The sequence below is a fragment of the Citrobacter sp. CK202 genome (genome assembly GCF_030333225.1).
Taxonomy (GTDB): Bacteria; Pseudomonadota; Gammaproteobacteria; order Enterobacterales; family Enterobacteriaceae; genus Citrobacter_B; species Citrobacter_B koseri.
This window is the reverse complement of record NZ_JAOWGI010000028.1, coordinates 115,344-576,716: the sequence shown is the minus strand read 5'-3', so window position 1 is coordinate 576,716 and position 461,373 is coordinate 115,344. Positions and strand designations below refer to the sequence as shown.

At 54.5% G+C, this 461,373-nt stretch carries 417 protein-coding genes, 8 tRNA genes, 1 other RNA gene, 2 pseudogenes and 1 other annotated feature (2 of these 429 running past the window's edge); of the genes and pseudogenes, 207 read left to right on the top strand and 221 right to left on the bottom strand.

Going from position 1 to position 461,373, the window contains the following annotated elements:
• The 4 genes from cydB to mngA form a co-directional block, all read right to left on the bottom strand.
• Nucleotides 1–714, bottom strand: the 5' portion of a protein-coding gene (gene cydB / locus OGX84_RS18780; RefSeq protein ID WP_012133250.1) for a cytochrome d ubiquinol oxidase subunit II. 426 nt of this gene lie to the left of the window's left edge; 714 of the gene's 1,140 nt are visible here — the first part of the coding sequence; it begins with the start codon at nt 712–714; its stop codon lies beyond the left edge, outside the window.
• Nucleotides 715–729: 15 nt separating this feature from the next.
• The gene (gene cydA / locus OGX84_RS18775; RefSeq protein ID WP_024130525.1) at nt 730–2,298 is read right to left on the bottom strand and encodes a cytochrome ubiquinol oxidase subunit I; all 1,569 of its coding nucleotides are present in this window, start codon (nt 2,296–2,298) and stop codon (nt 730–732) included.
• A gap of 682 nt (nt 2,299–2,980) precedes the next feature.
• Nucleotides 2,981–5,614: a mannosylglycerate hydrolase gene (gene mngB / locus OGX84_RS18770; RefSeq protein ID WP_112002186.1), complete on the bottom strand. Its 2,634-nt coding sequence runs from the start codon at nt 5,612–5,614 to the stop codon at nt 2,981–2,983.
• A gap of 21 nt (nt 5,615–5,635) precedes the next feature.
• Nucleotides 5,636–7,552, bottom strand: a complete 1,917-nt coding sequence (mngA, locus tag OGX84_RS18765; protein ID WP_058669157.1) for a PTS 2-O-a-mannosyl-D-glycerate transporter subunit IIABC — start codon at nt 7,550–7,552, stop codon at nt 5,636–5,638.
• Nucleotides 7,553–7,729: 177 nt separating this feature from the next.
• Here mngA and OGX84_RS18760 point away from each other — a divergent pair, with 177 nt between their 5' ends.
• From OGX84_RS18760 to cobO, 10 genes are all read left to right on the top strand, one after another.
• The gene (locus tag OGX84_RS18760; RefSeq protein WP_049008346.1) at nt 7,730–8,449 is read left to right on the top strand and encodes a GntR family transcriptional regulator; all 720 of its coding nucleotides are present in this window, start codon (nt 7,730–7,732) and stop codon (nt 8,447–8,449) included.
• Nucleotides 8,450–8,939: 490 nt separating this feature from the next.
• Nucleotides 8,940–9,389, top strand: a complete 450-nt coding sequence (gene glmS, locus OGX84_RS18755; protein ID WP_012133257.1) for a methylaspartate mutase subunit S — start codon at nt 8,940–8,942, stop codon at nt 9,387–9,389.
• On the top strand, nt 9,389–10,777 hold the full coding sequence (gene glmL, locus OGX84_RS18750; RefSeq protein WP_112002185.1) for a methylaspartate mutase accessory protein GlmL: 1,389 nt from the start codon (nt 9,389–9,391) through the stop codon (nt 10,775–10,777). Before glmS ends, glmL begins: the two co-directional genes overlap by 1 nt.
• A gap of 18 nt (nt 10,778–10,795) precedes the next feature.
• Nucleotides 10,796–12,241 (top strand): methylaspartate mutase subunit E, encoded by a 1,446-nt coding sequence (locus OGX84_RS18745; RefSeq protein WP_012133259.1) that lies wholly within the window; start codon nt 10,796–10,798, stop codon nt 12,239–12,241.
• Nucleotides 12,241–13,482 carry a methylaspartate ammonia-lyase gene (locus OGX84_RS18740; RefSeq protein WP_012133260.1) on the top strand — a complete coding sequence of 414 codons (1,242 nt, stop codon included), beginning with the start codon at nt 12,241–12,243 and terminating at the stop codon, nt 13,480–13,482. Before OGX84_RS18745 ends, OGX84_RS18740 begins: the two co-directional genes overlap by 1 nt.
• A gap of 3 nt (nt 13,483–13,485) precedes the next feature.
• Nucleotides 13,486–14,856 carry an acyclic terpene utilization AtuA family protein gene (locus OGX84_RS18735; protein ID WP_047458076.1) on the top strand — a complete coding sequence of 457 codons (1,371 nt, stop codon included), beginning with the start codon at nt 13,486–13,488 and terminating at the stop codon, nt 14,854–14,856.
• Nucleotides 14,853–15,170 carry a DUF4387 domain-containing protein gene (locus OGX84_RS18730; RefSeq protein WP_012133262.1) on the top strand — a complete coding sequence of 106 codons (318 nt, stop codon included), beginning with the start codon at nt 14,853–14,855 and terminating at the stop codon, nt 15,168–15,170. Before OGX84_RS18735 ends, OGX84_RS18730 begins: the two co-directional genes overlap by 4 nt.
• 167 nt (nt 15,171–15,337) lie before the next feature.
• Nucleotides 15,338–16,645, top strand: a complete 1,308-nt coding sequence (locus OGX84_RS18725) for a dicarboxylate/amino acid:cation symporter (RefSeq protein WP_012133264.1) — start codon at nt 15,338–15,340, stop codon at nt 16,643–16,645.
• Nucleotides 16,646–16,753: 108 nt separating this feature from the next.
• Nucleotides 16,754–18,406 carry a class I fumarate hydratase gene (locus tag OGX84_RS18720; protein WP_112002184.1) on the top strand — a complete coding sequence of 551 codons (1,653 nt, stop codon included), beginning with the start codon at nt 16,754–16,756 and terminating at the stop codon, nt 18,404–18,406.
• Nucleotides 18,407–18,415: 9 nt separating this feature from the next.
• Nucleotides 18,416–19,018, top strand: a complete 603-nt coding sequence (gene cobO / locus OGX84_RS18715; protein WP_012133266.1) for a cob(I)yrinic acid a,c-diamide adenosyltransferase — start codon at nt 18,416–18,418, stop codon at nt 19,016–19,018.
• A gap of 345 nt (nt 19,019–19,363) precedes the next feature.
• Here the strand turns inward: cobO and OGX84_RS18710 are convergent, their stop codons facing one another.
• From OGX84_RS18710 to sdhC, 9 genes are all read right to left on the bottom strand, one after another.
• Complete coding sequence (locus OGX84_RS18710) at nt 19,364–20,272, bottom strand: LysR family transcriptional regulator (RefSeq protein WP_024130527.1); 909 nt, start codon at nt 20,270–20,272, stop codon at nt 19,364–19,366.
• A gap of 589 nt (nt 20,273–20,861) precedes the next feature.
• On the bottom strand, nt 20,862–21,731 hold the full coding sequence (gene sucD, locus OGX84_RS18705; RefSeq protein WP_012133270.1) for a succinate--CoA ligase subunit alpha: 870 nt from the start codon (nt 21,729–21,731) through the stop codon (nt 20,862–20,864).
• Entirely contained in the window at nt 21,731–22,897 is a 1,167-nt protein-coding gene (gene sucC / locus OGX84_RS18700) for an ADP-forming succinate--CoA ligase subunit beta (RefSeq protein WP_012133271.1), read from the bottom strand. Before sucC ends, sucD begins: the two co-directional genes overlap by 1 nt.
• 129 nt (nt 22,898–23,026) lie before the next feature.
• Entirely contained in the window at nt 23,027–24,247 is a 1,221-nt protein-coding gene (gene odhB / locus OGX84_RS18695) for a 2-oxoglutarate dehydrogenase complex dihydrolipoyllysine-residue succinyltransferase (protein WP_047458082.1), read from the bottom strand.
• Nucleotides 24,248–24,261: 14 nt separating this feature from the next.
• The gene (gene sucA, locus OGX84_RS18690) at nt 24,262–27,063 is read right to left on the bottom strand and encodes a 2-oxoglutarate dehydrogenase E1 component (protein WP_012133275.1); all 2,802 of its coding nucleotides are present in this window, start codon (nt 27,061–27,063) and stop codon (nt 24,262–24,264) included.
• A 293-nt stretch (nt 27,064–27,356) separates the two neighbouring features.
• Nucleotides 27,357–28,073: a succinate dehydrogenase iron-sulfur subunit SdhB gene (gene sdhB / locus OGX84_RS18685; protein WP_012133276.1), complete on the bottom strand. Its 717-nt coding sequence runs from the start codon at nt 28,071–28,073 to the stop codon at nt 27,357–27,359.
• A 15-nt stretch (nt 28,074–28,088) separates the two neighbouring features.
• Nucleotides 28,089–29,855: a succinate dehydrogenase flavoprotein subunit gene (gene sdhA, locus OGX84_RS18680; protein WP_112002183.1), complete on the bottom strand. Its 1,767-nt coding sequence runs from the start codon at nt 29,853–29,855 to the stop codon at nt 28,089–28,091.
• Complete coding sequence (sdhD, locus tag OGX84_RS18675; protein WP_012133278.1) at nt 29,855–30,202, bottom strand: succinate dehydrogenase membrane anchor subunit; 348 nt, start codon at nt 30,200–30,202, stop codon at nt 29,855–29,857. The genes sdhA and sdhD overlap by 1 nt, the downstream gene beginning before the upstream one ends.
• A complete protein-coding gene (sdhC, locus tag OGX84_RS18670) occupies nt 30,196–30,600 on the bottom strand; it encodes a succinate dehydrogenase cytochrome b556 subunit (RefSeq protein ID WP_047458089.1) in 405 nt (134 codons plus the stop codon). The genes sdhD and sdhC overlap by 7 nt, the downstream gene beginning before the upstream one ends.
• Nucleotides 30,601–30,983: 383 nt before the next feature.
• On the opposite strand from sdhC, the gene OGX84_RS22865 reads away from it, so the two are divergent.
• The 8 genes from OGX84_RS22865 to OGX84_RS18635 all read left to right on the top strand — a co-directional run bounded on the left by OGX84_RS22865 (nt 30,984) and on the right by OGX84_RS18635 (nt 37,447).
• On the top strand, nt 30,984–31,091 hold the full coding sequence (locus OGX84_RS22865; RefSeq protein ID WP_418222314.1) for a hypothetical protein: 108 nt from the start codon (nt 30,984–30,986) through the stop codon (nt 31,089–31,091).
• Nucleotides 31,092–31,296: 205 nt separating this feature from the next.
• Nucleotides 31,297–32,580 carry a citrate synthase gene (locus OGX84_RS18665; RefSeq protein WP_012133280.1) on the top strand — a complete coding sequence of 428 codons (1,284 nt, stop codon included), beginning with the start codon at nt 31,297–31,299 and terminating at the stop codon, nt 32,578–32,580.
• Between the two features lie 230 nt (nt 32,581–32,810).
• Nucleotides 32,811–34,553, top strand: a complete 1,743-nt coding sequence (gene tssD, locus OGX84_RS18660) for a type VI secretion system tube protein TssD (RefSeq protein WP_286458286.1) — start codon at nt 32,811–32,813, stop codon at nt 34,551–34,553.
• The gene (locus OGX84_RS18655; protein ID WP_012133282.1) at nt 34,540–34,824 is read left to right on the top strand and encodes a bacteriocin immunity protein; all 285 of its coding nucleotides are present in this window, start codon (nt 34,540–34,542) and stop codon (nt 34,822–34,824) included. The genes tssD and OGX84_RS18655 overlap by 14 nt, the downstream gene beginning before the upstream one ends.
• A 23-nt stretch (nt 34,825–34,847) precedes the next feature.
• On the top strand, nt 34,848–35,291 hold the full coding sequence (locus OGX84_RS18650) for a bacteriocin immunity protein (RefSeq protein ID WP_286458284.1): 444 nt from the start codon (nt 34,848–34,850) through the stop codon (nt 35,289–35,291).
• Between the two features lie 61 nt (nt 35,292–35,352).
• Entirely contained in the window at nt 35,353–35,646 is a 294-nt protein-coding gene (locus OGX84_RS18645) for a bacteriocin immunity protein (protein WP_112002181.1), read from the top strand.
• Nucleotides 35,633–36,178 (top strand): hypothetical protein, encoded by a 546-nt coding sequence (locus tag OGX84_RS18640; protein ID WP_112002180.1) that lies wholly within the window; start codon nt 35,633–35,635, stop codon nt 36,176–36,178. The genes OGX84_RS18645 and OGX84_RS18640 overlap by 14 nt, the downstream gene beginning before the upstream one ends.
• 219 nt (nt 36,179–36,397) lie before the next feature.
• On the top strand, nt 36,398–37,447 hold the full coding sequence (locus tag OGX84_RS18635) for an AbrB family transcriptional regulator (RefSeq protein ID WP_071259706.1): 1,050 nt from the start codon (nt 36,398–36,400) through the stop codon (nt 37,445–37,447).
• Between the two features lie 5 nt (nt 37,448–37,452).
• On the opposite strand, the gene OGX84_RS18630 is transcribed toward OGX84_RS18635, so the two are convergent.
• The 4 genes from OGX84_RS18630 to OGX84_RS18615 all read right to left on the bottom strand — a co-directional run bounded on the left by OGX84_RS18630 (nt 37,453) and on the right by OGX84_RS18615 (nt 42,608).
• Nucleotides 37,453–38,244, bottom strand: a complete 792-nt coding sequence (locus OGX84_RS18630) for an oligogalacturonate-specific porin KdgM family protein (protein WP_012133287.1) — start codon at nt 38,242–38,244, stop codon at nt 37,453–37,455.
• Between the two features lie 81 nt (nt 38,245–38,325).
• Entirely contained in the window at nt 38,326–39,516 is a 1,191-nt protein-coding gene (locus tag OGX84_RS18625; protein WP_112002179.1) for a glycoside hydrolase family 88 protein, read from the bottom strand.
• 21 nt (nt 39,517–39,537) lie between these two features.
• On the bottom strand, nt 39,538–40,803 hold the full coding sequence (locus OGX84_RS18620; RefSeq protein ID WP_012133289.1) for an oligosaccharide MFS transporter: 1,266 nt from the start codon (nt 40,801–40,803) through the stop codon (nt 39,538–39,540).
• Between the two features lie 23 nt (nt 40,804–40,826).
• Entirely contained in the window at nt 40,827–42,608 is a 1,782-nt protein-coding gene (locus tag OGX84_RS18615; RefSeq protein WP_227657320.1) for a DUF2264 domain-containing protein, read from the bottom strand.
• Between the two features lie 193 nt (nt 42,609–42,801).
• Between OGX84_RS18615 and OGX84_RS18610 the strand changes: the two genes are divergently transcribed.
• Nucleotides 42,802–43,650, top strand: a complete 849-nt coding sequence (locus OGX84_RS18610) for an AraC family transcriptional regulator (RefSeq protein ID WP_058668776.1) — start codon at nt 42,802–42,804, stop codon at nt 43,648–43,650.
• A gap of 67 nt (nt 43,651–43,717) precedes the next feature.
• Here OGX84_RS18610 and nei read toward each other — a convergent pair whose 3' ends face one another.
• The 8 genes from nei to ybgI form a co-directional block, all read right to left on the bottom strand.
• Nucleotides 43,718–44,509 (bottom strand): endonuclease VIII, encoded by a 792-nt coding sequence (nei, locus tag OGX84_RS18605; protein WP_058668775.1) that lies wholly within the window; start codon nt 44,507–44,509, stop codon nt 43,718–43,720.
• Between the two features lie 14 nt (nt 44,510–44,523).
• Nucleotides 44,524–45,168: a pyroglutamyl-peptidase I gene (gene pcp, locus OGX84_RS18600; protein WP_112002178.1), complete on the bottom strand. Its 645-nt coding sequence runs from the start codon at nt 45,166–45,168 to the stop codon at nt 44,524–44,526.
• Nucleotides 45,169–45,177: 9 nt separating this feature from the next.
• Nucleotides 45,178–46,173, bottom strand: coding sequence for a DUF979 domain-containing protein (locus OGX84_RS18595; protein ID WP_112002177.1), 996 nt, complete (start codon nt 46,171–46,173; stop codon nt 45,178–45,180).
• Nucleotides 46,170–46,895, bottom strand: coding sequence for a DUF969 domain-containing protein (locus OGX84_RS18590; RefSeq protein WP_012133295.1), 726 nt, complete (start codon nt 46,893–46,895; stop codon nt 46,170–46,172). Before OGX84_RS18590 ends, OGX84_RS18595 begins: the two co-directional genes overlap by 4 nt.
• Before the next feature lie 79 nt (nt 46,896–46,974).
• Entirely contained in the window at nt 46,975–47,709 is a 735-nt protein-coding gene (gene pxpA, locus OGX84_RS18585; protein ID WP_049009860.1) for a 5-oxoprolinase subunit PxpA, read from the bottom strand.
• A complete protein-coding gene (gene pxpC, locus OGX84_RS18580; protein WP_112002176.1) occupies nt 47,699–48,631 on the bottom strand; it encodes a 5-oxoprolinase subunit PxpC in 933 nt (310 codons plus the stop codon). The genes pxpA and pxpC overlap by 11 nt, the downstream gene beginning before the upstream one ends.
• Complete coding sequence (pxpB, locus tag OGX84_RS18575) at nt 48,625–49,281, bottom strand: 5-oxoprolinase subunit PxpB (RefSeq protein WP_047458123.1); 657 nt, start codon at nt 49,279–49,281, stop codon at nt 48,625–48,627. The genes pxpC and pxpB overlap by 7 nt, the downstream gene beginning before the upstream one ends.
• A gap of 25 nt (nt 49,282–49,306) precedes the next feature.
• A complete protein-coding gene (gene ybgI / locus OGX84_RS18570) occupies nt 49,307–50,050 on the bottom strand; it encodes a radiation resistance protein YbgI (RefSeq protein ID WP_024130534.1) in 744 nt (247 codons plus the stop codon).
• A 266-nt stretch (nt 50,051–50,316) separates the two neighbouring features.
• On the opposite strand from ybgI, the gene OGX84_RS18565 reads away from it, so the two are divergent.
• Entirely contained in the window at nt 50,317–51,798 is a 1,482-nt protein-coding gene (locus OGX84_RS18565) for an MFS transporter (protein ID WP_112002175.1), read from the top strand.
• A gap of 146 nt (nt 51,799–51,944) precedes the next feature.
• Here the strand turns inward: OGX84_RS18565 and OGX84_RS18560 are convergent, their stop codons facing one another.
• Nucleotides 51,945–52,151, bottom strand: a complete 207-nt coding sequence (locus OGX84_RS18560) for a YbfA family protein (protein ID WP_024130535.1) — start codon at nt 52,149–52,151, stop codon at nt 51,945–51,947.
• Between the two features lie 308 nt (nt 52,152–52,459).
• On the opposite strand from OGX84_RS18560, the gene kdpF reads away from it, so the two are divergent.
• From kdpF to potE, 9 genes are all read left to right on the top strand, one after another.
• Entirely contained in the window at nt 52,460–52,549 is a 90-nt protein-coding gene (gene kdpF, locus OGX84_RS18555; protein WP_042285393.1) for a K(+)-transporting ATPase subunit F, read from the top strand.
• Nucleotides 52,549–54,228 (top strand): potassium-transporting ATPase subunit KdpA, encoded by a 1,680-nt coding sequence (kdpA, locus tag OGX84_RS18550; protein ID WP_112002174.1) that lies wholly within the window; start codon nt 52,549–52,551, stop codon nt 54,226–54,228. The genes kdpF and kdpA overlap by 1 nt, the downstream gene beginning before the upstream one ends.
• A gap of 20 nt (nt 54,229–54,248) precedes the next feature.
• Nucleotides 54,249–56,297, top strand: coding sequence for a potassium-transporting ATPase subunit KdpB (gene kdpB, locus OGX84_RS18545; protein ID WP_024130536.1), 2,049 nt, complete (start codon nt 54,249–54,251; stop codon nt 56,295–56,297).
• Nucleotides 56,298–56,305: 8 nt separating this feature from the next.
• Nucleotides 56,306–56,872, top strand: a complete 567-nt coding sequence (kdpC, locus tag OGX84_RS18540; protein WP_112002173.1) for a potassium-transporting ATPase subunit KdpC — start codon at nt 56,306–56,308, stop codon at nt 56,870–56,872.
• Nucleotides 56,872–59,559, top strand: a complete 2,688-nt coding sequence (kdpD, locus tag OGX84_RS18535; RefSeq protein ID WP_286458279.1) for a two-component system sensor histidine kinase KdpD — start codon at nt 56,872–56,874, stop codon at nt 59,557–59,559. The genes kdpC and kdpD overlap by 1 nt, the downstream gene beginning before the upstream one ends.
• Nucleotides 59,556–60,233 carry a two-component system response regulator KdpE gene (kdpE, locus tag OGX84_RS18530; protein WP_012133308.1) on the top strand — a complete coding sequence of 226 codons (678 nt, stop codon included), beginning with the start codon at nt 59,556–59,558 and terminating at the stop codon, nt 60,231–60,233. The genes kdpD and kdpE overlap by 4 nt, the downstream gene beginning before the upstream one ends.
• 278 nt (nt 60,234–60,511) lie before the next feature.
• Nucleotides 60,512–60,616, top strand: a complete 105-nt coding sequence (gene speFL, locus OGX84_RS18525; RefSeq protein ID WP_114149115.1) for a leader peptide SpeFL — start codon at nt 60,512–60,514, stop codon at nt 60,614–60,616.
• A 256-nt stretch (nt 60,617–60,872) separates the two neighbouring features.
• The gene (gene speF / locus OGX84_RS18520) at nt 60,873–63,071 is read left to right on the top strand and encodes an ornithine decarboxylase SpeF (protein ID WP_024130539.1); all 2,199 of its coding nucleotides are present in this window, start codon (nt 60,873–60,875) and stop codon (nt 63,069–63,071) included.
• Nucleotides 63,068–64,387, top strand: coding sequence for a putrescine-ornithine antiporter (gene potE, locus OGX84_RS18515; RefSeq protein WP_012133311.1), 1,320 nt, complete (start codon nt 63,068–63,070; stop codon nt 64,385–64,387). The genes speF and potE overlap by 4 nt, the downstream gene beginning before the upstream one ends.
• Nucleotides 64,388–64,477: 90 nt before the next feature.
• On the opposite strand, the gene pgm is transcribed toward potE, so the two are convergent.
• Together pgm and seqA are read right to left on the bottom strand one after the other, a co-directional pair.
• A complete protein-coding gene (pgm, locus tag OGX84_RS18510) occupies nt 64,478–66,118 on the bottom strand; it encodes a phosphoglucomutase (alpha-D-glucose-1,6-bisphosphate-dependent) (protein ID WP_012133312.1) in 1,641 nt (546 codons plus the stop codon).
• A 24-nt stretch (nt 66,119–66,142) separates the two neighbouring features.
• A complete protein-coding gene (gene seqA, locus OGX84_RS18505) occupies nt 66,143–66,688 on the bottom strand; it encodes a replication initiation negative regulator SeqA (protein WP_047458147.1) in 546 nt (181 codons plus the stop codon).
• Between the two features lie 197 nt (nt 66,689–66,885).
• Between seqA and ybfF the strand changes: the two genes are divergently transcribed.
• The 4 genes from ybfF to fur all read left to right on the top strand — a co-directional run bounded on the left by ybfF (nt 66,886) and on the right by fur (nt 69,498).
• Nucleotides 66,886–67,659 (top strand): esterase, encoded by a 774-nt coding sequence (ybfF, locus tag OGX84_RS18500; RefSeq protein WP_049009846.1) that lies wholly within the window; start codon nt 66,886–66,888, stop codon nt 67,657–67,659.
• A gap of 128 nt (nt 67,660–67,787) precedes the next feature.
• A complete protein-coding gene (ybfE, locus tag OGX84_RS18495; protein ID WP_012133315.1) occupies nt 67,788–68,081 on the top strand; it encodes a LexA regulated protein in 294 nt (97 codons plus the stop codon).
• Nucleotides 68,082–68,231: 150 nt separating this feature from the next.
• On the top strand, nt 68,232–68,762 hold the full coding sequence (gene fldA / locus OGX84_RS18490; RefSeq protein ID WP_012133317.1) for a flavodoxin FldA: 531 nt from the start codon (nt 68,232–68,234) through the stop codon (nt 68,760–68,762).
• A gap of 289 nt (nt 68,763–69,051) precedes the next feature.
• Entirely contained in the window at nt 69,052–69,498 is a 447-nt protein-coding gene (gene fur, locus OGX84_RS18485; protein WP_007373881.1) for a ferric iron uptake transcriptional regulator, read from the top strand.
• Between the two features lie 123 nt (nt 69,499–69,621).
• Here the strand turns inward: fur and chiQ are convergent, their stop codons facing one another.
• From chiQ to nagE, 4 genes are all read right to left on the bottom strand, one after another.
• Entirely contained in the window at nt 69,622–69,954 is a 333-nt protein-coding gene (gene chiQ / locus OGX84_RS18480; RefSeq protein ID WP_047458156.1) for a ChiQ/YbfN family lipoprotein, read from the bottom strand.
• 49 nt (nt 69,955–70,003) lie between these two features.
• Nucleotides 70,004–71,410 (bottom strand): chitoporin ChiP, encoded by a 1,407-nt coding sequence (gene chiP, locus OGX84_RS18475; RefSeq protein ID WP_012133319.1) that lies wholly within the window; start codon nt 71,408–71,410, stop codon nt 70,004–70,006.
• A gap of 443 nt (nt 71,411–71,853) precedes the next feature.
• Nucleotides 71,854–73,521 (bottom strand): glutamine--tRNA ligase, encoded by a 1,668-nt coding sequence (gene glnS / locus OGX84_RS18470; protein ID WP_012133322.1) that lies wholly within the window; start codon nt 73,519–73,521, stop codon nt 71,854–71,856.
• Nucleotides 73,522–73,926: 405 nt separating this feature from the next.
• The gene (gene nagE, locus OGX84_RS18465) at nt 73,927–75,876 is read right to left on the bottom strand and encodes a PTS N-acetyl glucosamine transporter subunit IIABC (RefSeq protein WP_286458277.1); all 1,950 of its coding nucleotides are present in this window, start codon (nt 75,874–75,876) and stop codon (nt 73,927–73,929) included.
• 343 nt (nt 75,877–76,219) lie between these two features.
• Here nagE and nagB point away from each other — a divergent pair, with 343 nt between their 5' ends.
• The 12 genes from nagB to OGX84_RS18405 all read left to right on the top strand — a co-directional run bounded on the left by nagB (nt 76,220) and on the right by OGX84_RS18405 (nt 83,091).
• Nucleotides 76,220–77,020, top strand: coding sequence for a glucosamine-6-phosphate deaminase (gene nagB / locus OGX84_RS18460; protein WP_012133326.1), 801 nt, complete (start codon nt 76,220–76,222; stop codon nt 77,018–77,020).
• A gap of 58 nt (nt 77,021–77,078) precedes the next feature.
• Nucleotides 77,079–78,227: an N-acetylglucosamine-6-phosphate deacetylase gene (gene nagA / locus OGX84_RS18455; protein WP_112002170.1), complete on the top strand. Its 1,149-nt coding sequence runs from the start codon at nt 77,079–77,081 to the stop codon at nt 78,225–78,227.
• An 8-nt stretch (nt 78,228–78,235) separates the two neighbouring features.
• Nucleotides 78,236–79,456: a DNA-binding transcriptional regulator NagC gene (gene nagC / locus OGX84_RS18450; protein WP_012133328.1), complete on the top strand. Its 1,221-nt coding sequence runs from the start codon at nt 78,236–78,238 to the stop codon at nt 79,454–79,456.
• 46 nt (nt 79,457–79,502) lie between these two features.
• Nucleotides 79,503–80,255 carry a ribonucleotide monophosphatase NagD gene (nagD, locus tag OGX84_RS18445; protein WP_012133329.1) on the top strand — a complete coding sequence of 251 codons (753 nt, stop codon included), beginning with the start codon at nt 79,503–79,505 and terminating at the stop codon, nt 80,253–80,255.
• A gap of 279 nt (nt 80,256–80,534) precedes the next feature.
• Nucleotides 80,535–82,199 carry an asparagine synthase B gene (asnB, locus tag OGX84_RS18440; RefSeq protein WP_047458165.1) on the top strand — a complete coding sequence of 555 codons (1,665 nt, stop codon included), beginning with the start codon at nt 80,535–80,537 and terminating at the stop codon, nt 82,197–82,199.
• A gap of 222 nt (nt 82,200–82,421) precedes the next feature.
• Nucleotides 82,422–82,498 (top strand) — tRNA-Met (locus OGX84_RS18435).
• Nucleotides 82,499–82,506: 8 nt separating this feature from the next.
• A tRNA-Leu gene (locus OGX84_RS18430) sits at nt 82,507–82,591 on the top strand.
• Nucleotides 82,592–82,614: 23 nt separating this feature from the next.
• A tRNA-Gln gene (locus OGX84_RS18425) sits at nt 82,615–82,689 on the top strand.
• A 36-nt stretch (nt 82,690–82,725) separates the two neighbouring features.
• A tRNA-Gln gene (locus OGX84_RS18420) sits at nt 82,726–82,800 on the top strand.
• 16 nt (nt 82,801–82,816) lie between these two features.
• Nucleotides 82,817–82,893 (top strand) — tRNA-Met (locus OGX84_RS18415).
• Between the two features lie 6 nt (nt 82,894–82,899).
• A tRNA-Gln gene (locus tag OGX84_RS18410) sits at nt 82,900–82,974 on the top strand.
• A 42-nt stretch (nt 82,975–83,016) separates the two neighbouring features.
• A tRNA-Gln gene (locus OGX84_RS18405) sits at nt 83,017–83,091 on the top strand.
• Between the two features lie 98 nt (nt 83,092–83,189).
• On the opposite strand, the gene ubiF is transcribed toward OGX84_RS18405, so the two are convergent.
• Complete coding sequence (gene ubiF / locus OGX84_RS18400) at nt 83,190–84,365, bottom strand: 3-demethoxyubiquinol 3-hydroxylase (protein ID WP_112002169.1); 1,176 nt, start codon at nt 84,363–84,365, stop codon at nt 83,190–83,192.
• A 145-nt stretch (nt 84,366–84,510) separates the two neighbouring features.
• Between ubiF and miaB the strand changes: the two genes are divergently transcribed.
• The 10 genes from miaB to rihA all read left to right on the top strand — a co-directional run bounded on the left by miaB (nt 84,511) and on the right by rihA (nt 94,841).
• Entirely contained in the window at nt 84,511–85,935 is a 1,425-nt protein-coding gene (miaB, locus tag OGX84_RS18395) for a tRNA (N6-isopentenyl adenosine(37)-C2)-methylthiotransferase MiaB (RefSeq protein ID WP_024130541.1), read from the top strand.
• A gap of 243 nt (nt 85,936–86,178) precedes the next feature.
• Nucleotides 86,179–87,225, top strand: coding sequence for a PhoH family protein (locus OGX84_RS18390; RefSeq protein WP_012133334.1), 1,047 nt, complete (start codon nt 86,179–86,181; stop codon nt 87,223–87,225).
• Nucleotides 87,222–87,689: an rRNA maturation RNase YbeY gene (gene ybeY / locus OGX84_RS18385; RefSeq protein ID WP_104868926.1), complete on the top strand. Its 468-nt coding sequence runs from the start codon at nt 87,222–87,224 to the stop codon at nt 87,687–87,689. The genes OGX84_RS18390 and ybeY overlap by 4 nt, the downstream gene beginning before the upstream one ends.
• A gap of 84 nt (nt 87,690–87,773) precedes the next feature.
• Nucleotides 87,774–88,652, top strand: a complete 879-nt coding sequence (corC, locus tag OGX84_RS18380) for a CNNM family magnesium/cobalt transport protein CorC (RefSeq protein ID WP_024130542.1) — start codon at nt 87,774–87,776, stop codon at nt 88,650–88,652.
• 24 nt (nt 88,653–88,676) lie between these two features.
• On the top strand, nt 88,677–90,215 hold the full coding sequence (lnt, locus tag OGX84_RS18375; protein WP_112002168.1) for an apolipoprotein N-acyltransferase: 1,539 nt from the start codon (nt 88,677–88,679) through the stop codon (nt 90,213–90,215).
• Between the two features lie 360 nt (nt 90,216–90,575).
• Nucleotides 90,576–91,484 (top strand): amino acid ABC transporter substrate-binding protein, encoded by a 909-nt coding sequence (locus OGX84_RS18370; RefSeq protein ID WP_047458175.1) that lies wholly within the window; start codon nt 90,576–90,578, stop codon nt 91,482–91,484.
• Nucleotides 91,485–91,646: 162 nt separating this feature from the next.
• Complete coding sequence (gene gltJ, locus OGX84_RS18365; protein ID WP_012133339.1) at nt 91,647–92,387, top strand: glutamate/aspartate ABC transporter permease GltJ; 741 nt, start codon at nt 91,647–91,649, stop codon at nt 92,385–92,387.
• Nucleotides 92,387–93,061 (top strand): glutamate/aspartate ABC transporter permease GltK, encoded by a 675-nt coding sequence (gltK, locus tag OGX84_RS18360; protein ID WP_012133340.1) that lies wholly within the window; start codon nt 92,387–92,389, stop codon nt 93,059–93,061. Before gltJ ends, gltK begins: the two co-directional genes overlap by 1 nt.
• The gene (gltL, locus tag OGX84_RS18355) at nt 93,061–93,786 is read left to right on the top strand and encodes a glutamate/aspartate ABC transporter ATP-binding protein GltL (RefSeq protein ID WP_012133341.1); all 726 of its coding nucleotides are present in this window, start codon (nt 93,061–93,063) and stop codon (nt 93,784–93,786) included. Before gltK ends, gltL begins: the two co-directional genes overlap by 1 nt.
• Nucleotides 93,787–93,902: 116 nt before the next feature.
• Entirely contained in the window at nt 93,903–94,841 is a 939-nt protein-coding gene (gene rihA, locus OGX84_RS18350; protein ID WP_110494539.1) for a pyrimidine-specific ribonucleoside hydrolase RihA, read from the top strand.
• 93 nt (nt 94,842–94,934) lie between these two features.
• Here rihA and OGX84_RS18345 read toward each other — a convergent pair whose 3' ends face one another.
• Nucleotides 94,935–95,417 carry a zinc ribbon-containing protein gene (locus tag OGX84_RS18345; protein ID WP_012133343.1) on the bottom strand — a complete coding sequence of 161 codons (483 nt, stop codon included), beginning with the start codon at nt 95,415–95,417 and terminating at the stop codon, nt 94,935–94,937.
• Nucleotides 95,418–95,652: 235 nt separating this feature from the next.
• On the opposite strand from OGX84_RS18345, the gene leuS reads away from it, so the two are divergent.
• The 4 genes from leuS to nadD are packed head-to-tail and all read left to right on the top strand — an operon-like array spanning nt 95,653 to nt 100,517.
• Nucleotides 95,653–98,235, top strand: a complete 2,583-nt coding sequence (gene leuS / locus OGX84_RS18340; protein WP_024130545.1) for a leucine--tRNA ligase — start codon at nt 95,653–95,655, stop codon at nt 98,233–98,235.
• Nucleotides 98,236–98,249: 14 nt separating this feature from the next.
• Nucleotides 98,250–98,843 carry an LPS assembly lipoprotein LptE gene (gene lptE / locus OGX84_RS18335; protein WP_024130546.1) on the top strand — a complete coding sequence of 198 codons (594 nt, stop codon included), beginning with the start codon at nt 98,250–98,252 and terminating at the stop codon, nt 98,841–98,843.
• Complete coding sequence (holA, locus tag OGX84_RS18330; RefSeq protein WP_012133346.1) at nt 98,843–99,874, top strand: DNA polymerase III subunit delta; 1,032 nt, start codon at nt 98,843–98,845, stop codon at nt 99,872–99,874. Before lptE ends, holA begins: the two co-directional genes overlap by 1 nt.
• A gap of 1 nt (nt 99,875) precedes the next feature.
• Complete coding sequence (nadD, locus tag OGX84_RS18325; protein ID WP_024130547.1) at nt 99,876–100,517, top strand: nicotinate-nucleotide adenylyltransferase; 642 nt, start codon at nt 99,876–99,878, stop codon at nt 100,515–100,517.
• On the opposite strand, the gene cobD is transcribed toward nadD, so the two are convergent.
• Nucleotides 100,492–101,586 carry a threonine-phosphate decarboxylase CobD gene (gene cobD, locus OGX84_RS18320; RefSeq protein ID WP_198448371.1) on the bottom strand — a complete coding sequence of 365 codons (1,095 nt, stop codon included), beginning with the start codon at nt 101,584–101,586 and terminating at the stop codon, nt 100,492–100,494. The two genes, nadD and cobD, sit on opposite strands and share 26 nt — an antisense overlap.
• 94 nt (nt 101,587–101,680) lie before the next feature.
• On the opposite strand from cobD, the gene OGX84_RS18315 reads away from it, so the two are divergent.
• From OGX84_RS18315 to lipA, 11 genes are all read left to right on the top strand, one after another.
• Entirely contained in the window at nt 101,681–102,292 is a 612-nt protein-coding gene (locus OGX84_RS18315; RefSeq protein WP_200023788.1) for an adenosylcobalamin/alpha-ribazole phosphatase, read from the top strand.
• Nucleotides 102,293–102,550: 258 nt separating this feature from the next.
• Nucleotides 102,551–102,868 carry a ribosome silencing factor gene (gene rsfS, locus OGX84_RS18310; protein WP_012133350.1) on the top strand — a complete coding sequence of 106 codons (318 nt, stop codon included), beginning with the start codon at nt 102,551–102,553 and terminating at the stop codon, nt 102,866–102,868.
• A 3-nt stretch (nt 102,869–102,871) separates the two neighbouring features.
• Nucleotides 102,872–103,339 (top strand): 23S rRNA (pseudouridine(1915)-N(3))-methyltransferase RlmH, encoded by a 468-nt coding sequence (rlmH, locus tag OGX84_RS18305; protein ID WP_003022725.1) that lies wholly within the window; start codon nt 102,872–102,874, stop codon nt 103,337–103,339.
• Nucleotides 103,340–103,369: 30 nt separating this feature from the next.
• On the top strand, nt 103,370–105,271 hold the full coding sequence (gene mrdA / locus OGX84_RS18300) for a peptidoglycan DD-transpeptidase MrdA (protein WP_012133351.1): 1,902 nt from the start codon (nt 103,370–103,372) through the stop codon (nt 105,269–105,271).
• Nucleotides 105,272–105,273: 2 nt separating this feature from the next.
• The gene (gene mrdB / locus OGX84_RS18295; protein WP_012133352.1) at nt 105,274–106,386 is read left to right on the top strand and encodes a peptidoglycan glycosyltransferase MrdB; all 1,113 of its coding nucleotides are present in this window, start codon (nt 105,274–105,276) and stop codon (nt 106,384–106,386) included.
• 10 nt (nt 106,387–106,396) lie between these two features.
• A complete protein-coding gene (rlpA, locus tag OGX84_RS18290; RefSeq protein WP_115626476.1) occupies nt 106,397–107,521 on the top strand; it encodes an endolytic peptidoglycan transglycosylase RlpA in 1,125 nt (374 codons plus the stop codon).
• A 139-nt stretch (nt 107,522–107,660) separates the two neighbouring features.
• Nucleotides 107,661–108,872 carry a D-alanyl-D-alanine carboxypeptidase DacA gene (gene dacA, locus OGX84_RS18285; RefSeq protein ID WP_012133355.1) on the top strand — a complete coding sequence of 404 codons (1,212 nt, stop codon included), beginning with the start codon at nt 107,661–107,663 and terminating at the stop codon, nt 108,870–108,872.
• A gap of 106 nt (nt 108,873–108,978) precedes the next feature.
• Complete coding sequence (gene ybeD, locus OGX84_RS18280) at nt 108,979–109,242, top strand: DUF493 family protein YbeD (RefSeq protein WP_000850547.1); 264 nt, start codon at nt 108,979–108,981, stop codon at nt 109,240–109,242.
• Nucleotides 109,243–109,339: 97 nt separating this feature from the next.
• Nucleotides 109,340–109,981 carry a lipoyl(octanoyl) transferase LipB gene (lipB, locus tag OGX84_RS18275; protein ID WP_047458192.1) on the top strand — a complete coding sequence of 214 codons (642 nt, stop codon included), beginning with the start codon at nt 109,340–109,342 and terminating at the stop codon, nt 109,979–109,981.
• A 300-nt stretch (nt 109,982–110,281) separates the two neighbouring features.
• Entirely contained in the window at nt 110,282–111,256 is a 975-nt protein-coding gene (locus tag OGX84_RS18270; RefSeq protein WP_112002163.1) for a YbeF family transcriptional regulator, read from the top strand.
• A 187-nt stretch (nt 111,257–111,443) separates the two neighbouring features.
• The gene (lipA, locus tag OGX84_RS18265) at nt 111,444–112,409 is read left to right on the top strand and encodes a lipoyl synthase (protein WP_012133358.1); all 966 of its coding nucleotides are present in this window, start codon (nt 111,444–111,446) and stop codon (nt 112,407–112,409) included.
• Between the two features lie 100 nt (nt 112,410–112,509).
• Here lipA and tatE read toward each other — a convergent pair whose 3' ends face one another.
• The gene (gene tatE, locus OGX84_RS18260) at nt 112,510–112,713 is read right to left on the bottom strand and encodes a twin-arginine translocase subunit TatE (protein WP_012133359.1); all 204 of its coding nucleotides are present in this window, start codon (nt 112,711–112,713) and stop codon (nt 112,510–112,512) included.
• Nucleotides 112,714–112,842: 129 nt separating this feature from the next.
• On the bottom strand, nt 112,843–113,631 hold the full coding sequence (locus OGX84_RS18255) for a deaminated glutathione amidase (RefSeq protein ID WP_047458198.1): 789 nt from the start codon (nt 113,629–113,631) through the stop codon (nt 112,843–112,845).
• A 91-nt stretch (nt 113,632–113,722) separates the two neighbouring features.
• On the opposite strand from OGX84_RS18255, the gene crcB reads away from it, so the two are divergent.
• Nucleotides 113,723–114,106, top strand: coding sequence for a fluoride efflux transporter CrcB (gene crcB / locus OGX84_RS18250; RefSeq protein WP_024130549.1), 384 nt, complete (start codon nt 113,723–113,725; stop codon nt 114,104–114,106).
• A gap of 54 nt (nt 114,107–114,160) precedes the next feature.
• Here the strand turns inward: crcB and cspE are convergent, their stop codons facing one another.
• Nucleotides 114,161–114,370 (bottom strand): transcription antiterminator/RNA stability regulator CspE, encoded by a 210-nt coding sequence (gene cspE / locus OGX84_RS18245; protein WP_000034825.1) that lies wholly within the window; start codon nt 114,368–114,370, stop codon nt 114,161–114,163.
• Nucleotides 114,371–114,557: 187 nt separating this feature from the next.
• Nucleotides 114,558–115,121, bottom strand: coding sequence for a lipid IV(A) palmitoyltransferase PagP (gene pagP, locus OGX84_RS18240; protein ID WP_012133363.1), 564 nt, complete (start codon nt 115,119–115,121; stop codon nt 114,558–114,560).
• Nucleotides 115,122–115,580: 459 nt separating this feature from the next.
• On the opposite strand from pagP, the gene dcuC reads away from it, so the two are divergent.
• Complete coding sequence (gene dcuC, locus OGX84_RS18235; RefSeq protein ID WP_012133365.1) at nt 115,581–116,966, top strand: anaerobic C4-dicarboxylate transporter DcuC; 1,386 nt, start codon at nt 115,581–115,583, stop codon at nt 116,964–116,966.
• Nucleotides 116,967–117,082: 116 nt separating this feature from the next.
• Here the strand turns inward: dcuC and dpiA are convergent, their stop codons facing one another.
• Nucleotides 117,083–117,760, bottom strand: a complete 678-nt coding sequence (dpiA, locus tag OGX84_RS18230) for a two-component response regulator DpiA (RefSeq protein WP_012133367.1) — start codon at nt 117,758–117,760, stop codon at nt 117,083–117,085.
• Nucleotides 117,729–119,390: a sensor histidine kinase DpiB gene (dpiB, locus tag OGX84_RS18225; RefSeq protein ID WP_012133368.1), complete on the bottom strand. Its 1,662-nt coding sequence runs from the start codon at nt 119,388–119,390 to the stop codon at nt 117,729–117,731. The genes dpiA and dpiB overlap by 32 nt, the downstream gene beginning before the upstream one ends.
• Before the next feature lie 386 nt (nt 119,391–119,776).
• On the opposite strand from dpiB, the gene citC reads away from it, so the two are divergent.
• The 11 genes from citC (at nt 119,777) to uspG (ending at nt 128,864) form a co-directional block, all read left to right on the top strand.
• Nucleotides 119,777–120,853 (top strand): [citrate (pro-3S)-lyase] ligase, encoded by a 1,077-nt coding sequence (gene citC, locus OGX84_RS18220; protein ID WP_012133369.1) that lies wholly within the window; start codon nt 119,777–119,779, stop codon nt 120,851–120,853.
• On the top strand, nt 120,850–121,146 hold the full coding sequence (citD, locus tag OGX84_RS18215; RefSeq protein WP_012133370.1) for a citrate lyase acyl carrier protein: 297 nt from the start codon (nt 120,850–120,852) through the stop codon (nt 121,144–121,146). The genes citC and citD overlap by 4 nt, the downstream gene beginning before the upstream one ends.
• Nucleotides 121,143–122,051, top strand: coding sequence for an aldolase/citrate lyase family protein (locus OGX84_RS18210; protein ID WP_024130551.1), 909 nt, complete (start codon nt 121,143–121,145; stop codon nt 122,049–122,051). The genes citD and OGX84_RS18210 overlap by 4 nt, the downstream gene beginning before the upstream one ends.
• Nucleotides 122,052–122,060: 9 nt before the next feature.
• The gene (gene citF / locus OGX84_RS18205; RefSeq protein ID WP_286458270.1) at nt 122,061–123,593 is read left to right on the top strand and encodes a citrate lyase subunit alpha; all 1,533 of its coding nucleotides are present in this window, start codon (nt 122,061–122,063) and stop codon (nt 123,591–123,593) included.
• 3 nt (nt 123,594–123,596) lie between these two features.
• Nucleotides 123,597–124,148 (top strand): citrate lyase holo-[acyl-carrier protein] synthase, encoded by a 552-nt coding sequence (gene citX, locus OGX84_RS18200; RefSeq protein WP_012133373.1) that lies wholly within the window; start codon nt 123,597–123,599, stop codon nt 124,146–124,148.
• Nucleotides 124,120–125,028, top strand: a complete 909-nt coding sequence (citG, locus tag OGX84_RS18195) for a triphosphoribosyl-dephospho-CoA synthase CitG (protein WP_112002161.1) — start codon at nt 124,120–124,122, stop codon at nt 125,026–125,028. Before citX ends, citG begins: the two co-directional genes overlap by 29 nt.
• Nucleotides 125,029–125,052: 24 nt before the next feature.
• Nucleotides 125,053–126,516: a citrate/succinate antiporter CitT gene (citT, locus tag OGX84_RS18190; protein WP_012133375.1), complete on the top strand. Its 1,464-nt coding sequence runs from the start codon at nt 125,053–125,055 to the stop codon at nt 126,514–126,516.
• A 128-nt stretch (nt 126,517–126,644) separates the two neighbouring features.
• Nucleotides 126,645–127,451, top strand: coding sequence for a ribonuclease I (gene rna / locus OGX84_RS18185; protein WP_012133376.1), 807 nt, complete (start codon nt 126,645–126,647; stop codon nt 127,449–127,451).
• Nucleotides 127,452–127,669: 218 nt separating this feature from the next.
• Nucleotides 127,670–128,080 (top strand): nucleoside diphosphate kinase regulator, encoded by a 411-nt coding sequence (rnk, locus tag OGX84_RS18180; RefSeq protein ID WP_012133377.1) that lies wholly within the window; start codon nt 127,670–127,672, stop codon nt 128,078–128,080.
• 137 nt (nt 128,081–128,217) lie between these two features.
• Nucleotides 128,218–128,307: a small membrane protein YldA gene (gene yldA, locus OGX84_RS18175; RefSeq protein ID WP_272917174.1), complete on the top strand. Its 90-nt coding sequence runs from the start codon at nt 128,218–128,220 to the stop codon at nt 128,305–128,307.
• Between the two features lie 128 nt (nt 128,308–128,435).
• Nucleotides 128,436–128,864 (top strand): universal stress protein UspG, encoded by a 429-nt coding sequence (gene uspG, locus OGX84_RS18170; RefSeq protein ID WP_024130553.1) that lies wholly within the window; start codon nt 128,436–128,438, stop codon nt 128,862–128,864.
• Between the two features lie 76 nt (nt 128,865–128,940).
• Here the strand turns inward: uspG and ahpF are convergent, their stop codons facing one another.
• Both ahpF and ahpC read right to left on the bottom strand, forming a co-directional pair.
• The gene (ahpF, locus tag OGX84_RS18165; protein WP_012133379.1) at nt 128,941–130,506 is read right to left on the bottom strand and encodes an alkyl hydroperoxide reductase subunit F; all 1,566 of its coding nucleotides are present in this window, start codon (nt 130,504–130,506) and stop codon (nt 128,941–128,943) included.
• 239 nt (nt 130,507–130,745) lie between these two features.
• A complete protein-coding gene (gene ahpC / locus OGX84_RS18160; protein ID WP_012133381.1) occupies nt 130,746–131,309 on the bottom strand; it encodes an alkyl hydroperoxide reductase subunit C in 564 nt (187 codons plus the stop codon).
• A gap of 374 nt (nt 131,310–131,683) precedes the next feature.
• On the opposite strand from ahpC, the gene dsbG reads away from it, so the two are divergent.
• The 4 genes from dsbG to OGX84_RS18140 all read left to right on the top strand — a co-directional run bounded on the left by dsbG (nt 131,684) and on the right by OGX84_RS18140 (nt 135,557).
• The gene (dsbG, locus tag OGX84_RS18155; RefSeq protein WP_112002160.1) at nt 131,684–132,430 is read left to right on the top strand and encodes a thiol:disulfide interchange protein DsbG; all 747 of its coding nucleotides are present in this window, start codon (nt 131,684–131,686) and stop codon (nt 132,428–132,430) included.
• Between the two features lie 214 nt (nt 132,431–132,644).
• Complete coding sequence (citR, locus tag OGX84_RS18150; RefSeq protein ID WP_024130554.1) at nt 132,645–133,547, top strand: DNA-binding transcriptional repressor CitR; 903 nt, start codon at nt 132,645–132,647, stop codon at nt 133,545–133,547.
• A gap of 184 nt (nt 133,548–133,731) precedes the next feature.
• Complete coding sequence (locus tag OGX84_RS18145) at nt 133,732–134,967, top strand: phosphoadenosine phosphosulfate reductase (protein WP_012133385.1); 1,236 nt, start codon at nt 133,732–133,734, stop codon at nt 134,965–134,967.
• Nucleotides 134,940–135,557, top strand: coding sequence for an IbrB-like domain-containing protein (locus OGX84_RS18140; protein WP_012133386.1), 618 nt, complete (start codon nt 134,940–134,942; stop codon nt 135,555–135,557). The genes OGX84_RS18145 and OGX84_RS18140 overlap by 28 nt, the downstream gene beginning before the upstream one ends.
• On the opposite strand, the gene OGX84_RS18135 is transcribed toward OGX84_RS18140, so the two are convergent.
• Nucleotides 135,558–136,718: a pyridoxal phosphate-dependent aminotransferase gene (locus tag OGX84_RS18135; RefSeq protein ID WP_112002159.1), complete on the bottom strand. Its 1,161-nt coding sequence runs from the start codon at nt 136,716–136,718 to the stop codon at nt 135,558–135,560.
• Nucleotides 136,719–136,848: 130 nt separating this feature from the next.
• Here OGX84_RS18135 and OGX84_RS18130 point away from each other — a divergent pair, with 130 nt between their 5' ends.
• Entirely contained in the window at nt 136,849–137,937 is a 1,089-nt protein-coding gene (locus OGX84_RS18130) for an oxidoreductase (RefSeq protein WP_112002158.1), read from the top strand.
• A 92-nt stretch (nt 137,938–138,029) separates the two neighbouring features.
• Here the strand turns inward: OGX84_RS18130 and OGX84_RS18125 are convergent, their stop codons facing one another.
• The 7 genes from OGX84_RS18125 to entC all read right to left on the bottom strand — a co-directional run bounded on the left by OGX84_RS18125 (nt 138,030) and on the right by entC (nt 145,406).
• Nucleotides 138,030–138,227, bottom strand: a complete 198-nt coding sequence (locus tag OGX84_RS18125) for a YbdD/YjiX family protein (protein WP_012133390.1) — start codon at nt 138,225–138,227, stop codon at nt 138,030–138,032.
• A 60-nt stretch (nt 138,228–138,287) separates the two neighbouring features.
• Nucleotides 138,288–140,393 (bottom strand): pyruvate/proton symporter CstA, encoded by a 2,106-nt coding sequence (cstA, locus tag OGX84_RS18120; RefSeq protein ID WP_012133391.1) that lies wholly within the window; start codon nt 140,391–140,393, stop codon nt 138,288–138,290.
• A gap of 175 nt (nt 140,394–140,568) precedes the next feature.
• On the bottom strand, nt 140,569–140,982 hold the full coding sequence (gene entH / locus OGX84_RS18115) for a proofreading thioesterase EntH (protein WP_012133392.1): 414 nt from the start codon (nt 140,980–140,982) through the stop codon (nt 140,569–140,571).
• A gap of 2 nt (nt 140,983–140,984) precedes the next feature.
• Nucleotides 140,985–141,740 carry a 2,3-dihydro-2,3-dihydroxybenzoate dehydrogenase EntA gene (gene entA / locus OGX84_RS18110; protein ID WP_112002157.1) on the bottom strand — a complete coding sequence of 252 codons (756 nt, stop codon included), beginning with the start codon at nt 141,738–141,740 and terminating at the stop codon, nt 140,985–140,987.
• Nucleotides 141,740–142,597, bottom strand: coding sequence for an isochorismatase (locus OGX84_RS18105; protein WP_047458220.1), 858 nt, complete (start codon nt 142,595–142,597; stop codon nt 141,740–141,742). The genes entA and OGX84_RS18105 overlap by 1 nt, the downstream gene beginning before the upstream one ends.
• Nucleotides 142,598–142,610: 13 nt before the next feature.
• On the bottom strand, nt 142,611–144,221 hold the full coding sequence (entE, locus tag OGX84_RS18100) for a (2,3-dihydroxybenzoyl)adenylate synthase EntE (RefSeq protein WP_112002156.1): 1,611 nt from the start codon (nt 144,219–144,221) through the stop codon (nt 142,611–142,613).
• A gap of 9 nt (nt 144,222–144,230) precedes the next feature.
• A complete protein-coding gene (gene entC / locus OGX84_RS18095; RefSeq protein ID WP_060815865.1) occupies nt 144,231–145,406 on the bottom strand; it encodes an isochorismate synthase EntC in 1,176 nt (391 codons plus the stop codon).
• A gap of 187 nt (nt 145,407–145,593) precedes the next feature.
• Between entC and fepB the strand changes: the two genes are divergently transcribed.
• Nucleotides 145,594–146,550 (top strand): Fe2+-enterobactin ABC transporter substrate-binding protein, encoded by a 957-nt coding sequence (fepB, locus tag OGX84_RS18090; RefSeq protein WP_110494549.1) that lies wholly within the window; start codon nt 145,594–145,596, stop codon nt 146,548–146,550.
• A 43-nt stretch (nt 146,551–146,593) separates the two neighbouring features.
• Here the strand turns inward: fepB and entS are convergent, their stop codons facing one another.
• On the bottom strand, nt 146,594–147,844 hold the full coding sequence (entS, locus tag OGX84_RS18085; protein ID WP_286458265.1) for an enterobactin transporter EntS: 1,251 nt from the start codon (nt 147,842–147,844) through the stop codon (nt 146,594–146,596).
• A 111-nt stretch (nt 147,845–147,955) separates the two neighbouring features.
• Between entS and fepD the strand changes: the two genes are divergently transcribed.
• Genes fepD through fepC form a run of 3 tightly spaced genes read left to right on the top strand, consistent with a single transcriptional unit; the run spans nt 147,956 to nt 150,746 of the window.
• The gene (gene fepD / locus OGX84_RS18080) at nt 147,956–148,963 is read left to right on the top strand and encodes a Fe(3+)-siderophore ABC transporter permease (RefSeq protein WP_012133399.1); all 1,008 of its coding nucleotides are present in this window, start codon (nt 147,956–147,958) and stop codon (nt 148,961–148,963) included.
• Nucleotides 148,960–149,952: an iron-enterobactin ABC transporter permease gene (fepG, locus tag OGX84_RS18075; RefSeq protein ID WP_286458264.1), complete on the top strand. Its 993-nt coding sequence runs from the start codon at nt 148,960–148,962 to the stop codon at nt 149,950–149,952. The genes fepD and fepG overlap by 4 nt, the downstream gene beginning before the upstream one ends.
• Nucleotides 149,949–150,746 (top strand): iron-enterobactin ABC transporter ATP-binding protein, encoded by a 798-nt coding sequence (gene fepC / locus OGX84_RS18070; protein ID WP_058668748.1) that lies wholly within the window; start codon nt 149,949–149,951, stop codon nt 150,744–150,746. The genes fepG and fepC overlap by 4 nt, the downstream gene beginning before the upstream one ends.
• Before the next feature lie 78 nt (nt 150,747–150,824).
• On the opposite strand, the gene wzz(fepE) is transcribed toward fepC, so the two are convergent.
• The 4 genes from wzz(fepE) to fes form a co-directional block, all read right to left on the bottom strand.
• Nucleotides 150,825–151,961, bottom strand: a complete 1,137-nt coding sequence (gene wzz(fepE) / locus OGX84_RS18065; protein WP_047458238.1) for an LPS O-antigen length regulator Wzz(fepE) — start codon at nt 151,959–151,961, stop codon at nt 150,825–150,827.
• 251 nt (nt 151,962–152,212) lie between these two features.
• The gene (entF, locus tag OGX84_RS18060; RefSeq protein ID WP_286458263.1) at nt 152,213–156,097 is read right to left on the bottom strand and encodes an enterobactin non-ribosomal peptide synthetase EntF; all 3,885 of its coding nucleotides are present in this window, start codon (nt 156,095–156,097) and stop codon (nt 152,213–152,215) included.
• Nucleotides 156,094–156,312 (bottom strand): MbtH family protein, encoded by a 219-nt coding sequence (locus OGX84_RS18055; protein ID WP_058668745.1) that lies wholly within the window; start codon nt 156,310–156,312, stop codon nt 156,094–156,096. Before OGX84_RS18055 ends, entF begins: the two co-directional genes overlap by 4 nt.
• A gap of 29 nt (nt 156,313–156,341) precedes the next feature.
• A complete protein-coding gene (fes, locus tag OGX84_RS18050) occupies nt 156,342–157,556 on the bottom strand; it encodes an enterochelin esterase (RefSeq protein WP_049010892.1) in 1,215 nt (404 codons plus the stop codon).
• Nucleotides 157,557–157,861: 305 nt separating this feature from the next.
• Here fes and OGX84_RS18045 point away from each other — a divergent pair, with 305 nt between their 5' ends.
• Both OGX84_RS18045 and entD read left to right on the top strand, forming a co-directional pair.
• Nucleotides 157,862–160,105 carry a TonB-dependent siderophore receptor gene (locus OGX84_RS18045; protein WP_012133407.1) on the top strand — a complete coding sequence of 748 codons (2,244 nt, stop codon included), beginning with the start codon at nt 157,862–157,864 and terminating at the stop codon, nt 160,103–160,105.
• 48 nt (nt 160,106–160,153) lie between these two features.
• Complete coding sequence (entD, locus tag OGX84_RS18040; protein WP_286458262.1) at nt 160,154–160,807, top strand: enterobactin synthase subunit EntD; 654 nt, start codon at nt 160,154–160,156, stop codon at nt 160,805–160,807.
• Between the two features lie 169 nt (nt 160,808–160,976).
• Here entD and OGX84_RS18035 read toward each other — a convergent pair whose 3' ends face one another.
• On the bottom strand, nt 160,977–163,010 hold the full coding sequence (locus OGX84_RS18035; RefSeq protein WP_047458253.1) for a choline transporter: 2,034 nt from the start codon (nt 163,008–163,010) through the stop codon (nt 160,977–160,979).
• 282 nt (nt 163,011–163,292) lie between these two features.
• Here OGX84_RS18035 and betI point away from each other — a divergent pair, with 282 nt between their 5' ends.
• The 5 genes and pseudogenes from betI (at nt 163,293) to OGX84_RS18010 (ending at nt 167,637) form a co-directional block, all read left to right on the top strand.
• Nucleotides 163,293–163,886, top strand: a complete 594-nt coding sequence (betI, locus tag OGX84_RS18030; protein ID WP_024130562.1) for a transcriptional regulator BetI — start codon at nt 163,293–163,295, stop codon at nt 163,884–163,886.
• A gap of 13 nt (nt 163,887–163,899) precedes the next feature.
• Nucleotides 163,900–165,372 (top strand): betaine-aldehyde dehydrogenase, encoded by a 1,473-nt coding sequence (gene betB / locus OGX84_RS18025; protein WP_286458261.1) that lies wholly within the window; start codon nt 163,900–163,902, stop codon nt 165,370–165,372.
• A 13-nt stretch (nt 165,373–165,385) separates the two neighbouring features.
• On the top strand, nt 165,386–167,062 hold the full coding sequence (gene betA, locus OGX84_RS18020; RefSeq protein WP_012133412.1) for a choline dehydrogenase: 1,677 nt from the start codon (nt 165,386–165,388) through the stop codon (nt 167,060–167,062).
• A 159-nt stretch (nt 167,063–167,221) separates the two neighbouring features.
• Nucleotides 167,222–167,320, top strand: a pseudogene (locus OGX84_RS18015) (glutamate-cysteine ligase family protein); the annotation flags it as partial.
• Nucleotides 167,321–167,388: 68 nt separating this feature from the next.
• Nucleotides 167,389–167,637: a DUF1158 domain-containing protein gene (locus tag OGX84_RS18010; RefSeq protein WP_012133415.1), complete on the top strand. Its 249-nt coding sequence runs from the start codon at nt 167,389–167,391 to the stop codon at nt 167,635–167,637.
• Here the strand turns inward: OGX84_RS18010 and OGX84_RS18005 are convergent.
• Nucleotides 167,566–169,191, bottom strand: coding sequence for an alpha/beta hydrolase-fold protein (locus OGX84_RS18005; RefSeq protein ID WP_058668739.1), 1,626 nt, complete (start codon nt 169,189–169,191; stop codon nt 167,566–167,568). The genes OGX84_RS18010 and OGX84_RS18005 overlap by 72 nt on opposite strands.
• 157 nt (nt 169,192–169,348) lie before the next feature.
• On the opposite strand from OGX84_RS18005, the gene OGX84_RS18000 reads away from it, so the two are divergent.
• Nucleotides 169,349–171,493, top strand: coding sequence for a TonB-dependent siderophore receptor (locus OGX84_RS18000; protein WP_060815872.1), 2,145 nt, complete (start codon nt 169,349–169,351; stop codon nt 171,491–171,493).
• A 36-nt stretch (nt 171,494–171,529) separates the two neighbouring features.
• On the opposite strand, the gene OGX84_RS17995 is transcribed toward OGX84_RS18000, so the two are convergent.
• Both OGX84_RS17995 and OGX84_RS17990 read right to left on the bottom strand, forming a co-directional pair.
• Nucleotides 171,530–171,871: a RamA family antibiotic efflux transcriptional regulator gene (locus OGX84_RS17995; RefSeq protein ID WP_024130566.1), complete on the bottom strand. Its 342-nt coding sequence runs from the start codon at nt 171,869–171,871 to the stop codon at nt 171,530–171,532.
• A 29-nt stretch (nt 171,872–171,900) separates the two neighbouring features.
• Entirely contained in the window at nt 171,901–173,001 is a 1,101-nt protein-coding gene (locus tag OGX84_RS17990) for an MBL fold metallo-hydrolase (protein ID WP_012133420.1), read from the bottom strand.
• 190 nt (nt 173,002–173,191) lie between these two features.
• Here OGX84_RS17990 and OGX84_RS17985 point away from each other — a divergent pair, with 190 nt between their 5' ends.
• The 3 genes from OGX84_RS17985 to nfsB all read left to right on the top strand — a co-directional run bounded on the left by OGX84_RS17985 (nt 173,192) and on the right by nfsB (nt 174,915).
• Nucleotides 173,192–173,773, top strand: a complete 582-nt coding sequence (locus OGX84_RS17985; protein ID WP_012133421.1) for a TetR/AcrR family transcriptional regulator — start codon at nt 173,192–173,194, stop codon at nt 173,771–173,773.
• Nucleotides 173,773–174,141: an MmcQ/YjbR family DNA-binding protein gene (locus tag OGX84_RS17980; RefSeq protein ID WP_058668738.1), complete on the top strand. Its 369-nt coding sequence runs from the start codon at nt 173,773–173,775 to the stop codon at nt 174,139–174,141. The genes OGX84_RS17985 and OGX84_RS17980 overlap by 1 nt, the downstream gene beginning before the upstream one ends.
• Nucleotides 174,142–174,261: 120 nt before the next feature.
• Nucleotides 174,262–174,915, top strand: a complete 654-nt coding sequence (gene nfsB, locus OGX84_RS17975) for an oxygen-insensitive NAD(P)H nitroreductase (protein ID WP_047458272.1) — start codon at nt 174,262–174,264, stop codon at nt 174,913–174,915.
• 223 nt (nt 174,916–175,138) lie between these two features.
• Here the strand turns inward: nfsB and OGX84_RS17970 are convergent, their stop codons facing one another.
• Entirely contained in the window at nt 175,139–176,005 is an 867-nt protein-coding gene (locus OGX84_RS17970; protein ID WP_049010291.1) for a helix-turn-helix transcriptional regulator, read from the bottom strand.
• 107 nt (nt 176,006–176,112) lie between these two features.
• On the opposite strand from OGX84_RS17970, the gene OGX84_RS17965 reads away from it, so the two are divergent.
• Nucleotides 176,113–177,549: an MFS transporter gene (locus tag OGX84_RS17965; RefSeq protein WP_049010293.1), complete on the top strand. Its 1,437-nt coding sequence runs from the start codon at nt 176,113–176,115 to the stop codon at nt 177,547–177,549.
• A gap of 74 nt (nt 177,550–177,623) precedes the next feature.
• On the top strand, nt 177,624–178,868 hold the full coding sequence (locus OGX84_RS17960; protein ID WP_012133427.1) for a mechanosensitive ion channel family protein: 1,245 nt from the start codon (nt 177,624–177,626) through the stop codon (nt 178,866–178,868).
• 2 nt (nt 178,869–178,870) lie between these two features.
• On the opposite strand, the gene OGX84_RS17955 is transcribed toward OGX84_RS17960, so the two are convergent.
• The 6 genes from OGX84_RS17955 to OGX84_RS17930 form a co-directional block, all read right to left on the bottom strand.
• A complete protein-coding gene (locus tag OGX84_RS17955) occupies nt 178,871–179,851 on the bottom strand; it encodes a LacI family DNA-binding transcriptional regulator (protein ID WP_049010295.1) in 981 nt (326 codons plus the stop codon).
• Between the two features lie 77 nt (nt 179,852–179,928).
• Nucleotides 179,929–181,080, bottom strand: coding sequence for a Gfo/Idh/MocA family protein (locus OGX84_RS17950; RefSeq protein WP_230011759.1), 1,152 nt, complete (start codon nt 181,078–181,080; stop codon nt 179,929–179,931).
• Nucleotides 181,077–182,105, bottom strand: a complete 1,029-nt coding sequence (locus OGX84_RS17945) for a sugar phosphate isomerase/epimerase family protein (protein WP_060815862.1) — start codon at nt 182,103–182,105, stop codon at nt 181,077–181,079. The genes OGX84_RS17950 and OGX84_RS17945 overlap by 4 nt, the downstream gene beginning before the upstream one ends.
• A 15-nt stretch (nt 182,106–182,120) precedes the next feature.
• A complete protein-coding gene (locus OGX84_RS17940) occupies nt 182,121–183,362 on the bottom strand; it encodes an MFS transporter (RefSeq protein WP_049010302.1) in 1,242 nt (413 codons plus the stop codon).
• Nucleotides 183,363–183,560: 198 nt separating this feature from the next.
• Nucleotides 183,561–184,955 carry a phenylalanine transporter gene (gene pheP, locus OGX84_RS17935; RefSeq protein WP_049010305.1) on the bottom strand — a complete coding sequence of 465 codons (1,395 nt, stop codon included), beginning with the start codon at nt 184,953–184,955 and terminating at the stop codon, nt 183,561–183,563.
• 125 nt (nt 184,956–185,080) lie between these two features.
• Complete coding sequence (locus OGX84_RS17930; protein WP_024130569.1) at nt 185,081–186,166, bottom strand: YncE family protein; 1,086 nt, start codon at nt 186,164–186,166, stop codon at nt 185,081–185,083.
• A gap of 407 nt (nt 186,167–186,573) precedes the next feature.
• Between OGX84_RS17930 and OGX84_RS17925 the strand changes: the two genes are divergently transcribed.
• A complete protein-coding gene (locus OGX84_RS17925; RefSeq protein WP_012133435.1) occupies nt 186,574–187,749 on the top strand; it encodes a coiled-coil domain-containing protein in 1,176 nt (391 codons plus the stop codon).
• A 64-nt stretch (nt 187,750–187,813) separates the two neighbouring features.
• On the opposite strand, the gene OGX84_RS17920 is transcribed toward OGX84_RS17925, so the two are convergent.
• The 5 genes from OGX84_RS17920 to OGX84_RS17900 form a co-directional block, all read right to left on the bottom strand.
• Complete coding sequence (locus OGX84_RS17920; protein WP_012133436.1) at nt 187,814–188,509, bottom strand: flagellar brake protein; 696 nt, start codon at nt 188,507–188,509, stop codon at nt 187,814–187,816.
• A gap of 627 nt (nt 188,510–189,136) precedes the next feature.
• Entirely contained in the window at nt 189,137–192,283 is a 3,147-nt protein-coding gene (locus OGX84_RS17915) for a CusA/CzcA family heavy metal efflux RND transporter (RefSeq protein ID WP_286458255.1), read from the bottom strand.
• 11 nt (nt 192,284–192,294) lie between these two features.
• Complete coding sequence (locus OGX84_RS17910) at nt 192,295–193,572, bottom strand: efflux RND transporter periplasmic adaptor subunit (protein WP_024130570.1); 1,278 nt, start codon at nt 193,570–193,572, stop codon at nt 192,295–192,297.
• A 98-nt stretch (nt 193,573–193,670) separates the two neighbouring features.
• A complete protein-coding gene (gene cusF, locus OGX84_RS17905) occupies nt 193,671–194,018 on the bottom strand; it encodes a cation efflux system protein CusF (RefSeq protein ID WP_024130571.1) in 348 nt (115 codons plus the stop codon).
• 31 nt (nt 194,019–194,049) lie between these two features.
• Complete coding sequence (locus tag OGX84_RS17900; protein WP_024130572.1) at nt 194,050–195,432, bottom strand: efflux transporter outer membrane subunit; 1,383 nt, start codon at nt 195,430–195,432, stop codon at nt 194,050–194,052.
• 194 nt (nt 195,433–195,626) lie between these two features.
• Here OGX84_RS17900 and cusR point away from each other — a divergent pair, with 194 nt between their 5' ends.
• Both cusR and OGX84_RS17890 read left to right on the top strand, forming a co-directional pair.
• The gene (cusR, locus tag OGX84_RS17895; protein ID WP_024130574.1) at nt 195,627–196,310 is read left to right on the top strand and encodes a copper response regulator transcription factor CusR; all 684 of its coding nucleotides are present in this window, start codon (nt 195,627–195,629) and stop codon (nt 196,308–196,310) included.
• The gene (locus OGX84_RS17890; protein ID WP_286458252.1) at nt 196,300–197,751 is read left to right on the top strand and encodes a Cu(+)/Ag(+) sensor histidine kinase; all 1,452 of its coding nucleotides are present in this window, start codon (nt 196,300–196,302) and stop codon (nt 197,749–197,751) included. Before cusR ends, OGX84_RS17890 begins: the two co-directional genes overlap by 11 nt.
• Before the next feature lie 57 nt (nt 197,752–197,808).
• Here the strand turns inward: OGX84_RS17890 and OGX84_RS17885 are convergent.
• Nucleotides 197,809–197,885 (bottom strand) — tRNA-Arg (locus OGX84_RS17885).
• Nucleotides 197,886–198,142: 257 nt separating this feature from the next.
• Between OGX84_RS17885 and fimW the strand changes: the two genes are divergently transcribed.
• The 4 genes from fimW to fimZ all read left to right on the top strand — a co-directional run bounded on the left by fimW (nt 198,143) and on the right by fimZ (nt 201,615).
• Entirely contained in the window at nt 198,143–198,736 is a 594-nt protein-coding gene (fimW, locus tag OGX84_RS17880) for a fimbria biosynthesis transcriptional regulator FimW (RefSeq protein WP_047458307.1), read from the top strand.
• 178 nt (nt 198,737–198,914) lie between these two features.
• A complete protein-coding gene (locus tag OGX84_RS17875; RefSeq protein WP_227657319.1) occupies nt 198,915–199,640 on the top strand; it encodes an EAL domain-containing protein in 726 nt (241 codons plus the stop codon).
• Nucleotides 199,641–199,659: 19 nt separating this feature from the next.
• Nucleotides 199,660–200,382, top strand: a complete 723-nt coding sequence (fimY, locus tag OGX84_RS17870) for a fimbria biosynthesis regulator FimY (RefSeq protein ID WP_049011841.1) — start codon at nt 199,660–199,662, stop codon at nt 200,380–200,382.
• A gap of 600 nt (nt 200,383–200,982) precedes the next feature.
• Nucleotides 200,983–201,615 (top strand): fimbria biosynthesis transcriptional regulator FimZ, encoded by a 633-nt coding sequence (gene fimZ / locus OGX84_RS17865; RefSeq protein WP_012133449.1) that lies wholly within the window; start codon nt 200,983–200,985, stop codon nt 201,613–201,615.
• 55 nt (nt 201,616–201,670) lie between these two features.
• Here the strand turns inward: fimZ and sfmF are convergent, their stop codons facing one another.
• The 6 genes from sfmF to fimA form a co-directional block, all read right to left on the bottom strand.
• Complete coding sequence (sfmF, locus tag OGX84_RS17860; protein WP_047458317.1) at nt 201,671–202,183, bottom strand: fimbria assembly protein; 513 nt, start codon at nt 202,181–202,183, stop codon at nt 201,671–201,673.
• A 15-nt stretch (nt 202,184–202,198) separates the two neighbouring features.
• Nucleotides 202,199–203,206: a type 1 fimbria D-mannose specific adhesin FimH gene (gene fimH / locus OGX84_RS17855; protein WP_049011840.1), complete on the bottom strand. Its 1,008-nt coding sequence runs from the start codon at nt 203,204–203,206 to the stop codon at nt 202,199–202,201.
• A gap of 13 nt (nt 203,207–203,219) precedes the next feature.
• Nucleotides 203,220–205,832: a fimbrial biogenesis usher protein gene (locus tag OGX84_RS17850; RefSeq protein WP_286458251.1), complete on the bottom strand. Its 2,613-nt coding sequence runs from the start codon at nt 205,830–205,832 to the stop codon at nt 203,220–203,222.
• Nucleotides 205,833–205,863: 31 nt separating this feature from the next.
• Nucleotides 205,864–206,556: a type 1 fimbria chaperone FimC gene (gene fimC, locus OGX84_RS17845; RefSeq protein ID WP_112002142.1), complete on the bottom strand. Its 693-nt coding sequence runs from the start codon at nt 206,554–206,556 to the stop codon at nt 205,864–205,866.
• A gap of 44 nt (nt 206,557–206,600) precedes the next feature.
• A complete protein-coding gene (fimI, locus tag OGX84_RS17840) occupies nt 206,601–207,134 on the bottom strand; it encodes a type 1 fimbrial protein subunit FimI (protein WP_012133454.1) in 534 nt (177 codons plus the stop codon).
• A 75-nt stretch (nt 207,135–207,209) separates the two neighbouring features.
• Nucleotides 207,210–207,761, bottom strand: a complete 552-nt coding sequence (gene fimA / locus OGX84_RS17835) for a type 1 fimbrial major subunit FimA (protein ID WP_024130577.1) — start codon at nt 207,759–207,761, stop codon at nt 207,210–207,212.
• Between the two features lie 576 nt (nt 207,762–208,337).
• Between fimA and folD the strand changes: the two genes are divergently transcribed.
• Nucleotides 208,338–209,204 (top strand): bifunctional methylenetetrahydrofolate dehydrogenase/methenyltetrahydrofolate cyclohydrolase FolD, encoded by an 867-nt coding sequence (folD, locus tag OGX84_RS17830; RefSeq protein ID WP_012133456.1) that lies wholly within the window; start codon nt 208,338–208,340, stop codon nt 209,202–209,204.
• A 1-nt stretch (nt 209,205) separates the two neighbouring features.
• Nucleotides 209,206–209,418 carry a ribosome-associated protein YbcJ gene (gene ybcJ, locus OGX84_RS17825; protein WP_047458327.1) on the top strand — a complete coding sequence of 71 codons (213 nt, stop codon included), beginning with the start codon at nt 209,206–209,208 and terminating at the stop codon, nt 209,416–209,418.
• 87 nt (nt 209,419–209,505) lie between these two features.
• Here ybcJ and cysS read toward each other — a convergent pair whose 3' ends face one another.
• Entirely contained in the window at nt 209,506–210,891 is a 1,386-nt protein-coding gene (cysS, locus tag OGX84_RS17820; protein ID WP_049011837.1) for a cysteine--tRNA ligase, read from the bottom strand.
• A 173-nt stretch (nt 210,892–211,064) separates the two neighbouring features.
• Between cysS and ppiB the strand changes: the two genes are divergently transcribed.
• The 5 genes from ppiB to mnmH all read left to right on the top strand — a co-directional run bounded on the left by ppiB (nt 211,065) and on the right by mnmH (nt 215,158).
• Nucleotides 211,065–211,559 (top strand): peptidylprolyl isomerase B, encoded by a 495-nt coding sequence (gene ppiB, locus OGX84_RS17815; protein WP_003021875.1) that lies wholly within the window; start codon nt 211,065–211,067, stop codon nt 211,557–211,559.
• 2 nt (nt 211,560–211,561) lie between these two features.
• The gene (gene lpxH, locus OGX84_RS17810) at nt 211,562–212,284 is read left to right on the top strand and encodes a UDP-2,3-diacylglucosamine diphosphatase (protein ID WP_112002141.1); all 723 of its coding nucleotides are present in this window, start codon (nt 211,562–211,564) and stop codon (nt 212,282–212,284) included.
• A gap of 118 nt (nt 212,285–212,402) precedes the next feature.
• The gene (purE, locus tag OGX84_RS17805; protein WP_049011469.1) at nt 212,403–212,912 is read left to right on the top strand and encodes a 5-(carboxyamino)imidazole ribonucleotide mutase; all 510 of its coding nucleotides are present in this window, start codon (nt 212,403–212,405) and stop codon (nt 212,910–212,912) included.
• Nucleotides 212,909–213,976 carry a 5-(carboxyamino)imidazole ribonucleotide synthase gene (purK, locus tag OGX84_RS17800; RefSeq protein WP_047458333.1) on the top strand — a complete coding sequence of 356 codons (1,068 nt, stop codon included), beginning with the start codon at nt 212,909–212,911 and terminating at the stop codon, nt 213,974–213,976. Before purE ends, purK begins: the two co-directional genes overlap by 4 nt.
• Nucleotides 213,977–214,075: 99 nt before the next feature.
• Nucleotides 214,076–215,158 carry a tRNA 2-selenouridine(34) synthase MnmH gene (gene mnmH / locus OGX84_RS17795; protein ID WP_101743901.1) on the top strand — a complete coding sequence of 361 codons (1,083 nt, stop codon included), beginning with the start codon at nt 214,076–214,078 and terminating at the stop codon, nt 215,156–215,158.
• 60 nt (nt 215,159–215,218) lie between these two features.
• Here mnmH and OGX84_RS17790 read toward each other — a convergent pair whose 3' ends face one another.
• The 6 genes from OGX84_RS17790 to ybbA form a co-directional block, all read right to left on the bottom strand.
• Complete coding sequence (locus OGX84_RS17790) at nt 215,219–215,878, bottom strand: methionine ABC transporter permease (protein ID WP_012133464.1); 660 nt, start codon at nt 215,876–215,878, stop codon at nt 215,219–215,221.
• Complete coding sequence (gene sfbB, locus OGX84_RS17785) at nt 215,871–216,887, bottom strand: virulence-associated ABC transporter ATP-binding protein SfbB (RefSeq protein ID WP_012133465.1); 1,017 nt, start codon at nt 216,885–216,887, stop codon at nt 215,871–215,873. The genes OGX84_RS17790 and sfbB overlap by 8 nt, the downstream gene beginning before the upstream one ends.
• Before the next feature lie 62 nt (nt 216,888–216,949).
• Nucleotides 216,950–217,780: a MetQ/NlpA family ABC transporter substrate-binding protein gene (locus OGX84_RS17780; RefSeq protein WP_012133466.1), complete on the bottom strand. Its 831-nt coding sequence runs from the start codon at nt 217,778–217,780 to the stop codon at nt 216,950–216,952.
• Between the two features lie 294 nt (nt 217,781–218,074).
• The gene (locus OGX84_RS17775) at nt 218,075–219,217 is read right to left on the bottom strand and encodes a porin (RefSeq protein WP_024130578.1); all 1,143 of its coding nucleotides are present in this window, start codon (nt 219,215–219,217) and stop codon (nt 218,075–218,077) included.
• 302 nt (nt 219,218–219,519) lie between these two features.
• On the bottom strand, nt 219,520–221,934 hold the full coding sequence (gene ybbP, locus OGX84_RS17770) for a putative ABC transporter permease subunit YbbP (RefSeq protein WP_112002140.1): 2,415 nt from the start codon (nt 221,932–221,934) through the stop codon (nt 219,520–219,522).
• Nucleotides 221,931–222,617, bottom strand: a complete 687-nt coding sequence (ybbA, locus tag OGX84_RS17765) for a putative ABC transporter ATP-binding protein YbbA (protein WP_012133471.1) — start codon at nt 222,615–222,617, stop codon at nt 221,931–221,933. Before ybbA ends, ybbP begins: the two co-directional genes overlap by 4 nt.
• Here ybbA and tesA point away from each other — a divergent pair.
• From tesA to OGX84_RS17750, 3 genes are read left to right on the top strand one after another with little or no spacing between them, the layout of a single operon-like run.
• Nucleotides 222,588–223,211, top strand: a complete 624-nt coding sequence (tesA, locus tag OGX84_RS17760) for a multifunctional acyl-CoA thioesterase I/protease I/lysophospholipase L1 (RefSeq protein ID WP_024130579.1) — start codon at nt 222,588–222,590, stop codon at nt 223,209–223,211. The two genes, ybbA and tesA, sit on opposite strands and share 30 nt — an antisense overlap.
• Before the next feature lie 28 nt (nt 223,212–223,239).
• Nucleotides 223,240–224,010, top strand: coding sequence for an SDR family oxidoreductase (locus OGX84_RS17755; protein ID WP_049009020.1), 771 nt, complete (start codon nt 223,240–223,242; stop codon nt 224,008–224,010).
• A 60-nt stretch (nt 224,011–224,070) separates the two neighbouring features.
• Complete coding sequence (locus OGX84_RS17750) at nt 224,071–224,925, top strand: co-chaperone YbbN (protein WP_058668720.1); 855 nt, start codon at nt 224,071–224,073, stop codon at nt 224,923–224,925.
• A 72-nt stretch (nt 224,926–224,997) separates the two neighbouring features.
• On the opposite strand, the gene fetB is transcribed toward OGX84_RS17750, so the two are convergent.
• Together fetB and fetA are read right to left on the bottom strand one after the other, a co-directional pair.
• Nucleotides 224,998–225,777 (bottom strand): iron efflux ABC transporter permease subunit FetB, encoded by a 780-nt coding sequence (fetB, locus tag OGX84_RS17745; protein ID WP_047458353.1) that lies wholly within the window; start codon nt 225,775–225,777, stop codon nt 224,998–225,000.
• On the bottom strand, nt 225,764–226,441 hold the full coding sequence (gene fetA / locus OGX84_RS17740; RefSeq protein WP_114847726.1) for an iron efflux ABC transporter ATP-binding subunit FetA: 678 nt from the start codon (nt 226,439–226,441) through the stop codon (nt 225,764–225,766). The genes fetB and fetA overlap by 14 nt, the downstream gene beginning before the upstream one ends.
• Nucleotides 226,442–226,590: 149 nt before the next feature.
• On the opposite strand from fetA, the gene OGX84_RS17735 reads away from it, so the two are divergent.
• Entirely contained in the window at nt 226,591–227,508 is a 918-nt protein-coding gene (locus OGX84_RS17735; protein ID WP_012133477.1) for an SPFH domain-containing protein, read from the top strand.
• Nucleotides 227,505–227,957 carry an NfeD family protein gene (locus OGX84_RS17730; RefSeq protein ID WP_047458358.1) on the top strand — a complete coding sequence of 151 codons (453 nt, stop codon included), beginning with the start codon at nt 227,505–227,507 and terminating at the stop codon, nt 227,955–227,957. Before OGX84_RS17735 ends, OGX84_RS17730 begins: the two co-directional genes overlap by 4 nt.
• Here OGX84_RS17730 and cueR read toward each other — a convergent pair whose 3' ends face one another.
• Nucleotides 227,958–228,374 carry a Cu(I)-responsive transcriptional regulator gene (cueR, locus tag OGX84_RS17725; RefSeq protein WP_012133479.1) on the bottom strand — a complete coding sequence of 139 codons (417 nt, stop codon included), beginning with the start codon at nt 228,372–228,374 and terminating at the stop codon, nt 227,958–227,960.
• 286 nt (nt 228,375–228,660) lie between these two features.
• Here cueR and OGX84_RS17720 point away from each other — a divergent pair, with 286 nt between their 5' ends.
• From OGX84_RS17720 to ybaK, 14 genes are all read left to right on the top strand, one after another.
• Nucleotides 228,661–230,787, top strand: a complete 2,127-nt coding sequence (locus OGX84_RS17720; protein WP_104868974.1) for a TonB-dependent receptor — start codon at nt 228,661–228,663, stop codon at nt 230,785–230,787.
• Nucleotides 230,788–230,789: 2 nt separating this feature from the next.
• Nucleotides 230,790–231,614: a heme/hemin ABC transporter substrate-binding protein gene (locus OGX84_RS17715; RefSeq protein WP_104868975.1), complete on the top strand. Its 825-nt coding sequence runs from the start codon at nt 230,790–230,792 to the stop codon at nt 231,612–231,614.
• Nucleotides 231,615–231,634: 20 nt separating this feature from the next.
• Nucleotides 231,635–232,972: a heme anaerobic degradation radical SAM methyltransferase ChuW/HutW gene (hutW, locus tag OGX84_RS17710; RefSeq protein ID WP_104868976.1), complete on the top strand. Its 1,338-nt coding sequence runs from the start codon at nt 231,635–231,637 to the stop codon at nt 232,970–232,972.
• A 12-nt stretch (nt 232,973–232,984) separates the two neighbouring features.
• Nucleotides 232,985–233,479 carry a heme utilization cystosolic carrier protein HutX gene (gene hutX, locus OGX84_RS17705; RefSeq protein WP_012133483.1) on the top strand — a complete coding sequence of 165 codons (495 nt, stop codon included), beginning with the start codon at nt 232,985–232,987 and terminating at the stop codon, nt 233,477–233,479.
• Nucleotides 233,479–234,102 carry an anaerobilin reductase gene (chuY, locus tag OGX84_RS17700; protein ID WP_286458246.1) on the top strand — a complete coding sequence of 208 codons (624 nt, stop codon included), beginning with the start codon at nt 233,479–233,481 and terminating at the stop codon, nt 234,100–234,102. The genes hutX and chuY overlap by 1 nt, the downstream gene beginning before the upstream one ends.
• 50 nt (nt 234,103–234,152) lie before the next feature.
• Entirely contained in the window at nt 234,153–235,145 is a 993-nt protein-coding gene (locus tag OGX84_RS17695; protein ID WP_286458245.1) for a FecCD family ABC transporter permease, read from the top strand.
• On the top strand, nt 235,142–235,912 hold the full coding sequence (locus OGX84_RS17690; protein ID WP_012133486.1) for a heme ABC transporter ATP-binding protein: 771 nt from the start codon (nt 235,142–235,144) through the stop codon (nt 235,910–235,912). The genes OGX84_RS17695 and OGX84_RS17690 overlap by 4 nt, the downstream gene beginning before the upstream one ends.
• A 207-nt stretch (nt 235,913–236,119) precedes the next feature.
• On the top strand, nt 236,120–237,514 hold the full coding sequence (locus OGX84_RS17685; protein WP_024130581.1) for an MFS transporter: 1,395 nt from the start codon (nt 236,120–236,122) through the stop codon (nt 237,512–237,514).
• Nucleotides 237,515–237,620: 106 nt separating this feature from the next.
• Nucleotides 237,621–238,652 carry a LacI family DNA-binding transcriptional regulator gene (locus OGX84_RS17680; protein WP_024130582.1) on the top strand — a complete coding sequence of 344 codons (1,032 nt, stop codon included), beginning with the start codon at nt 237,621–237,623 and terminating at the stop codon, nt 238,650–238,652.
• A gap of 10 nt (nt 238,653–238,662) precedes the next feature.
• A complete protein-coding gene (locus OGX84_RS17675) occupies nt 238,663–239,646 on the top strand; it encodes a nucleoside hydrolase (protein WP_412096178.1) in 984 nt (327 codons plus the stop codon).
• Between the two features lie 64 nt (nt 239,647–239,710).
• Nucleotides 239,711–240,424 (top strand): MgtC/SapB family protein, encoded by a 714-nt coding sequence (locus OGX84_RS17670; RefSeq protein ID WP_047458375.1) that lies wholly within the window; start codon nt 239,711–239,713, stop codon nt 240,422–240,424.
• 95 nt (nt 240,425–240,519) lie between these two features.
• Complete coding sequence (gene copA, locus OGX84_RS17665; RefSeq protein ID WP_286458243.1) at nt 240,520–243,021, top strand: copper-exporting P-type ATPase CopA; 2,502 nt, start codon at nt 240,520–240,522, stop codon at nt 243,019–243,021.
• A gap of 155 nt (nt 243,022–243,176) precedes the next feature.
• Nucleotides 243,177–243,971 carry a TraB/GumN family protein gene (locus OGX84_RS17660; RefSeq protein WP_130028226.1) on the top strand — a complete coding sequence of 265 codons (795 nt, stop codon included), beginning with the start codon at nt 243,177–243,179 and terminating at the stop codon, nt 243,969–243,971.
• Between the two features lie 200 nt (nt 243,972–244,171).
• On the top strand, nt 244,172–244,651 hold the full coding sequence (gene ybaK, locus OGX84_RS17655; RefSeq protein WP_012133493.1) for a Cys-tRNA(Pro)/Cys-tRNA(Cys) deacylase YbaK: 480 nt from the start codon (nt 244,172–244,174) through the stop codon (nt 244,649–244,651).
• A gap of 81 nt (nt 244,652–244,732) precedes the next feature.
• On the opposite strand, the gene ushA is transcribed toward ybaK, so the two are convergent.
• Nucleotides 244,733–246,385 carry a bifunctional UDP-sugar hydrolase/5'-nucleotidase UshA gene (ushA, locus tag OGX84_RS17650; RefSeq protein ID WP_199971331.1) on the bottom strand — a complete coding sequence of 551 codons (1,653 nt, stop codon included), beginning with the start codon at nt 246,383–246,385 and terminating at the stop codon, nt 244,733–244,735.
• A gap of 174 nt (nt 246,386–246,559) precedes the next feature.
• Here ushA and fsr point away from each other — a divergent pair, with 174 nt between their 5' ends.
• Nucleotides 246,560–247,780, top strand: a complete 1,221-nt coding sequence (fsr, locus tag OGX84_RS17645; protein ID WP_012133495.1) for a fosmidomycin MFS transporter — start codon at nt 246,560–246,562, stop codon at nt 247,778–247,780.
• Between the two features lie 279 nt (nt 247,781–248,059).
• Nucleotides 248,060–249,736: a YbaL family putative K(+) efflux transporter gene (ybaL, locus tag OGX84_RS17640; RefSeq protein ID WP_047458388.1), complete on the top strand. Its 1,677-nt coding sequence runs from the start codon at nt 248,060–248,062 to the stop codon at nt 249,734–249,736.
• Between the two features lie 90 nt (nt 249,737–249,826).
• Here the strand turns inward: ybaL and gsk are convergent, their stop codons facing one another.
• Nucleotides 249,827–251,131, bottom strand: a complete 1,305-nt coding sequence (gsk, locus tag OGX84_RS17635; protein WP_047458391.1) for an inosine/guanosine kinase — start codon at nt 251,129–251,131, stop codon at nt 249,827–249,829.
• 152 nt (nt 251,132–251,283) lie between these two features.
• Here gsk and aes point away from each other — a divergent pair, with 152 nt between their 5' ends.
• The gene (gene aes, locus OGX84_RS17630; protein WP_286458239.1) at nt 251,284–252,243 is read left to right on the top strand and encodes an acetyl esterase; all 960 of its coding nucleotides are present in this window, start codon (nt 251,284–251,286) and stop codon (nt 252,241–252,243) included.
• A 2-nt stretch (nt 252,244–252,245) separates the two neighbouring features.
• Here aes and hemH read toward each other — a convergent pair whose 3' ends face one another.
• From hemH to OGX84_RS17590, 8 genes are all read right to left on the bottom strand, one after another.
• Entirely contained in the window at nt 252,246–253,208 is a 963-nt protein-coding gene (gene hemH, locus OGX84_RS17625) for a ferrochelatase (protein ID WP_047458399.1), read from the bottom strand.
• Between the two features lie 176 nt (nt 253,209–253,384).
• Nucleotides 253,385–254,029 carry an adenylate kinase gene (gene adk / locus OGX84_RS17620; protein ID WP_012133500.1) on the bottom strand — a complete coding sequence of 215 codons (645 nt, stop codon included), beginning with the start codon at nt 254,027–254,029 and terminating at the stop codon, nt 253,385–253,387.
• Nucleotides 254,030–254,266: 237 nt separating this feature from the next.
• The gene (gene htpG, locus OGX84_RS17615; RefSeq protein WP_012133501.1) at nt 254,267–256,141 is read right to left on the bottom strand and encodes a molecular chaperone HtpG; all 1,875 of its coding nucleotides are present in this window, start codon (nt 256,139–256,141) and stop codon (nt 254,267–254,269) included.
• Nucleotides 256,142–256,250: 109 nt separating this feature from the next.
• Nucleotides 256,251–256,856: a recombination mediator RecR gene (recR, locus tag OGX84_RS17610; protein ID WP_012133502.1), complete on the bottom strand. Its 606-nt coding sequence runs from the start codon at nt 256,854–256,856 to the stop codon at nt 256,251–256,253.
• A complete protein-coding gene (locus OGX84_RS17605; protein WP_001515903.1) occupies nt 256,856–257,185 on the bottom strand; it encodes a YbaB/EbfC family nucleoid-associated protein in 330 nt (109 codons plus the stop codon). The genes recR and OGX84_RS17605 overlap by 1 nt, the downstream gene beginning before the upstream one ends.
• Nucleotides 257,186–257,230: 45 nt before the next feature.
• The gene (gene dnaX, locus OGX84_RS17600) at nt 257,231–259,156 is read right to left on the bottom strand and encodes a DNA polymerase III subunit gamma/tau (protein ID WP_115181894.1); all 1,926 of its coding nucleotides are present in this window, start codon (nt 259,154–259,156) and stop codon (nt 257,231–257,233) included.
• Nucleotides 257,834–257,898, bottom strand: a sequence feature (DnaX frameshifting element). It overlaps the preceding gene by 65 nt.
• A 189-nt stretch (nt 259,157–259,345) precedes the next feature.
• A complete protein-coding gene (gene apt / locus OGX84_RS17595; RefSeq protein WP_012133504.1) occupies nt 259,346–259,897 on the bottom strand; it encodes an adenine phosphoribosyltransferase in 552 nt (183 codons plus the stop codon).
• Nucleotides 259,898–260,047: 150 nt separating this feature from the next.
• Nucleotides 260,048–260,425 (bottom strand): DUF454 family protein, encoded by a 378-nt coding sequence (locus tag OGX84_RS17590; protein ID WP_012133505.1) that lies wholly within the window; start codon nt 260,423–260,425, stop codon nt 260,048–260,050.
• A gap of 69 nt (nt 260,426–260,494) precedes the next feature.
• Between OGX84_RS17590 and priC the strand changes: the two genes are divergently transcribed.
• The 3 genes from priC to OGX84_RS17575 all read left to right on the top strand — a co-directional run bounded on the left by priC (nt 260,495) and on the right by OGX84_RS17575 (nt 262,221).
• Nucleotides 260,495–261,022, top strand: coding sequence for a primosomal replication protein N'' (priC, locus tag OGX84_RS17585; protein WP_024130585.1), 528 nt, complete (start codon nt 260,495–260,497; stop codon nt 261,020–261,022).
• A gap of 14 nt (nt 261,023–261,036) precedes the next feature.
• Complete coding sequence (gene rsmS, locus OGX84_RS17580; RefSeq protein ID WP_112002133.1) at nt 261,037–261,204, top strand: pleiotropic regulatory protein RsmS; 168 nt, start codon at nt 261,037–261,039, stop codon at nt 261,202–261,204.
• Between the two features lie 69 nt (nt 261,205–261,273).
• Nucleotides 261,274–262,221 carry an Rpn family recombination-promoting nuclease/putative transposase gene (locus OGX84_RS17575; RefSeq protein WP_286458237.1) on the top strand — a complete coding sequence of 316 codons (948 nt, stop codon included), beginning with the start codon at nt 261,274–261,276 and terminating at the stop codon, nt 262,219–262,221.
• A gap of 36 nt (nt 262,222–262,257) precedes the next feature.
• Here the strand turns inward: OGX84_RS17575 and mscK are convergent, their stop codons facing one another.
• A complete protein-coding gene (gene mscK / locus OGX84_RS17570) occupies nt 262,258–265,620 on the bottom strand; it encodes a mechanosensitive channel MscK (protein ID WP_275166749.1) in 3,363 nt (1,120 codons plus the stop codon).
• Nucleotides 265,621–265,739: 119 nt separating this feature from the next.
• Nucleotides 265,740–266,393: a multidrug efflux transporter transcriptional repressor AcrR gene (gene acrR, locus OGX84_RS17565; RefSeq protein ID WP_012133511.1), complete on the bottom strand. Its 654-nt coding sequence runs from the start codon at nt 266,391–266,393 to the stop codon at nt 265,740–265,742.
• Nucleotides 266,394–266,534: 141 nt separating this feature from the next.
• Here acrR and acrA point away from each other — a divergent pair, with 141 nt between their 5' ends.
• From acrA to OGX84_RS17535, 6 genes are all read left to right on the top strand, one after another.
• Nucleotides 266,535–267,728: a multidrug efflux RND transporter periplasmic adaptor subunit AcrA gene (acrA, locus tag OGX84_RS17560; protein ID WP_047458420.1), complete on the top strand. Its 1,194-nt coding sequence runs from the start codon at nt 266,535–266,537 to the stop codon at nt 267,726–267,728.
• Between the two features lie 22 nt (nt 267,729–267,750).
• The gene (gene acrB, locus OGX84_RS17555) at nt 267,751–270,897 is read left to right on the top strand and encodes an efflux RND transporter permease AcrB (RefSeq protein WP_012133513.1); all 3,147 of its coding nucleotides are present in this window, start codon (nt 267,751–267,753) and stop codon (nt 270,895–270,897) included.
• Nucleotides 270,898–271,398: 501 nt separating this feature from the next.
• Nucleotides 271,399–271,773, top strand: coding sequence for an Hha toxicity modulator TomB (gene tomB / locus OGX84_RS17550; protein WP_012133514.1), 375 nt, complete (start codon nt 271,399–271,401; stop codon nt 271,771–271,773).
• 27 nt (nt 271,774–271,800) lie between these two features.
• Nucleotides 271,801–272,019, top strand: a complete 219-nt coding sequence (hha, locus tag OGX84_RS17545; protein WP_002892050.1) for a hemolysin expression-modulating protein Hha — start codon at nt 271,801–271,803, stop codon at nt 272,017–272,019.
• A gap of 183 nt (nt 272,020–272,202) precedes the next feature.
• Entirely contained in the window at nt 272,203–272,754 is a 552-nt protein-coding gene (maa, locus tag OGX84_RS17540) for a maltose O-acetyltransferase (RefSeq protein WP_012133515.1), read from the top strand.
• A 113-nt stretch (nt 272,755–272,867) separates the two neighbouring features.
• Complete coding sequence (locus OGX84_RS17535) at nt 272,868–273,338, top strand: YlaC family protein (RefSeq protein ID WP_024130587.1); 471 nt, start codon at nt 272,868–272,870, stop codon at nt 273,336–273,338.
• A gap of 77 nt (nt 273,339–273,415) precedes the next feature.
• Here the strand turns inward: OGX84_RS17535 and ykgO are convergent, their stop codons facing one another.
• Nucleotides 273,416–273,556, bottom strand: coding sequence for a type B 50S ribosomal protein L36 (gene ykgO / locus OGX84_RS17530; RefSeq protein ID WP_003859006.1), 141 nt, complete (start codon nt 273,554–273,556; stop codon nt 273,416–273,418).
• A gap of 1 nt (nt 273,557) precedes the next feature.
• A complete protein-coding gene (locus OGX84_RS17525; RefSeq protein ID WP_012133519.1) occupies nt 273,558–273,818 on the bottom strand; it encodes a type B 50S ribosomal protein L31 in 261 nt (86 codons plus the stop codon).
• Nucleotides 273,819–274,043: 225 nt separating this feature from the next.
• On the opposite strand from OGX84_RS17525, the gene pdeB reads away from it, so the two are divergent.
• Nucleotides 274,044–275,594, top strand: a complete 1,551-nt coding sequence (gene pdeB, locus OGX84_RS17520) for a cyclic di-3',5'-guanosine monophosphate phosphodiesterase PdeB (protein WP_112002131.1) — start codon at nt 274,044–274,046, stop codon at nt 275,592–275,594.
• A gap of 39 nt (nt 275,595–275,633) precedes the next feature.
• Here the strand turns inward: pdeB and OGX84_RS17515 are convergent, their stop codons facing one another.
• Together OGX84_RS17515 and yczE are read right to left on the bottom strand one after the other, a co-directional pair.
• The gene (locus OGX84_RS17515) at nt 275,634–275,987 is read right to left on the bottom strand and encodes a DUF1428 domain-containing protein (protein WP_012133521.1); all 354 of its coding nucleotides are present in this window, start codon (nt 275,985–275,987) and stop codon (nt 275,634–275,636) included.
• A gap of 79 nt (nt 275,988–276,066) precedes the next feature.
• Complete coding sequence (gene yczE / locus OGX84_RS17510) at nt 276,067–276,681, bottom strand: membrane protein YczE (protein WP_112002130.1); 615 nt, start codon at nt 276,679–276,681, stop codon at nt 276,067–276,069.
• 86 nt (nt 276,682–276,767) lie between these two features.
• On the opposite strand from yczE, the gene yczR reads away from it, so the two are divergent.
• Nucleotides 276,768–278,195, top strand: a complete 1,428-nt coding sequence (gene yczR / locus OGX84_RS17505) for a MocR-like transcription factor YczR (RefSeq protein WP_104868984.1) — start codon at nt 276,768–276,770, stop codon at nt 278,193–278,195.
• A gap of 20 nt (nt 278,196–278,215) precedes the next feature.
• On the opposite strand, the gene OGX84_RS17500 is transcribed toward yczR, so the two are convergent.
• The 3 genes from OGX84_RS17500 to ffs all read right to left on the bottom strand — a co-directional run bounded on the left by OGX84_RS17500 (nt 278,216) and on the right by ffs (nt 278,969).
• Nucleotides 278,216–278,431, bottom strand: coding sequence for a hypothetical protein (locus tag OGX84_RS17500; protein ID WP_012133524.1), 216 nt, complete (start codon nt 278,429–278,431; stop codon nt 278,216–278,218).
• The gene (locus OGX84_RS17495; protein ID WP_012133525.1) at nt 278,428–278,679 is read right to left on the bottom strand and encodes a hypothetical protein; all 252 of its coding nucleotides are present in this window, start codon (nt 278,677–278,679) and stop codon (nt 278,428–278,430) included. The genes OGX84_RS17500 and OGX84_RS17495 overlap by 4 nt, the downstream gene beginning before the upstream one ends.
• A gap of 193 nt (nt 278,680–278,872) precedes the next feature.
• Nucleotides 278,873–278,969: signal recognition particle sRNA small type (gene ffs, locus OGX84_RS17490), an RNA gene on the bottom strand.
• 84 nt (nt 278,970–279,053) lie between these two features.
• Here ffs and OGX84_RS17485 point away from each other — a divergent pair.
• Nucleotides 279,054–279,443 (top strand): annotated as a pseudogene (locus tag OGX84_RS17485) (MGMT family protein).
• 35 nt (nt 279,444–279,478) lie between these two features.
• Here the strand turns inward: OGX84_RS17485 and OGX84_RS17480 are convergent.
• Nucleotides 279,479–280,048, bottom strand: a complete 570-nt coding sequence (locus OGX84_RS17480; protein WP_012133527.1) for a YbaY family lipoprotein — start codon at nt 280,046–280,048, stop codon at nt 279,479–279,481.
• 215 nt (nt 280,049–280,263) lie between these two features.
• Between OGX84_RS17480 and tesB the strand changes: the two genes are divergently transcribed.
• Nucleotides 280,264–281,124: an acyl-CoA thioesterase II gene (gene tesB, locus OGX84_RS17475; protein ID WP_012133528.1), complete on the top strand. Its 861-nt coding sequence runs from the start codon at nt 280,264–280,266 to the stop codon at nt 281,122–281,124.
• Nucleotides 281,125–281,172: 48 nt separating this feature from the next.
• On the opposite strand, the gene amtB is transcribed toward tesB, so the two are convergent.
• The 5 genes from amtB to decR form a co-directional block, all read right to left on the bottom strand.
• Entirely contained in the window at nt 281,173–282,459 is a 1,287-nt protein-coding gene (amtB, locus tag OGX84_RS17470; protein WP_024130590.1) for an ammonium transporter AmtB, read from the bottom strand.
• Between the two features lie 31 nt (nt 282,460–282,490).
• A complete protein-coding gene (gene glnK / locus OGX84_RS17465; protein WP_012133530.1) occupies nt 282,491–282,829 on the bottom strand; it encodes a P-II family nitrogen regulator in 339 nt (112 codons plus the stop codon).
• 256 nt (nt 282,830–283,085) lie between these two features.
• Nucleotides 283,086–284,864, bottom strand: coding sequence for a SmdB family multidrug efflux ABC transporter permease/ATP-binding protein (locus OGX84_RS17460; protein WP_104868986.1), 1,779 nt, complete (start codon nt 284,862–284,864; stop codon nt 283,086–283,088).
• Nucleotides 284,857–286,629 (bottom strand): SmdA family multidrug ABC transporter permease/ATP-binding protein, encoded by a 1,773-nt coding sequence (locus OGX84_RS17455; RefSeq protein WP_200023587.1) that lies wholly within the window; start codon nt 286,627–286,629, stop codon nt 284,857–284,859. The genes OGX84_RS17460 and OGX84_RS17455 overlap by 8 nt, the downstream gene beginning before the upstream one ends.
• Before the next feature lie 44 nt (nt 286,630–286,673).
• Nucleotides 286,674–287,132 carry a DNA-binding transcriptional regulator DecR gene (gene decR, locus OGX84_RS17450; RefSeq protein ID WP_012133534.1) on the bottom strand — a complete coding sequence of 153 codons (459 nt, stop codon included), beginning with the start codon at nt 287,130–287,132 and terminating at the stop codon, nt 286,674–286,676.
• Between the two features lie 112 nt (nt 287,133–287,244).
• Between decR and OGX84_RS17445 the strand changes: the two genes are divergently transcribed.
• Nucleotides 287,245–288,300 (top strand): PLP-dependent cysteine synthase family protein, encoded by a 1,056-nt coding sequence (locus OGX84_RS17445; RefSeq protein WP_104868988.1) that lies wholly within the window; start codon nt 287,245–287,247, stop codon nt 288,298–288,300.
• 52 nt (nt 288,301–288,352) lie between these two features.
• Here the strand turns inward: OGX84_RS17445 and cof are convergent, their stop codons facing one another.
• The gene (cof, locus tag OGX84_RS17440; RefSeq protein ID WP_101743912.1) at nt 288,353–289,171 is read right to left on the bottom strand and encodes an HMP-PP phosphatase; all 819 of its coding nucleotides are present in this window, start codon (nt 289,169–289,171) and stop codon (nt 288,353–288,355) included.
• A gap of 100 nt (nt 289,172–289,271) precedes the next feature.
• On the opposite strand from cof, the gene OGX84_RS17435 reads away from it, so the two are divergent.
• Entirely contained in the window at nt 289,272–291,008 is a 1,737-nt protein-coding gene (locus tag OGX84_RS17435) for an SgrR family transcriptional regulator (RefSeq protein ID WP_115626436.1), read from the top strand.
• Between the two features lie 27 nt (nt 291,009–291,035).
• Nucleotides 291,036–291,731 carry a 7-cyano-7-deazaguanine synthase QueC gene (gene queC / locus OGX84_RS17430; protein ID WP_049008410.1) on the top strand — a complete coding sequence of 232 codons (696 nt, stop codon included), beginning with the start codon at nt 291,036–291,038 and terminating at the stop codon, nt 291,729–291,731.
• A 108-nt stretch (nt 291,732–291,839) separates the two neighbouring features.
• Here queC and fadM read toward each other — a convergent pair whose 3' ends face one another.
• The 9 genes from fadM to bolA all read right to left on the bottom strand — a co-directional run bounded on the left by fadM (nt 291,840) and on the right by bolA (nt 302,208).
• Nucleotides 291,840–292,238, bottom strand: coding sequence for a long-chain acyl-CoA thioesterase FadM (gene fadM, locus OGX84_RS17425; RefSeq protein WP_012133539.1), 399 nt, complete (start codon nt 292,236–292,238; stop codon nt 291,840–291,842).
• Nucleotides 292,239–292,330: 92 nt separating this feature from the next.
• The gene (locus OGX84_RS17420; RefSeq protein WP_112002125.1) at nt 292,331–292,705 is read right to left on the bottom strand and encodes a helix-hairpin-helix domain-containing protein; all 375 of its coding nucleotides are present in this window, start codon (nt 292,703–292,705) and stop codon (nt 292,331–292,333) included.
• A gap of 149 nt (nt 292,706–292,854) precedes the next feature.
• Nucleotides 292,855–294,726, bottom strand: a complete 1,872-nt coding sequence (gene ppiD / locus OGX84_RS17415) for a peptidylprolyl isomerase (protein WP_112002124.1) — start codon at nt 294,724–294,726, stop codon at nt 292,855–292,857.
• A 223-nt stretch (nt 294,727–294,949) separates the two neighbouring features.
• A complete protein-coding gene (gene hupB, locus OGX84_RS17410) occupies nt 294,950–295,222 on the bottom strand; it encodes a nucleoid-associated protein HU-beta (RefSeq protein ID WP_003021629.1) in 273 nt (90 codons plus the stop codon).
• A gap of 209 nt (nt 295,223–295,431) precedes the next feature.
• Entirely contained in the window at nt 295,432–297,786 is a 2,355-nt protein-coding gene (lon, locus tag OGX84_RS17405) for an endopeptidase La (protein WP_012133542.1), read from the bottom strand.
• A 184-nt stretch (nt 297,787–297,970) separates the two neighbouring features.
• A complete protein-coding gene (clpX, locus tag OGX84_RS17400; RefSeq protein WP_012133543.1) occupies nt 297,971–299,245 on the bottom strand; it encodes an ATP-dependent protease ATP-binding subunit ClpX in 1,275 nt (424 codons plus the stop codon).
• Between the two features lie 129 nt (nt 299,246–299,374).
• Entirely contained in the window at nt 299,375–299,998 is a 624-nt protein-coding gene (gene clpP, locus OGX84_RS17395) for an ATP-dependent Clp endopeptidase proteolytic subunit ClpP (RefSeq protein WP_003021624.1), read from the bottom strand.
• Between the two features lie 246 nt (nt 299,999–300,244).
• Nucleotides 300,245–301,543, bottom strand: a complete 1,299-nt coding sequence (gene tig / locus OGX84_RS17390; RefSeq protein ID WP_112002123.1) for a trigger factor — start codon at nt 301,541–301,543, stop codon at nt 300,245–300,247.
• Nucleotides 301,544–301,890: 347 nt separating this feature from the next.
• Nucleotides 301,891–302,208: a transcriptional regulator BolA gene (bolA, locus tag OGX84_RS17385; protein WP_012133546.1), complete on the bottom strand. Its 318-nt coding sequence runs from the start codon at nt 302,206–302,208 to the stop codon at nt 301,891–301,893.
• A 304-nt stretch (nt 302,209–302,512) separates the two neighbouring features.
• On the opposite strand from bolA, the gene OGX84_RS17380 reads away from it, so the two are divergent.
• The 8 genes from OGX84_RS17380 to OGX84_RS17345 all read left to right on the top strand — a co-directional run bounded on the left by OGX84_RS17380 (nt 302,513) and on the right by OGX84_RS17345 (nt 311,487).
• Entirely contained in the window at nt 302,513–303,091 is a 579-nt protein-coding gene (locus OGX84_RS17380; protein WP_012133548.1) for a lipoprotein, read from the top strand.
• A 44-nt stretch (nt 303,092–303,135) separates the two neighbouring features.
• Entirely contained in the window at nt 303,136–304,611 is a 1,476-nt protein-coding gene (ampG, locus tag OGX84_RS17375; protein ID WP_286458232.1) for a muropeptide MFS transporter AmpG, read from the top strand.
• 458 nt (nt 304,612–305,069) lie between these two features.
• A complete protein-coding gene (gene cyoA, locus OGX84_RS17370; protein WP_012133550.1) occupies nt 305,070–306,017 on the top strand; it encodes a cytochrome o ubiquinol oxidase subunit II in 948 nt (315 codons plus the stop codon).
• 19 nt (nt 306,018–306,036) lie between these two features.
• A complete protein-coding gene (cyoB, locus tag OGX84_RS17365) occupies nt 306,037–308,028 on the top strand; it encodes a cytochrome o ubiquinol oxidase subunit I (protein ID WP_012133551.1) in 1,992 nt (663 codons plus the stop codon).
• Nucleotides 308,018–308,638, top strand: coding sequence for a cytochrome o ubiquinol oxidase subunit III (locus OGX84_RS17360; protein WP_012133552.1), 621 nt, complete (start codon nt 308,018–308,020; stop codon nt 308,636–308,638). The genes cyoB and OGX84_RS17360 overlap by 11 nt, the downstream gene beginning before the upstream one ends.
• Nucleotides 308,638–308,967, top strand: coding sequence for a cytochrome o ubiquinol oxidase subunit IV (locus OGX84_RS17355; protein WP_012133553.1), 330 nt, complete (start codon nt 308,638–308,640; stop codon nt 308,965–308,967). Before OGX84_RS17360 ends, OGX84_RS17355 begins: the two co-directional genes overlap by 1 nt.
• A gap of 11 nt (nt 308,968–308,978) precedes the next feature.
• Nucleotides 308,979–309,869 carry a heme o synthase gene (gene cyoE / locus OGX84_RS17350; RefSeq protein WP_012133554.1) on the top strand — a complete coding sequence of 297 codons (891 nt, stop codon included), beginning with the start codon at nt 308,979–308,981 and terminating at the stop codon, nt 309,867–309,869.
• A 253-nt stretch (nt 309,870–310,122) separates the two neighbouring features.
• Nucleotides 310,123–311,487: an MFS transporter gene (locus OGX84_RS17345; RefSeq protein ID WP_112002121.1), complete on the top strand. Its 1,365-nt coding sequence runs from the start codon at nt 310,123–310,125 to the stop codon at nt 311,485–311,487.
• A 172-nt stretch (nt 311,488–311,659) separates the two neighbouring features.
• Here the strand turns inward: OGX84_RS17345 and OGX84_RS17340 are convergent, their stop codons facing one another.
• Nucleotides 311,660–312,151, bottom strand: coding sequence for a YajQ family cyclic di-GMP-binding protein (locus OGX84_RS17340; protein WP_012133556.1), 492 nt, complete (start codon nt 312,149–312,151; stop codon nt 311,660–311,662).
• A 124-nt stretch (nt 312,152–312,275) separates the two neighbouring features.
• Between OGX84_RS17340 and panE the strand changes: the two genes are divergently transcribed.
• Both panE and yajL read left to right on the top strand, forming a co-directional pair.
• The gene (panE, locus tag OGX84_RS17335) at nt 312,276–313,187 is read left to right on the top strand and encodes a 2-dehydropantoate 2-reductase (RefSeq protein WP_112002120.1); all 912 of its coding nucleotides are present in this window, start codon (nt 312,276–312,278) and stop codon (nt 313,185–313,187) included.
• Nucleotides 313,150–313,740 (top strand): protein deglycase YajL, encoded by a 591-nt coding sequence (gene yajL / locus OGX84_RS17330; protein WP_012133558.1) that lies wholly within the window; start codon nt 313,150–313,152, stop codon nt 313,738–313,740. Before panE ends, yajL begins: the two co-directional genes overlap by 38 nt.
• Before the next feature lie 105 nt (nt 313,741–313,845).
• Here yajL and thiI read toward each other — a convergent pair whose 3' ends face one another.
• The gene (thiI, locus tag OGX84_RS17325) at nt 313,846–315,294 is read right to left on the bottom strand and encodes a tRNA uracil 4-sulfurtransferase ThiI (RefSeq protein WP_049008398.1); all 1,449 of its coding nucleotides are present in this window, start codon (nt 315,292–315,294) and stop codon (nt 313,846–313,848) included.
• A 195-nt stretch (nt 315,295–315,489) separates the two neighbouring features.
• Here thiI and xseB point away from each other — a divergent pair, with 195 nt between their 5' ends.
• From xseB to yajO, 4 genes are read left to right on the top strand one after another with little or no spacing between them, the layout of a single operon-like run.
• Nucleotides 315,490–315,732: an exodeoxyribonuclease VII small subunit gene (gene xseB, locus OGX84_RS17320; RefSeq protein WP_012133560.1), complete on the top strand. Its 243-nt coding sequence runs from the start codon at nt 315,490–315,492 to the stop codon at nt 315,730–315,732.
• Nucleotides 315,733–316,632, top strand: a complete 900-nt coding sequence (gene ispA / locus OGX84_RS17315; protein WP_112002119.1) for a (2E,6E)-farnesyl diphosphate synthase — start codon at nt 315,733–315,735, stop codon at nt 316,630–316,632.
• Between the two features lie 32 nt (nt 316,633–316,664).
• Entirely contained in the window at nt 316,665–318,527 is a 1,863-nt protein-coding gene (gene dxs / locus OGX84_RS17310; protein WP_112002118.1) for a 1-deoxy-D-xylulose-5-phosphate synthase, read from the top strand.
• Between the two features lie 56 nt (nt 318,528–318,583).
• Nucleotides 318,584–319,558 (top strand): 1-deoxyxylulose-5-phosphate synthase YajO, encoded by a 975-nt coding sequence (gene yajO / locus OGX84_RS17305; RefSeq protein WP_112002117.1) that lies wholly within the window; start codon nt 318,584–318,586, stop codon nt 319,556–319,558.
• A gap of 60 nt (nt 319,559–319,618) precedes the next feature.
• Here the strand turns inward: yajO and pgpA are convergent, their stop codons facing one another.
• The 6 genes from pgpA to nrdR form a co-directional block, all read right to left on the bottom strand.
• Complete coding sequence (gene pgpA, locus OGX84_RS17300; protein ID WP_012133564.1) at nt 319,619–320,134, bottom strand: phosphatidylglycerophosphatase A; 516 nt, start codon at nt 320,132–320,134, stop codon at nt 319,619–319,621.
• Entirely contained in the window at nt 320,112–321,089 is a 978-nt protein-coding gene (gene thiL, locus OGX84_RS17295; RefSeq protein ID WP_047458490.1) for a thiamine-phosphate kinase, read from the bottom strand. The genes pgpA and thiL overlap by 23 nt, the downstream gene beginning before the upstream one ends.
• A 75-nt stretch (nt 321,090–321,164) precedes the next feature.
• Nucleotides 321,165–321,584 carry a transcription antitermination factor NusB gene (gene nusB / locus OGX84_RS17290; protein ID WP_000801129.1) on the bottom strand — a complete coding sequence of 140 codons (420 nt, stop codon included), beginning with the start codon at nt 321,582–321,584 and terminating at the stop codon, nt 321,165–321,167.
• 19 nt (nt 321,585–321,603) lie between these two features.
• Nucleotides 321,604–322,074, bottom strand: a complete 471-nt coding sequence (gene ribH / locus OGX84_RS17285; RefSeq protein WP_001021161.1) for a 6,7-dimethyl-8-ribityllumazine synthase — start codon at nt 322,072–322,074, stop codon at nt 321,604–321,606.
• An 85-nt stretch (nt 322,075–322,159) separates the two neighbouring features.
• On the bottom strand, nt 322,160–323,263 hold the full coding sequence (gene ribD, locus OGX84_RS17280) for a bifunctional diaminohydroxyphosphoribosylaminopyrimidine deaminase/5-amino-6-(5-phosphoribosylamino)uracil reductase RibD (protein WP_230011819.1): 1,104 nt from the start codon (nt 323,261–323,263) through the stop codon (nt 322,160–322,162).
• A gap of 3 nt (nt 323,264–323,266) precedes the next feature.
• Nucleotides 323,267–323,716 (bottom strand): transcriptional regulator NrdR, encoded by a 450-nt coding sequence (gene nrdR / locus OGX84_RS17275; RefSeq protein WP_012904816.1) that lies wholly within the window; start codon nt 323,714–323,716, stop codon nt 323,267–323,269.
• Nucleotides 323,717–323,868: 152 nt separating this feature from the next.
• On the opposite strand from nrdR, the gene OGX84_RS17270 reads away from it, so the two are divergent.
• Nucleotides 323,869–324,408, top strand: a complete 540-nt coding sequence (locus OGX84_RS17270; protein ID WP_024130597.1) for a SadB/YajI family lipoprotein — start codon at nt 323,869–323,871, stop codon at nt 324,406–324,408.
• A 300-nt stretch (nt 324,409–324,708) separates the two neighbouring features.
• Nucleotides 324,709–325,563 (top strand): nucleoside-specific channel-forming protein Tsx, encoded by an 855-nt coding sequence (locus OGX84_RS17265; RefSeq protein WP_012133569.1) that lies wholly within the window; start codon nt 324,709–324,711, stop codon nt 325,561–325,563.
• 76 nt (nt 325,564–325,639) lie between these two features.
• Here OGX84_RS17265 and yajD read toward each other — a convergent pair whose 3' ends face one another.
• From yajD to queA, 6 genes are all read right to left on the bottom strand, one after another.
• Entirely contained in the window at nt 325,640–325,987 is a 348-nt protein-coding gene (gene yajD, locus OGX84_RS17260) for an HNH nuclease YajD (RefSeq protein ID WP_047458501.1), read from the bottom strand.
• 165 nt (nt 325,988–326,152) lie between these two features.
• On the bottom strand, nt 326,153–327,124 hold the full coding sequence (gene secF / locus OGX84_RS17255) for a protein translocase subunit SecF (protein WP_024130598.1): 972 nt from the start codon (nt 327,122–327,124) through the stop codon (nt 326,153–326,155).
• Between the two features lie 10 nt (nt 327,125–327,134).
• Entirely contained in the window at nt 327,135–328,982 is a 1,848-nt protein-coding gene (secD, locus tag OGX84_RS17250; protein ID WP_048902403.1) for a protein translocase subunit SecD, read from the bottom strand.
• Nucleotides 328,983–329,009: 27 nt separating this feature from the next.
• Nucleotides 329,010–329,342, bottom strand: coding sequence for a preprotein translocase subunit YajC (gene yajC / locus OGX84_RS17245; protein ID WP_012133573.1), 333 nt, complete (start codon nt 329,340–329,342; stop codon nt 329,010–329,012).
• A gap of 22 nt (nt 329,343–329,364) precedes the next feature.
• Nucleotides 329,365–330,492: a tRNA guanosine(34) transglycosylase Tgt gene (gene tgt, locus OGX84_RS17240; RefSeq protein ID WP_012133574.1), complete on the bottom strand. Its 1,128-nt coding sequence runs from the start codon at nt 330,490–330,492 to the stop codon at nt 329,365–329,367.
• 53 nt (nt 330,493–330,545) lie between these two features.
• On the bottom strand, nt 330,546–331,616 hold the full coding sequence (gene queA, locus OGX84_RS17235; protein ID WP_012133575.1) for a tRNA preQ1(34) S-adenosylmethionine ribosyltransferase-isomerase QueA: 1,071 nt from the start codon (nt 331,614–331,616) through the stop codon (nt 330,546–330,548).
• Nucleotides 331,617–331,869: 253 nt separating this feature from the next.
• Here queA and acpH point away from each other — a divergent pair, with 253 nt between their 5' ends.
• Together acpH and OGX84_RS17225 are read left to right on the top strand one after the other, a co-directional pair.
• The gene (gene acpH / locus OGX84_RS17230) at nt 331,870–332,451 is read left to right on the top strand and encodes an ACP phosphodiesterase (protein ID WP_049009713.1); all 582 of its coding nucleotides are present in this window, start codon (nt 331,870–331,872) and stop codon (nt 332,449–332,451) included.
• 149 nt (nt 332,452–332,600) lie between these two features.
• Nucleotides 332,601–333,203, top strand: a complete 603-nt coding sequence (locus OGX84_RS17225; RefSeq protein WP_012133577.1) for a peroxiredoxin — start codon at nt 332,601–332,603, stop codon at nt 333,201–333,203.
• Between the two features lie 151 nt (nt 333,204–333,354).
• On the opposite strand, the gene OGX84_RS17220 is transcribed toward OGX84_RS17225, so the two are convergent.
• Nucleotides 333,355–334,749, bottom strand: a complete 1,395-nt coding sequence (locus tag OGX84_RS17220) for a DUF3999 domain-containing protein (protein WP_012133578.1) — start codon at nt 334,747–334,749, stop codon at nt 333,355–333,357.
• The gene (locus OGX84_RS17215) at nt 334,746–337,376 is read right to left on the bottom strand and encodes a DUF2339 domain-containing protein (RefSeq protein ID WP_286458229.1); all 2,631 of its coding nucleotides are present in this window, start codon (nt 337,374–337,376) and stop codon (nt 334,746–334,748) included. Before OGX84_RS17215 ends, OGX84_RS17220 begins: the two co-directional genes overlap by 4 nt.
• A 304-nt stretch (nt 337,377–337,680) precedes the next feature.
• Here OGX84_RS17215 and OGX84_RS17210 point away from each other — a divergent pair, with 304 nt between their 5' ends.
• Entirely contained in the window at nt 337,681–338,583 is a 903-nt protein-coding gene (locus OGX84_RS17210) for a LysR family transcriptional regulator (RefSeq protein WP_115181919.1), read from the top strand.
• Here OGX84_RS17210 and malZ read toward each other — a convergent pair.
• From malZ to phoB, 5 genes are all read right to left on the bottom strand, one after another.
• Nucleotides 338,577–340,394: a maltodextrin glucosidase gene (malZ, locus tag OGX84_RS17205; protein ID WP_286458228.1), complete on the bottom strand. Its 1,818-nt coding sequence runs from the start codon at nt 340,392–340,394 to the stop codon at nt 338,577–338,579. The genes OGX84_RS17210 and malZ overlap by 7 nt on opposite strands.
• A 190-nt stretch (nt 340,395–340,584) precedes the next feature.
• A complete protein-coding gene (gene proY / locus OGX84_RS17200) occupies nt 340,585–341,958 on the bottom strand; it encodes a proline-specific permease ProY (protein WP_049009677.1) in 1,374 nt (457 codons plus the stop codon).
• Nucleotides 341,959–342,034: 76 nt separating this feature from the next.
• Nucleotides 342,035–343,354 carry a branched-chain amino acid transporter carrier protein BrnQ gene (gene brnQ / locus OGX84_RS17195; RefSeq protein WP_012133587.1) on the bottom strand — a complete coding sequence of 440 codons (1,320 nt, stop codon included), beginning with the start codon at nt 343,352–343,354 and terminating at the stop codon, nt 342,035–342,037.
• A gap of 408 nt (nt 343,355–343,762) precedes the next feature.
• Complete coding sequence (phoR, locus tag OGX84_RS17190; RefSeq protein WP_275166832.1) at nt 343,763–345,058, bottom strand: phosphate regulon sensor histidine kinase PhoR; 1,296 nt, start codon at nt 345,056–345,058, stop codon at nt 343,763–343,765.
• A gap of 67 nt (nt 345,059–345,125) precedes the next feature.
• Complete coding sequence (phoB, locus tag OGX84_RS17185) at nt 345,126–345,815, bottom strand: phosphate response regulator transcription factor PhoB (RefSeq protein ID WP_012133591.1); 690 nt, start codon at nt 345,813–345,815, stop codon at nt 345,126–345,128.
• Between the two features lie 187 nt (nt 345,816–346,002).
• On the opposite strand from phoB, the gene sbcD reads away from it, so the two are divergent.
• Nucleotides 346,003–347,211: an exonuclease subunit SbcD gene (sbcD, locus tag OGX84_RS17180; protein WP_286458227.1), complete on the top strand. Its 1,209-nt coding sequence runs from the start codon at nt 346,003–346,005 to the stop codon at nt 347,209–347,211.
• Complete coding sequence (gene sbcC / locus OGX84_RS17175; RefSeq protein WP_115615014.1) at nt 347,208–350,351, top strand: exonuclease subunit SbcC; 3,144 nt, start codon at nt 347,208–347,210, stop codon at nt 350,349–350,351. Before sbcD ends, sbcC begins: the two co-directional genes overlap by 4 nt.
• Before the next feature lie 441 nt (nt 350,352–350,792).
• On the opposite strand, the gene mak is transcribed toward sbcC, so the two are convergent.
• Nucleotides 350,793–351,701 (bottom strand): fructokinase, encoded by a 909-nt coding sequence (gene mak, locus OGX84_RS17170; protein ID WP_286458225.1) that lies wholly within the window; start codon nt 351,699–351,701, stop codon nt 350,793–350,795.
• 125 nt (nt 351,702–351,826) lie between these two features.
• On the opposite strand from mak, the gene rdgC reads away from it, so the two are divergent.
• Nucleotides 351,827–352,738, top strand: a complete 912-nt coding sequence (gene rdgC, locus OGX84_RS17165) for a recombination-associated protein RdgC (protein ID WP_024130604.1) — start codon at nt 351,827–351,829, stop codon at nt 352,736–352,738.
• Nucleotides 352,739–352,775: 37 nt separating this feature from the next.
• Here the strand turns inward: rdgC and ppnP are convergent, their stop codons facing one another.
• The 5 genes from ppnP to OGX84_RS17140 form a co-directional block, all read right to left on the bottom strand.
• Nucleotides 352,776–353,060, bottom strand: a complete 285-nt coding sequence (gene ppnP / locus OGX84_RS17160; protein ID WP_024130605.1) for a pyrimidine/purine nucleoside phosphorylase — start codon at nt 353,058–353,060, stop codon at nt 352,776–352,778.
• A 70-nt stretch (nt 353,061–353,130) separates the two neighbouring features.
• A complete protein-coding gene (locus tag OGX84_RS17155) occupies nt 353,131–353,808 on the bottom strand; it encodes an AroM family protein (protein ID WP_012133600.1) in 678 nt (225 codons plus the stop codon).
• 261 nt (nt 353,809–354,069) lie between these two features.
• The gene (yaiA, locus tag OGX84_RS17150; RefSeq protein WP_012133601.1) at nt 354,070–354,261 is read right to left on the bottom strand and encodes a protein YaiA; all 192 of its coding nucleotides are present in this window, start codon (nt 354,259–354,261) and stop codon (nt 354,070–354,072) included.
• A gap of 26 nt (nt 354,262–354,287) precedes the next feature.
• The gene (gene aroL / locus OGX84_RS17145) at nt 354,288–354,833 is read right to left on the bottom strand and encodes a shikimate kinase AroL (protein ID WP_047458531.1); all 546 of its coding nucleotides are present in this window, start codon (nt 354,831–354,833) and stop codon (nt 354,288–354,290) included.
• A 181-nt stretch (nt 354,834–355,014) separates the two neighbouring features.
• Entirely contained in the window at nt 355,015–355,473 is a 459-nt protein-coding gene (locus OGX84_RS17140; protein WP_012133603.1) for a YaiI/YqxD family protein, read from the bottom strand.
• Nucleotides 355,474–355,611: 138 nt separating this feature from the next.
• Here OGX84_RS17140 and proC point away from each other — a divergent pair, with 138 nt between their 5' ends.
• Nucleotides 355,612–356,421 carry a pyrroline-5-carboxylate reductase gene (gene proC, locus OGX84_RS17135; protein ID WP_047458533.1) on the top strand — a complete coding sequence of 270 codons (810 nt, stop codon included), beginning with the start codon at nt 355,612–355,614 and terminating at the stop codon, nt 356,419–356,421.
• A gap of 15 nt (nt 356,422–356,436) precedes the next feature.
• Here proC and adrA read toward each other — a convergent pair whose 3' ends face one another.
• The 9 genes from adrA to OGX84_RS17090 all read right to left on the bottom strand — a co-directional run bounded on the left by adrA (nt 356,437) and on the right by OGX84_RS17090 (nt 365,543).
• Nucleotides 356,437–357,534 carry a diguanylate cyclase AdrA gene (adrA, locus tag OGX84_RS17130; RefSeq protein ID WP_012133605.1) on the bottom strand — a complete coding sequence of 366 codons (1,098 nt, stop codon included), beginning with the start codon at nt 357,532–357,534 and terminating at the stop codon, nt 356,437–356,439.
• A gap of 107 nt (nt 357,535–357,641) precedes the next feature.
• The gene (psiF, locus tag OGX84_RS17125; protein ID WP_012133606.1) at nt 357,642–357,962 is read right to left on the bottom strand and encodes a phosphate starvation-inducible protein PsiF; all 321 of its coding nucleotides are present in this window, start codon (nt 357,960–357,962) and stop codon (nt 357,642–357,644) included.
• A gap of 142 nt (nt 357,963–358,104) precedes the next feature.
• Complete coding sequence (gene phoA, locus OGX84_RS17120) at nt 358,105–359,520, bottom strand: alkaline phosphatase (protein ID WP_104869008.1); 1,416 nt, start codon at nt 359,518–359,520, stop codon at nt 358,105–358,107.
• Between the two features lie 159 nt (nt 359,521–359,679).
• The gene (iraP, locus tag OGX84_RS17115) at nt 359,680–359,940 is read right to left on the bottom strand and encodes an anti-adapter protein IraP (protein ID WP_012133608.1); all 261 of its coding nucleotides are present in this window, start codon (nt 359,938–359,940) and stop codon (nt 359,680–359,682) included.
• 230 nt (nt 359,941–360,170) lie between these two features.
• Nucleotides 360,171–361,163, bottom strand: coding sequence for a DNA-binding transcriptional regulator IdnR (gene idnR / locus OGX84_RS17110; protein WP_058668690.1), 993 nt, complete (start codon nt 361,161–361,163; stop codon nt 360,171–360,173).
• Between the two features lie 83 nt (nt 361,164–361,246).
• Nucleotides 361,247–362,536, bottom strand: a complete 1,290-nt coding sequence (locus OGX84_RS17105) for an MFS transporter (RefSeq protein ID WP_024130608.1) — start codon at nt 362,534–362,536, stop codon at nt 361,247–361,249.
• A gap of 23 nt (nt 362,537–362,559) precedes the next feature.
• Nucleotides 362,560–363,324 (bottom strand): gluconate 5-dehydrogenase, encoded by a 765-nt coding sequence (gene idnO / locus OGX84_RS17100; protein WP_112002465.1) that lies wholly within the window; start codon nt 363,322–363,324, stop codon nt 362,560–362,562.
• Between the two features lie 172 nt (nt 363,325–363,496).
• Nucleotides 363,497–364,690, bottom strand: coding sequence for a multidrug efflux MFS transporter (locus OGX84_RS17095; protein WP_012133614.1), 1,194 nt, complete (start codon nt 364,688–364,690; stop codon nt 363,497–363,499).
• Nucleotides 364,691–364,859: 169 nt separating this feature from the next.
• Nucleotides 364,860–365,543, bottom strand: coding sequence for an extensin-like domain-containing protein (locus tag OGX84_RS17090; RefSeq protein WP_112002464.1), 684 nt, complete (start codon nt 365,541–365,543; stop codon nt 364,860–364,862).
• A gap of 106 nt (nt 365,544–365,649) precedes the next feature.
• On the opposite strand from OGX84_RS17090, the gene ddlA reads away from it, so the two are divergent.
• Nucleotides 365,650–366,747: a D-alanine--D-alanine ligase gene (ddlA, locus tag OGX84_RS17085; RefSeq protein ID WP_047458545.1), complete on the top strand. Its 1,098-nt coding sequence runs from the start codon at nt 365,650–365,652 to the stop codon at nt 366,745–366,747.
• Between the two features lie 105 nt (nt 366,748–366,852).
• Here the strand turns inward: ddlA and OGX84_RS17080 are convergent, their stop codons facing one another.
• Nucleotides 366,853–367,065 carry a DUF2754 family protein gene (locus tag OGX84_RS17080; protein ID WP_024130610.1) on the bottom strand — a complete coding sequence of 71 codons (213 nt, stop codon included), beginning with the start codon at nt 367,063–367,065 and terminating at the stop codon, nt 366,853–366,855.
• Between the two features lie 267 nt (nt 367,066–367,332).
• On the opposite strand from OGX84_RS17080, the gene OGX84_RS17075 reads away from it, so the two are divergent.
• Nucleotides 367,333–367,641: a YaiY family protein gene (locus OGX84_RS17075; protein WP_024130611.1), complete on the top strand. Its 309-nt coding sequence runs from the start codon at nt 367,333–367,335 to the stop codon at nt 367,639–367,641.
• A 35-nt stretch (nt 367,642–367,676) separates the two neighbouring features.
• On the opposite strand, the gene OGX84_RS17070 is transcribed toward OGX84_RS17075, so the two are convergent.
• Complete coding sequence (locus OGX84_RS17070; protein WP_112002463.1) at nt 367,677–368,771, bottom strand: DUF1615 domain-containing protein; 1,095 nt, start codon at nt 368,769–368,771, stop codon at nt 367,677–367,679.
• An 18-nt stretch (nt 368,772–368,789) separates the two neighbouring features.
• Entirely contained in the window at nt 368,790–370,010 is a 1,221-nt protein-coding gene (gene sbmA / locus OGX84_RS17065) for a peptide antibiotic transporter SbmA (protein WP_047458548.1), read from the bottom strand.
• A gap of 392 nt (nt 370,011–370,402) precedes the next feature.
• Between sbmA and ampH the strand changes: the two genes are divergently transcribed.
• The gene (ampH, locus tag OGX84_RS17060; RefSeq protein WP_049011959.1) at nt 370,403–371,560 is read left to right on the top strand and encodes a D-alanyl-D-alanine-carboxypeptidase/endopeptidase AmpH; all 1,158 of its coding nucleotides are present in this window, start codon (nt 370,403–370,405) and stop codon (nt 371,558–371,560) included.
• On the opposite strand, the gene iprA is transcribed toward ampH, so the two are convergent.
• Together iprA and ehaB are read right to left on the bottom strand one after the other, a co-directional pair.
• Nucleotides 371,561–372,184, bottom strand: a complete 624-nt coding sequence (gene iprA, locus OGX84_RS17055; RefSeq protein ID WP_047458555.1) for a hydrogen peroxide resistance inhibitor IprA — start codon at nt 372,182–372,184, stop codon at nt 371,561–371,563.
• 86 nt (nt 372,185–372,270) lie between these two features.
• A complete protein-coding gene (gene ehaB / locus OGX84_RS17050; protein WP_112002461.1) occupies nt 372,271–375,192 on the bottom strand; it encodes an autotransporter adhesin EhaB in 2,922 nt (973 codons plus the stop codon).
• A gap of 494 nt (nt 375,193–375,686) precedes the next feature.
• On the opposite strand from ehaB, the gene hemB reads away from it, so the two are divergent.
• Both hemB and olsF read left to right on the top strand, forming a co-directional pair.
• Nucleotides 375,687–376,661 (top strand): porphobilinogen synthase, encoded by a 975-nt coding sequence (gene hemB, locus OGX84_RS17045; protein ID WP_012133626.1) that lies wholly within the window; start codon nt 375,687–375,689, stop codon nt 376,659–376,661.
• A 168-nt stretch (nt 376,662–376,829) separates the two neighbouring features.
• Entirely contained in the window at nt 376,830–378,545 is a 1,716-nt protein-coding gene (olsF, locus tag OGX84_RS17040) for a bifunctional ornithine lipid synthase OlsF (protein ID WP_112002460.1), read from the top strand.
• A 108-nt stretch (nt 378,546–378,653) separates the two neighbouring features.
• Here the strand turns inward: olsF and tauD are convergent, their stop codons facing one another.
• Genes tauD through tauA form a run of 4 tightly spaced genes read right to left on the bottom strand, consistent with a single transcriptional unit; the run spans nt 378,654 to nt 382,066 of the window.
• Nucleotides 378,654–379,505, bottom strand: coding sequence for a taurine dioxygenase (gene tauD, locus OGX84_RS17035; RefSeq protein ID WP_112002459.1), 852 nt, complete (start codon nt 379,503–379,505; stop codon nt 378,654–378,656).
• Nucleotides 379,502–380,329 (bottom strand): taurine ABC transporter permease TauC, encoded by an 828-nt coding sequence (gene tauC / locus OGX84_RS17030; RefSeq protein WP_012133629.1) that lies wholly within the window; start codon nt 380,327–380,329, stop codon nt 379,502–379,504. The genes tauD and tauC overlap by 4 nt, the downstream gene beginning before the upstream one ends.
• Nucleotides 380,326–381,093: a taurine ABC transporter ATP-binding subunit gene (gene tauB / locus OGX84_RS17025; protein ID WP_047458565.1), complete on the bottom strand. Its 768-nt coding sequence runs from the start codon at nt 381,091–381,093 to the stop codon at nt 380,326–380,328. The genes tauC and tauB overlap by 4 nt, the downstream gene beginning before the upstream one ends.
• 10 nt (nt 381,094–381,103) lie before the next feature.
• Nucleotides 381,104–382,066 (bottom strand): taurine ABC transporter substrate-binding protein, encoded by a 963-nt coding sequence (gene tauA, locus OGX84_RS17020; protein ID WP_012133631.1) that lies wholly within the window; start codon nt 382,064–382,066, stop codon nt 381,104–381,106.
• 343 nt (nt 382,067–382,409) lie between these two features.
• On the opposite strand from tauA, the gene OGX84_RS17015 reads away from it, so the two are divergent.
• The 6 genes from OGX84_RS17015 (at nt 382,410) to fbpC (ending at nt 390,202) form a co-directional block, all read left to right on the top strand.
• Complete coding sequence (locus OGX84_RS17015) at nt 382,410–383,039, top strand: response regulator transcription factor (protein WP_047458568.1); 630 nt, start codon at nt 382,410–382,412, stop codon at nt 383,037–383,039.
• A complete protein-coding gene (locus OGX84_RS17010) occupies nt 383,039–384,580 on the top strand; it encodes an MASE1 domain-containing sensor histidine kinase (protein WP_012133636.1) in 1,542 nt (513 codons plus the stop codon). The genes OGX84_RS17015 and OGX84_RS17010 overlap by 1 nt, the downstream gene beginning before the upstream one ends.
• An 85-nt stretch (nt 384,581–384,665) precedes the next feature.
• Complete coding sequence (gene uhpC / locus OGX84_RS17005; RefSeq protein WP_024130613.1) at nt 384,666–385,970, top strand: MFS transporter family glucose-6-phosphate receptor UhpC; 1,305 nt, start codon at nt 384,666–384,668, stop codon at nt 385,968–385,970.
• Nucleotides 385,967–386,998 (top strand): ABC transporter substrate-binding protein, encoded by a 1,032-nt coding sequence (locus OGX84_RS17000; protein ID WP_012133638.1) that lies wholly within the window; start codon nt 385,967–385,969, stop codon nt 386,996–386,998. Before uhpC ends, OGX84_RS17000 begins: the two co-directional genes overlap by 4 nt.
• Before the next feature lie 67 nt (nt 386,999–387,065).
• Complete coding sequence (locus OGX84_RS16995; protein WP_012133639.1) at nt 387,066–389,144, top strand: ABC transporter permease; 2,079 nt, start codon at nt 387,066–387,068, stop codon at nt 389,142–389,144.
• 11 nt (nt 389,145–389,155) lie between these two features.
• Complete coding sequence (fbpC, locus tag OGX84_RS16990) at nt 389,156–390,202, top strand: ferric ABC transporter ATP-binding protein (protein ID WP_024130614.1); 1,047 nt, start codon at nt 389,156–389,158, stop codon at nt 390,200–390,202.
• Nucleotides 390,203–390,281: 79 nt separating this feature from the next.
• Here fbpC and mmuM read toward each other — a convergent pair whose 3' ends face one another.
• Nucleotides 390,282–391,214: a homocysteine S-methyltransferase gene (mmuM, locus tag OGX84_RS16985; RefSeq protein ID WP_110494608.1), complete on the bottom strand. Its 933-nt coding sequence runs from the start codon at nt 391,212–391,214 to the stop codon at nt 390,282–390,284.
• Between the two features lie 421 nt (nt 391,215–391,635).
• On the opposite strand from mmuM, the gene OGX84_RS16980 reads away from it, so the two are divergent.
• Nucleotides 391,636–392,718 carry a LacI family DNA-binding transcriptional regulator gene (locus OGX84_RS16980; RefSeq protein ID WP_112002472.1) on the top strand — a complete coding sequence of 361 codons (1,083 nt, stop codon included), beginning with the start codon at nt 391,636–391,638 and terminating at the stop codon, nt 392,716–392,718.
• 121 nt (nt 392,719–392,839) lie between these two features.
• Nucleotides 392,840–395,917 carry a beta-galactosidase gene (locus OGX84_RS16975; RefSeq protein ID WP_286458224.1) on the top strand — a complete coding sequence of 1,026 codons (3,078 nt, stop codon included), beginning with the start codon at nt 392,840–392,842 and terminating at the stop codon, nt 395,915–395,917.
• 96 nt (nt 395,918–396,013) lie between these two features.
• Here OGX84_RS16975 and prpE read toward each other — a convergent pair whose 3' ends face one another.
• The 4 genes from prpE to prpB form a co-directional block, all read right to left on the bottom strand.
• On the bottom strand, nt 396,014–397,900 hold the full coding sequence (gene prpE, locus OGX84_RS16970; RefSeq protein WP_047458575.1) for a propionate--CoA ligase: 1,887 nt from the start codon (nt 397,898–397,900) through the stop codon (nt 396,014–396,016).
• A 33-nt stretch (nt 397,901–397,933) separates the two neighbouring features.
• Entirely contained in the window at nt 397,934–399,385 is a 1,452-nt protein-coding gene (locus OGX84_RS16965; RefSeq protein ID WP_047458578.1) for a bifunctional 2-methylcitrate dehydratase/aconitate hydratase, read from the bottom strand.
• Nucleotides 399,386–399,424: 39 nt separating this feature from the next.
• Complete coding sequence (gene prpC, locus OGX84_RS16960; protein ID WP_024130617.1) at nt 399,425–400,594, bottom strand: bifunctional 2-methylcitrate synthase/citrate synthase; 1,170 nt, start codon at nt 400,592–400,594, stop codon at nt 399,425–399,427.
• A gap of 122 nt (nt 400,595–400,716) precedes the next feature.
• Nucleotides 400,717–401,595 (bottom strand): methylisocitrate lyase, encoded by an 879-nt coding sequence (gene prpB, locus OGX84_RS16955; protein WP_112002456.1) that lies wholly within the window; start codon nt 401,593–401,595, stop codon nt 400,717–400,719.
• Nucleotides 401,596–401,860: 265 nt separating this feature from the next.
• Here prpB and prpR point away from each other — a divergent pair, with 265 nt between their 5' ends.
• Nucleotides 401,861–403,447, top strand: coding sequence for a propionate catabolism operon regulatory protein PrpR (prpR, locus tag OGX84_RS16950; protein ID WP_104869024.1), 1,587 nt, complete (start codon nt 401,861–401,863; stop codon nt 403,445–403,447).
• 210 nt (nt 403,448–403,657) lie between these two features.
• On the opposite strand, the gene yahO is transcribed toward prpR, so the two are convergent.
• A complete protein-coding gene (gene yahO, locus OGX84_RS16945; protein WP_012133651.1) occupies nt 403,658–403,933 on the bottom strand; it encodes a DUF1471 family periplasmic protein YahO in 276 nt (91 codons plus the stop codon).
• Between the two features lie 198 nt (nt 403,934–404,131).
• On the opposite strand from yahO, the gene OGX84_RS16940 reads away from it, so the two are divergent.
• On the top strand, nt 404,132–404,764 hold the full coding sequence (locus OGX84_RS16940) for a LysE family transporter (RefSeq protein ID WP_012133652.1): 633 nt from the start codon (nt 404,132–404,134) through the stop codon (nt 404,762–404,764).
• On the opposite strand, the gene OGX84_RS16935 is transcribed toward OGX84_RS16940, so the two are convergent.
• The 10 genes from OGX84_RS16935 to OGX84_RS16890 form a co-directional block, all read right to left on the bottom strand.
• Nucleotides 404,730–405,899, bottom strand: a complete 1,170-nt coding sequence (locus tag OGX84_RS16935; protein WP_112002455.1) for a multidrug effflux MFS transporter — start codon at nt 405,897–405,899, stop codon at nt 404,730–404,732. The two genes, OGX84_RS16940 and OGX84_RS16935, sit on opposite strands and share 35 nt — an antisense overlap.
• A gap of 18 nt (nt 405,900–405,917) precedes the next feature.
• Complete coding sequence (locus tag OGX84_RS16930) at nt 405,918–407,282, bottom strand: efflux transporter outer membrane subunit (protein WP_012133654.1); 1,365 nt, start codon at nt 407,280–407,282, stop codon at nt 405,918–405,920.
• Between the two features lie 3 nt (nt 407,283–407,285).
• Complete coding sequence (locus tag OGX84_RS16925) at nt 407,286–410,393, bottom strand: efflux RND transporter permease subunit (protein WP_101743918.1); 3,108 nt, start codon at nt 410,391–410,393, stop codon at nt 407,286–407,288.
• Nucleotides 410,393–411,514 carry an efflux RND transporter periplasmic adaptor subunit gene (locus OGX84_RS16920; protein WP_012133656.1) on the bottom strand — a complete coding sequence of 374 codons (1,122 nt, stop codon included), beginning with the start codon at nt 411,512–411,514 and terminating at the stop codon, nt 410,393–410,395. The genes OGX84_RS16925 and OGX84_RS16920 overlap by 1 nt, the downstream gene beginning before the upstream one ends.
• A gap of 160 nt (nt 411,515–411,674) precedes the next feature.
• Entirely contained in the window at nt 411,675–412,241 is a 567-nt protein-coding gene (locus OGX84_RS16915) for a TetR/AcrR family transcriptional regulator (RefSeq protein ID WP_049009383.1), read from the bottom strand.
• A 187-nt stretch (nt 412,242–412,428) separates the two neighbouring features.
• The gene (locus OGX84_RS16910; protein WP_112002454.1) at nt 412,429–413,322 is read right to left on the bottom strand and encodes a MurR/RpiR family transcriptional regulator; all 894 of its coding nucleotides are present in this window, start codon (nt 413,320–413,322) and stop codon (nt 412,429–412,431) included.
• A gap of 2 nt (nt 413,323–413,324) precedes the next feature.
• Nucleotides 413,325–414,272 carry an iron-siderophore ABC transporter substrate-binding protein gene (locus tag OGX84_RS16905; RefSeq protein WP_012133661.1) on the bottom strand — a complete coding sequence of 316 codons (948 nt, stop codon included), beginning with the start codon at nt 414,270–414,272 and terminating at the stop codon, nt 413,325–413,327.
• A 15-nt stretch (nt 414,273–414,287) separates the two neighbouring features.
• Complete coding sequence (locus tag OGX84_RS16900; protein WP_286458221.1) at nt 414,288–415,340, bottom strand: FecCD family ABC transporter permease; 1,053 nt, start codon at nt 415,338–415,340, stop codon at nt 414,288–414,290.
• Nucleotides 415,337–416,350, bottom strand: a complete 1,014-nt coding sequence (locus OGX84_RS16895; RefSeq protein WP_012133663.1) for a FecCD family ABC transporter permease — start codon at nt 416,348–416,350, stop codon at nt 415,337–415,339. The genes OGX84_RS16900 and OGX84_RS16895 overlap by 4 nt, the downstream gene beginning before the upstream one ends.
• Nucleotides 416,347–417,174, bottom strand: a complete 828-nt coding sequence (locus OGX84_RS16890) for an ABC transporter ATP-binding protein (RefSeq protein ID WP_058668675.1) — start codon at nt 417,172–417,174, stop codon at nt 416,347–416,349. The genes OGX84_RS16895 and OGX84_RS16890 overlap by 4 nt, the downstream gene beginning before the upstream one ends.
• A 449-nt stretch (nt 417,175–417,623) precedes the next feature.
• Here OGX84_RS16890 and OGX84_RS16885 point away from each other — a divergent pair, with 449 nt between their 5' ends.
• The 4 genes from OGX84_RS16885 to mtr all read left to right on the top strand — a co-directional run bounded on the left by OGX84_RS16885 (nt 417,624) and on the right by mtr (nt 422,998).
• On the top strand, nt 417,624–419,786 hold the full coding sequence (locus OGX84_RS16885; RefSeq protein ID WP_200030818.1) for a TonB-dependent siderophore receptor: 2,163 nt from the start codon (nt 417,624–417,626) through the stop codon (nt 419,784–419,786).
• A gap of 221 nt (nt 419,787–420,007) precedes the next feature.
• Nucleotides 420,008–420,103: a tryptophanase leader peptide gene (tnaC, locus tag OGX84_RS16880; protein ID WP_024130621.1), complete on the top strand. Its 96-nt coding sequence runs from the start codon at nt 420,008–420,010 to the stop codon at nt 420,101–420,103.
• A 125-nt stretch (nt 420,104–420,228) separates the two neighbouring features.
• Nucleotides 420,229–421,617 carry a tryptophanase gene (gene tnaA, locus OGX84_RS16875; RefSeq protein ID WP_012133668.1) on the top strand — a complete coding sequence of 463 codons (1,389 nt, stop codon included), beginning with the start codon at nt 420,229–420,231 and terminating at the stop codon, nt 421,615–421,617.
• 136 nt (nt 421,618–421,753) lie between these two features.
• A complete protein-coding gene (gene mtr / locus OGX84_RS16870; RefSeq protein WP_024130622.1) occupies nt 421,754–422,998 on the top strand; it encodes a tryptophan permease in 1,245 nt (414 codons plus the stop codon).
• 80 nt (nt 422,999–423,078) lie between these two features.
• Here mtr and OGX84_RS16865 read toward each other — a convergent pair whose 3' ends face one another.
• The 14 genes from OGX84_RS16865 to OGX84_RS16800 all read right to left on the bottom strand — a co-directional run bounded on the left by OGX84_RS16865 (nt 423,079) and on the right by OGX84_RS16800 (nt 433,988).
• Nucleotides 423,079–423,729, bottom strand: a complete 651-nt coding sequence (locus OGX84_RS16865; RefSeq protein WP_146235382.1) for a hypothetical protein — start codon at nt 423,727–423,729, stop codon at nt 423,079–423,081.
• Nucleotides 423,722–424,756: a plasmid segregation protein ParM domain-containing protein gene (parM, locus tag OGX84_RS16860; RefSeq protein ID WP_197982146.1), complete on the bottom strand. Its 1,035-nt coding sequence runs from the start codon at nt 424,754–424,756 to the stop codon at nt 423,722–423,724. The genes OGX84_RS16865 and parM overlap by 8 nt, the downstream gene beginning before the upstream one ends.
• A gap of 43 nt (nt 424,757–424,799) precedes the next feature.
• Nucleotides 424,800–425,612, bottom strand: a complete 813-nt coding sequence (locus OGX84_RS16855; protein WP_309300386.1) for a C40 family peptidase — start codon at nt 425,610–425,612, stop codon at nt 424,800–424,802.
• A 16-nt stretch (nt 425,613–425,628) separates the two neighbouring features.
• Nucleotides 425,629–426,576 (bottom strand): putative lateral flagellar export/assembly protein LafU, encoded by a 948-nt coding sequence (gene lafU, locus OGX84_RS16850; protein ID WP_049011584.1) that lies wholly within the window; start codon nt 426,574–426,576, stop codon nt 425,629–425,631.
• Nucleotides 426,576–427,439, bottom strand: coding sequence for a flagellar motor stator protein MotA (gene motA, locus OGX84_RS16845; RefSeq protein ID WP_012133674.1), 864 nt, complete (start codon nt 427,437–427,439; stop codon nt 426,576–426,578). The genes lafU and motA overlap by 1 nt, the downstream gene beginning before the upstream one ends.
• A 7-nt stretch (nt 427,440–427,446) precedes the next feature.
• Nucleotides 427,447–428,142, bottom strand: a complete 696-nt coding sequence (locus tag OGX84_RS16840; protein ID WP_071259969.1) for a FliA/WhiG family RNA polymerase sigma factor — start codon at nt 428,140–428,142, stop codon at nt 427,447–427,449.
• Nucleotides 428,143–428,161: 19 nt separating this feature from the next.
• A complete protein-coding gene (locus tag OGX84_RS16835; RefSeq protein WP_012133676.1) occupies nt 428,162–428,632 on the bottom strand; it encodes a flagellar basal body-associated FliL family protein in 471 nt (156 codons plus the stop codon).
• 13 nt (nt 428,633–428,645) lie between these two features.
• Nucleotides 428,646–429,719, bottom strand: coding sequence for a flagellar hook-length control protein FliK (locus tag OGX84_RS16830; protein ID WP_012133678.1), 1,074 nt, complete (start codon nt 429,717–429,719; stop codon nt 428,646–428,648).
• Complete coding sequence (locus OGX84_RS16825) at nt 429,719–430,024, bottom strand: hypothetical protein (RefSeq protein WP_012133679.1); 306 nt, start codon at nt 430,022–430,024, stop codon at nt 429,719–429,721. Before OGX84_RS16825 ends, OGX84_RS16830 begins: the two co-directional genes overlap by 1 nt.
• Nucleotides 430,021–430,413, bottom strand: a complete 393-nt coding sequence (gene fliS / locus OGX84_RS16820; RefSeq protein WP_012133681.1) for a flagellar export chaperone FliS — start codon at nt 430,411–430,413, stop codon at nt 430,021–430,023. The genes OGX84_RS16825 and fliS overlap by 4 nt, the downstream gene beginning before the upstream one ends.
• A gap of 22 nt (nt 430,414–430,435) precedes the next feature.
• A complete protein-coding gene (fliD, locus tag OGX84_RS16815) occupies nt 430,436–431,764 on the bottom strand; it encodes a flagellar filament capping protein FliD (protein WP_047458617.1) in 1,329 nt (442 codons plus the stop codon).
• Between the two features lie 204 nt (nt 431,765–431,968).
• A complete protein-coding gene (locus OGX84_RS16810; protein WP_058668671.1) occupies nt 431,969–432,862 on the bottom strand; it encodes a flagellin N-terminal helical domain-containing protein in 894 nt (297 codons plus the stop codon).
• A 69-nt stretch (nt 432,863–432,931) separates the two neighbouring features.
• Complete coding sequence (locus tag OGX84_RS16805) at nt 432,932–433,066, bottom strand: hypothetical protein (protein ID WP_258525368.1); 135 nt, start codon at nt 433,064–433,066, stop codon at nt 432,932–432,934.
• A gap of 43 nt (nt 433,067–433,109) precedes the next feature.
• Entirely contained in the window at nt 433,110–433,988 is an 879-nt protein-coding gene (locus OGX84_RS16800) for a flagellin N-terminal helical domain-containing protein (protein WP_024130628.1), read from the bottom strand.
• A gap of 743 nt (nt 433,989–434,731) precedes the next feature.
• Between OGX84_RS16800 and OGX84_RS16795 the strand changes: the two genes are divergently transcribed.
• Nucleotides 434,732–435,685 (top strand): winged helix-turn-helix domain-containing protein, encoded by a 954-nt coding sequence (locus tag OGX84_RS16795; RefSeq protein WP_047458621.1) that lies wholly within the window; start codon nt 434,732–434,734, stop codon nt 435,683–435,685.
• Nucleotides 435,657–436,127 carry a hypothetical protein gene (locus OGX84_RS16790; protein WP_110494617.1) on the top strand — a complete coding sequence of 157 codons (471 nt, stop codon included), beginning with the start codon at nt 435,657–435,659 and terminating at the stop codon, nt 436,125–436,127. The genes OGX84_RS16795 and OGX84_RS16790 overlap by 29 nt, the downstream gene beginning before the upstream one ends.
• Before the next feature lie 40 nt (nt 436,128–436,167).
• Here the strand turns inward: OGX84_RS16790 and OGX84_RS16785 are convergent, their stop codons facing one another.
• From OGX84_RS16785 to flgB, 12 genes are read right to left on the bottom strand one after another with little or no spacing between them, the layout of a single operon-like run.
• Nucleotides 436,168–437,172: a hypothetical protein gene (locus OGX84_RS16785; protein WP_112002451.1), complete on the bottom strand. Its 1,005-nt coding sequence runs from the start codon at nt 437,170–437,172 to the stop codon at nt 436,168–436,170.
• A gap of 5 nt (nt 437,173–437,177) precedes the next feature.
• Nucleotides 437,178–438,095 (bottom strand): flagellar hook-associated protein FlgL, encoded by a 918-nt coding sequence (flgL, locus tag OGX84_RS16780; RefSeq protein ID WP_075203780.1) that lies wholly within the window; start codon nt 438,093–438,095, stop codon nt 437,178–437,180.
• A 22-nt stretch (nt 438,096–438,117) separates the two neighbouring features.
• Complete coding sequence (flgK, locus tag OGX84_RS16775) at nt 438,118–439,503, bottom strand: flagellar hook-associated protein FlgK (protein ID WP_012133692.1); 1,386 nt, start codon at nt 439,501–439,503, stop codon at nt 438,118–438,120.
• Nucleotides 439,504–439,506: 3 nt separating this feature from the next.
• Nucleotides 439,507–439,896: a rod-binding protein gene (locus OGX84_RS16770; protein WP_012133693.1), complete on the bottom strand. Its 390-nt coding sequence runs from the start codon at nt 439,894–439,896 to the stop codon at nt 439,507–439,509.
• 9 nt (nt 439,897–439,905) lie between these two features.
• Complete coding sequence (locus OGX84_RS16765; RefSeq protein ID WP_370906151.1) at nt 439,906–441,009, bottom strand: flagellar basal body P-ring protein FlgI; 1,104 nt, start codon at nt 441,007–441,009, stop codon at nt 439,906–439,908.
• A complete protein-coding gene (gene flgH / locus OGX84_RS16760; RefSeq protein WP_012133695.1) occupies nt 441,009–441,674 on the bottom strand; it encodes a flagellar basal body L-ring protein FlgH in 666 nt (221 codons plus the stop codon). Before flgH ends, OGX84_RS16765 begins: the two co-directional genes overlap by 1 nt.
• Nucleotides 441,675–441,700: 26 nt before the next feature.
• Nucleotides 441,701–442,486, bottom strand: a complete 786-nt coding sequence (flgG, locus tag OGX84_RS16755) for a flagellar basal-body rod protein FlgG (protein ID WP_012133696.1) — start codon at nt 442,484–442,486, stop codon at nt 441,701–441,703.
• A gap of 21 nt (nt 442,487–442,507) precedes the next feature.
• Nucleotides 442,508–443,239 carry a flagellar basal body rod protein FlgF gene (locus OGX84_RS16750; protein ID WP_286458219.1) on the bottom strand — a complete coding sequence of 244 codons (732 nt, stop codon included), beginning with the start codon at nt 443,237–443,239 and terminating at the stop codon, nt 442,508–442,510.
• Nucleotides 443,239–444,429, bottom strand: a complete 1,191-nt coding sequence (gene flgE, locus OGX84_RS16745; protein WP_012133698.1) for a flagellar hook protein FlgE — start codon at nt 444,427–444,429, stop codon at nt 443,239–443,241. The genes OGX84_RS16750 and flgE overlap by 1 nt, the downstream gene beginning before the upstream one ends.
• Before the next feature lie 34 nt (nt 444,430–444,463).
• Nucleotides 444,464–445,147 carry a flagellar hook assembly protein FlgD gene (gene flgD / locus OGX84_RS16740; protein WP_012133699.1) on the bottom strand — a complete coding sequence of 228 codons (684 nt, stop codon included), beginning with the start codon at nt 445,145–445,147 and terminating at the stop codon, nt 444,464–444,466.
• 2 nt (nt 445,148–445,149) lie between these two features.
• On the bottom strand, nt 445,150–445,575 hold the full coding sequence (gene flgC / locus OGX84_RS16735) for a flagellar basal body rod protein FlgC (RefSeq protein WP_012133700.1): 426 nt from the start codon (nt 445,573–445,575) through the stop codon (nt 445,150–445,152).
• A gap of 23 nt (nt 445,576–445,598) precedes the next feature.
• On the bottom strand, nt 445,599–445,949 hold the full coding sequence (gene flgB / locus OGX84_RS16730) for a flagellar basal body rod protein FlgB (protein WP_012133701.1): 351 nt from the start codon (nt 445,947–445,949) through the stop codon (nt 445,599–445,601).
• A 78-nt stretch (nt 445,950–446,027) separates the two neighbouring features.
• Here flgB and flgA point away from each other — a divergent pair, with 78 nt between their 5' ends.
• The 5 genes from flgA (at nt 446,028) to OGX84_RS16705 (ending at nt 450,076) form a co-directional block, all read left to right on the top strand.
• Nucleotides 446,028–446,819 carry a flagellar basal body P-ring formation chaperone FlgA gene (flgA, locus tag OGX84_RS16725; RefSeq protein WP_115626404.1) on the top strand — a complete coding sequence of 264 codons (792 nt, stop codon included), beginning with the start codon at nt 446,028–446,030 and terminating at the stop codon, nt 446,817–446,819.
• Nucleotides 446,820–446,950: 131 nt separating this feature from the next.
• On the top strand, nt 446,951–447,223 hold the full coding sequence (gene flgM / locus OGX84_RS16720) for a flagellar biosynthesis anti-sigma factor FlgM (RefSeq protein WP_012133704.1): 273 nt from the start codon (nt 446,951–446,953) through the stop codon (nt 447,221–447,223).
• A 2-nt stretch (nt 447,224–447,225) separates the two neighbouring features.
• On the top strand, nt 447,226–447,663 hold the full coding sequence (locus OGX84_RS16715; protein ID WP_012133706.1) for a flagella synthesis protein FlgN: 438 nt from the start codon (nt 447,226–447,228) through the stop codon (nt 447,661–447,663).
• Nucleotides 447,664–447,736: 73 nt separating this feature from the next.
• Nucleotides 447,737–448,984, top strand: a complete 1,248-nt coding sequence (locus tag OGX84_RS16710) for a class I SAM-dependent methyltransferase (RefSeq protein WP_172958462.1) — start codon at nt 447,737–447,739, stop codon at nt 448,982–448,984.
• 18 nt (nt 448,985–449,002) lie between these two features.
• Nucleotides 449,003–450,076, top strand: coding sequence for a glycosyltransferase family 2 protein (locus OGX84_RS16705; RefSeq protein WP_219935917.1), 1,074 nt, complete (start codon nt 449,003–449,005; stop codon nt 450,074–450,076).
• 99 nt (nt 450,077–450,175) lie between these two features.
• Here OGX84_RS16705 and OGX84_RS16700 read toward each other — a convergent pair whose 3' ends face one another.
• The 10 genes from OGX84_RS16700 to OGX84_RS16655 form a co-directional block, all read right to left on the bottom strand.
• Nucleotides 450,176–451,063: a glycosyltransferase family 9 protein gene (locus tag OGX84_RS16700; protein ID WP_286458216.1), complete on the bottom strand. Its 888-nt coding sequence runs from the start codon at nt 451,061–451,063 to the stop codon at nt 450,176–450,178.
• A 110-nt stretch (nt 451,064–451,173) separates the two neighbouring features.
• Nucleotides 451,174–452,115 carry a hypothetical protein gene (locus tag OGX84_RS16695; protein WP_058668666.1) on the bottom strand — a complete coding sequence of 314 codons (942 nt, stop codon included), beginning with the start codon at nt 452,113–452,115 and terminating at the stop codon, nt 451,174–451,176.
• Nucleotides 452,116–452,148: 33 nt separating this feature from the next.
• The gene (locus OGX84_RS16690) at nt 452,149–453,582 is read right to left on the bottom strand and encodes a glycosyltransferase family 2 protein (protein WP_058668665.1); all 1,434 of its coding nucleotides are present in this window, start codon (nt 453,580–453,582) and stop codon (nt 452,149–452,151) included.
• Between the two features lie 5 nt (nt 453,583–453,587).
• Entirely contained in the window at nt 453,588–454,031 is a 444-nt protein-coding gene (fliJ, locus tag OGX84_RS16685) for a flagellar export protein FliJ (protein ID WP_012133712.1), read from the bottom strand.
• A gap of 6 nt (nt 454,032–454,037) precedes the next feature.
• On the bottom strand, nt 454,038–455,357 hold the full coding sequence (fliI, locus tag OGX84_RS16680; RefSeq protein ID WP_058668664.1) for a flagellar protein export ATPase FliI: 1,320 nt from the start codon (nt 455,355–455,357) through the stop codon (nt 454,038–454,040).
• Complete coding sequence (fliH, locus tag OGX84_RS16675) at nt 455,344–456,102, bottom strand: flagellar assembly protein FliH (protein ID WP_052194407.1); 759 nt, start codon at nt 456,100–456,102, stop codon at nt 455,344–455,346. Before fliH ends, fliI begins: the two co-directional genes overlap by 14 nt.
• A 3-nt stretch (nt 456,103–456,105) precedes the next feature.
• Nucleotides 456,106–457,143 carry a flagellar motor switch protein FliG gene (locus OGX84_RS16670; RefSeq protein WP_012133715.1) on the bottom strand — a complete coding sequence of 346 codons (1,038 nt, stop codon included), beginning with the start codon at nt 457,141–457,143 and terminating at the stop codon, nt 456,106–456,108.
• Nucleotides 457,115–458,797 (bottom strand): flagellar basal-body MS-ring/collar protein FliF, encoded by a 1,683-nt coding sequence (gene fliF / locus OGX84_RS16665; protein WP_286458213.1) that lies wholly within the window; start codon nt 458,795–458,797, stop codon nt 457,115–457,117. Before fliF ends, OGX84_RS16670 begins: the two co-directional genes overlap by 29 nt.
• A 10-nt stretch (nt 458,798–458,807) precedes the next feature.
• Nucleotides 458,808–459,176: a flagellar hook-basal body complex protein FliE gene (gene fliE, locus OGX84_RS16660; RefSeq protein WP_047458644.1), complete on the bottom strand. Its 369-nt coding sequence runs from the start codon at nt 459,174–459,176 to the stop codon at nt 458,808–458,810.
• Between the two features lie 19 nt (nt 459,177–459,195).
• Nucleotides 459,196–460,227, bottom strand: a complete 1,032-nt coding sequence (locus OGX84_RS16655; RefSeq protein WP_101743927.1) for a sigma-54 interaction domain-containing protein — start codon at nt 460,225–460,227, stop codon at nt 459,196–459,198.
• Between the two features lie 509 nt (nt 460,228–460,736).
• Between OGX84_RS16655 and OGX84_RS16650 the strand changes: the two genes are divergently transcribed.
• Nucleotides 460,737–461,373, top strand: the 5' portion of a protein-coding gene (locus tag OGX84_RS16650) for a FliM/FliN family flagellar motor switch protein (protein ID WP_047458648.1). 248 nt of this gene lie beyond the right edge of the window; 637 of the gene's 885 nt are visible here — the first part of the coding sequence; it begins with the start codon at nt 460,737–460,739; its stop codon lies beyond the right edge, outside the window.

Genomic DNA, 461,373 nt, shown 5'->3' with positions numbered 1-461,373 from the left:
GTGATGATCCATCGCGGACGTCACGACATAACCATCAATACCGTAAACCACCCATACGCCCGCCAGCGCGAAGCACACCAGCGTAACCAGCGCGGCTACCTGTGCCGTCGTGCGGGAACGCAGGTGCAGCTCACCCACGGTACGCATTTGCAGATAGGTCGCGCCCTGGGTAATGATCATCCCTACGCTGACGATACCTGCCAGCAGGCCAAACGGGTTCAGCAGCTGGAAGAAGTTACCGGTGTAGTACAGACGCAGATACTCGTCGATATGGAACGGTACGCCCTGCAACAGGTTGCCGAACGCCACGCCGATAACCAGCGGCGGCACAAAGCTCCCCACGAAGATGCCCCAGTCCCACATGTTGCGCCAGCGGGTGTCTTCAATCTTGGAACGGTAGTCAAAACCGACCGGACGGAAGAACAAGGACGCCAGCACGAGGATCATCGCCACATAGAAACCGGAAAACGCCGCAGCGTAAACCATCGGCCAGGCGGCGAACAGCGCGCCACCGGCGGTGATCAGCCACACCTGGTTACCGTCCCAGTGCGGGGCGATGGAGTTGATCATAATTCGACGCTCGGTGTCGTTACGACCGAGGAAACGGGTGAGCATGCCCACCCCCATGTCGAAGCCATCGGTAACCGCAAAACCGATCAGCAGAATGCCAACCAGCAGCCACCAGATAAAACGCAATACTTCATAATCGATCATTTGACGACTCCTGTCTTAGCGTGCCGGCTGAGAGGCCACATTGGGCTGCTCAAAGTGATAGCGACCGGTTTTCAGGCTGCTTGGGCCACGGCGTGCAAACTTGAACATTAAGTACAGCTCCGCCACCAGGAACAGGGTATACAGGCCGCAAATCAGGATCATGGAGAACAGCAGGTCACCGACCGTCAGTGACGAGTTCGCCACGGCGGTTGGCAGCACCTCACCGATCGCCCACGGCTGACGACCATATTCGGCAACGAACCAGCCTGCTTCTACAGCAATCCACGGTAGCGGGATGCCGTACAGCGCCGCGCGCAGCAGCCATTTTTTCTCACCGATGCGGTTACGAATGACGCTCCAGAAGGAGAGCGCGATGATCGCCAGCAGCAGGAAGCCGCACGCAACCATGATACGGAACGCAAAGTACAGCGGCGCAACGCGTGGGATGGAGTCTTTGGTCGCCATCTCAATTTGCGCTTCGGTCGCGTCAGTGACGTTCGGCGTATAGCGTTTAAGCAGCAGACCGTAGCCCAGATCTTTCTTCACGTTATTGAACTGGTCGCGAACGGCCTGGTCGGTAGAACCGGCACGCAGTTCTTCCAGCAGCGCGTAGGCTTTCATCCCGCTACGGATACGTTCTTCATGCTGCACCATCAGGTCTTTCAGACCGATGACCGGCGTATCGACGGAGCGAGTCGCGATAATACCCAGCGCGTAAGGGATCTGGATAGCCAGTTTGTTTTCCTGCGTCTCCTGATCCGGGATACCGAACAGGGTGAAGGAAGCAGGCGCTGGCTGGGTTTCCCATTCCGCTTCAATCGCGGCGAGTTTGGTTTTCTGCACGTCGCCCATTTCGTAGCCGGATTCGTCACCCAGCACGATAACAGACAGCACAGCAGCCATACCGAAGCTGGCGGCGATAGCAAAGGAGCGTTTAGCGAACGCGATGTCGCGGCCTTTCAGCAGATAGTAAGCACTGATACCGAGGATGAACATTGCACCGGTCACATAGCCAGACGCCACAGTGTGAACGAATTTCACCTGCGCAACCGGGTTAAGCACCAGTTCGGAGAAGCTCACCATCTCCATACGCATGGTTTCGAAGTTGAAATCCGATGCGATAGGGTTCTGCATCCAGCCGTTCGCCACAAGTATCCACAGCGCAGACAGGTTGGAACCCAGCGCCACCAGCCAGGTGACACACATATGCTGGACTTTACCCAGACGGTCCCAGCCAAAGAAGAACAGACCTACAAAGGTGGATTCGAGGAAGAAGGCCATCAAACCTTCGATTGCCAGCGGCGCACCGAAGATATCCCCTACATAGTGGGAATAGTAAGACCAGTTAGTCCCGAACTGGAACTCCATGGTCAGACCGGTAGCCACACCCAGAGCGAAGTTGATACCAAACAACTTGCCCCAGAACTTGGTCATATCTTTATAAATCTGTTTGCCGGAAAGGACGTATACCGTTTCCATAATGGCCAGCAGGAACGCCATACCGAGCGTCAGCGGCACAAACAGGAAGTGGTACATCGCGGTCAAGGCAAACTGTAAGCGCGACAGTTCGACTATATCTAACATCATGACTCCTTGCTCATCGCATGAAGACTCCGAGAGTGAACCCCGTTAGAAAGGGTCACACGCATGCCCCAATAAAATTTATTTGCTCCCCTTCACCGTTGCCGTTTCATCATCAGAGGAAACAGCAATGATAAAAAGTTACAAACATGTTAATAAAAAACCTAAATTGATCCCGCAAATATATTACGCCGTAAAATCCCTACAATAAACAGGTTTTTATTGAGTCAAATTTGCATTTTTCGACATTGATCAATTTATAGCTAATTTACCAGTTTCAGGCCAATTTGATCGGCGACAATTTATCGTGTTTTGACATCTTTTTCCAAGCATTAAACATTGATTTAAATCAAAAACACCAAAATTCGTTAACGGTGTATACAATGCGTAAACACGGTGAAAACAATGTTGCGCATATGTATCTCTGAGGGTGTTGGCGGTTATCTAATAGAAAGGTATATATAAAAAAACAGCATTTCATTTAACGTTATCATCGACGACATTCTTTTGCCGTCTGCAACTATTTAGCGTAGACGCTTCAGCGTAATTTTCCACAGGGTCAATTCGCCATGAAAATAGTCACAAATATTTTACTTTTAAGCCCATTGAAATTAACACCGGATTGTTATTATTCCGTTAACAATAAAGCCACGCTAAGCGTGGCTTTAATCTGTTTGTCTGAGATTCAGGCAAGCGTGTAGCTAAACGTTCGGGACTGCCCCGGCAGAAAGAGGCCAGCCCCACTTGCGCCCTCTCCTTTCGCAGGGCACGCCTGTTCATCCATCATGGTCTCTGTACATGCGCTAACGGCTCTGCCGAAGGCAACGGTGGCATCACATGAGGTTGTTTCGGACGGATTGTACAGGCGCAGGATGACAGCATCGCGATCCTCTGCTTTTTTCAGCGCGCTTAACAGGCAGCCCACCGGCGACATCGTTAACAGGCTGTAATGTTCCGGTACGCAAACATCGGCCTTGTTGAGTTTCATCGCATCCCAGGGAATTTTGTTATAGCACTGAACAGGCGTCAGCCACGCCTTCGCCTGTTGCGCGACACCGGCGCTAAAAGGCGTTCCGCTATAGCTGAACAGGCTAAACCGACTGCGTAGCATTCCGCGCATTTGTGAATCCGGCACCGCCATTTTGATGCCGGAAGGCCGCCCTGGCCGCAGCAGTAGATCCTCTTTCCCCAGCAGCCCCACCCCACGCAGGAGCGTTAAGGCGAACGTTTTCTTCCCTTCGCCGATAACTTCAAATTCACGTAATCCCTCCGTGAAAAGCGCGAGGCCATTTCTCTCTTCCTGAAGCGCCGCATAGTTCAGCATATTCCAGACCGGTACCGGCGCCTCTTTCCACCCCTCTTCCTGCCAGTTTTCCATCGCGCTGTCCTGTACCGGACGCGTCACTGCGCCAAACTGGGTGTCCGCCAGCACAACATCCGTCGTGAACGGCGTGGGGATTAACACCCGCACGCGGTGATCGTCAGCCTGATTATCCAGCGCCACCTCAACATCAATGCGTCTGCTGTTATGGCTCAGGGTAACGGCGATCTCCACGCCTAACGTTCCGTTGCGCTGCCGTGCGCTGCGTTCGGCAAGATTCGCCGGAACCGCCAGGGTATAGCGAATGACAACCCTGCTCTGCCATGCGTCATGAATCACTTCATATTCCGGTTTTGCCGTCGTCGAAGTAAGCAGCCACTCTTCTCTGGCGGGGGAGTAATCGTACTCATCGCCATCGTCTGACCCCTCTTCCAGCGCCAGTATGCGCTGATAACGCACGCCGCTGTCTTTATCGCGCAGGTTCAGCGTACCGTCATCATTCGCCGTAATCTGCCAGAACGCGTTCTCCAGCAGCGCGTCTGATGAAACCGTCGGGCTCACCACATTGCCCGCTGCGTTCGGTTCGATATAAAGCGTGCGATAGCCCATTGAAGGGATAATCTGCTGGATCTGGATATCAAATTCCATAAACGGCTCGTAGTTACCGTAATGCACAATCTGGCGGTCAATTAAACCGGGATCGATCTCCCGGGCATGGCGAATGCAATAAGGAATGGCGTTGCCCCGATCATCCCGCAGAGAGAACTGGCTGGCGCGCAGGCGTACCGTGGTGTTAATCACCTCTTCACGCGGCCACGGCATCAGGTTAAACAGCACCAGTTTGTCGGCATCGCTCTGCGGCATGTTGTCGGCGATTTTGCGCTGATAAAAACAGATCAGGTTGTCGGCCATATCCTCAGCCAGCTCGAAACGGGAGGCAATTTCGCGGTGTACTTTGTCACTGCAACAGCAGCCGATGCTGTCGTGGGCGTGATTCTTCAGAATCTCTTTCCACATTTTCTCCAGCAGGCCGTGGTGATACTCAAACCCCAGCGTCCAGGCCAGCGTCGCCAGCGGCTCAAGAATGTTGACGATTTTGTTCTCGATGCGCGCATGGGCGATTTTGATGTCCATCCGCGTCGAACCAATGGTGCGATGAACGCGCATATATTTGCCATCAATAAACTCGCCTTTCAGCGTGGCAAGTTGCTCGCGGCGGGCTTCTATGTGTTCAAACACCTCTTCAAAGCGGCTCATCACAAACTTACGCTGCGGGTAGATTTCGCGCAGTTTATCCATCACCGCAAAGATATTTTGCTGCAACGGCATCTGATCGTGGCCATTCGGCAGCAAAATTTCTTTGGTCAGCGACGCGCGCTCCAGCACATCGAAGTAGCTGTCGAGACGTTTACGCAGCCCGGCCTCGTCCTCCGGTAAGTACTTACCAATCGCGTAGCCCAGCGGCAGCACCTGCGCCGTCACTTCACTGCCATCCGCGCTTTGCCATAAAAACTCGGTTTTATCGGTGCCGTGGCGTTCCGAACAACCACGCCAGAACATGGCGCGGGTAATACCGAAACCGTTATAGATATGCGGAAGCTGCCCCGACATGCCGAACGAATCCGGCAGATAGCCAATTTTCATCGGTTCGCCAAACGCCAGGCAGTCGCGCATACCGTACATCAGATTACGCACGATCGACTCCCCGGATACCAGCGTGGTATCCGTTTGGGTATACCACGGGCCGATAATCAGTTTTCCGGCCTGCACCAGTTTTCTTACCCGCGCTTTATTTTCCGCTTTGACGGCGAAATAGTCCTCCAGCACCGCCGTCTGCCCGTCAAGGACATAGTATTTATACTCTGCATCCTGCTCCAGGCGGGTCAGGATCTCCTCCATATTGTTGACCAGCAAAATACGTGACGCTTCCGTGGTGAAATACCATTCACGATCCCAGTGCATGTGCGGCGTAATGTGAACGCGAGATACTGCTTTCATCTTCGTTTCCTGTTAGTTCGTTTATGGCAACACATTGTTAGTCAGATACTTGCCCTGCTTTACCGCATGACGACGCCAGAACAGCAGGATAGTGGTCGATATCGCTGTCCCCACTAACGCTGCGCCAAACCAGCCTGCGGCGGCGACGAAACCGCCGTATCCGGCGTCATGCAAAAGAAAGAGTGAAAAAATGCCTGCGCCCGGCGTCGAAAGACCAATGTTCATCGCGCCAACAATCGCGCCCGTCACCATTGACCCCAGAACAAAAGAACCGATAACCCGCAGCGGATCTTCAATCGCCATCGGGATTGCCCCTTCCGTAATGCCTGCCAGCCCCAGTAGCCAGGTCGACTTTCCTGTTTCGATCTCAAACTCTTTGAACAGCCTCGGCGCCAGCATCGTTGATGCCGTTACAGTGAAGGCGGACACCATTTTGACCGAGGCGAAAATGGCATACGGGCCGTAGACGCCGTTCGCCATCGCCCCAAGGCAGAACGCGTAAGACGCTTTATTGACCGGCCCGCCCAAATCGAAAGAACACATAAAGCCGAGAATCGCGCCAAGCAGCAGCGCATTGGCGCCGCTCAGCCCATTAAGCCAGGCGGTCAGCGCGTTGTTGATCCACGCAACGGGCTCGCCCACCACAAACAGCATCAGGCTGCCCGCGCCTAAGGTGCCGATGACCGGATACAGATAGAAGGTCAGGAAGCCGTTGAATTTGCTGCTCAGGCGAAGATGGTTTTTCACCCAGCGCATCAGATATCCGGCGATCAAGCCACCCGCGATCGCGCCGAGAAAGCCGGAGCCAATCATATTGGCGGCAAGGCCGGCGGCGAATCCGGGAGCCAGCGCGGGTTTATCCGCCAGCGAATAGGCGGTATAAGCGGCGAGCACCGGCACCATCAGGATGCCGAGCATCCCGCCGCCCAGCTTGCGGTACATCCACAGCCAGGAGTTCTCCTGATCGAAGAGATGCTGCAAGCCGAGCATTTGCGCCAGCAGCACCGACACGGCCAGTACGGTTCCCCCGGCGACAATCAGCGGCACGGCGAACGAGATGCCGCTCAACAGCGCCTGTTTTAACTCCGTTTTCAGACTCTTAGGCGCTGCCGTTTCCTGGTAAACCGCGCGATCGCCCTGCACGGGCTCCAGCGCCAGCGCTTGTTGGATCAATGCTTCGGCGTGGCGGATAGGTTCGGCGACGGGCACCGACAGCGCAGGAATGCCCGCAAAGCGCTCACTCTCTTTTATCGCCACCTCTGCGGCGAAAATGCAGGCTTTTGCCGCGTTCAGCTGCTGTGCGGTAAGACGGCCTTCAATTCCGTTAGCGCCCTGCTTTTCCACATACACGTTCACGCCCAGTTTGCGTCCCGCTTTTTCCAGATACTCCGCCGCCATATAGGTGTGCGCAATCCCCGCCGGGCACGCCGTTACGCAGACGATGGTCGGCGCATCCTGTAAGGGCTGAAAAGCGCTTTCCTGATATTGGTCGTCCAGCGCCGACAGTAGCTCATCCGCCGTGGTCGCTGCCAGAATCCTCGCGCGGGTGTCATCATCCGCCAGTCGCGTGGTGAGTGCGGTCAGCAACTGCATATGGGTGCTTCCCGCTTCGCCTGGCGGAATGGCGAGCAGAAAAATCAGCGTCACCGCTTCCGGCCCGTCAACCCCTTCCCACATCATGGGTTCGCGCAGGGTGGCCACGGCAAATGCCGCTTCTTTAACCGCCGACGTTTTACCATGCGGCACCGCCAGCCCTTCTCCCAACGCCGTTGGCCCCTGGCTTTCACGCAAAAAGACTTCTTCAAGGTAAGCATCGGAATCTGAAATTTTCCCCAGTTGCACAAGCCGCTGGGTTAACGCGTGAATAGCCTCTTCACGACTGCCAAACCGGGCGTTCAGGCATAACGCATCGCGGTGGGTTAACGTCGTCAGGTTCATCATAGTCCTCACACTGTCATTGTATGTTTCAGAAATTGTGCCAGATGAAACAATACATTTATGTGATCATTTTCACTTACGCAAAATAATTTGTATTTAATTTGTATTATTTACAAGAGCTATTGATCGGGCATAATCAACGAAGTCGTATTAATTCATTCATACAAAAGTAAAAAGATGAGCCAAAAACCGTTATACCGACAGATTGCTGACCGAATCCGCGAGCAGATTGAACGTGGCGAACTGAAAGCAGGCGACGCGTTACCCACCGAGCAGGCATTGCAGCATGCGTTTGGCGTGAGCCGGGTCACGGTACGTCAGGCGCTCAAGCAACTGACCGAACAGCAGATCATCGAAAGCATTCAGGGCAGCGGGACCTATGTGAAAGAAGAGCGGGTCAATTACGATATCTACCAGCTAACCAGCTTTTACGAAAAACTCGCCGATCGCCATGTTGACACCCACAGTGACGTTTTGGTTTTTGAAGTGATCCCGGCGGATGACTTTCTGCGCAACCAGTTACAACTGGCGGAGAACAACCGGGTCTGGCACGTAAAACGCGTGCGTTACATTAAGCAAAAACCCGTCGCCCTCGAAGAGACATGGATGCCGCTGGCGCTCTTTCCCGACCTGACCTGGCAGGTGATGGAAAATTCCAAGTATCACTTTATTGAAGAGGTGAAGCAGATGGTCATTGATCGCAGCGAGCAGGAGCTGATCCCGATCATGCCAACCGAAGAAATGAGCCGCACGCTGGCGATCAGCGCAAACAAACCGATCCTGGAGAAAGTCTCCCGCGGATTCCTGAAAGACGGTCAGGTATTTGAATATAGCCGTAATGCGTTTAATACCGATGATTATAAATTTACGTTGATCGCGCGCAGAAAACAGCGCTGATCATGTTTTCTGTTCACGGTATTGTGACAATATGCTACCGGGCTCACAAATAATCCGCCCGGTAAGAAAGAACAAATTATTATCATATTTATCCTTTTATTAACAATAAGCAGTGTTCTTATAGAAACATCCATTTCTGTTCCGTTATTTAACTCACAGTTTTGCCTTTATATTATATTTATCTCTCAATAACCGTTTGCAAAAATAAATAAGACCGCGATCACAAATACAGCATATTATTTATTAATTCCCTGTTTCAATTAAATTAACCAGAGCTGGAAAATCAATAATAACTCATTGATAACAAACACATTTCTAATGATTAATTAAGAACATTATTTTTAAGAAAGATATTTTGAAAATAGATCAATTGCATCCCTTCCCGCCTGCACAGACACTCCATGACTATTAAAAGGTTGCAGAAACCTGAGTGCGCAATATTAAACGAAGACTCTTACCTTTTGTTCATCAGCTCTACAGAGGATTACTCATGAAAAAATCAACACTTGTTATTGGCGTCATTGGTGCTGACTGCCATGCAGTAGGCAATAAAGTTTTGGATCGCGTTTTTACTGCCCATGATTTTCGCGTAATCAATCTGGGGGTCATGGTAAGCCAGGATGAATATATTGATGCCGCAATCGAAACCGGCGCCGATGCGATTGTCGTGTCATCCATTTACGGCCACGGCGATATCGACTGCCTCGGTTTACGTGAACGCTGCATCGAACGCGGTATTGGTGACATTCTGCTCTATGTCGGCGGCAATCTGGTGGTGGGTAAACATGACTTTGCCGACGTGGAAGCGAAGTTTAAAGAGATGGGCTTTAACCGCGTCTTTGCGCCAAGTCACGATCTGGAAGATGTGTGCCGGTTAATGGCCGGAGACATTAACCCGCGTCATGGTGTTGAACAGCGCTGCCTTGAAGAGGCCATCTGATGCAAATCGTCTCTGTCGATATCGGCTCGACATGGACCAAAGCCGCCCTCTTCGCCAGGGAGGGGGATGCGTTAACCCTGGTGAACCATGTCCTGACGCCAACCACCACATACCATCTGGCAGACGGTTTTTTTGCCAGTCTGAATCAGGTGCTGAATGTCGCCGATGCTCGTCCGTTGCTGAAAAGCGGCGAAGTGCAGTTGAAATACTCCTCATCGGCAAAAGGCGGGCTCGCCGTCGCCGCTATGGGGCTGGTGCCGTCTATCACGCTGGAATCCGCAAAAGTTACTGCCCACTCAGCGGGGGCGAAGATCGCGCAATATTACGCGTATAAGCTCAACCGCCATGACATCCAGGCGTTAGAAAACTCGCCGCCGGACATCCTGCTGTTTACCGGCGGTACGGATGGCGGCGAAGAAAGCTACGGTCTGGCGAATGCGCGCGCGCTGGCGAACTCAAATCTGGATTGCGCGATTATTTATGCCGGAAACCGTGACATTCAGGATGAGGTACAGGCCATTCTGGGGCACAAAGATCTGACCACGGTAGACAACATTCTGCCCGACCTCGATCACCCGAATCCGTATGCCGCCCGCCAGGCCATTTGCGATCTGTTCCTGTCCCGCATCGTGAAAGGCAAAGGGCTGGACGTGATTGTTGGCGAAACCGGCGAAGAGCCGATGCCAACGCCGTGGACCGTCTACGAGCTGGTTAAAGCCATCAGCGACATCGACAGCGCATGGAAAGAGTTCATGCTGATCGATATGGGCGGCGCCACCACCGACGTGTACTCCGCCTGCGCCAATATGCTCTCTCCCGATACCGTGCTGCATGGCGTGCCGGAACCGTTCGTCAAACGCACCGTTGAAGGCGATCTCGGGATGCGCGTCTCTGCCCTTGTGGTCGGAGAAAGCACCCAGGAGATGGTAAACGTCGTGTTTGCCCAACAGCCTGAGCGTCAGGAGGCGTTCTACGGCTATCTGCGCCACCTGGTTTCCCACCCCGATTACCTTCCCCGCAGCGGCGAAGAGAAATTCTTCGACGCCCTGCTGGCAGGACTGTGCGTGGGTTATGCCAGCGAACGTCACGCGGGCACCAAAAAGCAGGTCTGCACCTGCGTGGGCAACGTCGACTTACAGATGGGGCGCGACCTCACCACCGTTCGCAAAGTTGTCGGTTCCGGCGGATGGCTCTCCCGCGCCAGTCAGTTCGACATCCATCGCTGGTTGAAATACCGCGAGCTGGACGATGACGGCAGACGCATTCTCTTACCCGGGCAGTTTGACTATTACCGCGATTCAAAAGGCTTGCTTCCTCTGCTGGCGAACGTCGCCAGGCTGTACCCGCAGCTCGCCGCTCGCACCAGTATTCAATGTTTAACCCTATAAAACCTAAGGCAGCTACGAATGGAACTCCGAAATAAAAAGTTAACCCATGACGAATTCATGACCGAGCGGCATCAGGTATTACAAACCTGGCATACCGGCAAGGACGTCGAGAATTTTGAAGATGGCGTGAAGTATCAGCAAACCATTCCAGAGAAAAAACGCTTTTCTCACGCCCTGTTAAAAGCCGATCAGGAAGGCAAAACGCTCAGCCAGCCGCGCGCGGGCGTGGCGCTGATGGATGAACACATCGCGCTGCTCAAAACGTTGCAGGAAGAGTGCGATCTGCTTCCCAGCACCATCGATGCCTATACCCGTCTGAACCGTTACGAAGAAGCGGCGATCGGTATTCAAAAATCCATCGAAGCAGGCACCTCTAAGCTGAACGGCCTGCCGGTTGTCAACCATGGCGTTGCTGCCTGTCGCCGGATGACGGAAGCGCTGGAAAAACCCATTCAGGTTCGTCACGGTACACCGGATGCGCGACTGCTGGCGGAAATCGCGATGGCCAGCGGCTTCACCAGCTATGAAGGCGGCGGCATCTCCTACAACATTCCTTACGCCAAGCGCGTCACGCTGGAAAAATCAATCCGCGACTGGCAGTACTGCGACCGTCTGATGGGAATGTATGAAGAGCACGGCATCCGCATTAACCGCGAGCCGTTCGGCCCGCTGACCGGCACGCTGATCCCGCCGTTTATGTCCCACGCGGTCGCCATCATCGAAGGTCTGCTGGCGCTGGAACAGGGCGTGAAGTCGATTACCGTCGGCTATGGCCAGGTGGGCAGCCTGACGCAGGATATCGCCGCCATTCAGTCACTGCGCGAACTGTCCCACGAATATTTCCAGAACTACGGCTTTGATGATTACGAACTGAGCACCGTCTTCCACCAGTGGATGGGCGGCTTCCCGGAGGATGAATCCAAAGCGTTCGCCATTATCTCCTGGGGCGCGGCGGTGGCGGGTATGTCCGGCGCGACCAAAGTGATCACCAAGAGTCCGCACGAAGCCTTCGGTATCCCAACGGCCGCCGCAAACGCCCAGGGACTTAAAGCCTCTCGCCAGATGCTCAATATGGTCAGCGACCAGAAATTCCCGCCGTGCGCGGCCGTGGAACAGGAAGTCGAACTGATTAAGTGCGAAGTCCGTGCGGTGCTGAAAAAAGTCTTTGAGCTGGGTAACGGCGATGTGGCGCGCGGCACGGTGCTGGCTTTTGAAGCCGGCGTGCTGGACGTCCCTTTCGCCCCAGCCTCCTGTAACGCAGGCAAAATCCTGCCGGTTCGCGATAACTCCGGCGCCATTCGCATCCTTGAAGCCGGTGCGGTTCCGCTGCCGAAAGATATCCTCGCCCTGCACCACGATTACGTCGCTGAGCGCGCCCATTTTGAAGGACGCAAGCCCTCATTCCAGATGGTTGTTGATGACATCAACGCGGTATCCCACAGTCAATTAATAGGAAGACCATAATGAAAATTAAACAGGCCCTTTTCACCGCTGGCTACTCCTCATTCTATTTCGACGATCAGCAGGCGATTAAAAACGGCGCGGGTCATGATGGATTCATTTATACCGGCGCGCCGGTCACGCCCGGCTTTACCTCTGTGCGTCAGGCGGGCGAGTGCATCTCGGTACAGCTGATTCTGGAAAATGGCGCGGTAGCGGTCGGTGACTGCGCCGCCGTGCAGTATTCCGGCGCTGGCGGTCGTGACCCGCTGTTCCTGGCAGAGCACTTTATTCCGTTCCTGAACGATCACATTAAACCGCTGCTGGAAGGCCGTGATGTCGATGCGTTCCTGCCGAACGCCCGCTTCTTCGACAAGCTGCGCATTGACGGCAATCTGCTGCACACCGCCGTGCGTTACGGCCTGTCGCAGGCGCTGCTCGACGCCACCGCGCTGGCGTCCGGTCGTCTGAAAGCAGAAGTGGTTTGCGATGAATGGCAGTTACCGTGCGTCCCGGAAGCGATTCCGTTATTTGGTCAGAGCGGCGACGATCGCTATATCGCCGTCGATAAGATGATCCTCAAAGGCGTTGACGTGCTGCCGCATGCGCTGATCAACAACGTGGAAGAGAAACTGGGCTTTCAGGGCGAGAAACTGCGTGAGTATGTACGCTGGCTGTCCGATCGCATCCTGAGCCTGCGCACCAGCCCACGCTATCACCCGACGCTGCATATTGATGTCTACGGCACTATCGGTCTGATCTTCGATATGGACCCGGTACGCTGCGCGGAGTACATCGCCAGCCTGGAGAAAGAAGCGCAGGGTCTGCCGTTGTACATTGAAGGCCCGGTGGATGCCGGTAACAAACCGGATCAGATCCGTCTGCTGACCGCCATCACCAAAGAGCTGACCCGCCTCGGTTCCGGCGTGAAAATTGTCGCTGACGAATGGTGTAACACCTATCAGGACATCGTCGATTTCACTGACGCGGGCAGTTGCCACATGGTGCAGATCAAAACCCCGGATCTCGGCGGCATTCACAACATCGTTGACGCCGTGCTCTATTGCAACAAACACGGGATGGAAGCCTATCAGGGCGGCACCTGTAACGAAACCGAGATCAGCGCCCGCACCTGCGTACATGTCGCGCTGGCCGCGCGCCCGATGCGGATGCTGGTGAAACCGGGTATGGGCTTCGATGAAGGTCTCAACATCGTGTTTAACGAGATGAACCGTACCATCGCGCTGTTGCAGACAAAGGATTGAGAAATGGCACGCACATTTAAGATCTTATCGCCGACGGCCATTCTGGGTTATGGCTTCCCGGAAGAGAGCTTTCGCAAAGCGATGGAGGAGTCGCCGGATCTGATCGCCGTTGACGCCGGTTCCTCCGATCCTGGCCCCCACTACCTGGGGGCAGGGAAACCCTTTACCGACAGGGCGGGAGTGAAACGCGATCTGCGCTATATGATTACCGCAGGCGTGAAAAACGACATCCCGGTGGTGATCGGCACTGCCGGAGGTTCCGGCGCGGCGCCGCATCTGGAGTGGTGTCGCCAGATAATCCTTGAGATTGCGCAGGAAGAGAAGCTGTCGTTCTCGATGGCGCTTATCCCGTCAGATGTTGATAAAGCGATCGTTCACCAGGCGCTGGATAACGGCAAAATCACCGCGCTGGATTTCGTCCCGGAACTGACCCACGACGCGATCGACCAAAGCACCTATATCGTCGCGCAAATGGGCATCGAACCTTTCCAGCGGGCGCTGAAAGCCGGTGCGCAGGTGGTGCTGGGCGGACGCGCTTACGATCCGGCCTGCTTCGCGGCGCTGCCGATCATGCAGGGCTTTGATGAAGGTCTGGCGCTGCACTGCGGTAAGATCCTTGAGTGCGCGGCCATCGCCGCGACGCCGGGTTCCGGTTCCGACTGCGCAATGGGGATCATTGACGATAACGGCTTTACGCTCAAAACGTTCAATCCAAAGCGCAAGTTCACCGAAACCTCTGCGGCGGCGCACACCCTGTATGAGAAATCCGATCCGTACTACCTGCCGGGGCCGGGCGGCGTGCTGAATCTGAAAGGGTGCAGCTTCAAAGCGGTCAACGAGGGCGAGGTCTACGTCAGCGGTTCCCGTCACGAAGAGACGCCGTACGCGCTGAAACTGGAAGGCGCGCGTCAGGTGGGCTTCCGCTGTCTGACCATCGCCGGGACGCGCGACCCGATCATGATTGCCAGCATTGACACCATTCTCGAAGAGGTGAAAACCAGCGTGGCGCGTAACCTCTCGCTGAATGATGACAGCATCCGCATGACGTTCCACCTGTACGGTAAGAACGGGGTGATGGGCAATCACGAACCGATGCAGAGCGCCGGGCACGAACTGGGCATATTGCTCGACGTGGTCGCGCCGACGCAGGATATCGCCAACAGCGTCTGTTCGCTGGTGCGTTCCACCCTCCTGCACTACGGCTATGAAAACCGGATTGCAACGGCGGGCAACCTCGCCTTCCCGTTCTCGCCTTCCGATATTCAAAGCGGGCCAGTGTATGAGTTTTCAATCTATCACCTGATTGAAGCGAGCGACGCGCTGCAATTTGATTTCCACCTCGAACAGGTGACGCCGGAAGGAGTTCAGGCATGAAACACTCTATTTGCTCACTGGCGCAGGTGATTCGTTCCAAAAACGCCGGACCGTACGAACTGGTTTTAGATATTTTGTTTAAAACCCGGGAAGACTATCAGCGGGTAAAAGCATCGGAACAATTAACGCCGCAGCTTATTGCCCGTTTATATAACGTCGAGCCTGATTTTATTCATCGCATTGTCTGGTTTGATCCGGCAAATGCGGTAAAAATTGTCATGCCGCGCGATATTATTTCCGGCAACGTTGGTGACAATGATGTTTATGGCGCGCAGCAACACGCGCCGCTATTAAGTATTACCTTCGACTTGTAGTCATAACAATACAACAACAGCCATCAGGATACAGGATTTTGCTGTATCACTGTTTTCCTGATTATTCATGCGGTTGGTCATAACAAGCGCGTACCTGAGCGGTTGTCTGCGTTCGGGTATGCGCTGCCCTACACATTATTCTCCAACCATTATCCGATGGAGCAAACATGAAAAAAATAAGTTTAACCAAAATGATCATATTAGGCCTGATACTCGGCATGATTGCCGGGGTGGCCATTAATAATATGGCATCGGCTGAAACAGCAAAATCGTACGCCCAGGACATCTCTATTTTTACCACCATATTTTTGCGCATGGTAAAAATGATTATTGCCCCCCTGGTTATTTCAACGTTAGTGGTGGGGATCGCCAAAATGGGCGATGCCAAAACGCTGGGGCGTATATTCTCTAAAACCTTTTTCCTGTTTATTTGCGCCTCATTGTTGTCTATTGCGTTGGGTCTGGTCATCGTCAATATGTTCCAGCCAGGCGCAGGCATTAACTTTGTGGCACACGACGCAGGCGCGGTTGCCGCCGTGCAGTCTGAACCCTTCACGCTGAAAGTCTTTATCTCGCACGCCGTGCCCACCAGCATTATCGATGCGATGGCGCGCAACGAGATCCTGCAAATTGTGGTGTTCTCCATTTTCCTCGGTTGCAGCCTGGCCGCTGTTGGTGAAAAAGGCGCCGCCATCGTTAAAGTGCTCGACTCGCTGGTGCACGTCATGCTGAAGCTGACAGGTTACGTGATGCTGTTTGCGCCGCTGACCGTCTTTGCCGCCATCTCAGGTTTGATTGCTGAACGCGGTCTGGGCGTGATGGTCAGCGCCGGGATCTTCATGGGCGAGTTCTACCTGACGCTGGGGATGCTGTGGGCGATCCTGATTGGCCTGTCAACAATGATTGTCGGGCCGTGCATCAGTCGTCTGACCAAAGCAATCTTCGAACCCGCGCTGCTGGCCTTTACCACGTCCAGCTCGGAAGCGGCTTTCCCCGGTACGCTGGACAAACTGGAGAAGTTTGGCGTCTCTTCCAAGATTGCCAGCTTCGTACTGCCTATCGGTTACTCCTTTAACCTCGTCGGCTCAATGGCCTACTGCTCGTTTGCCACCGTGTTTATCGCCCAGGCGTGCAACATTGAACTGAGCATGGGCGAGCAGATCACCATGCTGCTGATTCTGATGCTGACCTCCAAAGGAATGGCAGGCGTGCCGCGTGCGTCAATGGTGGTTATCGCCGCTACCCTCAACCAATTCAACATTCCAGAAGCCGGTCTGATCCTGCTGATGGGCGTCGATCCGTTCCTCGATATGGGCCGTTCTGCCACCAACGTGATGAGTAATGCGATGGGTGCGGCGATTGTCGGTCGTTGGGAAGGCGAGCACTTCGGCGCAGGCTGCCGTGGCAAAGCGCCGGTCAAAACCCCGGAACAGGAGCGCCCGGCAACCGAACACTCAGAAGTGGCGATGTCCTGATACCACAGCGATGCCGGATGGCGCTAACGCTTATCCGGCCTACGGTTTGCGCATTGTTGTAGGCCGGACAGCCGTCCGGCAAAAATAACTTAAAGGTGAGAAGTTAATATGTCTAAACCATTTGTCTGGCAGGAACCGTTTGTTCAAAGCAAAGATACGACGGAATATGAATTACTCAGCGACAAGCACATTACGGTAACGGAGTTAGACGGTGAAGAGGTTATCAAAGTCGCGCCTGAAGCGCTGACTCTGCTGGCCCAACAGGCATTTTATGAAGCCTCGTTTTTCCTGCGCACCGCGCATCTGAAGCAGATTGCTAGCATCCTGCACGATCCGCAGGCCAGCAGTAATGATAAGTACGTCGCGCTGCAACTGTTACGCAATGCCGAAGTCTCGGCGAAAGGCGTACTGCCAAACTGCCAGGACACAGGAACGGCAACCATTGTGGCGGGCAAAGGTCAGCACGTCTGGACAGGCGGCGACGATGCCGAAGCCCTGAGCAAAGGCGTGTACATCACTTTCCAGGAAAATAACTTACGCTACTCCCAGAACGCCCCGCTGGACATGTACACCGAGGTGAATACCCAAACCAACCTGCCCGCCCAGATTGATATCAGCGCGACGCCGGGTGACGAATATCGGTTTCTCTTCGTCAATAAAGGCGGCGGTTCCGCCAACAAAGCGGCGCTGTTTCAGGAAACCAAATCTATTCTGCAACCCGAAAAACTCACCGCTTTCCTGATCGAAAAAATGCGTTCGCTGGGAACAGCAGCCTGCCCGCCCTACCACATCGCTTTTGTGGTTGGCGGATTGTCTGCCGACCAGGCGCTGAAAGTGGCGAAGCTGGCCTCAACCAAATATTACGACACCCTGCCGACCAGCGGAAACGAGCTGGGCCAGGCGTTTCGCGACACGGCGCTGGAAACAACCCTGCTCAATGCCAGCCGCGAGTTTGGCATCGGAGCACAGTTTGGCGGCAAATATTTCGCTCATGATATCCGCGTTATCCGCCTGCCGCGCCACGGCGGTTCCTGCCCCATCGCAATGGCGCTCTCCTGCTCTGCCGACCGCAATATTAAAGCGAAGATCAACAAGCGCGGCATCTGGCTGGAAAAACTCGAACACAATCCGGGAAAATTTATTCCTGAATCCCTGCGCGTGGAAAACAGCGCCCAGACCGTACAGCTCGATCTCAACCGTCCGCTGCGCGAGATCCTGCATAACCTTTCCACGCTGCCTGTCGGCACCCGACTGTCGCTGAACGGCCCGATTGTCGTCGCCCGCGATATCGCACACGCCAAAATTAAAGAGCGTCTGGATAACGGCGAACCGATGCCGGACTACATGAAAAATCACATTGTTTATTACGCGGGGCCAGCCAAAACGCCGGAAAAACAGGCCTGCGGCTCGCTCGGCCCGACCACCGGCGGGCGCATGGACGGCTATGTTGACGCCTTCCAGGCGGCGGGCGGCAGTTTGATCATGCTTTCGAAAGGCAACCGCAGTCAGCAAGTGACCGAGGCCTGCCACAAGCATGGCGGCTTCAATCTTGGCAGCATTGGCGGCGCCGCCGCGCTTCTGGCGCAGCAGTACGTTAAAAGCTTGCGCTGCCTTGAGTATCCCGAACTGGGGATGGAAGCCGTGTGGATGATGGAGGTCAAAAACCTGCCCGCCTTTGTGCTGGTGGATGATAAAGGCAATAACTTCTTCAGCCAGTTTGAGCAGCAACATCGCTGCGCGACCTGTCCGGCAGGACATTAAGGAGCATTTATGGAAGCGCGAGCCAATACTGACAGGCACCGCCAGCGGCAGCAAAAACTGAAAGAACAGGTGGACACCCGTGTGGCGGCGGCCACGGAACAGAAAGGAGTCCTGATTGTTTTCACCGGGAACGGTAAAGGAAAATCGACGGCGGCCTTTGGCACCGCAACCCGCGCGGTCGGTCACGGCAAAACCGTTGGCGTCGCGCAATTTATTAAAGGTCAGTGGGATAACGGTGAATACAACACGCTGCAACCGCTTGGCGTTGAGTTTCACATTATGGGCACCGGTTTTACCTGGGAGACGCAGGATCGGGAAGCGGATATACAGGCGGCGGAAGCCGTCTGGCAGGAAGGCAGGCGTATGCTCGCCGACCCGCGTTACGATCTGGTGGTGCTGGATGAACTGACATACATGCTGGCTTATCACTACCTGGACACCCAGGACGTGATTGCCGCGATTGTGAATCGTCCCGAACAGCAGAGCGTGATCGTTACCGGTCGCGGGTGTCATACGCAGTTACTGGAACTCGCCGATACGGTTAGCGAAGTCCGCCCGGTGAAGCATGCATTCGATAGCGGCATTCAGGCGCAGGCGGGGATAGACTGGTAACCGCGCCTTTGCCTGATGGCGCTGCGCTTATCAGGCCTACAGTCCTCACCACTTGTAGGCCGGATAAGGTCATTGGCCGCCATCCGGCATCAGTTCTCACCGCTTGTAGGCCCGATAAGGCCCACCGGCCGCCATCCGGCATCAGTCCTCACCGTTTGTAGGCCGGATAAGGCCATTGGCCGCCATCCGGCGTCAGCGCTCACCGCTTGCAGGCCGGATAAGGCCATCGGCCGCCATCCGGCATCAGTTCTCACCGTTTGTAGGCCGGATAAGGCCACCGGCCGCCATCCGGCATCAGTTCTCACCGTTTGTAGGCCGGATAAGGCCACCGGCCGCCATCCGGCATCAGCGCTCCACCGCTGAGATTACCGATTTTTGCAGCAGCCAGTCACGGAAGATCTGTAAATACCGGGATTCCGCTTTTTCTTCGCGCCACGTCATAATAAACCGGTTCCCTGTACGCATCGGCACATCGCAGGGAATCACCATCTCACCGTTATCCAGATCGTGCTGGATCGCAAACCGGGGCAATAGCGCCACGCCCAGATTAGAACGCACGGCGGCAATCAGCATCGACAATAAATCAAAGCGCGGGCCTTTATTCACCAGCGGACTGTTGATATCCGACAGCGCGAACCATTCCTGCCAGCCTTTGATGCGCGTACTTTGATGCAAAAGAGGAAATTCATTGAGCAACTCTTCTACGGTCAGTTTTTGATTCGGCTGAGGTAAAAGGCTGCCACTGCATACGGGTAAAATTTCCTCTTCAAATAAATACTCCACCTCTGACCAGGGCGAGCAAAAATCTTCCCGCATAATGGCGGCGTCATACTCACGGTTAAGAAAATCGCCAATATTCGCCAGCGAATGAATATTAACGATAATGTCAGGATTTATTTTATTAAATTCACGTAAATTCGGAATCAGCCAGTGGGTACTGAACGTTGGGTTCACCGCCAGCTCAATGACCTGAACGGTGGGTTGCCAGGTCATTATCGTATTGGTATCGCGTTCAAGTTTGTTAAGTGTTTCTTTAACAATGCTCAGATAATGCTTACCGGCTGCATTTAAAAAAATTCGCTTTTTAGCATGGTTAAATAACGAGGTATGTAAAAAATCCTCCAGCGCATTCACCTGCCGGAACACGGCACTCTGAGTCAACGCCAACTCTTCTGCTGCCCGGGTATAGCTTTCGTGACGCGCCACCACTTCAAAAGTCACCAGTAATTCGGTCTTGGGTATCTTTCCTCTCATAACGTCTTCCATATGCAGCGTACAAAAATAGTTTAATTTATAAAAAATTAATGCAACCCCTCCAGATTATCCCCGAGAGTTATATTTTATTTTCTCCGCTAATGTCATTGATCCACTCCATGATTTACGCACACTGCCAGTGTTTAAATATTAAGCAATAATACTCAACCCAGACAATAAACACAATTTAAACACGGTTAATTACAGGCAAATAGTGCTAATAAGTTCTTAATAATTTTTCATGTTAACTTGTTTTATGGAGAAAAAATGTTGCGAGGTGAATCAATATTATTTGTGGTTTATTTAAGGAGGATTTAACACGCGGCATAACAGAAAGCGACTGTTTATGTGTCTGATAATTTTCTGTTCGTCACCTGCTGGCAGGATGATATTAATAACAATAAGCGCGGGTAAACGTTTACCGCAGCAAGATGCTTATTTTCAACACGGTTAAGCGGCAAAACAGGCAAAAAAAAGGTCACCAGAAGGTGACCAACCATGTCGAAAACGGACCAGCCCTGCATCCTTCACGCTTCAGGTATTCCCCTGTCGCACGAAGGAGTCGGGCCTTATTGCTGCTTTTTGAGAATTACTTCATTACGGCTTTCAGCGCTTCGCCGATATCCGCCAGGCTACGAACGGTTTTCACGCCTGCGGCTTCCAGCGCGGCGAATTTCTCATCCGCCGTACCTTTACCACCCGCGATAATCGCGCCCGCGTGCCCCATACGCTTGCCTTTCGGCGCGGTGACGCCCGCGATGTAACCGACAACCGGCTTGGTTACGTGTTCTTTGATGTATGCCGCCGCCTCTTCTTCCGCACTACCGCCGATCTCACCGATCATCACGATCGCTTCAGTCTGCGGATCTTCCTGGAACAGTTTCAGGATATCGATGAAGTTAGAGCCCGGGATCGGGTCGCCGCCGATACCCACACAGGTGGACTGGCCGAAACCGTAGTCAGTGGTCTGCTTAACCGCTTCATAGGTCAGCGTACCGGAGCGGGACACGATGCCCACTTTGCCCGGCTTGTGGATGTGGCCCGGCATGATGCCGATTTTGCACTCGCCAGGGGTGATCACGCCCGGGCAGTTCGGGCCGATCATGCGCACGCCCGCTTCGTCAAGCGCGACTTTCACGGTCAGCATATCCAGCGTCGGGATACCTTCAGTGATGGTGATAATCAGTTTGATGCCCGCGTCGACAGCCTCCAGAATGGAGTCTTTGCAGAACGGCGCCGGAACGTAGATAACCGTTGCGGTGGCGCCAGTGGCTTCTACCGCTTCACGCACGGTATTGAACACCGGCAGACCCAGATGCGTGGTGCCGCCTTTGCCTGGCGTTACGCCGCCCACCATCTGCGTGCCGTAAGCAATCGCCTGTTCAGAGTGGAAAGTCCCCTGGCTACCGGTAAAGCCCTGGCAGATAACCTTGGTGTTTTTATCGATTAAAACAGACATTATTTCCCCTCCACTGCGGCAACAACCTGCTGAGCTGCATCCGTCAGACTTTTCGCTGCAATAATATTCAGGCCGCTGTCAGCCAGTTTTTTCGCGCCGAGTTCGGCGTTGTTGCCTTCCAGACGTACAACAACCGGTACGCTAACACCCACTTCTTCTACCGCGCCGATGATACCGTCGGCAATCAGGTCGCAACGGACGATACCGCCGAAGATGTTAACCAGAACCGCTTTCACGTTGTCGTCAGAGAGGATGATTTTGAACGCTTCGGTTACGCGCTCTTTGGTCGCGCCGCCGCCTACGTCGAGGAAGTTAGCCGGTTCGCCGCCGTGCAGTTTAACGATGTCCATCGTGCCCATCGCCAGACCTGCGCCGTTAACCATGCAGCCGATGTTGCCGTCCAGCGCCACGTAGTTCAGTTCCCACTGCGCCGCCTGCGCTTCACGCGGGTCTTCCTGAGACTGGTCGCGCATTTCACGCAGATCCGGCTGGCGGAACAGCGCGTTGCCGTCAGCGCCCAATTTGCCGTCGAGACAGATCAGATCGCCCTGCTTAGTAATCACCAGCGGGTTGATTTCGATCAGCGCCAGATCGCGCTCAAGGAAAATGGTTGCCAGACCCATAAAGATCTTCGTAAATTGCTGAACCTGCTTACCTTCCAGACCCAGTTTGAACGCCAGTTCGCGGCCCTGATACGGCATTGGACCCGCCAGCGGATCGAGGGCGATTTTGTGGATCAGGTGCGGGGTCTCTTCCGCCACTTTTTCGATTTCCACGCCGCCTTCGGTGGAGGCCATAAAGACCACGCGGCGGGAGCTGCGGTCAACAACCGCGCCAAGATACAGCTCTTTATCGATATCGGTCGCCGCTTCAACCAGAATCTGGTTGACCGGTTGACCGTTCGCGTCTGTCTGGTAGGTCACGAGGCGTTTACCCAGCCAGTGTTCCGCGAACGCGCGAATCTCTTCTTTGCTGTTAACAACCTTCACACCGCCCGCTTTGCCACGGCCGCCTGCGTGAACCTGACATTTTACTACCCACGGACCCGCGCCGATTTTTGAAGCGGCTTCTTCTGCTTCACGCGGAGTAGTACAGGCATAACCCACCGGCGCCGGTAAGCCATAGCGGGCAAAAAGTTGTTTTGCCTGATATTCATGTAAGTTCATGTGTTCTGTCCATCCTTCAGGTAATCGTTATCTTTAAACCTGTAGGCCTGATAAGACGCGGCTGCGTCGCCATCAGGCATCTCACCAGCGCCTTATCCGGCCTACAGGGCAGGTGACACTAAAAAGTGACTACACGTCCAGCAGCAGACGCGTCGGATCTTCCAGCAGCTCTTTAATGGCGACCAGGAAGCCCACTGATTCACGACCATCGATCAGACGGTGATCGTAAGACAGCGCCAGGTACATCATCGGCAGGATCTCAACCTTGCCATCTACCGCCATCGGACGATCTTTGATCGCATGCATGCCGAGGATTGCGCTCTGCGGCGGGTTGATGATCGGGGTAGACATCAGCGAGCCGAACACGCCACCGTTGGTGATGGTGAAGTTACCGCCGGTCAGATCGTCCACCGTCAGCTTACCGTCACGCCCTTTCACGGCCAGTTCTTTGATTTTCTTCTCGATATCCGCCATGCCGAGGGTATCGACATCACGCAGTACCGGCGTTACCAGACCACGCGGCGTGGAAACCGCCATGCTGACGTCGAAGTAGTTGTGATACACCACGTCGTCGCCATCAATGGAGGCGTTCACTTCCGGGTAGCGTTTCAGCGCTTCAACCACCGCTTTCACGTAGAAGGACATGAAGCCCAGACGAATGCCGTGACGTTTTTCAAACGCGTCGCCGTACTGCTTACGCAGATCCATGATTGGCTTCATGTTGACTTCGTTGAAAGTGGTCAGCATCGCGGTGGAGTTTTTCGCTTCCAGCAGACGCTCGGCTACGCGCTTGCGCAGACGGGTCATCGGGACGCGTTTTTCACTGCGAGCGCCAAGCGCAGGCTGTGCGGCAGGCGCGGCTTCCGGCGCTTTGGCTTCCGCTTTCGCCGGTGCCTTCGCCAGATGTTTTTCCACATCTTCGCGCGTGATGCGACCGCCTACGCCCGTGCCTTTGATGGCGCTGGCGTCGAGATTGTGTTCACCCAACAGACGGCGGATCGCCGGGCTGAGGGCATCGTTGTTCTGCTCGGATAGCGACGCCTGCTGGCGCTGCGCCGGCGTAGACGCTTTCTCTTCGGATTTGGCGCTGGTCTCTTTACCGGAGCTGTTGCCTTCACGCAGGCGACCCAGGATCTGGCGAGACGTTACCGTCGTACCTTCATCTTCCAGAACCGCATCCAGAATGCCGTCAGCCGATGCCGGTACTTCCAGTACCACTTTGTCAGTTTCGATTTCTACCAGCACTTCATCACGCTGGACACTATCGCCCGGTTTTTTGTGCCAGGTCGCAACGGTTGCGTCCGCTACGGACTCAGGCAGGTCGGGAACAAGAATATCTACGCTACTCATTATTTATCCTTTAATTAATCGACGTTCAGCGCGTCATTAACCAGATCTTGTTGCTGTTTCTGGTGAACGGACAGATACCCTACCGCCGGGGAGGCGGAGGCCGGGCGACCTGCGTAACGCAGAGCAGACCCAAATGGAATCACTTCACGGAAATGATGCTGACTACAGTACCATGCGCCCTGGTTGAGCGGTTCTTCCTGGCACCAGACAAAATCATGTACGTGGGCGTACGGTTTCAGCGCTTCCTGAACCGCTTTGTGCGGGAACGGGTAGAGCTGTTCAATGCGCACAATGGCGACATCTTTCTGATCGTTTTTACGGCGTTGTTCCAGCAGGTCGTAATAAACCTTACCAGAACACATCACCACGCGCTTCACGCCTTGCGGATCGAGCTCATCAACCTCGCCAATCGCTGGCTGGAAGGCGCCGTTGGCCAGTTCGTCCAGGCTGGAGACCGCCAGCGGATGACGCAGCAGCGACTTCGGCGACATAACAACCAGCGGGCGGCGCATACCGCGCAGCGCCTGACGACGCAGCATGTGGTAAACCTGCGCCGGGGTGGACGGGACGCAAACCTGCATGTTCTGCTCAGCGCAAAGTTGCAGATAACGTTCCAGACGCGCGGAGGAGTGCTCCGGCCCCTGCCCTTCGTAGCCGTGCGGCAGCAGCATCACCAGACCGCACATCCGCCCCCATTTCTGCTCGCCGGAGGAGATGAACTGATCGATCACCACCTGCGCGCCGTTGGCGAAGTCGCCGAACTGCGCTTCCCAGATGGTCAGGGTGCGCGGTTCAGCGGTGGCATAACCGTATTCGAACGCCAGTACCGCTTCTTCAGACAGGACGGAGTCCCAGACGCGGAAGGTGCCCTGACCGTTATGAATGTGCTGCAACGGCGTATACGTGGAACCATTTGCCTGGTTATGAATCACCGCATGACGGTGGAAGAAGGTGCCGCGACCGGAGTCCTCGCCGGACAGACGCACCGGAATCCCCTCATCAACCAGCGTGGCGTAGGCCAGCGTTTCCGCGCCGCCCCAGTCGAACAGCTTCTCGCCAGCGGCCATCGACTGACGATCGCCGTAAATTTTGGCGACGCGCGACTGCATTTCTACCGCTTCCGGCACCGTGCTGATGCGTTTAGCCAGTTCCTGCAAACGCTTCATTTCCACCTTGTTCGGGTAGCTCTCATCCCATTCATGGTTGAGGTACGGCGACCAGGTGAAGGAGTGCATGTTCATCGGACGCCACTCTTTCACCACGCATTCGCCTGCATCCAGCGCATCGCGGTAGAGGTTGACCATTTCAGTGGCGTCTTCCAGCGTAGCGACCTTGTCCGCTTCCAGCTTGTCGGCGTAGAGTTTACGCGGCGTCGGATGCTTTTTGATTTTCTGGTACATCAGCGGCTGGGTTGCGCTCGGCTCGTCGGCTTCGTTATGGCCGTGACGGCGGTAGCACACCAGATCGATGAAGACATCGCGTTTAAAGGTATTACGGAAGTCCAGCGCCAGACGGGTAACGAAAGCCACCGCTTCCGGGTCATCCGCGTTAACGTGGAAAATCGGCGCCTGAACCATCTTGCCGATGTCGGTGCAGTATGGGGTGGAACGCGCATCCAGCGGGTTGGAGGTGGTAAAGCCCACCTGGTTGTTGATGACGATACGCACCGTACCGCCCACTTCGTAACCACGCGCCTTGGACATGTTCAGGGTTTCCTGAACCACGCCCTGGCCCGTCACTGCGGCGTCACCGTGAATGGTGATTGGCAGCACTTTATTGCTGCTCGGCTCATCCAGACGATCCAGACGGGCGCGCACGGAACCGATCACTACCGGACTGACGATTTCCAGGTGCGACGGGTTAAACGCCAGCGCCAGGTGAACCAGACCGCCTTCGGTTTCGATATCAGACGAGAAGCCCATGTGGTACTTCACGTCGCCGGTGCCGAGGTGTTCTTTATGTTTGCCCGCAAATTCGTCGAACAGATCCTGCGGTTTTTTACCCAGCACGTTGACCAGCACGTTCAGACGACCACGGTGCGCCATACCCAGCACCACTTCGCGGGTGCCGCTGTTGCCCGCATGGCGGATCATCTCTTTGAGCATCGGGATTAACGCATCGCCGCCTTCCAGCGAGAAGCGTTTCGCCCCCGGGAATTTCGCCCCCAGATAACGCTCCAGCCCTTCGGCGGCGGTCAGTTCGTTGAGGAAGCGTTTTTTCTCTTCCGCGCTGAAGGCGGCGCGGCCGGATTCGATACGCTGCTGAATCCAGCGTTTCTCTTCGGTGCTGGTGATGTGCATATACTCGGCGCCAATCGGGCCGCAGTATGTTTGTTTGAGCGCGGAAATAAGTTCGCCCAGCTTCATCGTCTCTTTGCCAATCGCAAAAGAACCTACGTTAAAGCTTTCCTGGAAATCGGCCTCTGTCAGATCGTGGAAAGAGGGGTCCAGATCCGCCACGTTTTCTTGCTCCCACAGTCCCAGCGGATCGAGATTCGCATGCTGGTGACCACGGAAACGATAAGCGTTGATAAGTTGCAGGACTTTGACCTGCTTCGTATTGGTGTCAGGGTCGGAAATCGAAGAAGAGTAACGTGAGGCATCCTTCGCCAGACGACGGAAATAATCACGCGTTTTTGAATGGAATTGATCCGGTTTGACTCCGGTGCCAGGTAACTGCTGGAACGTCGAACGCCAGTTAGCGTCTACCGAGTCAGGATCGGTTAAGAAGTCTTCATAGAGCTGTTCTATCCAGCTCTGGTTTGCGCCAGAGAGGTAAGAAGAGTCCAACCAGGCTTTCAAAGCGCTGTTCTGCATCGTGATCCCTTAAGCATTCTGTATGCTTACTTCGCCGTGGATACTACCACGCACATTGCTGTGCGTGCCGGGGTTCACTTGCGAGCTCTTCTCTGTGTAGCGGCTCGCGAAGGAACCTTTAGAAACTGTCTAACCATCAGGGCAGTTTTTAAAGGTTTCCTGCATTTCAAACCGGTGGTGGCCCCGTAGACCTGATAAGCGTAGCGCCATCGGGCAATATATGCCGGATGGCGACGCCAACGCCTTATCCGGCCTACGGGACTGTCATTTACTGCGCTTACCGGCGTTATTATTTACGCACTGCGTTGCAACAACATCGACTTAATATGGCCGATGGCGCGCGTCGGGTTCAGCCCCTTAGGACATACACTGACGCAGTTCATGATGCTATGACAGCGGAATACGCTGAATGCATCGCTCAGGTCTTCCAGGCGGCTGTCGGTCTCGGTATCACGGCTATCGATCAGGAAACGATACGCCGCTAACAGGCCTGCCGGGCCGATAAACTTATCCGGGTTCCACCAGAACGACGGACACGACGTTGAACAGCACGCACAAAGAATACACTCATACAGCCCATCGAGTTTTTCACGCTGCTCAGGCATCTGTAAATGCTCACGAGCGGGTGGATTTTGCCCATTATTCAATAAGTAAGGCTTAATCTTCTCATATTGTGCGTAGAATTGCCCCATGTCTACCACCAAATCGCGGATAACCGGTAAACCGGGCAGCGGACGGATAACAATCTTCTTACCCGGCTGGTGTAGCGCCGAAACCGGCGTAATACACGCCAGGCCGTTTTTGCCGTTCATGTTCAGGCCATCTGAACCGCACACGCCTTCACGGCATGAGCGACGGAAAGAGAGGCTGGGATCTTTCTCTTTCAGCTGCATCAGCGCATCCAGCAGCATCATGTCACGCCCTTCTTCGCCTTCCAGGGTGTAATCCTGCATACGCGGAGCGTCATCAACATCCGGGTTATAGCGATAAATCGAAAACTCGAGTTTCATTTTCCTGTCTCCGCATTAGTAAGTACGAATCTTCGGCGGGAATGCCGGGCGCAGTTTCGGTTCCATATTGACGCTACGACGCGTCATGGATTCCGTCTCTGGCAGATACAGGGAATGGCACAGCCAGTTTTCATCATCGCGATCCGGGAAGTCGAAGCGGCTATGCGCGCCACGGCTTTCGGTACGGAAGTTGGCGGATACCGCAGTTGCGTAAGCCGTTTCCATCAGGTTGTCCAGCTCCAGACACTCGACGCGCTGGGTGTTGAACTCGCTGGAGGTATCATCCAGACGGGCGTTTTTCAGACGCTCGCGGATCACCTTCAGTTGCTCAAGCCCTTTCGCCATCGCGTCGCCTTCACGGAATACCGAGAAGTTGTGCTGCATACATTCCTGCAACTCTTTACGGATAACCACCGGATCTTCGCCGTCACGGTTGTTGTTCCAGCGGTTGAGACGTTCCAGAGAGGCCTCAATGTCAGACTCGCTGGCGTCACGCAGCGCGCCCTGCTCGGCGATGGACTCCTGCAAATGCAGACCGGCCGCACGTCCGAAGACCACCAGGTCAAGCAGCGAGTTGCCGCCCAGACGGTTAGCGCCATGTACGGATACGCAGGCGATCTCACCCACCGCGAACAGGCCAGGAATCACCACGTCTTCACCCTGCTCGTTCACGGTCAGCGCCTGACCGGTCACTTTGGTCGGGATACCGCCCATCATGTAGTGACAGGTTGGAATAACCGGGATCGGCTCTTTAACCGGGTCAACGTGCGCAAAGGTACGGGACAATTCGAGGATACCCGGCAGACGGGATTCGAGCACTTCTTTACCCAAATGGTCGAGCTTCAGTTTCGCGTGCGGCCCCCACGGGCCGTCGCAGCCGCGACCTTCACGGATTTCGATCATAATAGAACGCGCGACCACGTCACGACCGGCCAGGTCCTTCGCGTTCGGGGCATAGCGCTCCATAAAGCGCTCGCCATGTTTATTCAGCAGATAACCGCCTTCACCACGGCAGCCTTCTGTCACCAGCACGCCCGCGCCCGCAATGCCGGTCGGGTGGAACTGCCACATTTCCATATCCTGCACCGGAACACCGGCACGCAGCGCCATACCCACGCCGTCGCCGGTGTTGATATGAGCGTTAGTGGTGGACTGGTAAATACGGCCTGCGCCGCCGGTCGCCAGCACGGTTGCGCGCGCTTTGAAGTAGACCACTTCGCCGGTTTCGATACACAGCGCGGTACACCCCACTACCGCGCCATCCTGGTTTTTCACCAGATCCAGCGCATACCATTCAGAAAAAATGGTGGTGTGGTTTTTCAGATTCTGCTGGTACAGCGTGTGCAACAGCGCGTGACCGGTACGGTCAGCCGCTGCTGCGGTACGCGCCGCCTGTTCGCCGCCGAAGTTTTTCGACTGGCCGCCGAACGGACGCTGATAGATACGGCCATCGTCAAGACGGGAGAAAGGCAGCCCCATGTGCTCCAGTTCCAGAATCGCTTCCGGGCCGGTTTTGCACATATATTCAATCGCGTCCTGGTCGCCGATGTAGTCCGACCCTTTTACGGTATCGTACATGTGCCATTCCCAGTTATCTTCATGGGTATTACCGAGCGCCACGGTGATGCCACCTTGTGCGGATACGGTATGGGAACGGGTTGGGAAGACTTTGGAGAGCAGCGCACAGGTCTGGCCGCTCTGGGAAATTTGCAGCGCTGCGCGCATACCTGCGCCGCCTGCGCCAATAACAACAGCATCAAATTCTCTGACTGGCAGTTTCATTACACACCCCACACCACAACAAATCCATAAATGACGTAAACCACCAGCGCAACAACGATTGCCAGCTGTAGCACAAGGCGCAGGGCCAGAGGTTTAACGTAGTCGGTCAACACCTGCCACATGCCGATCCAGGCATGAATCAAGATGGAGAAAAGTGCCAGCAGGGTGAAGACTTTGGTGAATGCCGATGAGAAGAAACCGCTCCAGACATCAAAGGTCAGCTCGCCGCTTATTGCGAAAAAGCCCACCATATAAACGATGTAGAGGGTCAGAACGATAGCGGTAGCACGGACCAGGATGAAGTCATGTACGCCATTGCGTCCTAATGCGGAGGCGTTGCTTACCATACGAGGACTCCTGCGAGAAGTGAAAGCACGACAGTGATAACAAAAGAGATTTTGGCTGAGCGTTTACCCGCTTCGAATGTTTCTTCCAGATAGCCAAAATCCATCATCATGTGACGAATACCGACCACGACGTGATACGCCAGCGCGGTGAGGATGCCCCACATAATAAATTTAACAAAGAAGCTCCCCATGATGGCGGATGCCTGCTGGAATCCTTCAGGGGAAGAGAGGCTGGTGCCCAATAACCACAACAGAATCCCGACCGCCACGAAGGTGATCACTCCAGAAACGCGATGGAGAATGGACGCTATCGCCGTGATTGGGAACCGGATCGTTGTCAGATCCAGATTGACAGGTCTTTGTTTTTTCACATTTCTTATCATGAATAACGCCCACATGCTGTTCTTATTATTCCCTTTGGACTTCGGGTACAGAGGGTGAATCTACCTGTAGCCAGAAAGACGACGGGATTTCCTTCCTCCGGTCTGCTTGCGGGTCAGACAGCGTCCTTTCTATAACTGCGCGTCATGTAAAACACTGCTTCCAGTTGCTAAAACGACACGTTACAACGCTGGGTGGCTCGGGATTGCAGGGTATTCCGGAGACCTGGCGGCAGTATAGGACGTTCACAAAATCATTACAATTAACCTACATATAGTTTGTCGGGTTTTATCCCGAACAGTGACATAGGTCACGATAACAACATTTATTTAATTTTTAATCATCTGATTTGACAAACATTAAACAAAGTTGTTACAAACAACACCAGAAAAGGCATATAATGCGCAAAAGTTATGGGGTCACTCTTTCACCTGCTAATAAGTTATGTAACAGTGTGGCGGTATTGACCAATTTATTCAGGACAGTTATTAGTGATAGTCAGGTTTAATAATTCGGATTGCTAAGTTGTTGATTTGTTGCTAATTCGCCATAAGTTAACTGTTTTTACCTGCAAGCGCCCATTGCTCTGTACCCTGGTTTTCTCCTCTTTCGCAGAGCGGCGAGCCAAATAACAAACTGGTAACGGTTGATTTATGTAACGAAGCAAATCTCACTGAGTAGTCTTAAGCAATAAGGCGCTAAGGAGACCGTAAATGGCTGATACAAAAGCAAAACTCACCCTAAATGGTGACTCTGCTATTGAACTGGATGTGCTAAAGGGCACACTCGGTCAAGACGTTATTGATATTCGTAGTCTCGGCTCAAAGGGGATGTTCACTTTTGATCCAGGTTTCACCTCTACCGCATCCTGCGAATCCAAAATCACCTTCATCGACGGCGACGAAGGCATTCTGTTACATCGCGGCTTCCCGATTGACCAACTGGCTACCGAGTCTAACTATCTGGAAGTATGTTACATCCTGCTGTACGGCGAGAAACCGACCCAGGCAGAGTACGACGAGTTCAAAACCACCGTCACACGCCATACCATGATCCATGAGCAGATTACCCGTCTGTTCCACGGTTTTCGCCGCGACTCGCATCCGATGGCCGTTATGTGCGGCGTCACCGGCGCGCTGGCTGCGTTCTACCACGACTCGATGGATGTGAATAATCCGCGTCATCGTGAAATCGCCGCGTTCCGCCTGCTGTCCAAAATGCCGACAATGGCGGCAATGTGTTACAAGTATTCTATCGGTCAACCGTTCGTCTACCCGCGCAACGACCTCTCCTATTCCGGCAACTTCCTGAACATGATGTTCTCCACACCGTGCGAAAACTATGAAGTTAACCCGGTGCTGGAACGCGCAATGGACAGGATTCTGATTCTTCACGCCGATCACGAACAGAACGCATCGACGTCAACCGTCCGTACCGCAGGCTCCTCCGGCGCGAACCCGTTCGCCTGCATCGCGGCGGGCATTGCCTCCCTGTGGGGACCGGCGCATGGCGGCGCGAACGAAGCGGCGCTGAAAATGCTGGTAGAAATCAGCTCTGTTAAACACATCCCGGAATTTATTCGCCGGGCAAAAGACAAGAATGATTCTTTCCGCCTGATGGGCTTCGGTCACCGTGTTTACAAAAACTATGACCCGCGCGCTACCGTCATGCGTGAAACCTGCCACGAAGTTCTGAAAGAGCTGGGCACCAAAGATGACCTGCTGGAAGTCGCGATGGAGCTGGAACACATCGCGCTGAACGACCCGTACTTTATCGAGAAGAAACTCTACCCGAACGTAGACTTCTACTCCGGCATCATTCTGAAAGCGATGGGCATTCCGTCCTCCATGTTCACCGTGATCTTCGCGATGGCGCGTACCGTGGGCTGGATTGCACACTGGAACGAAATGCACAGCGAAGGCATGAAAATCGCCCGTCCGCGTCAGCTGTACACCGGCTACGAAAAGCGCGATTTCAAGTCTGATATTAAGCGTTAATCATCCTGGCCATCGGGTAACACCGGTGGCCTTTATTATTTACTGAAACTCTGGCAACAATATTCATCTTGCCAATATAACCTTTATTACTCCAGTCACTCCCAATATATTACCGCCGAAAAAATAGCTATTTCCTTTCACATAGCATCAATAGCTAATGCATTATTTGACCTTTAAAACCATTAGATCTTTAATCCGACACAATTGGATGCAGGTAAAGGCTAAATGGAATGGGCGATATTATTTACCTGAGAATCACAGGTGAAGAACAAGGAAACATTTCGGCGGGATGTGGAACATATTCGTCAACAGGTAATCGCTGGCAAAAAGGGCATGAAGACGAGATCTTCGTATTTTCGCTATTCAGCGCATTGAGTAATACAGGAAGAGGTATTAACCTTCAGGGACTCAGATTCAGCAAATTAATCGATAAAAGCACCCCGCTATTTTGTAATGCAATCACTAATAATGAAAGGCTGTTCATTGAAATTGATTTCTGGCGAATAAACAGAACGGGCCGATGGGAACGCTATTATTATATTCAACTAAGAAATACTTCTGTGAGAAGTATTCAAACGCATGTGGCCCTTAATGAGCTGGATACCGAAGAGATTGCGGTATCATATGATTATATTCTTTGCAAACACCTCATCGCCAATACCGAATTTTACTACCTGGCATTTCCCGCTGAATATAACCACTTGTTTATGCCGCAGCGCCCTCAACCGGTAAGTTCCCCCAGACCAGCGGCAATAAAAATCACGCCCCCCAGCCAACATCCCCCAAAAATCACACCGGTCTATGCTAAATCCTGCCTGAAAGCGAAAGGATGTACGGACGCCGGGAACACAGAAGAACCGGCAGAAAACTTCGGCCAGATGGCGATCTTTGCACAATCTTCAGTCGATGATTGTTGCGGATATACGCAGTCCGCAGAAGCCTCAGCCATGCCGCTGGCTCTGGGCGGACTGGCGCAGGTGTGGGGGGAGTGGCCGCTTAGCGGTACGCTCAGTGCGACAAGAGCGATACCTTATGTGGGAGCCCTGGCTTCCGCTCTGTATATTTCGTCTGCTGGCGAAGGCAGCGCGCGCGTTCCCGGGCGTGATGAATACTGGTACGAAGAGACCCTCAGACAGAAAGCGCTAACCGGAAGTACCGCCACCACCCGGGTACGCTTTTTCTGGGGTACCGACACTCACGGCGCACCGCAGGTCTATGGCGTACATACAGGGGAAGGTACCCCCTATGAAAACGTCCGCGTCGCGAACATGGTGTGGAATGATGAACATCATCTCTATGAATTTACGCCTGCTCACGACATAGACGGGCCGTTAATCACCTGGACACCGGAAAACCCCGTGACTGGTGATTTACCTAATCACACCGGAAGCAATGTTCCACCGCTTGATCAGCCAACCATTCTGGTGACACCAATCCCGGATGGCAAAAATGAGTACACCACGCCCCCGTTCCCGGTGCCGGATGCCGCCGATTTTAACGATTATATTCTGGTCTTTCCGACCGATTCAGGCATTCAGCCGATATATGTTTATCTTCGTGAAGATCCGCGCAAACAACCCGGCACGGCAACCGGTTACGGCGAAATTTTACCCGAAAATAGTCGTTGGCTTGAGGCCGCCAGTTCTGGGCTGGGAGCGCCGATACCTGCACAGGTGGCAGATAAGCTGCGAGGAAGAACGTTTCGCAACTTTGACCATTTCAGAGAAGAATTCTGGCTTGCGGTGTCAGAATGCCCTGAGCTTATGAAGGATTTTAAACCATCCAACCAAACCCTGATAAGAATGGGGTTAGCACCATATCCTATTCCTTCAGAGCAGGTAGGCGGCAGAACGACTTTTGAACTTCATCACTTAGAAGAAATCCAGCATGGCGGAGAAGTGTTTAATATGGATAATATAAACATTACCACTCCTCGCTTACATATAGGAATACATAAAAATGCTAATAGATAATGGAAAAAAAATAAGTGATTACACTGAGTCAGAGTTCATTGCTCTACTATCTAACTTTTTTGAGAATAAACATGGGTTAAATGCCAGGGATTTTGGTAAATTTATCGATGACCTACAACTACATGTAGTCAAAGTCACCCAGCACCCACTTGGTAATGGACTGATTTTTAATACACCAAATGATATTGAATGTTCACCCTTGGGAATATTTAAGGAAATAAAAAAGTGGAGAGCATCTCATGGCTTAGAGTTATTTAAAGATTCTAAATGATATATATATCAAGAGATATTAGAATGTTCAAAAACTGCCTGAAAGATTACACTGAGTCTGAAATTTTGGCGTTTTTAAATGAGTTTTTTGAAAACCCTAAGGACCTTAAAGGTAATGAAGCTAACGAAATGGAAACTAATTATATTATTTTGGAGGAAGTCTATCACATTGAAAATGTGAAGAGTATTTACAATGAGTTATCTACTATAGATTTTACCAAAACAGTATCAGAGGAGGCTATTCGACTAGATGAAGATTTGTTTCAACTAACCCAAAATAATGGTGTTGCCATAGACATCGGCTGGTATCCCTCACTTGACGAGAAAGGTGAGTTTCTTATCCAGGTTATATCGGATGGCGATTGGGATCACCCTATGATAAAAACATCCTCAGGATGGGATAAGAATGAGTTAATTGAAAAGTTAAACATAGTTTTAGAACAGTTACCTTTTTGTCTTAAAAGTTGAATAACCATTTAGAAAACAAATAATAGCACTCTGCAAAGCATCTTATTATAAAGGTGAACATATGATTCATTTTAAACAAAAACTCGAAGACTACACCGAAGCCGAATTCATAGAATTCCTGAATGAATTTTTTGAAAATCCTGGCAATCTGAAAGGAAGAGAATTTGAATCTCACACTAATAGGCTAGTCAAACACTTCGATAAAATCGTGGTTCATCCTGAAGGTAATGGTTTGATTTTTTATCCCCCGGATGACAGGGAGGACAGCCCACAAGGCATCATTGAAGAAATAAAAAGATGGCGTAAATCCCAGGGACTTCCACTATTTAAGGATTCTAACAATGCCTCTACCTGAACGAATGAGACCAGCTAAAGTCAGTAGTAACAAGATCAAAGAACTGTCAAATAAAGCCTGGCAGATACTTGCGAAAATCGATGAAGGTGTAAATGAAGAAGACTCTGCGTTAAAGGTAATGATTGATGAATGGAATAGTCAGGTAGTATGTCCCTGTACATTTTCAGATTTCAGAGACTTTTCCTCCTGGACTAGCGCTATAGAATTTACCCGTATCGCTTTTAACCAGGTGCAACAGTACGCAGATTTTACATGGGATGAATTGATTCAAACAATTGACACTGTGTGTCATGCCAAAGGTAAGGAGTCCGAACAAGATTTTGCTCTTTCGTTGCTCGAAAAAAATTTTGACGGTAATCCATCCGATCTTATTTTTTGGCCGAATGAATGGTTCCAGAATCCAGATATGTTGCATGTTGAGTTGACTACTGAAGAGATCGCGGGATATTTAATGGCCAGATCCGGTAGGCATTTAGCCGATGCACCAACAATAGAGCTAAAGTATCCGATTCCATTAGCCGACTCTCAATAAGAGTGAAACCATCTTCTTTACGATCTTAACACGTTACGTTTAAACTGTGGGCATCTTTAAAGTCCGTTCTTCGCTCGTGGCAGACCGTCAGTACACCTGACGGCTCCTGTCCCGGATATAGGTTTAGCCCGCTTTTATTGACGCCTGATATTTTTTTCAGCGTACTTTTTCTCTATGCTGTATCGATACACTTGATTGGATATCGCCAGGGAGCACAGGATGCCGGTTTTGCAGTGGGGTTTGTTGTTCCTGCTATCACTCCTTCTTTCGCTGGCTTTTCTCTGCATCCACCTTCCGGCGGCGCTGCTGCTCGGCCCGATGATTGCCGGTATCGCATTCAGTCTGAAAGGCATTACGCTGCGACTCCCCCGCTCCACTTTTCTCGCAGCGCAGGCCATTCTCGGCTGCATGATTGCGCAAAACCTTACTGGTTCGATTCTCACCACGCTGGCGGTGAACTGGCCGGTGGTGTTAGCCATTCTGCTGGTGACGCTGCTCTCCAGCGCGGTGGTCGGCTGGCTGCTGGTGCGCTACAGCTCACTGCCGGGCAATACCGGCGCATGGGGTTCCTCCCCCGGCGGCGCGGCGGCAATGGTGGCGATGGCGCAGGACTACGGCGCGGATATCCGCCTGGTGGCGTTTATGCAGTACCTGCGGGTACTGTTTGTCGCAGGCGCCGCCGTGCTGGTCACGCGGCTGATCCTCGGCGACAGCGCAGAAGCGGTCAGCCAGCAGATTGAGTGGTTCCCGCCGCTGAGCGGCAATCTGTGGAGCACGCTGCTGCTGGCTGCGGTTGCAGGCTTCGCCGGGCGCATATTGCGCATTCCTTCCGGTACGATGCTGGCGCCGATGATCGTCGGCGCATGGCTTCATGCAGGCGGCATGATCGTGATTGAACTGCCGGAATGGCTGCTGGCGATTGCGTATATGGCCATTGGCTGGCGCATCGGATTAGGGTTCGACAGGCAGGTCTTTTTTATGGCGCTGCGTCCGCTGCCGCAGATTCTGGCCTCCATCTTTGCCCTGATGGCGATTTGCGCGGCGATGGCCTGGGGACTCGCCCACTACATGCAGATTGATTTTATCACCGCCTGGCTTGCCACCAGCCCCGGCGGGCTGGATACCGTGGCGGTGATCGCCGCCGGTAGCAACGCCGACATGGCGCTGATTATGGCGATGCAAACCCTGCGGCTGTTCAGCATTTTGTTGACCGGGCCTGCGGTTGCCCGTTTTATTTCAACCTATGCGCCGAAACAGCCGCAGGCATAAAATGTTTAATTTAAATTATATTTAAACCCAACCCTGATCTGGTATTCGTTTTTGGTGTCATCGCCATCTTTATATTCATCCAGATAACCTAATTCAAAGAAGGGATAAAAACGTGGCGTTGCATGGAAGTTAAAAACAAAATTATGTTGCAGCGTATGGTTTTTACCATTCGCATATTCAAATTTATCGCCATGCGTTTTACTGTAATATGTCGGATTATATTGCACCCAAAAATCTGGCGTAAAATATTTGGTCAGATAAATATCAACGCGATGTTCCGAAGAGTCATCCCAGTCGCCCTGTAGCGTCTGGCTGTCGTGATTTTGATGATTATAGCGGTAGCGTAAAACGGCACCCAGCGTTGGGTCAAAGTGATAACCAATACCGAGGTAAGGATCGATACGTGAACCGGCGGACTCCCAATGGAAGACAACCCCAGGTTCAAGCCAGAAGTCGCTCTCGCCCAGCGGGAACGGCTTGTTAAACTCCGCTTCTTCGTAGCTGCTTTTCCACTGCTCCATATTTTTACCGAGATCGGAGTCCGTCTCAAAACTCCAGTACATTCGGGCGAAAATACTGTTCGGGTCCTGCACCACGCCTGTCAGCATCAGTCGTTGTAAAAAACGCTCGCTGGCCGTGCGATACTGTGTGCGTGGCGCAAAATAAACCGTCGTAAACGGTTTTTCTTTTGCCTGTGGCGCCGTCGTTGAATGACTGTTATTGTCCGCAAAAACGCTGGCGGAAGGCATGACCAGTGCAGCCGCTAATAGGGCTGTATTCATATTCTTACTTTGCATTATATTTTCCTTGCAGAAACAGAGATAAAATCTCCCCCTGCTAACTGAATAGCATTATTATTTAACAGGAGGAGTGGGATATTACCAGTAACTATTCCAGCATGACGTTGCGCGGGTAATGGCCTCCATCAGGAAATAATCACCCCAGGCACAGCATTCATTCACGCCGACGTTACCTTTAAAATAATAAACAGAATGTTTTAATAATCCTTCGCCTTCTTTGTGCTCCAGATTGAGATAGCCGTCGAGCATCCGCTCAATCATTCGCAATGCCAGCGCCTCATAACTTTCACGATCGGGATGAGTCGCCGGAAGCTGTTTTACCAGTTCCAGCAAGGCGCAGGCGAGAATCGCGCTGGCAGAACTGTCTCTTTCGCTGTTGGGATCGGTCAGCGCCAGATCCCAGTAACAGACCAGGTCTTCCGGCAAACGGTTAATAAAATAGTTTGCCAGCGTCTGGCTCAATTCCAGCAGTTTCTCATCCCCGGTATAGAGGTAGTTCAGCAGAAAGCCATACACGCCCCATGCCTGCCCACGCGACCAGCAGGAATCGTCGGAGAACCCCTGATGGGTATTGCCAAAGCGTGGCTCACCGGTGTGAACATCCATATAGTACGTGTGAAACGTCGAGCCGTCCTCGCGCACAATATAGCGTCGCGCCTGCTCAATATGGCTTTTCGCCGCCTGTGCATAGCGCGGGTCGCCCGTTGTCGCGCTGGCCTGATACAACAACGGCAGATTCATATTGCAGTCAATGATCATCCTCCCCTGCTGTTCCGGGTTATCCAGCTCTCCCCATGCCTGAATAATGCCGCACTTGTCGTGATAGCGCTCCATCAACACTTCTGCCGCCTGCTGGGCGATATATATTGCCTCCCGGTTATCGGTCAATTTGCTGGCAGCCACGCAGGAAAGGCTGTACAGAAACCCGAGGTCATGGTGGTTAGTGTGGTCGCGCTTTGCGATACGTTCGCCAAAGGAGCGGACATGCTGCCCGGCTAACGCGCGATATGCGGCATTCCCTGTCCACTCCCATGCCAGCCACAGTTGCCCGGTCCAGAAACTGGTCGTCCACTCCTGATTATCGATAATCGGATAGATACCGTTTTTACATGCCGCGTCGGGAAAACGCTGGCCGAAATAAGCGCTGTTACGATCAACAGCCTTTAAAATCACCGGCAACGCATGACGAATTTTCTGCGCGATAGCAGCGCGCTCGTCGCGCTGTAGCGCAACAGGGACAATCGTTTCTTTACGGATAGTTGCAGACATAATTCTCTCGTTTTCTTTACTTTAATGAATGGCTTCTTGCCCGTGGGCAGGGATGGCGGTGTTTTTTTTATGCTGATAGCAGGGAGATAGCGTGATGGCGGAGATCCCGGTAAATATCAGCGCGATGATGCCCATAATCAGATAGGTGTGCTCAAAACCGATCTTCTGATAGGCATACCCGGCAGGCGGCGCCACCACGATAGAGCCGACGTAAATCATGGCCTGATAACCCAGCAGATACATCGTGGCGTTGACGCGCTTGTCGAAGTGTTCGGCGATATATTTGAAAACCGAGACCAGAATCAGCGCAATTTCAATCCCATACAGCGGTTTCACCAGGCAGATAATCAGCGGATCGTTGGTTAACCCGGAGATAATCAAACGCAGGCTGATCACCAGCCCTGTCAGGAGCATCCCCTGCTTGGCGCCGATGCGGTTAATGATGGCGGGCACCAGCATCATGCCGAAGAACTCGGCGGCGGACTGCGCGGTGCTCATATAGCCAAACATGGCGTTTCCTTCCTCTTTGGTACTGAAGAAGGTGACGAAATAGCGAGAGAATTGCTGCTCGGCAATAAACATCATCCATGCCACGCCCGCGATATACAGGGAGAAGGTCCAGAACTTTTTATTGCGCAGCAGCTGGAACACATCGCCAATGACAATCTTCTCTTTCGACAGAACGTTGTTTTCTTCCTGACCAAAGTGATCGACCTTCAGCGTCAGCAGCACCGCGAACATGCACAGCGCGGAAACGGTACTGATAACAAAGTTGATTTTGGGGGAGATATTGTAGAGATAGCCGGAAAACGACGACGCCGTCGCCCAGCCCAGCGCCGCCCACATGCGGATGCGGCCAAACTCCATGTCATACAGACGGCTGAAACGGTCAACATACGACTCTTCCGCCGCCACGCCCGCATACCAGCCGAGGCTGAAAAACAGCGCGCCGACAATCATTCCGCTGACAAAATGGGTTTGCAGCAGCGGCAGATAGCACCAGATGTAAAACGGCGCCATCAGTGCCGAAACAATACAGACAAAATAGAGCAGGTGTTTTTTCATGCCCATTTTGTCCATGATGTAGCCGTAAACGGGTTTGATAATCACCGCAAAAACGCCGTTAACGGCAAACACCGTGCCGATTTCCACGCCATCCAGCCCGGCTTTATCCCCCAGCCAGATAGCATACAGGCCAAAACTGGCCGCCCAGGTAAAGGTAAACAGAAATACAAACAGACTCAGCTTAATGTAAGCCGAACGTGTCGACTGAACAGGGTTCATCATTATTTTCTCCGCATCAGCGTCAATTATTTTATTTCCAGCGTTTTCGAGTTCAGCGTCAGCACCTGATTGACACGATCGAATGCCATGACCACCGGCGGCGGCAGCGACGGAGACATCGTGGCGTTAACGCTACAGGCCAGCCAGTGAGTGCCCGGCGTGAGCGTCGTGCCGAGACAGGGGATCTCTCCAGGAGAGGCATACAGAATGTTGCTGTTCGGCGGGGTGGTGACGACCAGCGGCTGGCGTTCAGCCAGCAAATCCTCGATCTGACACACGCCGGAAGTGGTACTGAGAGTCAGCCCGTTTTTTGCCATTCGGGTCGTCGTCAGATGATGGCGATTCAGTGCGAATCCGCCTTCCACGCAGTCGAGCGTGCGTGGGGTTACAACGCGATGTAGCCGGAGATGCCCCTGCTCATGCGGGATAAGCCAGGTGGTGACGCTGACATCCGGCCAGGGGCGCCAGACGCTTCGAAGCCACGCTGGCGTCATCTCCACCGCATCGCACTCGCGACGCCCGCGCCAGTAGCCGTCCTGCTCGCTGAACATCAGCGTCGAGTCACAGGCGGCATGGTTCAGACCATACACGCCGCGTTCAAGGGTGAAACCAAAGTGGCTGGAATAGGCGAACTTGCAGTATTTGGCGTCGAAATTGACGAAGTTATTGCGATCGTACTGCCCGGACATCAGCATCCAGACGTGATGGTTATCCTCCGCATGAACAATAAACTGCCCGGCTTCCGCTATCGGGTGAACCGTCTCCAGCACGGGCAATGGCGCGGGTTCCGCCTGCCAGAACGCACTCTCTTGCGGCAGCGCCAGAATCAGCAATGCCTTACATGCCCAGTACGGCGAACCGGGGCTGTTGTAATCTTCGGTCATCACCAGATTCGGGTATGTGTACCCCAGCGTGAACAAACCATCCGGGCCGATAAACGGTTGGCTCAGCCACCAGTCGATATGCCGCAGGATCAGCCCTTTGATAACCGGTACGCTAAACACATCCAGTCCGGTATATGCCACCGCGCTCCAGAATGCGACCTGTACGAAGCGATAAGTCAGGCTACGGCCAAAGGGGATCGCATTGCCGTCACCGGTAAAGTAATGGATATAATCTTTCGCGAACTGACGCGCGCGCTGACGATAGCGCAGGCAACGTTCGGGATCAGCATCCTGCATAAAGTGGCTGTACAGCAGGCTGTAAAAGTGAAACCCGCTGGAGATGTAGTAGTCGCGCGGCTTACCGGCGCCATCGGCGTACCAGCCGTTGCCAAGCCAGAACGGTTCAATGGCATTCAGATGCTTATCAATCACCATCATGTCGTAATGCCGCCCGACGCACTTAAGCCCCACCTGCACCAGCACCGGGAAGAAATGCCAGTTGTTATCGGGGATCTGAATGTCGGCGCTCTGGCGTAACCAGCGCTCCAGATTGTTTTGCTCGTCGATGGAGAGCGCTGACCAAAGCCCCGTTCCCGGTAACGCCAGCGCCAGGCCAAACGCCGCCATTTCGACGCATCGCTGATCGTTATCCGCCAGAGAGCCCCAGTAGTCAGGATGTTCGGGATCGCAGCCATGACGAATACCGTCGATAAACGTCTCGCGAAAATCATCGGCTTCGCCACCGCTCAGTAACGGCGCCAGCAGCCACAGCAGACGGGAGAAACCTTCCATTCCGGCGACATCCGCCGGGTAGTGTGCAGACGTTTCTCCGGCGTCCAGACGCGTGTTTCCTCGCCTCAAATGGGGGACGGCTGACGCCAGCCATTGTTGCGCCAGTCCGACATATTCTTGCCTTATTCGCATAATGAAACCTCGTTTCATTTGATAAATGTTGGACGCATAATAAGGATTCAGACGGACAGACAAATGTGATAATTGTCGTATTTTCGGACAACGTCGGTGATGAATAACAACATTCATCCGCTTTTAGCGACAAAAATTCGATTAGAGTGATAAAAGTTTAAGTTTATTCACATTGCGGGAGGGGCGGGCAGAAATGCAGCGAATGGAAGACAGCAGTTATCTTGAGAATATCAACCTCAACGATAAGTCGATTTACTTTAACCGCATGAAGAATATGCCTGCCAACTACTACCACTGGCATCAGTGTGTGGAGATCCTGTCAGTTTCTCAGGGAGTTGGCATCGCGCTAATGGAGCACCAGCAGTACACCGTTAAACCGGGGCGTATTTTTATTTTTCCGCCGGGAAAGCTGCATAAGGTGTTTGTCGAGCAGGACGATCGTAATGTTTATCACCGTACAACGCTGCATTTTAATGGCTCAATTATTGAGCAGTACCTGCGTGATTTTCCACGTCAGCAAATGTTGCTGCGTCAGCTCTGCGGTCGGGGAGAAAAGGCGCGGGTATTTGATGTCGGCGACGTACAGCCGGTGATTGAAACGCTGCTGAGCCGTTTTGAAACGCTGGTAAAAAGCAAAACGTTCAGCGTCAGCGACAGCGCATTTCTGGTGATGCAGATTATCAGCCTGCTGCCGCATCAGGAGCAGGCGACGGGATACAATACCTTTTCGGTCAGCATTATCCGTTGGATAGAAACCCATTTTCACCAGCGCTGCTCGCTGGACGATATCGCCCGCGAGATGGGCTGCTCGCGCGGACATGCCTCACGCCGCTTTCACGAGGAAACGGGCGGCACCATTCAGGAGTATCTGATGATGCGCCGTATCCGTCAGGCATGTGAATTGCTGTTGCACACCAACAGCTCAGTGCGTGAGATTGCCGAACAGGTCGGTTTCTCCGAGTACGCCTGGTTTATTACCTGTTTTCGCAAGAATATGGGTAAAACGCCGTTGCAATATCGCAAAACGTATTCCCCCGCCTAGTTTCCACGCTGGATGGTCTGGTCTGTAGGCCGGATAAGGCGAGGCCGCCATCCGGCACGTTGACGGATTACGTCTGGCAGTGTGGACACCAGTAGAACGGGCGCGAGGAGAGCGTCGTTTTCTCAATAATGCCGCCGCAGCGCTCGCAGGCTTCGCCGTCCCGGTGGAACACCTTAAAGCGAAACAGCGCGCCGTGATGCGTGTTCTCATCCGCCTGACCGCGCGTGGTATAAGAAAGACGCGGGATATCGAGCAGCGTATGAGATAACGCCTCCAGCTGTTGGTCACTGAGATCTTTCGCCTTATGCTGCCCCGTCAGCCCTACCTGCCAGAGAATTTCCACACGCAGATAGTTGCCCAGCCCGGCGAGAAACGCCTGATCCAGCAACAGCCCGGAAAACTGACGATTACGAAAACGCGCAGAGAGCAGACGCGCTTTTACATCATCGGGCGTCAGCCGCGGGTCCAGCACATCCGGCCCGACGCGTTGCAGAAACGGGTGGGTGGCGAGCTGTTCCGGCGTCAACATTTCAATGTCGGACGCGCTGTAAAGCAGAATGGTTTTATCCGCCGTTTGCAGGTTAACGCGTAATACCCGGCTGGTTGCCGGGATGTTCCCCGTCTCCACTACTCGCCATACGCCATACAACTGGTTATGGCTGTAGAGCGTCAGCCCCTGCGAAAAGTGGGTCAGCAACGCTTTCCCCCGCGTTTCGATATGGGTGACCGTCTGCCCAATCAGCGGCGATTCATACGGTTTTAACTGCGAAAAGGCAAACCAGACATCCGTCAATGGTTTGCCTTTGATCGCCGCCTCCAGGTTATCCGCCGCACGACGGATCTCCGGGCCTTCAGGCATAGTTCTGTCCTTTGTTAGTGAGTTGCTCCGCCTGTTACTGCAATGTCAGTTTCCACATGAAGCGCTGTGACAATGGCGATTTCCAACGCCTGACGCATCGTTTCCGCCGCCATGCTGGGCGCACCAGGATGTGCCGCCGCCTGTTCCGGCAGATAAGGAATATGGATAAATCCACCCTTCACATCCTGAATATCGCGCAATTTATGCAACAGTCCATACATTACGTGGTTGCAGACAAAAGTGCCTGCGGTCTGAGAGACCGATGCCGGAATCCCCGCTTCGCGCATCGCCGAGACCATCGCTTTGATCGGCAGCGTGCTAAACCAGGCTGCCGGGCCTTCCGCCACGATGGGCTCATCAACCGGCTGCCTGCCGCGATTATCGGGGATACGCGCATCGTCAATATTAATCGCCACGCGCTCCACGGTAATATCCGTGCGCCCTCCGGCCTGCCCTATCGCCAGCACCAGCACCGGGGATAACGCGTCAATCGCCGCATTCAGCACGGTGAGAGAGTCGCCAAAGACGCAAGGGAGCTGGCGGGCCACCACGCGACACCCTGCGATGATAGCATTGTCGAGACGCGAGACCACTTCCCAGGAAGGGTTAACCTGCTCGCCGCCGAAGGGTTCAAACCCGGTGATTAATACCGTCTTCATCCTTCCTCCTTACAGAAACATCAGGAAATACATCAGAAACACGTTAACCAACAGCAGCACAATACCGGTCGGCACCTGCGCTTTGATCACCGCATTTTTATCCGGCAGTTCCAGCAGCGCCGCAGGCACGATATTAAAGTTTGCCGCCATCGGCGTCATCAGCGTTCCGCAGTAGCCGGAGAACATGCCGATTGCCGCCATCACCGCCGGGTTCCCGCCATGTTGCAGCACCAGGATTGGAATCCCAATCCCCGCCGTCACAATCGGGAATGCGGCAAAGGCGTTCCCCATCACCATCGTCAGTAGCGCCATACCGATGGTGTAGACCGCCACGGCGATAAAACGGCTATCGACGGCAAGATATTCCTGGGTGAGATACGAAATTCCACTGCCGACGCCTGCCGCGGTAAATAACAGCCCTAACGTGGCGAGGATCTGCGGTAAAATGAACGCCCAACCGATGGAATCCAGCAGACGACGCGCTTCCTGAATCGGCTGGTGCACCTTCTCATGCGTCATCTTTATCGCCATCCCCAGACCAATCAATGACCCCGCAGTCATGGAAAACAGCGTCACCAGCGTGGCGTGATTGCCCGGCCCGAACAGCGTCTCCTGCAATCCGGGAACATGGTTGAACATAAGCACGCCGATCACCGTGACCACCGGGATCGCCAGCGCCGGATAAAACAGGCGGTTGCCCAGACGACTGGCGCTTTCCTCACGCTGTTCGCGAGTTCGCTGGTGATAGCTTCCGAGCTTCACGCCGCCGAAACCGGCAATCAGCGCCATCACCACCACCGCCCCACCGACGGCGATGTTAACCATGCGTTTGTCGCCCACCAGCTGATAAGTCCAGTCGCCGAGCAGGAACAGTACGCCATAAACGCCCCAGAATAACCCCGTCGTCAGGCGACGCGGGTTGGCTTTGTCCTGCCACGACATGACGGCGACAATCAACAGCACCACACCGGCCAGCCAATAGAGATAGCTTTGTTGAAAATTCATTTCGCCTCTCCTTTGCTCATCGCCGCGCTGACTTTCGCCACTTCACGTTGCAGATAATTGTCCAGACGCCACAGGCGCGCGCCGTGAATCAGAAAAGCGCAGATCGCCGTCGGAATCCCCCACAGCGCAATATGCAGCGGCTCGGTCTGAATCCCGCCGGACTCCAGCATGAAGTTGTGCATAAAGATGATGGCGCCAAAAGCCACGAAAATGTCTTCGCCAAAAAACAGCCCGACGTTATCGGTGGCTGCTGACATTGCCCGCAGCCGGTAGCGAACCGTGCCTGGCAGCTCCCCGTGTATTTTCTCTGCCGCCCCTTCCGCCATCGGCGCCAGCAACGGACGCACCATTTGCGGATGGCCGCCGAGACTGGTCAGCCCCAGCGCTGCCGTCGCTTCTCGGACAAACAGATAGACAATCAGCAGACGTCCTGCCGTGGCGCTGCGGATTTTCGCGATCCACGCCTGCGCGCGTTCTTTGAGCCCGTGACGTTCCAGCAGACCGATAACCGCCAGCGGAATCAGCAGAATAAAGGGCAGGTTACGGGTATTGAGGAACCCTTCACCCAGTTTTTCGAGGATCGTGGCGATCGGCATCTGCGCCGCCAGTCCCGTGACGATCCCGGCAATAATGACCACTAATACCGGGTTAAAGCGTAAAAGAAATCCAGCCACAATGACGGCGATACCCATCAGTGGCCAGAGAGAAATTGCGTCTCCCATGATCCGTTCCTGTCAGTCGTGTTGCGTTGTTTTTATTTGCACAGCGCCTCTTCGGGCACTGTGTCAGCCTGGTTATTGGTTATGCCATAATCCTGATACTGCGTTCTTCAAACGCCGCGCGCAAACGACGGGCAAAAGCGAGTGCGTGCTCGCCGTCGCCGTGAATACATACCGTTTGCGCCACAACGTTCGCCCATTCACCGGTAATGCTTTTCACTCTACCGGATTCCACCATGCCCAGCGTTTGCGCCAACGCGTGCTCTTCGTCTTCTACCAGCGCGCCCGGCTGGGTTCGCGGCACCAGGCTGCCGTCAGCCTGATACCCCCGATCGGCAAAAACTTCCTGACGCGTCGTCAGGCCATAATGCTCGCCTGCGCGGATCAGTTCGCTGCCCGCCAGCCCGACCAGAATCAGCGACGGATCGCAGGCATGTACCGCTCTGGCGATGGCATCCGCCAGCTGTGGATCTTTCGCCGCCTGGTTGTACAACATACCGTGCGGTTTGACATGACGCATAACGCCGCCTTCCGCGCGGGCTATCGCCGCCAGCGCACCGATCTGGTACAGCGTCTGGCCGTAGACGGTTTCCGGCGGTAACGTCATGGCGGTGCGGCCAAAGTTTTCCCGGTCAGGGAAACTGGGATGCGCGCCAATCGCTACGCCGTTTTTCAGCGCTTCGCGCACGCTCGCCAGCATGGTTTGCGCATCGCCCGCGTGAAATCCGCAGGCGATGTTGGCGGATGACACCAGTTGCAGTAACGCCGCATCGCTGGCGCACCCTTCTCCTAAGTCTGCGTTAAGATCAATGTTCATCGTTGAGTCGCCATGTTAACTGTTCCAGATAACGCTGCTGATCGTGACGCGCCTTAAGCGCCTCCTCCAGCGTACACTGAACAAAATGGATCGGTTGCCCGAGAGGGATCTGCGCCAGATGATACATATCCGCCTCAATGATGCAGGCGATACGCGGGTAGCCGCCGGTGGTCTGGGCATCGTTCATCAGCACGATCGGCTGACCATTATGCGGCACCTGAATAACGCCCGGCAGCAGCCCGTGCGACAGTAACTCACGTTCGGTGGTCCGTTTCAGCGGTTGCCCCTGCAAACGATAGCCCATACGGTTACTTTGCGGGCTAAGCTGCCACGGCGAGCGCCAGAACGCCTCCTGCGAGGCCGCTTCAAACTCCTGGTATTCCGGGCCAGGCAACGCGCGAATCCGGTTCCCCCACAGCAGCTGTTTAACGCCCTGCGGGCCGCTGAACTGGCGTTCTGACCTTCCTGTCGCCAGCCGATCGCCATCTTTTAACAAGCGCCCTTCCAGCCCGCCAATGCCGACCTTCAGGTCGGTGCTGCACGACCCCATCACTTCAGGCACGTCAATGCCGCCCGCCACGGCCAGATAGCTGCGCATTCCGTGGAGCGGGCGCTTCAGCGCCAGACGCTGTCCCGCTTTCACCGGCAGCCGCCAGCCGGTCCAGACCGGTTGGTCGTCCAGACGGGCCTCGCACCCGGCGCCGGTCAATGCAAACCAGCCGTCGGATTCAAATTCCACCACCAGTTGGCCGAGCGTAATCTCCAGCGCCGGAGCACTGGCGTCATTCCCCACCAGCAGGTTCGCGATATGCAGCGCCGGTTTGTCCAGCGCGCCGCAATGGCTAATACCGGACTGACGATAGCCGTATCGTCCCCCATCCTGCACTGAGGTGTACATACCCGCGCGAATAATGTTCAGCATACCCCCTCCTTCTGCGGGACAAAGCGTATGGTGTCGCCCGGACGTAACAGGATGGGCTCATCCCGCTGTGGGTCGAACAGCTTCAGCGGCGTATGGCCGATTAGTTGCCAGCCGCCCGGCGTCGGCAGAGGGTAAATCCCGGTTTGCGGGCCGCCAATCCCCACGGAACCAGCCGGAACAATCAGGCGCGGTTCTGCCCGTCTTGGCGTGTGCAATTGTTCCGGTAAGCCCCCGAGATACGGGAAGCCCGGCTGAAAACCTAAAAACCAGACGACGTACTCTACTGAAGCGTGCAGTTCAACCACCTGCTTTTCGCTCAATCCGCTGTGTCGCGCCACCTCCGCCAGATCCGGGCCGCCCTCGCCGCCGTAGGTCACGGGAATTTCGATAAAGCGTGAATCAGGCTCCAGCGCCTCGCTCTCTTCCCACCAGCGCTGCAAACGTTCAATCGCATCCAGCGCCAGCGTCTGCGGCTCGCGCAGGATCACCGTGATATTGTTCATACCCGGAATCGCTTCAACAACATTCGGCATATCGACCAGACGCTGCGCCAGTCGCCAGATGCGTTTCTGGGATGCCAGCGTGACCGGCGGTTCAAGCTCCAGCACCACCGCCGTTTCACCTAACAGATAACAACGCGCTCGTTGCACTTTCGTCCCTCTCGTGTTTTATGCGTTATGCCGGATTGGGAATATCAATAAAGGTCACATCCAGACTCGTATTTTCAGTCAGCCATTCGCTTAACGCGCGAATGCCGCCGCGCTCGGTGGCGTGGTGTCCGGCGGCATAGAAATGCAGCCCCTGTTCGCGGGCGGAGTGAATCGTCTGTTCAGAGACCTCGCCGGTAATAAACGCATCCACGCCAAAGCGCGCGGCGCTGTCGATAAAACTTTGCCCGCCACCGGTACACCAGGCCACACGCTGCACTTTTTCCGGCCCGGTATCGCCGCACCATAACGGTTTACGCCCCAGGCGCGCTTCAATCCACGAGGCCAGTTCCAGCCCCGGCACCGGCATTGATAACTCTCCCCACGGCACCAGCGGCTCGATTTCCCCCATCACGGTAATGCCGAGCAGCGCCGCCAGCTGCACGTTGTTTCCCAGTTCCGGGTGCGCATCCAACGGCAGATGCCAGCCATAGAGGTTAATGTCATTCGCCAGCAGCGTTTTCAGCCGATTGCGTTTCATACCGCGAATGACCGGAGATTCCCCTTTCCAGAAGTAACCATGATGAACGATGACCGCATCAGCCTGCTGGCGTACCGCTTCATCCAGTAAGGCCTGGCTTGCCGTCACGCCGGTCACGATTTTTTGCACCGTCTCTTTGCCTTCAACCTGTAAGCCATTCGGCGCGTAATCGCTGATGGCCGCGCTGTTCAGCTTTTCATTGATCAGTTGTTCCAGTTCGGTGTTTTTCATCATCGCTCCCTTCTTCATATGTGCACTACGTTAAAATAGCGTTCTCCCGTCACTTCGTCGATAGCCATTTCTTCGACACATTGAGAAACAATCACGCCGTTTTAAGATGCAAAATGCTTACCCTTACTCGATCTGATTCATGTATATTTATGCAATCAGACAGCATATTGCAAAAATAATCAGATCTGTATCGAAGTTATAACTTTAAGGAAACACACTCACGCCGCGGATTTCTTTTGCGGTGTGACATCCATCCCGGAATCACAATGAATAAACCATCTTCTCAACCGCGCGCCATTTATTACGTCGTCGCACTGCAAATTTGGGAATACTTCAGCTTTTACGGCATGCGCGCCCTGCTGATTCTCTATCTCACCAACCAGCTAAAATACGACGATAACCATGCGTATGCGCTGTTCAGCGCTTACTGTTCGCTGGTCTATGTCACCCCGATTCTCGGCGGGTATCTGGCGGATAAAGTGCTCGGTAATCGCATGGCGGTCATGCTGGGAGCATTTTTGATGGCCGTTGGTCATCTGGTGCTGGGGGCGAGTGAAATCGCGCCGACCTTCCTTTATTTGTCGCTGGCGATCATCGTCTGCGGTTACGGTCTGTTCAAATCCAACATCAGTTGCCTGTTAGGTGAGCTGTATAAACCGGAAGATCCACGCCGCGACGGGGGATTCTCACTGCTGTATGCCGCCGGCAATATCGGCTCGATCATTGCCCCTATCGCCTGTGGTTATGTTCAGGAAGAGTACAGTTGGGCGATGGGTTTTGCGCTGGCCGCCATCGGCATGATCGCCGGGTTAATTATCTTCCTGTGCGGCAATCGCCATTTCGCCCACACCACTGGGGTGAATAAAGCCGCGCTGCACGCCAGAACGTTTGTTCTGCCCAACTGGTGTTGGCTGCTGGTGCTGTTGGTCGCCGCGCCGCTGCTGATCACGGTGCTGTTCTGGAAAGAATGGTCGGTCTATGCGCTGATTGTCGCCACCGTTATTGGTCTTGCGGTGCTGACAAAAATCTACCGTCAGGCACAGACGCAAAAACAGCGTAAAGAGCTGGGGCTGATTGTGGTTCTCACCTTCTTCAGCATGTTGTTCTGGGCGTTCGCCCAACAGGGCGGCAGCTCCATCAGTTTGTACATCGACCGATTCGTGAACCGTACGATTCTGGGTTACGAAGTACCGACGGCGATGTTCCAGTCAGTGAATGCCTTCGCGGTCATGCTGTGCGGCGTGGTGCTGGCCTGGCTGATTAAGGAGAGTATGGGCGGCAACCGTACCGTGCGGATCTGGGGGAAATTCGCCCTGGGCCTCGGTTTGATGAGCGCCGGATTCTGCATTCTGACCGTAAGCGCCCGGTTATCTGCCGCCTACGGTCACTCTTCTATGCCACTGATGATCTTAGGGTTGGCGGTAATGGGTTTTGCCGAGTTGTTCATCGACCCGGTCGCAATGTCGCAGATTACACGTATTGAGATCCCTGGCGTGACGGGCGTTCTGACCGGCATCTATATGTTGCTCTCCGGCGCGATCGCCAACTATCTGGCTGGCGTCATTGCCGATCAAACCTCGCAGAGCGCGTTTGATGCAAGCGGCGCGATCAACTACGCCATCAATGCCTATATCGATGTGTTCGACCAGATAACCTGGGGAGCGCTGGCCTGCGTGGTGCTGGTACTGCTGATTTGGCTGTATCAGTCACTCAAATTCAGAAACCGCCCGCTGGCGGTTGAGTCCTGAATGACATTACGCCCGGTGGCGCTACGCTTACCGGGCCTACAGCGTGGCACTATCTGTAGGCCGGATAAGGCATCGCCGCCATCCGGCATAACGTATAAAAAAACCGCCACATTTCTGTTGGCGGTTTTCTCGGACGATGCTGTATATCAGTAGAAATCGCAGGTCACTTTTTCTGCCTGCTCCATCCACACCGGTTTATCGCTGGTTTTCGACCAGACGCGATGCAGATAGCTGTAAAAACGAGCACGGTCTTTCCAGAACAACATGACCGGCAGCGCCAGAACCCCAGCCACAACGGCGAGAGTGCGGCGTAACAAAACAACATGAGCCGGATATTCTTTATAGAGTTCCATACTTTTCTCCCCTTTATCTGGCCGGTAATCATCACCGGTAAAGTCAAATTGGTTATCTGCTGAAAATAGTACCGCTTTGCGTGTAATTTTACTACTCATCCGACCACTTATTTTGTCTATTTAAGCTTTATTTACATTCACCCTGTAATTAAGTTACATAAAAGTTAAATTAATACTAATCATTAGTTAAATGATGGTCTTTTCCATTTTTATACTTTTTTTACACCCTACGCGCCGATTTTTGCGAAATCTTTGCAGGCAAAAAATTACCCTCCGCATATCAGAAGAAAAACCACTGGAGGTGCACCGTGAGTGCAGGCGTAATCATCGGCATCGTGCTGATTTTCTTACTTTTGGGTTACCTGGTGTATGCCCTGATTAATGCGGAGGCATTCTGATGGCGGCCCAGGGATTTTTACTGACAGCCAGTTTTTTACTGATCCTGTTCGTGCTCGCCCGCCCTTTAGGCGTGGGTCTGGCGCGACTTATCAACAACATTCCCCTGCCAGGCACCGCCAGCGCAGAGCGTCTGCTATGGCGCGGGTTGGGGATACCGGCGCAGGAAATGGACTGGAAACAGTATCTGCTGGCCATTCTTACCCTGAATCTGTTGGGTCTGGCAGTGCTGTTTCTGATGCTGCTGGGGCAAAACCTGCTGCCGCTGAACCCGCAGCAGTTGCCTGGCCTTTCCTGGCATCTGGCGCTCAATACGGCCATCAGTTTTGTCACCAATACCAACTGGCAGTCCTACGGTGGGGAAACCACCTTAAGCTACTTCAGCCAGATGGCGGGACTGACCGTACAGAACTTCCTGTCGGCGGCTACCGGTATCGCGGTGATCTTCGCCCTGATCCGCGCCTTTACGCGCCAGAGCATGGATACGCTGGGCAACGCCTGGATGGATTTGGTGCGCATTACGCTGTGGATCTTATTGCCGCTCGCCCTGTTAATCGCCCTGCTTTTCATCCAGCAGGGCGCACTGCAAAACCTGCTGCCCTATCAACCGTTCACCAGCGTTGAAGGTGTGAAACAGCTTTTGCCGATGGGGCCGGTAGCTTCACAGGAAGCCATAAAGATGCTCGGCACCAACGGCGGCGGGTTCTTCAACGCCAACTCATCGCATCCGTTTGAAAACCCGAGCGCATTAACCAACATGGTACAGATGCTGGCGATCTTTTTGATTCCCGCCGCGCTTTGCTTTGCCTTTGGCGATGCGTCAGGCGATCGCCGTCAGGGACAGATGCTGCTGTGGGCGATGTCGATCATTTTCGTGGTCTGCGTCGCCGTGGTGATGTCGGCGGAAGTCCAGGGCAATCCTCATCTGCTGAAGTTTGGCACCGACAGCAGCCTCAATATGGAAGGCAAAGAGAGTCGCTTTGGCGTGCTGGTCAGCAGCCTGTTCGCCGTCGTGACCACGGCGGCCTCCTGCGGGGCGGTTATCGCTATGCATGACTCTTTTACCGCACTGGGCGGCATGGTGCCAATGTGGCTGATGCAAATCGGCGAAGTGGTTTTTGGCGGCGTCGGTTCGGGTTTGTACGGCATGCTGTTGTTCGTATTGTTAGCCGTATTTATCGCCGGGCTGATGATTGGCCGCACGCCAGAATATCTGGGTAAAAAAATCGACGTGCGCGAAATGAAAATGACCGCCCTGGCGATTCTGATTACCCCGACGCTGGTATTGCTCGGTACGGCGCTGGCGATGATGACCGAAACCGGCCGCAGCGGAATGCTCAACCCCGGCCCACACGGTTTTAGCGAAGTGCTGTACGCCGTCTCTTCGGCGGCCAACAACAACGGCAGCGCCTTTGCCGGTCTGAACGCCAACACGCCCTTCTGGAACTGCCTGCTGGCCTTCTGCATGTTTGTCGGTCGCTTCGGGGTGATTATCCCGGTCATGGCAATTGCCGGATCGCTGGTCGGTAAAAAGCGCCAGCCGGCCAGCCCCGGCACACTGCCGACGCACGGCGCGCTGTTTGTCGGCCTGCTGATCGGTACGGTGTTGCTGGTGGGCGCACTGACCTTTATTCCTGCGCTGGCGCTTGGGCCGGTTGCTGAACACCTCTCTTTATATTGAGCGAAGCGGAGTACATGGTGATGAGTCGCAAACAACTGGCGCTGTTCGAGCCCTCCCTGGTCGCTCAGGCGCTGATCGAGGCCGTGAAAAAATTAAGCCCACATACCCAGTGGCGCAATCCGGTCATGTTTATTGTCTGGATCGGCAGTCTGCTGACGACCCTTATCACGGTGGCGATGGCAACCGGGCAGATGCCAGGTAATCCCCGGTTTACTGGCGCGATAAGCCTCTGGCTATGGGTTACCGTCCTGTTCGCTAACGTTGCCGAAGCGCTGGCGGAAGGTCGCAGCAAAGCGCAGGCCAGCAGTCTGAAAGGGGTGAAGAAAACGGCATTTGCCCGCAAACTGCGTGAACCAAAGTATGGCGCGCAGGCGGATCGCCTCCCTGCCGATGAGCTGCGTAAAGGGGATATCGTCCTGGTTGAAGCGGGCGATATTATTCCCTGCGACGGCGAGGTCATTGAAGGCGGCGCATCGGTGGACGAAAGCGCCATTACCGGTGAGTCCGCGCCGGTGATTCGTGAATCCGGCGGCGACTTTGCCTCAGTGACCGGCGGAACACGTATTCTCTCCGACTGGCTGGTCATCGAATGCAGCGTGAATCCCGGCGAAACCTTCCTTGACCGGATGATCGCGATGGTGGAAGGCGCGCAGCGCCGTAAAACGCCAAACGAAATCGCGCTGACCATTCTGCTGATTGCCCTGACTATTGTCTTTTTACTGGCAACCGCCACGCTCTGGCCCTTTTCCGCCTGGGGCGGCCATGCCGTCAGCGTGACGGTGCTGGTCGCCCTGCTGGTTTGCCTGATCCCCACCACTATCGGCGGATTACTTTCGGCGATCGGCGTCGCCGGGATGAGTCGAATGCTGGGAGCAAACGTCATCGCCACCAGCGGTCGGGCGGTGGAAGCCGCAGGCGACGTGGACGTGCTGCTGCTGGATAAAACCGGCACCATCACCCTCGGCAACCGTCAGGCCTCGGACTTTCTGCCCGCTCAGGGCGTGGATGAAAAGACGCTGGCCGACGCAGCGCAACTCTCTTCGCTGGCCGACGAGACGCCGGAAGGCCGCAGCATCGTCATTCTCGCCAAACAGCGTTTTAATCTGCGCGAGCGCGATGTGCAGTCGCGCCATGCCACCTTTGTTCCCTTTACCGCGCAAAGCCGGATGAGCGGCATCAACATTGATAACCGAATGATCCGTAAAGGTTCCGTGGATGCCATTCGCCGCCACGTTGAAGCCAGCGGCGGTCACTTCCCCGCTGACGTGGAGCAAAAAGTGGATAGCGTCGCCCGTCTTGGCGCCACGCCGCTGGTGGTGGTGGAAGGTTCCCGCGTGCTGGGCGTTATCGCTCTGAAAGATATTGTCAAAGGCGGGATTAAGGAACGTTTTGCCCAGTTGCGCAAAATGGGCATCAAAACGGTGATGATCACCGGCGACAACCGCCTGACGGCAGCGGCGATTGCCGCCGAAGCCGGAGTGGATGATTTCCTGGCGGAAGCCACACCAGAAGCCAAGCTGGCGTTGATCCGCCAGTACCAGGCTGAAGGTCGCCTGGTGGCGATGACCGGCGACGGAACCAACGATGCACCGGCGCTGGCGCAGGCTGATGTGGCAGTGGCAATGAACTCCGGTACTCAGGCAGCGAAAGAAGCCGGTAACATGGTGGATCTGGATTCCAACCCGACCAAGCTGATCGAAGTGGTGCATATCGGTAAACAGATGCTGATGACGCGCGGTTCGCTCACCACGTTCAGTATCGCCAATGACGTGGCGAAATATTTCGCCATCATTCCGGCGGCGTTTGCCGCGACGTACCCGCAGTTGAATACGCTGAACATTATGCGTCTGCATTCGCCGGATTCCGCAATCCTCAGCGCGGTGATCTTCAATGCGTTGATTATCGTTTTTCTGATCCCGCTGGCATTGAAAGGGGTGAGCTATAAGCCGCTTTCGGCCTCTGCCATGCTGCGCCGTAATCTGTGGATTTACGGCCTGGGTGGTCTGGTTGTGCCGTTTATCGGCATTAAAGTGATTGATTTACTGCTGACTCTGCTGGGTCTGGTGTGAGGTTTATAATGAGTGGATTACGTCCTGCATTATCAACGCTGGTGTTTCTGACGCTGCTAACCGGCGGCATTTACCCGCTGCTTACCACCGCGCTGGGGCAATGGTGGTTCCCGCATCAGGCTAACGGCTCACTGATTGTTGATGGCAGTCTCGTGCGCGGCTCTGCGCTTATCGGGCAGAATTTTACCGCCGACGGCTATTTTCAGGGACGCCCGTCAGCAACGGCGGAAATACCCTATAATCCCATGGCTTCCGGCGGCAGTAATCTGGCGGTCAGCAACCCGGAGCTGGATAAACAGTTGCAGCAGCGGGTGAAGGCGCTGCGAGCCGCTAACCCGGACGCCAGCACGACGATTCCGGTGGAACTGCTCACCGCCTCCGCCAGCGGGCTGGACAATAACCTGACGCCAGCGGCGGCGGCGTGGCAGATCCCGCGCGTCGCCAAAGCGCGAAATCTCAGCGTTGAAGCCGTGACGCAGTTGGTCGCAGAATATACGCAAAAGCCGCTGGTGAGTTTTATCGGCCAGCCAGTGGTCAATATCGTGGAACTCAATTTAGCGCTGGATAAGCTCTGATGGTTAATGAAGAACCGCTACGCCCTGACCCCGATCGCCTGCTGGAACAGACCGCCGCACCACACCGGGGAAAACTGAAAATCTTCTTCGGCGCCTGCGCAGGCGTCGGGAAAACCTGGGCGATGCTGGCTGAGGCGCAGCGACTGCGGGCGCAAGGGCTGGATATTTTGACGGGTGTCGTGGAAACCCACGGGCGTAAAGAGACCGCCGCGCTGCTGGACGGCCTCAGCATCCTGCCGCTAAAACGGCAGACGCGTCACGGACGCCATCTCAGCGAGTTCGATCTTGACGCGGCGCTGGCCCGTCGCCCGGCGCTTATTCTCATGGACGAACTGGCGCACAGCAATGCGCCAGGCTCGCGCCACCCTAAACGCTGGCAGGATATAGAAGAACTGCTGGAAGCGGGTATTGACGTCTTTACCACCGTCAACGTCCAGCACCTGGAAAGCCTCAACGATGTGGTCAGCGGCGTGACCGGCATTCAGGTTCGAGAAACCGTACCAGACCCCTTCTTCGATGCCGCCGACGAGGTGGTTCTGGTCGACCTGCCGCCTGACGATCTGCGAGCGCGTCTGAAAGAGGGCAAGGTGTACATTGCCGGCCAGGCTGAACGCGCCATTGAGCACTTCTTTCGCAAAGGCAATTTGATCGCCCTGCGTGAACTGGCGCTGCGCCGCACGGCCGACCGGGTGGACGATCAAATGCGCGCCTGGCGGAGTCATCCGGGCGAAGAGAAAGTGTGGCATACCCGCGACGCCATTCTGCTGTGCATCGGGCACAACACCGGCAGTGAAAAACTGGTGCGTGCCGCCGCGCGGCTGGCTGCCCGCCTCGGCAGCGTCTGGCACGCGGTGTATGTCGAAACCCCGGCGCTGCATCGCCTGCCGGAAAAGCAGCGGCGCGCCATCTTGAGCGCCCTGCGTCTGGCGCAGGAGCTGGGCGCAGAGACCGCCACGCTTTCCGATCCCGCCGAAGAAAAAGCGGTTGTGCGTTACGCCCGGGAACATAACCTCGGCAAAATTGTGCTGGGTCGCCCGGCAACGCGACGCTGGTGGCGCAGAGATTCGTTTGCCGATCGCCTGGCGAAACAGGCGCCGGATCTCGATCAGGTGGTCGTCGCCCTTGATGATCCCCCGACTCGCCCGTTGAATCAGACACCGGATACCCGTGCCTTCAAAGATAAGTGGCGGGTGCAGATACAGGGCTGCCTGGTCGCGATCGCCCTTTGCGCGGTGACCACCGTCATCGCCGTACAGTGGATGGTCGCCTTTGATGCCGCTAACCTGGTGATGCTGTGTCTGCTGGGCGTGGTGATTATCGCTCTGTTTTATGGGCGCTGGCCCTCGGTAGTGGCAACCTTTATTAACGTCGCCAGCTTCGATCTCTTTTTTATTGCTCCTCGCGGCACGCTTGCCGTTTCCGATGTGCAGTATCTGTTGACCTTCGCCGTGATGCTGACGGTGGGGCTGGTGATCGGTAACCTGACGGCGGGCGTGCGCTATCAGGCGCGGGTTGCCCGCTATCGGGAACAGCGCACGCGCCATCTGTACGAGATGTCCAAAGCGCTGGCGGTGGGGCGAAGCAGGCAGGATATCGCCGCCACCAGCGAACAGTTTATCGCTTCCACGTTTCAGGCCCGCAGCCAGGTGTTATTGCCGGATGAAAACGGCACGCTGATGCCGCTGACCCACCAGCAGGGCATAACGCCGTGGGATGACGCCATCGCCCGGTGGAGCTTTGACAAAGGCCAGCCGGCCGGGGCGGGCACAGATACCCTGCCCGGCGTGCCGTATCAAATTTTACCGTTAAAAAGCGCCGATAAAACGCATGGACTGGTGGTGGTCGAGCCGGGGAATCTTCGCCAGTTGATGATCCCGGAGCAACAGCGGCTACTGGAAACATTCACCTTGCTGGTCGCCAGCGCGCTGGAGCGTCTGACGCTCACCGCCAGTGAAGAGCTGGCCCGACTCGCCAGCGAGCGCGAGAGCATTCGCAATGCCCTGCTCGCCGCCCTCTCCCATGACTTGCGCACGCCGCTGACGGTGCTGTTTGGTCAGGCGGAGATTTTAACCCTGGATTTGGCAAGTGAAGGATCGCCACATGCGCGCCAGGCCAGCGAAATCCGCCAGCACATTCTCAACACCACCCGGCTGGTGAATAACCTGCTGGATATGGCGCGCATTCAGTCCGGTGGATTTAATCTTAAAAAAGAGTGGCTGACGCTGGAAGAGGTTGTCGGCAGCGCCCTGCAAATGCTGGAGCCGGGGCTATCCCACCCCATTAACCTGTCGCTGCCAGCGCCGCTGACGCTGGTACACGTTGACGGCCCGCTGTTTGAACGGGTACTGATCAACCTTCTGGAAAACGCCGTCAAATACGCCGGTTCACAGGCGGAGATCGGCATTGATGCCCATGTTGAAGACGAACATCTTCAGCTTGACGTCTGGGATAATGGCCCCGGCATTCCTGACGGGCAGGAGAAAAGCATCTTCGACAAATTTGCCCGGGGAAATAAAGAGTCTGCCGTACCGGGCGTTGGGCTGGGGCTGGCTATTTGCCAGGCGATTGTTGAAGTGCACGGTGGAACGATTTCCGCCCACAATCGCCCGCAGGGCGGAGCCTGTTTCCGTGTTACACTCCCGCAGGAAACTGCGCCTGAACTTGAAGATTTTCATGAGGATATGTGACCAACGTTCTGATTGTTGAAGACGAACAGGCTATTCGTCGCTTTCTGCGCAGCGCGCTGGAAAGCGACGGGCTGCGCGTGTACGAAGCAGAGACGCTAAGCCGTGGGTTGCTGGAAGCCGCCACGCGGAAACCCGATCTCATCATTCTTGATCTTGGCCTGCCTGACGGCGACGGCATCGATTTTATTCGCGACCTGCGACAATGGAGCGCAATTCCAGTGATTGTGCTTTCTGCTCGCAGCGAGGAGAGCGATAAAATCACTGCGCTGGATGCGGGCGCCGATGACTATCTGAGTAAACCCTTCGGCATTGGCGAACTACAGGCGCGCTTACGCGTGGCGCTGCGCCGTCACGCCAGCGGCCCTTCTCCTGATCCCATCGTGCAGTTTTCCAGCATAAAAGTGGACTTAGCAGCACACCTTGTCCACCGTGATGAAGAAGAAATTCACCTGACGCCGATTGAGTTTCGCTTACTGGCCGTGTTGCTGAATAATGCGGGCAAAGTGCTCACCCAGCGGCAGCTGTTGAACCAGGTCTGGGGCCCGAACGCCGTCGAGCACAGTCACTATTTGCGTATTTATATGGGTCACCTGCGACAGAAACTGGAGAAAGATCCCGCCCGCCCCCGCCATTTCATTACCGAAACCGGAATCGGTTATCGTTTTATGCCATGAATGGTTATTCATTTTTTTTAATTAATTCCTAAATATCATTTTTATCATTAACCACACTGCAAATAATGTATTTTGCAGTGTAAGCTCATTCCTTAAAAAATATAAAAATACAAACCAATAACATATAAACAACAATACGATATCTTATCGTGTGATATGCATAAACAACGACTAAATATTTTAGAAATGATCGTTTTTTATTGATCTTCTTCACAGATCAGGCTCATTTCCTGGATAAAATACCCTCACCTTCCACTTATCCAGTAAAGGTAACCAAAATGGAAAATAATAGCCGTACAATGCCCCATATAAGGCGGACAACTCATATTATGATGTTTGCTCACCGTAACAGCTTCGACTTTCATTTCTTTAATGCCCGTTAGTCTTTCGACTAAGGGCACTCCAGCATACAGGTCTTCCTGACCCCTTGTATCGCAGGCTAACGCCTGTATCTCGTGGTGCTCACACTGCATAACCCTGTTTTACCTGTGACCGGAAAGGTTAGGGTTTATTGCATCTTCTAAAAAGCAATTTACTGATTTATTTATCAGTGGCGTCGTATTGCTTTTTTTCCGGAGCTATCAGTTTCTCATTCGAGAAATTGAGGACCTGCTATTACCTGAAAATAAAGAGATGAAAATGTCTGAATTAAAAATTGCCGTCAGTCGTTCCTGCCCTGATTGTTTTTCTACACAGCGCAGTATCGTTAATGTTGATGAAAGTAATTTCATTGATGTTGCCGCTATCGTGTTATCCATCAATGATATTGAACGAGGTAAACTCGATGAGATTGATGCGACGGGCTACGGTATTCCCGTGTTTATCGCGACACAAAATGAAGAGCGCGTTCCGGCAGAATATCTGCCGCGGATCTCGGGCGTATTCGAACATAATGAAGCCCGTAACGCCTTCTATGGCCGCCAACTGGAGACCGCTGCCAGCCACTATGAAACGCAACTGCGCCCGCCGTTCTTCCGGGCGCTGGTGGACTACGTAAACCAGGGCAACAGCGCATTTGACTGTCCGGGGCATCAGGGTGGTGAATTCTTCCGCCGTCACCCCGCAGGGAACCAGTTTGTTGAGTACTTTGGCGAAACGCTTTTCCGCTCTGATTTGTGTAATGCCGACGTGGCGATGGGCGATCTGCTTATCCATGAAGGCGCGCCGTGCATCGCGCAACAACACGCCGCGAAAGTGTTCAACGCCGACAAAACCTACTTTGTGCTGAACGGCACCTCATCGTCAAACAAAGTGGTACTTAACGCGCTGCTGACCCCAGGCGATCTGGTGCTGTTCGATCGTAATAACCACAAATCGAACCACCACGGCGCGCTGTTGCAGGCGGGCGCGACGCCGGTTTATCTGGAAACCGCGCGCAACCCGTACGGCTTCATCGGCGGGATCGACGCCCACTGCTTTGAAGAAGACTATCTGCGTGAACTGGTCAGCGAAGTGGCGCCGCAACGCGCGCAAGACGCCCGTCCGTTCCGCCTGGCGGTGATCCAGTTAGGCACCTACGACGGCACCATCTATAACGCCCGTCAGGTGGTGGATAAGATTGGTCATCTGTGCGACTACATCCTGTTTGACTCCGCATGGGTCGGCTACGAGCAGTTTATTCCGATGATGGCCGATTGCTCGCCGTTGTTGCTGGACCTGAACGAGAACGATCCGGGTATCCTGGTCACGCAGTCTGTTCACAAACAGCAGGCCGGTTTCTCCCAGACCTCGCAGATCCACAAGAAAGACAGCCATATCAAAGGTCAGTCTCGCTATGTGCCGCATAAACGTATGAATAACGCGTTCATGATGCACGCCTCCACCAGCCCGTTCTACCCGCTGTTCGCCGCCCTGGACATCAACGCCAAAATGCACGAAGGCGTCGGTGGCCGTAACATGTGGATGGACTGCGTGGCGAACGGCATCAATGCACGCAAGCTGATCCTTGATAACTGCCATCACATCCGTCCGTTTGTGCCGGAACTGATCGACGGTAAACCGTGGCAGTCTTACCCCACGGCGGAGATCGCAAACGACCTGCGCTTCTTCCACTTTGTGCCGGGCGAACACTGGCATGCCTTCGAAGGCTACGCCGAACACCAGTACTTTGTTGATCCGTGCAAACTGCTGCTCACGACGCCGGGCATCAATGCGCGCAACGGCGAATACGACACCTTTGGCGTTCCGGCGACCATCCTTGCCAACTTCCTGCGTGAAAACGGCGTGGTGCCGGAAAAATGCGATCTCAACTCGATCCTGTTCCTGCTGACGCCAGCGGAAGACATGGCGAAATTGCAGCAACTCGTCGCCCTGCTGGTGCGCTTTGAGAAACTGCTGGAAGCCGATGCGCCGCTGGCTGACGTTCTGCCGTCAATTTATAAGCAGCATGAAGCGCGTTATGCCGGCTACACCCTGCGTCAGCTGTGCCAGGAGATGCACGATCTGTACGCACGCCATAACGTGAAACAGCTGCAAAAAGAGATGTTCCGTAAATCCCATTTCCCACGCGTCAGCATGAATCCGCAGGACGCCAACTACGCCTATCTGCGCGGTGAAGTCGAACTGGTTCGCCTGCCGGACGCGGAAGGACGGATCGCGGCAGAAGGCGCGCTTCCGTATCCGCCAGGGGTTTTGTGCGTTGTTCCGGGTGAAATCTGGGGCGGTGCGGTGCTGCGTTATTTCAGCGCGCTGGAAGAAGGGATCAACCTGCTGCCGGGCTTTGCGCCTGAACTACAGGGCGTTTACATCGAAGAACACGACGGCCGTAAACAGGTGTGGTGCTACGTCATTAAACCGCGCGAAGCACAGAACACCCTGCTGAAAGGGGAAAAATTATGAGTAAAGCCAAATCCAATAAAATGGGCGTCGTTCAGCTCACCATCCTGACAATGGTCAATATGATGGGCTCCGGGATTATCATGCTGCCCACCAAACTTGCGGAGGTCGGCACCATCTCGATCATCTCGTGGCTGGTGACTGCCGTTGGTTCAATGGCGCTGGCATGGGCTTTCGCCAAATGCGGGATGTTCAGCCGTAAATCCGGCGGTATGGGCGGCTACGCGGAGTATGCCTTTGGTAAGTCCGGCAACTTTATGGCGAACTACACCTATGGCGTTTCGCTGCTGATTGCCAACGTCGCTATCGCCATCTCCGCCGTCGGCTACGGCACCGAGCTGTTCGGCGCCACGCTGTCACCGGTGCAGATCGGTCTGGCGACCATCGGCGTGCTGTGGCTGTGCACCGTCGCCAACTTCGGCGGCGCGCGCATTACCGGGCAAATCAGCAGTATCACCGTCTGGGGCGTGATTATTCCGGTTGTCGGTCTGTGTATCATCGGCTGGTTCTGGTTTAGCCCGACGCTGTACGCCAACTCCTGGAACCCGCATCACGTACCGTTCTTCACCGCCGTCGGTTCTTCTATTGCGATGACGCTGTGGGCCTTCCTCGGTCTGGAATCTGCCTGTGCCAACGCCGAAGTGGTGGAAAACCCGGAGCGTAACGTACCGATTGCGGTATTAGGCGGTACGCTGGGCGCGGCGGTGATTTACATCATCTCCACCAACGTGATTGCCGGGATCGTACCAAACATGGATCTGGCCAACTCCACCGCGCCGTTCGGTCTGGCGTTCGCACAGATGTTTACCCCGGAAGTCGGTAAAGTGATCATGGCGTTGATGGTGATGTCCTGCTGCGGTTCGCTGCTGGGCTGGCAGTTCACTATCGCCCAGGTCTTCAAATCCTCGGCGGATGAAGGATATTTCCCGAAAATCTTCTCTCGCGTAACGAAAGTGGATGCGCCGGTTCAGGGGATGCTGACCATCGTGATTATCCAGAGCGGATTATCGCTGATGACCATCAGCCCATCGCTGAACAGCCAGTTCAACGTGCTGGTTAACCTGGCGGTGGTAACAAACATTATCCCGTACATTCTGTCGATGGCCGCGCTGGTGATCATTCAGAAAGTGGCAAATGTTCCGTCGTCAAAAGCCAAAACGGCGAACTTCGTGGCATTCATCGGCGCGCTGTACAGCTTCTATGCGCTGTATTCCTCCGGTGAAGAAGCGATGCTGTACGGCTCCATCGTGACCTTCCTCGGCTGGACGCTGTATGGACTGGTATCGCCGCGCTTTGAGCTGAAAAACAAACACGGCTAAAAAAAAGCCCGGTGGCGCTAACGCTTACCGGGCCTACGATCGTTGTTGTAGGCCGGGCAAATGCAGTTCCGCCCGGCACACAAACCGCACTTACGCGTTTTTCAGCACTTCGCTGACAATCTCAACCGCTTCTTTTTCGATCTGCTTGCGGTGTTCCTCGCCGAGGAAGCTTTCGCAATAAATCTTATAAGCGTCTTCCGTGCCAGAAGGCCGCGCGGCAAACCAGCCGTTGTCGGTCATCACTTTCAGGCCGCCAATCGACGCGCCGTTACCCGGCGCCGCCGTCAGACGCGCGGTGATCGGATCGCCCGCCAGCGTGCTGGCGCTCACCATTTCTGGAGAGAGCTTAGACAATGCGGCTTTCTGCGCAGACGTTGCGCTTGCCTGCAAACGGTTATAGCTCGGCGCGCCAAAGCGAGCCGCCAGCTCGTTGTAGTGCTCCTGCGGGTTTTTCCCGGTGACGGCCGTGATTTCCGCCGCCAGCAGGCACATGATGATGCCGTCTTTATCGGTAGACCACGGCGTGCCGTCGAAACGCAGGAAAGACGCCCCGGCGCTCTCTTCGCCGCCGAAGCCGAAACTGCCGTCGAACAGACCGTCGACGAACCATTTAAAGCCGACCGGCACTTCCACCAGTTTACGCCCCAAATCGTTCACCACGCGGTCGATCATCGCAGAAGAGACCAGCGTTTTACCGACCGCCACCTCTTTGCCCCACTGCGGGCGGTGCTGGAACAGATAGTTGATCGCTACCGCCAGATAGTGGTTCGGGTTCATCAGCCCTGCCGGAGTCACGATGCCGTGGCGGTCATAGTCCGGGTCGTTGGCGAACGCCAGATCGAACTTATCACGCAGCGCCAGCAGACCCGCCATCGCGCACTCGGAGGAACAGTCCATACGAATTGCGCCATCTTTGTCGAGATGCATAAAGCGGAACGTCTGATCAACGTGATCGTTAACGATAGTCAGGTTCAGGTTGTAGTGCTTAGCAATACGCTTCCAGTATTCGATACCGGAACCACCCAGCGGATCGACGCCCAGCGTCAGGCCCGCTTTCTGAATCGCCGCCATATCGACGATATCCGCCAGCCCTTCAACAAACGGCTGCACCAGATCCTGCTCTTTAACGTGGCCTGAGGCCATCGCCGCATCCAGAGAGATACGCTTCACGCCCTTCAGACCGTCAGCCAACAGCGCGTTGGCCCTGTCTTCCACCACTTTGGTGACGTTGGTATCCGCCGGGCCGCCGTTTGGCGGGTTGTACTTAATACCGCCGTCTTCCGGTGGGTTGTGAGATGGCGTGATCACGATGCCATCAGCCAGCGGGCCGCCTTTTTTATTGTGAACCAGGATAGCGTTAGAAACGGCAGGCGTTGGCGTGAAACCATTGTTTTCCTGCACGATGACATCAACACCGTTCGCCGCCAGCACTTCCAGTACAGAGATAAATGCCGGTTCAGACAGCGCGTGGGTATCTTTGCCCACATAACAAGGACCAGTGATACCGTTTTTTGCACGCTCTTCCGCAATCGCCTGGGCGATCGCCAGGATGTGCGGCTCGTTAAAACTATGACGACCTGCGCTACCGCGATGCCCGGACGTACCGAACTTCACGGCGTGCTCTGCATTCCCTGCTTCGGGTTTCAGTACATAGTACTGTGCCGTCAGTTGGGCGACGTTAATCAAATCACTCTGTTGCGCAGGTTGACCTGCACGGTTGTGGATTGCCATTGCCTGGTCCTTTTAATGCAAGGATTAAATTGTTCCGCAAACCTTCTCAATCAATTCCGCCGGGAATTGCATTGACTGCATGATGTGTTCAACCATGCTGCATTTACGGCCGGTGTTGGTGTTGGTAATCACCCAATACGGCGTGCCGGGCACATGTTTCGGTTTGGTTTGATTACCATTTTTCAGCAGCGTTTGTTCATCAGCCGCAAAATAGACGCGCGTACGGCCATGCAACGACTCCGTCGCTTCGGCAAACGCGCGATTATCCAGTGAGTAGAGTGTAGACAGCACCAGCATGAAGCGGTTTACCGCTTTCTTCTGCTCCGCGTACTCGTCGGAAAGCAGCAGTTCACGCATGGCGCGGACTTTATCTTTTACGGGGTTGACGGGCTTCGCTTCCACGATAGCAGGTTGCGCGACGCGAACCTCTTTCGCCGCCGGAGTGACAGGCTGTGATACGGCGGAAAACTTCAACATGCGCCGTAAAATGTCGGATGCGCTCTCGCCAATATGCTTGGTGTGGCTGGCAATATAGCTATAGAGTTCATCATCAACTTCAATCGTTTTCATCTTAATCCAGTGCGGTGTCTTATCTGAATACAAGTCGTTGGGATTACCTGCACGTAGTGTAAAGGCAAATTCCAACAGCGGATAGCGTCAAACCTGGCTGACGGAAAAACTCGGAGTAAACCGTAGTTGTTGCAGCCCTGTGGCAGAATAGTCAACATAATACCCTAACCCGACAGAGCGAAAAAAAGAACTTTGCCATGAAATTGAATATCCGAGCGCAAACTGCACAAAACCTGCACAATAATTCTCCCATCGTCCTCGTTCACGGTTTGTTTGGCAGCCTGGACAACCTCGGCGTTCTGGCGCGCGACCTGGTGACCGATCACGATATCATTCAGGTTGATATGCGCAACCACGGTCTCTCCCCTCGCGATCCGGTGATGGACTACCCGGCAATGGCGCAAGACTTACTGGATACCATTGATGCCGAAGGCATTGAGAAAGCCACCTTTATCGGCCACTCCATGGGCGGTAAAGCGGTAATGGCGCTCACCGCGCTGGCGCCGGAGCGTATTGACCAGTTGGTCGCGATCGACATCGCGCCGGTCGATTACCACGTTCGCCGCCACGATGAAATCTTCGCCGCCATCAATGCCGTCACCGACGCGGGCGCCGAAACCCGTCAACAGGCCGCCACCGTTATGCGTCAACATCTGCAAGAAGAAGGCGTCATCCAGTTTCTGCTGAAATCGTTTATCGACGGCGAATGGCGCTTTAACGTACCGGTGTTGTGGGAACAGTATCCACATATTGTGGGCTGGGAGACCATTCCAGCCTGGGATCGCCCGGCGTTGTTTATCCCCGGCGGCAACTCGCCTTATGTGACCGAAGCATATCGTCACGATCTGCTGGCGCAGTTCCCTCAAGCGCGGGCGCACGTCATCGCCGGAGCGGGCCACTGGGTTCACGCGGAAAAACCCGATGCGGTGCTGCGCGCCATTCGTCGCTATCTGGCAGATAAGGCCAACTGATTAAAAACTCAGCGTCCGCGCGCGATTACGTCCGCGGGCGTTGGCGTGTCTGCCTTGCTGATGTATGATGGCGCGCTATCCATCCGGGCAGACGCCTGGCTGATTGTTTCCCCGAAGTCACCAAAATCATGGCCAAAGAACAAACGGACCGTACGACATTAGATCTGTTCGCACACGAGCGTCGCCCGGGACGACCCAAAACCAATCCGCTTTCGCGTGATGAACAGCTGCGCATTAATAAGCGTAACCAGCTAAAACGCGACAAAGTACGTGGCCTTAAGCGTGTCGAACTGAAACTCAACGCTGAGGCTGTCGATGCGCTGAACGAGCTGGCCGAATCCCGCAATATGAGCCGTAGCGAACTCATCGAAGAGATGCTGATGACTCAACTGGCAGCGCTGCGCGGCCAGGGCGTAGTCTGAAAAACTGCTCAATATCATAAATCATGTAGCACAGAGTGCAGTCCCGCGTGATTGCTGTTTCCGCATGCCTGACTGTTCTGCTATGATTGCCCTTATCTGCGGGCAATACGCCACCACCATTTCAATAAGTTTCAAGAGGTTATTTTACTCATGGCAATCACTGGCATCTTTTTCGGCAGCGACACCGGTAATACCGAAAATATCGCAAAAATGATTCAAAAACAGCTTGGTAAAGACGTTGCCGATGTGCATGACATTGCGAAAAGCAGCAAAGAGGACCTGGAAGGGTACGACATCCTGCTGCTGGGCATCCCGACCTGGTACTACGGTGAAGCGCAATGTGACTGGGATGACTTCTTCCCGACTCTCGAAGAGATTGATTTTAACGGTAAACTGGTGGCGCTGTTCGGCTGCGGCGACCAGGAAGATTACGCAGAATATTTCTGCGACGCGTTAGGCACCATCCGCGACATCATTGAGCCGCGCGGCGCGACCATCGTCGGTCACTGGCCAACGGCGGGCTACCATTTTGAAGCGTCCAAAGGTCTGGCTGACGACGATCACTTTGTTGGTCTGGCTATCGACGAAGACCGTCAGCCTGAACTGACCGCAGATCGCGTTGAAAAATGGGTTAAACAGATTTCCGGCGAACTGCACCTCGACGAAATCATTAACGCCTGATTTTGTGCGGCGCAGAAAAGCATCTGCGTCGCATCAATAGATAAAACCAATTAAAATAATTGCTACAAATTTGTAACTTTCTTGCCTGACCCTGTACAATGTCCGGGTGTTATTCTGGTATTGCACAGTGTGTTTGTTGGCGATACCTCGTTTTTATTAACAATATTTGCCGGAGGCTTGCAGTTTTCATTTAGGCGTGGCAGTTCTATAATGAAACGCATGATCTCAAGTGCAATTTCTGTCACTTCTTTGTTGGAAGTGAATCGTTTAGCAACAGGACAGATTCCGCATGACTGACAACAATACCGCATTAAAGAAGGCTGGCCTGAAAGTAACGCTTCCTCGTTTAAAAATTCTGGAAGTTCTTCAGGAACCGGATAACCATCACGTCAGTGCGGAAGATTTATATAAACGTCTGATCGACATGGGTGAAGAGATTGGGCTGGCGACCGTGTACCGCGTGCTGAACCAGTTTGATGACGCCGGTATCGTAACCCGCCACAATTTTGAAGGCGGTAAATCCGTTTTTGAGCTGACCCAACAGCATCATCACGATCACCTTATTTGCCTCGATTGTGGCAAAGTGATCGAATTCAGTGATGATTCTATCGAAGCGCGCCAGCGTGAGATTGCGGCTAAGCATGGCATTCGTTTGACGAACCACAGCCTCTATCTCTACGGCCACTGCGCTGAAGGCGATTGCCGGGAAGACGAGCACGCGCACGACGCGAAGTAATGTGAAACCTGCTAAAAAGCCAACCGACCGGTTGGCTTTTTTTATGCCTCCGAGCCGGTAGCGGCCTTAAAAAACGCAAACGGGCGGAGAGTTCTCTCCGCCCGCCATTAACCCGCCCTGCTTTTATTTGGCGCTATTTTTACTGCGAATTTCCTGCCAGATTTTGTCGCAATCGGCGGTCACCGCCTGATCGTTCCCCGTACGCGTAGCCTGAATGCACTGCTGATAATCCAGCACGCGCACGCTCTCTTCTGTAGCAAACTGCTTGTGCTGGTCATCTTTCTTCAGCACGTTCAGTACACTCTGACAGGCCTCAATTTTCTCTGGCGAACCTTGCGCCGTATTGATGCAGGCGCTATATGCCTCTTTTAACTGACTGTCTTCTTTCGGCGCGGTTGGCTGCGCGCAGGCCACCAGTCCCGATGCCATCATGGCGATGAGTAACAGTTTTTTCATATCAGTGTCCTCAACGTTGCGGCAGACAAATCGCCTGCCGCAACGGGCATCAGAAAATAGTGAACGGAGCGATAACCATGAACTTCACGTCACGTTCATCCTGGAAGATGTTGCCGTAACCGCCGCCCCAGCTTGGGATGTTGGAGTGGTTGTCATATTCCGTGAAATGCAGTTTAAACATGGTGCCTTTGGCACGGCCTTCCTGTAGGGTGTAGACCGCATCAAGGCTGTAAGAAGACTCTTCAATGGTACGGTTTTTGTCATAGTACGCATCCGGGGTAATCTGCCAGGTTGATGGCTTCGCGTCCCAGGCGTAAACGTATGACGCCCCCACTGCCCAGCCCGGCAGGTTCCAGTTTTTCAGATCGTACATCGCACCGAAGAAGACGGCTTTTTCGCCGTTGGCGTTAAAGTCTGAGCGGTTATCCCACCAGATATCCAGACGACCGTTTGAGGATGCGTAAGTTGGCGTCATACGTTGCAGGAAGTAACCTTGTTGACCGTCCGCCTTAACCCAGGTCCCTTCCAGGCGCAAATCGACGACTTCGGCCACTTTGTAACCGAAAGTCAGCGCCTGCAACCAGGCGGTGCCGTCATAAATATCGTTTACGCTGCGATCATCAACTTTGTCGCGCGCACCATAGAACTGATAGCTGGTGGTGAACGGGTTGCCGCCCAAATCAAATTTATAGCTGGCTTTGGCAAAATACTGGTCGACATACCCTTCTGACTGACCAAATGCCGCTTCCAGCACGAGGTCATTTTTGAAATCGTATTTAGCGCCGATAGAGTGGAGGTAATCCACTTTGGTCTTTTTATCGGCCTGATAGAATTTATCAACATCGGTGTGCCACGGCGCTTTATATTGGTTGGCCCACATGTAGGAGAAACTCAGCGCGCCCGCATCACCGTAGTCAAAATTCGCTCCGGCTTCCGCGCCCTGATAAGTACCCGGCATAAAGCTCCAGTGCGGCGCTAACAGCGTCTGACCGGTCGGCTGGATATACCCCGCACGCGCCCAGGTTGGCCCGTACTTAAATTTTGCAGCGGCTTTATAGAGGCTGATCCCGCTCTTATCGCCAGAATAATCTTCATCGTAACCTTTATTCTTTTTCGAGAAGGCGATTTCGTTGGGGTGTCCGCTGTCGCCGTTTTCCGCCATTTCTATCGCGGTAAATGCCGCGATATCCAGACCGAACATATCAGCCGCATAACCAGACTGGAAATCCAGATTGGCGTTCCAGGTCGCGTGTGAAAGGTTGGTTTTATATTTGTCATCGTCGGTGACATCTTTACGGTCACGCTCACGCTGCCAGTAATAGATGCCGCCTGTTAACGTGGAATCGTCAATAAAGCCTTCGGCCTGAGCCTGTGGAACGACGACCAAACCTGACATTGCTGTGATACCGGCTATAGCCAGCGCCAGCGTACTACGTTTGCCACTAAACGTACGCATGTGTTAATCCTCTTTGACGTATAAAATGCTGCCGAACAAAAGCGGACAGCGAAAAATAAAAATGTAAAAGTAGCGTTGAGAAAAACCTCGCAGACTACAGTGAATAGACTATTTTTCGCGACGCGAATTATCAATCTCTTTCTGTAACGAGAATGTAAGAGTATGAGCAACCGCACATATTTCATTGCTTTCTGTTACATTTTCATCAGGTGCTAAAAAAGATGAACAAAAGTTAAAATTGTCTTGTTTTCCATGCACATGAAATCGGTTTCACATGAAATGATATTCATTCCATAAATTCACTATGCCAAAACTATTTTGTTGCGAAATTATTTTCCCGACGGCATTAATTCGCTCTGCAAACAGAGAGCGGGATGACAAAATGGAAAGGATAAAAAAACGCCGCAAACTGCGGCGTTGGAAGGTGATGTGATGCGGTGGCTTTACTCGCCCGCTTTAGCCCACGTATCGCGCAGACCTACGGTACGGTTAAATACGCGTTTATCCGCCGTTGTGTAGCGGCTATCCAGGCAGAAGTAGCCTTCACGCTCAAACTGATACGCTTTACCCGCTACGGCGTTCTGCAACGACGGTTCCGCGTAACCCTGCTTAATTACCAGCGATTCAGGGTTGATCACGGACAGGAAGTCCTCTGCGGCGCCCGGGTTCGGCACGCTGAACAGACGATCGTACAGACGAATTTCAACCGGCAGCGCGTGTGCCGCGCTTACCCAGTGAATGACGCCCTTCACTTTACGGCCATCGGCCGGATCTTTGCTCAGGGTGTCCGCATCATAGGTACAGAAGATGGTGGTGATATTGCCTTCCGCATCCTTCTCCACGCGCTCAGCTTTCACCACATAGGCGTTACGCAGACGCACTTCTTTCCCCATCACCAGACGCTTGTACTGCTTGTTCGCTTCTTCGCGGAAGTCAGCACGATCGATCCAGATCTCACCGCTAAACGGTACTTCACGGCTGCCCATTTCCGGTTTGTTCGGATGGTTCGGCATGGTGACCATTTCGCTTTCGCCCTGCGGGTAGTTTTCGATAACCAGTTTCACCGGATCGATAACCGCCATCGCGCGCGGTGCGTTTTCGTTCAGATCTTCACGAATGCAGGACTCCAGCGACGCCATCTCAATGGTGTTGTCCTGCTTGGTAACGCCGATGCGTTTGCAGAATTCACGGATGGAGGCCGCGGTATAGCCACGACGACGCAGGCCAGAAATGGTCGGCATACGCGGATCGTCCCAGCCTTCAACGTGTTTGTCCGTCACCAGCAGGTTCAGCTTACGCTTGGACATCACGGTGTATTCCAGATTCAGGCGCGAGAATTCGTACTGACGCGGGTGAACCGGAATGGTGATGTTGTCCAGCACCCAGTCGTACAGACGACGGTTGTCCTGGAATTCCAGCGTACACAGAGAGTGCGTAATGCCTTCCAGCGCATCGCTGATACAGTGAGTAAAGTCGTACATCGGGTAGATGCACCACTTGTTGCCGGTCTGGTGGTGTTCAGCAAATTTAATGCGGTACAGCACCGGATCGCGCATCACGATAAACGGCGACGCCATATCAATTTTGGCGCGCAGGCACGCTTTACCTTCTTCAAAACCACCGGTACGCATTTTTTCAAACAGCGCCAGGTTCTCTTCCACGCTGCGATCGCGGAACGGGCTGTTTTTACCCGGCTCTTTCAGCGTACCGCGATATTCGCGGATCTGATCCGGCGTCAGCTCATCGACGTACGCCAGACCTTTGGTGATCAGCTCAACCGCATACGCATGCAGCTGATCGAAGTAATCTGAGGAGTAGCAAACGTTGCCAGCCCAGTGAAAACCTAACCACTCGACGTCGTTTTTGATCGAATCAACGTACTCGATATCTTCTTTTACCGGGTTGGTATCATCGAAACGCAGGTTGCACAGACCCTGATAATCTTGCGCGATGCCAAAGTTCAGACAAATGGATTTCGCGTGGCCGATGTGCAGATAGCCATTCGGCTCCGGCGGAAAACGGGTGTGGATTGTGGTGTGCTTACCACTGGCCAGATCTTCATCGATGATCTGACGAATAAAGTTAGTCGGGCGGGCTTCAGCCTCACTCATCGTGGATTCCTCAAAGCGTAAACAACGTATAACGGCATATGATCTTATAAGCCGGACAGACTGACAACCTTTAGTTACTTAAAAAGTGGCTTTGAAGAAAATATGGGGGCTGATTGCTGTAAAAAAAAGCGACGGCGCTTTGCCGGATGACGGCTACGCCTTATCCGGCCTACAAACTGCGTCGAACCGTAGGCCTGATAAGCGCAGCGCCATCAGGCGCATTTGCCGGATAGCAGCTATACCTTATCCAGCCTACAAACTGTGTCGAACCGTAGGCCTGATAAGCGCAGCGCCATCAGGCGCATTTGCCGGATAGCGGCTATACCTTATCCGGCCTGCAGGCTGCAAAAAAAAGCGGCGGAGGTTTCCCGCCGCCGCTCAGGCACAAACTCTACTCAGGAGCGATTATTTGCCTTTAATCTCATACAGTGGCGTTTGACCTGCAACCACCTGACCTTCAGCTTTAATCACCAGACCGCTGAAGTCGTCGATGTTGCTGCAAACCACCGGGCTAATCATCGAGCGCGCATTGGCGTTCAGGAACTCCAGATCCATTTCCAGGATCGGCTGACCGGCAACCACTTCGGCACCCTCTTCCACCAGGCGTTTGAAGCCCTGACCGTTCAGCGCAACGGTATCGATCCCCATGTGGACAACGATTTCCGCGCCTTTTTCAGTTTCCAGGCAGAACGCATGATTGGTGTTGAAGATTTTCACAATGGTGCCTGCCGCCGGGGAAATAACGGTTTTATCCGTTGGTTTCACCGCCACGCCGTCGCCAACCGCTTTGCTGGCGAACGCTTCGTCAGGAACCTGTTCCAGCGCAACCACGTCACCCGTGACTGGAGAAACCAGCGTCGCGATAGTCACCGCATTAGGAACCGCCTGCGGTTTTGCCGCCGGTGCCGCAGTCACTGGCGCACTGTCAGCAGACGCTGCCGCAACCGGGCCACGCGCCACCACTTTCTTCATTTCGTCGCCGATAGATTCCGCTTTCGCGCCGACGATAACCTGGATGGTCTGTTTGTTCAGTTTCACCACGCCGGACGCACCAAGACGTTTACACATCGCATCGCTCACGCGAGCCGCGTCGGCAACGGTCAGACGCAGACGGGTGATGCAGGCATCGATCGCTTTCAGGTTATCCGTACCGCCAACCGCAGCAATGTAGTTGGTCGCCAGTTGGGTCATACCTTCTTCAGTGTTGCTGTTCGCTTCGTCAGTCACGATATCGTCGTCTTTATCTTCACGACCTGGCGTTTTCAGGTTGAACACGCGAATTACCGCACTGAACAGCAGGAAGTAGATGACGAAGAAGACCGCGCCCATCACCAGCAGCATCCAGACGTTTTTGCTGGCCGCAGGCAGGCTATACATCAACACGTAGTCAATTGCGCCTGCGGAGAAGGAGAAGCCCGCATGAATACCCAGCAGCGTCGCGATGAACAGGCTGATACCGGTCAATACTGCGTGCAGGAGGTACAGCAACGGTGCCAGGAACATGAACAGGAATTCCAGCGGCTCAGTAACACCGGTCAGGAACGCGGTGATCGCAACGGACAGCAGCATACCGCCAACCATTGGACGACGCGCTTTCGGCGCAGCGAAGTACATCGCCAGCGCCGCACCCGGCAGACCGAACATCATGATCGGGAAGAAGCCGGACATGAACATCCCCGCCGTGCCGTCACCCGCGTAGAAGCGGTTGATGTCGCCGTGGAATACCGTACCTGCCGTGTTAGTGAACTCGCCAATCTGGAACCAGGCGATGGTGTTCAGCACCTGATGCAGACCTGTCGGGATCAACAGACGGTTGATGAAACCGAAGATACCGGAACCCAGCGCGCCCGCGCCGACGATCCATTCACCGCCCGAATGAATAGCGTGCTGAACCGGAGGCCAGACGTAACCGAAAATCGCCGCCAGCACCAGACAGAAGAAGCCCGTGGCGATCGGCACAAAACGTTTGCCGCCAAAGAAGCTCAGGAAATCAGGAAGTTTGATACCGGACCAACGGTTATAAACGGCGCCGCCCACCAGACCGGTAATGATACCCGCCAGGACGCCCATGTTGATTTCCGGGTTAATCGTCACCATCGCTTTGGTCAGGACGAAGTACCCGACCGCACCCGCCAGCGCTGCTGCACCCGCGCTGTCCTTAGACCAGCTGGATGCCACACCGATGGCGAAGATCAGTGCGAGGTTATCGAAGATCGCCCCGCCCGCCTGCGCGATAAAGGCGACATTCAGTAAATCTGGTTGACCGAATCGCAGCAACAGTGCCGCCACTGGCAGCACTGCGATAGGGAGCTGTAACGCCCTACCCAGTCGCTGGAAAAAACCTAAAATATTCATCTTATTCCCCCTACGAGACCCCGATTAGGCTTCTGGAAGCCATTTTTTTATTGTGCGACAAATCGTTAAAGCGTGATGTTTGGCAACAACGGTATGAATTATTCATCTACGCTCAGAGTGTGTGAAAAATTAATTCGTATCGCAAATTAAACGCGTGTTTTTTGTGATTTTAATCACCAAATATCGTTATTCACCCTCCCTTATACTGGCTAACTGCGAAAACTTATTTTATCATTCAAAAAATCAACACGGATTAGCGCCTGTCCATACGAATCCAGGTTACGCTTACTAACGTACAGATGCTCAATCCGCCAATTTATTACTTTTACTTTTGAGGTGAAGAATGAGACTGATCCCCCTGACGTCCGCTGAACAGGTCGGCAAATGGGCTGCTCGCCATATCGTTAACCGTATTAACGCCTTCAAACCTACCGCCGATCGCCCGTTCGTCCTGGGCCTGCCGACCGGCGGCACGCCGCTGACGGCGTATAAAGCATTAGTCGAAATGCACAAAGCGGGCCAGGTCAGCTTTAAGCATGTGGTGACATTCAACATGGACGAATATGTTGGCCTTCCGAAAGAACACCCGGAAAGCTACCACAGCTTCATGCACCGCAATTTCTTCGATCACGTTGATATTCCGGCAGAAAATATTAACCTGCTCAACGGTAACGCGCCGGATATCGATGCGGAATGCCGTAATTATGAAGAAAAAATCCGTTCTTACGGTAAAATTCACCTGTTTATGGGCGGCGTAGGTAACGACGGCCATATCGCGTTTAACGAACCGGCTTCTTCCCTGGCTTCCCGTACGCGTATCAAAACGCTGACCCATGACACCCGCGTGGCAAACTCCCGCTTCTTTGACGGCGACGTCAACCAGGTGCCGAAATATGCGCTGACCGTAGGCGTGGGTACGCTGCTGGACGCAGAAGAAGTGATGATTCTGGTGCTGGGCCATCAGAAAGCGCAGGCGCTACAGGCGGCTGTCGAAGGCAACGTCAACCACATGTGGACCATTAGCTGTCTGCAACTGCATCCGAAAGCAGTCGTGGTGTGCGACGAACCTTCCACTATGGAACTGAAAGTTAAGACACTGAAATATTTCAACGAGTTAGAAGCCGAAAATATTAAAGGTCTGTAATGTTATCTCCGCCCTGTACGCAGACGCAGGGCGGCATTTTTTGAAATCGGGGGTCGGAATGTATGCTTTAACCCAGGGCCGGATTTTTACCGGTCACGAAATTCTTGATGACCATGCGATTGTTGTCGCCAATGGCCTGATTGATCGCATCTGTCCAATGGCGGAACTGCCGCCAGAGATAGAACAACGCGCGTTGAATGGGGCCATTCTCTCCCCCGGTTTTATTGATGTGCAATTAAACGGCTGCGGCGGCGTCCAGTTCAACGATACCGCTGACGCGGTGACTGTCGAAACGCTGGAAATCATGCAGAAAGCCAATGAGAAATCAGGCTGCACCAGCTATCTGCCGACGCTGATTACCACCAGCGACGATCTGATGAAACAGGGCATTCGCGTCATGCGTGAATACCTGGCGAAATACCCGAATCAGGCATTAGGTCTTCATCTTGAAGGTCCGTGGCTGAACCTGGTCAAAAAAGGCACCCATAATCCGAGTTTTGTCCGCCAACCTGACGCTGCGCTGGTGGACTTCCTGTGCGATAATGCCGATGTGATCACCAAAGTCACGCTGGCGCCGGAAATGGTGCCGGCGGAAGTGATCGCCAAACTGGCGGCGGCGGGCATTGTGGTTTCAGCCGGTCACTCCAACGCGACGTTAAAAGAGGCGAAAGCCGGTTTCCGCGCAGGGATCACCTTTGCCACCCACCTGTTCAACGCGATGCCGTATATTACGGGCCGTGAACCGGGTCTGGCGGGCGCCATTCTTGACGATGCCGATATTTATTGCGGCATCATCGCGGATGGTCTGCATGTTGATTACGTCAACATTCGTAACGCTAAACGTCTGAAAGGTGACAAACTTTGCCTGGTGACCGATGCAACCGCCCCGGCGGGTGCAAACATTGAACAGTTCATTTTTGCTGGTAAAACAATATACTACCGTAATGGACTGTGTGTGGATGAGAACGGTACGCTGAGCGGATCATCATTAACCATGATCGAAGGCGTGCGTAATCTGGTTGAACATTGCGGTATTGCGCTGGATGAAGTGCTGCGTATGGCGACGCTCTACCCTGCGCGCGCGATTGGCGTCGATAAGCAGCTCGGCAGCCTCGCGCCGGGTAAAGTTGCGAACCTGACCGCCTTCACCCACGACTTTAAAATCATCAAGACCATCGTTAATGGTAACGAGGTCGTTACTGAGTAAGAGAAAGTATGACACCAGGCGGACAAGCTCAAATAGGTAATGTTGATCTCGTAAAACAGCTTAACAGCGCGGCCGTTTACCGCCTGATTGACCAGCACGGGCCAATCTCGCGTATTCAGATTGCCGAGCAAAGCCAGCTTGCTCCCGCCAGCGTAACCAAAATTACGCGTCAACTCATTGAACGCGGGCTGATCAAAGAAGTTGATCAGCAGGCCTCCACCGGGGGCCGCCGCGCCATCTCCATCGTTACCGAAACCCGTAATTTCCATGCTATTGGCGTGCGGTTGGGTCGTCATGACGCAACCATTACCCTGTTTGACCTGAGCAGTAAAGTGCTGGCTGAAGAGCACTACCCGCTGCCAGAGCGCACTCAGGAGACGCTGGAACATGCCCTGCTCAATGCCATCACCACATTCGTCGACAGTAATCAGCGTAAACTTCGCGAGTTAATCGCGATTTCCGTGATCCTGCCGGGTCTTGTCGATCCCGAAAGCGGCGTGATCCGCTATATGCCGCATATTCAGGTTGAAAACTGGGGATTAGTTGAAGCGCTGGAAAAACGTTTTCACGTAACCTGTTTTGTCGGTCACGATATCCGCAGTCTGGCGCTGGCCGAGCACTATTTCGGTGCAAGCCAGGATTGCGAAGATTCCATTCTGGTGCGCGTACACCGGGGGACTGGCGCCGGGATTATCTCAAATGGCCGCATTTTTATTGGTCGCAACGGCAACGTCGGAGAGATCGGTCATATTCAGGTCGAGCCGCTGGGCGAGCGCTGTCACTGCGGCAATTTTGGCTGTCTGGAAACCATCGCCGCCAACGCGGCCATTGAACAACGCGTACAGCACTTACTCAAGCAGGGCTACCAAAGTCGCGTTACGCTGGACGACTGCACGATTAAAACCATCTGCAAGGCAGCTAATAAAGGTGACAGCTTAGCGGCAGAGGTGATTGAACACGTTGGTCGTCATCTGGGCAAAACCATCGCTATCGCTATCAACCTGTTTAATCCGCAAAAAATCGTGATTGCCGGTGAAATTACCGAAGCGGATAAAGTGCTGCTGCCGGCGATTGAAAGCTGCATCAACACACAGGCGCTGAAAGCGTTTCGCAAAAATTTGCCGGTTGTCCGTTCCACGCTGGATCACCGCTCCGCCATCGGCGCATTTGCGCTGGTGAAACGCGCCATGCTCAACGGCATTTTGTTGCAACATTTGCTGGAAAATTAATGAGCTTTTATAGTGGCGCATTATGACTAAATCCTTTGGGTAGTTCATGACCATCAAGAATGTAATTTGTGATATTGACGGCGTGCTGATGCACGACAATGTTGCCGTACCCGGTGCGGCAGAATTTCTGACGGATGTAATGGAAAAAGGTCTGCCGCTGGTGCTGCTGACCAATTACCCTTCGCAGACCGGCCAGGATCTGGCGAACCGCTTTGCTACCGCAGGGGTTAACGTACCTGACAGCGTTTTTTATACTTCCGCGATGGCCACCGCCGATTTTCTGCGTCGTCAGGAAGGTAAGAAAGCCTATGTGGTCGGTGAAGGCGCACTAATTCACGAATTGTATAAAGCAGGTTTTACCATTACCGACGTCAATCCCGATTTTGTGATTGTCGGTGAGACCCGCTCCTATAACTGGGACATGATGCATAAAGCGGCCTTCTTCGTCGCCAACGGCGCCCGTTTCATCGCCACTAACCCCGATACCCACGGTCGTGGTTTCTATCCGGCCTGCGGCGCGCTCTGTGCAGGTATTGAAAAAATTTCTGGCCGTAAGCCTTTTTACGTCGGTAAACCCAGCCCGTGGATTATCCGCGCCGCGTTAAACAAAATGCAGGCGCACTCGGAAGAGACCGTTATCGTCGGCGACAATCTGCGCACCGATATTCTGGCAGGATTCCAGGCCGGTCTGGAAACCATTCTGGTGCTCTCTGGCGTCTCAACGCTCAACGATATCGACGACATGCCGTTCAGACCAAGCTGGATTTATCCTTCCGTCGCCGAAATCGACGTTATCTAAACGCCCCCCAGCCTGATGGCGCTGCGCTTATCAGGCCTACAATATTGTTCTGTTCGAATCGTAGGCCTGATAAAAAACATCGTTTAATAAAATCGCCATAAAATTATCGATTCATCAATAAACACGCTCATTACGTAATCTTTTTTCATCATTCAACAACTGCCATTGCATTTTTTTCTTTCATCACGCCAAATCTCTTGCGAACCCTGCAGCTTTGCGGCATTTTCATAAACAAGCAAACACAAAAAAGCACCACGCAACGGGTTAATGGAGAAGGTTATGTGTTCTATTTTTGGCGTATTCGATATCAAAACAGACGCGGTTGAGCTGCGTAAAAAAGCCCTTGAGCTGTCACGTTTGATGCGCCATCGCGGCCCAGACTGGTCCGGTATTTACGCCTGCGATAACGCGATTCTGGCACACGAGCGTCTGTCTATTGTCGACGTCAACGCCGGTGCGCAACCGCTGTACAACGAAAAGAAAACACATGTGCTGGCCGTTAACGGTGAAATTTATAACCACCAGGCATTACGCGCGGAATATGGCGACCGCTATCAGTTCCAGACCGGGTCTGACTGTGAAGTGATCCTCGCACTGTACCAGGAAAAAGGGGTGGAATTTCTCGACGACTTACAGGGTATGTTCGCCTTTGCGCTGTACGACAGCGAACAGGATGCCTGGCTGATTGGTCGCGACCACATCGGGATCATCCCGCTTTATATGGGTCATGACGAGCACGGCAACTTTTATGTCGCCTCTGAAATGAAGGCGCTGGTGCCGGTCTGCCGCACGATTAAAGAGTTCCCGGCAGGCAGCTACCTGTGGAGCAAAGACGGTGAGATTCGTCAGTATTACCAGCGCGACTGGTTCGAGTTCGACGCAGTGAAAGACAACGAAACGGACAAAAACGTGCTGCGTCAGGCGCTGGAAGAGTCCGTCAAAAGCCACCTGATGTCAGACGTGCCATACGGCGTATTGCTCTCGGGCGGCCTGGATTCCTCCATCATTTCCGCCATCACCAAGAAATTCGCCGCACGCCGCGTGGAAGATCAGGAACGTTCGGAAGCCTGGTGGCCTCAGTTGCACTCCTTTGCTGTCGGTCTGGAAGGCTCCCCGGATCTGAAAGCCGCGCAGGAAGTGGCAAACCATCTCGGCACCGTGCATCACGAAATTCACTTCACCGTGCAGGAAGGTCTGGATGCGATTCGCGACGTGATTTACCACATCGAAACTTACGATGTCACCACCATTCGCGCCTCGACGCCGATGTATTTAATGTCGCGTAAAATCAAAGCGATGGGAATCAAAATGGTGCTGTCCGGCGAAGGTTCCGATGAAGTGTTCGGCGGCTATCTCTACTTCCATAAAGCGCCAAACGCCAAAGAACTGCACGAAGAGACCGTGCGTAAGCTACAGGCGTTGCATATGTTTGACTGCGCTCGCGCCAACAAAGCGATGTCTGCCTGGGGCGTCGAAGCCCGCGTCCCGTTCCTGGATAAGAAATTCCTCGATGTGGCGATGCGCATCAACCCGGAAGACAAAATGTGCGGCAACGGCAAAATGGAGAAACATATCCTGCGTGAATGTTTTGAATCCTACCTGCCCGCAAGCGTGGCATGGCGTCAAAAAGAGCAGTTCTCTGACGGCGTCGGCTACAGCTGGATCGACACTCTGAAAGAGGTCGCGGCAGAGCAAATTTCCGACCAGCAACTGGAAACCGCCCGCTTCCGTTTCCCGTACAACACGCCATCTTCTAAAGAAGCGTACCTGTACCGTGAAATCTTCGAAGAGTTGTTCCCGGTACCCAGCGCGGCAGAATGTGTACCAGGCGGCCCGTCCGTCGCCTGTTCTTCTGCGAAGGCCATCGAATGGGATGAGGCGTTCAAAACGATGGACGATCCATCAGGCCGCGCCGTCGGCGTACACCAGTCCGCTTATAAATAAGTTATCGTGATAAAAAGAGTCCTGCGGGGCTCTTTTTTTACGCCGTTTTTTCACCGCAAAAAACGATTAATAACCAATAATTGCCGAATATTGCGTCACGCTGTTCGCAACCTAACCAAACAGTCACATTCCGGCCATTTTCAATGAAAAAGAGGTTGACGCTTCAAGGCTCAATACGCATAATGCGCCCCGCAACGCCGATAAGGTAACGCGAAAAAAGATGGCTACGTAGCTCAGTTGGTTAGAGCACATCACTCATAATGATGGGGTCACAGGTTCGAATCCCGTCGTAGCCACCATCTTTTTTGCGGGAGTGGCGAAATTGGTAGACGCACCAGATTTAGGTTCTGGCGCCGCAAGGTGTGCGAGTTCAAGTCTCGCCTCCCGCACCATTCACCAGTACGCGTTGCACGGATGGGGTATCGCCAAGCGGTAAGGCACCGGTTTTTGATACCGGCATTCCCTGGTTCGAATCCAGGTACCCCAGCCATATTTCTTCGAGTTTGCGGATTGCCGCGACGGTCATTGGGGTATCGCCAAGCGGTAAGGCACCGGTTTTTGATACCGGCATTCCCTGGTTCGAATCCAGGTACCCCAGCCATCGAAGAAAACAATCTGGCTACGTAGCTCAGTTGGTTAGAGCACATCACTCATAATGATGGGGTCACAGGTTCGAATCCCGTCGTAGCCACCAAATTCTTGGGGTATCGCCAAGCGGTAAGGCACCGGATTCTGATTCCGGCATTCCGAGGTTCGAATCCTCGTACCCCAGCCAAATTTGAAAGACGTTCGGATGACGAACGCAAAAACCAACCATTGGGGTATCGCCAAGCGGTAAGGCACCGGATTCTGATTCCGGCATTCCGAGGTTCGAATCCTCGTACCCCAGCCACATTAAAAAAGCTCGCTTCGGCGAGCTTTTTGCTTTTCTGCCCGGCACTCCGGGCGGTGTAGGCCTGATAAGCGCAACGCTATCAGGCACAGAACATCCTACAACCCTAACGCATACTTCAGAGCCTGACGTTTCAACACGCCTGCGCGCTCTGCCGCCATCAATCCAATATTACGCATAATGCGCAGCGGCTGAAGATTATTGCTGAAACCGGCATAGAACAGATCCATCCCGCTTTGCATAATGAAGTTATCCGCCATGCGGCGCGTCTGATAGCGTTTCAGCACCTGGTGACTGGCCCAGACTTCGCCATGACTGCGGGCGCTGATCAACACATCCAGCAGCGCATCCACATCACGATACCCCAGGTTTACCCCCTGCCCGGCTAATGGATGAATGGTATGCGCCGCATCCCCCACCAGCGCCAGACCAGGCTGTACGTATTGCAACGCATGGCGGCGCGTCAGCGGAAAAGCGCCTGCCGCAACCGGTGTGACCGCCCCCAGACGCGACGGAAAATGTTGCATAATTTCCGCCTGCAACTGCGGCATACTCAGGTTTTGCAACTGGCGAATACGCGCCGGTGAGTCATACCACACCAGCGATGCCCAGTTGTCGAACAACGGTAAAAAGGCCCGTGGGCCGTCTGGCGTAAATTGCTGCCAGGTGCTGTCACCGGGATCGTTCTCACACTGTACGGTAATCAGCATACAGGACTGAGCATACTGCCAGGCATGAATGCCAATCCCCGCCAGCTGTCGTACCTGCGAGTTCGCACCGTCAGCGCCGATCACCAATTTTGCGATAAGACGCTCGCCATCCGCCAGCTCCAGCTCATGTCGATCATTGTGGCGATGCAACGCAATCAGTGAAGCAGGTACGCGCAGCGTCACTTTCGGGTGCGCGTCCAGCGCTTGCCACAGCGCCTGTTGCAGCACGATATTCTCAACCATATAGCCAAGCAGCGGTAACTTAAGCTCAGCGGCGTCAAACACCACATGGGCGTTTTCCCACTCCCAGGTTTCCAGACGACGGTACGGATGGCTGCGCATCCCCTGCACCGCATCCCAGACGCCCAGGCCTTTAAGCAGCGACACCGACGCCGCGCTGATCGCTGAAATACGCACATCAGGCTGGCTGTCGGCCACAAACGGCGCAGGCTCAGCATGTTCAATCACCGTGACGGTAAATCCATGCTGCGCCAGTCCCAGCGCCAGCGCGCCACCGACCATCCCCCCGCCAACAATGGCAATTTCCGTTGGTTGATTTGTCATGGTCACTCATCCTGTTACGTTGATAAGACAAGTTTACAGGATTTTTTACCTCTAAGGGCTGATAAGCGTCATACTGGTCACAACCGCGCCAAAGCATTACACTATGCGCCCTGCAATTCAGCCACTATTTCGCAAGAGCAAGTCGATGACCAAAAAACTCCATATTAAAACCTGGGGCTGTCAGATGAACGAGTACGATTCATCGAAGATGGCCGATCTGCTGGATGCTACCCACGGGTATCAACTGACCGAGGTCGCGGAAGAAGCGGATGTGCTGCTGCTGAATACCTGCTCAATCCGCGAGAAGGCTCAGGAAAAAGTCTTCCATCAATTAGGCCGCTGGAAGCTCTTAAAAGAGAAGAACCCGGACCTGATTATCGGCGTCGGCGGTTGCGTGGCCTCCCAGGAAGGCGACCACATCCGTCAACGTGCGCACTATGTCGATATTATTTTTGGCCCGCAAACGCTGCACCGCTTACCGGAAATGATCAACTCCGTTCGTGGCGACCGCAGCCCGGTGGTGGACATCAGCTTCCCGGAAATCGAGAAGTTCGACCGCCTGCCGGAACCGCGTGCGGAAGGCCCGACCGCGTTTGTCTCCATCATGGAAGGGTGTAATAAATACTGCACGTACTGTGTGGTGCCGTATACCCGTGGTGAAGAGGTCAGCCGTCCGTCTGACGACATCCTGTTTGAGATCGCCCAGCTTGCCGCTCAGGGCGTGCGTGAAGTCAACCTGCTCGGTCAGAACGTTAACGCCTGGCGCGGTGAAAACTACGACGGCACCACCGGCTCCTTTGCCGACCTGCTGCGTCTGGTTGCCGCCATTGACGGGATCGATCGCATCCGCTTCACCACCAGCCACCCGATCGAGTTCACCGACGACATCATCGAAGTTTACCGTGATACGCCGGAACTGGTGAGCTTCCTGCACCTGCCGGTACAGAGCGGCGCGGATCGCGTACTGAATCTGATGGGGCGTACCCACACGGCGCTGGAGTACAAAGCGATCATCCGTAAACTGCGCGCGGCGCGCCCGGATATTCAAATCAGCTCGGACTTCATCGTTGGTTTCCCGGGCGAAACGACTCAGGACTTCGAACAGACCATGAAGCTGATTGCCGACGTCAATTTCGACATGAGCTACAGCTTTATCTTCTCGGCGCGTCCGGGTACACCGGCGGCCGATATGGTTGACGATGTGCCGGAAGAAGAGAAAAAGCAGCGTCTGTATATTCTACAGGAGCGTATTAACCAGCAGGCGATGGCCTGGAGCCGTCGGATGCTCGGCACCGTCCAGCGTATTCTGGTGGAAGGCACCTCGCGTAAGAGCATTATGGAACTGTCAGGCCGTACCGAAAATAACCGCGTGGTGAACTTTGAAGGCACCCCGGAGATGATCGGTAAGTTTGTGGATGTGGAAATCACCGATGTCTACACCAACTCTCTGCGCGGCAAGGTTGTACGCACCGAAGATGAGATGGGGCTGCGCGTGGCTGAAACGCCGGAGTCAGTCATTGCCCGTACCCGTAAAGAAAACGAGATTGGCGTCGGTTTTTACCAGCCTTAATCCTGCTGAAAAGCGAAAAAATGCCCGATGGCGCTGCACTTATCGGGCCTACGGCACAATATGGTTCGTAGGCCGGATAAGGCACTTGTGCCGCCATCCGGCAAATAACAGACAGGCCTTGTAATTCCCCCCTACGCCCCCATCTTCATTGCAATGCTTGCGCCTTTATCCTGTGGCGTGAATAATTTCCTTATCTGCCGGTGAATTTTCATTTTCCGGCGACTCAGGCATAAGAGGAACAGTTTGAACATAGACACTCGCGAAATTACCCTTGAGCCCGCAGACAACGCCCGTCTGTTGAGCCTTTGCGGCCCGTTTGACGACAACATCAAACAACTGGAACGCCGTCTCGGCATCGAGATCAACCGTCGTGACAATCACTTTAAGCTGACCGGTCGCCCGATTTGCGTCACCGCCGCGGTAGATATCCTGCGCAGCCTGTACGTCGATACCGCCCCGATGCGCGGTCAGATTCAGGACATCGAGCCGGAACAAATCCACCTTGCGATTAAAGAAGCGCGCGTGCTGGAACAAAGCGCGGAGAGCGTTCCTGACTATGGCAAGGCGATAAATATTAAAACCAAGCGTGGCGTGATTAAGCCGCGCACGCCGAATCAGGCGCAGTACATCGCCAACATTCTTGATCACGACATTACTTTCGGCGTTGGCCCTGCCGGTACGGGGAAAACCTACCTCGCCGTAGCCGCCGCCGTGGACGCTCTTGAGCGTCAGGAAATTCGTCGTATTCTGCTAACCCGTCCGGCAGTGGAAGCCGGGGAAAAACTGGGCTTTCTGCCAGGCGACCTGAGCCAGAAGGTAGACCCGTATCTTCGCCCGCTGTATGACGCGCTGTTTGAGATGCTCGGCTTCGAGAAAGTAGAAAAGCTGATTGAGCGCAACGTCATTGAAGTCGCGCCGCTGGCCTATATGCGCGGTCGTACGCTGAACGACGCCTTTATTATTCTCGATGAGAGCCAGAACACCACCATCGAACAGATGAAGATGTTCCTGACGCGTATCGGCTTTAATTCGAAAGCGGTTATTACCGGCGACGTCACGCAGATTGACCTGCCGCGCAACACGAAGTCTGGCCTGCGCCATGCGATAGAAGTGCTGGCGGAAGTCGAAGAGATCAGCTTTAACTTTTTCCACAGCGAAGACGTGGTGCGCCATCCGGTGGTTGCCCGTATCGTTAACGCCTATGAAGCCTGGGAAGAAGCGGAGCAAAAACGCAAGGCAGCGCTGGCGGCAGAACGCAAGCGTGAAGCGCAGGAGCAGGAACAAAAATGAGTCAGGTGATCCTCGATTTACAACTGGCATGTGAAGACCATTCCGACCTGCCGGAAGAGAGCCAGTTTCAGACGTGGCTGAATGCGGTGATCCCACAGTTTCAGGAAGAATCAGAAGTGACGATTCGCCTGGTGGATGAAGCCGAAAGCCACGATCTTAACCTGACCTACCGCGGGAAAGATAAGCCAACCAACGTGCTCTCTTTCCCGTTTGAAGCGCCGCCAGGTATGGAGATGCCGCTGCTGGGCGATCTGATCATCTGCCGCCAGGTGGTGGAGCAAGAAGCGAAAGAGCAAGATAAGCCGATGGAGGCCCACTGGGCGCATATGGTCGTGCACGGCAGCCTGCATTTGCTGGGCTACGACCATATCGAAGATGATGAAGCGGAAGAGATGGAAGCCCTCGAAACAGAGATTATGCTTGCTCTGGGCTATGAGGACCCGTACATTTCCGAGAAAGACTAAGTACGATGAACAAACATGCCGTCAGCCGTTAAGTATATGCATGACGAGCGACCTATTAACCAACATGAGAACCCATACGACGCCATGAGCGACGACAATTCACACAGTAGTGACACGTTAAACAGCAAAAAGGGATTTTTTTCCCTGTTACTGAGCCAACTTTTCCACGGTGAACCCAAAAACCGTGACGAACTGCTGGCGCTGATCCGTGATTCCGGGCAGAACGACCTTATCGATGAAGATACGCGCGATATGCTCGAAGGGGTGATGGACATTGCGGACCAGCGCGTTCGCGACATCATGATCCCCCGCTCCCAGATGATTACCCTGAAACGCAACCAGACGCTGGATGAGTGCCTTGATGTCATCATTGAGTCAGCACACTCGCGTTTCCCGGTCATCAGCGAAGACAAAGATCACATTGAAGGGATTCTGATGGCGAAGGATCTGCTGCCGTTTATGCGCAGCGATGCCGAAGCCTTCAGCATGGAAAAAGTGTTACGCCAGGCCGTTGTTGTCCCGGAGAGTAAGCGCGTTGACCGCATGCTCAAAGAGTTCCGCTCCCAGCGTTACCATATGGCGATCGTTATCGACGAGTTTGGCGGGGTGTCGGGTCTGGTGACCATTGAAGACATTCTCGAACTGATCGTGGGTGAAATTGAAGACGAGTATGATGAAGAAGATGATATCGACTTCCGTCAGCTCAGTCGCCACACCTGGACCATTCGCGCTCTCGCACCGATTGAAGACTTCAACGAAGCCTTCGGCACCAGCTTCAGCGATGAAGAGGTCGATACCATTGGCGGTCTGGTGATGCAGGCGTTCGGTCATCTGCCTGCGCGCGGTGAGACCATTGACATTGATGGTTACCAGTTCAAAGTCGCTATGGCCGACAGCCGCCGTATTATTCAGGTTCATGTCAGAATACCGGATGACTCGCCCCAGCCTAAACTGGACGAATAAAACCAAAAGTGGACTAAAGACTAAATGGCATTTGCCTCACTGATTGAACGCCAGCGCATTCGCCTGCTGCTGGCGTTATTATTCGGCGCCTGCGGAACGCTGGCTTTTTCTCCGTATGACGTCTGGCCCGCCGCGCTTATCTCGCTTATGGGCCTGCAGGCGTTAACCTTACACCGCCGCCCGCTCCAGTCGGCTGCTATCGGCTACTTCTGGGGGCTGGGACTCTTTGGCTCCGGCATCAACTGGGTCTACGTCAGTATCGCGCAGTTCGGCGGTATGCCCGGCCCGATAAACGTCTTTCTTGTGGTGCTGCTTGCCGCATACCTTTCCCTCTACACGGGCCTGTTTGCCGGTATTCTGTCGCGTCTGTGGCCGAAAACCACCTGGCTGCGCGTGGCGATCGCCGCCCCCGTAGTCTGGCAAATCACCGAGTTTCTGCGTGGCTGGGTACTGACTGGCTTCCCGTGGCTACAGTTCGGCTATAGCCAGATTGACGGCCCGCTGAAGGGGCTGGCGCCGGTGATGGGCGTTGAGGCCATCAACTTCCTGCTGATGATGGTCAGCGGCCTGCTGGTGCTGGCGGCAGTTACCCGCAACTGGCGTCCTCTGGTCGCCGCGCTGGTGTTATTTGCCCTGCCCTTCCCGCTGCGTTACATCCAGTGGTATACGCTGGAGCCGGAAAAAACAACGCAGGTCTCGCTAGTTCAGGGCGACATTCCCCAATCGCTGAAGTGGGATGAGAGTCAGCTTATCAATACGCTGAAAATCTATCTCGACGCCACCCAGCCGGAAATGGGTAAATCGCAACTGATTATCTGGCCGGAGTCCGCCATTCCCGATCTGGAGATTAATCAGCAGCGTTTTCTGGACATGATGGACGATCTGCTGAAATCCAAAAACAGCACGTTGATTACCGGCATCGTCGATGCGCGTCTGAACAAGCAGAACCGCTACGACACCTACAACACGATTATCACGCTGGGTAAAGACAGCCCGTACAGCTACGATTCCAGCAATCGCTACAACAAAAACCACCTGGTGCCGTTTGGCGAGTTCGTGCCGCTGGAGTCGATTCTGCGCCCGTTAGCGCCGTTCTTTGACCTGCCGATGTCCTCATTCAGCCGTGGGCCGTACATACAGCCACAGCTGCATGCGCATGGCTTTAAACTGACGGCGGCGATTTGCTACGAAATCATTCTGGGTGAACAGGTTCGGGACAATTTCCGCCCGGACACTGACTATCTGCTGACCATCTCTAACGACGCCTGGTTCGGAAAATCTATCGGCCCGTGGCAGCACTTCCAGATGGCGAGAATGCGTTCTCTGGAGCTGGCGCGCCCGCTGTTGCGCAGCACCAACAACGGCATTACGGCAGTCATTGGTCCGCAGGGTGAAATTCAGGCGATGATCCCGCAGTTTACCCGCGACGTGTTGACCACCCACGTTACGCCAACCCGTGGTTTAACGCCTTATGCCCGTACCGGCAACTGGCCGTTATGGTTGCTCACCGCGCTGATGGGCTTTGGCGCCGTGGTGATGAGCCTGCGTCAGCGCCGTAAATAATCTCCCTTATTACCGGGTAAGACGCGATGCGTCTTACCCGGCCTGGCTATATCCCTCCATTCTGGCACGCCTATTGCTTTGTTAAACAAGGTAAACCTTGTTTTGGCTATATGTGCAACCTGGTCGCACCAATATCGATCATCGGTAGCACCCAAACAGTGCAATGAAAGATTTTTGCCTCTAAACGGTGCGGCGCACTTCGCAAAAATAAACAATAAAGCAGCAAAATCTTTACATTCAGCCAAACTAAATGTTAACAAACACGCATAACACTGCACGCTCAAGTTGCAGACGATAACAACACAAACACTCACAATGGGTATCAATGCGTCGATGGCGCAGACGATAAAGGAGTTGGATATGCAATTACGTAAGCTAGCCACAGCAATGCTGGTCATGGGAATGTCTGCCGGTCTGGCACACGCGGAAGACGCCGCGCCGGCGGCGGGCAGTACGCTGGATAAAATCGCGAAGAATGGCATTATCGTCGTCGGCCACCGCGAGTCCTCCGTGCCGTTCTCTTACTACGACAACCAGCAAAAAGTGGTCGGTTATTCACAGGACTACTCCAACGCCATCGTTGAAGCCGTGAAGAAAAAGCTTAACAAACCTGACCTGCAGGTGAAGCTGATCCCAATTACCTCCCAGAACCGTATCCCGCTGTTGCAGAACGGAACCTTCGACTTTGAATGTGGCTCCACCACCAACAACGTCGAACGCCAGAAACAGGCCGCGTTCTCTGACACCATTTTCATCGTCGGTACGCGTCTGCTGGCGAAAAAAGACGGCGATATTAAAGACTTCCCGGACCTGAAAGGGAAAGCAGTCGTGGTCACCTCCGGTACCACCTCTGAAATTCTGCTGCACAAGCTGAATGAAGAACAAAAAATGAATATGCGCATTATCAGCGCGAAAGACCACGGCGACTCCTTCCGTACGCTGGAAAGCGGTCGTGCCGTCGCCTTTATGATGGATGATGCCCTGCTGGCGGGTGAACGTGCGAAAGCCAAAAAACCAGACAACTGGGAGATCGTCGGTAAGCCGCAATCTCAGGAAGCCTACGGCTGTATGCTGCGTAAAAACGATCCTGAGTTTAAAACGCTGGTAGATGACACGATTGCCCAGGTGCAGACCTCAGGCGAAGCGGAAAAATGGTTTGATAAGTGGTTTAAAAACCCAATCCCGCCGAAAAACCTGAACATGAATTTCGAACTGTCCGACGAGATGAAGGCGCTGTTCAAAGAACCGAATGACAAAGCACTTAACTAACTAAAATAAATGGGGCGGGATCTCCTTGCCCTCTCGATTGTCATTCAGCACGGACAGACTATAAGCCTGATGGTCGTTCCCCATCAGGCCTGAAAACCGCAAAACGCTGGATAACAATCTTCGAGGGTAGCGCTGCTACCCTTTTTTTTCTGGAGTAGATTTATGTCAATAGACTGGAACTGGGGGATTTTTTTACAACAAGCCCCGTTCGGCAACACCACGTATCTCGGCTGGCTCTGGAGCGGCTTCCAGGTCACCGTCGCGTTATCCATCACCGCCTGGATTATTGCTTTCCTCGTCGGCTCGTTATTCGGCATTTTACGTACTGTACCTAACCGCTTCCTCTCAGGAATGGGGACGCTTTACGTGGAACTGTTTCGTAACGTCCCGCTGATTGTTCAGTTCTTTACCTGGTATCTAGTCGTGCCTGAGCTGTTGCCGGAAAATATCGGCATGTGGTTCAAGGCGGAACTGGACCCGAACATTCAATTTTTCCTCTCATCAATGATCTGTCTGGGGCTGTTTACCGCTGCGCGCGTCTGCGAGCAGGTACGCGCCGCAATTCAGTCGCTGCCTCGCGGGCAGAAAAACGCTGCGCTGGCGATGGGGCTGACGCTGCCTCAGGCTTATCGCTATGTTCTGCTACCGAACGCCTATCGGGTGATTGTCCCGCCGATGACCTCGGAAATGATGAACCTGGTGAAAAACTCCGCCATCGCATCGACCATTGGTCTGGTGGATATGGCGGCGCAGGCGGGCAAGCTGCTGGATTACTCCGCCCACGCCTGGGAGTCGTTCACCGCGATTACGCTGGCCTACGTGCTGATTAATGCCGTCATTATGCTGGTGATGAATCTGGTGGAACGTAAAGTCCGCCTGCCTGGCAATATGGGAGGCAAATAATGTACGAGTTTGACTGGAGTTCGATCGTTCCTTCCATGCCGTATTTGCTGGCCGGGCTGGTGATCACCCTGAAAATTACCGTCACCGCCGTGGTGATCGGGATTCTCTGGGGCACCATTCTGGCGGTAATGCGTCTCTCAAGTTTCGCCCCTGTCGCCTGGTTTGCGAAAGCTTACGTCAACGTTTTCCGCTCCATCCCGCTGGTGATGGTGCTGCTATGGTTCTACCTGATTGTGCCGGGGCTGTTGCAGGACGTACTGGGTATTTCGCCCAAAACGGATATTCGCCTGATTTCAGCGATGGTCGCGTTTTCCATGTTTGAGGCGGCGTATTACTCGGAGATTATCCGTGCGGGTATTCAGAGCATTTCACGCGGGCAGTCCAGCGCTGCGCTGGCGCTGGGGATGACCCACTGGCAGTCGATGAAGCTCATCATCCTGCCGCAGGCGTTCCGTGCGATGGTGCCGCTGCTGCTTACCCAGGGTATCGTACTGTTCCAGGATACCTCCCTGGTTTACGTGTTAAGCCTCGCGGATTTCTTCCGCACCGCCACCACCATTGGCGAGCGTGATGGTACGCAGGTCGAAATGATCCTGTTTGCCGGTGCCGTCTACTTTGTTATCAGCCTGAGCGCGTCGTTGTTGGTCAGCTATTTGAAGAAAAGGACAGTTTAATGATTACCCTGAAAAATGTTTCTAAATGGTATGGTCACTTTCAGGTGCTGACCGACTGCTCCACGGAAGTGAAAAAAGGTGAAGTGGTGGTAGTCTGCGGCCCGTCGGGTTCCGGTAAATCAACCCTGATCAAAACGGTGAACGGACTGGAACCGGTGCAACAGGGTGAAATCACCGTTGACGGCACCAAAGTGAATGACAAAAAAACGGATCTGGCGAAGCTCCGCTCGCGGGTCGGAATGGTGTTCCAGCACTTTGAACTGTTCCCGCATCTGTCGATCATTGAAAACCTGACGCTGGCGCAGGTGAAAGTGCTCAAACGCGGCAAAGCGCCCGCCCGTGAAAAAGCGCAGAAGTTGCTTGAGCGCGTAGGACTCTCGGCCCATGCCAATAAGTTCCCGGCGCAGCTTTCCGGCGGGCAGCAACAGCGTGTGGCAATCGCGCGCGCGCTGTGCATGGACCCTATCGCTATGCTGTTTGATGAACCGACATCCGCACTCGATCCTGAAATGATCAACGAAGTGCTGGACGTTATGGTCGAGCTGGCAAACGAAGGGATGACCATGATGGTCGTCACCCACGAAATGGGCTTTGCCCGTAAGGTGGCCAATCGGGTGATCTTTATGGACGAGGGGAAAATTGTCGAAGACTCACCGAAAGAGGAGTTCTTCGCCAACCCGAAATCGGACCGCGCCAAAGACTTCCTGGCGAAAATCCTGCATTAATCCTCCCGGCGCGCACGACAGAGTGCGCGCCATATCACGCTTTATCTCTTCATATCTCGAATCGCACTCATCCCGGCGTTACCCTTGTCACAAAGTACCACTTACAAGGAGCAACAATGGCACTTCCAGTCCTTTTTGATTGCGATCCAGGTCATGACGACGCCATCGCAATTGTTCTCGCCCTCGCATCGCCTGAACTGGATGTGAAAGCGATCACCTCTTCCGCCGGTAACCAGACGCCTGACAAAACGCTGCGTAACGTATTGCGTATGCTGACGCTACTGGGGCGTACCGATATTCCTGTCGCGGGCGGCGCGATAAAACCGCTGATGCGCGATCTGATCATCGCCGATAACGTACACGGCGAAAGCGGACTGGACGGCCCGGCGCTACCGGAGCCGTCATTTGCGCCGCAGACCTGCACCGCCGTTGAGCTGATGGCGAAAACCCTGCGCGAAAGCCCGGAACCGGTAACCATCGTCGCCACCGGGCCGCAAACCAACGTCGCCTTGCTGCTGAACAGCTATCCAGAATTGCACCGTAAAATCGCCCGTATTGTGATCATGGGCGGCGCGATGGGATTAGGTAACTGGACGCCAGCGGCAGAATTCAATATTTACGTCGATCCCGAAGCGGCAGAGATTGTTTTCCAGTCAGGGATTCCCGTGGTGATGGCCGGGCTGGACGTAACGCACAAAGCGCAGATTCACGCTGAAGATACCGAGCGTTTCCGGGCGACGGGCAACCCTGTTTCCACGATCGTGGCGGAGTTGCTGGATTTCTTCCTCGAATATCACAAAGACGAAAAGTGGGGCTTTACCGGCGCGCCGTTGCATGACCCTTGCACCATCGCCTGGCTGCTAAAACCCGAGCTTTTCACCACCGTTGAACGTTGGGTCGGCGTGGAGACTCAGGGGAAATACACCCAGGGAATGACGGTCGTGGATTATTACTTCCTGACGGGCAATAAACCGAATGCGACGGTCATGGTCGATATCGACCGGCAGGGCTTTGTGGATTTACTGGCGGAGAGGCTGGCGTTCTACGCATCATAACCAGCCGGATGGCGCTAACGCTTATCCGGCCTACATCAGCGTACAATTTGTAGGCCGGATAAGACGCTTCGCGTCGCCATCCGGCACTGCCGATTACGGCTCAAACGGTCTGCGCTGGAACTGGTCGTGGCCGCATTTCGGGCACAGCGGCAGTACATCCGGCGTATACACCGCTAAATGGTAATGACACTTCTCGCACACAAGGTTGCCTAAGCCGACCACCTCGCCGCTGTGGTAGACCCCGTGGTGATTGAGATCCTGGAACACTTCGCGCCACTCCAGTTGCGTTTTGTCGGTGATGTCCGCCAGCTCCTGCCAGAGGCTCTCTTTAATCACCCGCATAAAGACGCTGTCGCTCTCCTCTTCCTGGCTCTCCTCGTAGCTCATGGCGAACTCTTCCAGGTCGCGTCTGACGGCGCGCGTCAGTTCGTCCACCTCGATTCGCGTTAACTCCCCTGCTTTCATTACGCTCTGACGCGCCTGTTCCACCAGCGCGTCAATATCGCGTTCGCCATTACGCAGGCGTTCGCTTAATGACGTCACCAGTTCACGGTAATATTGAGCAACCTTGTTCATCGCTTCGCCTCTTGGGTCGTTAACTGTCTATAATAATAGACGTTATTTACGCCGCGCTTTGCAAGACCGCCCACAGAGTGTGTAAATTCATGCAAGGATTAGCATGGCGGGAATTCAATGCAGAATGCGCGAAAGGCTGTTTTGGCGCGGGCGTTTGGGCTATGCTATGCGGATCTGAAACACCACATCTAACGCTACGTTTGTAGCCGTAATGAAAACAGGACCACTGGCTGCCATGCAAGAGCAATACCGCCCGGAAGAGATAGAATCAAAAGTCCAGCAACACTGGGACGAGAAGCGCACCTTTGAAGTAACCGAAGACGAGAGCAAAGAGAAGTATTACTGCCTGTCGATGCTTCCCTATCCTTCTGGTCGACTACACATGGGCCATGTGCGTAACTACACCATCGGTGATGTGATTGCCCGCTACCAGCGCATGCTGGGTAAAAACGTTCTACAGCCCATCGGCTGGGATGCATTCGGTCTGCCTGCTGAAGGCGCGGCGGTGAAAAACAACACGGCGCCGGCGCCGTGGACCTATGACAACATCGCCTATATGAAAAACCAGCTCAAAATGCTGGGCTTCGGCTATGACTGGAGCCGCGAGCTGGCGACCTGCACCCCGGAATACTACCGTTGGGAGCAGAAATTCTTCACCGAGCTGTATAAAAAAGGCCTGGTGTACAAAAAGACCTCTGCGGTGAACTGGTGCCCGAACGACCAGACCGTACTGGCGAACGAGCAGGTTATCGACGGCTGCTGCTGGCGCTGCGACACCAAAGTTGAGCGTAAAGAGATCCCGCAGTGGTTCATTAAGATCACCGCCTACGCTGACGAACTGCTGAACGATCTGGATAAACTGGATCACTGGCCAGACACCGTTAAAACCATGCAGCGTAACTGGATCGGCCGTTCTGAAGGCGTCGAGATCACCTTTGACGTGAACGGCTACGACAATACGCTGACGGTGTACACCACGCGTCCAGACACGTTCATGGGCGCCACTTACCTGGCGGTCGCCGCAGGTCACCCGCTGGCGCAGAAAGCGGCTGCCAACAACCCGGAACTGGCTGCCTTTATCGACGAATGCCGCAACACCAAAGTGGCGGAAGCCGATATGGCGACGATGGAGAAAAAAGGCGTCGACACCGGTTTTAAAGCCATTCACCCACTGACCGGCGAAGCGATCCCGGTATGGGCCGCCAACTTCGTGCTGATGGAGTACGGTACTGGTGCGGTCATGGCCGTTCCGGGCCACGATCAGCGTGACTACGAATTTGCCACCAAATATGGCCTGACCATCAAGCCGGTTATCCTGGCGGCGGACGGCTCTGAACCGGATCTGTCCGAACAGGCGCTGACCGAGAAAGGCGTACTGTTTAACTCCGGCGAGTTTAACGGTCTGGGCTTTGAAGACGCCTTCAACGCGATTGCCGATAAACTGGCGGCGAAAGGCGTCGGCGAGCGTAAAGTCAACTACCGTCTGCGCGACTGGGGCGTTTCCCGTCAGCGTTACTGGGGCGCGCCGATTCCGATGGTGACTCTGGAAGACGGCACCGTTCTGCCGACCCCGGAAGATCAACTGCCGGTCATCCTGCCGGAAGACGTCGTCATGGACGGCATCACCAGCCCGATCAAAGCCGATCCTGAGTGGGCGAAAACCACCGTTAACGGTCAGCCTGCGTTGCGTGAAACCGACACTTTTGACACCTTTATGGAGTCCTCCTGGTACTACGCGCGCTACACCTGCCCGCAGTACAACGAAGGGATGCTGGACCCGGAAGCAGCAAATTACTGGCTGCCGGTCGATATCTACATCGGCGGTATTGAACACGCGATCATGCACCTGCTCTACTTCCGCTTCTTCCACAAGCTGATGCGCGACGCAGGCATGGTGAACTCTGACGAACCGGCGAAACAGCTGCTGTGCCAGGGTATGGTGCTGGCAGACGCGTTCTACTATGTAGGCGAAAACGGCGAGCGTAACTGGGTTTCCCCGGTTGATGCCATCGTTGAGCGCGACGAGAAAGGCCGCATCGTTAAGGCGAAAGACGCGGCGGGCCATGAGCTGGTGTACACCGGCATGAGCAAGATGTCCAAGTCCAAAAACAACGGCATCGACCCGCAGGTAATGGTTGAGCGTTACGGCGCGGACACCGTGCGTCTGTTCATGATGTTTGCTTCTCCGGCCGATATGACGCTGGAATGGCAGGAATCTGGCGTGGAAGGGGCAAACCGCTTCCTGAAACGCGTCTGGAAACTGGTCTATGAACACACCGCGAAAGGCGAGGTTGCGGCACTGAACGTTGATGCGCTGAGCGAAGATCAGAAAGCGCTGCGTCGCGACGTCCACAAAACCATCGCGAAAGTGACCGATGATATCGGCCGCCGTCAGACCTTCAACACCGCGATTGCCGCAATTATGGAGCTGATGAACAAACTGGCGAAAGCGCCGCAGGAAGGCGAGCAGGATCGCGCCCTGATGCAGGAAGCGCTGCTGGCTGTCGTGCGTATGCTCAACCCGTTCACCCCACATGCTTGCTTCACGCTGTGGGAAGCGCTGAAAGGCGAAGGCGATATCGATAACGCGCCGTGGCCGGTCGCTGACGACAAAGCAATGGTAGAAGACTCTACGTTGGTTGTGGTTCAGGTGAACGGTAAAGTCCGTGGCAAAATCACCGTACCGGTGAACGCCACTGAAGAACAGGTTCGTGAACGTGCAGGCCAGGAACATTTGGTCGCAAAATATCTTGATGGCGTTACCGTGCGTAAAGTGATTTACGTTCCGGGTAAACTCCTCAATTTGGTCGTTGGCTAAGCGCGGGAGGAAGCGTGCGACATCTGACAACATTGTTGTTATCCCTGGCGGTGCTGGTCACCGCCGGGTGCGGCTGGCATCTGCGTAGCACTACGCAGGTGCCCAGCACGATGAAAACTATGATTCTTGATACAAGCGATCCGAATGGACCATTAAGCCGGGCGGTACGTAACCAACTGCGTCTTAACAATATTGAATTGCTTGAAAAAGATACAACGCGCCAGGATGTTCCGTCACTGCGCCTTGGCCGGACCAGTATCTCTAAAGATACCGCCTCCGTGTTCCAGGATGGCCGTACGGCGGAATACCAGATGGTCATGAGCGTCAGTGCAAGCGTTCTGATCCCGGGTCATGATATTTATCCGATCAGCACGAAAGTGTACCGTTCATTCTTTGATAACCCGCAAACCGCGCTGGCGAAGGATAATGAACAGGATATGATCATCAAAGAGATGTATGACAAAGCGGCCGAACAGTTGATTCGCAAGCTGCCGAGTATCCATGTCGCTGATGCTCAGTCATCCCAGGAAAACGCGGACGCCGCTGAAAACACCACGGCGACGCCAGCATCTTCCCCGGCACGCGTGTCCACCACGCTGGGTAACTGATGATCCGGTTGTACCCTGAACAACTCCGCGCACAGCTCAATGAAGGGCTGCGCGCGGCGTATTTGCTCCTGGGCAACGACCCTCTCTTGTTGCAGGAAAGCCAGGACGCTATTCGTCTGACGGCCGCTGCGCAAGGGTTCGAAGAACACCACGCCTTTACGATCGACACCAGCACCGACTGGGGAACTCTGTTCTCGCAGTGTCAGGCAATGAGCCTGTTTGCCAGCCGTCAAACGCTGCTGTTGTTGCTACCGGAAAATGGCCCGAATGCGGCGATCAATGAACAGCTCGCAACGCTCAGCGGTTTGCTGCATGACGACCTGCTGCTGATCGTGCGCGGAAACAAGCTCACCAAAGCCCAGGAAAACGCCGCCTGGTATACCTCGCTGGCGGGCACTGGCGTGCAGGTAAGCTGTCAGACGCCGGAGCAGGCGCAGCTACCGCGCTGGGTTGCCGCCAGAGCAAAGCAGAATAATTTGCAACTGGATGACGCCGCGAATCAGCTGCTGTGTTATTGCTACGAAGGCAACCTGCTGGCGCTGGCGCAGGCGCTGGAGCGGCTTTCACTCCTCTGGCCTGACGGTAAGCTCACGCTTCCACGCGTAGAGCAGGCCGTCAACGACGCGGCGCACTTCACGCCATACCATTGGGTGGATGCGTTATTGATGGGCAAAAGCAAACGCGCCCTGCATATTTTGCAGCAACTGCGCCTTGAAGGCAGTGAGCCCGTGATCCTGCTGCGCACCCTGCAACGCGAATTACTGATGCTGGTTAACCTTAAACGGCAATCCGCCCATACGCCTCTGCGCACGCTGTTTGATAAACATCGGGTATGGCAAAACCGTCGCGGCATGATTGGCGATGCGTTGAATCGGCTCCAGCAGACCCAGCTTCGCCAGGCAGTGCAACTGTTGACGCGGACGGAAATTACGCTAAAACAAGATTATGGACAGTCAGTGTGGGCTGAGCTGGAGGGGCTTTCTCTTCTTCTCTGCCACAAAGCGCTGGCAGATGTTTTTATTGATGGTTGATATGAAATCGTTACAGGCTCTGTTCGGCGGCACCTTTGATCCCGTGCATTATGGTCATCTCAAGCCCGTGGAAACGCTGGCCAATCTGATTGGCCTGTCGCGGGTGATTATCATGCCCAATAACGTACCGCCCCATCGTCCACAGCCTGAAGCGTCCAGCGCACAGCGTAAATATATGCTTGAGCTGGCTATCGCCGACAAACCGCTGTTTATCCTGGATGAGCGCGAACTCAAACGCGATACCGCCTCTTACACCGCGCAAACGCTGAAAGAGTGGCGGGAAGAGCAAGGCCCGGACGCGCCGCTGGCGTTTATCATCGGCCAGGACTCCTTACTGACGTTCCCGACCTGGCATGACTATGAAACCATTCTGGACAACACTCACCTGATCGTTTGCCGACGCCCCGGCTACCCGCTTGAGATGGTGAAAGAGCAGCATCAGCAGTGGCTGGAGCGCCATTTAACCCATACGCCGGACGATCTGCACGCGCTCCCGGCGGGTAAAATTTATCTGGCTGAAACGCCCTGGTTCAATATCTCCGCCACCCTTATCCGCGAGCGGCTGGAGAAAGGCGAACCGTGCGACGATCTCATGCCGGAATCCGTCCTGAACTACATCAACCAGCAAGGGTTGTATCGGTAAAGACTTCCGCCAGCGCCGTCAGCAGGCGGCGGTTATCTTCCTGACTGCGAATCGCCACCCGGTAATAACGCGCGTCAAGCCCCGGATAGTTAGCACAGCTGCGGATCAGAATGTGCTTCTCCAGCAAGGCACGTTGCAAATCCAGGCCTTCCCGCTCACAGCGTAATAAAAGATAATTCGCCCGACCGGGATAAACCGTTAGCTCAGGAAACGCATGTAACCGCTGACGGAAGCGTTGCCCCTCCTCCTCCAGCCACTGCCAGGTCGCCTGGTGATAGGCGGCATCCTGCAAGATAACCTCTCCGGCCAGCGCCGCAAACGCGTTGATTGACCAGGGCATCTGTTGCGCTCTCATTCGCGCGACCGCCTGCTCGTCGCTGTTCACCAGATAGCCCAGCCGCAGCCCCGGAATGGCGTAAAATTTGGTGAGCGAACGCAGCACCCAGATATGCGGGTTGCCCTGCAACAGCGGAATAAAACCCTCTTCACCCGGAATAAAATCGATAAACGCCTCATCCAGGATCAGCGCGATCCCCTGCGTCTTACAGCGCTCCGCAATAGCCAGTAACAGTTCGCGAGCAGGCAGGAGTCCGGTTGGATTATTTGGCGTACAGAGAAACAGGCAGTCCAGATCCGGGGTCAGCGCATTCAGAATGGCGTCCGTGAGTTGCCAGCCATCGGCTTCGCGAAGCGCAAATTCATGTATCTCACACGCGCCCCACTGTAGCGCACGGCGATACTCGGCAAAGCCCGGCGTGACGATCATGGCATGACGCGGCTTCAACCCGTGAACCAGCGTGAAGATGGATTCCGTCTCGCCATTTCCGGCCAGGAGCCATGACGCGGGGATCTGATGGTGCTGCGCCAGCGCCTGGTGCAGATGCTGATAATCCACATCAGGATACCGCTCCGCGCAGGCAAGATTGTCGATAAGCGCGCGTTTTAAGCGCCCTGGCATACCCAGAGGATTAATATTTGCGCTAAAATCCAGCAACTGTTCAGGCGAGATGCCCAACAATGCGGCGGCTTCCCGGGTGTTACCGCCATGCGCACTCTTCAGTAAAGGCATCTTGCCTCCGATAAAAAGTCTATTTTAGTGAAAAAGCGCTGCGCAATCAGGGTGAATATCATATTTTGCGCGAATACGTATCACGAGGAAAAACATGCGACTCTGGTTAGTTCGTCATGGGGAAACCGAAGCTAATGTAGCCGGATTATACAGCGGCCACGCCCCCACTCCGCTGACAGAAAAAGGGATAGCCCAGGCGCAAACGCTGAATAACCTGCTGCGCAATGTCCCCTTCGACAACGTATTCTGTAGCGAACTGGAACGCGCCCGCCACACGGCGCGGCTGGTGCTTCACGACCGCGACGTACCGCAGCGCCTGTTCCCGGAGCTTAACGAGATGTTTTTTGGCGACTGGGAGATGCGTCATCACCGCGATCTGAGCCGCGAAGACGCAGCAAGTTACGCGGCCTGGTGCACCGACTGGCAGAACGCCGTCCCGACCAATGGGGAAGGCTTCCAGGCATTCTCACAACGCGTAGAGCGCTTTATTGCACAACTTGCTGATTATAAAGATAATAAAAACCTGCTGGTCGTGAGCCACCAGGGGGTTCTGAGTCTCATAATCGCGCGATTATTGTCCATGCCCGCCGCCTCATTATGGCATTTCAGGGTTGAGCAAGGATGCTGGAGCGCCATTGATTTTTGTGAAGATTTCGCCACGCTGAAGGTGTTAAACAGTCGGGCCGTCTGGCATCACGGCGAGTGATATTTCTGTTTTTTCTCCTCGGGGGCGTTTCGACCATTGACACCCCCTGACAGGCTGCTATCCTCCGCGCCAGACTTCTCCCGCCCTTCAGAGCTTTGCAGAAATTGTTTTACAAAAATGGCGATGCAATCTGTTGTGCGGGATGGGATGATAACCCACTTTTAAACGCCCGTTGATGACATTAGTCCCGACATCGCCTCGGGTTCAGGTATACTGACAGGCTTATTTATATTCATCCGTAATACCCAGGGGGAAAACTTGCAGGGTAAAGCACTCCAGGATTTTGTAATCGACAAAATTGATGACCTGAAAGGTCAGGACATCATCACCTTAGATGTTCAGGGTAAATCCAGTATCACCGACTGCATGATTATCTGCACCGGTACATCCAGCCGTCACGTTATGTCTATTGCTGACCACGTTGTACAGGAATCTCGCGCGGCGGGCATGTTGCCGCTTGGCGTTGAAGGTGAAAGCGTAGCCGACTGGATTGTCGTTGACCTGGGTGATGTGATTGTCCATGTCATGCAGGAAGAGAGCCGTCGCCTGTATGAACTGGAAAAACTCTGGAGTTAATGCGTGAAGCTTCAACTTGTCGCTGTCGGTACGAAAATGCCCGACTGGGTACAAACCGGTTTTACGGAGTATCTCCGGCGTTTTCCGAAAGACATGCCGTTTGAGCTGATCGAAATTCCAGCGGGCAAACGCGGCAAGAACGCGGATATTAAACGTATTCTCGACAAAGAGGGTGAGCAGATGCTGGCGGCCGCAGGCAAAAACCGTATCGTCACCCTTGATATCCCAGGGAAACCCTGGGACACGCCGCAGCTGGCGACTGAGCTGGAGCGCTGGAAGCTGGATGGTCGCGACGTCAGTCTCCTGATTGGCGGCCCTGAGGGGTTGTCTCCGGCCTGTAAAGCGGCGGCGGAACAAAGCTGGTCACTTTCTGCGTTAACCCTCCCCCACCCGCTGGTTCGGGTGCTGGTGGCAGAGAGTCTGTACCGGGCGTGGAGCATTACCACCAACCACCCTTATCACCGTGAGTGATTATTAAGCCTTGAGTAGATTAAGCAGCGGATGAAACTACAGAATTCTTTTCGCGACTATACGGCTGAGTCCGCGCTGTTCGTGCGCCGGGCGCTGGTCGCTTTTTTGGGTATTTTGCTGCTGACCGGCGTGCTCATCGCCAACCTTTATAATCTGCAAATCGTGCGTTTTACCGATTACCAGACCCGCTCGAACGAAAACCGCATCAAACTGGTCCCCATCGCCCCCAGCCGTGGGATCATCTATGACCGTAACGGCATCCCCCTCGCCCTCAACCGCACTATTTATCAGATAGAAATGATGCCGGAGAAGGTCGATAACGTTCAGCAAACGCTGGATGCGTTACGCAGCGTAGTCGATTTGAACGACGATGACATTGCCGCGTTCAAGAAAGAGCGCGCACGTTCACACCGTTTTACCTCTATTCCCGTCAAAACGAACCTGACCGAAGTGCAGGTCGCGCGTTTTGCCGTCAATCAGTACCGTTTTCCTGGCGTGGAAGTGAAAGGCTACAAGCGCCGCTACTATCCTTACAACTCCGCGCTGACCCACGTCATCGGCTACGTTTCGAAGATTAACGATAAAGACGTCGAACGCCTTGATAAAGACGGTAAGCTGGCCAACTACGCCGCCACGCACGATATCGGCAAGCTGGGGATTGAGCGCTATTACGAAGAGGTGCTGCACGGCCAGACGGGTTATGAAGAAGTTGAAGTCAACAACCGTGGCCGCGTCATCCGTCAGCTTAAAGAAGTGCCGCCGCAGGCCGGGCATGACATCCATCTCACAATTGACCTGAAACTCCAGCAATATATTGAAACGCTGCTGGCGGGCAGCCGCGCCGCTGTGATCGTAACCGACCCACGGACAGGCGGTGTACTGGCGCTGGTTTCCATGCCGAGCTACGACCCGAACCTGTTTGTGGATGGCATCTCCAGCAAAGATTACTCAGGGTTGCTCAACGACCCGAATACGCCGCTGGTTAACCGGGCGACGCAAGGTGTTTACCCGCCGGCCTCAACGGTTAAACCGTATGTCGCGGTGTCCGCTTTAAGCGCTGGGGTGATCACCCGCAATACCAGCCTGTTCGACCCCGGATGGTGGCAGTTGCCGGGTTCTGAGAAGCGTTACCGCGACTGGAAAAAATGGGGTCACGGTCATCTGAACATCACCAAATCCCTTGAAGAGTCAGCGGATACCTTCTTCTACCAGGTGGCCTATGACATGGGGATAGACCGACTCTCCGAGTGGATGAGCAAATTTGGATACGGGGAATATACCGGCATCGATCTGGCTGAAGAGCGTTCCGGCAATATGCCAACCCGTGAGTGGAAGCAAAAACGCTTTAAAAAGCCGTGGTATCAGGGCGATACCATCCCGGTGGGCATCGGCCAGGGTTACTGGACGGCGACCCCGATCCAGATGAGCAAGGCGCTGATGATCCTGATTAACGACGGGGTGGTAAAAGTGCCGCATCTGCTGATGAGCACGGCGGAGAATGGCAAGCAGGTGCCGTGGGTACAGCCGCACGAACCGCCTGTCGGCGATATTCACTCCGGTTACTGGGAAATTGCCAAAGACGGCATGTACGGCGTCGCAAACCGCGCTAACGGCACTGCGCATAAATATTTCGCCAGCGCGCCGTATAAAATCGCCGCGAAGTCTGGTACGGCGCAGGTCTTTGGCCTGAAAGCCAACGAAACCTACAACGCGCACAAAATTGCTGAACGACTACGCGACCATAAACTGATGACGGCATTCGCGCCGTATAACAATCCCCAGGTTGCTGTCGCCATAATCCTGGAAAACGGCGGCGCGGGCCCGGCTGTCGGTACAATCATGCGTCAGATTCTTGACCACATCATGTTGGGCGACAACAACACCAATTTGCCTGCGGAAAACCCGGCGGTTGCAGCGGCGGAGGACCAATAATCGTGACGGATAATCCGAACAAAAAAACATTCTGGGATAAAATCCATATCGATCCCACGATGTTACTGATTCTGCTGGCGCTGCTGGTTTACAGTTCATTAGTCATCTGGAGCGCCAGCGGCCAGGATATTGGCATGATGGAGCGAAAAATCGGTCAGATCGCGATGGGTCTGGTCATTATGGTGGTGATGGCGCAAATCCCGCCTCGTGTCTACGAAGGATGGGCGCCCTATCTCTATATTTTCTGCATCATCCTGCTGGTGGCGGTAGACGCCTTCGGGGCGATATCCAAAGGAGCGCAACGCTGGCTGGATCTGGGGATCGTCCGTTTTCAGCCTTCTGAAATCGCCAAGATCGCCGTCCCCCTGATGGTGGCGCGCTTTATCAACCGTGATGTCTGCCCGCCGTCGCTGAAAAACACGGCTATCGCGCTGGTATTGATTTTTATGCCGACTCTGCTGGTCGCCGCGCAGCCTGACCTGGGCACCTCGATTCTGGTCGCCCTTTCCGGCCTGTTCGTGCTGTTTTTGTCTGGTTTGAGCTGGCGTTTAATCGGCATTGCGGTGGTGCTGATTGCCGCGTTTATCCCGATCATGTGGTTCTTCCTGATGCATGATTATCAGCGCCAGCGCGTCATGATGCTTCTCGACCCGGAGACCGACCCTTTAGGCGCGGGTTATCATATCATCCAGTCTAAAATTGCGATTGGCTCCGGCGGCCTGCGCGGTAAAGGCTGGCTGCACGGCACTCAGTCGCAGCTTGAGTTTTTACCCGAACGCCACACCGACTTTATCTTCGCCGTACTGGCGGAAGAGTTAGGCCTGGTGGGAATATTAATCCTGCTGGCGCTCTACATTCTGCTGATTATGCGCGGACTGTGGATCGCTGCCCGCGCGCAAACCACCTTTGGCCGCGTGATGGCCGGTGGTTTAATGTTGATATTATTCGTTTATGTCTTCGTAAATATTGGTATGGTGAGCGGTATTCTGCCCGTTGTAGGGGTTCCACTCCCGCTGGTCAGTTACGGAGGCTCCGCACTGATAGTGCTGATGGCCGGGTTCGGGATTGTTATGTCGATCCACACCCACAGAAAAATGTTGTCGAAAAGCGTGTAAGGGGTGCGCAATGCGTAAGCAGTTGCCAGGAGTCTGCGTCGCGGCAGGAATAATGTTACTCGCGGCGTGTTCGAGTGATGATGGTCAGCAGCAGGTTGCCGTCGCGCCGCAGCCTGCGGTGTGTAACGGGCCGATTGTTGAGATCGGCGGGGCGGAGCCACGTTATGAACCTCTGAGCCCGACAGCAAATCAGGATTATCAACGAGACGGTAGAAGCTACAAAATTGTCCAGGACCCGTCTCGCTTTAGCCAGGCCGGGCTTGCCGCCATTTATGATGCGGAACCCGGCAGCAATTTGACCGCATCAGGCGAAGCGTTTGACCCGATGCAGCTCACCGCTGCGCATCCAACGCTGCCGATCCCGAGCTATGCGCGAATCACGAATCTGGCGAATGGCCGGATGATCGTGGTACGCATTAACGATCGCGGCCCTTACGGTAACGATCGGGTGATTTCACTCTCCCGCGCGGCGGCCGATCGTCTGAATACGTCGAATAACACCAAAGTCCGCGTTGATCCCATTATCGTTGCGCAGGATGGTTCACTGTCAGGGCCAGGCATGGCCTGCACGACAGTGGCGAAACAGACCTACGCCCTGCCCGCGCGCCCTGATTTAAGCGGCGGCATGGGCAGCGTCTCTTCCGCGCCGGAATCGGTACAGCCGCAAGGCGATGTCCGGGCGATAAGCAATTCGACGCTGAAAAGCGATGACCCGAGCGGCGCACCGGTCAACAGCAGCGGCTTCCTTGGCGCGCCGACCACGCTCGCCTCCGGGGTGCTCGAAGGCAGCGAACCAACGCCCGCGCCACAGCCCGCCGTAGCGACACCCGCCGCGCCGGTAACGGCTCCTGGTTCGACTCAGGGCGCAGTCGCTGCCCCGACGCCGGCTCCAGCTCCGGCCGCCGCAAGCAGCGGTTTCGTGGTTCAGGTTGGCGCGGTCAGCGATCAAACGCGCGCGCAGCAGTACCAGCAGCGTTTAAGCCAGCAGTTTGGCGTACCGGGGCGTGTGATGCAAAACGGCGCGGTCTGGCGCATTCAGCTTGGGCCATTCGCCAGCAAAACTGAAGCCAGCGCGTTGCAGCAGCGTCTGCAATCTGAAGCCCAGTTACAGTCCTTTATCGCCAGCGCGCAGTAGCCTGCAAAGGGCATCTGAATTGTCAATTTCTGTAAATGACATTAACAAAGTCACGCGGAAAGTCAGATGCCTGCCGGTTATGCTTTTGCTATAGTAGGGCACTTTTTTTAATTCCATCACGGACGTCGTAGTTCAGACCATGAAGACCACTTTTTCCGCTCGTTTCATGCAGCGCATGGCGCTCACCACGGCTCTTTGCGCCGCCTTTATCACAAGCGCGCATGCCGATGACCTGAATATCAAAACCATGATCCCAGGCGTTCCGCAGATCGATGCGGAGTCGTATATCCTGATCGACTACAACTCCGGCAAAGTGCTGGCGGAACAAAATGCGGATACGCGCCGCGATCCCGCCAGCCTGACCAAAATGATGACCAGCTATGTCATCGGCCAGGCGATGAAAGCAGGGAAATTTAAAGAAACCGATCTGGTGACGATCGGCAACGACGCCTGGGCTACCGGCAACCCGGTATTTAAAGGCTCGTCCCTGATGTTCCTGAAACCGGGTATGCAAGTTCCTGTTTCCCAGTTAATCCGTGGTATTAACCTGCAATCCGGCAACGACGCCTGCGTGGCGATGGCCGACTTTGCCGCCGGCAGCCAGGATGCCTTCGTCGGGCTGATGAACAGCTATGTGAATGCCCTGGGTCTGAAAAACACCCACTTCCAGACCGTTCATGGCCTGGATGCTGATGGACAATACAGCTCTGCGCGCGACATGGCGCTGATCGGCCAGGCGTTAATCCGCGATGTGCCAAACGAATACTCTATCTACAAAGAAAAAGAGTTCACCTTCAACGGGATTCGCCAGTTAAACCGCAATGGTCTGCTGTGGGACAACAGCCTGAACGTTGACGGGATCAAAACCGGCCACACGGATAAAGCAGGCTACAACCTCGTGGCGTCGGCAACTGAAGGCCAGATGCGCCTGATCTCTGCGGTGATGGGTGGACGTACCTACAAAGGTCGTGAAACAGAAAGCAAAAAACTGCTGACCTGGGGCTTCCGCTTCTTTGAAACCGTGAACCCGCTGAAAGTCGGGAAAGAGTTTGCCTCTGAACCGGCCTGGTTTGGCGACACCGACCGCGCCTCGCTGGGTGTGGATAAAGACGTCTATCTGACTATCCCTCGCGGCCGCATGAAAGATCTGAAAGCCAGCTATGTGCTGAACACGGCGGAACTGCATGCCCCGTTGCAGAAAAACCAGGTCGTCGGCACAATCAACTTCCAATTGGATGGCAAAACCATTGAGCAGCGCCCGCTGGTGGTACTACAGGAAATTCCTGAAGGTAACTTCTTCGGCAAAATCATTGATTACATTAAATTAATGTTCCATCACTGGTTTGGTTAAAAATTAAGCACTTGAAAGTGTGATTTCCATCCCCATATACTGAGTATCCTGATAACTCCCACACGCTGTGGGAGTTATTATTTTTTGATGTAATGCCGGAGCTGACATGAAAACCAAACTTAACGAACTGCTTGAATTCCCTACGCCATTTACTTACAAAGTAATGGGGCAGGCGTTGCCTGAGCTGGTTGATCAGGTGGTTGAAGTGGTACAGCGCCATGCGCCAGGTGATTACTCCCCGACGGTAAAACCGAGCAGCAAAGGTAACTACCACTCGGTCTCTATCACCATCAACGCAACCCATATCGAGCAGGTTGAAACACTGTACGAAGAACTGGGTAATATCGATATCGTTCGTATGGTGCTGTAATACATCCGTTCGTTACCCGGCGTTGCCCGGGTAACATCCTCCCCCGCTGTGATATACTTTTCTCCCTCTTTTGTTCATTCTCTACGGAGATGCCGTTTTGTATCAGGATAAAATTCTTGTCCGCCAGCTCGGTCTTCAGCCCTACGAACCCGTTTCCCAGGCCATGCACGAATTCACCGATACCCGCGATGAAAACACGCCCGATGAGATCTGGTTAGTTGAGCACTTTCCTGTTTTCACCCAGGGTCAGGCCGGTAAAGCGGAGCATGTATTAATGCCCGGCGATATTCCGGTGATCCAGAGCGATCGTGGCGGGCAAGTCACCTATCACGGCCCCGGCCAGCAGGTAATGTATGTTCTGCTGAATCTTAAACGCCGTAAGCTGGGCGTGCGGGAGCTGGTAACGCTGCTGGAACAAACCGTCGTCAATACGCTTGCCGAACTGGGTATTGATGCGCATCCGCGAGCCGATGCGCCCGGAGTTTATGTGGGAGAAAAAAAGATCTGCTCACTGGGTTTACGAATCCGTCGCGGCTGCTCTTTTCATGGTCTGGCATTAAACGTCAATATGGATCTCTCTCCGTTCTTACGCATCAATCCTTGCGGTTATGCCGGGATGGAAATGGCGAAAATATCGCAATGGGATAATAACGCAACGACGGATAATATTGCCCCTCGCCTGTTGGCCAATATTTTAGCCCTGCTAAACAATCCACCTCATGAATATATTCCTGCTTAATCAATAAAATATAATGACCCACGCAATTCATGGGTCATTAACTATATATTGCTTGAATGCTTTACTTCTCCGCCCGGTTTCTATATTTTCGTTATGCCTAAGCTAAAACCGTCAATGACGCAACCTCATCAGCCATCAGAATGAGGGGATTCGCTGTGGCTAAAATCCGAATGTACTGTTTGTTACCCTGTTGAAATTGTTACTGATATTGACATTCAGGCGATATTTAAGCCAAATCAAAAATGCAATAAATATAAACCCTACTATTATTTATAACGTGAATAAATTCGGAGCGAGAGCGTGAATGATAATAATCTGCCAGGACGACGTCTAATCGAGCAACGGCCAGAAGACAAACCTCAAATTTTCAGAACGCTGAGAAATATTGACCTTAATCTCTTGACTATTTTTGAAGCGGTATACGTTCATAAAGGCATCGTCAATGCTGCGAAAATTCTTAATTTAACGCCATCCGCTATTAGCCAGTCTATTCAAAAATTACGCGCTATATTTCCCGACCCGCTATTTATCCGTAAAGGCCAGGGCGTGACCCCGACGGCCTATGCCACCCATCTGCATGAGTATATTAGCCAGGGGCTGGAATCTATTCTGGGCGCGCTGGATCTGACCGGCAGTTACGACAAACAGCGCACCATCACGATAGGCACGCCTCCCTCTATCGGGGCGTTAGTCATGCCAACCATCTATCAGGCGATCAAATCCCGGTATCCGCAGCTTCTGTTACGCAACATTCCGGTAAGCGACGCCGAATGCCAGCTCAGCCAGTTTCAGACCGATTTGGTCATCGATACCCATATCTACAGTAGTCGGGCCATTCATCACCATGTGCTGTTTGCCGATACTGTTGAGCTGGTTTGTCGCCAGGATCACCCTTCACTTTCCGCCCCGCTAACCGAAGAGAAGCTGAAAGCGGTCGACCATACTCTGCTGATGCTCGAAGGGCAGAATTTCAGCCTGGTGCGTCAGCGTATCCAGGACCTCTTCCCTGAACGACAAATCAACTTTAGCAGCTACAACATCTTCACCATTGCCTCACTCATCGCCAGCAGCGACCTGCTGGGGATGATGCCTACCCGGTTCTACACCTTATTTAGCCGTTGCTGGCCGCTCAAGCGCATTCCCTATGCGCCACTGAGCGATGAGATAATCGACTTTTCGCTGCATTACAACAAATTAAGCTTGCGTGACCCGGTGCTGGAGAATGTTATTGATGTAATACGCGATGCGTTTCGAACCGGAGATGTTGCTGCTTAGTCACAGGAGATGTTGGGCAAATGGCACAAAACAACAACTATTTTACATTTTGCCGACCACTCAGGCTGCTTTATGGCCCGTTTCAATGATATACTGCCTGTAGTTAATTCAAAAATAGTTGATAAATACAACATTCCCTTGAATTGAAACGCTTTCCTTCGTTATTCGCAACTGGAACACGCACGCTATGAGTAAACCCATTGTGATGGAACGCGGTGTCAAATACCGCGATGCCGATAAGATGGCCCTTATCCCGGTTAAAAATGTGGCAACAGAGCGCGAAGCCCTGCTGCGTAAACCGGAATGGATGAAAATAAAGCTTCCAGCGGACTCCACTCGTATCCAGGGCATCAAAGCGGCAATGCGCAAAAATGGCCTGCATTCTGTCTGCGAGGAAGCCTCTTGCCCTAACCTGGCGGAATGTTTCAATCACGGAACCGCCACCTTTATGATCCTCGGCGCGATTTGTACCCGCCGTTGCCCGTTCTGTGACGTTGCCCACGGCCGCCCTGTCGCCCCGGATACCAACGAACCGTTAAAACTGGCTCAGACGATTGCAGATATGGCGTTACGCTATGTGGTTATCACCTCCGTTGACCGCGATGATCTGCGCGATGGCGGCGCTCAGCACTTTGCTGACTGCATTACCGCGATTCGTGAAAAAAGCCCGGCAATTAAAATTGAAACGCTGGTGCCTGACTTCCGTGGTCGTATGGATCGCGCACTGGAGATCCTTAACGCCACTCCGCCAGATGTCTTCAACCATAACCTTGAAAACGTACCGCGTGTCTATCGTCAGGTACGCCCAGGCGCCGATTACAACTGGTCGCTGAAGCTGCTGGAGCGTTTCAAAGAGGCCCACCCGGAAATCCCAACCAAATCGGGTCTGATGGTCGGTCTGGGAGAAACCAACGCTGAAATCATTGAGGTTATGCGCGACTTGCGCCGTCATGGCGTCACCATGCTGACGCTGGGCCAGTATTTACAGCCAAGCCGCCATCACCTGCCGGTACAGCGTTATGTTAGCCCGGAAGAGTTCGATGAGATGAAAGCCGAAGCCATGGCGATGGGCTTTACCCATGCCGCTTGCGGGCCGTTTGTTCGTTCTTCTTACCATGCAGACATGCAGGCGAAAGGACTGGAAGTGAAGTGATCGAGTAATACTCGCTTACATTTAACGCATAAAAAACCCGCTTAAACGCGGGTTTTTTCTCTTCAGAGTCAGATGAAGGAGCATCCTGCTCGCGTCATGATCACTCTTTATGAGAGAGTTTCTCAGCCTGAATATCGCCGCCCGCTTCTTTTTTCGCGCCAGCGTCTTCATCATTCATCGCCTTTTTGAAACCTTTAATTGCCGTGCCCAGGTCTCCGCCCAGCGTACGTAACTTCCTGGTACCAAACAGCAGAACGACCAGTGCGGCAACCACCAGCAGTTTGGTAATACTAATCTCACCCATAGATACCTTCTTGACTTAAAATCAGGCGGCTTAACGCGCCATATTAACCTGAGAATATTAACGGTCATTCGACGCGCGCACACAATAGCAATCTGTAACAAGGTGAATCAAGCTTAGTTTAAAAAAACATCATAATAATTGCGGTGGCGCAAAACGACGGTTACGTAAAACGGGAAGTTGCGCCCGAACTTGCCTGACGCGCTCGGCGGAGACCTCGGCCATAATCAGCGCCGGAGTCTCTGCCGCAGCGGCTATTGTGACGCCAAACGGATCGACGATTCGGCTTTGACCGATATTTTTGTTGCCGCACTCCCCTGCGGCAACGATGTAGCAGGTTGAATCCAGCGCTCTTGCCGCCAGCAAGGTCGCCCAGTGATGCTCTTTCAGCGCCCCTCTTACCCAGGCGGCAGGCAGCACCAGAATGTCAGCCCCCTGCAAAGCCAGCGCCAGAGCCAGCTCCGGGAAGCGCAGGTCATAGCAGGTCATTAACCCGACTTTGATCCCCTCAACATCCAGCAGCGGGGCAATGGTGTCGCCTGCATCAACGCTGCGGGACTCCTGAATCGAAAAGGCATCGTACAAATGCAGCTTGGCGTAATGCGCAACAATCTTTCCCCCGCACAACGCAACCTGCATGTTGAATGCCCGCCCCGGCGTTGAAGGAACATGAATCGTCAGGATTGTCGTCATCGTATTGCGCGCACTCTCACGCAGTAAGCAGCGCAAAAATCCGCCCTCCAGTAGCTGCGCGGACTTAACCGACAGATCGGGATCGCGATCGTCGCGAGCCAGCAGCGCCTCAGGCAACACCAGTAAGGAAACGCCATTTTCTGCCGCCTGAGACATTAACGAAACGCATGTTTCGGCGTTCTTTTCCCAGACCGACGCCACGGCAAATTGTCCTGCTGCAACGAGCATACTCCCCTCCGACCAGATTCGTTAAACTCGCCAAAGATGTTTATTCGGCGTTACACTCATCCCATATACAATCAAATAGCAGGAATATTCAGTGTTACAACTCCTTTTAGCAGTTTTTATTGGCGGTGGTACAGGAAGCGTAGCGAGATGGATGTTGAGTATGCGGTTTAATCCGCTTCATCAGTCCATTCCGTTCGGCACCCTGACGGCGAATTTGATCGGCGCCTTCATCATCGGTATGGGCTTCGCCTTATTTAGTCGCATGACGAATATTGATCCGATGTGGAAGGTGTTGATTACCACCGGTTTTTGCGGCGGCCTGACCACGTTTTCCACCTTCTCAGCGGAAGTTGTTTTTTTGCTCCAGGATGGGCGTTTTGGCTGGGCGATGGTGAATATACTGGTCAACCTGCTCGGGTCATTTGCCATGACCGCGCTTGCGTTTTGGCTGTTTTCGGCATCCACCGCGCATTAAGGGCATAAAAAAACCCGCCAGTTGGCGGGTTTTGGAATTCTTGCTGTCGTATGCTTACAGAGCGATTACGTTAGCAGCAGAAGGGCCTTTGGCACCGTTAGTGATTTCGAACTCTACGCGCTGACCTTCAGCCAGAGTTTTAAAACCATTAGTCTGGATTGCAGAGAAGTGTACGAACACGTCTTTGCTGCCATCTTCCGGAGTAATGAAACCGAATCCTTTGGATTCATTAAACCACTTAACGTTACCTTTAATCTTAGACATCAAAATTACCTTTACATGAAAAATAGACACAAATGCTGTGTCGGGTACCAGTACATCAATTGTGGTGCATTTTGTCCAGTCCAACTTTGCCAAAAAGTGATAAATATCGCGTTATTTTTTAGATTTTTTGTACTACCTATTGTTTTATAACGCTATTTTATATACCACTAACCAGGCATATCACTCATCAAAACTGGAAACGCATCCAGGCAAAGTAGACGTTACCGTTGTTATACGTACCGGGGATGTAAGTCATCTGGAACGTTGCCGGACCGTAGCCTATCGAGGCTAACGGCAACAGAACCGGCACCGGAATGTACTTCCAGTTATCACGCGCCGTTGCGCCAGCGGTAAATCCCAGCCCCATGTGGAAGTTTTCATCTGCCAGAGGTCGCCAGGTTTTTTCCCAACCGTAACCGCCGATAGGCTCCCACTTATTGAAGGAGTCTTTAAACGCCATGATGTAAAGCCCATGCCAGTTGCCTTTATCATCCCAGCGTGACTGACCAAACCCTGCCCCCCACGGGCGCTCATTGTAGCGATCCGTTTTTTCTTTATCGTAGGCAAACCGCGCATGCCAGGTAATGGCCGGCACGTACAAATCATAATGCTCGGGTTGTTGCCAGGTTTCCGACACATTATCTTTCAGCGTATCAAACCAGCCTTTATCTGCTGAAAAGGCCTGGGGCAGAAGGGCGAATTGCACAAAGAGAAATGAAAGAACAAGAAAATATTTTTTAGCGACAATCACAACTTAATTACCATCCTGGAGTTCAATACCGATCGTAGCAAAACGAACCTGAATGGAATCTTAACAAAAAACAGGTAACGAAAAATCAGAAAACTCCCCTTTGCAATAACGAACCCGCTTATTTCCCGTTTATTTCATACGGATCATCGCCGTTTACTGAAACTTTTTATCATCAGGAAAGGGAATCTGGCCTGTTATAATTCTGTACACCACCCCATCATTAACATTACATTTCCATAAAAATAACAAATACAAAACAAATACGTTTCTACGTAAATTTTTCACCTGAGAGATTTCATATTCGTTGCCTGCATGAAAAAATAACAACACAGGACGTTTAATCCGTCCTTTTCTTGATTTTAATCAGCAAGGGGAAGCGGTTTATTCGGCACATTTTCACACCACTTTCTGTTCCTTTTTTATTCTTACTTTCTGGGCGTCCAGGCGACAGGGGAAACAATGCTAACGTTTATTGAACTCCTTATTGGGGTTATGGTTATTGTGGGTGTAGCGCGCTACATCATTAAAGGTTATTCAGCAACCGGCGTGCTCTTTGTGGGCGGCCTGGTGCTGCTGATTATCAGCGCGTTAATGGGGCATAAAGTCCTGCCCGCCAGTGAAACCAGTACCGGCTATACCGCGACGGACATCGTTGAATACATTAAGATTCTGTTGATGAGCCGTGGTGGCGACCTCGGTATGATGATCATGATGCTGTGCGGTTTCGCCGCCTACATGACGCATATCGGCGCAAACGACATGGTTGTAAAACTGGCCTCCAAACCGCTGCAATACATTAACTCACCTTACCTGCTGATGATCGCCGCCTATTTTGTCGCCTGCCTGATGTCGCTGGCGGTCTCTTCGGCAACAGGGCTTGGCGTATTGTTGATGGCAACGCTCTTCCCGGTGATGGTTAACGTCGGGATCAGCCGTGGCGCTGCCGCCGCCATCTGCGCTTCCCCCGCAGCGATCATCCTTTCTCCGACCTCGGGCGACGTGGTTCTGGCGGCAAAAGCGGCTGAGATGCCGTTGATTGATTTTGCCTTTAAAACGACCCTGCCGATCTCCATTGCCGCCATTATCGGTATGGCGATTGCCCACTTTTTCTGGCAGCGTTATCTGGATAAAAAAGAGAACATCTCCCATGAAATGCTGGATGTAAACGAAATTACCACCACCGCCCCGGCGTTTTACGCCATTCTGCCATTCACACCGATTATCGGCGTTCTGGTTTTTGATGGTAAATGGGGTCCGCAGCTGCACATTATTACTATTCTCGTCATCTGTATGCTGCTCGCTGCCGTGCTGGAGTTCATTCGCGGATTCAATACACAGAAAGTCTTTTCCGGTCTGGAAGTCGCGTACCGCGGGATGGCTGACGCGTTTGCGGGCGTGGTGATGCTGCTGGTCGCAGCCGGGGTATTCGCTCAGGGGCTGAGCACTATCGGTTTCATCCAGAGTCTGATCTCTATCGCCACCTCGTTTGGCTCCGCCAGTATTATCCTCATGCTGGTACTGGTGATCCTGACCATGCTCGCGGCAATGACCACCGGTTCCGGTAACGCGCCTTTCTATGCCTTTGTCGAAATGATTCCCAAACTGGCGCACTCTTCCGGTATTAACCCGGCTTACCTGTCCATTCCGATGTTGCAGGCTTCAAATCTGGGGCGCACGATCTCCCCGGTCTCTGGCGTCGTCGTTGCGGTGGCAGGGATGGCGAAGATTTCGCCGTTTGAAGTGGTGAAGCGTACTTCCGTTCCGGTTATGGTCGGGCTGCTGGTTGTCATTATTGCAACTGAAGTGATGGTGCCAGGCACTTCTTCCGCTGTGGCGGGTGGTTAAGCGAATTAATTTGTAGACGATTCGCCGGATGGCGGCGTAACGCCTTATCCGGCCTACAAATCTTACCCGTAGGCCCGGTAAGCATAGCGCCACCGGGCGATTGGCCAATCCCGAATTCAACCGTGGTAAATACGCTGCGGCCTGCCCACTTTTCCGTGAATAATCTCGGCAATAATCAAATGCTGACTGGCGCAATACTCCAGATACCGCCGGGATGTGGTACGGCTGATCGTCAGCGCCTGCGCCACCGTCTCAGCCGTATGGCGCGTCGCTGGGTCGCTAAACAGCTTCAGCACGGCATTCAGCGTCAGAGCATCAATCCCGGTCGGCAAATCACCTTTTGGCTCCCCTCGCGCATAGGCATTAAACATCTCGTCAATCTGCCGCTGGCTGGCGCTATCGTTACCCGCCAGCATACGCCGGCGTTGCTGATACCGCGTAAGCGTCTGCCCCAGACGCTCATAGGCAATCGGCTTCACCAGATAATCAAACGCCCCCCAGCGCACCGCTTCGGAGACGGTTTCCATATCACTGGCGGCCGTGGTAAACACAATTCCGCCGGGATAGCGCGCCTGCATCAGTTCATGCAGCAGCGTGATGCCTTTCCCATCCGGCAGATAGTTATCCAACAGAATAAGCCCGGGTTTAAAACGTTCGATCATCATACGGGCCTGCGCCAGATTGCCCGCCAGCCATATCTGGCTGAAACCGGGAATATGGCGGATATATTCCGCATGCATTTCCGCCAGCAGCGTTTCATCCTCAACGATCAATAGGGTTAATGGTTCCGTCATCGTTTTTTTTCACTTTCGGAAGAAATAGAGAAAACAAGGTGCCACAGGGATCATTATCTTCCAGCGTAATCACCCCGCCACAGCGCCCCACATAACTTGCAATCAGATACAGCCCGATGCCATGTTCGCCTGGTTCATCGGTTCGGGTGCTGACACCCTGTTCAAATATTTTTTCGCGCAGAGATTCAGGAACGCCGCATCCCTGATCGGCAACTTCAATCACCACATCGTCCCCTTCGTCGCTCAAATAGAGTTCAACGACGTTATTCCCTTCCCGGGTACGCAAACTGGCTTCAAACGCGTTATCGAGAAGATTGCCGACAATCGCGGCAAATTCGGTGCTATCAAGCCCTTCCGGGAGTCGGTGCAGTTGACTCCCGGGTACGATCGTCATTTTTAGCCCCAGCTCCCGCGCCCGCTGGACTTTGCCGAACAGCAGACCGGCGACCTGGCGATCGGCAAACGCGCTGCGTAGACTATCGATCAGTTGCTGTTGCGCCTGCGACTCGCCCTGCACCATTTCCCTGACCCGATCATACTCTTTCATCTGGAGCAGACCGTTGAGCGTCGACATCCAGTTCAGGTGTTCATGACGCAGCGTTCTCAGGCTCTCCACATACTGTTTTATTTGCGTCAGTTGGGCGTTCAGGGTGGAAATTTCATCCTTGCTGCGAAAGCTGATGATCGCCCCCAGTAATTCATCCCCGGAGCGAATGGCCTCACGATTGGCAATAACGCTCAACCCATTGAAATTCGCCATCACATCCTGGCGTTTTTCCGCAATCTGCTGTGTGAAGAAGTCCGCAGGATTAACAACCGTCTCTATCGACTTACCCAGCCATTGCCGCCCCGGCGAACGCAGCCCCAGCATTTTTCGCGCGTTGCGGTTAATGGCGGTAATGTGCCCTTCCGGGTCGACTGCAATTAATCCTTCATACACTGAACTGAATAATGCCTCCTGCTGGCGCACAACGCGCGCAATCTGCTTTGGCTCCATCCCCAGCATCTGGCGGCGAATGTGGGCGGCGAAAAACCAGGAAAGCAGCATAAGCACCACCAGCAGCAGGACGAATACGCCCGCCATCGGCAGTAAAAAATCCAGTCGCCAGCTGTCAATTTTACTGACCAGATAACCGATGGAAACCACGCCGATCACGTTGCCATTGTCGTCAAATATCGGCGTTTTAGCGCGCATCGCCATACCAATAGACCCCTTGCCGGTGATGAAATAGCTCTCACCGTTCTCCAGCGCGCCGGGTTTCGTGAACTGCATCGGATAACCAATTTTTTCCGGGTTAGGATGGTAGAGGCGAATCGAGTTTTTGTCGCCGATGACCACATAATCAAAATCGGTGTCGCTTTGTAGTTTGTCCGCGATGGTCGCCAGCCGCCTGTAATCCCGGTGTTTCACGGCCGTGATGATACTGTCGTTAGAGGCGATAATTTTTGCCTGGTTCATCGCCATATCCCTGACATGCGATGCCAGATAGTCTTCAAAGCTGGCGGAAAAATAGCGGGCTAACGCGGCGATGATGAAAACAGAAACGACCAGAATGAGCAGAAAAATCCGCAGCGGGAACGCGAGTTGACGAAAAAAAAGAAACCGTTTTTTATTTTTTGGGTCGGGCATTGTTATTCCTTCGCTGGCGTAAGCGTCTCATTTCCCGTATATGTAATAAAAATGTTTTAACTTTCTGCTGTGCATTTAATAGCGATCGTTACAGATTCCCCACCTTAAATCAATTAAACAAATAAAACCCACCGCGCAATTTGCTATTAAATTAATTAAAAAACTTAAAACCATTAAACACATAAAAACCATCTAAGTGTTTGTGAAATAAATCAAAATTTACCACCAAAATACCCCTTACGATGTAGGCAACAGAGAGAAAAAGAAATACGTCGTAATAAAAACAACGACCGCTCCAATTGAAAACAAAACGTTATCAGGTTGCAACGACACACAACATACGCAAAAAACTGGCAACAAAATATATCATCAGGACGCTCAATACTATGTTCGGTAATAATGTATTCACGCAAGTGAAACGCTCAGAAAATAAAAAGATGGCGGTTATCACGCAATTTCTGAAAGAGAATGATTTAAGCGTAGATACCACCGTCGAAGTTTTTATTACCGTTACGCGCGATGATCGTCTTATTGCCTGCGGCGGTATTGCCGGAAATATCATTAAATGCGTTGCTATCTGCCAATCCGTGCGCGGCGAAGGGCTGGCGCTGACGCTGGCTACAGAGTTAATCAACCTCGCCTACGAAAGGCACTGTACGCACCTCTTCATCTACACCAAAACAGAATACGAAGCGCTCTTTAAACAGTGCGGCTTCTCTACGCTGGCTGATGTGCCTGGCGTGATGGTGCTCATGGAAAACAGCAATACGCGCCTGAAACGCTACGCTGAATCCTTAACGAAACTGCGTCATGACGGGAAAAAAATCGGCTGTATCGTCATGAACGCCAACCCCTTCACAAACGGGCATCGCTATCTGATCCAGCAGGCCGCCGCACAGTGCGACTGGCTGCATCTGTTCCTGGTAAAAGAGGATACGTCGCGTTTTCCGTACGAGGACAGGTTTGATCTGGTTATCAAAGGAACAACGGATATTCCACGCCTGACTGTGCATCGCGGTTCCGAGTACATCATCTCGCGTGCGACCTTTCCGTGCTACTTCATCAAAGAACAAAGCGTCATTAACCACTGTTACACCGAAATCGACCTGAAGATTTTCCGCCAGTACCTGGCGCCAGCATTGGGTGTAACACACCGTTTTGTCGGCACGGAACCGTTTTGCACCGTCACCTCCCAGTACAACCACGATATGCGCTACTGGCTGGAGACGCCAACGCTTCCCGCCCCCCCCATCGAGCTGGTGGAAATTGAGCGGCTGTGTTTCCAGGAGATGCCGATTTCCGCCTCCTGGGTGCGCAAGCTGCTGGTTAAAAAAGATCTCACGGCTATCGCACCGCTGGTTCCCAACCCCACTCTGCACTATCTGCAAGGCATGGTTGAACGTAACCCGTCCAGCGCGGTAGTCCGCCAAAAGACCCCCGCATTAGAAACAGGTGAAAAATGAAAATAGACCAGGCTGCCGTCGCTGGCACACTTGAGTCCGGTGATGTGATGATTCGCATTGCTCCACTCGACACGCAGGATATTGACCTGCAAATCAACAGCAGCGTTGAAAAACAGTTTGGCGACGCCATTCGCGCCACCATTCTGGATGTGCTTGCCCGTTATAACGTCCGCGGCGTGCAATTAAATGTTGATGACAAAGGCGCGCTGGACTGCATTTTGCGTGCGCGGCTGGAAGCGTTACTGGCTCGCGCCAGCGGCATCCCCGCTCTGCCGTGGGAGGATCGCCAATGATTTCCGCTTCTCTGCAACAACGTAAATCCCGCACCCGGCGCAGCATGCTGTTCGTCCCCGGCGCAAATGCCGCGATGGTCAGCAACTCGTTTATCTACCCGGCCGATGCGCTGATGTTCGACCTGGAAGACTCCGTCGCGCTGCGTGAGAAAGATACCGCTCGCCGTCTGGTGTATCACGCCCTGCAACACCCGCTGTACCGTGATGTGGAAACCATTGTCCGCGTTAATGCGCTGGATTCCGAATGGGGCATTAACGACCTTGAAGCGGTGGTTCGCGGCGGCGCTGACGTTGTCCGTTTGCCGAAAACCGACACCGCTCAGGATGTTACCGACATCGAGAAAGAGATCCTGCGCATTGAGCAAACCTGCGGCCGTGAACCCGGCAGCACCGGGCTGCTGGCCGCAATCGAGTCGCCGCTGGGCATTACCCGCGCCGTTGAAATCGCCCACGCCTCCGAACGTCTCATCGGGATCGCGCTGGGGGCGGAAGACTATGTGCGCAATCTGCGTACCGAACGTTCCCCGGAAGGCACCGAGCTGCTGTTTGCCCGCTGCTCCATTTTACAGGCGGCACGCTCCGCAGGCATTCAGGCGTTCGATACCGTCTATTCCGATGCCAATAACGAAGCGGGTTTCCTGCACGAAGCGTCACACATCAAACAGCTGGGTTTTGACGGCAAGTCCCTCATCAACCCACGCCAGATTGAACTGCTGCACAACCTGTATGCCCCGACGCTTAAAGAAGTCGCCCATGCGCGTCTGGTCGTGGAAGCCGCAGAAGCCGCCGCCCGTGAAGGCCGCGGCGTCGTCTCCCTGAACGGCAAAATGGTAGACAGCCCGGTGATTGAACGCGCCCGTCTGGTGCTCTCCCGTGCAGAACTTTCCGGCATTCGCGAAGAATAAGGCAAAAAAATGACGCAGAAAATCGAACAACTTCAACGACAAGAACGGGTAGCGGCCTGGAGTCGCCATGCCGAAAGCGAATTTTCCGCTTTTCAGAGCACTTCAAAACTGAATTTACAGGCGCAAAAACCGCGCGATAAAAAACTGTGCGCCACGCTTGAAGAAGCCATCCGCCGTTCTGGTTTACAGGATGGAATGACCATCTCTTTCCACCACGCTTTCCGTGGCGGCGACCTGACGATCAACCTGGTGATGGACACCATCGCCAGCATGGGCTTTAAAAACCTGACGCTGGCCTCCAGTTCGCTGAGCGATTGCCACGCGCCACTGGTCGGGCATATTCGCCAGGGCGTCGTGAGCCGAATTTACACGTCTGGTCTGCGTGGCCCTCTGGCGGAAGAGATCTCCCGCGGATTGCTGGATGAGCCCGTACAAATCCACTCCCACGGCGGTCGCGTCCATCTGGTGCAAAGCGGTGAGCTCAATATCGATGTGGCCTTCCTCGGCGTGCCGTCCTGCGATCCGTTTGGCAATTCCAACGGCTACACCGGTAAAGCCTGCTGCGGTTCGCTGGGCTATGCGAAAGTGGATGCCGAAAACGCTCGCCAGGTTGTTCTGCTGACGGAAGCGCTGCTGCCGTATCCGCATAATCCAGCCAGTATCGCCCAGGACCAGGTGGATCTCATTGTGCAGATCGAACGGGTAGGCGACGCCGACAAAATTGGCGCAGATGCGACCCGTATGACCACCAACCCGCGTGAACTGTTAATTGCCCGCAGCGCGGCAGACGTGATTGCCAACTCAGGCTATTTCCAGGAAGGCTTCTCTCTGCAAACCGGAACCGGCGGCGCTTCTCTGGCGGTAACCCGTTTTCTGGAAGACAAAATGCGCAGCCGCGATATTCACGCGGATTTCGCGTTGGGCGGCATTACCGCCACGATTGTCGACCTGCATGAAAAAGGGCTGATCCGCAAATTGCTGGACGTACAGAGCTTCGACCGTAACGCCGCAGAATCGCTGGCCCGCAACCCGAATCACATCGAAATCAGCGCCAATCAGTATGCCAACTGGGGCTCAAAAGGCGCATCGGTCGATCGTCTGGATGTCGTGGTGCTGAGCGCCCTGGAGGTGGATACCCAGTTCAACGTGAACGTGCTGACCGGTTCCGATGGCGTACTGCGCGGCGCGTCAGGCGGTCACTGCGATACCGCCGTTGCCGCCGCGCTGTCAATCATCGTCGCACCGCTGGTTCGCGGCCGCATCCCGACGCTGGTCGATAACGTGCTCACCTGCGTAACGCCTGGCTCCAGCGTCGACATTCTGGTGACCGACCACGGCATCGCCGTCAACCCGGCGCGCCCGGAACTGGCGGAACGCCTGAAAGAAGCGGGAATGAAAGTGGTCTCCATTGAATGGCTGCGTGAACGTGCGCAGTTGCTCACCGGTCAACCTCGCGCCATTGAATATACCGATCGCGTCATCGCCGTAGTGCGTTACCGCGACGGTTCGGTCATTGACGTTGTTCATCAGGTGAAGGAATAAGCCATGCACCTGCTCCCTGAACAGGCCACTCGCCATGCGGTTTCCATTCCCGAGCTGCTCGTCAGCCGTGATGAGAGACAAGCGCGGCAACACGCCTGGCTGACGCGCCATCTCACTCCACTGGTCTCCTTTACCGTGGTGGCGCCTGGCCCGATTAAAGACAGCGAGCTTACTCGCCGAATCTTCAATCACGGCGTAACCGCCCTGCTCGCCGTGGCGAAAAAAGCAGGCTGGTCTGTCAGGGAGCAGGCTGCACTGGCCTCAGCCAGTGGGCCGGAAGGGTTCCTCGCCATTGAGGCTCCGGCCCGCGATCTCAAGCTCGCCACGATCGAGCTTGAGCATCAGCATCCGCTGGGACGTTTATGGGATATCGATGTGCTGACGCCGGAAGGCGACATTCTGTCCCGCCGTCATTTTTCGCTTCCTGCTCGCCGCTGCCTGTTGTGCGAGCAAAGCGCCGCTGAATGCGCCCGGGGGAAAACCCACGCGCTTTCCGACTTACTTATTCGCATGGAGGCGCTGCTGCATGATGCCGATTCCAGCCACATCAACTGACTCCGCCGCCATTCCTCAGACGCTGCTTGACGCGTACGCCCTGCTGGCGTGGCGCGCCATGCTGACTGAGGTCAATTTATCTCCCAAGCCGGGTCTGGTCGATCGCATTAACTGCGGCGCGCACAAAGACATGGCGCTGGAAGATTTCCATCGCAGCGCGCTGGCCATTCAGGGCTGGCTGCCGCGTTTTATCGAATATGGCGCAAGCTGCGCGCAGCTGCCGTCAGACGATGTACTGAAAGGGCTACGCCCATTAGGTATGGCCTGCGAAGCCGACATGTTTCGCGCCACTGCCGGCGTTAACACGCATAAAGGCAGCATATTTTCCCTGGGACTGCTGTGCGCCGCCATCGGACGCCTGCACCAGCAGCATTCCTCGATCACACCTGCAAACATCTGCTCGACCGCCGCAACATTTTGCCGGGGTCTGACCGAGCGTGAACTGCGACAGAACAATCAACAACTCACCGCAGGTCAACGCTTGTACCAACAGCTGGGGTTAACTGGCGCGCGCGGCGAAGCCGAAGCGGGTTACCCGTTAGTGATCCGCCATGCTTTACCACACTACCGCGCATTGCTGGCGCAGGGGCGCGACCCCGAGCTGGCGCTGCTCGACACCCTGCTGCTGCTGATCTCAATGAACGGCGACACCAACGTCGCATCACGCGGCGGCGCGGAAGGTCTGCGCTGGATACAACAGCAGGCGACAACATTATTACGGCAAGGAGGCATTCGTTCTCCTGCCGATCTTGAACATCTCCACCGGTTCGATCAGCAGTGCATTGCACACAACCTCAGTCCTGGCGGCAGCGCCGACTTACTGATCGTCACCTGGTTTTTAGCACAAATTTCGCAAGTTAATCATTTACATAATTATTGAAAGATCCTTTTCGGAGAATCACTTATGTCTTTATCTAAAGATAATATATGGAAGTTATTGGCCCCATTAGTCGTTATGGGCATCATGTTTTTGATCCCCGTCCCGGACGGCATGCCCCCTCAGGCATGGCACTACTTCGCCGTTTTCGTGGCGATGATCGTCGGGATGATACTGGAGCCGATTCCGGCCACCGCGATCAGTTTTATCGCGGTGACCATTTGCGTTATCGGCAGCAACTATCTGTTATTTGATGCCTCAGAGCTGGCCGACCCGGCCTTTAACGCGGGCAAGCAGGCGCTGAAATGGGGGCTGGCGGGCTTCTCCAGCACCACCGTCTGGCTGGTGTTCGGCGCATTCATTTTCGCGCTGGGCTATGAAGTCACCGGTCTGGGCCGCCGTATTGCGCTCTTCCTGGTGAAATTCATGGGTAAACGCACCCTGACGCTGGGTTATGCCATTGTCATCATCGATATTCTGCTGGCGCCGTTTACACCGTCCAACACCGCGCGTACCGGCGGTACGGTATTCCCGGTAATCAAGAACCTGCCGCCGCTGTTTAAGTCGTTTCCAAACGATCCTTCCGCGCGCCGCATTGGCGGTTATTTGATGTGGATGATGGTCATCAGTACCAGCCTCAGTTCTTCCATGTTCGTGACCGGCGCGGCGCCTAACGTTCTGGGTCTGGAATTCGTCAGCAAAATTGCCGGTATTCAGATCAGCTGGTTGCAGTGGTTCCTGGGCTTCTTACCGGTAGGGATCATTCTGCTGATCGTCGCACCGTGGCTCTCTTACGTACTCTACAAACCCGAAGTGACCCACAGCGCCGAAGTTGCGGCATGGGCTGGTGAAGAGTTAAAAACGATGGGTACGCTGACCCGCAAAGAGATGACGCTGATCGGTCTGGTGTTGCTCAGCCTCGGACTGTGGGTATTTGGCGGTGAAGTGATTGATGCCACCGCTGTCGGCCTGCTGGCGGTATCCCTGATGCTGGCGCTGCACGTTGTGCCGTGGAAAGACATCACGCGTTATAACAGTGCGTGGAACACCCTTGTTAACCTCGCGACGCTGGTTGTCATGGCCAACGGTTTAACCCGTTCGGGCTTTATCGACTGGTTTGCTACCACAATGAGCGCTCATCTGGAAGGCTTCTCACCTAACGCAACGGTGATTGTGCTGGTACTGGTGTTCTACTTTGCTCACTACCTGTTCGCCAGCCTGTCCGCACATACCGCAACCATGCTGCCGGTCATTCTGGCGATAGGTAAAGGTATTCCAGGCGTTCCGATGGAGCAACTTTGTATTCTGCTGGTGCTGTCCATCGGTATCATGGGCTGCCTGACGCCGTATGCAACAGGGCCGGGGGTCATCATCTACGGCTGCGGCTATGTAAAATCCAAAGATTACTGGCGTCTTGGCGCGATCTTTGGGGTCATCTACATCACCATGCTGCTGGTGGTTGGCTGGCCGATTCTGGCGCTGTGGAACTAAACATCGGCACATAATGCCGGATGACGGCTAACGCGTTATCCCTCTCATGCCAGTCAGATAAACCTGACTGGCTTTTTTTATGGTTAAATAGGTGATATTCAATATTTGTATGAGTTTCAGCATTCATCATGAAATCAACATGGCGTTATGGTTCTCTCCTGGCGGTATTCCTGCTTCCCCTCTTCAACGTTAACGCTGAGCCACTTCAGGCAAAACAGTACGCTGATTTTGACCGCTATGTGCTGGCGCTCTCCTGGCAAACCGGTTTTTGTCAAAGTCAGCATGAGCGCGATCATCGGGAACCCGAAGAGTGCCGTCAGCAGAAAGAGATTCCCAACAAAGCTGATTTTCTGACTGTCCACGGTCTGTGGCCAGGTCTGCCGGGATCGGTTGCCGCGCGTGGCGTGGACGAGCGCCGCTGGATGCGGTTTGGCTGCGCGACTCGTCCGATCCCCAATCTGCCGGAAGCGCGCGCCAGCCGTAAATGCGCCGCGCCTGAAACCGGCCTTTCACTGGAGAGCGCGGCAAAACTCAGCGCGGTCATGCCCGGAGCCGGTGGAAAATCCTGTCTGGAACGTTATGAATACGCCAAGCACGGTGCCTGCTTTGGATTTGATCCAGACGTTTATTTCGGCACAATGGTACGGTTGAACCATGAGATAAAACACAGCGCGCTGGGCGATTTTCTGGCCGCAAATTACGGGAAAAGGGTCAGCCGCGCCGCGTTTGACGCCGCCGTCGCCCAAAGCTGGGGGAAAGAAAACGTGAAGGCGGTGAAACTGAGTTGCCACGGGAACCCGGCTTATCTGACAGAAATACAGTTCTCGCTCAACGCCGCCAGGATTAACGATCCGCTTTCCGCTTCCTCGTTTATATCGCAACCCCATCCGGGCAATTGCGGGAAGCGGTTTGTGATTGACAAAGCGGGTTACTGAGGCGGTATACAAACTTGAGAACCATCACGGCTTGCGACTAAAATTTACGCAAAGACAACCGTATTGAGGATTTCCCCGAATGTGAGCTAAATCACTTCAAAGAAGGGGGAAGTCTCAGTATTATCATGAAAGCTAAACCCTCGCCGCCTGACGGTGAGGGTTTTCTTTTGGGATTATTTACCTGCGGCACTCGCAGCATCGACGACATGGAGTAACAAATGTCCAGACCAACTATTATCATCAACGACCTCGACGCCGAACGCATCGACCGCCTGTTGGAGCAGCCTGCGTTTGCTGGTTTACCCATTGCTGACGCATTAAATGCGGAGCTGGATCGCGCCCAGATGTGCTCGCCGGAAGCCATGCCGCACGACGTCGTCACCATGAACAGTCGGGTGAAATTCCGCAATCTCAGCGATGGCGAGATTCGCGTGCGCACGCTGGTGTATCCGGCGAATATGACCGACAGCAATACGCAGCTTTCCGTAATGGCGCCGGTGGGCGCGGCATTGCTGGGCCTGCGCGTCGGCGATACCATTCACTGGGACCTGCCTGGCGGGGCGTCCACTCACCTTGAAGTGCTGGAACTTGAATATCAGCCTGAAGCAGCGGGCGACTACCTGCGCTAAACCATCTGGATAAGCGTTCACCCGTTTACACAGAGGATGCTCCCTGCATCCTCTTTCCGAAAATCACCCATTCCTCCTGGTTCACCCCCATTCCCCGTCATCCAGAATTAATCCGTTTCATTGCCGCGAGTACGGTCATGAATGAGGCTCTTTTCATCACGCTGGCATTTCTTATTATGATGGCGATTATCGTCGTGGCCGTGCTTTACCTTGAGCGACGCTGGTAGCTTCTGGTCATAAGCATCAATCAGTCGTAAAGAAACGTTGTGATATGAAAAGTGCCGGGCAGATACCAGAAAGAAATATTATTATATGTTTGAATGAATTCAGTATTAGTTAACAGGGAGAAACGGGTATGTATAAGACAATCATTATGCCGGTTGATGTTTTCGAAATGGAACTTAGCGACAAGGCCGTGCGCCACGCAGAGTTTCTGGCGCAACAGGATGGCGTCATTCATCTGTTGCATGTTCTTCCGGGCTCCGCCAGCCTGAGTCTGCACCGCTTTGCCGCCGACGTTCGTCGTTTTGAGGAGCATTTGCAGCACGAAGCGGAGACTCGCCTGCAAACAATGGTGAGTCATTTCAGTATCGACCCTTCCCGGATTAAGCAGCACGTCCGCTTTGGTAACGTGCGGGATGTGGTGAACGAACTGGGCGAAGAGCTGAATGCGGACGTCGTGGTCATTGGCTCCCGCAATCCGTCTATCACCACGCATTTGCTGGGTTCTAACGCCTCCAGCGTTGTCCGCCATGCTACGTTGCCGGTGCTGGTTGTGCGGTAAATCGCACGGTTGTTGCGTAAAAAAAGAGGCTGCCATTGGCAGCCTCTTGCATTGCAGGTGTAGTCTTACTTTCTTTTTATGCCGTCTTACTGCGGATCAGATAATCAAATGCGCTCAGAGAGGCTTTCGCGCCTTCGCCCGTCGCGATGATGATCTGTTTGTAAGGAACCGTGGTGCAGTCGCCTGCGGCGAATACGCCTTTCACGCTGGTTTCGCACCGGCCATCAATGATGATTTCGCCCATACGGTTACGCTCAATCGCGCCTTCCAGCCAGTTGGTGTTTGGCAGCAAGCCAATCTGTACGAAGATCCCGGACAGCGCAACGTTGTGGATGTCGCCGCTTACGCGATCGCGATATTCCAGCCCCGTCACTTTACTGCCGTCGCCTTTCACTTCCGTTGTCTGCGCATTCAGAATAATGTCGACGTTTTTCAGGCTACGCACTTTATCTTGCAGAACCTGGTCGGCTTTCATTTCTGGCGCAAATTCCAGCAGCGTAACGTGCTCAACGATCCCCGCGAGGTCAATCGCCGCTTCCACGCCGGAGTTCCCTCCGCCGATCACCGCAACGCGTTTGCCTTTAAACAGCGGGCCGTCGCAGTGCGGGCAATAGGTTACGCCTTTCGTGCGGTACTGATCTTCGCCCGGCACGTTCATGTTGCGCCATTTGGCACCGGTGGCAATGATAATGCTGCGGGCTTTCAGCACCGCGCCGGAAGCGGTCTCAATCTGATGCAGGCCCCCTTCCGTTGCCGCCGGAAGCAGTTTGCTCGCGCTCTGGCTGTCGATCACGTCAACATCGTAATCATCAACGTGCGCTTTCAGCGCGCCAGCCAGCTTCTGCCCTTCCGTTTTTGGCACGGAAATATAGTTCTCGATATCAACGGTATCCAGCACCTGACCGCCAAAACGCTCGCCCATCAGACCGGTACGAATGCCTTTACGTGCGGAGTAAACTGCCGCTGCCGCCCCCGCCGGGCCGGAACCGACAATCAGTACGTCGTAAGCGTCACGCTTATTCAGCTCTTCCGCCGCCCGTTTTTCTGCGCCGGTATCCACTTTGGCGACGATTTCCGTCAGCGTCATACGTCCCTGACCGAATTCGTTACCGTTCAGGTACACAGCCGGAACGCCCATCACATTACGATCGGTGATTTCATTCTGGAATGTGCCGCCGTCAATCGCGGTATGTTTGATACGCGGGTTCAGCACCGCCATCAGGTTCAGCGCCTGTACGACGTCAGGGCAGTTGTGGCAGGAGAGCGAGTAATAAGTTTCAAACTCGAAATCGCCGTCGATATCGCGGATCTGCTCCAGCAGAGACTGCGCCTCTTTCGACGGATGGCCGCCAGTCCACAACAGCGCCAGCACCAGCGAGGTAAATTCATGCCCCAGCGGAGAACCCGCAAAGCGCGGCCCCTGGTCAGAACCCGGGTTTGCTATCAAGAAAGAAGGCTTGCGCACCGGCAGGCTGTTATCTTCTTTAAATGTGACTTTCTCTGACAGTTCAGCGATTTCAGCCAGCAATTCCTTGATTTCTGCCGATTTAGCGCTGTCGTCCAGCGTGGCAATCAGCTCAACAGGCCTGGTCAGTTTCTCAAGATACGCTTTGAGCTGAGTTTTCATGTTAGTGTCGAGCATTATTCTTCCCTCTCTAAAAACATCATCATGCAAGTTGCCTTATACCGGCAGCCTGAATGCGACTTGCATGATGGTGCTGGAAAAAACGGGTGCGACGCACCCGCTTAAGGATTAATTCGCCAGTATTTCGTGTTACAGGAAGGCGGCAAGCTTATGAATCCCCGGGAGCTTACATCAGTAAGTGACCGGGGTGAGAAAGCGCAGCCAACGCACCTGTAGCGCGAAAGGCGCAGCGAATTTTAGATTTTGCCGACCAGGTCCAGGGATGGAGCCAGAGTCGCTTCGCCTTCTTTCCATTTAGCCGGGCAAACTTCGCCTGGGTGAGCGGCAACATACTGAGCCGCTTTGATTTTACGCAGCAGGTCAGATGCGTCACGGCCGATACCTTCAGCGGTAACTTCGATAGCCTGGATGATACCCTGCGGGTCAACAACGAAAGTCGCACGGTCAGCCAGACCTTCGTCTTCACGCATGTTGTCGAAGTTACGGGTCAGGGCGCCAGTCGGGTCACCGATCATCGCATATTTGATTTTTGCGATGGTTTCAGAGCTGCTGTGCCATGCTTTGTGAGTAAAGTGGGTGTCGGTAGAAACAGAGTAAACGTCTACGCCCAGTTTCTGCAATTCATCGTAATGATCTGCTACGTCGCCCAGTTCGGTCGGGCATACGAAAGTGAAGTCAGCCGGGTAGAAGAAGAAGACGCTCCAGCGGCCTTCGGTATCTTTCTCGGTTACTTCGATGAATTCACCGTTTTTGAACGCCTGGTTTTTGAAAGGTTTAATTTTGGTATTAATCAAGGACATCTATACTTCCTCCGTGTTTTCGTTGAGATGTAAAGTAACCAACTTTCCGTGATTGGGCTAATGCGTTTGCATTATCAAATCAATCAGCGATACCTAACAACTCACACAAGACAACGTTGTGAACGTTTAGCGACAAAAAGTAAAAAGGCCCCCTTTACAGGCGGCCCCATTACCTGAACTACCCGTAGGTAACTTCAGCGCCAGTGAAACTGGCTATGTGTTGCGCTCTACATTACCTTAACAAAGGCTGTAACAGCGAAAGGATTACATCACCCTACCAAAGAAAGGGCAATCTTCCGACGGCAGACCTTACCTATGACTGTGATAGGTTTTGCCATCAATGTTCCTTTTGCACTGATTTTTAAGGAAATATAATGATAAAACGAACATTGCTGCTGATGCTGTTCCCGCTCATCACCTTTGCTGAAGAACTGCCTGCCCCGGTTAAAGCGATAGAAAAACAGGGAATTACGATCCTGAAGTCTTTTGACGCCCCCAGCGGAATGAAAGGCTATCTGGGCAAATACCAGGATATGGGCGTGACCATCTACCTCACGCCTGACGGGAAACACGCGATTTCCGGCTACATGTACGACGAAAAAGGCGCAAACCTCAGTAATGCGCTGATAGAAAAAGAGATCTACGCCCCGGTCGGCAGAGAAATGTGGCAGCGGATGGAAAAAGCGTCGTGGATTCTGGACGGCAAAAAAGAGGCGCCGGTGATTCTTTATGTCTTTGCGGACCCTTTCTGCCCTTACTGCAAACAGTTCTGGCAGCAGGCGCGCCCCTGGGTCGAATCCGGCAAAGTACAATTGCGGACGCTACTGGTGGGCGTGATCAAACCCGAAAGCCCGGCAACGGCTGCCGCTATCTTATCCACCCGCGATCCGGCAAAAACCTGGCATGACTATGAAGCGTCAGGCGGTAAACTCAATCTGGCGATCCCTTCACCGCTGCCAGAAGATAAGATGAAAATGCTGAATATTCATCAGAAACTCATGGACGATCTGGGGGCGAATGCAACGCCAGCCATTTACTATATGAATAAAGAAAATATGTTACAGCAGGTCGTCGGGTTACCGGAAAAAGCGCAGCTGAACATTATGATGGGTGAACATTAAACCTAAATTAAAGGGGGGAGATTGGCATTGTTTTTCTGTCAATCTCCTTTTCCATTATAAATCGCTCGCAAAGATATTCTGAGCTATGCTATTTTAGTATTATTGAAAGAGAATTTAAGCTTAGCAAACATCACTATTGTAAAGCATTGGATGTGTTGCATAACTATAGCAAATATAGTTATGACAATAGTCACAAAACAGGAAGAAAAAAAACATGGCTAATCTCTACGATCTCAAAAAATTCGATCTCAACTTACTGATTATTTTTGAGTGTATCTACCAGAATTTAAGCATTAGTAAAGCGGCGGAAACGCTGTACATCACCCCGTCTGCCGTGAGTCAATCTCTGCAACGATTACGAACTCAATTCAACGATCCTTTATTTATTCGTTCAGGAAAAGGCATCACGCCGACCGTCACCGGTATAAATCTGCATCATCATCTTGAGGAAAACCTCAATAGTCTGGAACAAACAATTAATATTATGCATAGTTCCAGCCTTAAGAAAAAATTTATCATTTACAGCCCTCAGCTGCTTACTGCAATGAACGTAATAAAGCTGATTAATTTTATTATGGAAGATTCTTCCGTTGAAATTGAGCATCATGATATCCTGATGTCTGCGGAATCAGCAGAAGACCTGCTGGCATACCGCAAGGCGGACATGGTGATCACTACCACGCCGCTGAACAACCATTCGGTTGTCTGTACGCCTTTTAAAACAATCAAAAGCGTACTGGTGTGTCGTGCCGATCACCCCAGAATCAGTGACGCCAGTACATTAGCGCAAGTACTCGAAGAACCGTTTACCTCATACCAGGGAGAGGAGCCAGGCGTTAAAGAATACCAGTCGCTGGTCAACTCCCTTCTTGCCAGCCGGAAAATTGGGTTTCGCAGTGACTCGATGGTTGCAATCATTAATACTATTGCTGAAACCAACATAATTGGCATCGTTCCTGAAGTCATATATGACTTCTTTCACTCCACCCTTAAACTGCAACGGGTTAATATTGATCAGGATTTACCTTCAGTTCAGTTATACCTGGTATATAATCGAACGTCACTGAATAACAAAGGTTTTACGAGTATCATTAACAAAATGACGGAAAATAGCTGAAACGAAAGCATACGGGACCATCGCCGGCACAAGCATTCAAAATTAAAATAATTAATATAAAATTAATTTAAGTTTTGGATGCTTTTTTAAACCTTGCACATTCTGTTGATTATATCATATAATATATATAATTATTTTTCTGTATTCTACACATAGCCATTTTCCGTTCAGGTATGAACTCATTATGTCTGTTTATAAAATCCCACTTGACCAAAATGTTTTGGAAGCTGCGGAAGAGCGCATTACATGGACACTCACCACCTTACCGCGTATTTGCGTGTCATTTTCCGGGGGGAAAGACTCAGGGTTGATGCTGCACCTTACCGCCGGAATCGCGCGTAAGTTAAAGAAGAAGATCTGCGTATTATTTATTGACTGGGAAGTGCAATTCTCCTGCACAATTGACTATGTTCAGTCATTACGCGAACAATATTCCGATGTCATTGAGCATTTTTACTGGGTTGCCCTGCCGCTCACCACACAAAATTCGCTGTCGCAATACCAACCCGAATGGCAATGCTGGGACCCGAATGCCGAATGGGTGCGCCAACCGCCTGCCGACGCCATTACCGATCCGGCTTACTTTCCTTTTTATCAGCCAGGCATGACCTTCGAACAATTTGTTCGCGACTTTGCCGAGTGGTTTTCAGAAAAGCGTCCTGCGGCGATGCTGATCGGCATCCGCGCTGACGAATCTTACAATCGGTTTGTCGCCATCGCCTCCCTGAGCAAACAGCGTTTTGCGGACGACAAACCCTGGACGACCGCCGCTCAGGGCGGGCACACCTGGTATATTTACCCGATGTATGACTGGAAAACGGCAGACATCTGGACATGGTTCGCAAAAACGAAGCAGCCTTGCAACCCGCTTTATAACCTGATGTACCAGGCCAACGTGCCGCTCCGGTATATGCGCATCTGCGAACCTTTCGGCCCGGAGCAACGTCAGGGATTGTGGCTCTATCATGTCATTGAACCCGAACGCTGGGCAGCAATGTGCGCCAGGGTAAGCGGCGTGCGCAGCGGAGGGATATATGCAGGCCAGGATAACCATTTTTACGGCCATCGAAAAATACTGAAACCCGAGCACCATAGCTGGCAAAGCTACGCCATGCTGCTGTTGGACAGCATGCCGGAACAGAGCGCCGAGCATTACCGCAACAAAATCGCGGTCTACCTGCAATGGTATAAAAAGAAAGGAATGGAGAACATTCCACAAACGCAGGAAGGCGATATCGGCTCCAAAGATATCCCCTCATGGCGACGTATCTGCAAGGTGCTATTGAACAATGATTACTGGTGTCGGGCGCTCTCATTCAGCCCGACAAAACCTAAACACTACCAGCGCTACAATGAACGCATGAAAGCAAAGCGCAAAGAATGGGGGATTTTATGCAACAGCGACTCACCCAACAAATAACCGACTTTCTCTCCACGCTGAACGAAGAAGAGAGAATTGCGGCAATCAACGAATTCAGGATGGCGATCCACCGCGTCAGCCCCTTTCGCGATCAGCCGGTAGACTGCGTGCAATGGGTAAAAAACGAACAAATCGAGCCTAATGATTACAACCCAAACAATGTGGCGCCCCCGGAGAAAAGGCTCCTGCTAAAGTCTATTGAGGTAGATGGCTTCACACAGCCTATTGTCGTTGCAGAAACGGCGGCAGAAAAATATGAAATCGTGGATGGCTTTCACCGTCACGAACTCGGTAAAGGGAAATCCACATTACGCTCAAAGTTAAAAGGCTATCTTCCCGTCACCTGTCTGGAACGCAATCGCCATGAACGAATTGCGGCGACCATTCGTCACAACCGCGCCCGTGGTCGTCATCAGATTCACGCGATGTCGGAAATTGTGCGAGAACTCTCCCTGTTGGGCTGGGACGAGACGCGAATCGGAAAAGAGCTGGGCATGGATAAAGATGAAGTCCTGCGTCTGAAACAAATCAACGGCCTACAGGAACTCTTTGCCGACCGTCGATTCTCCAAAGCCTGGACCGTAAAGTAATTACAATTTACACAGGCGTTCTGCGGCCGCCAGCAGCGTGGATTCCTGCTTGGCAAAACATAAACGGATAAGTTTATGTGGGAAAGGATCGGCGCAAAATACTGACAGCGGAATCGCCGCAACGCCGATTTCCCGGGTCAGCCACTGGCAGAAATCCACGTCATTGAGGTCTGATACCGCACTGTAATCCACCAGCAGAAAATAGGTGCCTTCGCAGGGCAGGATTTCCAGACGACTGTCACGCAGGGCATTAACCAGAACGTCACGCTTCTTCCGGTAAAATGCGGGTAAATCGCGGTAATGTTCCGGTTCAGCACGCAGCATATCGGCCAGCGCCAGTTGCGCCGGTGTGTTGACGCAGAACGTCAGATACTGATGCACTTTACGCAATTCCGCGCTGATCGCCGCTGGCGCTACGCAGTACCCCACCTTCCAGCCGGTCATATGAAAGGTTTTACCGAATGACGAGACCGCGACAGCACGCTCACGTAACTGCGGATGCGCCAGTACGCTGGCATGGCCTTCTGGCGCAAAGCAGATATGCTCATACACTTCATCGCTTAATACATAGATTTCGCGATCGCCAATCGCCTGCCACAGCGCTTCAAAGTCGGCTTTGCGCCAGACGGTCGCGCTCGGGTTATGCGGCGTATTGAGGATCACCAGCCGGGTACGTTCGCTCAGTAACGCAGCAAATGCCTGCCAGTCAACGCGAAACTGCGGCGGCTGAAGCGCCAGACGTTTCAGCACGCCGCCGGACAGTTCAACGGCTGGCGCGTAGCTGTCATAGCTGGGATCGAAGCAGATCACCTCATCTCCCGCACGAACCAACGCGGTGATAGCGGCATACAACGCTTCCGTTGCCCCCGCAGTTACCGTCACCTCACTCCCGGCATCAGCCTTATAGCCGTATAACGCCGCTGTTTTTTCCGCAATGGCTTCGCGTAATGCAGGCACGCCGATCATTGGCGCATATTGATTCGCCCCTTGTGCAACATGCCAGGCCAGACGTTCCTGTAGATAGCGCGGGCCATCGAAATCAGGAAATCCCTGCGACAGGTTAATCGCCTGATGCTCCTGCGCCAGGGCGCTCATTTGTGTAAAGATTGTGGTGCCTAAATTAGGCAGTTTGCTTTGCGGAATCAGTGGGTTATTACTCATAGTTATCATACCCGAGGGTGATGTCGATGTTGAAACCACTATAACACGATGTTAGCATTTGGCAATCAAGACGCTTAGACGTCTAAATAAAAACAACTCCCGGACAGCGCAGCCACAAGGACAACACACCATGAGCAACACTGACATCCGCGTCGTTACCGGCCCGGCTAACTACTTTTCCCATACCGGCAGCCTCTCCAGACTGAAGGATTTTTTCAGCGCCGGGCAACTCTCCGCCGCAGTATGGGTGTATGGCGAACGTGCGATTGCCGCCGCCCGCCCTTACCTGCCGGATGCGTTTGATCTTCCGGGAGCCAGACACCTGCCGTTTACCGGCCATTGCAGCGAAAGCGATGTGAAACAACTGGCCGTGAAAGCAGGCGACGACCGCCGCGTAGTGATCGGTATCGGCGGCGGCACGCTGCTTGATACCGCCAAAGCCCTTGCCCGTCGGCTACAACTCCCCTTCGTGGCGATCCCGACTATCGCGGCCACCTGCGCGGCCTGGACACCGCTGTCGGTCTGGTACAACGATGCTGGTCAGGCACTGCACTTTGAAATTTTTGACGACGCCAATTATCTGGTGCTGGTAGAGCCGGAAATCATTCTCCGCGCGCCAGAGGCCTATCTGCTGGCCGGCATCGGCGACACGCTGGCAAAATGGTACGAAGCCGTTGTATTAGCGCCACAGCCAGAAACCTTACCGCTTACCGTGCGTCTGGGCATTAACGGCGCGCTGGCGATCCGTGATGTGCTACTGGAGAGCAGCGAACAGGCGCTGGCGGACAAAGAGCGTGGGGAACTCACCCAGGCATTTCGCGATGTGGTGGATGCGATTATTGCCGGGGGCGGCATGGTCGGCGGCCTTGGCGAGCGTTATACCCGTGTTGCGGCGGCACACGCCGTCCATAATGGACTCACCGTATTGCCGCAAACCGAGAAGTTTCTGCACGGCACCAAAGTGGCTTATGGCATTCTGGTGCAAAGCGCATTGCTGGGTCAGGATGAGGTACTGGCGCAGCTTATCGCTGCTTATCAGCGCTTTAGTCTGCCCACTACGCTGGCGGCGCTGGATGTCGATATCCAGAACCAGGCGGAGATTGATAACGTGATTGCCCACACCCTGCGCCCGGTTGAATCCATCCACTTTCTGCCGGTGACGTTAACGCCAGCCACATTACGCGCCGCGTTTGAAAAGGTAGAGTCGTTTACGGTTTAGCGGCGGCTTGCCGGATGGCGGCTGCGCCTTATCCGGCCTGTAAAATACCCCGTAGGCCCGGTAAGCGTAGCGCCACCGGGCAACACAAAACATCAGCAGCAACGTGCGCCGCCTTTCCCGCCATAACGCGCATCCTGCCGCTCACGAAAAAATTCTTCGTAAGTCATTGGCGTCTGATCCGGGTGCGTCACGCGCATATGCTCAACGTAGTTGTCATAGTCCGGCACGCCAATCATCAGTTTTGCCGCCTGACCCAGATATTTCCCGGCCTTAGAAAGCGTATCAAACATCGTTACCACCTGTGACGCAAATGCCCTCTCCCGTTAAGAAGAGGGCCGCTTATTTAAAAATTAGTGCGCGCCTTTCGCCTGCGCCACAATCTCTTCAACGTTTTCCGGCATGGCTTCATACGGCGTTTCTTTCGCCGTCGGTTTGTCCTCTTTCAGCGCTGCCAGCGCAGTTTTGATTGAGAACAGGGCCAGAACCACCACCACAACCATGAAGAAGATGGTCAGACCGGCATCCAGACGGTTGTTGAACACCAGCTGCGCCAGCTGAGACTGCGTGTACTGCGCAGGAATATCGCCACTGTCGATCATCGCCTGGAATTTATTGGCGATCGCCAGGAAACCAATTTTGGTATCCGGGCTAAACGCTTTCTGCCAGCCTGCGGTCAGCGTACAAATCAGCAGCCAGGCGGTAGGCACCAGCGCCACCCATGCGTAACGCTGACGTTTCATCTTGAACAGTACAACCGCGCAGAGCATCAGCGCCATACCCGCCAGCATCTGGTTCGCGATACCAAACAGCGGCCACAGGGTGTTGATCCCTCCTAACGGGTCCACCACGCCCTGGTGCAGGAAGTATCCCCACGCCAGCACGCACAGCGCCGTCGCTAACAGGTTCGCAGGCAGTGAATCCGTACGTTTCAGACCCGGAGAGACCACGCCCAGCAGATCCTGCAACATAAAGCGCGCCGCACGCGTACCGGCATCAACCGCCGTCAGAATGAACAGGGCTTCAAACAGAATCGCGAAGTGATACCAGAACGCCACATCCATCATACCGCCCAGCGCCCCATGCAGGATGTAAGCCATCCCCACCGCCAGCGTTGGCGCGCCACCGGCACGAGAAATAATGGATTGTTCGCCCACTTCGTTGGCAATCTGATGCAGCGTATCAGGCGTAATCGCAAAGCCCCAGCTACTGACCACCTGCGCTGCAGAAGCAACCACATCAGCGGTTCCGGCTGGCGCCAGTACGGCCATTGGGCTGTTCATGGCGAAGTAAACGCCCGGATCGATGATACATGCGGAAACCAGCGCCATAATCGCCACGAAGGATTCCATCAGCATCCCGCCGTAGCCGATAAAGCAGGCCTGCCCTTCGTTCGCCAGCATCTTCGGCGTGGTGCCGGAAGAGATCAGCGCATGGAAGCCAGACACCGCGCCACAGGCAATGGTGATGAACAAGAACGGGAACAGGTTACCGGTCCACACCGGGCCGGTGCCATCCACAAATTTGGTCAGCGCAGGCATCGTCAGCGTCGGACGCATAATCAGAATGCCGACGGCCAGACCGACAATCGTACCAATCTTCAGGAAGGTTGAGAGGTAATCACGCGGCGCCAGCAGCAGCCATACCGGCAGAACCGCCGCCACAAAGCCGTAGCCCACCAGCATCCAGGTCAACTGTACGCCGGTAAAGTCAAAATACGGCGCCCAGGTTGGGCTTTCCGCCACCCAACCACCGGAGATGATGGCAAAGACAAGGAACACCAGACCAATAACAGACACCTCGCCAATACGTCCCGGACGCAGGTAACGCAGGTAGACGCCCATAAAAATGGCCAACGGAATGGTGAACGCAACGGTGTACGTCCCCCACGGACTGTGGGTCAGGGCTTTCACGACGATCATCGCCAGTACCGCAAGGATAATCACCATGATCATGAAACAGGCCACCAGCGCGATCACACCAGCCGTTGGACCCATCTCTTCTTTAACCAGTTCACCCAGCGAACGACCGTCACGACGGGTAGAAACGAACAGCACCATAAAGTCCTGCACCGCGCCTGCCAGCACAACCCCGGCAAGCAGCCAGATCATACCGGGCAGATACCCCATCTGCGCCGCCAGCACCGGCCCAACCAACGGCCCTGCCCCGGCAATCGCCGCAAAATGGTGACCGAACAGCACTTTCTTATCGGTAGGTACGTAGTCCAGACCATCGTTATGACGCACCGCAGGCGTCATGCGCGTCGGGTCAACCGCCAGCACATTTTTGGCGATATACAGACCATAAAAACGGTAGGCAATGAGGTAGACACAAACTGACGCCACGACGATCCATAGCGCGTTGATCTGTTCCCCACGGTTTAACGCAATATATCCCAGGGCAAATGCTCCCATAACGGAGAGCAATGTCCAGACGAGGTATTTCCCTGATTTGTTCATAGTTGTTGTCCGTTTGCGTGTTGTGTTCCAGAGAGATGTTACATTTTGTTTCTATAACACCTCTGCTGGTTTTAACAACCTGACAACGCTATAAAACTGATTATTTACATTGCATTGTTAACTGGATCACTTCATTGGCCGGTCAACGCTGCAACATCATTGCATTTTGTTGGGCCTAGCCCATCACCGCCGTCCCCAGGCGGCAGGTACAGCAACGTCGTCCCTGTTCGTCAAAAATCACAATTTCCCAGCTCTGGCTTTGCCGGCCCAGATGCAGCGGCTGGCAAACGCCGCGCACCTTCCCCTGCGACACGGCGCGATGATGCGTGGCATTCAGCTCGGTTCCCACCACGCACTGGCCGTCACGGGTCATCAGATACCCGGCCATTGACCCCAGGGTCTCCGCCAGCGCCGCCGAAGCGCCGCCGTGTAACAGGCCGAAAGGCTGATGCGTTCGCGCGTCAACGGGCATTTCCGCCTCCAGCACGTCATCGCCCAGACGGGTATAGACGATCGCCAGATGCGCCACCATCGTGTTCAGACTGGTGGCGTTCAGCTCATCAAGCGTTAAATGGCGTTTCCAGATCATCGTTACGCTCCCAGGGTTGAACCGCCGTCAACCACAATGTCCTGTAGCGTAATGTGGCTGGCCAGATCGGATGCGAGGAATAAAATGGTATTCGCGATTTCCTGCGGACGCGCGATTTTTCCCAGCGGAATGCCAAGCTTAAACTGCTCGCCAAAGCCACGAATACGCTGTTGTTCCGCATCATCGCTCACCCACAGCGTGCGCTGCATATCGGTATCGGTAGATCCCGGAGAGACAACGTTACAGCGAACGCCGCTGCCCGCCAGCTCCAGCCCAACGGTCAGCGCCAGGCTTTTCAGCGCCGCTTTGGACGCGCCATAGGCGCTCATGCCAATGCGCGGCGTGTGCGCCGCATCAGACGCGACGGTAACAATCGCCCCGCCCTGCTGCTGACGAAATTGCGCCATCGTCTGCTGGAAGAGGTTAAACGCGCCGCCGACGTTGACGGCGAACGTCTGTTGCCAGTCCTCGGCGCTTAGCGCATCGGTCACCCCCATCCGTAAAATCCCGGCGGCATTCACCAGCACATCCAGCCGTTCGGTTTGCGCCAGCACGCGCTGGCAAACCTGCGCGACCTGCGCGGCGTCTGCGACATCCAGCACTTCGGTCGCAAAGGGATACGCATCCTGCGTGAACTCGCGATCGAATCCCGTCACCTGCGCGCCAGCCGCAACAAACGCCAGCGCCGTGGTATAACCAATCCCTTTTCCCGCGCCGGTCACCCAGACGGTTTTGCCGTTAAAATCCAATCCGGCCATCACTTCACCTCACGGGAAAGCAGCGTCCACCAGGCATCGATCGTCGGGTTTTTCGCCAGCATCACGAAGTCGATATCGCCATGCACTTTACGCCAGCGAGCCGCCAGCGCCATCATACGTACAGAGTCCAGCCCGTAATCAATCAGGTTTTCATCATCCAGCGGCTCGTCAGATTCATCCAGCAGCGGCAGGATCAGCGCCCGCAGCTCCGCTTTGCTCGCCGGAACCGGCGTCGGCAGCAGTTCCTGCGTCATCACCACGCGACCGGAGCGACCGGCAACGTAATTAAGCGACATCACATGTTCTTCACGGCTGAAATCGGCCAGCGCATCCGCCACCATAAACGGCTTGATATCGCGCATGAAAGCGTCAGTCGCCGTGGTCATACAGCCAATGTGCGCATAAACACCCGTGATAATCAGCTGATTACGCCCGGTTTCTTTTAACATCTGCTCCAGCGGCGAACGGTGAAACGCGCTGTAACGCCATTTCACCAGCACGGTGTCCGCCTCGTCCGGCGCCAGCGCATCGACAATCTTTTGCTGCTCGGGAGAACGCGTCAGGCCCGGCCCCCACATATCGTTCAACAGGGCGCGATCTTCATCGCTCTGATCTTTCGGCTGAGCGGTGTAATAGACCGGAATGTTGTGCTCTTTGCAGTACTGACGCAGGGCGGCGATATTCGCGATCACCTGTTCCATCATTGGGCAGTTGTCGCCCCAGAAGCTGACAAAATAATCCTGCATATCGTGGATCAACAGTGCAGCGCGTTCAGGTTCAAAGGCCCAGTTCACTTTATTGGGCGGAATATCGAGCGCGCCAGGCAGCGCGTACGCCTGCAATTTCGGAATTGCCATCTCTCTTTCTCCTTCAGGTCAGTGAACGTGACGCCAGCCACTGACGTAATTGTTTTTTATCGACTTTACCGACCGGGGTCAGAGGCAACGCCTCGACGCACTCCACGCGATCCGGCAATTTGAATTCGGCGACCCCCTGCTCACGCAGGAAGCGGCGTACCTGTACCGCGCGCAGCGGCTCTTTCACCACCAGCCAGGCGCAGCTTTTTTCCCCCATCAGCTCATCTTCCATGCTGACCAGCGCGGCATGGATTACGGCCGGGTGGCGCAGTAACAGGTTTTCAATCTCTTCCGCGGCGATCTTCTCCCCGCCGCGATTGATCTGATCTTTTTCACGTCCCTGCACGGTGATATAGCCATCTGGATCAATGGAGATCAGATCGCCGGAGCAGTAAAAGCCGTTGGCATCAAATGCGCTGGCGTTATGCTCCGGGCTTTTAAAATAGCCGCGAAACGTGTACGGCCCGCGCGTCATCAGGCGTCCCGTTTCCCCCTGCGGCAGCGGATTGCCGTCAGCGTCAGCCACCCAGACCTCATCGTCCGGGCACATCGGGCAACCCTGAGTATTGATGATGCGCTCCAGGCTGTCGTCCAGACGGGTGTAATTCACCAGTCCTTCCGCCATGCCGAATACCTGCTGCAACTGACAGCCGATTTCCGCCGGAATACGCGCGGCAAGCGTCGCTGAAAGCCGAGCGCCGCCTACCTGCAATAGTTTCAACGAGGCCAGTTGCGCGTTGCTGCCCCACTCCTGAATCGCCTGCAACCACAGGCTCACCGCAGGCGGCACCAGCGCCGTTGAATTAATCTGATGCTTTTCAATTAACGGGAAACAGAGCGTAGCGCTCGGGTCAGCCGCCAGCACCACCGTTCCCTGGGCCAGAAAGACGCCCAGCGATCCCGGCGAACTCATGGCGTAGTTATGCGCAGCCGGAATCGCGCATAAGAAACGCGTGGCTTCGGTAAAGTGGCAAATTTCATTGCTGCGGCGCACGCTGTAGTAATAATCATTATGGGTGCGCGGGATCAGCTTCGGCGTTCCGGTTGTACCGCCGGAAAGCTGGAAATAAGCCACCTCATCGGCAGGTGATGGCGTGGCGGTAAAATCAACCGCAGGCTGGTCAATCGCCGTTTGCAGGTTGTGTTCACCCGCATCGTTGAGCAACAGCACCACACGCACGGAATTGTGTTCGGCAATAAACGTATTGAGGAAATCGTCCCCGGTGAACAGCGCGTGCTGGCGGTCAGCAATCACCAGCGCCGGTTCAATTTGCTTCGCGTAAGCGTTAAGTTCCGTCCGTTGATGGCTGAACAGCGCCAGAACCGGTGCGACGCCAAGCTTCAGCAGGGCGAAGAAAGTGATATACAGCTCCGCCACGTTGCCCAGTTGCACCAGCGCGGTTTCGCCGGGTTTGATCCCCTGACGACGCAGGCTACAGGCCAGATTATCCGCCGCCTGGTTCAGTTCGCGATAGCTCAGGTGTCGATCGCCATCAATCACCGCCGTTTTATCGCTGTCTGCGTGGCGGGTTAAAATATCGGTCAGCGGCAGATCCTGCCAGTACCCTTTTTCACGATAGCGGCGGGCAAACTCCTCCGGCCAACGGGTGAAAGGAATGGTCATCATCGCTCCTTAATGCAGTCCAAAAACGTTCAACATAGTAGAAAGCTTCACGCCGGTCTCGCGCCACTCCGCGACCGGAGAGGAAGCAGGCACAATCCCGGCGCCCGCGAACAGGCGAACCTGGTTTTGTCGCAGCTTCGCGCAACGGATCGTCACGACCCACTCGCCGTTTCCTTCGGCGTCACACCAGCCGACGATGCCGCCGAACAGTTCACGATCGAACGGCTCCAGTTCGGCAATTAATTTTTTCGCCACCTGATGCGGGAAACCACTCAACGCAGGCGTCGGATGCAGCAGACACGCCAGCGTCAGGGCATTTTCTTCCGCATTCGCCTTACCTTCGAACGGCGTACCGAGATGCCATAACGTCGGGGTGGTGATCAATTGTGGAGATGCGGGCAGTTGTAATTCACTGCTGCGGTCGCGCAGCACCGTCTTCATGGCCTGAGTAACCAGTTCATGTTCGTGTCTGTCTTTTTCAGAAGCCAGCAGTCGGTTGCCCGCTTCACGATCCAGCACATCATCAGGCTGGCGACGCGCCGACCCGGCCAACGGCAGCGAACTAAAGCGCTCGCCCTCTTTACGCAGCAGCAATTCCGGGCTGGCGCCAAGCAGCACGCCGCCATCCTCCAGAGGTACATGGAAGTTGTAACTCACCGGATTCTGCGCCACCAGCCGCTCCAGCAGCGCGCCGCTGTCAATGGTAGCATCGGTCGTAATATCAATCAGGCGTGACAGAACCACTTTGTCGACTTCAGGCGTCGCCGTCAGCGCTGCCGCGCGCGCAACCATCGCTTCAAACGTTTCCTGTTCAGGGATACTTTTACGATCAACAACATTCAGTGCCTGATGCCCGGTAAAGTAACGCGAGGATTGTTGCTTTGCCGGTCGGGAGAAGGTCTGCCAGGACTCAGGAATGAACAGCGAGGATGGCTGGCGGGTATCAAAGGGGATAGCGCCGACCATAACAGGATTTGCGATACCCTGCGCTCTGGCGTCGGCAAAGGCTTGCTGTAATTTTTGTTGGAAGGGGCTGTCTAACGAATCCCCGTCAACCGCTGGTTCAGCGAAACGGGCGAAGCATCCTGACGTCGTAAAGCTGCGATACGGCGACATAAAGAAAAAGCGATCGGGGGTGAGCGTTGCCATTTTCTGCTGAACTTCCTCGGCCAGTGACGTATCCATATCATCCTCCAAAAATGATAAAGGCTTTAATAATGATTATCATTTATATTTTCGGGCGCTAACCTAAAAGTAAACAGACAGCATGTCAACTCTTGGGGTAGCACAATGTGCGACTTAGACTTGCATCCCTTCCCGCTAACAATGAAAATGAGAAGCATTAACTCCATTAATAACAGGACGCTGATTCGTGAGACTTCCCCTGCTTTGCAGAACATCCCTGATACTGGTTGGGCTTTTCATTTCAGGAATTTCTTTAGGTCATGCCGCTGACTGGCCGCGCCAGATCACCGACAGCCGCGGCACGCATACGCTGGACCATAAACCTGAACGTATCGTCTCTACCAGCGTGACCCTGACGGGCTCGCTGCTGGCGATTGATGCTCCCGTTGTCGCCAGCGGAGCGACCACCCCTAACAACCGCTTTGCCGACGATCGGGGATTTCTGCGTCAATGGAGCGACGTTGCGAAAGCGCGCAAGCTGGCGCGCCTGTACATCGGCGAACCAAGCGCTGAAGCCGTTGCCGCACAAATGCCGGACCTTATTCTGATTAGCGCAACCGGTGGCGACTCTGCGCTGGCGCTGTACGATCAGCTTTCTACTATTGCCCCTACGCTTATCATCAATTACGACGATAAAAGCTGGCAGTCTCTGCTGACGCAACTGGGCGAGATCACCGGCCAGGAAAAACAGGCCGCTGCGCGCATCGCGGAATTTGATAAACAACTGGCGACCGTTAAACAACAGCTCACATTACCGCCGCAACCGGTCAGCGCGCTGGTCTACACCGCTGCCGCACACAGCGCCAACCTGTGGACGCAGGATTCAGCCCAGGGCAAGCTGATGGAGCAGTTAGGCTTTACGCTGGCGCCCCTCCCTGCCGGACTGCAAACCAGTAAAAGCCAGGGCAAACGTCATGACATCATCCAGCTTGGCGGGGAAAACCTGGCAGCAGGTCTGAACGGCGAAGCGCTGTTCCTGTTTGCCGGTGACAGCAAAGATGCCGACGCTATTTACGCCAACCCACTGCTTGCTCACCTGCCTGCCGTGCAAAACAAGCGCGTTTATGCGCTGGGCACCGAAACGTTCCGTCTGGACTACTACAGCGCAACGTTACTGCTTAACCGTCTCGCCGCGCTGTTTTAACTTACTTGCCGGATAGCGGCCAATGCCCTGTCCGGCCTGCATTTTAAAGCGGTGCGCCATCTGGCTCCGGCGGCGGCTGGCGAAAACGACGCAACTCGCCCAGTAGCAGCATTAACAACAACCCAACGATCACCAGCCCAAACCCGCTCACGCTCGCTGACGCAACCGGCGTCATCATGGCGCCCAGCCCGCCCAACAGCGCTGCGCCGATGGCGTCACCGGTCACGTTTTGCGCCGTCCACAGGCCGTTGATTCGCCCGAGCATGGCTTCCGGCGTTTGCGTCTGCAACAGGGTGTATTGCAGTAACGAGCTAATCGCGCTGAGCCAGCCAAACAGCGCCAGACAGATCACCCCGAGCAGCCAGACAGGCATCAGCCCAAACAACCCAATCGCCAGGAACGACCCTACGGTGGAAGCCAGCATCAACAGTCCAGGGCGAACGCTGTGCGCCAGTTGCCCGCTGGTTAACGCGCCAACAGCCGCCCCCAGCGGGATAGCAGCATAAAGTAAACCGATTTGCGCGGCGGACATATGCCAGTTAATCGCCAGCGCCGGATAAAGCACGCGCACCGCGCTTGCCATCGTCAAAAGTCCGCCAAGCAACGCAATGCCGCCAATGAGCGGACTGGAGAGCAAGAAACGGAACGCCGCCAACAGCGATTTCAACGGATGCTCACGCGGTTGCGGCGGCGGCGGGAGCGCCGGAAGGCTCAGCAACGGCAGCAGCGTGATAAATGTTCCTGCCGCCGCCAGACCGTAGTTCCAGGCCACGCCGCCGGTAGCCAGCAATACGCCGCCCAGCATCGGTGAAATCACCGATCCCAGACGCACCGTCAGCATCGTAATCGCCCCGGCCTGCATAAGGTTTTCTCGCCCTACCAGCGCAGGCGTCGCCGCCAGTAGCGCCGTGACCCCCAGCGAGGCAAAAAAGCCATCCCACAGACCGAGCAGATAGATTGCCAGCAGCGAAGGTTCCGGCAACAGCGCGTTCAGACACAGGCCAATAAAGCCAATACCGCAGGTGCCGCGCGCCAGCAGGATCACCTTTTTACGTTCATAACGATCCGCCAGCACGCCGCCGACCATCAGGCCAACAAACATCGCGCTGCCGGTCAGCGTCACCGACAGACCAACCTGCCACGTCGAGTGGGTCATCATCTGGATCTGTACCGGCACCGCTACGCCCAGCAGGCCCAGCGAGACAATAGAGATAAAACGGGCGAGGAAGACAGCGCGAAATGCAGGGTGCGTCTTCAACAGGCTGAGATTCAGCAGCCAGGATTGTCGATTCATTACAACGCCTTAATGCGAACTTTTTTTAAATATCCATTCAATGGCTGCACATGCTAACATAACCGAATAAGATCGATAACGATAATTACTATCATTATCAGGGAAGTTGATATGTCATGCTCTGTTTCCGTGGCACGCGCCATCGCCGTGCCCGGCTTGTTGTTATTACTTATTCTCGCCACGGCATTAAGTCTGGCTATCGGCGCAAAATCACTGCCTGCGTCCGTCGTACTTGAAGCAATTACCGGCACCTGCCAAAGCGCTGACTGCACCATCGTGCTGGACGCGCGATTGCCGCGCACGCTGGCTGGCCTGTTGGCTGGCGGCGCACTGGGGCTCGCCGGGGCGTTAATGCAAACGCTCACCCGCAACCCGCTTGCCGACCCGGGCATTCTCGGCGTCAATTCCGGCGCCAGTTTCGCGATCGTACTCGGCGCGGCGCTGTTTGGTTTTTCCTCTCCGCAGGAACAGTTGCTGATGGCGTTTGCCGGGGCGCTGGTCGCCTCGCTGATTGTCGCCTTTACCGGCAGTCAGGGCGCCGGGCAGTTAAGCCCGGTTCGCCTCACGCTGGCGGGTGTCGCGCTCGGCGCAGTGCTGGAGGGGCTTTCCAACGGTATCGCGTTGCTGAACCCGGATGTGTACGATCAGCTCCGTTTCTGGCAGGCCGGCTCGCTGGACATTCGCAGTCTGCAAACGCTCAAGGTTATTGTCGTGCCGGTGCTGATTGCCGGTGCTACCGCGCTGTTTCTCAGCCGCGCGCTGAACAGCCTGAGTCTCGGTAGCGATACTGCCACCGCGCTGGGCAGCAAAGTGGCGCGTACCCAGCTCATCGGCCTGCTGGTGATTACCGTGTTATGCGGCAGCGCGACGGCGGTTGTTGGCCCCATCGCGTTTATCGGTCTGATGATGCCGCACATGGCCCGCTGGCTGGTGGGGGCGGATCACCGCTGGTCGCTGCCGGTCACGTTGCTGGCGACCCCGACCCTGCTGCTGTTTGCCGATATTATCGGGCGACTCATCGTTCCCGGTGAATTGCGCGTTTCGGTTGTCAGCGCCTTTCTCGGCGCGCCAGTGCTTATTTTCCTCGTGCGGCGCAAGCAGCGCGGAGGTGCCGTATGATGCACCTTTCCCGCCGCCTGATCATAAGCTGTCTGTTGCTGGTGCTCGGCTGTATCGCTGTCGGCTTGTGGAGCCTGCGCAGCGGCGCCGTTACGCTGGAAGTCTCGCAAATCATCAATGCGTTGCAGGGAGACGCCCCGCGCAGCATTACCCTTGTGGTGACCGAATGGCGTCTGCCTCGCGTGCTGATGGCGCTGCTGATTGGCGCCGCGTTGGGCGTCAGCGGGGCGATTTTTCAGTCGTTGATGCGCAACCCGCTGGGTAGCCCGGACGTAATGGGTTTTAACACCGGGGCCTGGAGCGGCGTGCTGGTGGCAATGGTGCTGTTTGGCCAGAACCTGACGGCGATCGCGATGGCGGCGATGGCTGGCGGAATTCTCACCTCGCTGATCGTCTGGCTGCTTGCCTGGCGCAACGGCATTGAGACCTTCCGGCTGATTATTATCGGCATCGGCGTGCGCGCCATGCTGGTGGCGTTCAACACCTGGCTGCTGTTACAGGCGTCGTTAGAAACGGCCCTCTCCGCCGGATTGTGGAACGCCGGGTCGCTCAACGGACTGACCTGGGCCAAAACGTGGCCCTCGGCACCGCTGATCGTTCTGATGCTGGCGTGTGCCGCATTGCTGGTACGCCGTCTGCGCTTGCTGGAAATGGGCGATGACAGCGCCTGCGCGCTTGGCGTCAGCGTTGAACGTTCCCGGTTAATGATGATGCTGGTCGCCGTGGTGCTGACCGCCGCCGCGACGGCGCTCGCAGGCCCGATCTCTTTCATTGCGCTGGTTGCGCCGCACATCGCGCGGCGCCTTAGCGGCACGGCACGCTGGGGGTTAACCCAGTCCGCATTGTGTGGCGCGCTGCTGCTGCTGGCCGCCGACCTGTGCGCCCAACAACTGTTTATGCCTTACCAGCTTCCGGTAGGCGTTGTCACCGTAAGCCTCGGCGGTATTTACCTTATCGTCTTGTTAATTCAGGAGTCCCGCAAAAAATGACCGAATCAGTAGCCCGTTTGCGTGGCGACCAGTTAACGCTGGGTTATGGCAAGTATACCGTCGCGGAGAATCTGAATGTTTCTATCCCGGATGGTCACTTCACTGCCATTATTGGGCCGAATGGCTGCGGCAAATCAACGTTATTGCGTACGCTAAGCCGTCTGATGTCGCCCATACATGGCCACGTCTGGCTCGACGGCGAGCATATTCAGCACTACGCCAGTAAAGAGGTAGCGCGACGAATCGGCCTGCTGGCGCAAAACGCCACCACGCCGGGCGATATCACCGTACAGGAGCTGGTTGCCCGGGGCCGCTATCCGCATCAGCCTTTGTTTACCCGCTGGCGCAAAGAAGACGAAGACGCCGTCGCCGGTGCGATGCGCGCTACGGGGATTACCCACCTGGCGACGCAAAGCGTGGACACGCTTTCAGGCGGGCAGCGGCAGCGAGCATGGATAGCCATGGTGCTGGCGCAGGAAACGTCCATCATGTTGCTGGATGAACCGACGACCTGGCTGGACATCAGCCACCAGATCGACCTGCTGGAACTGTTGAGCGAGCTGAATCGCGAGAAAGGTTACACCCTCGCTGCGGTTCTGCACGACCTTAACCAGGCCTGCCGGTATGCCACGCATTTAATCGCGTTACGTGAAGGCAAGATCGTCGCAGAGGGAGCGCCAAAGGAGATTGTGACAGCGGATCTTATTGAGAAAATTTATGGATTACGTTGCACAATCATCGACGATCCGATCGCCGGAACGCCGCTGGTTGTGCCGCTGGGTCGCCCGAAGTAATCTCAATGGCGGAGGGTTAACCATGCAGGCCCGGTCAGCGACAGCGCCAGCGCCACCGGGCGATTTGCCGGATGGCGCTTAGACTAACCGTTCTTCCAGTTGAATCGCATCATCCAGTTTACGGGACAGCATGGCATGACGCAGCAGAACACCACCGCACGCGATCATACCGCCCAGCAACGCAGCCAGAATCACGATCAACGCTTTGCCCGGGCCGTCTTTTTTCACTGGCAGCGAAGGCGATAGCTGATATTTAAACGGCATAAATTTCACATCATTGATATTCATCGCGGTCAGTTGCTCTACGTAATACTGGCGATTGCGTATTTCAGCGTTAATTTCCGCAACGTCCGTGACGGACTTTTCAATTTGCAATTTTTGCGCAATACCGTCGGCGCCCAGAGAAATAGAGAAATCCGGGTCGTCTTTTACCGCCTGACCATTACTGTAGACCGGCTTCTTAATCCCGGCGGCGTTGGCAATCTCCAGGGAATAATTAAGTCGCTGAATGTTCGCATCAAGCTGGTTGCGCAATCTCACCCGGTCCATCGCCAGTTTTTCTTTCTCGAAATGCGTTCTGGTGTCCAGCTGGTTACGAATATTCTCCAGCGTCTCTTTCACGACGATGTCCGACACATACTGGATATAGCCGGCCAGCACCTTCTGCGCCTCTTCTTTCGTTGGCGCAGTAAAACTTAATGTCCACGAGGTAAATAACGACGTCTCGTTTTTCTTACCGGCGTTGGTATCCACCGCGTTCATCTTTTCACTGAGCGCAACAATCGCCCGATGCAGTTCCATTTCATCAATATCCGCCCCTTTCAATTGATCCATCACATACGGGGAGGCGCGAAGATATTCATCCAGCAGCGATGTTGAGCTGAACTTCTTAATGAAAAGCGTAAAGACGGCGTCTCGCTGCAAATTAATGTCGAGGTTCAGCACGCGCAATGTGGTCAGCGTTTTTTCCAGCTCCTGCCACTGTACGGCCTCTGCCGGGGTGACAATCGCCCGACTGGTCCATTTCTGCGGCAGAATAAAGGACAGCAGAATACCTGCCAGCGCAAACGCAAAAACAGTCGCAATAATGCGATTTTTCGCCCGCCATAAAACATCAACAAGGCTTAACAAATCAATTTCATTACTGTTTGACGGCGCTAACGGATAGCCAGTAAATTCCGAATCTTTTTCCTGCTTAACATTGAGTGATGACATGTTGTGTAACCTGACATTGAGTCCAATGAATAAAAACATCCTTTCTAATATTCTAACAGCATCTCAGAATTATCCGAAACGATCTTTGTTTGTTCCACAGGTAGCATGCAATATTCAGAATTTTACCAACTGTCTGATTATGTTTCACTTATGTTAAATCAATGCTGAAGACAAATAAAAAGCCCATAATAATTGGTAGCTATTATGGGCATCAGTAGAATTAGATTTTTAAAGGCGTCAGAACGCTTCGCTTACTGGTCGAGCAATGCGCGAATAATCGGCCCGATATTCTCAAACGCGGCAGGTGAAATAATATCGACGTGGGCGCAATCCTGGCGGTAGATATCCAGTTCAGCCATCCACGGCGCCCAGCTGCGTTCAGGACTTATTCCTTCCGGCAGTGTGCGCTCCGCGACAAACAGCGTTGCGCGTCCATCGAACGGTACGCTATGCGCGGTTGTCAGAAGCCGCACGGCATCGGCGTAGTTTCCTTCGATGGTGCTGAATAACTCCCCGGAGGCATTTCCCTGTTGCGCAGCAAGGAACGCTTCGCGTTCACGCGCGATCTCCGCTAACACTTCAGGGTCCAGACCATTGGCCTCTTTTTCCTGCCAGTTTTGCGTTTCCGGCGGCCAGGTATCCAGCAGCCCGAGGAATGCAACCGTTTCGCCACGCGCACGCAAGCGCGCCGCAATGCCCTGGGCCAGCGTTCCGCCCAGCGAATACCCCAGCAGGTAGTAAGGCCCATGCGGCTGCTGCGCCAGCAGCGTTTCCAGATGACGCTCACACACCTCATCCAGATTCGTGGCCGTTTGCATCGGTCCATCAGGCCTTGGCGACTGAATCCCCGTAATTGACCAGTGTGGGCTGAGATAACGTGCCAGCACGCTAAACTGCCAGGCAAAACCGGACGCCGGATGGAAGCAGAATAACGTTGGTCCACTGCTTTCACGCAGCGGCAGGAGCGTTTCAAAGCCCAGACGCTGAGATTGCTCGTCATCGGCGGAATCCAGCAACGCGCTAAGCTGACCAACGGTTGACGCCACCATCACCTGCCCCGGCGTCACCTGACGCCCGGACACGCGGCTCAACTGCGCGGCGAGTTTCATCGCCAGTAACGAATGCCCGCCCAGCGCAAAGAAATCGGCCTCCACATCATTGACCTCGCAACCCAGCAGGCCGGCAAAGGCGTCAGCCATCGTTTTTTCCGTCCCTGGCAATGGCGCGCGCCCCGGCGTACGTTGCGTCAGTTGCGGCATCGGCAGCGCTTTACGATCCAGTTTCCCGTTTGCGCTGAGCGGCAGTTCCGCAAGCTGTAGCAGAACCACAGGCACCATATGCGGCGGTAATGTCTCGCGTAACCGTTCCTGAAGCGCCGGAATATCCAGCGGTAAGCCGGACTGTGACACCAGATAGCCTACCAGTTGGCGGGCATCGCCTCCTGTCGCGGCCGCCTGGTTAAACACGCAGGCGTGAGCCACGGCGTGCTCGACGTCCGGCAGCGTTTGCATAACCCGATCAATCTCGCCCAGTTCAATACGCTGACCACGAATTTTTAGCTGATCGTCGCTGCGGCCAAGGTACTCTACCGCGCCATTTTCCAGCCAGCGCGCCACGTCTCCGGTGCGATACATGCGTTCGCCCGGCATAAACGGATCGGCAATAAAGCGACTCGCCGTCAGATCCGGGCGCCCCAGATACCCCTGCGCCAGCTGGATGCCGGTCAGGTATAAATCACCCGCGGTGCCCGGCGGCACCGGGCGCATCATCGCATCAAGAATACGCAGCCCGGTATTCCAGACCGGATAGCCAATCGGCACGCTGTTTCCGGTGACATCCGCCAGTTCTTTGCCGCAGGCGGGATACCAGCTGACATCCACCGCCGCTTCCGTCGGCCCGTACAGATTGTGCAGCGGCGCGCCGGTCAACTGTTCCCACTCGCGGCACAGCCCGGTGGGCAACGCCTCGCCGCTACAAAATACGCGCTGTAGCGTAGCGCAGCTTTCATGAGCGGATTCAGGGGTGAGCGAGGCGACGAACGCCGCCAGCATTGACGGGACAAAATGGGTGGTGGTCACACCATACTTCGCAAAGAAATGCTGCATGGCAATCGGATCGCGGTGCGCGTCCGGCTCCGCCATCACCAGCTTCGCCCCGGCAATAAACGGCCAGAAGAACTCCCACACCGAAACATCGAAACTGCACGGCGTTTTTTGTGCGACCACATCCTCTGCCGTTAACGGATAGTGATCCTGCATCCACAGCAGGCGATTCACGATCGCGGTTTGCCCGACCATTACCCCTTTCGGTCTGCCGGTCGAACCGGATGTAAAGATGATGTATGCCGTATGGTTCGGCAACGACAACGCCAGCGATTCAGCGCCGCTCGTCGGCAGCAGCGCGTTGTAGCACAGGCTTTCTACGCCGGGGATATCGTTAAATCGCGGCAGTTGTTCTGCGGTTGTGATCAGTAATTTCGGCTGCGCGTCTTCGAGCATCATTCGCAGACGATCGTCTGGATACCCCGTATCTAACGGCAGCCAGGCGGCTCCGGCCTCCACAATGCCGTGCAGCGCCAGCGTCAGGAAAACCGAGCGCGGCAACGCCACCGCGACGCTGTCGCCCGGTTTAACGCCACGTTCACGCAGCAGGTGCGCCAGAGCGATCACCTGCTCGCGCATCTCCTGATAACTGAGCTGATAGCGCGCATCAGCCAGCGCGGGCGCGTCCGGCGTTTTGCGTGTCTGTTCGTCAACCAGCGCGCTGAGCGTCGTGAGCGGTATGCTTACCGCCGTATCATTAATCTGCGCCAGTTGCGCATATTCGGCAGGCAGGAGCATTTCGGCATCGCCGCAGCGCAGCGCCGGATTGTCCGCAAACTGGCGTATCAGCGCCGTCAGCCGTGACGCATGGCAGGATAACGTCGCTTCATCATAGCGCTGTTTGTTGGCTAAGATTTCAATGCTCAGGCCGCCCTCTTCATCCGGGAACAGCGCCAGTTCAAGATCGTTAACCGGGCCGGTCGCCAGCGTATGGGTTTGCGCCTGTACACCGGGAATATCCAGTTGATAATCAAAGACCTTCACGTTCAGTACCGGGCCAAACAGCGGTTCTTCACCCGCCGCGCGGCCGCTGTCGCGAACGATCTGTTCGGCGTCATAACGCTGATGGCGACGCATTTTTTTCATCTGCCCGGCAAGACGCGTCGCCAGTTCCGGCAGCGTTTCCGCCGCATTAATGCTTACCCCTAACGGCAGGACGTTCAGTACCGGGCCGGTCGCCGTTAACGCCGCCGAGCCCATACGCCGCATGAATATAAATCCGGCGGCATAGTCCATCCGACCGCACAGGCGACCCAGCCATAGCGCCACCAGCGCCAGCGCTAAATCCGCACGCTGAATATCAGACATGCGTGCCGCCAGCTGACGGAAAACACCGTCGGGCACATCCAGTTTCATACGCAAAATATCGGCGCTGGCCGCCCGCCCGGGAAGCGGCGCAGCCGACAGCGAAGCGGGAGGCGGCAACTGGCGACGCTGCTCCGCCCAGAAGGCGCCATCGCGTTGATAAGCCTCGCTCTCACGGTAACGCTGATACTCCTCCACCACGTCAGCAAATGGCGTAAACGGCGAGTCGGGCGTCGGGGCGTTACACTGCCAGGCGCGGTAAATCGCCGCGATCTGACGGGTTATCGCCGGGAAACTGAAGCCATCCACCAGTAGATGGTGATAACGCTGATACCAGTACCAACGGGTATCATCGACCTGAATCAACTGGTGGAACGCCAGCGGTTTGCCGCCATCAACGCGTAGATTTTGTCGCAGATCGGCCTGCATCCGCGCCAGCGCCGCCGCATGCGGATCGGGCTCGTCACGCAGATCGATAAGCTCGGGTTGTGCAAACGTGAATGTCGGGTCCACCCACTGCCAGACCTCGCCGTTATCTTCGGTAAATCGCATACGGAGGGTATCCGCTTGCGCCATACCGGTTACAACCGCCTGCGCCAGCAGAGGGGCATTCAGCGTGCCGTGTAATTCCACATAGTGCGCCACGCTCCAGGCGGAAGGCAGCGTAGAGAGTTTTTCCGCCATCCAGATCCCTGGCTGGGCGGCCACTAACGGTAAACGCGTGGTCATTGAGCCTCCTGCGCAGCGGCGTAATGGGCGGGAGTTAGCGTGGTCCAGTGCGCATCCAGCCACTGCTGGCAAAGCGCCTGCGATTGCGGTTCGCACACCACCTGCCAGCCCGCAGGGAGAGAACACTGCTGTGGCCAGAGGCTAAATTGACGCTGCGGGTTTTGCAGAATGTAAAATTGTCCCTGCGGGTTATCGAAGGGATTACTGAATTCCATACTCAACTCCTGTCGTGGAAAATCGCCAGCTACAGCGTGTCGGTTAACGGTTGCCAGAGGGTCATCAACCCCTGCATTAATCCGCCACGCCAGCAAAGCGCATCATGTCCGCCGTCAACCTGACGCCAGAAAACCGACTGCTGCGTAGTGTGTAGTTGGCTGTAAAGCGCCTGATTCGCCCGGAAAATAAGCGGCTCTCTGATACCGGCCTCCAGCACGATGCGCAATCCTCTGGCGGTCAATGTGCCCGCCTTCAGCTGTTCAATAATCTCGCCTTCCCGATCTGCGCCGCGCTGCGGCCACCAGAACGATCCAGACTGGCTCAGTACGCAGCCAAAGCGCTCAGGCCAGTTCAGACCGGCATACAGCGAGGAAAGCCCGCCAAAACTCTGCCCGGCGACGATCGTCCTTTTTGCACAATCGCTGAATGGCGCAACGGTTTTCACCAGCGGCAGGAGTTCTTGTTGTACCGCCAGCCAGAAATCGGCATTGCAGGGCAGTTCACGGCTACGGTGGGGGGTATCAATGGCATCAATCAGCAGGTAGACCGCAGGAGGGAGCTGACGCCGCCGGGTCAGTGAGGTGAGCGCGGGCCAGACGGGCATGCTTTCCGCCCAAAACTGCCCGTCGAGCAGAATCGCTAGCGGACGTTCAGGCCGGGCGTCGCCGGTCGTGAACACCCACACGCGACGCGTATTGCCCAGCCGCTCGCTGCGCCATTGCAAACATACCGGAGGAGCTGACGGATTTTCAGGCTTATCCCAGCCGGGTTGTACTGGCGCGTCAGGCATTTCCAGCGCGGAAACCGCATGGCCCCGCCCCCCCTTCCAGCTCACCGGGTTAAGAGGATCGGCAATCGCCTGCGGCAATAACTGACGCCAGCCTTCACGCAGCGTGGTTCTGTCAGGCGTTTCATCTACTGCCAGAGAAGCAAAAATATCATCGCGTTCAGAAGGGATGAAACAGTAACTACCACGCCAGTCGGCGCTTAATGTCGTGCTCCATCGCCAGACATCCGTGCCCGCAATACGCTGCATGGATTGCGGAACCGCATTCTGGTGATGGTCGGTGACGCCTGTAATGTAGACCCATACGCGGCGAATTGAAGAGCGGCTTTCCGTCCCCTGCGGATCGCGCCACCAGAAAGTCACCCGATATTTTTCGTCTGTTTCACGCTCCCATTCGGGACCGTGTTTTGACTGCCACCAGGTCTCACTTCCTGTCGTTAACGCCGTCACCGTCATAACCCCATGTTTATTGTGTAATTTTTTATTTAATGATGAAATATATTGATAATATTATTGATAACTATTTTCATTTGCAATAGCGTATTGTCGCGCCGTGGGAAGCGCGAACATTATTTCACCACCCAGGCTGGGTCTCTCATTCGTGCATTGACGCCACGTTCAAATGAGAAACACAACCTGAAACCTGCACTGCGTGCTTTTTCTGGAATGTATGGCTTTCGCAGATGCGGGCGACATCAGGCTAAACACCTCACCACGAGAGTTTGGCGCATGTGGCTAAATAAAGATAAGCAGGAAACACAATGAACAATAAGATTCATTCCCTGGCCTTACTGGTCAATCTGGGAATTTATGGGGTCGCTCTGCCTGTTATGGCGGAGGAGACCACTGATAGCGCAGCGCTTCATGAAGACACCATCGTGGTCACCGCCGCCCAGCAGAACCTCCAGGCACCGGGCGTATCGACCATTACCGCCGACGAAATCCGTAAAAATCCTCCCGCTCGCGACGTTGCCGAAATCATCCGCACCATGCCGGGCGTGAACCTGACCGGTAACTCAACCAGCGGCCAGCGCGGCAACAACCGCCAGATCGACATTCGCGGCATGGGCCCGGAAAACACCCTGATTCTGATCGACGGCAAACCGGTGACCAGCCGCAACTCCATCCGTCTGGGCTGGCGCGGCGAGCGTGACACCCGTGGCGATACCGGTTGGGTGCCGCCAGAGATGATCGAACGCATTGATGTGATTCGTGGCCCTGCGGCGGCACGTTACGGCAACGGCGCAGCGGGCGGCGTGGTAAACATCATCACCAAGAAATTCGACGATCAGTGGCACGGTTCGTGGAACACCTATCTGAATGCGCCGGAACACAAAGACGAAGGTTCCACCAAGCGCACCAACTTTAGCCTGAGCGGCCCGCTGGGCGGCGAATTCAGCTTCCGCATGTACGGCAACCTGGATAAAACTCAGGCCGACGCCTGGGACATCAACCAGGGCCACCAGTCTGAGCGTACCGGCGCCTACGCCAACACCCTGCCAGCAGGTCGTGAAGGGGTTGAAAACAAAGATATTAATGGTGTCGTACGTTGGGATTTCGCACCGATGCAGGCGCTGGAGTTTGAAGCAGGCTACAGCCGCCAGAACAACCTTTACGCGGGCGATACCCAAAACACCAATAACGACAATGCCCTGGTGAAGAAAAACTACGGTAAAGAGACTAACCGTATTTATCGCCAGAACTTCGCAGTGACCTGGAACGGCGGCTGGGATAACGGTATCACCACCAGCAACTGGGCACAGTACGAACACACCCGCAACTCGCGTCTGGGCGAAGGACTGGCGGGCGGTCTCGAAGGGTTGTTCAACAGCGACGAATTCACCGACACCGACCTGGCCGACGTGATGTTGCACAGTGAAATTAACCTGCCGCTTGATTTCATCGTTAATCAAAACCTGACGCTGGGTACTGAGTGGAACCAGCAGCGTATGAAGGATTCCGCCTCGAATACTCAGGCTCAACAGGGCGGAGCCATTCCAGGCATGAGCGACGACCGCAGTCCGTACTCATCCGCAGAAATCTTCTCCCTGTTTGCCGAGAACAACATGGAGATAACTGACAGCACCATGCTGACCCCGGCGCTACGCTTCGATCACCACACTATCGTCGGCAACAACTGGAGCCCGTCCCTGAACCTGTCGCAGGCGCTGGGCGATGATTTCACCCTGAAGATGGGTATCGCCCGTGCCTATAAAGCACCGAGCCTCTATCAGACCAACCCGAACTACCTGCTGTACAGCAAAGGCCAGGGTTGCTATGCAAGCTCCGATGGCGTCGGTTGCTACATGATGGGTAACGATGACCTGAAAGCGGAAACCAGCGTCAACAAAGAGATTGGTCTTGAGTGGAAACACGACGGCTGGCAGGCCGGTGTGACCTGGTTCCGTAACGACTACCGCGATAAGATTGAAGCGGGCTATGCGCCAGTCGGCCATACCTCTTCAGGTAAAGTGCAAACCGATATCTACCAGTGGGAAAACGTGCCGAAGGCCGTGGTAGAAGGTCTGGAAGGATCGTTGAATATTCCGGTCAGCGATGCGATAAACTGGACCAACAACATTACCTACATGCTACAGAGCAAGAACAAAACAACCGGCGATCGTCTGTCGATCATCCCGGAGTACACGCTGAACTCAACCCTGAGCTGGCAGGTACATCAGGATGTGTCAGTGCAGTCAACCTTCACCTGGTACGGCAAGCAGCAGCCGAAGAAATACAACTATAAGGGCCAGCCTGCTACCGGCTCTGAGAAAGATGAAGTCAGCCCGTACAGCATTGTCGGCCTGAGCGCGACCTGGGACGTAACCAAAAACGTCAGCCTGACCGGCGGCGTGGATAACGTCTTCGACAAGCGTCAATGGCGTGCGGGGAATGCCCAGACCACGGGTAACGACGCGACCGGCGCTTATATGTACGGTGCAGGTGCTTACACCTACAACGAGCCGGGTCGTACATGGTACATGGGCGTTAACACGCGCTTCTGATAACGACCACCCTCTCCCTGAACGGGGAGAGGGTTTTTATGAGAAACCATGCGAACCACTTACATCCCCCTCTCTTTTTCCCGCCACAAACTTCATCTTATCGGGTTCGATATCGATAGCTTCCACGAACACGATCTGCTCTGGTTGCCGCACCATGCGCAGCTGCTTCCCGCCGGGCGAAAACGTCAGGCTGAACACTTAGCGGGACGTCTCGCCGCGTTTCATGCCCTGACTGAATATGGGCACAAAACCGTACCCGCTATCGGCGATAAACGGCAGCCCTTGTGGCCGGAAGGCCTGTTCGGCAGTATCAGCCACAGCGCCGCCACGGCGCTGGCAGTCGTCTCCCTCACTCCGGTAGGGGTTGATATCGAAGCAATCTTCACGCCTCAAACGGCAGCAGAACTCACCAGCAGTATCGTCGATAACGATGAACAACGCGTTTTACAGCGCAGTTCTCTTCCTTTTCCGCTCGCGTTAACCCTGGCGTTTTCCGCCAAAGAGAGCGTCTATAAAGCGTTCTCCGATCGCGCGGCAACGTTACCGGGTTTTGCCAGCGCCAGGATCGTTTCAGTGACGAAAACACATCTAACCATGCAAATGACGTCGGCGTTTTCGCCGCAGCTTGCTGATTGCACAGTGGATATTTCGTGGCGTGAGTACGACGGTCAGGTCATTACGCTCTGCGCGTCCGTCCTGTAGAATTTGCCCGCAGCCATTGCTGACTGCGGAGCACAAGCATTGCCATAAAAGCGTATTTCGTCAGCATATATCGCCTCCATGCGAAGAAGAGACTAACAAGCCGAATTGTCGTGTTCGGGTTGTTAGCCTCAAGGTTGACGGAACTATTTTCAGAAAACGTGAGATCCGCTTACATTCCCGGGAACAACACCCCGTTGCCAGGCGCTTCACGATCCAGATGAATAAAGTTCAGATGACGTTCATACTGATCGAGAATGTCCGTAATCACCTGCTCTTTGCTGTAGTCCATCAGGTCATTTCCCTGGCTTCCTTCCAGCAGGAACGTTTCCAGCCGGTAATAGCTCGACTTGCCGCTGCGCGCCCGGTAGGTAAAGCCGGGGATTGCGTACTGCTGCGGCCAGATCTGATAGATAAAGTTGCGCTCATCGCCCATGTGAACCCGCAGATCCAGATGGCCAAGGTTTTCCCCTTCCTGCGGCGGCATACTTTTCAGTTCCACCGATGCGCCGCGCAGTTGCAGCTCATGGGCGACCTCTTCCATTGCCGGGAAACATACCTTCTCCATCATTTCGCGGGTATAGCGCGTTCCCGGGTAGTTCATCAGGCGCGACAGTCGTTTTTTCCAGCTCAGCCGGTCCTGCACGCCCATCGGACGCGGCGCGGTATGACGACTGGCGCTTTCCCGACGATAATCTTCAACTTTCAATGATTTATACAATCCCGCCATAATGAAGAAGATCACAAAACTAAACGGCAGCCCCATGATTACCGTCGTGTTTTGCAGCGCTGAAATCCCGTTGGTCATCAGCATCCCCAGCGTCAGCAGGCCAATCGCTACCGACCAGAAAACACGCAGCCAGGCTGGCGCATCGCTGTTGATGTCTTTCAGTTTTGAGGTGAAATTGCCCAGCACCAGCGCACCGGAGTCCGCCGATGTCACGTAGAACAACAGACCGGTGATTGTGGCGACAGACGCGCTGAAGGTGAAGGCCGGATACTGCGCCAGCAGGCTATAAAAGCCGCGCTCAGGGTGCGCCATCGCTTCCTCGGCAAAACCGGCATCGCCATGAATGATTTCATACAGCGCGCTATTGCCAAACACCGACAGCCACAGCAGGGTGAAAGTGAACGGGATAATCAACGTACCGAAGACAAACTGGCGAATGGTGCGGCCACGCGAAATACGCGCCAGGAACAGCCCGACAAACGGCGACCACGCAACCCACCACGCCCAGAAAAAGAGCGTCCAGTTGTTCATCCACTCAACCGGCCTGTCGAACGCAAAGCTGTTCAACGTCATCCCCATAAAGCGGTTAACGTAGTCGCCCACATTCAGCACCAGCGCATTAAGCAGGAATGAGGTGTCCCCCATAAACAGCACAAAGAGGATCAACCCCAGCGCCAGCAGCACATTCAGCTCCGACAGAACCCGAATGCCTTTGTCCACGCCAGAAGTCACCGAGATCGTGGCGATCACCACCGACAGCACAATCAGCGCCGCTTTGGCCGCCATTGAATCCGGGATATCAAACAGCACGCTCAGACCGTAATTGAGCTGCACCACACCAATCCCCAGCGTCGTGGCGATACCAAAGATGGTGCCGATAACTGCGGCAATATCCACGCTATGCCCAATCGGCCCGTTGATGCGCTTACCGAAGATCGGATAGAGCGCTGAGCGAATGGTCAGCGGCAGGTTATAGCGATAGCTAAAGTAGCCAAGCGCCATCCCCATTAACGCATACATCGACCAACCGGTCAGGCCGTAGTGAAACAGCGTCCAGACCATCGACTGGCGGGCGGCTTCAATAGTCTGCCCTGCTCCTTCCGGCGGCTGCATATATTGGGTGACGGGCTCCGCCACCGAAAAGAACATCAGGTCGATGCCAATCCCGGCGGCGAAAAGCATTGCCGCCCAGCTTAGCAGACTAAATTCCGGCTTTGACTGCTCAGGCCCGAGCTTGACGGAACCGAAACGCGAGCAGGCAATGAATATGACAAAAACGATATAGAGCGTGGCGGCCAGCAGATAGTACCAGCCAAACGTTCTGGAGACCCAGTTCAGCGTGCGGCCGATCCAGACTGCGGAGAAATCACTAAAAAAAATGGTCGTCAGGGAAAACAACAAAATCAGTCCGGCAGACGTATAAAACACAACGGGATTGATTTTGTCCTTTTCTCTGTTCTGAGCAAGGTTCGTCATCGATTACCTCTGATTAAGTAACGGTGACTACTCTGTCGAGCAGCTAACTTTTTGAGATTCTGTAAGGCGATGGCATTTTTAACAGATTTGCAAAAATAGCCTTATTAACAGAAATGATGATATTTTTAATTTATTGTTTTTATTAAATTTATCTAATACCCCATTACATTCTCCTTACCTGTTAACCGCCAAATTGATAACAATTAAGACACATTTTATATTGAACGTCCAATCAAAAAACGGTTTAATACATAACCATAACTGATGACTGGAGCGATAAAAATGCCCAAAGTGGGGATGCAAACCCTTCGTCGCAGGCAACTGATTGACGCCACCCTGGAGGCCATTAATGAAGTCGGGATGCATGACGCAACCATTGCGCAAATAGCCCGGCGAGCAGGCGTTTCGACCGGCATCATCAGTCACTATTTCAAGGATAAAAATGGATTGCTGGAAGCGACGATGCGCGACATCACCAGCCAGCTTCGCTATGCCGTCCTGCGTCGGTTGCATGCCCTTCCAGAGGCCAGCGCAGAATTGCGTTTGCGCGCCATCGTAGCGGGCAACTTTGACGACAGTCAGATAAGCCAGGCCGCGATGAAAGCCTGGCTCGCATTCTGGGCAAGCAGCATGCATCAGCCGATGCTCTATCGCCTGCAACAGGTCGCCAGCAAGCGGCTGCTGTCGAACATTGTGTATGAATTCAGGCGCGAACTTCCGCGCCAGCAGGCTCAACAGGCCGGTTATGGCCTGGCGGCGCTTATCGATGGGCTGTGGCTACGCGCCGCGCTGAGCGGAAAACCGTTTAATCTCAGTCTCGCTCAGGCGCTGACCACCCATTTCATCAGTCAGCATTTGCCGAACGCCACTGACTAACCGAGGAGAACTCATGCCCCGAATGGCAGAACAACAGCTTTATATTGACGGCGCATATACTGCCGCCACCAGCGGTCGCACCTTTGAGACGATCAATCCCGCTAACGGCGAGGTACTGGCTACCGTACAGGCCGCAGGCCGCGACGATGTCGATCGCGCCGTGAAAAGCGCGCAGCGCGGGCAAAAAATGTGGGCCGCGATGAGCGCAATGGCACGCTCGCGAATCCTGCGTCGGGCAGTTGATATTCTGCGTGAACGCAATGACGAGCTGGCGCAACTGGAAACGCTCGATACCGGTAAACCACTGAGCGAAACCGCCAGCGTGGACATCGCCACCGGCGCAGACGTGCTTGAGTATTACGCCGGGCTGATCCCTGCCCTGGAAGGCAGCCAGATCCCGCTACGCGAGACGTCATTCGTCTACACCCGTCGCGAGCCGCTGGGCGTGGTGGCCGGGATCGGCGCATGGAACTACCCCATTCAAATCGCCCTGTGGAAATCCGCTCCGGCGCTGGCGGCAGGCAATGCCATGATCTTCAAACCCAGTGAAGTCACGCCGCTAACCGCGTTAAAACTGGCGGAAATCTACAGCGAAGCCGGTCTCCCGGACGGCGTGTTCAACGTGCTGCCAGGCACCGGCGCGGAAACAGGGCAGTTCCTGACGGAACATCCTGATATCGCCAAAATCTCCTTCACCGGCGGCGTCGCCAGCGGCAAGAAAGTGATGGCCAATTCAGCGGCTTCATCGCTGAAAGAGGTGACGATGGAGCTGGGCGGCAAATCACCGCTGATTATCTTTGACGACGCGAACCCCGACCTCGCGGCGGATATCGCCATGATGGCGAACTTCTTCAGCTCCGGCCAGGTCTGCACCAACGGCACGCGCGTATTCATTCCGGCGCACATGAAAAGCGCCTTCGAGCAAAAAATTCTGGCGCGCGTAAGCCGCATTCGCGCAGGCGATCTGTCTGACCCGGCAACCAATTTTGGCCCACTGGTGAGCTTCCCCCATCGCGACAACGTTCTGCGCTATATCGCCAGCGGAAAAGCGGAAGGCGCAACGCTGCTTTGCGGCGGCGACGTATTAAAAGGCGAAGCGTTTGATAACGGCGCCTGGGTCGCCCCCACCGTATTCACCGACTGCCGGGATGAGATGACCATCGTACGCGAAGAAATTTTCGGCCCGGTGATGTCCATTCTGACCTACGAAAACGAAGAAGAGGCGATCCGCCGCGCCAATAACACCGATTACGGACTGGCCGCCGGGGTAGTGACAGCCGATCTCAACCGCGCTCATCGCGCAATCCACCAGCTTGAAGCGGGGATCTGCTGGATCAATACCTGGGGGGAATCTCCTGCTGAAATGCCGGTCGGCGGCTACAAGCATTCCGGTATTGGTCGCGAGAACGGCATCATGACGCTGCAAAGCTACACCCAGGTGAAGTCCATCCAGGTTGAGATGGGTCAGTTTCAATCCATATTTTAACCAGGAGGTTTGTTTGCATTTTGACTACATCATTATTGGCGCCGGTTCGGCGGGCAACGTACTGGCAACACGGCTGACCGAAGACAGCGACACCACCGTGTTGCTGCTGGAAGCGGGCGGCCCGGACTACCGTGCGGATTTCCGCACCCAGATGCCTGCCGCGCTGGCGTTTCCGCTACAGGGTAAACGTTATAACTGGGCGTATGAGACCGAACCGGAGCCGCATATGAACTACCGCCGCATGGAGTGCGGCCGTGGTAAAGGGCTGGGCGGCTCATCGCTGATTAACGGCATGTGTTACATTCGCGGCAACGCGATGGATCTCGACAACTGGGCGCAGGAGCCAGGCCTCGAACACTGGAGTTACCTCAACTGCCTGCCCTATTACCGCAAGGCGGAAACCCGTGATATCGGCCCCAACGACTACCACGGCGGCGACGGCCCGGTAAGCGTCGCCACGCCAAAGCACAATAACAACCCACTGTTCCATGCGATGATAGAAGCAGGCGTCCAGGCGGGATATCCACGTACCGACGACCTCAACGGCTATCAGCAGGAGGGGTTTGGGCCGATGGACAGAACCGTGACGCCGCAAGGACGACGCGCCAGTACGGCACGCGGGTATCTCGATCAGGCCAAAGGTCGGCCGAATCTGACCATCATCACCCATGCGCTGACCGACCATATTCTATTCGAAGGTAAAAAAGCGTCAGGCGTTGAGTGGCTGGAAGGCGACAGCACCATCCCGACCCGGGCGATGGCGCGTAAAGAGGTGTTGCTGTGCGCGGGCGCCATTGCGTCGCCGCAAATCCTGCAACGCTCCGGCGTGGGTGACGCATCGCTACTGAAAGCGTTTGATATTCCGCTGGTGCACCACCTGCCAGGCGTGGGTGAAAACTTGCAGGACCATCTGGAGATGTATCTACAGTATGAGTGCAAAGAACCCGTCTCTCTCTACCCGGCATTGCAATGGTGGAACCAGCCGAAAATTGGCGCTGAGTGGTTATTTGGCGGCACCGGCGTGGGCGCCAGCAACCATTTTGAGGCAGGTGGATTTATCCGCAGCAGCGAAGCGTTTAGCTGGCCGAATATTCAGTATCACTTCCTGCCAGTGGCGATTAATTACAACGGCTCGAATGCGGTGAAAGAACACGGTTTTCAGTGTCATGTCGGTTCGATGCGCTCACCCAGCCGTGGGCATGTGCACATTAAATCGCGCGATCCGCGCGAGCATCCGGCCATTCTGTTTAACTATATGTCTACCGGGCAGGACTGGCAGGAGTTCCGCGATGCCATACGCATCACGCGTGAAATCATCAACCAGCCTGCGCTGGACAAATACCGTGGACGCGAAATCAGCCCCGGTATTACGTGCCAGACCGACGAACAGCTGGATGCGTTTGTGCGAGACCACGCGGAGACCGCGTTTCATCCTTGCGGCACCTGCAAGATGGGTTACGACGAAATGGCGGTAGTCGACGGCGAAGGCCGGGTTCACGGCGTGGAAAATCTGCGCGTGGTGGACGCCTCCATTATGCCGCAAATTATCACCGGCAACCTGAACGCCACCACCATTATGATCGGCGAGAAGATGGCCGATGCGATTCGTGGCCGCGAACCGCTGGCAAAGAGCACCGCAAGCTATTACGTCGCAGGTGATGCGCCCGTGCGTCAGCCGCCGCTGCGTTAATCCCACCTCTTTTTCCCGCTCTGCTGCTGAGCGGGAAAAGACCACGCCCCCCCTCCTCCTCCCTGACATCTATACTCAACGCAACGCCCTGACAAAAGAGAACGTTATGCCGCTACCCGATTTTCACGTTTCCGAACCGTTTACGCTGGGAATTGAACTGGCGGGGGCACGCACCCTTTTCAAAAGTGGCAGCGCCAGGAGGTGTGCGACAATGCGCGCTACCTGCGTACGCTGGAAAACTTCGGTTATCTGATTCAGTAGGCGACGATTTGCGTTACCCGGCGATATCCCGGACAATGGCTTTTTAACTCAAGTTTAACAATGCCATGAAACACCCGCTTGAATCGTTGATGACCGCTGCCGGCATCCTGCTGATGGCTTTTCTCTCCTGCCTGCTGCTGCCTGTGCCCTCGCCTGGCATGGTGCTGGCGCAAAAGCTGGTTGCGACCTTCCATTTAATGGATCTCAACCAGCTTTACACCCTGCTGTTTTGCCTGTGGTTTTTAACGCTTGGCGCTCTCGAATATTTCGTGATCCGCTTTATCTGGCGTCGCTGGTTTTCGCTGGCTGACTAAGCCGGTGAAATCCCGCATACCGTGAACCAGCGCTTCACACCACGCGGCGTAATCGTGCCCGCTTGACCACGGATGGAAACTCACCGGATAGCCTTTTTCACGTAGTACCTGCGCAAATTCCAGCGTGTTGCGATAAATACCGCCGTCCGGGCCTTTGGTTTCAAAGCGGCCAGCCTGCAACCAGAAGCGGACAGGATAACGCGGCGAATTCTGGTACTGACGCGTCAGCCAGCTGGCCTCCTCGTCTTTTGGCGCCCACCAGTACGAACCGGATAAACTCAGCACGTTACCGAACAGACGCGGATAGCGCAACGCGACCCAGGATGACGCCAGCCCGCCATAGCTGGAGCCCGCCAGCACCGTTTTTTGTCGTTGCGTAGTCACCCCCTGCTGACGCAGCCAGGGCAATAATTCATGCGCCATAAAGTCGGCAAAATCAGGGTTCGGCGGCAGCTCTTTCGCCCGTCTGGCGTGATCGAGCGTATCAATAAACACCACGTTTATCGGCGGCAGTTGATGGCGCGCGATCAGCCCATCCAGCACGCGATCGATATGATAATCATCAAGATACGTTTTGCCGTCAAACAGCATCAGCGTCCAGCGTGCCGGTTGCGCGCTGTGTGGGCGATAAATCGCAATTTCACGACTGTTGCCCAGACGTTCGCTGAACAATGTTTTGCGCGTAAGCGAACCGTAACGAACAGGCTGCGCGGTAGCTTGCGCAGAGCAAAACCGCGCGGGACTCAGATCGAGAAGGGAAAACTGATTCCAGCGATCGGCATACTTCTCGCCAAGCGTCAGCGGGTTAAGCGGATCTCTCTGCGCGCTGACCAGAATCGCCCGCCGCTGATCGCGCGGCGAACCGTTCACCAACGGAACATCCGGCGCCAGTTTGTACTGCATTACCGTATCCGCAGGCACCACATAGCTGCGGAACCAGACGTCGGAATCGCCCAGGCGGAACAGGGGATCGTGATCGCCTGCCGGAGAACCGAGAATAAAAACGTTCTGCTTCGCACCGCGCCACAGAAACGTAACCCGCTTATGGCTGTCGTCAACCGGCTCCACCAGCGGCGTGCCGTTGCGCTGTAGATCCTGCCAGAAATGGGCGGTTCCGGCTCCTGCCGCCAGCGCTTTTTCCAGTTGCTGCAAGGTTGGGCTGACGGGAGCGACGCGCTGTATTTTCGGCAGCGGCGTGGTCTCTTTCATCTGCCATGTAAACCGCCAGCGAGCGCCCTCATTACCGTGCAACACCAGCGAGGTGGCCTGTTGTACCGGCAAAGAAAACAACAGCTGATGCTCGCCATCGGCTGGGCCACCTTCCAGTAAAGTACGGATGCGACGGTTCTGGCCGTCCAGCAAACGAGCATCGGTAATCCCCGACAGGGTGGCCGAAACATAATTTTCACTCAGCGCGGGAAGCACAAAGCAGATCTCGCCGCTGGCATCAAATTTCCCCTGCTGCTCTCCCTGAACGGAGGGCGTCGAACACGGCATCGCCTGAGCCGACATCGTCCCCAGCCCAATCACCAAACCACTCCATGCCATCTTCATTAACGGTGCTTTCCTGATGAAATTTGTTAACAACGCTAATGCAAATGGTAATGATTTGCAATAACATCTGTCGCGTTTAATGAGGATGGCAGTCCGGCATTTGTCTGACAGGACGACCGGACAATTTCAGGTATGGCATAGAAAAGGATGCTAAATGATATTTAAAAATAACAAGATAATGCAGCTCTGGGTTCTCAGCCTGGCGACCGTCAGTACGACGACGTTTGCCAAAACGCAGGAGGAGACCATTCTGGTGACGCAAGGCGTCAGCCAGGAACCCACTGCGCCGGTGAAGGGAATGGTGGCGACCAAAACCCTGTCGGCAACCAAAACCTCCGCGGAGCTGGTGAAAACGCCGCAGTCCGTCTCCGTCGTTACCCGCGACCAGATGGACGCGCTGGACGCCACCTCCGTCTCCCAGGCGCTGCGCTACACCGCCGGGGCATTTACGGAGTATCGCGGCTCATCCAACCGTAACGATGAAGTGTTTGTACGCGGCTTCAGCTACGTTCCTAAATTCCTTGATGGTCTGAGCTTTGGCGCAACGGCGTCATCGCAAACCGGCACCGTTGATCCGTGGCTGCTGGAGCGGGTAGAGCTGGTACGCGGCCCGGCTTCGGTTCTGTTTGGCCAGGTGAACCCCGGCGGGCTTATCAGCATGACCAGCAAACGCCCCACCAGCGAACCGATTCATAAGGTTCAGTTCAGCACCGGTAATCGCGATCTGGCGGAAGGCGCATTTGATTTCGGCGGCCCGCTGAGCGATGACGGCCGGGTACTGTATCGCCTGAACGGGATCGCCCGCACTCAGCATAACCAGGTTGAAGACTATAAAGATTCGCGCGTCGCGATTGCTCCGGCTATCACCTGGTATCCAAACGATCAGACCCGTTTCACGCTGCTGACCAGCTACCAGAAAGATCCCGATGCGGGCTACCGTAACTTCCTGCCTGCTTACGGCACCGTCACCAGCGCTAACGGAAAATATATTCCGCTCGATTTTAACGTCAGCGATCCTGATTACGATCAGTCATGGCGTGAGCAGACGATGGTGGGTTATGAGTTTGAACATCAGTTCAATGACATGATGACCTTCCGCCAGAACGCCCGCTATGCCAGCATCAAGCAAAAATACCGCTATCTGGTTTACTTCAACAGCAAACCGGAAAGCACGCTGCTCAGCCGTCGCGCCCAGCATGAGGAGCGCACGACCAATGAGTTTGGCATTGATAACCAACTGGAAGCACAGTTTGCGACCGCGCAGATGAACCATACGCTGCTCGGCGGGCTGGATTACAAGTCCAGCAACGACAAGCAACTGTTAATGCGCGGTTCCGGCTCGCAGTACGATATGGACTGGACGCACCCGGTTTATGGCGTAAACGTCGATGAAAGCACCTTCAGCCCCGCCAGCCACGAACAGCAGAACCTCGATCAGATGGGCCTCTATTTACAGGATCAGATGAGCTGGAACAACTGGGAGCTGCTGCTCTCCGGGCGCTATGACTGGACGGAAGTTCGCACCACCGATTACATCAACAGTGAGAAAACGCAGCAGAACGACAACAAGTTCACCTGGCGTACCGGCTTGCTGTATGCCTTTGATTTCGGCCTCTCGCCGTACATCAGCTACAGCACCTCGTATGAGCCTAATCTGCAAACCAACCGCGCGCCGGGCAGCGCGCCGTTTAAACCCACTACCGGTAAACAAACCGAAGTGGGCGTGAAGTATCAGCCGGTGGATAACACGCTGATGTCGCTGGCGTTATACGATCTCAAACAGAGCAATGTGTCCACTTACAACAGCACGCTGGGCTGGTTCGAAAACGCAGGGGAAGTGCGTTCCAAAGGCGTGGAAGCGGAAATTCACTCTTCACTGTGGGATAGCGTCAACCTGATTGGCTCGTATACCTACACGGATGCGGAAACCGTCAACACCACGGTAGCGGGTACGGAAGGGAAAACGCCTGCCCGTATTCCTGCTCACATGGCTTCCGCCTTCGCCAGTTATACCTTCCCCGGCGGCCCGCTGAAAAGCCTGACGACCGGCGTGGGCGTACGCTACATCGGCACCAGCTATGGCGATGCGAAAAACACCTTTAAAGTGCCGGCGGTGGATCTGTATGACGCGATGGTGAGCTACGAACTGGGAGAACTGAACAGCAGCCTGAAAGGCGCAGCCGTACAGTTTAATGTCAATAATATCGCCGATACGAAATACGTGGCCTCTTGCGCCAGCGACACCGCCTGCTTCTATGGCGTAGGTCGCACGGTTACGGCAACAGTGAGCTATTCCTGGTAAGAAAGATTCCCGGCAGCCAGGCGCTGCCGGGGAAACTCAGTGCGTACGGCTGTGATTCTCTTTACGGTAGGCACCCGGCGGCTGATTAAAGGTTCGGGTGAAGATCCGCGTAAAGGTCTGCTGCGAATCAAAACCGTACTTCAGGCAGATGTCATACACCCTTTGGTCGGTATCGCGTAAATCACGCGCCGCCAGCCGCAGCTTACGCTCCCGGATATAGCGCCCCAGACTCTCCCCTTTGTACTGCATAAACAGGCGTTGCAGATGCCATTTGGAGTACCCGGCGTGGCGGGCAATATCATCAATGCGCAACGGTTGATTTAAATTATCATCAATCCACTCGACAATAGTGTCGATTACCTGAGCGGAAATGGTCATCGTGCTCTCCCCCTCCGAAAAATGGTCGCTTATTCCCACCAGGCCGTAAACTGCTGGGTCGGATCGGCCAACATCACCGGTTCTCCCAGCGTCGGCGTCAGCAGGCGGTAGCGTTTATGACGACTCGCCAGCGCCAGACGTTTATACGGATCGTCCCAGCTGTGTTTCGCCAGGACAAAACGCCCGGCATGACCGGGTAAAATCGCTTTTGCGCGCAGATCCTGCGCCGCCTGCGCGGTCTCTTCCGGCATCATGTGAATGTATCGCCAGTCCCGGTCGTACTGACCGTTTTCCATGATGGCCAGATCGACTGAGCCGAACTGTTCTCCAATCGCCTTAAAATGCGGCCCGTAACCGGAATCTCCGCTGTAATAAACCTTCTGTTCAGGCGTCTCAAACATAAAACTCGCCCACAGCGTCTGGTTACGTTTGAGCCCCCGGCCAGAAAAATGGCGCGCGGGCAGGACGTGGATCAGCAGCGCATCATCGATCCTGACGGACTGGTTCCAGTCGCGCTCGTCGATAATCCCGCCATTCATGCCCCAGTAGCGCAAATGCGATCCCACACCCAGCGGCGTAATGACCCGCTTAATCTTCGGCATCAGCGCTTTAATGGTGGCGTAGTCCAGATGGTCATAGTGATCGTGCGAGATGATCAGCAGGTCGATCTCCGGCATATTTTGCGCCGTCCAGGGGTAGTCCCCGGCAAAGGCTTTATTCAGAAACGAAAACGGCGCGGCATAGCTGCTGAATACCGGGTCGATCAGAATGCGTTTTCCCGCCAGTTGCAGATACCAGGAGGAATGGCCCAGCCAGATGAGCGTGTCCCGATCGCGCGGTACGCTGGCGAGATCGGTGTTTACCAGCGGCAACGGTTGGGCAGGCCGCGCATTTTCACGTTTAGCGACCAGAAACTCCCACCATGCGGCGAGCATCCCCTTATCCCCGGTGTAACCGGGAGTGGGTAATTGATTATGAAACTGTCCATCACGATAGTGTGGAGACTGTTCCACCAGGCTCAGTTGAGCGCCCTGCGGCACCTGACCAAACCCGGCGTTAAGGACAAACGGCAGACTCGCTGTAGAAGCAATAAGCATAATAACAACCACACAAATTGTGAGACGCTTCATATCCTGATCCGAAAACGCGCCCCTTTCCGCTGGTTTGCGCGACTGTCACTTGATTATGAGTGAGTAAGCACTCATTATAGAAAGCGAAGGAATCTCGTCAAGATGATTTTCAATCTTTGACATTCACCGTTGCGGCGCTGCAAAGAGCGTGTTTCAATCGTGTTTTTTACATCATTAAGGGTAAAGTGTAGTGGCTCGTCCGAAGAGTGAAGACAAAAAACTGGCGTTACTGGAAGCCGCAACAAAAGCGATCGCGCAATCCGGCATTGCCGCCTCCACCGCCGTCATTGCTCGCAACGCAGGTGTTGCTGAGGGAACATTGTTTCGCTATTTCGCGACAAAAGATGACTTAATCAACGAGCTTTATCTGCATTTGAAGCAGGATCTCTGCCAGTCGATGATGGCGAATCTGGACCGTTCAATCACCGACACCAGAACCATGACGCACTTCATCTGGAACAGCTACATCAACTGGGGCCTGAACAACACTAACGGACACCGCACCATCCGCCAGCTTGCGGTTAGTGAGAAAATCACGAAAGAAACCGAGCAACTGGCGGACGATATGTTCCCGGAACTGCGCGATCTCTGCCATCGTTCGGTTCTGCCCATTTTCATGTCTGACGAATACCGCGCCTTTGGCGATGCCCTGTTCCTCACCCTGGCGGAAACCACGATGGAATTTGCCGCCCGCGATCCGGCCCACGCAAATGAGTACATCTCGCTGGGTTTTGAAGCGATGTGGCGCGCCCTCACCCGCGAGGAAAAATAATGGACGGCCAGACGCTGCATCGTTGTGCGAAACGCATCGCGCTCGAACTGCCTTTCACCGAACACTGCTGGCCGTTCGGCCCGGAGTTTGATGTCTTTAAAGTCGGCGGCAAGATATTCATGATCGTTTCAGAACAACGCGGCCGTCGGTTTGTGAACCTGAAGTCCGATCCACAGAAATCCCTGTTAAATCAGCAGATTTATCGCAGTATTGAACCCGGTTACCACATGAACAAAAAACACTGGATTTCCGTTTACGCAGGAGACGATATCACGCCGTCGCTGCTCGCCGACCTGATCGGCGACTCCTGGAATCTGGTGGTGGATGGTCTGGCTAAAAAAGATCAAAAGCGTCTGCGCCCCACCTGATTTATCGTTGATATCGATAAGTGTTTTCGCATTTTTCTCTCTTATCTTTTATGCGCTAACCCTGTACCCTGCTGGCACGAAAACGCACCCGCAGGGTATTAAAAAACATCAGGAGTATTTATGGATATCGTTTCTGTCGCCTTAAAACGCTACTCCACTAAGGCGTTCGATCCCAGCAAACAACTGACCGCAGACGAAGCGGAAAAACTCAAAACATTGCTGCAATATAGCCCTTCCAGCACCAACTCTCAGCCGTGGCATTTCATCGTCGCCAGCACCGAAGAAGGGAAAGCGCGCGTTGCGAAATCCGCCGCTGGTAATTTCGTGTTTAACGAGCGCAAAATGCTGGATGCTTCCCATGTCGTCGTGTTTTGCGCAAAAACCGCAATGGACGACGCCTGGCTGGATCGCGTTGTCGATCAGGAAGATGCTGATGGCCGTTTTGCCACGCCGGAAGCCAAAGCGGCAAATAACAAAGGCCGTCGCTTTTTCGCGGATCTGCACCGCCGCGACCTGAAAGATGACGATCAGTGGATGGCGAAACAGGTATACCTGAACGTTGGCAACTTCCTGCTGGGCGTCGCCGCGATGGGTCTGGACGCCGTACCGATTGAAGGCTTCGACGCCGCGGTTCTTGACGCTGAATTTGGCCTGAAAGAGAAAGGTTATACCAGCCTGGTCGTGGTGCCTGTCGGCCATCACAGCGTAGAAGATTTTAACGCTGCGCTGCCGAAATCCCGCCTGCCGCAGGAAACCACCCTGACGGAAGTCTGATTTCTTGTTATGCCGGATGGCGGCTGCGCCTTATCCGGCCTACGGAGCATACGCTATTGTAGGCCCGGTAAGCGCAGCGCCACCGGGCATATCGCCTTATCCGGCCTACGGAGCACACGTTATTGCAGGCCCGATAAGCGTAGCGCCACCGGGCATATCGCCTTATCCGGCCTACGGAGCATACGCTATTGTAGGCCCGGTAAGCATAGCGCCACCGGGCATTTTACTGCTTATCCAGCCACGCCAGCGCCTGTTCTCCGGCCTCATCCATCGGTAAATACACCAACAACCGGGAGCCGTTACGCGGGGCGGAATACCAGTACATCTGCTGCAAACTAAAACGCCCTAACCGGGGATGGAGAAAATTCTTCACCTGGTTTTCCACGCCACGCACCTCATAACGCTGATGCCATAACGCTTCAAACTCGGAAGATGCGGCGAAAAAGCGCGCCAGTTTATTTTCCCACCCCGGATCGCCACGGTGTTCCGCCATTGCCGCACGGAAATAAGAGACAAACGTCGGCAGCACGTCGCGGTTTTCTATGCGGCTGCGCCAGGTTTCGTTGGTGAGGTAGAGGTAAATACAGTTGCGATCGTCATCCGGGATCGTGGCAAAATCCACGCCCATCAGCCGACAAAAACTCTCATTCCACGCCACAATATCAAAATTAGGTTTCTGAATGCTGGCTGGCTGCGGCATCAGGCTGTCAAGCATACGGCGGGTTCCCGCACTGATCCCCTCGCACACGGTGATCTGCGTCGATTCCGGCGGCGTCAGCCCGGCCAGTACAAACAGGTGTCGGGTTTCCAGCGGGCTGCATTGCAGCGCATTCGCAACGCCAACCAGTACCGACTCAGAGGGATTCACCTCCCGCCCCTGTTCCAGCCAGGTGTACCAGGTCACGCCAACTTCCGCCAGCATCGCCACCTCTTCGCGGCGCAGACCGGGCGTTCGCCGCCGACCGACGCGCGGCAGCCCCATACGTTGCGGATCGAGGCTTTCCCGCCGGGCGCGTAAAAATGCGCCGAGCTGCTTCCGGTTGTCTGCGGGTTGCATCACCGTGGGCTCACGTCGCGTCATCACCGTCATATTACCTCCAGCATGGTAGTACCAATACCAGTATAACCAGGAACTGGTACCCGTTTAATTCTTCAGTAATGCTACGTCCATCTGTTGAATGACGCAATGGAGTTACCATGAATACGTCAGCCGTTTCACTCAGTCGCACCGGGCTATCGCTCTTGCTGACAGGCCAAATGCTGCCGCTTATTGATACATCGATTACCAACGTCGCCCTGGAATCCATTACCCGGTCTTTACAGGCGACAACGACGCAACTGGAGTTAATTGTCGCCCTCTATGGGATTACGTTCGCGGTCTGTCTGGCGCTGGGGAGCAAGCTCGGCGATAACTACGGTCGCCGCCGCCTGTTTATGTGGGGAGTCGCATTCTTTGGCGTCGCCTCCCTGTTCTGCGGTCTGGCGAACTCTATTCACATGCTGCTGGGCGCCCGTATTTTGCAGGGGGCTGGCGCGGCGTTGATCGTGCCGCAAATTCTCGCCACGCTTCACGTCACGCTAAAAGGAAGCGCGCACGCAAAGGCCATCAGTTTGTATGGCGGTATTGGCGGCATTGCCTTTATCGTCGGTCAAATGGGCGGCGGCTGGCTGGTCTCGGCGGATATCGCCGGGCTTGGCTGGCGCAACGCATTTTTTATTAATGTCCCGGTCTGCCTTTTGGTACTGGCATTCAGCCGCCGCCACGTTCCCGAAACGGCCAGCGAAACCCGCGCCGACATCGACTGGTTGGGCACCGTCTGTCTGGCCGCCATCCTCTGCTGCCTGCTTTTTCCTATGGCGCTGGGGCCAGAAACCGGCTGGCCCTGGCAGGCTCAGGCAGCGCTATTTGCCATTCTCCCGCTGGGATGGTGGATGCGTAAAAATGCGCTCCGGCAGGAGCTGCGCCACCAGCACCCGCTTCTGCCGCCGCGCCTGTTACGGCTGACCAGCATCCGCTTCGGCATTCTGATCGCATTGCTGTTTTTTAGCGCATGGTCAGGTTTTATGTTCTGTATGGCGCTGACTCTGCAAATGGGTCTGGGGATGGCGCCGTGGGAATCCGGCAACAGCTTTATCGCCCTCGGCGCGGCCTATTTCATCTCGGCCTGCTACGCACCGCGATTGATTGCGCGCTACAGCATGGGGCGTATTCTGTTGATGGGTCTGGCGATTCAGATAGTCGGCTTAGCCGGGTTAATGATGACCTTCTGGCATTCGGGCATGCAAACATCCACCTTCGCGCTGGCGCCGGCAACGGCCCTGATAGGTTATGGACAGGCGCTGATCGTGAACAGCTTTTATCGTATCGGCATGCGCGATATCAGCACGCAGGATGCCGGAGCCGGAAGCGCCATTTTAAGCACGTTGCAGCAAGCCACATTGGGGCTTGGCCCGGCGGTGCTGGGGGCGTTATTTTTGCATCTGCAACACAATAGTCACGGCGATTATACGCAGTCGGTGATCGGTTTTCTGGCCGTCGAAGCCGCCATGATGCTCAGTCTGGTTCTGGCGACATTATGGTTTCGCCGCGCATTGAATATCAATGCAACCCGCCCCTGTATGGCGTCAAAATAGCAAACCTGCGCCGCGCAATTTGCATAATATCCGCACAGCGGTCATCATAGACCGCTGTTTATAAAGGAGACGTTATGCAGGAATTAATATCTCAGGTAGAAGAACTCGGGATCGAAATGAATCACACCACTTCGCTGGTGATGATTTTTGGCATTATTTTTCTCACTGCCATCATTGTGCATATTATTTTGCATTGGGTGGTGCTGCGAGCCTTTGAAAAGCGCGCCAGCGCCAGTTCACGCCTGTGGCTGCAAATCATTACCCAGAATAAATTATTTCACCGCCTGGCGTTTACGCTCCAGGGGATTATCGTCAATATTCAGGCTGTGCTCTGGCTACAAAAGGGGACTGAGGCAGCTGAGATATTAACCACCTGCGCACAGCTGTGGATCATGATGTATGCCCTGTTATCCGTCTTTTCATTACTGGATGTTATTCTCAACCTGTCGCAAAAATTCCCGGCGGCGTCTCAGCTTCCGCTGAAAGGGATATTCCAGGGCATCAAGCTCATCGGCGCCATTATCATCGGTATTCTGATGATCTCCCTGCTGATAGGTCAGTCTCCGGCTATTCTCATTAGCGGTCTCGGCGCGATGGCCGCCGTCTTAATGCTGGTGTTTAAAGACCCCATTCTCGGTCTGGTCGCGGGTATACAGCTTTCAGCGAACGATATGCTGAAGCTGGGCGACTGGCTGGAAATGCCGAAATACGGCGCGGACGGCGCGGTGATCGATATCGGCTTAACCACCGTGAAAGTGCGTAACTGGGATAATACCATTACCACCATCCCCACCTGGTCCCTGGTTTCGGACTCTTTCAAAAACTGGAGCGGCATGTCCGCCTCTGGCGGTCGCCGAATTAAACGCAGCATCAGTATCGACGCCACCAGCATTCATTTTCTTGATGAGGATGAGCAGCAGCGTTTATATAAAGCGCATTTGTTAAAGCCCTATTTAACCACCCGCCATCAGGAAATCCAGGAATGGAACCAACAGCAGACTGCGCCGGAATCCGTACTCAATCATCGTCGGATGACCAATATTGGCACTTTCCGCGCCTACCTGAATGAATATTTACGCCACCATCCGCGTATCCGCAAAGATATGACCATGATGGTACGCCAGCTTGCGCCGGACGATCAGGGTTTACCCATTGAGATTTACGCGTTTACCAATACCGTGGTGTGGCTGGAATATGAAAGTATTCAGGCCGATATTTTCGACCACATTTTTGCCGTGGTCGAAGAGTTTGGCTTACGGATTCACCAGTCCCCTACAGGAAACGATATTCGCGCGCTGTCCGGGGCATTTCAGCGCTAATATCAGGTACTGGCGCGGGAAATATAGCGCCAGTCCATCATCACCCTTTCTGTTGGCGCATCCGGGTGTTCAATCCGGTTCAGCAGCAGCCCGACCGCTTTACGGCCAATATCGCGGGAAGGCTGCTCGATAGTGGTCAGTTGCGGGGAGACCATCTCCGCCAGTTCCGTACCGTCAAAACCCACGACGGCGATATCCTGCGGGATGCGCAATCCGGCGTTGGCAATAGCGCGCATGGCCCCTGCCGCCAGGGTATCCGATACCGCAAAAACCGCATCCGGGCGCGTTTCGGCCGCCAGCAAAACGTCCATCGCCGCCATTCCGGCGCTGGAACTCAGTTCGCTGGCATACTCTACCGCCTGATAATCCAGAGACCAGGCATGAAGCGCCGCCTTATACCCCCGCTCCCTCAGACGCGCATATTTATAGCTTAAGTCATGGTTGATCAGCGCAATCCGCTGATACCCTTTTTCGACCAGATGGGAGATGACCGACTGTGCGGCATCAACGTCATTGATCCCCACACAGGAGACCGCGCCTTTATCGGCGTATTCCGCGCACTGCACCCAAGGCGCATCGCCGATCATGGTGGTCAGCTCCGGTAATTTTGAAAACGCGTCCATAGTGATAATGCCATCGACAATTTTCCCCGAGAGCAGTTTCAGCGCCGATTTTGAACGCGCCATATCCGAGCCTGAATTACACAGCAGAATGCGATATCCGTTTTTCTCTGCCTCTTCTTCAATGCCCTTCACCACTTCTGCGCAAAAAGGGTTCGCAATATTTGAAACCATCACCAGAATCATTGAACTGCGCGCGGTGCGAAGCTGGCGCGCCAGCAGGTTGGGCTGATAGTTACTTTCCTTGATGGCTTGCAGCACGCGCTCGCGGTTTTTGGCTTTGACGGTATCACTGTTATTGAGCACGCGTGATACCGTCGCCACCGACACACCGGCGAGCTGGGCGATTTTTTGAATAGACATAACGGCGACACATCCTGCGGTTTGCGCTTTGTGTTGAGGCTACCATAAAATCGCCCTCCGGCGAACCGGGCGAAGGTTTACCGCATCACGCTCACCCACCGCTGGTGTTGATGGCTTTTCACAATGGCGTCAATGATATACATCACGTCAGCACCGTCCGCGAACGAGGCAAAACGACGCACCTCCGGCGCGGGCATTTTTCCTGCCTGCACCGCAAGATAAAACTGCTGCATCATGTTTTTAAAGGCATCCGGCCAGCCCTCAATATGCCCACCGGGAAAGTGCGCGCTGCCAGCCACATCCGCGTTCATTAATCCGGGATCGTCCGTCAGGATCTGATTCGCCTGCTGCCGGTGGCCGATCCACAGCTGCTGCGGCACTTCCTGATCCCAGGCCAGCGAACAGTGACTGCCGTTAATCTCAAATGTCAGCTGGTTTTTCCGCCCGGCGCTCACCTGTGAAACGCTGAAACAGCCTTTGCTGCCGTCATCAAAACGCACCAGCACCGCGCCTCTGTCTTCCGTGCTGACCGGTTTATCTACCCATTGGCGCTCCGTGAGCGGCTGAGTAAACGTCGAGTTTCCTTCCACGCTGGCCTTACGCGTTGGCCAGACCGTAGCGAGATCCGCCATCACCTCCACAATCCGCTTTCCGGTAACAAACTGCACCGTGTCGCACCAGTGTGAACCGATATCCGCCACCGCGCGTGAGTCCCCGCCAAGCGCAGGGTCTACGCGCCAGTTATAGTCGGTTTCCAGCAGCATCCAGTCCTGCAAATAACTGCCCTGCACGGAAAACTGCCGCCCGACGCTCCCGGCGCGAACCATGCTGGCGGCCTGCTGCACCATCGCAAACTGCCGGTAGACAAAACTCACGCCATGCACCACCCCCGCCTGCTCCGCCAGCGCGGCCAGTTCACGCGCTTCATCCGGCGTCATGCAGAGCGGTTTTTCGGAGAACACAGACAACCCCGCCCGCAACGCCTGGCGATTAATGTCGGCATGAAGATAGTTCGGCGTGCAGTTGTGTACCACCTGCAATCCCGGATGCGCCAGTAATGCCTCCACGCTGCCGTAAGCGTGCGGAACGTTTAGCGCCCGGGCTTTCTCCTGCGCCTTCTCCAGCGAACTGTCGCAAAGCGCAACCACCGATACGTTTCCCGGTCGGCGCAAGGCTTCAATATGCGCAGGGCCAATAAACCCGGTTCCGATAATGCCAACCTGAATCATTTACGTACCTCATCACCCGCAGCGAAATCATCAAACGCATGCTCAGAAACCGGAATAATATGACGGCGAATAAATTCACTGCCCTCACGCGCGCCGGTGGCGGCTTCTTTCAGGCAGCACTCCCACTCCAGTACCGCCCAGCCGGGGTAATCATATTGGGCGAACTTGCTGAACAGCGTTTTGAAATCCACCTGTCCGTCGCCCGGCGAACGAAACCGCCCGGCCCGCTCAATCCAGGGTTGATACCCGCCGTATACGCCGCTACGGCTGCTGGCGCGATACTCGGCATCTTTCACATGAAACGCTTTAATGCGCGAGTGGTACACATCCACAAAGCCCAGATAATCCATCTGTTGTAGCAGCAGGTGGCTGGGATCGTACAGAATATGGCAACGCGGATGATCGTCGACCAGTGCTAAAAAACGCTCGAACGTGACGCCATCGTGCAAATCTTCGCTGGGGTGAATCTCATAACACACGTCCACGCCATGCTCATCAAAGCAGTCGAGAATCGGTCGCCAGCGGCGCGCCAGTTCGCTGAACGCCTCGTCAAAACGCTGACGATTATGCGGCGGCCAGGGGTAAAAATAGGGCCAGGCGAGCGAACCTGAGAAGGTGGCATGTGCGGTCAGCCCCAGTTTTTGCGAAGCGGCGGCAGCCTGTTGCAACGTCTGCGTCGCCCATGCCTGTCGCGCCTGCGGGTTTCCGCGCACCGACGGCGGCGCAAAACCGGCAAACGCCTCATCATAGGCCGGGTGTACCGCAATCAGTTGACCTTCAAGATGGGTCGATAATTCACTGATGACCAGGCCGTGATCCGCCAGCATCCCGCGAATATCATCACAGTAGGTCTGGCTCACGGCGGCCTGTTCAACATCAAACAACGCTTTATGATTGCAGGGGATCTGCAAGGCCTTATAACCCAGCCCTGCCGCCCAACCGGCCAGCCCTTCCAGCGTATTAAACGGGGGTTGCCCCCCGATAAACTGCGCCAGAAAAATACCCGGTCCCTTAATGGTTCTCATAACCCCTCCTGAAAATTACGCCTGCTCTTTTTCGTCATACTTGAAAGCGAAAAGGAAAATCGCGGCAATCACCGCAGCGGCCACTGCCGGGAGCCACCAGAACGTCACCCAGGCCTGGGGAACCGCCTGCCCCGCCACCAGGCGGTTGTACAGCGCGCCGGAAATCTGCGAGCCGAGCAGCATACCGATGCCATAGGTAAACATGACGATCATACTTTGCGCCTGCCCTTTCACCTTTTCTCCGGCAATGCGGTCGGTATAGATAAAACCCACCACAAAGAAAAAGTCATAGCACACGCCATGAAGCAAAATACCGAGATAGAGCAGGAAGCGCCCCTCTTCGCTGATGCCGAGCGCAAAGAAGGCATAACGGACAAACCAGGCGCACATCCCGATCAGCAGCATGTATTTCACCCCCAGACGGCGGAACAGGAAGGGGATCACCAGCATAAAGACGATTTCGGACATCTGGCCGAATGACATCGCGGTGCTGACATCGCCCACGCCAGCATCCGCCAGGAACGAGGCGGTATAGGCGTAGTAAGTTCCCAGCGGCACGGAGATTAACGTCGCGCAAAGCGAGAACACAAAGAAGTGGCGGGTCTTGAGTAATGCAAACGCATCAGCGCAAAAAAGATCGCGTATCTTCACCGGCAACCCCTTCGCTGGCGCAGGGGTGTGCGGCAGCGTCAGGCTGTAGAGCGCCAGAATCACAGAGCAGAGCGCGGCAAGCGTGAAGATCCCGGTGGTGTCGGAAATCCCCGTCACGCCGATAAAAATACCGGCCACAATCCAGCCAATCGTGCCGAACACGCGTACAACCGGGAAGGTTTTATCTTTATCTGACAGGCTATGAAAGGCGATGTTGTTGGTCAGCGCCAGCGTTGGCATGTAGCACAGCGTATAGCCAAACAGCAGCCCGATGAGCAATGCCCCGTTTTGCGCCACCAGCGCCTGCGGCACAAACCACAGAATCGCCGCCCCCGCCACATGCATCACCGCCATCACTTTTTGCGACGCAAAGAAGCGATCCACCAGCATCCCCAGTACAAACGGCGACAGGATGGAGGCGATCGGCCCGGCGGAAAACGCATCGCCAATCAGCAGCGACATGTTGTACTGGGTCATCACCAGCCCCAGCGTCACCGACCAGCTCCCCCAGATGAAGAACTGTAAGAACATCATTAACGACAGTCTCGGCACCAGCAGCCGGTACTGTACGGTCTGTTTTCCACTACTTTCGGTTGTCGACACCATTTTTTTGCCTCACCTTTAAAAAGTAATCGATTACAAATAAACTCAAAATGAAAAGTAATCGATTACAAAACAAAGATCCTGCGGATCAAATAAGAATTGCGAGGAGAGTCACGATAAAGGTGAAGTGTGGCGCGGCGCGCGATATTGCGGGTGGCGGCTGTGCAGGCCCGGTAAGCGCAACGCCACCGGGCAGCAGGATTAACGGGTTTTACGGCGCAGTAATTTAAAGGCAACGAACAGGAACAGTATCCATACCGGCAGCAATATCGCCGACATGCGCATATCGTCAATGGTACACATCAGAACCAGAATCATCGCCAGAAAAGCAATGCACAGGTAGTTCCCGGCAGGGTACAGCAACGCCCTGAACTGCGTGTCGCGACCTTTGCGCCGCATCGCCGCGCGAAAACGCAGGTGCGCCAGGCAGATCATAATCCAGTTCAGCAGCAGCGTGGCGACCACCAGCGCCATCAGTAAGCCAAAGGCTTTCTGCGGCAGCAGATAGTTGATGAGTACCACCAGCGAGGTGATAGCGCCAGAGAGCACCAACGAGTTCACCGGTACGCCACGGCGACTGACGCGGGTTAAAAACTTCGGCGCATTTCCCTGAACGGAAAGACCGAACAGCATACGGCTGTTGGAATAGACGCCGCTGTTATAAACCGACAGCGAGGCCACCAGAATGACAAAGTTCAGCGCAGAAGCCACCACGTTACTGTCGAGATTATGGAAAATCATCACGAACGGGCTGCTGTTGGATTGCACTTCCACCCACGGATAAAGCGCTAACAGCACCACCAGCGAACCGATATAAAACAGCAGAATACGGTAAACCACCTGATTCACCGCTTTTGGAATGCTTTTATGCGGATCGCGCGCTTCAGCGGCGGTGATCCCAATAAGCTCAAGCCCACCAAAAGAGAACATGATCACCGCCAGAGAGAGGATCAGCCCGTTCCAGCCGGTAGCGAAAAAGCCGTTGTAGCGCCAGAGATTCTCGATACTGGCATGTTCTCCCCCGTTACCAGAAAAGAGCATCCACAGGCCAAAGCCGATCATGCCGATAATCGCCAGCACTTTGATTAGCGCAAACCAGAACTCCGTTTCACCGTACAGGCGCACGTTCACGAGGTTAACGGCGTTGATGATAATGAAGAACGCGGCGGCCCAGATCCAGGTTGGAACATCGGGAAGCCAGTATTGCATATAGATACCGGCGGCGGTCAGTTCCGCCATCCCGACCAGTACGAACATGACCCAGTAGTTCCAGCCGGAAAGAAAACCGGCGAAGGGGCCCCAGTATTTGTATGCAAAGTGCGCGAAAGAGCCGGAAACGGGTTCTTCAACCACCATTTCACCCAGTTGGCGCATGATGAGGAAAGCGATAATTCCGGCGACGCCGTAACCCAGCAGAACCGCCGGGCCAGCCATTTGAATGGCGGGGCCAATCCCCAGAAACAGACCTGTACCAATTGCGCCGCCCAGCGCAATCAATTGAATATGGCGGTTTTGCAACCCCCGTTGAAGCGTCGGCTCTCCGTTCGACGCAGCATCAGGCAAACTGTTGCCAGATGCAGTTGACGCGTTTTTCACGCCCTACCCCTGTATCGTTTTTATTGAAGGGGCACCTTTTAACATTTCGCTATAGTTGCCGCAAGGCACAATCCTCAGGGATGCGCCAGGCATCCCTGCCTGACGCCCCGAGGCAACGCTATTTATTATTTGTTCAGATCAATACGCACCACGCTGTCTGGCGCATCAGTCGAGTGATCTTTATTGAATTTCTGTTTCACCGTGACATACAGCGTCTGACCATCGGCGGACAGCAGCAGGCTGTTTGGATTCGGCGGCAGATCCCAGGATTTCTTCACGCTGTAATCCGTCGCGTTGAGGCTGAGCAACTTCCCGGACTCACGCTGAGAAATATAAAGTTCATTGCGTTTCGGGTTGAATTTCACCGATAAGGAATCGCCCACATCCAACTGTTTGATGAGTTTGCCCGTATGGATATCCAGCACCAGCGTGGTTTTCGCTTTGGAGTTGTCGGTAACAAACAGGCGACCGGTTTGCGTATCTTCCGCCATATTCAGCAGCAGCGCCGGTTTATCACCCAGCGGTTTCCAGCGTTTTTCTACGCGCTGCGTGCGAGGATTGATAACCAGAATTTCACCGCCGCCATTCGCGGCATAGATACGCTGCGTGCTGTCAGAGTAGTGCAGACCGGTCATCCATTTACCGGTATTTTTGATGCGGGTTTTCAGCTTCAGGGTGTCGGCATCGACGACCCAGATCACCGCCGGATCGGCAACGGCGCCGATATACAGCAGGCCGTTATGCAGCAGAACCTGACGCGCGCCGTACGGGAATCCTTCCGGGTTACGTTCCGGGAAGAGCACACGGTTTTTCACTTTGCCGTCGGCGGTATTCAGCGCGCTCACGCCGCCATCCAGCGAATTGGTGACATAGACGGTTTTACCGTCTGGCGAAATCGCCATACCGAAGTTTTTCAGGTCAGTGTGGCTGGCGCCAATGGTTTTCAGCGTCTTCGGGTCCAGTTTGTAGACCACCCCGCCCTGCACATCTTTAAAACCTTCGGCGCTGGCAACGTAAAGCGCATCGCCTGACGGGCTTAACGCCATTTCATACAGTCCATCGGCTAAATCACGTTTCTGAACATCGGTCGCAACGGCTGGCGCAGTCGGCGTTGCCTGCGGCGCAACGGGGGTTGAAGAACCGGAAGTGGCCGCACAACCACTTAATGCAACGGCAATCAGCAGAGCCAACGCGGATGTTGTCTTTTTCATTTTGGAAATCCTTACCTGGGTAATGTGAACCATGTGAAAAAAGCCTGATAACGTCCTTTGCACGCGGCAGTGACGTGATGAACCATCCGTGTAGAGAGGGAAAGTCTTACGAACCGTAAGCGCATTCGCCGCCAGGCCATTAAATAATAAAGAGAATGAGAACTATACTTATTCTCTTTAGCGAAGCAAGAATAATTCACCCGAAAGACGAAATTTCAAAACGGTGGTTTGAAGTACAAGCCAGATGGGCATGCCAGGGCGCGTCGTATAATTTTCGTGAATTGTTCTGGACGAAAAGGCTTCACACACCACAGAATATGTTTTAATTTTTTTTCTATATTTTCAAACGCGTGAGTCGGATCTACTATCTGTCACTCGTTTTTGAGTCACGTCGAGCATCGGCTGTCATGAATAAAATCATTAAACGGTTAGAGATCGTCAAAAGCGCCATCGAACTTGAGGATGAGGAGATCATCCATCAGCAACTTGCGCACCTGAAAGATGCCTCTCTGGATGCGGCCATCGGCACCATTGCCCTGGCGATCGAGGAGCGACGTTTCGGCGACGCGATGCGTGAAATTGCCGCCTGGTTACAGTCCCAGCGCGCCGTCTCGACGTGGCAGGACCCCGGTATCGCCGCCAGCAAGCTGGAACTGAAGGCGCTCGAAACGCAGCTACGCGAGCTGATCGACAAACGCAATGCCCGCATCCAGATCCTCGACGATTTCAACGATTTGTATCACTTGCGCCTCGGCCCGCTCATGGGCCGTATTCTGGAGCTGCGCAAACAGCTGGCCGCCAGCGCGCAGCGTAGGCAAGAGGCCGAACTCAGACGACGTGAAAAGGACTATCAGTCCTGCCAGCAGTATATTTCTCAGGCTATCGATCAGTTAGTGAAGCTTAAACAGCACTGGGTAAGCCTTAGCTCAACCTCCCGGGAAGCAGTGGAAACCAGAGAGCGTATTCAGCAGCAGACGGAACTTATCACCTCCCTGCTGGCGGAAATTCGCGAGCTGGAGAATGATTTCTCGCGTCAGGATGACAGCGCAACCCGACAGGCGCGTGAAGAGGCCGATCACGAATATGAGGAATATCAGGAGCAGCATCAGGATGCGCAGCACCGCTATGCGCGCGATCAGCGCCTCTCTGCTGATGAACGTAATGAGCTTAAACGCCTGTGGCGCCAGGCCAGCCGACTCTGCCACCCGGACGTGGTCGCCGATGAGCTGAAAGAAAAAGCGCACCAGATGATGGTTCAACTTAACCAGGCCAGGCAGAATGCCGATCTGGCCACGATCCGTTCGCTACTTACCCAGTTGCAAAGCGGTCTGGAGCCGATGCTGGCGAGCGACAGGCTGAACAATCTTGCCCATCTGCGCAGTAAGATAGAGCAACTCAGAACGCAAATTAACGCCCTGCTCAAAGAGATAAGCGAGCTGGAAACGGAGAACGCCTGGCGTCTTGCCACATCCGTAACCGACAAAGAAGCGTACTTTGCCGAGCAGGAGCGCGCATTAGCGGAAATTCGCGATACGCTGGAAGTTCAGGTAAAACATGCGGAACAAGAGATCCTCGCCGGGTAAGGCGGAGCGTCAGGGAGGCAGGGATACCGTTGCTCACAACATCATCATGACCACCCTTTACCCTTTATAGCCGTCGAACTTTATTGCCCATTAAAAAACTAATGATGATTCTTTCGATCTCTGCTTCTTCACGCGAATTTTTAAAATCAAAACGGCAGGAGACCTGATAACAGGAATACAGCTGATTCTCTGCATCAAATTCATTGACCATCACCACATCCACCACTTTTAAGTCGAGTTGCAAATAGCCGAATTGCTCAAAATCCAGAGACGCGCCTTTTATGACGGCATCTTTATAGAGAAAACGCGTATTCGCATCCTGCGCAATTAATGCGCATCCCCCCCTGGACATATTTTTAATTTTGAAAGAATAATTCTCTCCATTTTTATATCGTCCAAAGCAGTTGAAACTGTGTCCCTTCAGGAAGGAGAAGCGCTGATGCTGGCGTCGTTGTATAAGAAAGACCATCTCGGGAATGAAATACGCCAGCGCATTCTCCATGCCGTCTGACATTTCCTGATCAATTCTGGCGTTAAATTTTATAATTCCATTTTCACTATGAAGAATAAACGTTTGGATCTTTTTGGTGACAATATCCTTATGGTGAGGGATAACAAAATGTTCAAAATCAACTTTTTCCAGCTGCGTGACCACACTAGTGTTGGCATATTTAAGCTCTAGTTTAGTCTTCTTTAGTAGCTCTTCACGGAAAACAGCGATAATTTCAAACTTGTTATCCTTCATCAATCCAAAACTCATCAGCAAGTCCTTATTTTTTATTCGAGATACATCTCATTCTCGTTTATGTGAAAAACGCAAAATCGTCCCCCATCCCTGGCTTTTGATTACCATAATGGATTCCAGATCAAATAATTCGTGAGAAATTAAGTTTTTAACTATTTTTGCCGTTTTATTGATACATAAAAACATTCATAAATGATTAAAGTTAGCGTAACTTATGTGCTACACAATACAAATTTAACTCAAAATTATAACAATTTGGAATAACATCGCTGCTCGCGCCGCGATTCTGAAATAAAAAAAGAGGGATTGCAATATAAACTAAAGGAGTAGACTGTCGGATTTTTTCATTATGCGTGGAATTTACACTGCGGCATCGTCTTTAATATTGAAGAAGATCTGGAGAACAAAAATGTAACGTCAGGAGGGAAAAAATAATAATGAACCTGAGCAGAAACACTTAAAATAAATTAACCTGTTAAGGCTTACTTTCTTTGCGGCGATAAAGACAAAATATTCACCACGCAACAGTAATAACTTGATTTTAAAAGATAAACATAATTCACCGTTCAATACGCTATGGCATCTCATCCGGCCCATGAAGCGTACTCCACGAGCCGGACGACTGGCGCAGCAGGTATAACGTTATGAGCGCTTATGTTGATGTGTGCGCAACCACATCAGTTTATACGCCGCCGGAATGATAAATAGCGACAGCAGCGGCGCGGTGATCATACCGCCAATCATCGGCGCGGCAATACGGCTCATCACTTCTGAACCCGCCCCGGTTCCCCATAAAATAGGTAACAGACCGGCGATAATCACCGCCACGGTCATGGCCTTTGGCCGCACGCGGAGAACCGCACCGTGGTACAGCGCCTCATCAAGTTTCTCTGCCGTAAAGGTTTGTGGATTATCCAGAGACGGCTCCGCTTCAATCGCATGACGCAGGTACATCAGCATGACCACGCCAAACTCTGCGGCGACGCCAGCCAGCGCGATGAATCCTGTTCCGGTGGCAACGGACAAATGAAAACCCATCCAGTACAGGAACCAGATCCCGCCGACCAGGGCGAAAGGAACGCTGGTAATGATCAGCAGCGCTTCTCCCACCCGACGAAACGCCAGATACAGCAGAACGAAAATAATCATCAGCGTCATCGGCACCATCAGCTTCAGCTTATGGCTGGCGCGTTCAAGCAGCTCAAACTGCCCGGAAAACGCCACGCTGGTTCCCGGTTTCAACTGCACCTTTTCCGCGATCGCTTTTTTCAGATCGTTAACTACCGACACCATGTCACGATCGCGCGCATCAATATAGATCCAGCTTGCAGGTCGGGCATTTTCGGTTTTCAACATCGACGGTCCTGGCGCGATCTTCACGTCCGCCACATCCGCCAGGGTAATTTGCTGCTGCATTGGCGTCAGAATCGGCAGTTGACGTAAGGTTTCCGGGCTGTCGCGATAGCGTTGCGGGTAGCGCAGGTTAATGGGATAACGCGCAATCCCCTCCACGGTTTCGCTTACCATCGCCCCACCGACTGCGGAGGTAATAAACAGTTGTACATCACCGACGGTCATCCCGTAACGGGCGGCTTTTTCACGATGAATGTCGATATTGAGGTAACGGCCTCCTTCCAGCCGTTCCGCCAGCGCCGACGCAACGCCCGGTACGGTTCTGGCAACCTCTTCGATCTGCTCCGCCGTGGCATCAATATCAGCCAGCACGGTGCCGGACACTTTAATGCCAATCGGACTTTTTATCCCGGTAGACAACATGTCGATTCGGTTACGGATTGGCGGCACCCACAGATTCGCCAGCCCCGGTAAGCGCACCGTTTTATCCAGTTCTTCGATGATTTTGTTCATCGTCATTCCCGGTCGCCACTGATCCTGCGGTTTCAGTTGGATCGTCGTTTCCACCATCTCCAGCGGCGCAGAGTCGGTGGCCGTTTCCGCCTTGCCGGTTTTGCCGAACACGCGCGCCACTTCCGGCACCGTCATGATCAGTTTATCGGTTTTTTGCAGCATATCCGCCGCCTGCGCCGCCGAAATCCCCGGTAGCGTGGAAGGCATATACAGCAGATCGCCCTCGTTAATTTGTGGTAAGAACTCCCCGCCCACTTTATTAAGCGGCCAGATGACCGTCAGGATCGAAAGTACCGCCACCAGCAGCGTGGTCTTCGGCCAGTGCAGCACTTTCAACAGCAGCGGGTGATAAATGCGGATCAAAAAGCGGTTAAGCGGATTACTGCTCTCTGCCGGGATCTTGCCGCGAATCCAGTAGCCCATCAGGATCGGGATCACCACGATCGCCAGGAAAGCCGCCCCTGCCATCGCATAGGTTTTAGTGTATGCCAGCGGGCCGAACAGGCGTCCTTCCTGCCCTTCGAGGGTAAAAATCGGGATGAACGACAGGGTAATAATCAGCAGGCTGATAAACAGCGCCGGGCCCACTTCCACCGAGGCGTTCGTGATAACCTTCCAGCGCGTTTCGTTATCCAGCGGGTCGCCGGGATGCTGGTGCCCCCACTCCTCCAGCCGTTTATGCGCGTTTTCGATCATCACAATCGCGGCATCCACCATTGCCCCTACCGCAATGGCGATCCCGCCGAGCGACATAATATTGGCGTTCAGCCCCTGAAAATGCATCACGATAAAGGCAATACAGAGGCCCAGCGGCAACGAAATGATCGCCACCAGCGCAGAGCGGACATGCCACAGGAACAGCGCGCAGACCAGCGCAACCACAATAAACTCTTCGAGCAATTTGTAGCTGAGGTTATCAATGGCGCGGTCAATCAACTGGCTGCGATCGTAGGTTGTCACGACGTCAACGCCTTCCGGCAAGCTGCTTTTCAGCGTTTCCAGCTTCGTCTTCACGGCGGAAATAACGTCCCGGGCGTTTTTACCGGAACGCAGGATCACCACCCCGCCCGCCACTTCGCCTTCGCCGTTCAGCTCAGCAATGCCCCGGCGCATTTCCGGGCCAATCTGTACGCGGGCGACATCGCGAAGGTACACCGGAACGCCGTTCTCACCAGACTTCAGCACAATGTTGTTGAAGTCATCGAGGGTCTGCAAATAGCCGCTGGCGCGCACCATGTATTCCGCTTCTGACAATTCGACGGAGGAGCCCCCCGCCTCCTGGTTGGACATATCCAGAGCCGACTTCACCTGCGCAAGGCTGATGCCATACTGCGTGAGTTTCATCGGGTCGATAACGACCTGGTACTCTTTCACCACGCCGCCGACCGAGGCCACTTCCGCCACATTCGGAATGGTTTTCAGCTCATACTTTAAAAACCAGTCCTGTAAAGAGCGCAGTTCCGCCAGATCGTGTTTACCGCTGCGATCCACCAGCGCATATTCAAATATCCAGCCGACGCCGGTGGCGTCTGGCCCCATTTCCGCGCTGACGCCCGCAGGCAGTTTCCCCTGCACCTGATTGAGGTACTCCAGCACGCGGGAACGCGCCCAGTAGGGATCGGTGCCATCTTCAAAAATGACGTACACGTAAGAATCGCCAAACTGCGAGAAACCACGCACCGTCTTCGCGCCTGGCACCGACAGCATGGTGGTCGTCAATGGATAGGTCACCTGATTTTCAACAATCTGCGGCGCCTGTCCCGGATAGCTGGTTTTCACAATCACCTGCACGTCAGACAGGTCAGGCAGCGCATCAACCGGCGTGTTAATGATGGTCCAGGTTCCCCAGATGCTGAGGAACAGCGCCCCCATCACAACCAGAAAACGGTTCGCTACGGAGCGGCGGATAATCCATTCAATCATTTGTCATTCCCTCAATGTGAATGGGCCGCATGATCGGGCGCAGCAGAGGAAGATTGCGCCCGCATACGATCCAGCGCGCCGGAGATATTGGCTTCGGAGTCAATCAGGAACAGTCCGCTGGAGACCACTTTTTCACCTTCGGCAAGCCCGGCGCGAATCGCCGTCACGCCTTGTGATTCATGGAACACCGAGACCTGTTTCGGTACAAAGCGACCATCGTTGTCAACGGCGATCACCCGCTGTTCCGTTCCGTTATCAATCAATGCCTTAGACGGGATTAGCAGCATCGGTTCGCTTTGCGTTTTCAGCTTCAGGTACGCATTCATTCCGGGCTTGAGCGCTTCATCCGGGTTATCAACCTGTAAGCGCAACTGGAGGGTTCGAGTGGTGGCGTCCACGCTTGGCAGAATCGCCCATTTACTGATGGTGAAGCGTTTATCCGGCCACGCGGGCACGGTAATATCGAACTGCGAGGCATCTTTAATCAGCCATGCGATGGATTCAGGAACGGCCGCGCTGATCCACACCGGGTCCATCCCCTGGATTTTCGCCACCACGTTATCTTTGGCGATATTCATCCCGGCGCGCAGATCGAACGCGGTGATCACCCCATCAATAGGCGCTTTCAGGGTAAAGCGGGTTTGAATTTTACGGGTCGAGACTAAGCGGCGGATATCCTCTTCCGGCATCCCGGCCAGACGCAGTCGTTCAAGAATGCCTTCCACCTGCGTTGCCGTACCGCCCGTTTCCCGCAGCAGTAAATATTCACTCTGGGCTTCAACCCAGTCAGGAATGGTCAGGTCGATCAGCGGCGTTCCTTTCTTAATTTTATCCCCCACCGTCAGCGGCCAGACTTTATCGATAAAGCCAGCGGAACGCGCCTGCACAATCACAAACTGGTATTCATTGAAACTGACGTTAGCCGGAAAAGTTTGCGCGTAGCGCAGCGGCCCACGGCGGACAGCCTCCGTCTTTAACCCTAAATTCTGCGTCTGTACCGGATCGATACGCACGCCTGGCGCAGAGGTCGTGTCTGACTCTTCGTCAGCGTATTTCGCCACCAGATCCATATCCATAAACGGCGATTTACCGGGCTTATCAAAGCGCGTATTCGGATACATGGGGTCATACCAGAACAGAACCTTACGGGCCTCTTTTTCGGAGGCAGGCGCAGTATCGACAGGCTGATGCGCAGACGAAAAATAAGCGTAAACGCCGACCGAGATAATCCCTCCGACGATCATACTGCCGAGAATAAGCGCGGTAGTTTTTATTTTTAAAGACGCCATAGTGACTTCCATTCGATCCGTTTTCTGGATCAGTTACGCGGGAGATATGCCCGCGCTTCTGTAAACCCGGGCAAGAACAAAGAGACAGCGAATACGCTTTACTGGCTGACCTGAATATCGCGTAATAAAGAGAGATTGCCCTGCTGAACGAAAGTAAACGCCACTTTGTCGCCGGGTTTAATATCACCGGAACGGGTTTCCGGGGTCAGGGTAAAGCGCATCGTCATCGCAGGCCAGTTGACCGCCGGAATAGGTTCATGATCGATAGTCACTTTTTTCGTGTCTTTGTCGATGGCTTTAACCACGCCGGTTGAATGAATCACCTGCTCCTGCTGCGCCGCTGACGCGTTATTCATCATCTCGCCGTGGTGATGTTCATTCGCCTGAACGTTAAATACCACGGCGGAGAACAGACCCAAAATCGCCGCTTTTACTGTATTGTTCATCATGCTTTCTCCTGAAAATAACGATAAATTTTTATTCCACCCAACCGCCGCCCAGCGCGGTGAACAGCGTAATTTCATTAGCCTGTCGGGCGTAATTCAGATCGAGTAACGTTTGCTGGGTTGAAAACAGAGAGCGCTCCGCATCCAGCACTTCGATATAGCTGACCGCGCCATGCTGATAGAGCGCTCTGGCGCGTTGCAGCGTAATACGCAGCGAGCTCAGATAACGCTGTTGCGCGGTTATCTGGTCGGTCAGGCTCTGGCGCAAAGCCAGCGCATCCGCCACCTCTTTAAACGCGGTCTGGATCTTCTGTTCATAATTCACAACCGATTGCTGCTGGCGAATTTCCGCCAGATCGAGGTTGGCCTGATTACGTCCGGCGTTAAAAATCGGCAGTTCCACTTTCGGGATAAAATTCCACATCCCGCTCGCAGCATTAAATAAACGGGAGAGATCGCTGCTGCTGCCGGACACCCCGCTGGTCAGGGTAATGGAGGGAAAAAAGGCCGCGCGCGCCGCGCCAATATTGGCATTCGCCGCCATCAACGTATGTTCAGCTTCCATAATATCCGGGCGCTGCAACAAGATTTGCGAGGAAAGCGACGGCGGGAGCGTCACGTTTTTAATATCTCCGCTATCGCGCGCCCTGTCATCCGGCAGCACAGAATAAGTGCCCAACAGCAATTGCAGCGCATTATTAGCCTGCGCCAGCTCGCCCTGTCGTTTCGCAATATCGCTGCGGGTGCTTTCAATCACGCCCCGCGCCTGTTCCAGCGCCAGCACGGTCGTGCTGCCGGTTAGCAACTGCTTTTCTACAAATGCGTAAGAGCGTGTATAGTTTTCCAGCGTTTCTTGTGCGATTTGCAACTGCGCGTACGCCAGCCGTTGATTAAAATAACTTTGCGCCACGTTTGAGATTAATAAGATATGCACTGCCCGGCGCGCTTCTTCGCTGGCAAAATAGTTCTGTCGGTCAGCCTCACTCATGTTTTTCAGCCGGCCAAAAAAGTCCAGATCAAAACTCAGATTCAGCCCGGCTTCATATTCGCGGGTACTGCTGCTGTCACCCTTTAATTTTCCTTCCCAGCTTCCGCTGGCATCGGAATTAAGCTGCGGATAACGATCGGCATCCGTCACCCGGTATTGCGCTCTGGCTTCCTGCACTTTCAGCGTCGCCATGCGCAAGTCACGGTTATTGCGTAACGCCTCGCCGATCAGCGACTTTACTTGCTCATCAACAAAAAAGGTTCGCCAGCCGGTCTCCTGATACCCCGCAGGCGCAGAAACCAGCGCATTCTGGCTCAGGGAGAATTGTTGCGGCACCGGCAACGCGGGCCGCTGATAGTCCGGCGCCAGCGAACAGCCCGTCAGAACAAGCATCACGCTGAGGGTAAGAAGCTTAAATTTGCGCATAGCGTTTCTCGTCCCAACGGGACTGATAACCATATAGTGAATGTGAATTTATGCCCTGTACCTTAACGAAGTGACTCTGTTCGGCCCGTGACAGGAAAATGACAAAGTTGTCATTTTCCCAATAACCGATTGCTATCCGATCCTGCTCCTCTAGAATTGAAAACCCGCCCAACCTTTGCGTGAAGGAAGACGTGATGAAGATTCTGATAGTCGAAGACGAGAAAAAAACCGGTGAATACCTGACCAAAGGTCTGACGGAAGCGGGCTTCGTGGTGGACCTGGCGGATAACGGGCTTAACGGGTATCACCTGGCGATGACGGGAGATTACGATCTGCTGATCCTCGACATCATGCTGCCGGATGTGAATGGCTGGGATATTGTCCGTATGCTGCGCACCGCCAACAAAGGCATGCCAATCCTTCTTCTTACCGCGCTGGGCACCATTGAACACCGGGTAAAAGGTCTGGAGCTGGGGGCTGACGACTATCTGGTTAAACCGTTCGCTTTCGCTGAATTACTGGCTCGCGTCAGAACGCTGCTGCGGCGCGGCGCGGCGGTGATGGTCGAAAGTCAGTTTCAGGTCGCGGATTTGACGCTCGATCTGGTCAGCAGAAAAGTGACCCGCAACGGCATGCGCATCACGCTCACCAGTAAAGAGTTTACGCTACTGGAGTTTTTCGTTCGCCACCAGGGTGAAGTCTTGCCCCGCTCGCTGATCGCTTCCCAGGTCTGGGATATGAACTTTGACAGCGATACCAACGCGATTGACGTTGCCGTTAAACGGCTGCGCGCGAAAATCGATAACGAGTTCGAACCGAAACTCATCCAGACCGTGCGCGGCGTGGGCTATGTGCTTGAGGTACCGGATGGTGACTAAACGCTTTCAGCGCCCTTTCTCGCTGGCGACGCGCCTGACATTTTTCATCAGCCTCGCCACCATTGCCTCTTTTTTTGCGTTTGCCTGGATCATGATTCACTCCGTGAAAGTGCATTTTGCCGAGCAGGATATCAATGACCTGAAAGAGATCAGCGCGACGCTGGAGCGAATCCTCACACATCCCGACGAACCGGAAGCGCGTCGGCTGGAAATCCTAAAAAACGTTGCCGCCGGTTACTCGAACGTCATTATTTCGCTGGAAGATGCCAACCAGCGGGCGATTTTTCACTCTCCCGGTTCACCTGATCTTCGCCAGTTTATCGCCAAAGCCACGCCGGATAGCAGCGCGCGTAACGGCGATGTCTTTTTGTTGTCCAGCCCGGACTTACAAAGCAAGAGGCACGCTAACGGGCACGGTACCCATTCCGCATGGCGCATGATTCGCCTGCCGGTCGGGCAACTCGCGGACGGGCAACCGGCCTACACGCTCTATATGGCGTTATCGATCGACTTCCATCTTCACTATATTAACGATCTGAAAAATAAGCTGATTATGACGGCTTCGCTGATTAGCATGATGATCATTTTTATTGTGCTGTTCGCCGTCTACAAAGGCCATGAACCGATTCGCAGCGTCAGCCGCCGGATTCAAAATATTACGTCGAAAGACCTCGATGTGCGTCTTGACCCGCAGGCCGTTCCGATTGAGCTGGAGCGGCTGGTGCTCTCGTTTAACCATATGCTTGAACGCATTGAGGATGTTTTTACCCGCCAGTCGAATTTCTCTGCGGATATCGCCCATGAAATTCGCACCCCGATTACGAATCTGGTGACGCAAACAGAGATTGCGCTAAGCCAGACCCGCAGCCAGAAAGAGCTGGAAGACGTACTCTACTCCAACCTCGAAGAGTTTGGCCGTATGTCGAAGATGGTAAGAGACATGCTGTTTCTGGCTCAGGCCGACAATAACCAGCTCATCCCGGAGAAAAAGGCGCTCGACCTGGCGGATGAAGTCCACAAGGTGTTCGACTTTTTTGAAGCCTGGGCGGAAGAACGCGAAGTGCGTTTGCATTTTGAAGGACGCGCGTGTTGGGTATCCGGCGATCCCATCATGTTACGCAGAGCGCTCAGCAACTTGCTGTCTAACGCCATGCGCTACACCCCGAAAGGCGAAGCCGTTACCGTGCGGCTCAAAGAAATGGACAGACAGGCGCAGATTACCGTTGAAAACCCCGGCGCCCCCATTGCGCCAGAACATTTACCGCGCCTGTTTGACCGCTTCTACCGGGTTGACCCTTCCCGACAGCGTAAGGGCGAAGGCAGCGGAATTGGGCTGGCGATTGTCAAATCAATCGTCATCGCCCATCAGGGAACCGTGTCCGTAACGTCCGATCTGCGCGCAACGCGCTTTATTCTGACATTGCCGAAACATGGCGATTGAAATGCAGTGATAACGACGCAGCGAAATGGAGTCTGACAGAAAGGCGAGAATAAAGACTGGCGCGCCCTGCAGGATTCGAACCTGCGACCCACGGCTTAGAAGGCCGTTGCTCTATCCAACTGAGCTAAGGGCGCACTGTGTGAAGCGATGGCTTCATGCGGATGAAACGCGTGAATTATACGGTGAGCGCCTGCTGAGTCAATGGCTTTTGTTCTGGTTGCTGAGGAAGTGTACGAATATCTTTTTTTCTGGCGCTACGCAAGTATCCAGGAAATCACCTGGTAAGAACTCGGCCTGCATAAAGTGGCATTTTAAGGATAAATGTATTTAGAAAATTAATGCGTTTACTTACTATTTCCTCCCCACTTCCCAGCTGTTCAGGATATTTTTTATGCTGAGTGTCGCCATAAAAGAACAAAATAGCCATTTCGAACACGGTCTTAAAATCATCATGACTCGTCTGACTCATCAGTGGCATCAGAAAATTCAATTTCTACCTGCTGATGATATAGACAAAGCGGATATCGCATTTTTATCGCTGGATGAAGACTGGTTTAGTGCCGGATGTTATCAGATACCGGTACATACCCGGCACCAGCAGAGAGTCATTATTTGTAATGAATACGATAAAGACAAACTTATGTTCAGGCCGTGTCTCTATATGCTGCCGCATATTTACCGGGAGGACGATGTTGATGAGATAACCAAAAAGATGGTGCTTATCCTGCATAAACGGGCACTTCGCCGCAGCGTTCCCCCTTCTGTTTGCCATTACTGTACGACTCGCCATTTCTCCATTCTGGAACGCCAGTTTTTAAAGATGGTCGCCCGCGGGCACCGGTTAAGCGAAATTGCCGTACTCCTTTCGTTGAGCGAAGAACAAACCAAATCAATTCGCCGTAGCATCATGAAGAAACTGCACGTAAAAAATGAACAGCAGTTCTTAAATTACATCAGAGTTAACCTGGGTTTTCTGCAAGAATAGACATATTCTCAATTTTCCATCCATCATGTTGAGAAATATCTCACAGATGATTAAGTAACGTCATCTACAGCGATTTTTCGCATACTGCCACAATGACACTTATCATATTTCCTGATTGCACAACCGTCAGGAACCGAAAATATTCGGCGGCATTCTTTATGCCTACAGGAGTGTTTTTGTGGCAACTCGCCCGGTATTACAGGGAAATATTCTTGACTCTGCAACATTGCGCACTCAAAAGGAACGTCCTTTTTGTTGGGAATATCCTTTAAAGCTTGAACCGATAGTTCATTTATCTTCTGCCCGTACCTTTGGCTATGAAGTTCTGACTCAGGTTCCTTTTCATGTCAATACTGAGCATTTTTTTCACCACCTCTCGCCAGAAAAAATAGTGGCGAATTTTTATCAGCAAGTCGCCACTATTACGCATTATCCCAAAGGCGTACATTATTTTCTTAATTTACCGCTGAAGGTATTTTTACACCTGGATTTTTTTAATTCAGGAGTAACCCCCTACCCGTCCAATCTGATCCTTGAAATCCAGGACCCAGAAACGTTTTTTTCACTTAATAGCCGCCAGCGTTCCCAACTCTATGAAAAAATAAAACAGGTTGAGTCTATCGGAATTCCCGTCTGGCTGGATGATGTCGATGAAAATTTGATCAAAGAAGTGGCTGCCGCCCGCTGGCGTTTTAGTGGTCTGAAACTGGATAAAAATGCGTTCTGGGATCTAATTCTGCATCCTCAGAAACTGCGCCAGGTGATTTTTATGGGGTATAACATTGCAGATGTCATACTCATTGAAGGTATTGAAAATCATGCGCAAAAAGAAATTGCTTTTCATTCTGGCGCCCAATTAGGCCAGGGATACTTATGGCCCGCGCTTTTGCAAAACAAAGAGTAGAAAAACGGAAAGGGAAAGGATGCGCAGCGCACTTCGCAAAGAAAGACATCGCCGTTTAAGAAATACTGATTGCACTCACCACTACCATCACCTTGAACCACAGGTATTTGATCGTCTGGAATATCTGACCCAACGTCTCAATTATGCCCTACCGGACAATACAATCTCTCAGGTTATTATCACGACGGATAACTATCTCGGATATACACTGAATCGCTATTTATTTTCTGGAAAACGCACGGCGGTGTTCAGCTCTCTGGAATCACCCTCACGCAGGCTGGAAGAGACGGGCATCAGACAATTGATTGTTGATATGGCTGGACTGGCGGTCTCCTGCTACGAAACGCTTGAGCGGTTACGCCTGCTTATCCGAGAGCGAAGCGATATCCAGGTTTACTTACTGGTGCCGGATAAGGATGTTAGTCTGACGCGTTTTATGCAAAAAGCCGGTAAGTTTTATATTCTGCAACGTCGCCAGAATCTCTCATCATTACGTAACGCCTTATTATCTCCCCCCTCCGTTAAAAATACTGATGGCACCTTTAGCCATACTGACTGGAAGATCATTTCCGCGTTATCTCAGGGTATGTCTTTAAAGGAAATCGCGCTTTTACTCAATACGCCTTATCACCGGGTGATCTATCGACTCAATCAACTTATTACTCAGTTGGATTTGCCGCATCGACACAGTTTGCTGTATCTGATACACCGCCTTAGCGTCACTTCTCTTCACTTAATTTAACACGCTAACCTCTTAAGCTATAAGATTTTTTAAGAAATTACTTATTTTAACGCCTGACTAAATGTAAATTTTTTACATAAAATTAATATTTACAACTATTCCTGGTATCATAGGAAAATCCCTCTTTCTCTATAATCCTTCAATTGACGGGCTCTCACGGCCTCATCGTTGAAAATTCGCCCAAAAATCACATAACAGAAACTAAACAATTGGTTTTTTGTGTTGTTTTTATATTTAAAAAAATACTTTTAGCCACAAAACATTGATTCAACAGAGAATAAAACCAAACGCTATTAAACAGTCTAAAACATGCAGAACATCCTAACAGCCAGCACCGATTTGTGTACCGTAAGCCTTTTCCGAAAAAATAGACCAGGTATAATCTCCCTATTCTTAGTTAATCAGAATTTTCTTTTTTGTTGGTGCGAAATGGATATTCCCCACGCTTATTGCTCTTACGCAAAATAGTCAGTTAACAAGGATGGTATTACCTTCACTACTTCCCAGGTTCGTGAGGTATATTCTGGCTATTTGATAATTAATAGTGTCTGACGCTTATCCGCAAACGGAAGACGCGCAAACAGTCTGAGGCATACAACAATGAAACCTGCATCCGTTATCATTATGGACGAACACCCTATTGTCAGAATGTCGATAGAAGTGCTTCTCGAAAAGAATAGTAATATCCAGGTTGTCCTGAAAACCGATGACAATCGTACCGCGGTAGATTATCTGCGCACATATCCTGTGGATCTGGTCATCCTGGATATAGAGCTGCCGGGTACAGATGGATTTACACTGCTTAAACGAATCAAATCAATACAAGAAAATACCAAAATTCTTTTCTTGTCGTCTAAATCTGAATCTTTTTATGCCGGGAGAGCTATCCGGGCAGGCGCAAACGGATTTGTCAGTAAAAGAAAGGATCTCAATGATATTTATAACGCAGTGAAAATGATCTTATCAGGATATTCTTTTTTTCCTTCAGAGACGCTAAATTTTATCAGTAATACCAGTTCACGAAAAGGTGAGCACAATGATATGCCGCTCTCAAACAGGGAGGTTACGGTACTGCGCTATCTCGCCAACGGTTTATCGAATAAAGAAATCGCAGAGCAGCTCTTGCTGAGTAACAAAACCATCAGCGCGCATAAAGCGAACATATTTTCGAAACTCGGCCTGCATACCATTGTTGAGCTTATTGATTACGCGAAGGTACACGACTTGCTGTGATCGTGGCTGACTCCCGACGAGAGATCGTTCGGGAGTACGTTATCGGGATCGGACTTCAGTTGTAATTGATCATAAAAGTCGCATCCGCCTTTGCGACTCCCGGCTGAACGCCATCGGCCAATGCAATGTAATTCGCATAAAACGTCAGCGTAGCATTACCGTTTTCATCAACGCTTACCGCCTGGCTGGCTTGCTCAAGCGGTAATCTGCTGCGATCGCTGTCGCGGATCTCAATGGCCACTTTTTGCGCCATGACCGCATCATCCAACGCCAGCAGCGACGTCCCCGCCGCTGGCGTTCCTGAAAAGGTCATCGACGCCGCGCCCGGCGGGCAGCCCTCAAGTTTGATGCTGAAAGGCACGGGCTGGGTAGTATCGCCGCTGGTTTTCAACTGCTTCGTGGGCCAGGTGCCCAGCTCGACCGTTTTGTTACTGTCACCGGTCACTGCGGTGCAGGTGAAGTCCACAACATTACCGCGCAGTTCAATATTAATCTCGCCCAGAGCGGTGTCAGCCCGGCAAAGCGGGCTCAGCAACACGCTGCAAAAAATAGCCAGCAAAAGTCTCATGGCTGTGCGCTCCCCTTAGTCGTAATCCACACGCAGATACCCACGAGCGGTAAAAGGCCCTTCCGTCGGTTTACTCCCCGTGATGCTTACCGGCCATGCGCGGATCCCTACGCTGGCGGCGGCGCTGTCATCCAGACGGAATGGAATTTTGCTGGCCAGATTGTTAGGCGTCAGCGGCACGCCGCCGCTGTCGGAAACGATAAAGCCTAAGTCGGGATTATCAGAGACCATCGCCTGCCCGGAGATTTTCTCCGCCTCCAGACGCATCGATAAATAGGCCTGCGCCGCGACGTTCGTACATTTTATGGCGACCGTTTTTGTCTGCGGCGTCACCCCTTCCGGGCGATTCCCCGCCCCGGCTTTGCTGAACAGCGCGGCGCCGATATCGCCAAAATCAAATTCCACAACCTGCCCGGCATTCACTTCACAGCTTTGCGGGACCTCGACTTTACCGCTGTAGCTGATGGTATAAACCGGCGTACTCAGGGCATCGCCGGTGCTGGTGGTGACATACACCGAGAACATGGTCTGCCGGGGAATCGGCACCATGTTGATAAAAGGCCGTATCACTTTGAGTTTAAAGATCAGCTTAGAGTCCATCACGCCGAAGGGCTTTTGTTTCGGTACATTGGGGTGCGTCCCCATGCGAATATAATTACGGGGCGGATAAAATAATCCGGCATAGCTGTCGGTGATGCTCATCGCCCCCAGCAGGTAGTCATTGAGCTTGAGATACTGGAATCCCCCTTCCGTACTTTGCACGGGAAGTTCAGTCACATAGCTTCGAAAGGTATAATCCACATTCGTACCAGCAGGACACGTCGCCTGTACGCCAACCCAGCCCGATTTCTCCGGCAGCGTCACCACCTGTCCTACCTGATTATTGCTGCTGGTAAAAACATTCGACAGATCGTAAAACACATCGGTCGGCGTACCGTTCGAGTTATGGCAAACCGTCGCCCATGCCGGATTCGCCAGCAATAATGCGATGGCGCCCGGCAACAACCCTGATTTCATTTTCATCTTTTCTTACCTTTCATGACGACGGACGTTTACAGGTCGCATTAAGCAGCGTCACCGCCTGCTTCAGGCTCTCTTCAGGCAGGGAATAATGCGCCACGCAGCGGGCGTTCGCTCCCTCTCCCCACTGAATCAGCAGTTCCCCTTTCAGCGGCAGTCCGCTCAGATAAATTTGCCCGTCATCGCCCGCCATACTGGTGACGCCGCTGGCGGTTTCGCGCACAATTGAGCCAAACGGCACCGGGCGATCGCCCTGTTTTGCGGTGACAATTGCGCGCACGCCGATTCGCGTGTCAAAGGCAGCGCGTACCAGCGCCCCTTGCGTCGGCACCACGCTGCTGACGTTATTTTCCACATCGGTGTGGTTATCCATTGAGTTGGTATCCAGCGCGACACGGTTATAGCGATATACGGTGGCATAAGGCATGACCGCATATCCGCGCCAGTCGGTTTGCACCCCGGTCTGGTTTTCTATATGCACCCCTTCGGCGCCTGGCGCTTTAATCAGGACGTTGGTATCGCCTAAAGGCTGACTGAGCGTGATGCCGTCCGCATGACCGACCACGCCGCCAGACAGCTGCCAGTTGTAGTCATGCTGGTCTCGATCGTAGTTGTACCCCACGCCGAGCGTCCCGTAAGCCGCCTGCCAGTTCGCGCTGGCGCTGCCGCTGTAGCCATTGGTGCTGCTGTGTCCCTGGTTCACGCTGTAGCTCAGGTTACGCCCGTCTAACAATGTCCCGCCGATGCCGGTCTGCCAGCTGTTCTGCCCATTGCTGTTCCGGTTCGCGTTAAAAGTGGCATAGGTGCGATCCAGGGCATTGTCGCGCGAGTAGCGCCGCCCGGTGAGCACGCTGAACGGAACCGACATGTTGAATGCCAGAATGCGATCGGTGCCGGAAATCCCTACGGATTCATTCCACGACCAGGAAAGGGAGTAGCTGATCCCTTGCCAGCCGCTGGCATACCCCAGTTGATACCAGGTATTGGCATCCGACGTGTTCCAGTATGTTTGCTGACTGCCGGAGATATACAGCGAGCCGTAATCCTCCAGATTCTGCGAAATGTTGACCTGGAATCGGCCTTTTTTGCTGTAGTTCAGGTTGTGATAGCTCTGCACTACCGGCACTTTATGACGCTTACCTTCGCTGTCATATTCATACTCGTACCCTTCCATACTGCGGTACGCCACATCGTCAAGCGTGTAGAATCCGCGCGTGGAATAGCGATAGCCCAGTAACTGGAAATTAGTGCCGTAGTTGTTCAACGACTTGGCGTACAGGAAACGCAGCGACTGCCCCTGGTGGGTGCTGTCATCCGCCAGTTGGCTGCGGGCGTGGGTGACGTCTACCGAAACCGCGCCCCAGTCGCCCAGGTTCCGTCCGGCCCCCAGCACCACCGAGCTGTAGCGCGAAGCCAGCTGCGTGCCGCCATAAGCGGTATACCCTTCAGGCAGACCGGCGATCAGCGTTCCCTGGAAGAAGAATGGCGAAGATTGCTGGCTATTGCCGCTGCGAAAATCCCCCGCCACCAGGTCGAACTTCATACGTCCTTCGCGCTGCAACAGCGGAACGGTGGAGTACGGCACCGTATAGCGCTGCTGACTGCCGTCTTTCTCATCAACCGTCACGTCCAGGTCGCCGCTTGAAGACGTTGGGTTGAGGTCGGTGATCGCGAAAGCGCCCGGTGAGACATAGCTCTGATAGATCACATAGCCGTTCTGGCGGATAGTCAGTTTTGCGGCGGTACGGGCGATCCCACGCACGGTCGGCGCATAGCCTTGCAGGCTATCAGGGTACATATTGTCAGACGAGTAGAGCCGCGCCCCGCGAAAGCCCACGCTGTCAAACACGTCGTTGCCGGTGTTGCTGTCCCCCATCACCAGTTCGCTTTTCAACGGGATGATGGCGCGTTGTACCCAGGTGCCGATGTTTTTCCAGCTTTGCGAATGGTATCCGTCGCCTTTGGAATAGCTCCACGCGCCGTTGTTACGCAACCGCCACGGGCCATAGTTCAGGCCGCTCATCAGGCTTAAAAAATAGCTGTCGCTGTTCGTCCCGCGACTGCCGGTAAAACTGTAGTTGATAAGCGCAGCAGGAATCCCCTCATCCCACTCTTCCGGCGGGATATACCCGCGCGCGCTGTTCAGCATTGACGCCTGCGGAAGACTGATATTTAAACGCATTGAGGAAAAATCAAAAGCGATTTCAGCGCCGGGAATCGCCTCTGGCAAATTGATGCAGGTCTCCTCCTGGCTTTGCCCAAGCGCAGGAAAGGCGGTGGTATTTACCCCCAGCCTTTTGATCCACGCCAGATCAAAACAGGGCATTAATCCGCCTGATTTTTCACCGGTTTTCGTCGACGAGGTTTCAAAGCGAATATCCTGGGTCGCGACGAACTCATCGTTGCGCCAGATATCCACCCGATAGATGCCCGGGGGCTGGTGATTGCCTTTCTCAAAACGTGACAAATCTGCCACGGACGCAGCATCTGCCGACAAAAAAGCCGGGTTAAAGTAACTTTCGCCATGACTTATCGCCGGATAGAGCGCCGCCAATATGGACAACGCCACCCCCGTCAGATGTGGCGTATACCCCGGCAGTGAACCGGGAAGATACGTTATCTTCTTCATCGTTTTCTCAGTGTGGCTTCACACGTTCCGATCAGCGCAAGCTAACCGTTTTCGCCGGTGTCAGCGCACCGTAATCATTTACCGTCTGGAATGTCACACTTCCCTGCGCGCCTGCCGGAAGCAGAATCTGGGTATTGTTCTTCGGCGCGACCATGACGTTATCAACCTTCTGACTTCCCACTTTGAGATTGACCAGCGTGAGATAGTAAGCAGACGGATTGGTGATTTTCAGGTGGTTCCCGGAACGGGAGAATTGCAGCATTCCTGGCGCGTCTTCCTGCACCTGCGGCAGATTGGCAGGGCGAACAAACAGCTTAATGCGCGACAGGATCGCCAGTTGCAGAACGTTTTTGCCTTCAAGGCTGTTTTTATCCACCGACGGTATCGCTTTCACGTTCATCCAGAACAAAGACTCCCGATCGGCAGGCAGGGGTTGTCCGGCATAAATAATACGCAGCGTGTTTTCACTTTTGGGTTCGCTGACAAACAGCGGCGGTGTAACAACGAACGATTTTTCTTTGACGCCGGTGCTGTTCTCAATCCATGAATTAACCAGATAACGCTCTTTCGATGCGCTGTTGCTAATTGCCAGCGAGGTCTGTTTGGCGTCCGCCGGATAAATAACGCGGGTGGCGCCTAATGCAATTCCCCCGGCCGCCTGCGCACTCATTGAAGTCCATAAGGCAATAAAAATAATAAGGCCTGATTTTATATAATTAAGCATGGCAAAAAATACCTTTTGCGTTTTATCAACGCCCGGAAAACAAATCAGGGGTAAACCAGCGTAAACCACACATCTGAATGAATACTTCCCGGCGTCATATTTTCCGAGATTGCCCGATAGCGAGCCGTGAAATGAAATGTCATTTCTTGCGTTAAAATAGGGGCATAATGAAGCGGCAAGGAATTGGGTATGATTTGCCGTTGTTCCTCATCAAATAATGCCAGACCAATACCGGAGGTCGCCGCCGTGTCGCTGCGCGCCAGGAATACCTGCGGATCTTCTGCGGGAGTCACACCGGAAAAAGCGATCCCAACATGGCTATAAACCTCTGAACTACAATCGGTTAATCGCAGCGCGAAAGGAATGCTGGTCGGGGCGAAACTCCCGGTGCCAGAAAAGACATTGGTGCGGTATTGCCCCATCTGTACACGGAGATCCTGGCTTTCGGAATTCACCGCGCAGGCGCCGTTTACCAGTTGGCCTCGCAGGTGAAGATTACCGCTCTCCAGTATCACCGTATGCGCGAATGCGGGCATCGCGCAAATCAGCCCCACCAGCGCCACGCCTTTGCTAATCATCTGCTGTATCACTTATCGTCCCCGGATAGCGCCTCATCCATTGAGGCTTGCCACATCCCTGAATCCCTGGTGGGTTTATTCGTACTTCATGATGAAGGTTGCGTCGGCGTTAGCCTGACCCGGCGTGGTGTCCGCAGCAGTTGCTTTATAACGCGCGGTGAAACGCAGCGTGTTGCTACCTTCTACCAGCGCCTGAGCCGTAGAGAAGGTCGCGCCGTCTGGCTTCAGCGGAGAAGAGGTGTTATCAAGAATTTCGATCCCTACGCCGCCTGCCGTGGTGCCATTGTCACCAGACACGACTGCCAGCAGGCTGTCGTTTGTACCGTCAGCCTGACCAGAGAACGCAACGGCAGCGGTCGCTGCTACGCTCGGATCGCAGTCATTCAGTACAATGGTGAACGGAATCTGTGCGCTGGTATCGCCAACAGCGGTAAAGCTGGCGGTACGATACTGGCCCAGGGTCACGGTCTGATCGGCAGATTTCGTGCTAACGGCACACGCAGCATTGACCAGCTCACCTTCAAAGTGAACCGTACCGCCGCTAACGCTTACCGGATCGGCATGAGCCGCACCAGCAGCAAACATCAGGCCAGCAATAACGGAAGAGGTCATTAATTTAAGTTTCATGGATTTCCCTTGAATTACGCACATTCGGCTCCAGTTTCCTGCGGGAACCGTTTGAATCAAAATCGACATAATAATGTCAGGCTAATTATCTCTGCATCCTGTAAAGATATATATCGAAAGAGAATTAGCTAACCTTTTTACCCCAACTCTCCTGAGCATTAGATTCACTAATTAATCTTTACGAATATGACAATTCGTCACAGGGATAAATTAAACATTTCAATAAGTGAAAAATACCTTCAATCTCTTTAATTAGCCCAGGTAAATTCTTATTGGGATATAGGACAGGTCTAAGCCTTTTTTATATAAAAGTGTTCAATATCACACTTAACGCCACGTTTTTCGCGGCATTCCCCCTAATTTTAGCAGGGTGATGAATTGTTTCTTTTAGGTTAATTTTGATTAGGTTGCTCATTAATCACCCACAGGATTTTGCCCCTCGCCGCAGCCCGTATCGCAGAGGTCACTGCACCGATCACACGTAAAGACGCAAACGATAACTGACAGCGCGCCCCGCTTCTGACAAAATAGCCACATCCCCTTCGATTTAATGTAACAGACGGAATCCTCTCTCTGATGGCAGCAAAGATTATTGACGGTAAAACGATTGCGCAGCAGGTGCGCTCTGAGGTTGCTCAAAAAGTTCAGGCGCGTGTCGCGGCCGGACTTCGCGCCCCAGGGTTGGCCGTTGTATTGGTAGGCAGCAACCCGGCTTCGCAGATTTATGTGGCGAGTAAGCGCAAAGCCTGTGAAGAGGTGGGATTCGTCTCCCGCTCCTATGACCTGCCCGAAACCACCAGCGAAGCAGAACTGCTGGAACTGATTGATACGCTTAACGCCGACAACACTATCGACGGTATTCTGGTGCAGTTGCCGTTACCGGCGGGCATCGATAACGTCAAAGTGCTGGAACGCATTGCGCCGGACAAAGACGTAGATGGTTTCCATCCCTATAACGTAGGCCGTCTGTGCCAGCGCGCGCCGCGTCTGCGCCCCTGTACGCCGCGCGGCATCGTCACGCTGCTGGAGCGTTACAACATCGATACCTTCGGACTGAATGCCGTCGTCATCGGCGCCTCGAATATCGTCGGTCGCCCGATGAGCATGGAACTGCTGCTGGCAGGCTGCACAACGACCGTGACTCACCGCTTCACCAAAGATCTGCGTCGCCATGTTGAACACGCCGATCTGCTGATTGTCGCCGTCGGCAAACCCGGATTTATTCCCGGCGAGTGGATTAAAGAAGGCGCCATCGTGATTGATGTCGGAATCAACCGACTGGAAAATGGTAAAGTGGTCGGCGATGTGGTCTTTGAAGACGCTGCCGCGCGCGCATCCTATATCACCCCGGTGCCGGGCGGCGTCGGTCCGATGACGGTCGCAACACTTATCGAAAACACGCTACAGGCGTGCGTTGAATATCACGATCCACAAGGTAAATAACATGGCAACATTCTCTTTAGGCAAGCACCCGCACGTTGAGTTGTGCGACCTGCTCAAACTGGAAGGCTGGAGCGAAAGCGGTGCCCAGGCGAAAATTGCCATTGCAGAAGGTTTAGTGAAGGTTGATGGCGCGGTTGAAACCCGCAAACGCTGCAAAATTGTTGCCGGGCAAACCGTCAGCTTCGCAGGGCAAAGCGTTAACGTCGTCGCCTGATTCAGAGTGCCGGATGGCGACGCTATCGCGTCTTATCCGGCCTACTGGTTATGCCAGTGTAGGCCGGATCGCCATCCGGCAATGACGTTATTTACGGCGCCAGGTTGTCCCTTGCGGACCATCTTCCAGCACGATGCCCATCTCATTCAGACGGTCACGCGCCGCATCCGCCGCCGCCCAGTCTTTGGCTTTACGCGCATCCAGACGCTGTTGAATTAACGCTTCGATTTCAGCCACTTCGCCGTCATCCGCCTGCGCTCCGCTTTGCAGGAACGCTTCCGGCTCCTGCTCCAGCAGCCCCAGCACGCCGGAAATTTTACGCAGATGTGACGCCATCGCATTCGCGGCAGCCATATCCTCACTCTTCAGACGGTTCACCTCACGCGCCATATCAAACAGCACGGAGTAGGCTTCCGGCGTGTTGAAATCGTCGTTCATCGCCTCCACAAAACGCGCTTCAAACGCTTCACCGCCCGCAGGCGCAACGGTTTTGTCCGTTCCGCGCAGCGCGGTGTACAGACGCTCCAGGGCGGAGCGCGCCTGCTTGAGGTTCTCTTCGCTGTAGTTGAGCTGGCTACGATAGTGGCCGGACATCAGGAAGTAACGAACGGTTTCCGCGTCGTAGTATTTCAGCACATCGCGCACGGTAAAGAAGTTGCCCAGCGATTTCGACATCTTCTCACGATCCACCATCACCATGCCGGAGTGCATCCAGTAGTTCACATATTCGCCGTCGTGCGCGCAGGTAGACTGGGCGATTTCGTTCTCATGGTGCGGGAACATCAAGTCGGAACCGCCGCCATGAATATCAAAATGGTTGCCCAGCTGTTTGCAGTTCATGGCGGAACATTCAATGTGCCAACCCGGACGACCCGCGCCCCACGGCGACGGCCAGCTCGGTTCGCCCTCTTTGGACATCTTCCACAGCACGAAGTCCATCGGGTTGTGTTTTACGTCAACGACGTCAACGCGGGCGCCCGCCTGTAGCTGTTCCAGATCCTGGCGCGACAGCTGACCGTAGTTCGGGTCGGTCGGCACGTCGAACATCACGTCGCCATTGTCCGCCACATAAGCGTGACCTTTGGCGATCAGCTGTTCGGTGATCTCAATAATTTCGGCGATATGGTGCGTTGCACGCGGCTCCAGATCCGGGCGCAGAATATTCAGCGCGTCGAAATCTTTGTGCATCTCCGCAATCATACGATCGACCAGCGCGACAAAGCTTTCACCGTTTTCGTTCGCCCGTTTAATGATCTTGTCGTCGATATCGGTAATGTTACGCACGTACTTCAGCGTATAACCGAGGAAACGCAAATAGCGCGCGACGACGTCGAAGGCGACAAACGTACGCCCGTGACCGATATGACAGAGGTCGTAAACGGTAATACCACACACGTACATGCCGACTTCCCCGGCATGAATAGGTTTGAATTCCTCTTTTTGGCGCGTCAGTGTATTAAAGATTTTTAACATCGAAGATTCCGTATAGACGTGTGTGGGTAATAATATCCGTATGATACATATTATTCGTAATCGAAGCAGCACACTTTGCGAGGTGATCGCAGCGTGCGGTTATGCTATAACACCCCCCTATATGTGACCCTTATCGGGGTCGAAGCACCACTATATCGGAACAGGATGCAAAAATGGTTACTTTCCACACTAATCACGGCGATATCGTAATCAAAACGTTTGATGACAAAGCGCCTGAAACAGTTAAAAACTTCCTGGACTACTGCCGCGAAGGTTTTTACAACAACACCATTTTCCACCGTGTTATTAACGGGTTCATGATTCAGGGCGGCGGTTTTGAACCTGGCATGAAGCAGAAAGCGACCAAAGAAGCGATCAAAAACGAAGCCAACAACGGTCTGAAAAACACCCGTGGCACGCTGGCAATGGCGCGTACTCAGGCTCCACACTCCGCAACGGCGCAGTTCTTCATCAACGTGGCCGACAACGACTTCCTGAACTTCTCTGGCGAAAGCATGCAGGGCTGGGGCTACTGCGTATTCGCTGAAGTCGTGGAAGGCATGGACGTGGTTGATAAAATCAAAGGCGTATCAACGGGCCGCAGCGGTATGCATCAGGACGTACCAAAAGAAGACGTTATCATCGAAAACGTGACCGTCAGCGAGTAATCGTGGCGACACTGTTTATTGCAGATCTTCACCTCTGCACGGAAGAACCGGCGATCACCGCCGGTTTTCTGCGTTTTTTAGCCGGTGACGCGCGCCAGGCCGATGCGCTGTACATTCTTGGCGACCTTTTCGAAGCCTGGATAGGCGACGACGATCCCAACCCGCTGCACCGCGAAATGGCCGCAGCCATTAAAGCCGTTGTAGATTCCGGCGTTCCCTGCTTCTTTATTCACGGCAACCGTGATTTTTTGATCGGCAAACGCTTTGCCCGTGAAAGTGGAATGACGCTATTGCCGCAGGAAAAGGTGCTCGACCTCTATGGCCGTCGCGTATTGATTATGCACGGCGACACGCTCTGCACCGACGATGCCGGTTACCAGGCGTTTCGCGCCAAAGTTCACAAACCCTGGCTACAGACGCTGTTCCTCGCCCTGCCGCTGTTTATCCGCAATCGTATTGCCGCCAGAATGCGCGCAGGCAGCAAAGCCGCCAACAGCAGCAAGTCACTGGAGATCATGGACGTTAATCCACAGGCCGTGGTGGCCGAAATGGAAAAACACCATGTGCAATGGCTGATTCATGGTCATACTCATCGCCCGGAGGTTCACGAACTGAGCGCTAACGGCAAACCCGCGTTCCGCGTTGTTTTAGGCGCCTGGCACAGCGAAGGGTCGATGGTAAAAGTCATGCCGGATGACGTTGAGCTTCTCCATTTCCCGTTTTAACCTCGCCCGTGAATTGACGACGTCATAAGGTACGCAACCGTTTTCCTTGGCGTATTTCCGTGCTATTCTCTGTGCCCTCAAAAGCCGAGAGTTGTGCACCACAGGAGTTTTAAGACGCATGTCTTCCCGCAATAATCCGGCGCGTGTCGCCATCGTGATGGGGTCCAAAAGCGACTGGGCTACCATGCAGTTTGCCGCCGAAATCTTCGATATCCTGAACGTTCCACACCACGTTGAAGTGGTTTCCGCACACCGCACCCCCGATAAGCTGTTCAGCTTCGCCGAAAGCGCCGAAGAGAAGGGTTATCAGGTGATTATTGCCGGTGCTGGCGGCGCGGCGCATCTGCCGGGAATGATTGCGGCAAAAACGCTGGTGCCGGTACTGGGCGTGCCGGTGCAAAGCGCTGCGCTGAGCGGCGTGGACAGCCTCTACTCTATCGTCCAGATGCCACGCGGCATTCCGGTCGGCACGCTGGCGATCGGCAAAGCGGGCGCGGCAAACGCGGCGCTGCTGGCAGCGCAAATTCTGGCGACACATGATAAAGACCTGCGCCAACGTCTGGCGGACTGGCGTAAAGCCCAGACCGATGAGGTGCTTGAGAATCCCGACCCACGAGGTGCGGCATGAAGCAGGTCTGCGTACTGGGTAACGGCCAGTTAGGACGGATGCTGCGTCAGGCGGGCGAACCGTTGGGCATCACCGTCTGGCCTGTCGGGCTGGACGCGGAACCTACCGCCGTTCCGGTTCAGCAAAGCGTGATCACAGCGGAAATCGAACGCTGGCCGGAAACCGCGCTGACCCGCGAACTGGCGCGCCACCCGGCTTTCGTCAACCGCGACGTTTTCCCGATTATTGCCGACCGCCTGACGCAAAAGCAGCTTTTTGACAAACTCTCGCTGGCGACGGCGCCCTGGCAGTTGCTGGCAAGCCGGGACGAGTGGCCTGCCGTATTTGCGCGTCTGGGCGAACTGGCTATCGTCAAACGGCGCGTCGGCGGTTACGACGGCCGTGGGCAGTGGCGTTTACGCGCGGATGAAACCGCTCAGTTCCCGGACGACGGTTACGGCGAGTGCATTGTTGAACAGGGCATTAACTTCTCTGGCGAAGTGTCGTTAGTCGGCGCACGCGCCCATGACGGCAGCACCGTGTTCTACCCGCTGACGCACAACCTGCACCAGGATGGGATTCTACGCACCAGCGTAGCGTTCCCACAGGCCAACGCAAAACAGCAGGAACAGGCGGAAGCCATGCTCTCCGCCATCATGCATGAACTGGGTTATGTCGGCGTCATGGCGATGGAGTGTTTTATCACGCCGGAAGGGTTGCTCATCAACGAACTGGCGCCGCGGGTACACAACAGCGGGCACTGGACGCAAAACGGCGCCAGCATCAGCCAGTTTGAGCTGCATCTGCGCGCGATTACCGGCCTGCCGTTACCGTCACCGGTCGTGGACAGCCCGTCCGTGATGGTGAACCTGATTGGCAGCGATCTGAATTACGACTGGCTGAAACTGCCGCTGGTGCATCTGCACTGGTACGACAAAGAGGTTCGCGAGGGGCGTAAAGTGGGCCACCTGAACCTGACCGACAGCGATACCGATCGCTTAAGCGCAACGCTGGAAGCCTTAGTTCCCTTGCTGCCGCCGGAATACGCCAGCGGCATCATCTGGGCGCAAAGTAAGCTTAAGTAATACATAAAATGCCGGGAAAGGAATCTTATCCTTTTCCGGCTCCTCCTTCAGCGCGTAAAATCCCCGTCATTGCCGTTTGTTTTTTTTCAGGATTCCACAATGAACGATGGGACGGACTATCGCGCCATTCTGGCGGCCGATACGCCTTTAATCGACGTTCGCGCGCCGATAGAATTTACGCAGGGCGCCATGCCCACCGCGATTAACCTGCCCTTAATGAATAATGAAGAACGCGCGGCAGTCGGCACCTGTTACAAACGCCAGGGGCCGGAAGCGGCACTGGCGTTGGGCCATAAACTCGTTGCCGGCGACGAGCGTCAACGGCGGCTGGAGGCCTGGCGAAAAGCCTGTATTCAACATCCACGGGGTTATCTCTGCTGCGCGCGCGGCGGTCAGCGTTCGCATATCGTACAACAATGGCTACATGAGTCCGGCGTGGATTATCCGCTGATCCAGGGCGGCTACAAAGCGCTCCGCCAGGCGGCCATGCACATCACCGACACGCTGGTACAAAAACCCATGATCTTAATTGGCGGCTGTACCGGCAGCGGAAAAACACAGCTGGTTCGACAGCAGCCGAACGGCGTGGATCTGGAAGGGCTGGCGCATCATCGCGGTTCGTCATTCGGCCGCACGCTGAAGCCGCAGCTGAGTCAGGCCAGTTTTGAAAACCAGCTCGCCGTGGAGATGTTGAAAACCGACGCCCGTCAGGAGTTGCAGATGTGGGTGCTGGAAGACGAAGGCCGGATGATTGGCGCAAATCATCTGCCCGAATGTCTGCGCGAACGCATGGCGCAGGCATCCATTGCGGTTGTGGACGATCCGTTCGAGCTGCGTCTGGAGCGGCTGCGCGATGAGTATTTTATCCGCATGCATCGCGACTTCACCCATGCCTGTGGGGAAGAAGACGGCTGGCAGGCGTACAGCGACTATCTGCATCATGGGCTTTCCGCCATTCAGCGCCGCCTTGGTTTGCAGCGTTTTAAAGAGCTGACGGTAAAACTAGACGCTGCGCTGGCCATGCAGCAGGCCAGCGGCAGTACCGACGGGCATCTGGCCTGGCTGGTGCCGCTCCTCAACGAATACTACGATCCGATGTATCGCTATCAACTGGAAAAGAAAGCCGCGAAAATCGTCTTTCGCGGCATATGGCAGGACGTTGCGCAGTGGCTTCAAAACTAGCGATTGCAGGCGATTTGCCGGATGGCGGCTAACGCCTTATCCGCCTACAAATACTATGCCCTAATGTCTGTCGCGTTTATCGGCGCGTTTCGCCAGCCAGTCGCCGAGCATCTGTACAACCTGCACCAGAATAATCAACGCGACCACGGTGACAATCATCACCTGGGTTTCGTAGCGGTAATAACCGTAGCGAATCGCCAGGTCGCCGACCCCGCCGCCGCCGACAATCCCGGCCATCGCGGAATAGCCAATCAGGCTCACCAGCGTGATGGTCAGCCCGCGTAGCAGACCGGCGCTGGCCTCTGGCAGCAGTACGGTGCAGATAATGCGCATCGGGCTGGCGCCGAACGCTTCTGCCGCTTCGATAATCCCTTTATCCACCTCACGCAGCGCGCTATCGACCAGACGCGCATAGAACGCTATCGCCGCAACAGAGAGAGGGACGGAGGCGGCAATCGGCCCGATGGTATTGCCGAGCAAAAATTGCGTGAGCGGCAACAGCAGCACCAGCAAAATCACGAACGGCACCGAGCGGATAATGTTCACCAGAACCGAACTCACCAGATACACGAAGCGATTCTGCCAGAACAGATTCCGGTCGGTGACAAAGATAAGGAAGCCGAGCGGCAGCCCGCCGACAACCGCCAGCACCGTTGAAATGCTCAGCATTTGAAAGGTTTCATTGAACGCCAGCGTTAAATCCGGCAGTAAATCATCCACGAATCACCTCCACCTGCGCAGTACGTTGCCGAATATGCGCTACCGCGGCATCCACCGCTGACGGGTTGTGCGGCGCAGTCAGTTGCACCACTAAAATCCCCAGCGCGCGTTCGCCGATATATTCAATTTTGCCGTGCAGAATGTTCACCGCTACGCCGAACTTCACCGCCACATCAGACAACACCGGCTGCTCCGCCGAATCACCGATAAACAGAATTTTCAGTAACTGACCGGGCAGATGCTGGCGCAGACGTTCCGGTAACGTCAGATTGAGGGTGTGCGACACCAGCTGCTGTGTGAAGGCGTGCTGCGGATGAGCGAAAACATCAAACACGTCGCCCGACTCCACCACTTTGCCGCCGGACATCACCGCCACGCGATCGCAGATGGACTTGATCACATTCATTTCATGGGTGATCAGCACGATCGTGATCCCCAGCTGTTCGTTAATCTGTTTGAGCAGCGCCAGAATGGTCGCTGACGTTTCCAGATCCAGCGCGGAAGTCGGTTCGTCGCAGAGCAGTACATCTGGATGGTTGGCGATCGCGCGGGCAATCCCCACTCGCTGCTTTTGACCGCCGCTAAGCTGTACCGGAAAGCGGTTCGCCTTATCCGCCAGCCCGACCAGCGCCAGAATTTCGGCGACGCGCGGGGCGATCTTGCTGCGCTCCCATCCGGCGGATTTCAGGCTGAAAGCGACGTTTTGCGCCACCGTGCGGGTATGCATCAGATTAAAGTGCTGGAAAATCATCCCAATACGCTGGCGGGCTTTACGCAGATTCGCCCCTTCCAGCGCAGAGATCGCCACACCGTTCACTTTCACGCTTCCCTGACTCGGGCGCGTTAAGGCATTAAGGGTACGCAGCAGCGTACTTTTCCCCGCGCCGCTGGTGCCGACAATGCCAAAAATTTCGCCCGCCGCTATCCGCAGGCTGACGTCATCCACCGCGCGGGTCGATGCGCCACGGCCTGCCGTAAAATCCACGCAGACCTTTTCAATCTCAATCATGCTCACCTCAGAAATGCGAAAAGGGCAGTCGCCGCTGCCCCGTTAATTCCCTTGCGCAGCGATTATTTGTCTGCGGTCATCCATTCCGGCTTCTGGAAGGCGCTGTAAATATTCTTCGGATCGTCAATGACCGCACGGTAGGCCGGAGATTTCACCGCATCGACAATATCTTTCGCGAACGGCTTGTCGGCATCCTCACTGCGTACAGCAATGATATTTTTCAGGTTTTCATCCAGTTGCTCTTGTTTTAGCGCGCTGGAAAGATCCAGCCCCGCCGCAACGGCGAAATTACCGTTAACCAGCGCGCCGGTCACGCCATCCAGCGTGCGCGGCAGCTGCGCCGCTTCCAGCGGTTTAAACACCAGCCCTTTCGGGTTGCTGGCGATATCACGCTCGGAGGCTTTCGTCGGGTCGATATTGTCTTTAATGGTGATAAGACCGATTGATTGCAGGAAACGCAGACCGCGCGCCAGATTGGTCGGGTCATTCGACAGGGTAATAATGTCCCCTTTCTTCAGCTCGTCCAGGCTGTTGATTTTACGGGAATAGAACCCCATTCCGGCCGTCGGCACGACGATCAGCTTCGTCAGTTTCAGCCCTTTATCGGCGGTGAATTTTTCAAAATAGAGCGTATGCTGGAACAGGTTAGCGTCAATGCTGCCGTTGGATAACGCCATGTTTGGCTGAACATAGTCGCTAAATTCGCGCACCACGACCTTGTAGCCTTTCTCCTTCAGCGTTGGCGCGATGGCCTGTTTGACCATATCGCCATACGGACCCGGCGCGACGCCGAATACAATAGTCTGTGGATCGCTATTAGCATGAGCAAATTGCAGGCCGCAGGCCAGCAAAAGCGCCCCGGCGGCAACGCGTAAACTCTGACGCAGTCCCATAACTTCTCCCTTTTAAATGTTGTGATGCAGTGCGGTACGCCGTGCGATGCGGCGTTGTTCATTTGGGCCTGAATACAAGGCTATTTGTTAACATGACACAGTTCACAACCTGTTGTCCTTGAAATTATTTCATGATGTTGCAGAGTATGTCGTTGGAAGGGGATGGGCAGAAATGAAAAAGCCGGATAGCGGCATAAATGCCTTATCCGGCCTGGACGCTCTATTATTGCGCTGCACTCGTAGGCCCGATTAGCGCAAGCGCCATCGGGCATTCGGTTTGGCAGGCGTCAATGATTAGAAGTCGTAACGCAGACGAACCAGGTTCATATCACCCAGATCGTCGGTGCTGGAGGTGAATACGTGTTCGTAATCCACGCGGAAACCATAATCCAGCTGGAAGCTAATACCGACGCCATTATCAATACGCTGGTAGTTACGGCCGTTCACATATTCAATACGGTCACCCATAAAGTACGGCTGAATAGATTTCACCGCATACTGGTTGATCGGGAATTTATAACCGGCAAAGTATTCAATACCCCATGCGTCGCCCGCAAAGTAGTCATGCGCGTCTACGCGTTTGGTGGTCATGAAGTTCTGATACCAGCCGCCGCCCAGCGCGAAGGTCCAGTTATCCGGCGTCCAGCTAAGCGCAGTACCAACGATATTTTGATCGTAGTCTTTACCGTCGCCGCCGTTACCTGGGCGCATTTCCGCACGCGTATAGTTCCACGCCGTACCCCAGGTCAGATCGTCCGTGATGTGGTAATCCGCACCCAGAGAACCGCCGCCTTTACGCTTGTAGCGCAGGCCGTTGTTCGGGTTGTAATCATCGCTGAACAGATAAGACGCGTAGAGATCGACGTCGCCAACTGTTTTCTTATACTTCAGGGATTTACGGGTACGGTAAGAACCATCATAGTCGCCGTTGATACCGTTGCCTGGTGCCTGACCAATCATGTCATAGTCCCAGATATCGGTTTTCACGCCAACCACATCATAATAAACGCTGTTCTGTTGACCGAAAGTCAGCGTACCCCAGGTATCGCTTTTCAGACCGGTGTACAGCATACGACGAGTGGTGTCGTTCGCGCCGTCTGCGTAGTGATTATCCCAGTTGAACATCGCCGGGAAGTTAACGCCCAGCTCGTAGTAGCTGACCCAGCTAATGTCATCAAACAGATAGTAATCAGCCGCGAAACGGAAACGGGTGCCGCCATCGAAGCCATTACGTTTGTAACCATTTTTACCGTCGTCACCAGCCATATTCTGGAACTGAGGACGAATACTGCCGCCAACGGTGAAGTTAAGACGGCTCAGCGGATTACCCGCCTGTGGATCTTGTTTCAGAACAGTGATTTCCGCCTGAGATGCGAAAGACGTTAATGCCACTGCCGCGCCGATCGATGCCGCCAGCGCTGTTTTTTTTATTGTCATTATATTTTCCTTGATAGATTTACCCGTCATTATTCGCACTGCCGGCAAAATACCGGCAACGTAAAAAACAACGGGCATAGCCCGCTAACTATTTAGCAATTAAATATTAACTGGTATTAATCCTGTCGTGTTGGCGGGTTTTTAATGTTTTGTGCTACTAAAAATCGAGGGGTTAACAATTCGTGCCACATAGGGAGTACACACCAGTATAAACACCGGTGCGTAATCATCACGTATATAAATTATATTATTAAAACTACACACCGGTATAAAAACCGGTGTGTGATCATCACATCTATAAATTAATTATTAAATTGGCGAAATAACGCTTTGCCTTTTAACAGACGCGCGCCGAGCCATCCGCCGCATAATGAAAGTAATAATGCGCCGCAGACGGGCAAAATAATCCACACGCGCCAGTCCGGTTCCCACGGAAAATCGAACACCTGACTTTGCAGCACCGCCAGCGCAGTTTCCGCGCCGATCGCCGCCACCAGCCCGGAGACCATACCCAGCATGGCAAATTCACACCAGAGCGTGGTGCGCAGCAGTTTTTTACCCGCGCCTAAGGTGCGCCAGACCACCAGTTCCTGATGACGTTGACGCATTCCGACCTGAACCTGCGCCAGTAACAACAGCATGCCGCAGGCCGTGACCAGCACCACCATCACCTCCAGCGCCCGGCTGACCTGCTCCAGCACCTGACCGACCTGTTTCAGGATCGCGCCGATATCCAGCAGGCTGATGGTCGGGAACTCGCGATTAAGCTGCGTCAGCATACCGTTGCCATTTTCCCAACGGAAGCTGGTAAGCCAGCTCTGCGGCTGCCCGTCCAGCGCGCCGGAGGGGAAGATAAAGAAGAAGTTAGGCCGCAGACTTTCCCAGTCTACTTTGCGCAGGCTGCTGACCGTCGCGCTAAAGTCCTGGGTATCGCCCATAAAGGTCACGCGATCGCCGGGTTGTATATTCAGCCGCTTCGCCAGCCCTTCCTCTATCGAGACCTCTCCCGCTTTTGGTGGCCAGCTTCCGGCGATAATCGGGTTATGATCCGGGCGCGTATCCTGCCACGTCAGATTCAGCTCACGGTTAAGCGCTTCGTCCTGATTTCCTTCGGTCGGCAGACCATTAATCTCCGTCAGTCGCGCCCGCACGATCGGGAAGAATGCCTCCGGGATCACCTGATGCTCAGACAGGAAAGCTTTCAGCGGCACCACCTGTTCAGAAGCGATATTGATGAGGAAATAGTTCGGACTTTCCGGCGGCAGTTGTTGTTGCCAGCGATCCAGCAGATCGCCGCGCAGCACCAGCAGAAGCGCCAGCAGCATAAAGGAGAGCGAAAAAGCCGAGAGCTGGCTTAGCGTGGACCACGGCTGGCGCAGCAGTCGGCTTACGGCCAGGCGCAGAGGCAGCGATGTCAACGTCATACCGCGCAGCACGTTCAACAGCATCCAGCCCAGCACACCGCAAAGTAGCGCCAGCACCACCGCACCGGCCAGCACCGCCCACAGCAACATGCTGCCGCCCATCAACCCCGCGAGCAGCGCGACGACAACAACCGTGACCACCGGAAGATACACCTTCAGCGGCCAGACACGCGCAACCACATCACGCCGCAGCACACGCAACGGCTGCGTCGCCAGCAGCAAACGATACGGACGCAGTCCAACCAGCAAAGAAATGATGATCATCGTTCCCAGCGCCCACAGCCACGGCCAGAGGCTGGCTGGCGGCAGAATGGCGGGTAACACCGGTTTAAGCAGCACCATCAGCACGTTCTCGAACAGTAACCCAATGGCGCCTCCCGTCACGGCGGAAAGAGCCAGCAGCATCCCCCACTGCCCGACGATCAGCTTGCGCAGCTGCGCCCTGCCCGCCCCCAGCGTTTTGAGGATCGCAATCAGATCGTAGCGGCTGCGGCAGTAGTGGCTCATCGCCACCGCCACCGCCGCAACTGCTAACAGCAACGTTAACAGCGCCGACAGCAGCAGGAACTGCTGCGAGCGTTCAAGCGATTTGCCCAGCGCGCCTTCATCTTGTTCCAGCCCGTACCAGCGATGTTCAGGCTTAAGCTGCGGCAATAGCCACTTTTCATAGCCGTCCAGCTGCTGCGGCGTACCGCCAAACTTATAGCGCCACGTCACGCGACTTCCCGGCTGTACTGCGCCCGTTTTTTCAACATCCGCAATGTGCATCATCAGGCGTGGAGCCATCTGGAAAGGGTTAAACCCGGAATCCGGCTCCTGTACCACCTCGCCAGCAATACGCAGCGTGGCGTCACCGACGTCGATGCTGTCACCCGTTTTCAGGTTGAGGAGCGCCATCAGTCTTGGCGCCAGCAACACGGAACCCGGCTGCGGTTTTAACCCCGGCGGATTCGTTTGCAGCTCACCGTACATCGGATAAACGTCATCCACCGCTTTGACGCTGGCCAACTGCGGCGTATCGTCCGCGAAGGTCATGGTGGCGAAGGTCATCTGTTCGCCCATTTTCAGACCGCGTTTGCGCGCCTCATCGATCCACGCCAGCGGCACTTCGCGCGAACTGCGCAGCGCCCGGTCTCCGGCCATAAAATCACGGCTTTGCTGACTTAAACCCTTTTCCATGCGGTCGCTGATATTGCCCAGCGCCAGCACGCAGGCCACCGCCAGACTCAGCGCCAGCCAGACAATCAGTAAGGAAGGTGAGCGCCATTCGCGCCAGAACCAGCGTGCAATCATGCCTCCTCCTGCAACTGCCCATCCACCAGGCGTAATCGCCGGTCGCAACGCGCCGCCAGCTGCGGGTCGTGCGTCACCAGAATCAGGGTGGTGCCATGTTCGCGATTAAGCGAAAACAGCAGGTCGGCGATTTTATCCCCGGTCTGCCGGTCAAGGTTTCCCGTCGGTTCATCGGCAAACAGCACGTCCGGCCGCCCGTTGAACGCTCTCGCCAGCGCCACACGCTGCTGCTCGCCGCCGGAAAGCTGGGCCGGAAGATGATCAAGACGTTTCCCCAGGCCTAACTGTTCCAGCAACGCTTTCGCGCCATCGCGACTTTTCCCGCTGTTCTCTCCCCGCAGCAAGGCGGGCAGTTCAACGTTTTCCAGGGCATTCAGCGTAGGAATCAACATAAAAGACTGGAAAACAAAGCCGACATGCTGCGCGCGCAGCTGCGCCCGCGCCTCTTCATCCATCGTGTGCAGAGACTGCCCGACCAGATTCACCTCGCCGCTGCTGCCATCATCCAGCCCGGCCAGAATCGCCAGCAGCGTCGATTTCCCCGATCCTGACTCGCCGATCAGCGCAATAGTCTCGGCGCGTTTGACAACCAGTTCAACTCCGGTAAGGATGGAAAGCTCATGCTCACCCTGACCGACGGACTTCTTAAGACGATGAACTTCAACAATGTTTTCCGCTGGCATTTGCCCTTCCTGTTTCTGGTCCTGTTAACGTTCCGCGCCGCCGCAGCGGACACGTTATTAATTCTGGGTGACAGCCTGAGCGCCGGATACCGCATGTCCGCCAGCGCGGCCTGGCCTGCGCTGCTTAACGACAAATGGCAGGACAAAACGCCGGTCATCAATGCCAGCATTAGCGGCGACACCTCGCAGCAAGGCCTGGCGCGTCTGCCTGCGCTGCTGAAGCAGCATCAGCCCCGCTGGGTTCTGGTCGAGCTTGGCGGCAATGACGGCCTGCGCGGTTTTCAACCTCAGCAAACCGAGCAAACCCTGCGTAAAATCCTGCTGGATGTGAAGGCCGCAAACGCCGAGCCGTTGCTCATGCAAATTCGTCTGCCCGCAAACTATGGTCGCCGTTATAATGAAACCTTTAGCGCCATCTACCCACGGCTTGCCAAAGAGTTTGATATTCCGCTTCTGCCCTTTTTTATGGAAGAGGTTTATCTGAAACCACAATGGATGCAGGACGACGGTATTCATCCTAATCGCGACGCCCAGCCGTTTATTGCCGACTGGATGGCGCAACAACTAACCCCATTAGTTAACCACGACTCGTAAATCAACGGAGATCCTGACAGGTAAAGTTATGCAAAAATCGGTCTTAATTACAGGATGTTCCAGTGGAATCGGTCTGGAAAGCGCTCTTGAACTGAAACGTCAGGGTTTTCAAATTCTGGCAGGTTGCCGTAAACCCGATGACGTCACGCGGATGAACAGCATGGGATTCACCGGCGTGCTGATCGACCTCGACTCGCCGGAAAGCGTGGATCGCGCCGCAGACGACGTGATCGCCCTGACCGATAATCGTTTATATGGGATCTTTAACAATGCCGGATACGGCGTGTATGGCCCGCTTACCACTATCAGCCGCGCGCAGATGGAGCAGCAGTTTTCCGCCAATTTCTTTGGCGCGCACCAGCTCACTATGCGCCTGCTCCCTGCTATGCTGCCGTACGGCGAAGGGCGCATTGTGATGACCTCATCCGTGATGGGGCTGATCTCCACGCCAGGGCGCGGCGCCTATGCCGCCAGCAAATATGCGCTGGAAGCCTGGTCTGATGCGCTGCGCATGGAGCTGCGCCACACGGGTATTAAGGTCAGCCTGATCGAACCTGGCCCGATTCGTACCCGGTTTACCGATAACGTCAGCCAGACCCAGAGCGACAAACCGGTAGAAAATCCGGGGATCGCCGCGCGTTTTACGCTCGGGCCGGAAGCCGTTGTCGCTAAAGTCCGCCATGCTTTTGAGAGCGACAAACCGAAATTACGCTACCCGGTTACGATGGTGACGTGGGCGGTCACGCTGCTGAAGCGCGTGCTGCCGGGACGCGCAATGGACAAAATTTTGCAGGGTTGAGTTGAAGCGCGCGCGTCAGCCCCCATGTAAAAGAGAACCAGACATAAAGAGAGTGACTCCATGTCCGTACAAAATATTGTCAATATTAACGAATCTAACCTGCAACAGACCCTCGAACAGTCGATGACCACCCCGGTTCTGTTCTATTTTTGGTCTGAACGCAGCCAGCATTGTCTGCAACTGACGCCGGTGCTGGAAAGCCTTGCCGCACAGTACAACGGCCAGTTTATCCTCGCGAAGCTCGACTGCGACGCCGAGCAGATGATCGCCTCCCAGTTTGGCTTGCGCGCTATTCCTACCGTGTATCTGTTCCAGAACGGTCAGCCGGTCGACGGCTTCCAGGGGCCGCAGCCGGAAGAAGCGATTCGCGCGCTGCTCGACAAAGTGCTGCCGCGTGAAGAAGAGCTGAAAGCGCAGCAGGCGATGCAACTGATGCAGGAAGGCAACTACATTGAAGCGCTGCCGCTGCTGAAAGACGCCTGGCAGCTCTCTCATCAGAACGGCGAGATCGGCCTGCTGCTGGCGGAAACCCAGATTGCCCTCAACCGTACGGAAGACGCCGAAGCCGTGCTGAAAACCATTCCGTTACAGGATCAGGACACCCGCTATCAGGGCCTGGTCGCGCAGATTGATTTACTGAAACAGGCGGCCGACACCCCGGAAATCCAGCAACTGCAACAGCAGGTTGCGGACAATCCAGAAGATGCGGCGCTGGCGGCGCAACTGGCGCTGCAACTGCATCAGGTCGGGCGTAACGAAGAGGCGCTGGAGTTATTGTTCAGCCATTTGAAGAAAGATCTCGCCGCCGCAGACGGTCAGGCACGGAAAACGTTCCAGGAGATCCTCGCCGCGTTAGGCACCGGCGATGCGCTGGCGTCGAAATTCCGCCGCCAGCTGTACGCGCTGTTGTACTAATCCGCTACATTTTGCCCGATGGCGCTACGCTTATCGGGCCTACAAACGCTAAAAATACCGATCCCTCCGGCATCACATCTTCTTTAAATGCGTCACCACCAGTTGGTGGCGCGAATTATAGAATTTCCGGTAGGTTAAATAGCAGGCGATAATGGTCGACAGGCTTGCTGTGGATAGCAGCATAAAAGTCACCATTATCTGATACTTAATCGCTTTTACCGGATCGATACCGGCAAAAATCAACCCGGACATCATCCCCGGTAAGCTCACCAGCCCAACCGTTTTTGCCGAATCAATGGTCGGGATCAGCGACGCGCGAATACTGTCGCGAATAAGCCCCGCAGACGCCGTTTTCGGCGTTGCGCCCAGACTGAGCTTCTCCTGAATTTGCTGCTGCTCGCTGCTGAATCGCTGGCCCAGATTGTTGTAGCACAACCCTACCGCCACCATCGCGTTACCCGCAATCATGCCGGAAATCGGGATCACCTGCATCGGCGTAAACTCGATAGATCCTGACAATACCAGTACCGCCAGCGTCAGCCCCGCTCCGGTCGTAATCGCAATAAACGACGAGGTAAACGCTTTATCAATATATTTACTGCGTTTTTGCGCGTTATACGCCGCGTTAAAACAGATAAATAGCACCATCAATAATGTCAGGATGGCGTGATTGACGCCAAAAATGTATTTCAGAACATAGCCGACGATAACAAGCTGGATTACCGCCCGGGCAACGCTCCAGAGAATATCTTTTTCCAGTGCCAGTTTCTCTTTGTGGCTAATCAGAATAGCCACAACCACCAGCATCATCGATAACGCCAGCGACTCATTCGTTATATTATGCTCGTTCATAGGTAGCTTCCTGCATTTCTCCGGCATGAGGCTGAAGCGTAATCACATTATCCGCATGATTAATTTCATCTTTATCGTGTGTTACCCACAACACGGCAATATTTTTATCGCGAACATAGCGATGAATAATGTCATTCACATTCTCTTTATTGTGCTCATCCAGCGCACTGGTGATCTCATCCAGCAGCAGAACCTGCGGCAGAAACTGTAAATTACGGATCAATGAGATACGTTGTTTTTCCCCGCCGGAAAGCGCCGTAATGTTTTTCTGTAAAATGGTTTCCGATAGCTCAAACTGCGCCAGATCGGCGAGAAAAGCCTTCGGTTCCGGCGTTTTGTTGCGGATCTGCCAGGGGAAAATCAGGTTGTCATACACCGTATCGCCAAACAGCACTGGCGTCTGGGCGCAATAAGAGACCTGCTGGCGGTAAGTTTCGGGCTTAAGCGTAGCAATCTCTTCGCCTTCAAACAGGATATCCCCCGTATCCGGGCTGATTAATGACGCCACAATCTTTAGCAATGTGCTTTTACCGCACCCGGATGGGCCGGTAATCAGTTTAAATTCCCCGGCATTCAGCATGAAACTGATGTTATTGAGAATTTTCGTGGCGCCAGCCTGGTATCCCACCTTTCTTAGCTGGAGCAAAGGGCTGCTCTCTTTCATCTCACATCCATTTTTCACATCTTTAAAGTAAACAGTGTATCCCTGTAATTTATAAGAGGGGAACTCACTTTGATTAATCGGGTATAATTTGATTAAACAGACCGCAAAGACCGTTTTTTTACATGGACAGCACGACAGGAGGTTTATCAATGCTTATTTTTATCCCTATTCTCATTTTCGTGGCGTTGGTGATAGTCGGCGCAGGCGTCAAAATTGTCCCACAGGGATACCAGTGGACCGTGGAGCGTTTTGGCCGTTACACCAAAACCCTGCAACCAGGCCTGAGCCTGGTGGTGCCGTTTATGGACAGAATTGGTCGCAAGATCAACATGATGGAACAGGTACTCGATATCCCGTCGCAGGAGGTTATCTCAAAAGATAACGCCAACGTCACCATTGACGCGGTGTGCTTTATTCAGGTTATCGACGCTCCGCGCGCGGCCTATGAAGTCAGCAACCTTGAGCTGGCCATTATCAACCTCACCATGACCAACATCCGTACCGTACTGGGGTCAATGGAGCTGGATGAAATGCTTTCCCAGCGTGACAGCATCAACACGCGCCTGCTGCACATTGTCGATGAGGCCACCAATCCCTGGGGCGTCAAGGTTACGCGTATTGAGATCCGCGATGTTCGTCCACCGGCGGAATTGATTTCATCCATGAACGCCCAGATGAAAGCGGAACGTACCAAACGCGCCTACATTCTGGAGGCGGAAGGGGTGCGTCAGGCTGAAATTCTGAAAGCTGAGGGTGAAAAACAGTCGCAGATCCTGAAAGCGGAAGGCGAACGCCAGTCTGCCTTCTTACAGGCTGAAGCGCGTGAACGTTCCGCCGAAGCGGAAGCCCGCGCCACCCAGATGGTCTCTGAAGCGATCGCCGCCGGGGATATTCAGGCGGTGAACTACTTCGTGGCGCAGAAATACACCGAAGCGTTGCAGCAGATTGGTTCGTCGGGCAACAGTAAGGTTGTCATGATGCCGCTGGACGCCAGCAGTCTGATGGGCTCCATTGCCGGGATCACCGAACTTATCAAGGACAGCACCAGCGAACGGAACAAATCATGATAGCGATGATTCTGGTTCACCCGCATATTTTCTGGCTGAGTCTTGGTGGGCTACTGCTGGCCGCCGAGATGCTGGGAGGGAACGGCTACCTGCTGTGGAGCGGTGTCGCCGCCGTGATTACTGGCCTGGTGGTCTGGCTGGTGCCGCTCGGCTGGGAGTGGCAAGGCGTTATGTTCGCCGTATTGACGCTGCTGGCGGCCTGGCTGTGGTGGAAGTGGCTGGCACGGCGCGTGCGTGAGCAAAAACCGGCTGACAGTCACCTTAATCAACGCGGGAAACAGCTGGTAGGCCACCGCTTTATTCTGGAAACCGCGCTGGTCAACGGACGCGGCCACATGCGCGTCGGCGACAGCTCCTGGCCCGTCAGCGCCGACGCGGATCTGAGCGCCGGAACGCAGGTGGAGGTGATTGCCATCGAAGGGATAACGTTGCGCATTAAGGCCGTGTGATCAACGGCGGGCTTTACCTTTGTGATGACAGCAGCCGGAAAGATTATCAATGATCGGGCAATCGGCGCTGTCATCACCCGGGCATGACTCCGCCAGGGTCAGTAATTGCGTGCGCATAGCCTGCAATTCGCTGATGTGGCGTTCAATCTCAGCGACCTTTTCCAGCGTGCGTTTTTTCACATCTGCGCTATGGCGCCCCGGATCGTTAAACAAATTCACCAGTTCACCGCACTCTTCCAGGTTAAAACCGACCTGACGCGCCTGACGCAACAGCGTTAACTCATTTAAATGCTGCTGGCTGTAAGTGCGGTATCCGTTTTCACTGCGCAGCGGCGGCGTCACCAGCCCTTTCTCTTCATAAAATCGAATAGCCTTGCTGGTTAAGCCTGTTTTTTTCGCAACATCGCTAATATTCACATCTCCCCCCCCCCGCAGAGCATGTTGATGCCGAAGCTCATTATAACCCACATCGCCCCCATGCTATCACGGGGTGGAATGCCCCTGGCGCCTGTGCAATAAATCCTTAGCAATCCTACTGTTATGTGCGATCTCGCTCACACTTATGGTTGTCTTGCTTGCAACATATTGATACAGATCAAAGGTGCATTAATTATACACCTTTCAACCTTGAACTTGTGGATACATCTTCTATATAAACGCGAATGATAATGATGATCATTTACATACTCATAAAGGTTCTCACATGTTGCCACGGATTAGCCAACGGCCATTTATTCTTTCGGCCCTGACATTATGCGTTTCAGGTGCTGTTTCAGCAGCCACGACAACTACAGCACAACATCATAAAGTATCGGATGACGACACGTTAATCGTCACCGCTAACCGCTCAGAAAGTAGCCTTTGGGAAAGCCCGGCCACGATTCAGGTTATCGACCGCCAGGCCATACAGAATTCCACCAGCGTGTCGATTGCGGACGATCTACAGGACATCCCCGGCGTTGAGGTTACTGATAACTCTCTGGCAGGACGCAAACAGATCCGCATTCGCGGCGAAGCCTCTTCACGCGTATTAATTTTGATTGACGGCCAGGTCGTCAGCTATCAGCGCGCCGGGCAAAACTACGGCGCCGGCTTGCTCATTGATGAATCGTCGCTTGAGCGTATTGAAATCGTTAAAGGCCCCTACTCGGTGCTCTATGGCTCGCAGGCCATTGGCGGCGTGGTGAACTTTATTACGAAAAAAGGCGGCGATAAGCCGCTCGGCGGAAGCGTCAAAGCCGTTTACAACTCCGCGACCGCAGGCTGGGAGGAGTCGGCCGCCGCCTGGGGCAGCATCGGCAACTTTGACTACCGCATTAACGGCAGTTATTCCGATCAGGGCAACCGCGACACGCCTGACGGCAGATTGCCCAACACCAATTTCCGCAACAACAGCCAGGGCGTCTGGCTTGGCTACAATCTCGATCGCCATAAATTTGGACTATCACTCGATCGCTACAAAACGTCTACCCAAACCTGGATTAGCGATGCGGATAACCAGTATGACGAATTCAGCGTCCGTATTCCGAAACTGGAACGCGAAAAGGTCGGCGTTTTCTATGACTATGATGCCGATGGCGATTACCTGAAAAAAATCCACCTCGACGCTTACAGCCAGACCATTGAGCGTAAATTTGAGAATCGGGTAAAAACCACCCAGGTCATCCCAAGCCCGATGATTCAGGCGCTGACAGTCAGCAATCAGACCAACACCAATGATAAACAGTACACGCAGGGTGTGACGTTACAGAGCAACTTCTCACTGCCAGCGAACAACGAGCTGGTTATCGGGACGCAGTATCAGCACGACAAAGTGAAGCAGGACACCAATAGCAGCACGCGTCAGACAGCGGCAACCGGCATCTTCGATATCCAGACCAATACCCTGTCACATATTGAGGCTGAACAAGGTAACGCCTCAATATTTGCGCAAAATGACTGGCGTTTTGCCGATGACTGGACCTGGACCGTCGGCGCACGTCAGTACTGGCTCTCTTCTAAACTGAACCGTAGCGACAGTCTGAGCGGCACAACCTGGCAGTCATCCGGTGGAAAGTCAGCGCATGACGATGAGTTAGTCACCTCAACCAGCCTGCGTTACTCCGGTTTTGATAATCTTGAGCTACGCGCAGCCTATGCTCAGGGATATGTCTTCCCGACGCTGGTTCAGTTGTTTATGCAAACGTCTGCGGGCGGCAGAATCACCTATGGCAATCCTGACCTGAAGGCTGAGCACTCCAATAACTATGAACTGGGTGCACGTTACAAAGGCAATATGTGGCTGATTGACGGGGCGATTTACTACTCCGAAGCCAAAGACTATATCGCCAGTCTCGCCTGTTCAGGGCAAGCGATTTGTAATGGCAGCAGCACCTCATCCTACTACTACGACAACATCGACCGCGCCAAAACCTGGGGGATGGAGCTGACGGCGGAATACAACGCCTGGGCCGTATCGCCTTATCTGAGCGGCAACCTGATTCGTCGTCAGTATGAAGGCGACGTGCAGAAAACCTGGGATACCGGCGAACCGATGCTGACAGGCCGCGCAGGTCTGAAACACACGCTGCTGCTCAATGCCGCGAATATCACTTCCGATCTCTTCATCCGTGCGGCATCCAGCGCCAAAGACAACACGGGAGAGACTGAAATTCGCTATCCGGGCTGGGCGACGCTTAACCTCGCCTTTAATACTGAGTTTGGTTCGCAGGATCAGTATCAGGTCAATCTGGCGCTGAACAACCTGACCGATAAACGTTACCAGACCGCTCATGAATCCATTCCAGCGGCAGGCTTTAACGCGGCGATTGGTTTTGCGTGGAATTTCTGACGATGAAGAGACTTGTCATTGGCTTGCTGGCGCTGGTTAGCGCCTTCAGCGTGCAGGCGGCCGAACGACTGGTGGTGGCGGGCGGTTCTCTCAGCGAGCTTATTTTTGCGATGGGCATCGGCGATCGCGTTGTCGGGGTGGATGAAACCACCTCTTATCCCCCCGAAACCGCTGCACTGCCGCATATTGGCTACTGGAAGCAACTGAACAGTGAAGGCATTTTATCGCTGCGCCCGGACAGCTTTATTACCTGGCAGGACGCGGGCCCGCATATTGTGCTGGAGCAGTTGCGCACCCAAAAAGTCAACGTTGTCACCCTGCCGCGCGTTCCGGCCACCGTTGACCAGATGTATGCCAATATTCATGCCCTGGCGAACACACTCCAGGTTCCTGAGCAGGGCGACGCGCTGGTTAACCACATTCGCCAGCGGCTGGATCGTGTGCAGGACAGCGTGAAGGCGAAAGGCGCGCCGGTTAAGGCGATGTTTATTCTTTCTGCGGGGGGCAGCACCCCGCAGATCGCCGGTAAGGGCAGCGTCGCTGACGCGATTCTGACCCTCGCAGGCGCGCAGAATGTCGCCCAGCATGCGCAATATAAAAGTTACAGCGCGGAATCGCTGATTGCGGCAAACCCGCAGGTGATTGTTGTGACATCACAGATGGTCGAGGGCGACATCAATCGCCTGCGCGCCATTGCCGGTATCACCCATACCTCCGCCTGGAAAAATCAGCGGATCGTCGCCATTGATCAGGCGTTGATTCTGGGGATGGGTCCCCGCGTCGCTGACGCCGTTGAAACTCTGCACCAGCAACTCTGGCCTCATTAAATGGATTTGGCATTACAATTATGAATACTCAACACACGCTGGATCTCACTCCACATTTCGCGCTGGAGGGGAACCAGCCCTTTAAGGATCGTCGGGCCACGATGCCGTGGCGTGGTGCGATTCCTGTTGCAAAAGAGCAATTGTCGCAAACCTGGCAGAACGTCATCAGCCAGACCGTTCCACCGCGCAAAAGACTGGTGTATTTACATATCCCTTTTTGCGCAACCCACTGTACTTTCTGCGGTTTTTATCAGAACCGCTTTGAAGAGGATCACTGCGCACGCTATACCGACGCCCTGCTACGTGAAATAGAGATGGAAGCCGACAGCACGCTGCACCAGTCAGCGCCCATTCATGCGGTGTATTTCGGCGGTGGAACGCCGTCTGCGCTGTCGGCCAGGGATCTGGCCAGGATCATCACCACGCTGCGTGAAAAACTGCCGCTGGCGCCGGATTGCGAAATCACTATCGAAGGTCGGGTGCTCAACTTTGATGATGCCCGCGTTGATGCCTGTCTTGATGCGGGCGCCAATCGGTTTTCTATCGGCATTCAGTCTTTCAACAGCAAGATCCGCAAGAAAATGGCGCGCACCTCGGACGGCCCAACCGCCATCGCCTTTATGAACGGCCTGGTGCGGCGGGATCGCGCCGCCGTGGTGTGCGATCTGCTGTTCGGCCTGCCCGGTCAGGATGCCACCCTGTGGGGCGAAGATCTGGCGATAGCCCGCGATATCGGGCTGGATGGGATCGATCTGTATGCGCTGAATTTGCTTCCCAATACGCCGCTCGGTAAAGCGGTTGAAAGTGGCCGGACGAGCGTTCCTTCCCCCTCAGCGCGTCGCGACCTCTACCTTCAGGGCTGCGATTTTATGGAGAGCGCGGGCTGGCGCTGCATCAGCAACAGCCACTGGGCGCGTACCACCCGAGAACGCAACCTGTACAACCTGCTGATCAAGCAAGGCGCTGACTGCCTCGCCTTCGGCTCCGGCGCAGGCGGTTCAGTCAACGGCTACTCCTGGATGGTGGAGAGAAACCTTTCCACCTGGCATGAAACTATCGCCGCCGGGAAAAAGCCGTTAATGATGATGATGCGTACCGCCGAACGCGGCTTTCAGTGGCGCCATACGTTACAGGCGGGGATTGAAACGGCGCGCGTACCGCTTGATGAGCTGACGCCTCACGCGGAGCAACTGATTCCGTTACTGACCCAATGGCACAACGCGGGGCTGACCCGCGATGCGTCAACCTGCCTGCGTCTGACCAACGAAGGACGCTTCTGGGCAAGCAATATTTTGCAGTCTCTTGACGAGCTGATTCAGGAACTTAACGCACCGCGCATCGCGGTAGATAAACCATAAAAGGAGTAACTTATGAGCCATGTCTCTTTACAGGATTTTTTGCGCACTGAGCCGGACGGAACGCTGGAAGCGATCGCCGCACAGTACAACACCACGCTTTTAGACGTAGTCAAAAACCTGCCCTCTCATACTCTGGTCAGCGGCGATAAATTCGATACCGTCTGGGACACCGTCAGCGAATGGGGCAAAGTCACAACCCTGGTGCACACCGCCGATGTCATTCTCGAATTTACCGGTGAACTGCCCTCCGGCTTCCATCGTCACGGTTATTTCAATCTGCGCGGTAAAAAAGGCATGACCGGCCATATCAAAGCGGAAAACTGCACGCACATCGCCTTAGTGGAACGCAAGTTTATGGGCATGGACACTGCGTCTATTCTGTTCCTCAACCAGGCGGGCAGCGCCATGTTTAAAGTCTTCCTCGGTCGCGACGAGCATCGTCAGCTACTGGGCGAACAGGTTGACGCCTTCCGCACCCTGGCCTCCTCTCTGAAGGAAAACGCCTGATGACGCCGTGGTTACTTTTCGGTGCCGGCGGTACGGGCGTGGGTGCCAGAACGCTTGAACTCGCGCTGGCGCAACAGCGCCCGGTCGTTGCCGTGATTCGTCACCCGGAAACTGCGGCCCTTTTGCAAAGCAAAGGCGTTCAGGTATTTATTGGCGATGCCTGCGACTCAAGCGTCGTGTCCTGCGCCTGCCATGCCGCAGGGCCGGAGGCGCTTGTCATTTCATCAATGGGGGGAAACCAGGATTATCTGGCGCACAGAACCGTTATTGATGAAGCGGAAAAAGTGGGCATCAAACGCATGATTCTGGTGACGTCGCTGGGATGCGGCGACAGTTGGGCATTTTTATCCCCTCGCGCGAAAGCCGCATTCGGCCAGGCCGTGCGGGAAAAAACGCTGGCGGAAAGTTGGCTGCAAACCAGTCAGCTGGATTATGCCATCCTGCGGCCAGGCGGTTTACTGAATGGCGATGCGACAGGTAAAGCGCAGCGCTACCAGGGACAGGAGTGCCACGGGTTTGTGATGCGTGCGGATGTCGCCGCCCATATTCATGAACTGGCCTGCGCGCCTGCGCTTAACAATCAGATCTACAGTCTGGTTGAGCCTGAACTAAAGCCGGTGTGATCCCCTCGCGGCGCGGACATCCGCGCCGCAATGACGTTATGGAGATTCGAGTGTTCAAGGATTCACTCTCTTCCCTCAGTGTATTGACGGGGCTTTCACTCTTGCTGATCGCACTGGTGCTGTTCGGCGCCAGCCAGGGGGCGCTGAACATCAGCTTCAGCGCGCTGTTTAACCAAGAGTACCGGGATATCTGGCTGAACATCCGTTTGCCCCGCGTTCTGTTAGCCGTGCTGGTTGGCGGCGCGCTGGCGACGGCGGGCGTGATCATGCAGGGACTTTTTCGCAACCCGATGGCCGATCCGGGGTTACTTGGCGTCAGCAGCGGCTCTGCGTTAATGGTCGGCGTCGCGATCGTTTTCCCTCTTTCGTTGCCCGTCGTTCTGGCGCTCTATGAACAGATGATCTTTGCCGTCGCTGGCAGCGTGGTGGTCTGCGCGGTTATTTTTCTGATCAGCCTGCGCCACGCTCACGGCGGCATGATGCAACTGCTGCTGGCCGGGATTGCGATTAATGCGCTGTGCGGGGCGGCTATCGGCATACTGAGCTATGTTGGCGACGAACAGCAATTACGCCAGTTGACGCTATGGATGATGGGCAGCCTCGGCCAGTCGCAGTGGCCGACGCTACTGGTGGCCAGTTCGTTCGCGCTGCCCGCCATCGCCGCCACCGCCTGTCTTTCCGGGACGCTGAACCTGCTGCAATTAGGGGATGAAGAGGCGCACTATCTGGGGGTAAACGTAAAGCGTAAACGTCAGCAGCTGTTGTTGCTCAGCTCCCTGCTGGTGGGCGCTGCCGTTTCGGTAAGCGGCGTGATTGGCTTTATCGGTCTGGTGGTTCCCCATTTAATTCGCATGATCATCGGCGCAGACCATCGCTGGCTCATTCCCTGCTCTACACTTGCAGGGGCATGTTTGCTCCTGGTTGCCGACACGCTGGCACGCACGCTCGTACAGCCTGCGGAGATGCCGGTCGGCCTTCTGACCAGCCTGATTGGCGGCCCCTGGTTCCTGTGGCTCATTCTGAACAGCCGGAGGGTGGTATGATTGATGCCCAAAATCTGGTTTACAGCATTCATGGACGCCGTTTAACGGACAATGTTTCGCTGACTCTGCCTGGTGGTGAAATCGTCGCTATTTTAGGGCCGAATGGCGCCGGGAAATCCACGCTGCTGCGCCAGCTTACCGGGTATCTGAAACCCGACTCTGGTCGCTGTACGCTTCTGGGCAAGCCGCTGACCGAATGGCCGCTGACGGAACTGGCGAAGACCCGCGCGGTAATGCGCCAGAACAGCCACATGGCGTTCCCGTTCAGCGTTCGGGAAGTCATTCGCATGGGCAGGCATCCTCATCGGACGCATAATCCACGCGATGAAACCGAGCACATCATGGCGTTGTGCGATTGCAGCCAGCTGGCCTCGCGTGATTACCGGCAGTTGTCGGGCGGCGAACAGCAGCGGGTACAGCTGGCGCGCCTGCTGGTTCAGCTCTGGGAACCCGAGCCCTCGCCCAAATGGCTGTTTCTGGATGAACCCACCTCCGCGCTGGATATTCACCACCAGCAGCATCTTTTCCGTCTGCTGCGCCAACTGGTGCGTGAACGGCAGTTCAACGTCTGCTGCGTGCTGCACGATCTCAATCTTGCCGCACGCTATGCCGACCGGGTGGTGCTGATGGCAAACGGCCGCCTTATTGATAACGGCAGACCGCAGGAGGTGCTGAAACAACAGGCGCTGAAAACGCTTTACGGCGCGGATATCACGGTTTTAAACGATCCATCAAATCTCTCACCGCTGATCGTCCTCGATCGGTAAAACTTGCGGAGCATCGAATGCTGATGCTCCATTTTCTGTAACAATTGCCTGTTATAAGTGATCGCTTTCTCAATTCTGACTCTTTCAACTGGTCATTCTACGCGGGTAGATTTATTAATCTGCGGTAAAAATATAATATCTACGCGAGTAGAACGTGAAGAGTATAAACCTGCGACTTATGTCGACAGCTAACTTCAAGGAGTTCTTATGAACACGCATTCATCCTCTGTTCCCCTGACGGACGGCCAACAGGCAGCTCAGGAACGACTGGAAACCCCCGAGGGGCGCCGCGAATTCTGGCGAGCGACATTTTCCTGCTGGTTAGGCACGACAATGGAATATGCCGATTTTGCGCTGTATGGCCTCGCCGCAGGCATTATCTTTGGCGACGTCTTTTTTCCTGAAGCCACACCAGTTATGGCGCTACTTTCCAGCTTCGCCGCCTATTCCGTCGGGTTTATAGCACGCCCCATCGGCGCGCTGTTGTTCGGCTGGATAGGCGACCGTCATGGACGGAAGACTGTCATGGTTATCACTATCGGGTTAATGGGCATGTCGACCATGTTGATCGGTTTAATTCCCAGCTACGCCCAGATTGGCGTTTGGGCGCCGGTATGCCTGGTCATCTTACGATTTTCCCAGGGGCTGGGCGCCGGGGCAGAGCTTTCAGGCGGCACCGTCATGCTCGGTGAATATGCCCCAGTTAAGCATCGCGGACTGGTCTCCTCGATTATCGCTCTGGGCTCAAATAGCGGAACATTGCTGGCTTCTTTAGTCTGGCTCATCGTACTGCAAATGGATAAAGACGCCTTGCTAAGCTGGGGATGGCGCATCCCTTTTCTTTGCAGCTTCCTCATCGCCGCCGCAGCACTGTTTATTCGCCGCCATATGCGTGAAACGCCCGTCTTTGAGCGTCAAAAAGCACTCCTGCAAGCCGAGCGAGAGAACGCGCTTCGCCAGGGTCAGGAGATGCAACAGTATGACACCCGTAGCTTCTGGCAACGCACCAGAGCATTCTGGACCATGGTCGGATTACGCATCGGCGAAAATGGCCCCTCCTATCTGGCCCAGGGATTCATCATTGGCTATGTTGCCAAAGTGCTGATGGTTGATAAATCTGTCCCCACTGTTGCGGTATTTATCGCCTCTATTCTGGGATTTGCCATTATTCCGCTGGCGGGTTGGCTTTCTGACCGGTTTGGCAGACGTATCACTTACCGTTGGTTCTGTCTGCTACTGATTCTGTACGCATTTCCGGCATTCATGCTGCTGGATTCTCGTGAACCGTGGATTGTTATCCCGACGATCATTACCGGAATGGGGCTAGCTTCGCTGGGCATTTTCGGTGTTCAGGCTGCATGGGGCGTTGAGCTTTTCGGTGTGACCAACCGTTATACTAAAATGGCTTTCGCAAAAGAGCTGGGGTCCATTATGTCTGGCGGTACGGCGCCACTTGTCGCCTCGGCGCTGCTCTCATTTTACGGACACTGGTGGCCTATCGCCGTCTATTTCACCCTGATGGCCGCAATTGGGCTGGTGACGACTTTCTTCGCGCCAGAGACTCGTGGGCGGGATCTCAACTTGCCCGAGGATGCAATTTGAGGCCAGAGAACGTGAGGAGCGCGTTCTTTACCAAAGATTTTTGGGTCATAACGCCTTATGCTGTCTGGAAAAAAGATCACTCTGAACTCAATCAGGTAGGTGCCTTGTGACCCAATCACATTCACAACGCGTAACACGTTCTGATGTAGCAAAAGAAGCGGGAACATCTGTCGCTGTTGTCAGTTACGTTATTAATAACGGTCCGCGCCCCGTCGCCGAAGCGACCCGACAGCGCGTATTGCAGGCCATAAAAAAAACCGGTTATCGACCTAATGGTATAGCGCGCGCCCTGGCTTCAGGCAGCACGCAAACCTATGGACTCATTGCGCCAGACATCTCTAACCCGTTTATCGCCTCAATGGCGCATGCCCTGCAACGTGAAGCATTTTCTGATGGGAAAGTGCTCCTGCTGGGCGATGCGGGCGACAACAGCGGACGTGAGCGTGAACTGATCAACAATATGCTACACCGTCAGGTCGACGGGCTTATCTATACCAGTGTTGACCGGCATCCCTATATTGAGCTGATTCAGGAGAGCGGAACCCCCTGCGTCATGCTGGATCGCGTGGACCCTGGGTTGAATGTCAGTGTTATTCAGGTAGATGAACAACTGGCGGCCTGGCAGGTGACGAAGCATCTGATTGATCACGGTTACCGCGATATTGGCATTATTTGTGGTCCGCGTGAAATGTTGAACACCCAGGATCGTATCCGGGGATGGCAGCTAGCGCTGGAAGAGTCATCGCTAATTATCAACCCCTCCTGGATCTTTTCGACTAACTATACCCGCGCCGGAGGTTACGAGGCGACAAAACGCATGTTGCAAGGTAAACCGCCGCGCGCGCTGTTCGCAACCAATGAACAGCAGGCGCTTGGCTGTTTACGCGCTCTGGCAGAACAAGGATTACGCGTTCCACAGGATGTGGCGCTGGTCTGCTTTAACGCAACACAAGAATCGGCTTACAACGTACCTTCCCTGACCGCCGTCCGACAGCCTGTCGATAAAATGGCTCGTGCGGCAATTGATATGTTGAAAAACTGGGATGGAGAAGTTCGCCGCGTTGAATTTGAGTTTTTTTTACGAGTGGGAGAGTCGTGTGGCTGCCAGGGACATGAAGTACAACCTGAAACCAGATAAAAATAAATCTATGCGCGTGATTATCGACTGCGATCCGGGTAATGGCATTCCCGGCGCCAATATCGATGACGGCCTCGCGCTGGCACTCGCCATTGCCGCGCCGCAAATCTCTCTGGAGATGATCACAACTGTGGCTGGTAATACACCGGTAGAAATCGGATATGCAGTAGCCAAAGATTTCGTCCAACAATTAGGTGTACCCGTTTCTGTCTACCGTGGCGCCGCACGCGCGCTCAGAGAAGATCCGCAGCCCTGGCGGGAAAAGCTTGATCATGGTGTAGACCAATATGGCTTACGCCAACTCTGGGCTGACGTCCCCGTACCGCAGACATACCAGGCCACGAAGCCTCTTGCGCCTGAGGCGATAGGTGAGCTGATATGCAATAACCCCGGTGAGATAACGTTGGTCGCAACAGGCCCACTCACCAACGTCGCCATTGCTCTACAGCTCTATCCGCAGCTCGTTCATGCGGTGAAGAATATCGTGATCATGGGCGGAGTATTCAATGTTCCTGGCTATCTGAAAGACACTAATTTTGGCCTTGATCCAGAAGCAGCTCATGCCGTACTCACCAGCGGTGCGCCGGTCACATTGGTTCCGATGGATGTCACGACAAAAACCCAAATGCTTCATACCGATTTGGATCGTCTGGCTGCGGCAGAAAACGTTCTTGGTCGCTATCTGGAGAAAACCATTCGCCCGTGGATCACCTACTCTATGCAGACCCGCAATCTGCCTGGCTGCTGGATCCACGATGTTCTGACGATCGCCTGGTTGCTTGATCCCTCGCTCGCCGCAACGACAGAAGACTTTCTGGACGTCTCGCTTGAAGGCCTTACTCGTGGTATGACCTGTCGTTATGGACGTGACACATTACGCCTGGACGTGGGAATACCCGAGCCCAAAGGCGCGATGATAAAAATTCTACAGACTATCGATAACCATCAACTTCTTTCGCTGATTGAACACTACATCCATCGCTACGGCGCATAGCGATGCTGCACAGAAAAAGAAGGTATTCGCGCAGTGTGTAAGGTTATGTTTTTCTGGGGGAAAAATGAATACGTTAGCACTCATCCTCTCTGGTGAAGGAGAACCAATTTTAATTACATTATGCAAAATTTGCGTCGCTTTTTTCCTGGGAGGAATCATCGGGCTTGAAAGAGAATCAAAGGGAAAGCCTGTCGGGTTTAAAACATGTGTGATTATTTCAGTAGCCAGTTGTGCCCTGACCATTGTTTCGATTCAATCTGCGGAGTATTACGCTGAGATTTCAATGAATATCCGTAGCGATCCTATGCGCCTGGCCGCACAAATCATCAGTGGCGTGGGTTTTCTCGGTGCCGGGGTTATCCTCCATCGCCATGATGATGCGATATCCGGGCTAACAACCGCAGCCATCGTCTGGGCTTCTGCTGGCATAGGAATTACCAGCGGAGCCGGTTTTTATCTTCATGCCCTGCTTGCCACAGGGTTATTTCTGCTGGCTATAAAGCTCAGTTATTTTGTGATCTTTTTACAAACAAAAAACCAGCTCCCCGGCAAAGTAAAAATCCGCATTATTCTTGACGAAAAATCAGGGCTACAAACGCTGGTAGAAAGTATTAATCAGCAAAAAAGCATTATTGAGACCATTACTATCCGCGATGTAAAAAAGGGAAAAATAGAGGTCAACCTTAAGGTTGTGATCAGAAAAAAAATAACCTTGCCCGAACTGTACAGCAACCTTTCTACGCTCGAACACGTCTGCGCTATCGCGCTGGAACACTGAAAAACACGAGTATAAAACAAACTTCTTGACCTTCCCCTTGATGGAAGGTTTACCCTTTATCACAGTCAGTTAATCCTGTCATAAAGGAGTGTGTTATGTCTCAAACTATCGACCTGACCCTGGACGGTCTGTCCTGTGGTCACTGCGTCAAACGCGTGAAAGAAAGTCTTGAACAACGTCCTGACGTTGAACAGGCAGACGTCACGGTAACCGAAGCGCACGTTACCGGCAGCGCCAGCGCCGAAGCGCTTATTGAAACCATTAAACAAGCCGGTTACGGCGCGGAGTTAAGCCACCCAAAGGCTAAACCGCTGGCGGAGTCATCAATCCCGTCGGAAGCACTGACAGCGGTTCCCCCTGAGCTTCCGGCAGCGACGGCCGATGATGAAAGCCAACAGCTGCTGTTAAGCGGCATGAGCTGCGCCAGCTGTGTTTCCCGGGTGCAAAACGCGCTGCAAAGCGTACCGGGCGTCACACAGGCACGGGTAAACCTGGCGGAACGCACTGCGCTGGTAATGGGCAGCGCGTCCGCCGCAGATTTAGTGCAGGCGGTAGAGAAAGCAGGCTACGGCGCAGAAGCGATCGAAGATGACGTTAAACGCCGCGAACGCCAGCAGGAAACCGCACTCGCTACCATGAAACGCTTCCGCTGGCAGGCGATTGTCGCGCTGCTGGTCGGCGTGCCGGTGATGGTCTGGGGGATGCTCGGCGACAACATGATGGTCACCGCCGATAACCGCAGCCTGTGGCTGGCAATCGGCCTGGCGACCCTTGCCGTGATGGTTTTTGCGGGCGGACACTTCTACCGCAGCGCATGGAAAAGCCTGATGAACGGCACCGCCACGATGGATACGCTGGTGGCGCTCGGCACCGGGGTGGCCTGGCTGTACTCGATGAGCGTCAACCTGTGGCCGCAGTGGTTCCCGATGGAAGCGCGCCATCTCTATTATGAAGCCAGTGCGATGATCATCGGTCTGATCAACCTCGGACACATGCTGGAAGCCCGCGCGCGTCAGCGCTCTTCTAAAGCGCTGGAAAAATTGCTCGACTTAACCCCGCCGACGGCGCGCGTGGTCACTGATGACGGTGAAAAAAGCGTACCTCTGGCGGATGTACAGCCGGGCATGTTGCTGCGTCTGACCACCGGCGACCGTGTACCGGTAGACGGTGAAATCACTCAGGGTGAAGCCTGGCTGGATGAAGCGATGCTCACTGGCGAACCGATCCCGCAACAGAAAGGCGAAGGCGACAGCGTTCACGCCGGAACCGTGGTGCAGGACGGCAGCGTGCTGTTTCGCGCAAGCGCAGTCGGCAGCCATACCACCCTGTCGCGCATTATTCGCATGGTGCGCCAGGCACAGAGCAGCAAACCGGAAATCGGTCAGCTTGCCGATAAAATCTCCTCGGTGTTCGTGCCAGTCGTGGTGGTGATTGCCCTGGTGAGCGCAGGTATCTGGTATGTCTTTGGGCCAGCGCCGCAAATTGTTTACACGCTGGTGATCGCCACCACCGTCCTGATTATCGCCTGTCCGTGTGCGCTGGGTCTGGCGACACCGATGTCGATTATCTCGGGCGTCGGACGCGCCGCTGAATTTGGCGTCCTGGTACGCGACGCCGACGCGCTGCAACGCGCCAGCACGCTGGACACCGTGATATTTGATAAAACCGGTACGCTGACGGAAGGTAAACCGCAGGTCGTCGCCATCAGGACATTTGGCGATACCGATGAGGCGAGCGCCTTACGTCTGGCGGCCGCGCTGGAACAAGGCTCCAGCCACCCGCTGGCGCACGCTATCCTGGAAAAAGCCGCCGACGCCGCCCTGCCTCAGGTGAATAACTTTCGGACGTTACGTGGCTTAGGCGTTAGCGGCGAAGCGGACGGGCATACGTTGCTGTTAGGCAATCAGGCGCTGCTGAATGAACAACAGGTTGTCACGACCGCAATGGACGCTGAAATTTCAGCACAGGCTTCTCAGGGGGCAACGCCCGTATTGCTGGCGATTGACGGAAAAGCCGCGGCGCTGCTGGCGATCCGCGATCCGCTGCGTAACGACAGCGTCGCAGCGCTTCAGCGCCTGCACCGCGCCGGGTATCGTCTGGTGATGTTAACCGGGGATAACCCGACCACCGCCAACGCTATTGCCAAAGAAGCCGGGATTGATGAGGTGATCGCGGGCGTGCTGCCGGACGGTAAAGCCGATGCGATTAAGCGTCTGCAAAGTCAGGGACGTCAGGTCGCAATGGTCGGTGATGGCATCAACGACGCACCGGCGCTGGCGCAGGCGGATGTCGGCATCGCGATGGGCGGCGGCAGCGACGTGGCGATTGAAACTGCGGCGATAACCCTGATGCGCCATAGCCTGATGGGCGTAGCTGACGCGCTGGCCATCTCACGGGCGACCCTGCGAAACATGAAGCAGAACCTGCTCGGCGCGTTTATCTATAACAGCATCGGCATCCCCGTTGCCGCCGGGATTCTGTGGCCGTTCACCGGCACGCTGCTTAACCCGGTTGTGGCAGGCGCGGCAATGGCGCTTTCCTCAATTACCGTGGTGAGCAACGCCAACCGGTTGTTGCGCTTTAAACCAAAAGAGTAAGGTGCCTTATCGCCGGGTAGCACTAATGCTTATCCGGCCTACGCAGCACTCTCATCGTAGGCCGGATAAGACGCTTTTGCGTCACCATCCGGCATTTCACGCATTGCACCTTCCAGAGCCACACGCTAGCATGGTTTTCCACTAAGGGAGGGCGTATGGATCTGTTATACCGGGTAAAAGCGTTATGGGCTGCACTGCGCGGCAACCATTATACCTGGCCTGCCATCGACATCATGTTACCCGGCGATCGCTGTTTTCATCTTGTGGGCAGTATTCACATGGGAACGCGCGATATGGCCCCCCTTCCGGCAAAACTGCTTAAAAAGCTCAGGCAGGCGGACGCGCTGATTGTTGAAGCCGATGTTTCAGGCAACGATTCGCCTTTTACCGACCTGCCTGCCTTTGCCGACCTGGATCAGCGAATTAGCGACGAGTTACGTCAGCGCCTGCATAAAATCACCCATGAACTGGGCATTTCCCCTTCTCTCTTTTCGACCCAGCCGTTATGGCAAATCGCCATGATATTGCAGGCGACTCAGGCGCAACAACTGGGGCTGCGACCGGAATACGGTATTGATTACCAGTTGCTGAAAACGGCAAAACAGGCGCAAAAACCGATCATCGAACTGGAAGGCGCTTCCAGCCAGATCGATCTGCTGTGCCAGCTCCCTGATAACGGACTGGCGCTACTGGATGATACCCTGACGCACTGGCATACCAACGCCAGACTGCTGCAACAGATGATGAGCTGGTGGCTGAAATCGCCCCCGCAGAATAATGCTATTTCGTTGCCGAATACTTTCAGTCAGTCGCTGTATGATGTGCTGATGCATCAGCGAAATGTCGCCTGGCGGGAACGTCTGCATGCCATGCCGCCGGGTCGGTACGTCGTGGCGGTCGGCGCGCTTCATCTTTACGGGGAAGGCAATTTGCCTGCGCTAATGCGTTAAAAAAATGGCCAATATTTCTATTGGCCCGTCAAAGAGGAATTTCATCGTTATTATTATGCCAGGACGTAGCGCCCTAGTTATGTCGATTGTCGCTCAAAGTCACCATCCTGCCAATACTATTGCGCAAGATGGTACTATTTTTTAGACCACCATCAGGCGTATGCTTTAAGGGTATTTTGTCTGGGCCAGGAATAATTGCTATGACACCCGCCGTAAAATTACTCGAAAAAAACAACATTACTTTTCAGATCCACGCCTATGATCACGATCCGTCAGAAACCAATTTTGGCGATGAAGTGGTGCGCAAATTAGGCCTGAATCCTGATCAGGTTTACAAGACGCTGCTGGTTGCCGTAAACGGCGATATGAAGCACCTGGCGGTCGCGGTAACGCCCGTTGCCGGACAGCTGGATCTGAAAAAAGTAGCGAAAGCGCTGGGAGCTAAAAAGGTCGATATGGCCGATCCGATGGTCGCCCAACGGACGACAGGTTATCTGGTCGGCGGCATCAGCCCGCTGGGGCAGAAAAAACGGCTGCCGACGCTGATTGACGCACCGGCCCAAACGTTCGCCACCATTTATGTTTCCGGCGGCAAACGCGGGCTGGACATCGAGCTGGCGGCGGGCGATTTAGCCAAAATTCTGGATGCGAAATTCGCCGATATCGCTCGCCGGGATTAAGCGATTTTAGAATGATTGCCTGATGGCGCTACGCTTATCAGGCCTACAAACCGCATTGACCCGTACCGGCACTACGCCCTGTTACTGCCAGCTTACTTCGCCCTTCGGCTCATACGCGCTGGCATCCAGCGGTGAGTTCTTCTGCACGTACTCTTTCAGCACTTCCGCATCAATAAAACCGGTATTCACGTATCCCGGTTTATTATCAATTTGCGGATACCCGTCGCCGCCCGTCGCATTGAAGCTCAGCGTCGCCATCCGGTAGGTTTTCGCCGGGTCAACAGGCTCGTCTTTAATTTTCAGGTCATGAAGTTTGCCGTCTTTCGCCACAAAACTGACGTTCGCAAACTGCGGATACGCCCCGGAATCCGGCTTCATCTGCGCGACGGCGGTCAGGTAATCAATTACCTCTTTACCGCTCATGTCGACATAGACCACTACGTTGCCAAACGGCTGCACCTTGAGCACGCTTTTATAAGTAATGTTGCCGCCTTCAATCGAGTCGCGAATCCCCCCACCGCTCATCACGCCGAAATCGGCGCTGGTGCGCGCGATTTGCGCGGCCAGAATCAGATGGCCCATATTAGTCTGCACAAAGCGAACTTTGTTGCGATCCCCTTCAAGACGACCATTGACGCTGCCAATCTTCACGTCCAGCTGCGCTTTACCTTTGTTCTGGAATGGCGTCAGAAGCGAGAGCATTTGCTGATTTTCTGAAATTTCCGGGGTGTAAAGTACGCGCTCACTTTTCCCGTTATCCCAGGTGACTTTCTTCTTCAGGTTTACCGGAATGAGCTGATAGTTGACCATTTTCATCTCGCCGTTACGGAACTCAAAGTCCGCGCGGCCAACGTATTTCCCCCACTCATGCGCCTGCACAATCCAGATGCCGTTCTGCTTATCCGGCGCGCAAGGCGTACCCGGCACATAATCAACCTGCTTTTTGTTTTCGGACGCCATGCACACCGGGTCCTGTGAGTGACCACCCACAATCATCGCCAGCGAGCCTTTTGGCAGACTACGCGCCATTTCAACATCGCCCGGCGCGTTCGAACCGTGATCGCCGTTGTCATAGTGCCCCATGTGGGTAGTAGCGATAATGATGTCCGGCTTTTCATTCACTTGCAGTTCCTGAATCACCACCTTCGCCTCTTCGGCCGGTTTACGGAACTCGATATCGGTGAAGAATTCCGGGTTACCGATCTTCGCCGTGTCGTCCGTCGTCAATCCGAGGACGGCGATTTTCAGATCCTGGCGTTTAAAAATAGCCCAGGGCTTGAACAGGCGTTCTCCGGTACTCTTTTGGTAGATATTGGCGGAGAGGAAGGGGAATTTGGCCCACTTTTCCTGCTGACGCAGCACGCTGAGCGGATTATCAAACTCATGATTACCGACGGCCATCGCATCGTAGCCAATCAGGTTCATACCACGAAAGTCAGGTTCCGCGTCCTGCAAGTCGGACTCCGGTACGCCAGTGTTAATGTCGCCGCCGGAAAGCAGCAGCACGCTGCCGCCTTCAGCCGCAACCTCTTTGCGAATGCCGTCCACCAGCGTTTTTTGCGCCGATAAACCGTACTCGCCGTATTCGCTGCGCCAGAAATGGCCGTGGTGATCGTTAGTATGCAGAATGGTGATTTTATAGGTTTTATCTTTTTCATAAGCCTGAACAGGCTGGCTTGCCAGCGTAAACGCGGCAAACAATGCCAGCGCCACACCCCGTTTCAAAAATTTCATGCTTCTCTCCCTGACTCAATATCAACCGCTGAAATTACAATGATCTGAAATAATAGTCGAAAATGTTTTCAGAATTGAGACTTCCTTCAAACACCGTCCACAGGTATGTTAGTTGAGTAATAATTACAAATTCGATTATCCCCAACATCGCAAACAAAACAGAAGTGACATTCTATGGCAATGAGTGAACCAACCCAGCCGTTAGCGGGCGCCTCTGCTGCGGCGACTAAAGCACGCACCTCGTTTGGCATCTTAGGCGCGATCAGCCTGTCTCATTTGTTGAACGATATGATCCAGTCGCTAATTTTAGCGATTTACCCGCTGCTGCAATCAGAGTTTTCCCTGACCTTTATGCAGATAGGGATGATTACCCTGACCTTCCAGCTCGCCTCCTCTCTGCTCCAGCCGGTCGTCGGATACTGGACGGATAAATATCCCATGCCGTGGTCGCTCCCCATTGGGATGTGCTTTACGCTGAGCGGTCTGGTACTGCTGGCGCTGGCGGGCAGTTTTGGCGCCGTGCTGCTGGCGGCGGCGCTGGTCGGCACCGGTTCTTCGGTGTTTCATCCAGAATCTTCCCGCGTGGCGCGTATGGCCTCCGGCGGGCGCCACGGGCTGGCGCAATCCATCTTCCAGGTTGGCGGCAACTTCGGCAGCTCACTGGGGCCGCTACTGGCTGCTGTCATCATCGCGCCATATGGCAAAGGTAATGTGGCCTGGTTTGTATTAGCCGCGTTGCTGGCCATTATTGTGCTGGCGCAGATCAGCCGCTGGTATGCCGCGCAACACCGGATAAGTAAAGGAAAACCGAAGGCGACCATCGTCAATCCGCTGCCGCGCAATAAAGTGATACTTGCCGTCAGCGTGCTGTTAGTCCTGATTTTCTCCAAATACTTCTATATGGCGAGCATCAGCAGCTATTACACCTTTTATCTGATGCAAAAATTCGGATTATCGGTACAAAACGCACAGTTTCATCTGTTTGCCTTCCTGTTTGCCGTTGCGGCTGGAACGGTAATCGGCGGGCCTCTGGGTGATAAAATAGGCCGAAAATATGTTATTTGGGGCTCAATTCTGGGTGTAGCGCCGTTTACTCTCGTTTTACCCTATGCAACCCTGCACTGGACGGGGATTTTAACCGTGATAATTGGTTTTATCCTCGCATCGGCCTTTTCTGCCATCCTGGTGTATGCGCAGGAACTGCTTCCGGGGCGTATCGGTATGGTTTCTGGGCTCTTTTTCGGTTTCGCGTTCGGTATGGGAGGCCTTGGCGCTGCGGTATTAGGCCTGCTCGCCGACCACACCAGTATTGATTTGGTCTACAAAATATGTGCTTTCCTGCCACTTCTGGGGATACTGACCATATTCTTGCCTGACAACCGACATAAAGCCTGATTTTCCTGCGGCCAAAGGTAAACTTTGGTCGCACTCTCTTCCAGTCACCGTAAGCCTTTAGCTCACAGACACCCCGCCAGTTTTCCAATCCGTGCCTTTTTTATTCTAAATTCCACTTTTCATCAAATTTCAACAATTATTCATAAACATAAACATCGAAATTGTCATAAACTATTACCTGGAATTTTGGTTTCTCTGGCGCCATCGTTTGTGAGGCTGTGCGAGCGATGACGCCAGGGCGACCAAAAATGGATCAACATAACGACCAAAGGAGACGGAATGCATCACGCCACCCCGCTTATTACCACCATTGTTGGCGGCCTCGTGCTCGCTTTTATACTCGGCATGCTTGCCAATAAACTGCGTATTTCTCCTCTGGTGGGATATCTGTTAGCGGGCGTTCTTGCGGGGCCATTTACTCCGGGTTTTGTCGCGGATACCAAACTTGCGCCTGAACTGGCGGAGCTTGGCGTAATCCTGCTGATGTTCGGCGTCGGGTTGCACTTTTCATTGAAGGATCTGATGGCGGTAAAGGCCATCGCCATTCCCGGCGCGGTCGCCCAGATAGCCGTGGCGACGTTGCTGGGTATGGCGCTTTCAGCGGTGTTGGGCTGGTCGCTCATGACCGGTATCGTCTTCGGGTTATGTCTTTCAACCGCCAGTACCGTGGTGCTGCTGCGCGCGCTTGAAGAGAGACAGCTTATTGACAGTCAGCGCGGGCAAATCGCCATCGGCTGGCTGATTGTGGAAGATCTGGTGATGGTTCTGACGCTGGTTCTTCTGCCCGCCGTGGCGGGAATGCTGGAAAAAGGCGATGTCGGCTTCGCGTCGCTGGCAGTTGATATGGGCATCACCATCGGTAAAGTGGTGGCGTTTATCGCCATTATGATGCTGGTTGGGCGCCGTCTGGTGCCGTGGATTATGGCGCGCAGCGCCGCCACCGGCTCCCGTGAACTGTTTACCCTTTCCGTACTGGCGCTGGCGCTGGGCATCGCCTTTGGCGCCGTCGAGCTGTTTGATGTCTCCTTTGCGCTGGGTGCTTTCTTTGCCGGGATGGTGTTAAACGAATCAGAATTGAGCCACCGCGCCGCGCACGATACGCTGCCGCTTCGCGACGCCTTTGCGGTCCTGTTCTTTGTCTCCGTCGGGATGCTGTTTGACCCGTTAATCCTGATTCAACAGCCGATGGCGGTACTGGCTACGCTGGCCATTATTATCTTTGGTAAATCGGTTGCCGCTTTCTTCCTGGTTCGCCTGTTCGGGCACTCGCCGCGCACCGCGCTGACCATCGCCGCCAGCCTGGCGCAGATTGGTGAATTTGCCTTTATTCTGGCAGGTCTGGGCATGGCGTTGGATCTGCTGCCGCAGGCAGGGCAGAACCTGGTGCTGGCGGGCGCGATTCTGTCGATTATGCTCAACCCGGTGCTGTTTGCGCTGTTAGAGAAATACCTCGCCAAAACGGAAACGCTGGAAGAGCAGACGCTGGAAGAAGCGATCGAAGAAGAGAAACAGATTCCGGTGGATATCTGCAACCACGCGCTGCTGGTCGGTTTTGGCCGCGTCGGTAGTCTGCTGGGCGAAAAACTGATGGCGGCAGGCATTCCGCTGGTGGTCATTGAAACCTCACGTACCCGCGTGGATGAGCTGCGTGAACGCGGTATTCGCGCCGTACTGGGGAATGCCGCTAACGAAGAGATCATGAACCTGGCGCATCTGGACTGCGCTCGCTGGCTGTTGCTGACCATTCCGAACGGTTACGAGGCCGGTGAAATCGTGGCCTCCGCCCGCGAGAAATGCCCGCATATTGAGATTATCGCGCGCGCGCATTATGACGATGAGGTGGAATACATCACCGAGCGCGGAGCGAATCAGGTGGTGATGGGCGAGCGTGAAATTGCCCGCACCATGCTGGAGCTGCTGGAAACCCCGCCCGCAGGCGAAGTGGTGACGGGTTAAACGGTGTGATGCCGGATGGCGGTGTAATCACCTTATCCGGCCTACGATTTTCTTGTAGGCCCGATAAGCGCAGCGCCATCGGGCAATAACTCATCGATCCCAGTAAGACTCTTCGAGGCTGTCTTCCCGTTCCGGCAGACCGCGCGTCAACCGCGGGGAATGCTGGTTCAATACCTGATAACTCACACGGTTCGCATACTTACACACCTGCGCCAAAGACGAATAGGTCAGCCAGGTGAATTTATGCTTGCTGGAGTTAGGCACATTGGTGCGGTGATAATTATTGGCGGTAATATCATGTAACAGCGCCGCCAGCGCGCCGTCTCCCGCGCCATTGGTGTTCATGATTTTTTCCGGCCCGCCCATGTACGGGGCGATGTGCGAGTAGACCCGCAGCGGATGGAGACAATCTTTATGCCGCATCGCACGGCTGAACTCATACTGATTAAACTCGGCAATCGCCCCCGGCAGCAGCGGGTGCTGGGTTTTGCGTTTCGCTTCATCTTCGGTAAAGCCCGCCATATACAACCCAATCGGCCCGGCGGTACACAGCACCAGATCCACCCAGTCCAGCGCCTTATCAGACGCCAGCAGCGGATCGTTCTCGCCGGTTAACGCTTCCGCCTCTTCTTCATTCATCGCCAGAATGGAGACATGCTCTTTGAGGAACGCCTGCCACCACTGCGGATTATCGGCGATAACAAACTTCGTCCCCAGGGTCAGCACCACCGGCACATTATGCTTTTTCGCGTACTCAATGGCTTTCATGGTCGCTTCCGGCATCGGCTCGCCCGGTTTACAGCGCACCAGATAGGAGGTCAGCACCAGCGCAGATGCGCCCGCAATCACCGATTCCGGGATGCTCTCCGCCCGAAGCTGGTTCATGTGGCCGGGACTGATGGCGAAGGTACGCTCGCCGGATTCGCCAATCAGCGTAAAGCAGCGGCCAATGGGGCCATCAACCCCTTGCAGGTGGTTGAGGTCGGTACGGCTCGATGTGTTACATAAATAGCGATAGGCGTAGCTGCCAATCTCAATGTTGCTGCACATCACGCCCAGCAGAACGGAGCGATCGTCCGCCAGCACCGAGTAGTTGTGCATGGTGTTACCAATGGTGCCACCGGCAAACTGGTGGGTGATCAGGTTTTCACGCACCAGCTCCTGATACAACGCTTCTGCGACATCATCCTCAATCACCAGAGAATGCCCGGCGCTCAATCCATAACGTTTCACAAAGTCATCATCGACTTTCGCTTCAATATCCACCAGCGTCTGATCGATACCAACCACCCATGACGCGCTGGTTTCATTTTCAGCCTGAATTTGTTGCAACAGCGGGTCACGGGCATTAACGGGGAAATAGTGTTTGGATTTACGTTTACCGGGAAATTTCATGATTGTGTTTACAGGTGGATAACTGAGCGGTGCATGGTAGCACATTCCCCCCTGCCCGCGCGACGAGGCGCGGAGTTTCAATATCGGACGGTGAGATCGCAGTTTATTGGCGATCGCTTTCTACAATGGAGGCATTTCACAAGGAGCGCGTTATGAAGCCAGAAAACAAAATTCCCGTTCTCGATCTTATTTCTGCGCAGATGAGGGCCGTCATCAACGTTCATCAGGCGGAGCTGCCGCCGTGGCCTGCGGATGACATTGCGGCGCAGCGCCAGCACTACACCCGCGAGCGCCGGTTCTGGAACGCCGGAGCGCCGCAGATGACAACGCGGGCGGCGGCGGTTCCCACATCCTACGGCGAGGTCGCCACGCGTCTGTATTATCCACAGCACAACAGCAGGGCAACGCTGTTTTATCTGCACGGCGGCGGATTTATTCTCGGCAATCTGGATACCCACGACCGCATTATGCGGCTGCTGGCGAGCTATACGCGGTGTACGGTCGTCGGCATCGACTATACGCTCTCTCCCGAGGCGCGTTTCCCACAGGCGATTGAGGAGACCGTCGCGGCATGTCGGTTCTTTCATCAACGCGCCGATGAATACGCATTGAACATGGCGCAAATCGGTTTTGCCGGGGATTCCGCAGGCGCTATGCTGGCGCTCGCCAGCGCGCTGTGGCTGCGCGATAAGCAGATTGTATGCGGGAGCGTGGTCGCCACGCTGCTGTGGTATGGTCTCTACGGGTTACAGGATTCGCCCAGTCGCCGTTTGTTTGGCGGAGAATGGGACGGCTTAACCCGTCAGGATCTGGAGAGGTATGAAAACGCCTATCTGCGTGACGAGCAGGATCGCGAATCCCCCTGGTATTGCCTGTTCAATAACGATCTGACCCGCAATGTGCCGCCCTGCTTTATTGCCGGCGCGGAGTTCGATCCGTTACTTGATGACAGCCGTCTGCTGCACCAGACGCTCCAGGCGCATAATCAGCCCTGTGAGTACCGGATGTACCCCGGCACGCTGCACGCCTTCCTGCACTATTCACGCATGATGAAAACCGCGGACGATGCGCTACAGGATGGCGCGAGTTTCTTTATGGCGCAGTTAAAATAGCCTCAGAGGTACGGCGCGGTCAGCTTCAGCATCATATCGATGTGTTCCGGCGCAGCATTGAGCGCCGGAATGTATTCGTATTTTTTACCGCCCGCCTCAAGGAAGATTTCCCGGTTTTGCAACGCGATCTCCTCCAGCGTTTCCAGACAATCCGCCGCAAAACCCGGACACATCACCTGAATATGCCCGGTGCCTTTTTCGCCCAGCATTTTCAGCGTTTCGTCAGTATACGGCGTCAGCCACGGCTCGCGGCCAAAGCGCGACTGGAAGGTCATCATCACTTTTTCTGGCGCCAGACCAAGCGCGGAGACCAGTTCACGGGTAGTATCGCGACAGCGTTGCGGGTAGTCGTCGCCTTCATCAGCGTAACGCTGCGGGATGCCGTGATACGAGAGCAGCAGCAAGTCCGGCTCGCCATGTTGGGCAAACGAGGCACGGGCGCTATTTGCCAGGGCGGTGATATAGCTATTGTCATCAGCGTAGTCACGAATAAACGAGACGCCTGGAATACTGCGTTTACGCGCCAGAATACGCGCCAGTTCGTCCCAGACGGCCGCCACCGTCGAACAGGAGTATTGTGGGTAGAGCGGCAGCACCACGATGTGATCGACGTGGTTCGCCAGCAGTTCATCGACCGCGCTTTCCAGCGACGGCGAACCGTAGCTCATCCCCAGCGCAACGGGCGTATCCGGGAGACGCTCTGCCAGCGCCTGCTGTTGCTCCCTGCTGTAAACCAGCAACGGCGATCCGCCTTCCTGCCAGATAGACTGGTACAGTTTTGCGACACGCGGCGCGCGCAGCGGCAAAATTACACCACGCAAAAGCGGCCACCACAGCAGGCGGGAAGTATCCACCACGCGCTCATCGCTTAAAAATTGCTTCAGATAGCGTTTAACCGCTTCAGGAGTTGGGGCATCGGGAGTGCCGAGGTTAGCCAGCAGGATACCGGTTTTCGTCTGACGCATTACCGCCTCTTATTGATTCAAATTGTTGATAATTGTAGCGGAAAAGCGAGGAAGAAGAACTAATTGCTGTGAGAGGTAAGATGAGAATTTGCCTGATGGCGCTACGCTTATCAGGCCTACAAGAAAATCGTAGGCCGTAGGCCCGATAAGCGTAGCGCCATCGGGCAATTTACGGATTAACCGAGGATTTTTTCAAGGTCGGCACGCACATCGGCAACGGCCTGAGTACCGTCCACTTTTGCGTATTTAGTGTTACCCGCTTCCGCTTCTTTCTGGTAATAACCAATCAGCGGCGCAGTCATCTGATGGTATTCCACCAGACGCTTACGAACGGTCTCTTCCTGATCGTCTTTACGGGTGGTCAGCTCTTCGCCGGTCACATCGTCCTTGCCTTCCACTTTCGGCGGATTGAATTTGATGTGATAAACACGGCCAGACGCCGCGTGCACGCGACGGCCCACGATGCGGTCAACGATCAGCTCGTCCGGTACGTCGAATTCGAGAACATAGTCAACCGCAATGCCCGCTTCTTTCATGGCGTCAGCCTGCGGGATTGTACGCGGGAAGCCGTCCAGCAGGAAACCGTTGCGGCAATCGTCCTGCGCGATACGCTCTTTTACCAGCGCAATCACCAGCTCATCGGTCACCAGCTTGCCGGCGTCCATGATGTCTTTCGCTTGTTTACCCAGCTCGGAGCCAGATTTCACGGCGGCACGCAGCATGTCGCCAGTGGAGATTTGCACAATACCATATTTCTCCATGATGAACTGAGCCTGAGTTCCTTTACCCGCGCCCGGAGCGCCAAGCAGAATGATACGCATTACGAAAATCCCCTTAAAGGTTGTCGATATTTTTTAAAAAAGCGCTAAACGATACCACCATCACGCAATTCGCTCAAGGAAGGCGCCCTGCGCTGAAACGGTTAACGGCGGGAAAATGAAGAAAAAGAGAGGATAAAATAAAAAATGCCCGATGGCGCTGCGCTTATCGGGCCTACATAAGCAACCTGCTCGTAGGCCCGATAAGCATTAGCGCCATCCGGCATGACGCGGTGCCGATTAAGACACCAGCAACTGGTTCATACGACGGATAAACTGGTTCGGATCTTCCAGCGTACCGCGTTCGGCAAACAGCGCCTGATCCAACAGCAGCTCTACCCACTCGTTAAACTGCGCTTCGTCCTGGGTATCCGCCGTGCGTTTCACCAGTACGTGATCCGGGTTGAGTTCAAAGATGTATTTCACTTCCGGCACGGCCTGACCGGCAGCGGCAAACAGCTTCGCCATCTGGGTACTCATCTCATCAGCGTCGGTGGTGACAATGGCCGGAGTATCGGTCAGACGATGCGTCAGACGCACCTCTTTCACACGATCGCCCAGCAGGGTTTTCACGCGCTCAACGAACGGCGTCAGCGCTTTTTCCGCTTCTTTTGCGCTTTCATCGACTTCATCCGCCAGTTTTTCCAGCGATTCGTCAACTTTAGATACGGACTGGAACGCCTTACCGTCGAACTCGGTCAGGTAATTCATCATCCACTCATCAATGCGATCGGAAAGCAGCAGCACTTCGATGCCTTTCTTACGCAGCAGCTCCAGGTGCGGGCTGCTCTTCGCCGCCGCGTAGCTGTCTGCCGTGATGTAGTAGATCTTCTCCTGCCCTTCTTTCATGCGGGAGATATAGTCTTCCAGAGAGACGGTTTGTGCGGAAGAGTCCGTATGCGTTGAGGCAAAGCGCATCAGTTTCGCGATGGCTTCCTGGTTGGCATGATCTTCCGCCGGGCCTTCTTTCAGCACCAGACCAAACTGTTTCCAGAAGGTCTGGTATTTTTCCGCATCGTCTTTCGCCAGTTTTTCCAGCATTTGCAGAACACGTTTGGTCAACGCGCTGCGCAGGTTGCGGGTAACGGTGCTGTCCTGAAGGATTTCGCGGGAAACGTTCAGCGGCAGATCGTTGGAATCAATCAGACCACGCACGAAGCGCAGATAGTTCGGCATAAACTGCTCGGCGTCGTCCATGATAAAGACGCGCTGTACGTACAGTTTCAGCCCATGTTTGTGATCGCGGTTCCACATATCCCACGGCGCCTGAGACGGGATGTACAGCAGGCTGGTGTACTCCTGCTTACCTTCCACGCGGTTGTGGCTCCAGGTCAGCGGGTCGGTGAAGTCGTGAGCAATGTGCTTGTAGAACTCGTTGTACTCGTCGTCTTTGATTTCTGACTTGTTACGCGTCCACAGCGCCTGCGCCTTGTTGATTTTCTCCCAGGAGACGATCGTTTCACCGTCTTTTTCTTCCTGTTTTTCAATCTCTACCGGCAGTGCGATATGGTCGGAATATTTGCTGATGATGGAGCGTACGCGCCAGTCATCAAGGAACTCGTCTTCGCCTTCACGCAGGTGCAGGGTGATTTCCGTACCGCGATCGTCTTTAGTGATATCCGCAACGGTGTACTCACCTTCGCCCGCCGATTCCCAGAACACGCCGTTTTCCGGCTTATCGCCCGCCGCGCGGGTACGCACGGTCACTTTATCCGCGACGATAAACGCAGAGTAGAAGCCGACCCCGAACTGGCCGATCAACTGGCTGTCTTTCGCCTGATCGGAACCCATGGATTCAAGGAAAGATTTAGTGCCGGATTTCGCAATGGTCCCCAGATGATCGATAACGTCATCACGGTTCATCCCCACGCCATTATCGGCGATGGTCAGCGTACGCTTATCTTTATCGAAGGAGACACGCACGCGCAGCTCGCCGTCGCCTTCATACAGATCCGGGTTCGACAGCGCGCGAAAACGCAGCTTGTCCGCCGCATCTGAGGCGTTAGAGATAAGCTCACGCAGGAAAATTTCTTTATTGGAGTACAGAGAATGGATCATCAGGTGCAGAAGCTGTTTTACTTCTGACTGAAAACCACGAGTTTCTTGTCCTTTCATTGGATAAATACCTCAACAATGCCATTTACAAGGTCAAAATGCGTTGAGGGAGAGATGGGGACGGGAAATGAGTTTTCAAGCGGGAGAACGCGAATGTTCTCCCGATTGATTAAAAACGAATCTTATGACGCCCGGCAAGCGAGTGGGACAGCGTGGTGCCGTCGACCATTTCCAGTTCGCCGCCCACCGGTACGCCGTGGGCGATACGGCTGGCTTCAACGCCATATTGCGCACAAAGTTCGGCAATATAGTTCGCGGTAGCCTCCCCTTCGACCGTCGGGTTGGTCGCGAGGATCACTTCGCTGAGCTGTTCTGACGCCAGACGCTGCTCCAGACGATCGAGACCGATATCGTCCGGCCCGATGCCGTCGAGCGGCGACAGATGCCCCATCAGCACGAAGTAGCGGCCAGAGAATTGCCCGGTCTGCTCAATGGCGTAGATGTCCGCCGGACTCTCCACCACGCAGATTTGACCGTTTTCCTGACGACGCGGATTCGAACAGATATTGCACACGTCCTGCTCAGTGAAGGTGCGGCAATCGGCACAGTGGCCGATTTCCGACATCGCCCGGGTGAGCGCTTGCGCCAGACGCATCCCGCCGCTGCGGTCACGCTGAAGCAGCGTAAACGCCATGCGCTGCGCTGACTTCGGGCCAACGCCCGGCAGACAGCGCAGTGCTTCCATAAGCTGAGTTAACAGCGGGCTGGTTTGCATCAGAACGGCATCTTAAAGCCAGGCGGCAGTTGCATACCGGAGGAGACAGACGCCATCTTCTCTTTCTGGGTCTCTTCAATGCGACGCGCCGCATCGTTGAACGCCGCAGCGACCAGATCTTCCAGCATCTCTTTATCGTCTTCCAGCAGGCTTGGGTCGATTTCCACGCGACGGCAGTTGTGCGCACCGTTAATGGTCACTTTCACCAGACCTGCGCCAGACTCGCCGGTGACTTCCAGTTTGGCGATTTCTTCCTGCATCTGCTGCATTTTTTCTTGCATCTGCTGGGCTTGCTTCATCAGGTTGCCCAGACCGCCTTTTCCAAACATAAGCTCTCTCTCTTGATGGTTTACAATCGCAAGCCGGGCTTACGATCAAATGGGGCGAATACTCTCTTCATCCAGATCCGCGTCAAAGAATCGACGCAGCGTCTGAATGTTGTTATCCGCGATAATCGACTCACGCGCCTGCGCAAGTTTCTCTTCATAAATCGCCTGACGCCACTCCAGCGGCGTTCGCACCGCCGGATTATCATCTTCAACGATGGTCAGTTCAACCGTCGTTCCCGTCAGGGCGCTCAATGCTTCCGCCAGCTTTTGCTGCGCGCCAGTGGAGTTAAGGTGTCGCTGCGTGGAGCGCAGATGCAGGCAAATGGTATTGCCGTTCTCCTCTTTCCAGGCGTTTAACGCCACCTGTTCCACCAGCTTCGGCAGGGAGAGCTGGCTAATTTGTGCCGCCCACGGATCGCGTTCAGTCGCTTCCGTGGCCAGTTTGGTCGCCAGTTCCGGTGTTTTTTCATGCTCCAGCGCCTTTTTCAGCGCTTTCGGCGTGGCCACAACCTCTTTTACTTCCACCACCGGATTGGTCGCCTTCCAGCGGTAGGCTTCTTTCTTCGTCGGCGTCTGTTCCAGCGCAGACGGCGCCGGACGCGCCTGAACGCGTTCAGAGACAGAGGCTAATCTTTCCAGCGCAGCGTTATTTACCGGCCGCGCGCGGGAAGCGGCTGCCGGTTCACTCTTTTTTGTTTTGGTTGCTCCCTGAGCACGCTGAAGCTGGTTGCGCGCCGCCAGCACCTGGCTGGTGGCATCTGGCAACGGCACCTCCTGGCGTACCGGAGCGAATTGTTGCGAAGGCACCTGCGTCGGCGTCATCACCGCCGTTGGCGCGACCGGCGCAAAAGATTGCTGCGGTCTTTCCGGTTCCGGCAGCGGCATACGTGGGTGGAATGCCAGCGCGCGTAATAGCGTCATTTCAACGCCCATCCGTCTGTCCGGCGCGTAAGGCAGCTCTTTGCGGCCAATCAACAGCGTCTGGTAATAAAGCTGTATGTCCGCTGGCGGCACAGTTCGCGCCAGTTCACGCATGCGCTGCTCAATCGCCGCCATATCGTTACCCAGCGCGGCAGGCGACAGCTGCACCATCGCAATGCGGTGCAACAGCCCCAGCATTTCGACCAGCAGCGCTTCCCACTCAATACCGCGCGCGGCGGCATCATTCACCAGCGACATCACGCGCTCGCCATTGGCGGCAACCACCGCCTCGACCAGCGAAAGCGCCTGGTCATCATCCAGCGTGCCGAGCATCGCGCTCACCGCCAGGGTGGAGACCTGCCCGTCACCGCTGGCGATCGCCTGGTCGGTCAGGCTTAGCGCATCGCGCAGGCTGCCATCCGCTGCGCGGGAGAGCAGTTGCAGCGCGCGCGGCTCATGCGCGATATGTTCTTCGTTAAGGATATGCTCAAGCTGATGGCGAATTTGTTCGACATCCAGCGCCTTGAGATGGAATTGCAGGCAGCGCGACAAAATCGTCACCGGCAGCTTCTGCGGATCGGTGGTCGCCAGCAGGAATTTGACGTGCGCGGGCGGTTCTTCGAGCGTTTTAAGCAACGCGTTGAAGCTGTGCCGCGAGAGCATATGCACTTCGTCGATCAGATAGACCTTAAAGCGGCCGCGCGCGGGTGCGTACTGGACGTTATCCAGCAGGTCGCGGGTATCTTCCACTTTGGTGCGCGACGCGGCGTCGATCTCAATCAGATCGACAAAACGCCCCTGCTCGATTTCCCGGCAGTTGTCACATACGCCGCACGGCGTGGCGGTGATGCCGGTTTCACAGTTCAGTCCCTTCGCCAGCAGACGGGCGATGGAGGTTTTACCGACGCCACGGGTGCCGGAAAAAAGATATGCGTGATGAATACGCCCTAACGACAAGCCGTTCGCCAGTGCGGTCAGCACATGTTCCTGGCCGACGACGTCAGCAAAGGTTTGTGGGCGCCATTTTCGGGCTAAGACCTGATAACTCATTGGCTGGCTCTGAAACGCTGGAAGGTGGATTCATGGGGGGAATGCTAACACAACCTCGCAAATACAGCGAGGTTGTGAGGCTTTATTCGCGACGCTCACCCTTTTGAGCCGCCGCAAGCGGCGTTCAAAACGCAAATGCGTTTTGTCGAGCGCTGGCCGGAACCAGAGTGGCGAATAAGATAGCCTGAATCAGTGCCCCGGGAAGGGAACCAGGCTATAACAGGTAATCCCCTGTTTTGCCAGACGCTGCTCACCACCCAGATCGAACAGATTGATGATGAAAGCGGCATCGGTCACTTCCCCACCCAGGCGACGGATCAGCTTCACAGTCGCTTCGATCGTGCCGCCAGTCGCCAGGAGATCATCCACCACCAGCACTTTATCGCCCGGTTTGATGGCATCAACGTGGATTTCCAGCTGATCGGTGCCGTACTCCAGCTCATAGCTTTCAGCGATCGTTTCACGCGGCAATTTGCGCGGTTTACGCACCGGAACAAACCCGACGCCCAGGCCCAGCGCGACCGGCGCGCCAAACAGGAAGCCACGCGCTTCGGTGCCGACAACTTTGGTGATGCCTGCATTTTTGTATCGTTCAACCAGCAATTCAATGCTGAGCGCATAGGCTTTCGGGTCTTCCAGCAAGCTGGTGACATCACGGAAAAGAATGCCCGGTTTCGGGTAATCGTGAATGCTTTTAATGCTATTTTTGAGAAACTCAAGCTGCTGTGCAGTCGCGGTCATGGATATATGCCTGCTATTACGGTGTTACTCACGGCGCGAATTAAGGGGGTCAAAGTAACGATTGTTTAACCTTTAACCGTCTGCGCCTGTGCTCGAAAACGGTCGAATTTACTGGCTGCGTAAGACAATTGCAACAGCGATTATTGCGCTTCAGTGCTTTTGTTGCTTTTCATCAATCACCGGTATCCGCCACATAAAAATCAACAGGCAGGCCAGGATCGCCAGCAGCAGTATTCGTACCCACATCATATGCACCAGCCAAAGCGAGATACCGAATGTAATCAATATCAATGCAATAGCGCGTGGTTTCGCCCCCGGCGGCATCGCGCGATGCTTTTGCCAGTGACGCAAATAGCCGCCAAACCAGGAGCGGTAAAGCAGCCAGTCATGAAAGCGCGGCGACGAACGGGCAAAACACCAGGCCGCCAGTAAAATAAACGGTGTAGTGGGCAATAGCGGCAACACGACGCCCAGCGTCCCTAACACTACCGCCAGCCAGCCAATGATGATTAAAATAGTACGTTTCATAATGACAGTACGTAGCACACAAGGCTGCTACTGTAGCATAACAGTTATCATTTTCATCGGAGTGTTACATTGAAAACCGCCATGCTGTTACACAGGCTGGAAAGCCAGCTCGCCAGTCTGCGCCAGCAGAGCGCGCCGCTGGCACAGCATGCGACGCTCAGCGCACGCTTTGACAGGCATCTTTTTCGCACCCGCAGCACGCTATTGAAGGCGTATCTGGATGAAGCCGGAACCAACCTTGACGCGTTGCGCCATGCGGTTGAACAACAGACGCTGCCGCAGATTGCCTGGCTGGCGGAACGCCTGGTTTCACAGATTGAGGCGATAACACGAGAAACCGCGACCTGGTCGCTCAGGGAGTGGGACAGCGCCTCCCCGGGGCTGGCGCGCTGGCAACGTAAACGCGTAAAACATCAGGAGTTTGAGCGTCGTCTGCTGGAAATGACCGAGGAGCGTAAAGCCCGTCTGGCGCAGGTCACCGGCTTCACCGAGCAGCAGGCGCTGCACCGGGAAATCGAGGCGTTTGAAGGCCGTCTGGCGCGCTGTCGTCATGCGCTGGAAAAAATAGAGCGCGTACTGGCGCGCCTGACCCGTTAACCACTGGAGAAAATATGTCGCTTGAGAATGCCCCGGACGACGTCAAACTGGCCGTCGATCTGATCGTCCTGCTTGAAAAGAATCAGCTGCCCGCGCAAACCGTGCTACGCGCGCTGGAAATTGTGAAGCGTGATTATGAAAACAAACTAAAAAACGCGGAAGACGCCTCGCAAAGCGATTAAAAGGGAGCTGGTGCGTCCTCACCGTCAATGTCAGAGTCTGCGTCGGGACACAATGACGACGGACAGTTCATGGAACGACTTTCAACCACGCCGCATGATGCGGTATTTCGGCAACTGCTGACGCAAAAAGCGATCGCGCAGGATTTTTTACAGATCCATTTACCTGACACTTTTCTTCGCATCTGCAATCTGGATTCCCTGACGCTGGAGTCAGGAAGTTTTGTCGAAGACAATTTACGGGCCAGCTATTCAGACATCCTCTATTCCCTGCAAACTACGCATGGACCAGGCTACGTTTATGCGCTGATTGAGCATCAAAGCAAACCCGATAAATTCATGGCGTTTCGCCTGATGCGTTATGCCATCGCCGCCATGCAGCGGCATCTTGATGCCGGGCACGACACGCTGCCGTTAGTGGTTCCCTTACTGTTCTACCACGGGTCAATTAGCCCGTGGCCCTACAGCCTGAACTGGCAGAATATGTTTTGTGAGCCCGCGCTTGCCAATAGCCTTTACAGCAATGAATTTGCGCTGGTAGACCTGACCGTAATGCCGGATAATCAGGTCATACGGCATCGGCGAATGGCGATGCTGGAGCTACTGCAAAAGCATATACGCCGACGCGATCTGGCCGAATTACAGGATCAATTAATCACGCTATTAACGCAGGAACACCTGACCCGCAGCCAAATCAGCGTGCTGATACACTATATGTTGCAGGTTGGGAATACCACGGACCCCGGCGCGTTGATCCGCAAACTGGCCAGCAGCGCCCCCCAGTATAAGGAGCAACTGATGAGCATTGCCGAATGGCTGGAAGAGAAAGGCAGAGCAGACGGACTGCAAAAAGGAATGCAACAGGGAATGCAGCAAGGACGGCAAAAGGGCTTAGAAGAAGGTCGTCAGGCCGAAGCGCGCAGCATCGCTCTCAAAATGCTCGACAGCGGTCTGGCCCCCGATCTGATCACCCACCTAACCGGACTCTCGCCAGAAGAGCTGTCTGCGCTCTCCCATTAGAGGCACTCAGGGCGGCCTGGCCGCCCTGAACAGAACTTAGCCCACCGACGGCGTCGGATCGTCGCCTTTGATTTCGCGTTTAACTTCCGTCACTTCGTCATCTTTCTCATTGCGCAGATGCACTTCAAGCTGGTTAAAAGCGATGTCGATGTTATTTTCACGACACAAACGATCGATGGTCCGGTTCAGCTCATCCACCGTATGGCTGCGATCGCGCAGTTCACGCACGTACAGACGCAGTTCATGATCGAGCGTACTGGCGCCAAACGTGGTAAAGAACACCGCAGGTTCTGGCTCACGCATCACTTTCGGGTGCTCCGTCGCCGCCTGCAACAGCACTTTTTTCACTTTGTCCAGATCCGAGCCATAGGCGACGCCAAGGCGGATCACCAGCCGGGTGGTGGTGTCGGACAGCGACCAGTTGATCAATCGTTCGGTCACGAAGGCTTTGTTCGGAATGATCACCTCTTTACGATCGAAGTCGGTAATGGTGGTCGCACGAATACGGATCTTGCTGACCGTCCCGGAGAAGGTGCCGATAGTCACCGTATCGCCAATGCGTACCGGGCGTTCAAACAGGATAATAATGCCAGAGACGAAGTTACCGAAAATCTCCTGCAAGCCGAAACCAAGACCAACCGATAACGCCGCCGCCAGCCACTGTAGTTTGTCCCACGATACGCCAAGCGATCCGAATACCGTCATCGCGCCAACGGCAATGATGATGTAGTTGAGGATCGTGGTGATCGCATACGAAGCCCCCTGGCGCATTTTCAGTCTGGAAAGTACCAGAACTTCCAGCAGGCCAGGTAAGTTACGGATCAGCGCCCAGGCCACCATTGACACAATAATGGCAAACAGCAGGCTGCCCATCGTAACGTTTTTAACCACCGCAGCGCCCGCTTCCGTGCCGTTGTAGTGCCAGAGCGTGATGCTGTCGAGATAGCTGAACACGGTGATCAGATCGGACCAAATCGCCCAGAACATCACCCCGAACAGGGCAATCATCAGCAGCATGGTGATGCGCAGCGTTTGCTGGTTAACCTGTTCCAGCGCAATGGTCGGTTCTTCCTGCGGCTCCGCGCCTTCCGCCCCCTCTTTCACCAGATTCTGACGACGCGCCAGCGCACGGCGCCAGGCAATACGACGCGCCGCGACGCTCAGGCCGCGTAACACGGTCTGATACAGCAGGTTCCAGATAATCACCAGATAGACGGTTTCAATCCAGCGCCCGGACAGGCGTAGCGTGGTATAGAAATAGCCCGTCGCGGTCAACACCATCAACGCAACGGGAATGATTGAAAGCACGGTAATCGTGATCAGACGTAAACCATGCGACTCCTTATCACGCCAGCTATCGCGGCACATTGGCCACACCAGCAAAGTAATAAGCAGAAGGTTGAGGAAAATCACCACCTGCCCCAGCACATCGTCCATCAGATGCAGCGGAGAAAGTTCAGCGACCACCGACCAGAAATGCAGCGGCAGTAGCGCCAGACTGATGCGCACAATCTGACGGCGCCAGTGGCTGGTCAATTTCGCCGGCATGCCGAAGTGCCGAATGGCAACGCCCTCTTTTTCCAGCACCTTCCAGCACAGACCGAATACCAGCCAGAACAACGCCAGCTTTTTACTGAACGCCCATAACAGGTCGCTAATATTCAACTGCATGGTGAGGAGGATCAGCCCCACCGCAAGGATTATCAGACAAACCGGCAAGGCGCGAATCAGATCGATGAAAATCGCTTTCGGCGTATTGAGCTGGCTGTCGTTACGCAATGAGCCCACCGCGGCCGCCAGCTTCTCCTGGTACGCTTTAAGCCATTTCAGTCGCCAGCGAATCACCCCGGCGATCAGCAGCAAAGGCAGCCCCGCGAGGAATGCGATGAATACCGCAGGCCAGGCCTTTTCCCAGTTCACCGTAATTTTCATCGACCTGAACTGATCTTTCAGCGTTTGCGGGAAGGCTTTAATCCAGTCCCAGTCCATCGGGCGGTTACTGTTAACCCAAAAGATTTGCTGAGTCAGGATCTCTTTAAGGTTTTTCGAGACGCTCATCAGCTGCTGTTGATTGATTTGCAGGTTAATGGCCATCATCAGCTGATTGCCCAGTTGCTTATTCAACTGATCCAGCAATTCCCTGCGCATATCAACCACTTGCAGCAGCGCATCATGCACTTCGTCATTAACCTCGTCAGTGTGCCCTTCTTCCAGTTTGGCCACAAAGGCGTCGTTCTGGAACAAAGCGTCACGCTGCTGGTTAACTTCAAACTGCTCCAGACGCAAATCCGCAATCCGGTTGGTCATATCGACAAGTTCATCTGCCGACGGCAGCGTTTGCTGCTGCTGATACAAGATACGCGACAACAGCAAACTGCCTCTCAGCACCGCAATCTGCTCTTTGATATTGCGCTCTGATTGCAGCGCGCGATCAAGCCAGTTTTTGACTTTGATGTTCTGCTGCATGAGCGCGTTGCCGTTTTCGGTTGCCGTGATCAGGCGCTGGCTCAGTTGATGATTGACATCCAGCTCCTGCTTCACAAGAGGGTTAGCCTGAATACGCGCCGTTTCATCCGGCGAGATCGCCTCCTGCGCCGTCTTCTCGGTTAGCGTCAGACGTTTGCTGTTGACCGCTTCCTGCAAAAGCTGGAGCTGGTGTTCCAGTCGATTGGTGTTCGCCGTGACGTAATCGCGTTGCTTTTGCAGGGTATCCTGCAAAACCGTATTGCCTTCCAGACTTTTGCGCTGCTGATCGATTTGCGCGTTAAGCAACGCCTGTTGCGCCTGTAGCAGAGCCTGTTGACTCGGGCGCAATGCGCCATCCCCGACACTGGTGCCGTCCAGTCGATTACGGATTTGCTGCATTTGCTGCGACGCGGTATACATCGCGTTTTGTACACGCTCAGGCTGCGTCTGGAGCGAAACCAGCTGACTATTGTAAGTCGCCAGATCGTTTTGCGAGTTCTGCAAATCGTCCAGCACCTGCGCAACCCGAAGTTCCAGCTGGCGCAGCGAAAGCGTGCTCAACGTTTTTCGCGTTTCGTCGTCATTATCCACATCGCTGAGGGCATTCAGCGCGTCCGTCGCCTGACGCATTTTTTCCGGCGCCTGCGCGACTTTCTGACGTAATTGCGTGGTCTCCTCTTTTACCCGATCGATTTTATCAAGCGTGGCGAGCGTATCGATGAGATCCTGCTGGACCAGTTTATCCAGCGCCGAGAGGTCTTTCTGTTTACCCAGCGCATCCAGCTGGCTTTGCACGTCTGCTTTCGACGGCAGATCGCCATTCGTTTGCGCACGGGCAAACGCCAACGACTGACCGCACAGCAATAACACAAAGAAAATGATTGAGATAAAAACAAGATGCGATGAACGTTTATAGAGCTGCAACATAGTCATGGGAGTGAAGGTTTCTGAACCGGAAGAATGACCGGAAATAGTCAAGCCGCAAGAATATCACGGCGGTGACGGACAGAATAGCGGAACGGAAAATGTCCAGGATAATTCCTGGAATGATATCAGGGGCTTTCGAGGGCAGGCGCCGCTCTCAGCGTCGGGCAAAGCAGATACATTTCCAACAAGATGGCGACGTAATCTCGCGCTTCTTTTTTCAGATCAAAGGATTGCGGCGCAAAGAGCCAGTTTTCCATGATGCCGGAAATATAGCCGCGCATTAATATTGCCGCACGGCGCGTCATCAGGTTTCCCGGGAGCATTTTTGCTTTAATACAATGTGTTAGCGTTTGTTCAATGCGATCATAGCTTTCCACGCAGATGCTTCGCTGCGCCTGTTGCACTACCGCCATTTCACCCACGAATTCGCATTTGTGGAATATAATTTCCATCAATAAACGTCGGCGCTCTTCCGTCACGGTTGCTTCAAGAAGATGGACTAAAATTTCTCTTAATACTGATAGTGGATCGTCGGGGAATTTTGCCTGATACTCAATCTCAAGCTCACCAATATTGGATTCTGATAGCTCCCAGATTTCACTGAATAAATCCGACTTGTTTTTGAAGTGCCAATAGATTGCACCGCGTGTGACGCCAGCGGCTTTTGCAATCTCCGCGAGCGAAGTGGATGATACCCCTTGTCGCGAGAACAAACGCAGAGCTACATCCAGGATGTGTTGCCGAGTTTCCTGTGCTTGTTGTTTGGTTTTTCGTGCCATATGTCGGTGAATTTACAGGCGTTAGATTTACATACATTTGTGGATGTATGTACCATAGCACGACGATAATATAAACGCAGCAATGGGTTTGTGGACTTTTGACCATTGATCAATTTGAAATCGGACACTCGAGGTTTACATATGAACAAAAACAGAGGGTTTACGCCTCTGGCGGTCGTTCTGATGCTCTCAGGCAGCTTAGCGCTAACAGGATGTGACGACAAACAGGCCCAACAAGGTGGTCAGCAGATGCCAGAAGTTGGGGTTGTGACGCTCAAAACTGAACCTCTACAGATCACTACTGAACTCCCGGGTCGCACCAATGCATACCGTATTGCGGAAGTTCGTCCTCAGGTAAGCGGAATTATCCTGAAACGTAACTTTACGGAAGGCGGCGACATTGAAGCGGGTGTGTCTCTCTATCAGATTGATCCTGCGACTTACCAGGCGGCTTACGAAAGCGCCAAAGGCGATCTCGCTAAAGCGCAGGCGGCTGCAAATATCGCTCAGTTAACGGTTAAACGTTATCAGAAACTGTTGGGTACGAAATACATCAGCCAACAAGACTACGATAGCGCGCTGGCAGATGCGCAACAGGCGAATGCGTCTGTTGTGGCGGCAAAAGCGGCCGTTGAAACCGCACGCATTAATCTGGCGTATACCAAAGTGACCTCCCCGATTAACGGCCGTATCGGTAAATCATCCGTAACGGAAGGCGCACTGGTACAAAACGGCCAGGCTACCGCCCTCGCGACAGTACAGCAACTCGACCCGATCTATGTGGATGTAACGCAGTCAAGCAACGACTTCCTGCGCCTGAAACAGGAGCTGGCGAGCGGCAAACTGAAGCAAGAGAACGGCAAAGCGAAAGTCGAGCTGGTCACCAGCGACGGCATTACCTATCCGCAATCCGGTACGCTTGAGTTTTCTGACGTCACCGTCGACCAAACCACCGGTTCTATTACGTTACGCGCAATCTTCCCTAACCCGGACCATACCTTACTGCCTGGTATGTTTGTTCGCGCACGTCTGGAAGAAGGCACCAATCCTGATGCATTGCTGGTTCCCCAGCAGGGCGTTACCCGTACGCCACGCGGTGATGCCAGTGCGTTGGTTGTCGGCGCCGATGACAAAGTGGAAACCCGTCAGATCGTCGCAAACCAGGCGATTGGCGATAAGTGGTTAGTCACTGATGGACTCAAATCGGGCGATCGCGTGATTGTTACCGGGCTGCAAAAAGTGCGTCCTGGCGCGCAGGTTAAAGCGCAGGAAGTCACCGCGGATAATGAACAGCAAGCCGCAAGCGCTAACCCGTCTGAACAGTCTAAGTCTTAACTTAAACAGGAGCCGTTAAGACATGCCTAATTTCTTTATCGATCGCCCTATATTTGCGTGGGTGATCGCCATTATCATCATGTTGGCAGGGGGCCTCGCGATCCTCAAACTGCCGGTAGCGCAATATCCAACGATTGCGCCGCCCGCAGTGACGATCTCCGCGACTTACCCTGGCGCTGATGCGAAAACCGTGCAGGACACGGTGACGCAGGTTATCGAACAGAACATGAACGGTATCGATAACCTGATGTACATGTCCTCAAACAGTGACTCCACGGGTACCGTGCAGATCACCCTGACCTTCGAATCCGGTACGGATGCAGATATCGCGCAGGTTCAGGTGCAGAACAAACTGCAACTGGCCATGCCGCTGCTTCCTCAGGAGGTTCAACAGCAGGGTGTGAGCGTTGAGAAATCATCCAGCAGCTTCCTGATGGTTGTGGGCGTCATTAACACCGACGGCACCATGACCCAAGAGGATATCTCTGACTACGTTGCGGCGAACATGAAAGACGCCATCAGCCGTACGTCAGGTGTGGGTGACGTGCAGCTGTTTGGTTCACAGTACGCGATGCGTATCTGGATGGACCCAACGAAGCTGAACAACTTCCAGCTCACGCCAGTGGATGTGATTAACGCGATCAAAGCGCAGAACGCCCAGGTTGCGGCCGGTCAGCTTGGCGGTACGCCGCCGGTGAAAGGCCAGCAACTGAACGCCTCCATCATCGCACAAACGCGTCTGACCTCTACGGAAGAGTTCGGTAAAATTCTGCTGAAAGTGAACCAGGACGGCTCCCAGGTTCGCCTGCGCGATGTAGCAAGAATTGAACTGGGCGGTGAGAACTACGACATCATTGCGAAGTTCAACGGACAGCCTGCGTCTGGTCTGGGGATCAAGCTGGCGACCGGTGCGAACGCGCTGGATACCGCAAACGCCATCCGTGCAGAACTGAAGAAGATGGAACCGTTCTTCCCGTCAGGGATGAAGATCGTTTACCCGTATGACACCACCCCGTTCGTGACGATCTCCATTCACGAAGTGGTGAAAACGCTGGTAGAAGCCATCATCCTCGTGTTCCTGGTCATGTACCTGTTCCTGCAAAACTTCCGCGCGACGTTGATTCCGACAATCGCGGTGCCGGTGGTGCTGTTAGGGACATTCGCCGTGCTTTCGGCGTTCGGTTTCTCGATAAACACGCTAACAATGTTCGGGATGGTGCTCGCCATCGGCCTGTTGGTGGATGACGCCATCGTGGTGGTAGAGAACGTTGAGCGTGTAATGTCCGAAGAAGGATTGCCGCCGAAAGAAGCCACGCGAAAATCAATGGGCCAGATTCAGGGCGCGCTGGTGGGTATCGCGATGGTGCTGTCAGCGGTATTTATCCCGATGGCCTTCTTCGGCGGGTCTACAGGGGCTATTTATCGTCAGTTCTCCATCACCATTGTGTCCGCAATGGCGCTGTCAGTGCTGGTGGCACTGATCCTGACGCCAGCCCTGTGCGCCACCATGCTTAAGCCGGTTGCCAAAGGCAGCCACGGGTCAACCAAAGGTTTCTTTGGCTGGTTCAACAACATGTTCGAGAAGAGCACGCACCACTACACCGACAGCGTAGGCAACATCCTGCGCAGCACCGGTCGTTATCTGCTGCTCTATCTGATCATCGTTGTCGGCATGGCTTACCTGTTCGTTCGTCTGCCAAGCTCCTTCTTGCCGGACGAGGACCAGGGGGTCTTCCTGAGCATGGCGCAGTTGCCAGCGGGCGCAACCCAGGAGCGTACGCAGAAAGTTCTCGATGAGATGACCGACTATTATCTCACCAAAGAGAAAGATAACGTTGAATCCGTCTTTGCGGTTAACGGCTTTGGTTTTGCTGGTCGTGGTCAGAACACCGGTATCGCGTTCGTCTCGTTGAAAGACTGGGCCGACCGTCCGGGGGATGAGAATAAAGTCGATGCGATCACCGGTCGCGCGATGGGCGCATTCTCCCAGATTAAAGATGCGATGGTGTTCGCCTTTAACCTGCCAGCGATTGTCGAACTGGGTACGGCAACGGGCTTCGACTTCCAGTTGATTGACCAGGGCGGCCTCGGCCATGAAAAACTGACGCAGGCGCGTAACCAGCTGTTTGGCGAAGTGGCAAAACACCCGGATCTGCTGGTCGGCGTTCGTCCGAACGGTCTGGAAGATACGCCGCAGTTCAAGGTCGATATCGATCAGGAAAAAGCGCAGGCGCTGGGTGTTTCCATTAGCGATATTAACACGACGCTGGGCGCAGCATGGGGCGGCAGCTATGTGAACGACTTCATCGACCGTGGTCGTGTGAAGAAAGTTTACGTCATGTCTGAAGCGAAATACCGTATGTTGCCGGAAGATATCGGAAACTGGTATGTGCGCGGTAGCGATGGTCAGATGGTGCCGTTCTCGGCCTTCTCCTCCTCGCGCTGGGAATACGGTTCACCGCGTCTGGAACGCTATAACGGTCTGCCTTCAATGGAAATCCTCGGCCAGGCGGCACCAGGTAAGAGTACCGGTGAAGCAATGGCGATGATGGAAGAGCTGGCAAGCAAACTGCCATCCGGCATCGGCTATGACTGGACCGGGATGTCTTATCAGGAACGACTGTCCGGCAACCAGGCGCCTGCCCTGTACGCCATTTCACTGATCGTGGTCTTCCTGTGTCTGGCGGCGCTGTATGAGAGCTGGTCTATTCCGTTCTCCGTTATGCTGGTGGTGCCGCTCGGGGTTATCGGCGCGCTGCTGGCGGCAACCTTCCGTGGCCTGACCAACGACGTTTACTTCCAGGTGGGCCTGCTCACAACCATTGGGTTGTCGGCGAAGAACGCGATACTTATCGTCGAATTCGCCAAAGACTTAATGGATAAAGAAGGCAAAGGTCTGATAGAAGCAACGCTGGAAGCGGTACGTATGCGTTTACGCCCGATCCTGATGACGTCTCTGGCGTTTATCCTCGGTGTTATGCCGCTGGTTATCAGCTCTGGCGCAGGTTCCGGCGCGCAGAACGCTGTGGGCACCGGTGTAATGGGCGGGATGGTCACCGCAACGGTTCTGGCTATCTTCTTCGTTCCGGTCTTCTTTGTGGTGGTACGCCGCCGCTTTAGCCGCAAGAGCGAAGACATTGAGCACAGCCATTCGGTAGAGCATCATTGATTCATCTCCTGTGAAAAGGCCGCGCAAGCGGCCTTTTTTCTGGATAAAAATCATAAAAAGCGCTTATTGTTAGTTTGTTTATTCACCGTAGAATAAATAAGACATATAATCCCCAGCGTGCTAAAGGCTATTCTTAGAGAGTCTGGTCATTTCTTATTTTTTCCGTTAATTAAGAAATCATTAAGATTATTCCTGGTATATCGTGAGTGTAACAGCCTTCTTAACAATCGTTGTTAGCACAAATGACGATAACTCAATGATTGCAAAAACAATAAAAAGATCGCCTCATTTCAGGCATCGTCTTTTACGGTTAAAATGTAAAATTGTGTTGGGGCAACATACTTTTACCTAATTGTAATTTTTCGTAATAGGACGATGAAATCTTTTTTAGAGTGGATTATAGTTAAAACATCAGGAGAAGAGCGCAAGTTCCAGGTCAGTTAGTTGTATCCATCCCGAAAGGTGTTCGGTTAGTTCAAGCCACTAAGAAGGGGATGCGTTATGGATGAGTACTCACCCAAAAGACATGATATCGCACAGCTTAAATTTCTCTGTGAAACCCTGTATCATGACTGTCTTGCAAACCTTGAAGAAAGCAACCACGGTTGGGTTAATGACCCTACTTCGGCAATCAATCTTCAGCTCAATGAACTGATAGAGCATATTGCAACCTTCGCACTTAATTATAAAATTAAGTATAATGAGGACAATAAGCTGATTGCACAGATAGATGAATATCTGGATGACACCTTTATGTTGTTCAGCAGTTACGGCATTAATGCGCAGGATCTGCAAAAATGGCGAAAATCAGGAAACCGCCTGTTTCGCTGCTTCGTCAATGCCACCAGGGCGAATCCTGTTAGCTTGTCATGTTAAAAATTATTACAATCATAGGTAAGATTTATGTCCGATAAACCATTAACGAAAACAGATTATTTGATGCGTTTACGACGCTGCCAGACAATAGACACGCTGGAACGTGTAATAGAGAAAAATAAATATGAATTGTCTGACAATGAATTGGCTGTATTTTACTCAGCAGCAGATCACCGTCTTGCAGAATTGACGATGAATAAGCTCTACGACAAGATTCCCACCTCCGTGTGGAAATTCATTCGCTAATTTTTGCATAACGCTATGGAGAATACGTTCGTTCTGCCTGACCGAGGGTTTCCCTGTATTTACCGTTAATTCCTATTTTACGTCTCGTGATTTAGATCACATCAAGGCAACGGGAACGTTCCCTTAAAAGGCGTTGCGCTTTACTGTACTGCGGCAGTTAATCCACAAACAGAAGAGTGCATAATGAGCGAAGAAAAGCAGAAGATGATTGCCGGTGAGTTATATTGCCCGGCCGATGAGACATTGCGCAACGACCGCCTGCGGGCGCGCCAGTTGCTTCATCGATACAACCACTCCGCACCGGACGAGAAGAATGCGCGACAGGCTATTCTGAGCGACCTGCTAGGCCAGAGCGACGGTGCGTATATTGAACCCTCCTTCCGCTGTGATTACGGTTACAATATTTACCTCGGCAAAGCATTTTACGCTAACTTCGACTGTGTGATGCTGGATGTCTGCCCGATTCATATCGGCGACAATTGTATGCTCGCGCCTGGCGTGCATATCTATACGGCGACGCACCCGCTGGATGCCACAGAACGCAATAGCGGTAAGGAACTGGGTAAACCTGTAACCATCGGGAATAATGTCTGGATCGGCGGTCGCGCCGTGATTAACCCTGGCGTCACCATTGGCGATAACGCCGTTATCGCATCAGGCGCCGTCGTGACCAAAAGCGTTCCGGCCAACGTTGTGGTCGGTGGAAATCCCGCGCGAATCATTAAAACGCTGTAAAGCGAATTGTAACTGTTATGATAAATTGTGGTTAATCTGTTACTTTTTTCATGAAGTTCGCCCTTCTAAAATGGGCTGTTCCCTGAATGTTACAGAAATCACAAAGGCAAATGATGACAGAAATACAGCGCCTGCTGACGGAAACGATTGACGATCTCAATGCTCGCGAGAAACGCGACAACAGACCGCGTTTCAGTATTAGTTTTATTCGCAAACATCCGGGGCTGTTTATTGGCATGTATATCGCCTGGTTTGCCACGCTGGCTGTCATGCTGCAATCAGACACGCTGGTGGATTCAGTGTGGCTGCTGGTCGTATTATTCGTCCTGTTGAATGGTTTTTTCTTTTTTGATGTCGCCCCGCGTTATCGCTACGAGGATATCGACGTGCTGGATTTCAGGGTTTGCTATAACGGAGAATGGTATAACACGCGCTTCGTTCCCCCTGCGCTGATCCACGCTATTCTTCAGTCACCGCATGTTGGCAGCGACCAGAAAGCACAATTACAGAAGATGATAACGCGTAAAGGCGAACTCTCTTTCTACGATGTTTTCACGCTCACTCGCACAGAAACAAGCCACTAGTTTTCTCACTGTTGCAGATGTAAAAAGTGCGTACCGTCCCTGGCACGCACTGTAGTCCCTGCAATGTTGGCAAATCATTAACGTCTTTTTTTACGACCCTGCACCGCTTTAAAACGTGGATTGGATTTGCAGATCACATATAAACGCCCTTTGCGTTTAACTATCTGGCAGTCCGGGTGCCGCTGCTTTGCGCTACGCAATGAATTCAGTACCTGCATCTTATCCTCGCTTAGCGCCAATAAAATTTCCGAAACGTTTCTGGAAACGTGCTGCGCTGCCTTCGTTATCAAAGGTTTTTTGTTTTCCGGTGTAATAAGGGTGTGATTTAGAAGACACCTCAATGGTGACATACGGATAGGTCACGCCCTCAAGCTCAATCTCACGCTCGGTTTTGATCGTTGACCCCACCTTAAAGTATTCATTCGCACTGGTATCGTGGAACACCACGGTGCGATAGGCAGGATGGATATTCGGTTTCATGACAGCCTCAATATTATGTTATAACGTAACAATAAAATACGCCACAAATTGCCGCTTTTCAACCCTCATGATGATGTGGTTATCTTTCAACATTGTACGTTTTAAGTCGAAACAAGCCCTTATTGAGCCAGAAAGAGCAAAAGCAGTTAGAATAACGTGATTAAACGAAGGGCTTTTTTACGTTCAGATATACTCGCCATATGCTGCATCAATAAGGATATCACCGTGACAACACGACATTTGGTCAGCCTGGTCACAGGGGTGCTCATTCTGTCTGTCCTTGCCCCTGTGGGATTAAGCCTCTGGCTCGCTCATCGCCAGGTTGAAAAGAAATTTATTGAGGAACTTAACGTCTATTCATCACGCGTAGCCTTACGCGCTGACAAAGTTGCCTCCCAGAGCAAACTGGCGTTAGACCAGCTAAACGCCTTTCGCGGTACGCCTTGTAGTAATGCGCATTTACTGACAATGCGCCGAATATCTTACAGTCTGCGCTACATTCAGGAAGTGCTATACCTCGACCAAAATATGCCTGTTTGCTCATCGCTGGAGCAAAAAAGCGCCCCCTTCGTTTTCCCCAAACCGGAAAAAATCACCCAGGACGGCTACCGCATATGGCTTACCTCGCAAAATGATTTAGGGCTCAAGCGCTTTATGGTCGCTGTGGGTAAAGGACACTATGTGGTCATGATGGACCCCGCCTCCTTCATTGATGTGATCCCATTTAGTTCATGGCATATTGATGCCGCTATTATTGGCGAAGCAAATAACATCGTGGCCGCCAGTAGCAATCGGCTCGATCCCGACATTATTCGACAATTGCAGCAGTCGCCCGGTCAATACCGGGAAGATCGCAACAGTGTCTACACAATTCAGCGCTCTCCTGAAATGAACATCGCCATCGTGACCTGGGCCTCCACGCTGCCGCTACAAAAGAACTGGTATCGCCAGGCTTTTACCTGGCTGCCGCTGGGGATGATGGCGAGCCTGCTGGCGGCGGCGTTTATTCTGCGCATTCTTCGCCGCTTACAATCACCACGCCACCGTTTACTGGACGCCATCCATAACCGTGATATTAAGGTGCATTATCAGCCGATTATTTCGCTGAGTAGCGGGAAGATAGCAGGCGCGGAAGCGCTGGCTCGCTGGCCGCAAACCGACGGCAGCTACCTTTCGCCGGAAATGTTTATTCCCCTCGCAGAACAAACGGGGCTTTCCGAACCGCTCACCCACCTGATTTTAGAGACCGTTTTTGAGGAGATGGGAACATGGCTGCGACAACACCCTGAGCAGCACATTTCTATCAATATTGAGGCAACGACCCTTGCGTCAGAGAAACTTCCGGTACATCTCAGCCAGTTGCTTAACCGGAGTCAGATTTCACCGTCGCAAATCGCGCTGGAGCTGACCGAGCGTGAGTTTGCCGATCCCAAAACCAGCGCGCCAGTCATTGCCAGATACCGCAAAGCTGGTCACGCGATTTATCTTGATGACTTTGGCACTGGCTATTCCAGTCTTTGCTACTTACAGAATCTGGACGTGGATATTCTGAAGATCGACAAGTCCTTTGTTGATGCGCTGGCCTACAAAAATGTGACGCCGCATATTATTGAAATGGCGAAAACGCTGAAGCTGAAAATGGTGGCGGAAGGTATTGAAACGACGCATCAGGAGGACTGGTTACGCCAGCACGGCGTGCAGTATGGTCAGGGATGGCTTTACAGCAAAGCGCTGCCCGCCGCAGAATTTATTTTGTGGGCGGAAAAACGGATTTAGAATGGGGACGGCTGGCGGCACGCCGCACAGCCTGTCGCTTCAGTCATCCAGAATGGGAGAGAATCCGCCGTAAATCATGCGCTTGCCATCAAAAGGCATGGCATCGCCAAACTCCTTCATTCGTGGGTCTGACATCATTTTCTGATTCGCCGCGTCGCGAACCTCTTTCGAAGGGTATTCAATCCAGCTAAACACCACCTCTTCGTGATCTTCCGCTTTCACCGCCATACGAAAGTCGGTCAATTTGCCGTCCGGCACATCATCAGCCCAACACTCAACGACGCGTAACGCCCCAAACTCTTTAAAGAGAGGAGCCGCTTTTGCCGCCATTTCCCGATACGCCTCCTTGTTTTCAGCAGGTACGGCAACCACAAAACCATCAACATACTTCATGAGAAAAACCTCCGAAGCGTACTGCGCGGCAAGCCAATTCTGGCCGCGTCAGTCGTTGTTAAGTCTAGTCGCCATCGCGTTACTCTGCTGTGGGCGAATGACGAACCCGAATGCGGGCCCGGGGCTGATAGCGAAACCACGGCAAGCAGATCTGAATCAGCGGCCCGATAGCCAGCGCATACAATACCGTACCGACGCCCAGCGTCCCCCCCAGCAACCAGCCGCTCAGCAATACCGAAACTTCAATCGCCGTACGGATGGCGCGTACCGACCAACCGGTGCGCGCGTGAATCCCGGTCATCAGGCCATCTCGCGGGCCTGCGCCGAAACCGGCCCCAATATACATGCTGGTCGCCAGCGCGTTGACCACTACAGCGGAGATCAACAGAACACTGCGGACCAGCAACGACTCAAAAGCGGGCAGTACGGCCAGCGCAACATCCGCCGCCAGCCCAATAACGATCACGTTGCTGATGGTACCAAGACCCGGTCGTTGGCGCAGCGGAATCCACAGTAATAACACCAGCACGCCAACGGCGATAATCACCATGCCAATGTTCATTGACAGCAAATTCGCCACGCCAAGGTGGAAAACGTTCCACGGATCGGCCCCTAAGTCCGCACGCACAAACATTGCAGTCGATACGCCATAAAGAGCCAGACCGGTATACAGTTGAATCAGACGACGCAGCATTCTTCCATTCTCCCCGTTCAGATACCTTTCATCTTCACCGCAATTGGCACTATGATTAATGTCCAGTTTTAAAAAAGTGGACTGCTATGTCATCACGCCGCTATGGAAGCCAGTCTCTTCAGCGCCTGCTTGGGCACTGGCAGGAGACTCCCTCACGTACTCCTGTCTGGCGTCAGCTGGCGGAGGCCCTGCGTCTGCTGATTCTTGATGGCCGACTGGCGCTCGATAGCCGACTGCCCGGCGAACGCGAACTGGCCGCCGTATTGAAGATCAGCCGAACCACCGTCGCCAGCGCAATGGCGCAACTTCGGGAAGAAGGTTATCTGGAAAGCCGTCAGGGTAGCGGCTCGCGGGTGATCTTACCGGATGCCATTCACCCTGTGCCCACGCGCGGTGGAGCCAATATGGCATTGGATCTCTCTACCGCCGCGCTCAGCGCAGGCCCTGAAATTCACCAGGCTTACCAGCAGGCGCTTTGCGCAATGCCGCAGCATCTGCTGAGTTCCGGGTATCTGCCGCAAGGCCTGCTCTCTTTACGTGAATCTATCGCCCGGCACTATTGCGAGCGCGGCTTGCCAACCCGCCCTGATGAAATCATGGTGGTCAATGGCGCCGTGAGCGGGCTGGCGCTGCTCCTGCGACTCCTGACGGGCCCGGGCGATCGCGTGGTGGTGGATCACCCGACCTACCCGCTCGCAATCGCCGCGATTCAGGGAGCCTCCTGTCGCCCCGTTGGCGTCTCATTGCCCGAACAGGGTTGGGACACCGCCGGTCTGATGGCGACCATTGCGCAAACCGCGCCGAGAATGGCTTATCTGATGCCGGATTTCCATAATCCCACCGGGCGCTGTATGGATGCCGCCACGCGGCAAGCGGTCGCGGATATTGCCGCCAGAACGCATACCACGCTGGTTGTGGACGAGACGATGGTTAATTTGTGGTACAACGCCCCGCCGCCGCCCCCACTCGCGCATTACAATGCCGACGCGCCGATTATTATGCTGGGATCGGCAGGAAAAAGTTTCTGGGGCGGGTTGCGTCTGGGGTGGGTTCGCGCCTCATCACGGACAATCGCCGCGCTGGTACAAACCCGGGATACGTTTGATTTAGGATCGCCGGTACTGGAGCAGTTAGCGACCGGCTGGCTGCTTGATAATGCCGCCAGCTTTCTTCCTGACAGACGGCAGTTGCTGTCCCAACGACGCGACCTGTGTTGTGAACTGATGCACGCGCATTTTCCTGAATGGCGCTTCAGGCAGCCGCAGGGCGGGCTCTCTTTTTGGGTGGAGTTACCCGACACGCTGGCCACGCTCTTTGCAACGCGCGCCGAAAGCGAAGGGATTCAACTGGGCACCGGTACGCGTTTTGGCCTCGCGGGTGCGTTTGATCGTTTCTTACGTATGCCGTTCACCCTGCCGGATGAAACACTGCGATCGGCTTTTCAGACATTACAGCCGATATGGGACAACCTGCGCTCACAAAACAGCGCAGGGAAAATACGCAAAATTATCTAATATGGCCTGTCATCGTCGTTTTATTGCTGGCGTGGGACGGGGAAACCTTTCAGGGAAATAATGAAGTTCTCGCCGTCTTTCTTTATTTTTGCCCCGGCATCGCACCAGTCGGAGGCAATACGAAAGAATTCATCACTACCAACATTCCAGTTAAGACGAACATGCTTCACATAGCCGGAACGCAGTAATTCGCAGGCTTCGCCATAATTACTGGCGATTGAGAGTTGTTGTTTCATTTTTTCTTCTTGAGTAATCTGCGTAATGCTTTGATTTCTTTAGGAGTAAGCGGCTCATCTACGGATTCTTCCGTATGCTGACTGTCGATATCACTCGCCGAGACTCCCGCCTCTTCTGCGGCCTCAAATGCAATCAGCAGCAGTTTTTCTGTGGTGATACTTAAGTTCTCATTATTTGCTTCGGCATAATGGCGAAGCTTCTCTTTTAACGTCTCATCGATTTTGACATTTAGTACAGCAGTAGCCATCGTAAAGAGTCCTTGTAAACAGGCAAAACACGTCGTGTGCGACACAGCTATCGTCACCGCGTGAATATCAGGGCACAAACTGATTAATAACGTCCCGATAACACTCTGCCAGCATTTGATGACAAAATAATGACGTTAATATGACAAGAGGAGGAAAATGAAGAGGTTGCCGGACGGCAGAATTGGGTGGGGGCCCTGCCAGCTACATCCCGGCACACACGTCATCTGCTCTGGCTGCTTCCTTCCGGACCTGACCTGGTAAACAGAGTAGCGTTGCGGGAGAACCAACAGAGCCCCCATTGAGAGCGTTGTTAACCAACGCGCAGGCGCATTATCACTGCTGGCCCCTGTAAATGCAACCCATCCAACATCGGATGCTGTTTTCTTGCGCAATGAGGCTTCACTCCCCGGCGGTTCACGATTATGCTGGAAGATTATCGCAGGAATGAATGATGGACAGACAAGACACTTTCCCCCAACGCGTCTGGCAAATCGTGGCCTCAATCCCCGAAGGGTTTGTCACGACTTATGGCGACGTCGCCCGCCTCGCCGGTTCACCTCGTGCCGCGCGTCAGGTCGGCGGCGTATTAAAACGATTGCCGGAAGGCAGCACCCTCCCCTGGCATCGGGTCGTGAATCGTCATGGCGCCATCTCCCTGACCGGGCCAGACCTGCAACGCCAACGTCAGGCGTTACTGTCAGAAGGCGTGGTGGTCTCGGGGAGTGGACAAATCGATATGCAACGATATCGCTGGATTTATTAACCCTCTCCGGCCGGAGAGGGTTGTCCTGTGAGAGCTTAGTACTGTGTCGGCGCCGGTACGGCGGAAGACGGGTTCACCTGCGTCGGTGACGTTGACGGTACGGTTGTCGCTGCGCCGCCGCTGGCCTGAACAGGCACTGCCGTTTGCTGAACCGGCACCAGCGTCAGATCCGCTTTCGTGCCGCCCTGATTAATGACTGGCTGTACGGTATCGGTGATAAAGACCAGTTTGTCATTAATCGTCACGGCGGCGCTCAACAGAATCCGCGCATTTGGCTGGATGTCAGCCGGGTTAAACGGCAGTACAAAGCTAAATGGCGACTGTTTCCCCTCGGTGCGCACCGCCTTCTGCGATAGCACTTTCGACGGCGCATCCGCCAGTGAGGCATCAGACAGCGTCACGGTCAGTACGGCATCCGGTGGCAGGGCCACTTTCTGACGGATCCAGACGGTACCGGAGACATTAGGTTGCTGAATAGTTGACTGTGTAGCCACGCCAGAAGTATTTGGGTCAGGCGCAGGCGTCTGGATATCTGCGCTTCTGTCTGCGCAGGCTGCCAGAGCAACCGCAACCGCTAAACCACTTACCATGTGCACGAGTTTCATTAAATTCTCCTTATCATCAATGCATCAGCGGGAGGTGCTTTACCCGCCGGAAGAGTGGTTAACAAAGACATAACGTGACTAAGTGTGGCATATCTCACTTATTTTTGCCTGGAATTAGTCCATAATTCAGACTATTGCACCCATCGGACCACTTTCAAAATTGCGTTATACTCTGCCTACCTCGCTTCGGCGCCGTTGTTACCTGGAGAGCACGTATGAGTCAGGCACTGAATAATTTGCTGTCATTGTTAGATCTGGAAAAAATTGAAGAAGGACTCTTTCGGGGCCAAAGTGAAGACTTAGGATTACGTCAGGTTTTTGGTGGTCAGGTGGTCGGTCAGGCGCTGTATGCCGCCAAAGAGACCGTACCTGAACAACGTCTGGTTCACTCTTTTCACAGCTACTTTCTGCGCCCCGGCGACAGCCTGAAGCCCATTATTTACGATGTGGAAGTTCTGCGCGACGGCAACAGTTTCAGCGCGCGTCGCGTCGCCGCCATCCAGAACGGGAAGCCTATTTTCTATATGACAGCCTCCTTCCAGGCGCCGGAAGAGGGATTTGAGCATCAGAAAACCATGCCGGACGCCCCTGCGCCGGAAACGCTGCAATCGGAGACGGAGATCGCCCGTTCATTGGCGCATCTGCTGCCGCCCGTGCTGAAAGAAAAATTTATCAGCGACCGCCCGCTGGAGATCCGCCCGGTGGAGTTCCACAACCCGTTAAAAGGCCACGTTGCGAACCCGACGCGCCAGGTCTGGATCCGCGCCAACGGTACGATACCGGATGATATCCGCATTCATCAGTATCTGCTGGGTTATGCTTCCGATCTGAATTTCCTGCCCGTCGCGCTGCAACCCTACGGCATCGGCTTCCTGGAAAAAGGTCTGCAAATTGCCACGATCGACCATTCAATGTGGTTCCATCGCCCTTTCAACATGAACGAATGGTTGCTGTACAGCGTAGAGAGCACCTCGGCTTCCAGCGCCCGTGGTTTTGTTCGTGGGGAGTTTTACACGCGGGATGGCGTGATGGTCGCGTCGACCGTTCAGGAAGGCGTGATGCGCAATCGCAATTGAAAATGGCCGAATGGCGACGCACAAGCGTCGCCTCCGGCCTGTTGATGATCAGGCGTTATACGCATTCTCGCCGTGGCTGTTGACGTCCAGACCTTCGCGCTCCTGCTCTTCCGGTACGCGCAGCCCAACGGTGATATCCGCCAGTTTGTAGCCGATAAACGCCACTACGCCAGACCAGACGATGGTGATAGCGATACTCTCCAGCTGTACCAGCAGCTGATGCCCCATCGTTACGCCTTCGGCAAACCCTACACCGCCGAGCGTGGTGGATGCAAAGATCCCGGTCAGGATACACCCAACGATGCCGCAAACGCCGTGGATGCCAAACACATCGCAAGGATCGTCCACACGCAGCAGACGTTTAAGCATCGTCACGCCCCACAGACCCGCCAGCCCCGCAACGACACCGAGAATCAACGCGCCGCCGACGCCAATGTAACCACAGGCTGGCGTTATGCCGACCAGTCCCGCGATAGCGCCGGAGCAGGCGCCCAGCAGAGACGGTTTACCGCGCAGCGCCCACTCGCCGAAAATCCACCCCAGAATAGCGGCAGCCGTTGCCACCACGGTGTTAACAAAGGCCAGTGCAGCAATCTCGTTCGCCATGCCCGCCGACCCGGCGTTAAAGCCAAACCAGCCGATATAGAGGATCGCGGTGCCGGTGAAAACCATCGGCAGGTTATGGGGTTTGAACGCCTCTTTACCAAAGCCGACGCGTTTGCCAATCAGATAAGCGCCCACAAGACCAGCAATCGCCGCATTGATATGCACGACCGTACCGCCCGCAAAATCCAGCGCGCCGTGAGAAGCCAGCAAACCGCCGCCCCAGACCATATGCGCAATCGGGATATAGGAGAGCGTCAGCCACACCACCACGAAAATCAGTACCGCAGAGAAGCGGATACGTTCAGCCAGCGCCCCCACGATCAGCCCGACGGTAATGCAGGCGAAAGAGCCCTGGAAAGCAACGTGAATATACTGGTAGAAACTGCCCATCACTGCCGTGAGTTCAATATTTTTCAGCATCACCCAGTTGAAGTCGCCAAAGAAGTTGTTCCCCTCGCCAAAGGCCAGCGAATAGCCGTAAACAACCCACAAAATACAGACCAGCGCGAAGGTGACGGCAACCTGCGTCAACATCGACAGCACGTTCTTTCCACGGATCAATCCGCCATAGAACAGAGCAATGCCCGGAATGGTCATGAACAGCACCAGCGCGGTGCAAATCATCATAAAGGCATTGTCGGCTTTATCCACAACCGCCGGAGCCGCCATTGCCAGACCTGGAAGCAAAGCCAGTGAAGCAAGGCCAGTTTTCATCGTTGCTATCTTCATCTTTTCATTCCCTATCACTGTGTGCCAGGAGTTACAGTGCCGCTTCGTCGGCTTCGCCGGTACGAATACGAATGACACGTTGCAGCTCAGCGACAAAAATTTTGCCGTCGCCAATTTTTCCGGTGTAGGCCGCCTTGCTGATGACCTCAATGACTTCATCAAGCTGGTCGTCGGCAATCGCCACATCAATCTTCACTTTGGGCAGGAAGTTGACGCTGTATTCCGCACCGCGGTACAGCTCGGCATGACCTTTCTGACGCCCGAAGCCTTTCACTTCGGTGACTGTCAGCCCTTGAATACCAATCGAAGACAGTGCTTCACGGACGTCTTCCAGTTTGAACGGTTTGATTACCACGGTAACCAGCTTCATAGATCCCCTCCTGTCAGAATTCGATAATGTCTGCCGCTTCACGACAGGGATATTGCAAGGGGTGTGCCAGAAATGAAAAACGCGGGATAATTCAGGCTTGTAGGGTGCGGCAGGGGAAGGAAAAGAAAAAACGCACTATAACGGTGCATGGTACGTTACATTTTTGCACCAGATTGTTGATTGCCGGATGGCGGCGTAAGCACCTTATTCGGCCTACAAGAGCGCATTGTCCGTAGGCCTGATAAGCGCAGCGCCATCAGGCGCTGAGCGATTCCTCACGCGCGCTGGCCGCCAGCTCTTCACCGGCAAGCTGTAGTTGGTACATCTGCCAGTAACGCCCTTGCGCTTCGAGCAGTTGTTGATGCGTACCGCGCTCGACCGCCTGCCCGCGATGCAGCACCAGAATGGTGTCCGCATCAACAATGGTTGACAGGCGATGTGCAATCACCACCAGCGTGGTGTGTTCACGCACTGCCGCCAGCGCTTGCTGAATCGCCTGCTCAGTACCGGAGTCAATGCTGGCGGTGGCTTCATCCAGAATCAGAACCTGCGGCGTATCAACCAGCACCCGCGCCAGCGCCAGCAGTTGTTTCTGCCCGACGGACAGATTATTGCCCTGCTCGCCCAGCCGGGTGTGGATACCCTCGCTCAGACTACGCGCCAGCTCCGCCAGTTGCACAGTTTCCAGCGCCTGCCAGACCTGTTCCTCAGAAATATCGCGCCCCAGCGTGACGTTTGCCAGGAACGTATCCGCCATCACCACCGGGTCCTGCTGCACCATCGCGACTCCCTGACGTAAAACCCCGTGGCTCAACGTTGACAGCGAACGACCGTCAAGGCGAATGTCTCCCTGTGTAAGCGGGTAATACCCCATCAGCAGGCTGGCGAGGGTACTCTTGCCGCTGCCGGTATGCCCGACCAGCGCCACAAAGCTGCGCGACGGAACGGAGAGCGTAATGTTTTGCAGCACCAGATTGTCGTCACGGTAGGCGAAGGAGACGTCATCAACGTCAATCCTGCCCGACTGCAACGGGCGCTCATCCCGACCATAATCCTGGCGTGGGCCGTCCATCAGTTCGAATACGCGCTCCCCCGCCACCGCAGCCTGTTGCAACATCGACTGTTGGGTCGTCAGTTCAATCAATGGCTCGTTCAGACGCCCCAGATAGCTGATAAAGGCGTACAACACCCCGACTTCAATGGTGCCGCGCGAGGTAAAGCTAAACAGCATCAGTAATCCGCAGAGGATCAGCGCGGAAAAAAGGCTGAGCAGCGGGCGCAATAAAAAGCCGTCCAGTCGCAGGGTCTGCATCCGCGCCATATAGTGCGAGCGGCTGGCCTCCCCCATTCTCTCGCCGAACCGCGCCTGCTGGCGGAACTGCTGAATGACGCTCATGCCGTTAATGACCTCATTGAAGCCATCATTGATGTCCGCCAGATATGCCCGCACGCGGCGCACAATCGGCGTGCTATAGCGCTGGTAAATCACCATCACCACCAGCACCGCCGGGAAAATCGCCATCGCGACCAGCGCCATCCGCCAGTCGAGGCTGAACATGGCGACCAGCATCGCGCCAATTAACGCCGCGCTACGCAGCACCGTCGCCACGACCGTAACGTAAAGGTCGCGGATGACTTCCGTATCATTGGTCACGCGAGAGATCAGTTGCCCCACCGGCTGCGTGTCGAAGGCGCTCAGTGGCTGGCGCAAAGCGGCATCCATCACATCGGTACGCAGCTGTTGCACTACGCCGACGGCCGCCTGATTAAACAACAGCGACTGCGCATAATGCAGCCCCGCCGCCAGAAACTGTAAGCCAATGTACGCCGCCACCAGCCCCGCGACCATGCCCAGCGGCAGGTGGCTCTTCGCGACCATATTGTCGATAAAGTAGCTGATAAGTAACGGGCCGCTGACTTCCGCCGCCGCCGCGATCCACAGCATCACCACGGCGATAGCAAGCGGTTTACGCCACGGCGAACCATACGCCAGCAGCCTTTTCAGGGTCGGCCATAACTGTCCAAAACTACGCATCTGCCGTCTCCTCGTTGATTTCAGGAGCGTCAGTCAGCGCCGCCTCCAGTTGCTGATAGCGATACATATCGCGATACCAGCCCGTTTGCAGCACTAATTCATCGTGATCGCCACGCTGGGCGATATGGCCATGCTGCATCACGATAATCTCGTTGGCTTCCGTCAGAGCGGATAAGCGGTGCGCGCTAATAATCACGGTGCGCCCCTCTCCCCACTGGCGTAAATTATGCAGAATCTGGTGTTCGGTACGGCCATCCACCGCCGACAGCGCATCATCCAGAATCAGGATTTCCGCATTGAGCAGTAACGCGCGCGCAATAGAAATGCGCTGTTTTTGCCCGCCGGACAGCATGACGCCGCGTTCGCCCACTTCGGTGTCATATCCTTGAGGCAGACGCAAAATATCCTCATGCACGCTGGCCAGCCGCGCCACCTGTTCAATCTCTTCCTGCGTCGCGTTTGGGCGCCCCAGCGCGATGTTATTGCCGACCGTGTCGGAGAACAGGAATGGCGTCTGGCTGACGACCGCCAGGCGACTGCGCCAGCTATCAAGCTGCAAGCGCGTCAGCGGAATATCATGAAAACGGATATCCCCCTGCGTAATATCGAAATGGCGCTGAATAAGCGAAAGAAGAGTGCTTTTCCCCGCGCCCGTCGGCCCGCAGATCCCCAGCATCTGCCCTGGCTCAAGCTGGAATTGTACATTTTCCAGCGCCGGATGCGCGGTTTGCGGGTAGCTGAATTCACGAATGGAGACCGTCAGCGCTCCCCGACCTTCCGGCACCGTCTCCATTCCGTCGTTGACGACCGGCGCTTCCGCCAGCATCGCGCGGATACGGCTGTACGCTGCGCTACCGCGTTCCACAATGTTAAACATCCAGGCCAGCGCTAACATAGGCCAGATCATCAGCCCGAGGTACATCATAAAGCTGGTCAGTTCCCCAAGCGTCAGCGTACCGTGCACTACCATCCAGCTTCCGCCGCCGATGGCGAGCAGATTAGCCATGCCGATGGCAATATAAATCGTGGGATCAAAACGGGCGTCGATACGCGCTACCCGCATGTTTTTCTTCCCGGTATCTTCCGCGTCCGCCGCAAACAGCGACGACTGTCGATCTTCAAGGCCAAAAGCTTTGATCATGCGAATGCTGGTCAGGCTCTCCTGGGTACGATCGTTCAGGCTGGAAAATGCCGCCTGTGCCAGTTTGAAGCGGTTATGCAAACGGTCGCCGTAGCGCTTGATCATCAGCGCCATAATCGGCATAGGCAGCAGCGCGAACAGCGTCAGTTGCCAACTGAGCTGCGTTGACATCACGATCAGCACGGCGCAGCCCATCACCAGTGAATCCACCAGCGTGAGCACCCCTTCCCCGGCGGCAAAGACGACACGATCGACGTCGTTAGTCGCGCGCGCCATTAAGTCGCCGGTGCGGTGTCGCAGATAAAATTCCGGGTGCTGGCGACTGAGCTGGCGGTAGTAATCTTCACGCAGTTCAACCGCCAGTTGATAAGAGGCGCCGAACAGCAGCACGCGCCAGACATAGCGCAACAAATAGACGATTACCGCAATCATGGCCATCGTGCCCACCCACATCAATACCTGACCGGTAGTGAAATGTTGCGCAGTGACGCCATCCACAACGATCCCGACCACTTTGGGCGGGATCAGCTGAAGGACAGCGATAATGATAAGCAAGGCCACGGCGCCGAGATAGCGACGCCACTCCCGACGGAAGTACCAGCTTAATTGAGCAAATAATCGCACGCGTTATATCCTGACATGATTTCCGGCAATATTTTCCGGGAGAATTATTCAATAGGCAGAGCGGTTGTGTACTTAATCTGTTCCATCGCAAAGCTCGACGTTACGTCTGACAATCCCGGAACACTGTTCACCAGACGTTTGTAGAAGTCGTCATAACGCTTCATATCTGCTACCTGAACCCGCATCAGATAGTCGTATTCCCCGGCCATACGCCAGAACCCCAGCACTTCCGGCATTTCGGTGACCACCGTCACGAAGCGGCTGTACCATTCACTGCTGTGATGCTGGGTTTTGATCAGTACGAACGCCGTTAACCCCAGACCCAATTTCTCTGGGTCCAGCAGCGCGACTTTACCGAGGAGAATGCCGTCGTCTTCCAGACGTTTCAGCCGTTTCCAGCAGGGTGTGGTGGTCAGATTAACGGCATCGGCCAGCGCCTGCAAAGAGAGGGTGCAGTCCTGCTGCAACAAAAGCAGCAGCTTACGGTCAATTTTATCTAACATACCCACCCCACAGAGAAGATTTTTCTCCTTACATTCTATTTTAAAGGTGAAATGGCAACAATTTTTTCCGTGCTTTTCGCTAATCTGGGCACAAAATGACAAATGGAAATTAATGATGAATAGCACCTGGGTTAAAAACGCCATTAATGAAATTAACGCTGACTATCAGCGTTCAGCCGACACGCATCTGATCCGGTTGTCGCTACCGGCGTTTCCGGGCATCCAGATCTACCTGAAGGATGAAAGCACCCATCCGACCGGCAGCCTGAAGCACCGTCTGGCGCGTTCATTGTTCCTGTATGGGTTGTGTAACGGCTGGATTAAAGAAAACACAACCATTATTGAATCCTCCTCCGGTTCAACGGCGGTTTCCGAAGCCTGGTTCGCCCGACTGCTCGGCCTGCCGTTTATCGCGGTAATGCCTTCCTGCACGGCAAAACGCAAAATCGAACAAATTGCGTTTTATGGCGGTCGCTGCCACTTTGTCGAAAGCGCCTGCGAGATTTACGCCGCCTCCGAGCAGCTGGCGCGCGAGCTGGACGGTCACTATATGGATCAGTTCACCTATGCTGAACGCGCCACCGACTGGCGCGGCAATAATAATATCGCCGACAGTATTTTCCATCAGATGCAGCGTGAGCCGAATCCGGTGCCGAAGCATATCGTGATGAGCGCGGGGACAGGCGGCACGTCAGCGACAATTGGCCGCTATATTCGCTGTCATGGGTATGACACGCGCCTGATGGTGGTTGACCCGGAAAACTCGGTCTTCCTGCCCTACTGGCAGGATCGCGACGCCACATTGCGCAGCCCGGTGGGCAGCAAAATTGAGGGGATTGGCCGCCCGCGCGTGGAACCTTCCTTCATCCCGGATGTGGTGGACGAAATGCTGCGCGTACCTGACGCCGCCAGCGTCGCGACCGCGCACTGGCTGGAAACGCAGCTGGGCCGTAAAGTGGGCGCCTCCACCGGCACTAATATGTGGGGAACGTTGCAGATTGCGGCCAGAATGCGCGACGCCGGAGAGACCGGTTCTCTCGTCACGCTGCTGTGTGACAGCGGCGAACGCTATCTCGACACCTATTACAATCCCCAGTGGGTTAACGATCACATTGGCGATTTAGCGCCGTGGCAGGCGGAAATTGCCCAACTGCTGAACGTCCGTTAAGCGGCATAAAAAAAGCCAGGCTTTACGGGCCTGGCTTGCTGGAAAGGATCGCTCATTCGGGGGAATAAGGTAGATGCGGATTATCCAGCCAATGCGTTAAAAAGTGAGAGACCGCCTGATTACGACAATGGCCAATCACTGAAAGATGAGGCAGTTCAGCGATCAGTTGCGGCATCGCGTTGCCCATAATCAAACCACGTCCCACGCTCTCCAGCATTTCGCGATCGTTCATCGCATCGCCAAACGCCATGCATTCCGTCAGCGACAGCCCCAAATGGTCGCTTAATACCGCCAGCGCGGAACCTTTATTACAGCCGAGCGGCAGCACTTCCAGACAATCCACAGCGGAAAAGCAGAGATTCGCCCGCTCGCCCAGCGCCTCATTCAGTTGAATACGCAGCCGGATCAGATCGTCGTGATCGCCACAGAAACAGATCTTAGTGACCTGGTGGGCCGGGATACGTTTGACATCCACGATCTGATAGTGGAACCCGCTGTAGACATGCGCCTGTAATAGCGCGGGGATCGCGCTCCCCGTAAACCAGCCGTTATCGTTGAATACGTGCATACTGGCCCGGGTATCCCACGCCTGGTGCAATACGCGATCCGCAATGGCGGGGTCCAGATCCTGGCGATGCAGCATATCGCCTTCCTGCGAGTGAATGCGCGTCCCGTTGCCGGTTATCAAAAACGCATCCATTGAGATGGACCCCAGAATATGCCGCATTTCCAGCACATGCCGACCGGTCGCAAACGTCAAAGTGATATCGCGTTCACGCAGACGCGCCAGCGTTGCAAGGGTCTCATGACCCAGATGGTGGTTTGGCATCAAAAGCGTGCCATCCATATCAAATGCAGCCAGACGAGCCATCTCTTTCTCCACACTGTGACGCAATTAACTTGTGATTGAGTATCACCTGAGATATACGGAAGTAATAGTGAATAGATAAAATGAATTGTTCCGGGTTTCAATGAGACTTCTCAACCGTTTAAAACAATATCAACGTCTCTGGCAGCCCTCGGCCGGAGAACCTCAGTCGGTCACCGTTGGGGAACTGGCGGAGCGCTGTTTTTGTAGCGAACGCCACATCCGTACGCTACTACGCCAGGCGCAGGAAGCCGGCTGGTTAACATGGGAGGCGCAATCCGGGCGGGGTAAGCGCGGTAAACTGCAATTTCTGGTCACGCCGGAGTCACTGCGCAATACCATGATGGAACAAGCGCTGGAAAAAGGTCAGCAGCTTAATGTGCTGGAGCTGGCACAGCTGGCGCCAGGCGAACTGCGTACCATGCTGCAACCGTTTATGGGCGGGCAGTGGCAAAACGACACGCCGACCCTGCGTATTCCCTACTATCGTCCGCTGGACCCGTTGCATCCGGGATTTCTGCCCGGTCGCGCAGAACAGCATCTTGCGGGACAAATTTTCTCCGGCCTCACCCGCTTTGACAACGCCAGCCAGCGCCCCTGCGGGGATTTAGCACATCACTGGGATATCTCCGCCGACGGTATGCGCTGGGATTTTTATATTCGCTCTACCCTGCACTGGCATAATGGCGATACGGTAGAAACTGCGCAGCTGCACGCGCGCCTGCTGATGCTGCTTGACCTGCCAGCCCTCAATAAATTGTTTATCAGCGTCAAGCGTATTGAAGTCACCCATCCGCAATGCCTGACGTTCATTCTCCATCGCCCTGATTACTGGCTGGCGCACCGTCTGGCAAGCTACTGTAGCCACCTGGCGCACCCGCATCAGCCGCTGTCAGGCACCGGACCTTTTCGGCTGACGTTATTTACGCCAGAGCTGGTACGCCTGGAAAGCCACGACAATTATCACCTTTGCCACCCACTGCTAAAGGCGATTGAATACTGGATCACGCCTCAGCTTTTTGACCAGGATTTAGGCACCAGTTGCCGTCATCCGGTACAGATTGCCATCGGCAACCCTGAGGAGCTGGCCTCACTTAGCCAGGTGAGCAGCGGTATTAGCCTGGGATTTTGCTACCTGACGCTTAAAAAAGGCTCGAAACTCAGCCTGCAACAGGCGCGTCGCCTGGTAGACATCATTCATCATACGTCGTTATTACAGACGCTGCCGGTAGATGAAAATCTGATCACGCCCAGCAACGCGCTGCTGCCAGGCTGGGTAATGCCGCAATGGAAGGGGCTGGAATCCGTTGAATTACCGAAAAAACTGACGCTGGTCTATCACCTTCCCGTTGAATTGCACACCATGGCGGAGCAACTCCAGCAATATCTGGCAACGCTCGGCTGTGAATTAACGTTGATTTTCCACAACGCGAAAAACTGGGATAACTGCCCTTCGCTGGCAAAAGCGGATCTCATGATGGGCGACAGGCTGATTGGCGAAGCGCCGGAATATACGCTTGAGCAGTGGCTACGCTGCGATCAACTCTGGCCGCATGTGCTGGATGCCCCTGCTTTCGCCCATCTTCAGGCCACGCTGGATGCCTTACAAACGCAGCCCGGTGAAGACGACCGCTATACTGCGTTACAACAGGTATTCACGAGTCTGATGAATGACGCCACGCTTACGCCGCTTTTTAACTATCACTACCGTATTAGCGCGCCGCCGGGCGTCAATGGCGTTCAACTCAATCCACGCGGCTGGTTTGAGTTTGAGAAAGCATGGCTTCCGCCGCCGCGCGGTGAAGAAGCTGGTCGCGGCCATCCGCAGGCGCTACCATAGCGTTTTTCGTTTTTGTCAGGATAAGTTATGAAACGTGCCGTCGTTGTATTCAGTGGAGGCCAGGACTCCACAACCTGTCTGGCGCAAGCGCTGCATCAGTATGATGAAGTGCACTGCGTCACCTTTGATTATGGTCAGCGCCATCGCGCTGAGATTGATGTTGCACGTAATCTGGCCTTAAAACTCGGCGCGCGTGCGCATAAGGTGCTGGACGTAACGCTACTGAGCGAACTGGCGGTCAGTAGCCTGACGCGCGATAACATTCCCGTACCGGACTATGAACCGGATGCCGACGGTATTCCGAATACGTTTGTCCCTGGGCGTAATATTCTGTTTCTGACTCTGGCGGCGATTTACGCTTATCAGGTGAAAGCCGAAGCGGTGATCACCGGCGTTTGCGAGACAGATTTCTCCGGCTACCCGGACTGCCGCGATGAGTTTGTCAAAGCGCTGAATCATGCCGTCACCCTGGGTATGGCGAAGGATATTCGCTTTGAAACCCCGCTGATGTGGATTGATAAAGCCGAAACCTGGGCACTCGCTGATTACTGGGGCAAGCTGGATCTGGTGCGCGAAGAGACGCTGACCTGTTATAACGGCATCAAAGGTGACGGTTGTGGGCAGTGCGCCGCCTGTAATCTGCGCGCCAACGGCCTGAACCATTATCTGGCGGATAAACCGGCAGTGATGGCGGCAATGAAGCAGAAAACAGGGTTAAAGTGATCGTTTTGCCGGATGGCGGTGCACGCACCTTATCCGGCCTGGCGACATTCACCGTGGTCAATGTCGCCCGCAGGCCTGATAAGCGAAGCGCCATCAGGCAACTTTCCGTTACTTCACCATCTGCTCCAGTTTCTCGCGTAACTCACCTTCCAGCGGCAATGCTTTCTGCGTTTTCAAATCAATACAGACAAAAGTAATCTGCGCGTCCACCACAACTTGCCCTTCCGGCTCAAGCGTAATGACCTGGCTTAAAATGCCGCTCTTCCCGTTTAACTGCTGCACCTGACTGGTGACGGTCAGCAGATCGCTCAGCACGGCGGGGCGACGGTAGTTAATATTAATATTCACCACCACAAAAGCGATGTTGCGGGCCGTCATCCATTGAAAGCTGTCACTGTTTTCCAGCCCATCCCAGCGTGCTTCTTCAAGAAACTCAAGATAGCGGGCATTATTAACGTGCTGATAAACATCAAGGTGATAACCACGGACTTTGATTTGTGTTTGCATAGCGCAATAACCTTACGTTGTTGTTATAGGAACAGAGGCCATAACTGGTATGACCTCATTATCCTGGCAAACTTTTGCCACAGTGCAAGTTATTACAGCGTCAGCACCGCCAGATTGCGTTCCACCAGCGAACTCCCCATCCCCGGAACCTGCTTTAAATCATCCACCGTTTTAAACGGCCCATACTCTTCCCGATAGTTGACTATCGCCTGCGCTTTTTTCAGCCCGACGCCATTCATCACCCGCGCCAGATCTTCCGCTGAAGCCGTGTTGATACTGACCCTCGCGCCTTCATCATCGCTGGCCTTTTCAGGTACGGAGGCTTTAGTCTGCGCGGATGCAGACGAATCCGCCTTTGTTTGTACCGCCTGATTTTTCTCTACCGTTCCGGCAGCCAGCGCGTTGTGCGTCATGCCTGCGCAGGCCAGAGTCATCGTGACCAGCAGTGCGTTGATTCCATGTTTCATACTGTTTTCTCCTTGTGTGTTAACAGTGGCATCACGATAGCGGGGCGGAGAAAGGCAAACAAATAGCAAATATCAGAAATGGAAAAGGCCGCGAAGGCGGCCTTTGAGGGTTACAACTTTTTGCAGTTTTTTGCGAAGCGTCTCGGTGATTACTGCTGTTCCAGCGCATCGCCGACTTTGATTTTCGCCGCTTTACGCAGGTTACTCATCAGCGCTTCAAAGGTAATCTGCGCGTTATTCTGGGTAATACCCTGAACCATCGCTTTTTTCTGCTCTTCCGGCATAGAGCCCGCTTTCACGTCGTCCAGCGCCAGCAGCACAACGTTGCCCTGCATATCGTTAGCGACGCCATAGCTCGGCTTATCTTTCTCTGGCAGACCCAGCGCAAACGCAGCCTGGCTTACCGGGTCCTGCCCGGTACGGCTCAGCGTTTTCGCTTCGCCAAAGCTCAGACCGGCCTCTTTCATCGCTTCTGCTCCTTTACCCGCTTTCAGCTCAACCAGCAGTTTGTCAGCATCCAGTTTTGCCTGCTGCTCTGCTTTGTTGTGCTTAACGAGCGCAGCCACCTGCTCTTTCACGTCAGCCAGAGGCTTAACCGCTTCAGGTTTATGCTCGCTGATGCGCAGCACGAATGCGCGGTCGCCATCCACGGTGATGATATCGGAGTTGCTGCCCGGCGTACCGTTCTCGCCAACCAGACCACCGTTGAAGATAGCATCGGCAACCGGTTTAAAATTCAGCTCTTCTGGCAGGTTGTCATGGCTGAACCAGCCGGTTTCAACTGCTTTCACGCCAGCGGCCTGTTCAGCGCCCGCCAGAGATTCGGTATCGTTGCTCGCCGCATCGCTGACTTTTTGTTGCAGCGCGTAATAGGCATCCAGCGCTTTTTCCTGCTTCACTTTCGCGGCAATGTCATCACGCGCTTCGCTCAGCGGTTTCACTTTCGCAGGCTGAACATCATCCAGACGCGCAACCAGGAAGCCAACAGAGGATTTAATCACGCCAGACAGCTGGCCTTTTTCTTTCAGGCCGGCATTTTTCAGTTCGTCCGGCGTGGTGGCGTCTTCCAGCCAGCCCATATCGCCGCCGTTGCGCGCAGAGATAATGTCTGCGGATTTCTCTTTCGCCAGCGCGGCAAAATCACCGCCTTTGTTCAGCGCGTCCAGCACCGCTTTCGCTTCATCTTCCGTTTTGGTCTGAATGACGCTGTAACGGTTACGCTGCGGCTGGGTGAACTGATCCTGATGCTGGTCATAGTAAGACTGGATATCCGCATCGTTGACCGTTTCCTGCATAGCAGCCGCATCCAGCTTGATGTAGCTCACGCGGAACTGCTCCGGGGTCATAAAGCGGTTCTTGTTCTGCTCGTAGTAGCTGGACACTTCCTGATCGGTAGCCTGCTGCTTCGCAGCCAGTGCGTTCACGTCAATCGTCGCTTCACGCACCACACGCTGCTGCGCGACTAACGCCGCCAGCTCGTCCGTTTCACCTTTCAGCATGAAATCAGTACCGGCAACGCCAGCAATCAGTTGCTGGGTGGTGAGCTGGTTACGCAATGCCTGAGCATACTGATCGGCTGTCATCCCCATCTGATTCACAATCGCGTTGTAGCGGTTGTTATCAAATTTGCCGTCAACCTGGAAAGCCGCCGTTGAAAAGATGGCCTGCTTAACCTGTTCGTCGCTGATGCTGAGTTTAAGCTCATGCGCGTATTGATCCAGCAAGGCTTCATCGATAAGACGATTCAGTACCTGCTGACGCAGCGTTTTCATGTAGCCTTCATTCGCCGCCAGTTCAGAATACTGATCGCCCAGTTGCTGCTGCATACGATTACGTTCGCTGTTAAACGCATTCTCAAACTGCGAGCGGCTGATTTCCTGGTCATTCACTTTTGCGGCGTAGTTATTGCTTCCGCCAATCAGGTAACCACTCACGCCGGTCAAAATGAACGACACGATAATGATACCGAAAATAATCTTGAGCACGAGACTGTTAGCAGCCGTGCGTAAGCTGTCCATCATGGTGTAACCACACTCCGCTGTAGGTGACTGTTTTGCGTATTCATACTTCACGCAGCATAGCGTTTTCTGAACGCTGCGCGGAAAGCTGTATTGTGACAAGAAACCGGGGTAATTGTCAGCCCACAACCAGCATAAACTCAAATAAAGTAGTACTGGACAAATAAAAAAGGCACATCAGATGATGCGCCCTTGTACTTTGTCACATCCCCAGGGGGAGAAGCTCTTAGTTTACCGCGTCTTTCAGCGCTTTACCTGCACGGAAACCCGGCACTTTAGCGGCAGCGATGGTGATCTCTTTACCTGTTTGCGGGTTGCGACCAGTACGGGCAGCACGCTCTTTAACAGCAAAAGTACCAAAACCTACCAGCGCTACATCATCACCTTCTTTCAGTGATTCAGTGACAGAAGCAATAATTGCATCTAACGCACGTCCAGCCGCAGCCTTAGAGATATCAGCCCCTGCAGCAATTTTGTCGATCAGTTGAGATTTATTCACTCTTCTCTTCCTCTTTTATAATTTATATCGCACCGGAATCCTTCAAAGTGCGACCGCGCAGCAGTTATATCAGGCCTGCCATGCCCTTACAACACCCGTTAATGATGGCAAGCCCGATCCGTCATCTAAATTAGCTATACAAAAAAAGGCTGGCAAGCACGAAATGCCCTGCCAGCCCTGTTTTTCTTAGCGCTATTTGCGCGAGGTCACTATTTTGCGGTGACAACCTGTATGCCGGACGGCTCATTTTGCAACGCAAGAGTCAGAACTTCCTCAATGCGTTTCACCGGATGAATGTCCAGATCGGCAATAACGTTGTCTGGAATCTCTTCCAGATCGCGTTTATTCTCAAACGGAATTAACACGGTTTTGATCCCGCCACGGTGCGCCGCCAGCAGTTTCTCTTTCAGGCCGCCGATAGGCAGTACCTGGCCTCGCAGGGTAATTTCCCCGGTCATCGCCACATCAGCGCGAACAGGATTACCCGTCAGGCAGGAGACCAGCGCGGTACACATCGCAATACCGGCGCTCGGGCCGTCTTTCGGCGTCGCCCCTTCCGGTACGTGAACGTGGATGTCACGTTTTTCGTAAAAGTCTGGATTAATACCCAGTTTTTCCGCACGCGCACGCACCACGGTCAGCGCAGCCTGAATAGATTCCTGCATAACCTCACCGAGAGAACCGGTGTAAGTCAGTTTGCCTTTACCCGGCACACAGGCGGTTTCGATGGTCAGCAGGTCGCCGCCCACTTCCGTCCATGCCAGACCCGTTACCTGACCCACACGGTTTTCGTTGTCCGCACGGCCATAGTCAAAGCGCTGTACGCCGAGATAGTCATGCAGGTTATCGCCATCGATCACAATGTGTTTCAGCGACTTATCCAGCAGCAGCTGTTTCACGGCTTTGCGGCACAGTTTGGAGATTTCACGCTCCAGGCTACGCACGCCCGCTTCACGGGTGTAGTAACGGATAATGCCGATAATGGCGCTATCCTCAACCGTCAGCTCGCCTTTCTTCAGCGCGTTACGCTCGATCTGTTTCGGCAGCAGGTGCTGTTTAGCAATGTTCAGCTTCTCGTCTTCGGTATAACCGGACAGACGAATCACTTCCATACGATCCAGCAGTGGCGCCGGAATGTTCATGGAGTTGGAGGTGGCAACGAACATCACGTCGCTGAGATCGTAATCCACTTCCAGGTAGTGATCGCTGAACGCCACGTTCTGCTCAGGGTCCAGCACCTCAAGCAGCGCAGAGGCCGGATCGCCACGCATGTCGGAAGACATTTTGTCGATCTCATCGAGCAGGAACAGCGGGTTTTTAACGCCCACTTTGGCCATTTTCTGGATCAGTTTACCCGGCATAGAGCCGATATATGTCCGGCGGTGGCCGCGGATTTCTGCTTCATCACGCACGCCGCCGAGCGCCATACGGATATATTTACGCCCGGTCGCTTTGGCGATGGACTGGCCCAGAGAGGTTTTACCTACCCCCGGCGGCCCAACCAGACACAGGATCGGCCCTTTGATTTTGTTTACACGGCTTTGTACCGCGAGATATTCAAGGATGCGATCTTTCACACGCTCCAGACCGTAATGGTCTGTGTCGAGAATTTCCTGTGCCTGACGCAGGTCTTTTTTGACCTTGCTACGCGCGTTCCACGGCACCTGCACCATCCAGTCGATGTAGCCGCGTACAACCGTCGCTTCCGCCGACATCGGAGACATCATTTTCAGCTTCTGCAATTCTGCTTCCGCTTTCTCTTTTGCCTCTTTCGGCATTTTTGCCGCATCGATTTTACGCTTCAGCGCTTCGTTTTCATCCGGCGCGTCGTCCATCTCGCCCAGTTCTTTCTGAATGGCTTTCATTTGCTCATTCAGATAGTACTCACGCTGAGATTTCTCCATCTGCTTTTTAACGCGGTTGCGAATACGCTTCTCAACCTGCAACAGATCGATTTCAGATTCCATCATCGCCATCAGATATTCCAGACGTTCGTTAACGTCGGACATCTCCAGCACGGACTGCTTATCCGCCAGTTTCAGCGGCATATGGGCAGCGATGGTGTCCGCCAGACGCGCAGGATCGTCAATGCTATTGAGCGACGTCAGCACTTCCGGTGGAATTTTTTTGTTCAGCTTGATGTAGCCTTCGAACTGACTGATGGCAGTGCGCACCAGCACTTCCTGCTCGCGCTCATCAATCGCTGGCGATTCAAGGTATTCCGCCTTAGCGGAAAAGTGTTCGCCGTTATCTGACAGCGCAGAAATACGCGCGCGCTGCAACCCCTCAACCAGCACTTTGACAGTACCGTCAGGCAGTTTCAGCATTTGCAAAATTGAGGCCACGGTCCCGACGGTGAAAAGATCGTTTACACCCGGCTCATCCGTTGATGCTTCTTTCTGGGCGACCAGCATGATTTTTTTATCATGGTCCATAGCCGCTTCCAGACAACGGATAGATTTTTCCCGCCCTACAAATAAGGGTATGACCATGTGCGGATAAACCACCACATCGCGCAACGGCAATACGGGGATTTCAATGCGTTCAGAACGCTCAGGATTCATAGAGCTCTCTCTTAGTTTAGTGTCCGCCAGGTAATCAGACTGCGCGACTGTGCTTCACGCAGCCATTAACATGTATGTCAGTATATGGGGATGTTTCCCACACATTCAACGCCATGTTTACGGAAAAATAAAAGGGGGGATAAAATCCCCCCTTTTTCGTTAACTGATTGTATGAGTTGGTTAATTATTCACCAGATGCCTGCTGCGCTTCCGGCTTGCCGTAAATCAGCAACGGCTTGCTCTGACCGCCGATGACGGACTCGTCGATAACCACTTTTTCGACGTCTTCCATAGAAGGCAGATCGTACATGGTATCAAGCAGCGCCGCTTCAACGATGGAACGCAGACCACGGGCGCCGGTTTTACGCGCCATCGCTTTCTTCGCGATAGCATCCAGCGCTTCGTCACGAAATTCCAGATCGACGCCTTCCAGGTTAAACAGCGCCTGATACTGTTTGGTCAGGGCGTTTTTCGGCTCTTTCAGGATCTGGATCAGCGCTTCTTCACTCAGCTCATTCAGCGTCGCCACAACCGGCAGACGACCAATGAACTCAGGAATCAGACCAAATTTGATCAGATCTTCCGGCTCAACCTGCGCCAGCAGTTCGCCTTCGCTGGCCTTGTCGGATTTCGCTTTAACCGTTGCGCCAAAACCAATGCCGGAGCCGGTTTCAACACGGTTAGCAATCACTTTATCCAGACCGGCGAACGCGCCGCCACAGATAAACAGGATCTTAGAGGTATCAACCTGCAAGAACTCCTGCTGCGGATGCTTGCGTCCTCCCTGCGGCGGAACGGCGGCAACCGTCCCTTCGATCAGTTTCAACAGCGCCTGCTGTACGCCTTCACCGGAAACGTCACGGGTAATGGACGGGTTGTCAGACTTACGGGAAATCTTGTCGATTTCATCGATGTAGACAATACCGCGCTGCGCTTTCTGCACATCATAATCGCATTTTTGCAACAGCTTCTGAATGATGTTCTCAACATCTTCGCCCACATAACCGGCTTCGGTCAGGGTGGTGGCATCCGCCATGGTGAACGGTACGTCCAGCAGGCGCGCCAGCGTTTCGGCCAGCAGCGTTTTACCGGAACCGGTCGGCCCGATCAGCAGAATGTTACTTTTGCCCAACTCAACGCCATTGCTGGTGTCGCCGTTGCGCAGACGTTTGTAGTGGTTGTATACCGCGACCGCCAGCACTTTTTTCGCCTGCTCCTGGCCGATAACATAATCGTCCAGATGGTTGCGAATTTCATGTGGCGTCGGCAGCGCACTGCGTTCACGGTGCGGTGCCACTTCCTTAATCTCTTCGCGAATGATGTCGTTACATAGATCAACACATTCGTCGCAGATATACACGGATGGACCGGCAATCAGCTTGCGCACTTCATGCTGGCTTTTGCCGCAAAAAGAGCAGTACAACAATTTGCCCGAGCCATCTTTGCGTTTATCTGTCATGAGTCAAAACCTCTTCTTTGTTCTTTGTGCCGCACACGACGACGCAAATGCCATTCTCAGGCGCAAGTCGCTTGTCAGCGTTGTGCCGCCCCTGGATAGTATTATAGCGGCACACCTGCGCCCTGGGCATCAATTACGATGGGTCAAAATCGAGTCGACCAGACCGTACTCCACCGCTTCAGACGCGGAGAGGAAGCGGTCGCGCTCGGTATCACGTTCAATCTGCTCAAGAGACTGACCCGTATGGTGCGCCATAAGTTCATTCATGCGCCCTTTCACCTTCAGGATTTCACGGGCATGAATTTCAATATCTGTCGCCTGGCCCTGATAACCGCCGAGAGGCTGGTGAATCATGACGCGAGAGTTAGGCAGGCAGAAACGTTTGCCTTTTGCGCCAGCAGTCAGCAGGAACGCGCCCATAGAAGCCGCCTGGCCCATACAAATCGTGCTAACGTCCGGCTTAATAAACTGCATGGTGTCGTAGATAGACATCCCTGCGGTAATAACTCCGCCTGGGGAGTTAATGTACAGGTAGATATCTTTTTCCGGGTTTTCCGCTTCCAGGAACAGCATCTGCGCCACAATCAGGTTAGCCATATGGTCTTCGACCTGGCCGGTCAGAAAAATGACACGTTCCTTAAGTAGACGAGAATAGATATCAAAAGAGCGCTCACCACGTGAGGTCTGTTCAATGACCATCGGCACCAGCGCCATATGGGGTGCAAAGTTATCTCGTTCGCCGCTGTATGACATTTCCGTCTCCTGGATAAAAATTGAAAAAACCTGCTGTACCGATTGTAACCTTATGGACGGATTATCAGCTAGTCCCTCTGTTATGGGTACGGCATCGCCATAATTCAAGCATAACAATCTTTTGTTGTAACGCTAACACTGAAACGCTGTTTTCGCACTCTTCCATGCAAAATGCGTGACAAAAAAAAGCCCGCCACCTGGAGGTGACGGGCTCTTGTGCGAATTTCGTGCTAATTAAGCGACGAATTACGCCTGCTGGTTCATCAGTTCGTTGAAGGAAGTGGCTTTTTCAGTCACTTTCGCTTTCGCCAGAACGGCTTCAACAGCCTGCTCTTCCAGAGCGACGTTACGCATGTTGTCCATCAGCTCTTTGTTTTTGCTGTAGAACTCAATAACTTCTTTCGGATCTTCGTACGCAGAAGCCATCTCTTCGATCAGACCTTTAACGCGCTCTTCGTCAGCTTTCAGTTCCTGAGTGCGAATCACTTCGCCCAGCAGCAGGCCGACAACAACGCGACGCTTAGCCTGTTCTTCGAACAGTTCACGCGGCAGTTCCAGCGCTTGTTTCTCGTTGCCGCCGAAACGCTGTGCAGCCTGACGACGCAGAACGTCAACTTCGCTGTCGATCAGCGCAGATGGAACGTCGATGTCGTTCGCTTTCACCAGGCCTTCAATCGCCTGAGACTTCACGCGGTTACGCACAGCGCCTTTCAGCTCGCGTTCCATGTTTTTACGCACTTCAGTACGCAGACCAGCAACAGAACCATCTTCAACGCCGAAACGCTTGATGAATTCTTCGGTCAGTTCCGGCAGTTCGCGCTCTTCAACTTTCTTCAGGTTGATAGCGAATTTAGCGGCTTTACCTTTCAGGTTTTCAGCGTGATATTCTTCCGGGAAGGTCACGTCGATAGTGAACTCTTCGCCTGCTTTATGACCTTTAATACCGTCTTCAAAGCCCGGGATCATACGACCCTGGCCCATCGCCAGTACGAAGTCAGACGCTTTGCCGCCTTCGAACTCTTCACCGTCAACAGAACCGGTGAAGTCGATGGTTACACGGTCTTCTGCATCAGCAGCGCCGTCTTTGTCTTTCCAGGTTGCCTGCTGTTTACGCAGGGTGTCCAGCATCACGTCAACATCGGCGTCGGTCACTTCAACAACCGGTTTTTCAACTTCGATGGATTCCAGACCGGTCAGTTCAACTTCCGGGTAGACTTCAAATTCTACAGCGTAGGTGAAGTCTTCGCCCAGTTTGTATTCGCTCGGAACATAGTTCGGTGCGCCAGCCGGGTTGATTTTTTCTTTGATGATCGCGTCAACGAAGTTACGGCTCATCAGGTCACCCAGAACATCCTGGCGAACAGAAGCGCCATAACGCTGAGCAACAACATTCATCGGTACTTTGCCCTTGCGGAAGCCGTCAATACGCACTTTCTTCGCTACGTTGACCAGCTCGCTTTTCACAGCGGTCTCGATGCTGTCAGCAGCGATAGTAATCGTTACACGGCGGCCAAGGCCTTGAGTGGTTTCAACTGAAACTTGCATCTTGTTACCTCAAAAAATCACAGTGCTCGGTCAACTCTACTCCGCAAGCACAGGTTGTTGGCTTCGCGGAACCGGGATGTTCTCATAATCAATCACATTCCCTGTCGTCAGAATCATCCCGAAGACATTCCGAAAAATAAGACGCCGCATTATAGCGGCATCACTTTTATGAGTCGAGAACGGTTATCGCGCGTTGCTGCGGCTTTTTTCACAATTCCCGGCTAATTTTGGTCTGAATACTGTACATCTCGCTCAAAATTCAGACAAAACAAAACGGCCCGCAGGCCGTTTTCACATAATCTGTAGCAACATACTGGAAAAGCGCCAACAGTTGCAAATGCGTTTTTCTACGCGATGCTTCCTGCGCCACGGCAAGGAGGCGATGCGAAGATCGTATCCTGCAATCCTTCCCACTCCTTAATGGTATAGGTATGCAGGGCCAGCGCATGTACGGTTGTGGAGAGTTCTGCCGTTAACGTACCGTAAATCATCCGGTGGCGATTAAGAAAACGTTCGCCAGTGAAGCGATCGCTGACCAGCACAACCTTAAAGTGGCTCTCAGAGCCTGCCGGAACATTGTGACGATAGCTTTCATCCACAACTTCGAGGAACACGGGTTCGAACGCTGCCCTTAATTTTTCTTCTATTTGCTCACGTATCATCATGAAATATCTCCTCCGACAACGCTGAGATGTCACCCATCCCTTTAAATACTAGCCGCTTTTACCGTTTACATTACATCATGACAACAAAAATTTAGCGTTCGTCTGATATTTTCATTCAAACGTATGAAGTTTACTGACTTATCCATTCATTTGGTTGCGAAAACCCGAAGTAAGGTGTACCGAGGGTCAGAAAACAGACAACGCGATGAATTTACATGCGTTGACCACTTCCCCTCGCCGTTGGCAATGTTATGATGGCGGGAATTTTTATCTATCACGCTTAAGAGTCACTGAGAGCCCGAACATGTTAAAGAAAATCCTCTTTCCATTAATTGCTCTGGTTATGCTGGCAGGGTGCGCAACACCGCCGACAACCATTGACGTATCGCCGAAAATCACACTGCCGCAACAAGATCCAAGCCTGATGGGCGTTACTGTGAGCATCAACGGCGCCGACCAGCGTCAGGATCAGGCGCTGGCGAAAGTTACGCGTAATAACCAACTGGTTACTCTGACCGCTTCCCGCGATCTGCGCTTCCTGCTGCAAGAAGTGCTGGAAAAACAGATGACCGCACGCGGTTATATGGTGGGACCGAACGGCGCTGTTAACCTGCAAATCATCGTAAATCAGCTGTATGCCGATGTATCTCAGGGTAACGTTCGCTACAACATCGCCACCAAAGCGGATATCGCCATCATCGCGACGGCGGCAAACGGCAACAAGATGACGAAAAACTACCGTGCGAGCTACTCTGTTGAAGGCGCATTCCAGGCGTCCAACCAGAATATCGCCAACGCGGTTAACAGCGTCCTGACCGACACCATCGCTGATATGTCTCAGGACACCAGCATTCACGAATTCATTAAGCAGAACGCACGTTAATTTCTGTCCAGATGGCCCGGCGCTTGTCGGGCCTGTAGATGCCCATGCCCAACCAATATTTACGTATTTTTCAGCAACCGCGTTCAGCTATCCTGTTGATTCTGGGGTTTGCATCAGGTTTACCCCTCGCGCTCACCTCCGGCACGCTACAGGCCTGGATGACCGTTGAGAATATCGATCTCAAAACCATTGGTTTCTTCTCTCTGGTGGGCCAGGCCTACGTCTTTAAATTCCTCTGGTCTCCGGTCATGGACCGTTACACGCCGCCTTTTTTAGGTCGTCGTCGCGGCTGGCTGGTCACCACGCAGATTCTGCTGCTGCTCGCCATTGCGGCGATGGGTTTTCTGGAACCCGGCACGCAGCTGCGCTGGATGGCGGCGCTGGCGGTTATCATCGCCTTCTGTTCCGCATCTCAGGACATTGTCTTTGACGCGTGGAAAACGGATGTTCTGCCTGCGGAAGAACGCGGCACCGGAGCGGCGATTAGCGTACTGGGCTATCGGCTAGGAATGCTGGTCTCCGGTGGTCTGGCGCTGTGGCTGGCGGATCGCTGGCTCGGCTGGCAGGGGATGTACTGGCTGATGGCGGCGCTGCTTGTGCCCTGTATTATCGCCACGCTCCTGGCCCCTGAACCTGAAGATTCCATTCCAGTGCCTAAAACGCTGGAACAGGCGGTTGCCGCCCCGCTGCGCGACTTTTTTGGCCGCAACAACGCCTGGCTGATCTTGTTGTTAATCGTGCTGTATAAGCTGGGCGACGCGTTCGCCATGAGCCTGACCACCACCTTTTTGATTCGCGGCGTTGGTTTTGATGCCGGTGAAGTCGGCGTGGTCAATAAAACGCTAGGACTGCTGGCGACGATTGTCGGCGCGCTGTACGGCGGCATCCTGATGCAGCGCCTTTCCCTTTTCCGCGCGCTGCTGATTTTCGGCATTCTGCAAGGCGTTTCCAACGCCGGTTACTGGCTGCTTTCCGTGACGAACAAACATATGTTCAGCATGGCCGCAGCGGTCTTCTTCGAGAACCTGTGCGGCGGGATGGGAACGGCGGCCTTTGTCGCATTGTTAATGACGCTGTGCAACAAATCGTTTTCCGCCACCCAGTTTGCCCTGCTCTCCGCGCTCTCTGCGGTGGGACGCGTGTATGTCGGCCCCGTTGCCGGATGGTTTGTCGAAGCGCATGGCTGGCCCACGTTTTATCTCTTCTCCGTCGCAGCGGCCGTGCCTGGCCTTCTGCTTCTGCTGGTTTGTCGTCAAACCCTTGAACACAGTTGGGAAAGCGAAAGCTTCATCCCCCGTACGGAATTTCGCGGGGCGTATGGTCTGGCGCTGCTGACGCTAATGATCGGTTGCGGCCTGCTGGCGGTATGGCTATTGCTGCTGACGATGAACGCCGTGGACTACACTCGCTTCTCCTTCCTGCCCGAACTGCTTGAGGCGGGGGTCATGGTGGCGATATGCGGCATTTTGTTCGGCGGGGTGCTGGATTATCTGGCGCTACGCAAAACACGTCTTGTGTAAGTGGGCAACGTTATTTGCCGTTGTAATAACAGAGCGAAATTATAACGGCTAAATAAGCAGCAGTTGCGAAAAATAATATTTGTTGTTTTGTGCGCAATAGCATCTGGAAATTATTGACGCCTTTTATAGATTTTATTTTCCTTACTCGATTCAGCCAATATAGTTTTATTTTTTGTTTTTCATTTGTCTCTTTGTTGATAATTAATTGTTAAACAATTGTTTTAATTTCGCATTAGTTATACCAATTACCCTGTAAGCCCTGCTTTCCTGCCCTCTTTCGTTATAACGTGATGTTGCAACAGGTTCTTAAAGTCAACGCGACATATCCTGCAACATATGTGACATGCCCGGCAGAACCCAGTAACACAGATCCAATCATGTTTACAGTAATGTAACCTTCCCGTAAAATGCCCACACACTTTAAACGCCACCAGGTCCCGTGGAATTGAGGTCGTTAAATGAGACTCAGGAAATACAATAAAAGTTTGGGATGGTTGTCATTAATTGCAGGCACTGCATTACTCAGTGGCTGTAATTCTGCACTTCTTGACCCCAAAGGACAGATTGGACTGGAACAACGTTCACTGATACTGACGGCTTTTGGCCTGATGTTGATTGTCGTTATTCCCGCCATCTTGATGGCTGTTGGTTTCGCCTGGAAGTACCGTGCGAGCAATAAAGATGCGAAGTACAGCCCGAACTGGTCACACTCCAATAAAGTGGAAGCTGTGGTCTGGACGGTGCCGATTCTGATCATCATTTTCCTTGCTGTACTTACCTGGAAAACCACTCACGCTCTTGAGCCAAGCAAGCCGCTGGCGCATGACGAGAAGCCCATTACCATCGAAGTGGTTTCCATGGACTGGAAATGGTTCTTCATCTACCCGGAACAGGGCATTGCAACCGTGAATGAAATCGCCTTCCCGGCGAACACTCCGGTTTATTTCAAAGTGACCTCCAACTCCGTGATGAACTCCTTCTTTATCCCGCGTCTGGGTAGCCAGATTTATGCCATGGCTGGTATGCAGACTCGACTGCATCTGATTGCCAACGAAGCCGGTACCTATGATGGTATTTCCGCAAGCTATAGCGGCCCTGGTTTCTCCGGTATGAAGTTCAAAGCTATCGCCACGCCGGACCGCGCCACATTCGACCAGTGGGTTGCTAAAGCTAAACAGTCACCGAACACCATGAGCGACATGGCTGCGTTCGAGAAAGTGGCTGCGCCAAGCGAATACAACCAGGTGGAATATTTCTCCAACGTGAAACCGGATTTGTTTAAAGACGTCATTAACAAATTTATGGCTCACGGTAAGAGCATGGACATGACCCAACCGGAAGGTGAGCACAGCTCGCATGAAGGCATGGAAGGCATGGACATGAGCCACGCGGAATCCGCTCACTAAGGGGCCGAGGAAGAAAACGATGTTCGGAAAATTGACACTGGATGCAGTCCCGTTCCATGAACCTATCGTCATGGTTACGATCGCTGCCATTATCGTCGGGGGTCTGGCGCTTTTAGCCTTGATCACTTACTTCGGTAAGTGGACCTACCTATGGAAAGAGTGGCTTACTTCGGTTGACCACAAGCGTCTTGGCATCATGTATGTCATCGTCGCAATTGTTATGTTGATACGCGGCTTTGCCGACGCCATCATGATGCGTAGCCAGCAGGCGCTGGCCTCTGCGGGCGAAGCGGGCTTCCTGCCGCCGCATCACTACGATCAGATCTTCACCGCTCACGGCGTGATCATGATCTTCTTCGTGGCAATGCCATTCGTTATCGGTCTGATGAACCTGGTGGTTCCGTTGCAGATCGGCGCGCGTGACGTTGCGTTCCCGTTCCTGAACAACCTGAGCTTCTGGTTCACCGTTGTCGGCGTTATCCTGGTTAACCTGTCTCTGGGCGTTGGTGAGTTCGCACAGACCGGCTGGCTGGCTTATCCGCCGCTCTCGGGAATAGAGTACAGTCCGAGTGTCGGGGTCGATTACTGGATCTGGAGTCTCCAGCTATCCGGTATCGGTACGACGCTGACAGGTATCAACTTCTTCGTGACGATTCTGAAGATGCGTGCGCCGGGCATGACCATGTTCAAGATGCCGGTATTTACCTGGGCATCGCTGTGCGCGAACATCCTGATTATCGCCTCCTTCCCAATTCTGACTGTCACCATCGCGCTGCTGACCCTGGATCGCTATCTGGGCACCCATTTCTTTACCAACGATATGGGCGGCAACATGATGATGTACATCAACCTGATTTGGGCCTGGGGCCACCCGGAAGTGTACATCCTGGTTCTGCCGGTCTTCGGGGTGTTCTCCGAAATCGCTGCAACCTTCTCGCGTAAACGCCTGTTTGGTTACACCTCGCTGGTTTGGGCGACCGTGTGTATCACCGTTCTGTCGTTCATCGTTTGGCTGCACCACTTCTTCACCATGGGTGCGGGCGCGAACGTAAACGCCTTCTTCGGTATTACCACGATGATTATCGCAATCCCGACCGGGGTTAAGATCTTCAACTGGCTGTTCACCATGTACCAGGGGCGTATCGTCTTCCACTCAGCGATGCTGTGGACGATCGGCTTTATCGTGACCTTCTCGGTCGGCGGTATGACTGGCGTTCTGCTGGCGGTTCCGGGCGCGGACTTCGTTCTGCACAACAGCCTGTTCCTGATTGCGCACTTCCATAACGTTATCATCGGCGGTGTGGTCTTCGGGTGCTTCGCCGGTATGACCTACTGGTGGCCGAAAGCGTTCGGCTTCACGCTGAACGAGACCTGGGGTAAACGCGCATTCTGGTTCTGGATCATCGGCTTCTTCGTGGCGTTTATGCCGCTGTACGTGCTGGGCTTCATGGGGATGACCCGTCGTCTCAGCCAGCAGATTGACCCGCAGTTCCATCCAATGCTGCTGATTGCCGCCTGTGGCGCCGCGCTGATTGCACTGGGCATCCTGTGCCAGCTGATTCAGATCTTCGTTTCTATTCGCGACCGCGAGCAGAACCGCGACCTGACCGGCGACCCGTGGGGCGCGCGTACGCTGGAGTGGGCAACCTCTTCTCCGCCTCCGTTCTATAACTTTGCCGTTGTGCCGCACGTTCACGAGCGTGATGCCTTCTGGGAAATGAAAGAAAAAGGCGAAGCGTACAAACAGCCTGCGCATTATGAAGAAATTCATATGCCGAAAAACAGCGGTGCGGGCATCGTTATCGCCGCCTTCTCCACTATTTTTGGTTTCGCCATGATCTGGCATATCTGGTGGCTGGCGATTGCAAGCTTCGCAGGCATGATCATCAGCTGGATTGTTAAGAGCTTTGACGAGGACGTGGACTACTACGTACCAGTCCCGGAAGTCGAAAAACTGGAAAACCAGCATTTCGATGAGATTTCTAAGGCAGGGCTGAAAAATGGCAACTGATACTTTAGCGCAAACGCACGCGACTGCCCACGCGCACGAACACGGGCACCACGATGCAGGCCAGACCAAAATCTTCGGATTTTGGATCTACCTGATGAGCGACTGCATTCTGTTCTCTATTCTGTTCGCAACCTATGCCGTTCTGGTGAACGGCACCGCAGGCGGCCCGACAGGTAAGGACATTTTTGAACTGCCGTTCGTTCTGGTTGAAACTTTCCTGCTGTTGTTCAGCTCCATCACCTACGGCATGGCGGCTATCGCCATGCACAAGGATAACAAGAGCCAGGTTGTCTCCTGGCTGGCGTTGACCTTCTTGTTCGGTGCCGGATTTATCGGGATGGAAATCTACGAATTCCATCACCTGATTGTTGAAGGCATGGGCCCGGATCGCAGCGGCTTCCTGTCTGCGTTCTTCGCGCTGGTCGGTACGCACGGTCTGCACGTCACCTCCGGTCTTATCTGGATGGCGGTGCTGATGGTGCAGATCGCCCGTCGCGGCCTGACCAGCACTAACCGTACCCGCATCATGTGCCTGAGCCTGTTCTGGCACTTCCTGGATGTGGTGTGGATCTGTGTGTTCACTGTTGTTTATCTGATGGGGGCGATGTAATGAGTCATTCTACCGATCACAGCGGCGCGTCCCACGGCAGCGTAAAAACCTACATGACAGGTTTTATTCTGTCGATCATCCTGACGGTCATTCCGTTCTGGATGGTGATGACGGGTACAGGTTCCCCGGCCGTGATTCTGGGGACTATCCTGGCGATGGCAGTGGTGCAGATTCTGGTGCATCTGGTGTGCTTCCTGCACATGAATACGAAATCTGACGAAGGCTGGAACATGACGGCCTTTGTCTTTACCGTGCTGATCATTGCCATTCTGGTGGTGGGCTCCATCTGGATTATGTGGAACCTGAACTACAATATGATGATGCACTAAGAGCGGCGGTTATGATGTTTAAGCAATACCTGCAAGTAACGAAACCAGGCATCATCTTTGGCAACCTGATCTCGGTGATTGGGGGATTCCTGCTGGCTTCTAAAGGCAGCATCAACTATCCCCTGTTTATCTATACGCTGGTCGGGGTGTCACTGGTTGTGGCGTCGGGTTGTGTATTTAACAACTACATCGACAGGGATATCGACAGGAAGATGGAAAGGACCAAGAATCGGGTGCTGGTCAAAGGCCTGATTTCTCCTGCTGTCTCGCTGGTGTACGCCACCTTGCTGGGTATTGCTGGCTTTATGCTGCTATGGTTTGGCGCGAATCCTCTGGCCTGCTGGCTGGGGGTGATGGGCTTCGTGGTGTATGTCGGCATTTATAGTCTGTACATGAAACGCCACTCCGTTTACGGCACGCTGATTGGTTCTCTCTCCGGTGCTGCGCCGCCGGTGATTGGCTACTGCGCCGTAACGGGCGAGTTCGACAGCGGCGCGCTGATTCTGCTGGCGATCTTTAGCCTGTGGCAGATGCCGCACTCTTACGCCATCGCGATTTTCCGCTTCAAGGATTATCAGGCTGCCAACATTCCGGTTCTGCCGGTGGTGAAAGGCATCTCGGTGGCGAAGAACCATATCACGCTGTACATCATCGCCTTTGCCGTTGCGACGCTGATGCTCTCTCTGGGCGGCTATGCCGGATATAAATATCTGGTGGTCGCGGCAGCCGTGAGCGTCTGGTGGCTCGGTATGGCCCTGCGCGGTTACAAAGTGGAAGATGACAAAGTCTGGGCGCGTAAGCTGTTCGGCTTTTCCATCATCGCCATCACTGCGTTAAGCGTGATGATGTCCGTCGACTTTATGGTGCCGGACTCACACAGCCTGCTGGCTTCGGTCTGGTAACACCCGCCCCGCAACAAATCTTCTGCCGGATGGAGGCTTACGCCTTATCCGGCCTACGGAAACCGCATAGCGCCATTGGGCATTACGCAACGCGCTCAGCAAGTAGGCCGGATAAAACGCTTTCGCGTTGCCATCCGGCATTTTATTGCCTGATAAAATCCCCCTCACAAACGCAACATTTGTTCATTAAGCACGTATTTACCCCACCCGTTTACCGCTTTACACTAGTCGCGGATTTTATACAGAGGTGGGAATGAACGATTACAAAATGACGCCGGGTGAGTTGCGCGCCACCTGGGGTTTAGGGACTGTATTTTCTTTGCGCATGCTTGGCATGTTTATGGTCCTGCCGGTTCTAACCACCTATGGTATGGCGCTTCAGGGCGCCAGCGAAGCCTTGATCGGCATTGCTATCGGTATTTACGGCCTGGCGCAAGCCGTTTTCCAGATCCCCTTTGGGTTACTCTCAGACCGCGTCGGGCGTAAGCCGTTAATTATCGGCGGTCTGGCCGTGTTCGTGCTGGGTAGCGTGATCGCCGCGCTGTCTGACTCCATCTGGGGGATTATTCTTGGCCGCGCGCTGCAAGGCTCCGGCGCAATCGCCGCCGCCGTCATGGCGCTGCTGTCTGACTTAACCCGCGAGCAAAACCGAACCAAAGCGATGGCGTTTATCGGCGTCAGTTTTGGTATTACCTTCGCTATTGCGATGGTGCTTGGGCCGATCGTCACCCACAAACTGGGGCTGAACGCCCTGTTCTGGATGATTGCCGCACTCGCCGCGCTCGGCATTGCCCTGACCGTTTGGGTTGTCCCCAACAGCACAACCCACGTATTGAACCGTGAATCCGGCATGGTGAAAGGCAGTTTCAGCAAAGTGCTGGCCGAACCTAAGCTGTTGAAGCTTAACTTCGGCATCATGTGTCTGCATATTCTGCTGATGTCGACCTTCGTCGCCCTCCCCGGCCAGCTTGCCGCTGCCGGTTTCCCCGCCGCCGAACACTGGAAGATTTATCTGGTCACAATGCTGATCTCATTTGGCTCCGTAGTCCCGTTCATTATCTACGCCGAAGTCAAACGCCGGATGAAGCGGGTCTTTCTGCTGTGCGTCGCGTTGATATTGATTGCCGAAGTCGTGCTGTGGGGCGCAGGCGTGCACTTCTGGGGATTAATTGCCGGGGTACAGCTGTTCTTCCTCGCTTTTAACCTGATGGAAGCCCTCCTCCCCTCGCTGATCAGCAAAGAGTCTCCTGCTGGTTATAAGGGCACCGCGATGGGCGTTTACTCCACCAGCCAGTTCCTCGGCGTCGCGATTGGCGGCTCGCTGGGCGGCTGGGTGAATGGTCTGTTCGGCGGTCAGACGGTATTTCTGGCTGGCGCATTGCTGACCGTCGTCTGGCTGGCGGTAGCAAGTACGATGAAAGAGCCGCCGTATGTCAGCAGTTTACGCGTGGAAATTCCGCCGGAGATTGCCGCCGATAACGCGCTGAAACAGCGTTTGCTGGCGACTGAAGGTGTGAGTGAGGTACTGATCGCAGAGAAAGAGCATTCCGCCTATGTGAAGATCGACAGCAAAGTGACCAACCGTTTTGAGGTTGAGCAGGCGATCAGGCTGGCGTGAGAAGTGCCGGATGGCGGCTACCGCCTTATCCGGCCTACAGAGCACGCACGTTGTAGGCCCGGTAAGCATCGCGCCACCGGGCATAATGCTGGATGGCGGCTGCGCCTTATCCGGCCTACAAGACCGCATTGTCCGTAGGCCGGATAAGCGCAGCGCCATCAGGCATCACAACTTAATCGCGGAAGTTTTTGAACTGGAACGGCTGTCCCAAATCCCCGCCGCGCACCAGCGCCATGACGGATTGCAGATCGTCACGGGATTTTCCGGTCACACGGATCTCTTCCCCCTGAATTTGCGCCTGCACTTTCAGCTTGCTGTCTTTAATCAGCTTCACGATCTTCTTCTGAACCGCGCTTTCAATGCCCTGCTTCAGCTTCGCTTCCACAAACCAGGTTTTACCGCTGTGGACGAACGCTTCCGGCACATCCAGCGAACTGCCTTCAATGCCGCGCTTGAGCAGCTTCGCGCGCAGAATATCCAGTAGCTGATTCACCTGGAAATCCGATTCGCTCAGTACTTTGATGGTTTTGTTCGCGTCGTTTAATTCAAACGTGGCCTCAACGCCACGAAAATCAAAGCGTGATTCAACTTCGCGAGTCGCATTATCTACTGCGTTACGCGCTTCCTGAAGATCGACTTCAGAGACAATATCGAAAGATGGCATCTTTTCCTCTCCCTTCGTTTTTGATGCGAAGCATAATACCCGTAACGAGACATAACGAGAAGCTTAGCTGATGGCGCTATACTTAGGCCATAACACCTGGCGCTGTTGCAGGTGAGGAGGAACAATGAAAATTACCGTACTGGGATGCGGAGCCTTAGGGCAACTTTGGCTTACAGCGCTGTGCAAACATGGACATGAAGTACAGGGTTGGCTGCGCGTACCGCAACCCTATTGCAGCGTGAATCTGATAGAGACGGACGGTTCAATATTTAACGAATCCCTGACGGCGAACGATCCTGATTTTCTGGCCAACAGCGATCTGCTGCTGGTCACGCTGAAAGCCTGGCAGGTCTACGATGCCGTAAGAGGTCTGGTCGCCACTCTGCCTGAAACCACGCCGATCCTGCTGATTCACAACGGGATGGGCACAATCGAAGAGTTGCAAAACATCCCGCAGCCGTTACTGATGGGCACCACGACGCATGCCGCCAGACGCGACGGGAATGTCATCATTCATGTCGCCAACGGCACTACCCATATTGGCCCGGCGCGTGAGCAGGACGGGGACTACAGCTATCTGGCCGATATTTTGCAGGGCGTGCTGCCTGACGTCGCCTGGCACAACAACATTCGCGCAGAGATGTGGCGCAAACTGGCGGTAAACTGTGTGATTAATCCCCTTACCGCGCTATGGGACTGCCCCAACGGCGAATTACGCCACCACCCGGAAGCGGTAATGGCGATATGTCAGGAGGTCGCTGCGGTTATCGAGCGCGAAGGACACCATACGTCGGCGAACGATTTACGTTATTATGTCGATCAAGTGATTGAGAGTACGGCAGAAAATATCTCGTCTATGTTGCAGGACATGCGTGCCCTGCGTCATACCGAGATCGACTATATTACGGGTTATTTGTTAAAACGCGCCCGCGCGCATGGCATCGCCGTCCCGGAAAATGCCCGTCTGTTTGAAATGGTAAAGCGAAAGGAGAGTGAGTATGAGCGCATCGGCACTGGTATGCCTCGCCCCTGGTAGTGAAGAGACCGAAGCGGTCACCACTATCGATCTGCTGGTTCGTGGCGGTATTCAGGTCACGACCGCGAGCGTCGCCAGCGACGGAAATCTCACCATTGTCTGTTCGCGTGGCGTAAAACTGCTGGCGGATGCGCCGCTGGTCGAGGTGGCCGACGGCGATTACGACATCATTGTATTGCCTGGCGGCATTAAGGGCGCGGAGTGTTTTCGCGACAGCCCGTTGCTGGTCGAAACCGTTAAGCAGTTCCACCGTTCCGGGCGTATTGTCGCCGCGATTTGCGCAGCGGCCGCCACGGTTCTCGTTCCGCACGATATCTTTCCCATCGGCAATATGACCGGCTTCCCGGCGTTGAAAGACAACATTCCCGCCGAACAGTGGCAGGATAAACGTGTGGTGTGGGACCCGCGCGTGAAGCTACTGACCAGCCAGGCGCCAGGGACGTCGATTGACTTCGGACTGAAAATTATCGATCTGCTGGTTGGCCGTGAAAAAGCCCATGAAGTGGCGTCACAGCTGGTGATGGCGGCAGGAATTTATAATTACTACGAATAGCGCCGAATGGCGGTGTGTAGGCCGGATAAGGCGGTTACGCCGTCATCCGGCAATACGTTGCGCCTGATAGCGCGATGCATATCAGGCCTGCAATCATGCTAACAATTACGGACGATACACCTTCACATTCTGGAAGCCCTGCTCACGCAGATAGAGCGCCTGCAAACGGCTCATCACGCCGCGTTCACACCACAGCAGCCAGGTTTTGCTCTGGTCGAGATCGCCAAACTTCGTGCTCAGCTTGTAGAACGGCAGAGAAACCACATCCACGCCTTCGATTTTCAGCGGTTTGTCATCCTGCTCATCAACGGAGCGAATATCCAGAATCACGTCGTTCGGGCCAAAGCCGCTGACGGTTTCCACTTCCACCACGTCCTGCCCGGTCTGCTGGGCGATTTCGCGAATATCGACATTGCTCGCTTCCTCAACCACTTTATCGAGAATGCTAAAGTCGAAGTGCTCTTCTTCCGCTTCAATCTTCGCCTTGATCGCTTTCACCGTCGGGCTTTTCGAAATAACGCCGCAGTATTCTGGCATCGTGCGGGCAAAATCTTCCGTACCAATCTGGCGCGCCAGGTTGATGATGTGCTCTTTGTCGTAAGAGATCAGCGGGCGCAGGATCAGCGTATCGGAAACGTTGTCGATAAGACGCAGGTTAGTCAGCGTCTGGCTGGAAACCTGCCCCAGCGCTTCACCCGTCACCAGTGCCTGGACGCCGTAGCGCTCCGCCACTTTCGACGCCGCGCGCACCATCATGCGCTTCAGCACCACGCCCATCTGACCGTCATCGACTTTTTCGAGGATCTCGCCGACCACCGGTTCAAAGTTGATGGCGACAAAACGCACGCGATGCGAACTGCCAAAGCGGTTCCACAGGTAATGCGCCACCTGGCGAACGCCGATTTCATGCGCCGCGCCGCCGAGGTTAAAGAAGCAGTAGTGTACGCGGCAGCCGCGACGCATCAGCATATAGCTGGAAACGCCGGAGTCGAAACCGCCGGAGATCAGCGACAGGACATCTTCCTGGGTGCCGATCGGGAAACCGCCGATACCTTCGTAACGGCCTTTAATCAGCAGCAGACGATCGTCTTCCACTTCCAGATGTACCGTCACATCCGGGTTGGTCAGCTTCACGCGCGCCGATTCAATATGCTGATTTAAACCGCCGCCGACGTAACGTTCCACCTCAATGGAGCTAAACTCATGCTTACCACGACGTTTAACGCGCACACAGAAGGTTTTGCCCTCAAGCCGATCGCGATACTGCACCAGCGCTTTCTCAAAGATATCGTGCATATCAGTGAACGGCACATCTTCGACTTCGAGAATATGGTGGATGCCCGGAATACGAGTCAGCGCGTCGCGAATCGCCAGGCGTTGATTTTCATCTTTGGCGCGAACTTCAATGTTATCCCAGTGGCGAACAACGGCGAGGGTCTCATCGTAGTGCTTTAACACGTTACGGATGTTCCCGGTCAGAATTTTTATAAAGCGCAAACGCACAGATTGGCTTTTGATAGTGATTTCCGGGAACAATTTAATGATAAACTTCATGGCGGCAATGGTTCTTAAGCAAGCATCAAGGCTTGTCGTGGAGAAAAGAGTACAGCAGCCCATACATGGAGCTGCATCCAGGCGCGGAAGTATACCACCATCATGGTCGTCCTGTGCACATTGCGCGTTATTTGATAATTGCTCTGAGTCCGTTACCATATCAGAGCTGAAAATATTGAGAGTCAGATATTCATTATGCCGAAGAAAAATGAGGCGCCCGCCAGCTTTGAAACAGCGCTGAGCGAGCTGGAACAGATTGTTACCCGTCTGGAAAGCGGCGACCTGCCGCTGGAAGAGGCGCTGAACGAATTTGAACGTGGCGTGCAGCTGGCGCGTCAGGGGCAGGCAAAGTTGCAACAGGCCGAACAGCGTGTGCAGATTCTGCTGTCTGACAATGAAGATGCATCTCCTGAGCCTTTTACACCGGATAATGAGTAAATGGATTTTTCGCAGCAGCTACAGGCCTGCGTCGAGCAGGCCAACCAGGCGCTGAGCCGTTTTATCGCACCACTGCCCTTTCAGAACACTCCCGTGGTCGAAACCATGCAGTATGGCGCATTATTAGGCGGTAAACGTCTGCGCCCATTCCTGGTTTACGCAACGGGCAGGATGTTTGGCGTAAGCCTGCCCACGCTGGATGCCCCGGCAGCCGCCGTTGAGTGCATTCACGCTTATTCGTTGATTCATGACGATTTACCCGCGATGGACGACGACGACCTGCGTCGCGGTCTGCCGACCTGTCACGTCAAATTTGGCGAAGCGAATGCCATTCTGGCCGGAGATGCCCTGCAAACGCTGGCGTTTTCTATCATCAGCGATGCCCCGATGCCGGAAGTGGCCGACCGCGACCGCATTGCTATGATTTCTGAACTGGCGAACGCCAGCGGCATCGCCGGAATGTGCGGTGGCCAGGCGTTGGATCTTGCTGCCGAAGGGAAACAGGTGCCGCTGGAGGCGCTGGAGCGTATCCATCGTCATAAAACGGGCGCGCTGATTCGCGCTGCGGTTCGTCTTGGCGCGCTAAGTGCCGGAGAAATCGGACGAAACGCCTTGCCGATACTCGATAAGTACGCAGAAAGTATCGGCCTTGCCTTCCAGGTCCAGGATGACATTCTGGATGTGGTGGGCGATACTGCAACGTTGGGTAAACGTCAGGGGGCTGACCAGCAACTTGGCAAAAGTACCTACCCTGCACTTCTGGGCCTTGAGCAAGCCCGGAATAAAGCCCGGGATCTGATCGAAGACGCCCGTCAGTCGTTAACGCAGCTGGCAGACCTCTCACTCGATACCTCGGCACTGGAAGCGCTAGCGGACTACATAATCCAGCGTGATAAATAAACAAACAACAAGTCTTACTTAATAGGCCTCTGATGAGTTTTGATATAGCCAAATACCCGACCCTGGCACTGGTCGACTCCACTTCGGAGTTACGCCTGCTACCAAAAGAGAGTCTGCCGAAACTCTGCGACGAACTGCGCCGCTATTTACTCGACAGCGTCAGTCGTTCCAGCGGACATTTCGCCTCCGGGCTGGGCACGGTGGAGCTCACCGTGGCGCTGCACTATGTCTATAACACTCCGTTTGACCAGTTAATCTGGGACGTGGGGCATCAGGCTTATCCGCACAAAATTCTCACCGGGCGTCGGGATAAAATAGGCACCATTCGCCAGAAAGGCGGTTTGCACCCCTTCCCGTGGCGCGGTGAAAGCGAATACGACGTACTGAGCGTCGGCCACTCCTCTACCTCCATTAGCGCAGGCATTGGCATTGCGGTCGCCGCAGAAAAAGAAGGCAAAGACCGTCGCACCGTTTGCGTCATTGGCGACGGGGCGATCACCGCCGGGATGGCGTTCGAAGCGATGAACCACGCGGGCGATATCAAGCCGGACATGCTGGTCATTCTCAACGACAACGAAATGTCGATCTCGGAAAACGTCGGCGCGCTGAACAACCACCTGGCGCAGCTGCTTTCCGGCAAGCTTTACTCGTCCCTGCGTGAAGGCGGGAAGAAAGTGTTCTCCGGCGTGCCGCCAATCAAAGAGCTGCTCAAACGCACCGAAGAACATATCAAAGGCATGGTCGTGCCAGGCACGCTGTTTGAAGAGCTGGGCTTTAACTATATCGGCCCGGTCGATGGTCACGACGTGCTGGGGCTGATTACCACGCTGAAGAACATGCGCGATCTGAAAGGCCCGCAGTTCCTGCATATCATGACCAAAAAAGGTCGTGGCTATGAACCGGCGGAAAAAGATCCGATCACCTTCCACGCGGTGCCAAAATTCGATCCGTCCAGCGGCTGCCTGCCAAAAAGCAGCGGCGGCCTGCCGAGCTATTCAAAGATCTTTGGCGACTGGCTGTGCGAAACCGCCGCCAAAGACAGCAAGCTGATGGCGATCACCCCGGCAATGCGCGAAGGTTCCGGCATGGTGGAGTTTTCACGTAAATTCCCCGACCGCTACTTTGACGTGGCGATTGCCGAGCAGCATGCAGTGACCTTTGCCGCCGGTCTGGCGATCGGTGGTTATAAGCCGATCGTGGCGATCTACTCCACCTTCCTGCAACGCGCCTACGATCAGGTGCTGCATGACGTCGCGATCCAAAAACTGCCGGTGATGTTTGCTATCGACCGCGCCGGTATCGTCGGCGCTGACGGGCAGACGCACCAGGGCGCGTTCGATCTCTCTTACCTGCGCTGCATCCCGGAAATGGTCATTATGACGCCGGGCGATGAAAACGAGTGCCGCCAGATGCTGTACACCGGCTATCACTATAATGATGGCCCAACGGCAGTACGTTATCCGCGTGGCAACGCCGTTGGCGTGGAACTGACGCCGCTGGAAAAACTGCCGATCGGCAAAGGACTCGTCAAACGTCAGGGGGAAAAACTAGCAATTCTGAACTTTGGTACGCTACTGCCGGAAGCGGCAAAAGTCGCCGAATCCCTGAACGCGACCTTAGTCGATATGCGCTTTGTGAAGCCGCTGGATGAAACGCTGATTCTGGAGATGGCTGAACGTCACGAAGCGCTGATCACGCTTGAAGAGAACGCCATTATGGGCGGCGCAGGCAGCGGCGTTAACGAAGTGCTGATGGCGCATCGTAAAGTCGTTCCGGTACTGAATATCGGCCTGCCGGACTTCTTTATCCCGCAGGGTACACAGGACGAGGCCCGCGCGGAACTCGGTCTGGATGCCGCCGGGATTGAGGCCAAAATCAAGGACTGGCTGGCATAATCCCCTCCCCGCTCCTGCTATGCTTAATCAATAACGGGTATAACAGGAGCGGAACAATGCAATACAACACCTTAGGAAAAACAGATCTACGGGTTTCTCGCCTTTGTCTGGGCTGCATGACGTTCGGTGAACCGGATCGCGGCAATCACGCCTGGACGCTACCGGAAGAAAGCAGCCGCCCCATCATTAAGCGCGCGCTTGAAGGCGGTATTAACTTTTTTGATACCGCCAATAGCTATTCCGCAGGCAGCAGCGAAGAGATTGTGGGTCGCGCGCTGCGTGATTTCGCCCGCCGCGAAGAGGTGGTGGTCGCCACCAAAGTTTTTCATCGCGTCGGCGACCTGCCAGAAGGATTATCCCGCACGCAAATCCTGCGTTCCATTGATGACAGTCTGAAACGTCTGGGTATGGACTATGTGGATATCCTGCAAATTCACCGCTGGGATTACAACACGCCGATAGAAGAGACGCTGGAAGCGCTGAATGATGTGGTGAAGGCCGGTAAGGCGCGCTATATCGGCGCCTCCTCCATGCACGCCGCACAGTTTGCCCAAGCGCTGGCGCTGCAAAAACAGCACGGCTGGGCGCAGTTTGTCAGTATGCAGGATCATTACAATCTCATCTATCGCGAAGAAGAGCGCGAGATGCTGCCGCTGTGCTATCACGAAGGGATCGCGGTGATTCCGTGGAGCCCGCTGGCACGAGGACGACTGACGCGCCCGTGGGGAGAAGCCACCGCACGTTCGGTATCCGATGAGTTCGGCAAGACGCTGTACAGCGAGAGCGATGAGAATGACGCACGGATTGCAGAGCGTCTGACGGGCGTCAGTGAGGATCTTGGCGCAACGCGTGCGCAGGTGGCGCTGGCATGGCTATTGAGTAAACCAGGCATCGCTGCGCCGATTATCGGTACATCGCGGGAAGAACAGCTGGATGAGTTGCTCGGCGCGGTGGATTTGACGTTGAAGCCAGAGCAGATTGCCGAGCTGGAAACGCCGTATAAACAGCATCCGGTGGTCGGGTTTAAATAATATTGCCCGATGAGCATGTAGGCCGGATAAGGCATGTATGCCGCCATCCGGCCTACAGGTTTAAAACAACCCGATGGGCCAATGGTGCCCAATGAAATAAAGCAGACCGGCGGAAATAACCCCTGCGACGATATCGTCAACCATTATTCCCATTCCGCCGTGTACGTTACGGTCGAACCAGCGAATCGGCCAGGGTTTCCACATATCCAGAATACGGAAAATCACAAATCCGGCGGCAACCCACTGCCAGTCCATCGTAGGGAGCGCCATCAGGGTGATCCACATCCCGATAAACTCATCCCAGACAATGCTACCGTGATCGTGAACGCCCATATCCTTCGCCGTTCGATGGCAAAGATAAACGCCAATACAGATCCCCAACATCACCACCAGCGAGTAGAGCTGCCAGGGCAGAAATGTCATCAGATACCAGAATGGGATCGCCGCTAACGACCCCATTGTTCCCGGAATAATCGGGCTGAGGCCGCTGCCAAACCCGGTAGCCAGCAAGTGCCACGGATTACGCAGGCTTAGCCGACTTTTGGCAACATCTTTATGGCGTGGCAAAATGGTCATATCCTTTCCAGTCAAAAGTGACAGGCTTTCCGTCACGCATGAAGCTGATGCCTTCCACATCCGCACTCATTTGTCCGATGCAGGTAAACGGTACGCCAAGATTCCCCAGCGCCACATCCAGCGCGCCACGGTTCAACTCCGGTACAGTGAAGCATAATTCATAATCTTCACCGCCGGAAAGCGCCCAGCGCAGCGCCTGCCCGGGATCAACATGACGGGTAACCGCCTCAGAATACCGCAGCGCATCCACATCCACCCGCGCGCCACAGCCGCTGGCGTTAACGATATGCCGCAAATCAGAAATCAGGCCATCGGAAAGATCGATCGCCGCATTCGCCAGGTCGCGCAGAGCTTGCCCCTGCAAAATACGCGGCGTCGGGCGCAGGTGCCGCTTAATCAAGTAGTCTGCGTCTTTCGCATCCGCCACCTGTAAGCGATGTTGTAAAATCGCCAGCCCAGCGGCGCTGTCCCCCGGCGTGCCGGTGATGTAAATCCTGTCGCCAGGTTTTGCCCCGGAACGCTTGAGCGCGCGTCCCACGGGCACATAGCCATGAATACCCAGCGTCATCGACAGCGGCCCACGCGTGGTATCGCCGCCAATCAGCTGCATATCGTAGTAATTCAGCAGGTCAAACAGGCTGTCGCTAAACGCTTCCAGCCACGCTTCATCAACGTCCGGCAACGTCAGGGCCAGCGTCAGCCAGGCCGGATCGGCCCCCATCGCCGCCAGATCGCTTAAGTTAACCGCCAGCGCTTTCCAGGCCAGATCGGCAGGATCGATATCAGCCAGGAAATGGTTGCCCGCCACCAGCGTATCGGTACTGATCGCCAGCGTCTGTTTTTCAGGAATATTCAGGAGAGCGCAATCGTCACCGATACCGGTTTCGACGTCGAGACGAGAGCTTCTAACACGGTCAAAATAACGGGCAATCAGGGAGAACTCGCCGCATGCCATACGTTATGCCTCAGCAGAAAAAAAGAAAAGGCCGGAGATAGCGGGAATATATCCCGCCACCAGCCGACCTGGAGATTACTTTTTGTTGGGGCGAATCACAGGTGCTGCTTTGTCCAGTACGCCGTTGACGAACTTGTGGCTGTCTTCGGCGCCGAAGGTCTTCGCCAGTTCAATCGCTTCGTTGATGGCCACTTTATATGGCACATCGCTACGTTTAGACAGTTCAAACAGCGCAATACGCAGCACAGCTTTTTCTACCTGACCCAGCTCTTCCAGCAGACGAGACAGGTACGGTTTCATCAATCCGTCCAGGTATGCGCTGTTAGTCGCCACCCCGGACAGCAGTTCACGGAAATACAGAACGTCGACATCTTTTACGTCCTGTTCCGCCAGGAACTGGTATTCAACATCAGCGATGTCGTTCTGGGACAACTGCCAGGAGTAGAGCGCCTGAACGGCACACTCACGAGCGCGGCGACGAGCAGCAGGTTTCACGGATTTCCCCTTACAAAAATCAGGCCTTGATGGCTTTCAATACATTAATCATTTCAAGCGCGGTCAGTGCGGCTTCCGCACCTTTGTTGCCAGCTTTAGTGCCAGCACGTTCGATGGCTTGTTCAATACTTTCAGTGGTCAGAACACCAAAGGCTACCGGGATTTCGCTGTCCTGGGCGACGTGCGCCAGGCCGTTGCTTGCACCGCCAGCCACATATTCAAAGTGCGCGGTACCGCCACGAATCACTGTACCCAGCGCAATCACCGCGTCATATTTACCGGTTTTTGCCAATGCGCCAGCCGCCAGCGGCAGTTCATACGCGCCAGGAACCCAAACCACGGTAATATTTTCATCTTTTACCTGACCAATACGCTTCAGGGCGTCAATCGCGCCTTCCAGCAGGCTGTCATTGATAAAATTGTTGAAACGCGCAATGGTGATGGCGACGCGAGCGTCCGGGGTAGCAACGTTAGCTTCAATAATGTTCATATTCTTCCTTCGGGTTCGATATGGCCCCGCAGGGGGGCGGATTTTATCATAATACTCGACGCGCCGCTTCTCTATTTCGAAGCCTTTACGCGGGAATCAAATGCAGGCAAACATCCGGGCCTACATGGCGTATCTCGTTGAATTTAAAATGGGGTGCCTCGCTCAGTTTCTCAAGCCCCGGCAGCACACATAATCCTCGCGCATCACTTCCTAACAGTTTAGGCGCAACATAGACGATAAGCTCGTCCACCACGCCCGCCTGCAACAGCGCGCCCGCAAGCACTGGCCCGGCCTCCACCCAGATGCTGTTAATCTGCTGTTTACCTAACAGCATCATCAGCACCACCAGATCCAGATGACCGTTATGCTCCGGCACCCGCAGGCTGCGAACCGTCTCAGGCCAGATGCGGGAATCGTCCTGTGTGCGGGCAAACCAGGTTTCTCCCGGCTGCTGCACAATACGGTGCTCCGGCGTCACGCGGTTTTGGCTGTCGAGGACAATGCGAATCGGCTGACGCAGGTTTTCCTGCGGATAGAGAGTCTGGGTTGAGACATCCAGTTCAGGCCAGCGAACCGTTAACGCCGGGTCGTCGGCCAGCACCGTCGCGCTGCTGGTCAGAATCGCATGGCTTTGCGCCCGTAAACGCTGCACATCGCGCCGCGCCTGCGGGGAGGTAATCCACTGGCTTTCACCGCTGGCCATCGCCGTGCGGCCATCCAGCGATGCGCCGAGCTTGAGCTGCACATACGGGAAGCCGGTGCGCATCCGCTTGAGGAAACCTTTGTTCAGCTGTTCCGTTTCGCTCATCATCAGCCCGTGGCTGACGTCGATCCCCGCCTGCTGCAAACGGTACAGCCCACGTCCCGCGACCTGCGGATTGGGGTCCTGCATCGCCGCAACGACCCGCGCCACGCCAGCGGCAATCAACGCATCGCAGCACGGCGGCGTACGGCCATGATGGCTGCACGGTTCAAGCGTGACATACGCGGTCGCGCCTTTGGCTTTGTCTCCCGCCATACGCAGCGCATGAACTTCAGCATGCGGTTCACCCGCGCGATGATGGTAGCCTTCGCCAACGATTTCGCCATCTTTGACGATCACACAGCCTACATTCGGGTTCGGGTGCGTGGTGAAACGCCCGCGCTGCGCCAGCTTCAGCGCACGCGCCATGTAAAACTCATCCAGCATGGCTTAATCCTGTAGGCGAGCAATCTCTTCGCCGAATTCTTTGATGTCTTCGAAACTCCGATAGACGGAGGCAAAGCGGATGTAAGCCACTTTATCGAGCTTTTTCAGTTGCTCCATCACCAGGTTGCCAATCATTTTGCTGGGAACTTCGCGTTCCCCGGTGGCTCGCAATTGTGATTTGATGTGATTCAACGCCATTTCGACGTCATCAGAGCTGACAGGGCGTTTTTCCAGCGCTCTTAGCATACCGCTGCGCAACTTCTCTTCGTTGAAAGGTTCACGCACATCGTTACTTTTCACTACGCGCGGCATAACAAGCTCTGCCACTTCAAAGGTAGTGAAACGTTCATTACAGACCAGACACTGCCGACGGCGGCGTACGGAAGAGCCCTCACCCACGAGACGAGAGTCAATAACCTTAGTGTCTACGGCGAAACAGAATGGGCAATGCATACGGCGTCCTGACCAGGTGGTTAACAGAAATCTATTTTACCCTGAACTGGCGCGACAACAAAGGCGGAGCACTTTTGAGACAAAGGATCGATACCTTACACCCCTTTGCGATCTACCATTAGGGTATCGCGACCATGAAGGAAATAATCTACATGACAAGACGTTACCTAAGAATTCTCCTGGTGGGAAGCCTCTTTAGCCTGAGCGCCTGCGCGCAGCAGAGCGAAGTTCGCCAGATGAACCAAAGCGTCAGCACGCTGAATACGGAAATGGCGCAGTTAAACCAGGAAACCGTGAAGATTACTCAGCAAAATATGTTGAATGCGAAATCCACCAGCGGGGTCTATCTGCTGCCGGGTTCAAAAACGCCTGCCCGCCTGAACAGTCAGATCGGTACGCTGCGTATGTCCCTGGTGAATATCGCGCCCAATGCCGATGGCACACGCGTGACGCTGCGCATTCAGGGAGAATCCAACGATCCGTTACCGGCGTTTAGCGGTACTGTCGAATACGGGCAGATTCAGGGCACCACGGATAACTATCAGGAAGTGAATGTCCAGAATCAACTGATTAACGCTCCGGCCAGCATCCTGGCGCCGAGCGATGTGGACATCCCGTTACAATTAAACGGATTGACGCCCGACCAGTTAGGTTTTGTCCGCGTTCACGATATCCAGCCTGTTAATCAATAAACCTCCGGCGGAGCGTTTTGTGCGTTCCGCAACATCCCTCCCCGGCTTTTTGTTACTCCTCTGACATCACCGCAATTTTTGCTAAAAGTTGGCAACATTCATGAAAGTCAGTACAATCGCCGCGCTTAAAGTACGCAAACGTGAACGCAATCGATTACGTAGATGATAGATCTGTGAAACAAGACATATTTTTGTGAGCAATGATTTCTATAATAGGCTCCGCAGAAACACGAAATATTTAGAAACGCAAATTGCGCCTTTTTCATTCCCTTCAAGGGATTTCAAACAGTGGCATACAATATGAAAAAAACATTACTTGCAGCCGGTGCAGTGCTGGCGCTCTCATCGTCCTTTACTGTTAACGCAGCAGAAAATGACAAACCGCAATACCTTTCAGACTGGTGGCACCAGAGCGTTAACGTCGTAGGCAGCTACCATACCCGTTTCGGGCCGCAGCTCCGTAACGATACCTATCTGGAATATGAAGCATTCGCGAAAAAAGACTGGTTCGATTTCTACGGCTATATGGATGCGCCGGTATTCTTCGGCGGTAACACCAACGCGAAGGGTATCTGGAACCACGGTTCCCCGCTGTTCATGGAAATTGAACCGCGTTTCTCTATCGACAAACTGACCGGAGCCGACCTGAGCTTTGGCCCGTTCAAAGAGTGGTATTTCGCTAACAACTACATCTATGACATGGGTCGTAACAAGTCTGGCCGTCAGAGCACCTGGTACATGGGTCTGGGTACTGACATCGAAACCGGTCTGCCGATGAGCCTGTCCCTGAACGTCTATGCGAAGTACCAGTGGCAGAACTACCTGGCTGATAACGAAAACGAGTGGGATGGCTACCGTTTCAAAGTGAAATACTTCGTGCCACTCACCGAGCTGTGGGGCGGTAACCTGAGCTACATCGGTTTCACTAACTTTGACTGGGGCTCCGATCTGGGCGACTCTCAGTACCGTACCAGCAACTCTATCGCATCCAGCCACATCCTGGCGCTGAATTACGATCACTGGCACTACTCTGTGGTGGCTCGTTACTTCCATAACGGCGGACAGTGGGAAAACGGCGCTCAGCCGGTATGGCAATCCGAAACGGTTAAAGCTACCGGTTGGGGTGGCTACCTGGTTGTCGGTTACAACTTCTAAGCTGTTTATTTGCCGCCCGGCCAGTACAACGCCGGGCACAGAAAGAGCACCGAACGCGCAACGCGCCGGTGCTTTTTTATTTCTTCTGATCCATCATCGCTTTCAGATTAGCGAAAGGGTTATGCATCGCAGCGCCGACATCTTTCTGCGCATCCTCCCCGGCAATAACGGTTGAGCCATACTGATCGGCTTCGGTATATTTCGAATGCTCATGATCGTGACAGTACAGACACAGCAACTCCCAGTTACTGCCGTCTTCCGGGTTATTGGTGTGGTCGTGATCGATATGATGGACGGTTAATTCGCGCAGGTTAGAGTAAACAAATTCGCGAGAGCATCGCCCGCATACCCACGGAAATAATTTGAGCGCCTTTTCACGATAGCCGTTTTCCAGCCGCGTATAGTTTTTAGGGATAATCGCCATAGTGACTCTGTATCTGCGTTGAATGTAGGGTTATGAGCAAGTTTAACACTCTGCGTACCCCATTGCCCGTGAAGGATGCAGAAGCCCGCTTAACCGCAGGCTTTTTTAGCGATAAAAAAATCCCGGCCATGCGACCGGGATTCCAGTAATAACGTGACTGCGTGATTAAGGCAGAATAGACGGCTGATCCGCCCCTTCTTTCTCAACTTTCTGCTGCAACATATGCTCGCGCTTCATGCCCAGCTTCAGCGCCAGCGCCGAGGCCACGTAGATCGACGATGCCGTACCGATAGAAACACCAATCAGCATGGTCAGAGAGAAGCCTTCCAGTACCGGACCACCGAAGAGGTACAGCATCAGAATCACCACTAACGTCGTCCCGGAGGTGATCAACGTACGGTGCAGCGTCTGGGTCAACGACACGTTAAAGATTTCGTAAGGCGTCCCGCGACGAATTTTGCGGAAGTTTTCACGAATACGGTCAGATACCACGATACTGTCGTTCAGCGAGTAACCGATAACCGACATCAACGATGCAACGATCGTCAGGTCGATCTCAATATGGAACAACGACAGAATCCCTAAGGTGATAATCACGTCGTGCGCCAGCGCGATAACCACCCCCGCCGCCAGTCGCCACTCAAAGCGGAAACCGACATAAATGAGGATAGAGATCAGCGCGACAATCAGCGCCATCGCACCGGTTTGCGCCAGATCGGCGCCCACGCTCGGCCCGACAAACTCAATACGCTTCACGGCGGCGTTCTGGCTGGTGGCTTCGTTAATGACACTCAGCACCTTGCTACCCAGCACCTGACCGCCGTCTTCACCTTCCGTCGGCGGCATACGCACCATAATGTCGTGGCTGCTACCGAAGTTCTGCAACAGCGGCTCGGCAAAGCCCGCTTTTTCCAGCGCATCGCGCATCACGTCCATTTCGGCCGGTTTTTCCAGCGTGATTTCGATAACCGTACCACCGGTAAAATCGAGACCCCAGTTAAAACCGCGCACGCCCATCACCACGATGGCCGCAATCAGCAGGAAACCAGAGATGCCGAAAGCCCAGTAGTCCCAGCGCATAAAGTCATAGACTTTACGGCCGTGGTTCAATTGTTCAACAGTATATTCCTGTGCCACATCGCACTCCTCAGATTGACAGCTTGTTGATGCGTTTGCCGCCATACAACAGGTTTACGATGGCACGCGTACCGACAATCGCGGTAAACATCGACGTCGCCACACCGATACCGGTAGTAATCGCGAACCCTTTAATTGCCCCGGTGCCGACTGCGTACAGGATGATGACTTTAATCAGCGTGGTGATGTTCGCATCGAAGATGGAACTGAACGCGCCTTTATAACCTTCATCAATCGCCTGCTGAACCGTACGCCCGTTGCTCAACTCTTCTTTAATACGTTCGTTGATCAGTACGTTGGCGTCGACCGCCACCGCAAGGGTTAGCACGATACCGGCAATCCCCGGCATACTCAGCGTGGCCCCCGGCAGCAGCGACATGATACCGACAATCAATACCAGGTTGGCCACCAGCGCGCTTGTCGCAATCAGACCGAACTTCTTGTAGAAGAAGATCATGAACAGGATGGAGACCACCAGACCGGCCAGACACGCTTCCAGGCCCTGTTTGATGTTCTGCATACCCAGCGTCGGGCCGATAGTCCGTTCTTCAACAATCTGAATCGGCGCAATCAGCGCACCGGCGCGCAGCAGCAGAGAGAGCTGGCGGGCTTCGTTCGGGTTGTTGATACCGGTAATACGGAAGCTGTTGCCCAGGCGAGACTGGATGTTGGCGATGTTAATCACCTCTTCCTGCTTCACCAGTACCGCACGACCGTTGGCATCTTTCTTACCGCTGTCTTTGTACTCCACAAACAAGGTCGCCATCGGCTTGCCGATATTGTCTTTGGTGAAGTTAGACATGATGTTGCCACCTGCGCTATCCAGTGAGATGTTAACCTGCGGTTGGTTGTATTCGTCCTGGCTGGAAGTGGAGTCGGTGATATGGTCACCAGTCAGGATCACGCGTTTGTACAGCACAACCGGCTGGCCTTCGCGCGTCTGTTTCACTTCCGAGTCACCCGGTACGCGCCCGGATGCCGCCGCAGACTGGTCAACGTTGGTGTTTACCAGACGGAATTCGAGGGTCGCGGTAGCGCCCAGAATCTCTTTCGCACGCGCGGTATCCTGAATACCCGGCAGCTCAACGACGATGCGATCCGCACCCTGACGCTGGACAACCGGCTCCGCCACGCCCAATTGGTTTACACGGTTACGCAGAATGTTGATGTTCTGCTGAACAGCATACTCACGCGCTTCGCTCAGACGCGCATCAGACATGACCGCACGCAGCACCGTATTGCCCTGGCTGGTAATCACCAGATCGCGGTGACGCCCGCTCAGATAAGAGATCGCTTCATCACGCGCTTTGTTATCGCGGAACGTGATGCTCAGACCGTAGTTATCTTCTTTGCGAACAGTGGTATAAGGAATGCCTTTTTCACGCAGGTCGCTGCGCAGGCTATCGATATTTTGCTCCTGAAGCTTACCTAACGCGGTGTCCATATCCACTTCCATCAGGAAGTGAACGCCGCCACGCAGGTCAAGGCCAAGTTTCATCGGCTCGGCTTTAATGGCCGCCAGCCAACGAGGCGTTGCCGGAGCAAGGTTAAGCGCCACGACGTATTTATCACCCAGCACGCCAACCAGCGCTTCACGGGCGCGCAGCTGGATGTCGGTGGTGTCGAAGCGCGCAAGAATAGCGCCCTCTTCCAGAGCCACAGACTTAGCGGTAATTTTTTCTTCTTGTAACGTTTTCTGGACCTGGATCAGCGTTTGCTCACTGGCGGCGACGCCGCGCGCGCCAGTGATTTGAACAGCCGGATCCTCACCATACAGGTTGGGAAGTGCGTAAAGCAGGCCGACGACAATCACGACGACCAGCATGATGTACTTCCACAAAGGATAACGGTTTAACACGGCAGTTCCCTTTGGGAAAACAATAGATTACAGCGCCTTCATAGTGCCTTTCGGCAGAACGGCAGCTACGAAGTCACGTTTGATAACCACTTCAGTGGTGTCATTCAGCGCGATAACGATGTAGCCGGATTCCGCTACTTTCGTTACACGACCCACCAGGCCACCGTTAGTCAGCACTTCATCGCCTTTTGCGATGGAGCTCATCAGGTTTTTGTGTTCTTTGGTGCGCTTCTGCTGTGGACGCAGGATCATGAAGTAGAAAATCAGACCAAACACCACCAGCATCAAAATCAGAGACATCGGGCTGCCCTGCGCCGGAGCACCTGTTGCCGCTACCGCATCAGAAATAAAAAAGCTCATTAAATTTCCCTCATTATTAAAATTAATCAACGTTCAAAGGTGGAACAGGTCGACCCTGACGTTGGTAAAAATCGGTCACGAAGCTCTCTAATTTACCCTCTTCAATAGCCTTGCGTAAACCCGCCATCAAACGCTGGTAGTAACGCAGGTTATGAATCGTGTTGAGTCGCGCGCCCAATATTTCGTTGCAACGGTCGAGATGATGCAAGTAGGCACGCGAATAATTGCGACAGGTGTAGCAATCACACTCGGCATCGAGCGGGCTGGTGTCGCTTTTATGCTTCGCATTACGAATTTTCACCACGCCGTCAGTCACGAACAGGTGACCATTACGGGCATTGCGTGTTGGCATAACGCAGTCAAACATATCGATACCGCGACGAACGCCTTCCACCAGATCTTCCGGTTTGCCGACGCCCATCAGGTAACGAGGTTTGTCCGCCGGGATTTGCGGGCAGACATGTTCCAGAATGCGGTGCATGTCTTCCTTCGGCTCACCCACAGCCAGACCGCCGACAGCGTAGCCATCAAAGCCAATCTCTACCAGACCTTTGACGGAGATATCGCGTAAATCTTCGTAAACGCTGCCCTGAATGATGCCAAAAAGCGCATTTTTGTTGCCCAAACCATCAAAACGGTCGCGGCTACGCTTCGCCCAGCGTAAAGACATCTCCATAGAGCGTTTAGCATAGTCCCAGTCCGCCGGATACGGCGTACATTCGTCGAAAATCATGACGATATCGGAACCGAGATCATACTGAATCTCCATGGATTTTTCAGGATCGAGGAAAATCGGATCGCCGTTGATCGGGTTGCGGAAATGCACGCCCTGCTCGGTGATCTTGCGAATATCGCCGAGGCTGAACACCTGGAAACCGCCGGAGTCCGTCAGGATCGGGCCTTTCCACTGCATGAAATCATGCAGATCGCCATGCAGTTTCATGATTTCCTGACCCGGGCGCAGCCACAGGTGGAAGGTGTTGCCGAGAATAATTTGTGCGCCAGTGGCTTCAACTTCTTCCGGCGTCATGCCTTTAACGGTGCCATACGTACCGACGGGCATAAAAGCAGGCGTTTCCACTACGCCACGATCAAACACCAGGCGGCCACGGCGAGCGCGTCCGTCGGTAGTATCCAGTTCGAATTTCATTTTCTCTCCATACGCCAGAAAAACAGTCTGACGTTTAAACCTGTGCCGCGAACCTACTTCCCGACACGCTCATTCAAAGCCTGCGGATTGTACGTGATAAACATCGCGTCCCCGTAGCTAAAAAAGCGATAATTTTGTTCTACCGCAGCCTTGTACGCATTCATCGTGTGCTGATAACCCGCAAAAGCGGACACCAGCATAATCAGCGTCGATTCCGGCAGGTGAAAATTGGTCACCAGCGCATCAATCACTTTGTATTGATAACCTGGGTAGATGAAGATTTGCGTATCGCCGAAGAACGGTTCGATCAGGTCGTTTTTCGCCGCCTGCGCCGCACTCTCCAGCGAGCGTACCGAGGTGGTGCCCACCGCGATGATCCGATTGCCCCGCGCTTTTGCCGCCAGCACCGCATCAACCACCTCCTGCGGGACTTCGGCGTACTCCGAGTGCATGATGTGATCTTCAATGGTCTCCACACGCACCGGCTGGAACGTCCCCGCGCCGACGTGCAGCGTCACAAACGCCATCTCAATGCCTTTTTCGCGCAGCGCGGCCAGCAGCGGATCGTCAAAGTGCAAACCCGCGGTTGGCGCGGCAACGGCTCCCGGTTTTTCACTGTAGACCGTCTGATACAACTCACGGTCGGCGTCTTCATCCGGGCGGTCGATGTATGGCGGCAGCGGCATATGGCCGATCGCGTTGAGGATCTCCAGAACCGGGCGCGCGTCGTTGAACTCAACTTCAAACAGCGCGCCATGACGCGCGGTCATGGTGGCGTTAATGCTTTCGTCATCGCCCAACAGCAGTTCCGCACCCGGTTTCGGCGCTTTGGAAGCGCGAATATGCGCCAGAATGCGTTTGTCATCCAGCATCCGCTCAACCAGCACTTCAATCTTGCCGCCGCTGGCTTTACGGCCAAACAGACGCGCCGGGATGACGCGGGTATTATTAAAGACCAGCAGATCGCCAGGGTTGAGCTTATCGAGCAGATCGGTGAAAGTACCGTGCGTCAGCGCGCCCGTCGGCCCGTCCAGTGACAGCAAGCGGCAACGACTGCGCTCAGGCTGCGGATAGTGGGCAATCAGGGATTCGGGTAATTCAAAGGAAAAATCGGTAACGCGCATGACACTGACTCAGACTAAAATAAGAGGCGGGTAGTCTAGTGCCGGGGCGCGCTCCCTGCAACCGTTACCCCTCAAGTTAAGAGATATAAGCTATAGACAAAATCATTCAGGATGCATCGGGGCGGCAACTGAATGACAAATTCGTCAGGAACGAATTTGAACGCTGCTTGCAGCGGCCCCGCAGGGGTGAGGCCCGGGGATGGGCCGAGTAACTCGCAGCCAACAAAGAGGCAGTTTGAAGGATGAAGTGGATATGAATTTTCTTGCACACCTGCACTTAGCGCATCTCGCCGACAGCTCGCTTTCCGGCAATTTACTGGCTGATTTTGTTCGGGGAAACCCGGAGGCGAATTTTCCCCCTGACGTGGTGGAAGGGATTTATATGCATCGGCGGATTGACGTCATGACCGATAATCTGCCGGAAGTGCGTGAAGCGCGGGAATGGTTTCGCAGCGAAACCCGTCGTGTAGCCCCCATCACTCTGGATGTGATGTGGGACCACTTCCTGTCGCGCCACTGGGCGACAATATCTCCCGATTTCCCGTTGCAGGCGTTCGTGGGCTACGCCCATGCGCAGGTCAGCACTATTTTGCCCGACTCGCCGCCGCGTTTTGTGAATCTGAACGATTATCTGTGGTCGGAAAAGTGGCTGGAGCGTTATCGCGATATGGATTTTATCCAGAATGTCCTCAACGGGATGGCGAATCGCCGCCCACGCCTCGATGCCCTGCGCGACTCCTGGTACGATCTGGATGCGCACTACGATGCGTTAGAAGCGCGCTTCTGGCGCTTCTACCCGCGCATGATGGCACAGGCGCGTCAGAAATCGCTTTAGTTGCCTGATAAGCGTAACGCCATCAGGCAAAAAATTGATAGGTGAAACCTGTCTCATTGATTGTCAGCACCGCGTTGAGTTGCCCTCTTCCCCTCCCTATACTTGCCCGCGTTGCGTTCCAAACCCCTTAACTTTGCAGGAGTATTTATATGGTACTGGTTACTCGTCAGGCCCCGGACTTCACAGCAGCCGCCGTACTGGGTAGCGGTGAGATCGTTGAAAACTTCAACTTCAAACAGCACACCAACGGCAAAGCAACCGTTCTGTTCTTCTGGCCGATGGACTTCACCTTCGTTTGCCCGTCTGAACTGATTGCTTTCGACAAACGTTATGAAGAGTTCCAGGCGCGTGGCGTAGAAGTTGTCGGCGTTTCTTTTGACTCTGAATTCGTCCACAACGCATGGCGTAACACCCCTGTCGATAAAGGCGGCATCGGTGCAGTGAAATACGCAATGGTTGCTGACGTGAAGCGTGAAATCCAGAAAGCCTACGGTATCGAACACCCGGAAGCGGGCGTTGCCCTGCGCGGTTCTTTCCTGATCGACGCCAACGGCGTGGTTCGTCACCAGGTAGTTAACGACCTGCCGCTGGGCCGTAACATCGACGAAATGCTGCGTATGGTTGACGCGTTGCAGTTCCACGAAGAGCACGGCGAAGTGTGCCCGGCACAGTGGGAAAAAGGCAAAGAAGGGATGAACGCCTCTCCAGACGGCGTGGCAAAATACCTGACTGAAAACGTCGCCAGCCTGTAATCGGCTCGAATTGAAAAAAGCTCGCTATGGCGAGCTTTTTTATTGCGTTTATCCGGCCTACGGATTTTTGTAGGCCGGATAAGGCGTTCCGCCGCCATCCGGCGTAGTGCCCGGTGGCACGCCGTTTACCAGGCCCACAAGCATGTCGCGTTTACGCCGCGCCGTCCTTTTTCACCTCGCGCCAGATTCGCCACGCCATCACCAACAGTACCGCGACGCCAGCAATCAACGCCCCCCACACCAGTAACGTTTTCCAGCGGCTTTGCTGCTCCGCAGCCGACGTTGCCGTCAGCCGCGCCTCACCGCCCAGCGTTACGCGCTGCTGCGTCATCGCCCAGGGCAGGTCGTTAACATCCTGCGTTTTGCGCAGCGACGCCGGGATCAGCATATCCAGCTCAACATCGGCTTTTTCCGCCGCCCGGTTTCCCCAGGCCAGCATATACGGGCCTTTCCCCTGCGTATTGAACACCAGTTGATAACTGTCCCGCGCGCCGCTCAGCGCAGGCAGCGTTTCCGGCAATCGGGCGTTGATGGTGGTCATACGGATAGCTTCAACCTGTTGACCTGAAAGAAGAATATCCTCCGAACGCTTCCCGTCGAGGCGGTACAGGATCGTTTTCGTCAGTGGACGCCACGCCTCTTTTTCCCCGCCGCGCCATGCCAGCTCAACCGGTAAAACGCCCTCGTTTTCCAACGCAATTCTGAGCGACGTCAGCGGCTGCGGCTGATTCCAGCGCCATACGGCTTCTGTTTCCGACACTTTCTTTGCGTGGGCCTCCAGCGCAATACGCTCCGACGCCGGTTCTCCGCTGTCCGCAATGGCGCTTACGCTGTTTAACGTCAGCGGCGGACTTTGCGAATCGAGAATCACCAGCAGGTAGCGACGGCCTTCCGCAGAGAGCGTCAGGCTGGCGCTGATGGTGTCCATTTTCAGCCGATCGTTATCGCGCGTCAGATCCATCAGCGGCGCGTCTTCTTGCACGGGTTGCCAGTAACGTAAATCACGGCTGGCATAAACGGACGCCTTCCCCTGCCAGTTGCCCGCAGGCGTGTTCCAGTTCAGGCGCAGTTGCGCCAGCGAAAAGGCCGCCGTCATCTCTTCCGGCAGAGTCAGTAAATAGCTCTGCCCAACCGCGTTAACGTCATCGCTTTCCAGATGAATTTCCACGCCGGTCTTTGAACGCAAAACAAAGGATTCGCTTCCACGGCGCTCCCCTTCCCGCGGTGATACTGGCGACATATCCAGAGGAAAAAGCCGCAGCGCCACCGTCTCTGGCGTGACAGACGGCGTTTTCTGCGCCGTCAGCGCAAAGGGCACCGTATCGCCCTGGCGGTTAAAAACCCGCACATCGCGTAAATCCGGCCAGGCGCTTTGTTGGTAAAGCGCCAGCGGCAGCGAAACGCGATACCACGGCGATGAACCCGTCGCTTCCAGCATCATGCCGGTGGCGTAATCCTGCGGCGTTTCCGGGGCTTCGTCACGGCTGAACACCGGCCACGCCACACTCAGCAACGCGCTCCAGACTACCGCTTTCATCCATTTCATTTTTCTTCTCCTGCTTTGGGCGGTAACGGTGAGAAATACCCGACGATAAGTACCAGGATCGCCACGCCGATAAAAGCGATGGCGCGCGCCAGCCCGCCGCCGCGCGCGCTATCCACCAGCATCAGCTTAACAATGACGATCCCCAAAAGCACCGCGCCGCATAACCATTCCCGCCGCGAACGACGACGGGTCGCGAGCAACATCATAATTAACGCCGTCAGCATCCAGAACAGGGCGAAACAGGTCTGGATCAACCGCGAATGCCACAATGTCTCCATGCTCCACGCCACCTCGCCATACCACGCCAGCGCCCGCATCAGCCCTCCGTTCAACCACCAGAATGCGAGCGCCGCCAGCACCACAGGCGCCCATGCGCGATATTTCGCTAACGGCGACGGCAGAAAACGACGAGAGAAACGCGCAAGGAGGAACAATCCCAGCAAGGCGAAAGCGGCTCCCTCCTCAAGCGGGTTCGCCACTGGCAGATAGCGCTGTTGGAAAACCACGCCATCCTGTAAATTCGCCAGCACCAGAAGCAACAGCAGGATCGCTGCCACGGGCGCCAACGCCAGCGCGCCGTACAACGCAGGCCAGCATTTGAACGGCCACAAATCGCGGCGCAGCGCGGCGTGTACCAGCAGTATGACGATTCCGCCCGCCGCCATCATCAACCCGCTGCGCCAGGCGTCCATTCCCCACGGCAACGACTGCACAAACCAGAACAGCTCCATCCCGAGCGCTAAAAGCACCATCCAGAACAAGGATAAATGCAGCGTCCGGGAGATGCGCGGCGGCAGATGCGCATCATCACGATAAAGCATGAGCACCGCACAAGGCAGCGCCACGCACCACGCCAGATTTTGCCAGCCTGCGGCGAAAATCTGCCGTTCTTCAATCTGGTACAGCAATGCCAGCAGCATCGCAGGCCACAGCAGCCAGCGGCTGTAACCTAACGCCCGCCAGGCGAGCCGCCCGCTCAGATAACGCCAGAGCCAGGCGGACGCGGCGAGTAGCGCCAGCACGCCAGACCATTCGGCAGCATAACGCGCCAGCGCCAGTTGCGAGGCCCCCGTCAGCGCGACGATCCAGAAGGCGATGCCGCCCGCCAGCAGCGCCCAACTGACCTCCTTCTTCTCGCTGCGCCACAGCCACGCGCCGCCCAGCCAGCACAAACTCAGCACGGCGAAGATCATCATCACCGTCAGCGGCGCGGCGTCATCGGCCAGCGCCCACAGCGCGCTGCCCACAGCCAGTAGCATTAGCGCAGTGCCGCTATAGCTCATCCGCCGCTGCTGTTGCTGCATACCCAGCCACAATACGCCAAGCCCCTCCAGCGCCCAGGCCATTGCCGTCCAGCGCGCCGAAAGCGCCAGCGGGATGGCAAGGGTGGTAAACGCGCCGCCCAACGCGAGCGCCGCCAGCACCAGCGGCCTTCCCATCGACGGGTAGCGACGCAGCGCCAGCCACGCCAGCGCCATATAGAACGCGCCGTAGCCCAGCGCACTGAGCGCCGGACCATAATCCATATGTTGGGTAATGGCGTACTGCATGCCAAACCCAACCAGCGGCGGCGCAAACAACAGCACGCCATCAACAATATGTTTGCCTTTTTCCTGCGCCCGCAGCGACAGCGCCACGCTCAGCACGCCGAAAATAATGATATTGGCAATCAGGAAAAGCTGGCAGTTGAGCCAGTATTCAGGCCGGTAGTCACTGACACCCCACAGGCCGCCGACCCCGAAAGTGAATAATAACCCCAGCAGATTAAGCTCACGCCAGTGCTGCCAGACGCTTATGGCAAGAATGCCTGCCGACAGCAGGAGATAGAACGAGAACAGCGCCACATAGTTCCCGCTGCCCGTCGACAGCAGCAGCGGCGCAAGATAACCACCCAGGCTGGCCAGCATCGCCAGGCTAAGCGCTTTTTGCAAAATAGCCAGCCCTACGCTTGCGGCGCAAATCAGCACCAGCAGCGCAAACGCCAGCGTCATCGGCAGCATTTGCCACAGCCGGAATGCGCCAAAGACGGTCAGATAGAGCACGCCTGTCGCGCCGCCTTGCAGGATCAGCGCATAGACCGGCTGTTTGCGTCGCAAACGCCAGCCTGTCGCGAGCAGCACTACGGCACACAGCGCCGCAGTGACAAGACGCAGTTCAAGCGGAAACAGCGCGTGTTCAACCGTATAACGCAACAGGAAGGATAAACCGAAAAAGAGGAGCAGAATGCCCAGCTTCGCCAGCGGATTTCCCTGCATAAACCAGCGCGCCAGCGAGGTGAAAACGCCGCCGAACGCGGAAGGTTTCGCCGTTTTCGCAGGCGCCGGGAGCGGTTTTGCGAGGGTTTCCTGCGCAGCCCAGGGATTTTCCGGCTCAGGTATGGCCGCTTCGATGGCATCAGGCGGCGATGGCGCGACACGCTCTTTCGCAGGTAGCGAAGGTTCCGCCGTCACCTGTACCGCAGGCGCTTCTCCCGCACGCTGCTGTTCAAGTTGCTCAACCCGTCGGCGCAACACCGCCAGCTCAAAGCGAACCGCCGCGCTGCGGTTGAGCGCGACAATCGCGAGAATGGGAACCACCACCAGCGCGAAGAATAAAACAATGCAGCCAAGGATTAAAAGCTCATCCATGTTTCCACCTTCACTGTACAAGGACAGACCAGAATGACATAGATTATTACATTTTTGCCATCCCTGAAGGTGAAAATGCCGGATCGCGGCGTAAACCAGAACGCGGCTTCGGGGCGAATAAAGCCGACCATTTTGAATGCATTATTGAGGAAATGAACCATGCTAATGACGTGGTTATTTCATCTTATTTTGCATAACAGACACCCTCAAAAAAATGCCATGCTTTGGTCTAAATTATTCACTGGCATTGTTTTTCGACAGTCTGTACAACGTACTTATTTCATTTTCAGGATATTTTCAGATCATGCGAATCAATCTGGACGTTCTGCTCATTCTTGATGCTATCGACAAACACGGCTCGTTTGCCGCTGCGGCCGGGTCGCTGTTTAAAACCCCCGCGGCGCTTAGCTATATGATTCAGAAACTGGAAAACGATCTCGATATTGAGCTTCTCGATCGCTCTGGCCACCGGGCGAAATTTACCGATACCGGACGAATGATGCTGGAAAAAGGGCGTCTGCTGCTCAACGCCGCAAAAGACCTGGAGAAACAAGCCGTGCAGTTAAGCTCTGGCTGGGAAAAAGAGCTGGCAATAGCGCTGGATGATTCCTTCCCTTTCGAGACGCTGCTGCCCGTTATTGATGCGTTTTATGCGCTGAATAAGCAAACGCGCCTCAATTTTACACACCATACGCTGGCGGGATCGTGGGAAGAGCTGACGCACAACGGCGCGGACATCATTCTCGGCGCAATTAACGAGCCTCCGACCTCCGCCGCCTGGTCATATAAAATGCTCGGCACCCTGGACAACGTATTTGTGGTCGCGCCTTCGCACCCACTGGCCGCCGCCACGGACGGTCTGACCAATGAGCAACTCTGTCTGCACCGGGCGGTGGTGATCAGCGACAGCGCCCGCTTCTGCCATCCCCTGCAATCCAATTTAATGGATGAGCAGCCGCAAATTCGCGTGGATGACTTCGACAGCAAAGTGACGCTGCTGCGCGCCGGTTTAGGGTGCGGATTCCTCCCCCGCCATATTGCCAAACCGTGGCTTGCCACCGGCGAGCTGGTGGAGAAATCCGTCATCTCTTTTCGGCAGAAAGATGTCGCCTATATGGCATGGCGCAACCACAGCGACGGTCTGGCACAGCGCTGGTGGCGAGAAGCCCTGCTCGCCAGCCCGGAAGTCGCGCAACTCTATCAGTGATTCACCCAGACCGTAGCGGAAATGGCGGGCAGGCTGAGAACGCCCTCAGCCAGTTGGCCTTTCCCCTCTTTGCCTCGCCACTCGCTGACGTTAAGCAACGGTGAGGCAGGCAATACGACCTCACAGGCCTCGCCCCGGTTGATCGCCACCAGTACGCGCTGCTGGTGATAGACTCGCACAAAGACCACCACATCCTCTTCGGCATAAATCACCTGGCAACCGCCGTGACGTAGCGCCTGCGTGCGCTGACGAAGTTTCCCCAGACGCTGGTACAGCGCCAACAGCATGGCATCCTGTTTTTCAACCTGCCACGGGAACGGCTTACGACAGAACGGATCGTTATTGCCGTCCAGCCCCACTTCATCGCCGTAATAGATGCAGGGAACGCCAGGCCAGGTAAACAGCCAGACAACCGCCAGCGGCAAACGCGCCACGTCTTTGCCCAGCAGCGATTTAAAACGGGCGGTATCGTGGCTGTCCAGTTGGTTAAACATCCGTAACTGCTGCTGATGCGACAGGCCAGCACGGTAGTTATCCATCCAGGCGATGCAGGTTTGCGCGTCAATGTGCTGCGGATCGTAAGAGATATCGGTATTGGCGAGAAATCCCCACAGCGGGAAAGTGAAGCCGCGATAGTTCATGGCGGCGTCTTCCGCATCCGCCTGGAGCCATTGCCGCGCATCGCCAAAATGCTCGCCAACGATATAGGCGTCAGGCTGCGTCTCTTTTGCCGCCTGCGTAATACCGGCAACGTGTTGCAGGTTATTGCGCGCGCCTCCGGCCTCGCCCAGCATATGCACCACATCAAGCCGCCAGCCGTCCATATGCCACGGCGCTTTCAGCCAGTGACGCACAATGCTGTCTTCACCACGGTAGATTTCATTGACCAGGCTTTCCGACTGGAAATCCAGCTTGGGCAGACTCGGATACCCCAGCCAGTCCAGCGCCACGCCCTCCGGGGAGAAAGAGTACCAGTCACGCCAGGGCGATTCCGGGTTGTGGCATGCGCCGCCGCTTCCCCGATTGTGCCTGTCAAACCAGGCGTGCGAGTCGCCGCTATGGTTAAAGACGCCGTCCAGCACCAGGCGCATTCCCTGCTGCTGCGTATGCTGCCGCAGGCGCAGCAGCGCCCGATCGCCGCCAAACTGCGGATCAACGTGACGATAATCTTCCGTATCGTATTTATGGACGCTTGGCGCGCTAAAGACCGGGTTCAGGTACAGCGCCGTCACCCCCAGTTTTTTCAGGTACGGCAGTTTCTCGCTGATCCCGTCCAGATCGCCGCCGTAGAACGTCGATCCCCCGGCCTGCGCAGTCACCGGATCGTCCCAGTCGTGCAAGACGATATCCTGACCGGCGGCATGATGGTAATAGACATTATCCTGTTCCGCTTCGCGCGGCTGGCTGCGGGCAAAGCGATCCGGGAAAATTTGATAGAAAATCTGATCGGCGACCCATTGCGGGCCATTGTCCGGCACATCGACGGCAAACTGCTCCAGCCGCGCGGGCGGGAAACGGCTAAATCCCTGCGGCGTGAACCACAGCTGGCGATCGTGCCAGAGCAGCTTAAAGCTGTAGCGACGGCGCGGCTGTCCGCTGGCGAGATCGATCGCCGCCCGCCACGCCGTGACGCCCGGTTGCGGTTGACTGCGCAGCCGATGCATCGCCAGCGAGATTTCTTCATTATCGTTCTCAGCGCGTAGCGTCACACGCTGGGGCGGGTTTTCCCCGCTCAGCCATAACGTTATGGTCAGTTGTTCTTTGTTTTGCTTAACAAATGGGGCAACCGGAAGGTGCCAGGCGTTCAACATCACGTATCCCCTTTGATGAAAATGAAGCCACCTTGCCATAGCGACATCAAGGATAACTCATCATCTTAATGTTTATTGGGGGAGGAGTCCGGGGGAGGATATTGTTTGATACTGCCGGGCGGCGGCTTCGCCTGACCCGGCCTACAGGCAACCGTAGGCCGGATAAGCGTTAGCGCCATCCGGCGGGGAATCACCCCACTTCAGCCAGTTGGCGGTCGCGGCGGCGTTTAAACATCCAGCCGACCAACAGCAGTGCGATCCAGGCGAAACCGACGTACAGCGAAATACGGGTATCTGGATGGTAGCCGATAAGCGCGATAATAAAGACCAGGAAGATCAGGCCCGTAACGGTTGTCGCCACGCCGCCCGGCACTTTAAATTTCAGCGCCTTCACCTCATCCGGCGGCAGACGGCGGCGGAACGCAATCTGCGACAGCAGGATCATAATCCATACCCATACCGTGGCAAAGGTCGCCAGCGAAGCAATCACCAGGAAGACGTTTTCCGGCATGATGTAGTTCAGGTAAACCGCGAACAGCAGCGCAATGGTCATCACCATAACCGTCACCCACGGAATACCGCGACGCGACGTTTTAGCGAACACTTTCGGCGCACTGCCCTGCTCCGCCATACCGTGCAGCATACGTCCCACGCCGAACACGTCGGAGTTAATCGCCGACAGCGAAGCGGTCAGCACCACAAAGTTCAGGATGCTGGCGGCAAACGTAATGCCAAGATGCTGGAAGGTCAGGACGAACGGGCTGCCGTTGGTGCCAACCTGGTTCCACGGGTAGATAGACATGATGACAAACAGCGTGCCCACGTAGAACACCAGAATACGCATCGGCACGGAATTGATGGCGCGCGGAATAGATTTTTCCGGGTCTTTCGCTTCTCCGGCGGTGATGCCGATAATTTCAATCCCGCCGTAAGCGAACATCACCATTTGCAGCGACATCACCATCCCCAGCCAGCCATTGCTGAAGAACCCACCGTTGCTCCACAGGTTGTGGACCCCGGTCGGCTGCCCGCCGTTGCCAATCCCCCAGATAATGATGCCGAAGCCGGCGACAATCATGATGATGATAGTGGCGACTTTAAAGAACGAGAACCAGAATTCCAGTTCGCCGAATACCTTCACGCTCATCAGGTTGATGGCGCAGATAAGTAGCACCACGCTCAGCACCCAGATCCAGTGCGGCACCGCAGGGAACCAGACTCCCATATAGATACCGAAGGCGGTCACGTCAGCAATGGCGACAATCAGAATTTCAAAACAGTAAGTCCAGCCGGTAATGTAACCCGCGAGCGGGCCGAGGTTTTCCTGCGCATAGCGCGAGAACGAGCTGGCGGCGGGGTTATGCACGGACATTTCGCCCAGCGCGCGCATAATAATGTACGCCGCGACCCCGCCGATAATGTAGGCCAGCAACACGCTTGGCCCGGCCATTTTGATGGCGTCTGCCGAGCCATAAAATAATCCGGTGCCAATTGCCGATCCCAATGCCATAAAGCGAATGTGCCGGGTGCTCAGCCCACGCTTTAGCTTGTTATTGCTTTCCATCAATTCCGAACCCATCAAAATAATAAAAAAACCACGGGGCCTGTAGCCCCGTGGTTAAAACATACTGTCAGTGATCTTAGTGAGCGCTGGAGGTCACTTGTCGACCTGCGGCGCGATCCCAGATAATTGCCAGAACAACCATCACCACTGTTGGCATCAACCACGCCAGCCCCTGTTCCGCCAGCGGTAAACGCTGGGTCCAGGCCGGTAAGATGTCACCAATCGCAGAGGCTTTAATCCCGTCAAGGATACCAAAAACCAGGCTGATAAACATCGCCGGAGCAATGACGCGGGAAGAATTATGCCACCATGAGCGGGTAAAGCTTAATACAACCAGTGCGATACACGGCGGATAGATGGCTGTCAGCACCGGAATAGAAATCTGAATCAGATGGCTCAGACCCAGATTCGATACCACCATTGAGAAGCCGCCCAGAATAAACACCAGCGTGCGATAAGAGAGTGGGACGTACTGCGCAAAGAACTCCGCACATGCGCAGGTCAGGCCAACCGCCGTCACCAGACAGGCGATGAAAATCAGCGCCGCCAGCAGCAGGCTACCCGCGCCGCCGAAGGTATGCTGAACGTAAGCGTGCAGGATTGCCGCGCCGTTAGCAGACTGATCGACCAGCGTCGCGCTATCCGATCCCAGACGGAACAGCGCAAGATACAGCAGCGTCAAACCCACACCCGCCATCAGACCCGCCCAGACGGTATAACGGGTCAGCAGACGCGCTTCTTTAACGCCGCGCGAGCGCGCCGCATTGACGATAACGATACCAAACACCATTGCGCCCAGCGTATCCATCGTCAGATAGCCATTCACAAAGCCATTAGAGAACGCCGCGTTCTGGTAGGCGTCCATCGCGTCGCTAATCGGACCGGCAGGCCAGATGATTGCCGCAACGGAGAGAATAATCAGCGCGATGATTTTCAGCGGCGCCAGGAAATTACCCACCGTGTCCAGCAGTTTGCCCGGATAGAGCGATACCAGAATCACAATGGCGAAATACACCAGGCTGTAGATAAACAGCGGCAGTGCGGAATCGCCGGTCAGCGGCGCAATCCCGACTTCAAAGGAGACGGTCGCCGTACGCGGCGTTGCGAATAACGGCCCCACCGCCAGATAACAGACGGTCGCCAGCAGAACGCCAGCCACTTTACCAATCGGGGTGCTCAGGCTATCAACGCCGCCGCCGACTTTCGCCAGCGCCACAACGGTAAGTACCGGAAGACCAACGGCAGTAATCAGAAAGCCGAACGCCGCAGTCCAGACGTGTTCGCCTGCCTGCAAACCGACCATCGGCGGAAAGATAATATTGCCTGCGCCAACGAACAGCGCAAATGTCATAAAGCCCAGAGCGATAATATCGCGCGATTTTAACTGATGGGTCATAAAGTTTTACTGCCTGTGGATGTGGTGTTGAAAACGTTAAATTTTCTGCCCTTCCCTGCGGGACGATACAGCGGCATTTTTAAGCAATTCCAGCGGGATATGCTCCTGGGCTGGCGCGGCGAAGAATAGTTTTTCGATTTACCGCGTAAATGCAGTCGGTATGACAGCATCTGGAGCGCAATTTAAACGCTTATAACGTTTTAAAGCAAGGTGAGATCCAAAAACCAGAAGAATATAGCGATATGAAATTAGCAACCAGTACAAAACGCTATCCATAAGAAAAAGTCATGGCTAATCATGCGAACAAAAAAGCATCAGACGTTGAAAAATTCAGCAGAGTCTTCTTTACTGCAAAGAAAATAAGCCAGCATCCGCTGGCTTATGGAAAGCTAACCTTACGAACCACAATTAAGCGCAATTTTTGGCAATTAATCGTTCCGGCAGCACAAAGCTGAAGCGCGTCCCTTTACCCGGCGAACTGTCGATAATCAATCGACTCTCGTGATGATTCAGCGCATGTTTCACAATCGCCAGACCTAATCCGCTTCCCCCGGTTTGCCGCGACCGCGCTTTGTCCACACGGTAGAAACGCTCCGTCAGACGCGGAATATGCTCAGGCGCAATCCCCGGCCCGTTATCTTCCACGCTGAACTCCGCACCGTGGGTCACATGCTGCCAGCGCACGATAATATGCGTTCCCGCAGGCGTGTGATTCACCGCGTTATAGACCAGGTTCGAAATCGCGCTGCGCAACTGTTCTTCGTTGCCCAATACGCTCAGCCGGGCATCCACTTCAAACGTAAAGGTGTGTTTCTGCTGGCTGAGCGCCTGCGCCTCACGCTCAACAACGCGCAGCATCATCGGCACATCCACCCTTTCGTTCAACAGCAGCGCGGGCGCCGCCTCAATTTTCGACAGCGTCAGCAGTTGTTTCACCAGCCCTTCCATCCGGTGCGTTTGCTCACGCATCGTATGCAGCGCCTTCTCCCGCGTCGCGCCTTCCAGAGGCTGCTCCTGCATCATCTCCAGATAGCCCTGCAAGACGGTGAGCGGCGTGCGTAGTTCATGGCTGACGTTCGCGAAGAAATTGCGCCGCGCGCCTTCAAGCTGGTGCATCTGCGTCACGTCGCGCGCGACCATCAACAGTTGCTGATCGGTATAAGGCATCACGCGGATCTCCAGATGCCGCCCGGTGTTGAGCACCAGATTGAGCGGCCGGATAAAATCGCGTGTTTTGAGATACTGCGTAAATTCCGGGTAGCGCAGCAGGTTCAGAATGTTTTGCCCGTTGTCGTCCGGCCAGCGCAGCCCAAGCACCTGTTGCGCCAGCCCGTTACACCAGAAAATCCCGCCGTCTTCGGTTGTCAGCACCACCGCGTCGGGGAGGGATTCCGCCCCGCTGCGAAAGCGCTTAATCAGGTTTCCCAGTTCGCGACGCCGCTTTTTATTACGCAACTGCATCTGGTGCAGACCGTACAGCAGCGGCTCCCAGCTCCCGCGTCCCGGCGGCGGCGTCATACTCATATCGACCCACAGCCACCAGGAGAGGCGCAATAAATTCCAGAAATGCCAGATCAGCAATCCCGTTACCGACGCCAGTAAAAACCAGGGCAGATAACCAAAAAAAGCACTGAGGATAAAAGCGGGGATGCAGCAGAGGATCAGCTCCAGCACCAGCCTTTTCCATGACAGCCGTTCCAGCACGCGTCACACTCCCTTCAGAATAGTAAACCCGCCCGCCACACCGAGATGCCGGTCTGGCGGCAAGGTATTAAAAACGGGTCGAAAAGCGATACCCGGTTCCGCGTACCGTTTGCACCATACGATCGTGACCGCTGTGCTCCAGCGCTTTACGCAAACGACGAATATGTACATCGACCGTACGGTCTTCAACATACACATTCGTTCCCCAGACATGGTTGAGGAGCTGCTCGCGACTGTAGACGCGCTCAGGGTGCGTCATAAAGAAGTGTAACAATTTAAATTCGGTCGGCCCCATATCGAGCGGATTTTCCCCGGTCATCACGCGGTGCGAGGTTGGATCGAGGCTAAGCCCCTGCATCTCAATCACCTCTTCTACCGCCATCGGCGAAATGCGGCGCATCACAGCTTTGATACGCGCCACCAGCTCTTTAGGGGAAAACGGCTTGGTGACATAGTCATCCGCCCCGGTTTCCAGCCCGCGCACGCGGTCTTCCTCTTCTCCTCTTGCCGTCAGCATAACCACAGGGATATCCCGGGTCATCGCTTCACGCTTGAGGTGTTTAATAAACTGAAGGCCCGACCCGCCGGGCAACATCCAGTCAAGGAGGATTAAATCCGGCCAGGGTTCATTCAGTTGGTTCACAGCACTGTCATAATCTTCGGCTTCTACTGGCTGAAAGCCATTTTGCTCGAGCACGAAGCAGACCATTTCACGAATTGGAGCTTCATCTTCTACGACCAGAATACGTCTCGCCATGATTTGCCCTGTTTAAATAAGTCGTTGTCATCAATGCGGCGCCATTATGCGTCAGATTTATGACAGATTTATGAAAAAGATAGTCGACATTCGGCTCAGGTTATTGATTTATGACAGTCACGAAACAAGATATTACCGTTCCCGACGGGTTATAATCCTGCCCACGCTTTTTCGTCATGGAACCGTTATGCGCATCCTTCACACCTCTGACTGGCATCTGGGACAAAACTTCTACAGCAAAAGCCGCGCCGCCGAGCACCAGGCATTTCTCGACTGGCTGCTGGAAACCGCGCAATCTCATCAGGTGGATGCGATTATTGTCGCGGGTGACATTTTTGATACAGGATCGCCGCCAAGCTATGCCCGCGAGTTGTATAACCGGTTTGTTGTCAATTTACAGCAAACCGGCTGTCATCTGGTGGTGCTGGCCGGAAACCATGACTCCGTCGCCACGCTCAACGAATCCCGCGATATTCTGGCGTTTCTCAACACCACCGTGGTCGCCAGCGCAGGCCACGCGCCGCAGTACCTTTACCGTCGCGACGGCACGCCGGGCGCCGTGCTTTGCCCGATTCCGTTTTTACGCCCGCGCGACATCATCACCAGCCAGGCGGGGCTTTCGGGCAATGAAAAACAGCAGCATCTGCTCGGGGCGATCACGGATTACTACCAACAACAGTATCAGGAAGCCTGTAAGCTGCGCGGCGACGGCGATCAAACTCTGCCGGTTATCGCCACCGGGCACCTGACCACCGTCGGCGCCAGTAAAAGTGACGCGGTACGTGACATCTATATCGGCACGCTGGATGCTTTCCCAGCGCAAAACTTCCCTCCTGCCGATTATATCGCTCTGGGACACATTCACCGGGCGCAGATCATTGGCGGCACGGAACACATCCGCTACTGCGGCTCTCCGATCGCGCTGAGCTTTGATGAGTGCGGCAAAAGCAAATGCGTCCATCTGGTCAGTTTTGCAAACGGCAAATTACATCAAGTAGAGAACCTCGCCGTTCCCGTCACTCAACCGCTGGCGGTGCTGAAAGGCGATCTGGCCTCCATCACCGAACAACTTGAGCAATGGCGCGATGTTCACCAGGAGCCTCCCGTCTGGCTGGATATTGAAATCACCACCGACGAATACCTTCACGATATGCAGCGCAAAATTCAGGCATTAACGGAGTCGCTGCCCGTTGAGGTTTTACTGGTGCGCCGCAGTCGGGAAAATCGCGAACGCATTATGGCTAACGAACGACGTGAAACCCTGAGCGAACTGCGCGTGGAAGACGTTTTTACCCGCCGTCTGGCGCTGGAAGAGCTGGATGAGCCCCAGCGTGAACGTCTGACGCAGCTTTTTACCACCACCCTACATTCGCTGGCCGGGGAGCATGACGCATGAAGATTCTCAGTCTGCGCTTGAAAAACCTCAACTCCCTGAAGGGAGAATGGAAAGTCGATTTCACGGCAGAACCTTTTGCCAGCAACGGGCTGTTTGCCATCACCGGGCCGACCGGCGCGGGGAAAACCACGCTGCTCGACGCCATCTGTCTTGCGCTCTATCACGAGACGCCGCGCCTGAGCACCGTTTCGCAATCGCAAAACGATCTGATGACCCGCGATACGGCCGAATGCCTCGCCGAAGTGGAGTTCGAGGTTAAAGGCGAGTCTTACCGCGCTTTCTGGAGCCAGAACCGCGCCCGCAATCAGCCGGACGGAAACCTGCAAGTGCCGCGTGTGGAGCTGGCGCGCTGCGCCGACGGAAAAATCCTCGCCGATAAGGTCAAAGATAAGCTGGAGATGACGGCATCGCTCACCGGGCTGGATTACGGACGCTTTACCCGCTCCATGCTGCTGTCGCAGGGGCAGTTCGCTGCGTTTCTCAATGCGAAGCCGAAAGAGCGCGCCGAGCTTCTGGAAGAGCTGACCGGAACCGAAATCTACGGGCAGATCTCCGCGCTGGTGTTTGAAAAGCACAAGACCGCCCGCACCGACCTGGAAAAGCTTCAGGCGCAGGCCAGCGGCGTCTCGCTGTTAGCGCCGGAGCAGCAGCATTCCCTCAATGAAAGTTTGCAGGCGCTCACTGACGAAGAAAAACAGCTGCTCGCCCGCCAGCAGCTTCACCAGCAACATCTGCACTGGCTGACCCGTCAGAATGAGTTGCAGGCTGAAATGAATCGCCGCCAGCAGGCGCTGCGGGTCGCCCAGGAAGAACAGGAAAACGCGCAGCCGCAGCTGGCCGCGCTGAAGCTGGCGCATCCTGCCCGGCAGTTACGCCCACACTGGGAACGCATTGAGGAACAAACCGCTGCCGCCGGGCGCACACGCCAGCAAATTCAGGAAGTAAATACTCGCTTACAAAGCGTATTACACCTGCGCAGCCGCATTCGACACAGCGCTCAACAACAATCCGCCGAACTGCGCGCCACCATGCAGACGCTGACCGGGTGGCTCACCGAACATGAACGCTTCCGCTTGTGGAGCAGTGAACTGGCAGGCTGGCGTGCGCTGTTTGCTCAACAGTCCAGCGATAAAGCGCAGTTGCTTAAATGGCAGCAGCAGTGTGCAAGCGATATCCGCAAGCGTGACGCGCTTCCACCGAATCCTCTGACGCTTACGCCAGAAGAGGCTACGGCAGCGCTGGCGCAGCATACGCAGCAGCAGCCGCTGCGTCAGCGTCTCGCCAGCCTGCATGGGCAGATAGCGCCTAAGCAAAAACGACGGGAACAACTGCAAACTGCGATCCAGAATAGTCAGCAGGAGTTGGCCCGACGCAATGCGGCACTGGAGGATAAGCGACAGAAATATAAAGAAAAAAATCAGCAGTTCATGGATGTGAAAACGATTTGCGAGCAGGAGGCGCGCATCAAAGATCTGGAAAGCCAGCGAGCGCTGCTGCAATCCGGCCAGCCATGCCCGCTCTGCGGATCGACCTCGCATCCGGCGATTGCATCCTATCAGGCACTCGAACCCGGCGTGAATCAGGCGCGGCGCGATGCACTGGAAAAAGAGGTCAAGACGCTGGCGGAAGAAGGCGCCGCCTTACGCGGGCAACTGGAAACATTAACGCAGCAGCTACACCGCGACGAAAGCGAAGCGCAGGCACTGGTAAAAGAGGAGCAAGCGCTCACTCAAGAATGGCAGACGCTGTGTGACGCGCTGAAAGTTACGCTGCACCCTCAGGACGATATTTCACCGTGGCTGACCGCCCGGCAGGACTATGAACAACAGCTGTATCAGCTCAGCCAGCGCCATATGTTGCAGGCGCAGATCGCCGCCCATACCGGGCAGGTTACGCAATTTCAGCAGCAAATCGACCAGCGTCAAACTACGCTGCTGTCTGAACTGCGCCGCTACGGGTTATCCCTGCCCGCCGACGGAGAAGAAGCGTCGTGGTTAAACGCCCGCGCGGATGATGCGCAAACATGGCAACAGCGCCAGACGGAACTGGGTGAGCTACAAACGCGCATCGCGCAGTTGACTCCCCTGCTGGAGACACTACCGGAAACAGATATTCTCCCGGAGAGCGATGAGCGCGTGGCGCTGGATAACTGGCGGCAGGTACATGATGATTGCGTTTCGCTACAGAGCCAGTGGCAGACCTTGCAGCAGCAGGAAGCGCAGGAAATGCAGCGGGTAGCACAGGCGCAGGCGCACTTTGAGGCCGCGCTCAAGGCCAGCGTATTTGACGATCGCGCCGCCTTCCTTGCCGCGCTACTGGATGATGAGGCCATCGCCCGCCTCGAACAACATCGCCAGGCGCTGGAAAACCAGTTACAGCAGGCGCAGGCCTTAGCCGCTCAGGCGAACCAGGCGCTGGCAGAACATCAACAACATCCGCCCGAGGGGCTGGATCTCACGCTCACACCTGAACACATTCAGCAGGCCGTGACGCAATTAACCGGACAACTGCGGGACAATACGACGCGTCAGGGGGAGATCCGCCAGCAACTCAAACAGGATGCGGATAACCGCCAACAGCAGCAGTCTCTGATGCTGGAGATTGAAAACGCCTCGCAGCAGGTGGAGGACTGGGGTTATCTGAACGCGTTAATCGGCTCTAAAGAGGGCGATAAATTCCGCAAATTTGCTCAGGGACTGACGCTGGATAACCTGGTCTGGCTGGCGAACAATCAGCTGACTCGCCTGCATGGTCGTTACCTGCTCCAGCGCAAGGCCAGCGAAGCGCTGGAACTGGAGGTGGTCGATACCTGGCAAGCGGATGCCGTTCGCGATACCCGCACGCTGTCGGGCGGCGAAAGTTTCCTGGTCAGTCTGGCGCTGGCGCTGGCGTTGTCCGATCTGGTCAGCCACAAAACGCGCATCGACTCCCTGTTCCTTGATGAAGGGTTCGGCACGCTGGACAGCGAAACGCTGGATACCGCGCTGGATGCCCTGGACGCGCTGAATGCCACCGGTAAGACGATTGGCGTAATAAGCCATGTGGAAGCGATGAAAGAACGCATTCCTGTGCAAATTAAGGTGAAGAAAATCAATGGGCTGGGTTACAGCAAACTGGATAAGATGTTTGCTGTGGAATGACGGTTGTTTTGCCGGATGGCGGCGTAACCGCCTTATCCGGCCTACAGAGAGCACATTGTAGGCCCGGTAAGCGTAGCGCCACCGGGCATTATACCGGATGGCGGCGTAACCGCCTTATCCGGCCTACAGGAAGCACATTGTAGGCCCGGTAAGCATAGCTCCACCGGGCACTATGCCGGATGGCGGCGTAACCGCCTTATCCGGCCTACAGGGAGCACGTTGTAGACCCGGTAAGCGTAGCGCCACCGGGCACTATGCCGGATGGCGGCGTAACCGCCTTGTCCGGCCTACAGGGAGCATTTTGTAGGCCCGGTAAGCGTAGCGCCACCGGGCATTACGCCGGATGGCTGCGTCACCGCCTTATCCGGCCTACAGGGAGCATTTTGTAGGCCCGGTAAGCGTAGCGCCACCGGGCATTATGCCTTATCCGGCAAAAAACGATTACTCCTGCGACCACAACCATGCCGCGCCGCGAACGCCACTGGAATCGCCATGTAACGCCTTACGGACCGGCGTTTCGCATTCGCCGCCAAAAACAAACGGTTTAATCAACGATGGCACGGTGTTGTACAACCGGTCGACATTGCTCATCCCGCCGCCTAACACGATAACGTCCGGGTCGAGGATGTTGACCACATGGGCTAACGATTTCGCCAGGCGCAGTTCATAACGGCTAAGCGCCCGTTCCGCCAGCGCGTCCTGCTCGTTAACCAGACGGATAATGTCATTCCCTTTCAGCGGATGACCACTCAGACGATGGTAATCCGTGGCAAACCCGGTTCCTGAGATAAAGGTTTCAATGCAGCCTTGTTTGCCACAGTAGCAGGGCACTTCTTCACGGTAGCGCAGTTCATCTTCATCCATCCACGGCAAGGGATTGTGCCCCCACTCGCCTGCCGTACCGTTGCCGCCGGTATGCGCCCGACCGTTCAGCGCCACGCCAGCCCCGCACCCGGTGCCGATGATCACCGCAAAAACGGTCTGCGCTCCGGCCGCTGCGCCATCCACCGCTTCGGACACCGCCAGACAGTTGGCGTCGTTCGCCAGGCGCACTTCCCGCTGCAAACGCGCGCTCAAATCTTTATCGAACGGCTGACCGTTAAGCCAGGTTGAGTTGGCGTTCTTTACCACGCCGGTATAAGGCGAGATCGAACCTGGAATACCCATCCCTACCGTACCCGTCTGGCCCGTCGCCTTTTCCGCCATCTCGACCAGCGAAGCGATGGTCTCTATCGTTTGTCGATAATCATCCCGCGGCGTAGGCAGACGATGGCGAAACAGCTGTTCCCCCGCATCGCCGAGCGCAATCACTTCCGTTTTCGTGCCGCCTAAATCGATACCTATACGCACACATCGCTCCTCATTTTTAGGGAATATCAACAGAGTAGAGGCGGGTGTTCTGGTTGGCAATGCAAGCCCGCCGACAATTCGTTATTATACCCGCTGGATTTAACGACAAGGCCGTGGAAATTATCATGCTGTGGTTCAAAAATTTAATGGTTTACCGTCTTAGCCGCGATATTTCGTTGCGCGCCGAGGAGATGGAAAAACAGCTAGCCTCGATGACGTTTACCCCTTGCGGCAGCCAGGATATGGCAAAAATGGGCTGGGTTCCGCCAATGGGCTCGCACAGCGATGCGTTAACGCATACCGCCAATGGCCAAATTATTATCTGCGCGCGTAAAGAAGAGAAGATTCTGCCGTCGCCGGTAATCAAGCAAGCGCTGGAAGCGAAAATCGCCAAACTGGAAGCTGACCAGGGGCGCAAGCTGAAAAAAACGGAAAAAGACTCGCTGAAAGATGAAGTGCTGCACTCACTGTTGCCGCGCGCCTTTAGCCGTTTTAGTCAGACAATGATGTGGATCGACACCGTTAACGGTCTGATCATGGTCGATTGCGCAAGCGCTAAAAAAGCGGAAGATACGCTGGCGCTGCTGCGTAAAAGCCTCGGCTCGCTGCCGGTGGTTCCGCTGGCGCTGGAAAATCCTATCGAGCTGACGCTCACCGAATGGGTGCGTTCCGGTACGGTGGCGCAGGGATTCCAGTTGCTGGACGAAGCAGAGCTGAAAGCAATGCTGGAAGATGGCGGCGTGATCCGCGCGAAGAAACAGGATCTGGTCAGCGACGAGATCGCCGTGCACATTGAAGCGGGTAAAGTGGTCACGAAACTGGCGCTCGACTGGCAGCAGCGCATTCAGTTTTTGATCTGCGATGACGGTTCGATCAAACGCCTGAAGTTCAGCGATGAACTGCGCGATCAAAACGAAGATATCGATCGCGAAGACTACGCTCAGCGTTTTGATGCCGATTTCATTCTGATGACGGGTGAGTTGGCGGCGTTAATTCAAAGCCTGGTTGAAGGTCTGGGCGGCGAAGCGCAACGCTAAGTGAATATTCCCTCTCCGCCAGGAGAGGGAAGCGCCATTATAAATAGCGGCAAAGATAGGACGTCGGTTCAGCCACCTGCAAATGGAACTCACTTTGGCCAGGGACGTTAAACACCTCGCCCGCTGCGTAGACTTTCCACTCGGTTTCCCCCGGAAGCAGTACGTTCAACGCGCCACTGACCACCGTCATCTCCTCCGGCGCGGCAGTGCTAAAGGCATATTCGCCTTCCGCCATCACGCCGACACTGGCGCGACCAGTACTGCTGCTGGTAAAGCCGATCGATTTCACTTTGCCGGAAAAGTATTCGTTACTTTGTAGCATAAACTGGCCCTTTCTCATGGTTACGTTAAGCACCAATATAGGGTCGCGACCTTCTGCCTGTCACGCAAAATTAACCGAGTAATTCCGAAGCCAGCCGTGCAATCAAGACATTAGAGAGCAAGACCGGAACATCCAGCGCTCTTTGCAATAAATCACGATGACGCTGATTAAATCCAATGGAATCCAGCATGATCACATCCGCGCCCTGTTCCAGCAAATCTTTACCGGCATCAATCAGTTGTTGTTCCGATCCCTGCACGGGATTCGCCAAAGAAAAGACCGGAGGACGTTGTAAGACCTGCCATTTTCTCGCCTGCACATCCAGTAACTCTTCAACCGGCACAATCACGCCCACCTGATGGCCATCAACAATCGACGCCACTAACGGCGGGATAATACGCAACGGCTCCAGCAGGATCGTGTTACGCGCGGTCATACTGTTAATCGCGGCGGTATTCATCAATAAAATGACATCGTAGCCCTGGTTATCCAGCACTTCGATAATACTTTGCAGGTCGCGCTCTACTTTCTGGCGCGAAACATGGACGATTTGGTTATCACTGAGCAACGTTAATAGCGGATCGTCTCCGGCCTCAACGGCGTACTCCGCCAACACCTCTTCACGGCTGATCTCACCCAACAGACTATGATGGGTAATATGTTGCTCATCGATATACTCCGTCAGAAGCGGCAGCACTTCGCTCATTGGCACAACGCCGATCGTGAGGATAGCCAACGACGCACTCATTTTCTGTTCCACCTTCTTTTTACTTCGTCGTTAATTCCCGGGTAAATGCCTGAACACTTACCTGCCCTGCGCTACAAATGCAGAAAAGCGTAGCAGGAGATCGGCAATGCATTGTGTAAAGATTCCAAATCACTCCAGTAGTATATTGTTATCGCTTAATTTTCAGTTTTAGCAGAATGCGGCAATGAGTGAAAAGTGTGATGCAAGTACGTTGTGACGTGACTCAGGCGCCTTGCCGGGCGTTCCACACGTCAGGATTTATCAGCTTTTATCGGGATCTTCATAGCGCGTTTTGGCATCCATCGCTTCCTGCGCGGAAGGATGCTCGCTGATCAGTGCGTTAGGTTCGGGATAGTCGGCGCGGAGCTGATACCAGGTCACCGTCTGACCTGGCGTTCCTTTCTCAACGGTGACGATATACGCTTCCCGGGGATAAGGCGGTTTTGTTGGCATAGTTCTTCCTTTTTACTGGATGAACTTTAATTATAGACGCCGCCCTGCAATCGTTGCGCCGCCTGCGACAACGCCGCAAGAATTTCAGAAACAACCTGGTCAGGGGCATGGCTCGCATCGATGATGTAATGCGCGGCTTCACGATACAGCGCGTCGCGCTGCTCAAGCACTTCCTGCACCTCTTCACTTAAGGGCTTGCCGGTTAGCGTCGGGCGCAGTCCCTCTTCTGGCGCGGCCTCCAGCCGGTTCACCAGCGTGGACACTGGCGCGCTTAAATAAATCACAATGCCATTTTCGCGCATATAGCGACGATTGTATTCGGTGAGGATGATCCCTCCCCCCGTCGCAACCACCGTTGACGGCGCGGTAACCGCCTTCAGCGCTGCTGTTTCTCTGGCGCGAAAGCTGTCCCACCCTTCCCGGTCAACAATTTCCGCAACCGTCATCTGGACGTGCGATTGCAACCACCGATCGGTATCGACAAACTGGAAATCCACTGCCTGCGCAAGCGCCATACCGGTTGTTGTTTTACCACAGCCGCGAGGGCCAACAAGAAAGAGAGGTTGCGTCATAGCGGGCTTTCCCCAGAGAGCCGCAAAGGTGCGGGATCTGATGTCATCAAAGTAATAATCATACCACCAAACTAGTACATCGTTAAATGTAAATAAATCATTCCACAAAAACCGTGAAAGTTTGTACGCGCTTACTATAACAAGAAATCATCAGCAGCAAAGTGTAAAAATAACATTACATTTAGCGCGTTCTGCGCTGGACTTCCAGCCACCACTTATCCAGCTCGGCGGCGAAATGCTGGCGATCGCGCGGAGAAAGGCTGTCCGGCCCGCCCGTCTGAATCCCGCTGGCGCGCAGGGTATCCATAAAGTCACGCATTGTCAGGCGTTCGCGGATCGTTGACTCCGTATAGCGTTCGCCGCGTGGATTCAGCGCCGCCGCCCCTTTTTCCAGCACTTCAGAGGCCAGCGGGATATCCGCCGTAATGACCAAATCTCCGGCTTCGCACTGACGCACAATCTCGTTGTCAGCGACATCAAATCCGGCGGGTACGCGCAGTGTACGGATAAAACGCGAAGGCGGTACGCGTAAATTCTGGTTCGCCACCAGAATAAGCGGCATCTGCATACGTTCAGACGCACGGTACAGAATCTCTTTAATCACATTTGGACACGCATCCGCATCCACCCATATTGTCATAACCGCTCCAGGCTCATGTGCAATCGTCTATTGTCTCGTGCTTTTGTCTTCCGTCAAAGTGCTGTTTCTCCTTCATGAGACTTTCAATCCACGTTAAGCTAATAACCCCAACTAAAAATACGCATAGGGAGTGACGAAATGGAGAAGAAAATCGGTTTTATCGGTTGCGGTAATATGGGAAAAGCCATTCTGGGCGGCCTGATTGCCAGCGGTCAGGTTCTCCCCGGGCAAATCTGGGTCTATACCCCGTCCCCGGATAACGTCGCCGCGCTGCACGATCGGTACGGCATCAATGCGGCGCAGAGTGCGCAGGACGTCGCGCAGGTTGCGGATATCGTTTTCGGCGCCGTGAAGCCGGGCATCATGATTAAAGTGCTGAGCGAAATCAGCTCCAGCCTGAATAAGGACTCATTAGTCGTCTCTATCGCTGCGGGGGTCACGCTCGATCAGCTGGCGCGCGCGCTGGGGCACGATCGCAAAATTGTTCGCGCGATGCCAAACACGCCGTCTTTAGTCAACGCGGGCATGACCTCCATAACGCCAAATGCGCTGGTCACGCCGGAAGATACCGCTGACGTGCTGAACATTTTCCGCTGCTTTGGCGAAGCGGAAGTGATTGCCGAGTCGATGATCCACCCCGTCGTTGGGGTCAGCGGTTCCGCTCCGGCTTATGTCTTCATGTTTATTGAGGCGATGGCCGATGCCGCGGTGCTGGGCGGAATGCCTCGCGCGCAGGCCTATAAATTCGCCGCGCAGGCCGTAATGGGCTCCGCCAAAATGGTGCTCGAAACGGGTAAACATCCGGGTGAACTGAAAGATATGGTGTGCTCGCCTGGCGGGACGACCATTGAAGCCGTTCGGGTGCTGGAGGAACGAGGGTTCCGGGCGTCGATTATTGAAGCGATGGCGAAGTGTATGGAAAAATCAGAGAAACTCAGTAAATCCTGAGCCAGTTGCCGGACGTCAGGCCGCCACTTCGGTACGGTTACGTCCGGCGTTCTTTGCTTTATAAAGCGCCATATCCGCCGATTTCAGCCATTCCCGGTAGTGTCCGATTTGCGTGGTCAATGGCGCAACGCCCACGCTGATGCGCAAAATAACCTGTGGCGCGCACGGCAGGCGTAACGCGTTTAATCGCTCATGAACCCGCGACATCGCGGCAATCGCGTTATCCGCTGGCGTACCGCACATGATCACCGCAAACTCGTCGCCGCCAAAACGTCCTATCACATCGCTGCCGCGCAGCGTCATCTGTAACTGGCGCGTCAGGGCAATGATCGCCTCATCTCCGACATCGTGCCCCCAGGTATCGTTTATGCTCTTAAAGTGATCGATATCGATGATGAGCAACGTGGCGTCCCGGTGGTAGCGGCGACAGTTATCAAATTCATTACGCAACAATATTTCCCAGTGACGCCGGTTATAGACGCCGGTCATGCCATCCCGCATGCTCATCACCTGTAGCCTGCGTTTATGTTCCGCCAGTTTGGTCGCCGTCTGGTAACTCACCCAGGCAAACAGCAAGGGATAAATCACAATCACCGGCAGGGAGAACCACCACTCCAGCGGCGCGCTGCGAAAAGCCACGGTAATTCCGGTCAGCTGTAACGTCACCAGACATGACACAACCATTAACACCATACCGGCAATAAAGAGCCGCAGCCCTCCCGCGCCCATCAAATTCATACACATCATCATCAGCAGAGCCGTGGAGGGCAGCACGTTGACGCCCATCACCCCAACCCAGACGCCAGCAAGAATGGCGTCCGCCTTTAAGTTGTATATTTCCCGGCTTAAGGGATCGATGGCTTTACTCGCCAGCTGCCACGCCAGATGCGGCCAGACGAAAGACCAGCCGACCAGAAACAACCACCATCCTCCCGCAATCGGTTGTGAAGCCAGTACGGCGGCGATCGGGAGAAACATCCATCCCAGTCCTACCGCACGCGGCAGTCTCACCCGCCTGGCGAATCGCAGCCCGGAGCGTTGATGGTCATTTTGAGGAGAGTGAGGTGGCTCACTCTGTGCGACCGCTTTTTTGTAAAAGTTTTCATCATTCATTATTTTTTGGGAACATTCTGAAACAATTTTCCCAAATTATAGAGAGGGGGATTGTGAAGGAAGTATGAAATTTCGGGTGAGTGATTTTCTCAGCTCACCCGTTAGCACTATGCGGATTTTTTCAGGCAGGCACTCATAAACTTGCTGCGATCGTCGCCTTTCAGCGACTGATCCGTCGCCTGCTGGTTGCACTCACGCATTCTCTGTTGCTGCGGCGTCAGGCTTTTCTCACCAGGGGCGGATTTACTGTTTTTCAGGCAATCGCTCATGTAGGTCTTACGCGCATCCCCTTTTAACGCCTGCGCCGTCGCCTGCTGATTGCAGCTCGTCATACGCTGTTGTTGCGGGGTTAATGTCTTCTCGGCAGCGCCGACGGCGGTTAAAAAAACCAGCCCAAACAGCAGGGTAACCAGTAATGTTATTTTCATAGCACCATCCTTCTGTGAGTGTTGACACTACACGTCATCCTTCTGGTTACGTGCGCCGTAACCGAAGGAGGCTAACTCTAAGTCTGGCTGCTGACGACGAAAATACCACCTGACGGCAAAAGTATTGCCGTCAGGAGTCCGTTTACTTCAGTCCCAACGCCGCTTTCATGGTGTAAAACAGATCGGTCTGGTCCGTTAATCCGACGACATTCGCCGCATGCGGGCCGTATGCGGCAATGCGCAACTGGCTGCCGGTATGTTCCTGCGACTCCTCTTCCGAGTTGCCGTAGCTGATGACCATCACCGCGCCATCTTTGGTATTTAACGCCTGCGTCAGTCCCGGCGCTTTGCTTTCCGGCGCGATAATCTGGCTGGAATGCGCATGATCGGCAGTCACCACAACCAGGGTATTGCCCTCTTTTTTAGCGAATGCCAGCGCACGCTGCACGGCTTCGTCCAGATCGACCGTTTCGCCGATCTGCCCGCATGGGTTGGCGGCGTGATCCTGTTTATCGATGGACGCGCCTTCAACCTGCAAGAAGAAACCTTTTTCATTCTTACTCAACAGCTCAATCGCTTTATCCGTCATTTGCGCCAGCGTAGGCACGGTATCATCGCGTTGCGGGTTTGCCTTGCAGGTCACCGCAGGTTGTTCAAGGTTGCCGTGATAAGAGGCTTTCGGGCCTTCCCAGCGAACCGGCATGTTGCCGTCGGAGAACAAGCCCAGCAGCGGCTTATCCTGATTTGCCGCCGTTACCGCCTTCAGCGAGGCGGCATCGTTCACCAGCTGATATCCCCGCGCCAGCGCCTGCTCACGCAGCGTTTTCCCCTGCCATTCGCCTGCTGTCGCCATTTCAGCAAAGGTGGCCGCGCCGCCGCCAAGCGTAACGTCCGCCCGCGCATTCAGCAGTTGCTCGGTGATCGACCCTTTTCCACCCTTCTCCAGCGCGTTTGTCGGGCAAAGAGTGCTGGTAAGGCTGGGGCCGTAGCATTTGCGTGAGGTTACATGGGAGACTAACGCGGCGGGTGTCGCATCCTGTAATTCTGCGGTCGAGACGTTGCCCGTCGCCAGACCTGCCGCTTTGGCCATCTCCAGGATCGTGGTGTGATCTTTTTCGTGGATATCGACGCCTAACGCGCCGTTATAGGTTTTAACTCCCGTCGACCACGCCGTTGCCGACGCGGCGGAATCTGTGACGTAATCCGGTTTACCCGTTTCTTTATCCAGCGCGTAATGGGTGTATTGCCCGGTCAACGGTAAAGCATCAATTCCTTTAAAAAAGCCGCCGGCCCCTTGCGCATAATTTCGCGCCGCAGTGATTTCAGAATCACCCATACCATCGCCGATCAGCAAGATAATATTTTTGGCCGGTTTATCGCTCAGCGAATCTCGCAGCGCCGCCGTTTGATCGCCCGCTAATCGGCGCGCCCCGCCTGGCGTGGTAATATCTCCCTGTGCGGCACGATTATCCAGCACCGTCATCGCGGACGTCCTGGCATGCGTAATGGGGGTAAACAGCAGAGGTAACAGGGCAATAGCAATAGCGCTTTGTTTCACTTTATTTTCTCCATGTGCCTACCCTAAATAATTCGGGTTACAGAAAGCCAATACATATGCAACCTGAAGTACAACGGGTATAAATACAGTAAAATAAAAACAAAGCGACTATAGGTAACTGACGTGACAAGGTTATGACAGTGTTTACTCTGAATACGATCAGCTACGAGGATGCCTCAGTAACTTTTTTACATACTGGCGCAGCAATTCCGTATCGTAATCTGGAACGCTGGCATCCGGCTTTACGCCGTCGAGCGCATCCTCAACCTGATGAATGAGCTTCTGCTGCTCATTTTGCGCCATATTACGCAGCATCGCCGTGACAATAATCTCTAACGCTTCTACCTGAGCAACCAGTTCTTTCGACTCTTCTTCTTTTTGGGCGAGCCTCAGCAACAACTCTGAAATGAGATTTTTCATGACTGTATTTCCTTATCCGAGGAATGCTGACGTTATCATTATGGTTCACGACTGCCTAGAGGGTAAAAGTAGTATTTTTATGATAAAGGAAAGACTTTCTGTAAATAATGCGCTGACAAAATGGAGCGAAACGTTTCTCGCGAGAAAATAATTCAACCGTAAAAAATCAGGGTATAAATAGTCACGCCATTACATAAATTAAAGTTATGGTAAATACGCCAGAATTTAACTTAAAGCGTATCGCCATAATATATTTGATATCCCAGATTGACCCTGTCCAGCGTCTCTTTTCCGCCCAGACGTTTAATCAGCATATCTGCGGCTACGCTTCCCATATCGTAGCGGGGGGTAATCACGCTCGCTATTTTTTGCAAACGTGCGCGGCCGATTTCCAGGCCATGAAATCCGGCAATAGCAACCTGTTGCGGAACGGGGATCTGCTGCGACTGACACTCCAGCAGCGCGCCAACGGCTAAGTCGTCATTGGTGCAAAAAATCGCGTTAATATCCGGTCTGTCGCGCATCGTCTGCAAAAACAACTGACGACCTAAGGCCAGTGACGAAATGGCTTTTGGCACCACATGGTAAGGCTGTAACCCCTGCTCGCTCAGCGCACGCTCAACGCCGCGATAGCGACTGACATCACGCGGGTCATCCATTGAGCCGAAAAACGCCACGGCGCGTTTTCCCGCCTCCAGAAACGCCTGAGTCATATCCCACGCGGCTTTTTCGTTATCAATACCAACCTGCATATCCAGACAATGCTCGGTGATATCCATTAACTCCGCCACGGGGATACCGCTAGCGCGCACATACTGCACCATACGTTCAGTATGTTGCTTTCCGGTCAGAATCAGCGCATCAATGTTGTAGGAGAGCAGGTTAAGCACTTCGCGCTCTTCCCGCTCCGGGTCATATTCATAGTTAGCGATCAGCGTCTGGTATTGATGAGCGGAAGTCACCGACTCAATCCCCGCCAGGACATCGGCAAAAATCTGGTTGCGAAAGGAGGGAATCAGCACCCCGATCGTTTTACTGCGCGCATTAAGCAAAATCTCGGGGGCGCGATTGGGAATATAATTATTCTCCTCCATGATCTTCGAAATCAGCTCGCGGCTACGCTGCGAGACCTGATTGGGATCGCGAAGATAACGGCTTACCGTCATCTTATTTAGCCCAGCCAGCGTGGCGATATCCTGCAAGGTCATCCGATTGTTTTTCATGAAGTTCTCTGCGAAAGACAGCGTGATCAATTCGCAGAGAACCTTAACACAGCCAGCGAGGGACTGCATCTTATCCGGCCGGATTAGCCCACCGCTTTCCCGGTTTGTAAGGATGTGGACGACGGCGCCTGATTAGCGCGCACGTTATACATCAATACCACCGAGGCCAGCAGGGAAATCGCCATAAAGGTGTACGAAACGCCCGGCCCGCCCGTCAGGCCATTGAGATACCCCACCAGCCATGCGCCGAGGAATGCCCCTAACGCGCCGAAACTGTTGATTAAGCCCATCGACACGCCCGCCACATTACGCGGCAACAGTTCAGGAATTAAGGCAAAAAACGGGCCGTAAGGCGCATACATGCAGGCTGCGGCAACCACCAGCAATCCATAAGAGAGCCAGAAAGCGTTGCTCCCCAACAGCCAGGAACATAAGAAAGCGATGGCGGCAATCAGCAGCAACGGCCAGATAAACAGCTTACGGTTCTGAAACTTATCCGATAACCACGACACGGTAAGCATCAGACAGATCGCCGCCAGATAGGGCACGGCGGCCAGCCAGCCGACGGATACGATATCCATTTGGGCCGCTGATTTCAGGATGGATGGCATCCACATCATGAATCCGTACACGCCGATACTCCACAACGCATGTACCGCGCACAGCATGACAACGTTACGCGAGCGCATGGCTTCCCCGTAGTTACGTACCGGTTTAATATGGGTTTGCTCACGATCCATCGCCTGTTGCAGCGTCTCTTTTTCCTCCGCCGTCAGCCAGCTGGCATCGGCCGGTTTATCACGAACCAGCACCCACCAACAAAATGCCCACAGTACCGCCGGGATGCCCTCAATAATGAACATCTCGCGCCATCCCCAGGCCTGAATCAGATAACCGGAGACAATCGACATCCACAACACGGTGACCGGATTACCCAGAATCAAAAAGGTATTCGCCCGCGAGCGCTCGGTTTTCGTAAACCAGTTGCTGATATAAATCAGCATGGCTGGCATCACCGCCGCCTCAACCACGCCAAGAGTAAAACGGATCGCCATCAGCATGGGAATATTACTGACAAACCCCGTCGCGGCGGCACATATTCCCCACAGAATCAGGCTGAAAAAGATCATTTTCCGTACGCTGCGTTTAACGGCGTACAAAGCTCCCGGCACCTGAAAGAAGAAATACCCGAGGAAAAAAAGCGCGCCAATTAAGGATGCGGTTCCTTTCGTAATACCCAGATCGGTTTCAATACCTGCCGCGGCGGCAAAACCATAATTGGCGCGATCGAGATACGCTAAGCTGTAAGTAATAAAAATAATCGGCATTAAATACCACCAGCGCCGGGCTGGTAATTTAGCAAGAGCGTTCATACACATTCCTTTTGATAATGAGTCTATACCGCAGCTAACATTCCGCCGTCGACGAAGAGAATATGACCGTTAACAAAATTCGAGGCCGGGGCCGCAAGATAAACCGCCGCGCCAATCAACTCCTCCGGCTTTCCCCAGCGCGCGGCAGGCGTGCGCTGGTACAGCCAGGCGGAAAAGGCGTCGTCGTTCACCAGCGCTTCCGTCATCTCTGTGGCAAAATAGCCCGGCGCAATACCGTTAACCTGAATATTATATTCCGCCAGTTCCACGCACATTCCTCGCGTCAACATTTTCACCGCGCCTTTTGAAGCAGCGTAGGGTGTAATTGTTTTCCGGCCTAATTCACTCTGCATGGAACAAATATTAATAATCTTCCCTTCCCGGCGCGCCATCATATATTTGGCTACCTGTTGAGAAACAAGGAATACGGATTTCTGATTGACATCAATAACGCGATCCCACTCTGCTTCAGGAAATTCCGTCAGGGGGTAACGACGCTGGATACCGGCATTATTGATGAGAATATCAATCGCCCCAATTTCCTGCTCAATATGCGCAATCGCTTTTTCCACCTCCGCCGCGTGAGTGACATCAAACCCATAACCCACGGCGTCATAACCCAGAGCCGTCAGTGTGCTCGCGGCCTGTTCCGCCCGCTGCTGCGTAATGTCGTTAATCACCAGGCTGGCGCCATGCTCTGCCAGCCCCCTTGCCAGCAAATTACCGATTCCCTGCGCTGACCCCGTAATCAATGCGCGTTTACCTGCAAGACTAAAAATATTTTTCATCAAAAACCTCTTTTTCGATAGCTGTTACGCGTAACTGTATACGCGTAACAGTAGAAAAAAGAAGTTCTCTTACACAACTAATGGTCAATTTGTGATCTACATTGGATTTGGCAGCAAAGAAAGGATCATGTACAGAATGCTTTCTGCACATGATCACGATTAACAGCGGATCTCAGGCAGCGTGACGGCGGCGCAACGCAATCGCCAGTTGCCAGATATTCACCAGCACAATGAGCGCCGTCGCGACAAATACCCAGCGAAAGCCCGCCATCGCCGATACGGACGCCCCCATCAGCGGCCCGGCCACATTTCCGAGATACATAAACGACTGGTTATAACCAAAGATACGGCCGGTTATTCGATCGCTGGAATACTTCACCAATAAGGTCTGTACGGCAGGCAGCATCGCGCCATCGGCAAAACCTAACAGAAAACGCAGAACCCCCAACTGGAACGGCGTCGTCACCCACGACATGGCGAAAAACAGCACCACGGCACAGACCAGCGTCGCCATCAAAATCCTTTCCGTCCCGATCCTGTCGCCAAGTTTGCCAAGGCGGGGAGCGGAAATGAGCGCTGAAACGCCGGGCACCGACGCAATTAATCCGCTCAAAAAGGCAATGTTCGTGCTGTCCGGCAGCATGGATTTGATAAACAGCGCCAGGATGGGGCTGATCGAACCGTTACAGAGCTGGATCACCATCGTCGTGAAAAACAGGCTAATCACCAGACCCGGATAGGGCAATGAGGCAAAAACCGCTTTGCCGCTCAGTCGTTCACTCTTTTTGAGAGTCGGACGAACGCCCTCTTTAATTAAAAACAGCGTTACCAGAAAGCTCACCATCAACAGCGTGGCGGTAATAAAAAAGACCGCCCGCAGCCCGATATGATCGGCAATAACTCCGCCCATTAACGGCCCGCCGATCACCCCGCTGATCTGGGCGGTGGAAAGCGTGCTGAGCGCCCAGCCGCTACGCTCTCTCGGCACCTGCGAAGCCACCAGCGCCATCGCGTTAGGAATGTACCCGGAGGTAAGCCCCATGACGCCGCGCAAAAGAAACAGTTGCCAGACATTGGTCGCAAACGCCTGAAGTAAAATCGCGATCGCCATGCCGAGCGATGCGCGCAGTAGCATCAGTTTGCGGCCTTTACGGTCAGCCAGACTGCCCCACATGGGCGAAACAATCGCGGAGATGAGAAAGGTAATACTGAAGGTTAAGCCAGACCACATGGAGAGCGCTTCATGCGAAGTGACGCCCATTTGCGAGATATACAGCGGTAAAAATGGCAGGATCTGACTGATCGCCAGCCCGGTAAAAAAGCAGCCGAACCAGACGGAGATAAGATTAACCTTCCAGGATTCCATAAGTGCTCATAACGATAAATAGCTGAAAACGCTCACCAGCTTAGCAAGTTGCGCCAGCAGAAGCGGTTCCAGAGATGCGGTAACCTCTATTTTGCTATTTTATCTCCCCGTTCATCAGATTTGTGAAATATGTCACATTATATATCCGCTCAGAACAGGGATTTATGCTTCAACGACAAAGCCCGTATCCGCGCATACCGAGATGGAAATGGTTGGCGTGCGCGGCGTTGTACTCCGGCCCCAGTCCATTGCCATAATAAGTGCAACTGCCGTTAAGCATCGCGCGCAGCCAGGGGGCGGTTTTCTCATCCTTCCATCCCCGCAGAACCGTAACTTTTCGACCGTCCGCCAGTTGAAAACCGCTGATATCCCACGCCTGCGCGCTGGCATGTTCACTGCGACGCGCATCCGCCCGGTGATAGATATTGCGACAGGCATAGCTGCCAAGGTGCTCAATACGGATCAGTTGACTGCCCATAAACGACTGGGTTAGCGGTTTCGCCTGGCGCGCCACAAACAGCGCAGAACTCAGCGCCAGCGGGCAAGAGGCCAGGAAACTGCTACTCAACGACACGGAGCCAAAATGCCTGACCCGTACCACGTCTGACAGCGGACATTCGCCCGCGCTGTCAGCAACGGGTTGCGACGAGATCATTCCCTGGCGATTGGCCTGCTCAAGTAATCCCTGGCACTGTTGCGGCGTCAGACGCTGTAGTTTGAATTTGGTGAGCCAGCCCGGAGGATCGGACAGTTGCAGGGGAACAAAAGGATTGTAATGCGACGGAAGAGAGCGGTAACCCACCACCCCCACGGCCCCCAGCAGCACAATCGCAAGCCAACCCTTACCTTTCACGCCCCCTCCTCTCTGATTCCCTTAAACATTATGGCAGAAGCCCGCGAATCCGACGTTTTGTCGTGGTAATGTATACGCTTTGCGTTCGATGGAATGGGTTTTTAAGATGGCAAAATTGCGGGTAGGTATCGTATTTGGTGGTAAATCAGCGGAACATGAAGTGTCTTTGCAATCGGCAAAAAATATTGTCGATGCCATCGACAAAGCCCGCTTTGACGTTGTGCTGTTAGGCATTGATAAACAAGGGCAATGGCATGTCAGCGATGCCGAAAACTATCTGCTGAATGCAAACGACCCCGCGCACATTACGCTGCGCCCCTCTTCTACCAGCCTGGCGCAGGTTCCGGGCAAACACGAACACCAGTTAATTGACGCACAGAACGGCCAGCCGTTGCCGACGGTGGACGTCATTTTCCCGATCGTACACGGCACGCTGGGGGAAGACGGCTCGCTGCAAGGGATGCTGCGCGTAGCGAATTTACCGTTTGTCGGCTCCGATGTGCTGGGTTCCGCCGCCTGCATGGATAAAGACGTCACCAAACGTCTGCTGCGCGATGCCGGGCTGAACATCGCGCCGTTTATTACGCTGACTCGCGCGAATCGCGATGCGATCCGTTTTGCGGAAGTGGCGTCCCGGCTGGGTCTGCCGCTGTTTGTGAAACCCGCAAATCAGGGCTCCTCTGTGGGCGTCAGCAAAGTCACCAGCGAAGCGCAATATGAACAGGCCGTTGCGCTGGCGTTCGAATTCGATCACAAAGTGGTTGTTGAGCAAGGGATCAAAGGCCGTGAGATCGAGTGCGCCGTGCTGGGCAACGATCACCCGCAGGCCAGCACCTGCGGCGAGATCGTCCTGAACAGTGATTTTTACGCTTACGACACCAAATATATCGACGACAACGGGGCGCAGGTCGTGGTTCCCGCCCAAATCCCGCAAGAGGTGAACGACAAGATCCGCCAGATCGCCATTCAGGCGTACCAGACGTTAGGTTGTGCGGGAATGGCGCGCGTGGACGTCTTCTTAACGGCGGAAAACGAGGTGGTGATTAACGAGATCAATACGCTGCCGGGATTCACCAACATCAGCATGTACCCGAAACTCTGGCAGGCAAGTGGCTTAGGGTATACCGATTTGATTACCCGTCTGATTGAACTGGCGCTGGAACGTCATGCGGCGGATAACGCCCTGAAAACCAGCATGTCATGATGACGATGCGCCATCTGGTGTTGATCGCCTGATGGCGCTTTGGCTTATCAGGCCTACGGCGTTTTACGCCCGTAGGCCGATGCCGCCATCCGGCACACTACCGCATTAAGCTTCTTCGGTTTTATCATCCTCACGGCGACGAATAATCAGCCCGGCAAGCCAGAAACTGAATACCCACGTCACCAGGCCTACCGCGTAGGTTTGCCATCCTTTTGCTTCAAAGCCCAACAACCCCACCACGCCATTCAAAATAAAGATCAGCCCAATGGCGAAAGCATAATAGTGCCAGTCACGGCGAATTTTTACAGGCAGGTTCATGACAGCTCCGACGCTAAAACAATAAAAAATCATCCTCGCACATTTCTGCCTGAGCGTCTGTGGCCTGTGCGGAATTTCTCAAATGTTAATCAATTTAGATCAAAGTAACAAAATTGTGACACCAGACAAAAAATCCGCAATCCAGGAGTCATCCCTGAGTGAAATTACCATCATTCTGATATTGACAAACACGATGACCTGTCAGACTTCACGATAAGCCGCTGGCATGACGCCAGATTCGTGCAGAAGACTATCCCGGAGGTCTTTATGGCTGACTTTACCCTCTCAAAATCCCTGTTTAGCGGGAAACATCGAGATACCTCCTCCACGCCAGGTAATATCGCCTATGCCGTGTTTGTGCTGTTTTGCTTTTGGGCAGGGGCGCAGATCCTGAACCTTCTGGTTCACGCGCCTGGCGTTTATGAACATCTGATGCAGATGCAAGAGACCGGACGCCCCCGCGTGGAAATTGGATTAGGCGTCGGCACCATTTTCGGACTGGTGCCTTTCCTGACAGGTTGCCTGATTTTTGGCGTCATTGCCGTAATTTTGCGCTGGCGTCACCGTCATCAGTAACCCTCCTGTGCCGGATGACGCCAGGTTTATCCGGCCTACAAATTCATACAACGCGCCCGACGCTCGTCCACACGTTTAGCAAACCACGCGGTAGTGAGATTACGGGTGATCTTCGGACTTTCCAGTTGAATACCTGGCAACATCTCGCGCGGTAATGCCTTACCGGTTTTGGCTTCCGCCAGCTTATACACTTTCTCGTACAACGCCGTCTCCTCAAAAGCGAGGCTGTCTCCCTTTTCCAGTTGACGTCGAATCGCGCTGTCGCTCATGTCCAGTTTGCCCGCCAGCTTACGGATTGCCTGTTCCGTTTTCCCGGCCTCTTTGCTGTCATAACGAATCAAGTCGCCGTCCAGCGCCAGCTTAACGCCGCTGGCTTTACTGACCGCATTCTGAAATGCCGCATTACGACTGGCGTACCAACCGGCATTAAAATCAGCAAAACGGAATACAGGCGCGCTGTAATTCGCCGGATAGTTCAACAGATGCCAGGTTCCAAACCACAGTCCGCCACGGCGGCTAAAGACCTCCTGGCGAACCGTCCCGTTCATGGTCCACGGATAACCTTTTGTGTGCCGTTCGGCAAAGGCGATGCTGACCTGCATCGGCCCGCCGGTATGCACCGGATTAAGCGAACCGAACAGCGTCTGCCCCATCGGCACCATATTAATAAAATCATCAAAAATCGCGCTGAGCTGTTTTTCCGTTTTCACCGCGTCCAGACGTTCGCTGTAGCTTTTTCCGTTCGGGGAGTTAATTTTCAGCGCGGTATGCACCAGAAAAACGGGGATATGCATCCGCTCAGCACGCCTGTCGATCTCCTGCCAGGCGATTTTGCTCAACCCCGGCACCACCGGGTCCGCCTGATAGTTAGACTCCTGCTGCGCCACCGCCAGCACCGAGCAGACATTCTCAACCGTTGGCGCCAGCCCCTGGCTTTCGAAGGTCTTTGCAATGTCCTGCGCCCACGCGTCCCTGTCTTTTACGCTGGCGGGCATTTTCTGGCGCACCACGCTTGCCACATCGACAGGTTTTTCCCCTTTTTTCAGCGGTTGCGAAGGCTGGCTACTACACCCTGCCAGCACCAAGGCAGCCAGGAATGATAAAGGGTAAAGACGGGACGCCGCCGACATAACGTTTCCTTTTGTTTGTTAGCTAAATGTATTCGTCACTTCCTGGATATCCTGCCCATCCAGTTCGCGCTCAAAGCTGCGCAGACGTTTATAGATGGACATCAGTTCCACCAGCGTGGTCCAGGAGTTAATCAGATACTGGAAGGAACCGCGCACCTGACCAAACACGTTGGTAATCTGCGTCATCAGGCCCAGCGTAATCGTACCGGCAACAATCGACGGAAACAGCAGGAACAGACCGAAAACGTTATCCACCTGTAGATAGAGAATGCGCGCAATGTTGAAGTACATATAGTGGAAGTAGAGGCGGAAATAGTTCTGGCGCACCGCGCTGAACAACTCACGCACGGTGGGCGGCGTAGCGCGGCTGGCGTCGTCTTCACCGTAGACCAGCTCCTTACGGTAAGCGGCCTCAACCCGCTGGTTTTTAAACTCCAGCCCCGGCAGTTTGATCCCCACCACGGCCAGCAATCCTGTTCCCATCAGCGACCAGATGATAGCCGCGATAACCAGCCCATAAGGAATATGCCCGACGATCGGCAGGTCCGGTACGTGCGCAGACAGCGTAACCAGTACGGGTAAAAAGGCGATCAACGTCATGATGGCATTGATAAAGCTTACGCCCATATTCTCCAGCGTAGAGGCAAAACGCATCGTATCTTCCTGCACACGCTGCGCGGCGCCTTCAATATGGCGCAAATGCTGCCAGTGCGCCATGTAGTGCTCGTTCATCGCGGTACGCCAGCGAAACACATAGTGGCTGACGAAGAAATTGTTCATCACGCCAATCACTACGGCAATCAGCGCTATCCCGAGGAACACGCCGACTTCACGGTAAAACTGTTCGATAGTGACCTTATGCGGCGAGCTCAGCGCCGTCTGGATCAGGTCGTAAAACGGCGCGTACCAGGCGTTAACCGCCACGCCCACTTCCACCAAAAACCAGGTCACAAAGATGATCAACGAGGTGCCCAGAATCGACCAGTATTGCCAACGATGCGGGCTATAAATAAACCAGAACATCGCAAACAATCCGACGCAAAGGACGTAATATGCGTAGAAAATCAGGTAGTCCAGCGACCAGAAGCGTGCGGCACTGATGGGAACATCACCGGAAGCGCCAGTAAGATGCGCAACCCAGGCACCTCCGCCCGCTTGCCAGAAAATGACGGCGACAAGCGCCCAAAAAAACGCCGAGATAAAAAACGGCCCCGGCTTTGGGAAAAAAGACTTAAACATGATGCTCTCCTGCTAACTTCTTATCGTTATGACGACTGCTGTGCTTTTGCCGCAGCGCTGAGCGCGACAAGACGGGCCTGACCCAACAAAACCGCGACGGAAACCGAGCATTGTGACCCGTATTCGCCAGCTTAGTTCGCACATCGTTTTTTCAGAATTGTTTCAGCGAGTTTCGGCTCCCTTCAACGGCAACAGGAAGGCGAAACCCAAAAACCGACCAAGGTTACCACAAGCGCGGGATCACAAAAGCGGACATTCGCGATTGGGAAAAAATGCCCTGTTTACTCGTCGTTACGTTTTTCACACTATTATTGTCTTTTTAGCGCTTTGCAACGCGCCGCCAGGTAGTATAAATACGCATAGTTTTTTCATTTAACTGATGGACACAACCGTTGAAACGTAGTCTGCTTTTTTCTGCCGTGCTGTGCGCGGCGTCATTGACATCTGTCCAGGCGGCACAGCCAATCACCGATCCGGTTTTCGCTTCCGATATCGTTGATCGTTATGCCAACCATATCTTTTACGGCAGCGGCGCGACGGGAATGGCGCTGGTGGTGATTGATGGTAATCAACGCGTGTTCCGCAGTTTCGGGGAGACTCGCCCCGGCAATAACGTACATCCTCAACTGGACTCCGTTATTCGCATTGCGTCTATCACGAAACTCATGACCAGCGAGATGCTGGTCAAACTGCTCGATCAGGGGACGGTGAAATTACACGACCCGCTGAGCAAGTATGCCCCGCCCGGGGCGCGCGTACCGACCTACAACGGAACGCCTATCACCCTGGTGAATCTGGCGACCCATACCAGCGCCCTGCCGCGTGAGCAACCCGGCGGCGCGCCGCATCGCCCGGTATTTGTCTGGCCAACCCGCGAACAGCGCTGGAGCTACCTCTCTACCGCAACGCTAAAAGCGGCTCCTGGCTCGCAGGCGTCTTATTCCAACCTTGCGTTTGATCTGTTGGCTGACGCGCTGGCAACCGCATCCGGCAAACCCTACACGCAGTTATTTGAAGAACAGATTACGCGCCCATTGGGGATGAAAGACACAACCTTTACCCCCTCCCCCGATCAGTGCAAGCGCCTGATGGTGGCGGAGAAAGGGGCCAGTCCCTGTAACAACACGCTGGCGGCAATTGGCAGCGGCGGCGTCTATTCCACGCCGGGAGATATGATGCGTTGGATGCAGCAATATCTCTCATCCGACTTTTATCATCGCAGTAATCAGGCCGATCGTATGCAGACGCTGATTTATCAGCGAACTCAGCTCACACGGGTGACAGGTATGGACGTGCCGGGCAAAGCCGATGCGCTGGGCTTAGGCTGGGTCTATATGGCGCCTAAAAACGGACGCCCGGGGATTATTCAAAAAACCGGCGGCGGCGGTGGTTTCATCACCTATATGGCGATGATTCCGCAACACAACGTTGGCGCTTTTGTGGTCGTCACTCGCTCACCGCTTACGCGATTTACTAATATGAGCGATGGCATCAACGACCTGGTAACAGAATTGAGCGGAAATAAACCGCTGATCGTGCCAGCGTCCTGATCAATACTCTGAAGGCAAATGGTTGATATTGACCAGTTTGCCTTTTTTCATTTCGATGTAGTTCCCTTTGCGTAACGCGGCGAGCACTTCAGCCACTACGGAACGGGAAATTCGCGTTCTCTGATGAATGTAGTTCATCACGCCAATACGCGCTCGCAACCCTTCATCCCAGTCAACCATCGCGATCAACGTCGCCCGAATTTGATCATACGAGTTGTTGCCAATTAATTGCAGATCGCGCAGTTCCAGAGTTCTGTTTTCCCATGCCAGCCAGCAAAAGGCTTCACGCCATAACTGGTGTTGCTCAAGGATTTTTATCGCGTGGGAAGAAGGAAGAAAATAACCGGTACAACGACTTTCCGTGACTAATTTATATTCGATATCATTTTTCATCACGCCATCAGCAATACCCATAATAAAGGGAGCCTGCGTTATCCCCATAAGCACGTTCTCCCCTCTGCGCAAAGAGATGAGACCGTCTAAAATGACAAACGTATCGCCTTGATTGGCATCATTCGAATAGACAACCTGCTTTTCATCGGCGTATTCAAAGTACGTGCCGTATTTAGACAGGCACTTATCGAGCTTACTAAATTCCTGAAGTGGTTTATTCAGAGACAGCATATGCGCATCCTTACATTAATGCCCGCCATATCCATGACGGGCATTTCCTTTGATTAAATCACCTGCGTTTTCATCATGAAAAACAATTACCAGGTATATTTAACGCCCACATTCGCGGACCAGTCTTGATCGACATCACCACCACCGAGGTAGTTGGCATCGGTATAAGCGCTGAAGTTTTTGGTGAAGCTGAACTGAGTGCCCAGACCAACACGTACCGCAGAACCTTCTACGCCGTTATCGATGGAATCGCCATTTACGTCGGCGTCGTTATTCGCGTCGTCATAAACATAGGCCAGCTTGAAGTAAGGCGTCAGCGCCTGATCTTCGCTGTAGGTGAAGGTATAACCTGCATCAACACCCAGTTCATAACGCATGCTGTCATAAGACTGACCGTCAACTTTCATGTCGTTGCTGAGCTGATAATCGTCGCCGGACTGGAACAGGCCGGATATGCTACCGTACGGCGTGACATAGCCAGCGTCGCCCAGTTTCCAGTCATAACCCAGTTTCAGACCAAAGCCCCACGCATCCGCAGAGGTGTTGCCATCAACGTACTGGCCGTTGCTCATGTTGGCAGACAGATCGTTGTTGAAGTGAGAATAGCTCAGGCTACCATCAACAAAGACATTGTTGGCAAAGCGAGCGGAAGAGTAGATATAGGCAGACTGGCTGTCCTGATCCACCTGACCGGTACGGTCGCTCATGTCACCTTTCGCAAAGCCAGCCGCCGCACCGACAATCCATTTAGCGTTGTTACCGTCAATTTTGGTATCAACACCGACCATGATGCCGTTCACATCCTGATCGTAGTTAATGGTGCCGTTGTCGCCATCAAAGCTGCCGCCAAAGTAGCTCACCCATGCGCCGCCGTTATCAGCCAGACCATGACGAGAGTTGGTCAGACGAGTACCAACGGTGTCTTGTTCCAGGTTCCAGATATTGGTGTTTGCAGACGGGATGCTCAGCGCCATGTTCGCGTAGTCGGTCAGTTCCATCTGTTGCATAACAACAGTGTTGCCTTCCTGCTGAGCCTGATAGGTGTATGCCCCCAGGTCAGCTTTGTTCGCTGCGGAGAAGGTGGCTTTGCTGTTCTTGTCGTTAACGTAGATCAGCTCTTTGCCTTTGTAATCAGCGACAGAACCTTCACCGGTCGCGTTATCGATACGCACTTTGTAGTTACCGGTTGCCGCAGCAACGTTATCACCCGCGTTATCGACTTCAGATTGATCGCCAGTCCAGGCATCGCCATTACCGTTGATGGTCAGGTGACCATCAGAGTTCATCGCGATCACACCGTAGCCGTAGTTAGACTTAGTGATGTCGTTAGTACGATCGTTAGTCAGATCGGCATCCAGCACAAAGCTGTTGCTGTGAACGTTGAAGACACCGGCATTCACGTTACCGTTAGCATCGGTGTAGCTGGTCAGATTCAGGGTATCAGCTTGCAGCGCATACGCGGTGCTGTTGCCCACATCCAGAACGCCGTTGTTGGTGACGTTGATGGTGTTTGCATACAGTGCGGCATCGTACACGCCCCAGCCAGCAGACACATCATCAGCAATCGTGACGGTACTGTTGTTGATTGTCAGTTCATCAGTTGCAACATGACCATCTTCATTGATATTCAGGGCCGCGCCGCCGGTCAGGGAGATGCTGTCAGAAACCAGATCAGAGTCTGCCACATTCACGACGGAACCGCTGTTGATGCTCAGCGTATCAATCAGCGAGGTTTTCGTGGTATCCCACTGTGAACCACCGTTCAGCGTCACATTGAACAGGCCGCTCTGATAGACTTCGTTACCAACAACATGACCATCTTCGCCATACGCGGTGTCATTATTGTCAATGCCGTAAGTGGAGGAAGGCCACAGGCTGTTAGCCGCAATGTCGATCAGCGTCGCAGTGGCATCGGTGCCCGCAGCAAAGCTGTCGTACACGCCATCGCCATCAGAATCGACCTGATGTACGGACATTGCCGCGCCAACCCACTTGCTACCGTTGTTCAGCGTAACATCCATACGGTCAGTGCCATCCCAGCCGTTGGTGTCCAGGTCAGCGTCCGTATCACGATAAGTATCCGCCCCGTTCGGGAAGAAGTTTTCGTCAAAGTTGCTGGAGAAAACAACATCGCCCATCAGGGTAGAATTACTGAGGTTAACAGTGGTCTGCATTGCGTTATCCGCATTCGGATGCGCAATCGCCGCAATCGCCACGTCATCAGCAGTATAAGAATCGCTGTAATCGCTCGCGTTGTTGGTGTTACCGAACCAACCGGAAGTCCCTTCATCTGACCATGAGCCAGAGGTCACCGTAGAGTCAGTCACCGTGACGGTGTTGTTGAACACTTCAGCGCTGTTGACGCCGGTGCTAACGGTATTATCGTCAATGTCTTCCCACTCATAACCCTGAGTCAGCGTAATACCCGCAACGTGGGAATTATTTTTGATGACCAGGTCAACTTCCTGATCCAGCGTAATCGCAGTACCCAGGTTGTAAACGTCAACAACATGCGTATCCGCCGTACCATCAGTGTACGTGCCATTATAGGTATAATGCTCGTAGTTATCATCGATGGTTGAGTTATCAACAGTCAGCGCCAGACGGTCATAAACATAACCGGTCGCATCGCGACCCACGCAATCAGTGGTCATGCACTCAGAGGTGATCATCCCGTGAATGGTGCTGTTTTTGATTGTCAGACTATTACTGTTGGTGTTGGTAGAAAGACCATCATCCAGATAGTAGGTTGAGATTACGCCGTTAACGGTAGCGTTGTTGATAACCGGATAAATATCACCGTTATAAACGCTATCGGTCGCGTAGTTGTTCCAGCCTACGTAACCATCATAATAAACACCATCAGCGTAGGTTGCGTCGTTATAGTGGTTGAATGTTGTGTAGGTGGTTCCAGAAATATCCGTAGAAGCATTTGCCTGAGAGGTGATTGCCAGAGTGCAGGCCAGTGCTAATTGTGAGACTACAAGTTTCTTTTTCCAGGAGTGCATTTGTCATCCCTCCTCAGGGACGTAATATAGTTGATCCATCAATTATCAATGCATAGAAAACATTTTATGTTTCGCAGGTCGATTATGCGGCGTCAGCATTGAAAGGTTCAATTATTCTTTGTTTAATGTCCGAAAGCGGACAATTAAAAAACCACCAGCAAAATCACAGATATTTTTTAAATCGCCAGTTTTCAATAAATTAGAAATGAAAATAGAAGTCACTTATTTAACTGAATGATATATGATGAAGAAATAAAGAAATCACCAATAAATAAAGGACAGAAGAGCTTAAAACAACATTTAATAAAATTAAAACCAGAAATAAATGTATCACTAACAAAAATAATCTTATTCATAGAAATACTAATTGCGAATATTTAATCGCTTCATTAACAGCAACCCGCAATACTTCACATAAGGACAACTTTCGTAAAACACCTCGCGGCAGGTTCAGGTATACTCGACGTTTCGATTCCACAAACATCAGGCATACCATGACAGACCTAATCCAACGCCCCCGTCGCCTGCGCAAATCCGCTGCGCTGCGCGCCATGTTTGAAGAGACAACACTCAGTTTAAACGACCTGGTGTTGCCGATTTTTGTTGAAGAAGAACTCGACGACTACAAAGCGATCGACGCCATGCCTGGCGTCATGCGCATTCCTGAAAAACACCTGGCGCGCGAGATTGAACGCATCGCCAACGCCGGCATTCGTTCAGTGATGACCTTCGGCATTTCCCACCATACCGACGACACCGGCAGCGATGCCTGGAAAGAAGACGGCCTGGTGGCGCGCATGTCGCGCATCTGCAAGCAAACCGTGCCAGAAATGATCGTGATGTCTGACACCTGTTTCTGTGAGTACACCTCCCACGGTCACTGCGGCGTGCTGTGCGAACACGGCGTCGACAACGATGCAACCCTGGCGAACCTCGGTAAACAAGCGGTGGTCGCCGCCGCTGCGGGCGCTGATTTTATTGCCCCTTCCGCCGCGATGGACGGTCAGGTGCAGGCGATTCGCCAGGCGCTGGATGCCGCCGGGTTTACGGATACAGCCATCATGTCCTACTCCACCAAGTTCGCCTCCTCTTTCTACGGCCCGTTCCGTGAAGCGGCCGGTACGGCACTGAAAGGCGATCGTAAGACCTATCAAATGAATCCGATGAACCGCCGTGAAGCGATTCGCGAGTCATTGCTCGACGAAGCGCAGGGCGCGGACTGCCTGATGGTGAAACCTGCTGGCGCTTATCTGGATATTCTGCGTGATATCCGCGATCGTACCGAATTACCGCTCGGCGCGTATCAGGTCAGCGGCGAATACGCCATGATCAAATTCGCCGCAATGGCGGGCGCGATCGACGAAGAGAAAGTGGTGCTGGAAAGCTTAGGCTCGATCAAACGCGCGGGCGCGGATCTGATCTTCAGCTACTTCGCGCTGGATCTGGCGGAGAAAAAAATCCTGCGTTAATCCTTTCTGACCTGCGGTGCCTGCTGGCGCCGCGCTTATCCGGCCTACGGGATTGACATCTGTAGGCCGGGTGCCGCCATCCGGCACTGTCACAAAACGTCACCTCATCGTCATACAAACGACATTTGTACCTTCTACTGTCAGCACAGGACGGGAGGAGGAGCCGCTATGTTTAGTCTCGATAACGTACTCGACGACCTGTGGCCTCAGGCGAGGCCGACGCCCTGGCAAAAAAATCTGCTCAGGCGGTTGCTGTATGAAGAAGAATTTCAGCAATTTGCATCCCGCCATCCCCATCTGAAAGGGGTGGACATGGTGGAACAGGTTCTCGAACACCTTGAAATACGCTGCGATATCCCCGCACACGACCTCGAAAACATCCCCTCACATGGCCCGCTGGTCATCATTGCCAACCACCCGACAGGCACGCTTGATGGGCTGGCCCTGCTGTATGCCATCTCGCGTGTGCGCCGTGACGTGAAAGTAGTGACCAACCGCCTGCTCTCACATCTGCAACCGCTCAGCTCACTTTTCATTCCCGTGGACAACATCGGCGGGCGCACGCCAAAATCATCGCTACAACAGATAGATGCGCACTTACAGGCTGGCGGAGCGTTAATTTTCTTTCCGGCGGGCGAAGTAGCGCGCTTCACATCGCAGGGAATCAGGGAAGGCCGATGGCATTCCGGGTTTATCCGGGTGGCGGAGAAATACCGCACGCCGCTGCTTCCCGTACATATCAACGCGCGTAACAGCTCGCTGTTTTACGCCAGCAGCCTGGTGTCCCCCACCTTCGCATTGCTGCTCCTGATGCAGCAGATGTTTCGTCGGCGTCGCAGCAGCCTGCCGCTCCGCATCGGCCAACAAATCGCCTGGACACAGTGGTCCGCCACGAAAACCAACGTCCGCGAGCAGGCCGAAAAATGCCGTCAGCACGTCGCGGCATTAGGTAAAGGGCGCCCCGGGTTATTCACCACCGAAAGTACGATAGCCCGCGCAGAAGACAGAGCGCACCTCAAACGCGATCTCGCCCAGGCGGAATGCCTTGGGCACACCGCCGACGGGAAGCACATTTACCTCTGGCAGCGCAACGGCAAAGAGGATGTCCCCATCCTGCGGGAACTGGGGCGGCTGCGTGAAATCGCCTTTCGCGCGGTTGGCGAAGGCAGCGGAAAGCGTCGGGACACCGACCGCTATGATGACGACTATCTGCACCTGATTTTATGGGATGAAGACGATCTGGAAATTGTTGGCGCCTATCGGTTCATTCCCTGCGCGCAGCAGCAGGAAAAACATGGCATAGAAGGGCTTTACAGCTACAGTTTGTTCCATTACGACGAGCAGATGGCGCAAGTGATGCGGCACGGCATTGAGCTGGGTCGCAGTTTTATCCAGCCGCGTTACTGGGGACGTCGCGGGCTGGACTATCTCTGGTCTGGCATTGGCGCTTATCTGGCGCGCTATCCGCAATACCGATACCTGTTCGGCCCGGTGTCTATTTCCGGCGGTCTGCCTGCGGATGCGCGGGATTTACTGGTGGCCTTTTATCGCCTGTGGTTCCCGCCGACGCACCCGCTGGCGATATCACGCCAGCCCTACCCCGCGTCATTGCCGGACGTACTGGCGCAGTTTGAAGGCAAAAGCTACAACGACGATCTGACGCGGCTGAAATCGTTGCTCGGCAATCTGGGCTGCGGTATTCCCCCGCTCTACAAACAGTACTCCGAACTTTGCGACCCCGGCGGCGTGCAGTTTATTGATTTCGGTAACGATCCGGCATTCAGCAACTGCGTGGATGGTCTGGTGCTGGTCGATTTAACCTATCTGAAGGCAAACAGGTATCAGCGCTATATTGGCGCGCATTTGGGTTTCCAGGCAGGATAAGGCGTTTACGCCGCCATCCGGCGCGGTGCCACATCGTGCCTGATGGCGCTACTCTTACCAGGCCTGAATTTCCCTAACCGTTCCCTAACCGAATAGTGTGGTTATCTATTACGGTGCGCGATAAAACGGCTTATCTCCCAGAATCGTCGCCCGGTGCATAATGCGCCGCTGCGGCAGGTAATCAGCGTTGGCATAATGCTGGGTGACGCGGTTATCCCAGATGGCTACGTCATCAGGCTGCCAGCGCCAGCGCACCTGAAACTCCGGTTTTGTGATGTGCGCAAACAAGAATCCAAGCAGCGCCTCGCTCTCTTTCTCCGTCACATCGACAATCCGCGTAGTAAAGCCTTCATTCACAAACAGCGCCTGTTTGCCGCTCACCGGATGGGTACGCACCACCGGATGCAGCAAAGGCGGATGTTTTGCTACCGCCTCAAGCCAGCGCTGATGCTCCTCGTCAGTTTTGCGGTATTTGTATTCCGGGAACGATTTACGGAAATCATGCTCCGCTCGCAAACCGCTCAGCAACTGGCGAAACGGTTCGGAAAGCGCGTCATATGCGGCAATGCCGCTGGTCCATAGCGTATCCCCGCCGGTAGAGGGCAGTTCCTTTGCCGCCAGAATCGCCCCTGCTGGCGGCGTCTCAATAAAGGTCACATCGGTGTGCCAGTTATCGTTATCCGGCGGGTTATCGTTATGGGTATCCAGCACGATAATCTCTTCGACGCCTTCGGCGTGGGGATAGACCGGATGAATATGCAGATCGCCAAAACGCTGTGCCAGCGCGCGCTGTTGCTGCGGCGTAATGGCTTGTTCACGCAGAAAAACCACCTGGTGGCGCAGCACCGCGTGATACAGCTGTTCGAATTGATTATCGCTCAGCGGGCGGGTCAGATCCGCGCCGGAAACCAGCGCGCCAATATACGGCCCCAGCGGGGTAATGCTCAGACGTTCACTCATTGTACTTCTCCATGCCAGGGCGTCAGGCGGCGCTGAAGCGCACGCAGACCCAGTTCTAAAATAAACGCGATCACCGCAATCACCGCGATCCCCGCCAGCACCACGTCGGTTGCCAGAAATTCCCCGGCGGACTGCACCATAAACCCTAAACCCCGGGTGGCGGCAATCAGCTCAGCCGCCACCAGCGTCGACCAGCCCACGCCCAGGCCAATGCGTAACCCGGTGAGGATCTCCGGCAGCGCGCCGGGCAGAATCACAAACCACAATACCTGTACTCGTCCGGCGCCTAACGACTGCGCCGCACGAATGCGAACCTGCTGCGCGCTTTTGACGCCCGCCAGCGCCGACATGGCGACCGGGGCGAAAATCGCCAGATAGATCAGCAGGATCTTGGAGGTCTCGCCAATCCCGAACCAGATCACCATCAGCGGTAAATACGCAAGCGGCGGAACAGGTCGGTAGAGTTCAATGATCGGATCGAGAATGCCGCGTATCGTTGGGCTTAGCCCCATCGCAATGCCCACCGGAATGCCGATAATCACGGCAGCCAGCAGCGCCAGCAGAATGCGCGTCAGGCTCGCCGCCAGATGCTGCCACAGCGTGGCGTCCATAAACCCTTGCGGCCCGGCGATGGCGATCAGTTTTTGCAGCACCTGCCCCGGCGGCGGCAGAAACAGCGGGCTGATTAACTGCAACGCCGCTACGCTCCACCACACGGCCAGAATCACCGCTAATGTGCTGATACTCAGGGTAATGCGACGAGAGAACGGCCAGCGCCATTTCAACCCGCGTTGACGCAGCTTATCGTTGATGACCACGCTCATGAGAAGGCCTCCCGTTGTTCAAAGACGCGGCTTAACACATACTCCCGCGTCTCGATAAACTGCGGATCGGATTTAATGCTGCGGCAGGATTCGCCCCCCACAAAGCGGCGGGCGAAATCAAGCGACAGCCGTTCCTGCACGCGACCGGGGCCAGGAGAAAGCAGCACCAGCTCCGTCGCCATAAACACAGCCTCTTCAATATCATGCGTAATGAGCAACACCTGTTTGCCGGTCTCATGCCAGAGTTTCAGCAGCAGCGTTTGCATCTGCTCACGGGTGAAAGCATCCAGCGCGCCGAAAGGCTCATCCAGCAGCAGAAGTTGAGGATTGGCCGCCAGCGCGCGGGCGATGCCGACACGCTGGCGCTGCCCGCCGGAAAGCTGCCAGATAAAGCGTTTTCCCGCCCCTTCCAGCCCGACTTTTTTCAGCATCTGCTGCGCAACGTGCTGACGCCGGGTTTTGTCTGCTCCTGCCAGTTGCAGGCCAAACCCAACGTTATCCTGCACGTTGCGCCAGGGCAGCAGCCCTTCGTTCTGAAAGACGACGCCGCGCTCCGCACCCGGCCCATCGACCCGTTTGCCCGCCAGTTGGATCGTGCCGTGCTGATAAGGCAGAAAACCGGCGATCAGATTCAGCAACGTGGTTTTCCCGCACCCTGACGGGCCCAGCACCACTAACAGCTCACCGCTGTCGAGCGTCAGATTGATATCTTCCAGCGCCGGTTTACCGGCGTAATCGGCAAAGAGATGGGAAACTTGCAGCATCCGCGCCTCCTTATTGCACAAAGCGATCGGTGACGTACTGGCTGTAATCCGTCGCGACGGCGGGCACTTTGCCCTGCTCTTTCAGGAACTGCGCGGTGTCGATAATCGCTTTATTGACCGGCCCGTTCAGCTCAACGGCCTGCTGTTGCGCCGTCAGGTAGGTATTGCCTTTCACCAGCCCCGGCACGTCCGTTTCCGGCACACCGCTTAAGCGCGACAGTTTGCTGATGTTATCCGGCTGCTGAAGCCACGCCTCAGGATTGGCGATATAGGGTTGCTGCGCGTCGATGGCGCTTTTCGCGAATGCCTTGACCACCTCTGGATGTTTTTCCGCGAAGTCTTTACGCACTACCCACACATCCAGCGTCGGCGAGCCCCATTCGCCGACTTTCCCCGAGTCTGTCAGCACGTTCCCGTCTTTTTCCAGCGCGTTAACGGCGGGCGCCCAGACGTAAGCGCCGTCAATATCGCCACGCTGCCAGGCGGCAATGATCGCCGGTGGTTGCAGATTGATGATTTCGACCTGCCCGGGCTTAATGCCCCAGTGTTTCAGCGCGGCCAGCAGGCTGTAATGAGTGGTGGAGATAAACGGCACCGCAATGCGTTTGCCGATGAGATCCTCCGGCTTAGCGATCGTTTTCTTCACCACCAGCGCTTCGGATTCCCCCAGTTTTGACGCCAGCAGGAAAACCTCAATCGGCACCTGTTGGCTGGCGGCGACCGCCAGTGGGCTGGAGCCGAGGTTGCCGATCTGTACATCACCGGAAGCCAGCGCGCGCACGATGCTCGCGCCGCTGTCGAATTTACGCCAGTCAACGGTCGCCCCGCTCTCTTTGGCGAAGGTGTTATCCGCCTGCGCCACTTTCGCCGGTTCGGCGGATGTCTGATACGCGACGGTGACGTTAACCGCCTGCGCCTGGAATGCAATAAACGCCAGTGCGGCGAGAAGTGTGTTACGCGATGAAATACCCATTATTGTCTGCTCCCCTGTCTTGTTATGGGGGCAGTATTTCGTTGCGGCCGAGTTTGATAAAGGAATTAAAAATTCTTGCTAATAGCAAAGCGTTTTTAGAAAAAAAACGGGAATGGTTAGTGTGGAAATGTATTTAGCATTGAGTTGCAGGCCAGATCAGGCGCTTGCGCCGCCATCCGGCAATCCATGCCTGATGGCGCTGCGCTTATCAGGCCTACCACGACAACAACCCCCTGCAAATTATTGCGATTTTGTTACATTCATTCCATAACCACACCCGGATGATTGCCAGCGCAGCGGGGGCAGGCATCATAGAGGCATTATTCGGCAAGAGAGTAAGCATATGATTCGTGTGGTGCTGGTTGATGACCATGTGGTGGTGCGTTCCGGCTTTGCGCAATTATTAAGTCTTGAAGACGATCTGGACGTAGCAGGCCAGTACAGCAGCGCGGCGGAAGCCTGGCCCGCATTATTGCGCGATGACGTTAACGTCGCGGTGCTGGATATCGCGATGCCGGACGAAAACGGGCTGAGTCTGTTAAAGCGGCTACGCGCGCAAAAACCCACGTTTCGCGCCATCGTCCTCAGCATTTACGACACGCCAGCGTTTGTGCAAAGCGCGCTGGATGCAGGCGCCAGCGGCTATCTGACCAAACGCTGCGGGCCGGAAGAGCTGGTTCAGGCGGTGCGTTCCGTCGGTATGGGCGGCCACTATCTGTGTGCTGATGCGTTGCGGGCGCTGCGCGGCGGTGAACAGCCGGCGCAGGTTCTGGAGGTATTAACCCCCCGTGAGCGAGAAGTTTTTGATCTACTGGTCAAAGGCGACAGCGTCAAAGAGATCGCATTTAAGCTCGACCTCAGCCATAAAACCGTTCACGTCCACCGTGCTAACGTACTGGGTAAATTGCAGTGCCACAGTACCATCGAGCTGGTGCATTTCGCCCTCGACCACCAGTTGCTGACGGGGCACTGATGTCTCGCGGCGTGCGTTACTGGGTGATCTCACTGTTTATCCTGCTGGCCTGGGGAACAGGTTGGCTGATGCTATGGACGCTGGGCTTTTACCTGACCCATAACGGCCAACAGGCGGCGCTCTTTTTGCCGCACGGCGTTTATCTTGCGCTGTTGATTTTACTCTCCCGCCGTTACTGGCCCGCGCTGATACTGCCGCCGGTGCTGATGCCGTTATGGCTCCATAGCGAGCAATTGCTCAGCGGCTACGTCCTGCTGGCGGCGCCGCTGATCTGCCTGATCCCGGCCAGCATCGGACAAAAATTCTGGCACCGTTTTCCCCTGTACTGGCAGCGTCTCACGCTGCTGCTGGCCGCCGTCACGCTGGCCTCGCTGCTGAATACCGCCCTGCTGTCGCCCTTTATAAAAAGCCCGGCAATGCTGACTGGCCTGGCGTCGTTTACCGGCGGCGTGCTGCTCACCCCCTTTGTTTATCTGGTATTTGAATTTTTACGCCAGCAGCACCGTTATCATCTGTTGGGGCTGGATACCAACAACCCGCCGCTGCGCACCTCGCTGATCATCTGGTGCAGCCTGTTCTTTATTATCGGCATCGGCACGCAAATGGTGCTGTCGCCGGAAATTGAACGCCTGCTGCTGATCGTGGTGTTCCTGCCTAACGTGGTGATGGCGTGGAAGTTTGGCTGGCAGGGCGGCGTGCTCTCCGGGCTGCTGGGCAGCATGATGATCACCATCGCCCGCCAGGTCGGCGTCGGGTTTAACAACCTGGTCGAGCTGGAGATTTTCCTCGCCACCCAGGCGCTACTCGGCATAGGTCTTGGGATCGCCATCAGCCGCCAGCAGCATCTGGCGCAAAACCTGCACCACTATCGCCAGCGTCTGGAGGCGGAACTGGCGGCGCGCCGGGCGCTGACCGAAAAGCTGATCCATACCGAAGAAGATACGCGCAAAAACCTGGCGCGCGAGCTGCATGACGAGATCGGGCAGAACATCACCGCCATTCAGATCCAGTCACAGCTCGTGAAACGCGCGCGCGATCCGGCGCAGACGCAGGCCGCCGCCAGCCAGATAAACGATCTCGCCCGCCGTATTCACCACTCTACCCGCCAGCTGTTACGCCAGCTACGTCCCCCCGCGCTGGATGAGCTGTCGTTCAAAGAGGCGCTGCATCATCTGGTCAACGAATTCGCGTTCCCCGAACGTGGGATTCGCTGCCAGTTTGAGTATCGCCTTACGCTTACCCCGGAAAATGAAACCGTCAGGTTTACTCTCTACCGCCTGTTGCAGGAACTGCTGAACAACGTCTGTAAACATGCCGAAGCCAGCGAGGTCACGATTCTGTTAAGCCAGCAGAAACAGACCCTCCATCTGGAAGTTCGGGACAACGGCACCGGCATCCAGCCTGAAAAAATGCCGGGATTCGGTATTCAGGGGATGCGCGAACGGGTCAGCGCGCTGGGCGGCGAACTGACGCTCGAATCGCTGCACGGCACGCGGGTAATTGTTAACTTGCCCACAATTTTGCAACAAACCACGTCCTGACCAGGAAAAAGTCTTAGTCACTGCGGACTTTCTCTCATCCCCTTTGGTTTTCACTTTCCTATAGTCAGCACAAACGGAGACGGCCATGCACCCACGCCCAGTAAACGAAACAGACCAACGATACCGGGCGCTACGCCTGCGGTTGCTGATGTGCATGGTCATTGGGTATGCCGCGTTTTATCTGACGCGAAAAAGCGTGAATTACGTGCTTCCGGCGCTGCAAACGGATCTGGGACTCGATAAAGGCGATATCGGCCTGTTGGGTTCACTGTTTTACCTGACCTACGGCCTGTCGAAGTTTACCGCCGGGCTGTGGCACGACAGCCACGGGCAGCGCTGGTTTATGGGCGTCGGCCTGTTCGCCACCGGCCTGCTGAATGTGGTGTTCGCCTTTGGCGAGTCGCTGACGCTGCTGCTGGCGGTCTGGACGCTGAACGGTTTCTTTCAGGGCTGGGGATGGCCGCCCTGCGCCCGACTGCTGACCCACTGGTATTCGCGCAACGAGCGCGGCTTCTGGTGGGGCTGCTGGAATATGTCGATCAACATCGGCGGGGCGATTATCCCGCTGATTAGCGCTTTCGCCGCCCACTGGTGGGGCTGGCAGGCGGCGATGCTGGCGCCGGGGATCATCAGCATGGCATTAGGTATCTGGCTCACGCTACAGCTGAAAGGTACGCCGCAGGAAGAGGGATTGCCAACGGTCGGCGCATGGCGTCATGACCCGCTGGAGCTGCGCCAGGAGCAGCAAAGCCCGCCGATGGGACTGTGGCAGATGTTGCGCACCACGATGCTGAAAAACCCGATGATCTGGCTGCTGGGCGTCTCATATGTGCTGGTCTATCTGATTCGCATCGCCCTCAACGACTGGGGCAACATCTGGCTCACGGAAAGCCACGGCGTCAATCTGCTCAGCGCCAACGCCACGGTGATGCTGTTTGAAGTTGGCGGTCTGCTCGGCGCGTTGTTCGCCGGTTGGGGGTCGGATTTGCTGTTCAGCGGCCAGCGCGCGCCGATGATTTTGCTGTTCACGCTGGGGCTGATGGTGTCCGTTGCCGCGTTGTGGTTAGCGCCGGTACACCATTACGCACTGCTGGCGGTCTGTTTCTTTACGGTGGGCTTTTTCGTTTTTGGCCCGCAAATGTTGATTGGCCTTGCCGCCGTCGAGTGCGGGCACAAAGCGGCGGCCGGTTCCATCACCGGGTTTCTCGGCCTGTTCGCCTATCTGGGGGCAGCGCTGGCGGGCTGGCCTCTGTCGCTGGTCATTGAACGCTACGGCTGGTCGGGCATGTTCAGTCTGCTCTCGGTCGCCGCGGTACTTATGGGTTTATTGCTGATGCCGCTGCTGATGGCGGGCATCACCACCTCGCTCAGTCAAAGGATAAAACAATGAAATTGACGCTTACCTCTACCCTGATTGCATCCGGCATTGCGCTGGCAACCTTAACCGGCGCCGCGCAGGCCAAAGGCCGCCTGGTGGTTTATTGCAGCGCCACCAATGAAATGTGCGAAGCAGAAACCAAAGCGTTTGGCGACAAATATGACGTCAAAACCTCATTCATCCGCAATGGCTCCGGCAGTACGCTGGCGAAAGTCGATGCCGAGAAGAAAAACCCGCAGGCAGACGTCTGGTACGGCGGGACGCTGGACCCTCAGTCCCAGGCGGGTGAAATGGGGCTGCTGCAACCCTACAAGTCTCCCAATCTTGAGCAGGTCATGGAGAAATTCCGCGATCCGGCGAAAGTAAAAGGCAACCTCTCTTCAGCGGTGTATGTCGGTATTCTCGGCTTTGGCGTCAATACCCAGCGCCTGAAAGAGAAAAATCTGCCGGTGCCAAAATGCTGGAAGGATCTGACCAAACCGGAATACAAAGGCGAGATTCAGATTGCCGACCCGCAAAGTTCAGGCACCGCGTATACCGCACTGGCGACCTTCGCCCAGCTGTGGGGCGAAGATCAGGCCTTTGATTACCTGAAACAGCTCAACGCCAACGTGTCTCAGTACACCAAATCCGGTATTGCCCCGGCACGTAACGCCGCCCGTGGCGAAACCGCTATCGGCATTGGCTTCCTGCACGACTATTCGCTGGAAAAAGAACAGGGCGCGCCGCTGGAGCTGATCTCTCCGTGCGAAGGCACCGGTTATGAAATTGGCGGCGTCAGCATCCTGAAAGGCGCGCGCAATCTCGACAACGCCAAACTGTTCGTGGACTGGGTGCTGTCAAAAGAAGCACAAGAACTGGCGTGGAAGAAAGGCAAGTCTTATCAGATCCTGACCAACACCACAGCAGAAACGTCACCGAACTCGCTGAAGCTCGACGACCTGAAGCTCATCAATTACGACATGGATAAATACGGTTCTACCGACGTCCGTAAGCAGCTTATCAATAAGTGGGTTAGCGAAGTGAAGATGGGTAAATAAGCCCACATTGCGTTCATTTGCCGGGTGGCGGCGTAACGCCGTACCCGGCCACAATACCGGAACCGCTATGTCACACACACTTGCACACCATCCCGTGAAAAAACGGGATGCGATATTCTTTTGGGTTCTGCTGGGCTGGCTGGCATTTGCCCTGCTGCCAAGCTGGAGCCTGGATTACGGCCTGCTGGAGTCCACGGGTGATGAAATCCTTGAGTCCTACGGCTGGTCACAGCGCAATATCAGTTGGCTGTGGTATCTGCTGCCAAGCCTGCTGCTGATTCGCCCGTTCCATGAAGCCAGGCGCGAACAGCGCAGCCGCCATTACCTTGATGCGGGCTGGGCGCTGTTGTGTATGGCCTTTATCGTCATCAGCGCCACCGTTGAAGGCCGTGGTTTAGGCTACGCCACTATCGTGCTGTTCGTTGCGCTGGGCGCGATCATGACGCTGGCGTTGACCCGTCTGGAATGGCTGGGCGGCGACCGCTTCGTGATCGGCTCACTTACCGCCATTGTGGCGCTGATCGGCATCTTTATCGTCTGGCCGAGTATCGCGATTTTCATCCCGATGTTCACCAACGACGCCGGGGAGTTCGCGCCGCTGGCGTTTATGACGGTGCTGTCGCAGGCGCATATCATCCAGGTGATCCTCAACTCCATCGCCCTGTCGATTGCGGTGGGCGTGGGCTGTACCTTCTTCGGCCTGGTACTGGCGATTTACACCACCCGCATTGCCAAACGCAGCGCCATTATTGGCCGCATCTTCTCGATTTTGCCAATCGTCACGCCGCCGTTCGTAGTGGGTTTAGGCGTTACGCTGATGATGGGACGCTCCGGCTACGTCACCGAATTTATGGTCGAGTGGTTTGGCTTAACCAACACCAACTGGCTGTACGGGTTTACCGGCATCTGGCTGGCGCAGGTGCTGGCATTCACCCCGATGGCGTTTATGATCCTCGACGGGGCGATCAAAACTATCCATCCATCGCTGGAGGAAGCCTCGTACACCCTGCGCGCCAGCCGCTGGCAGACCTTTAACGGTGTGTTTGTCCCGCTGCTGAAACCGGCGCTGGCGAACGCCTTTTTAATTGTGGTGGTGCAGTCGCTGGCCGACTTCAGTAACCCGTTAGTGCTCGGCGGTAACTTCGACGTGCTGGCGACGCAGATCTATTTCTATATCACCGGTTCGCAGCTTGATTATCAGGCCGCCAGTACGCTGGGCGCGTTCCTGCTGCTGTTCTCGCTGCTGGTGTTCTGTGTGCAGTATATGTGGATCGGTAAGCGCTCTTACGTCACGGTCTCCGGGAAATCGTACCGTGGCGACGTCCAGCCGCTGCCTGTCACCCTGGTGTGGAGCGTCATCGCCATTCTGGCCGTGTGGATAGCCTTCAACGCCCTGCTCTACGGCAGCATTTTCTACGGTAGCTTCACCGTCAACTGGGGCGTGGATTACACCCTGACGCTGGCGAACTTTATCAAGCTGTTCGGCCAGGGAATGAGCGACGGCGCGTGGCCTTCCCTGCTTGATACGTTGCTCTACGCCGGAATTGCCGCGCCGATCACCGCCATCTTCGGTCTGCTGATCGCCTGGATTGTGGTACGCCAGCAGTTCAAAGGCAAAAAGACTATCGAGTTCACCACCATGCTGTGCTTCGCCGTACCGGGCACCGTGGCGGGCGTGTCGTACATCCTCGCCTTTAACAGCGCCCCGGTGTACCTCACCGGAACGGCGGCGATTGTGATTATTTCGATGGTGATGCGTAACGTGCCGGTTGGGATTCGCGCCGGGATCGCCGGATTAGGCCAGATCGATAAATCGCTGGATGAAGCGTCGCTCAGCCTGCGCGCCGGGAGCTTACGCACCATTACGCACATCCTGCTGCCGCTGCTGCGCCCGGCGATCCTCTCGGCGCTGATCTACAGCTTTGTGCGCGCCATTACCACCGTCAGCGCCATTGTATTCCTCGTCACGCCAGACACCCGCGTGGCGACGGCCTACATCCTCAACCGCGTGGAAGACGGCGAATACGGCGTGGCGATCGCCTACGGCTCGATTCTGATCGTGGTGATGCTGGCGATTATTTTCATCTTTGACTGGCTGATCGGGGAAGCGCGTATCTCCCGTTCAAAAGCCAAAAACCAGGCGTAATGGAGCGCACTATGAGTCAGAAAAATTTTGTTGAACTGCGCAACGTCACCAAACGATTCGGCAGCAACACGGTTATCGATAATATCAATCTCACCATCCCGCAGGGGCAAATGGTGACGCTGCTCGGCCCTTCCGGCTGCGGCAAAACGACCATTTTGCGTCTGGTGGCCGGGCTGGAAAAACCGAGCGAAGGACAGATTTTCATTGATGGCGAAGACGTCACCCATCGCTCTATTCAGCAGCGTGATATCTGTATGGTCTTTCAGTCTTATGCCCTGTTCCCGCACATGTCGCTGGGGGAAAACGTCGGCTACGGTCTGAAGATGCTTGGCGTATCGCGCAGCGAAGTGAAAGCCCGTGTGCAAGAGGCGCTGGCGATGGTGGATCTGGAAGGATTCGAAGACCGCTATGTTGATCAGATCTCCGGCGGTCAGCAGCAGCGCGTGGCGCTGGCGCGCGCGCTGATCCTCAAGCCGAAGGTGCTGCTGTTTGATGAGCCGTTAAGTAACCTCGACGCCAACTTGCGTCGCAGCATGCGCGACAAGATCCGCGAACTGCAAAAGCAGTTTGATATCACCTCGCTGTACGTCACCCACGATCAAAGCGAAGCCTTTGCGGTTTCCGATACCGTGCTGGTGATGAACAAGGGGCATATTATGCAGATCGGTTCGCCGCAGGATCTCTACCGTCAACCTGCGTCACGCTTTATGGCGAGCTTTATGGGCGATGCCAACCTGTTCCCGGCGACGTTCAGTCAGGAGTATGTGGATATCTACGGCTACCGGCTGCCGCGCCCGGCGCACTTTGCCGCCCAGGGTTCCGGCACCGTTGGCGTGCGCCCGGAAGCGATTACCTTGAGCGATCGCGGCGAAGAGAGCCAGCGCTGTGTGATTCAGCATGTCGCCTATATGGGGCCGCAGTATGAGGTGACGGTGGCGTGGCACGGACAGGAGATTCTATTGCAGGTTAACGCCACCCGATTGCAGCCGGACGTGGGGGAAAATTATTACCTCGAAATCCACCCGTACGGGATGTTTGTTTTAGCAGACGCAGTGTAATTGATGCCGGGTGGCGCTACGCTTACCCGGCCTACGGTTCGTGCACGTTGTAGGCCGGGTAAGGCATCAGCCCACACACTCAACGTTGCGCGTTCAATTCAGCAATATCCTTCGGCGTCGTCCGGCAACAGCCGCCAATCAGCTTCGCACCCGCCGCCAGCCACTGCGGTAAATACTCCGCCAGCGTGGCGCACGCTTCGCCGTGATGATGCCAGGTTTTGCTTACCGCATCGTACCGCTCGCCCGAATTGGGATAAACCACCAGCGGCAGCGCGGTCAGCCCGTGCAAATGCTGCAATGCGGCGGTGACGTTTTCCAGCGCGATACAGTTTACGCCAGTCGCCACAACCTGCGGGCAGGCGTTGAGAAACGTCGCCACGTCACGCAGCGGCGTACCGTCGCTCAGATGCTCACTGTCGCGCAGCGTAAACGAAAACCATGCCCGTGCCCGTGGATATTCGGTTAACAACTCAGCCAGCGCTTTAATCTCAATAAAATTCGGCAGCGTTTCGCAGGCCAGCAGGTCAACGCCCGCATCCAGCAGCGCTTCCACACGCGGGCGATGAAAAGCCTGGAACGCTTCGGGAGTACATACGTAATCCCCGCGATATTCCGCACCGTCGGCCAGATACGCGCCATATGGCCCGACGGAACCCGCCACCAGCAGCGTGCCCGCCTGCGGGTTCTCAGCCAGATACGCTTCCCGCGCTTTGCGCGCCAGTTCCACACTCTTGCCGATCAGCGCTTTCGACTGCGCGTCATCAAACCCACGCGCGGCAAGTCCTGCGGGCGTTGCCTGGTAGCTGGCGGTAATCGCGCACTGCGCCCCCGCCCGGTAGTAATCAAGGTGGACTTCGCGGATCAGCGCCGGGTTTTCTACCAGCACCTTCGCTGACCACAGGCTATCGGCTAAATCACAGCCGCGCGCTTCCAGTTCCGTCGCCATCGCCCCGTCCAGCAACAGGAAATCCTGTTTATCGAGGATGGCACTCAACGGATTATGTTGCGACATAGTCTGGCTCCTGTTTCTGCTTATGAAATCGGCAATGAAACAAGCACCATAACACAGCGCGCCGGGCGGTAATCGGGAGCGCTACGCAATTATTAAAGACCCGTCAGCCTTGTACCAGCCGCAAACGCGCGCGCCGGGCGCTCAGCACCGGGTGAGGAGTAACAATGAGATAAAGAAAGGGTCGCCAGCTCATAATGCCTCCGCTGCCAGAATCTCTTACAACTCTGGCAACAAGGCGGCGCACCGGCGCTCAGACAGAAGTGGGAACATACCGTCCCCACTCATACGACGGAATGAGGACAACGTCAGGAACCGGGGTCGATATCAGCCAACAAACTGACGTCAGACCGGCAGAATGGCGAAAAACCTTCAGGGTGTGGCATCATAACGCGCAGATAACAACAAATTCAGGGTGATGAATGTGAAACCGGTAACGCTCTATGATGTTGCAGACCGTGCAGGCGTCTCTTATCAGACCGTCTCTCGCGTGGTGAATCAGGCCAGCCACGTTTCCGCCAAAACCCGTGAAAAAGTCGAAGCCGCGATGGCGGAGCTGAATTACATTCCCAATCGCGTCGCGCAGCAGCTGGCGGGTAAACAAACTCCGCTCATCGGCGTCGCCACCGCTAACCTCGCGCTGCACGCGCCGTCGCAAATTGTCGCGGCGATTAAATCCCGCGCCGACAGGTCAGGCGCCAGCGTGGTGATCGCGATGGTAGAGCGCAACGGAGTAGACGCCTGCAAAGCGGCGGTACATAACCTGCTGGCGCAGCGGGTAAGCGGGTTGATCATCAACTACCCGCTTGATGAGAACGATGCCATTGCCGTTGCCGCCGCCTGCGGCAACGTGCCGGTACTGTTTCTCGACGTGTCCGATCGGTTCCCCGTTAACAGCATTATTTTTTCCCATGACGACGGCGCGCGTCTGGGCGTTGAGCATCTGGTAGAACACGGGCACCAGCGCATCGCGCTGTTGACAGGGCCGCACTCGTCCGTCTCTGCACGGCTAAGACTGGCGGGCTGGCATAAATATCTGACCCACTATCAGCTGCGGCCGGTGGCAGAAACGGAAGGCGACTGGAGCGCGATGTCCGGTTTCCAGCAAACCATGCAGATGCTCAATGACGGAACGATGCCCACCGCAATACTGGTGGCTAACGATCAGATGGCGCTGGGCGCCATGCGGGCGATCGCCGAGTTTGGCCTGCGCATCCCGCAGGATATCTCGGTGATAGGCTACGATGACACCGAAGACAGCGCCTGCTACATCCCACCGCTGACCACCATCAGACAGAATTTCCCCCTGCTTGGCGCAACCAGCGTCGACAAACTGCTGCAACTCTCCCGTGGCGAACCCGCCACCGATAACCAGCGACTCCCCGTTTCATTGGTTCAGCGTAAAACCGTGCAGCCCCCCAATGCTCAGGTCACTTCTCCGCAGGCGTTGGCCGACTCCCTGATCCAACTGGCTCGGCAGGTGTCGCTGTTAGCGCCGAAAATGTGAACGCATAACAATTGTGTGAGTCAGTTCACTCATTGAACCTCCTGTCCTTTACAGCAGGAATCCCTTCTTCGTATTTTGACTGAAATTGTGAGCGAATAACAAACCCAATCAGGATACCGCTATGCCCCAGAATGCAGATTCACTCGCCGTCGTTCTGAAACGTCGCGACTGGGAAAACCCTGGCGTAACGCAACTTAATCGCCTGGAGGCGCACCCTCCTTTTTACAGCTGGCGTAATGCCGATGACGCCCGCGCGAACCGTGACTCCGCACAAAAGCGCAGCCTGAACGGTGAATGGACGTTTGCCTGGTTTTCAGCGCCTGAAGCAGTACCAGAGAGCTGGCGGACAAGCGATCTGCAACAGGCGAATAGCGTGCGCGTGCCGTCTAACTGGCAAATGGACGGTTACGACGCCCCCATTTATACCAACGTCACCTATCCCATTCCGGTTAACCCGCCGTTCGTTCCGGCAGATAACCCAACCGGATGTTACTCGCTCACATTCAGTATTGACGCAGACTGGCTACAGGCAGGCCAGACGCGGATCATTTTTGATGGCGTGAACTCCGCCTTCCATTTGTGGTGCAACGGTCGCTGGGTCGGATACGGTCAGGACAGCCGTCTGCCGTCTGAATTCGATCTCACGCATTTTTTGCTTAAGGGTGAAAACCGCCTCGCGGTAATGGTGCTGCGCTGGAGTGACGGCAGCTATCTGGAAGATCAGGATATGTGGCGGATGAGCGGCATCTTTCGCGACGTCTCGCTGCTGCATAAACCGGCAACGCAAATCCGTGACCTGCGCATCAACACCCGCTTCAACGATGATTTCAGCCGCGCAGTGCTGGAAGCGGAGGTCAGAACAACGGGGGAACGACGCGATGATTTACGCGTGACGGTACAGCTGTGGGATAGCGAAACATTCGTCGGAGAAAAAACCGCTCCGCTCGGCAGCGGGATCATTGATGAGCGCGGCGCTTACCCTGATCGCACAACCCTTCGTCTGAATGTCGAACACCCGGCGCTGTGGAGCGCGGAGACCCCGCATCTGTATCGTGCCGTTGTACAGCTACACGCCGCCGATGGCACGCTGATTGAAGCCGAAGCCTGCGACGTCGGTTTCCGTCAGGTCAGCATTGAAAACGGTCTGCTGCTGTTAAACGGTAAGCCGCTGCTGATCCGCGGCGCCAACCGCCATGAACATCACCCGGAAAACGGCCAGGTGATGGATAAAGAGACCATGATTAAAGACATTCTGCTGATGAAGCAGAACAATTTTAACGCCGTGCGCTGCTCCCATTATCCGAATCACCCGCTGTGGTACACCCTGTGCGATCGCTACGGCCTGTACGTGGTGGATGAGGCCAATATCGAAACCCACGGCATGGTGCCGATGAATCGCCTGAGCGACGATCCGGTCTGGCTGCCCGCCATGAGCCAGCGCGTGACGCGGATGGTACAGCGCGATCGCAACCATCCGAGCATTATTATCTGGTCACTGGGCAACGAGTCCGGGCACGGCGCCAACCACGACGCGCTGTACCGCTGGATTAAGTCGGAAGATCCCTCCCGTCCCGTGCAGTATGAAGGCGGCGGCGCGAATACGGCGGCAACCGACATCATTTGCCCGATGTACGCCCGCGTCGATCAGGATCAGCCCTTCCCCGCCGTACCGAAATGGTCGATCAAAAAATGGCTGTCGATGCCGGGCGAGCAGCGCCCGCTGATCCTGTGTGAATACGCCCACGCGATGGGCAACAGCCTCGGCGGTTACGCGAAATACTGGCAGGCGTTTCGCCAGTATCCGCGCCTGCAAGGCGGTTTTGTCTGGGACTGGGTGGATCAGTCGCTTATCAAATACGACGACGACGGTCGGCCGTGGTCAGCCTACGGCGGCGACTTTGGCGACACGCCTAACGACCGTCAGTTCTGTATGAACGGCCTGGTGTTCGCCGACCGTACGCCGCATCCGTCACTGTATGAAGCCAAACACGCGCAGCAGTTTTTCCAGTTTACGCTGCTGCCGGGAGCCGAATGCCAGATTGAAGTGACCAGCGAATACCTGTTCCGCCATAGCGATAACGAAGTGCTCCACTGGTCACTGGCGCTGGATGGCAACCCGCTGACCGCAGGCGTTGTGACGCTGGATATCCCGCCGCAGGGACGTCAGATCATCGCGCTGCCAGCGCTCCCGGAAGCGGAAACCGCAGGCCAGCTGTGGCTGACGGTACGCGTTGAACAACCGCAGGCAACCGCGTGGTCGCAAGCCGGACATATCAGCGCCTGGCAACAGTGGAAGCTCGGCGAAAAACTCTCTACGCAGTGGCCGCAGCACGCTGGCAACGCGCCACAGCTCACCAGCAGCGGGACGGCATTCCGTATTGTCGCAGGCGAGAAACGCTGGGAGTTCAGCCGCCAGCAGGGCGTATTAACGCAATTCTGGATTGGCGAAGAGGCACAGTTGCTGACTCCGCTTGTCGATCAGTTCACCCGCGCGCCGCTGGACAACGACATCGGCGTGAGCGAGGCAACCCGCATCGACCCTAACGCCTGGGTTGAACGCTGGAAGGCCGCCGGTCATTACCAGGCAAAAGCGGTATTACTGCAATGCGATGCCGACACGCTTGCCAGCGCGGTACTGATTACCACCGCCCACGCCTGGCAGTATCAGGGCGAGACGCTGTTCATCAGCCGGAAAACCTACCGTATCGACGGCAACGGTGAAATGCAGATAACGGTAGATGTTGATGTCGCCAGCGGGACACCGCATCCGGCGCGCATCGGCCTGAGCTGCCAGCTTGCGCAGGTGGCGGAGCGGGTCAACTGGCTGGGGTTAGGCCCGCACGAGAACTACCCGGATCGTCTCTCTGCCGCCTGTTTTGATCGCTGGGATCTGCCGCTGGAAGAGATGTACACCCCGTATGTTTTCCCGAGCGAAAACGGCCTGCGCTGCGGAACGCGTGAATTGCGCTATGGTGCGCATCAGTGGCGCGGCGATTTTCAGTTCAACATCAGCCGCTACGGCCAGAAACAGCTGATGGAAACCAGCCACCGCCATCTGCTCCAGCCGGAAGCGGGCACCTGGCTCAATATTGACGGTTTCCATATGGGCGTAGGCGGCGATGACTCCTGGAGCCCCTCCGTTTCAGCGGAATATCAGCTCAGCGCCGGGCGCTACCACTACCAGATAAGCTGGCGGTAAAAGGGAAATTGCCGGATGGCGGTGCAAGTACCGTATCCGGCCTGCGATACATTTTCTTCCTGGCCCGATAAGCGATAACGCCATCGGGCACCTCGGTTACTCCTCAATCACCTGACGGATTTGTTGCAATGAAGCGGGATCGTCAAGCGTGGACAAATCGCCCGGATCGCGGCCTTCGCAAATCGCCTGGATCGTACGACGCAGCATTTTGCCAGAACGTGTTTTCGGCAACTGTGAAACAAACCAGACGTGCGCCGGGCGGCCAAAATTACCGATCTGACTGTCCACCAGCGACATAATCGCCTTCTCTTCCGTTTGCGCCACGTCCCTGTCCTCCAGCGTGTCGCTCTGTTTCGGGATCACAAACGCTACCGCCACCTGCCCCTTCAGCGCATCTTTCACCCCCACCACCGCCACTTCCGCCACGTTCGGGTAACTGGAAATGCTTTCCTCGATCTCGCGCGTGCCCAGACGGTGCCCGGCGACGTTGATCACATCATCGGTGCGCCCGAGGATGAAATAATAGCCGTCCGCGTCGCGAATCCCCCAGTCGAAAGTGGCGTACACCTGACGCGAGAACAGCGACCAGTAGGTATTCACAAAACGCGCATCGTCCCCCCAGATAGTCTGAACGCAGCCAGGCGGCAGCGGCCCCTCAATGACCAGCATCCCTTTCTCGTTCACCTCGCAAGGTTCGCCAGTGACCTCGTTGAGCAACTGCACGTTATAGCCGTACATCGGTACGCCAGGGCTGCCCAGCCGTGAAGGCCGGTCGTCCAGCGCGCGGGCGATCGCCATAATCGGCCAGCCGGACTCGGTCTGCCAGTAGTTGTCGATAACCGGCACATCCAGCGTCTCCGTCACCCAGGCGGCCGTCGGCTCATCCAGCGGCTCACCGGCCAGATAGAGCACCTCCAGCGAGGAGAGATCGTGATTGCGGATCTGCGCCGTCGGGAACTTCTTCAACACGCGGATGGCGGTTGGCGCAGAGAACATCCGGCTGACGCGGTATTTCTCTACGATCTTCCACCAGACGCCGCAGTCCGGGTACGTCGGCAATCCTTCATAAACGATGGTTGCCATGCCTGCCAGCAACGGCGCGTAGACAATATAGGAGTGCCCCACAACCCAGCCGATATCCGACGCGCAAAAGAACACGCCGCCCGCTTTGCCGCCGAAGATAGTGTCCATCGAGGTTGCCAGCGCCACCGCATAGCCGCCGACGTCGCGCTGTACGCCTTTCGGTTTTCCGGTCGTGCCGGAGGTATAGAGAATGCAGGAGATCTCATTGGATTCCAGCCAGGCCACCGGCACCCGCGCCCCGAGATGCTGTTGACGCAGCGACGCAAAATCGAGATCGCGCGCCGGTACTCGCGCCATTTTCGCCAGCCCGCGATCCACCAGCAAAACGTGGCGCGGCTGATGCTGCGCCTGCGCGATGGCATCATCCAGCAGCTTTTTATACGGCAGAATCTTACCGCCGCGCGCCCCGGCGTCTGCCGAGACAATCAGCACCGGCTTAGCGTCGTCGATTCGCGCCGCTACGCTGTGCGAGGCAAAACCGCCGAACACCACCGAATGAATCGCGCCAATCCGCGCGCAGGCCAGCAGCGTAATGTGCGCCTCGGCAATCATCGGCATATAAACCAGCACCCGGTCGCCGCGCTGCACGCCCAGCGACAACAGCATCGACGCCACCACGTTCACTTCGTCATACAACTGGCTGAAGGTAAACGTGCGCTCCTCTTCCGTTTCAGAGGAGACGGCAATCAGCGCCAGCGCATCCGGCTGCTTGTCCAGCCAGCGGTCGATAGCGTTATGGCACAAATTAGTGGTTCCGCCGCAAAACCAGCGGGCAAACGGCGGATCGCTGTGATCCAGCGTTTGAGTAAACGGCTGCTGCCAGTCGATACGTCGGGCCTGCTCGGCCCAGAACGACGCCGGCTGCGTAATGGAACGCTGATAAAACTCGCTAAAAGACATGAAGCTCTCCTGTTGAACTTACTGCCTGCTGGCTCAGATGACAAATAAGTCGAGGTATTCATTGACCGGCATCTGCTCCAGGCGAGTTCTGTCCAGGGAGACATCCAGAATGCGCTGCTGCTGACGGGTCGGGAACTGACGCGCCAGGTTGATTTTGAATTTATCGATAAGCTTCGGAATGCCGTCGGTACGGCGGCGAGCGTGGCCAATCGGGTACTCCACGACCACCTCGGCAAACTGTGAACCATCGGTAAATTCAAGGGTGATAGCGTTGGCGATGGCGCGTTTTTCCGGGTCGTGATAGTCGGCGGTAAACGCCGGGTCTTCAAAGCAGGTTATCTTCTCGCGCAGGGCGTCAATGCGTTTGTCCTGCGCTACGCCGTCCTCATAATCCGCCGCCGTTAAGCGCCCGAACAGTAGCGGGATCGCCACCATGTACTGAATGCAGTGGTCGCGGTCGGCCGGGTTATTCAACGGCCCTTTTTTGTCGATGATGCGAATGCAGGCTTCATGGGTGCGAATCGTCACTTTCTCAATATCCGCCGCCGTTTTGCCCGCCGCCTGCATCTGTTCAAAGAGGGTCATGGCGGCTTCAACCGCCGTCTGCGAGTGGAACTCCGCCGGGAAGGAGATTTTGAACAGCACGTTTTCCATGACGTAAGAACCATACGGACGCTGGAAGCGGAACGGCTCGCCGTTGAAAGAGACGTCATAAAAGCCCCAGGTTTTCGCCGTCAGCGCCGACGGATAGCCCATCTCACCGGTTTTTGCCATCAGCGCCAGACGCACCGCGCGGGAGGTGGCATCGCCCGCCGCCCAGGACTTACGTGTTCCGGTGTTTGGCGCATGGCGATAGGTACGCAGCGACTGACCATCCACCCACGCCAGCGACACCGCGTTGAGGATCTCATCACGCGTCAGCCCCAGCATTTCGGCGACAACTGCTGTCGAAGCCACTTTGACCAGCAGTACGTGATCCAGGCCGACGCGGTTGAAGGAATTTTCCAGCGCGATGCAGCCCTGAATCTCATGGGCTTTGATCATCCCGGCCAGCACCTGCTTCATGGTCAGCGGCGCTTTGCCTGCGGCAACCGCATTACGCGACAGCCAGTCCGCGGTTGCCAGAATCCCGCCGAGGTTATCAGAGGGGTGGCCCCACTCTGCCGCCAGCCAGGTATCGTTGAAGTCGAGCCAGCGGATCATCGCGCCGATATTAAACGCCGCCTGCACCGGATCGAGCTGAAACTGGGTGCCCGGTACGCGTACGCCGTTCGGCACGACGGTGCCCGGAACGATCGGCCCCAGCAGTTTTTTACAGGCCGGATATTCCAGCGCTTCCAGACCGCAGCCCAGCGTGTCGAGCAAGCAGTAGTGGGCGGTGTCCCAGGCCACTTTAGAGGTGATGTCGTAGTTCATGACGTAATCGACGATATCAACGATTTCACGGTCAAATTCCGGGCGAATGTTCATTATTTGTGCGGACATAGGGTACATTTCCTGCGTTTTATCGTTAGAGAAATAAAATTATTGGCGCTGATCCAGCGGAATAAATTCGCGATCGTCCGGGCCGGTATAATTGGCGGAAGGTCGGATAATTTTGTTGTCCTGACGCTGTTCGATGATGTGCGCCGCCCAGCCGGTGACGCGGGCGATCACAAACAGCGGGGTGAACATTTCGGTGGGGACGCCCATCATGTTGTAGGAGACCGCCGAGAACCAGTCGAGGTTGGGGAACATCTTTTTCGATTCCCACATCACGTTTTCCAGACGGTCGGCGATGTTGTACATCTTCAGCGAACCACCGGCCTCCGAAAGCTGTTTCGCCACGCGTTTGATCACCTGATGGCGCGGATCGGCAATGGTGTAGACCGGATGGCCGAAACCAATGATCACCTCTTTATTTTCAATGCGTTTGCGGATATCCGCCTCGGCTTCCTCCGGCGTTTCATAACGCTGCTGAATTTCCAGCGATACCTCATTCGCCCCGCCGTGCTTCGGGCCGCGCAGCGCGCCAATCGCGCCGATGATGGCGGAGTAGACATCGGAGCCCGTCCCTGCAATCACCCGGCTGGTGAAAGTGGACGCGTTGAATTCATGCTCGGCATACAGCACCAGCGAGATGTGCATCGCCTTTTCCCAGCTTTGCGACGGCTTCTCGCCGTGCAGCAGATGCAGGAAATGGCTACCGACGGAGTCGTCGTCAGTTTCCGGCTGAATACGTTCGCCGTTATGGCTGTAGTGATACCAGTAAAGCAGGATGGAACTGAGCGAGGCCAGCAGTTTGTCGGCGATATCGCGCGCGCCGGAAACGGTATGCCCCTCTTTTTCCGGCAGCGTACAGCCGAGCGCCGACACGCCGGTGCGCATGACGTCCATCGGGTGCGACGCCGCAGGCAATGCTTCCAGCACGGTGCGTACATTGGCCGGTAATCCACGCAATGCTTTCAGCTTATTTTTATAGGCATGGAGTTCATCGCTATTGGGCAATTTGCCGTGAATTAACAGATGCGCGACTTCTTCAAATTCACAATGCTCCGCGAGATCGAGAATATCGTACCCGCGATAGTGTAAGTCGTTGCCGCTTTTTCCCACGGTACACAACGCGGTATTTCCGGCCGGAACGCCCGATAATGCGACAGATTTCTTGGGCTTAATGACATGGGTGTTGTTTTGCAGGATCGTCGTATCGCTCATGTTGTCCTCGTCATTGTTATATGTAGGGTATTGAGGGTGTACGTTTCGCCGCCGTAGGCCTGATAAGGCGCAGCCGCCATCAGGCATTGCCGGATGGCACTTCGTTTATCCGGCCTACAGCTCTACTTCAGGTTCAGCGCATCCAGCTTCTCTTCGTATTGGTAATAATTGATGCTTTCGTACAGCTCGTTGCGGGTCTGCATGATGTCGATAACGTTTTTTTGCGTGCCTTCCTGGCGCAGCACGTTGTAGACACGCTCGGCAGCGCGATTCATGGCGCGAAATGCCGACAGCGGGTAGAGCGCCATCGCCACGTTAGCGCTGCGCAGTTCGTCGGTGGTAAACAGCGGCGTCGCGCCAAACTCCGTGATATTCGCCAGGATCGGCACCGGTACGGCATCGGCGAACTGGCGATACATTGACAGCTCGGTAATCGCTTCCGGGAACAGCATGTCGGCCCCCGCTTCCACATAAGCCTGCGCGCGATCGATCGCCGCCTCTAATCCCTCCACCGCCAGCGCATCGGTACGCGCCATGATCACGAAGTCAGGGTCGGTACGCGCATCCACCGCTGCACGAATCCTGTCCACCATCTCCTCTTTGGACACGATCGCCTTATTCGGGCGATGGCCGCAGCGTTTCGCGCCGATCTGATCTTCGATATGCAGCGCAGCGGCGCCGGCTTTGATCATCGACTTCACCGTACGCGCCACGTTAAAGGCGGAGGAACCAAAGCCGATGTCGGCATCCACCAGCAGCGGCAGCGGGCAGACGTCGGTAATACGGCGGATGTCGGTCAACACATCATCCAGCGTGGAGATCCCCAGATCCGGCAGACCCAGCGATCCCGCCGCCACGCCGCCGCCGGAAAGGTAAATCGCCTGATAGCCTGCGCGCTGGGCCAGCAATGCGTGATTGGCATTGATGGCGCCGACGATCTGTAAGGGGTTTTCTTTGGTGAGCGCAGCGCGAAACGCCTGGCCCGGAGAGTGTAGAGACATATCCCGTCCTCTTGTTATCAACTTGTTATTTAATGTTGATTCACATAAAGCAAAGGGAATGCCAGAGCGGTCGCTGAAAAAGAGAGAATTTTGTTTTTTCTTATAATTCAAACAAATAACAAAAAATACAAACTTAACCATACCTTTCATCAGGACAAAAGCGTGTCAGCTAACGTTTCATGAAACGGTTCGCGCTGTTTCATTGCAACATTTATGAAACACGACTAAAACAAAATCTCGGTCCCTCAATACAACATCAACTGCTATGGCTGACACGCACCTTCCCGCTCGCGATAATCATGACAAGCCGGTGATCTGGACGGTCTCGGTAACGCGTCTGTTCGAGTTGTTTCGCGACATCAGCCTGGAATTCGACCATCTGGCGACCATCACCCCCATCCAGCTTGGGTTTGAAAAAGCGGTGAACTATATCCGTAAAAAACTGGCGACCGAGCGCTGTGACGCCATTATCGCGGCGGGTTCCAACGGCGCTTATTTAAAAAGCCGCCTCTCCATACCGGTGATCCTGATTAAACCCAGCGGATTCGACGTGCTCCAGGCGCTGGCGAAAGCCGGCAAACTGACTTCGTCCATTGGCGTTATCACCTACCAGGAGACGATCCCCGCGCTGATCGCTTTTCAAAAAACGTTTAATTTGCGCCTGGAACAGCGCAGCTACATCACCGAAGAGGATGCCCGTGGGCAAATTAATGAACTGAAAGCCAACGGCATTGAGGCGGTAGTCGGCGCAGGGCTAATTACCGATCTGGCGGAAGAAGCCGGGATGACCGGCATTTTTATCTATTCTGCGGCCACCGTGCGTCAGGCGTTTAGCGATGCGCTGGATATGACCCGGCTGACGCTGCAACATGGCGGCCAATATGCCTCCGGCAACGGGCTGCGCACCCGCTACGATCTGGGAGATATGCGCGGCCATTCCGCGCAAATGGAGCAGGTTCGCCATACGATCATGCTGTACGCCCGCTCCAGCGCGGCGGTGTTGATTCAGGGCGAGACCGGCACCGGTAAAGAGCTGGCGGCGCAGGCGATTCACCGCGAGTTTTTTGCCCGTCGGGGCCAGCGCAGCGGTAAAAAAACGCCTCCGTTTGTGGCCGTTAACTGCGGCGCCATTACCGAATCGCTGCTTGAAGCAGAGTTATTCGGTTATGAGGAGGGGGCATTTACCGGTTCCCGACGCGGCGGACGCGCCGGTCTGTTTGAAATCGCCCACGGCGGGACACTGTTTCTGGATGAGATTGGGGAAATGCCCCTGCCCTTACAGACCCGCCTGCTGCGCGTACTGGAAGAGAAAGAGGTGACGCGCGTTGGCGGGCATCAGCCTGTCCCGGTGGATGTACGGGTCATCAGCGCCACGCACTGCAATCTGGAACAGGCGATAAAGCAGGGACAATTTCGCACCGATCTGTTTTATCGTCTCAGCATTCTGCGCCTGACGCTTCCGCCCCTTCGGGAGCGCCCGTCAGATATCGTGCCGCTGGCGGAGGGATTTTTGAAACAGTCCCTGGCGGCATTAGACGCGCCGTTTGGCGAATCGGTGCGCGAGGGGCTGGCGCAAAGCCAGACCATTCTTCTGCGCTATGCCTGGCCCGGCAATATTCGCGAGCTGCGGAATATGATGGAGCGCCTGGCGCTTTTTTTAAGCGTCGAGCCGCAGCCCAGTCTGGATAGCCAGTTTTTACAGCAGTTTTTACCCGAGCTGGCGACGATTCCCGAAGCGCCATCAGCGCTTACGCCGCAGCAGGTTCTGGCGCAGTTTAACGGCGATAAAACCGCGGCGGCGCGATATCTGGGTATTAGCCGGACGACATTCTGGCGACGATTAAAAGAGTGAAGGCTTATCGCCGGATGGCGCTAACGCTTATCCGGCCTACGAGCAGAGTGAGAACTTATTGCCGGATGGCGCTAACGCTTATCCGGCCTACGAGCAGAGTGAGAACTTATTGCCGGATGGCGCTGGCGCTTATCCGGCCTACGAGCTACGAGCAGCACTGAACCGTAGGCCGGATAAGACGTTTACGTCGCCATCCGGCACAATGACAGCTTATTTTTTCTTGTAGATATCCGCAGTACCATGAATTTTATTATCGGTTTGCCCGGAGGTCAGTACGACCACATCAGCCCCTTTTTCATCGGCCTTTTTAAGCAGATCCTCTTTTGCCTCCATAGTTGACGTCTCATTGCTGGTATTAATGGTGCCTATCTTCGTGTATTGCGACTCCACTTTCTCAAACTCGACCTTTGTCAACAGTTCCGCGGCATAGACGTTGGTTACGACAAACGCTAACGCACCAATCAATACTTTATATCCTGTCTTCATATAAAAGCTCCGGTTGTGTTATTACGCTATCATCGCCTTCTCGGAACGGATGCTCTGTTCTGAGTGATTAAATAACTAGTTGAGATTAGCGGAAAAATCCAGTCAGCCGGATGTATCATAATTTGTGATCTTTCTCTCACCCCTGCACTTTTACTATAAATAGTATGGCGTTAACTATCAGGCCCTGGAAATCTCACTATGGAACCTCTGCACGCGGTTGTCCTGACCGTCAGCCTGTTCGTCTTAACCTTCTTTAACCCCGGCGCAAACCTCTTTGTGGTGGTACAAACCAGCCTCGCCTCCGGGCGTCGGGCCGGTGTATTAACGGGGCTGGGCGTGGCGCTTGGCGATGCAATTTATTCCGGGCTGGGACTGTTTGGCATGGCGACCCTGATTACCCAGTGCGAAGAAATTTTCTCGCTGATCAAAATCGTCGGTGGCGCATATTTGTTATGGTTTGCCTGGAACAGCATCCGCCATCAGGCCACCCCGCAAATGCCGACTCTGCAACAGCCCATTTCCGCCCCCTGGAGCGTGTTCTTCCGCCGGGGACTGTTAACCGATCTGTCAAATCCGCAGACGGTGCTGTTTTTCATCAGTATTTTCTCGGTCACGCTCAGCGCGGAAACCCCGACATGGGCAAGACTGATGGCCTGGGCCGGCATCGTGCTCTCTTCCGTCATCTGGCGCATCTTCCTGAGCCAGGCCTTTTCCCTACCGGCGGTACGCCGCGCTTACGGGCGGATTCAGCGCATTGCCAGCAGGGTGATTGGCGCGATCATCGGCGTGTTTGCCCTCAGGCTGATTTACGAAGGCGTGAACCACCGCTAGCCAGTAGCAGAGCGGCCACATAACAGAGCGCCACCGTCAGACTCATTTTCAGCATGGTTTCGCCGCCCAGCCCCGACAACGGCGCGGCGATGCCACCGAAAACAAACATGCTCATCCCCATCAGCGCGGAGGCGGTTCCTGACTCCTGAACGTCCACCACGCTCATCGCCTCAGCGCCCGCCACGGTGCCAATTCCGCTGCAAAAGGCGACGGTAAAAAAGAGCGCCACCAGCGCCAGAACCGGCTGCTGTAGCCAGGCGCAGAGTAAGGTGATTAACGCGCAGATGACGGCCAACAGCAAGCCGCCGCGCAGCAGCGTCATTGCCGTGATTCGACGCGCAAGACGGGAAAAAATTAGCGAGGCGACGATCAGCCCGATCCCATTAAGGCCAAACAGCAGGCTGAACTGCATCGGGCTTAAGCCATACTCGCTTTGCAGCACAAATGACGAAGAGCCGATATAAGCAAACAACCCCGCCAGCATGAAGGCCTGCATCAGGCAGAAGCGCATAAAGAGACGATTTTTCACCACGCTGCGCCCGGTCGAAAATAACGATGTGCCGCGCGTTCGCTGCGGCAGCGTCTCACTGATAAACAGGATGCAGCAGAGCAAAAGCAGTGTCGCAATACCCGCCATTACCCAAAACAACATACGCCAGTCAAACGCGGTGGCAATGTAGCCGCCCAGAACCGGAGAAAGCACCGGAGCGATACCGTTCACCGTCATGAGCAGCGCGAAGAACTGGGTCAGGGTCACGCCCTGATATTTGTCCCGCGCAATAGAGCGCGAGAGCACCGAACCACCGGCCCCCGCCGCGCCCTGCACAAATCGCCAGACGATCAGCCAGTGAATATCCTGAGTTGTCGCGCACAGTACCGAAGAGGCAATAAACAGCAACAGCGACAGGATCAACGGAACCTTACGACCAATCCGGTCGCTGAGCGGGCCAAACAGCAGTTGCCCAAGCCCAAGGCCGATCAGCGAAGACGTCAGCGTCAGTTGCGTCAGGGTGGTCGTCGTTGCCAGCTGTTCGGACATCTCCGGCAGAGCGGGCAGATAAAGATCGGTACACAGCGGCCCGATCCCGGTTAACAAACCGAGGATCAGCACCCACGAAAGCGACACGCGCGCCATAAAAACACCTCCCTCTGATTACCGGGCCCCGCCGCCGAGCGACTGCCAGAGCGTTATGCGGTTTTCATTGTCCGTCAGTTGCAGGGCGATAAGCGTCTGCTGCGCCGACCACAGCGTGCGTTGCGCCGTCAGTACGGTCAGATAATCCCCGACCCCGGCGCGATAACGACGCATCCCGACATCCAGCGTTTTTTGTTCTGCGGCGACATACTGGCGCTGGGCATCCAGCTGTTCATCCAGCGTCGCACGCCGGGCAAGCGCATCAGCCACATCTTTGAACGCGCTTTGCACCGTTTTTTCATAGGTAGCAATGAGTCCCCGTTTTTGCGCTTCGGCATAGCGGAGCTGCGCCAGGTTGCTGCCGCCGGTAAACAGCGGCAGCGTAATGGAAGGGGCAAACGACCACACCTTCATGCCATGACTGAACAAGGACGAGAGCGCATCGCTGCCGACACCGGCGCTTGCCGTCAGGGAGATGGTCGGGAAGAAATTCGCTCGCGCCGCGCCAATATCGGCATTGGCGCTTTTCAGGTTATGTTCCGCTTCCTGAATATCCGGCCGACGCAACAGCACGGAAGAAGAGACGCCAGCGGGCACCAGCGTAATCACCTGCGCATCAAGGCTTTCCAGCGTACCGGGCAGCACGCTTTCCGGCAGCGTTGTGCCCGCCAGCAGGTTCAGGGCGTTGATATCCTGCGCCACCTGAGTCTGATAGCTGGCTACGCTGGCGCGCGCCTGCTGGTAAACGCTCATCGCTTCACTGACATCCGTTGCGGCGGCTGTCCCGACCTGCTGCTGACGTTGAACAATTTTCAGCGAGTTTTCCGCACTGGCCATCGTCTCCCTGGCCAGCGCCAGATTGCTGTTATCTGCCGCCAGGGTCAGCCACGCGGTGCTGATCTCGGCAATTAACGTCAAACGGGTGTTCTGCGCGGTAAATTCGCTGGCAAGCCAGGTTTCCCGCGCCGCCCGCGACAGGCTCTGATTGCGGCCAAACAGATCCAGCTCAAAGCTGGACACCGCGCCATCGGCTTCAGCGCTCGTTCCGGTTCCGTTCGCCAGCGTACGGCTGCGTGTAGAACTGAGTGAAGCATTCACCGTCGGGAACAACGAGGCACGCGCTTCGCCATACAACGCCCGTGCGGAGTCGATATCAGCAATCGCCTTCTGGACATCACGGTTACTGTTAAGGGCGGTGTTCACCACCTGTTGCAGCCGCGCGTCGTTAACAATCTGCTGCCAGTCGCGGCTGACAGCGTTCCCCTGCCCCTGCGCACCCGGTAAACTTGCCGGAACCGGCGCATCGGGCGTGCTGTAGTGCGGATCAAGCGACACACACCCTGCGCTCAGGAGAGCGAAAACAAAGAGAAAAATACGCAACATAACTTACTCCTGACGACGGGACTTGCGGGTAAACAGATGCTTAACCAGCACGAAGAACAGCGGGACGAAGAAGATAGCCAACAGCGTGGCGGTTAATGTCCCACCGATGATTCCGGTCCCGATCGCCACACGGCTGTTCGCCCCGGCCCCTGTGGCGATAGCCAGCGGCGTAACCCCGGCAATAAAGGCCAGAGAGGTCATAATGATTGGGCGCAAACGGGTCTGCGCCGCTCGCAGCGCAGCCCGGCTCAGGGAATAGCCTTCCGCAACCGCAGCTTCGGCAAATTCGACGATCAGAATGGCGTTTTTCGACGACAGGCCGATGGTGGTCAGCAGCGCGACCTGGAAGTAAACATCATTATTTAAATCACGCATCCAGGCCGCCAGCGCCGCGCCTAACAGCCCCAGAGGGATGACCAGAATCACCGAAAACGGTACCGACCAGCTTTCATACAGCGCCGCCAGGCAGAGAAAAACCACCAGAATAGAGATGGCGTACAAGCTCATAGCCTGACCGCTGGCCAGCTTTTCCTGCAATGACAACCCGCTCCACGCCCATGTGGTGCCAGCAGGCAAGCTGTTTGCCAGCGCTTCCATTTTGTCCATCGCGGCGCCGGAGCTGAAACCGCTGGCGTTTTCTCCCTGAATCTCATAGGCGGCAGAGCCGTTGTAGCGCACCAGACTTTCCGGGCCGTACTCCCAACGGGTAGTGGCGAAGGCGGAAAAGGGCGTCATGCTGTTATCGCTGCCGCGCACGAACCATTTGCCCAGGTCCGCAGGCGAAGAACGGAACTCGCTGTCGCCCTGAATGTAGACCTTCTTCACGCGACCGCGATCGATAAAGTCATTGACATAGGTTCCCCCCCAGGCGCTGGATAAGGTGCTGGTCACATCGCTTAAACCAAGCCCCAGCGAGACGGCCTTATTACTGTCGATATCCACCTGAAGCTGCGGCATTTGCGGCAGGTCATTTGCGCGCACGGCGTGCAGAATATCGCTCTGGTTTGCCTGGGCGATCAGCTGATTACGCATCTGTAACAGGGTATCGCGATCGGTCGCCCCATTCGCCATCAGCTCAAAAGAGAAGCCGTTGCTTTGCCCCAGCCCCTCAACCGACGGCGGCGTCATCGCAAAAAGCGTCGCATCGCGAATGGCGCCCAGTTCTTTACTGGCACGCAGCGCAATAGCCTGTGCGGTATTTTCTTCGCCTTTACGCTCCGACCAGTTTTTCAGCGAAACGAACGCCATCCCGGCATTCTGCCCGCTGCCGCTGAAGCTAAAACCATCGACGGTAAAAATAACGTCCGTATTGGCTTTCTCTTTATTGAGAAACCAGTCTGTCACCTGACGATTGACCTCTGCGGTTCGCGACGCCGTCGCCCCTGCGGGCAGGGTGTACTGCACCATAATTTCACCCTGATCTTCGGTCGGTAAGAAGCTGCCGGGCAGCTTCCACATCGCCAGCGCCATCGCCCCGCATAACAGCGCATAAACGCCCATCACGCTGACGCTGCGACGCAGCACATGCAGGACGCCGCGCTGATAACCCTGTTCAGTTCGGCTATAGAATCGGTTGAATATCCCGAAGAAGCCCTTTTTATGCGGCGCGGTATGGCTAAGAATCGAACCGCACAGGGCTGGGGTCAGGGTCAACGCCACCACGACCGAGAGCAGCATTGCCGAGATAATCGTCACAGAGAACTGGCGATAAATGACGCCGGTAGAGCCGCCAAAGAACGCCATCGGCAGGAATACCGCAGACAAAACAAGAGCGATAGCCACCAGCGCGCCAGCGATTTCTCCCATCGATTTTTCGGTGGCTTCGCGCGCGGGCAGCCCTTCATCGCGCATAATACGCTCGACGTTTTCCACCACCACAATGGCGTCATCGACCAGCAGACCTATCGCCAGCACCATTGCAAACAGCGTCAGCGTATTGATGGAGTAGCCAAACAGCGCCAGCACGCCAAAAGTACCGAGCAGCACGACCGGAACCGCCAGCGCCGGAATCAGCGTGGCGCGAAGATTCTGCAAGAACAGGTACATCACGCAGACCACCAGAATGATGGCTTCAAACAGCGTCTGAACCACATCCTCTACGGAGATCTTAATAAATTCGGTGCTGTCTTTCGGATACGCTACGTCATAGCCCTGCGGCATATCCCGTTTAAATTCAGCGACTTTATCTTTTACCAGCGTGGCGGTATCCAGCGCGTTCGCCCCCGGCGCAAGCATGACCGCAACCCCCGCAGCCGGATGACCGTTGAGTTTAGCGATGGCGGTGTAGTCTTCACTGCCCATCTCCACGCGCGCCACATCCTGGATGCGTACCACGGCCCCGTCAGACTGGCTTTTGATAATGATCTTTTTGAATTGTTCTACCGTCTGCAAGCGCGACTGCGCGCGAACCGTAGCGGTCAATTGCTGTGTGTCAGGGGAAGGTAACGCACCGATTTTCCCGGCGGAAACCTGAACGTTTTGCGCTTCAATGGCGCTCTGCACATCCGACGGCATCAAAGAATAGGAGGCCAGTTTCGCCGGGTCCAGCCAGATACGCATGGCGTATTCCGCCCCAAACACCTGTAGGCTCCCGACCCCTTCCACGCGTGCCAGCGGGTCCTGTACGTTACTCACCAGCCAGTCAGCGATATCTGAGCTGCTCGCCCGGTCGGACTTATCATACACGGAGGCAATCAGCAGGAAGTTACTTTGCGATTTCACCACCGTGACGCCGGATTGTTGAACCTCGCTCGGCAAGCGGGATTCCGCTTGCTGCACCTTGTTCTGTACCTGCACCTGCGCGGTGTCAGGGTCGGTGCCCTGTTCAAAGGTGACATCAATACTGACCGAACCATCGGAACTGCTGGTCGAGGTAAAATAGAGCAGGTTATCCAGCCCGGTAAGCTGCTGTTCAATCACCTGAGTCACGCTGTTTTCCAGCGTTTCGGCGGAAGCGCCGGTATAGGTCGCCGAGATTTTCACCGACGGCGGCGCCACGTCAGGATACTGCGCAACCGGCAGCGTTTTAATCGCCAGAATACCGGCCAGCATGATCAGAATGGCGATAACCCAGGCGAAAACGGGTCTGCGCACAAAGAAACGGGAGAACATCAGCCTTTGCCTCCGTTCAGTTGTACATCAACGGCGTTAACCTGCTGACCCGGCGTGACCTTACTTGATCCCTCAACGATCAACCGGTCGCCGCTACGCAAACCGTCCAGCACCAGCCATTTATCCCCATAGGTATCGCCTGTTTCCAGGGTACGCTGCGCCACTTTATTGTCTTTAGTGACCACCAGCGCTGTCGCATTGCCTTTCGCATCGCGCGTGATCCCCTGCTGCGGCGCGAGGATCGCATCGTTCATGATCCCTTCATCAATGCGGGCGCGAACGAACATACCGGGTAACAGCTGCTGTTGAGGGTTGGGGAAAATCGCCCGCAGCGTGACTGAGCCTGTAGACTCATCTACCGCCACTTCCGTCAGCGCTAACTTTCCTTTTTCGCTATAGGTCGTGCCATCTTCAAGCGTCAGCGTCACGTTCAGGGTATCGCTGTTGGTCGCCAGAGACTGCTTACGCAGGCGCAGCAAATCCACGCTGGAGCGGGTAAGATCGACATACATGGTGTCGAGCCCACGAATGGTCGCCAGCGCCGTCTCCTGTGAAGCCGTCACCAGCGCGCCGGGCGTGACGGATGAGATACCAATGCGCCCGGAAACCGGGGCGGTAATGGTGGTCCAGTCCAGATTGATACGCGCGCTTTCTAATGCGGCTTTCTTTGCCTCCACGCTGGCTTTGTCCTGAGCACAGGTAGCCTGCGCATCATCGGCATCCTGGCGGGAAACACCGTCATCGTTAACCAGCCGCGCGTAACGTTGCGCCTTCTGGCAGTCGGCATTCACCAGCGCCTGCGCCTGTCTGAGCGAGGCATTCGCTTCGTTCCATGCGGCGCGATAGCTGGCAGGATCGATCTGATACAGCGCCTGCCCCGCTTTGACGATATCGCCCTCATTAAACAGGCGTTTTTGAATAATGCCCCCCACCTGCGGGCGAACTTCGGCACTGAGCGCTGCGCTGGTGCGTCCGGTCAGTTCACTGACGACAGAAACGGGTTCTGTTTTAAGGGTCACGACGCCCACTTCCTGAGACGGAGAAGCGGTATTGTCGGTTTGCGTATTATCACAGCCGGATAATAACAATAGCGCGATAATTGATGTTGTTATGTATTTCATCTTTTTTCCAGGGTGAGAAACGCCTGCCCCGTTAAAATTAACAAGGTAGCACCAGGCGACTGAACGTTATTTCAGGTACAGCGGTATCGCGTCATGAGCTATTTCTCACAACGACAATAAGGGAAATAATTTATTTCCCTTTGATTATTAGATTCTTTATTCAGCCATTCACAAGCATGGTAACGATATCCCGATATATCTCCTGTAACGCATCAGGGTCACTTTTTTGCGGCGTCAGGCGACGGTAAACCGCCCCTTCCATCATGGTTGCAATCACTTCAACACAGCAACGGATGCGGGCCTCGCTGAGTTGCGGACACGTTTTTCTCAGGTGCGCGCAGGCGTTGTCGAACATCCGCGCATCCGCCTCTTCGAGCATCGCGGCAACATGAGGATTGCGGGTCGATTCAGCCGCCATCTCCAGCATCAGCGCATCGTCATCCTCACTCAGCGTTTGCCGCCAGGCCAGGATTCCGGGGATACGCTCCGTCTGGGTTTTATCTTCTATCTGCGTGATGCGATAGTCGATAATACGGCGGATCATCTCTTCGATAATGGCATCTTTACTGGCGAAGTAGCGATAGATTTGCCCCACGCTGAGACGGGCTTCAGCAGCGATCTGCGACATGCTGGCGCCGTGAAATCCGCTAGCGCGAAAGCACTGGCGCGCGGCGTTGATGATCTCATCCTGTCGTTGTTTCTGGCGGATTTCCAGCTTGCTGCTCATCGCATCTCCTCGTCACCTCAAAAGTGAGAATGATCGTTCTCATTTTGGCTAATTATACGTCTCCTGCGCACATTGAAAAGGATTTTTTTGCTTATTATTTTCCTGCATTATTTGCCAGGAAAATAATGGAGAGATTATGGAGATTTAATGAAAAAATCTGAAAATCAAATGGAGAGAATATTTAAATTTATTTCTTTGCCCCTGACTTTCCAATTCCCCGGTACAATTCATTGATGCGCTTAACGGACTTAATCGAACGCTGCGGGGCTGTCGAAGCGACAGACAACACGATCATTTCCAGGCAAACCAGCACCGTACCGTGCAACGGCATTTTCCCGTTCTCACCGCCGCGCGGCACATTGATCACCACATCCGCCTCCTTGCTAAAACGTGATTCCAGCGCATTGGTCAGTAAAATCACCGGCACGCCCAATCGCTTCGCCTCGCGGATGGTCGTCAACCCTTCGCGATGCGGCGATTTCTGCGCCATCATAATCAGCACATCCCCCCGCTGTAGCGCAATCAGCTGTTCCGCCAGGTTAATCCCGGTACGATTAAACGCCACCGACGGCAAGCCAATACGGCTGAGCAGACGCGCCGTGTAGTCCGCAAGTATCCCGGATGCGCCAATGCCAAATATCCCCACCTGACGCGCCTCCACCAACAGTGCGACCGCCTGCGCAATCGCGTAACGGTTTTGCGGCGTAGACAGCACGTCGCAGGTGCGCTGATGCCCTTGCAGAACAAAATCAATGCTCGAATTTACATCGCAGGAAAGCGTATTCACCGTGGTCGTCATTTTCTCTTCCGAGGTGATACCCGGGCCAAACCAGTGTTCGATGGTCTGTTTTAAATCGCGCAGCCCGGCAAACCCCAATGCCTGAATCGCCCGGACAACCGTCGCGTCAGAAGTTTGAGTGGCGGTCGCAATTTCTATCGCCGTAAATTCCAGTACCACTTCCCGGTTCTCATGGATATAACGCGCCACCGCCTGCATCCTCGGCGAAAGCAGATGCGCCCGCGCCCGGAAGCGATCGCCGTAGACATCAATACGATTTTTCACTTTCTTCGCCGTCAGCATGGTTATTTCCCCTCCGGTAAGTGGCGCCCGGCAATATGCGACTGTACCTGTGCAACCATCAGGCTGAGTGATGCAAAGGAGTTCGAAATCGCCTCTTCACGGGAGATCAAAACGTAGTGCCCGCGCTGGCAAGCGGTAAGAAACTCGCACCAGCCCGGCAACACGGCATCCATCGCGGCAATTTCATCCTGCGGCTTACCACCGGTATCACCGCGCCAGGTGGCAAAAACAAAATCCGCGTCCATCTCTGGCAGACGCTCCGCGCTCACGTCAATCCGCCCTCCCGGCGGAATGCTATCGATCAGTTTCGGGAAGGAAAACCCGGCATCGCGCAGGACGCGTCCTAACGAATGATAGGTGTGCAACGCATTGATTTTTCCCTGGTTTGCCTGAATGACTGACACCGTAATGTGTTGGGTATCCACCGTGTGTTTCAACCGGTCAATCTCTTCCCGGTAGCGACGCTCCAGGATAGCCAGTCGCGCCTGAGTTCCGGTAAGCTGCGCGAGCTTGCGGTAAATTTCCGGCGCGCCGCCGTCGAGATGATCAATGCTCACCGTCGGGGCGATTTTCTCCAGTTGTTCGATGGGCGTATGGCGACTCGGCTCGGTGATGATCAAATCGGGTTTCGCGGCGACAATCGCTTCAATATCAATGTCCGCCGTACCAATAAACTTTATTGTCGAATGATCAAAATCGACGCCGGTCAGCAGCGCGCCCGAACGCAGGAAATGGCTGCCGTCAGGACGCGTTCTGCCGTGGCTGGCGACCGGCGGAACACCCAGCTCAATCAGCGGAATGGTGATATCAAGATCGTGTAGCGACACAATGCGCTGCGGATGCAGCGGCACGTTCACCACGCGTCCGAGATCGTCGGTAAAAGGCCGGGTGGCAACCTCTGCCTGTACAGAGCACCCCAGCAGCAGCAACAGCGAAAAAAGTAAACGCATACACCCTCTTAAAAATTACAAACGATCCCGGCGACGCCAGAGCAACAGTAAAAAGAAAGGGCCGCCGACCAGCGCAATCACGATCCCCGCCGGTATTTGCAGCGGCGCAAAGGCCAGACGCCCAATGGTATCCGTGAGCAGCACCAGCAGAGCGCCAATGAGCGCACTGCCCCACAGCAGCGCCATTTGCCCTCCGCGCAGGCAAAAACGCGCCATATGCGGCGCCATCAGGCCGACAAACCCCAGGCTGCCCACGCAGGAGACGCTGGCGGCGGTCAGAAAGACCGGCGCCATAAAACGCAGCAGCGCCAGATGAGACAGACGCACCCCGAGCCCGGTCGCGGTGTGATTACCCAGCAGCGCCACATCCGATGCTCTCGCCGTCGCAAACAGCAGAACAGCCGCAGGCAACGCCCACCCCAGCGCCACCCACAGCAACGGCCAGGTGGCGGCGTGCAGGCTTCCGGCCAGCCAGACCAGCGCCGTTTGTACATCGCGGACATCGGCTGTCGTCATAAAAACGCCCATTCCCGCAGCAAAGAACCACGAGACGCCAATGCCGATCAGCACAAATCGCGGGCGGGAGAAATCACGGGCCAGCAGCATGACCAGCGCGGCGACCAGTAATCCGCCAGCAATACCCGCCAGCGGTCGCCAGACCAGGCTGACCGACGGGAAAAGCAGCACTAACGCCAGTACCACCACGCTACTCCCCTCTTTCACGCCGATAAGACCGGGGTCCGCCAGGCCGTTACGGGTAATCGACTGCATCGCCGCGCCAGCCAGCCCCAGCATTGCCCCACACAGCAGCGCCATCAGCAAACGCGGAAGACGGACATCCCAGACAACATACTGCTGCTGCTCCGTTAACGCCTGCGGAGAGAACAACGCACGCCCGATGGCGGAAGCCGGAACGGGAAGCGACCCCTGCAACACGCCCGAAACCAGCAGTACAGCGGCCAGCGTGGCAAACCCCAGCACACACCACACCGTTTTCAGCCGGACAAGGCGTGAGAATTTCCCCACCCGCCATACGCGCAGCCCGGCACGCGCCAGAACAACGCTCATTTAAGAAATCTCGACGCAATGAAAATAAACACCGGCGCGCCGACCAGCGCGGTCATCACTCCTGTAGCCAGCTCCTGCGGGGCAAGCAGGGTTCGGGCAACGATATCCGCCAGTAGCAGCACTGCCGCCCCCAGCAGCGCCGCCAGCGGGAGCATCTGGCGAATGTCTTCCGTCACCAGACGTCTGATGACGCCCGGAACCAACAGCCCGATAAAACCCAGCGGCCCGGCGACGGATACCGCCGCGCCGCACAGCAGCGCAATGGCGATCATCGCCATCAGACGAATGCGCAGAATATTAACGCCCAACCCACAGGCCATCCGGTCGCCTAGCGCCAGAATATTCAGCCCCGGCGCTATCGCTACCGCCAGTACAACGCCAACCAGCGACGGCAGGAGGGCCTGACGTACTTTTTCCCAACTCATCCCCGCGAGATCGCCCACCAGCCAGGTGCGCATCGCCAGCAACGTCTGCTCATCCAGAATAAGGATTGCCGCCGTGAGCGACGACACCATCGCCGACAGCGCCACGCCGCAGAGCGTGACCTTCAGCGGCGTCAGTCCGCCACGCCCGGCGGAAGAGAGCGCCATCACCAGCGAAAAGAGTGCCGCTGCGCCCCCTGCCGCAACCAGTGACTGACTGAGCCCCGCGACGCCCAGCGCGGTACACAGCACCACGGAGAACGCGGCTCCCGCATTCAGCCCCAGAATGTGCGGTTCACCCAGCGGGTTGCGAATCAATGCCTGTAACAGAACGCCGGCTACGCCCAAAGCCGCGCCAACCAGCATGGCCGCAGCCATACGCAACAGACGCAGAGAGATAACGATTCGGTGATCAAAGTTTTTGGCATCGAAGTGAAATAACGCCTGAATGACGGTCTGCGGACTGACAGCACGCGCCCCGACGCCCAGATGAATCACCGCCAGCATAAACAGCAGCAGTAGCAAGACAGGAAGCGCCAGCAGAAATCGACCACGACGGCGGCCTGATGCAATGACCATAGCCGTCATTCTTCCGCTCCAGCCTTGGCACGAAACGGCATGAAGAATGGCTTTCCGGTCAACGGATTCACCGACATCTGCACATCGACGTCAAACACCGATTTGATCAGCTCCGGCGTACAGTGTTCTCCTTCATGTACGATCCCCTCCAGCCGTCCCTGTCTGAGAAAGACCAGCATATCGCCGTAATTCACCGCGAAATTGAGATCATGTAACACCACCACCACGGTACGACCATGATGGCGGGTCAGGGAGTGCAGAAGCTCAAGGATCTCTACCTGATAACGCAGATCGAGAAAGGTTGTAGGCTCATCCAGCAAAATAAACGGCGTTTGCTGCGCCAGCGCCATCGCAATCCAGCACCGCTGGCGCTGCCCGCCGGAAAGACTCTCCACCGGCAAATGGGCGAAGTCGGTTGTTCCGGTGAGCTGTAACGCCTGCTCTACGGCCTGTGCGTCATCATCGGTCCATTGCTGGAGAAAATTCTGCCAGGGAAAACGCCCGCGCGAAACCAGTTCAAAAACCGTTAATCCCTCCGGCACCAGCGGGGATTGCGGCAGGATGCCAAGCTGACGCGAAACCGCTTTGGTCGGCTGTTGATGAATCGCTTTACCATCAAGCAGCACGCTGCCGCCCAACGGCTTCAGCATTCGGGCAATCGTACTTAATAAGGTGGATTTGCCTGAGCCGTTCGCCCCGGCCAGCACCGTCATTTTACCTTGCGGGATAGTGAGGCAGACGTCATGCACGATGGCGTGCTGACGATAGCCAGCAGAAAGCTGTTTCAGCTCAATGCCCGTTCTGTGGGCGGTGTTTTCCACATGCTGTGGCATGTTCACTCCTGCGCCGTCGCAGCCTGGCAAAGCCAGCGCGCGCAGCCTTTCAAATAAAAATAAAACTCATTCTCTTTAAGATCTTGCTGGGTTGCGCTGTAGTAGTCAAGCAATTACGCCCTGTAGTTACCTCACCGTACTCACGCAACAAAAACGCCGCAGAAAAAGACGAACAAACTTATAAAAATAAATAAATATCAATAAATTAAAAATCATTTCCCCGCAATAACACTACGGTTTTATGACGTTAACCCTGCTGTAGTTTCTTTTTCATTTTTACGTTTACTACTACAAACCCCCATGATTGAATGATTCTCAATTACACATCTGACGCCGTTTACGTTGGTTAAAAGATGGATAAAACGCATGGCTAGCAAGCCGGGCAATGAACTGGATAAACCTGTTTCCCCTCCCGTTTTTGGCAGGGTATTTTGCGGAATAAATAAAAGATGGCTAAGTTAACTCCTTATTTTTCTGGGATGAAAGGGCGAGCGCTGTGCTCCGCTCTGTTTTTGGGTATCACGACGGCTCCTGCGGTCATGGCGGCGGAAAAAGAAAACTCGCCGCTCAAAAATGAAGAGACGATGACCGTGCGCGCAGACGCCTCTTCTGCCGATCAGGCCGTCACGTCAGGTTATCAACCGCTGAGTTCGTCCACCGCCACGCTGACGTCGATGCCGCTGCTGGATATCCCGCAGGTGGTCAATACCGTCAGCGACAAAGTGCTGGAAGATCAGCACGCCACAACCCTCGATGAAGCGCTGTATAACGTCAGCAACGTCGTGCAAACCAACACGCTGGGCGGAACGCAGGATGCGTTTGTTCGCCGTGGTTTCGGCGCGAATCGTGACGGTTCCGTGATGACCAACGGCCTTAAAACCGTATTGCCGCGCAGTTTCAACGCTGCCACATCGCGGGTGGAAGTGCTGAAAGGCCCGGCCTCCACGCTGTACGGTATTCTCGATCCCGGCGGCCTGATTAACGTCGTAACCAAACGTCCGCAAACGCAATTTGGCGGCTCGATTTCCGCCACCTCCTCCAGCTTCGGCGGCGGCACAGGTCAGTTTGACATCACCGGGCCGATTGAAGGCACCCAACTGGCGTATCGCCTGATCGGTGAATATCAGCACGAGGACTACTGGCGCAACTATGGCACTAACCAGAGCAGCTTCATCTCCCCTTCCCTGACCTGGTTTGGCGACAACGCGACGGTCAGCGTGCTCTATTCGCACCGTAATTACAAAGCCCCGTTCGATCGCGGCACCATTTTCGATCTCAATACCAAACAGCCGGTTAACGTGGATCGGAAAACCCGCTTTGATGAGAAATTCAATATCACCGATGGCGAATCGGATCTGGCGCAGCTCAATGCCGAATATCGCTTCAACAGCGCGTGGACGGCGAAATTTGATTACAGCTTCAGCCAGGATAAATACAGTGATAACCAGGCTCGCGTGATGGCTTATGATTCCGCTACCGGGAACCTGACTCGCCGCGTGGATGCGACGCAAGGCTCCACCCAACGGATGCACGCGACCCGCGCCGATTTACAAGGAAACGTGGATATCGCTGGTTTCTATAACGAGATCCTGACCGGCGTCTCTTATGAGAATTACGATCTGCTGCGCACGGATATGATTCGCTGTAAGAACGTGAAAGGCTTTAATATTTACAATCCGGTCTACGGTACGCTCGGCAAATGCACCAGCGTCTCGGCCTCCGACAGCGACCAGACGATTAAGCAGGAGAGCTATTCCGCTTACGTACAGGATGCGCTGTATCTGACCGATAAGTGGATCGCCGTCGCCGGGATGCGCTATCAGTACTACACCGAATATGCCGGGAAGGGCCGCCCGTTCAACGTCAACACCGACAGCACGGATCAGCAGTGGGTGCCGAAATTCGGCATGGTCTATAAGCTGACCCCTTCTGTGTCGCTGTTCGGCAACGTATCGCGCGCCTTTATGCCGCAATACTCTATTGCCAGCTACATTGGCGATCTGCCGCCGGAAACCTCTACCGCCTATGAAGTGGGGGCGAAATTCGATCTCTTTGACGGCATCACCGCCAATATCGCCCTGTTCAATATTGATAAGCGCAACGTGCTGTACAACGAAATCGTGGATGGCGAAACCGTGGCGAAAACCGCAGGGCGCGTACGCTCACAGGGGGTGGAAGTGGATGTCGCAGGCTCGCTGACGCCCAATACCAATATCATCGCCAGCTACGGTTATACCGCAGCAAAAGTCACGGAAGATCCCGATTACAAAGGGAAACCGCTGCCTAACGTACCGCGTCATACCGGTTCATTGTTCCTGACCTATGACATTCACAACGCCTTTATGGGCAATACGTTGACCATTGGCGGCGGCGGACATGGCGTAAGCCGTCGTTCCGCCACCAACGGCGCGGACTATTATCTGCCTGGTTATTTTGTGGCCGATACCTTTGCAGCCTATAAGATGAAACTGCAATACCCGGTGACTCTGCAACTCAACGTGAAAAACGTGTTTGATAAAACGTATTACACCTCATCCATTGCCACCAATAATCTGGGTAATCAGATTGGCGACCCACGTGAAGTTCAGTTCACGGTAAAAATGGAGTTCTGATCCTTCTCATCCAAATACCCTGTCAATTCTGGCAGGGTATTCCCGCTATTCCCTCACATTAAGATGAATAAACTCACACCGCCCAATGAACGCAAAAATGCGCGCCTCATCAACTTTCTTAACTGAACTGTATCAGATTTAACATTTTGTGATTTTTATCGCGGATAAATTTTAATCTTCCGCTATTTTTAAATTCCCTTTCACTCATGGAGGACGATGTAATGAAACACAAATCGTTTTATCGCCTCATTGCCGCAGGCGGTCTGCACTTCTGGTATAACCTCGATCCGCGTATTTCTAACGACTTTCCGCGTTAATTCTCCTTAGCCGTTCAACATCAATAAAAAATTAACTGAACACTACGTTTGGTCGGTATTTCTTGCGCCTGTTAAAGGCACAAAAATAACGTTCACGTAGCGCGACATGCTATTGGAGAAATAATATGAAACGTATTCCTGAGCCGTTCCGCATTAAAATGGTAGAAAACATTCGTATGACCACCTGGGACGACCGTGTTAAAGCGCTTGAAGAAGCGGGATATAACCCTTTTCTGCTCAGAAGCGATGATGTATATATCGACCTGTTGACCGACTCCGGCACTGGCGCAATGAGCGATCGTCAATGGTCAGGCCTGATGATGGGCGATGAAGCCTACGCCGGCTCACGCAACTATTACCATCTGTGCGACAAAGTAAAAGAACTGATCGGCTACCCGTTCACGATCCCAACGCACCAGGGACGCGGCGCCGAGCAAATTCTGTTTCCCTGCCTGATTGCCCGCCGCAACGCTGAAAAACCGGTCTTTATTTCCAACTTCCACTTTGATACGACCGCCGCCCATGTCGAATTAAACGGCGCGAAAGCCATCAACGTGGTGACGCCAAAAGCGTTCGACACCACCTCATGGTACGACTGGAAAGGCAACTTTGATATCGACCTGCTCAACGCCACTATCGCGGAACATGGCGCAGAAAACGTCGCGGCGATTATCACCACCGTCACCTGCAACAGCTCAGGCGGCCAGCCGGTTTCCATCGCCAATATGCGCGAGGTGTATCAAATAGCGAAGCGGCACAATATTCCGGTGGTCATCGACTCCGCCCGCTTCTGCGAAAACGCCTGGTTTATTAAACAGCGCGAAGAGGGATACGCGGATAAAACGGTGAAAGAGATCGTCCGTGAGATGTACCAGTATGGGGATATGCTGACCATGTCGGCGAAGAAAGATCCGATGGTCAATATCGGCGGGCTGTGCTGCTTCCGTGATGATGAAGATCTGTTCAACGACGTGCGCATTCGCTGCGTGCCGATGGAAGGGTTTGTCACTTACGGCGGGCTGGCGGGGCGCGATATGGAAGCGCTGGCGATCGGCCTCGAAGAAGGGATGAATGAAGATTTTCTCGCCTATCGGATTAACCAGGTGGAATACCTGGGCGAACGGCTGCGCGAAGGGGGGATTCCAATCCAGTATCCAACCGGGGGCCACGCGGTATTTGTCGATGCGAAGCTGCTGCTGCCGCACATTCCGGCAGAACAGTTCCCGGCTCATGCGCTGAATAACGAACTGTACCTGGAAGCCGGGATTCGCAGCGTGGAAATTGGCTCTCTGCTGCTTGGGCGCGATCCTGCCACTGGCAAACAAAAACCGTCGCCAATGGAGTTGCTGCGTCTGACGATCCCCCGCCGGGTCTACACCAACGATCACATGGATTATATCGCGGATGCGTTAATCGCCGTAAAAGCCCGCGCCGCATCGATCAAAGGGCTGACTTTCACCTATGAACCGCCGGTGCTACGCCACTTTGTGGCCCGGCTGAAACCGGTGAAATAACGTTCTGATACGCGCTCCCCTGCGGGAGCGCGATTCCGCTATTTAATACGATATTCAACGCATTCAGGCATGAGAAAAGCGGGATCGCCCTTTTCTCTGCACAATGACGGGCATAGCCACGCGAGGAAAACGCACTATGGCTACATTATCGGTCGCAAATAAAGCGCCGTCGCTGATCGGCGGGGCAATGATTATCGGTGGAACCATTATTGGCGCGGGCATGTTTTCTCTCCCGGTGGTGATGTCTGGCGCCTGGTTTTTCTGGTCACTGCTGGCATTAATTTTTACCTGGTTTTGTATGCTGCATTCCGGGTTAATGATCCTGGAAGCAAACCTGAATTATCATATTGGCGCCAGCTTCGACACGATTACCAAAGACCTGCTGGGAAATCGCTGGAATATTATTAACGGTCTGACCGTCGCGTTCGTGCTGTATATTCTGACTTACGCCTATATTTCCGCCAGCGGTTCGGTTATTCACCATACCTTTGCACAAATGGGGATCGTCTTTCCGGCCAGGCTCGGCGGGTTATTATTCGCCCTGGCGGTAGCGTTTATTGTCTGGCTAAGCACCCGGGCGGTGAGCCGTATGACGACCATTGTGCTGGGCGCTAAAATTCTCACCTTCTTTATGACGTTTGGCGGTTTGCTCTGGCACGTCCAGCCAACGATTTTACTCAATACCGCTGAAGTCAGCCCCAGCTACCTGCCCTACGTCCTGATGACGTTGCCGTTCTGTCTCGCCTCATTTGGTTATCACGGCAACGTGCCCAGTCTGATGAAATATTACGGCAAAGATCCGTTAACCATCCGTCGCTGCCTGCTACTGGGAACGTTGATGGCGCTGGTGCTGTATATCATCTGGCTGGTCGGTACGATGGGGAATATTCCGCGTCCGGCGTTTATTGAGATCGCCGAAAAAGGCGGCAATATCGACGTGCTGGTACAGACGCTGAGCGGTTTGCTGAACAGCTCAACGCTCGATCTGCTGCTGACCGTCTTCTCCAACTTTGCCGTCGCCAGTTCGTTCCTCGGCGTTACGCTGGGATTATTTGATTACCTCGCCGATCTCTTCAGGTTCGACGACTCGCCAAAAGGACGTTTCAAAACTGCGCTGGTCACGTTTCTGCCGCCCATCACCGGCGGTTTAATCTGGCCAAATGGGTTTATCTACGCCATCGGTTTTGCCGGGCTGGCCGCCACCGTCTGGGCGGCGATTGTCCCGGCGCTGCTGGCGCGCGCATCGCGCAAACGCTTTAACAGCCCGCACTATCGGGTATGGGGAGGCAACGCAATGATCGTCCTGATTTTATGCTTTGGGGCAGCTAACGCGCTTATCCATATTCTATCCAGCATTAACCTTCTGCCGGTATACCGGTAGTACGCCGTGCGCGGCGGCATAAAATAAAAAGGGAACCGCCGGGTTCCCTTTTCAACACTGGTGACGCGCTGTGCGAAAGTCTAAAAGATCCCTTTCTGACGCACTTTACTCATCTTCTGCGTCGGCGCGTCTACGGTACTGAGATCGACTTCTTCAGCATTTACGGATTTAGCCGGTTCCGCTGCTGACGTGCGCCCCGTCACGCGCAGCTGTTGCAACAGCAGATGCTGCTGTTCCAGCAAGACTTTGAGCTGGGCAACCTCTTCGCGCAGTTTTGCCGTCTCCTCATGCTGCGTGTTATCCGATGGCGCTGCGGCAACCTGCTGTTTTTGCAGGGTCTGCGCCATCAGCGTACGCATTTGCGCCAGCTGCTGTTCGCTGAAGTCTTTCTCTTTTTCTGCATCGCCATCGCCGGTCATGAGGGCGACGGGCAGCAAATTGCTCTCCTGCAATTCCGCACAAAGGGATTCGAGGCTCAAACCTTCCCGGCTCAGGGATTCTGCAACATGGCTGCACAATTGCGGGTTGAGAAGATGCAATTGCAGGCCGGACAGATAGATATTGCGATGAAACTGGCGGATCTCCATGTTGGCGTCATTGACGTCGCTCCCGTCCCGCTGCACTGCGCCATACCATTTTTTTAGTTGCAGCATCGCGCGCAAATCCGCGCGCGATCGCTCTGGCGACAAATGCAATGAGAGGTTAACACGGCGGATCTGCCTGTTACTCATCGTCGCCTACCTCAACCATTTGCGGCGAATCAATCTGCTCAACGCCTGACTCAGCATGGTACAGGCAGATCTCGCGCGAGAGCGCGCTTTGCGGGTTGTCGAGCGTCACCACGCGATCGCCGAGCGTCGAATAGGCCTGGCGCAGAGCGGATTCGATCAGATGCGCGCCGCCGCCGACCAGATAAACGCGGTTAGGGTTCTTAGCGAATTTCTTCGCTTCATAAGCCACCTGATCGCCAAGTTCCTGAATCTTGATCTCGATCCGTTCAAGGATCTCGTCAATCCGCGATTCATCGTTGATGACGCTTCTGACAAAATCCAGATCGTTGCGACGCTTAATCAGCTCGTTCGCCACCAGGTAGCTGGAGTCGCTGTCCGCCGCCGCCAGTAATTTACGCGTGGCGTCCGTCACCATCGCCACGCCGATTTCGTTGTTGCCGTAAATTGCGGAAACATCGTCAAACTCGCCGACAATCACCCCCATGTCCAGCGTTGTCCCGCCGCAGTCGATGACCAGCGACTTGGTGAATTCATTCACGTTGGAGTTAAGCAGATGCGACAGCGCCGCAGGCAGGCTCTCCGGCATAACATGCACATCAACGATACGGAACAGCTCGCCTTTATTCAGCGAGATCTCACGCATCAGGTTGCGACGTTTCGCTTCGATGCGCTCATCGTTACGCTGGCAATCGTCCGGCTTGTAGAATTGCGTAATCGGCAGTGTGACGATAACTTCAACGTCACGCGGCGTCAGGCCGGTTTGCAGCAGCGCATGATGAACCGCCAGCAGATTCAAATCGTCATACTGGTATTCGATGTGCGTCGTGGAAAGCGCTTTATCCGAGGTCGCATCATAGGTGTATTTCGTGGTGCCGATGGTGTAGTTGTATACCGACTGACCACGCAGCAGCGCCGCGCTTTTCCAGTCCTTACGGAAGGAGTTCGGCGAAACAACGGTCTTCAGCGTACCGTTTTCAATCCAGCTAATTTTCACATTGGTTGAGCCATCATCAATGGCGAATTTCATACGTGTTGCGGTCATGGGTTTTAACTCAATCTAAGGGTCATTTTTACAGCGTCGCCTCTTCCGTCAGAATGCGGCGAGCGCCGAGGTAATGCGATTGCCAGAAATCATCTGAAAGCTGGCTAATGCGGATATTTAGCCCGCTACGCGGGGCCTCAATAAACTCATCGTTTCCAAGGTAGACGCCAACATGGTCGGCGCCCGGTCGCTGGTTAATGTTAAAAAACACCAGATCGCCGCGACGGAGTTTATCTACGCGAATATGTTTAAGAGTGGGGTCCTGATACATGCCGTTTGCCGTGCGGGGTAGCTTGCGCTCCAGCACATGATTGAAGGCGTAGAAAACCAGGCCACTGCAATCAAATCCTTCCAGCGGATTTTTACCGCCCCAGACATAGGGCTTACCTAACTGGTCTTCCAGACGCTTGATGACGGTATGTAATCGGGACGCCAGTTTCGGGCTGATGCGCCCCGTTTTGTCCTTCCCTTTGCGCGCCTGACTCCACAGCATGTCGGAGCCGCCCAGGCTACCGGGCTGCCAGCGGGCATGCATTGCCAGCATCTCGCGGTTTTTAGTGCGGTCAGCCAGTTTTTTCGCCGTTTCCCGCTGCTTTTGTTCCGGCGTTAACGGTACGACGGCAGTCCGTTTTTTCACTTTCGCCATCAGCCGCTCGCGATTTTTTTTCCGCATCTGCAACGCGTTTTCCTGCTGCGTCATACCCGCTTCTACAGGCTTCGGCTTTGCGATGCTGTAGCCCGTCGGCATCAGCAATAACAGGATGAGAGAAAAAAAAGGTACCTGGCGGCACAGAACATGCCGGGCAGGTACAAAACGGACAGAACGGATGAAACGTTTCACAGCAATAACGATCTGATTAATGGTTTTTCGTCAGTTTATCGGTCAGCGGTTTAATGACTTTTTCGCCATGCTGCCCAAAGAACTGGTACAGAGAATCACTGGCGGAATGCGTCAGCACCATAATTTCAATGCGGCGGTTCGCGGAACTCAGCGGATGTTGCGGGTCAAGCAACATCTGATCCGCCATGCCGCTCACTTGCAGAATTTTGCTTTGATCCAGCCCCCCGGTGGTCAGAACCGCCCGCGCCTGCATGGCGCGTTCACCGGACAGGTTCCAGTTGTTATAAAGCACCTGATCGCGAAAACGCGTGGCATCGGTATGGCCGGTGATGATGATCTTGTTGTCGATCTTGTTCAGTTCCGGCGCAAACTCCGTCAGTAAGCGTTTGAAAAACGGCGTCAGGATTGCGCTACTGCGCTGGAACATCTCGCGTTTTTGATCGTCCGAGACCAGAATACGCAGCCCCTGCGGCACAATTTCCATTTTCAGGTTGGCTTGCGCATCGTACGTCGAGGTGATTTTCATGATAATGCGCGCCAGATCTTCAATCTCATTACGCGAGCGGGCGTTCACGTCGTCCAGGCTTTCCGTCTGTTTCGCCTGCTGAGCAACCTGCTTCTCCGCATCGGTCAACGGTTTTGACGACTCTGCCGTTTTCGACGATTTAGGCGTTTTCGGATGACGGCTGTCAATCAGCGAAAGCTGCCCGCCCTGCCCCTCTTTTTGCGTAATGGGCGTTAATGAGTTGCCTTCAAAGACCGACTCGCCATTAAGCATGGAGACAATCTCTTTACGTTCTTCTTCCGTTACCGCGCCCATGATCCACAGCACCATAAACAGCGCCATCATTGCCAGCGTGAAGTCTGCGAAGGCCACTTTCCAGGCGCCGCCATGAAATTCATCATGGCTTTTACGCGAGGAGCGTTTGATGATCGTGGTATGTTCTTTGCTGCGGTTACGCATCAGGCATCACCCATCATCTGGTTTACCCAACCGTCCAGCGTCGCGAATGTCGGTTTCGTGTCCATCGGCAGCATTTTGCGCCCGGCATCGACCGCCAGCAGCGTCGGCTTACCGGCAACGTGGTTCACCAGTACGGTACGCACGCACTCCAGCACCGAGATTTGCTTTTTGGTGCGTTGCTCCATGGCGTTCGCCACCGGGTCCATCAGGCAGTAACAGAAGAATACGCCGAGGAAGGTTCCCACCAGAGCGGCCGCAACCTTCACGCCGATGACCGCAATCGAGCCGTCAATGGATTGCATGGTAATGATGATGCCAAGTACCGCCGCGCAGATGCCGAATCCAGGCATCGCTTCCGCAGTACGTTGCAAAGAGCGGGACGGTTGCAGAAGGTTCTCTTCCATTGCCACCAGTTCCTGTTCGAGAATCCCTTCCAGCTCGTGCTCGTTGATTTTCCCCATCGCCATCAGGCGGAAGTTATCGGAGATGAACGTCACCAGCGCTTTGTCGTGCAGCATGAGGGGGTATTTCTGGAATAACGCGCTGTTTTCCGGTGCTTCGATATGCTCATCCAGCACCTTCAGGCCACCGTCCTGCACCAGTTCCAGCAGTTCATACAGCAGCATCAGCAGCTGGCGCTGATACTCATCGGTATATTCGTTTTTGCGCATAATGCCGCGAAACTGACGGTACATTTCGCTCAGCACCGCTTTGGGGTTCGCCAGTACCATCGCCCCCAGTCCCGCGCCAAGAATAATGATGATTTCACCCGGCTGCCAGAATGAGGCGAGGTGTCCGCCTGACAAAATAAAGCCGCCGACAACACACCCCATGATGATGAGAATACCTAAGAATTTCTGCATAAACCTTTCACTTCTGGAAAAAAGACTGAATTTTTTGCGCAATGATTTTATTGAGCTGACATACCCTGGCCTCGGTTAAATTGAGGACCAGCGCAATTTCCTTCAGGCTCATTTCATGCTGGTAATAGAGCGTGAGAATAAGTTGCTCACGCTCATCAAGACTCGCCAACGCGTTGCGTAGCGTTCTGCTGACGATGATCTCTTCTTCAAGCGGACGGCTATCCAGCGCCCCCGCATATACGTCATTACCCAGAAGATCGTCGAGACTCTCCAGCGTTTTGGCGCAATCGAGTAAGAGATATTCCTGATACTCTTCAGCCGTAATGGAAAGATGGTGGCTGATATCCTCAAAGCTGGGCGTACGCCCCAGCTGACGCGCAATCTCGCGGATTGCGTCATTGAGCTTATGCGTTTTCTGTCGCAAACGACGCGGACGCCAGTCAAGCAACCGCAGCTCATCCAGTACCGCGCCGCGAACGCGTTGTATGGCATAAGCGGCAAACTGCTCATCAGGATGACCGTAACGGCGCAACGAGGTTAATAACCCCATTAGCGCGATCTGTTCCATATCATCCCGATCAATAACGCTACTGGTCTGGTAAGCGAGTTGCTTCACCACTTTGTTGACGAGCGGCAGATACGTGCTGACATAGCGCGCTTCATCCGCAGACGTCAGCGTTTCACTTGCGATAAAATCCATCATGTCCAATACGGCTTATCAATCACTGGAAGACCATTTTGCTGATGATGACGTCATCAAAGGGGACGTCCATCTTCAGGCTGTCGAATCTGGCGGCATAGGCGGCTTTGAGTTTGTCGTGCAGGTTGCTGACGCTTAGCGCACGCACGGCGTCATAGTCCATTTCGGAAAACAGATTGACGGTCGCTCCACGAATCGCAGGGATCATGTCTTGCGCCGTCCGCGCGTTTTCCGCGCTCATGGTCGCCAGGTTCAGTTCCAGCATCAGATAACGCTCCGCATTACCTTTCCCTTTCAGGGTGATGAGGATGTTTTTAATTTCCACGAACTCCACCTGTTGCGGCGTGGAGGATTTAAATAAGCTCGTCAACGGATTGCTCTCCGATGCCGTGTCCGCGCGAAGTAGCCAGGTGCCGGCAACGGTTAAACATGCCGTCAGTAAAGCGGTAACCAAAGCGATCGCCAGCCCAAAGGAGATTGTTTTTGCGTTCATAAATGTCTTTTTGTTAAACGGTCAGTAATACCGAATCATCTTCACGGCGGGTGCTTTCTGATTCCGGCAGACCTGCCGCGATCTCATCTCCCGCCTGAATGATGGCGTGTTGTTGTGCGAACTGCTGTTCTTTGCCCTGCTGCTGCCCTGACTGAGAGGAGACCTGCACGTTTACCTGAACAAAGTTCTGTTCGGTCAGGCTCTGGCGCAGATCGTTGCTCGTTTGCTGAAGCGCACGATAGACCTCAGCATGGCTGGCGTTGATTTGTACCTGTACGCGCCCGTTATCAAGCTGCAACGAGATGTCGATCTTGCCCATTTCAGGCGGATCGAGACGGATAGTGGCGTGCTGGATCTGGTTCTTCACCTGAAGTTGCAGACGATCGCCCAACGCGCTTTGCAACTGCTGCGTCCAGCGGGAGGTTTCCGTATCAAGTTTTAATGTCGAGGTATGCGCAGACATTGCATCAGGCGTTACCGCCGCCGTTGGCGTCGTGGAGACAACGGAGACCGGCTGCGCATTCACTGTCGGCGTCGCCACAGCGACTGCGGTCATAAGCTGCGGCGTAATGTGCTGCAACCCTGCGGTTGGCGTCTGCGGCGACTCGGTCGCAGGCGTTACGTTAACCCCTGCCGCCAGCGTCGGGCGCAGCGTTGGCGATAACGCCCCCTTCTCCTGCAACTGTCCCGCCAGTAACGGCTGCGTCTGCAACGTCAGCGCATTCATCTCGTTTTGCGAACGACCCGCGTAGCTGACGGGTTTAACCGGCATCTGCCCGGTCATCAACAGCGCCTGCAACAGCTGCTGTTGCGCATCGTCTTTCAACGGAGAGGCATCCTTCTGATGCCGATCGCCCGTATCGTCCTCGTCCTGCACGCTCACCGGCTGCGCGCTGACGGTAATCCCCAGGGCATTTTTGCCCTGCCCGCCCATCAGCGTGCTGACAACATTCATCAACGCATCGTTGAATCCTGGCTGCGTCTGCCCGGCAGATGACTGAGCGCCGCTCTGCCCGGCGATCGTCTCCGCCTGCATCGGCAAACCGGAAGCGTGCCCCGCATTTTGAGAAAGATTGAGAATATCCATTACCCCATATCCTCTGCGTCCATAAACGCGGCATACGCCGTCGCACCTTCACGATTGCGCATGGCGAGCGCCATTTTGTTCGCAATAATGTCGCTCTGCCCCTGACAGTAATCGCGCACCTGACGGTGAATCTCCCGCAGTTCGTCCAGGGCTTTGCTGTCTGCCGCGTCCAGGGGTTTACCCCGGACAGCGGTAAGCAATTCAGCAATCTTCAGGTCAACATTCCGTACGGCAGACCAGTTATGGTCGGCTGCGGCCTGGCGTAACGCCTGCATCAGCGTTCGCATCGTCAACGCATAGCTCATGTTCCCTGACCCATTTTTTCCCAGCCGTCCTGAATATTGCCGAGGATAACTTCCACCTCTTCAATATTTTCGACAGACAGCTTGTGGCTGGCGTCATAGAGACGGTAAACGCAGTAGTCATAAAGATTCGCCAGACTTAATGCCAGCTCGCCGCCTTTTTCAAAATCCAGCGCGCTGGTCAGCGCGTTCAGGATGTCGATGCATTTATTAATGCTTTGCGCCTTACGTTCGTAGCGACGCGCCGCAATATGGCTTTTCGCGCGTACCAGTTCGTCCATCAGGCCATTGAACAACATCAGCACTAACTGATGCGGATTCGCTGCTGCGGCCTGAATCGCCAGGTCAGATTGGTGATAGAGGCCGAAGCCTTCCTGCTCGTTACCGTACATTGAAAGTTAAATTCCCTAAGAATTAGCTAAACATACTCATGGTGTTATTCATCTGCGTCATGATCGACTGTAACTGCGTGAACTGCTTCAGGTAGCGGTTATAGGAGGACTCATAACGCGTGTTCATTTTTTCGGTTTTGGTGTCGATGTCGCGCTGCTGTCTGTCGAGCGTTTCCTGGCGACCTTTTAATAAACCGGTGCTGGTGTTCAGGTATTTATCCAGCGATTTATCCATCGCTTTAATCAGCCCGTTATTCCCGTTGAAGAAATCAGCGACCGATTGCGGATTTGATTTCAGTTGCTCATTGAGCGTGTCGGCGTCGATCGACAGCTTGCCGTCTTTGTCGGCAGTAATGCCGAACTTCGTCATGTTTTGATCGCCGAAGGTGCCGCGCAGCATGTTGCTCAGATCGTTGGTTAACGAGGAGATACTGGCATCACCGGCAAACGCGCCGCGCGAATCAGAGCTGCTGCCGGTCGCCGTCAGCCCGGAGATGGTGTCCTGCAACGTGTTATAGGCATCGATAAAGGCCTGGATTTGCTCCTTTGTCCCCGTGGCATCCGTGTCGACTGAAATAACCAGCGGCTTGTTGGCTTCGGTGGTGCCGGTCAGTTTGATCGAAACGCCGTCTACCAGGTTATCCAGGGTATTGGAGCTGCTGGAGTAAACGGTGCTGGAATCGCCAACGGTGAATTTGGCATCTTTACCGGCGGTAATCACATTCTCGCCATTAAAGATATCCTGACCGTTGGTCATGCCGCTGGTATCCAGCTGAATATCGTATTTCTCGCCGCTCTGATCGCTGCTCATCATCAGCGTCACCTTGCCATCAATACGCATCAGCGAAGCGGTAACGCCGTTCTGACCGTCGTCAGAGGTCGCGGTGTCAGACGCGCTCGGGAAATCCGCATTATTGATGGCGTCGGCAAAATCAGCGAGGCTGTCTAAATCATCCATCTCAATTTCAAGGCTCTCGCCGTTGAGATTGATCTTCAGCGTACCGCTGGCGTTTTTAATCGCCTCATCATCAAGCCCGTCAAACCCTTTCTGCTGCGCAGAAGCCAGTTGGGTGACGTTCAGGCTGTATGTCCCTTTACGGGCAGACGCGCTGGCGGTGATGGTCGCGATCCCTTCCTGGTTCATGGTCGCGGTATTTTTCAGCACGCTGGTGCTGGAGGAATTCAGCCCGGTGATTGCCGAACGGAAATCCGACAGGGCGGTACGCAGCGAGGAAAGCGCTTTTTTCTGCGCTTCCAGCGTGGAAGTCTGTGATTTCAGCGAGGTTTGCAGCGCAAGAATGTCATAGCCTGCCAACTGTGTGGCCAGTGTCGTTGGATCAAAATCAGACATAGTGGGTTTCTCCAGGCACGCGCGCCGCTTTCAACATACAGTAGATAAAGCAACTATCGTGCCAATTTTTTAATAAGTATTTATCAATGAGTTACGTAAGAGGAGGAATGTCCCCTTCCGCAATTTCCGGCAGAAGGAAGCGCATTGCCGGATACAAAAACACCGCCATACAGCGGTGTTTTAGGGGCAGATATCCGCGAAGGATTAACCCAGCAGAGACATCACCATGCTGGACATGCTGTTGGACTGTTTCAGCATGGACATGCTGGTTTGCGCCAGCATCTGGTTACGGGTCATAGAGGAGGCTTCGCTGGCGAAGTCCGCATCCTGAATGTTGCTCAGCGCCAGATCGGTGTTGTCTTTCATGTTCGCCAGGTTAGCCGCGGTGTGGCCCAGGCGGTTAATGCTCGCACCCATTTTGGAACGCACGGCGCCGACGTCATTCAGCGTAGTTTCCAGGTTGTTCATCAGATCTTTCGCGCCGGCAGCGTCAGTAATGTTGATGCCGCTGGCCGAGTAGTAGCTGCTGCCTGTATCGCTAATCGTGCCAAAACCGCCGCTGGCATCAATCAGCGAGTCGGTGCCAGAACCTTTCAGCTCTTTAGACAGATCAACCTGCATGGTTTCATCGGTGGAAGAGCCAATCTGGAAGTTCATCGCTTCGCCAAACTTACCGGAAGCGCCGAACAGTTTGTCACCTGCATAGGAGGTGTTGTTCATGATGTTCTGCAACTCAGAGTTCAGGTCGTTCAGCTCGGCGTTGATGGCATCGCGGTCTTTGGTGGTGTTGGTGTCGTTCGCTGCCTGGGTGGCAAGGTCTTTCATGCGGTACATGATGTTGCTCACTTCGTCGAACGCACCTTCGGAGGTCTGTAGCAGCGCAGTGGCATCAGAGATGTTGCGCTGTGCAACGGCCATGCCGTTGGTCTGGCCCTGCAAACGGGTGGCAATCTGTAGACCCGCCGCATCGTCCGCTGCGGAGTTAATACGCTTGCCAGTACCCAGACGTTCCATTGCGGTGGACAGCAGATTGTTGGATTTATTCAGGGCATTGGTGGATGCCATGGAAGAAGCGCTGGTGAAAATAGAAAGCGACATAGATATTCCTTATTCATTCAGGTCATTCATTCGTTGTACTGACTCAAAACGACACATCCATTTCGAAAATTAAATCCGACGACGTTCGAATGACCATTTTTCAGGCAACCCGGGGAAAAAATGGCGAAGAAAGACGGCAAAAAGGAGCAGCACGGCAACAGCAGACACAAAAAAAGCCGCACCCCGTGCAGGATGCAGCGTCATAAGAACACATCGCCTGCCTTTCCAGGCAAGCGGCGGCTTACTGTTAACCCAGCAGAGACATCACCATGCTGGACATGCTGTTGGACTGTTTCAGCATGGACATGCTGGTCTGCGCCAGCATCTGGTTACGCGTCATGGAGGAGGCTTCGCTGGCGAAGTCCGCATCCTGAATATTGCTCAGCGCCAGATCGGTGTTGTCTTTCATGTTTGCCAGGTTGGCCGCGGTGTGGCCCAGACGGTTAATGCTCGCACCCATTTTGGAGCGCACGGCGCCGACGTCATTCAGCGCCGTTTCCAGAGAGTTCATCATCGCCGTAGCGTCGGAGGCGCTCCCGATGTTGATACCGGAAGCGGTATTGTTCCAGTCACCGATACCCGAGAAACCAGAAGCGCTAAACAGGCCACTCGCTGTACCGCCCAGTTCATCACCCAGGCTCACGGTCATGGTTTCTCCAGAGGAAGAACCAATCTGGAAGTTCAGGGAATCGGCAAATTTACCGCCAGTACCGAATAATTTATCGCCTGCATAAGACGTGTTGCCCATGATGTTTTTCAGTTCGGCATTCAGGTCGTTCATTTCAGCGTTGATGGCATCACGGTCTTTGGTGGTGTTGGTGTCGTTCGCTGCCTGGGTGGCGAGATCTTTCATGCGGTACATGATGTTGCTCACTTCGTCGAACGCGCCTTCTGCGGTTTGCAGCAGTGCGGTGGCATCAGAGATGTTACGCTGCGCAACGGCCATGCCGTTGGTCTGACCCTGAAGGCGAGTGGCAATCTGCAAGCCCGCCGCATCGTCCGCTGCGGAGTTGATGCGTTTGCCGGTGCCCAGACGCTCCATTGCGGTAGACAGCAGATTGTTGGATTTATTCAGGGCATTGGTGGATGCCATAGAAGAAGCACTGGTGAAAATCGAAAGCGACATAATATATTTCTCCTTGGATTACCTGTCTGTTTTATCAGGTTCTTGTCGTTGCTGACTGATAAAAACGACCCACCACAACGAAAAATTAAATTCATTTAATGAAAATTTATTTAAAGATTTGTCACCCTCTTTTTTCAAGACGAAAAATATCCAATTAATTATTCTTATTATACCATCCTCAATAAACCACCTTTAGCCCGGCAATAAAACCAACCCCATAATTATTCAATCAGGCGACACAAACGATAAAAAAATTAACTCCGCTCCTTTATTTTTTCTTGTTTATTGTTTTAATCTGCCAAAAAATATACCCACACCCCATGAAAGGAGATTGATGAACACAAATTTTTCACATTCGCAGGGCCTGATTTTACATAAGGATCTTTTAACTATTTCGATTAACTTTTAATCAGAAGAATTAATAATAAGGCGAATCTTTCACTGCAAATGAGGTTGCACATCACATTTTTATCGCGTAAAAAGAGCGCCAGGAAAAGATGATTCCGCGATAATCAGAACAACAGCAGGCCGCTGGTGTCTTGTTTCTGAGTGCTGTTCAGGCTGAAAAACAAACTCAGCCATCGGCAAAAGCGCTTTTCGTTTCCTCACCTCCCGCAGGCAAGCGGCATTCATTAAGAATTTCAAATGGAATTAACAGATAGTCAACATCCGTGTTCAGGCTATATTTTCTTGCGATATTTAGCCGTTGCATTTACTGGGGTGGTATATCCATCGATGAATAAATGAATAAACGCTATTACTCCGTTAATAACTGGCTGGTTGATATCCCCTCTGGATCTATTCTCCATTTAACAACAGGGGAACGTAAACGTCTGGGAGAATATCAACTCAAGCTCCTTGAAACGCTCATGCAAGATGCGGGAAAGATCTTTACGCGTGAAGAACTCACCACGCTGGTCTGGGAACGCCGCGTCATCGGTAATAACAGTCTGCCCAATGCCATCCACGCGCTGCGTACGGCACTGGAAGACGACGGCAAAAAGCAAAAAATCATCAAAACCATCCCTAAAAAAGGGTATTTGCTTGAGCCTGATTATTGCTGCTTTATCGAAAAAGAAGAGAGCGAGGTTCGCGACCCCGAAGAAAATCATCTTCCGCTGGAAGAAAACGCCCCCTCCGATTTAGCCGGGGAATATGAGGTTGTCGACGAGACGTCACTTCCTGTCGCGGAACAAGTGAACGATATCGTCCGCGTCACGCCGCCTGCAACGACCAGGCCAGTGAAAAAATCCATCCACTGGACCACCGTGTTTTTACTGCTCGCGCTGACGGCGATCGGCAGCATACTCTTTACCGGCTGGTACATGAAACTGAAAGGTCATGAACATCTGGTCGCCCAGGAGATACAGCCTAACGTTTACAGCAACATCAACCTGTATTCCATTGGGACGAGCAGCGAGCCGTCTTATGACGCCAATAACTTGTACACCAAGCTGAAAGACACTTTTTATACCATTAATCAGCAGATCAAAATGCAGTCAGTCAGGATGAGCGTCTACTTTAGCATCACCAATTCATCGCTGAACTACACGTTCGCCCTTACCAGCCAGTGCGACAAAAAGCAGTTAGCGATGACGATTTATCACTGGCGTATCGATCCGACACGGCTGAACAACCTGATTATGCGTGAAACCCGGAGAAAACTGAATGAAATGGCAACATGCAAAGAAAGTTAATTTTGTGATTTTGTTGAGTATTTCCGTGCTTCTCGCCATCGCATTCGGCACCAGTGCCCTCACAGGCGGCGCAGAGCGACCCAATACGGATGTGGAAGGGACTTTCCAGCTTGGTTTCTATGACCTGATGTCGCAGACGAAAGAAATTTATAATTCACGGATGAAAACAACGAAAGGCACCATTCTGGCGACCATTACCAGCCCTGATGACAATCGTTTCGTACTAAAGGAAAAATTTACGCCGACGTCAGGGAAAAACGGCAAACTCTATTTTTACCTGACGCCCATCTACTACACCACCACGCACAAGGGGCTGATGATAGATGGTCTGGTCGATATGCTGATGAACACCAATTTCTGGATGGAGCCGCTGGCATTTAACGGGCAACCGTTGGTGGTAGGGCAAAGCGGGTCGATTTTTCTCTACCCTATCCAGCAGTAAGTCAAAACCGGAGGCGGAGGCCCGCTTCCGGTTACGATAATCACCCCAGCAAATTTTTTACCGTCGCCAGCCTGACGTTGGCCTGCGCGCCCAGCGCCCTGGAGAGGGTGCTGTAGCTGCTGGCGCTGCTCGCCAGCGCCTCTCCCAGGCCGCGCGCGGTTTCCCGGGCCTGCGCCGGGCTGTATACCGTCGCCATATCATTGATGCGCGACGCCACGCGCTCCTGCTGTTGACGAAGCCTGCTGCGCTGGGTGGTAATGTGCTCCAGCGTATTTTGCAGCTTTACCTGGCTTTCCCTTTCCCGACGCGTCGCCAGCGAAACAACCTCATCGCTGCTTGCCGTTTCCGCCTGTGGCGTGAGCAACGTAAACGCATCGGCGGGGAAATGCCTGCCCTCTCCGCGCACGGTGAGCTGTTGGCTGACCCGCTCCCAACGGCTTTCATCCACGCTGAACATCAGTTGCCCGTTTGCCGTCTGACGCGCATGAATCCCCAGACGGCCCAGCCCCACATTCAACTGGGTCAACGTCTGACGCGGCGTCGCCTCTTCCGGCAAAGAAATGGCGGTCATCTCACGCTGTCGCCCGCCCAGTGAAAATACCAGCGTTTCTCCCCCCGGCTGGCTGAGAAGCCTCTCACTGCCGGGAAGCGTAAAGTTAACCGTGCTTTTTTGCTCCAGCGACGCGGTCAGATGGCGATCGACAGTGCCGCCGGAAAGCTGCGTCCGACGCATCAAATGTTTTTGCAGCGTATTCGCCGGCTGCGTCGCATCGCCGCGAAGCGACGACTGACGCACCTGCAACAATTGTGTTTCCGTCTGCGCCAGATAGCTGTCAGCCTGCTGCACTGCCGTGAGTTGTTGATTTAGCTGTACGTTGTAGCGCATCGGACGGCGGGACAACAGCGCCGATTCGGGGAACGCATTGCGGGTCGCGGTGATTTCTGGCGCGTTGACGCGGCCGACCGTTTGCGGAGCATCAATGCTTCCGCGCCCGGTTGCGGGCGCGGAAGTCGTAAGGGACGTTGTTTTTAAACCTACCTGCATAACAATTACAACAGACTAAACAAGTTAAGCTGACTCACCATACTGTAAGCCTTATTAGTGATCTGCACCGACTGCGTATACAGTTGCAGGTTGATACTGGTGGTCGCCCAGTCCGTTTCGGACAGGTCCCGTACAACCTGATCGTTCGCAAGGCTGACATCGCTGTGCGCATCGCTGAGCAGCGTCAGGCGGTTCTGACGGCCGCCAAGATCGGTGAAGAGGCTGGAGATGTTATCGCTGGTATTTTGCGCGACACCGATCATCTCCTCCAGTTCGTCTTTATAGTCAGCGTAATTCGCGTTCGGGTCCTGCATTTTGTCGCTGAGCGCTTTCAATTTATTCAGCATCTCAAGGTCGTTTCCTGAACCGGAGAATGCCTGAGCAACATGGGTGTTTTCCGTAATAGAGACGCCGTTCGCAACAATCGTTTCGCGGCTGCTGTCATTGCCGCCATACACATACTGCCCTTTCGCCTCATCCCACGTTACCGTCTGGCTGTCGGTCTGCGTGCCGGAAAACAGATAGCTGCCGTTTTCATTTTTAGCGTTCAGGGTGGCGACCAGCGAATCCAGCATTGAAGAAAGCTCCATGCCGTAACCCGCCATATCTTTCTGGCTGAGCGTACTGTTATTCGCCAGCTTCAGCTTATCGCCGACCGCCAGCATCTGGTTACTGAGCGCGGTGATGTTCGACTCCTGAATCGACAGCGCGCCGCTCAGGCTGGAAATATTGCTCTGATACTGTTTAATCGCAGACTGCTCACGGTTCAGTTGCACCAGACGACTTGCGGAAACAGGATCGTCAGACGGCACATTAATGCGCTTTTGCGTCGACATCTGCTCCATCAACTTACTGATACGCGTGCCGTTAACGCCTAATTGCGCCAGCATGGCATTTGAGTTGTAAAGACTACTAATACGCATAATTTAAATTCTCTGATGGCGCTTAAAACATCCCCAGCAGGTCGCTGAAGATCTGATTTCCGGTGGAGATCACCTTCATGTTCGACTGGTAAGCCTGCATGTAGATCTGTAGATTAATCGCCTCTTCATCCTGGTTTACCGCGCTCAGGTTATCGCGCTGATTCTGCGCCTGGTCGCGCACCGTCGACGCCGCTTCCATTTCTGTTTTGCTCTGCTTACTGGCAATACCGATAGTGGAAATGATCGCCGCCGCCCCTTCGCTCAGACTCATATTTCCCAGACCCGGAATATCCGTTTTCTGGTTTTTCAGTTCGATCAGCGCCTTCAGGTTATCACCGTTGCCCGGTACGCCCGTGCCGTCGTCGGCCTGGATGCCGGACAGCGCCAGTTCTTCAGGCTTCAGGTCCGTCACCTGCAACATGCCCGCAGGATTGCTCGGATCGAAAGTAAACAGCGGCTTGCCTGAATTGCCATTCAGGTCATAGCCCTTCGCCAGCTGATCGTTAAACAGTTTTGCCACCGATTCCGCCATCCCTTGCACCGAATCTTTCATCTGTTGGAGGGTGCCGGTTTCATAATCATACAGCGCGCCAAGTTGACCGCCCGCCGACGGGTTCAGCGTGAACTCGCTGGTGGAAAATTTCAGCGTCAGCGTGGAGTTGCCGTTGGCGTCCTGCCCCGCGCTGAGCTGCCCGGCGACCTTACCGCTCACCAGCGGCTGACCATTCGCCATTGAGACGGTGTACCCGCTGGAACCATCGTCCGTCACCTTCACGTCCGCCAGCGTACTTAACTGTTTTACCAGTTCATCACGCTGATCGCGCAGTACGCTGCTGTTACCGCCGGTTGACTCCATGTCGGTAATTTTTTTGTTGTAGTCCGCAATACTGGTACTCAGGGTGTTGATCTGGTCAACCATCGCGTTGCGCTGGGTGTTGATCGACTCTTTCTGGCTGGAGATGAAGTTGTTAACGTTATTGAAACGGGTCGCCAGCGCGCCCGCCTGGTTAATAAGCTGCTGACGCAGCGCCGGGGATTCCGGCGTCTGGGTCAATGCGCTCAGGGCGCTGACAAAATCATCCAGCCCGTTACCAAGACTGGTAGAGTCGGTGCCGATCACCTGTTCCAGCGCGCCAATATATTGATTTCCGGTTTCGAAATAGCTGGCTTTCGAGTTGGTCTGCCACACCTGATTAACCAGATACTGACTGGAGATGCGGCGAATACTGTCGACCTGTACCCCGTTCCCGGCGGTAAAACCCGCTTCCCCCATTGGGCCGATGGAGCTTTGGATAATGCCCTGGCGGCTGTACCCCGGCGTCAGCAGGTTAGCGATGTTCATCGAGGTGACATTCATGCCCACCTGGGCTGCCTGCAAACCGCTGAAGGCAATATTAATCATACTCATGGCTTACTCCTGCCCGCGCATTACCGGAACCACAGGCGTTTTAAGTTCTTTCGGTTGCTCTTCTAAAGCGGTCATTTCATCCGTTTTCTTAAGCGGCGTATTCACCTGCGGCGAAAGCTGGTTGATGATCATCTGGGTAATCCCGGTGCTGCGCTGAGACGCCAGGTCAGACGCCAGTCGGTCATCGTAAAAATCACGCATCATCCGCTGCTGTTTGCTGTTGAAAGGGTTGTCTTCCCCCAGCACATCGGACGCCTTGCGCATTTGCGACAGCATGGAACGCAGCATCAGCGCCTCAAACTGTTCGGCGGCCTGTTCAAGATTCTGCGGCTTTACCTGCCCGGAGAGATCGCCGGGCAGAATCGCGGTTTGTCGGTTAATGGCATTCAGCATGGTATTTCCTTAAATCACGACCAGTTCAGCATCCAGCGCGCCGGCTTCATGCAGCGCCTGTAAGATAGCCATCGTGTCGTCCGGCACCGCACCAAGGCTGTTAATGGTATTCACGATGCTGCGCAGGCTGGTTCCCGCCGCAATAGTCACCATCTGACCCCGGCCACGATTAACGTTGACATCACTTTCCGGCGTGACGACCGTTCTTCCCTGGCTGAATGCGCCAGGCTGGCTGACGTTCGACGACTCGCGGATGGTGACGGTCAGGTTGCCGTGTGATACCGCCGCAGCGCGCACCACTACGCCATCGCCAATGACCACCGTTCCCGTTCGGGCGTTGAACACCACGCGTGGCGGCTGTTTACCGGCGTTAATCTGCACATCTTCCAGAGAGGACATAAAGGCCACCCGATCGCCCGCGCCCATCGGCGCACGTACCGCCACGTTAGTCGCGCTTTGCGCGGTCGCCGTGCCGGAACCAAAGGCGTTGTTCAGCGCGACTGCGACGCTGTTGGCAGTCTTAAAGCTGGGACGTTTCAGGTTCAGCATCACCACCGGCTCCTGCTGGAAATCGCTCGGCACTTCGCGCTCCACCGAGCCGCCGTTTGGCACACGGCCAACGGTCGCGGTGTTGATGGTCACGCTGGAGCCGCTGTTGCCCTCGGCTTTCACGCCGCCTACCACCACATTCCCCTGTGCCAGCGCATACACTTCGCCATCGGCACCGCGCAGTTGAGTCAGCAGCAGCGTACCGCCACGCAGGCTTTTCGCATCGCCAATCGAGGAGACGGTTACATCAATACTTTGCCCACGCGCATAGCCCGGCGGCAGCGTGGCGCTAATCGCCACGGCCGCGACGTTCTTCACCTTCGGATCAATCTTCGCAGGCAACTGCACGCCAAACTGGCGCAGCATGTTGGTAACGGACTGGCTGGTGAACTTGACCTGGTTTTTATCCCCTGTACCGTCAAGCCCCACAACCAGGCTGTAGCCCACCAGCTGGTTGCCGCGCACGCCCTGAATATCGACCACATCGCCAAGACGCTGCGCCGCCGCGTTCATGCTGCAAATCAGCAGGAAAAAGAGTGCCAGTTTACGCATCATGGCCTCCATTAAATTGGGAACAGCGGGTGGTTGAAGAAGCGGGTCAGCCAGCCTGCCGCATTCGCGTCGCTGAGCGCGCCGCGTCCGGCATAGGAGATACGGGCATTGGCGATTCGCTGTGAAGAGACGGAGTTGTCGCGTTCGATATCTTCCGCGCGCACCAGGCCCGTCACCCGCATATACTCATCCCCCTGGTTGAGGGTAAGCCATTTCTCCCCGCGAATCGCCAGCACGCCGTTTGGCAACACTTTATAAACCGCAACGGTGATCGCGCCGCGCAGACTGTTTTGCTGCTGCGAGGTGGCATTACCGTTAAAGTTTCGGTTGCCGTCAATCGAGCCGGAAAGCTTATCGATTGAATGGCCGAATGCTTCCGGTATCCCCAGGGAAACATCGTTTTTCTTACCAAAGTTAGTGCGCGCCTGCTTGCTGGCCTGAGTAGACTCATCCAGCTTAACGGTCAGGATGTCGCCTACGCGATAAGCCCGGCGATCCTGGGTCAACGACCAGTTGTAGTTGCCGTTATATAACCCACCGCCGCGCACCTGCGTTTCAGGCACCACGATATCTTCCGGCGGCGCATACGCCGCATCGTCTTTTTTCACCAGCAACGCCGGGCTTTCGCAGCCCGACAAAAACAGCGCCAGTAGACTGATAACTAACTGCTTTTTCATTTCTCTTTCACTTTAAAGCCCTGTCGTTACATCGACTGGGTGACAAACTTCAACATGTCATCGGCGGCAGAGACCATCTTGGCGTTCATTTCGTAGGCACGCTGAACGGTGATCATGTCGACCATCTCTTCAACGACCTGTACGTTAGAACCTTCCAGAGAGCCCTGCTCCAGCTGTCCGAGCGCGTCCTCACCGGGTACGCCTTCAACCGCTTCGCCGCTGGCCGCCGTTTCACGGTATAAGTTGCCGCCTATCGCCTCCAGACCGGCCGGATTGACGAAGTTCACCAGCGTCAACTGCCCCAGCTCCACCGGATCGGTTTCGCCTGCCACCGTCGCGGTAATGGTGCCGTCTTTACCAATCTGCAAATCTTTGACGTTCTCCGGCAATTCAATCTGCGGCACCAGCGGCAGCCCCTGCGCATTCGTCAGCACGCCATCTGGCGTTTTCTGGAAATTACCGGCGCGGGTATACGCGATATCGCCATCCGCAGTTTCCACCTGGAAGAACCCTTGCCCGGTGATTGCCACGTCGAAGGTTTGCCCGGTGTTCTGGATGCTGCCGACGGTAAACTCTTTCTGCGTCCCGACGATCTTCACCCCGGTGCCGTACTGAATGCCGGTCGGCGCGATATTGTTCTGATCGAGCTGCCCGCCTGGCGTGCGCTGATTCTGATAAAACAGATCGGCGAACATCGCGCGATCGCGTTTAAACCCGGTGGTGTTGACGTTCGCCAGGTTGTTGGAAATCGCGGTCATTTTGGCGTCCTGCGCCGCCAGGCCGGTTTTACTGATCCATAAAGCGGGATTCATCTTTATTCCTTCTTATTGTTATCAGGTGCCACGAATCAGACGGTTGCCTGAATTAGCGAGATCTTCAGCGGCTTTCATCATCTTGATTTGCGCTTCAAACTGACGATTCAGCGCGATGCTGGCGACCATCTCATTAATGGCCGAGACGTTAGCGGTTTCCAGATGCCCGGACGCCACCATCACCTCTTCATCGCGTGGGTTAATCGCCGTGTTGCTCACCAGAAAGCCATCCACATTTTTGCTCAGGTCGCTTACCGGAATGTTCACCAGCTTGATGCGGTCAACATCAACCGGCGCGGCAATATCGCCGTCGTCAGGCACGATAGTGATCACACCGTCTTCACCGATGCTGACGGACGAGAACGGCGGTAAAACGATCGGGCCGTTGTCACCTTCAACCGGCAGACCGTTGATCGACAGATCGCCCTCCGGGCTGACGTCGATCTGCCCGTTGCGGGTGTAAACCTCACGGTTGCCGCTGGCCAGCGCAATCAGCCCATCGCCTTTAATGGCGATATCCAGATTGCGCCCCGTTTCACGTACCGCGCCAAGCGTCATATCCACGCCGCCCTGAGTAGGCAGCGCCATATAACGCGAGGCATATCCCTCGCCGTTAACCTGCTGAGAAATCGCATTATCAAGATCGCTACGAAACCCCTGGGTATTCACATTCGCCAGGTTGTTTGCATGGATCTGCTGCTGCGACAAACTGCGCGATGCGCCGCTCATGGCGGTAAAAATCAAACGATCCATTACACCGCCTGGAAGAGAGCGTTCATCATGTTGTCGTTGGTGCTGATAACCTTCGTGTTTGCCTGGTAATTACGCTGCGCGGTCATCAGACCAACCAGCTCAGAGGTCAAATCCACGTTTGAGGATTCCAGCGCGCCGGATTTCACAGAACCCAGCAAACCGGTGCCCGGCGTTCCAGTCAGCGGCGCGCCGGAACTGGCGGTTTGTACCCACGTCGTGCCGTCTTTTGACGCCAGACCATTCGGGTTCGCAAAGTTCGCCAGCACCAGTTGCCCCTGCAACATCCGTTCGCCGTTGGAGAAGGTCGCGTAAACGCTGCCGTCTTCATCAATCGCCTGACCGGTACGTTCGCCAGACGCGTAGCCGCTACTGTTGTTTTTGCTGACGGAGAAGTCAGAACCGTACTGGCTGGTGCCGTTGTAGCTCAGATCGATAGAGAGATCCGCCGCGCCAGAGATCGATGTGGTCAGGTTCGTCAGGCCAACCGGGCTTTTCAGGACGCCCTGCTCGGTAAATTCTATCGCCTGGCTGCTGTCCGGGATTTCCACGTCGTCCATGTAATAGTGAACCTGCCAGGTGTTCTCGCCGGTTTTCACAAAATACTGGTTCAGCGTGTGCTCGCGTCCCAGGGAATCAAAAACCTGCGTGGTGTAGGTATTGTTATAGGAAGTGCTGTCTTTTGGGTTGAAAGGCGCCGTCTCCGGTTCGGCGGCGCGCGCATCCAGGTTGGCGGTGAAGTCGAGGCTGTCGGTCGCTTTCGCCGGAATAGAGCCGCTGCTGATCGTCAGATTGCCGATCGTCCCCACTTCTATCTCGCCGTTAGCATTAACCGGGTAGCCCTGAAGATACATCCCCAGGTTGTTGATCAGGTTGCCGCTACTGTCGGTGCCGAAGTAGCCCGCACGCGTATATGCCGTGGTCCCCGTGCTGTCGCGCACCATGAAAAATCCGCTATCGCTGATCGCCAGATCGAGCGCATTTCCGGTGGTAGAAATGTTTCCGCCTCGGGTAATACTCTGGGTCACACCAGAAACCCCTACGCCCAGCGGCTGGCTTTCCGCATACAGTGAGGAAAATTCCGCACGGCCGGATTTGAATCCTACGGTGCCGGAGTTCGCAATGTTGTTGGAAATGGCGTTCAACTGCTCGGTAATCGCATTCAGACCGGAGGTCGCGATATTAAAACTCATAATAAATTCCTGTTAACTCAACGCTTAACCCGACTTACGCACGTTTCTGCGAGTCGCTGCCAAACTGGGTAATATTGTTGTAAGCAATTTCACCGATTCCGGTGATATTCAGTTGGATGGCGCTGCCATCAAGCGGGATGCGCACATTGTTGACGATGCCGCCCACTTCAACAGGAATGCCTTCTTCGCCCGTATCGGTCACAACGCTAAGGGTGTATTTCCCTTCGCTCAGGCCCAGCTCCTGTGGGTCAATGGTGAAGTCCACCTGCCCGGCGTCCTGTTTCCCCAGCTCAATTTTGTGCTCGGTGCCGGCCGCGTCTTTGACGATGACCGTCGTCACACCGGAAGCGTGATCCAGCGTCAGACGTCCGTTAATCGTCGTTTCGCCGTCAGAGTTGATAGCGTCGGTCTGCACCATCACATGCTGCCCGACCAGGTTGCCGGTGGTGAGCGTTTGCAGGTTGTCCATCAATACGGAACTGTTCGCCATCAGTTGCGACATGGTTTCCATTGACTGAACCTGCGTCAGCTGCGCCAGCTGGCTGACATACTCGGTGCCATCGGTAGGGTTCAGCGGGTCCTGATTCTGGATCTGCGCGACCAGAAGCTGCATGAACAGCGTGTTCATGCCGGCTGCGCTGCTGTTATTGTTGTTACTGGCAATGCTGCTATCCGACGTTCCTGTCTGGCTTCTGGTGGACGTGCCGTCTACATTCATCCTTATACCTCTCCGAGTCTCAGCAGACTTTGCTGCATGCTTTTAACACTGTTCAGAACATCAACATTGGTTTCGAAACCGCGCGACGCCGACATCATGTCCGCCATCTCCTCTACCACGTTGACATCCGGGTAGTAGACATAGCCATCCGTATTCGCCATCGGGTTATGCGGCTCATAACGCTGTACGGCATTGCCGGTTTCGACAACATCCATCACCTGGACGCGCGCGCCGGTTAACGCCCTGCTATTCATTAACTCATCATTCTTATAAACCGCAGCAAACACCGGACGACGGGCTTTATAGACGCCGTCTTCGGTGGCGGAGGCGGTTTCCGCATTAGCGAGGTTACTGGCGATGGTATTCAGACGAACGGTTTGCGCCGTCATCGCCGACCCCGAAACGCGATAAATATCGGTAAAAGCCATATTCCGTTATCACCTGCGTAGGATTACTTACCTTCAATGGCCTTTTTCAGGCCCGTGAATTTCATGTTTAAAAATGCCAGGCTCATCTGATAATCCTGGGTATTCTTCGCAAACTCAGCCTGCTCGACGTTCAGCGCAACGGTGTTGCCATCGGAAGAGGGCTGATAAGGCACGCGGTACATCTCTTGCGGCGCTGACGGATTCGAAAAACTCCACGATGAACGTTGCATCTCAGCGGCAAAATCAATATCTTTAGCCTGGAAATTGGGGGTATCGACGTTTGCCAGATTGGCTGACAGCAACTCTGCTCGGGAAAGTCGAAGCGCTACAGCCTGTGGATGAACGCCCAATGCTTTGTCAAAAGTAATACTCACAACTCACACCCTCGTGATGCTAAACCTGCAATGATCTGCTTCCCTGTATAGCAATATTCATGCCAAGGTTTTAACATCATGATTTTTAATGACTTTATTGGTTTTATCCCTACACGAGTGAAGCGTTGCTTCCGCCCTGGAACGTTATCCTTCCTGCTGATGCTTTTTACGGCGCTGCCATCCTTCGCCGCCCCGGAAAAAGTGCAGAGCGCGCGTAAGCAGGTCACTGCCGCCGTTCAACATCACGCAGCGCAAGCCCTTCGCCAGGAGGCCGGGCGCCGCAAGTGGCCCGAGTACCAGGCGAAGATGAACCTGTTTATCCCTTCCGACGTCTCCCGGTACGCTCCCTGCCCTGACGCGCTAACCGTGTCGCTGCCCGGCGGCGAACGCATCGATCTCAACCGCCTGCGTTTTGATGTGCGCTGTGAAGGGCCGCAAGGCTGGGATGTCGCCGTCACCGTCAAACCGGATGTCTATCTTCCGGTGGTGATCGCCAAAAATTCGCTGGAGCGCGGCCAGGTGTTATCCGCCAGCGACGTATCCATCAAAAAGCTCAACATCAGCAGCACGCGCGGCAACTACCTCACCGACCCGGATGAGGCCATTGGGCTGACCGTGAAGCGCCGCATTCGTGAACTACAGCCGATCACCCTGACGCAACTGGAATCTCCGGTGCTGGTTGAACGCGGTCAGCGCGTTCTGATGATCGCCGAACAGGGAGGCGTAGAGGCCCGTACGATGGGGGAAGCCATGAAAAAGGGACGTAAAGGCGAAATGATTAAGGTGAAAAATGAGAGCAGCGAGCGGGTGGTAAGCGCAATTGTCGCGGACGCTGGCGTCGTCAAAATGGTCTACGCCAGCGGAAACTAAAAATATTCATTCGCGGTTTAAGTTTTACCGGCAGCAGGCCGCTCTTTAACGGTGAGGGCATCGGAAGTCCTCCTTCCGCAGGGCAGGATTCATCCGCAACCATAACGAAAAGATGAAAAAGAGGCGAAGCGATGAAAGTAGTAGCGAATCAATACAATCTGGCAACCGCAATCAACAAGAGCAGCGCCGCAGAACAGACCCGCACTGTCGCTCAGGAAGGCACGAAAATTGAGCGCAGCGCCGCGATCGATCCGGTACTGGGCGATGCGCAAACACAACTCTCTGCGCTGCCGGAAGTGGATATGGCGCGCGTAGCTGAAATGAAAGACGCTATCAGCAGCGGTAAAATCGCGGTTAACCTCGATTCGCTGACGGATGCGATGCAGAAGTATTTCCAGAGGTAATTATGACTAACGCCGCTCAGAGCGTTAAAACACTGATACAGGACATGGCCGAAGACCGTAAGCATTACCATGTCCTGAATGATTTACTCATACAGCAACGCGACCACATTATTGCGCGCCGCGCCGCAGAGCTTGACGTGCTGAACGCGCAAATCATGGCATGCTACCAGCACTTGTCGCAGCACAGTCAGCAACGTTATCGCCTGCTTGAGCGGTTAGGCATTAACGCCAACGCGCAGGGCATGCAAACGCTCATTGCCCGCCTGCCTGCCGCCCACCAGCCTTCCGTTTCCGCTCTCTGGCAAAGTCTCCAGCAACAGGTCGCGCAATGTCAGGCCACCAATGAATACAACGCCATGCTGATGAATATGCAGCAGGAGATTCTGACCAATCTGTTGAATATCAGCGAACCCGAAAACTGGCTGTATCAGCAGGGGTAATGCGCTGTAATTTATTGATTTGTAGCTTTGTTCCGTTTGCGTTCTATCCGTAATTTTCATCGAGGCCAATATTATGGGGCAATTACGACGCTTCAACCTTCCCCACCTGATTCGTCACTATCGTGTTACTCATGTAATTGAAACAGGTTTTGGTAAAGGTGCATCAAGTGTATATGCCTTACGCTCAGGTGCTGAAGAAGTTTATTCCTGTGAAATCTATAAACCGTTATTTGATGCCGCGCCAAAAATAGACAATCTGCATCTGTACAATGAAGACAGTCTGACATTTTTGTCCCATGAAGAAATTAAACGCACTCTTTTCATCAAGCGCGCCGTTGTTTTTCTGGATGCACACTTCCCCGGCGCAGATTTTAAATTCGAGGACTACCAGAGCAATAAATACAATGAGGAAACGCGCCTTCCTCTGCTCAATGAGTTACGCCAGCTAAAAGAATTTGCGGATAATGCGCTGATTATTATTGACGATAGCCGTATCTATCTTCGCGTCATGCATGAGGCCACCGGCTGCAAAGCGCTCCCTCCTCCCACAGAAGACGCTGAGAACGCGTTTCTGGAAGCGCTTGAGGCCTATAGCGGGACGCATATCATCAAACATTACCCCGATGACCAGGGCTACGTTGTACTTTGGCCTAAAAGCTGGCGAGAATTCGGCGTTAACACCCATATTCTGGCAGGAGACCGGACTGCGGCCCCCGTATTTCGAACGGGGATACCAGGATCAACCTGTATGTCAATTAACAGGCGATTGCTTGATGCGCGTTTCAGTACTCGCTGGCTGTCAGGAAAAGGTCTGGATATTGGCGGCGGCGATGACAGTATTGCGTTGTATCAAAGCCTGTTTCCTTTAATCCAATCAATAACCGTATTCGATCTTCAACAAGGTGACGCGCAGTATTTAGCCAGAGTACCGGATAACGAATTTGATTTCGTTTATTCAGGGCATTGCCTGGAGCATGTTATGGACCCCTATGTCGCGCTGCCTCATTGGTTAAGGGTCGTAAAACCCGGCGGTCATCTGGTTTTAACCATTCCAGACGAAGATTTATACGAGCAAGGCGTTTGGCCATCAACCTTCAACGACGATCATAAACATACTTTTACGCCCTTTAAGCATCGGAGCTGGTCGCCTGTTTCCGTCAACGTATTATCGTTATTACAAACCCTGCCAGGGAACTTCAGCATTGAGAAAATAGAGAGGCTGAATCATAGCCATTTAAAAGGTATGCCTCGATTCGATCAAACGCGGACGGCGTTTGCTGAATCCGCAATTGAGATAATCATCCAAAAGCTGAAATCATAGCAACAGGGAGAGTAGCCAATGAATCACCCTGTCGTATCGATTATTTTGCCGGTCTACAATGTCAGTGCATACCTTGAGCGCTGCCTTGATTCACTCGTTGCGCAGACCTGGCGGCATCTGGAAATTATCGCGGTTAATGACGGTTCGACAGATAACTCCCGGGATATTCTGGCACGTTATCAGAGCCGTCTGCCGGGTATGCGTATCGTTGACCAGGAAAACAGAGGACTTGCCGAGGCCCGCAACGCCGCGTTAGCAAGCGCATCAGGTGAATATATTTATTGCCTGGACTCTGACGATCATATCGCTTCGGATGGTATCGAAACCATTGTGTGCGAAATGGAAAAGCATCACCTGGATGCCCTGTTTTTCTCCACCCATCTGGAATTTCACCTGCACCATATCAGCAACAATATGGTTTCCGGGTATTATCAACGGCCGCGTAATCTGATTAATAAAACATTTCATGCCGAAACGTTCTTTAATCACTGCATTACCGAACGCGCCCGAACAGGACACGGTTACTCCGTTGTGGTCTGGGGATATGCCTGGCGGCGAAAAACGTATGCTCATATGCGGTTTAAGACACCGTTTTTTGAGGATGAATACTTCACCACCGAATTGCTGCTCAGCGTGCCCGACGCAAAAGTAAGGTGCCTTGCCGACAGACTGTATTTCCATACCATTCGTAACGGCTCAATCACCACTTCCAGCAGCAAAGCAAAACGCGCGCTGGCTATCCTTGATACCTTCCGACTGCTGCTTCCCCGGGCCGGAAATATCAGCAATCCCCAAACCGTACAATGTTTAAACCGATATACGGGTATGCTATATCAGGATGCGATAATCCGTAATTTGCCCGAAACGCTGCCTTTATTTTCCGCACAGAAGATGATTCACTATCTGGCATCCATTTTTCATGAACTGTATGTAGACACGCCAACAGAGAATGGGCTTGTGTTGCTGCATGCCTTGATTAACCAAATTGCTCGCGACAGCAATATTATTGATGAGAGCGAATTCATCGCGCTATCAGGCAGAATTGAACTGGCGATAAAGAACAAAAGAAGAATATTAGCCGAAGGTTTTTAGTCTTCATACCACGCTATTTAGCAATACGATTGGCTATGCCGCATAGCCAATCGCTTTTACCAGATATTCCTTCAGGAACCGGCACGACAAGAAATAACGTTATTCCTGGAGCGATAAAACAAAACTGACCATTTGGGTATACTGCATCGCCGGTTCATATTGTCGCAGACAACGGAAAGGGGTTTTATGAACGCACCAGTTTGCAAATTCCTGAGTCGTCGGCACATCAAAAGGGCGTTTAAGCACGGTGGTGAAAATGACATCGTTCATCAGCAAACGCGCACATGGCCCATGGCTACAGGCGAGATCAATTCCCATACAACGCCAGCCCGCTTCCCCACGGCGAAACGGCAACCGGTGTTCCGCAGCCACGGTTGAATAGAGGGCTACCACAGGGATATCTGTTGCCGCCGCAAGCATGACCGGCCCTGAATCACAGGAAACCAGCATGTTCGCTCGCTGCATAAGCGCAACCGTTTCCAGCGCTGAAAAGCGGTCAATAGCATTGATAACCCCGGTCGGATACGCTTCCGCCATCGATTTTCCCGCCTCAGAGTTGTTATTGCTCCCAATGAACACAACTTGCCACCCCGTTTGCAGCCACATTTGCGCCAGCTCATGCCAGTTATTTTGCGGCCAGGTCCGGTTTGGGTGTCCAATATTAGGGTGCATTAATAACACCGGCGCGTTTTCTAATTTATGTTGCTGCCAGAACGCGTCAACGGCACTGTGGGCAGATTCTGGAATGACCAAATCGAGGTGTTTATCCGCTGCGGACGCCTCAAGCCCTGCCTGCGCGAGAAAAGCATCGATCATATGTAGCGGTCTGAGCGCATGGGCCCAATGCGTAAAGTCAAAGAGTCGCCCTTGCGCCTGCGCCCGCTGAATGCATTGATGCTGCTCCGCACTAAGAGAGTCCACCGGCCAGACCTCGCTGATATGCGGGCATGCCCGCGCCAGCGCGCTAAAGTGCGGCTGGCTCAACATAATGATGCTCGCGCCTGTTTTATTTTTGATGGCTCTGCACGCTGCCAGGAGATACAGGGTATCTCCCATTGCAGCGTTAAGGTGTAAATAAACAGTATCCATATGATTTATTACAACAGCGACAACCCGCACAGCAGGCTGTAGTCAGAGGTATGCGCCGCATTCGCGGAGAACGGATTCTGCTGCTGCCACCCCTTCAGCGCGTTAATCAGCAGCACGACATCATCCTGCGTCAGCGCTCCCTGTTCGCGGCGGATTGCGCACAGCATTTTGATCTGGAAGAACTGGTTGGCCAGCCCCAGTAGCGCCTCTCCGTAATTGGTGCATTGAATGCCGGGGAATACATCGTTATACAGTTGATAAATCAGCGCATTACGCAGGATGTGCGGCTGTTCATCAAACAGCGGAATGGTTGACCAGAGCGATTCCAGTTGCTGAAGACGATCCGCCAACCGCGCTGGCTGCATCACCGACAGCTCGCTCATTTTCAGCGCCACGCTCATTTTTTCAGTCAGCGGCAGATTCAGATTCAGGCGTACCCGGCCCATCTCTTTTAGCGCGGCAATGCGGTTTTCAGCAATCGGAGGCAACAGCGCAAACTGCTGTGTCAGCACGCCCTGCTCTGCCAGCATCGCCAGTTGCTCTCCCATAGAGGACAGCAGGGCCGGATCGTGCTCGCCGCCGTCCAGATACTGCTGCGCCTTACTCAGCAAAACGCCGATCGCATACAGGCTGCCTTCCAGCGACAGCGCAGGATGTACCGCCAGGTTAATACATTGCTGGTTCAGGGTTTCGCTCCAGGCGGATAACTCATCTTCGCCCTTCGCCTCCCCTTGCGAGGTGTGCAGGATAAAGGCCTCCGGGTTAAGCAGCATCTCTCTGGCCGCCGCTTCACAGGTGATATCCAGACTTTCACGCTGCTGGTTTTTCAGCTTCACGCTAATACGCGGCCAGTTTTGCTGCGCATGCTGGCAAGCCGGGCACTGGCACGGGGTTTCTCGCGCATCAAAGCGTGACACAAATTCAGGTTGGTAATGTTCTATCAGTTCCATGTTTGCTCTCTCCAGGCGTATTCTGGCCTGCGGTTAGCGGTGTTTACGGAAAAACCAGTGCGTACAATCGATGATTTCGCCACTTTTAGGGTCCGGGTGATGTTGCAGGAAGGCAAAGCTCGGGCTGAATCCCAGCCACAAATCCCCCTTATTCATTAATGCCGCCCAGCAGCGATCCAGGCTTGCCGGATAGTCCATCGCCTGGCGATAGGCGTCCAGCAGGGCATCGTAATAACCTGCGTTAACGGCATACGCGCAGCCGCAGCCCGCGTTATAGATCCGCGCTACGCCCTTCAATGACTGGGTGAGCGTAAAGTTTTCATAGCGCCCGCCGAGCAGAAGCACCTGCCAGTTAAGCTGGTTCAGGCCATTCAGCAGCTTGTTGATGTCGTTAACGGCGTTCTCTTTTTTGACGAACTGCACGTCGGCATCCAGCAGCAGCACATTTTTCCAGCCTTCTTTCTGCGCCCGCTCAAGCACCTGGCAGTGCGTTGCCAGTTCCGCCCGTTCCGCCGACGCCTCCGCGTTTTTCGCTACCGGCCAGATCTGTTCGCCGCGCAGGCCAAAATCCAGTAAAGCCTCGCAGCGACGGGCCAGCTCCGCCTCTTTTGCCGGGTCGTAGAGCACCGCCACCTTTTCAAAAGCCTGCCAGTTCACCTGAACATTTAGCGGCGCATGACTCAGTCGACGGTAGTGCGCCAGCAAGTTCGCGTCATCGACAATGTCTTCCAGCGTCAGATCCACCGGCGTGGAGCTGCCCATGATGAAATCTTTGTCATAGGTATTGCTGCTGTGCGAAATACAGAGAATGGCACGCTTCGGATCTATCTGGTGAACCGGCGTGGTAAAGCCTTTCAGGAATCCCGTTTCTTCCGCTTTTGTCGCATCGTCGTCATAACGATTTTTTTTCAACAAATTGCGGTGATACCCAAAAGTGCCGTTCAGAGCATGTCTCGGCCCGAAAGGGTGCGTGATATAGATTTTGTCCAGATGGCTGTACCAGATATAAATCTGATCGCTGCCGGAGAACAACGCGTTGCTGGCCTGCATCTGCGCCACCTGCCAGGAAATTTTATCCGGCGGGTAATAATCGTCATCGTCAAAACACAGGATGTACTCTCCCTGCGCCATCGCATTGAGCATGTTACGTTTTTGCCCCAGTACCAGACGCGCTTCACTGTGAACATAACGCACGTTGGGCTGCGACGGGTCCGTCATCATCTCGATCAGATCGGCATTGCTGACCGGAGAATCATCCAGAATAATCAGTTCGCGTTTGTCGGCCGGATAGTCCTGGTACTGCCAGATATACAGCAGATACGGCAGGAACTCGCGTCGGTTATACGTCGGGCAGACGACGCTAACGAACGGCGTGCTGTGGACGCGTGCCGTCTGCTGACGGTGAATCAGCGTCCCCATCAGAGAACGCGAAGACGTTTTCGGGAAACCCGGTTTGTTTCTTTTCATAGCGCTTATCGTTGACGAATCAGACGTTGTTGACGCAGCCAGCACTGGGCAGAGAGTGAATCGGTCATTTTCTGTTCCCGACGGTTGATTTCAGCCTGCCGGTCAGCGCGTTTAGCGTCGAGAACCAGCTCAATGCTTTTTTCCCGCTTCGCCTCCGCCAGCAGGTTGCCCTGAATTTTTTGCGCTTCCAGGTGCGCCAGCGCCTGCTCCTGTTTTTGCCAGTCGATAATGCGTTGAATGTTATGTTTATATTTCGACTGGTTAATCATCATGGCCGCACTGTTGGCGCTCTGGGACACCAGACCCGCAGCAAGTGACGTCAGCGTATCGATATTTTTCTCAAACCGTTGGCACAGCTGGTTTTGCGATGCCAGCTTCGTGCTTAAGTCTTCTACCGCGCGGGTGCGCAGCAGGTGAAGTTGCTCAAGCGTAGAAATCAGTTTGCTCATCGTGCATTACCCTGCCTGCGCCAGGGCGCACAGATCGCTGATTGTCGGCTCAAGCAGCGCGGCATCCTGGACTTCCTGTTGTAAGAATTGATTGATCGCGGGCGAAAGGCGTACCGCTCTGTCTGCCAGCGGATCGGCGCCTGCAACGTATCCCCCCAGCGGGATCAGCGGTTTAATACTTTGGTATTCGGCATACAGCTGTTTCAGCGTGCGGGCGGCGAGCTGGTGCTCACGCTCCGTCACCTGACTCATACAGCGGCTGATAGACTGGCCGACATCAATCGCCGGATAATGCCCGGCCTCGGCAAGGTGGCGCGAAAGCACGATATGCCCGTCAAGCACCGCGCGGGCGCAGTCCACAATCGGATCTTGCTGATCGTCCCCTTCCGCCAGCACCGTATAGATCGCGGTCATCGATCCCTCGCTTTCGCTGTTTCCGGCGCTTTCAACCAGCCGCGGGATCATCCCAAACGCCGACGGCGGATAGCCTTTGGTCGCAGGCGGTTCGCCAAGCGACAGGGCGATTTCGCGCTGCGCCATCGCGTAACGCGTGAGGGAATCTACCAGCAGCAGAACGTCTTTCCCTTTATCGCGGTAATAGCCAGCAATGGTGTGGCATAACTCAGTGGCTTTAATGCGCATCAGCGGTGATTCATCCGCTGGCGCGGCGACAATCACCGACTTCGCCAGCCCTTCAGCCTGCAAAGCATTTTCAATAAACTCTTTGACTTCACGGCCTCGCTCGCCGATCAGCCCTACCACCACGACTTCCGCCCGGGTATAACGCGTGATCATGCCGAGCAGAACGCTTTTACCGACGCCGCTGCCCGCCATCAGCCCGACGCGCTGGCCTTTACCGATAGTCAGCAAGCCGTTGATGGCGCGAACGCCAACGTCCAGCGGCGCATGAACAGGCTGACGCTTAAGCGGATGCACCTGCGGAAGCTGCTGTGCTAACAGCGTATCGCCACCGAGCTTTCCTTTATTATCAAGGGGTTCGCCAAGACCGTTTACCACGCGTCCCAGCCACTGATCGCCGATCATAACCCCTTCAGTTTTGCCTGCGGGAAACACGCGGGCGCCAGCGATCAGGCCAGAGGGATGCTTGAAGGGCATCAGGTAGGTCACGTCACGATCAAAGCCAACCACCTGCGCATCCATCATCTCCTGATCGACGCTTTCAACGTGGCACATCTGCCCTACCGCCAGACGACAACCGACGCACTCCAGCAGAATGCCGTTGACCCTGACCAACCGCCCGGCGACGCGCGCCAGATCGATCTGCTCGATAGAGCGCAGCGCCTCTTCAAAATCAAGGCTGCTCATGCGGCGATTCCGGCAGCAAACTGTTTTTCAGTACATCTACGCACTGATCGAGACGGTGCTGACAGCCCACATCCATCTCCGTGGTATCGGTGATAACGCGGCACTCTCCCGGCTCCAGAGAAGGATCGGCAACCAGTCCCCACTCACGCGCTTTCTCCGGTTCGGCCTCGCTGATGCGCATAAATTCTTCGCTGTTCAGCTGAACACGCACCTGCTCCGGCTGATGCGGCAGGCTGGTCAACGCCTCTTCCACCAGCGCCAGCAGTTGCGTCGGGTGCAACGCCAGTTCACAGCGGATCACCTGGCGGGTCACTTTTTCCACCAGTTGCAGCAACTCTTCGCGGCGACGCTGCTCGTAACGATCCAGGTAGTTCTGCACCTCTGCGGTCAGGCGTTCAAACGGGGCGGCGGCGTCCAGGAACTGTTGACGCGCCTGCTGTTTACCTTCAATCAGCCCTTTGCGCATCCCTTCGTCAAAACCAAGACGAATGCCTTCCTGGTAGCCCTCTTCCCGGCCTTCTTCCATCCCCTGGGCAAACCCCCGGTTCATCCCTTCCTGGAACCCCTCTTTTACCTGTAACTGGTAGTCGGCGGGGTCCAGCGTCGGTGCGGCGTCTTCATCAGCGACAACACCGGCAGGCATCCTGCGATTACGCAAGGGCGGGAAGCGGTATAAGCGCGGCTTAACCACCGCCTGGCGGCTGGCGGTCAGGGCATCCAGCGGTAAACTCCGTTTCTTGAACATGGTTTACTCCACCGTCTGCTCGGCAAACAGTTGCACCTGAATTTCACCTTCTTCAGCCAGCTGGCGCACAACCTGCATGATCTCTTTGCGCACCTGCTCTATACGGCTAATCGGCACTGGCCCCAGGCGGGTCGTGGTGCTTTGCAGCAGCGTGACCTGGCGTTTCGGCATCACGTTAAAGATGGCCTGACGCAGAACCGGCTCCGTCCCTTTCAGGGCTACCGCCCACTCTTCGATCGGGATTTCATCCATCAGACGCTGCAACGTCACCGGCGTCTGGCGACTGAGAATGTAGAACTCGTACATCTCGTCTTTCAGATCTTCGACCACTTTCTCGTCGCGCTCGCGCAGTTGATCCAGCAGCTGTTGCTGATTGCTGGGGATACGGTTAACGATGTTGGCGGCATGTTTGAGGCCAATCACTTTTGAACCATGCTCGGAAAGCACCGCGACGCCGCGATCGATCAGTCTGTCCAGTTCGTCGATAACGTCACGATTGATGTCGTCCAGACGCGCGACGCGATAGATAATTTCATCCTGCCGTTCTTGCGGCAGAACGCTTAACACGCTGGCGGCAATATCCGGCGGCAGGAAGGCGAGAAAAACGGCCTGGAGCTGGAGATGTTCCTGCTCAATCAATGCCGCCAGTTGTGGGATATCGACCCATTGCAGGCGTGCCATACGGTAGCGAATCTCATCGCCGTAGATACCGTTGATCACGCTGCGGGCAATCTCACCGCCCAACGCTTTTTCCAGAATGCTGCGCAGATACGTGCGTGAGGCGCCGTTGATCCCGCTTTGTTCGCGGTAATCAGAGAAAAAATTGTTCATTGCCAGACGCGCCTGATGCACCTTCACATCATGGAGACGCGCCATCGTTTCGCTCAACAACATAACCTCTTCGCGGTTCAGCTTCTGCATCACCTGCGCGGCGGCCTCTTCGCCTACGCTCATCAGCAGGATCGCCGCCTGCTCCAGACGGCTGCGCCCGGCTGAGGCTGAGTGGTTTTTATCATTCCGGCTTACTGTTGCTTCGGTCATTGCTGTTGATCCATTGTTTCAGTACTTCTGCTACGCGTTCGGTTTCGCTCTGGGCCAACAGCTGGAGGAATTCCACTTTGGCTTCCAGGCCGGAGCTTTGCGGCGGCAGCAGATCTTCATTATTGTTGAACGCCGCTTTCGACAGGCTGGCGAACTCGTCATCGTTCATCACCACCCCATTGTCAGGCGCTTCCAGCTCTTTCTTCGTCGCCTCGCCATCAAGGGTGATCGGGTCGCGACGTCCAAAGCGCTGTACCAGCGGGCGAACGCCAAACAGCAATGTCAGCAAGGCCAGCAGCCCAATTCCGCCATTCTGTCCCCAGTACTGCATGGAAGGGTCCTGCCACCATTTCAGGTCTGGCATGACATCGTCTGCCGGGGCCGTGAAGGTCAGAACATCCAGCGTTAAGGCATCGCCGCGCGCTTTTTCGATACCCGCCGCGCTTTCCACCAGGCGCGTCATCGACGTCAGTTGTTCCGGCGTAATTTTCGCCAGCGCAGGAGCGGCCTGGTTCAGCACCACCGCGACACTCAGTTTTTCCAGCTTGTAACCCGGGTGGCGGATATGGCGAATATCACGATCAAACGCGTACTTACGCTGTTCCTGACTGCGGCTGGAAAGCGAGCGCGGGTCGGTGTTATTCGCGGCGTTTGCAGCGGGCGGATTGCCCTCCGCCGGGTTGGCGGGAGCCTGCGGCGTCGGGTTGACCGGACGGTTACTCAGCGAGCCGGGAATGCCAAACGCCATTTCATTGGTGGTGTTTTCCTGGCTCAGTTGTTCATCGCTGACGCGCGGATCTTTACCCAGCCGTTCCTGAGTCTCTTCCACACGGCTTAAATCTACGGTCGGCGCGACGCTGATACGGAAGTTGCCCGGCCCCACTAACGACGTCAGCAGGCTGGTGATATTTTTCGTGGTATCCTCGCGAATGCGCTGCATGACGTCATCGCCCATGCGCTTGCTCGTCATGCCGCCATCCGTGCCTTCGATGCCGTCAGACAACAAATTACCGCTCTGATCGACCACCCGCACCGCGCCAGGCTGCATACCCGGTACGCTTCCGGCCACCAGTTGAATGACAGAAGCGACCTGCTGCTCATCCAGTTTTCTGCCATAGTGCAGTTGCACCATGACCGATGCGCTGCTGGTCGGTTTATTGGTCAATACAAAGGAGCTGGACTCGTTAAGCCCAAGATGGACGCGCGCGTTTTCCACGGGGTCCAGCGCCATGATGCTCTTCGCCAGTTCCCCTTCCAGGCTACGTTTGTAACGGACATTCTGAATAAACTGGCTGCTGCCGAGCATCTCTTCTTTGTCCATCAACTCGTAGCCATCGGGCGTCGCCGCGCTGATGCCTTTTGCCGCCAGCGCCATTCGCGCCTGCGGCAGTTTGCTTTCGCTCACCAGAATCTGGCCATTGTCCGGGTTAATGCGGTAAGCGATGTTTTCTGCCCCCAGAACGTCCACCACCTGTGACACCGGCAGATGTTCCTGCGAACCATAGAGCGCGACATAACCCTGATTGCGGTTCCACAGCGACAGAATAATCGCGACCGCCAGCACCACGCCGCCCACAATCGCCATGAGCTGGGGCTTATTCAGACCGGATGGCACCGACACGGAAGGGAGACGACTTTTAATCTTAGTAAGCACGGTTAAAACCTTAGAGCGGAATATTCATTACTTCGTCCAGTGCCGTGGTGAGCTTATTACGCACCTGCATCATGGCCGAAAAAGCCACGCTGGCTTTCTGACTTTCGATCATCGCACCGGCTAAGTCGTCGCTCAGCCCCATATCAATCGCTTTTTGCTTTGCGCCTGCGCTGTGTTGAATCGCATCGACGTTATCGATAGCGTTATTCAGCGCGCCCGCAAAGGAAATCGGTTCACTGACGCCAAACGCGTTGCTGGCGGGAGCGATAGTTAAAGAGGCGTCAACCGAACCGGCTGACGCTAATGAAGCGGTTTGCTGCATTCTGTTCAGCAACGCCTGGTGTGTCGTGTTAATGCCTGCGGCAGTAATCTTATCCATTCATCAATCCTTCCTGGCCTCAGGAATAACATTCAATATCAATACCCTCGTCGCGCATGGAGGCGAGACGATAACGTAGAGCGCGTGGGGTGATGCCTAAAAACTCTGCGGTTTTGGATTTGTTGCCTTTATGGCGTTTAAGCAGATCGATGATGTACTGGTATTCCGCCAGCCGCCCGTGCAGTTTGACATCGCGGATCGACGGGTTGCCCGTCTCCTGCTCGCGATAGGCAGGCATCATTTCGATAACCGGCGCTTCAGGCTGGGAAGCGCGAACGGCCAGGCCAAAGTCGGCGGCGTGAATCTCTTCGCCGTTGCACAAAATCATGCCGCGCTGAATCACATTCTCCAGTTCACGGACATTACCCGGCCAGTCGTATCTGAGCAGGACGGTACGCGCCTCATCGCTCAGACGCAGATCGCCTTTATGAAAAGCGCGGTATTTAGTGATAAAACGCTGGGCCAATGGCAGGATGTCCTGCCTGCGTTCACGCAGCGGCGTAATATGAATAGGCACGACGGAAATACGGTAGAAAAGATCCTGGCGGAAACGGCCTTCGGCAATTTCCTGCTGCAAATCTTTATTTGTAGAAGCGATCAGGCGAATATCCAACGGAATACGCTTATGGCTTCCCAGACGTTCAACTTCCTGCTCTTGCAATACGCGCAGTAATTTTGCCTGCAACGCCAACGGCATATCGCCAATCTCATCAAGCAGCAGCGTGCCGCCATTAGCTTGCTCAAATTTACCGGCGACGCTCGCAACAGCGCCGGTAAACGCGCCTTTCTCGTAACCAAATAAAATGGCTTCCAGCATACTCTCTGGAATAGCTGCACAGTTAACGCCGACATACGGGGCGTCACTGCCGCAGGCATTCTCGTGAATGTATTTGGCGATACACTCTTTCCCTGTTCCCGTTTCGCCCGTAATCAGTACTGATACATTATACTTAGCAACGCGACGCGCTAACGACATTACGCTAACGCTGGCAGGAGAAACGGCGATAAAGCCATTTCTATTACGATCTTCGCATTCAATGATAATACTCATTTAGGTGTACCAACAGAAAAAACAAAATAAGAAATATGCTGTTCAGCCATTATTCAAAGCATCTTTTAAAAACATCACAAACCCAGTTTGTTAATGGGTTTTATAAGATGTTAATAAAAATAAACAGTTTTTTTAACTCATGAATCAGGCAACTTTCATAAAGTAAAGGCAGTATACGTAGCGAATAGGAATTGTCTTGTTTTTAATGGGTATTAAAATATTAATCTATAAAAATCAATGAATTAAAAAAGTTATTAATGAGAAAATTCCTAGAGAAATAATGGATTAATAACCCCTGGATGCTTGCAATAGCAGGGTTAAGATTGTCTAATCTACATCCTGACGTAATGTGTGAGAGTTTTCGACAGCGACGTTTCTTCTGTGTTGTTCAAGAGCGACACATAATTTTTAAAACTCAAATACCTCCAGGAAATTTTACGGTTCACGCTACACAACAACCAAAAAGTGGCGTTATTTTTCATCTAAACTTTTGGTAACCCGGAATAATCATGAACCCTGCATCACAGCGAGTCAGAATTCATCAGAGAAAGGATTTACCTTCTCTGGTAAAGCTCGACACCAGTAAACTCGGTCGGCCGTGGCACAAGTTACCCAAGTTGATGAATGACAGTTTTGACATACTTGATGCACGCCTGAGCATTTATTTTCTGAAGAAACTCCGTGTTAATGCCGCGTTGAAGTCGATGACCTTCGCAATCGACCAGCAATATAAGAATGCGCAGGTTTTTTCGACGCCTTACGGAAATGTCGCCTTTGTTATTGATCGCATCTTATTGCTGAACATCCTCCATGATTATTACGGTTTAAGTAAAGACAGCAGTCATGTTGCGCCAGATGAATCGTTGCGCGTGACAAAAACAGAAGAACGCCTGAGAAGTAAACTGGGTCAGGAACTCACGCAACTGGTGATTTGCAAAGAAACCTTTGGCGAAAATCTCGATATTAAGGTCGATTATTCAACGGTCATTAGCCACTGGTCCTGGTGCATTACCTTTACCCTCGAAGGGTACGATCACGGCTCTTTTACCATTCTGCTCGATCACCACCATGTTGATCAGATGCTGGCGATACTCCGTTCGCCAGATGCGGCCGATAGCCGCGCCGTGAAAAGCGTGCCGCTGAGCC

Excerpts from the sequence above, each read along its gene's own strand:
- cydA (WP_024130525.1), bottom strand. The coding sequence starts at position 2,298 with ATGTTAGATATAGTCGAACTGTCGCGCTTACAGTTTGCCTTGACCGCG.
- mngB (WP_112002186.1), bottom strand. The coding sequence starts at position 5,614 with ATGAAAGCAGTATCTCGCGTTCACATTACGCCGCACATGCACTGGGAT.
- mngA (WP_058669157.1), bottom strand. The coding sequence starts at position 7,552 with ATGAACCTGACGACGTTAACCCACCGCGATGCGTTATGCCTGAACGCC.
- OGX84_RS18760 (WP_049008346.1), top strand. The coding sequence starts at position 7,730 with ATGAGCCAAAAACCGTTATACCGACAGATTGCTGACCGAATCCGCGAG.
- glmS (WP_012133257.1), top strand. The coding sequence starts at position 8,940 with ATGAAAAAATCAACACTTGTTATTGGCGTCATTGGTGCTGACTGCCAT.
- glmL (WP_112002185.1), top strand. The coding sequence starts at position 9,389 with ATGCAAATCGTCTCTGTCGATATCGGCTCGACATGGACCAAAGCCGCC.
- OGX84_RS18745 (WP_012133259.1), top strand. The coding sequence starts at position 10,796 with ATGGAACTCCGAAATAAAAAGTTAACCCATGACGAATTCATGACCGAG.
- OGX84_RS18740 (WP_012133260.1), top strand. The coding sequence starts at position 12,241 with ATGAAAATTAAACAGGCCCTTTTCACCGCTGGCTACTCCTCATTCTAT.
- OGX84_RS18735 (WP_047458076.1), top strand. The coding sequence starts at position 13,486 with ATGGCACGCACATTTAAGATCTTATCGCCGACGGCCATTCTGGGTTAT.
- OGX84_RS18730 (WP_012133262.1), top strand. The coding sequence starts at position 14,853 with ATGAAACACTCTATTTGCTCACTGGCGCAGGTGATTCGTTCCAAAAAC.
- OGX84_RS18725 (WP_012133264.1), top strand. The coding sequence starts at position 15,338 with ATGAAAAAAATAAGTTTAACCAAAATGATCATATTAGGCCTGATACTC.
- OGX84_RS18720 (WP_112002184.1), top strand. The coding sequence starts at position 16,754 with ATGTCTAAACCATTTGTCTGGCAGGAACCGTTTGTTCAAAGCAAAGAT.
- cobO (WP_012133266.1), top strand. The coding sequence starts at position 18,416 with ATGGAAGCGCGAGCCAATACTGACAGGCACCGCCAGCGGCAGCAAAAA.
- OGX84_RS18710 (WP_024130527.1), bottom strand. The coding sequence starts at position 20,272 with ATGAGAGGAAAGATACCCAAGACCGAATTACTGGTGACTTTTGAAGTG.
- sucD (WP_012133270.1), bottom strand. The coding sequence starts at position 21,731 with ATGTCTGTTTTAATCGATAAAAACACCAAGGTTATCTGCCAGGGCTTT.
- sucC (WP_012133271.1), bottom strand. The coding sequence starts at position 22,897 with ATGAACTTACATGAATATCAGGCAAAACAACTTTTTGCCCGCTATGGC.
- odhB (WP_047458082.1), bottom strand. The coding sequence starts at position 24,247 with ATGAGTAGCGTAGATATTCTTGTTCCCGACCTGCCTGAGTCCGTAGCG.
- sucA (WP_012133275.1), bottom strand. The coding sequence starts at position 27,063 with ATGCAGAACAGCGCTTTGAAAGCCTGGTTGGACTCTTCTTACCTCTCT.
- sdhB (WP_012133276.1), bottom strand. The coding sequence starts at position 28,073 with ATGAAACTCGAGTTTTCGATTTATCGCTATAACCCGGATGTTGATGAC.
- sdhA (WP_112002183.1), bottom strand. The coding sequence starts at position 29,855 with ATGAAACTGCCAGTCAGAGAATTTGATGCTGTTGTTATTGGCGCAGGC.
- sdhD (WP_012133278.1), bottom strand. The coding sequence starts at position 30,202 with ATGGTAAGCAACGCCTCCGCATTAGGACGCAATGGCGTACATGACTTC.
- sdhC (WP_047458089.1), bottom strand. The coding sequence starts at position 30,600 with ATGTGGGCGTTATTCATGATAAGAAATGTGAAAAAACAAAGACCTGTC.
- OGX84_RS22865 (WP_418222314.1), top strand. The coding sequence starts at position 30,984 with ATGCGCAAAAGTTATGGGGTCACTCTTTCACCTGCTAATAAGTTATGT.
- OGX84_RS18665 (WP_012133280.1), top strand. The coding sequence starts at position 31,297 with ATGGCTGATACAAAAGCAAAACTCACCCTAAATGGTGACTCTGCTATT.
- tssD (WP_286458286.1), top strand. The coding sequence starts at position 32,811 with ATGGGCGATATTATTTACCTGAGAATCACAGGTGAAGAACAAGGAAAC.
- OGX84_RS18655 (WP_012133282.1), top strand. The coding sequence starts at position 34,540 with ATGCTAATAGATAATGGAAAAAAAATAAGTGATTACACTGAGTCAGAG.
- OGX84_RS18650 (WP_286458284.1), top strand. The coding sequence starts at position 34,848 with ATGTTCAAAAACTGCCTGAAAGATTACACTGAGTCTGAAATTTTGGCG.
- OGX84_RS18645 (WP_112002181.1), top strand. The coding sequence starts at position 35,353 with ATGATTCATTTTAAACAAAAACTCGAAGACTACACCGAAGCCGAATTC.
- OGX84_RS18640 (WP_112002180.1), top strand. The coding sequence starts at position 35,633 with ATGCCTCTACCTGAACGAATGAGACCAGCTAAAGTCAGTAGTAACAAG.
- OGX84_RS18635 (WP_071259706.1), top strand. The coding sequence starts at position 36,398 with ATGCCGGTTTTGCAGTGGGGTTTGTTGTTCCTGCTATCACTCCTTCTT.
- OGX84_RS18630 (WP_012133287.1), bottom strand. The coding sequence starts at position 38,244 with ATGCAAAGTAAGAATATGAATACAGCCCTATTAGCGGCTGCACTGGTC.
- OGX84_RS18625 (WP_112002179.1), bottom strand. The coding sequence starts at position 39,516 with ATGTCTGCAACTATCCGTAAAGAAACGATTGTCCCTGTTGCGCTACAG.
- OGX84_RS18620 (WP_012133289.1), bottom strand. The coding sequence starts at position 40,803 with ATGATGAACCCTGTTCAGTCGACACGTTCGGCTTACATTAAGCTGAGT.
- OGX84_RS18615 (WP_227657320.1), bottom strand. The coding sequence starts at position 42,608 with ATGCGAATAAGGCAAGAATATGTCGGACTGGCGCAACAATGGCTGGCG.
- OGX84_RS18610 (WP_058668776.1), top strand. The coding sequence starts at position 42,802 with ATGCAGCGAATGGAAGACAGCAGTTATCTTGAGAATATCAACCTCAAC.
- nei (WP_058668775.1), bottom strand. The coding sequence starts at position 44,509 with ATGCCTGAAGGCCCGGAGATCCGTCGTGCGGCGGATAACCTGGAGGCG.
- pcp (WP_112002178.1), bottom strand. The coding sequence starts at position 45,168 with ATGAAGACGGTATTAATCACCGGGTTTGAACCCTTCGGCGGCGAGCAG.
- OGX84_RS18595 (WP_112002177.1), bottom strand. The coding sequence starts at position 46,173 with ATGAATTTTCAACAAAGCTATCTCTATTGGCTGGCCGGTGTGGTGCTG.
- OGX84_RS18590 (WP_012133295.1), bottom strand. The coding sequence starts at position 46,895 with ATGGGAGACGCAATTTCTCTCTGGCCACTGATGGGTATCGCCGTCATT.
- pxpA (WP_049009860.1), bottom strand. The coding sequence starts at position 47,709 with ATGAACATTGATCTTAACGCAGACTTAGGAGAAGGGTGCGCCAGCGAT.
- pxpC (WP_112002176.1), bottom strand. The coding sequence starts at position 48,631 with ATGCTGAACATTATTCGCGCGGGTATGTACACCTCAGTGCAGGATGGG.
- ybgI (WP_024130534.1), bottom strand. The coding sequence starts at position 50,050 with ATGAAAAACACCGAACTGGAACAACTGATCAATGAAAAGCTGAACAGC.
- OGX84_RS18565 (WP_112002175.1), top strand. The coding sequence starts at position 50,317 with ATGAATAAACCATCTTCTCAACCGCGCGCCATTTATTACGTCGTCGCA.
- OGX84_RS18560 (WP_024130535.1), bottom strand. The coding sequence starts at position 52,151 with ATGGAACTCTATAAAGAATATCCGGCTCATGTTGTTTTGTTACGCCGC.
- kdpA (WP_112002174.1), top strand. The coding sequence starts at position 52,549 with ATGGCGGCCCAGGGATTTTTACTGACAGCCAGTTTTTTACTGATCCTG.
- kdpB (WP_024130536.1), top strand. The coding sequence starts at position 54,249 with ATGAGTCGCAAACAACTGGCGCTGTTCGAGCCCTCCCTGGTCGCTCAG.
- kdpC (WP_112002173.1), top strand. The coding sequence starts at position 56,306 with ATGAGTGGATTACGTCCTGCATTATCAACGCTGGTGTTTCTGACGCTG.
- kdpD (WP_286458279.1), top strand. The coding sequence starts at position 56,872 with ATGGTTAATGAAGAACCGCTACGCCCTGACCCCGATCGCCTGCTGGAA.
- speFL (WP_114149115.1), top strand. The coding sequence starts at position 60,512 with ATGGAAAATAATAGCCGTACAATGCCCCATATAAGGCGGACAACTCAT.
- speF (WP_024130539.1), top strand. The coding sequence starts at position 60,873 with ATGTCTGAATTAAAAATTGCCGTCAGTCGTTCCTGCCCTGATTGTTTT.
- potE (WP_012133311.1), top strand. The coding sequence starts at position 63,068 with ATGAGTAAAGCCAAATCCAATAAAATGGGCGTCGTTCAGCTCACCATC.
- pgm (WP_012133312.1), bottom strand. The coding sequence starts at position 66,118 with ATGGCAATCCACAACCGTGCAGGTCAACCTGCGCAACAGAGTGATTTG.
- seqA (WP_047458147.1), bottom strand. The coding sequence starts at position 66,688 with ATGAAAACGATTGAAGTTGATGATGAACTCTATAGCTATATTGCCAGC.
- ybfF (WP_049009846.1), top strand. The coding sequence starts at position 66,886 with ATGAAATTGAATATCCGAGCGCAAACTGCACAAAACCTGCACAATAAT.
- ybfE (WP_012133315.1), top strand. The coding sequence starts at position 67,788 with ATGGCCAAAGAACAAACGGACCGTACGACATTAGATCTGTTCGCACAC.
- fldA (WP_012133317.1), top strand. The coding sequence starts at position 68,232 with ATGGCAATCACTGGCATCTTTTTCGGCAGCGACACCGGTAATACCGAA.
- fur (WP_007373881.1), top strand. The coding sequence starts at position 69,052 with ATGACTGACAACAATACCGCATTAAAGAAGGCTGGCCTGAAAGTAACG.
- chiQ (WP_047458156.1), bottom strand. The coding sequence starts at position 69,954 with ATGAAAAAACTGTTACTCATCGCCATGATGGCATCGGGACTGGTGGCC.
- chiP (WP_012133319.1), bottom strand. The coding sequence starts at position 71,410 with ATGCGTACGTTTAGTGGCAAACGTAGTACGCTGGCGCTGGCTATAGCC.
- glnS (WP_012133322.1), bottom strand. The coding sequence starts at position 73,521 with ATGAGTGAGGCTGAAGCCCGCCCGACTAACTTTATTCGTCAGATCATC.
- nagE (WP_286458277.1), bottom strand. The coding sequence starts at position 75,876 with ATGAATATTTTAGGTTTTTTCCAGCGACTGGGTAGGGCGTTACAGCTC.
- nagB (WP_012133326.1), top strand. The coding sequence starts at position 76,220 with ATGAGACTGATCCCCCTGACGTCCGCTGAACAGGTCGGCAAATGGGCT.
- nagA (WP_112002170.1), top strand. The coding sequence starts at position 77,079 with ATGTATGCTTTAACCCAGGGCCGGATTTTTACCGGTCACGAAATTCTT.
- nagC (WP_012133328.1), top strand. The coding sequence starts at position 78,236 with ATGACACCAGGCGGACAAGCTCAAATAGGTAATGTTGATCTCGTAAAA.
- nagD (WP_012133329.1), top strand. The coding sequence starts at position 79,503 with ATGACCATCAAGAATGTAATTTGTGATATTGACGGCGTGCTGATGCAC.
- asnB (WP_047458165.1), top strand. The coding sequence starts at position 80,535 with ATGTGTTCTATTTTTGGCGTATTCGATATCAAAACAGACGCGGTTGAG.
- ubiF (WP_112002169.1), bottom strand. The coding sequence starts at position 84,365 with ATGACAAATCAACCAACGGAAATTGCCATTGTTGGCGGGGGGATGGTC.
- miaB (WP_024130541.1), top strand. The coding sequence starts at position 84,511 with ATGACCAAAAAACTCCATATTAAAACCTGGGGCTGTCAGATGAACGAG.
- ybeY (WP_104868926.1), top strand. The coding sequence starts at position 87,222 with ATGAGTCAGGTGATCCTCGATTTACAACTGGCATGTGAAGACCATTCC.
- corC (WP_024130542.1), top strand. The coding sequence starts at position 87,774 with ATGAGCGACGACAATTCACACAGTAGTGACACGTTAAACAGCAAAAAG.
- lnt (WP_112002168.1), top strand. The coding sequence starts at position 88,677 with ATGGCATTTGCCTCACTGATTGAACGCCAGCGCATTCGCCTGCTGCTG.
- OGX84_RS18370 (WP_047458175.1), top strand. The coding sequence starts at position 90,576 with ATGCAATTACGTAAGCTAGCCACAGCAATGCTGGTCATGGGAATGTCT.
- gltJ (WP_012133339.1), top strand. The coding sequence starts at position 91,647 with ATGTCAATAGACTGGAACTGGGGGATTTTTTTACAACAAGCCCCGTTC.
- gltK (WP_012133340.1), top strand. The coding sequence starts at position 92,387 with ATGTACGAGTTTGACTGGAGTTCGATCGTTCCTTCCATGCCGTATTTG.
- gltL (WP_012133341.1), top strand. The coding sequence starts at position 93,061 with ATGATTACCCTGAAAAATGTTTCTAAATGGTATGGTCACTTTCAGGTG.
- rihA (WP_110494539.1), top strand. The coding sequence starts at position 93,903 with ATGGCACTTCCAGTCCTTTTTGATTGCGATCCAGGTCATGACGACGCC.
- OGX84_RS18345 (WP_012133343.1), bottom strand. The coding sequence starts at position 95,417 with ATGAACAAGGTTGCTCAATATTACCGTGAACTGGTGACGTCATTAAGC.
- leuS (WP_024130545.1), top strand. The coding sequence starts at position 95,653 with ATGCAAGAGCAATACCGCCCGGAAGAGATAGAATCAAAAGTCCAGCAA.
- holA (WP_012133346.1), top strand. The coding sequence starts at position 98,843 with ATGATCCGGTTGTACCCTGAACAACTCCGCGCACAGCTCAATGAAGGG.
- nadD (WP_024130547.1), top strand. The coding sequence starts at position 99,876 with ATGAAATCGTTACAGGCTCTGTTCGGCGGCACCTTTGATCCCGTGCAT.
- cobD (WP_198448371.1), bottom strand. The coding sequence starts at position 101,586 with ATGCCTTTACTGAAGAGTGCGCATGGCGGTAACACCCGGGAAGCCGCC.
- OGX84_RS18315 (WP_200023788.1), top strand. The coding sequence starts at position 101,681 with ATGCGACTCTGGTTAGTTCGTCATGGGGAAACCGAAGCTAATGTAGCC.
- mrdA (WP_012133351.1), top strand. The coding sequence starts at position 103,370 with ATGAAACTACAGAATTCTTTTCGCGACTATACGGCTGAGTCCGCGCTG.
- rlpA (WP_115626476.1), top strand. The coding sequence starts at position 106,397 with ATGCGTAAGCAGTTGCCAGGAGTCTGCGTCGCGGCAGGAATAATGTTA.
- dacA (WP_012133355.1), top strand. The coding sequence starts at position 107,661 with ATGAAGACCACTTTTTCCGCTCGTTTCATGCAGCGCATGGCGCTCACC.
- ybeD (WP_000850547.1), top strand. The coding sequence starts at position 108,979 with ATGAAAACCAAACTTAACGAACTGCTTGAATTCCCTACGCCATTTACT.
- lipA (WP_012133358.1), top strand. The coding sequence starts at position 111,444 with ATGAGTAAACCCATTGTGATGGAACGCGGTGTCAAATACCGCGATGCC.
- tatE (WP_012133359.1), bottom strand. The coding sequence starts at position 112,713 with ATGGGTGAGATTAGTATTACCAAACTGCTGGTGGTTGCCGCACTGGTC.
- OGX84_RS18255 (WP_047458198.1), bottom strand. The coding sequence starts at position 113,631 with ATGCTCGTTGCAGCAGGACAATTTGCCGTGGCGTCGGTCTGGGAAAAG.
- cspE (WP_000034825.1), bottom strand. The coding sequence starts at position 114,370 with ATGTCTAAGATTAAAGGTAACGTTAAGTGGTTTAATGAATCCAAAGGA.
- dcuC (WP_012133365.1), top strand. The coding sequence starts at position 115,581 with ATGCTAACGTTTATTGAACTCCTTATTGGGGTTATGGTTATTGTGGGT.
- dpiA (WP_012133367.1), bottom strand. The coding sequence starts at position 117,760 with ATGACGGAACCATTAACCCTATTGATCGTTGAGGATGAAACGCTGCTG.
- dpiB (WP_012133368.1), bottom strand. The coding sequence starts at position 119,390 with ATGCCCGACCCAAAAAATAAAAAACGGTTTCTTTTTTTTCGTCAACTC.
- citC (WP_012133369.1), top strand. The coding sequence starts at position 119,777 with ATGTTCGGTAATAATGTATTCACGCAAGTGAAACGCTCAGAAAATAAA.
- citD (WP_012133370.1), top strand. The coding sequence starts at position 120,850 with ATGAAAATAGACCAGGCTGCCGTCGCTGGCACACTTGAGTCCGGTGAT.
- OGX84_RS18210 (WP_024130551.1), top strand. The coding sequence starts at position 121,143 with ATGATTTCCGCTTCTCTGCAACAACGTAAATCCCGCACCCGGCGCAGC.
- citF (WP_286458270.1), top strand. The coding sequence starts at position 122,061 with ATGACGCAGAAAATCGAACAACTTCAACGACAAGAACGGGTAGCGGCC.
- citX (WP_012133373.1), top strand. The coding sequence starts at position 123,597 with ATGCACCTGCTCCCTGAACAGGCCACTCGCCATGCGGTTTCCATTCCC.
- citG (WP_112002161.1), top strand. The coding sequence starts at position 124,120 with ATGATGCCGATTCCAGCCACATCAACTGACTCCGCCGCCATTCCTCAG.
- citT (WP_012133375.1), top strand. The coding sequence starts at position 125,053 with ATGTCTTTATCTAAAGATAATATATGGAAGTTATTGGCCCCATTAGTC.
- rna (WP_012133376.1), top strand. The coding sequence starts at position 126,645 with ATGAAATCAACATGGCGTTATGGTTCTCTCCTGGCGGTATTCCTGCTT.
- rnk (WP_012133377.1), top strand. The coding sequence starts at position 127,670 with ATGTCCAGACCAACTATTATCATCAACGACCTCGACGCCGAACGCATC.
- yldA (WP_272917174.1), top strand. The coding sequence starts at position 128,218 with ATGAATGAGGCTCTTTTCATCACGCTGGCATTTCTTATTATGATGGCG.
- uspG (WP_024130553.1), top strand. The coding sequence starts at position 128,436 with ATGTATAAGACAATCATTATGCCGGTTGATGTTTTCGAAATGGAACTT.
- ahpF (WP_012133379.1), bottom strand. The coding sequence starts at position 130,506 with ATGCTCGACACTAACATGAAAACTCAGCTCAAAGCGTATCTTGAGAAA.
- ahpC (WP_012133381.1), bottom strand. The coding sequence starts at position 131,309 with ATGTCCTTGATTAATACCAAAATTAAACCTTTCAAAAACCAGGCGTTC.
- dsbG (WP_112002160.1), top strand. The coding sequence starts at position 131,684 with ATGATAAAACGAACATTGCTGCTGATGCTGTTCCCGCTCATCACCTTT.
- citR (WP_024130554.1), top strand. The coding sequence starts at position 132,645 with ATGGCTAATCTCTACGATCTCAAAAAATTCGATCTCAACTTACTGATT.
- OGX84_RS18145 (WP_012133385.1), top strand. The coding sequence starts at position 133,732 with ATGTCTGTTTATAAAATCCCACTTGACCAAAATGTTTTGGAAGCTGCG.
- OGX84_RS18140 (WP_012133386.1), top strand. The coding sequence starts at position 134,940 with ATGCAACAGCGACTCACCCAACAAATAACCGACTTTCTCTCCACGCTG.
- OGX84_RS18135 (WP_112002159.1), bottom strand. The coding sequence starts at position 136,718 with ATGAGTAATAACCCACTGATTCCGCAAAGCAAACTGCCTAATTTAGGC.
- OGX84_RS18130 (WP_112002158.1), top strand. The coding sequence starts at position 136,849 with ATGAGCAACACTGACATCCGCGTCGTTACCGGCCCGGCTAACTACTTT.
- OGX84_RS18125 (WP_012133390.1), bottom strand. The coding sequence starts at position 138,227 with ATGTTTGATACGCTTTCTAAGGCCGGGAAATATCTGGGTCAGGCGGCA.
- cstA (WP_012133391.1), bottom strand. The coding sequence starts at position 140,393 with ATGAACAAATCAGGGAAATACCTCGTCTGGACATTGCTCTCCGTTATG.
- entH (WP_012133392.1), bottom strand. The coding sequence starts at position 140,982 with ATGATCTGGAAACGCCATTTAACGCTTGATGAGCTGAACGCCACCAGT.
- entA (WP_112002157.1), bottom strand. The coding sequence starts at position 141,740 with ATGGCCGGATTGGATTTTAACGGCAAAACCGTCTGGGTGACCGGCGCG.
- OGX84_RS18105 (WP_047458220.1), bottom strand. The coding sequence starts at position 142,597 with ATGGCAATTCCGAAATTGCAGGCGTACGCGCTGCCTGGCGCGCTCGAT.
- entE (WP_112002156.1), bottom strand. The coding sequence starts at position 144,221 with ATGACCATTCCTTTCACCCGTTGGCCGGAGGAGTTTGCCCGCCGCTAT.
- entC (WP_060815865.1), bottom strand. The coding sequence starts at position 145,406 with ATGGATACGTCACTGGCCGAGGAAGTTCAGCAGAAAATGGCAACGCTC.
- entS (WP_286458265.1), bottom strand. The coding sequence starts at position 147,844 with ATGAATCGACAATCCTGGCTGCTGAATCTCAGCCTGTTGAAGACGCAC.
- fepD (WP_012133399.1), top strand. The coding sequence starts at position 147,956 with ATGTCATGCTCTGTTTCCGTGGCACGCGCCATCGCCGTGCCCGGCTTG.
- fepG (WP_286458264.1), top strand. The coding sequence starts at position 148,960 with ATGATGCACCTTTCCCGCCGCCTGATCATAAGCTGTCTGTTGCTGGTG.
- fepC (WP_058668748.1), top strand. The coding sequence starts at position 149,949 with ATGACCGAATCAGTAGCCCGTTTGCGTGGCGACCAGTTAACGCTGGGT.
- entF (WP_286458263.1), bottom strand. The coding sequence starts at position 156,097 with ATGACCACGCGTTTACCGTTAGTGGCCGCCCAGCCAGGGATCTGGATG.
- OGX84_RS18055 (WP_058668745.1), bottom strand. The coding sequence starts at position 156,312 with ATGGAATTCAGTAATCCCTTCGATAACCCGCAGGGACAATTTTACATT.
- fes (WP_049010892.1), bottom strand. The coding sequence starts at position 157,556 with ATGACGGTGACGGCGTTAACGACAGGAAGTGAGACCTGGTGGCAGTCA.
- OGX84_RS18045 (WP_012133407.1), top strand. The coding sequence starts at position 157,862 with ATGAACAATAAGATTCATTCCCTGGCCTTACTGGTCAATCTGGGAATT.
- entD (WP_286458262.1), top strand. The coding sequence starts at position 160,154 with ATGCGAACCACTTACATCCCCCTCTCTTTTTCCCGCCACAAACTTCAT.
- OGX84_RS18035 (WP_047458253.1), bottom strand. The coding sequence starts at position 163,010 with ATGACGAACCTTGCTCAGAACAGAGAAAAGGACAAAATCAATCCCGTT.
- betI (WP_024130562.1), top strand. The coding sequence starts at position 163,293 with ATGCCCAAAGTGGGGATGCAAACCCTTCGTCGCAGGCAACTGATTGAC.
- betB (WP_286458261.1), top strand. The coding sequence starts at position 163,900 with ATGCCCCGAATGGCAGAACAACAGCTTTATATTGACGGCGCATATACT.
- OGX84_RS18010 (WP_012133415.1), top strand. The coding sequence starts at position 167,389 with ATGAAACACCCGCTTGAATCGTTGATGACCGCTGCCGGCATCCTGCTG.
- OGX84_RS18005 (WP_058668739.1), bottom strand. The coding sequence starts at position 169,191 with ATGAAGATGGCATGGAGTGGTTTGGTGATTGGGCTGGGGACGATGTCG.
- OGX84_RS17995 (WP_024130566.1), bottom strand. The coding sequence starts at position 171,871 with ATGACCATTTCCGCTCAGGTAATCGACACTATTGTCGAGTGGATTGAT.
- OGX84_RS17990 (WP_012133420.1), bottom strand. The coding sequence starts at position 173,001 with ATGAAGCGTCTCACAATTTGTGTGGTTGTTATTATGCTTATTGCTTCT.
- OGX84_RS17980 (WP_058668738.1), top strand. The coding sequence starts at position 173,773 with ATGGACGGCCAGACGCTGCATCGTTGTGCGAAACGCATCGCGCTCGAA.
- nfsB (WP_047458272.1), top strand. The coding sequence starts at position 174,262 with ATGGATATCGTTTCTGTCGCCTTAAAACGCTACTCCACTAAGGCGTTC.
- OGX84_RS17970 (WP_049010291.1), bottom strand. The coding sequence starts at position 176,005 with ATGACGGTGATGACGCGACGTGAGCCCACGGTGATGCAACCCGCAGAC.
- OGX84_RS17965 (WP_049010293.1), top strand. The coding sequence starts at position 176,113 with ATGAATACGTCAGCCGTTTCACTCAGTCGCACCGGGCTATCGCTCTTG.
- OGX84_RS17960 (WP_012133427.1), top strand. The coding sequence starts at position 177,624 with ATGCAGGAATTAATATCTCAGGTAGAAGAACTCGGGATCGAAATGAAT.
- OGX84_RS17955 (WP_049010295.1), bottom strand. The coding sequence starts at position 179,851 with ATGTCTATTCAAAAAATCGCCCAGCTCGCCGGTGTGTCGGTGGCGACG.
- OGX84_RS17950 (WP_230011759.1), bottom strand. The coding sequence starts at position 181,080 with ATGATTCAGGTTGGCATTATCGGAACCGGGTTTATTGGCCCTGCGCAT.
- OGX84_RS17945 (WP_060815862.1), bottom strand. The coding sequence starts at position 182,105 with ATGAGAACCATTAAGGGACCGGGTATTTTTCTGGCGCAGTTTATCGGG.
- OGX84_RS17940 (WP_049010302.1), bottom strand. The coding sequence starts at position 183,362 with ATGGTGTCGACAACCGAAAGTAGTGGAAAACAGACCGTACAGTACCGG.
- OGX84_RS17930 (WP_024130569.1), bottom strand. The coding sequence starts at position 186,166 with ATGAAAAAGACAACATCCGCGTTGGCTCTGCTGATTGCCGTTGCATTA.
- OGX84_RS17925 (WP_012133435.1), top strand. The coding sequence starts at position 186,574 with ATGAATAAAATCATTAAACGGTTAGAGATCGTCAAAAGCGCCATCGAA.
- OGX84_RS17920 (WP_012133436.1), bottom strand. The coding sequence starts at position 188,509 with ATGAGTTTTGGATTGATGAAGGATAACAAGTTTGAAATTATCGCTGTT.
- OGX84_RS17915 (WP_286458255.1), bottom strand. The coding sequence starts at position 192,283 with ATGATTGAATGGATTATCCGCCGCTCCGTAGCGAACCGTTTTCTGGTT.
- OGX84_RS17910 (WP_024130570.1), bottom strand. The coding sequence starts at position 193,572 with ATGGCGTCTTTAAAAATAAAAACTACCGCGCTTATTCTCGGCAGTATG.
- cusF (WP_024130571.1), bottom strand. The coding sequence starts at position 194,018 with ATGAACAATACAGTAAAAGCGGCGATTTTGGGTCTGTTCTCCGCCGTG.
- OGX84_RS17900 (WP_024130572.1), bottom strand. The coding sequence starts at position 195,432 with ATGCGCAAATTTAAGCTTCTTACCCTCAGCGTGATGCTTGTTCTGACG.
- cusR (WP_024130574.1), top strand. The coding sequence starts at position 195,627 with ATGAAGATTCTGATAGTCGAAGACGAGAAAAAAACCGGTGAATACCTG.
- OGX84_RS17890 (WP_286458252.1), top strand. The coding sequence starts at position 196,300 with ATGGTGACTAAACGCTTTCAGCGCCCTTTCTCGCTGGCGACGCGCCTG.
- fimW (WP_047458307.1), top strand. The coding sequence starts at position 198,143 with ATGCTGAGTGTCGCCATAAAAGAACAAAATAGCCATTTCGAACACGGT.
- fimY (WP_049011841.1), top strand. The coding sequence starts at position 199,660 with ATGCGCAGCGCACTTCGCAAAGAAAGACATCGCCGTTTAAGAAATACT.
- fimZ (WP_012133449.1), top strand. The coding sequence starts at position 200,983 with ATGAAACCTGCATCCGTTATCATTATGGACGAACACCCTATTGTCAGA.
- sfmF (WP_047458317.1), bottom strand. The coding sequence starts at position 202,183 with ATGAGACTTTTGCTGGCTATTTTTTGCAGCGTGTTGCTGAGCCCGCTT.
- fimH (WP_049011840.1), bottom strand. The coding sequence starts at position 203,206 with ATGAAAATGAAATCAGGGTTGTTGCCGGGCGCCATCGCATTATTGCTG.
- OGX84_RS17850 (WP_286458251.1), bottom strand. The coding sequence starts at position 205,832 with ATGAAGAAGATAACGTATCTTCCCGGTTCACTGCCGGGGTATACGCCA.
- fimC (WP_112002142.1), bottom strand. The coding sequence starts at position 206,556 with ATGCTTAATTATATAAAATCAGGCCTTATTATTTTTATTGCCTTATGG.
- fimI (WP_012133454.1), bottom strand. The coding sequence starts at position 207,134 with ATGATTAGCAAAGGCGTGGCGCTGGTGGGGCTGATTTGCGCGATGCCC.
- fimA (WP_024130577.1), bottom strand. The coding sequence starts at position 207,761 with ATGAAACTTAAATTAATGACCTCTTCCGTTATTGCTGGCCTGATGTTT.
- folD (WP_012133456.1), top strand. The coding sequence starts at position 208,338 with ATGGCAGCAAAGATTATTGACGGTAAAACGATTGCGCAGCAGGTGCGC.
- ybcJ (WP_047458327.1), top strand. The coding sequence starts at position 209,206 with ATGGCAACATTCTCTTTAGGCAAGCACCCGCACGTTGAGTTGTGCGAC.
- cysS (WP_049011837.1), bottom strand. The coding sequence starts at position 210,891 with ATGTTAAAAATCTTTAATACACTGACGCGCCAAAAAGAGGAATTCAAA.
- ppiB (WP_003021875.1), top strand. The coding sequence starts at position 211,065 with ATGGTTACTTTCCACACTAATCACGGCGATATCGTAATCAAAACGTTT.
- purE (WP_049011469.1), top strand. The coding sequence starts at position 212,403 with ATGTCTTCCCGCAATAATCCGGCGCGTGTCGCCATCGTGATGGGGTCC.
- purK (WP_047458333.1), top strand. The coding sequence starts at position 212,909 with ATGAAGCAGGTCTGCGTACTGGGTAACGGCCAGTTAGGACGGATGCTG.
- mnmH (WP_101743901.1), top strand. The coding sequence starts at position 214,076 with ATGAACGATGGGACGGACTATCGCGCCATTCTGGCGGCCGATACGCCT.
- sfbB (WP_012133465.1), bottom strand. The coding sequence starts at position 216,887 with ATGATTGAGATTGAAAAGGTCTGCGTGGATTTTACGGCAGGCCGTGGC.
- OGX84_RS17780 (WP_012133466.1), bottom strand. The coding sequence starts at position 217,780 with ATGGGACTGCGTCAGAGTTTACGCGTTGCCGCCGGGGCGCTTTTGCTG.
- OGX84_RS17775 (WP_024130578.1), bottom strand. The coding sequence starts at position 219,217 with ATGACAATAAAAAAAACAGCGCTGGCGGCATCGATCGGCGCGGCAGTG.
- ybbP (WP_112002140.1), bottom strand. The coding sequence starts at position 221,934 with ATGATTGCACGCTGGTTCTGGCGCGAATGGCGCTCACCTTCCTTACTG.
- tesA (WP_024130579.1), top strand. The coding sequence starts at position 222,588 with ATGAACTTCAACAATGTTTTCCGCTGGCATTTGCCCTTCCTGTTTCTG.
- ybbA (WP_012133471.1), bottom strand. The coding sequence starts at position 222,617 with ATGCCAGCGGAAAACATTGTTGAAGTTCATCGTCTTAAGAAGTCCGTC.
- OGX84_RS17755 (WP_049009020.1), top strand. The coding sequence starts at position 223,240 with ATGCAAAAATCGGTCTTAATTACAGGATGTTCCAGTGGAATCGGTCTG.
- OGX84_RS17750 (WP_058668720.1), top strand. The coding sequence starts at position 224,071 with ATGTCCGTACAAAATATTGTCAATATTAACGAATCTAACCTGCAACAG.
- fetB (WP_047458353.1), bottom strand. The coding sequence starts at position 225,777 with ATGAACGAGCATAATATAACGAATGAGTCGCTGGCGTTATCGATGATG.
- fetA (WP_114847726.1), bottom strand. The coding sequence starts at position 226,441 with ATGAAAGAGAGCAGCCCTTTGCTCCAGCTAAGAAAGGTGGGATACCAG.
- OGX84_RS17735 (WP_012133477.1), top strand. The coding sequence starts at position 226,591 with ATGCTTATTTTTATCCCTATTCTCATTTTCGTGGCGTTGGTGATAGTC.
- OGX84_RS17730 (WP_047458358.1), top strand. The coding sequence starts at position 227,505 with ATGATAGCGATGATTCTGGTTCACCCGCATATTTTCTGGCTGAGTCTT.
- OGX84_RS17720 (WP_104868974.1), top strand. The coding sequence starts at position 228,661 with ATGTTGCCACGGATTAGCCAACGGCCATTTATTCTTTCGGCCCTGACA.
- OGX84_RS17715 (WP_104868975.1), top strand. The coding sequence starts at position 230,790 with ATGAAGAGACTTGTCATTGGCTTGCTGGCGCTGGTTAGCGCCTTCAGC.
- hutW (WP_104868976.1), top strand. The coding sequence starts at position 231,635 with ATGAATACTCAACACACGCTGGATCTCACTCCACATTTCGCGCTGGAG.
- hutX (WP_012133483.1), top strand. The coding sequence starts at position 232,985 with ATGAGCCATGTCTCTTTACAGGATTTTTTGCGCACTGAGCCGGACGGA.
- chuY (WP_286458246.1), top strand. The coding sequence starts at position 233,479 with ATGACGCCGTGGTTACTTTTCGGTGCCGGCGGTACGGGCGTGGGTGCC.
- OGX84_RS17690 (WP_012133486.1), top strand. The coding sequence starts at position 235,142 with ATGATTGATGCCCAAAATCTGGTTTACAGCATTCATGGACGCCGTTTA.
- OGX84_RS17685 (WP_024130581.1), top strand. The coding sequence starts at position 236,120 with ATGAACACGCATTCATCCTCTGTTCCCCTGACGGACGGCCAACAGGCA.
- OGX84_RS17675 (WP_412096178.1), top strand. The coding sequence starts at position 238,663 with ATGCGCGTGATTATCGACTGCGATCCGGGTAATGGCATTCCCGGCGCC.
- OGX84_RS17670 (WP_047458375.1), top strand. The coding sequence starts at position 239,711 with ATGAATACGTTAGCACTCATCCTCTCTGGTGAAGGAGAACCAATTTTA.
- copA (WP_286458243.1), top strand. The coding sequence starts at position 240,520 with ATGTCTCAAACTATCGACCTGACCCTGGACGGTCTGTCCTGTGGTCAC.
- OGX84_RS17660 (WP_130028226.1), top strand. The coding sequence starts at position 243,177 with ATGGATCTGTTATACCGGGTAAAAGCGTTATGGGCTGCACTGCGCGGC.
- ybaK (WP_012133493.1), top strand. The coding sequence starts at position 244,172 with ATGACACCCGCCGTAAAATTACTCGAAAAAAACAACATTACTTTTCAG.
- ushA (WP_199971331.1), bottom strand. The coding sequence starts at position 246,385 with ATGAAATTTTTGAAACGGGGTGTGGCGCTGGCATTGTTTGCCGCGTTT.
- fsr (WP_012133495.1), top strand. The coding sequence starts at position 246,560 with ATGGCAATGAGTGAACCAACCCAGCCGTTAGCGGGCGCCTCTGCTGCG.
- ybaL (WP_047458388.1), top strand. The coding sequence starts at position 248,060 with ATGCATCACGCCACCCCGCTTATTACCACCATTGTTGGCGGCCTCGTG.
- gsk (WP_047458391.1), bottom strand. The coding sequence starts at position 251,131 with ATGAAATTTCCCGGTAAACGTAAATCCAAACACTATTTCCCCGTTAAT.
- aes (WP_286458239.1), top strand. The coding sequence starts at position 251,284 with ATGAAGCCAGAAAACAAAATTCCCGTTCTCGATCTTATTTCTGCGCAG.
- hemH (WP_047458399.1), bottom strand. The coding sequence starts at position 253,208 with ATGCGTCAGACGAAAACCGGTATCCTGCTGGCTAACCTCGGCACTCCC.
- adk (WP_012133500.1), bottom strand. The coding sequence starts at position 254,029 with ATGCGTATCATTCTGCTTGGCGCTCCGGGCGCGGGTAAAGGAACTCAG.
- htpG (WP_012133501.1), bottom strand. The coding sequence starts at position 256,141 with ATGAAAGGACAAGAAACTCGTGGTTTTCAGTCAGAAGTAAAACAGCTT.
- recR (WP_012133502.1), bottom strand. The coding sequence starts at position 256,856 with ATGCAAACCAGCCCGCTGTTAACTCAGCTTATGGAAGCACTGCGCTGT.
- OGX84_RS17605 (WP_001515903.1), bottom strand. The coding sequence starts at position 257,185 with ATGTTTGGAAAAGGCGGTCTGGGCAACCTGATGAAGCAAGCCCAGCAG.
- dnaX (WP_115181894.1), bottom strand. The coding sequence starts at position 259,156 with ATGAGTTATCAGGTCTTAGCCCGAAAATGGCGCCCACAAACCTTTGCT.
- apt (WP_012133504.1), bottom strand. The coding sequence starts at position 259,897 with ATGACCGCGACTGCACAGCAGCTTGAGTTTCTCAAAAATAGCATTAAA.
- OGX84_RS17590 (WP_012133505.1), bottom strand. The coding sequence starts at position 260,425 with ATGAAACGTACTATTTTAATCATCATTGGCTGGCTGGCGGTAGTGTTA.
- rsmS (WP_112002133.1), top strand. The coding sequence starts at position 261,037 with ATGTCGCTTGAGAATGCCCCGGACGACGTCAAACTGGCCGTCGATCTG.
- OGX84_RS17575 (WP_286458237.1), top strand. The coding sequence starts at position 261,274 with ATGGAACGACTTTCAACCACGCCGCATGATGCGGTATTTCGGCAACTG.
- mscK (WP_275166749.1), bottom strand. The coding sequence starts at position 265,620 with ATGACTATGTTGCAGCTCTATAAACGTTCATCGCATCTTGTTTTTATC.
- acrR (WP_012133511.1), bottom strand. The coding sequence starts at position 266,393 with ATGGCACGAAAAACCAAACAACAAGCACAGGAAACTCGGCAACACATC.
- acrA (WP_047458420.1), top strand. The coding sequence starts at position 266,535 with ATGAACAAAAACAGAGGGTTTACGCCTCTGGCGGTCGTTCTGATGCTC.
- acrB (WP_012133513.1), top strand. The coding sequence starts at position 267,751 with ATGCCTAATTTCTTTATCGATCGCCCTATATTTGCGTGGGTGATCGCC.
- tomB (WP_012133514.1), top strand. The coding sequence starts at position 271,399 with ATGGATGAGTACTCACCCAAAAGACATGATATCGCACAGCTTAAATTT.
- hha (WP_002892050.1), top strand. The coding sequence starts at position 271,801 with ATGTCCGATAAACCATTAACGAAAACAGATTATTTGATGCGTTTACGA.
- maa (WP_012133515.1), top strand. The coding sequence starts at position 272,203 with ATGAGCGAAGAAAAGCAGAAGATGATTGCCGGTGAGTTATATTGCCCG.
- OGX84_RS17535 (WP_024130587.1), top strand. The coding sequence starts at position 272,868 with ATGACAGAAATACAGCGCCTGCTGACGGAAACGATTGACGATCTCAAT.
- ykgO (WP_003859006.1), bottom strand. The coding sequence starts at position 273,556 with ATGCAGGTACTGAATTCATTGCGTAGCGCAAAGCAGCGGCACCCGGAC.
- OGX84_RS17525 (WP_012133519.1), bottom strand. The coding sequence starts at position 273,818 with ATGAAACCGAATATCCATCCTGCCTATCGCACCGTGGTGTTCCACGAT.
- OGX84_RS17515 (WP_012133521.1), bottom strand. The coding sequence starts at position 275,987 with ATGAAGTATGTTGATGGTTTTGTGGTTGCCGTACCTGCTGAAAACAAG.
- yczE (WP_112002130.1), bottom strand. The coding sequence starts at position 276,681 with ATGCTGCGTCGTCTGATTCAACTGTATACCGGTCTGGCTCTTTATGGC.
- yczR (WP_104868984.1), top strand. The coding sequence starts at position 276,768 with ATGTCATCACGCCGCTATGGAAGCCAGTCTCTTCAGCGCCTGCTTGGG.
- OGX84_RS17500 (WP_012133524.1), bottom strand. The coding sequence starts at position 278,431 with ATGAAACAACAACTCTCAATCGCCAGTAATTATGGCGAAGCCTGCGAA.
- OGX84_RS17495 (WP_012133525.1), bottom strand. The coding sequence starts at position 278,679 with ATGGCTACTGCTGTACTAAATGTCAAAATCGATGAGACGTTAAAAGAG.
- OGX84_RS17480 (WP_012133527.1), bottom strand. The coding sequence starts at position 280,048 with ATGAAACTCGTGCACATGGTAAGTGGTTTAGCGGTTGCGGTTGCTCTG.
- tesB (WP_012133528.1), top strand. The coding sequence starts at position 280,264 with ATGAGTCAGGCACTGAATAATTTGCTGTCATTGTTAGATCTGGAAAAA.
- amtB (WP_024130590.1), bottom strand. The coding sequence starts at position 282,459 with ATGAAGATAGCAACGATGAAAACTGGCCTTGCTTCACTGGCTTTGCTT.
- glnK (WP_012133530.1), bottom strand. The coding sequence starts at position 282,829 with ATGAAGCTGGTTACCGTGGTAATCAAACCGTTCAAACTGGAAGACGTC.
- OGX84_RS17460 (WP_104868986.1), bottom strand. The coding sequence starts at position 284,864 with ATGCGTAGTTTTGGACAGTTATGGCCGACCCTGAAAAGGCTGCTGGCG.
- decR (WP_012133534.1), bottom strand. The coding sequence starts at position 287,132 with ATGTTAGATAAAATTGACCGTAAGCTGCTGCTTTTGTTGCAGCAGGAC.
- OGX84_RS17445 (WP_104868988.1), top strand. The coding sequence starts at position 287,245 with ATGATGAATAGCACCTGGGTTAAAAACGCCATTAATGAAATTAACGCT.
- cof (WP_101743912.1), bottom strand. The coding sequence starts at position 289,171 with ATGGCTCGTCTGGCTGCATTTGATATGGATGGCACGCTTTTGATGCCA.
- OGX84_RS17435 (WP_115626436.1), top strand. The coding sequence starts at position 289,272 with ATGAGACTTCTCAACCGTTTAAAACAATATCAACGTCTCTGGCAGCCC.
- queC (WP_049008410.1), top strand. The coding sequence starts at position 291,036 with ATGAAACGTGCCGTCGTTGTATTCAGTGGAGGCCAGGACTCCACAACC.
- fadM (WP_012133539.1), bottom strand. The coding sequence starts at position 292,238 with ATGCAAACACAAATCAAAGTCCGTGGTTATCACCTTGATGTTTATCAG.
- OGX84_RS17420 (WP_112002125.1), bottom strand. The coding sequence starts at position 292,705 with ATGAAACATGGAATCAACGCACTGCTGGTCACGATGACTCTGGCCTGC.
- ppiD (WP_112002124.1), bottom strand. The coding sequence starts at position 294,726 with ATGATGGACAGCTTACGCACGGCTGCTAACAGTCTCGTGCTCAAGATT.
- lon (WP_012133542.1), bottom strand. The coding sequence starts at position 297,786 with ATGAATCCTGAGCGTTCTGAACGCATTGAAATCCCCGTATTGCCGTTG.
- clpX (WP_012133543.1), bottom strand. The coding sequence starts at position 299,245 with ATGACAGATAAACGCAAAGATGGCTCGGGCAAATTGTTGTACTGCTCT.
- clpP (WP_003021624.1), bottom strand. The coding sequence starts at position 299,998 with ATGTCATACAGCGGCGAACGAGATAACTTTGCACCCCATATGGCGCTG.
- tig (WP_112002123.1), bottom strand. The coding sequence starts at position 301,543 with ATGCAAGTTTCAGTTGAAACCACTCAAGGCCTTGGCCGCCGTGTAACG.
- bolA (WP_012133546.1), bottom strand. The coding sequence starts at position 302,208 with ATGATGATACGTGAGCAAATAGAAGAAAAATTAAGGGCAGCGTTCGAA.
- OGX84_RS17380 (WP_012133548.1), top strand. The coding sequence starts at position 302,513 with ATGTTAAAGAAAATCCTCTTTCCATTAATTGCTCTGGTTATGCTGGCA.
- ampG (WP_286458232.1), top strand. The coding sequence starts at position 303,136 with ATGCCCAACCAATATTTACGTATTTTTCAGCAACCGCGTTCAGCTATC.
- cyoA (WP_012133550.1), top strand. The coding sequence starts at position 305,070 with ATGAGACTCAGGAAATACAATAAAAGTTTGGGATGGTTGTCATTAATT.
- cyoB (WP_012133551.1), top strand. The coding sequence starts at position 306,037 with ATGTTCGGAAAATTGACACTGGATGCAGTCCCGTTCCATGAACCTATC.
- OGX84_RS17360 (WP_012133552.1), top strand. The coding sequence starts at position 308,018 with ATGGCAACTGATACTTTAGCGCAAACGCACGCGACTGCCCACGCGCAC.
- OGX84_RS17355 (WP_012133553.1), top strand. The coding sequence starts at position 308,638 with ATGAGTCATTCTACCGATCACAGCGGCGCGTCCCACGGCAGCGTAAAA.
- cyoE (WP_012133554.1), top strand. The coding sequence starts at position 308,979 with ATGATGTTTAAGCAATACCTGCAAGTAACGAAACCAGGCATCATCTTT.
- OGX84_RS17345 (WP_112002121.1), top strand. The coding sequence starts at position 310,123 with ATGAACGATTACAAAATGACGCCGGGTGAGTTGCGCGCCACCTGGGGT.
- OGX84_RS17340 (WP_012133556.1), bottom strand. The coding sequence starts at position 312,151 with ATGCCATCTTTCGATATTGTCTCTGAAGTCGATCTTCAGGAAGCGCGT.
- panE (WP_112002120.1), top strand. The coding sequence starts at position 312,276 with ATGAAAATTACCGTACTGGGATGCGGAGCCTTAGGGCAACTTTGGCTT.
- yajL (WP_012133558.1), top strand. The coding sequence starts at position 313,150 with ATGAGCGCATCGGCACTGGTATGCCTCGCCCCTGGTAGTGAAGAGACC.
- thiI (WP_049008398.1), bottom strand. The coding sequence starts at position 315,294 with ATGAAGTTTATCATTAAATTGTTCCCGGAAATCACTATCAAAAGCCAA.
- xseB (WP_012133560.1), top strand. The coding sequence starts at position 315,490 with ATGCCGAAGAAAAATGAGGCGCCCGCCAGCTTTGAAACAGCGCTGAGC.
- ispA (WP_112002119.1), top strand. The coding sequence starts at position 315,733 with ATGGATTTTTCGCAGCAGCTACAGGCCTGCGTCGAGCAGGCCAACCAG.
- dxs (WP_112002118.1), top strand. The coding sequence starts at position 316,665 with ATGAGTTTTGATATAGCCAAATACCCGACCCTGGCACTGGTCGACTCC.
- yajO (WP_112002117.1), top strand. The coding sequence starts at position 318,584 with ATGCAATACAACACCTTAGGAAAAACAGATCTACGGGTTTCTCGCCTT.
- pgpA (WP_012133564.1), bottom strand. The coding sequence starts at position 320,134 with ATGACCATTTTGCCACGCCATAAAGATGTTGCCAAAAGTCGGCTAAGC.
- thiL (WP_047458490.1), bottom strand. The coding sequence starts at position 321,089 with ATGGCATGCGGCGAGTTCTCCCTGATTGCCCGTTATTTTGACCGTGTT.
- ribH (WP_001021161.1), bottom strand. The coding sequence starts at position 322,074 with ATGAACATTATTGAAGCTAACGTTGCTACCCCGGACGCTCGCGTCGCC.
- ribD (WP_230011819.1), bottom strand. The coding sequence starts at position 323,263 with ATGCTGGATGAGTTTTACATGGCGCGTGCGCTGAAGCTGGCGCAGCGC.
- nrdR (WP_012904816.1), bottom strand. The coding sequence starts at position 323,716 with ATGCATTGCCCATTCTGTTTCGCCGTAGACACTAAGGTTATTGACTCT.
- OGX84_RS17270 (WP_024130597.1), top strand. The coding sequence starts at position 323,869 with ATGACAAGACGTTACCTAAGAATTCTCCTGGTGGGAAGCCTCTTTAGC.
- OGX84_RS17265 (WP_012133569.1), top strand. The coding sequence starts at position 324,709 with ATGAAAAAAACATTACTTGCAGCCGGTGCAGTGCTGGCGCTCTCATCG.
- yajD (WP_047458501.1), bottom strand. The coding sequence starts at position 325,987 with ATGGCGATTATCCCTAAAAACTATACGCGGCTGGAAAACGGCTATCGT.
- yajC (WP_012133573.1), bottom strand. The coding sequence starts at position 329,342 with ATGAGCTTTTTTATTTCTGATGCGGTAGCGGCAACAGGTGCTCCGGCG.
- tgt (WP_012133574.1), bottom strand. The coding sequence starts at position 330,492 with ATGAAATTCGAACTGGATACTACCGACGGACGCGCTCGCCGTGGCCGC.
- queA (WP_012133575.1), bottom strand. The coding sequence starts at position 331,616 with ATGCGCGTTACCGATTTTTCCTTTGAATTACCCGAATCCCTGATTGCC.
- acpH (WP_049009713.1), top strand. The coding sequence starts at position 331,870 with ATGAATTTTCTTGCACACCTGCACTTAGCGCATCTCGCCGACAGCTCG.
- OGX84_RS17225 (WP_012133577.1), top strand. The coding sequence starts at position 332,601 with ATGGTACTGGTTACTCGTCAGGCCCCGGACTTCACAGCAGCCGCCGTA.
- OGX84_RS17220 (WP_012133578.1), bottom strand. The coding sequence starts at position 334,749 with ATGAAATGGATGAAAGCGGTAGTCTGGAGCGCGTTGCTGAGTGTGGCG.
- OGX84_RS17215 (WP_286458229.1), bottom strand. The coding sequence starts at position 337,376 with ATGGATGAGCTTTTAATCCTTGGCTGCATTGTTTTATTCTTCGCGCTG.
- OGX84_RS17210 (WP_115181919.1), top strand. The coding sequence starts at position 337,681 with ATGCGAATCAATCTGGACGTTCTGCTCATTCTTGATGCTATCGACAAA.
- malZ (WP_286458228.1), bottom strand. The coding sequence starts at position 340,394 with ATGTTGAACGCCTGGCACCTTCCGGTTGCCCCATTTGTTAAGCAAAAC.
- proY (WP_049009677.1), bottom strand. The coding sequence starts at position 341,958 with ATGGAAAGCAATAACAAGCTAAAGCGTGGGCTGAGCACCCGGCACATT.
- brnQ (WP_012133587.1), bottom strand. The coding sequence starts at position 343,354 with ATGACCCATCAGTTAAAATCGCGCGATATTATCGCTCTGGGCTTTATG.
- phoB (WP_012133591.1), bottom strand. The coding sequence starts at position 345,815 with ATGGCGAGACGTATTCTGGTCGTAGAAGATGAAGCTCCAATTCGTGAA.
- sbcD (WP_286458227.1), top strand. The coding sequence starts at position 346,003 with ATGCGCATCCTTCACACCTCTGACTGGCATCTGGGACAAAACTTCTAC.
- sbcC (WP_115615014.1), top strand. The coding sequence starts at position 347,208 with ATGAAGATTCTCAGTCTGCGCTTGAAAAACCTCAACTCCCTGAAGGGA.
- rdgC (WP_024130604.1), top strand. The coding sequence starts at position 351,827 with ATGCTGTGGTTCAAAAATTTAATGGTTTACCGTCTTAGCCGCGATATT.
- ppnP (WP_024130605.1), bottom strand. The coding sequence starts at position 353,060 with ATGCTACAAAGTAACGAATACTTTTCCGGCAAAGTGAAATCGATCGGC.
- OGX84_RS17155 (WP_012133600.1), bottom strand. The coding sequence starts at position 353,808 with ATGAGTGCGTCGTTGGCTATCCTCACGATCGGCGTTGTGCCAATGAGC.
- yaiA (WP_012133601.1), bottom strand. The coding sequence starts at position 354,261 with ATGCCAACAAAACCGCCTTATCCCCGGGAAGCGTATATCGTCACCGTT.
- aroL (WP_047458531.1), bottom strand. The coding sequence starts at position 354,833 with ATGACGCAACCTCTCTTTCTTGTTGGCCCTCGCGGCTGTGGTAAAACA.
- OGX84_RS17140 (WP_012133603.1), bottom strand. The coding sequence starts at position 355,473 with ATGACAATATGGGTGGATGCGGATGCGTGTCCAAATGTGATTAAAGAG.
- proC (WP_047458533.1), top strand. The coding sequence starts at position 355,612 with ATGGAGAAGAAAATCGGTTTTATCGGTTGCGGTAATATGGGAAAAGCC.
- adrA (WP_012133605.1), bottom strand. The coding sequence starts at position 357,534 with ATGAATGATGAAAACTTTTACAAAAAAGCGGTCGCACAGAGTGAGCCA.
- psiF (WP_012133606.1), bottom strand. The coding sequence starts at position 357,962 with ATGAAAATAACATTACTGGTTACCCTGCTGTTTGGGCTGGTTTTTTTA.
- iraP (WP_012133608.1), bottom strand. The coding sequence starts at position 359,940 with ATGAAAAATCTCATTTCAGAGTTGTTGCTGAGGCTCGCCCAAAAAGAA.
- idnR (WP_058668690.1), bottom strand. The coding sequence starts at position 361,163 with ATGAAAAACAATCGGATGACCTTGCAGGATATCGCCACGCTGGCTGGG.
- OGX84_RS17105 (WP_024130608.1), bottom strand. The coding sequence starts at position 362,536 with ATGAACGCTCTTGCTAAATTACCAGCCCGGCGCTGGTGGTATTTAATG.
- idnO (WP_112002465.1), bottom strand. The coding sequence starts at position 363,324 with ATGAAAAATATTTTTAGTCTTGCAGGTAAACGCGCATTGATTACGGGG.
- OGX84_RS17095 (WP_012133614.1), bottom strand. The coding sequence starts at position 364,690 with ATGGAATCCTGGAAGGTTAATCTTATCTCCGTCTGGTTCGGCTGCTTT.
- ddlA (WP_047458545.1), top strand. The coding sequence starts at position 365,650 with ATGGCAAAATTGCGGGTAGGTATCGTATTTGGTGGTAAATCAGCGGAA.
- OGX84_RS17080 (WP_024130610.1), bottom strand. The coding sequence starts at position 367,065 with ATGAACCTGCCTGTAAAAATTCGCCGTGACTGGCACTATTATGCTTTC.
- OGX84_RS17075 (WP_024130611.1), top strand. The coding sequence starts at position 367,333 with ATGGCTGACTTTACCCTCTCAAAATCCCTGTTTAGCGGGAAACATCGA.
- OGX84_RS17070 (WP_112002463.1), bottom strand. The coding sequence starts at position 368,771 with ATGTCGGCGGCGTCCCGTCTTTACCCTTTATCATTCCTGGCTGCCTTG.
- sbmA (WP_047458548.1), bottom strand. The coding sequence starts at position 370,010 with ATGTTTAAGTCTTTTTTCCCAAAGCCGGGGCCGTTTTTTATCTCGGCG.
- iprA (WP_047458555.1), bottom strand. The coding sequence starts at position 372,184 with ATGCTGTCTCTGAATAAACCACTTCAGGAATTTAGTAAGCTCGATAAG.
- ehaB (WP_112002461.1), bottom strand. The coding sequence starts at position 375,192 with ATGCACTCCTGGAAAAAGAAACTTGTAGTCTCACAATTAGCACTGGCC.
- hemB (WP_012133626.1), top strand. The coding sequence starts at position 375,687 with ATGACAGACCTAATCCAACGCCCCCGTCGCCTGCGCAAATCCGCTGCG.
- olsF (WP_112002460.1), top strand. The coding sequence starts at position 376,830 with ATGTTTAGTCTCGATAACGTACTCGACGACCTGTGGCCTCAGGCGAGG.
- tauD (WP_112002459.1), bottom strand. The coding sequence starts at position 379,505 with ATGAGTGAACGTCTGAGCATTACCCCGCTGGGGCCGTATATTGGCGCG.
- tauC (WP_012133629.1), bottom strand. The coding sequence starts at position 380,329 with ATGAGCGTGGTCATCAACGATAAGCTGCGTCAACGCGGGTTGAAATGG.
- tauB (WP_047458565.1), bottom strand. The coding sequence starts at position 381,093 with ATGCTGCAAGTTTCCCATCTCTTTGCCGATTACGCCGGTAAACCGGCG.
- tauA (WP_012133631.1), bottom strand. The coding sequence starts at position 382,066 with ATGGGTATTTCATCGCGTAACACACTTCTCGCCGCACTGGCGTTTATT.
- OGX84_RS17015 (WP_047458568.1), top strand. The coding sequence starts at position 382,410 with ATGATTCGTGTGGTGCTGGTTGATGACCATGTGGTGGTGCGTTCCGGC.
- OGX84_RS17010 (WP_012133636.1), top strand. The coding sequence starts at position 383,039 with ATGTCTCGCGGCGTGCGTTACTGGGTGATCTCACTGTTTATCCTGCTG.
- uhpC (WP_024130613.1), top strand. The coding sequence starts at position 384,666 with ATGCACCCACGCCCAGTAAACGAAACAGACCAACGATACCGGGCGCTA.
- OGX84_RS17000 (WP_012133638.1), top strand. The coding sequence starts at position 385,967 with ATGAAATTGACGCTTACCTCTACCCTGATTGCATCCGGCATTGCGCTG.
- OGX84_RS16995 (WP_012133639.1), top strand. The coding sequence starts at position 387,066 with ATGTCACACACACTTGCACACCATCCCGTGAAAAAACGGGATGCGATA.
- fbpC (WP_024130614.1), top strand. The coding sequence starts at position 389,156 with ATGAGTCAGAAAAATTTTGTTGAACTGCGCAACGTCACCAAACGATTC.
- mmuM (WP_110494608.1), bottom strand. The coding sequence starts at position 391,214 with ATGTCGCAACATAATCCGTTGAGTGCCATCCTCGATAAACAGGATTTC.
- OGX84_RS16975 (WP_286458224.1), top strand. The coding sequence starts at position 392,840 with ATGCCCCAGAATGCAGATTCACTCGCCGTCGTTCTGAAACGTCGCGAC.
- prpE (WP_047458575.1), bottom strand. The coding sequence starts at position 397,900 with ATGTCTTTTAGCGAGTTTTATCAGCGTTCCATTACGCAGCCGGCGTCG.
- OGX84_RS16965 (WP_047458578.1), bottom strand. The coding sequence starts at position 399,385 with ATGTCCGCACAAATAATGAACATTCGCCCGGAATTTGACCGTGAAATC.
- prpC (WP_024130617.1), bottom strand. The coding sequence starts at position 400,594 with ATGAGCGATACGACGATCCTGCAAAACAACACCCATGTCATTAAGCCC.
- prpB (WP_112002456.1), bottom strand. The coding sequence starts at position 401,595 with ATGTCTCTACACTCTCCGGGCCAGGCGTTTCGCGCTGCGCTCACCAAA.
- prpR (WP_104869024.1), top strand. The coding sequence starts at position 401,861 with ATGGCTGACACGCACCTTCCCGCTCGCGATAATCATGACAAGCCGGTG.
- yahO (WP_012133651.1), bottom strand. The coding sequence starts at position 403,933 with ATGAAGACAGGATATAAAGTATTGATTGGTGCGTTAGCGTTTGTCGTA.
- OGX84_RS16940 (WP_012133652.1), top strand. The coding sequence starts at position 404,132 with ATGGAACCTCTGCACGCGGTTGTCCTGACCGTCAGCCTGTTCGTCTTA.
- OGX84_RS16935 (WP_112002455.1), bottom strand. The coding sequence starts at position 405,899 with ATGGCGCGCGTGTCGCTTTCGTGGGTGCTGATCCTCGGTTTGTTAACC.
- OGX84_RS16930 (WP_012133654.1), bottom strand. The coding sequence starts at position 407,282 with ATGTTGCGTATTTTTCTCTTTGTTTTCGCTCTCCTGAGCGCAGGGTGT.
- OGX84_RS16925 (WP_101743918.1), bottom strand. The coding sequence starts at position 410,393 with ATGTTCTCCCGTTTCTTTGTGCGCAGACCCGTTTTCGCCTGGGTTATC.
- OGX84_RS16920 (WP_012133656.1), bottom strand. The coding sequence starts at position 411,514 with ATGAAATACATAACAACATCAATTATCGCGCTATTGTTATTATCCGGC.
- OGX84_RS16915 (WP_049009383.1), bottom strand. The coding sequence starts at position 412,241 with ATGAGCAGCAAGCTGGAAATCCGCCAGAAACAACGACAGGATGAGATC.
- OGX84_RS16910 (WP_112002454.1), bottom strand. The coding sequence starts at position 413,322 with ATGCTGACGGCGAAGAAAGTGAAAAATCGTATTGATGTCTACGGCGAT.
- OGX84_RS16905 (WP_012133661.1), bottom strand. The coding sequence starts at position 414,272 with ATGCGTTTACTTTTTTCGCTGTTGCTGCTGCTGGGGTGCTCTGTACAG.
- OGX84_RS16900 (WP_286458221.1), bottom strand. The coding sequence starts at position 415,340 with ATGAGCGTTGTTCTGGCGCGTGCCGGGCTGCGCGTATGGCGGGTGGGG.
- OGX84_RS16895 (WP_012133663.1), bottom strand. The coding sequence starts at position 416,350 with ATGACGGCTATGGTCATTGCATCAGGCCGCCGTCGTGGTCGATTTCTG.
- OGX84_RS16890 (WP_058668675.1), bottom strand. The coding sequence starts at position 417,174 with ATGCCACAGCATGTGGAAAACACCGCCCACAGAACGGGCATTGAGCTG.
- OGX84_RS16885 (WP_200030818.1), top strand. The coding sequence starts at position 417,624 with ATGGCTAAGTTAACTCCTTATTTTTCTGGGATGAAAGGGCGAGCGCTG.
- tnaC (WP_024130621.1), top strand. The coding sequence starts at position 420,008 with ATGAAACACAAATCGTTTTATCGCCTCATTGCCGCAGGCGGTCTGCAC.
- tnaA (WP_012133668.1), top strand. The coding sequence starts at position 420,229 with ATGAAACGTATTCCTGAGCCGTTCCGCATTAAAATGGTAGAAAACATT.
- mtr (WP_024130622.1), top strand. The coding sequence starts at position 421,754 with ATGGCTACATTATCGGTCGCAAATAAAGCGCCGTCGCTGATCGGCGGG.
- OGX84_RS16865 (WP_146235382.1), bottom strand. The coding sequence starts at position 423,729 with ATGAGTAACAGGCAGATCCGCCGTGTTAACCTCTCATTGCATTTGTCG.
- parM (WP_197982146.1), bottom strand. The coding sequence starts at position 424,756 with ATGAAATTCGCCATTGATGATGGCTCAACCAATGTGAAAATTAGCTGG.
- lafU (WP_049011584.1), bottom strand. The coding sequence starts at position 426,576 with ATGCGTAACCGCAGCAAAGAACATACCACGATCATCAAACGCTCCTCG.
- motA (WP_012133674.1), bottom strand. The coding sequence starts at position 427,439 with ATGCAGAAATTCTTAGGTATTCTCATCATCATGGGGTGTGTTGTCGGC.
- OGX84_RS16840 (WP_071259969.1), bottom strand. The coding sequence starts at position 428,142 with ATGATGGATTTTATCGCAAGTGAAACGCTGACGTCTGCGGATGAAGCG.
- OGX84_RS16835 (WP_012133676.1), bottom strand. The coding sequence starts at position 428,632 with ATGAACGCAAAAACAATCTCCTTTGGGCTGGCGATCGCTTTGGTTACC.
- OGX84_RS16830 (WP_012133678.1), bottom strand. The coding sequence starts at position 429,719 with ATGGATATTCTCAATCTTTCTCAAAATGCGGGGCACGCTTCCGGTTTG.
- OGX84_RS16825 (WP_012133679.1), bottom strand. The coding sequence starts at position 430,024 with ATGAGCTATGCGTTGACGATGCGAACGCTGATGCAGGCGTTACGCCAG.
- fliS (WP_012133681.1), bottom strand. The coding sequence starts at position 430,413 with ATGTACGGTAACGAGCAGGAAGGCTTCGGCCTCTATCACCAATCTGAC.
- fliD (WP_047458617.1), bottom strand. The coding sequence starts at position 431,764 with ATGTCTGATTTTGATCCAACGACACTGGCCACACAGTTGGCAGGCTAT.
- OGX84_RS16810 (WP_058668671.1), bottom strand. The coding sequence starts at position 432,862 with ATGTCGCTTTCTATTTTCACCAGCGCTTCTTCCATGGCATCCACCAAT.
- OGX84_RS16805 (WP_258525368.1), bottom strand. The coding sequence starts at position 433,066 with ATGACGCTGCATCCTGCACGGGGTGCGGCTTTTTTTGTGTCTGCTGTT.
- OGX84_RS16800 (WP_024130628.1), bottom strand. The coding sequence starts at position 433,988 with ATGTCGCTTTCGATTTTCACCAGTGCTTCTTCTATGGCATCCACCAAT.
- OGX84_RS16795 (WP_047458621.1), top strand. The coding sequence starts at position 434,732 with ATGAATAAACGCTATTACTCCGTTAATAACTGGCTGGTTGATATCCCC.
- OGX84_RS16790 (WP_110494617.1), top strand. The coding sequence starts at position 435,657 with ATGAAATGGCAACATGCAAAGAAAGTTAATTTTGTGATTTTGTTGAGT.
- OGX84_RS16785 (WP_112002451.1), bottom strand. The coding sequence starts at position 437,172 with ATGCAGGTAGGTTTAAAAACAACGTCCCTTACGACTTCCGCGCCCGCA.
- flgL (WP_075203780.1), bottom strand. The coding sequence starts at position 438,095 with ATGCGTATTAGTAGTCTTTACAACTCAAATGCCATGCTGGCGCAATTA.
- flgK (WP_012133692.1), bottom strand. The coding sequence starts at position 439,503 with ATGAGTATGATTAATATTGCCTTCAGCGGTTTGCAGGCAGCCCAGGTG.
- OGX84_RS16770 (WP_012133693.1), bottom strand. The coding sequence starts at position 439,896 with ATGCTGAATGCCATTAACCGACAAACCGCGATTCTGCCCGGCGATCTC.
- OGX84_RS16765 (WP_370906151.1), bottom strand. The coding sequence starts at position 441,009 with ATGGAGGCCATGATGCGTAAACTGGCACTCTTTTTCCTGCTGATTTGC.
- flgH (WP_012133695.1), bottom strand. The coding sequence starts at position 441,674 with ATGAAAAAGCAGTTAGTTATCAGTCTACTGGCGCTGTTTTTGTCGGGC.
- flgG (WP_012133696.1), bottom strand. The coding sequence starts at position 442,486 with ATGAATCCCGCTTTATGGATCAGTAAAACCGGCCTGGCGGCGCAGGAC.
- OGX84_RS16750 (WP_286458219.1), bottom strand. The coding sequence starts at position 443,239 with ATGGATCGTTTGATTTTTACCGCCATGAGCGGCGCATCGCGCAGTTTG.
- flgE (WP_012133698.1), bottom strand. The coding sequence starts at position 444,429 with ATGAGTTTTAATATCGCGACCTCCGGTCTGAATGCGATTACCGAGCAG.
- flgD (WP_012133699.1), bottom strand. The coding sequence starts at position 445,147 with ATGAATGTAGACGGCACGTCCACCAGAAGCCAGACAGGAACGTCGGAT.
- flgC (WP_012133700.1), bottom strand. The coding sequence starts at position 445,575 with ATGGCTTTTACCGATATTTATCGCGTTTCGGGGTCGGCGATGACGGCG.
- flgA (WP_115626404.1), top strand. The coding sequence starts at position 446,028 with ATGATTTTTAATGACTTTATTGGTTTTATCCCTACACGAGTGAAGCGT.
- flgM (WP_012133704.1), top strand. The coding sequence starts at position 446,951 with ATGAAAGTAGTAGCGAATCAATACAATCTGGCAACCGCAATCAACAAG.
- OGX84_RS16715 (WP_012133706.1), top strand. The coding sequence starts at position 447,226 with ATGACTAACGCCGCTCAGAGCGTTAAAACACTGATACAGGACATGGCC.
- OGX84_RS16710 (WP_172958462.1), top strand. The coding sequence starts at position 447,737 with ATGGGGCAATTACGACGCTTCAACCTTCCCCACCTGATTCGTCACTAT.
- OGX84_RS16705 (WP_219935917.1), top strand. The coding sequence starts at position 449,003 with ATGAATCACCCTGTCGTATCGATTATTTTGCCGGTCTACAATGTCAGT.
- OGX84_RS16700 (WP_286458216.1), bottom strand. The coding sequence starts at position 451,063 with ATGTTGAGCCAGCCGCACTTTAGCGCGCTGGCGCGGGCATGCCCGCAT.
- OGX84_RS16695 (WP_058668666.1), bottom strand. The coding sequence starts at position 452,115 with ATGGAACTGATAGAACATTACCAACCTGAATTTGTGTCACGCTTTGAT.
- OGX84_RS16690 (WP_058668665.1), bottom strand. The coding sequence starts at position 453,582 with ATGAAAAGAAACAAACCGGGTTTCCCGAAAACGTCTTCGCGTTCTCTG.
- fliJ (WP_012133712.1), bottom strand. The coding sequence starts at position 454,031 with ATGAGCAAACTGATTTCTACGCTTGAGCAACTTCACCTGCTGCGCACC.
- fliI (WP_058668664.1), bottom strand. The coding sequence starts at position 455,357 with ATGAGCAGCCTTGATTTTGAAGAGGCGCTGCGCTCTATCGAGCAGATC.
- fliH (WP_052194407.1), bottom strand. The coding sequence starts at position 456,102 with ATGTTCAAGAAACGGAGTTTACCGCTGGATGCCCTGACCGCCAGCCGC.
- OGX84_RS16670 (WP_012133715.1), bottom strand. The coding sequence starts at position 457,143 with ATGACCGAAGCAACAGTAAGCCGGAATGATAAAAACCACTCAGCCTCA.
- fliE (WP_047458644.1), bottom strand. The coding sequence starts at position 459,176 with ATGGATAAGATTACTGCCGCAGGCATTAACACGACACACCAGGCGTTG.
- OGX84_RS16655 (WP_101743927.1), bottom strand. The coding sequence starts at position 460,227 with ATGAGTATTATCATTGAATGCGAAGATCGTAATAGAAATGGCTTTATC.